This window comes from Georgenia yuyongxinii (assembly GCF_006352065.1).
In the GTDB taxonomy this organism is placed as follows: Bacteria; Actinomycetota; Actinomycetes; order Actinomycetales; family Actinomycetaceae; genus Georgenia; species Georgenia yuyongxinii.
On record NZ_CP040915.1, the window covers coordinates 285,047 to 739,679 of the forward strand.

419 protein-coding genes, 10 tRNA genes, 3 rRNA genes, 1 other RNA gene, 2 pseudogenes and 2 riboswitches (2 of these 437 cut by a window edge) are annotated in these 454,633 nt (G+C 72.3%); of the genes and pseudogenes, 251 read left to right on the plus strand and 184 right to left on the minus strand.

Annotated elements, in window-relative coordinates; translation table 11 throughout:
- A protein-coding gene (locus FE374_RS01225; RefSeq protein ID WP_139926874.1) for an SMP-30/gluconolactonase/LRE family protein crosses the window boundary here: on the minus strand, positions 1–309 show its 5' end (the start). The gene continues 543 nt to the left of window position 1, outside the view; 309 of the gene's 852 nt are visible here — the first part of the coding sequence; it begins with the start codon at positions 307–309; its stop codon lies beyond the left edge, outside the window.
- Positions 310–337: 28 nt separating this feature from the next.
- Positions 338–1,297: a Gfo/Idh/MocA family protein gene (locus FE374_RS01230; RefSeq protein ID WP_139926875.1), complete on the minus strand. Its 960-nt coding sequence runs from the start codon at positions 1,295–1,297 to the stop codon at positions 338–340.
- 218 nt (positions 1,298–1,515) lie between these two features.
- Here FE374_RS01230 and FE374_RS01235 point away from each other — a divergent pair, with 218 nt between their 5' ends.
- The 3 genes from FE374_RS01235 to FE374_RS01245 all read left to right on the plus strand — a co-directional run bounded on the left by FE374_RS01235 (position 1,516) and on the right by FE374_RS01245 (position 4,735).
- The gene (locus tag FE374_RS01235) at positions 1,516–2,568 is read left to right on the plus strand and encodes a zinc-dependent alcohol dehydrogenase (protein ID WP_139926876.1); all 1,053 of its coding nucleotides are present in this window, start codon (positions 1,516–1,518) and stop codon (positions 2,566–2,568) included.
- Entirely contained in the window at positions 2,565–3,359 is a 795-nt protein-coding gene (locus FE374_RS01240; protein WP_139926877.1) for a sugar phosphate isomerase/epimerase family protein, read from the plus strand. Before FE374_RS01235 ends, FE374_RS01240 begins: the two co-directional genes overlap by 4 nt.
- A gap of 68 nt (positions 3,360–3,427) precedes the next feature.
- Positions 3,428–4,735 carry an MGH1-like glycoside hydrolase domain-containing protein gene (locus FE374_RS01245; protein WP_223173612.1) on the plus strand — a complete coding sequence of 436 codons (1,308 nt, stop codon included), beginning with the start codon at positions 3,428–3,430 and terminating at the stop codon, positions 4,733–4,735.
- A 124-nt stretch (positions 4,736–4,859) separates the two neighbouring features.
- Here FE374_RS01245 and FE374_RS01250 read toward each other — a convergent pair whose 3' ends face one another.
- Entirely contained in the window at positions 4,860–5,504 is a 645-nt protein-coding gene (locus FE374_RS01250) for a cation transporter (protein WP_139926878.1), read from the minus strand.
- 119 nt (positions 5,505–5,623) lie between these two features.
- Here FE374_RS01250 and FE374_RS01255 point away from each other — a divergent pair, with 119 nt between their 5' ends.
- Positions 5,624–6,400, plus strand: a complete 777-nt coding sequence (locus FE374_RS01255) for a sulfite exporter TauE/SafE family protein (protein ID WP_139926879.1) — start codon at positions 5,624–5,626, stop codon at positions 6,398–6,400.
- 11 nt (positions 6,401–6,411) lie between these two features.
- On the opposite strand, the gene FE374_RS01260 is transcribed toward FE374_RS01255, so the two are convergent.
- The 5 genes from FE374_RS01260 to FE374_RS01280 all read right to left on the minus strand — a co-directional run bounded on the left by FE374_RS01260 (position 6,412) and on the right by FE374_RS01280 (position 11,364).
- Positions 6,412–7,353, minus strand: a complete 942-nt coding sequence (locus FE374_RS01260) for a sugar kinase (protein ID WP_139926880.1) — start codon at positions 7,351–7,353, stop codon at positions 6,412–6,414.
- A 19-nt stretch (positions 7,354–7,372) separates the two neighbouring features.
- Positions 7,373–8,014, minus strand: coding sequence for a bifunctional 4-hydroxy-2-oxoglutarate aldolase/2-dehydro-3-deoxy-phosphogluconate aldolase (gene eda, locus FE374_RS01265; protein WP_139926881.1), 642 nt, complete (start codon positions 8,012–8,014; stop codon positions 7,373–7,375).
- Positions 8,015–8,077: 63 nt separating this feature from the next.
- Positions 8,078–9,109: an L-idonate 5-dehydrogenase gene (locus FE374_RS01270; RefSeq protein ID WP_139926882.1), complete on the minus strand. Its 1,032-nt coding sequence runs from the start codon at positions 9,107–9,109 to the stop codon at positions 8,078–8,080.
- 49 nt (positions 9,110–9,158) lie between these two features.
- Entirely contained in the window at positions 9,159–9,929 is a 771-nt protein-coding gene (locus FE374_RS01275; RefSeq protein WP_139926883.1) for an SDR family oxidoreductase, read from the minus strand.
- A gap of 58 nt (positions 9,930–9,987) precedes the next feature.
- A complete protein-coding gene (locus FE374_RS01280) occupies positions 9,988–11,364 on the minus strand; it encodes a GntP family permease (protein WP_139931205.1) in 1,377 nt (458 codons plus the stop codon).
- A gap of 218 nt (positions 11,365–11,582) precedes the next feature.
- On the opposite strand from FE374_RS01280, the gene FE374_RS01285 reads away from it, so the two are divergent.
- Positions 11,583–12,320 carry a FadR/GntR family transcriptional regulator gene (locus FE374_RS01285; RefSeq protein WP_139926884.1) on the plus strand — a complete coding sequence of 246 codons (738 nt, stop codon included), beginning with the start codon at positions 11,583–11,585 and terminating at the stop codon, positions 12,318–12,320.
- Between the two features lie 40 nt (positions 12,321–12,360).
- Here FE374_RS01285 and FE374_RS01290 read toward each other — a convergent pair whose 3' ends face one another.
- The 5 genes from FE374_RS01290 to FE374_RS01310 form a co-directional block, all read right to left on the minus strand.
- The gene (locus FE374_RS01290; RefSeq protein ID WP_139926885.1) at positions 12,361–12,813 is read right to left on the minus strand and encodes a gluconokinase; all 453 of its coding nucleotides are present in this window, start codon (positions 12,811–12,813) and stop codon (positions 12,361–12,363) included.
- A gap of 143 nt (positions 12,814–12,956) precedes the next feature.
- On the minus strand, positions 12,957–13,706 hold the full coding sequence (locus FE374_RS01295; protein ID WP_456319107.1) for an amino acid ABC transporter ATP-binding protein: 750 nt from the start codon (positions 13,704–13,706) through the stop codon (positions 12,957–12,959).
- Positions 13,707–13,876: 170 nt separating this feature from the next.
- Complete coding sequence (locus tag FE374_RS01300) at positions 13,877–14,662, minus strand: amino acid ABC transporter permease (RefSeq protein WP_168205536.1); 786 nt, start codon at positions 14,660–14,662, stop codon at positions 13,877–13,879.
- Positions 14,663–14,672: 10 nt separating this feature from the next.
- Positions 14,673–15,506 carry an ABC transporter substrate-binding protein gene (locus FE374_RS01305; RefSeq protein ID WP_139926888.1) on the minus strand — a complete coding sequence of 278 codons (834 nt, stop codon included), beginning with the start codon at positions 15,504–15,506 and terminating at the stop codon, positions 14,673–14,675.
- 154 nt (positions 15,507–15,660) lie between these two features.
- Positions 15,661–17,403, minus strand: a complete 1,743-nt coding sequence (locus FE374_RS01310; RefSeq protein ID WP_139926889.1) for a pyruvate dehydrogenase — start codon at positions 17,401–17,403, stop codon at positions 15,661–15,663.
- Between the two features lie 175 nt (positions 17,404–17,578).
- Between FE374_RS01310 and FE374_RS01315 the strand changes: the two genes are divergently transcribed.
- Both FE374_RS01315 and FE374_RS01320 read left to right on the plus strand, forming a co-directional pair.
- Complete coding sequence (locus FE374_RS01315; protein WP_139926890.1) at positions 17,579–18,043, plus strand: nucleoside deaminase; 465 nt, start codon at positions 17,579–17,581, stop codon at positions 18,041–18,043.
- Positions 18,043–18,564, plus strand: coding sequence for a GNAT family N-acetyltransferase (locus FE374_RS01320; protein ID WP_139926891.1), 522 nt, complete (start codon positions 18,043–18,045; stop codon positions 18,562–18,564). Before FE374_RS01315 ends, FE374_RS01320 begins: the two co-directional genes overlap by 1 nt.
- 33 nt (positions 18,565–18,597) lie before the next feature.
- On the opposite strand, the gene pgm is transcribed toward FE374_RS01320, so the two are convergent.
- Complete coding sequence (gene pgm / locus FE374_RS01325; RefSeq protein WP_139926892.1) at positions 18,598–20,280, minus strand: phosphoglucomutase (alpha-D-glucose-1,6-bisphosphate-dependent); 1,683 nt, start codon at positions 20,278–20,280, stop codon at positions 18,598–18,600.
- Positions 20,281–20,638: 358 nt separating this feature from the next.
- Here pgm and FE374_RS01330 point away from each other — a divergent pair, with 358 nt between their 5' ends.
- From FE374_RS01330 to FE374_RS01340, 3 genes are all read left to right on the plus strand, one after another.
- Positions 20,639–20,989, plus strand: a complete 351-nt coding sequence (locus tag FE374_RS01330) for a rhodanese-like domain-containing protein (protein WP_139926893.1) — start codon at positions 20,639–20,641, stop codon at positions 20,987–20,989.
- A 50-nt stretch (positions 20,990–21,039) separates the two neighbouring features.
- Positions 21,040–21,915 carry a DUF5926 family protein gene (locus FE374_RS01335; RefSeq protein ID WP_139926894.1) on the plus strand — a complete coding sequence of 292 codons (876 nt, stop codon included), beginning with the start codon at positions 21,040–21,042 and terminating at the stop codon, positions 21,913–21,915.
- A 148-nt stretch (positions 21,916–22,063) separates the two neighbouring features.
- Positions 22,064–22,870, plus strand: a complete 807-nt coding sequence (locus FE374_RS01340; protein ID WP_139926895.1) for a glycosyltransferase — start codon at positions 22,064–22,066, stop codon at positions 22,868–22,870.
- Between the two features lie 141 nt (positions 22,871–23,011).
- On the opposite strand, the gene FE374_RS01345 is transcribed toward FE374_RS01340, so the two are convergent.
- Positions 23,012–25,534, minus strand: coding sequence for an alkaline phosphatase family protein (locus FE374_RS01345; RefSeq protein WP_139926896.1), 2,523 nt, complete (start codon positions 25,532–25,534; stop codon positions 23,012–23,014).
- 97 nt (positions 25,535–25,631) lie between these two features.
- Between FE374_RS01345 and pheA the strand changes: the two genes are divergently transcribed.
- Positions 25,632–26,681 (plus strand): prephenate dehydratase, encoded by a 1,050-nt coding sequence (pheA, locus tag FE374_RS01350; protein WP_139926897.1) that lies wholly within the window; start codon positions 25,632–25,634, stop codon positions 26,679–26,681.
- A 6-nt stretch (positions 26,682–26,687) separates the two neighbouring features.
- Here the strand turns inward: pheA and FE374_RS19345 are convergent, their stop codons facing one another.
- From FE374_RS19345 to FE374_RS01365, 3 genes are all read right to left on the minus strand, one after another.
- Positions 26,688–29,243, minus strand: coding sequence for a M48 family metalloprotease (locus FE374_RS19345; protein WP_139926898.1), 2,556 nt, complete (start codon positions 29,241–29,243; stop codon positions 26,688–26,690).
- Between the two features lie 9 nt (positions 29,244–29,252).
- Positions 29,253–29,843 carry a hypothetical protein gene (locus FE374_RS01360; protein ID WP_139926899.1) on the minus strand — a complete coding sequence of 197 codons (591 nt, stop codon included), beginning with the start codon at positions 29,841–29,843 and terminating at the stop codon, positions 29,253–29,255.
- 129 nt (positions 29,844–29,972) lie between these two features.
- A complete protein-coding gene (locus FE374_RS01365; protein WP_139926900.1) occupies positions 29,973–31,229 on the minus strand; it encodes a diacylglycerol/lipid kinase family protein in 1,257 nt (418 codons plus the stop codon).
- A gap of 65 nt (positions 31,230–31,294) precedes the next feature.
- Between FE374_RS01365 and serS the strand changes: the two genes are divergently transcribed.
- The 6 genes from serS to FE374_RS01395 all read left to right on the plus strand — a co-directional run bounded on the left by serS (position 31,295) and on the right by FE374_RS01395 (position 38,700).
- Positions 31,295–32,566 carry a serine--tRNA ligase gene (gene serS / locus FE374_RS01370; protein ID WP_139926901.1) on the plus strand — a complete coding sequence of 424 codons (1,272 nt, stop codon included), beginning with the start codon at positions 31,295–31,297 and terminating at the stop codon, positions 32,564–32,566.
- Entirely contained in the window at positions 32,563–33,498 is a 936-nt protein-coding gene (locus FE374_RS01375; protein ID WP_139926902.1) for an HAD family hydrolase, read from the plus strand. Before serS ends, FE374_RS01375 begins: the two co-directional genes overlap by 4 nt.
- 373 nt (positions 33,499–33,871) lie before the next feature.
- Positions 33,872–35,251 carry an ABC transporter substrate-binding protein gene (locus tag FE374_RS01380; protein ID WP_139926903.1) on the plus strand — a complete coding sequence of 460 codons (1,380 nt, stop codon included), beginning with the start codon at positions 33,872–33,874 and terminating at the stop codon, positions 35,249–35,251.
- Between the two features lie 89 nt (positions 35,252–35,340).
- Positions 35,341–36,327, plus strand: coding sequence for a carbohydrate ABC transporter permease (locus tag FE374_RS01385; protein WP_139926904.1), 987 nt, complete (start codon positions 35,341–35,343; stop codon positions 36,325–36,327).
- Positions 36,328–36,332: 5 nt separating this feature from the next.
- On the plus strand, positions 36,333–37,292 hold the full coding sequence (locus tag FE374_RS01390; RefSeq protein WP_456319108.1) for a carbohydrate ABC transporter permease: 960 nt from the start codon (positions 36,333–36,335) through the stop codon (positions 37,290–37,292).
- Positions 37,293–37,422: 130 nt separating this feature from the next.
- A complete protein-coding gene (locus FE374_RS01395; protein WP_139926906.1) occupies positions 37,423–38,700 on the plus strand; it encodes an AGE family epimerase/isomerase in 1,278 nt (425 codons plus the stop codon).
- On the opposite strand, the gene FE374_RS01400 is transcribed toward FE374_RS01395, so the two are convergent.
- Entirely contained in the window at positions 38,697–39,800 is a 1,104-nt protein-coding gene (locus tag FE374_RS01400; protein WP_139926907.1) for a winged helix DNA-binding domain-containing protein, read from the minus strand. The genes FE374_RS01395 and FE374_RS01400 overlap by 4 nt on opposite strands.
- Before the next feature lie 153 nt (positions 39,801–39,953).
- On the opposite strand from FE374_RS01400, the gene FE374_RS01405 reads away from it, so the two are divergent.
- Positions 39,954–40,754, plus strand: coding sequence for an alpha/beta fold hydrolase (locus tag FE374_RS01405; RefSeq protein WP_139926908.1), 801 nt, complete (start codon positions 39,954–39,956; stop codon positions 40,752–40,754).
- Positions 40,755–40,785: 31 nt separating this feature from the next.
- Here the strand turns inward: FE374_RS01405 and FE374_RS01410 are convergent, their stop codons facing one another.
- Positions 40,786–41,754, minus strand: a complete 969-nt coding sequence (locus FE374_RS01410; RefSeq protein ID WP_139926909.1) for an NAD(P)H-quinone oxidoreductase — start codon at positions 41,752–41,754, stop codon at positions 40,786–40,788.
- A 157-nt stretch (positions 41,755–41,911) separates the two neighbouring features.
- Here FE374_RS01410 and FE374_RS01415 point away from each other — a divergent pair.
- Together FE374_RS01415 and FE374_RS01420 are read left to right on the plus strand one after the other, a co-directional pair.
- Positions 41,912–41,996, plus strand: a tRNA-Ser gene (locus tag FE374_RS01415).
- 128 nt (positions 41,997–42,124) lie between these two features.
- A tRNA-Ser gene (locus FE374_RS01420) sits at positions 42,125–42,213 on the plus strand.
- 91 nt (positions 42,214–42,304) lie between these two features.
- Here FE374_RS01420 and FE374_RS01425 read toward each other — a convergent pair.
- On the minus strand, positions 42,305–42,688 hold the full coding sequence (locus FE374_RS01425; protein ID WP_139926910.1) for a VOC family protein: 384 nt from the start codon (positions 42,686–42,688) through the stop codon (positions 42,305–42,307).
- A gap of 252 nt (positions 42,689–42,940) precedes the next feature.
- Here FE374_RS01425 and FE374_RS01430 point away from each other — a divergent pair.
- Together FE374_RS01430 and FE374_RS01435 are read left to right on the plus strand one after the other, a co-directional pair.
- Positions 42,941–43,013 (plus strand) — tRNA-Arg (locus FE374_RS01430).
- 301 nt (positions 43,014–43,314) lie between these two features.
- Positions 43,315–43,545 (plus strand): hypothetical protein, encoded by a 231-nt coding sequence (locus FE374_RS01435; protein ID WP_139926911.1) that lies wholly within the window; start codon positions 43,315–43,317, stop codon positions 43,543–43,545.
- A 141-nt stretch (positions 43,546–43,686) separates the two neighbouring features.
- Here FE374_RS01435 and FE374_RS01440 read toward each other — a convergent pair whose 3' ends face one another.
- Positions 43,687–44,439 carry an alpha/beta fold hydrolase gene (locus tag FE374_RS01440; protein ID WP_139926912.1) on the minus strand — a complete coding sequence of 251 codons (753 nt, stop codon included), beginning with the start codon at positions 44,437–44,439 and terminating at the stop codon, positions 43,687–43,689.
- A gap of 90 nt (positions 44,440–44,529) precedes the next feature.
- Between FE374_RS01440 and FE374_RS01445 the strand changes: the two genes are divergently transcribed.
- The gene (locus FE374_RS01445; protein ID WP_139926913.1) at positions 44,530–45,573 is read left to right on the plus strand and encodes a helix-turn-helix transcriptional regulator; all 1,044 of its coding nucleotides are present in this window, start codon (positions 44,530–44,532) and stop codon (positions 45,571–45,573) included.
- Between the two features lie 502 nt (positions 45,574–46,075).
- A complete protein-coding gene (locus FE374_RS01450) occupies positions 46,076–46,327 on the plus strand; it encodes a hypothetical protein (RefSeq protein WP_139926914.1) in 252 nt (83 codons plus the stop codon).
- Between the two features lie 596 nt (positions 46,328–46,923).
- On the opposite strand, the gene FE374_RS01455 is transcribed toward FE374_RS01450, so the two are convergent.
- Together FE374_RS01455 and FE374_RS01460 are read right to left on the minus strand one after the other, a co-directional pair.
- Positions 46,924–47,304, minus strand: a complete 381-nt coding sequence (locus tag FE374_RS01455) for a hypothetical protein (protein WP_139926915.1) — start codon at positions 47,302–47,304, stop codon at positions 46,924–46,926.
- Positions 47,301–48,311, minus strand: coding sequence for an NAD(P)-dependent alcohol dehydrogenase (locus FE374_RS01460; protein ID WP_223173614.1), 1,011 nt, complete (start codon positions 48,309–48,311; stop codon positions 47,301–47,303). The genes FE374_RS01455 and FE374_RS01460 overlap by 4 nt, the downstream gene beginning before the upstream one ends.
- 77 nt (positions 48,312–48,388) lie before the next feature.
- Between FE374_RS01460 and FE374_RS01465 the strand changes: the two genes are divergently transcribed.
- The 7 genes from FE374_RS01465 to FE374_RS01495 all read left to right on the plus strand — a co-directional run bounded on the left by FE374_RS01465 (position 48,389) and on the right by FE374_RS01495 (position 55,046).
- Positions 48,389–49,054 carry a TetR/AcrR family transcriptional regulator gene (locus tag FE374_RS01465; RefSeq protein WP_139926916.1) on the plus strand — a complete coding sequence of 222 codons (666 nt, stop codon included), beginning with the start codon at positions 48,389–48,391 and terminating at the stop codon, positions 49,052–49,054.
- A gap of 178 nt (positions 49,055–49,232) precedes the next feature.
- Positions 49,233–49,688 carry a hypothetical protein gene (locus FE374_RS01470; RefSeq protein ID WP_139926917.1) on the plus strand — a complete coding sequence of 152 codons (456 nt, stop codon included), beginning with the start codon at positions 49,233–49,235 and terminating at the stop codon, positions 49,686–49,688.
- An 82-nt stretch (positions 49,689–49,770) separates the two neighbouring features.
- Positions 49,771–52,476, plus strand: coding sequence for a LuxR C-terminal-related transcriptional regulator (locus FE374_RS01475; protein WP_139926918.1), 2,706 nt, complete (start codon positions 49,771–49,773; stop codon positions 52,474–52,476).
- 140 nt (positions 52,477–52,616) lie between these two features.
- Positions 52,617–52,886: a hypothetical protein gene (locus FE374_RS01480; protein ID WP_139926919.1), complete on the plus strand. Its 270-nt coding sequence runs from the start codon at positions 52,617–52,619 to the stop codon at positions 52,884–52,886.
- 21 nt (positions 52,887–52,907) lie between these two features.
- On the plus strand, positions 52,908–53,636 hold the full coding sequence (locus FE374_RS01485; RefSeq protein WP_230978419.1) for a DUF4386 domain-containing protein: 729 nt from the start codon (positions 52,908–52,910) through the stop codon (positions 53,634–53,636).
- On the plus strand, positions 53,633–54,664 hold the full coding sequence (locus FE374_RS01490) for an NAD(P)-dependent alcohol dehydrogenase (RefSeq protein ID WP_139926920.1): 1,032 nt from the start codon (positions 53,633–53,635) through the stop codon (positions 54,662–54,664). The genes FE374_RS01485 and FE374_RS01490 overlap by 4 nt, the downstream gene beginning before the upstream one ends.
- A gap of 55 nt (positions 54,665–54,719) precedes the next feature.
- A complete protein-coding gene (locus FE374_RS01495) occupies positions 54,720–55,046 on the plus strand; it encodes a GYD domain-containing protein (protein WP_139926921.1) in 327 nt (108 codons plus the stop codon).
- An 83-nt stretch (positions 55,047–55,129) separates the two neighbouring features.
- On the opposite strand, the gene FE374_RS01500 is transcribed toward FE374_RS01495, so the two are convergent.
- A complete protein-coding gene (locus FE374_RS01500; RefSeq protein WP_139926922.1) occupies positions 55,130–55,729 on the minus strand; it encodes an NADPH-dependent FMN reductase in 600 nt (199 codons plus the stop codon).
- 417 nt (positions 55,730–56,146) lie between these two features.
- Here FE374_RS01500 and FE374_RS01505 point away from each other — a divergent pair, with 417 nt between their 5' ends.
- From FE374_RS01505 to FE374_RS01530, 6 genes are all read left to right on the plus strand, one after another.
- Positions 56,147–57,136, plus strand: coding sequence for a phosphotriesterase family protein (locus tag FE374_RS01505; RefSeq protein ID WP_139926923.1), 990 nt, complete (start codon positions 56,147–56,149; stop codon positions 57,134–57,136).
- Between the two features lie 43 nt (positions 57,137–57,179).
- On the plus strand, positions 57,180–58,130 hold the full coding sequence (locus FE374_RS01510; protein ID WP_139926924.1) for a phosphotriesterase family protein: 951 nt from the start codon (positions 57,180–57,182) through the stop codon (positions 58,128–58,130).
- A 61-nt stretch (positions 58,131–58,191) separates the two neighbouring features.
- Positions 58,192–59,304, plus strand: a complete 1,113-nt coding sequence (locus FE374_RS01515) for an FAD-dependent monooxygenase (protein WP_139926925.1) — start codon at positions 58,192–58,194, stop codon at positions 59,302–59,304.
- Between the two features lie 4 nt (positions 59,305–59,308).
- Positions 59,309–60,235 (plus strand): alpha/beta hydrolase, encoded by a 927-nt coding sequence (locus FE374_RS01520; protein ID WP_139926926.1) that lies wholly within the window; start codon positions 59,309–59,311, stop codon positions 60,233–60,235.
- A gap of 31 nt (positions 60,236–60,266) precedes the next feature.
- Entirely contained in the window at positions 60,267–61,223 is a 957-nt protein-coding gene (locus FE374_RS01525; protein WP_139926927.1) for an MBL fold metallo-hydrolase, read from the plus strand.
- Entirely contained in the window at positions 61,216–62,964 is a 1,749-nt protein-coding gene (locus FE374_RS01530; protein ID WP_139926928.1) for a CocE/NonD family hydrolase, read from the plus strand. Before FE374_RS01525 ends, FE374_RS01530 begins: the two co-directional genes overlap by 8 nt.
- Before the next feature lie 102 nt (positions 62,965–63,066).
- On the opposite strand, the gene FE374_RS01535 is transcribed toward FE374_RS01530, so the two are convergent.
- Positions 63,067–63,642, minus strand: coding sequence for a TetR/AcrR family transcriptional regulator (locus FE374_RS01535; RefSeq protein ID WP_139931211.1), 576 nt, complete (start codon positions 63,640–63,642; stop codon positions 63,067–63,069).
- Positions 63,643–63,985: 343 nt separating this feature from the next.
- Here FE374_RS01535 and FE374_RS01540 point away from each other — a divergent pair, with 343 nt between their 5' ends.
- Together FE374_RS01540 and FE374_RS01545 are read left to right on the plus strand one after the other, a co-directional pair.
- Positions 63,986–65,176 (plus strand): sugar ABC transporter substrate-binding protein, encoded by a 1,191-nt coding sequence (locus tag FE374_RS01540; protein WP_139926929.1) that lies wholly within the window; start codon positions 63,986–63,988, stop codon positions 65,174–65,176.
- A 90-nt stretch (positions 65,177–65,266) separates the two neighbouring features.
- Complete coding sequence (locus FE374_RS01545) at positions 65,267–65,989, plus strand: AIM24 family protein (RefSeq protein ID WP_139926930.1); 723 nt, start codon at positions 65,267–65,269, stop codon at positions 65,987–65,989.
- 132 nt (positions 65,990–66,121) lie between these two features.
- On the opposite strand, the gene FE374_RS01550 is transcribed toward FE374_RS01545, so the two are convergent.
- Complete coding sequence (locus FE374_RS01550; RefSeq protein WP_168205537.1) at positions 66,122–66,421, minus strand: YciI family protein; 300 nt, start codon at positions 66,419–66,421, stop codon at positions 66,122–66,124.
- Entirely contained in the window at positions 66,418–66,963 is a 546-nt protein-coding gene (locus FE374_RS01555) for a MarR family winged helix-turn-helix transcriptional regulator (protein ID WP_139926932.1), read from the minus strand. Before FE374_RS01555 ends, FE374_RS01550 begins: the two co-directional genes overlap by 4 nt.
- 96 nt (positions 66,964–67,059) lie before the next feature.
- Here FE374_RS01555 and FE374_RS01560 point away from each other — a divergent pair, with 96 nt between their 5' ends.
- The 3 genes and pseudogenes from FE374_RS01560 to FE374_RS01570 all read left to right on the plus strand — a co-directional run bounded on the left by FE374_RS01560 (position 67,060) and on the right by FE374_RS01570 (position 71,103).
- Positions 67,060–67,773 (plus strand): NADPH-dependent F420 reductase, encoded by a 714-nt coding sequence (locus tag FE374_RS01560; RefSeq protein ID WP_230978420.1) that lies wholly within the window; start codon positions 67,060–67,062, stop codon positions 67,771–67,773.
- Between the two features lie 56 nt (positions 67,774–67,829).
- Positions 67,830–68,831, plus strand: a pseudogene (locus FE374_RS01565) (LLM class flavin-dependent oxidoreductase); the annotation flags it as partial.
- Positions 68,832–68,844: 13 nt separating this feature from the next.
- Complete coding sequence (locus tag FE374_RS01570) at positions 68,845–71,103, plus strand: LLM class flavin-dependent oxidoreductase (protein WP_139926934.1); 2,259 nt, start codon at positions 68,845–68,847, stop codon at positions 71,101–71,103.
- Between the two features lie 471 nt (positions 71,104–71,574).
- On the opposite strand, the gene FE374_RS01575 is transcribed toward FE374_RS01570, so the two are convergent.
- Entirely contained in the window at positions 71,575–72,258 is a 684-nt protein-coding gene (locus FE374_RS01575) for a DNA alkylation repair protein (RefSeq protein WP_139926935.1), read from the minus strand.
- 163 nt (positions 72,259–72,421) lie between these two features.
- Here FE374_RS01575 and FE374_RS01580 point away from each other — a divergent pair, with 163 nt between their 5' ends.
- A complete protein-coding gene (locus FE374_RS01580) occupies positions 72,422–72,670 on the plus strand; it encodes a hypothetical protein (RefSeq protein WP_139926936.1) in 249 nt (82 codons plus the stop codon).
- 97 nt (positions 72,671–72,767) lie between these two features.
- Positions 72,768–73,694, plus strand: a complete 927-nt coding sequence (locus tag FE374_RS01585) for a coiled-coil domain-containing protein (protein ID WP_139926937.1) — start codon at positions 72,768–72,770, stop codon at positions 73,692–73,694.
- A gap of 24 nt (positions 73,695–73,718) precedes the next feature.
- Here the strand turns inward: FE374_RS01585 and FE374_RS01590 are convergent, their stop codons facing one another.
- Together FE374_RS01590 and FE374_RS01595 are read right to left on the minus strand one after the other, a co-directional pair.
- Positions 73,719–74,834 carry a maleylacetate reductase gene (locus tag FE374_RS01590; RefSeq protein ID WP_139926938.1) on the minus strand — a complete coding sequence of 372 codons (1,116 nt, stop codon included), beginning with the start codon at positions 74,832–74,834 and terminating at the stop codon, positions 73,719–73,721.
- A 119-nt stretch (positions 74,835–74,953) separates the two neighbouring features.
- Entirely contained in the window at positions 74,954–75,889 is a 936-nt protein-coding gene (locus FE374_RS01595; protein ID WP_139926939.1) for a ribonuclease Z, read from the minus strand.
- Between the two features lie 172 nt (positions 75,890–76,061).
- Between FE374_RS01595 and FE374_RS01600 the strand changes: the two genes are divergently transcribed.
- Both FE374_RS01600 and FE374_RS01605 read left to right on the plus strand, forming a co-directional pair.
- Complete coding sequence (locus FE374_RS01600) at positions 76,062–77,258, plus strand: helix-turn-helix transcriptional regulator (protein ID WP_139926940.1); 1,197 nt, start codon at positions 76,062–76,064, stop codon at positions 77,256–77,258.
- 72 nt (positions 77,259–77,330) lie between these two features.
- Positions 77,331–77,675: a DUF488 domain-containing protein gene (locus tag FE374_RS01605; RefSeq protein WP_139926941.1), complete on the plus strand. Its 345-nt coding sequence runs from the start codon at positions 77,331–77,333 to the stop codon at positions 77,673–77,675.
- A 66-nt stretch (positions 77,676–77,741) separates the two neighbouring features.
- On the opposite strand, the gene FE374_RS01610 is transcribed toward FE374_RS01605, so the two are convergent.
- The 11 genes from FE374_RS01610 to FE374_RS01660 form a co-directional block, all read right to left on the minus strand.
- Entirely contained in the window at positions 77,742–78,419 is a 678-nt protein-coding gene (locus tag FE374_RS01610; RefSeq protein ID WP_223173615.1) for a response regulator transcription factor, read from the minus strand.
- On the minus strand, positions 78,416–80,569 hold the full coding sequence (locus FE374_RS01615; protein ID WP_139926942.1) for a sensor histidine kinase: 2,154 nt from the start codon (positions 80,567–80,569) through the stop codon (positions 78,416–78,418). Before FE374_RS01615 ends, FE374_RS01610 begins: the two co-directional genes overlap by 4 nt.
- A gap of 16 nt (positions 80,570–80,585) precedes the next feature.
- A complete protein-coding gene (locus FE374_RS01620) occupies positions 80,586–81,191 on the minus strand; it encodes a hypothetical protein (protein WP_139926943.1) in 606 nt (201 codons plus the stop codon).
- A gap of 201 nt (positions 81,192–81,392) precedes the next feature.
- Positions 81,393–83,501 carry an ABC transporter permease gene (locus FE374_RS20150; protein WP_139926944.1) on the minus strand — a complete coding sequence of 703 codons (2,109 nt, stop codon included), beginning with the start codon at positions 83,499–83,501 and terminating at the stop codon, positions 81,393–81,395.
- The gene (modA, locus tag FE374_RS01630) at positions 83,498–84,415 is read right to left on the minus strand and encodes a molybdate ABC transporter substrate-binding protein (protein WP_230978421.1); all 918 of its coding nucleotides are present in this window, start codon (positions 84,413–84,415) and stop codon (positions 83,498–83,500) included. The genes FE374_RS20150 and modA overlap by 4 nt, the downstream gene beginning before the upstream one ends.
- Positions 84,412–84,822 carry a TOBE domain-containing protein gene (locus FE374_RS01635; RefSeq protein WP_139926945.1) on the minus strand — a complete coding sequence of 137 codons (411 nt, stop codon included), beginning with the start codon at positions 84,820–84,822 and terminating at the stop codon, positions 84,412–84,414. The genes modA and FE374_RS01635 overlap by 4 nt, the downstream gene beginning before the upstream one ends.
- 227 nt (positions 84,823–85,049) lie before the next feature.
- Positions 85,050–85,826: a respiratory nitrate reductase subunit gamma gene (narI, locus tag FE374_RS01640; protein ID WP_139926946.1), complete on the minus strand. Its 777-nt coding sequence runs from the start codon at positions 85,824–85,826 to the stop codon at positions 85,050–85,052.
- Complete coding sequence (gene narJ / locus FE374_RS01645; RefSeq protein ID WP_139926947.1) at positions 85,823–86,521, minus strand: nitrate reductase molybdenum cofactor assembly chaperone; 699 nt, start codon at positions 86,519–86,521, stop codon at positions 85,823–85,825. The genes narI and narJ overlap by 4 nt, the downstream gene beginning before the upstream one ends.
- Positions 86,518–88,308, minus strand: coding sequence for a nitrate reductase subunit beta (gene narH, locus FE374_RS01650; protein ID WP_139926948.1), 1,791 nt, complete (start codon positions 88,306–88,308; stop codon positions 86,518–86,520). Before narH ends, narJ begins: the two co-directional genes overlap by 4 nt.
- Positions 88,309–88,359: 51 nt before the next feature.
- Positions 88,360–92,136: a nitrate reductase subunit alpha gene (locus FE374_RS01655; RefSeq protein WP_139926949.1), complete on the minus strand. Its 3,777-nt coding sequence runs from the start codon at positions 92,134–92,136 to the stop codon at positions 88,360–88,362.
- Between the two features lie 51 nt (positions 92,137–92,187).
- Positions 92,188–93,432, minus strand: coding sequence for an MFS transporter (locus FE374_RS01660; protein WP_269142053.1), 1,245 nt, complete (start codon positions 93,430–93,432; stop codon positions 92,188–92,190).
- Positions 93,433–94,066: 634 nt separating this feature from the next.
- Between FE374_RS01660 and FE374_RS01665 the strand changes: the two genes are divergently transcribed.
- A complete protein-coding gene (locus FE374_RS01665; protein ID WP_139931221.1) occupies positions 94,067–94,546 on the plus strand; it encodes a MogA/MoaB family molybdenum cofactor biosynthesis protein in 480 nt (159 codons plus the stop codon).
- Positions 94,547–94,702: 156 nt separating this feature from the next.
- Entirely contained in the window at positions 94,703–94,951 is a 249-nt protein-coding gene (locus FE374_RS01670; RefSeq protein WP_139926950.1) for a hypothetical protein, read from the plus strand.
- 88 nt (positions 94,952–95,039) lie between these two features.
- Here FE374_RS01670 and mobA read toward each other — a convergent pair whose 3' ends face one another.
- The 4 genes from mobA to FE374_RS01690 are packed head-to-tail and all read right to left on the minus strand — an operon-like array spanning position 95,040 to position 98,745.
- A complete protein-coding gene (mobA, locus tag FE374_RS01675; protein WP_139926951.1) occupies positions 95,040–95,636 on the minus strand; it encodes a molybdenum cofactor guanylyltransferase in 597 nt (198 codons plus the stop codon).
- Between the two features lie 5 nt (positions 95,637–95,641).
- The gene (gene moaC, locus FE374_RS01680; protein ID WP_139931223.1) at positions 95,642–96,115 is read right to left on the minus strand and encodes a cyclic pyranopterin monophosphate synthase MoaC; all 474 of its coding nucleotides are present in this window, start codon (positions 96,113–96,115) and stop codon (positions 95,642–95,644) included.
- A 20-nt stretch (positions 96,116–96,135) separates the two neighbouring features.
- Positions 96,136–97,401 (minus strand): molybdopterin molybdotransferase MoeA, encoded by a 1,266-nt coding sequence (locus tag FE374_RS01685; protein ID WP_139926952.1) that lies wholly within the window; start codon positions 97,399–97,401, stop codon positions 96,136–96,138.
- A 57-nt stretch (positions 97,402–97,458) separates the two neighbouring features.
- Positions 97,459–98,745 carry a ThiF family adenylyltransferase gene (locus FE374_RS01690; RefSeq protein WP_139926953.1) on the minus strand — a complete coding sequence of 429 codons (1,287 nt, stop codon included), beginning with the start codon at positions 98,743–98,745 and terminating at the stop codon, positions 97,459–97,461.
- Between the two features lie 331 nt (positions 98,746–99,076).
- Between FE374_RS01690 and FE374_RS01695 the strand changes: the two genes are divergently transcribed.
- The 4 genes from FE374_RS01695 (at position 99,077) to FE374_RS01710 (ending at position 102,460) form a co-directional block, all read left to right on the plus strand.
- Positions 99,077–99,367, plus strand: a complete 291-nt coding sequence (locus FE374_RS01695; protein ID WP_139926954.1) for a hypothetical protein — start codon at positions 99,077–99,079, stop codon at positions 99,365–99,367.
- 194 nt (positions 99,368–99,561) lie between these two features.
- Positions 99,562–100,080, plus strand: a complete 519-nt coding sequence (locus tag FE374_RS01700; protein ID WP_139926955.1) for a DinB family protein — start codon at positions 99,562–99,564, stop codon at positions 100,078–100,080.
- Between the two features lie 152 nt (positions 100,081–100,232).
- Entirely contained in the window at positions 100,233–100,736 is a 504-nt protein-coding gene (locus FE374_RS01705) for a MarR family winged helix-turn-helix transcriptional regulator (protein ID WP_168205539.1), read from the plus strand.
- Positions 100,733–102,460 (plus strand): MFS transporter, encoded by a 1,728-nt coding sequence (locus tag FE374_RS01710; RefSeq protein ID WP_223173616.1) that lies wholly within the window; start codon positions 100,733–100,735, stop codon positions 102,458–102,460. The genes FE374_RS01705 and FE374_RS01710 overlap by 4 nt, the downstream gene beginning before the upstream one ends.
- 185 nt (positions 102,461–102,645) lie before the next feature.
- Here FE374_RS01710 and FE374_RS01715 read toward each other — a convergent pair whose 3' ends face one another.
- On the minus strand, positions 102,646–103,737 hold the full coding sequence (locus FE374_RS01715; protein ID WP_139926957.1) for an alpha/beta hydrolase: 1,092 nt from the start codon (positions 103,735–103,737) through the stop codon (positions 102,646–102,648).
- A 395-nt stretch (positions 103,738–104,132) separates the two neighbouring features.
- Here FE374_RS01715 and FE374_RS01720 point away from each other — a divergent pair, with 395 nt between their 5' ends.
- Together FE374_RS01720 and FE374_RS01725 are read left to right on the plus strand one after the other, a co-directional pair.
- Positions 104,133–104,756: a glutathione S-transferase C-terminal domain-containing protein gene (locus tag FE374_RS01720; RefSeq protein ID WP_139926958.1), complete on the plus strand. Its 624-nt coding sequence runs from the start codon at positions 104,133–104,135 to the stop codon at positions 104,754–104,756.
- A 64-nt stretch (positions 104,757–104,820) separates the two neighbouring features.
- Positions 104,821–106,170 carry an O-succinylhomoserine sulfhydrylase gene (locus tag FE374_RS01725; RefSeq protein WP_139926959.1) on the plus strand — a complete coding sequence of 450 codons (1,350 nt, stop codon included), beginning with the start codon at positions 104,821–104,823 and terminating at the stop codon, positions 106,168–106,170.
- A 40-nt stretch (positions 106,171–106,210) separates the two neighbouring features.
- On the opposite strand, the gene FE374_RS01730 is transcribed toward FE374_RS01725, so the two are convergent.
- Positions 106,211–106,738 (minus strand): CarD family transcriptional regulator, encoded by a 528-nt coding sequence (locus FE374_RS01730; protein ID WP_139926960.1) that lies wholly within the window; start codon positions 106,736–106,738, stop codon positions 106,211–106,213.
- A gap of 475 nt (positions 106,739–107,213) precedes the next feature.
- Entirely contained in the window at positions 107,214–107,852 is a 639-nt protein-coding gene (upp, locus tag FE374_RS01735; protein ID WP_139926961.1) for a uracil phosphoribosyltransferase, read from the minus strand.
- Positions 107,853–107,989: 137 nt separating this feature from the next.
- Here upp and FE374_RS01740 point away from each other — a divergent pair, with 137 nt between their 5' ends.
- From FE374_RS01740 to FE374_RS01750, 3 genes are all read left to right on the plus strand, one after another.
- Positions 107,990–108,421, plus strand: a complete 432-nt coding sequence (locus FE374_RS01740; protein ID WP_139931227.1) for a nucleoside deaminase — start codon at positions 107,990–107,992, stop codon at positions 108,419–108,421.
- A 121-nt stretch (positions 108,422–108,542) separates the two neighbouring features.
- Positions 108,543–108,809, plus strand: a complete 267-nt coding sequence (locus FE374_RS01745; RefSeq protein ID WP_139926962.1) for an acylphosphatase — start codon at positions 108,543–108,545, stop codon at positions 108,807–108,809.
- 94 nt (positions 108,810–108,903) lie between these two features.
- Positions 108,904–110,055 carry a cytochrome P450 gene (locus FE374_RS01750; protein ID WP_139926963.1) on the plus strand — a complete coding sequence of 384 codons (1,152 nt, stop codon included), beginning with the start codon at positions 108,904–108,906 and terminating at the stop codon, positions 110,053–110,055.
- Between the two features lie 111 nt (positions 110,056–110,166).
- Here the strand turns inward: FE374_RS01750 and FE374_RS01755 are convergent, their stop codons facing one another.
- Positions 110,167–110,991 carry an NAD-dependent protein deacetylase gene (locus tag FE374_RS01755; protein ID WP_139931230.1) on the minus strand — a complete coding sequence of 275 codons (825 nt, stop codon included), beginning with the start codon at positions 110,989–110,991 and terminating at the stop codon, positions 110,167–110,169.
- Positions 110,992–111,108: 117 nt separating this feature from the next.
- Complete coding sequence (locus FE374_RS01760; protein WP_139926964.1) at positions 111,109–113,178, minus strand: multicopper oxidase family protein; 2,070 nt, start codon at positions 113,176–113,178, stop codon at positions 111,109–111,111.
- 177 nt (positions 113,179–113,355) lie between these two features.
- Between FE374_RS01760 and FE374_RS01765 the strand changes: the two genes are divergently transcribed.
- The gene (locus FE374_RS01765; protein WP_139926965.1) at positions 113,356–114,495 is read left to right on the plus strand and encodes an FAD-dependent oxidoreductase; all 1,140 of its coding nucleotides are present in this window, start codon (positions 113,356–113,358) and stop codon (positions 114,493–114,495) included.
- Positions 114,496–114,498: 3 nt separating this feature from the next.
- Here FE374_RS01765 and FE374_RS01770 read toward each other — a convergent pair whose 3' ends face one another.
- Positions 114,499–115,080, minus strand: coding sequence for a protoglobin domain-containing protein (locus FE374_RS01770; protein ID WP_139926966.1), 582 nt, complete (start codon positions 115,078–115,080; stop codon positions 114,499–114,501).
- A gap of 167 nt (positions 115,081–115,247) precedes the next feature.
- Here FE374_RS01770 and FE374_RS01775 point away from each other — a divergent pair.
- Positions 115,248–115,333 (plus strand) — tRNA-Ser (locus FE374_RS01775).
- Between the two features lie 60 nt (positions 115,334–115,393).
- On the opposite strand, the gene FE374_RS01780 is transcribed toward FE374_RS01775, so the two are convergent.
- On the minus strand, positions 115,394–116,647 hold the full coding sequence (locus FE374_RS01780; protein ID WP_139926967.1) for an MFS transporter: 1,254 nt from the start codon (positions 116,645–116,647) through the stop codon (positions 115,394–115,396).
- Positions 116,644–117,537, minus strand: a complete 894-nt coding sequence (locus FE374_RS01785) for an HAD-IIB family hydrolase (protein ID WP_139926968.1) — start codon at positions 117,535–117,537, stop codon at positions 116,644–116,646. Before FE374_RS01785 ends, FE374_RS01780 begins: the two co-directional genes overlap by 4 nt.
- Before the next feature lie 149 nt (positions 117,538–117,686).
- Between FE374_RS01785 and FE374_RS01790 the strand changes: the two genes are divergently transcribed.
- The 3 genes from FE374_RS01790 to FE374_RS01800 are packed head-to-tail and all read left to right on the plus strand — an operon-like array spanning position 117,687 to position 120,195.
- A complete protein-coding gene (locus tag FE374_RS01790; protein ID WP_139926969.1) occupies positions 117,687–118,649 on the plus strand; it encodes a zinc-dependent alcohol dehydrogenase in 963 nt (320 codons plus the stop codon).
- An 8-nt stretch (positions 118,650–118,657) separates the two neighbouring features.
- The gene (locus FE374_RS01795) at positions 118,658–119,035 is read left to right on the plus strand and encodes a 6-pyruvoyl trahydropterin synthase family protein (RefSeq protein ID WP_139926970.1); all 378 of its coding nucleotides are present in this window, start codon (positions 118,658–118,660) and stop codon (positions 119,033–119,035) included.
- Complete coding sequence (locus tag FE374_RS01800; RefSeq protein WP_139926971.1) at positions 119,032–120,195, plus strand: glycosyltransferase family 4 protein; 1,164 nt, start codon at positions 119,032–119,034, stop codon at positions 120,193–120,195. Before FE374_RS01795 ends, FE374_RS01800 begins: the two co-directional genes overlap by 4 nt.
- A 159-nt stretch (positions 120,196–120,354) precedes the next feature.
- On the opposite strand, the gene ribA is transcribed toward FE374_RS01800, so the two are convergent.
- The 3 genes from ribA to FE374_RS01815 form a co-directional block, all read right to left on the minus strand.
- Positions 120,355–121,728: a GTP cyclohydrolase II gene (gene ribA, locus FE374_RS20155; RefSeq protein WP_139926972.1), complete on the minus strand. Its 1,374-nt coding sequence runs from the start codon at positions 121,726–121,728 to the stop codon at positions 120,355–120,357.
- A 121-nt stretch (positions 121,729–121,849) separates the two neighbouring features.
- On the minus strand, positions 121,850–122,584 hold the full coding sequence (locus FE374_RS01810; RefSeq protein ID WP_139926973.1) for a glutamine amidotransferase: 735 nt from the start codon (positions 122,582–122,584) through the stop codon (positions 121,850–121,852).
- An 85-nt stretch (positions 122,585–122,669) separates the two neighbouring features.
- Positions 122,670–122,996 (minus strand): hypothetical protein, encoded by a 327-nt coding sequence (locus FE374_RS01815; protein ID WP_139926974.1) that lies wholly within the window; start codon positions 122,994–122,996, stop codon positions 122,670–122,672.
- A 99-nt stretch (positions 122,997–123,095) separates the two neighbouring features.
- On the opposite strand from FE374_RS01815, the gene FE374_RS01820 reads away from it, so the two are divergent.
- The 3 genes from FE374_RS01820 to FE374_RS01830 all read left to right on the plus strand — a co-directional run bounded on the left by FE374_RS01820 (position 123,096) and on the right by FE374_RS01830 (position 127,193).
- A complete protein-coding gene (locus FE374_RS01820; RefSeq protein ID WP_230978422.1) occupies positions 123,096–124,466 on the plus strand; it encodes a uracil-xanthine permease family protein in 1,371 nt (456 codons plus the stop codon).
- Between the two features lie 120 nt (positions 124,467–124,586).
- The gene (locus tag FE374_RS01825) at positions 124,587–126,773 is read left to right on the plus strand and encodes an HNH endonuclease signature motif containing protein (RefSeq protein ID WP_139926975.1); all 2,187 of its coding nucleotides are present in this window, start codon (positions 124,587–124,589) and stop codon (positions 126,771–126,773) included.
- Between the two features lie 201 nt (positions 126,774–126,974).
- Entirely contained in the window at positions 126,975–127,193 is a 219-nt protein-coding gene (locus tag FE374_RS01830; RefSeq protein WP_139926976.1) for a DUF6191 domain-containing protein, read from the plus strand.
- A gap of 49 nt (positions 127,194–127,242) precedes the next feature.
- On the opposite strand, the gene FE374_RS01835 is transcribed toward FE374_RS01830, so the two are convergent.
- Complete coding sequence (locus FE374_RS01835) at positions 127,243–127,863, minus strand: LytR C-terminal domain-containing protein (RefSeq protein WP_139926977.1); 621 nt, start codon at positions 127,861–127,863, stop codon at positions 127,243–127,245.
- Positions 127,864–128,570: 707 nt separating this feature from the next.
- Here FE374_RS01835 and FE374_RS01840 point away from each other — a divergent pair.
- From FE374_RS01840 to FE374_RS01850, 3 genes are read left to right on the plus strand one after another with little or no spacing between them, the layout of a single operon-like run.
- Entirely contained in the window at positions 128,571–129,668 is a 1,098-nt protein-coding gene (locus FE374_RS01840) for a multicopper oxidase family protein (protein ID WP_230978423.1), read from the plus strand.
- 59 nt (positions 129,669–129,727) lie between these two features.
- A complete protein-coding gene (lepB, locus tag FE374_RS01845) occupies positions 129,728–130,183 on the plus strand; it encodes a signal peptidase I (protein WP_223173617.1) in 456 nt (151 codons plus the stop codon).
- A gap of 39 nt (positions 130,184–130,222) precedes the next feature.
- A complete protein-coding gene (locus FE374_RS01850) occupies positions 130,223–130,930 on the plus strand; it encodes a copper resistance CopC family protein (protein WP_139926978.1) in 708 nt (235 codons plus the stop codon).
- Positions 130,931–130,958: 28 nt separating this feature from the next.
- Here FE374_RS01850 and FE374_RS01855 read toward each other — a convergent pair whose 3' ends face one another.
- From FE374_RS01855 to FE374_RS01870, 4 genes are all read right to left on the minus strand, one after another.
- A complete protein-coding gene (locus FE374_RS01855; RefSeq protein ID WP_139926979.1) occupies positions 130,959–131,276 on the minus strand; it encodes a type II toxin-antitoxin system VapB family antitoxin in 318 nt (105 codons plus the stop codon).
- Positions 131,277–131,451: 175 nt separating this feature from the next.
- On the minus strand, positions 131,452–132,243 hold the full coding sequence (locus FE374_RS01860; protein WP_139926980.1) for a C40 family peptidase: 792 nt from the start codon (positions 132,241–132,243) through the stop codon (positions 131,452–131,454).
- Positions 132,244–132,282: 39 nt separating this feature from the next.
- A riboswitch (cyclic di-AMP (ydaO/yuaA leader) is annotated at positions 132,283–132,452 on the minus strand.
- Positions 132,453–132,659: 207 nt separating this feature from the next.
- The gene (locus FE374_RS01865; protein ID WP_139926981.1) at positions 132,660–133,682 is read right to left on the minus strand and encodes a M23 family metallopeptidase; all 1,023 of its coding nucleotides are present in this window, start codon (positions 133,680–133,682) and stop codon (positions 132,660–132,662) included.
- Between the two features lie 408 nt (positions 133,683–134,090).
- Positions 134,091–134,178: transfer RNA gene (locus FE374_RS01870), tRNA-Ser, on the minus strand.
- A gap of 235 nt (positions 134,179–134,413) precedes the next feature.
- Between FE374_RS01870 and ffs the strand changes: the two genes are divergently transcribed.
- From ffs to FE374_RS01900, 6 genes are all read left to right on the plus strand, one after another.
- An RNA gene (gene ffs / locus FE374_RS01875) (signal recognition particle sRNA small type) lies at positions 134,414–134,510 on the plus strand.
- 65 nt (positions 134,511–134,575) lie between these two features.
- A complete protein-coding gene (locus FE374_RS01880) occupies positions 134,576–137,089 on the plus strand; it encodes a DNA polymerase III subunit gamma and tau (protein ID WP_139926982.1) in 2,514 nt (837 codons plus the stop codon).
- A gap of 9 nt (positions 137,090–137,098) precedes the next feature.
- Positions 137,099–137,698 (plus strand): recombination mediator RecR, encoded by a 600-nt coding sequence (gene recR / locus FE374_RS01885; protein ID WP_139931237.1) that lies wholly within the window; start codon positions 137,099–137,101, stop codon positions 137,696–137,698.
- An 80-nt stretch (positions 137,699–137,778) separates the two neighbouring features.
- Entirely contained in the window at positions 137,779–138,564 is a 786-nt protein-coding gene (locus FE374_RS01890; RefSeq protein ID WP_139926983.1) for a TSUP family transporter, read from the plus strand.
- Between the two features lie 160 nt (positions 138,565–138,724).
- Positions 138,725–140,002, plus strand: coding sequence for an aspartate kinase (locus FE374_RS01895; RefSeq protein WP_139926984.1), 1,278 nt, complete (start codon positions 138,725–138,727; stop codon positions 140,000–140,002).
- Positions 139,999–141,084: an aspartate-semialdehyde dehydrogenase gene (locus FE374_RS01900; RefSeq protein WP_139926985.1), complete on the plus strand. Its 1,086-nt coding sequence runs from the start codon at positions 139,999–140,001 to the stop codon at positions 141,082–141,084. The genes FE374_RS01895 and FE374_RS01900 overlap by 4 nt, the downstream gene beginning before the upstream one ends.
- A gap of 91 nt (positions 141,085–141,175) precedes the next feature.
- On the opposite strand, the gene adhE is transcribed toward FE374_RS01900, so the two are convergent.
- The gene (gene adhE / locus FE374_RS01905) at positions 141,176–143,932 is read right to left on the minus strand and encodes a bifunctional acetaldehyde-CoA/alcohol dehydrogenase (protein WP_139926986.1); all 2,757 of its coding nucleotides are present in this window, start codon (positions 143,930–143,932) and stop codon (positions 141,176–141,178) included.
- A gap of 264 nt (positions 143,933–144,196) precedes the next feature.
- Here adhE and FE374_RS01910 point away from each other — a divergent pair, with 264 nt between their 5' ends.
- A complete protein-coding gene (locus FE374_RS01910) occupies positions 144,197–144,589 on the plus strand; it encodes a VOC family protein (RefSeq protein ID WP_139926987.1) in 393 nt (130 codons plus the stop codon).
- Positions 144,590–144,613: 24 nt separating this feature from the next.
- Positions 144,614–146,365, plus strand: a complete 1,752-nt coding sequence (locus FE374_RS01915) for a DUF7800 domain-containing protein (RefSeq protein ID WP_139926988.1) — start codon at positions 144,614–144,616, stop codon at positions 146,363–146,365.
- 29 nt (positions 146,366–146,394) lie between these two features.
- On the opposite strand, the gene FE374_RS19440 is transcribed toward FE374_RS01915, so the two are convergent.
- The gene (locus tag FE374_RS19440; protein ID WP_230978424.1) at positions 146,395–146,916 is read right to left on the minus strand and encodes an alpha/beta hydrolase family protein; all 522 of its coding nucleotides are present in this window, start codon (positions 146,914–146,916) and stop codon (positions 146,395–146,397) included.
- 433 nt (positions 146,917–147,349) lie between these two features.
- Here FE374_RS19440 and FE374_RS19445 point away from each other — a divergent pair, with 433 nt between their 5' ends.
- From FE374_RS19445 to FE374_RS01930, 3 genes are all read left to right on the plus strand, one after another.
- A complete protein-coding gene (locus tag FE374_RS19445) occupies positions 147,350–147,934 on the plus strand; it encodes a hypothetical protein (protein ID WP_223173618.1) in 585 nt (194 codons plus the stop codon).
- A 437-nt stretch (positions 147,935–148,371) separates the two neighbouring features.
- Complete coding sequence (prpB, locus tag FE374_RS01925; protein ID WP_139926989.1) at positions 148,372–149,283, plus strand: methylisocitrate lyase; 912 nt, start codon at positions 148,372–148,374, stop codon at positions 149,281–149,283.
- Between the two features lie 3 nt (positions 149,284–149,286).
- On the plus strand, positions 149,287–150,405 hold the full coding sequence (locus FE374_RS01930) for a bifunctional 2-methylcitrate synthase/citrate synthase (protein ID WP_139926990.1): 1,119 nt from the start codon (positions 149,287–149,289) through the stop codon (positions 150,403–150,405).
- Positions 150,406–150,723: 318 nt separating this feature from the next.
- On the opposite strand, the gene FE374_RS19030 is transcribed toward FE374_RS01930, so the two are convergent.
- Complete coding sequence (locus FE374_RS19030) at positions 150,724–150,873, minus strand: hypothetical protein (RefSeq protein WP_168205540.1); 150 nt, start codon at positions 150,871–150,873, stop codon at positions 150,724–150,726.
- 93 nt (positions 150,874–150,966) lie between these two features.
- On the opposite strand from FE374_RS19030, the gene FE374_RS01935 reads away from it, so the two are divergent.
- Positions 150,967–151,914: a GlxA family transcriptional regulator gene (locus tag FE374_RS01935; RefSeq protein ID WP_139926991.1), complete on the plus strand. Its 948-nt coding sequence runs from the start codon at positions 150,967–150,969 to the stop codon at positions 151,912–151,914.
- Between the two features lie 136 nt (positions 151,915–152,050).
- Here FE374_RS01935 and FE374_RS01940 read toward each other — a convergent pair whose 3' ends face one another.
- The 4 genes from FE374_RS01940 to FE374_RS01955 all read right to left on the minus strand — a co-directional run bounded on the left by FE374_RS01940 (position 152,051) and on the right by FE374_RS01955 (position 156,231).
- A complete protein-coding gene (locus FE374_RS01940) occupies positions 152,051–152,536 on the minus strand; it encodes an NUDIX hydrolase (protein WP_139926992.1) in 486 nt (161 codons plus the stop codon).
- Positions 152,537–152,572: 36 nt separating this feature from the next.
- The gene (locus FE374_RS01945; protein ID WP_223173619.1) at positions 152,573–153,274 is read right to left on the minus strand and encodes a VIT1/CCC1 transporter family protein; all 702 of its coding nucleotides are present in this window, start codon (positions 153,272–153,274) and stop codon (positions 152,573–152,575) included.
- A gap of 303 nt (positions 153,275–153,577) precedes the next feature.
- Complete coding sequence (locus tag FE374_RS01950; RefSeq protein WP_139926994.1) at positions 153,578–154,078, minus strand: aromatic ring-opening dioxygenase LigA; 501 nt, start codon at positions 154,076–154,078, stop codon at positions 153,578–153,580.
- A gap of 224 nt (positions 154,079–154,302) precedes the next feature.
- Complete coding sequence (locus FE374_RS01955; RefSeq protein WP_139926995.1) at positions 154,303–156,231, minus strand: histidine kinase; 1,929 nt, start codon at positions 156,229–156,231, stop codon at positions 154,303–154,305.
- A gap of 179 nt (positions 156,232–156,410) precedes the next feature.
- Here FE374_RS01955 and FE374_RS01960 point away from each other — a divergent pair, with 179 nt between their 5' ends.
- Positions 156,411–157,055, plus strand: a complete 645-nt coding sequence (locus FE374_RS01960; RefSeq protein ID WP_139926996.1) for a hypothetical protein — start codon at positions 156,411–156,413, stop codon at positions 157,053–157,055.
- On the opposite strand, the gene FE374_RS01965 is transcribed toward FE374_RS01960, so the two are convergent.
- The 4 genes from FE374_RS01965 to FE374_RS01980 form a co-directional block, all read right to left on the minus strand.
- A complete protein-coding gene (locus tag FE374_RS01965) occupies positions 157,038–157,700 on the minus strand; it encodes a response regulator (RefSeq protein ID WP_139926997.1) in 663 nt (220 codons plus the stop codon). The two genes, FE374_RS01960 and FE374_RS01965, sit on opposite strands and share 18 nt — an antisense overlap.
- Positions 157,701–157,889: 189 nt before the next feature.
- Positions 157,890–157,963, minus strand: a tRNA-Pro gene (locus tag FE374_RS01970).
- Positions 157,964–158,037: 74 nt separating this feature from the next.
- Positions 158,038–159,015 (minus strand): metallophosphoesterase, encoded by a 978-nt coding sequence (locus FE374_RS01975; RefSeq protein ID WP_168205508.1) that lies wholly within the window; start codon positions 159,013–159,015, stop codon positions 158,038–158,040.
- Positions 159,016–159,022: 7 nt separating this feature from the next.
- On the minus strand, positions 159,023–161,488 hold the full coding sequence (locus tag FE374_RS01980; RefSeq protein ID WP_168205541.1) for a penicillin-binding protein: 2,466 nt from the start codon (positions 161,486–161,488) through the stop codon (positions 159,023–159,025).
- Between the two features lie 356 nt (positions 161,489–161,844).
- Between FE374_RS01980 and FE374_RS01985 the strand changes: the two genes are divergently transcribed.
- From FE374_RS01985 to FE374_RS01995, 3 genes are all read left to right on the plus strand, one after another.
- Positions 161,845–162,186: a WhiB family transcriptional regulator gene (locus FE374_RS01985; protein ID WP_139927000.1), complete on the plus strand. Its 342-nt coding sequence runs from the start codon at positions 161,845–161,847 to the stop codon at positions 162,184–162,186.
- Positions 162,187–162,369: 183 nt separating this feature from the next.
- Positions 162,370–162,534, plus strand: coding sequence for a DUF4177 domain-containing protein (locus FE374_RS01990; protein ID WP_139927001.1), 165 nt, complete (start codon positions 162,370–162,372; stop codon positions 162,532–162,534).
- Positions 162,531–162,998 (plus strand): RidA family protein, encoded by a 468-nt coding sequence (locus tag FE374_RS01995; RefSeq protein ID WP_139927002.1) that lies wholly within the window; start codon positions 162,531–162,533, stop codon positions 162,996–162,998. The genes FE374_RS01990 and FE374_RS01995 overlap by 4 nt, the downstream gene beginning before the upstream one ends.
- An 85-nt stretch (positions 162,999–163,083) precedes the next feature.
- Here the strand turns inward: FE374_RS01995 and FE374_RS02000 are convergent, their stop codons facing one another.
- On the minus strand, positions 163,084–163,773 hold the full coding sequence (locus FE374_RS02000; protein WP_139927003.1) for a Crp/Fnr family transcriptional regulator: 690 nt from the start codon (positions 163,771–163,773) through the stop codon (positions 163,084–163,086).
- Between the two features lie 126 nt (positions 163,774–163,899).
- Here FE374_RS02000 and nth point away from each other — a divergent pair, with 126 nt between their 5' ends.
- Positions 163,900–164,604: an endonuclease III gene (nth, locus tag FE374_RS02005; protein ID WP_139927004.1), complete on the plus strand. Its 705-nt coding sequence runs from the start codon at positions 163,900–163,902 to the stop codon at positions 164,602–164,604.
- Between the two features lie 36 nt (positions 164,605–164,640).
- Here the strand turns inward: nth and FE374_RS02010 are convergent, their stop codons facing one another.
- From FE374_RS02010 to FE374_RS02035, 6 genes are all read right to left on the minus strand, one after another.
- Positions 164,641–165,588, minus strand: coding sequence for an alpha/beta fold hydrolase (locus FE374_RS02010; RefSeq protein ID WP_139927005.1), 948 nt, complete (start codon positions 165,586–165,588; stop codon positions 164,641–164,643).
- Between the two features lie 29 nt (positions 165,589–165,617).
- Entirely contained in the window at positions 165,618–165,941 is a 324-nt protein-coding gene (locus FE374_RS02015; RefSeq protein ID WP_139927006.1) for a branched-chain amino acid transporter permease, read from the minus strand.
- Positions 165,934–166,674 (minus strand): AzlC family ABC transporter permease, encoded by a 741-nt coding sequence (locus FE374_RS02020; RefSeq protein WP_139931239.1) that lies wholly within the window; start codon positions 166,672–166,674, stop codon positions 165,934–165,936. The genes FE374_RS02015 and FE374_RS02020 overlap by 8 nt, the downstream gene beginning before the upstream one ends.
- 304 nt (positions 166,675–166,978) lie before the next feature.
- Complete coding sequence (gene acs, locus FE374_RS02025; protein WP_139927007.1) at positions 166,979–168,958, minus strand: acetate--CoA ligase; 1,980 nt, start codon at positions 168,956–168,958, stop codon at positions 166,979–166,981.
- A 249-nt stretch (positions 168,959–169,207) separates the two neighbouring features.
- Complete coding sequence (locus FE374_RS02030; protein ID WP_139927008.1) at positions 169,208–170,323, minus strand: hypothetical protein; 1,116 nt, start codon at positions 170,321–170,323, stop codon at positions 169,208–169,210.
- A gap of 81 nt (positions 170,324–170,404) precedes the next feature.
- A complete protein-coding gene (locus tag FE374_RS02035) occupies positions 170,405–171,409 on the minus strand; it encodes a hypothetical protein (protein WP_139927009.1) in 1,005 nt (334 codons plus the stop codon).
- Positions 171,410–171,600: 191 nt separating this feature from the next.
- On the opposite strand from FE374_RS02035, the gene FE374_RS02040 reads away from it, so the two are divergent.
- Positions 171,601–172,557 (plus strand): Fic family protein, encoded by a 957-nt coding sequence (locus FE374_RS02040; RefSeq protein ID WP_139927010.1) that lies wholly within the window; start codon positions 171,601–171,603, stop codon positions 172,555–172,557.
- 3 nt (positions 172,558–172,560) lie between these two features.
- Here FE374_RS02040 and FE374_RS02045 read toward each other — a convergent pair whose 3' ends face one another.
- Together FE374_RS02045 and FE374_RS02050 are read right to left on the minus strand one after the other, a co-directional pair.
- Positions 172,561–173,361 carry an HAD family hydrolase gene (locus FE374_RS02045; protein WP_139927011.1) on the minus strand — a complete coding sequence of 267 codons (801 nt, stop codon included), beginning with the start codon at positions 173,359–173,361 and terminating at the stop codon, positions 172,561–172,563.
- 7 nt (positions 173,362–173,368) lie between these two features.
- Positions 173,369–174,004 carry an MBL fold metallo-hydrolase gene (locus tag FE374_RS02050; protein ID WP_139927012.1) on the minus strand — a complete coding sequence of 212 codons (636 nt, stop codon included), beginning with the start codon at positions 174,002–174,004 and terminating at the stop codon, positions 173,369–173,371.
- A gap of 135 nt (positions 174,005–174,139) precedes the next feature.
- Between FE374_RS02050 and ssd the strand changes: the two genes are divergently transcribed.
- Genes ssd through FE374_RS02070 form a run of 4 tightly spaced genes read left to right on the plus strand, consistent with a single transcriptional unit; the run spans position 174,140 to position 177,721 of the window.
- Positions 174,140–175,123 carry a septum site-determining protein Ssd gene (gene ssd, locus FE374_RS02055; RefSeq protein ID WP_168205542.1) on the plus strand — a complete coding sequence of 328 codons (984 nt, stop codon included), beginning with the start codon at positions 174,140–174,142 and terminating at the stop codon, positions 175,121–175,123.
- Complete coding sequence (locus FE374_RS02060) at positions 175,120–176,322, plus strand: TadA family conjugal transfer-associated ATPase (RefSeq protein ID WP_139927014.1); 1,203 nt, start codon at positions 175,120–175,122, stop codon at positions 176,320–176,322. The genes ssd and FE374_RS02060 overlap by 4 nt, the downstream gene beginning before the upstream one ends.
- Positions 176,319–177,149 carry a hypothetical protein gene (locus FE374_RS02065; RefSeq protein WP_139927015.1) on the plus strand — a complete coding sequence of 277 codons (831 nt, stop codon included), beginning with the start codon at positions 176,319–176,321 and terminating at the stop codon, positions 177,147–177,149. Before FE374_RS02060 ends, FE374_RS02065 begins: the two co-directional genes overlap by 4 nt.
- Before the next feature lie 5 nt (positions 177,150–177,154).
- Positions 177,155–177,721, plus strand: coding sequence for a type II secretion system F family protein (locus FE374_RS02070; protein ID WP_139927016.1), 567 nt, complete (start codon positions 177,155–177,157; stop codon positions 177,719–177,721).
- Between the two features lie 26 nt (positions 177,722–177,747).
- On the opposite strand, the gene FE374_RS02075 is transcribed toward FE374_RS02070, so the two are convergent.
- Positions 177,748–178,209: an Lrp/AsnC family transcriptional regulator gene (locus tag FE374_RS02075; RefSeq protein ID WP_139927017.1), complete on the minus strand. Its 462-nt coding sequence runs from the start codon at positions 178,207–178,209 to the stop codon at positions 177,748–177,750.
- A 98-nt stretch (positions 178,210–178,307) separates the two neighbouring features.
- Between FE374_RS02075 and FE374_RS02080 the strand changes: the two genes are divergently transcribed.
- From FE374_RS02080 to FE374_RS02095, 4 genes are all read left to right on the plus strand, one after another.
- Complete coding sequence (locus tag FE374_RS02080) at positions 178,308–178,949, plus strand: LysE family translocator (protein WP_139927018.1); 642 nt, start codon at positions 178,308–178,310, stop codon at positions 178,947–178,949.
- A 264-nt stretch (positions 178,950–179,213) separates the two neighbouring features.
- Positions 179,214–179,432: a DUF4244 domain-containing protein gene (locus FE374_RS02085; RefSeq protein ID WP_139927019.1), complete on the plus strand. Its 219-nt coding sequence runs from the start codon at positions 179,214–179,216 to the stop codon at positions 179,430–179,432.
- On the plus strand, positions 179,429–179,869 hold the full coding sequence (locus FE374_RS02090; RefSeq protein WP_139927020.1) for a TadE family type IV pilus minor pilin: 441 nt from the start codon (positions 179,429–179,431) through the stop codon (positions 179,867–179,869). The genes FE374_RS02085 and FE374_RS02090 overlap by 4 nt, the downstream gene beginning before the upstream one ends.
- 14 nt (positions 179,870–179,883) lie before the next feature.
- Positions 179,884–180,297 (plus strand): Rv3654c family TadE-like protein, encoded by a 414-nt coding sequence (locus FE374_RS02095; protein ID WP_139931242.1) that lies wholly within the window; start codon positions 179,884–179,886, stop codon positions 180,295–180,297.
- Between the two features lie 11 nt (positions 180,298–180,308).
- On the opposite strand, the gene FE374_RS02100 is transcribed toward FE374_RS02095, so the two are convergent.
- Together FE374_RS02100 and FE374_RS02105 are read right to left on the minus strand one after the other, a co-directional pair.
- Positions 180,309–181,169, minus strand: coding sequence for an MBL fold metallo-hydrolase (locus FE374_RS02100; protein ID WP_139927021.1), 861 nt, complete (start codon positions 181,167–181,169; stop codon positions 180,309–180,311).
- Positions 181,166–183,694, minus strand: a complete 2,529-nt coding sequence (locus tag FE374_RS02105) for a DEAD/DEAH box helicase (protein WP_139927022.1) — start codon at positions 183,692–183,694, stop codon at positions 181,166–181,168. The genes FE374_RS02100 and FE374_RS02105 overlap by 4 nt, the downstream gene beginning before the upstream one ends.
- A gap of 303 nt (positions 183,695–183,997) precedes the next feature.
- On the opposite strand from FE374_RS02105, the gene FE374_RS02110 reads away from it, so the two are divergent.
- The 10 genes from FE374_RS02110 to topA all read left to right on the plus strand — a co-directional run bounded on the left by FE374_RS02110 (position 183,998) and on the right by topA (position 196,916).
- Positions 183,998–184,444, plus strand: a complete 447-nt coding sequence (locus tag FE374_RS02110; RefSeq protein ID WP_168205543.1) for an STAS domain-containing protein — start codon at positions 183,998–184,000, stop codon at positions 184,442–184,444.
- 80 nt (positions 184,445–184,524) lie between these two features.
- Positions 184,525–186,837, plus strand: coding sequence for a sodium-translocating pyrophosphatase (locus tag FE374_RS02115; RefSeq protein ID WP_139927024.1), 2,313 nt, complete (start codon positions 184,525–184,527; stop codon positions 186,835–186,837).
- A gap of 103 nt (positions 186,838–186,940) precedes the next feature.
- Complete coding sequence (locus tag FE374_RS02120) at positions 186,941–187,696, plus strand: histidine phosphatase family protein (RefSeq protein ID WP_139927025.1); 756 nt, start codon at positions 186,941–186,943, stop codon at positions 187,694–187,696.
- Entirely contained in the window at positions 187,693–188,559 is an 867-nt protein-coding gene (locus FE374_RS02125) for an NAD(P)H-hydrate dehydratase (protein WP_139927026.1), read from the plus strand. The genes FE374_RS02120 and FE374_RS02125 overlap by 4 nt, the downstream gene beginning before the upstream one ends.
- A gap of 46 nt (positions 188,560–188,605) precedes the next feature.
- On the plus strand, positions 188,606–190,252 hold the full coding sequence (locus FE374_RS02130; RefSeq protein ID WP_139927027.1) for a DUF7059 domain-containing protein: 1,647 nt from the start codon (positions 188,606–188,608) through the stop codon (positions 190,250–190,252).
- 102 nt (positions 190,253–190,354) lie between these two features.
- Positions 190,355–191,212, plus strand: a complete 858-nt coding sequence (locus tag FE374_RS02135) for a glucose 1-dehydrogenase (RefSeq protein ID WP_139927028.1) — start codon at positions 190,355–190,357, stop codon at positions 191,210–191,212.
- Between the two features lie 16 nt (positions 191,213–191,228).
- A complete protein-coding gene (locus FE374_RS02140; RefSeq protein WP_139927029.1) occupies positions 191,229–191,912 on the plus strand; it encodes a YqjF family protein in 684 nt (227 codons plus the stop codon).
- Entirely contained in the window at positions 191,909–193,039 is a 1,131-nt protein-coding gene (locus tag FE374_RS19035) for an FUSC family protein (RefSeq protein ID WP_168205544.1), read from the plus strand. The genes FE374_RS02140 and FE374_RS19035 overlap by 4 nt, the downstream gene beginning before the upstream one ends.
- A 95-nt stretch (positions 193,040–193,134) precedes the next feature.
- A complete protein-coding gene (locus tag FE374_RS19040) occupies positions 193,135–193,989 on the plus strand; it encodes a phosphatase PAP2 family protein (RefSeq protein ID WP_168205545.1) in 855 nt (284 codons plus the stop codon).
- 146 nt (positions 193,990–194,135) lie between these two features.
- On the plus strand, positions 194,136–196,916 hold the full coding sequence (gene topA / locus FE374_RS02150; protein ID WP_139927031.1) for a type I DNA topoisomerase: 2,781 nt from the start codon (positions 194,136–194,138) through the stop codon (positions 196,914–196,916).
- 105 nt (positions 196,917–197,021) lie between these two features.
- On the opposite strand, the gene FE374_RS02155 is transcribed toward topA, so the two are convergent.
- A complete protein-coding gene (locus tag FE374_RS02155) occupies positions 197,022–197,723 on the minus strand; it encodes a hypothetical protein (protein WP_139927032.1) in 702 nt (233 codons plus the stop codon).
- Positions 197,720–198,100, minus strand: coding sequence for a PadR family transcriptional regulator (locus FE374_RS02160; protein ID WP_223173622.1), 381 nt, complete (start codon positions 198,098–198,100; stop codon positions 197,720–197,722). The genes FE374_RS02155 and FE374_RS02160 overlap by 4 nt, the downstream gene beginning before the upstream one ends.
- Before the next feature lie 75 nt (positions 198,101–198,175).
- Here FE374_RS02160 and FE374_RS02165 point away from each other — a divergent pair, with 75 nt between their 5' ends.
- The 7 genes from FE374_RS02165 (at position 198,176) to FE374_RS02190 (ending at position 204,383) form a co-directional block, all read left to right on the plus strand.
- Complete coding sequence (locus tag FE374_RS02165) at positions 198,176–199,222, plus strand: Gfo/Idh/MocA family protein (protein ID WP_139927033.1); 1,047 nt, start codon at positions 198,176–198,178, stop codon at positions 199,220–199,222.
- A gap of 136 nt (positions 199,223–199,358) precedes the next feature.
- The gene (gene tmk, locus FE374_RS02170; protein WP_230978426.1) at positions 199,359–200,099 is read left to right on the plus strand and encodes a dTMP kinase; all 741 of its coding nucleotides are present in this window, start codon (positions 199,359–199,361) and stop codon (positions 200,097–200,099) included.
- Positions 200,096–201,283 (plus strand): DNA polymerase III subunit delta', encoded by a 1,188-nt coding sequence (locus FE374_RS02175; RefSeq protein WP_139927034.1) that lies wholly within the window; start codon positions 200,096–200,098, stop codon positions 201,281–201,283. The genes tmk and FE374_RS02175 overlap by 4 nt, the downstream gene beginning before the upstream one ends.
- 71 nt (positions 201,284–201,354) lie before the next feature.
- Positions 201,355–202,875 carry an alpha/beta hydrolase gene (locus tag FE374_RS02180; protein ID WP_139927035.1) on the plus strand — a complete coding sequence of 507 codons (1,521 nt, stop codon included), beginning with the start codon at positions 201,355–201,357 and terminating at the stop codon, positions 202,873–202,875.
- 140 nt (positions 202,876–203,015) lie between these two features.
- A tRNA-Thr gene (locus FE374_RS02185) sits at positions 203,016–203,088 on the plus strand.
- 661 nt (positions 203,089–203,749) lie between these two features.
- Positions 203,750–203,905, plus strand: a complete 156-nt coding sequence (locus FE374_RS19045; protein WP_168205546.1) for a hypothetical protein — start codon at positions 203,750–203,752, stop codon at positions 203,903–203,905.
- Between the two features lie 148 nt (positions 203,906–204,053).
- Complete coding sequence (locus tag FE374_RS02190; protein WP_139927036.1) at positions 204,054–204,383, plus strand: histone-like nucleoid-structuring protein Lsr2; 330 nt, start codon at positions 204,054–204,056, stop codon at positions 204,381–204,383.
- Positions 204,384–204,607: 224 nt separating this feature from the next.
- Here the strand turns inward: FE374_RS02190 and FE374_RS19350 are convergent, their stop codons facing one another.
- Positions 204,608–205,810 carry a hypothetical protein gene (locus tag FE374_RS19350; protein ID WP_139927037.1) on the minus strand — a complete coding sequence of 401 codons (1,203 nt, stop codon included), beginning with the start codon at positions 205,808–205,810 and terminating at the stop codon, positions 204,608–204,610.
- A 187-nt stretch (positions 205,811–205,997) separates the two neighbouring features.
- Between FE374_RS19350 and FE374_RS02200 the strand changes: the two genes are divergently transcribed.
- Positions 205,998–206,735: a phosphoglyceromutase gene (locus FE374_RS02200; protein ID WP_139927038.1), complete on the plus strand. Its 738-nt coding sequence runs from the start codon at positions 205,998–206,000 to the stop codon at positions 206,733–206,735.
- Positions 206,736–206,857: 122 nt separating this feature from the next.
- Here the strand turns inward: FE374_RS02200 and phoU are convergent, their stop codons facing one another.
- A complete protein-coding gene (gene phoU / locus FE374_RS02205; protein WP_139927039.1) occupies positions 206,858–207,547 on the minus strand; it encodes a phosphate signaling complex protein PhoU in 690 nt (229 codons plus the stop codon).
- A 165-nt stretch (positions 207,548–207,712) separates the two neighbouring features.
- Here phoU and FE374_RS02210 point away from each other — a divergent pair, with 165 nt between their 5' ends.
- The gene (locus FE374_RS02210; protein WP_179957366.1) at positions 207,713–208,987 is read left to right on the plus strand and encodes a sensor histidine kinase; all 1,275 of its coding nucleotides are present in this window, start codon (positions 207,713–207,715) and stop codon (positions 208,985–208,987) included.
- A gap of 1 nt (position 208,988) precedes the next feature.
- Entirely contained in the window at positions 208,989–209,681 is a 693-nt protein-coding gene (locus FE374_RS02215; RefSeq protein WP_139927040.1) for a response regulator transcription factor, read from the plus strand.
- A gap of 99 nt (positions 209,682–209,780) precedes the next feature.
- Here FE374_RS02215 and FE374_RS02220 read toward each other — a convergent pair whose 3' ends face one another.
- On the minus strand, positions 209,781–210,248 hold the full coding sequence (locus tag FE374_RS02220) for a hypothetical protein (RefSeq protein WP_139927041.1): 468 nt from the start codon (positions 210,246–210,248) through the stop codon (positions 209,781–209,783).
- Positions 210,249–210,510: 262 nt separating this feature from the next.
- Here FE374_RS02220 and FE374_RS02225 point away from each other — a divergent pair, with 262 nt between their 5' ends.
- The 3 genes from FE374_RS02225 to ispF all read left to right on the plus strand — a co-directional run bounded on the left by FE374_RS02225 (position 210,511) and on the right by ispF (position 212,468).
- Positions 210,511–210,993: a CarD family transcriptional regulator gene (locus FE374_RS02225; protein WP_139927042.1), complete on the plus strand. Its 483-nt coding sequence runs from the start codon at positions 210,511–210,513 to the stop codon at positions 210,991–210,993.
- 73 nt (positions 210,994–211,066) lie between these two features.
- Positions 211,067–211,789 (plus strand): 2-C-methyl-D-erythritol 4-phosphate cytidylyltransferase, encoded by a 723-nt coding sequence (gene ispD, locus FE374_RS02230; RefSeq protein ID WP_139927043.1) that lies wholly within the window; start codon positions 211,067–211,069, stop codon positions 211,787–211,789.
- 190 nt (positions 211,790–211,979) lie between these two features.
- Complete coding sequence (ispF, locus tag FE374_RS02235) at positions 211,980–212,468, plus strand: 2-C-methyl-D-erythritol 2,4-cyclodiphosphate synthase (protein WP_139927044.1); 489 nt, start codon at positions 211,980–211,982, stop codon at positions 212,466–212,468.
- A 49-nt stretch (positions 212,469–212,517) separates the two neighbouring features.
- On the opposite strand, the gene FE374_RS02240 is transcribed toward ispF, so the two are convergent.
- Positions 212,518–213,879, minus strand: coding sequence for an MFS transporter (locus tag FE374_RS02240; protein WP_139931250.1), 1,362 nt, complete (start codon positions 213,877–213,879; stop codon positions 212,518–212,520).
- Between the two features lie 233 nt (positions 213,880–214,112).
- On the opposite strand from FE374_RS02240, the gene cysS reads away from it, so the two are divergent.
- The 3 genes from cysS (at position 214,113) to FE374_RS02255 (ending at position 217,912) form a co-directional block, all read left to right on the plus strand.
- Positions 214,113–215,555, plus strand: a complete 1,443-nt coding sequence (gene cysS, locus FE374_RS02245) for a cysteine--tRNA ligase (RefSeq protein WP_139927045.1) — start codon at positions 214,113–214,115, stop codon at positions 215,553–215,555.
- Positions 215,555–216,685, plus strand: a complete 1,131-nt coding sequence (rlmB, locus tag FE374_RS02250; RefSeq protein ID WP_139927046.1) for a 23S rRNA (guanosine(2251)-2'-O)-methyltransferase RlmB — start codon at positions 215,555–215,557, stop codon at positions 216,683–216,685. The genes cysS and rlmB overlap by 1 nt, the downstream gene beginning before the upstream one ends.
- 63 nt (positions 216,686–216,748) lie before the next feature.
- The gene (locus FE374_RS02255) at positions 216,749–217,912 is read left to right on the plus strand and encodes a hypothetical protein (RefSeq protein WP_139927047.1); all 1,164 of its coding nucleotides are present in this window, start codon (positions 216,749–216,751) and stop codon (positions 217,910–217,912) included.
- Positions 217,913–218,165: 253 nt separating this feature from the next.
- Here FE374_RS02255 and FE374_RS02260 read toward each other — a convergent pair whose 3' ends face one another.
- The 4 genes from FE374_RS02260 to FE374_RS02275 form a co-directional block, all read right to left on the minus strand.
- Positions 218,166–219,416: a DUF4032 domain-containing protein gene (locus FE374_RS02260; protein ID WP_230978428.1), complete on the minus strand. Its 1,251-nt coding sequence runs from the start codon at positions 219,414–219,416 to the stop codon at positions 218,166–218,168.
- Between the two features lie 234 nt (positions 219,417–219,650).
- A complete protein-coding gene (locus FE374_RS02265) occupies positions 219,651–220,778 on the minus strand; it encodes an ABC transporter ATP-binding protein (protein WP_139927049.1) in 1,128 nt (375 codons plus the stop codon).
- Positions 220,779–220,914: 136 nt separating this feature from the next.
- A complete protein-coding gene (gene otsB, locus FE374_RS02270) occupies positions 220,915–222,006 on the minus strand; it encodes a trehalose-phosphatase (RefSeq protein ID WP_139927050.1) in 1,092 nt (363 codons plus the stop codon).
- Complete coding sequence (locus tag FE374_RS02275) at positions 222,003–223,436, minus strand: alpha,alpha-trehalose-phosphate synthase (UDP-forming) (RefSeq protein ID WP_139927051.1); 1,434 nt, start codon at positions 223,434–223,436, stop codon at positions 222,003–222,005. Before FE374_RS02275 ends, otsB begins: the two co-directional genes overlap by 4 nt.
- A 113-nt stretch (positions 223,437–223,549) precedes the next feature.
- On the opposite strand from FE374_RS02275, the gene FE374_RS02280 reads away from it, so the two are divergent.
- From FE374_RS02280 to FE374_RS02310, 5 genes are all read left to right on the plus strand, one after another.
- Positions 223,550–224,353 carry a serine/threonine-protein kinase gene (locus FE374_RS02280; RefSeq protein ID WP_139927052.1) on the plus strand — a complete coding sequence of 268 codons (804 nt, stop codon included), beginning with the start codon at positions 223,550–223,552 and terminating at the stop codon, positions 224,351–224,353.
- 1,343 nt (positions 224,354–225,696) lie between these two features.
- Positions 225,697–226,719 (plus strand): 6-phosphofructokinase, encoded by a 1,023-nt coding sequence (locus FE374_RS02295; RefSeq protein ID WP_139927055.1) that lies wholly within the window; start codon positions 225,697–225,699, stop codon positions 226,717–226,719.
- 21 nt (positions 226,720–226,740) lie between these two features.
- Entirely contained in the window at positions 226,741–227,226 is a 486-nt protein-coding gene (locus tag FE374_RS02300) for a hypothetical protein (protein ID WP_139927056.1), read from the plus strand.
- 75 nt (positions 227,227–227,301) lie between these two features.
- On the plus strand, positions 227,302–228,075 hold the full coding sequence (locus FE374_RS02305; protein ID WP_139927057.1) for a DsbA family protein: 774 nt from the start codon (positions 227,302–227,304) through the stop codon (positions 228,073–228,075).
- A gap of 87 nt (positions 228,076–228,162) precedes the next feature.
- Positions 228,163–228,238 (plus strand) — tRNA-Thr (locus tag FE374_RS02310).
- Positions 228,239–228,278: 40 nt separating this feature from the next.
- On the opposite strand, the gene FE374_RS02315 is transcribed toward FE374_RS02310, so the two are convergent.
- On the minus strand, positions 228,279–229,112 hold the full coding sequence (locus FE374_RS02315; RefSeq protein ID WP_230978429.1) for a Crp/Fnr family transcriptional regulator: 834 nt from the start codon (positions 229,110–229,112) through the stop codon (positions 228,279–228,281).
- A gap of 134 nt (positions 229,113–229,246) precedes the next feature.
- Between FE374_RS02315 and FE374_RS02320 the strand changes: the two genes are divergently transcribed.
- The gene (locus FE374_RS02320; protein WP_139927059.1) at positions 229,247–229,483 is read left to right on the plus strand and encodes a heavy-metal-associated domain-containing protein; all 237 of its coding nucleotides are present in this window, start codon (positions 229,247–229,249) and stop codon (positions 229,481–229,483) included.
- A 106-nt stretch (positions 229,484–229,589) separates the two neighbouring features.
- Here FE374_RS02320 and FE374_RS02325 read toward each other — a convergent pair whose 3' ends face one another.
- On the minus strand, positions 229,590–230,645 hold the full coding sequence (locus FE374_RS02325; protein WP_139927060.1) for a DUF4190 domain-containing protein: 1,056 nt from the start codon (positions 230,643–230,645) through the stop codon (positions 229,590–229,592).
- Positions 230,646–230,866: 221 nt separating this feature from the next.
- Positions 230,867–231,274, minus strand: coding sequence for a DUF4870 domain-containing protein (locus FE374_RS02330; RefSeq protein WP_230978430.1), 408 nt, complete (start codon positions 231,272–231,274; stop codon positions 230,867–230,869).
- Positions 231,275–231,441: 167 nt separating this feature from the next.
- Between FE374_RS02330 and FE374_RS02335 the strand changes: the two genes are divergently transcribed.
- From FE374_RS02335 to FE374_RS02350, 4 genes are all read left to right on the plus strand, one after another.
- Positions 231,442–231,720: an ArsR/SmtB family transcription factor gene (locus FE374_RS02335; protein WP_139927061.1), complete on the plus strand. Its 279-nt coding sequence runs from the start codon at positions 231,442–231,444 to the stop codon at positions 231,718–231,720.
- Entirely contained in the window at positions 231,717–232,103 is a 387-nt protein-coding gene (locus FE374_RS02340) for a VOC family protein (protein WP_139927062.1), read from the plus strand. Before FE374_RS02335 ends, FE374_RS02340 begins: the two co-directional genes overlap by 4 nt.
- Before the next feature lie 162 nt (positions 232,104–232,265).
- Entirely contained in the window at positions 232,266–234,215 is a 1,950-nt protein-coding gene (locus FE374_RS02345; RefSeq protein WP_139927063.1) for a heavy metal translocating P-type ATPase, read from the plus strand.
- Between the two features lie 190 nt (positions 234,216–234,405).
- Positions 234,406–234,633 (plus strand): hypothetical protein, encoded by a 228-nt coding sequence (locus FE374_RS02350; RefSeq protein ID WP_139927064.1) that lies wholly within the window; start codon positions 234,406–234,408, stop codon positions 234,631–234,633.
- A 21-nt stretch (positions 234,634–234,654) separates the two neighbouring features.
- Here the strand turns inward: FE374_RS02350 and FE374_RS02355 are convergent, their stop codons facing one another.
- Together FE374_RS02355 and FE374_RS02360 are read right to left on the minus strand one after the other, a co-directional pair.
- Entirely contained in the window at positions 234,655–234,921 is a 267-nt protein-coding gene (locus tag FE374_RS02355; RefSeq protein ID WP_139927065.1) for a hypothetical protein, read from the minus strand.
- Positions 234,922–235,100: 179 nt separating this feature from the next.
- Entirely contained in the window at positions 235,101–235,796 is a 696-nt protein-coding gene (locus FE374_RS02360; protein ID WP_223173623.1) for a uracil-DNA glycosylase, read from the minus strand.
- 150 nt (positions 235,797–235,946) lie between these two features.
- Between FE374_RS02360 and FE374_RS02365 the strand changes: the two genes are divergently transcribed.
- The 3 genes from FE374_RS02365 (at position 235,947) to FE374_RS02375 (ending at position 238,463) form a co-directional block, all read left to right on the plus strand.
- A complete protein-coding gene (locus tag FE374_RS02365) occupies positions 235,947–236,249 on the plus strand; it encodes a DUF3263 domain-containing protein (RefSeq protein ID WP_168205547.1) in 303 nt (100 codons plus the stop codon).
- 89 nt (positions 236,250–236,338) lie between these two features.
- Complete coding sequence (locus FE374_RS02370) at positions 236,339–236,968, plus strand: LytR C-terminal domain-containing protein (protein WP_139927067.1); 630 nt, start codon at positions 236,339–236,341, stop codon at positions 236,966–236,968.
- Between the two features lie 4 nt (positions 236,969–236,972).
- On the plus strand, positions 236,973–238,463 hold the full coding sequence (locus tag FE374_RS02375; RefSeq protein ID WP_139927068.1) for a phytoene desaturase family protein: 1,491 nt from the start codon (positions 236,973–236,975) through the stop codon (positions 238,461–238,463).
- A 161-nt stretch (positions 238,464–238,624) separates the two neighbouring features.
- Here FE374_RS02375 and FE374_RS02380 read toward each other — a convergent pair whose 3' ends face one another.
- From FE374_RS02380 to FE374_RS02395, 4 genes are read right to left on the minus strand one after another with little or no spacing between them, the layout of a single operon-like run.
- Complete coding sequence (locus tag FE374_RS02380; protein ID WP_139927069.1) at positions 238,625–239,059, minus strand: flagellar assembly protein FliW; 435 nt, start codon at positions 239,057–239,059, stop codon at positions 238,625–238,627.
- Positions 239,056–239,973, minus strand: a complete 918-nt coding sequence (gene flgL / locus FE374_RS02385; protein WP_139927070.1) for a flagellar hook-associated protein FlgL — start codon at positions 239,971–239,973, stop codon at positions 239,056–239,058. Before flgL ends, FE374_RS02380 begins: the two co-directional genes overlap by 4 nt.
- Before the next feature lie 3 nt (positions 239,974–239,976).
- Complete coding sequence (flgK, locus tag FE374_RS02390; protein ID WP_139927071.1) at positions 239,977–241,428, minus strand: flagellar hook-associated protein FlgK; 1,452 nt, start codon at positions 241,426–241,428, stop codon at positions 239,977–239,979.
- A gap of 8 nt (positions 241,429–241,436) precedes the next feature.
- A complete protein-coding gene (locus FE374_RS02395) occupies positions 241,437–241,919 on the minus strand; it encodes a flagellar protein FlgN (RefSeq protein WP_139927072.1) in 483 nt (160 codons plus the stop codon).
- Positions 241,920–242,291: 372 nt separating this feature from the next.
- Between FE374_RS02395 and FE374_RS02400 the strand changes: the two genes are divergently transcribed.
- From FE374_RS02400 to FE374_RS02480, 17 genes are all read left to right on the plus strand, one after another.
- Complete coding sequence (locus FE374_RS02400; RefSeq protein ID WP_139927073.1) at positions 242,292–243,134, plus strand: sigma-70 family RNA polymerase sigma factor; 843 nt, start codon at positions 242,292–242,294, stop codon at positions 243,132–243,134.
- 107 nt (positions 243,135–243,241) lie between these two features.
- On the plus strand, positions 243,242–244,408 hold the full coding sequence (locus FE374_RS02405; protein WP_139927074.1) for a flagellin N-terminal helical domain-containing protein: 1,167 nt from the start codon (positions 243,242–243,244) through the stop codon (positions 244,406–244,408).
- 95 nt (positions 244,409–244,503) lie between these two features.
- Positions 244,504–245,982, plus strand: coding sequence for a flagellar filament capping protein FliD (gene fliD / locus FE374_RS02410; RefSeq protein WP_139927075.1), 1,479 nt, complete (start codon positions 244,504–244,506; stop codon positions 245,980–245,982).
- A gap of 11 nt (positions 245,983–245,993) precedes the next feature.
- Positions 245,994–246,461: a flagellar export chaperone FliS gene (gene fliS / locus FE374_RS02415; protein ID WP_139927076.1), complete on the plus strand. Its 468-nt coding sequence runs from the start codon at positions 245,994–245,996 to the stop codon at positions 246,459–246,461.
- 19 nt (positions 246,462–246,480) lie between these two features.
- Positions 246,481–246,852 carry a hypothetical protein gene (locus tag FE374_RS02420; RefSeq protein ID WP_230978431.1) on the plus strand — a complete coding sequence of 124 codons (372 nt, stop codon included), beginning with the start codon at positions 246,481–246,483 and terminating at the stop codon, positions 246,850–246,852.
- Positions 246,853–247,036: 184 nt separating this feature from the next.
- Positions 247,037–247,378: a flagellar basal body rod protein FlgB gene (locus tag FE374_RS02425; protein WP_139927077.1), complete on the plus strand. Its 342-nt coding sequence runs from the start codon at positions 247,037–247,039 to the stop codon at positions 247,376–247,378.
- A complete protein-coding gene (locus FE374_RS02430) occupies positions 247,378–247,779 on the plus strand; it encodes a flagellar basal body rod protein FlgC (RefSeq protein ID WP_139927078.1) in 402 nt (133 codons plus the stop codon). The genes FE374_RS02425 and FE374_RS02430 overlap by 1 nt, the downstream gene beginning before the upstream one ends.
- Positions 247,779–248,132, plus strand: coding sequence for a flagellar hook-basal body complex protein FliE (gene fliE / locus FE374_RS02435; protein ID WP_139927079.1), 354 nt, complete (start codon positions 247,779–247,781; stop codon positions 248,130–248,132). Before FE374_RS02430 ends, fliE begins: the two co-directional genes overlap by 1 nt.
- Positions 248,132–249,709, plus strand: a complete 1,578-nt coding sequence (fliF, locus tag FE374_RS02440; RefSeq protein ID WP_139927080.1) for a flagellar basal-body MS-ring/collar protein FliF — start codon at positions 248,132–248,134, stop codon at positions 249,707–249,709. Before fliE ends, fliF begins: the two co-directional genes overlap by 1 nt.
- The gene (gene fliG / locus FE374_RS02445; protein ID WP_139927081.1) at positions 249,706–250,731 is read left to right on the plus strand and encodes a flagellar motor switch protein FliG; all 1,026 of its coding nucleotides are present in this window, start codon (positions 249,706–249,708) and stop codon (positions 250,729–250,731) included. Before fliF ends, fliG begins: the two co-directional genes overlap by 4 nt.
- Positions 250,721–251,356, plus strand: coding sequence for a FliH/SctL family protein (locus FE374_RS02450; protein WP_139927082.1), 636 nt, complete (start codon positions 250,721–250,723; stop codon positions 251,354–251,356). The genes fliG and FE374_RS02450 overlap by 11 nt, the downstream gene beginning before the upstream one ends.
- Positions 251,353–252,678 carry a FliI/YscN family ATPase gene (locus tag FE374_RS02455; RefSeq protein WP_388043261.1) on the plus strand — a complete coding sequence of 442 codons (1,326 nt, stop codon included), beginning with the start codon at positions 251,353–251,355 and terminating at the stop codon, positions 252,676–252,678. The genes FE374_RS02450 and FE374_RS02455 overlap by 4 nt, the downstream gene beginning before the upstream one ends.
- Entirely contained in the window at positions 252,675–253,106 is a 432-nt protein-coding gene (locus FE374_RS02460; RefSeq protein ID WP_139927083.1) for a flagellar FliJ family protein, read from the plus strand. The genes FE374_RS02455 and FE374_RS02460 overlap by 4 nt, the downstream gene beginning before the upstream one ends.
- The gene (locus FE374_RS02465; RefSeq protein ID WP_230978432.1) at positions 253,103–253,942 is read left to right on the plus strand and encodes a C40 family peptidase; all 840 of its coding nucleotides are present in this window, start codon (positions 253,103–253,105) and stop codon (positions 253,940–253,942) included. Before FE374_RS02460 ends, FE374_RS02465 begins: the two co-directional genes overlap by 4 nt.
- 872 nt (positions 253,943–254,814) lie before the next feature.
- Entirely contained in the window at positions 254,815–255,450 is a 636-nt protein-coding gene (locus FE374_RS02470; protein WP_139927084.1) for a flagellar hook-length control protein FliK, read from the plus strand.
- A 9-nt stretch (positions 255,451–255,459) separates the two neighbouring features.
- Positions 255,460–256,014: a flagellar hook capping FlgD N-terminal domain-containing protein gene (locus tag FE374_RS02475; protein WP_139927085.1), complete on the plus strand. Its 555-nt coding sequence runs from the start codon at positions 255,460–255,462 to the stop codon at positions 256,012–256,014.
- A gap of 29 nt (positions 256,015–256,043) precedes the next feature.
- Entirely contained in the window at positions 256,044–257,270 is a 1,227-nt protein-coding gene (locus FE374_RS02480; protein WP_139927086.1) for a flagellar hook protein FlgE, read from the plus strand.
- Between the two features lie 482 nt (positions 257,271–257,752).
- Here the strand turns inward: FE374_RS02480 and FE374_RS02485 are convergent, their stop codons facing one another.
- The 5 genes from FE374_RS02485 to FE374_RS02505 all read right to left on the minus strand — a co-directional run bounded on the left by FE374_RS02485 (position 257,753) and on the right by FE374_RS02505 (position 262,294).
- Positions 257,753–258,424 carry a class I SAM-dependent methyltransferase gene (locus FE374_RS02485; RefSeq protein ID WP_139927087.1) on the minus strand — a complete coding sequence of 224 codons (672 nt, stop codon included), beginning with the start codon at positions 258,422–258,424 and terminating at the stop codon, positions 257,753–257,755.
- An 81-nt stretch (positions 258,425–258,505) separates the two neighbouring features.
- Positions 258,506–258,937, minus strand: coding sequence for a hypothetical protein (locus FE374_RS02490; RefSeq protein WP_139927088.1), 432 nt, complete (start codon positions 258,935–258,937; stop codon positions 258,506–258,508).
- Positions 258,938–259,300: 363 nt separating this feature from the next.
- Positions 259,301–260,173: an ABC transporter permease gene (locus tag FE374_RS02495; protein ID WP_388043264.1), complete on the minus strand. Its 873-nt coding sequence runs from the start codon at positions 260,171–260,173 to the stop codon at positions 259,301–259,303.
- Positions 260,174–260,222: 49 nt separating this feature from the next.
- The gene (locus FE374_RS02500; protein WP_139927089.1) at positions 260,223–261,179 is read right to left on the minus strand and encodes an ABC transporter ATP-binding protein; all 957 of its coding nucleotides are present in this window, start codon (positions 261,177–261,179) and stop codon (positions 260,223–260,225) included.
- Positions 261,176–262,294 (minus strand): LolA family protein, encoded by a 1,119-nt coding sequence (locus FE374_RS02505; RefSeq protein WP_139927090.1) that lies wholly within the window; start codon positions 262,292–262,294, stop codon positions 261,176–261,178. Before FE374_RS02505 ends, FE374_RS02500 begins: the two co-directional genes overlap by 4 nt.
- 456 nt (positions 262,295–262,750) lie before the next feature.
- Between FE374_RS02505 and FE374_RS02510 the strand changes: the two genes are divergently transcribed.
- From FE374_RS02510 to FE374_RS02620, 23 genes are all read left to right on the plus strand, one after another.
- Positions 262,751–263,038 carry a flagellar FlbD family protein gene (locus FE374_RS02510; protein WP_168205548.1) on the plus strand — a complete coding sequence of 96 codons (288 nt, stop codon included), beginning with the start codon at positions 262,751–262,753 and terminating at the stop codon, positions 263,036–263,038.
- A complete protein-coding gene (locus FE374_RS02515) occupies positions 263,039–263,809 on the plus strand; it encodes a motility protein A (RefSeq protein ID WP_139927092.1) in 771 nt (256 codons plus the stop codon).
- Complete coding sequence (locus FE374_RS02520; RefSeq protein ID WP_139927093.1) at positions 263,806–264,657, plus strand: flagellar motor protein MotB; 852 nt, start codon at positions 263,806–263,808, stop codon at positions 264,655–264,657. Before FE374_RS02515 ends, FE374_RS02520 begins: the two co-directional genes overlap by 4 nt.
- A gap of 111 nt (positions 264,658–264,768) precedes the next feature.
- On the plus strand, positions 264,769–265,200 hold the full coding sequence (locus FE374_RS02525) for a flagellar basal body-associated FliL family protein (RefSeq protein WP_168205549.1): 432 nt from the start codon (positions 264,769–264,771) through the stop codon (positions 265,198–265,200).
- Positions 265,201–265,261: 61 nt separating this feature from the next.
- Positions 265,262–266,176: a flagellar motor switch protein FliM gene (locus FE374_RS02530; RefSeq protein WP_230978433.1), complete on the plus strand. Its 915-nt coding sequence runs from the start codon at positions 265,262–265,264 to the stop codon at positions 266,174–266,176.
- Entirely contained in the window at positions 266,176–266,871 is a 696-nt protein-coding gene (fliN, locus tag FE374_RS02535; RefSeq protein WP_139927095.1) for a flagellar motor switch protein FliN, read from the plus strand. The genes FE374_RS02530 and fliN overlap by 1 nt, the downstream gene beginning before the upstream one ends.
- Positions 266,871–267,539 carry a FliO/MopB family protein gene (locus FE374_RS02540; RefSeq protein WP_139927096.1) on the plus strand — a complete coding sequence of 223 codons (669 nt, stop codon included), beginning with the start codon at positions 266,871–266,873 and terminating at the stop codon, positions 267,537–267,539. Before fliN ends, FE374_RS02540 begins: the two co-directional genes overlap by 1 nt.
- Positions 267,536–268,450, plus strand: a complete 915-nt coding sequence (gene fliP, locus FE374_RS02545; protein ID WP_139927097.1) for a flagellar type III secretion system pore protein FliP — start codon at positions 267,536–267,538, stop codon at positions 268,448–268,450. Before FE374_RS02540 ends, fliP begins: the two co-directional genes overlap by 4 nt.
- Positions 268,450–268,722 (plus strand): flagellar biosynthesis protein FliQ, encoded by a 273-nt coding sequence (gene fliQ, locus FE374_RS02550; protein ID WP_139927098.1) that lies wholly within the window; start codon positions 268,450–268,452, stop codon positions 268,720–268,722. The genes fliP and fliQ overlap by 1 nt, the downstream gene beginning before the upstream one ends.
- Positions 268,722–269,468 (plus strand): flagellar biosynthetic protein FliR, encoded by a 747-nt coding sequence (locus tag FE374_RS02555; RefSeq protein ID WP_139927099.1) that lies wholly within the window; start codon positions 268,722–268,724, stop codon positions 269,466–269,468. The genes fliQ and FE374_RS02555 overlap by 1 nt, the downstream gene beginning before the upstream one ends.
- Positions 269,465–270,562 (plus strand): EscU/YscU/HrcU family type III secretion system export apparatus switch protein, encoded by a 1,098-nt coding sequence (locus FE374_RS02560; protein WP_139927100.1) that lies wholly within the window; start codon positions 269,465–269,467, stop codon positions 270,560–270,562. Before FE374_RS02555 ends, FE374_RS02560 begins: the two co-directional genes overlap by 4 nt.
- Complete coding sequence (flhA, locus tag FE374_RS02565; protein WP_139927101.1) at positions 270,559–272,613, plus strand: flagellar biosynthesis protein FlhA; 2,055 nt, start codon at positions 270,559–270,561, stop codon at positions 272,611–272,613. The genes FE374_RS02560 and flhA overlap by 4 nt, the downstream gene beginning before the upstream one ends.
- Positions 272,588–273,769, plus strand: coding sequence for a hypothetical protein (locus FE374_RS02570; protein WP_139927102.1), 1,182 nt, complete (start codon positions 272,588–272,590; stop codon positions 273,767–273,769). The genes flhA and FE374_RS02570 overlap by 26 nt, the downstream gene beginning before the upstream one ends.
- A gap of 63 nt (positions 273,770–273,832) precedes the next feature.
- A complete protein-coding gene (csrA, locus tag FE374_RS02575) occupies positions 273,833–274,093 on the plus strand; it encodes a carbon storage regulator CsrA (protein WP_139927103.1) in 261 nt (86 codons plus the stop codon).
- Positions 274,094–274,345: 252 nt separating this feature from the next.
- Positions 274,346–276,823 carry a chemotaxis protein CheA gene (locus FE374_RS02580; protein WP_139927104.1) on the plus strand — a complete coding sequence of 826 codons (2,478 nt, stop codon included), beginning with the start codon at positions 274,346–274,348 and terminating at the stop codon, positions 276,821–276,823.
- Positions 276,820–277,269: a chemotaxis protein CheW gene (locus FE374_RS02585; protein ID WP_139927105.1), complete on the plus strand. Its 450-nt coding sequence runs from the start codon at positions 276,820–276,822 to the stop codon at positions 277,267–277,269. Before FE374_RS02580 ends, FE374_RS02585 begins: the two co-directional genes overlap by 4 nt.
- Positions 277,266–279,275 carry a methyl-accepting chemotaxis protein gene (locus tag FE374_RS02590; protein WP_230978434.1) on the plus strand — a complete coding sequence of 670 codons (2,010 nt, stop codon included), beginning with the start codon at positions 277,266–277,268 and terminating at the stop codon, positions 279,273–279,275. The genes FE374_RS02585 and FE374_RS02590 overlap by 4 nt, the downstream gene beginning before the upstream one ends.
- A 1-nt stretch (position 279,276) precedes the next feature.
- Positions 279,277–280,470, plus strand: coding sequence for a chemotaxis-specific protein-glutamate methyltransferase CheB (gene cheB, locus FE374_RS02595; RefSeq protein ID WP_139927106.1), 1,194 nt, complete (start codon positions 279,277–279,279; stop codon positions 280,468–280,470).
- Positions 280,467–281,279, plus strand: a complete 813-nt coding sequence (locus FE374_RS02600) for a CheR family methyltransferase (protein ID WP_139927107.1) — start codon at positions 280,467–280,469, stop codon at positions 281,277–281,279. Before cheB ends, FE374_RS02600 begins: the two co-directional genes overlap by 4 nt.
- Positions 281,276–281,674: a response regulator gene (locus FE374_RS02605; RefSeq protein WP_139927108.1), complete on the plus strand. Its 399-nt coding sequence runs from the start codon at positions 281,276–281,278 to the stop codon at positions 281,672–281,674. The genes FE374_RS02600 and FE374_RS02605 overlap by 4 nt, the downstream gene beginning before the upstream one ends.
- Complete coding sequence (locus FE374_RS02610) at positions 281,671–282,138, plus strand: chemotaxis protein CheX (RefSeq protein ID WP_139927109.1); 468 nt, start codon at positions 281,671–281,673, stop codon at positions 282,136–282,138. The genes FE374_RS02605 and FE374_RS02610 overlap by 4 nt, the downstream gene beginning before the upstream one ends.
- A 13-nt stretch (positions 282,139–282,151) precedes the next feature.
- On the plus strand, positions 282,152–282,514 hold the full coding sequence (locus FE374_RS02615; protein WP_139931269.1) for a response regulator: 363 nt from the start codon (positions 282,152–282,154) through the stop codon (positions 282,512–282,514).
- Positions 282,511–283,005, plus strand: a complete 495-nt coding sequence (locus FE374_RS02620) for a hypothetical protein (protein ID WP_139927110.1) — start codon at positions 282,511–282,513, stop codon at positions 283,003–283,005. Before FE374_RS02615 ends, FE374_RS02620 begins: the two co-directional genes overlap by 4 nt.
- Positions 283,006–283,144: 139 nt before the next feature.
- On the opposite strand, the gene FE374_RS02625 is transcribed toward FE374_RS02620, so the two are convergent.
- The 3 genes from FE374_RS02625 to FE374_RS02635 form a co-directional block, all read right to left on the minus strand.
- On the minus strand, positions 283,145–284,071 hold the full coding sequence (locus tag FE374_RS02625) for an SGNH/GDSL hydrolase family protein (protein WP_139927111.1): 927 nt from the start codon (positions 284,069–284,071) through the stop codon (positions 283,145–283,147).
- Positions 284,072–284,211: 140 nt separating this feature from the next.
- Positions 284,212–285,672 (minus strand): glycoside hydrolase family 15 protein, encoded by a 1,461-nt coding sequence (locus FE374_RS02630; RefSeq protein ID WP_139927112.1) that lies wholly within the window; start codon positions 285,670–285,672, stop codon positions 284,212–284,214.
- 86 nt (positions 285,673–285,758) lie between these two features.
- On the minus strand, positions 285,759–286,319 hold the full coding sequence (locus FE374_RS02635; RefSeq protein WP_139927113.1) for a COG4315 family predicted lipoprotein: 561 nt from the start codon (positions 286,317–286,319) through the stop codon (positions 285,759–285,761).
- A gap of 253 nt (positions 286,320–286,572) precedes the next feature.
- Between FE374_RS02635 and FE374_RS02640 the strand changes: the two genes are divergently transcribed.
- From FE374_RS02640 to groL, 3 genes are all read left to right on the plus strand, one after another.
- Positions 286,573–287,151, plus strand: coding sequence for an RNA polymerase sigma factor (locus FE374_RS02640; RefSeq protein ID WP_221934847.1), 579 nt, complete (start codon positions 286,573–286,575; stop codon positions 287,149–287,151).
- The gene (locus FE374_RS02645; RefSeq protein WP_139927115.1) at positions 287,144–287,947 is read left to right on the plus strand and encodes a hypothetical protein; all 804 of its coding nucleotides are present in this window, start codon (positions 287,144–287,146) and stop codon (positions 287,945–287,947) included. The genes FE374_RS02640 and FE374_RS02645 overlap by 8 nt, the downstream gene beginning before the upstream one ends.
- Positions 287,948–288,150: 203 nt before the next feature.
- Positions 288,151–289,779 (plus strand): chaperonin GroEL, encoded by a 1,629-nt coding sequence (groL, locus tag FE374_RS02650; protein ID WP_139927116.1) that lies wholly within the window; start codon positions 288,151–288,153, stop codon positions 289,777–289,779.
- A gap of 440 nt (positions 289,780–290,219) precedes the next feature.
- Here the strand turns inward: groL and FE374_RS02655 are convergent, their stop codons facing one another.
- A complete protein-coding gene (locus FE374_RS02655; protein WP_168205550.1) occupies positions 290,220–291,098 on the minus strand; it encodes a universal stress protein in 879 nt (292 codons plus the stop codon).
- A gap of 214 nt (positions 291,099–291,312) precedes the next feature.
- Between FE374_RS02655 and FE374_RS02660 the strand changes: the two genes are divergently transcribed.
- Entirely contained in the window at positions 291,313–291,576 is a 264-nt protein-coding gene (locus FE374_RS02660) for a hypothetical protein (RefSeq protein WP_139927118.1), read from the plus strand.
- A 148-nt stretch (positions 291,577–291,724) separates the two neighbouring features.
- On the opposite strand, the gene FE374_RS02665 is transcribed toward FE374_RS02660, so the two are convergent.
- Positions 291,725–292,498 carry an IclR family transcriptional regulator gene (locus FE374_RS02665; protein WP_139927119.1) on the minus strand — a complete coding sequence of 258 codons (774 nt, stop codon included), beginning with the start codon at positions 292,496–292,498 and terminating at the stop codon, positions 291,725–291,727.
- Between the two features lie 150 nt (positions 292,499–292,648).
- Between FE374_RS02665 and FE374_RS02670 the strand changes: the two genes are divergently transcribed.
- The 4 genes from FE374_RS02670 (at position 292,649) to FE374_RS02685 (ending at position 296,691) form a co-directional block, all read left to right on the plus strand.
- Entirely contained in the window at positions 292,649–293,908 is a 1,260-nt protein-coding gene (locus tag FE374_RS02670; protein ID WP_139927120.1) for an FAD-dependent monooxygenase, read from the plus strand.
- Positions 293,909–293,996: 88 nt separating this feature from the next.
- Complete coding sequence (locus FE374_RS02675) at positions 293,997–295,064, plus strand: cupin domain-containing protein (RefSeq protein ID WP_230977371.1); 1,068 nt, start codon at positions 293,997–293,999, stop codon at positions 295,062–295,064.
- On the plus strand, positions 295,061–295,891 hold the full coding sequence (locus FE374_RS02680) for a fumarylacetoacetate hydrolase family protein (RefSeq protein WP_139927122.1): 831 nt from the start codon (positions 295,061–295,063) through the stop codon (positions 295,889–295,891). Before FE374_RS02675 ends, FE374_RS02680 begins: the two co-directional genes overlap by 4 nt.
- Entirely contained in the window at positions 295,888–296,691 is an 804-nt protein-coding gene (locus FE374_RS02685) for a maleylpyruvate isomerase family mycothiol-dependent enzyme (RefSeq protein WP_139927123.1), read from the plus strand. Before FE374_RS02680 ends, FE374_RS02685 begins: the two co-directional genes overlap by 4 nt.
- Positions 296,692–297,100: 409 nt before the next feature.
- Here the strand turns inward: FE374_RS02685 and FE374_RS02690 are convergent, their stop codons facing one another.
- The 5 genes from FE374_RS02690 to FE374_RS20160 form a co-directional block, all read right to left on the minus strand.
- Positions 297,101–297,382 (minus strand): dsRBD fold-containing protein, encoded by a 282-nt coding sequence (locus tag FE374_RS02690; RefSeq protein WP_139927124.1) that lies wholly within the window; start codon positions 297,380–297,382, stop codon positions 297,101–297,103.
- A 74-nt stretch (positions 297,383–297,456) separates the two neighbouring features.
- Positions 297,457–297,720 carry a dsRBD fold-containing protein gene (locus FE374_RS02695; RefSeq protein ID WP_139927125.1) on the minus strand — a complete coding sequence of 88 codons (264 nt, stop codon included), beginning with the start codon at positions 297,718–297,720 and terminating at the stop codon, positions 297,457–297,459.
- A gap of 58 nt (positions 297,721–297,778) precedes the next feature.
- Positions 297,779–298,693: a DUF4031 domain-containing protein gene (locus FE374_RS02700; protein ID WP_139927126.1), complete on the minus strand. Its 915-nt coding sequence runs from the start codon at positions 298,691–298,693 to the stop codon at positions 297,779–297,781.
- Positions 298,694–298,778: 85 nt separating this feature from the next.
- Entirely contained in the window at positions 298,779–299,069 is a 291-nt protein-coding gene (locus tag FE374_RS02705) for a WXG100 family type VII secretion target (protein ID WP_139927127.1), read from the minus strand.
- Between the two features lie 287 nt (positions 299,070–299,356).
- The gene (locus FE374_RS20160; RefSeq protein ID WP_139927128.1) at positions 299,357–300,862 is read right to left on the minus strand and encodes an HD domain-containing protein; all 1,506 of its coding nucleotides are present in this window, start codon (positions 300,860–300,862) and stop codon (positions 299,357–299,359) included.
- Between the two features lie 194 nt (positions 300,863–301,056).
- On the opposite strand from FE374_RS20160, the gene FE374_RS02715 reads away from it, so the two are divergent.
- From FE374_RS02715 to FE374_RS02730, 4 genes are read left to right on the plus strand one after another with little or no spacing between them, the layout of a single operon-like run.
- Entirely contained in the window at positions 301,057–303,324 is a 2,268-nt protein-coding gene (locus FE374_RS02715) for an HAD-IB family hydrolase (RefSeq protein WP_139927129.1), read from the plus strand.
- On the plus strand, positions 303,321–304,169 hold the full coding sequence (locus FE374_RS02720; RefSeq protein WP_139927130.1) for an SDR family NAD(P)-dependent oxidoreductase: 849 nt from the start codon (positions 303,321–303,323) through the stop codon (positions 304,167–304,169). The genes FE374_RS02715 and FE374_RS02720 overlap by 4 nt, the downstream gene beginning before the upstream one ends.
- Positions 304,166–304,927 (plus strand): lysophospholipid acyltransferase family protein, encoded by a 762-nt coding sequence (locus tag FE374_RS02725; protein WP_139927131.1) that lies wholly within the window; start codon positions 304,166–304,168, stop codon positions 304,925–304,927. Before FE374_RS02720 ends, FE374_RS02725 begins: the two co-directional genes overlap by 4 nt.
- Complete coding sequence (locus FE374_RS02730; protein ID WP_230978435.1) at positions 304,924–306,612, plus strand: FAD-binding oxidoreductase; 1,689 nt, start codon at positions 304,924–304,926, stop codon at positions 306,610–306,612. The genes FE374_RS02725 and FE374_RS02730 overlap by 4 nt, the downstream gene beginning before the upstream one ends.
- Here FE374_RS02730 and FE374_RS02735 read toward each other — a convergent pair.
- The 7 genes from FE374_RS02735 to FE374_RS02765 all read right to left on the minus strand — a co-directional run bounded on the left by FE374_RS02735 (position 306,572) and on the right by FE374_RS02765 (position 314,117).
- Positions 306,572–308,209, minus strand: coding sequence for a sensor histidine kinase (locus FE374_RS02735; RefSeq protein ID WP_223173624.1), 1,638 nt, complete (start codon positions 308,207–308,209; stop codon positions 306,572–306,574). The two genes, FE374_RS02730 and FE374_RS02735, sit on opposite strands and share 41 nt — an antisense overlap.
- Positions 308,209–308,976, minus strand: coding sequence for a response regulator transcription factor (locus tag FE374_RS02740; protein ID WP_139927132.1), 768 nt, complete (start codon positions 308,974–308,976; stop codon positions 308,209–308,211). Before FE374_RS02740 ends, FE374_RS02735 begins: the two co-directional genes overlap by 1 nt.
- Positions 308,977–309,044: 68 nt before the next feature.
- Positions 309,045–309,896 carry a PhzF family phenazine biosynthesis protein gene (locus tag FE374_RS02745; protein WP_139927133.1) on the minus strand — a complete coding sequence of 284 codons (852 nt, stop codon included), beginning with the start codon at positions 309,894–309,896 and terminating at the stop codon, positions 309,045–309,047.
- Positions 309,897–309,938: 42 nt separating this feature from the next.
- Positions 309,939–310,349, minus strand: coding sequence for a hypothetical protein (locus tag FE374_RS02750; RefSeq protein ID WP_139927134.1), 411 nt, complete (start codon positions 310,347–310,349; stop codon positions 309,939–309,941).
- A gap of 306 nt (positions 310,350–310,655) precedes the next feature.
- Positions 310,656–312,215, minus strand: a complete 1,560-nt coding sequence (locus tag FE374_RS02755) for an amidohydrolase (protein ID WP_230978436.1) — start codon at positions 312,213–312,215, stop codon at positions 310,656–310,658.
- A gap of 11 nt (positions 312,216–312,226) precedes the next feature.
- The gene (locus tag FE374_RS02760) at positions 312,227–312,793 is read right to left on the minus strand and encodes an NYN domain-containing protein (RefSeq protein WP_139927135.1); all 567 of its coding nucleotides are present in this window, start codon (positions 312,791–312,793) and stop codon (positions 312,227–312,229) included.
- 76 nt (positions 312,794–312,869) lie between these two features.
- Positions 312,870–314,117 (minus strand): ROK family transcriptional regulator, encoded by a 1,248-nt coding sequence (locus FE374_RS02765; protein ID WP_139927136.1) that lies wholly within the window; start codon positions 314,115–314,117, stop codon positions 312,870–312,872.
- Positions 314,118–314,226: 109 nt separating this feature from the next.
- On the opposite strand from FE374_RS02765, the gene FE374_RS02770 reads away from it, so the two are divergent.
- The 5 genes from FE374_RS02770 (at position 314,227) to FE374_RS02790 (ending at position 320,329) form a co-directional block, all read left to right on the plus strand.
- Positions 314,227–315,750, plus strand: a complete 1,524-nt coding sequence (locus FE374_RS02770; protein ID WP_139927137.1) for a sugar ABC transporter ATP-binding protein — start codon at positions 314,227–314,229, stop codon at positions 315,748–315,750.
- Positions 315,747–316,817 (plus strand): ABC transporter permease, encoded by a 1,071-nt coding sequence (locus FE374_RS02775; RefSeq protein WP_139927138.1) that lies wholly within the window; start codon positions 315,747–315,749, stop codon positions 316,815–316,817. Before FE374_RS02770 ends, FE374_RS02775 begins: the two co-directional genes overlap by 4 nt.
- A gap of 125 nt (positions 316,818–316,942) precedes the next feature.
- Positions 316,943–318,001 carry a substrate-binding domain-containing protein gene (locus FE374_RS02780; RefSeq protein ID WP_139927139.1) on the plus strand — a complete coding sequence of 353 codons (1,059 nt, stop codon included), beginning with the start codon at positions 316,943–316,945 and terminating at the stop codon, positions 317,999–318,001.
- A 116-nt stretch (positions 318,002–318,117) separates the two neighbouring features.
- Complete coding sequence (locus FE374_RS02785) at positions 318,118–319,323, plus strand: Gfo/Idh/MocA family protein (RefSeq protein WP_139931275.1); 1,206 nt, start codon at positions 318,118–318,120, stop codon at positions 319,321–319,323.
- A 1-nt stretch (position 319,324) separates the two neighbouring features.
- On the plus strand, positions 319,325–320,329 hold the full coding sequence (locus tag FE374_RS02790; protein ID WP_139927140.1) for a sugar phosphate isomerase/epimerase family protein: 1,005 nt from the start codon (positions 319,325–319,327) through the stop codon (positions 320,327–320,329).
- A 94-nt stretch (positions 320,330–320,423) separates the two neighbouring features.
- Here FE374_RS02790 and FE374_RS02795 read toward each other — a convergent pair whose 3' ends face one another.
- Together FE374_RS02795 and FE374_RS02800 are read right to left on the minus strand one after the other, a co-directional pair.
- A complete protein-coding gene (locus FE374_RS02795; protein ID WP_139927141.1) occupies positions 320,424–321,242 on the minus strand; it encodes a PspA/IM30 family protein in 819 nt (272 codons plus the stop codon).
- Between the two features lie 80 nt (positions 321,243–321,322).
- Positions 321,323–323,326 carry a TPM domain-containing protein gene (locus FE374_RS02800; protein ID WP_168205551.1) on the minus strand — a complete coding sequence of 668 codons (2,004 nt, stop codon included), beginning with the start codon at positions 323,324–323,326 and terminating at the stop codon, positions 321,323–321,325.
- Between the two features lie 153 nt (positions 323,327–323,479).
- Here FE374_RS02800 and FE374_RS02805 point away from each other — a divergent pair, with 153 nt between their 5' ends.
- Positions 323,480–324,265, plus strand: a complete 786-nt coding sequence (locus FE374_RS02805) for a type 1 glutamine amidotransferase (RefSeq protein WP_139927143.1) — start codon at positions 323,480–323,482, stop codon at positions 324,263–324,265.
- 52 nt (positions 324,266–324,317) lie between these two features.
- On the opposite strand, the gene FE374_RS02810 is transcribed toward FE374_RS02805, so the two are convergent.
- The 3 genes from FE374_RS02810 to FE374_RS02820 are packed head-to-tail and all read right to left on the minus strand — an operon-like array spanning position 324,318 to position 326,863.
- Positions 324,318–325,961 (minus strand): DNA repair helicase XPB, encoded by a 1,644-nt coding sequence (locus tag FE374_RS02810; protein ID WP_139927144.1) that lies wholly within the window; start codon positions 325,959–325,961, stop codon positions 324,318–324,320.
- A gap of 45 nt (positions 325,962–326,006) precedes the next feature.
- The gene (locus tag FE374_RS02815) at positions 326,007–326,477 is read right to left on the minus strand and encodes an HIT family protein (protein ID WP_139927145.1); all 471 of its coding nucleotides are present in this window, start codon (positions 326,475–326,477) and stop codon (positions 326,007–326,009) included.
- The gene (locus FE374_RS02820; RefSeq protein WP_139927146.1) at positions 326,474–326,863 is read right to left on the minus strand and encodes a DUF2237 family protein; all 390 of its coding nucleotides are present in this window, start codon (positions 326,861–326,863) and stop codon (positions 326,474–326,476) included. The genes FE374_RS02815 and FE374_RS02820 overlap by 4 nt, the downstream gene beginning before the upstream one ends.
- 74 nt (positions 326,864–326,937) lie before the next feature.
- Between FE374_RS02820 and FE374_RS02825 the strand changes: the two genes are divergently transcribed.
- Positions 326,938–328,140 (plus strand): aminotransferase class I/II-fold pyridoxal phosphate-dependent enzyme, encoded by a 1,203-nt coding sequence (locus FE374_RS02825; protein ID WP_139927147.1) that lies wholly within the window; start codon positions 326,938–326,940, stop codon positions 328,138–328,140.
- A 33-nt stretch (positions 328,141–328,173) separates the two neighbouring features.
- On the opposite strand, the gene FE374_RS02830 is transcribed toward FE374_RS02825, so the two are convergent.
- Both FE374_RS02830 and FE374_RS02835 read right to left on the minus strand, forming a co-directional pair.
- Positions 328,174–328,656, minus strand: coding sequence for a DUF4262 domain-containing protein (locus FE374_RS02830; protein ID WP_139927148.1), 483 nt, complete (start codon positions 328,654–328,656; stop codon positions 328,174–328,176).
- A gap of 159 nt (positions 328,657–328,815) precedes the next feature.
- Positions 328,816–331,167, minus strand: coding sequence for a helicase-associated domain-containing protein (locus tag FE374_RS02835; protein ID WP_139927149.1), 2,352 nt, complete (start codon positions 331,165–331,167; stop codon positions 328,816–328,818).
- A gap of 147 nt (positions 331,168–331,314) precedes the next feature.
- On the opposite strand from FE374_RS02835, the gene FE374_RS02840 reads away from it, so the two are divergent.
- The 3 genes from FE374_RS02840 to FE374_RS02850 all read left to right on the plus strand — a co-directional run bounded on the left by FE374_RS02840 (position 331,315) and on the right by FE374_RS02850 (position 335,876).
- Positions 331,315–331,689: a cold-shock protein gene (locus tag FE374_RS02840; protein ID WP_139927150.1), complete on the plus strand. Its 375-nt coding sequence runs from the start codon at positions 331,315–331,317 to the stop codon at positions 331,687–331,689.
- A 45-nt stretch (positions 331,690–331,734) separates the two neighbouring features.
- Positions 331,735–332,730 (plus strand): DUF3027 domain-containing protein, encoded by a 996-nt coding sequence (locus FE374_RS02845; RefSeq protein ID WP_168205552.1) that lies wholly within the window; start codon positions 331,735–331,737, stop codon positions 332,728–332,730.
- 77 nt (positions 332,731–332,807) lie between these two features.
- Positions 332,808–335,876 carry a sacsin N-terminal ATP-binding-like domain-containing protein gene (locus tag FE374_RS02850; RefSeq protein ID WP_139927151.1) on the plus strand — a complete coding sequence of 1,023 codons (3,069 nt, stop codon included), beginning with the start codon at positions 332,808–332,810 and terminating at the stop codon, positions 335,874–335,876.
- A gap of 46 nt (positions 335,877–335,922) precedes the next feature.
- Here FE374_RS02850 and pcaG read toward each other — a convergent pair whose 3' ends face one another.
- Both pcaG and pcaH read right to left on the minus strand, forming a co-directional pair.
- Positions 335,923–336,567, minus strand: a complete 645-nt coding sequence (pcaG, locus tag FE374_RS02855) for a protocatechuate 3,4-dioxygenase subunit alpha (protein WP_139927152.1) — start codon at positions 336,565–336,567, stop codon at positions 335,923–335,925.
- Positions 336,564–337,310, minus strand: coding sequence for a protocatechuate 3,4-dioxygenase subunit beta (gene pcaH / locus FE374_RS02860; protein ID WP_139927153.1), 747 nt, complete (start codon positions 337,308–337,310; stop codon positions 336,564–336,566). The genes pcaG and pcaH overlap by 4 nt, the downstream gene beginning before the upstream one ends.
- A gap of 144 nt (positions 337,311–337,454) precedes the next feature.
- Here pcaH and FE374_RS02865 point away from each other — a divergent pair, with 144 nt between their 5' ends.
- The 4 genes from FE374_RS02865 to rrf all read left to right on the plus strand — a co-directional run bounded on the left by FE374_RS02865 (position 337,455) and on the right by rrf (position 344,703).
- Positions 337,455–338,417: a LysR substrate-binding domain-containing protein gene (locus tag FE374_RS02865; RefSeq protein WP_139927154.1), complete on the plus strand. Its 963-nt coding sequence runs from the start codon at positions 337,455–337,457 to the stop codon at positions 338,415–338,417.
- A gap of 1,064 nt (positions 338,418–339,481) precedes the next feature.
- A 16S ribosomal RNA gene (locus FE374_RS02870) occupies positions 339,482–341,004 on the plus strand.
- Positions 341,005–341,361: 357 nt separating this feature from the next.
- Positions 341,362–344,478: ribosomal RNA gene (locus FE374_RS02875) — 23S ribosomal RNA — on the plus strand.
- A gap of 108 nt (positions 344,479–344,586) precedes the next feature.
- Positions 344,587–344,703, plus strand: a 5S ribosomal RNA gene (gene rrf / locus FE374_RS02880).
- Together the 16S, 23S and 5S rRNA genes form the textbook arrangement of a ribosomal RNA operon.
- 64 nt (positions 344,704–344,767) lie before the next feature.
- On the opposite strand, the gene FE374_RS02885 is transcribed toward rrf, so the two are convergent.
- Positions 344,768–345,052 (minus strand): hypothetical protein, encoded by a 285-nt coding sequence (locus FE374_RS02885; RefSeq protein WP_139927155.1) that lies wholly within the window; start codon positions 345,050–345,052, stop codon positions 344,768–344,770.
- Between the two features lie 459 nt (positions 345,053–345,511).
- Between FE374_RS02885 and FE374_RS02890 the strand changes: the two genes are divergently transcribed.
- The 7 genes from FE374_RS02890 (at position 345,512) to FE374_RS02920 (ending at position 352,053) form a co-directional block, all read left to right on the plus strand.
- Positions 345,512–347,083 (plus strand): sensor histidine kinase, encoded by a 1,572-nt coding sequence (locus tag FE374_RS02890; protein WP_168205553.1) that lies wholly within the window; start codon positions 345,512–345,514, stop codon positions 347,081–347,083.
- Positions 347,080–348,288 (plus strand): GGDEF domain-containing protein, encoded by a 1,209-nt coding sequence (locus tag FE374_RS02895; protein ID WP_139927157.1) that lies wholly within the window; start codon positions 347,080–347,082, stop codon positions 348,286–348,288. Before FE374_RS02890 ends, FE374_RS02895 begins: the two co-directional genes overlap by 4 nt.
- Before the next feature lie 162 nt (positions 348,289–348,450).
- Entirely contained in the window at positions 348,451–349,056 is a 606-nt protein-coding gene (locus FE374_RS02900; RefSeq protein WP_139927158.1) for an alternate-type signal peptide domain-containing protein, read from the plus strand.
- 91 nt (positions 349,057–349,147) lie between these two features.
- Positions 349,148–349,693: an alternate-type signal peptide domain-containing protein gene (locus FE374_RS02905; protein ID WP_139927159.1), complete on the plus strand. Its 546-nt coding sequence runs from the start codon at positions 349,148–349,150 to the stop codon at positions 349,691–349,693.
- A gap of 173 nt (positions 349,694–349,866) precedes the next feature.
- On the plus strand, positions 349,867–350,898 hold the full coding sequence (locus FE374_RS02910) for a hypothetical protein (RefSeq protein WP_139927160.1): 1,032 nt from the start codon (positions 349,867–349,869) through the stop codon (positions 350,896–350,898).
- A 4-nt stretch (positions 350,899–350,902) separates the two neighbouring features.
- Positions 350,903–351,679: a signal peptidase I gene (locus FE374_RS02915; RefSeq protein WP_139927161.1), complete on the plus strand. Its 777-nt coding sequence runs from the start codon at positions 350,903–350,905 to the stop codon at positions 351,677–351,679.
- The gene (locus FE374_RS02920) at positions 351,679–352,053 is read left to right on the plus strand and encodes an Hpt domain-containing protein (RefSeq protein WP_139927162.1); all 375 of its coding nucleotides are present in this window, start codon (positions 351,679–351,681) and stop codon (positions 352,051–352,053) included. Before FE374_RS02915 ends, FE374_RS02920 begins: the two co-directional genes overlap by 1 nt.
- Here FE374_RS02920 and FE374_RS02925 read toward each other — a convergent pair.
- Positions 352,037–352,921 (minus strand): response regulator transcription factor, encoded by an 885-nt coding sequence (locus FE374_RS02925; protein ID WP_139927163.1) that lies wholly within the window; start codon positions 352,919–352,921, stop codon positions 352,037–352,039. The two genes, FE374_RS02920 and FE374_RS02925, sit on opposite strands and share 17 nt — an antisense overlap.
- Before the next feature lie 162 nt (positions 352,922–353,083).
- On the opposite strand from FE374_RS02925, the gene FE374_RS02930 reads away from it, so the two are divergent.
- Both FE374_RS02930 and FE374_RS02935 read left to right on the plus strand, forming a co-directional pair.
- Complete coding sequence (locus tag FE374_RS02930; protein WP_139927164.1) at positions 353,084–353,476, plus strand: hypothetical protein; 393 nt, start codon at positions 353,084–353,086, stop codon at positions 353,474–353,476.
- A gap of 223 nt (positions 353,477–353,699) precedes the next feature.
- Positions 353,700–354,083, plus strand: coding sequence for a hypothetical protein (locus tag FE374_RS02935; protein WP_139927165.1), 384 nt, complete (start codon positions 353,700–353,702; stop codon positions 354,081–354,083).
- On the opposite strand, the gene FE374_RS02940 is transcribed toward FE374_RS02935, so the two are convergent.
- Positions 354,034–354,987, minus strand: a complete 954-nt coding sequence (locus FE374_RS02940) for a response regulator transcription factor (RefSeq protein ID WP_139927166.1) — start codon at positions 354,985–354,987, stop codon at positions 354,034–354,036. The two genes, FE374_RS02935 and FE374_RS02940, sit on opposite strands and share 50 nt — an antisense overlap.
- 330 nt (positions 354,988–355,317) lie before the next feature.
- Between FE374_RS02940 and FE374_RS02945 the strand changes: the two genes are divergently transcribed.
- The 3 genes from FE374_RS02945 to FE374_RS02955 all read left to right on the plus strand — a co-directional run bounded on the left by FE374_RS02945 (position 355,318) and on the right by FE374_RS02955 (position 357,470).
- On the plus strand, positions 355,318–355,680 hold the full coding sequence (locus tag FE374_RS02945) for a hypothetical protein (protein ID WP_139927167.1): 363 nt from the start codon (positions 355,318–355,320) through the stop codon (positions 355,678–355,680).
- Positions 355,681–355,783: 103 nt separating this feature from the next.
- Positions 355,784–357,076 (plus strand): MFS transporter, encoded by a 1,293-nt coding sequence (locus tag FE374_RS02950; protein ID WP_139927168.1) that lies wholly within the window; start codon positions 355,784–355,786, stop codon positions 357,074–357,076.
- A 103-nt stretch (positions 357,077–357,179) separates the two neighbouring features.
- Positions 357,180–357,470 (plus strand): hypothetical protein, encoded by a 291-nt coding sequence (locus tag FE374_RS02955; protein WP_139927169.1) that lies wholly within the window; start codon positions 357,180–357,182, stop codon positions 357,468–357,470.
- A 9-nt stretch (positions 357,471–357,479) separates the two neighbouring features.
- Here the strand turns inward: FE374_RS02955 and FE374_RS02960 are convergent, their stop codons facing one another.
- Complete coding sequence (locus tag FE374_RS02960; RefSeq protein ID WP_139927170.1) at positions 357,480–357,785, minus strand: DUF2530 domain-containing protein; 306 nt, start codon at positions 357,783–357,785, stop codon at positions 357,480–357,482.
- A 114-nt stretch (positions 357,786–357,899) separates the two neighbouring features.
- Here FE374_RS02960 and FE374_RS02965 point away from each other — a divergent pair, with 114 nt between their 5' ends.
- The 5 genes from FE374_RS02965 to FE374_RS02985 all read left to right on the plus strand — a co-directional run bounded on the left by FE374_RS02965 (position 357,900) and on the right by FE374_RS02985 (position 362,263).
- Positions 357,900–359,372 carry an NCS2 family permease gene (locus FE374_RS02965; RefSeq protein ID WP_223173625.1) on the plus strand — a complete coding sequence of 491 codons (1,473 nt, stop codon included), beginning with the start codon at positions 357,900–357,902 and terminating at the stop codon, positions 359,370–359,372.
- A gap of 214 nt (positions 359,373–359,586) precedes the next feature.
- A complete protein-coding gene (locus FE374_RS02970) occupies positions 359,587–360,024 on the plus strand; it encodes a MarR family winged helix-turn-helix transcriptional regulator (protein ID WP_139927172.1) in 438 nt (145 codons plus the stop codon).
- Positions 360,021–361,373: an MFS transporter gene (locus FE374_RS02975; protein WP_139927173.1), complete on the plus strand. Its 1,353-nt coding sequence runs from the start codon at positions 360,021–360,023 to the stop codon at positions 361,371–361,373. Before FE374_RS02970 ends, FE374_RS02975 begins: the two co-directional genes overlap by 4 nt.
- A 43-nt stretch (positions 361,374–361,416) precedes the next feature.
- Positions 361,417–361,893 carry a heme-degrading domain-containing protein gene (locus tag FE374_RS02980; RefSeq protein WP_139927174.1) on the plus strand — a complete coding sequence of 159 codons (477 nt, stop codon included), beginning with the start codon at positions 361,417–361,419 and terminating at the stop codon, positions 361,891–361,893.
- A gap of 139 nt (positions 361,894–362,032) precedes the next feature.
- Positions 362,033–362,263, plus strand: coding sequence for a hypothetical protein (locus FE374_RS02985; protein WP_139927175.1), 231 nt, complete (start codon positions 362,033–362,035; stop codon positions 362,261–362,263).
- A gap of 15 nt (positions 362,264–362,278) precedes the next feature.
- Here the strand turns inward: FE374_RS02985 and FE374_RS02990 are convergent, their stop codons facing one another.
- The 3 genes from FE374_RS02990 to serC all read right to left on the minus strand — a co-directional run bounded on the left by FE374_RS02990 (position 362,279) and on the right by serC (position 365,087).
- Entirely contained in the window at positions 362,279–363,007 is a 729-nt protein-coding gene (locus tag FE374_RS02990; protein WP_139927176.1) for a hypothetical protein, read from the minus strand.
- A 46-nt stretch (positions 363,008–363,053) separates the two neighbouring features.
- Positions 363,054–363,848 carry a hypothetical protein gene (locus FE374_RS02995; protein WP_139927177.1) on the minus strand — a complete coding sequence of 265 codons (795 nt, stop codon included), beginning with the start codon at positions 363,846–363,848 and terminating at the stop codon, positions 363,054–363,056.
- Positions 363,849–363,974: 126 nt separating this feature from the next.
- Complete coding sequence (gene serC, locus FE374_RS03000; RefSeq protein WP_139927178.1) at positions 363,975–365,087, minus strand: phosphoserine transaminase; 1,113 nt, start codon at positions 365,085–365,087, stop codon at positions 363,975–363,977.
- 164 nt (positions 365,088–365,251) lie between these two features.
- Between serC and FE374_RS03005 the strand changes: the two genes are divergently transcribed.
- Positions 365,252–365,890, plus strand: a complete 639-nt coding sequence (locus FE374_RS03005; RefSeq protein WP_139931279.1) for a vitamin K epoxide reductase family protein — start codon at positions 365,252–365,254, stop codon at positions 365,888–365,890.
- An 8-nt stretch (positions 365,891–365,898) separates the two neighbouring features.
- On the opposite strand, the gene FE374_RS03010 is transcribed toward FE374_RS03005, so the two are convergent.
- Entirely contained in the window at positions 365,899–366,924 is a 1,026-nt protein-coding gene (locus tag FE374_RS03010) for a citrate/2-methylcitrate synthase (RefSeq protein ID WP_139927179.1), read from the minus strand.
- Between the two features lie 198 nt (positions 366,925–367,122).
- On the opposite strand from FE374_RS03010, the gene FE374_RS03015 reads away from it, so the two are divergent.
- From FE374_RS03015 to FE374_RS03025, 3 genes are all read left to right on the plus strand, one after another.
- Positions 367,123–367,929, plus strand: a complete 807-nt coding sequence (locus FE374_RS03015; RefSeq protein WP_139927180.1) for a metal-dependent transcriptional regulator — start codon at positions 367,123–367,125, stop codon at positions 367,927–367,929.
- 174 nt (positions 367,930–368,103) lie between these two features.
- A riboswitch (cyclic di-AMP (ydaO/yuaA leader) is annotated at positions 368,104–368,259 on the plus strand.
- Positions 368,260–368,261: 2 nt separating this feature from the next.
- Positions 368,262–369,062, plus strand: a complete 801-nt coding sequence (locus FE374_RS03020) for a C40 family peptidase (protein WP_139927181.1) — start codon at positions 368,262–368,264, stop codon at positions 369,060–369,062.
- A 301-nt stretch (positions 369,063–369,363) separates the two neighbouring features.
- Positions 369,364–370,287, plus strand: a complete 924-nt coding sequence (locus FE374_RS03025) for a universal stress protein (RefSeq protein WP_139927182.1) — start codon at positions 369,364–369,366, stop codon at positions 370,285–370,287.
- Positions 370,288–370,576: 289 nt separating this feature from the next.
- On the opposite strand, the gene rocD is transcribed toward FE374_RS03025, so the two are convergent.
- The gene (gene rocD / locus FE374_RS03030; RefSeq protein ID WP_223173626.1) at positions 370,577–371,785 is read right to left on the minus strand and encodes an ornithine--oxo-acid transaminase; all 1,209 of its coding nucleotides are present in this window, start codon (positions 371,783–371,785) and stop codon (positions 370,577–370,579) included.
- A gap of 508 nt (positions 371,786–372,293) precedes the next feature.
- Here rocD and FE374_RS03035 point away from each other — a divergent pair.
- On the plus strand, positions 372,294–373,742 hold the full coding sequence (locus FE374_RS03035; protein ID WP_139927184.1) for a dicarboxylate/amino acid:cation symporter: 1,449 nt from the start codon (positions 372,294–372,296) through the stop codon (positions 373,740–373,742).
- Between the two features lie 88 nt (positions 373,743–373,830).
- Here the strand turns inward: FE374_RS03035 and FE374_RS03040 are convergent, their stop codons facing one another.
- From FE374_RS03040 to FE374_RS03065, 6 genes are all read right to left on the minus strand, one after another.
- Positions 373,831–374,220, minus strand: a complete 390-nt coding sequence (locus FE374_RS03040; protein ID WP_139927185.1) for a universal stress protein — start codon at positions 374,218–374,220, stop codon at positions 373,831–373,833.
- Positions 374,221–374,268: 48 nt separating this feature from the next.
- Positions 374,269–375,138 carry an alpha/beta fold hydrolase gene (locus FE374_RS03045; protein ID WP_139927186.1) on the minus strand — a complete coding sequence of 290 codons (870 nt, stop codon included), beginning with the start codon at positions 375,136–375,138 and terminating at the stop codon, positions 374,269–374,271.
- A gap of 6 nt (positions 375,139–375,144) precedes the next feature.
- A complete protein-coding gene (locus FE374_RS03050; protein ID WP_139927187.1) occupies positions 375,145–375,615 on the minus strand; it encodes a DUF4383 domain-containing protein in 471 nt (156 codons plus the stop codon).
- A 145-nt stretch (positions 375,616–375,760) separates the two neighbouring features.
- Positions 375,761–377,566, minus strand: a complete 1,806-nt coding sequence (locus FE374_RS03055) for a RecQ family ATP-dependent DNA helicase (RefSeq protein WP_230978437.1) — start codon at positions 377,564–377,566, stop codon at positions 375,761–375,763.
- An 88-nt stretch (positions 377,567–377,654) separates the two neighbouring features.
- Positions 377,655–378,746: a hypothetical protein gene (locus FE374_RS03060; protein ID WP_179957344.1), complete on the minus strand. Its 1,092-nt coding sequence runs from the start codon at positions 378,744–378,746 to the stop codon at positions 377,655–377,657.
- A 10-nt stretch (positions 378,747–378,756) separates the two neighbouring features.
- On the minus strand, positions 378,757–379,530 hold the full coding sequence (locus FE374_RS03065) for an AfsR/SARP family transcriptional regulator (protein ID WP_139927188.1): 774 nt from the start codon (positions 379,528–379,530) through the stop codon (positions 378,757–378,759).
- Positions 379,531–379,812: 282 nt separating this feature from the next.
- Between FE374_RS03065 and FE374_RS03070 the strand changes: the two genes are divergently transcribed.
- From FE374_RS03070 to FE374_RS03090, 5 genes are all read left to right on the plus strand, one after another.
- Complete coding sequence (locus FE374_RS03070) at positions 379,813–380,007, plus strand: hypothetical protein (RefSeq protein ID WP_139927189.1); 195 nt, start codon at positions 379,813–379,815, stop codon at positions 380,005–380,007.
- Positions 380,008–380,049: 42 nt separating this feature from the next.
- Positions 380,050–380,256, plus strand: coding sequence for a hypothetical protein (locus FE374_RS03075; RefSeq protein WP_139927190.1), 207 nt, complete (start codon positions 380,050–380,052; stop codon positions 380,254–380,256).
- A gap of 85 nt (positions 380,257–380,341) precedes the next feature.
- Positions 380,342–383,212 (plus strand): MinD/ParA family ATP-binding protein, encoded by a 2,871-nt coding sequence (locus FE374_RS20025; RefSeq protein WP_139927191.1) that lies wholly within the window; start codon positions 380,342–380,344, stop codon positions 383,210–383,212.
- A gap of 111 nt (positions 383,213–383,323) precedes the next feature.
- Positions 383,324–383,848: a flavodoxin family protein gene (locus tag FE374_RS03085; protein ID WP_139927192.1), complete on the plus strand. Its 525-nt coding sequence runs from the start codon at positions 383,324–383,326 to the stop codon at positions 383,846–383,848.
- Positions 383,849–383,928: 80 nt separating this feature from the next.
- A tRNA-Arg gene (locus tag FE374_RS03090) sits at positions 383,929–384,001 on the plus strand.
- A 60-nt stretch (positions 384,002–384,061) separates the two neighbouring features.
- On the opposite strand, the gene FE374_RS03095 is transcribed toward FE374_RS03090, so the two are convergent.
- The 10 genes from FE374_RS03095 to FE374_RS03140 all read right to left on the minus strand — a co-directional run bounded on the left by FE374_RS03095 (position 384,062) and on the right by FE374_RS03140 (position 394,459).
- Positions 384,062–384,667, minus strand: a complete 606-nt coding sequence (locus tag FE374_RS03095) for a TetR/AcrR family transcriptional regulator (RefSeq protein ID WP_139927193.1) — start codon at positions 384,665–384,667, stop codon at positions 384,062–384,064.
- Complete coding sequence (locus FE374_RS03100) at positions 384,664–385,113, minus strand: arginine repressor (protein WP_139927194.1); 450 nt, start codon at positions 385,111–385,113, stop codon at positions 384,664–384,666. Before FE374_RS03100 ends, FE374_RS03095 begins: the two co-directional genes overlap by 4 nt.
- The gene (gene argB / locus FE374_RS03105) at positions 385,110–386,045 is read right to left on the minus strand and encodes an acetylglutamate kinase (RefSeq protein ID WP_139927195.1); all 936 of its coding nucleotides are present in this window, start codon (positions 386,043–386,045) and stop codon (positions 385,110–385,112) included. The genes FE374_RS03100 and argB overlap by 4 nt, the downstream gene beginning before the upstream one ends.
- Positions 386,046–386,058: 13 nt before the next feature.
- The gene (locus FE374_RS03110; RefSeq protein ID WP_139931283.1) at positions 386,059–387,594 is read right to left on the minus strand and encodes a purine-cytosine permease family protein; all 1,536 of its coding nucleotides are present in this window, start codon (positions 387,592–387,594) and stop codon (positions 386,059–386,061) included.
- A gap of 14 nt (positions 387,595–387,608) precedes the next feature.
- The gene (locus FE374_RS03115) at positions 387,609–388,382 is read right to left on the minus strand and encodes a creatininase (RefSeq protein WP_139927196.1); all 774 of its coding nucleotides are present in this window, start codon (positions 388,380–388,382) and stop codon (positions 387,609–387,611) included.
- Entirely contained in the window at positions 388,382–389,518 is a 1,137-nt protein-coding gene (locus tag FE374_RS03120; RefSeq protein WP_168205554.1) for a DMT family transporter, read from the minus strand. The genes FE374_RS03115 and FE374_RS03120 overlap by 1 nt, the downstream gene beginning before the upstream one ends.
- 331 nt (positions 389,519–389,849) lie before the next feature.
- Entirely contained in the window at positions 389,850–390,977 is a 1,128-nt protein-coding gene (locus FE374_RS03125; RefSeq protein WP_139927197.1) for a serine/threonine protein kinase, read from the minus strand.
- Positions 390,978–391,163: 186 nt separating this feature from the next.
- Positions 391,164–392,144: a carbamate kinase gene (gene arcC / locus FE374_RS03130; RefSeq protein ID WP_139927198.1), complete on the minus strand. Its 981-nt coding sequence runs from the start codon at positions 392,142–392,144 to the stop codon at positions 391,164–391,166.
- A gap of 5 nt (positions 392,145–392,149) precedes the next feature.
- Complete coding sequence (gene argF, locus FE374_RS03135; RefSeq protein WP_139931287.1) at positions 392,150–393,151, minus strand: ornithine carbamoyltransferase; 1,002 nt, start codon at positions 393,149–393,151, stop codon at positions 392,150–392,152.
- A 51-nt stretch (positions 393,152–393,202) separates the two neighbouring features.
- The gene (locus FE374_RS03140; protein ID WP_139927199.1) at positions 393,203–394,459 is read right to left on the minus strand and encodes an arginine deiminase; all 1,257 of its coding nucleotides are present in this window, start codon (positions 394,457–394,459) and stop codon (positions 393,203–393,205) included.
- Between the two features lie 517 nt (positions 394,460–394,976).
- Between FE374_RS03140 and FE374_RS19055 the strand changes: the two genes are divergently transcribed.
- The 3 genes from FE374_RS19055 (at position 394,977) to FE374_RS03155 (ending at position 400,495) form a co-directional block, all read left to right on the plus strand.
- Positions 394,977–395,498, plus strand: a complete 522-nt coding sequence (locus tag FE374_RS19055; RefSeq protein ID WP_168205555.1) for a CarD family transcriptional regulator — start codon at positions 394,977–394,979, stop codon at positions 395,496–395,498.
- Between the two features lie 447 nt (positions 395,499–395,945).
- Positions 395,946–400,220 carry a hypothetical protein gene (locus tag FE374_RS03150; RefSeq protein WP_139927201.1) on the plus strand — a complete coding sequence of 1,425 codons (4,275 nt, stop codon included), beginning with the start codon at positions 395,946–395,948 and terminating at the stop codon, positions 400,218–400,220.
- Entirely contained in the window at positions 400,217–400,495 is a 279-nt protein-coding gene (locus FE374_RS03155; protein ID WP_221934955.1) for a hypothetical protein, read from the plus strand. Before FE374_RS03150 ends, FE374_RS03155 begins: the two co-directional genes overlap by 4 nt.
- 133 nt (positions 400,496–400,628) lie before the next feature.
- Here the strand turns inward: FE374_RS03155 and mscL are convergent, their stop codons facing one another.
- The 3 genes from mscL to FE374_RS03170 form a co-directional block, all read right to left on the minus strand.
- The gene (gene mscL, locus FE374_RS03160; protein ID WP_139927202.1) at positions 400,629–401,039 is read right to left on the minus strand and encodes a large conductance mechanosensitive channel protein MscL; all 411 of its coding nucleotides are present in this window, start codon (positions 401,037–401,039) and stop codon (positions 400,629–400,631) included.
- Positions 401,040–401,104: 65 nt separating this feature from the next.
- The gene (locus FE374_RS03165; protein ID WP_139927203.1) at positions 401,105–401,776 is read right to left on the minus strand and encodes an SAF domain-containing protein; all 672 of its coding nucleotides are present in this window, start codon (positions 401,774–401,776) and stop codon (positions 401,105–401,107) included.
- 121 nt (positions 401,777–401,897) lie between these two features.
- Entirely contained in the window at positions 401,898–402,224 is a 327-nt protein-coding gene (locus FE374_RS03170; RefSeq protein WP_139927204.1) for an FmdB family zinc ribbon protein, read from the minus strand.
- 127 nt (positions 402,225–402,351) lie between these two features.
- On the opposite strand from FE374_RS03170, the gene FE374_RS03175 reads away from it, so the two are divergent.
- Positions 402,352–405,144: a penicillin acylase family protein gene (locus FE374_RS03175; RefSeq protein WP_139931291.1), complete on the plus strand. Its 2,793-nt coding sequence runs from the start codon at positions 402,352–402,354 to the stop codon at positions 405,142–405,144.
- Here FE374_RS03175 and FE374_RS03180 read toward each other — a convergent pair.
- The 3 genes from FE374_RS03180 to FE374_RS03185 all read right to left on the minus strand — a co-directional run bounded on the left by FE374_RS03180 (position 405,063) and on the right by FE374_RS03185 (position 406,707).
- A complete protein-coding gene (locus FE374_RS03180) occupies positions 405,063–405,698 on the minus strand; it encodes a hypothetical protein (protein WP_139927205.1) in 636 nt (211 codons plus the stop codon). The two genes, FE374_RS03175 and FE374_RS03180, sit on opposite strands and share 82 nt — an antisense overlap.
- A 2-nt stretch (positions 405,699–405,700) precedes the next feature.
- On the minus strand, positions 405,701–405,829 hold the full coding sequence (locus FE374_RS20030) for a hypothetical protein (protein ID WP_269142054.1): 129 nt from the start codon (positions 405,827–405,829) through the stop codon (positions 405,701–405,703).
- A 179-nt stretch (positions 405,830–406,008) separates the two neighbouring features.
- A complete protein-coding gene (locus tag FE374_RS03185) occupies positions 406,009–406,707 on the minus strand; it encodes a 5-formyltetrahydrofolate cyclo-ligase (protein ID WP_139927206.1) in 699 nt (232 codons plus the stop codon).
- 104 nt (positions 406,708–406,811) lie between these two features.
- Between FE374_RS03185 and FE374_RS03190 the strand changes: the two genes are divergently transcribed.
- The 9 genes and pseudogenes from FE374_RS03190 to FE374_RS19675 all read left to right on the plus strand — a co-directional run bounded on the left by FE374_RS03190 (position 406,812) and on the right by FE374_RS19675 (position 417,680).
- On the plus strand, positions 406,812–407,834 hold the full coding sequence (locus tag FE374_RS03190; protein WP_139927207.1) for a UTP--glucose-1-phosphate uridylyltransferase: 1,023 nt from the start codon (positions 406,812–406,814) through the stop codon (positions 407,832–407,834).
- A complete protein-coding gene (locus FE374_RS03195) occupies positions 407,831–409,045 on the plus strand; it encodes a molybdopterin molybdotransferase MoeA (protein WP_139927208.1) in 1,215 nt (404 codons plus the stop codon). The genes FE374_RS03190 and FE374_RS03195 overlap by 4 nt, the downstream gene beginning before the upstream one ends.
- A complete protein-coding gene (locus tag FE374_RS03200) occupies positions 409,042–409,659 on the plus strand; it encodes a GNAT family N-acetyltransferase (RefSeq protein ID WP_230978439.1) in 618 nt (205 codons plus the stop codon). The genes FE374_RS03195 and FE374_RS03200 overlap by 4 nt, the downstream gene beginning before the upstream one ends.
- Positions 409,660–409,793: 134 nt before the next feature.
- On the plus strand, positions 409,794–411,023 hold the full coding sequence (locus FE374_RS03205) for a hypothetical protein (RefSeq protein WP_139927209.1): 1,230 nt from the start codon (positions 409,794–409,796) through the stop codon (positions 411,021–411,023).
- Positions 411,024–411,133: 110 nt separating this feature from the next.
- A tRNA-Ala gene (locus tag FE374_RS03210) sits at positions 411,134–411,206 on the plus strand.
- Positions 411,207–411,385: 179 nt separating this feature from the next.
- On the plus strand, positions 411,386–411,640 hold the full coding sequence (locus tag FE374_RS19060) for a helix-turn-helix transcriptional regulator (protein ID WP_168205556.1): 255 nt from the start codon (positions 411,386–411,388) through the stop codon (positions 411,638–411,640).
- Positions 411,641–411,643: 3 nt separating this feature from the next.
- Positions 411,644–413,023, plus strand: coding sequence for a tyrosine-type recombinase/integrase (locus FE374_RS03220; protein WP_139927211.1), 1,380 nt, complete (start codon positions 411,644–411,646; stop codon positions 413,021–413,023).
- 1,148 nt (positions 413,024–414,171) lie between these two features.
- A pseudogene (gene mobF / locus FE374_RS19670) lies at positions 414,172–415,175 on the plus strand (MobF family relaxase); the annotation flags it as partial.
- 546 nt (positions 415,176–415,721) lie between these two features.
- The gene (locus FE374_RS19675; protein WP_230978535.1) at positions 415,722–417,680 is read left to right on the plus strand and encodes an ATP-dependent DNA helicase; all 1,959 of its coding nucleotides are present in this window, start codon (positions 415,722–415,724) and stop codon (positions 417,678–417,680) included.
- A 363-nt stretch (positions 417,681–418,043) separates the two neighbouring features.
- Here FE374_RS19675 and FE374_RS03230 read toward each other — a convergent pair whose 3' ends face one another.
- The 9 genes from FE374_RS03230 to FE374_RS03270 all read right to left on the minus strand — a co-directional run bounded on the left by FE374_RS03230 (position 418,044) and on the right by FE374_RS03270 (position 428,789).
- The gene (locus FE374_RS03230) at positions 418,044–420,356 is read right to left on the minus strand and encodes a molybdopterin-dependent oxidoreductase (RefSeq protein ID WP_139927212.1); all 2,313 of its coding nucleotides are present in this window, start codon (positions 420,354–420,356) and stop codon (positions 418,044–418,046) included.
- Positions 420,357–420,423: 67 nt separating this feature from the next.
- Positions 420,424–421,557, minus strand: a complete 1,134-nt coding sequence (locus tag FE374_RS03235) for an MFS transporter (RefSeq protein ID WP_168205557.1) — start codon at positions 421,555–421,557, stop codon at positions 420,424–420,426.
- Between the two features lie 71 nt (positions 421,558–421,628).
- Positions 421,629–422,411, minus strand: a complete 783-nt coding sequence (locus FE374_RS03240; protein WP_139927214.1) for a GntR family transcriptional regulator — start codon at positions 422,409–422,411, stop codon at positions 421,629–421,631.
- Positions 422,408–422,833 (minus strand): carboxymuconolactone decarboxylase family protein, encoded by a 426-nt coding sequence (locus FE374_RS03245; RefSeq protein WP_139927215.1) that lies wholly within the window; start codon positions 422,831–422,833, stop codon positions 422,408–422,410. The genes FE374_RS03240 and FE374_RS03245 overlap by 4 nt, the downstream gene beginning before the upstream one ends.
- On the minus strand, positions 422,830–424,038 hold the full coding sequence (locus tag FE374_RS03250) for a CaiB/BaiF CoA transferase family protein (protein WP_139927216.1): 1,209 nt from the start codon (positions 424,036–424,038) through the stop codon (positions 422,830–422,832). Before FE374_RS03250 ends, FE374_RS03245 begins: the two co-directional genes overlap by 4 nt.
- Before the next feature lie 2 nt (positions 424,039–424,040).
- Positions 424,041–425,480, minus strand: a complete 1,440-nt coding sequence (locus FE374_RS03255) for an MmgE/PrpD family protein (RefSeq protein WP_139927217.1) — start codon at positions 425,478–425,480, stop codon at positions 424,041–424,043.
- 47 nt (positions 425,481–425,527) lie between these two features.
- Positions 425,528–427,039: a TRAP transporter large permease gene (locus tag FE374_RS03260; RefSeq protein ID WP_139927218.1), complete on the minus strand. Its 1,512-nt coding sequence runs from the start codon at positions 427,037–427,039 to the stop codon at positions 425,528–425,530.
- The gene (locus FE374_RS03265; RefSeq protein ID WP_139927219.1) at positions 427,023–427,538 is read right to left on the minus strand and encodes a TRAP transporter small permease; all 516 of its coding nucleotides are present in this window, start codon (positions 427,536–427,538) and stop codon (positions 427,023–427,025) included. The genes FE374_RS03260 and FE374_RS03265 overlap by 17 nt, the downstream gene beginning before the upstream one ends.
- A 48-nt stretch (positions 427,539–427,586) precedes the next feature.
- A complete protein-coding gene (locus FE374_RS03270) occupies positions 427,587–428,789 on the minus strand; it encodes a type 2 periplasmic-binding domain-containing protein (protein WP_168205558.1) in 1,203 nt (400 codons plus the stop codon).
- 536 nt (positions 428,790–429,325) lie between these two features.
- Between FE374_RS03270 and FE374_RS03275 the strand changes: the two genes are divergently transcribed.
- From FE374_RS03275 to FE374_RS03325, 11 genes are all read left to right on the plus strand, one after another.
- Positions 429,326–430,810 (plus strand): aldehyde dehydrogenase, encoded by a 1,485-nt coding sequence (locus FE374_RS03275; RefSeq protein ID WP_139927221.1) that lies wholly within the window; start codon positions 429,326–429,328, stop codon positions 430,808–430,810.
- 30 nt (positions 430,811–430,840) lie between these two features.
- Positions 430,841–431,980 (plus strand): zinc-binding dehydrogenase, encoded by a 1,140-nt coding sequence (locus FE374_RS03280; protein WP_139927222.1) that lies wholly within the window; start codon positions 430,841–430,843, stop codon positions 431,978–431,980.
- Positions 431,981–432,081: 101 nt separating this feature from the next.
- Entirely contained in the window at positions 432,082–432,894 is an 813-nt protein-coding gene (locus tag FE374_RS03285) for an enoyl-CoA hydratase-related protein (RefSeq protein ID WP_223173627.1), read from the plus strand.
- Complete coding sequence (locus FE374_RS03290) at positions 432,891–433,781, plus strand: FAS1-like dehydratase domain-containing protein (RefSeq protein ID WP_139927224.1); 891 nt, start codon at positions 432,891–432,893, stop codon at positions 433,779–433,781. Before FE374_RS03285 ends, FE374_RS03290 begins: the two co-directional genes overlap by 4 nt.
- Positions 433,778–434,683 (plus strand): HpcH/HpaI aldolase/citrate lyase family protein, encoded by a 906-nt coding sequence (locus FE374_RS19680; protein ID WP_139927225.1) that lies wholly within the window; start codon positions 433,778–433,780, stop codon positions 434,681–434,683. Before FE374_RS03290 ends, FE374_RS19680 begins: the two co-directional genes overlap by 4 nt.
- The gene (locus FE374_RS03300) at positions 434,680–435,876 is read left to right on the plus strand and encodes a CoA transferase (protein ID WP_168205509.1); all 1,197 of its coding nucleotides are present in this window, start codon (positions 434,680–434,682) and stop codon (positions 435,874–435,876) included. The genes FE374_RS19680 and FE374_RS03300 overlap by 4 nt, the downstream gene beginning before the upstream one ends.
- A gap of 116 nt (positions 435,877–435,992) precedes the next feature.
- Positions 435,993–439,448, plus strand: coding sequence for a pyruvate carboxylase (locus FE374_RS03305; RefSeq protein ID WP_139927227.1), 3,456 nt, complete (start codon positions 435,993–435,995; stop codon positions 439,446–439,448).
- 495 nt (positions 439,449–439,943) lie between these two features.
- A complete protein-coding gene (locus tag FE374_RS03310) occupies positions 439,944–440,147 on the plus strand; it encodes a helix-turn-helix transcriptional regulator (protein ID WP_139927228.1) in 204 nt (67 codons plus the stop codon).
- A gap of 5 nt (positions 440,148–440,152) precedes the next feature.
- Complete coding sequence (locus tag FE374_RS03315; protein WP_139927229.1) at positions 440,153–441,508, plus strand: tyrosine-type recombinase/integrase; 1,356 nt, start codon at positions 440,153–440,155, stop codon at positions 441,506–441,508.
- 871 nt (positions 441,509–442,379) lie between these two features.
- Complete coding sequence (locus tag FE374_RS03320; RefSeq protein ID WP_139927230.1) at positions 442,380–442,736, plus strand: hypothetical protein; 357 nt, start codon at positions 442,380–442,382, stop codon at positions 442,734–442,736.
- Between the two features lie 207 nt (positions 442,737–442,943).
- Positions 442,944–443,132, plus strand: coding sequence for a helix-turn-helix transcriptional regulator (locus FE374_RS03325; RefSeq protein ID WP_139927231.1), 189 nt, complete (start codon positions 442,944–442,946; stop codon positions 443,130–443,132).
- 371 nt (positions 443,133–443,503) lie between these two features.
- On the opposite strand, the gene FE374_RS03330 is transcribed toward FE374_RS03325, so the two are convergent.
- From FE374_RS03330 to FE374_RS03370, 9 genes are all read right to left on the minus strand, one after another.
- On the minus strand, positions 443,504–443,824 hold the full coding sequence (locus tag FE374_RS03330; RefSeq protein ID WP_139927232.1) for a hypothetical protein: 321 nt from the start codon (positions 443,822–443,824) through the stop codon (positions 443,504–443,506).
- Positions 443,825–444,131: 307 nt separating this feature from the next.
- A complete protein-coding gene (locus FE374_RS03335; RefSeq protein ID WP_139927233.1) occupies positions 444,132–446,756 on the minus strand; it encodes a lysylphosphatidylglycerol synthase transmembrane domain-containing protein in 2,625 nt (874 codons plus the stop codon).
- A complete protein-coding gene (locus tag FE374_RS03340) occupies positions 446,753–447,394 on the minus strand; it encodes a hypothetical protein (protein WP_139927234.1) in 642 nt (213 codons plus the stop codon). The genes FE374_RS03335 and FE374_RS03340 overlap by 4 nt, the downstream gene beginning before the upstream one ends.
- Positions 447,395–447,508: 114 nt before the next feature.
- Positions 447,509–449,485, minus strand: a complete 1,977-nt coding sequence (locus FE374_RS03345) for an APC family permease (RefSeq protein WP_139927235.1) — start codon at positions 449,483–449,485, stop codon at positions 447,509–447,511.
- Between the two features lie 4 nt (positions 449,486–449,489).
- Positions 449,490–451,400 (minus strand): glycoside hydrolase family 15 protein, encoded by a 1,911-nt coding sequence (locus FE374_RS03350; RefSeq protein WP_139927236.1) that lies wholly within the window; start codon positions 451,398–451,400, stop codon positions 449,490–449,492.
- Positions 451,387–451,992, minus strand: coding sequence for a DedA family protein (locus FE374_RS20260; RefSeq protein WP_168205559.1), 606 nt, complete (start codon positions 451,990–451,992; stop codon positions 451,387–451,389). Before FE374_RS20260 ends, FE374_RS03350 begins: the two co-directional genes overlap by 14 nt.
- Before the next feature lie 370 nt (positions 451,993–452,362).
- Positions 452,363–453,004, minus strand: a complete 642-nt coding sequence (locus FE374_RS03360) for a DUF1345 domain-containing protein (RefSeq protein ID WP_223173630.1) — start codon at positions 453,002–453,004, stop codon at positions 452,363–452,365.
- Positions 453,005–453,015: 11 nt separating this feature from the next.
- Positions 453,016–453,690 carry a response regulator transcription factor gene (locus FE374_RS03365; RefSeq protein WP_139931297.1) on the minus strand — a complete coding sequence of 225 codons (675 nt, stop codon included), beginning with the start codon at positions 453,688–453,690 and terminating at the stop codon, positions 453,016–453,018.
- A gap of 28 nt (positions 453,691–453,718) precedes the next feature.
- On the minus strand, positions 453,719–454,237 hold the full coding sequence (locus FE374_RS03370; RefSeq protein WP_139927238.1) for a hypothetical protein: 519 nt from the start codon (positions 454,235–454,237) through the stop codon (positions 453,719–453,721).
- A 287-nt stretch (positions 454,238–454,524) separates the two neighbouring features.
- On the opposite strand from FE374_RS03370, the gene FE374_RS03375 reads away from it, so the two are divergent.
- A protein-coding gene (locus tag FE374_RS03375) for a sensor histidine kinase (RefSeq protein WP_139927239.1) crosses the window boundary here: on the plus strand, positions 454,525–454,633 show its 5' end (the start). 1,223 nt of this gene lie beyond the right edge of the window; 109 of the gene's 1,332 nt are visible here — the first part of the coding sequence; its start codon is at positions 454,525–454,527; its stop codon lies beyond the right edge, outside the window.

Consider the following 454,633-nt stretch of genomic DNA (forward strand, 5'->3'; position numbering starts at 1 on the left):
CGCCGCCCCCTCGTTCATACGCTCGCCCGGCGTGCGCGAGATGTCGACCGACCGGTCCGGCACCGCGTCGGCCGAGCCGGCCAGGCCCAGACCGTGCTCCGTGGCGACGACGTACCCGCCGGCGCGCCGCGGCCGGACGAACGCCGCCACGCGTCCGACGTCGAGCCGGTCGACCGTGCCGTCCGGCCTGAGGGTGAGGACCGCGCCGGCGAGCATGTCGACGAACCGCAGCCCGCCCCACCCCGTCGACCACACCGGCCCCTCGCCGTGGTCGGCGACCACATCGGTGATCTGCTCGACGTCGCGCACGCGGCCAGTGTCGGACACCCCGGCGGACTCAGCCGCCTGTCGCCGGCACGCTCACCCAGCCGCCGCCCTCGGCGGCGCGCCGCACGGCCTCCAGCACGGCCTGCAGACGCAGTCCGTGAGCGGCGTCGGCGGTGACCGGGGCGCCGTCGCGCACGGCGGCGGCGAGCTCGGCACGCATCCGGGCCCACGGCTCGGCGGGGTCCAGGCCGGCGGTGTCCCACCGGACCTCCCCGACGCCGGCGTAGACCTCCACGCGGGTCCGCGCCGGGTCCACGGCGACCAGCCCGGACAGGAACGACTGCCCGACGGCGCCGCCCTCGTGCCTGGTCGTGACCGCCAGGTGTGTGGCCGGGTCGCCCACGGCGCGCACCTCGCGGATCCGGCCGAGGGCCTCCTGCACCAGGTCCAGCAGGTGGGGGCCGATGTCCAGCAGCATGCCGGCCGGCCCGCCGCGCCAGGTGGTCGCCGCGGCGCCGTCGAGGAACCCGCCCGGGAGGTACCCGCCGTGCAGGTAGAGCGCCTGCCCGCCGGCCGGCCCGCCCTGGGTGCGCAGGCCGGCGGCCGCCCGGAGGAAGTCGCGCGTGCCGGCGTGATAGCGGCGGGTCAGCGCGACGACGCTGGCCACGCCGGACTCGGCGACGGTGTCGGCCACCTCCCGCGCCTGCGCCAGCGTGGCGGCCAGCGGCTTCTCCAGCAGCAGTGACTTCCCGGCGCGGGCGGCGAGCGGCGCAAGGTCGCCCTGCACGGCGGGAGGCACGGCGAAGTCGACCGCCTCACAGACCTCGAGGAGGTCCTCGACCTGCCGGAACGCCGGCACGCCGAGCTCGGCGGCCAGCTCGTCCGCGGCCGCCCGACGCCGTGCCCAGACGCCGGCGAGCCGGGTGGGGCCGGGCGGGGCGTGCATCGGCCCGTGGGTGAGGCGTGCCCACCGACCCGCGCCGACCAGCCCGACCGAGACCGGCCTGCCGGCTGTGCCGTGGTCCGTCACGAGCGTCCTCGCTCCCTGCCCCGGACTGCGTGGACGCCGGAATCGCTACCGTTGTCGTGAGATACGCCACACCGTAACCTGGCGGCGGGCGGCCTGCGACGGGGAGCGCGTCCTTCCCCCGTGTGCCGGTCGTCGTGCTCTTCGTCGCCGCGCGCACCCGCCGGTCATGGTCCCGACCGGCGGTGTGGACACGGACTGAGGGGAAAGAGGCTGCCGAGGTGCCAGAGGTGGTGCGCTTCACGGCCCCGCGCGTGGTCGAGGTCGTGCCCGTGCCCTCCGCGGTGCTGCAGCCCGGTCAGGTACGGATCCGCACCATCGCCTCGGGCATCTCCGCCGGCACCGAGATGACGGCGTACCGGGGCACCAGCCCCTACCTCACCTCCGTGTGGGACCCGCAGCTGCGGCTGTTCCAGCACCGCGAGGACCCCTCCGCCGGGTACCCGCTGGAGGGCTGGGGCTACTCCGAGGTCGGCGAGATCGTGGAGATGGCCGAGCGGCTGACCATGCCGCAGCCGGGTGACGTCGCCGTCGGCGATCTGGTCTGGGGCATCTGGGGCCACCGCACCGAGGGCGTCGTCGACGCCGTGGAGCTGCGCGGGCACCGGCTCCCCGCGGGCGTGGACCCGGTCCTCGGGTGCTTCGTGCGGGTCGGCGCGATCGCGCTCAACGCCGTCCTCGCCGCCCACTCCACGATCGGGTTCACCGTGTGCGTGATCGGGCAGGGCGTCGTGGGCCTTCTCGCCACCCGGTACGCGGTGCTGACCGGCGCCACCGTGATCGCCGTCGAGCAGATTCCCCGGCGCCGCGAGATGGCCGTGCGGATGGGCGCCCACCACGTCCTTCAGCCCGGGCCGGACCTGCCGCGCCAGGTGCGCGAGCTGACCGGCGGCGCGGGGGTGGACTCGGCCGTGGAGATCTCCGGCTCCTACGCGGGACTGCAGGCCGCCACGCGGACCGTGGGGCTGGACGGTGTCGTGGTCGCCGCCGGCTTCTACCAGGGTCAGGACGAGGCGCTGCGGCTGGGGGAGGAGTTCCACCACAACCGGGTGCAGATCGTCGCCTCGCAGATCGGCTCGGTGCCCTCGGTGCTGCGCTCGCGGTGGGACGTGCCGCGGCTGCAGCGCACGGTGGTCGAGCTGCTGCTCCGCGGCGAGCCGGACGTGGTGTCCATGGTGACCCACCGCTATCCGCTGGCCCGGGCGGCGGAGGCCTACGCCATGCTCGACGGCGGCGGGGCCGACGCCCTGCAGGTCATCCTGGAGGCGTCGTGAGGCTCTGCGTGCAGGAGCAGCACCTCCCCGGCGCCACCCTCGAGGAGAAGTGGGCGGCGGCGACGGCGTGGGGCTACGACGGGATCGAGCTGCGCGCCCGGGGGGACGGGGCGTTCGTCGCCCGCCTGCCGGAGCTGCGCTGGGCGGCCGCCCGCGGCGTCGTCATGCCCACGGTGTGCCCCGAGACCGACCACTTCGTGGGCGACTTCGACGCCGCCCGCCGGGAGGACGCCGTCGTCCAGCTGTGCGCCCAGCTCGACGTGATCGCCGAGCTCGGCGGCACCGGTGTGACCACGCCCGCCTCGTGGGGCATGTTCTCCACCCGGCTGCCGCCCTTCGTCCCGCCCCGCACCGCGGCGGAGGACTCCGCCGTGCTGGTCGACACCCTCGGCCGCGCCGCCGCCCACGCCACCGCGCTCGGCGTGTGCGTCTACCTCGAGCCGCTCAACCGCTACGAGGACCACATGGTCAACCGCCTCGAGCAGGGGTCGGCGCTGATCAGGGCGGTCGGCTCCCCGGGACTGCGGCTCACTGCCGACACCTTCCACATGAGCATCGAGGAGGCCGACCTTCCCGGGGCGCTGCGGGCGGCGGGCCCGGACCTGGGGCACGTGCAGGCGTCGGACTCCAACCGGCTCGAGCCCGGTGCGGGGCACCTGGACCTCGCGGGGGTGCTGGGCGTCCTGACCGAGATCGGGTACGCCGGCGACGTCGCCGTCGAGTCGAGGCTCAGCGGGCCGGCGCACCAGGTGCTGCCGCGGGCGGCCGCGCTGCTGCGGGAGGTGCTGTGAGCGACGCTGCGGGAGGTGCTGTGGACGACGCTGCGGGAGGTGCTGTGGACGACGCTGCGGGAGGTGCTGTGGACGACGACGAGCGGCCGGGCGCGGAGGAGATCCGCAGTGCGGCGGCGGCCTTGCTGGAGGAGAACTGGACCGGCGACCACACGGTGCCGGCCACCGGCCTGTACCCCCACCAGTGGAGCTGGGACTCCGGGTTCATCGCGGTCGGGCTGAGGCACGTCGCCCCCCAGCGGGCGCAGCGCGAGCTCGAGTCGTTGCTGGCCGCGCAGTGGGCGGATGGGCGCCTGCCGCAGATCGTCTTCGACCTCGACCGCGACGACGACTACGCCCCCGGCGACTCCTTCTGGCGCTCGCGGACCATCGCGGGGGCACCGGAACGTCCGACGGCGGGGCTGATCCAGCCGCCCAACCACGCCTGGGCCGCCCTGCTGGTGCACCGGGCCGACCCCACGCTCTCCCGCGAGCGTCGCTTCCTCAAGGGGGTCTACCCCCGGCTGGTCGCCTGGCACGGCTACCTGGCGGCGCGCCGCGACCACCGCGGCGCCGGGCTGGCGGCCGTCGTGCACCCGTGGGAGTCCGGCACCGACAACTCCCCGCTGTGGGACGAGGCGCTCGCCGCGGTGCCGGACACTCCCGCCTGGCAGGTCACCCGTCCCGACCTGGCGCATGCCGACGCGGCGGAGCGGCCGGGCCGGAAGGAGTACGCGCGGTACTTCTGGCTCGCCGAGCGCTACCGGGACCACGGGTGCGACGACACGGACGAGGACCACCCCTTCGCCATGGAGGACCCGTGCTTCAACGCGCTGTGGGCCGTCTCCGAGCTGGCGCTCGCGGAGATCGCCACCGAGCTCGGGCGTGACGACGCACCGCACCGCGCCCGGGCCGCCCGCATCGCCGCGGCACTGGAAGGGCTCTTCCTGCCCGAGCTGGGAATCTACGGCGCGCACGACGTGGTGCGGGACACCCTGGTCCGCAAGGCGACCGTCAACGGGCTGGTGCCGCTCGTCCTGCCGGGCCTGCCGCACGCGGCGGAGCTGGTGGACACCATGCGCGGGCCCGGCTTCCTCGGCGGCGGGGCCCTGCTGGTGCCCAGCTACGACCTGCGCGCCCCGGACGCGGACACCGCCCTGTACTGGCGGGGACCGGCGTGGTTCAACATGAACTGGATGCTCGTCGCCGGGCTGCGCGAGCACCTCGAGGGCCCTTTGGCCGACTCCATCGCCAGGCAGCTCGTCACGCTCGCGGTGCGTCACGGCTTCCCCGAGTACGTCGACCCGATCACCGGCGAGCCGCACGGCACGCGTGACTTCTCCTGGACGGCCGCGCTCGCTCTCGATCTCGCCATCACGGAGCGAAGCCCGCAGTGACACGAGGCCGGTGTACCCGTCCTCGGAGTGTTGCAGGCAGGAACCGGTCGACGGAGCGACGCGCAGATGCTGGCGCCGCCGGGACCGCTGGACCTCGGTGGCGCAGTCCGACGGCTACGGTCCGTCAGCCGATCTCCTCGCCGATCTCCTCGCCGGCGAGTGCACGGGCGGCCAGCCGCTCCTCGGTGGCAAGCTCCCAGACCTCCTTGGCGGCCGAGACGTTGACCACCACGATGACCAGGCCGAGGACGATGTCCGGCCATCCCGTCCCCAGCCAGGCGGTGAGCATCCCCATCGCGATGATGGCCAGGTTGACGACGACGTCGTTGCGAGCGGCGAGCCACGCGGCGTGAGTCATCGACCCGCCGTGGTGACGCACCCGCGCGAGGATCAGCGTGCACACCAGGTTCACGACGACGGCGCCCCCTGCCGTGAGGACGAGGGCACGCGGGTCGGGCGCCGTGGGAGCGGAGAGCTTGGCGAACGCCTGCCACGCGGCGGCCAGCGCGGGCACGAGGATGATCCCGGCCATGACATGGCCGGCGCGCGCCCGCCAGGACAACGACCAGCCCAGCGCGAGGAAGATCAGCAGGTTGACCGCCGTGTCCTCCAGGAAGTCCACGCTGTCGGCGAAGAGCGAGACCGACCCGATGGCCAGCGCGACGCCCGCCTCCACGAAGAAGTAGGCCAGGTTCAGCCCGGCGACCAGCAGCACCGTGCGCCGCACCTGGGAGGGTGCGACGTGCGGCGCAGCGTCGGTCTCTTCCACGCTCGCCCCTTCTCGATCGTCCCGTCGACTCGCACGCTACGCCTGGGCGCCCGAGCGGGCCGCGTCCCGGCCGGCGACCGGGTCGTGGCAGCGCATCCTGCTCGTGCGACCCTGACCAGGTGCTGACGCTCTCGACGATCGCCTGGGTGGTGCTCGCCGTCGCGGCCTTCCTGGTCGGCGTGGGCAAGACCGCACTGCCCGGCGTCGGCACGATCACCGTGGCGCTGTTCGCGACGGTGCTGCCCGCGAGGGAGTCCACCGGCGCCCTGCTCGCACTGCTCATCGTCGGCGACCTGTTCGCGGTGTGGTCCTACCGCTCGCACGCGGATCTCGTGATCCTTCGGCGGCTCGTTCCCACCGTGCTGGTCGGGGTCCTTGCCGGGACGGCGTTCCTGGCCGTCGCCGACGACGCCGTCGTGCGCCGGGTGATCGGCGCGGTCCTCCTGGTGCTCATCGCTCTGACGCTCGTCCAGCGTGCGGTCGCCGTCCGGCGCCGGGTCGAGGTGGCCGACCCGGGGCAGGGGGGCAGTGACCCGGCGGGGCCTCGCCGGGCCCGGGCGGCGGCCTACGGCGTGCTGGGCGGCTTCACGACCATGGTCGCCAACGCGGGCGGCCCGGTCATGTCGCTGTACTTCCTCGCCTCACGGCTGCCCGTCCTGACGTTCCTCGGGACGGCCGCGTGGTTCTTCTTCGCGGTGAACCTCGCCAAGGTGCCCTTCTCGGTGGGCCTCGGGCTGATCACGGCGGAGTCGCTGCTGCTGGACCTCCTGCTCGTGCCCGCACTGCTGCTCGGCACGCTCCTCGGGCGGCGCCTTGCCCGGCGGATCTCGCAGAAGGTGTTCGACCGGCTCATCCTCACGCTGACCGTCGTCGCCGCCGTCTACCTGATGGTGTAGAGCGCCGGCGTCTACTCCGCGTCACGCACGCGTGGTCCGTGCCCGGGGCGGAAGTCGTCGGGCGACCCGAGCACCCACGCGGCGACGGAGTGGCCCATGGCGAGGCGGTCGGCCGGGCTGTCGCCGCGCAGCAAGGCGCCCAGGTAGCCGCCTGCGAAGGCGTCACCGGCGCCGACCGGCTCGACGACGGCCACGCGGCGGGCCGGGACCCTGGTGACGAGCACGTCGCGGTCGCGTCGGTGGAACTCCACAGCCTCCTTGGCCCCGTCCTTGACCACGACGTACCGGGCCTCGGGGAACAGGCCCGCGATCTCCTCCGCGGTCGGGGTGCCCCACAGGCGCTCGGCCTCGTCCCTGCCGACGAGGACGACGTCCGCACTCGCGGCCAACGGCCGTAGAACGGTGGCAGCCTCCTCCGCGGGCCAGAGCGCCGGGCGGTGGTTGACGTCGAAGGAGACCAGCGCCGCGTTGCTCCGCGCGGTGTCGATAACGGCGGGCACGAGCGCGCGACAGCTCGGCGAGAGGGCGGAGGTGATCCCGGTGAGGTGGACGAGCCGCGCTCCGGCGACAGGCCAGTCGGGGATGTCCGACGCCCGCATGCGGGAGGCGGCCGAACCCTTCCTGTAGTAGTACACGCCGCCCGCCGGATCCTTGACGTACAGACCCGTGGGGGCCTCGGGATCGCGACGGACCCACCTGGCGTCCACACCGTGCGACTCCAGCTGGGTGACCACCCGCCGCCCCAGCGGGTCGTTCCCCACGGCGGACGCCCACGCCGTGGCGATGCCCAGGCCGGCGAGGTGCTGGGCGACGTTGGACTCCGCACCACCCGCCGACATCGTGAACGTCCGGCCGGTCGCCACTGGGCTGGCGTCGGACGTGGTGACCATCGCCATGGTCTCCCCGATGCACACCACCTCGGGAGGGGTGTGCGCGCCACGTGGCCACGACATGAGGGCTCTGCGATCGTGTTCAGGCAGTGGGCACCGGCGACGCCGCGGCGCGTGCGACCGCCTCGGAGGTCAGGCGGGTGACGCCGGCGAAGTCACCCGAGGTCACCAGGTGGTCCGGGACCATCCAGGAACCGCCGACGGCCACCACCGAGGGCAGAGCCAGGTAGTCGGCGAGGTTCCGCGGGCTCACGCCGCCGGTGGGAATGAACCGGACCTGCGCGAACGGTGCGGCTAACGCCCTGATGGCCGCCGCACCGCCGGAGGCCTCCGCCGGGAAGAACTTCAGCGTGCTCAGCCCCAGCTCGAGCGCCGCCATGACCTCGGTGGCGGTGACCGCGCCCGGCAGCACCAGCACCCCGTGCTCCGCGCACCTCTCGACCACGGCGCGGCTGAGACCCGGGGAGACGACGTAGGTGGCTCCGGCCGCGACGGCCCGGTCAACCTGCGCGGCCGTCAGCACTGTGCCGGCACCCACGAGGACGTCGCCGCGGCCCGCCATCGCGCGGATCGTCTCCTCGGCTGCGGCGGTTCGGAACGTCACCTCGGCCACGGGCAGGCCGCCGGCGACCAGTGCCGCGGCCAGCGGGTCGGCCTGCGCGGGATCGTCCAGGACGACGATGGGAACCAGCCGGGCGGCCCCCAGCCGCCTCAGGACATCCATGTCGTCTCCTCTCATCACCACGTCGCGCCGGACCGCGCCGGCGTGGGAGCCGGGCGTCGGGTGTCAGGCGGTGGCGCCGTCGTCCTCCTGCCACAGGGAGATGACCACCTTGCCGGAGGTCTCGGAGTCCTTGGCGGCCGCGAAGGCCTCCAAGGCCCGGTCGGCTGACAGGGTGTGCGTGATGACCTGCTCGATCGACGGGTTGGCCCGGAGCATCTGTACGGCCTCGTCGATCTCGTCGTCGAAGCGGAAGGACCCCCGCAGCTGCAGCTCCTTCGAGACGAGCGGGGCGAGGTTGACGGGCCGCGGCTCGTTCGGCACCATGCCGACCTGGACCACGATGCCGGCGCGGCGACCACCGACGAGGGCCGGGCTGATCGCGGCGGGGGCGCCCGAGCACTCCAGCACGATGTCGAACGCCATTGCCGGGATCTCCTCGACGCCGACCTGGACCGTGCCGTGCACGCCGAGGGCCCGGGCCCGCTCGAGCGGGCCGGAGAGGACGTCGGTGGCGACCACCTCAGCGGCACCGTCGGTGAGGGCGCCGGCGGCGGCGAGCAGGCCGATGGGGCCGGACCCGGAGACCAGCACCCTCTTGCCCGCGACGCCGCCGGCGACCCGGATGCCGTGCAGGCCGACGGCGAGCGGCTCCGCAAGCGCGGCGCGGCGCAGCGTCAGGCCGGCGGGCAGCACCCTGACCATCTCCTTGCTGACCAGGAGGTACTCGCTCATGCCGCCCTGGGTGTGCGGCCAGGTCGAGGCGCTGCCGAGGTAGGCACCGCCGGGCCAGAGGTGGCGACGGTCCTCGATGCCGGCCTCGGGCGTGCCGAACGTGGCGGGGTGGACGGTCACCGGGGTGCCGGGGGCGAGCTCGCCGGAGGGGTCGAGGTCGACGGTGCCGGAGACCTCGTGGCCGGGGACGAGCGGCTCGCGCACCACGTACTCGCCGTTGGCGCCCTCGTTGTAGTAGTGCAGGTCGGAGCCGCAGATGCCGCCGAACGCCATGCGCAGGCGGACCTGGCCCGCGCCCGGTTCGGGGGTGGGGAGCTCGACCTCCTGCAGGTCGAGCTTGCCCTTGATGACGATCGCCTTCATCGGGATCTCCTTCTCGGTGCCGCGTGGAGGTAGGCACGGCGGGACGGCGTCAGACGACGGAGGTCATGCCGCCGTCGACGAAGATGTTCTGCCCCGAGACGAAGCTGGAGGCGTCGGAAGCCAGGTAGACCAGCGTCCCGACGAGCTCCTCGAACTTGCCCCACCGCTGCGCGGGGGTGCGGTTCACCACCCAGGCGTTGAAGGTCTCGTCCTCGACGAGGGCCTTGTTCATCTCGGTGGCGAAGTAGCCGGGGGAGATGGCGTTGACCTGGATGTTGAAGCGGGCGAGGTCGGCGGCCATGCCCTTGGTGAGCATGACGAGGCCACCCTTGCTCGCCGAGTACGGCGCGATGGTCTGGCGGGCCAGCATGGACTGCACCGACCCGATGTTGATCACCTTCCCGGAGCCACGTTCGGCCATGCTGCGCGTGACCTGCTGGGAGACGTAGAACGCGCTGGAGAGGTTGGCGGCGACGATGTCGTCCCAGTCCTTGACGTCGAAGTCGTTGAACGGGGCACGGCGCTGGATGCCGGCGTTGTTGACCAGGATGTCGGGCACCCCGTGCCCGGCCACCAGGGCGGCGACGCCGTCGTGCACGGCCGCGTGGTCGGTGACGTCGAAGGTGACGCTCCCGGCCGGGGCGGTGCCGGTGACCAGCGTGATGTTGTCGGCGGCGCGTGCGAGGACCTCCGTGTCGCGGCCGTGGAGGACGACGCGTGCGCCGGCCGCGGCCAGGCCGGTGGCCAGGGCGTTGCCCAGGCCGCGCGAGGAGCCCGTGACGAGGGCCAGCCGGCCCGTGATGTCGAAGACGTTGGTCATGTCGCTCCTTCGCAGATACGGGCTGGGCCGCTCGGCCTGGGCTGCCCGGCCTGGGTCGTCAGCCGATCCAGAAGATGACCAGGGTGAACAGGAAACCGACGATCGACTCGAGGGTCTGCTGGACGGTCCAGGTCTTCAGGGTGGTCTTCACGTCCATACCCATGAGTCGGCCCACCAGCCAGAACCCGGAGTCGTTGACGTGGCTGGCGAAGACCGAGCCGGCGGCAGTGGCCAACGTGATCGCGACGATCTGGATCACGCTGTAGTCGCCGGCGGCAACGGCCGGTGCCATGAGCCCGGCGGCGGTGACCAGGGCGACGGTCGCCGAGCCCTGCGCCACGCGAAGCACGACGGCGATGACGTACGCGGCGACGATGACGGGCAGACCGATGTCGGCCAACGAGTCCGACAGTGCGTCGCCGATGCCCGAGGTCCGCAGCACCCCGCCGAACATGCCGCCCGCGCCGGTGATGAGGATGACCGAGCAGACCGGGCCGAGCGCGGAGTCGACGACCTTCTCCAGGGCGGTGCCGTGCTCGCCGCGGCGGCTGCCGAGCACGAAGATCGCCACGAGCACGGAGATGAGCAGGGCCACCGGGGCGGTGCCGAGCGTGGAGAGCACCTGGACCCAGGTGGCGTCGCCGTCCACGACGCCGGCCGTGTCGAGGAAGTCGAGGCCGGTGTTGAGGAAGATCAGCAACAGCGGCAGGAGCAGGATGGCGATGACCGTGCCGACCCCGGGCGGGTTCACCTGGCGGTCCTCGTCCACGGTCCCGAACAGGGCGGGCACGGGAAGGATGTAGCGACGGCCGACGTAGGTGCCCCAGAGGTAACCGGTGAGGTACCAGAGCGGGAACGCCATGATGACGCCGATGAGCAGGACGAGGCCGATGTTCGCGCCGTAGAGCTCGGTCGCGGCGACCGGGCCCGGGTGCGGGGGCACGAAGACGTGCATCACGGAGAAGGCAGCGGCGGCCGGCATGCCGAAGAGCAGCACGTTGTTCCCGAGGCGCCGCGCGACGGCGAAGATGATCGGCAGCATCACCACGAGGCCCGCGTCGAAGAAGATCGGGAAACCCATGATCAACGACGCGAGACCGAGGCCCAGCGGTGCCCGCTTCTCGCCGAAGACGTCGACCATCTTCTCGGCGAGCACCCTCGCCCCGCCGCTGTGCTCGACCATCTTGCCGAGCATCGCGCCCAGCCCGATCAGCAGCGCGACCGACCCCAGCGTGGTCCCGAAGCTCGTGACCAGGGTGGGCACGATGGCGGCGACCGGGATACCCGTGGCGAAGGCCGTGAGCAGCGAGACGAGCACGAGCGTGAGGAACGCGTGCATCTTGAAGACGATGACGAGGATCAGGATCAGGGCGATGGCGGCGGCGGCGATGCCGAGGAGCGCGCCCGCGCCGAGCGTCTGGGTCCAGCCTTCCAGTGCTTCCACAGCTGCCTCCGTGGTGTCGTGCGAACTGCCGGCCGGGAGGTACGTCGACGTCCTCGTCGGCGGCGGTCCCCGCGTGCGCGGCGGGGGAACCAGGATCGGATCGGGTCGGCCGGCGGTCGTGCCGGCCCCGCCAGGTGGACAGGGGAACGGGTGTTGACCAGGGACGCTACTCTCAGCCGAACCAGACGGCTCGGGGAGAGGATCGACGCGTGCGACGGGTGGGTGAGCGTGCACCGGTGCTGCACAGCGACGTGCTCGACCGGCTGGGGCGGGACATCGCGCACGGCGTGTGCCCGCCCGGCAGCGTGGTGACGCTGTCCACGCTCGCGGAGGAGCACGGCGTGTCACGCACTGTCGTCCGGGAGGCGGTGCGGGTGCTGGAGTCGCTCGGCATGGTCGAGTCCCGTCGGCGCGTGGGGGTGCGGGTGCGGCCGGTCGAGGACTGGAGCGTGCTTGACCCGCAGCTGGTCTCCTGGCGCCTGACCGGGCCGCAGCGCGACGACCAGCTGCACCGCCTGACCGAGATCCGCCTCGCCATCGAGCCGACGGCGGCACGCCTGGCCGCCCGTAAGGGCGCCCCTGAGGTGGGCGAACGCCTCGTCGAGCTCGCCGCCACGTTGCGGCGCCTGGGCGAGGACGGCCGCGGCGCCGACGCGGAGTACCTCGAGGCGGACGTCGCGTTCCACACTCTGCTTATCGAGGCGAGCGGCAACGACATGCTGGCCGCGCTCCAGGACATCATCGCGGCGGTGCTGATCGGCCGCACGCACCTGCGCCTGACCCCCGCCAACCCGGTGCCCGTCTCGCTCGACCACCACGAGGCGGTGGCACATGCCGTCGCGGCCGGTGACGAGGACCGGGCCGAGCACCATGCCCGCGCCGTCGTCATGGAGGTCTGGCACGAGCTGCGGGACGTGAGCTTCACGCCGCCGCTGGCGCCGGCCTGACGCCACGCAGCACGACGTGGCAGCCTGGCCTGCGGCGTCGTCAGCCTGGCAGGTGGAGCCGGCTGAGGACCCCGTCGGTGATCTGCTCCGGAGCACCGGCGATGCCGACCTCGATGCCGTTCTCGTGCGGTTCGAGCGCCTCGAGCGTGCTGAGCCGCGAGGGCAGCAGCGACGGCGGCATGAAGTGACCGGTGCGCCCGCTCATCCGCTCGGCGATGAGCTCGGCCGAGCCGGTCAGGTGCACGAAGCTGACGTCCTGGTCCGGCCCGGCGAGGATGTCACGGTAGGCGCGGATGGCGCGTAGCCAGGGCCAGCGGTCCTCGTCGGTCAGCGGCGTGCCGGAGGCCATCTTCTCGACGTTGGCCGTGCTGTGGAACTCGTCGGCCTCGGCCCGCACCCAGCCGAGCCGATCGGCGAGCAGCCCGGCGACGGTGGTGTTTCCAGAACCCGCTACGCCCATGATCGGCAGGTGCTTCGGGCTGTGCTTCGCCATCGTTCCGCCTGTCGGTTCGCCGTCGTCCGCGGTCTTTCCGGGGCGACCCGGAGGGCACCAACCTAGCGGCGGGCGGCGGGCACGACACCCCGGCGGGCGGGCGGGCGGGCGGAGTGGGGCCGGGGCCGGTGACGCGGCCGGGCTCAGAGCACCTTCGACAGGAAGGCCTGCGTTCGGGTGTGCCGCGGGTTGCTGAGCACCTCGCGCGGCTCGCCCTCCTCGACGATGACGCCTGCGTCCATGAAGATCAGGCGGTCGCCGACCTCCCGGGCGAAGCCCATCTCGTGGGTCACCACCATCATCGTCATGCCGGACGAGGCGAGGCGCTGCATCACGTCGAGCACCTCGCCCACGAGCTCCGGGTCCAGCGCAGACGTCGGCTCGTCGAAGAGCATCATGTCCGGGTTCATCGCCAGCGCACGGGCGATCGCCACGCGCTGCTGCTGCCCGCCGGAGAGGTGGGCCGGGTAGGCCTCGACCTTGTCGCTCAGGCCCACGCGGTCGAGCTGCTGGCGGGCCACCTGCTCCGCCTCGGTGCGTGACCGCCCGAGCACCCGCCGCTGGGCCAGGGTGAGGTTGCCCAGCACGCTCATGTGCGGAAACAGGTTGAACTGCTGGAAGACCATCCCGATACGGGTCCGGATCCGGTCCACCTCGACCTCGGGGTCGAGGATGTCGACGCCCTCGATGCGGATGGACCCGCTGGTGGGTTCCTCGAGGAGGTTCACCGAGCGCAGCAGGGTGGACTTGCCCGACCCCGACGGGCCCACGATGCAGACCACCTCGCCCGGTCGCACGGTCAGGTTGATGCCCTGGAGCACCTCGTTGTCGCCGAAGGACTTGTGCAGGTCGGTGATGTCGATGGCGGCCACCCCCGCCGCCGGGTGGGCGATGCCCGACGTCGCTGGCTGGGTGCCGGCGGGTGCGGTGTTTCCCGCTGAGGTGCTCGACGCAGGGGTGCTCGACGCAGGGGTGCTCGGGCGTGCCGCGCTCGGTGCCGCGTCGGTGCTGCCCGGTGCCGGGAGGGGGGTGCCCGGGATCGGCTCCGGGGTGCTCGGTGCGCTCATCGGGCCCTCGCCATCTTCCGTTCGAGCCAGGCCACCAGCCGGGTCAGCGGGATGGTCACCAGCAGGTAGAGCATCGCCGCCATGATCAGCGGGGTGCCGTTGGCGGTGGTCGTCAGGCCGTCCCGGGCGAACGTGGTCAGCTCCTTGGTGAACACGGTGGAGCCGGCGATGAACAGCAGCGAGGTGTCCTTGAGCAGCAGGACGAACTCGTTGGTCATCGGCGGGATGATGATCCGGAAACCCTGGGGCAGGATCACCCAGAACATCGTGCGTCCCTCGGACATACCCAGCGAGCGAGCCGCCTCCGCCTGCCCCTTGGGCACGGCCTGGATGCCGGCCCGGATGACCTCGGCCATGTAGGCCGAGGCCACGAGGATGAGGCCCACCAGGCCGGCCCCCACCTGGCCGCCCGGCACCTTGATCCCGAACGCGATGGGCAGCATGTACGCCATCGCGAAGATCGTCAGCAGCGCGGGGACCCCGCGGAAGAACTCGATGTACGCGGTGGCGAACCACCGGTACGGGGCCACCGTCGAGAGCTTGAGCAGAGCCATGACGACGGCGAGCACCAGGCCGCCGACGAACGAGATCGCCGTGAAGAGCAGCGTGTTCTTCAGCGCGATCGTGATGATCTCGGGCAGCTGGTCACGGGCGATGTCCAGGCGGAAGAACTGGTTGCCGATGCGCTCCCAGTCCGCCGCCACGAGGACGAAGACCACCACGGCGGCGAATATCGCGTAGTTGACGCCCCGGGACAGCCGGCGCTTCGTGGTCTTTCGCATGGCGATCCGGTCAGGAGCCGTCAGCGGTGAAGTAGGAGCTGTAGATCTCGTCGTAGGTGCCGTCGTCGCGCAGGGTCTGCAGCTCGGCGTTGACGGCCTCCCGCAGCGCGGTCTTCTCGCCCTTGGCGAAGGCGAAGCCGTACTGCTCGTCGGTCTCGAACTGCTCGACGATCTTGTAGTTGGGGTCGGCGACCTCGTGCTCGCGGTTCACCGGCCAGTCCTGGAGGATCGCCTCGACCTGCCCGGCCTGCAGGGCCGGCCACATCTCGCCGTCGCCGGGGTAGTCGACCAGCTTCGCCTCGGGGGCGTTCTCCTCGGCGTAGGCCTTCCCGGTGGTGCCCTGCTGGACGGCGACGGTGCGGCCGGCGAGGTCGGCGATGCCGGTGATGTCGGAGTCGGCGGGCACCAGCAGGGACTGCAGCGAGTCGTAGTACCCGTCGGTGAAGTCGATGTTCGCCTTACGCGCGTCGGTGATGGTGATGGCCGAGGCGCCGATGTCGCACTGGCCGGCCACGAGGGTCGTCCCCGACTGGAGCGCGTCGAAGCTGACGTCCGCGACGACGAGCTCGAGCCCGAGGTTGTCCGCGATGGCCTGCAGCAGGTCGATGTCGAACCCGGAGTAGCCCGACGGCGCATCGGCGTCCTCGAACTCGAAGGGCACGTAGGGCACCTCCGAGCACGCGGTGAGCGCGCCGTCCTGGATGAGGTCGAAGTCGCCCCCGGCAGCCGGCTCGCTGCCGCCGGTGGTCTCGGCGTCCCCGCCGTCGCTCCCGGCACCGCACGCGGCCAGCAGGAGGGCCGCGCCCGTGGCGACGGCGGCGAGACGGATCTGGCGTGCGGACATCGTGGCCTCCAAGGGGGCGATCAGCGCAACGTAGCGCCAACACATGGCATCAGGTTCGTGTTTCGGTGGGGTTACACCGACGTTGCGGGAGTGTCGCAGACCACAGTGCCACAGGCAAAGAGTGTCCATGGTGTGTCCGACGAGCCGAGCTGGCTCAGGGGCGCGGCACGTTGCGCAGGTTCGACCGGGCCATCGACATGACCTCCCCCATGCCGCCGCCCAGGATCTGTTTGGTCATCGCCGTCGCGAAGCCGCGGATCTGCCCGGCGGTGATCGACGGCGGGATGGACAGCGCGTTGGGGTCGGTGACGACGTCGATCAGGGCGGGCCCGCGGCGGGCGAGGCCGTCGGTCAGGGCTTTGCGCAGGTCGCGCGGGTTCTCCACCCGCACCGCCGGGATGCCCAGGGCCAGGGCGACCGCCCGGAAGTCCACCGGCGGGGAGTCGGTGGCGTGCGGGGGCAGGCCCTCGACAAGCATCTCGAGCTTGACCATGCCCAGGGAGGCGTTGTTGAACACCACGACCTTGACCGGGAGGTCGTAGTGGCGCAGCGTGATGAGCTCGCCGAGCAGCATCGACAGCCCGCCGTCGCCGGCGAGCGCCACCACCTGGCGGTCGGGGTCGGCGAACGCGGCGCCGATGGCGTGGGGCAGCGCGTTGGCCATGGAGCCGTGCAGGAACGAGCCGACCACCCGGCGTCGTCCGTTGGGGGTGAGGTACCGGGCGGCCCAGACGTTGTTCATGCCGGTGTCCACGGTGAACACGGCGTCGTCGGCGGCTGCCTCGTCGAGCACGACGGCCGCGTACTCGGGATGGATCGGGACGGTCTTCTCCACGTTGCGGGTGTAGGCGCCCACCACCTTGCCCATCAGGTCGTCGTGCTTCTTCACCATCGAGTCGAGGAACTTGCGGTGCTTCTTGCGCTGGACCAGGGGAATGAGCAGGCGCATCGTCTCGGCGACGTCGCCGTGCACCGGCAGGTCCAGCCGGGTGCGCCGGCCCAGGTGTCGTGCGTCGTTGTCGATCTGCGCGGTGCGCACCCCGGCGGGCAGGAAGCTCGTGTAGGGGAAGTCGGTGCCCACCAGCACCAGGAGGTCGGCGGACTCCATGGCCTCCTGGCAGGCGCCGTAGCCCAGCAGCCCGGACATGCCGACGTCGAACGGGTTGTCGTACTGGATGACCTCCTTGCCGCGCAGGGAGTGCCCCACCGGGGCCGCGGCGACGTCGGCCAGCTGCAGGACGGCGTCGTGCGCGCCCCGCGCCCCGGCCCCGACGAACAAGGTGACCTTCGTGGCGGCGTTGATCGCCTCGGCCAGGGCGGCGACGTCCGCCTCGTTCGGCACGAGCCGGGCGGGGCACGCGCCCGGGATGAGGATGGGGGCGCCGTCGTCATGGATCTCCGCGTCGGCGACGTCGCCCGGCAGGGTGAGCACGGCGACCCCCGGGGTGGCGACGGCGTGCTGGATGGCGGTCCGGGTCACCCGCGGCACCTGCAGAGGCGAGGAGATCAGCTCGGAGTAGACGGACGCCTCGGTGAAGAGCCGGTCGGGGTGGGTCTCCTGGAAGAAGGTGGTGCCTACCTCCGCGCTGGGGATGTGGGAGGCGATGGCGAGCACGGGCAGGCCGGAGCGGTTCGCGTCGTACAGGCCGTTGATGAGGTGGAGGTTGCCCGGCCCGCACGAGCCGGCGCACGCCGTCAGCCGGCCGGTGACCCCCGCCTCCCCGGCAGCGGCGAAGGCGGCCGCCTCCTCGTGGCGTACGTGGACCCAGTCGATGCCGTCGGTGCGGCGCACCGCGTCGACCACGGGGTTGAGCGAGTCCCCGACGATGCCGTACACGCGCTCGACGCCGGCGGCGACGAGCTGGTCGACGAGGTGGTCGGCGACGGTGCGAGCCATGGTGTCCTCCTGGGTGGCGGCGCCCACCGGTGGCGGTGGGCGGGTCCGCGTCGATCCTGCCGCCGCTCACCGGCCCGCGCCCGTCGGCCCGCGCCCGCCGGGGTGCGGCACCGTGGACCCGGCAGGTTTCCCGCACCGCCCGGCGGGTGTCGGTGGCCTCTGCCAGGATCGGCCCATGGAGGCACGCAAGGTCGCGGACGACGGCGGGGCGCTCGCCGTCGCGCTCGCGGAGGCACAGGCGGGCCGCGCGGAGGGCGGGATCCCGATCGGGGCGGCGCTGGTCGTGGACGGCGAGGTTCGCGCCGTCGGCCGCAACCGGCGTGTCCAGGCCGCCAGCGCAATCCGCCACGGCGAGACGGACTGCCTGGAGAACGCCGGGCGGCTCCCGGCGGCGGTCTACGCCCGCGCGACGATGGTGACCACCCTGTCCCCGTGCGACATGTGCGCCGGCGCGATCCTGCTCTACAAGATCCCCCGGGTGGTGATCGGCGAGAACCGGACCTTCCGCGGCGCCGAGGACCTGCTGCGCGCACGCGGTGTGGAAGTGGTGGTGCTCGACGACGCGGCGTGCGTGGCGCTCATGGAGTCCTTCATCGCCGCCGAGCCGGCGCTGTGGCACGAGGACATCGGGGAGGCGTGATGAGCGACGGGACTGCGGCGGCCGAGCCGCTGGAGCTGCGCGAGTGGGCGGCGGGGGACCTCGCGGTGGTGGAGGGCACCATGGGAGCGGTCACGGCCACCCGTCACCTCGGCGGGCCGGAGCCCGCGGCGAAGCTGGCCGAGCGGCATGCCCGCTACCTGGCGCTGGCGGGGTCGGGCCTGGGTCGGATGTTCGTGATCGTGACCGGCCCCGACGCCCAGCCCGCCGGGTCGGTGGGGTTCTGGGACGCGGAATGGGCCGGCGCGCGGGTGTACGAGATGGGCTGGAGCGTGCTGCCCGCGTTCTGGGGGCAGGGCATCGCCACCCGCGCGACCGTGCTGGCGCTGGCCCATGCCCGGGAGGCGGGGAAGCATCGCCGGGTGCACGCCTTCCCGTCCGTGGAGAACCTTGCTTCCAACGCCGTCTGCCGGAAGGCGGGATTTACTCTGGCCGGCGAGGTGGAGGTCGAGTACCCGAAGGGCCGACCGATGCGTGCCCACGACTGGCGCTACGACCTGTAGCGGGGTGGGTCCGGCAGGCGGGTGCCTGTCGGACTATCCCGCCAACGCCGCGTCCACGACCTTCTTCGCCTCGTCCTGCACCTGCCCCAGGTGGTCCGGCCCTCGGAAGGACTCGGCGTAGATCTTGTACACGTCCTCGGTGCCGGAGGGGCGGGCGGCGAACCAGGCGTTCTCGGTGGTGACCTTCAGCCCGCCGATGGCCGCGCCGTTGCCCGGGGCCTCCGTGAGGCGGCCCGTGATGGCCTCGCCCGCGAGCTCGGTGGCGGCGACGTCGTCGGGCCGCAGCGCGCCGAGCTTGGCCTTCTGCGCCTTGGTGGCCGGGGCGTCGATGCGCGCGTAGGAACTGGCGCCGTGGCGCTCGACCAGGTCTGCGTGCAGCTGGCTGGGGGAGCGGCCGGTGACGGCAAGGATCTCCGAGGCGAGCAGCGCCAAGAGAATGCCGTCCTTGTCGGTGGTCCACACGTTGCCGTCCGTGCGCAGGAACGACGCGCCGGCAGACTCCTCACCGCCGAAGCCGACCGACCCGTCGAGCAGGCCGGGCACGAAGTACTTGAACCCCACCGGCACCTCGATGAGACGCCGCCCCAGGCCGGCGGCTACCCGGTCGATCAGGGCCGAGGAGACCAGCGTCTTGCCGATCGCGGCGTCCTCGCGCCAGCCGGGACGGTGCGTGAACAGGTACTCGATCGCGACGGCGAGGTAGTGGTTGGGGTTCATCAGCCCGCCGTCGGGGGTGACGATGCCGTGCCGGTCGGAGTCGGCATCGTTGCCGGTGGCGATGTCGAAGGGTGCCGATCCGCCGTCGGGCGCCTGCATCTTCTCCCGCAGTGACGCCATGGCGTAGGGGGAGGAGCAGTCCATGCGGATCTTGCCGTCCCAGTCCAGGGTCATGAACCGCCAGGTGGGATCCGTGGTGGGGTTGACGACGGTCAGGTCCAGGTTGTGCCGCTCCCCGATCGCCCCCCAGTACTCCACCGCGGCACCGCCCAGGGGGTCGGCGCCGATGCGCACGCCGGCCTCCCTGATGGCGTCGAGGTCGAGGACGTTGGCCAGGTCGTCGACGTAGGAGGTGAGGAAGTCGTGCTTGCGCGTGGTCTCCGCCGTCGCGGCGCGCTCGAACGGGACGCGTGCGACGCCGCGCCACCCGGAGCGCAGGATCTCGTTCGCGCGGGCCGCGATGACGGAGGTGGCGTCGGAGTCGGCAGGGCCGCCGTGGGGCGGGTTGTACTTGAAGCCGCCGTCGCGCGGGGGGTTGTGCGAGGGCGTCACGACGATGCCATCGGCCCGGCCGGGGCCCTGGGTGCGCACCCCGCCCGTGGTGCCGGCGCCGTTGGCGCGAAGGATCGCGTGGGAGACGGCCGGGGTGGGGGTCCAGGAGTCGCGGGCGTCGACCTGCACCTCCACGCCCGCGGCCGTGAGCACCTCGAGGGCGGTGCGCCACGCCGGCTCACTGAGCGCGTGCGTATCGCGGCCGATGAACAGCGGGCCGTCGATGCCCTGCGACCGGCGGTACTCCACGATCGCGGCGGTGGTGGCGACGATGTGCGCCTCGTTGAACGCGCCGTCGAGGCTCGAGCCGCGGTGGCCGGAGGTGCCGAAGACGACCTGCTGGGCCGGGTCGTCCATCTGCGGCTCGCGGTCGTAGTAAGCGGCGGTGACCTCCTCGACGTCGATGAGGTCTTCGGGCAGGGCGGGGGTACCGGCGCGCTCGTGCATGGGCCGATCCTGCCACCGCCCCCTGGGGGGCGCCCGACTTCACGTGTTGTTCGCCTGCCGGTCAGGTGGTGGGCCACCTTCCCCCCGAGCCGGGGGCGCGGGGGTCGGCGCGCGCATCGACGGCGCATCGTCGGGCCGAGGGCTGACGGTCCGCCATGCGCACTCGGTCCGTCGACCAGCCCTCGGTGCGCCGAGCGACCGTCGTTGGGCCGAGCGAGGGTCGTCGGGCTGAGCGAGGGTCGTCGGGCCGAGCGAGGGTGGTCTGCCACGGGCGCTCGGTCCCAACACCATCGCTCGACGGCGGAGCGCACGTGGGCCGGTGTCCCGCCGTCGCCGGACTCGTGCTTAACCTGGGACCATGGCACTTCCGACCCTCCCCGGCACACCCGTCACCGTGGCGGACCTCGACCGCGACAACCCCGGCCAGGGCATCGTCATCCTCGACGTGCGCGAGCAGGACGAGTGGGACGCCGGGCATGCCCCCGGCGCGGTCCACATCCCCATGGGCGAGCTGCCCGCCCGTGTGGACGACCTGCCCGACGGTGACCTGCTCGTCGTGTGCCGCTCCGGCGGGCGGTCGGCCCGCTCGGTGGCCTGGCTCAACCACTCCGGCTATGACGCCTACAACCTCGAGGGCGGGATGAAGGACTGGCAGGCCGCCGGCCTCCCGCTCACCGCCGACGGCGCACGGCCTGCGACGATCCTCTGACGGCGACCATGGCCGCGTGACCGCCGCGGTGGCCCGTACGCTAAGGCCCCATGGGTAAGAAGAGCCGCAGCAAGCGCCAGCCCCAAGCGGGCACTCCGAAGCAGAAGCGTCAGGAGGTGGCCTACGTCGAGCGGCCCTTCGAGGGGCTGCCCGGCGAGACCGACCTCGTCGCCATGCGCGAGGTGGTCCCGGCCGCCAGCGTCACGGTGCGCACCACCGCCGAGCACGGCGCGCGCGAGGTCCAGCTCGTCACCCTGCTGCCCGAGTCGCTGCCCGCGCTGCACCGCGAGGACGGCACCGTGCTCGTCGCCCTGCAGAACGCCCAGCACTCCGGGGACGCCTCCCGCGACATCGCCGCCGCCCTGCTCGACGCGCTCGAGCTCGAGCCGGGCACGCCGCTGACCACGGCGGGGCTCCCCGAGCCCGGGCCGCGCCTGCAGGACATCCTCGACACCTCCGTGCCCGTCGAGATCACCATGCACGACACGTTCGACTACTGGCTGACCCCCGGCGAGCGCGACGCCGACGTCGAGCACGCGCTCGAGCACGCCAGCGAGAACATCATTCCCACGGTCAAGGTCGACGGCGTCGACTCGGCGTACTGGGTGCGCATGGGCAACCGCGAGTTCCTCCGCTGGGCCAGGCCCGAGAACCAGGAGCGGGTCCTGGACGGCATTGCCCGCCTGCACGCGGCCCGCCAGTCCGCCCTCGACGAGGGGTCGAAGTTCATCGGCGCGTTCCGCACCTGCGGCATCCTCATCCCCGTCTGGCAGCTCGCCCCGGGCACCGAGGCCGCCGAGCTCGTCGAGCCGCTCAAGGCGTTCGACACCACGCTGCAGGCGGCCATCGCCTCCACCGAGCCGCTCACCGCGGACGAGCGACGCGCCCGCGCGGGCATCGTCTCGCGCCAGGTCGCGCTGCGCTGAGGGACGCGCCCGGCCCGCGGCGGACGCTGTCGGGCCGGGGCGCGGGACGCCGTCGGGCCGGGGCATGTGAGCCGATCGTCATGGTCAGGTCAAGGCCGTACCGCGCGAGTGTGCGCCGCAGGTCGAGATCGTGGATAGGCTTTCCCATGTGAGACAAGCAGGAGCGAGGTCGCAGCGGGTCGCGGTGGTGATCCCCGCCAAGGACGAGGTCGACCGCATCGCCGCGACCGTCCGGGCCGCCCGCGCCATCCCTCACGTGGACCTCGTGCTCGTCGTCGACGACGGCTCCGAGGACGACACCCAGCACGCCGCCCGGGCGGCCGGCGCCGTCGTCGTGCGCCACTCGGTCAACCGGGGCAAGGCCTCCGCGATGGAGACCGGGGCGTCCGTCGTCGCGATGCGCGACGTCGAGGGTGTGGCGCCCCGGCTCCTGCTCTTCCTCGACGCTGATCTCGGCGAGACGGCGGTCGCGACCGCCCCGCTGGTGCCGCCGGTGCTCGAGGGACGGGCGGACTGCGCCATCGCCGTCCTGCCCCCGCAGCCGGGAGCCGGCGGGCGGGGCATCGTCACCGGGCTGGCGCGCCGCTCGATCGCCCGGGCGACGGGGTGGAACCCGACCCAGCCGCTCTCCGGGCAGCGGTGCATGACGCGCGCCGCGTTCGAGGCGGCCAGCCCGCTCTCACGCGGCTGGGGCGTGGAGACCGGCATGACGATCGACCTCCTCGTGGCCGGGTTGACGGTCCAGGAAGTCCCTTGCGACCTGCGCCACCGACCGTCGCGCAACGACCTTTCCGGTCAGCTGCACCGCGGCGCGCAGTACCGCGATGTCGCCCTGGCCGTGAACACTCGCCGGGTGCGCGGGGTCAAGGTGCCCAGCCCGCGACGCGGGGACAACCCGACCAATCAGCGGCCCGGCCGCCCCTACCGGGCCTGGGCGCCGGCCACCGGGAGCTGACCGGCGGGCAGGACGGCGTCCGCTCTCGACGCCGACCCCGCCCGGTCCGTCAGCCCCGCGCGAAGCTCGGCGCCCTCCCTTCGCGGTGAGATGTCATCTTCTCCGTCAGAAGTCATGACATCTGACGGAGAAGATGACATCTCACCGAGAAGATGACATCTCGGGGGAAGCGGGAGCGGGGGCGGCGACGCTGCCGTGCTGCAGGAGCCACCCGGTCACGACGGCGACGAGCAGCGGCACGGCAAGCGAAGTCCCGATGGCCGGCAGCACGATGCCGGAGTCGTTCACCGCGAACGCAATCGCGAACGTGACCCCGAGCGCGACGAGCGTGGGCCGCAGCATCACCGCGTCCCGGTCGATGCGCCCGATGGTGTTGCCGCCGGTGAGCCAGCCGTAGCTGCCGTGCCCGCCGACATCCCGGCCGCGGGCCGTCCGCAGCGGCCGGGTCAGGAGCATCACCACCAGGACGATGCCGCCGATGGCGAGCAGCGTCAGGGTCGAGCCGAACAAGTTGGTGAGGTTCTGCGCGGCCTTGCGGGTGATGACCGACCACAGGCCGCCGTCGAGCACCGTCTCGATGAACCGGCCCAGGTGTGAACGCTCGCTCGGCGGCCGGAGCCAGTCCACCACCGAGAAGCTGATCGCAGCGACGGCGGTGACGGCGAGCACCACGGCAATGCGCCGCCAGGTCAGCCGCACCCCCATCGCGAGCAGCCCGAGCACGAGGAAACCGGGGATGAGGGCCGGGGGGCCACCGAAGTCCGCGCCGATCGACGGCGCCCCGTCCAGCACCGTCGCGACCACGCCCACCACCGCGATGACGGCCGCCGCCCACACCCGCCGGCCGCGCCGCACGAGCGGGTCGGTCAGGCACATCGCCACCAGGATGGTCGAGGCCGCGAACAGCGAGAACGAGGAGTTGTTGAAGCCGTAGAACCGGCCGCCCACCTGCGGCTGGACGCCCATGAGGGAGGAGACCTGCAGCCGGGCCCCGGTAAGCACGTCCACCGCCAGCAGCACCGCCGTCAGACCGGCGACGACGGCGACCGGCGCCAGCAGCCGCCGGCGCCACGGGCCGAGCAGCGCGACGGCGGCCACGGCGACCGCGAGCACCACGGTCGCGCCGTACAGGGCGAGCCCCGGGCTGCCGGCCCGCCACCAGGGCAGCAGGTTCGCGAGGTAGGTGGCGACCGGGACGGCGCCGACCACCACCGCCGCGGTGCGTAGCGCCCGCAGCAGCGGCACCGGTCGGCGCGAGCGCAGCGCCCGCGCCATCCGGGCGGAGGTCGTCCCGCCGCGGGCCTCCAGCCGGGCCGCGGTGCCGTCGAGCATCCGGCGGTTCAGCCCGAGCGTGACCACCCCGTACAGCAGGAGGTTCACCAGCACGAGAGCGGAGTAGAACGGGCCCACGAGCGAGCGGATCTCCACCGCGTGCCGGTTGACGTCGACGAGGTGGGCCACCCGGGCGGGCCCGGAGCGGCCGTCCTCGACCGCCGAGAACGGCGCCCCGGCCAGGCCCGCGGGCACGTCCACGCCCAGCATGCCCAGCACCGTGGGAGTGAGGTCGGTGGACTGGACCATGCCCGGCTGGCGGGTGGAGCGGGTGTCGAGCAACGCACCGCCGGCCGGCACCGTGGGCATGGCGGGACCGGCGGCGGTGACCATCTGCATGAGGGCGACCGACCCGGAGTCGGCCAGGGAGGCGAGCAGCACGGTGGCGGCCGGCGCGGTGGTGCGCACGGCGTCGAGGACCGCGCCGACCCGGGCGTCGACGGCGGCCACCTGCAGTCCGCGTTCGGGGGACTTCAGCAGCCACGCCTCCTCGGCGGGCAGCGTGGGCGTCTCCGCCGGCTCGGGCTCCTCGGGCAGCGTGGGGGCGCCGGCCGCGCTGGGCACCGACACCAGCGGGCGGTTGCGGTCACGCACGCTGCCGACGTCGATGACGGCGAGCGCGTGCCCGGGCAGCGCCTGCGCCACCTGCGCGCCCATCCGGACCGAGCTGGTGGAGGCGAAGGCATGGTCGCCCGCCACCGTGCCCGCCGAGGTGGCCAGCGCGACGGCGGCGCCCGGCCCGACCGCGACGGAGGTGACCCCCGCGGCGGCGAGCGTGTCGCCGAGCAGGCCGGGTGTGGCGTCGTAGGAGGCGGCGTCGGCGGCGCCGAGGTAGTCCGCCCAGCCGGGCACGGCGCCGTCCTCACGGGCGGGGGGCAGGTCCCGACAGGTGCCGAACTCTTCCATCGGCACGTCCGCGGCCCGCCGTCCGGCGGAGAGCGCGAGCCACCCGTCGGCGGGGCAGGTGGAGGAGCGCACGGATCGGACCACCATGTTCGCGCTGGCGCCCTGCTGGGCCAGCTGCCACATGTTCGGGGTGGCGAGCGCGGAGAGGTCCTGCCAGCGCACGCCGGTGGTGCCGATGACGACCAGGGGGGCCTCGGCCGTCACGGCCCCGGCGGGGGTGGTGGCGGCGCCGGTGGTGGCTGTGGGGGCGGTGCTGGCTGCCGTGGCACTCACGGCCGACGCGCCTGACGCCGTCGTCCTCGCCGCCGGTGCGGCGACCGCGGACAGGAGCGGGAGGACGAACGGCAGCACCAGTGCCAGCGCGACGACGAGGGCGAGGATCGTCGCCCGGCGCCGCTGCCGCTGCCGGCGCTGTGTGCTGCTCACGCTGGGAAGCCTACGTGCCAGGTCCCGGACGGCGGCCGGGCGCATCCGCGCGCGGCACTAGGCTGCCGGCGATCAGGCCCCAGGCAGGAGGACCCCTATGCACGACGACGCAAGCGACGTCGAGCGCCCGGACGGCGCGGTCGCGACCCCCCGTGAGCCGCGCGACCGAGCGGCTTCGGCCGGCCGGCCCGCCACCGGCAACGGCACCGGGCGAGCCCGCTACGCCTTCCTCGGCCCGGAGGGCACGTTCACCGAGGCGGCGCTGCTGCAGGTGACCGATCCCACCGAGGCCGAGCTGGTCCCGTGCCTGGACGTGATCACCGCCCTGGACCTGGTGCGGCGCGGTGAGGCCGACTTCGCCGTCGTGCCGATCGAGAACTCCGTGGAGGGCGGCGTCAACGCCACCCTGGACTCCCTCGCCACCGGGGCCCCGCTGGTGATCGTCGGCGAGATGCTCGTGCCGATCACCTTCTTCCTTGTCGCGCGTGAGGGCATGACCCTCGAGCACGTCCGGCGCATCTCCACCCACCCCCACGCCTGGGCCCAGTGCCGCGGCTGGGTCGCCGAGCACATCCCAGGTGCGGTCCACGTCCCGGCCACCTCGACGGCGGCGGCCGCCGCGCTGCTCGCCACCGACCAGGAGGCGCCGGGGTTCGACGCCGCGCTGGTCTCCCCGCTCTCGGCCGAGAAGTACGGCCTGCAGGTCCTCGACACCGGCGCGGCGGACAACCCGCACGCCGTCACCCGCTTCATCCTGGTCGCCCGGCCGGGCTACGTGCCCGAGCCCACCGGGGCCGACAAGACCACGCTGATGGTGCACCTGCCCGACAACGAGGCCGGCGCCCTGCTGAGCATGCTCGAGCAGTTCGCGACCCGGGGCGTGAACCTGTCCCGGATCGAGTCCCGGCCGATCGGGGACTCGCTGGGCCGGTACTCCTTCTCCATCGACGCGGAGGGCCACATCGCCGAGGAGCGGGTGCAGGCGACACTCATCGGCCTGCACCGGGTCTGCCCGACGGTCCGTTTCCTCGGCTCCTACTCCCGGGCCGACGGGCACCGCCCGCACGTGCGGCCGGGCACCTACGACGCCGACTTCCGCGCGGCGCGCGAGTGGGTCTCCCGGCTGCTCGCCGGGCTGGCGGTCTGAGCCCGCTCAGGAGCCGGTCAGGTCCGTCACGGCAGCCAACCAGCGTGCCCGCAGGGCCGTGCCCTCGCTGAGCAGCTCATTGGCGGTCGCCAGAGTGGCGGCGTCCTGGTGCTCGACGGCGTCGGCAGCGAGCCGGGTCCCCTCGGTGAGCCGGGCCAGGGCCTGCACGACCAAGCCGTGGACCGCCGCCACCCGCTCGTCGGGAGGGTCGTAGGACCGCGCCTGTGCCTGCATGGCCGTCAGCGGCTCAAGAACCTCCTCACGCAGCCGCGCGGCCTGCGCGGCCGGGCTGACGGGGCCGGTGCTCCGCAGGCGTTCCTGCGCGGCGCCCACCGCCTCGAACTGCCGCATCAGCGGCAGCGCCACCTGCCCGGCATAGGCCTGGGCGTCGAGATCGTCTTGCACGGCCGCGAGCTCGGCGGCCAGGTCGACGGGGTTGCTCGTCAGGACAATCCGGCCGCCAAGCGCCGTGGCCGAGAGGGCGACGGCGAGCGTGGCGGCAAGCAGGGACCTCGCCGGGACCGCGACGCGCCGCACGGGAAGCAGTCCCACCCCCGCGACGAGCAGCGCCAGCATGAGTCCGGCGCCGAGCGGGCGCACGAGCAGCGGTTGGCCGAACGTGCGCGTGAGGTCGCCGCCCAGGGCGGTGTTCATCACCAGGAAGCCGGCGAGCGGCGTGAGGCCGGCGACGGGGAGCGCGACCAGCGCGGCGCCCACGGCCCGGACGCCCCCGGCGAGGCCCATCGCCACCATGGCCGCTGCCGCCGCCGTGGCGCCGACGAGGACGTACCCGAAGTAGCGGGCGAGCTGCTCGCCCCCCGTGCCGCCGGGGCCGGCGAGGAGCCGGAACGCCACGATGGCCGCGGCGCCCGCAAGTCCCGCGCTCAGCCCGACCATGAGGGTCCCGGCCAGGCCGGGACCCGGCCCGACGAGCCAGGCCGGGCGGTCGCCGAGCTCAACTGCCCAGGCGGGGGCGCGTGACCCGGTGCCGTGCCCGCGGAGCACGAGCGCGGTGGCCGCCGGCAGCGCCAACGCCGTCACCGTCACGAGCCAGGGCGGGTCGAGGTTTGTCAGCGCCACGAGTGCGAAGGCCCCGCCGCCGGCGTCGAGCGTGTCCACCAGTCGGCTCGCCGTCCACACCGCCACCGAGAAGACGACCGCGCTGGTCAGGAGCGCCCCCACCCAGTGCACCCGCGCGCTGGGCACGTTCGGCGCGGCGTCGGCCCACACCTCACCGAGGCCGGCGACGACCGCCGTGGCGCCCAACCCGGCCAGGCCCTGCACGAGCACCGTGAGCGGGTTGTCGGGCCCGATCCCGGACACGGTGCCCACCTGACCGAGCGAGAGCGCCCCGCCGAGGACCAGCCCGGCAGCGACCGCGAGAGCCACCGGGACGGGCCGTGGTGGTCGGCCGGAGAACCGGGCGAACAGGGCCGCACGCCACAGCCCCAGCCCGACGGCGACGCCGAGGATGGCGCCGGCCACCGTGCTGGCGAAGAGCGTCGAGAGGTCGACGTTGCCGGATCCGGTCAGGGCCGGCGTGGCCGTGGAGCGCAGCACGGGAGCCACGGCGGCCGCGAGGAAGGCGGCCGTCAGCCCGTCCACCGCGGTGGGCCGGGACGCGGCGGTGGGGTCCTCAAGAACGACCAGCCGCTGCCCGACGGTCGGGTGCTGCGCCCGGAGCCGTCCCCAGAGGGACGGCCTGCTTCCGGGTCCGAGGGACGACAGCAGCGCGCCGAGGTCCCGCCGGCGCCCGTCGTCGCCGCGGGCGGCGGCCAGGTCGGCGTCGTGCTCGCGGGCCCGCAGCACCGCGTTCGCGACCAGCCGCACCACCGTGAGGACGAGGGCTGCCCGCCACGAGTAGTCGAGCGTGACGCCGAGGTCCTCGCGCGCGAGCGAGATGGCCACCGGGACGAGCAGGATCGGGATGAAGGCGTACCAGACCGAGCGGGCCAGCCAGGCAAGGGCGACGTCGTGGTGGCGCACATGGGCCAGTTCGTGACGCAGCAGGGGGTCGAAGAGCGCGGAGTCACCGGGGCGCAGCGCCGCCTTCGGTGGCAGGGCGACCCGATAGGCGCCGGGTACGCCGTAGCTGAACGCGTCCCGCTGGGTGGCGCCGCCGATCATCAGCCGCGGCGGGCGGCGCAGGCCCTGCTCGGCCGCCAGCTGTGCGGCCCGCAGCCCGGCGCGGGCCAGTCGCGGGGGGAGCGGGCGCAGGCGCCGACGGCGCTCCAGCACCACGGGCACGGCGAGGAGGACGACGCCGCCGCCCACCAGGGTGGCCGCGGCGCCACCGGCGCTGTACGCCGCGCGGCGGCGCTCGACGGCGGCCGTGCACCGTTCGAACGTCGCCTGCTGCTGGAGCGGGTCGGCCGCCGGGACCGTCGAGCAGCTCGTCACCTGCTGCTGCCAGGCCTCGCCCTCGAGGAGGGTGTGGGTCCAGGAACCCACGTACAGACCGCCGGCGAGGATGGCCAGCACGAGGAGCACGAAGCGTGCCGTCGTGGGCGAGGGATAGACCAACGTGTCAGGCCGGCCGCGGACGCCCGCGACGGTGCCCACCGGTGCCCCTCAGCCGGACACGAGCACGCCGCCCGCGACGGCGTCGGCGAGCAGGGCGGCGCGCGGCTCCTCGATGCCGAGGTCGCGCGCCCGCCGGAACGCGATGTCGCGGACGGTGTGGGCCTGGTCCGGGGTGAGCGCCGGTGTCTTCCCGCCACCGGCCGGCGTACCGGTGCCCGGTCCGGCTGGCGTACCGGTGCCCGGTCCGGCTGGCGTACCGGCGCTCGGTCCGGCCGGCGTGCCCGCGCCGGGTCCGGCCGGTGTACCGGCGCCGGGGACCACGTGCCGGATGACGCCTCGGACCCAGGCCGCGATCGCCGGCTTGAGCTCGTCCTTGAGGGCGTCCCGGGCCACCCCGAGCAGGAACTGCACCACCGGCGCCAGCACCGCGAGCACGTAGGGCGTCAGGAGGGCCAGGTCGACGCCGAAGCCGACGGACTCGTCGGTGCGCCGGGGCCGCAGCACGCCGTCGGGATCGGCGAAGTACTCGGCACTGGTCTCCTCGAGGAGGTCCAGCTCCTCCGGCGCGGTCTGGGCGAGCACCGCCTCGGCCAGCTCGACGGCGAGCTGCTGCTCGTGCTCCGCGCCCGGATCGTCCATGGTCGCCCCCCGCTCGGCGGTCCTGCGCCGTATCCCGCACCAGCCAGGATCCTCCGCAGGCGGCGGAGCGGCAAGCACCGGCCGGCGGTGGTGTCGAGAGGGCGCGACTGTGCCCGTGCGGCCCCCGGCCTACGCCGTGCGGACGACCAGCGCGCCCGGCTCCACCCGCGCGTAGATCGTGGTGGCGTAACCGACGAGGTCGCCGTCCACCTGCACGTGCTCGGGCTCCTCGGTGCGCACGACCACCTCGTGGCTGCGCCGGAAGTTGATGGACCCCGTGCTGTAGGGCAGGAGGTCCTTGCGGATGCCCACGCCCTGCAGGGTGACCTTGCGCAGCAGGTCCGCCCAGCCGATGATGCCGCCGCGCGTGTCGATGGCCGCGATGTCCAGCCAGCCGTCGTCGAGCTGGGCGTCGGGGAAGAGCACCACGCCGCCCGGCAGGCGCCCGACGTTGGCGAACAGGATGGTGCGGGCGGTGACGAGCTCGCGTCGGCCGGAGTCGCCGAACTCGACCGTGGCGCGGATCCGCGGGCCGGTCAGGTGCCGCACGCCCGCGACGAAGTACGCCATCCAGCCGAGCTTCGCCTTCAGCTCGTCGTCGGCGCCGGCCACCATCGCCGCGTCGAACCCCAGGCCGCCGATGACGAGGAAGACGTGCTCCTTGTCCGGGTCGTCCGTGTCGACCGGCAGGGTGCCCACCTCGACGCGGACGTCGTCGTCCACGGGGACCGACGGGTCGAGGAAGCGGCCCTCCGCGGCCTCGCCGGACTCGGTCATCTCGGCGGAGCGTGCGGTGGAGGCGTCGGCCCGGCCGTGGACCTTCTCAGCCTCGTCGGGGGCGAGCGGCTCCGTGCGCAGCCAGCCCAGGTCCATCGTGCGGTTCCGGCCGGTCAGCGCGGTGACCACCATGTCCCGCCGGCTGCTCATCGGCAGCTCGAGGTTGCGGGCCAGCAGGTTCCCGGTGCCCAGCGGCAGCAGGCCCATCGGCACACCGGAGCCGGCCAGCCCCTCGGCGACGGCGCGCACGGTGCCGTCCCCGCCGGCCGCGATGATGACGGAGGCACCCTGCTCCAGGGCCGCGCGCGTCTGGCCCAGCCCGGGATCCTCCACCGTGGTCTCGAACCACAGGGGGTCAGGCATCCCGACGTCGTGCGCGGTGCGGGTGACGAGCCGGCGCAGCTCCTCGCCGTCGGCGCCCTTGGACGGGTTGAAGACGACGGCGGGCGGGCCGGTGCGCGGATCGTCGGCGGCCTCCTCCGGGCCCGGGTCCTCGTAGGAGAAGGTCGGGGTGCGGGGCAGTGCGGCGCGCCAGGCGACGACGCTCATGGCGAGGGCGAGCAGGGCCACGAGCAGCGCGGCCAGCGCCACCCAGGCTTCCCACGTCATGGGGGCAACCTACCGCGCGCGGGCGCCGATCGGCCCGACGGGAGGCGCCCGTTAGGCTTCCAGCCATGATCGACCTGCGAGCACTGCGTGAGGACCCGGAGAAGGTGCGCGCCAGCCAGCGCGCCCGCGGCGCGGACGAGGCCCTCGTGGGCACCCTGCTGGAGGCGGATGCGCGGCGCCGCACCACTCTGGCCTCCTTCGAGGAGCTGCGCGCCGAGCAGAAGCAGGTCTCGAAGTCCGTGGGAAAGGCCTCCGCCGAGGAGCGCCCCGCCGTGCTCGCCCGCGCCAAGGTGCTCGCCGAGCAGGTCAAGGCCCTCGAGGCGGCCGCCGGCACGGCGCAGACCGAGCTGGACGAGCTCGCCCGCACCGTGCCCAACGTGGTCGACCCGGCCGCCCCGGTGGGCGGCGAGGAGGACTACGTCGTCCTCAAGCACGTGGGCACCCCGCGTGACTTCGCCGCCGAGGGCTTCGAGCCGAAGGACCACCTCGACCTGGGCGAGAGCCTGCGCGCCATCGACGTGCGCCGCGGCGCGAAGGTCTCCGGCGCGCGGTTCTACTTCCTCACCGGCATCGGTGCCCGGCTCGAGCTCGCCCTCCTCAACTGCGCCATGGACCAGGCCCTGGCCAGCGGGTTCACGCCCATGATCACCCCGACCCTGGTGCGCCCGGAGACCATGCAGGGCACCGGCTTCGACGTCGCCCACGACGCCGAGATCTACCGCCTCGAGGCCGACGACCTCTACCTCGTGGGCACCTCCGAGGTGGCCCTCGCCGGCTACCACTCCGACGAGATCCTCGACCTCACGGCCGGCCCGGTCCGCTACGCCGGCTGGTCGTCCTGCTACCGCCGCGAGGCCGGCTCGCACGGCAAGGACACCCGCGGCATCATCCGCGTCCACCAGTTCAACAAGGTGGAGATGTTCTCCTACGTGCCCGTGGAGGACGCCGCCGCCGAGCACCAGCGGCTGCTCGCCTGGGAGGAGGAGATGCTCGCCAAGGTCGAGCTCCCCTACCGGGTCATCGACACCGCCGCCGGGGACCTGGGCGCCTCCGCCGCCCGCAAGTTCGACTGCGAGGCGTGGCTGCCCACCCAGCAGCGCTACCTCGAGCTGACCTCGACGTCGAACTGCACCACCTTCCAGGCCCGCCGCCTCGGGGTGCGCGAGCGGACGGCCGACGGCGACACCCGCCCCGTCGCCACCCTCAACGGCACCCTGGCCACCACCCGGTGGATCGTCGCGATCCTGGAGAACCACCAGCAGCCCGACGGGTCGGTGCGGGTCCCTGTGGGCCTGCGCCCCTACCTCGGCGGGCTCGAGGTCATCGAGCCCGTATGACGGGACCGGTGGCGGGCGGCGCCTGGCGGCCGCCGGGCGAGGAACGTCGCGGGGGCGCGGCGGGCAACGGTGTGCTGCCGCTGGGGGAGCGTGTCGCGCGCTGGCGCGAGGCGCTGCCGGCGACGCTGCCACCCGCGGACGACCTGCTGGTGGCGCTCGACATCGACGGCACCCTCCTCACTCACGACGGCGACCTGAGCCCCGCCGTCGCCGACGCTGTCGCTGACCTGCGTGACGCCGGCGCCCAGGTGGTGCTCTCCACCGGACGGTCCGTCCAGGGCGTCACTCCGGTGGCCGCCCAGCTCGGCCTGACCGAGGGGTGGGCGGTGTGCTCCAACGGGGCGGTGTGCATCCGCCTGGACCCCGAGCTCGACGGCGGCCACGTGATCTCCGACGTCGTCACCTTCGATCCCGGGCCGACCCTGCGGCTGCTGCGCGAGGAGCTGCCCAGCGGGTTGATCGCCGTCGAGGACCTCGGACGCGGCTTCAAGGTCAGCGCCCCCTTCCCGATGGGCGAGCTGACCGGGGAGGTGCAGGTGGTCGACTTCGAGGAGCTCGTCGCCGCCCCGGCCACCCGCGTGACCCTGCGGGCCCCCGAGCTCAGCTCGCAGGACTTCCACGACCTGGTCGAGCGGGTGGGGCTGCACGGCGTGGGCTACGCCGTCGGCTGGACCGCATGGCTGGACATCTCGCCCGACGGCGTCAACAAGGCCAGCGCCCTGGAGACGCTCCGGGGCCGGCTCGACGTGCCCGCCGAGGCCACCGTGGCCTTGGGGGACGGGTCGAACGACCTGGAGATGCTGGCCTGGGCCGCGCACGGCGTGGCGATGGGCGGCTCCGCGGAGGCCGTGCAGAGCGCCGCCGACGCGGTGACCGACGACGTCGCCCACGACGGCGCCGCCGTGGTGCTGCGCGCGCTGCTCGACCGCTGACGCAGCCCGGTCGTCCGGCGGAGGCCCGCCGAGCGCGGGTGTTCGCGCGGAGCGCGGGTGTTCGCGCGGAGCGCGGGTGTTCGCGGCACGAGCGGGTGGCAGACCACCCGCCTGTGCCGCACGGAGCAGCGCTCGGCGCGGCCGGCCACACTACCAGGCCAGGCGGGCCCATGTCGCGGAGAAATCGACGATCCGCCGCGCTGTGCCGACTTGCCCCGTATTGGATGCTGAGATTTCACCCCCGATTGCTTTGTTGCTGAATCGTTACAGCGCTAAGGGACCAATGGTGTCCGATCTCACTGCGGGTTGCTGGTTGAGTGGGCCGCAGGAGCGCTTCCGCGCTCGACACGAGGACGTGACGAGGAGATATCGCATGAAGACGACGACGAGACGACGTGGCATAGCGACCCTGGCGGGTGCCGCGGCGCTGACCCTGGTGCTCACCGCGTGCGGCGCCGACGATCTCGACGGCGGCACCGGCGGCAACACGGCCGCGGGTGAGGAGACCGACGGGTCCGACGGACCGGACTGCTCCGCCTTCGAGGAGTACGGCACCTTCGACGGGGAGACCGTGTCGCTGTTCTCCTCCATCCGCGAGACCGAGGCCGACCAGCTCCAGGACACGTTCGCCGACTTCACCGAGTGCACCGGCATCACCGTCCAGCACAACGGCTCCGGCGAGTTCGAGCAGCAGATCGTGGTGCAGGCCGAGGGTGGCAACGCCCCCGACCTGGCCGTCTTCCCGCAGCCGGGCCTGCTGGCCCGCATGGTCGCCGACGGGCACGTCATCCCGGCGCCCGAGGCCGTCGAGGCCAACGTCGACGAGGGTTGGTCGGAGGACTGGAAGGCCTACGGCACCATCGACGGCAAGTTCTACGCCGCCCCGCTCATGGCGTCGGTGAAGTCCTTCGTCTGGTACTCCCCGTCCGGGTTCGCCGACGGGGGTTACGAGGTCCCGACCACCTGGGACGAGCTCATGACCGTCACCGAGGACATCGCCGCCTCCGGCGCCACCCCGTGGTGCGCGGGCATCGAGTCCGGCGGCGCCACCGGCTGGCCCGCCACCGACTGGATCGAGGACATGGTCCTGCGTGAAGCCGGCGGCGACGTCTACGACCAGTGGATCGCCCACGAGATCCCCTTCAACGACCCGCAGATCGTCGCGGCCACCGACCGCGCCGGCTCGATCCTGAAGAACGACGAGTACGTCAACGGCGGCATCGGCGACTCGCGCTCCATCGCCACCACCTCCTTCAACGACGGCGGCCTGCCGATCCTCGACGGCGAGTGCTTCATGCACCGCCAGGCCTCCTTCTACGAAGCCCAGTGGCCCGAGGGCACGGACGTCAGCGAGAACGGTGACGTGTTCGCCTTCTACCTGCCCGGCCAGACGGCGGACGAGAAGCCGCTGCTGACCGGCGGTGAGTTCGTCGGCGCCTTCAACGACAACGACGCCACCCAGGCCGTCCAGGCCTTCATGTCCTCCGGCGAGTGGGCCAACACCCGCGTCGAGATCGGTGGCGTGACCTCCGCCAACAAGGCGGTCGACGCCTCGCTGGCCTCCTCCGACGTGCTGCGCCTGGCGATCGAGCTGCTGCAGGACGAGGGCGCCGTCGCCCGCTTCGACGGCTCGGACCTCATGCCCTCCGAGGTCGGCGCCGGCTCCTTCTGGACCGGCATGACCAAGTGGATCGACGGCGCGGACACCACGTCCGTGCTCGCCGAGATCGAGGCCTCCTGGCCCGCCTCCTGACCAGGTGACCCGCCCGGTGCGGGGGAGCGGCCGGCACGGCCGCCTCCCCGCACCGGGCCACCCGGTTCAACGCCACGGGAGGGCATCGCATGGACTTCTTCCTCAACTCCAAGACCGGCCAGATGCTCCTGGCCCTGATCGTCTTCGCCGCCGTCGTCGCCGCCCTCATGGTCGTGGCCCGGCTGGCGGACCGGTTCGCGGGACGCAGCCGCATCGTCTGGACGCTGCTCGTCTTCGCCGGGCCCGCCGCCATCCTGCTCGGCGTGGGCCTGATCTACCCCGCGATCCGCACGATCGTCATGTCGTTCATGGACCGCCGGTCCGAGACCTGGGTGGGCCTGGCGAACTACGAGTGGGTGTTCACCAACCCCGAGTCCATCCAGTCGTTCGTCAACACGTTCTGGTGGGTCACGCTGGTGCCGCTGGTGTCCACCTCCGTGGGCCTGCTCTACGCGATCCTCGTGGACGGCAAGCGGTTCGAGCGGACCGCGAAGTCGCTGCTGTTCATGCCGATGGCGATCTCGTTCGTCGGCGCCGGCATCATCTGGAAGTTCGTCTACGAGTACCGCGGCCCGGCCCAGGAGCAGATCGGCCTGCTCAACGCGCTCCTCACCAGCCTGGGGATGGAGCCCGTGCGGTTCCTCCAGGACGGGCCGTGGAACACGTTCTTCCTTATCATCATCATGATCTGGGTCCAGGCCGGGTTCGCGATGGTGCTGCTCTCGGCCGCCATCAAGGGCATCCCCGGTGACATCGTCGAGGCCGCCCGGCTCGACGGCGTGAGCTCCTGGCAGATGTTCCGCTCGATCACCGTGCCGTCCATCCGGCCCACGCTCGTGGTGGTCCTGACCACCATCTCCATCGCCACGCTGAAGATCTTCGACATCACCCGCACCGTGACCGGCGCCCGGTTCGGCACCCAGGTGCTCGCCAACCAGATGTACGACCAGTCGTTCACGTTCGGCAACAACGGCGTCGGCTCGGCGCTCGCCGTCGTCATCTTCGTCCTGGTGATCCCGATCATCGTCTACAACGTCCGCCAGATGCTGCGGAACCGGGAGGTGCGTGGAGCATGAGCGGCATGACACCCGCCAACCCCGCGGTCGCGACGGCGGAACGTCCCTCCGCGCGGAGCCTGCCGGACCCCATGCGGCCGCTGCCCCCGCGCGTCTCCGCGGCGAGCCGGACCAAGTCCATGCTCACCAGCCAGGCCGGCTCCGCCGTCGCCATCGTGCTGGCGCTGATGTGGACGGTCCCGACCATCGGGCTGCTGACCAGCTCCGTGCGTCCCGAGGGTCAGATCCGCAGCACCGGCTGGTGGACGTTCTTCACCGACCCGTCCTTCACGCTGGCGAACTACCAGACCGTGCTGTTCGGGCGCGCCTCCAACGGCCAGCTGGCGAGCTTCTTCATGAACTCGCTGACCATCACGGTGCCGGCCACGCTCATCCCGCTGGTGCTCGCGACGATGGCGGCCTACGCCTTCTCGGTGCTGCGCTGGAAGGGCCGCGACACGGTGTTCGTCATCGTGTTCGCCCTGCAGATCGTGCCGCTGCAGATGGCGCTGATCCCGCTGCTGCGGATCTTCTCGGGTTCGCCGCTGGCCGAGGCGTTCCCGTTCCTACCGATCTGGGTGGCCCACTCCTCCTTCGGGCTGCCGCTGGCGATCTTCCTGCTGCACAACTTCATGGCCGAGGTGCCGCGCGAGCTCATCGAGGCGGCCCGGGTCGACGGCGCGGGGCACGTGACCGTGTTCTTCAAGGTGATGATGCCGCTGATGGTCCCGGCGATCGCGAGCTTCGCGATCTTCCAGTTCCTGTGGGTGTGGAACGACCTGCTCGTGGGCCTGACGTTCTCCGGCGGCAACAACGCCATCCAGCCGCTCACCGCCCGGCTCTCTGAGATGGCCGGCTCGCGCGGGCAGGACTGGCACCTGCTCACCTCCGGCGCGTTCGTCTCCATGATCGTCCCGCTCATCGTGTTCTTCGCGCTGCAGAAGTACTTCGTCCGCGGCCTGCTGGCGGGCTCCGTCAAGGGCTGACCCGCCTCGCACGCCCCCGTGCGCGAGATGTCATCTTCTCCGCGACATGTCTCGGCCATGGCAGTGCGTCGATGACATCTGGTGGAGAAGATGACATCTCGCGTCCCCCCGACGGCAGTCCGGAGGTCCTATGGTCGCCGCGCCCACGACCGACTGGCTCGACGCCGAGGGAGACGCGCTCCTCGCCTTCGCCGCCGGCGCCCGCACCCCGCTCGGCTTCGGCGCGCTCGACACCGCCGGCCACGTGCCGGAGCCGCGGCGGGCGGAGCTGTGGATCACGTGCCGCATGACCCACGTCTTCGCCCTCGGCGCGTTGCGCGGCCGGCCCGGCTGCGCAGCGCTCGCCGACCACGGGGTCGCCGCACTAACCACCACCTTCGCCGACGCCGAGCACGGCGGCTGGTTCACCGCCGTCGAGCAGGCCGACGGCGGGACGCACCTGTCCGACGGCGGCCCCCACCCGGGCACCACCGTGCATCCGGCGCCGGGCGACGGCGAGCGCAAGGCCGCCTACCCGCACGCCTTCGTGCTGCTCGCCGCGGCCTCGGCGACCGCGGCAAGCCGCCCCGGCGCGGCGGCCCTCCTCGACCAGGCATGCGCCGTCCAGGACGCCCACTTCTGGGCGGAGGACGAGGGCATGGTGCGGGAGAGCTGGGACCGCGCCTTCGCCGTCGAGGAGGCGTACCGCGGGGTCAACGCCAACATGCACACGGTCGAGGCCTACCTCGCGGCCGCGGATATCACCGGCGAGGACCGCTGGCTCGACCGGGCGCTGCGCATCACCCGCCGCGTGGTCGACGGGTTCGCCCGCGCTCACGCCTGGCGCCTGCCCGAGCACTTCACCCCCGCGTGGGAGCCGACGCTCGACCACCACCGCGACGACCCCGCCCACCCCTTCCGCCCCTACGGCGCCACGATCGGCCACTGGCTCGAGTGGGCCCGGCTCACCCTGCACCTGCGCGCCGCGCTGACCGCCCGCCACCGCCCCACCGAGGCCTGGATGCTGGAGGCGCCGCGCGCGCTGTTCGCCGCCGCCACCGCCGAGGGCTGGGCCGCCGACGGTGCCGCGGGGTTCGTCTACACGGTCGACTTCGACGGCGCCCCGGTGGTGCGCCAGCGCATGCACTGGGTGGTGTGCGAGGCGATCGGTGCGGCCGCCGCACTGCACACGGCCACCGGCGAGGCCGACTACGCCCTCTGGTACGCCACCTGGTGGGACTACGCCCGCCGCCACCTCATTGAGGCACCGGGCCGCTGGCACCACGAGCTCGCGCCGGACAACACCCCCGCCGCGGGCACCTGGGCTGGGCGCCCCGACGTCTACCACGCCTACCAGGCCACGTTGGTGCCGCGGCTGCCCCTCGCACCGGCCCTCGCCCCGGCCGTGGCGGCGGGCCTGCTGGCCTAGGCGGGGTCGTCCACCACGACCGTGGCCTCCTCCCCGGTCGTGAGGAACCGCGCCACCGCCGCCGCCTCCGCATCGACGGCGTCACGCGCGCCCGCGCCGAGCGGGCCGGACGGCGTCACGGTCAGCCGCGCGCCGTCGTCGTGGCGCAGCATCCACGTGGCCGCCACCACGCCGTCGACCAGGACCGTGCCGAGGGCACCGCCCGGCCCGTGCGTGGGCGGGCCCACCACCAGGGGGCCGACCCCCATCCGCGAACGGTCGGCGTAGCCGAGCAGGGCGTTGTCGTACTCAGGGAGAAACCGCACGGGGGCGGGCACGTCCGGGTCGGGGACCGCCGCGTCCGGCAGGTCGAGCAGCTCGGTGCCGTCCTCGGCGCGATAGCGGCGCAGGTCGATGGTGTCGGTGACCTCACGCAGCCGGGTGAGCCCGCACCAGGCCTGCGCGTCCCGCACGCTGGCGGGGCCGAACCCGGCCAGGTAGCGCCGCACCAGCTCCGAGACCGCCATGGCCGACGGCGCCGCGCCCAGCCAGGCCGCCATTGTGGTGAACGCCGGCGGGCCGCTGCGCCGCCACAGTCCTCGCGGCGTCGCCTGCACCACCGGCTCGAGGTACCCGAACGCCCACCCCAGCGAGGTGCCGTCCAGGTCCGGGAAGCGCGCGCCCAGCAGGCCGCCCAGCTCGGCGCGGGTGCGGGGTCGCTCCGCCACCAGCTCCCGGGCGACGGCGAACGCCTCGCCCAGGTCGACCCCGCGCAACCGCTTGCCCCACGACGTGCTCGCGAACGTCCGGGCCAGCACCGGGGCCATGAGCGGCTGAAGTGCCAGCGCGTCGCGGGCCGTCACCGTGTGCAAGGTGGTGCGCATGAGCGGTGCCCGGACCACCGACCGGTCGGCCATCGCGGCGGAGAGCGTGGCCGGGTCGAAGTCCGCCAGCCTGCTCCACAGGGCGGTATACGGCACACCGGGCACCTGGCCCTGCAGCCCGACGAGGCGCTCGAGGAGGTCGGGCACGCTCGTGTGCGTGCGGGCGAGGAGGCCCTGGCGGTCGAGCGTGGCGCGGCCCAGCGCCCTGCGCCCGAGCACCGGCCCGTCGGCTGCCATGGCCGCGAGTGTGCCACGGTGCGCCCCGTGCCGGACCTGGTCGGCTCCTGGGCTGGCGGACCGTGGCGGCATCGGCGCTGGCGGACTTGCCGGCACCGCACCGACAGCCCTGTTCCCTTGCTGTCGGTGTCGGTGGCGAGCAACATTCGGAGCATGGCCGTCGTCGAGGAAGGCACGCTGCGTGGTGGGCTGCCCTATCTGCGGCTCGGACGCGGCCCGGTCCTCGTGGACCTGCCGGGCCTGGAGCCGCGGCACGCCAACCCGACGGGCCCGTCCCGCACGCTGCAGCTGCGCCAGCTGGCTCCGCTGGCCGAGCACTTCGAGGTGTGGGTGGTGCGCCGCCCGCCCGGGCTGCGCGCTGGGGCCACCATGGTCGACCTCGCCGCGATGCACGCCGAGGCGATGGTGGACCGGTTCGGCGGGCCCGTCAGGGTGCTCGGCACGTCCACCGGAGCCTCGATCGCGCTGCAGCTGGCAGTCGACCACCCGGCGACCGTGCGCCGGTTGGTGCTGCTCGCCGGCGCGTGCCGGCTCTCGGAGACCGGCCGGGCCGCCCAGCGCCGGATGGCCACCCGCACGGTGATGGGGGACCATCGCCGCGCCTGGGCGGCGACGGCGCCCGTGCTCACCCCGAACCCGGCCGGCGTGGCCGCGTTGGCGGCGGTGATGTGGCTGACCGGGCCGGTCATGGCACCGGACGACCCCGCAGACATGCTGCGCATGATCGAGGCAGAGGACGCCTTCGACGTCACCGCCCGCCTACACCTGGTGCGGGCCCCGACGCTCGTGATCGGCGGGGCACGGGACGGGTACTACGGCGCCGAGCTGTTCCGGCGCACCGCCGCCGGGATCCGGGGTGCCCGGCTGGTGCTGCACCCGCGCCTCGGGCACGCGGGCGTAGCCATGAGCCGCCGGGCGCTGCAGATCGCCGACCAGTTCCTGCGTGAGGACTAGTCAGAGCCCACTCGGCAGATCTGGGTCCAGGTCAGGCCACCAAGAGGATCTTGCCGAAGGCCCTCCCGGAGTCCAGCAGCACATGCGCCCGGTCCGCCTCGGCCAGCGGCAACCTGTCGGCGATCACGGGCCGCAGCCGGCCGTCGTCGAGCATCGGCCACACGCGCTCGCGGACGTCGGCGACGAGGGTCGCCTTCTGCTCGAGCGGCCGTGGGCGCAGGAGCGTGGCGCGAATCGTCCCCTGCTTGCTCAGCAGCTTGCCGAGATCCAGCTCGCCCCTTCGGCCCTTCTGGGTGCCGATGATCACCAGGCGGCCCCAGGGGGCGAGCATCTCCACGTTGCCCGGCAGTCCGCCCGCGCCCAGGACGTCGAGGATCACATCCGCCCCGCGGCCGTCGGTCGCCGCGCGCACTGCCTCGACGACGTCCTCATCCTTGTAGTCGATGGCGACGTCGGCGCCGAGCTCGCGGCACCGCGCCGCCCGGTCCGCGCCGCCCGCCGTCGTCAGCACCCGCGCGCCGACGGCGACGGCGAGCTGGATCGCGGCCGAGCCCACCCCGCCCGAGCCGCCGTGGACGAGGACCGTCTCTCCGGCGCCGAGCTCGCCGGCGCGCACCAGGTTGTCCCACGCGGTACACACGGCCTCCGGCAGTGCGGCGGCGTCGACCAGGCTGACGGACCCGGGCACTGGCAGCAGCTGACCCGCCGGCACGGCCACGAGCTCGGCGTAGCCGCCGCCAGCCAGCAGCGCGGCCACCTCGTCGCCCACCTGCCAGCCGGTCACGCCCTCGCCCAGCGCGGCGATCGTGCCGGAGACCTCCAGGCCGAGAATCTCGCTGGCGCCTGGCGGCACCGGGTAGTTCCCCGCACGCTGCAGCACGTCCGCACGGTTCACCCCCGCCGCGGCAACCTCGACAAGCACCTCGCCGGGGCCGGGCTCGGGGTCGGGGACGTTCGTCAGCGCAAGGTCCTGGTCGGCGGTCACGGTGATGGCACGCATGGGCTCTATCTTGGCCAACTCCCAGCGGTCCGGCGGACAAAGCCGCAGGTGGGTGTCTGCCCGGCCTGGAGATCGTGGCGCGATCCGGATTATCAGGTACCGGCCGTCGTCGCCCTAAACTGGTGTGCGCCGCGACGCCCCGTGGGTGCCGTGGCGAGGAGGGCTGACAGAGCGGCCGAATGTGACGGTCTTGAAAACCGTTGTGGGGCAACCCACCAAGGGTTCGAATCCCTTGCCCTCCGCTCGCGCGGCTTCCTGCGCGCTGGATGTCAAGCGTGCACGTCCGCGGTGAGGTGAGTGAGGCGCGGCATGTCCGGTCGGTCGGTTTTGGTCGGGCGTGCCCGCGCCAGGTAACCTGTGCGATGTCCTTGGAGACGTCGCATAGTCAGGTCTAGTGCGCATCCCTGCTAAGGATGTGACGGGGCAACCCGTCCGTGGGTTCAAATCCCACCGTCTCCGCTCGAGGATGTCGCAAGACATCGGCGACAGCCCGGACCCGCAAGGGTCCGGGCATCGTCGTTTCTGACGGCTCGTTCTCGCCAGGTGTGACTCAGCCCATCGGCGTGGCGACGCTGATGAGGTTGCCGCTCGGGTCCGCGAACCACACCCCACGCATCCCGGAGATCGTGGCAACGCCGTCGGACCACTCGACGCCGTCCATGTCGAAGGTCTGGAACTCGACACCCTTGTCGCGCAGCGCGCCGATCTCCGAGTCGAACTCATCGGCCGGTACCTCGAACGACACGGCGGTCGCCTTGTTGGTCCCCGCGTAGGCCGACTCGTACACGAGGAAGTCGCCCGTGCCGTGGCGGTACCGAACGCCTTCCTCGTCGTCCCTGGAGACGCTGAAGCCGAGTGTGTCCCCGTAGAAGGACCGGGCTGCGGCGAGGTCCTTGACGCCGAGGGTCGGCATCGCGCTGTAGGTGGAGAGCATGGCGGCCTCCTGTGCGGGTCGGGCGACCGTCGACCGACCGGCGATGTGACGGTAGGCCGCAGTGCTGGGGTGGTCAAGGGTCCGCACGATGCCGCCTCGGGGTCCGTTGGCGGATGCCTGACACGTCTCTCAGGTGGGTCGGCGGACTCCGAGTACCTCCCTCGGCGCGACGGGCGTGACCACCCTCACCGCAACCCGGGTTGGATCACATCGAACCGGCACGCTAAAGTCGTTTCTGGCCCAAGCGGTCATGCGCCCGTAGCTCAATGGATAGAGCATCTGACTACGGATCAGAAGGTTGGGGGTTCGAGTCCCTTCGGGCGCACAGGGTAGAAGCCCCGCTGACCTGCGGAAACGCTGGTAGCGGGGCTTCTTCGTGTCTGGGATGCGGGCGGCGTGCCATTTTTCGCGTGCCATTTCCTGCGGGCGGCGGCCGGCTAACCATCTGATCTTCGGGCCGGACCGGAGACATCTGGCCGGCCGTGCGGGTTCCTCCGAGGCATCCCCAGCTGGTTGATCGATCGTACGGAGCAGCAGTCGATCGCCAGTTCCCGGGCGCCCTTGCCTCGGGCTCGGTCGCGTCGCCGAGCCCATCGACGTTCTCTCGCCACTCCTACAGTGAGGGCGTGACCATCGATGCGAGCGACCTGCTGGCCGGTCCTCGGGGCGGGCGCCTGTGCCTCGAGCTTGCCCTGGCCGCGAGCTTGCACCGGGACCGGCGGGCGGTGAGGAGCTCGGTCTCGCAGCGTTCTATCGTCGTGTGCGCCGAGAGCGCCAACACCGCGGCCGTATCCACCTACCTCGCGGCCGGGCTCACCGCGCACGAGCCGATAGCCGACCTTCAGCGGGGTACCTGAGGAACCGCTGGGTGATCAAGGCGCCCAACAACCGCCTCGTCCGCTCCACCAACGGGACGCCCGACATCGGGCACGATCCGCGGCTCCGGGCGAGCATAGCCGCCCTCAACGCGGCATGAGCGCGCGTCTGGGCGCCAGCGCCTAGCGGCTGACCGACTCCAGCACCTTGGCGAGTTCCGCCGGTCGGCTCATCATCGGCCAGTGCCACGTCGGAAGCTCGACGTAAGTCCAGTCGCCGTCGACCATGTGCGCGAACACCGGTGCGTGTGGTGCCATCTGCTGCAGTTGCGCAAGGCTGAAGCTGCACAGTACGCCCGTCCGTGGCAGCCGCTGCCAGGCGCCGGTGAGCGCGACCGACTGGGTGGCGGTAAGCCAGGGCTGCGGCTGCGAGCCTTCGACCAGCGCGGCGACGGCAGTGTCGTCGACGCCGGGCACCTCGGCGGCGAGTGCGGCCCAGGGCGGCGGCGGGAGCTTCCAGCCCTGGCCGTGTGTCATGACCAGATCGTCGTTGGCCGCGCGCGCGTCGGGTCCCTCGAAGTCGGCCTGTGCCATGCCGTTCGGCAGGGGCCCCGAGTCGACGTAGACCAGGCGCGCCACGCGCTCAGGTACGCGGTCCGCCGCACCGGTCGTCACGAGGGCGCCGTAGCTGTGGCCGACGAGCACGACGTCATGCAGGTTCTGCTGCTCGAGCAGGTCCACGACCTCGTCGATGTGTGTCGTCAGGTCGGTCGTCGGCGAGCTGAGGTGGGCGCGCTCGCCCATGCCTGAGAGGTCGACGGCGTGCACGACGTGCCCGCGCTCACTCAGCGAGTCTGCGACAGGGCGCCAGACCCAGGCGCCGAGCCAGAAGCCGGGGACGAGGACGTAAGTGGTGGGGGTGGTGGTGTTGTTCATGGCAACAACGCTAGGCTGGATTGTGGACAGATTCCGCCCGGTATGCGGAGTCCGCATCACAGTTCTTTCCTAACAGCGCCGAGGAGGGCCGTGACCCGCCCGACCGCTCGCGTGCTAGCCATGCTGGAGCTGCTCCAGACGGGCGGGCAGCGCACGGTCGGCGATCTCGCTGCTCGGCTTGGGGTCGACGAGCGCACGGTCCGGCGCTATGCCGAGCACCTCGCCGACCTCGGCATCCCCGTCCAGGCGCAGCGGGGTAGGTACGGCGGCTACCGGCTCTCACCGGGCTACAAGCTGCCGCCGCTGATGCTCACCGACGACGAGGCCGTCGCCGTCGTCCTGGGCCTCAGGGCCGCGGAACGCGCGGGGCTTGCCACCACCGCCCACGCAGCGACGGCGAGCGCGCTGGCCAAGGTGTCGCGTGTACTGCCGCGGGCCCTGGGCCAGCGGCTCGACAGCCTGCTGTCGACCGCACAGTTCACGACCCCCGTGCGCGCCACCGCTCCCGCCGGCGCCGACACGCTGCTTGGTCTCGCCTCGGCTGCGCAAGCGCGGCGCACCGTCGTGATCGCGTACACCGCCTGGGACGGGCGGGAGTCGCAGCGTGAGCTCGATGTCTACGGCTTGGTCTTCCACTCCGGCCGGTGGTACGCCACCGGACACGACCACAGCCGTGATGACGTGCGGACCTTCCGCTTGGACCGCATCGCCTCAGTCGAGCAGAGCGAAGGCTCCTACGTCGTGCCCGCCGGCTTCGACGCCAGGACGCAGGTCGTGTCGGGCATCGCGGCGGTCAGCTGGTCGCACGAGGTCTCCGTCGTCCTGCGGACCACCCTTACGGAAGCGGGTGAGCGACTGTCCCCGAGCGCGGGACGGCTGAGCGAGCACGCCGACGGGACGCTCCTCGAGACGCGCGCCGAGCACCTCGACGGCATGGCCCGCATGCTGGCCGGGCTCGGCTGGGACTTCGAGGTGATCACCCCGGACGCCCTGCGGGGCGAGGTCCTCGCCCTGTCCGACCGCCTCCGACTCAGCGCGACGCGCGGCGGCGTCGTCGGCGGCACGGCTACGCCGCGGAGTCTCCCTGAGCGACACCACCCGCCCGCCGAGCGGCATGAGCGTGCATCGAAGTGAGCGCCTTGACACGGCTTTCGTCCAGGTGCGGGAACCGGTGCAGACGTCGACCAGATTCACCGATCGCTCCTCGAGCGCCGTTTTGACGTGACCCACACCGGTGCCAAGGAGAAGTACACCAAGAGCTACGGCACCAAGCTAGAGGCGAACCTGAAAGCAGCCCTCGGCTTCAACGGAGTCGCCAGCATCGGGCGTTGGGTCCGGCGCCGCCCTGGCCCACCACGATGGGTTGATCAGAAGCATGTCCGCTGCAGGGATTGACGTCCCCGTGGCGGGGCTCATACTGGCCTCTCTCTTAATGGCTTTCACCCCGGGGCGGGCGCCGGCGACGACGTCCCGTCCCAGCGAGTGAAGAGGAGCATCGCATTGTCCAGGGCGCCTTCTACCGTGGCCGACTTCTATCCGTACGTAGACAGGGTCGACGCCCACGCCGCGACACACAGTTGCGCCATCGCTGGCCGACTTTTCGACTGTCGCTGACAGCCGGGACGCCACCCGGTGAGTGACCGAGGAGACGCTTGAGGAGAACACCCGCCTCGCCGAGGAGATCACGGACGCACAGCGGGCCGTACAGGCCGCTGAGGAGGAAGCGGATGGTGCGCGGACGGTGGCGGCCCAGTTGCAGGAGAACCTGGCGGCCGAGCGCCAGCACCTGGTTGAAACCGAGGGGCAGCGTGACGCCGCCATGGCTAAGGCCGAGCGTGCCGAGACTGCGGCCGCCGACACCCGTAGTGAGATGGACGGGGCTTCGTGACGCATAGGTAACGACGCGCAGCGACCTGGCGACGTGCAGCGACCTGGCGACGGTGGCGGCCGAGCGCGAGGCCGCTCGGGCAGACATTGACCGGGAGCGTGAGCACGGCTCAGTGGATCGCGGACCTCCGGGAGCAACTCGCACGCCGCGAGGAAGAAGTTGACACGGTCCGGGAGGAGGCGCAGGTGCAGCGCAGCCGGGCGGACCGTGCCGAGGCCGAGTTGGATGCTCTGAGCCGATCCGGGAACGAGAAGGGCGGTCAGGCACGGTGAGGAGGCACCCTCGACAACACGAAGGACGGGGTGTGGTGGGTGGCCACCGAAGGCGCGGGTTACGTCGTGGACCTCGACGCACATGTCGTCTCTCGCAAACCAGCCCCGACACCCAGGCAGGCCGCCTGCCCGATTTCACCACCCTGGTCAGCGTCGGCGAGTGCCGGGTCGGAGCGCCAGCTGTGCTCACGATCGACCCACACGACAGCGGCGCCACGAGGACGCACACCACAGATCGGGTGGTCGCGCTCGGGATTCATGCTCGTTCCTACGGGGCGGCAAGCAGATACTACGGGCGGCGGGCGGCCTGGTGACGGCGGCCGGCTACGTTTCTGCGGTCTCCCATGTCCATGCGGTCCATATGATGAAGGTGTTGATGCCGAGGCTGAATACAATCAGGAGGTTGTCGAAGAACCCTTTGTAGGGCATTCCGGCGAGGTTGAAGATTGCGAGTGCGATTGAGACGCCGATCGTGAGCCATCGCAGTGGAGTCTCCGGGGTGAGCAGGGTGGTGAGGATCATCGCGATCGGCACGAGCATGATGGCGGCGATGAGCGTCCACATCCAGCCGGGTGCGGGCCGGTCGCCGAGTTTGCCCGGTTCGATGTGCCCGGCGAAGATCCTGAGCACGTCACCTAGCAGGTAGATCAGCATGAGGGTGATCCAGCTCCCGGCGAGCACGACCCTCGTCCAGTTTGCGGTCATGTAGCGTCTCCCGTCGCGCCTGTCGTGATCGCCGCCGTGTTCGCGCGACACGGCAGGATCACGAGGTTGCCGATCTTCCGGCTGGTGTCGATGCGCCGGTGCGCTTCGGACAGCGCCTCGAGCCCGCCGAGGGTTTCGACCAGCGGATCGAACTCGCCGCGCGCCACAAGGTCGAGGATCAGGGCGAAGTCCTCCTTGCGTTCGGGAGCCGCCCCGGCGATGACCCTGCTGCGGGCGGTCGCCGTGTCCATGAGGCCCGCGACGGTGAGGATCACCAGGCCCTCGGTGCCCGCGAGATTGAGGCCGTCGGCACGGTTGAGGTTTCCCACCGCGTCGAATACGACGTCGAAGCGCTGGCTAAGCGCGGCGACCGGGGCCTCCCGGTAGTCGATCGTCTGCGCCGCGCCGAGTCGGCGCAACAGAGCGTGATTCCGGCTGCTGCTCACGGCGGTGACAGTCGCACCGAAGCGAGCCGCAAGCTGCACCGCTGCAGATCCGACGGACCCAGATGCCCCGTTCACGAGCACCGTCTGCCCGGCACGGATCCGCGCGCGGTCGCGGAGGAAATGCAGGGCGGTGCTGCCGCCGAAAAGCGCACCGGCGGCAGCCGCATGGTCCACGTCCTCGGGGAGCGGGGTGAGCGCCGTCACCGGCACCGTCAGCAACTCGGCGTGCGCGCCGAGCCGGCTGCCTGTCATGCCCGCGACCGCGTCCCCTGCTGAGAGACTGGATGCCCCGTCGCCCGGGTGTTCGATCCGGCCGGAGAACACGGCGCCGGGGATCTTGCGGCGCGGTCCGCAGACGCCGATCGCCAGCCGAGCGGGGAGCGCGAAGCCGCGCGGGAACCGGCCCGCCCGGAGCCGGGCGTCGCCTGAAGTCACGGCAGCGGCCTCCACCCGCACCAGCACCTCACCGCGACCGGGTGCCGGGATCGGTGCCGCGGTGATCTTGATCGTTTCCGGCGGCCCGTACCGGTCGACGCGCGCCGCCCTCATCTGCATTTCCATTCGGCGCCCCTTACGCATGTAAGACTTCGACGTGTAGAATACCCTTACGTGCGTAAGATCACAAAGAGGCGAACCTGATGAGCACACGGGAGCCGCTGAGCGAGGCGCGCATCATCGAGGCCGCGGTGCGGGTCGCAGACGCCGGCGGGTATACGGCGATCAGCATGCGCAACGTCGGCAAGGAGCTCGGCGTCGAAGCGATGTCGCTCTACCACCACGTCACAAGCAAGGACGCGCTGCTCGACGCGCTGGTCGACTCAGTGTTCGCGCAGATAGAGCTGCCAGGGCCGGGTATGCCGTGGCGGGAGGGCATGAGGCTGCGCGCCGCCTCGGCCCGGAACGTGCTGGTGAGCCATCCCTGGGCACTGACCCTGATCGATTCCCGCGCGACCCCCGGCCCTGCGCTGCTCAGACATCACGACGCGGTGATCGGATGCCTGCGCCGTGACGGGTTCTCGATCGAACTCGCGGCACAGGCCTTTTCCGCGATCGACGCCTATGTGTACGGCTTCGCCCTGACCGAGCGAAATCTCCCCTTCGACCCGGACACCAGCGACCAGGCGGTCGACTTCGCTGCTACGGCGATGCCTGCGCTGGTGGACTACCCACACCTGATCGAGCTCGTGCAGCACCTCACCGGATCGGGAAAGTACTCGTTCTCGAACCAGTTCACCAAGGGACTCGACATCATCCTCGACGAACTCGGGCACCGCTTGCGCACAGAAGCAGAACGCGGTGACTGAGCGCACGGTCGACGACCGAATGGATTTAATCGTCGACTATGAAGTGCGCTGGCCAGCGGCAAACCTCATAACAGCGGTTCTTACCGATGTCTTCGCTCTCCATTCCTAACGCAGAGCGCAATAGGACCCTGCGGTGATGGCGAGAGCCCAGGTGATCCAAAGGAGCGGGGACTGTCCCGTGGACATCACGATGTTCCAGGACGATGTGGTGTCGGGCCGGCTGAATAGTGCGATGCCGACGCCTGCCATCGCAGGCAGGAGCCACCCGAACCGGCTGCCGAAGGCGGTGGCGGAGATGATGGCTAGGGAGCTCCAGAACGTCACCAGCCGGGGCAGTGCCGTGAGGTTCGGTTCAGCAAGGACCACGGCCATCAGGACTCCGATGGCCACGGAAGTGATGAGCGGACGCCTTGCGGTCGGTGACGCGCTCACGGAAGTTCGCGAGGTACTGGCGGGAGATCTCGTGGAGACACGAGCACATTCCGTGATCCAGCGCTCGGCGTTCGGGCTCGGTCATGAGCCAGGTCGGTCCCCGCAGCGCACGGTGGAGAGCCACGTCCGCAACATCCTCGACGAGCTGGGCTTCGACAACCGTGCGCAGATCGCCGGCTGGATGGCCACATCGGACCAGTAGCGTCCCGACGCTATCCGCGCCGCTACGGTGTGCGTTGCCGGCACCCGCCTGCGACTTCGCACCCGCTCCGAGGAGAGTGGTCATGGCGGTCCCCCTGCTCCAGACCAAGCTCCACGTCCCCAGGACCAGGCACGCGCTGGTACCACGCCCGCGGCTGATCGCACGTCTGGGCGGTCCGGGGGAGTCGGCGCTGACGCTCGTGTCGGCGCCGGCCGGGTTCGGCAAGACGACCCTGCTGACCGAGTGGTTGGCCACCGCCCCCGCCGACGGGTGGGCCGTGGCCTGGCTCTCGCTGGACCCCCGCGACAACGATCCGGCGCTGTTCTGGACGTACGTGGTGGCCGCGCTCGACACGGCGGCCGAGGGTGTCGGTGCGGGTGCGCGTTCGCTCCTGGACGCGGGGCAGGCGACGGAGACCGTTCTCGCGACCCTGATCAACGACCTGCACGCCGTCGCGCACGACGTCGCGCTCGTGCTCGACGACTACCACGTCATCGACTCGCCCCAGGTCAACGACGCGATGGGCTTCCTGGTGGAGCACATGCCACCGCAGCTGCACCTGGTGATCGCCGGCCGCGCCGACCCGGCACTCCCGCTTGCCCGGCTGCGCGGGCGTGGCGAGCTCGCCGAGATCCGCGCGGCCGACCTGCGCTTCACACCCGACGAGGCGGCGGAGTACCTCAACGAGAAGATGGGCCTGACGCTGACGGCGCGGGACGTCGAGGCCCTGGAGCAGCGCACCGAGGGATGGGTCGCGGCCCTCCAGCTGGCCGCCCTGTCCATGCGGGGCCGCGACGACGTCGCCGCCTTCATCGCCAGCTTCGGCGGGGACGACCGCTACGTGGTCGACTACCTCGTCGAGGAGGTCCTGCAACGCCAGCCCGATGACGTCCGCAGCTTCCTGCTCCGCACCTCCGTCCTGAGCCGAGTGACCGGCTCCCTCTGCGATGCCGTCACCGGCCAGGACGGCGGCACCGCGATGCTGGCGGCACTGGAGCGGGCGAACCTGTTCCTGGTCCCGCTGGACGACCACCGCCGGTGGTACCGCTACCACCACCTCTTCGCGGACGTGCTGCATGCGCGGCTGCTGGCCGAGCAGCCCGACGCCGCCCCCGGTCTGCACCGCCGGGCGAGCGACTGGTACGAGGAGCACGGGGAGCGGCCCGAGGCCATCCACCACGCGATGGCCGGCGAGGACTTCGAGCGGGCGGCGGACCTCGTCGAGCTCGCCATGCCCGCCCTGCGCCAGCAGCGGCAGGAGGCCACGCTGCGCCGGTGGCTCGAGGGGCTCCCGGAGGAGGTCCTCCGCGCCCGGCCCGAGCTGAGCCTGTCGCATGCGGGCACCCTGCTCATGTACGGCGAGCTCGACGGCGTGGAGACCCGGCTGCGCGATGCGGAGCGGTGGGTGGACGCCAGGGTGGAAGGACATGACAGGCGTGACGCCGCTCCCGTCGGCGAGGACCCGCTGATCCGCAAGGTGCGCAGCGAGGTCGCCGTCTATCGCGCGGCGCAGGCACGGCTCCACGGCGACGTGGCCGGCACCGTGACCCATGCCCGGCGAGTGCTGGACCTGGTCGGTGAGGACGCCCCCCTCGAACGCGGCGCCGCCGCCGGGCTGCTGGGGCTGGCCTACTGGATGACCGGCGACCTCGCGCCGGCGCACCGGTCCTGGGCCGAGGCCGTGGCGAACCTGGAGCGGGCCGGGCACTTCGCCGACACGCTCGGGTGCACCATCGCCCTGGCGGACATCCGGACCGCGCAGGGCCGTCTCCACGACGCGGTCGTCCACCTCGAGCACGGCCTGCGCGTGGCGACCGCGCACGGCACGTCGGTGCTCCGCGGTGCGGCGGACATGCACGTGGGCCTGAGCGGCGTGCTCCGCGAGCGCAACGAGCTCGACGGCGCCCGGCAGCACCTGGCCACCAGCGAGGAGCTGGGCGAGCACGCCGGCCTGCCGCAGAACCGGCACCGGTGGCGGCTGGCCATGGCCCGGATCCGTGAGGCCGAGGGCGACCTGGACGGCGCACTGCAGCTGCTGGACGACGCCGAACGGGTGTACACCGCCGACATGTTCCCCGACGTGCGGCCGCTTGCGGCCTGGCGAGCCCGGGTCCTTCTCGAGCGCGGTGAGCTCGGCGAGGCGCTCGCCTGGGTGCGTGCGCGGGGCCTGGCGGTCGACGACGACCTCTCCTACCTGCGCGAGTTCGAGCACCTCACCCTGGCCCGGGTCCTCCTGGCCCGGTCCGCGAGCGTGGGGGAGGAGCGCTCCCTCCGGGCGGCGACCGAACTGCTGGAGCGGCTGCTCAGAGCGGCGCAGGAGGGAGAGCGGACCGGCAGCGTCATCGAGATCCTGGTGCTGCAGGCGCGTGCGCACCGGTCGGGCGGAGACCTCCCCGCCGCGACGGCGGCACTTCGCCGCGCCGTCACGCTCGCCGAGCCGGAGGGCTACGTCCGGGTCTTCGCGGACGAGGGCCCGTCCCTGGACGCAGTGCTGAGAGTGCTCGAGAAGGAAGGGCCCGCCCGCAGCTTCGTCCGCCGGCTCCTCGCCGCGACGAGCACGACGGCGGACGCCGCCCTCGCGGACCCGGGCCTGATCGAGCCGCTGAGCGACCGCGAGCTGGACGTGCTCCGGCTGCTCGGCACCGAGCTGAACGGTCCCGACATCGCGCGCCACCTCATCGTGTCCCTGAACACGGTGCGAACCCACACCAAGAACATCTACGCCAAGCTCGGCGTGAACAGCCGGCGGGCGGCGGTCCGCCGCGCCGGGGAGCTCGGTCTGCTCTGACGCCGCACAGTCGCGCACGTCGCGCCGTCGGATCACCACCTCAATCACCAGATGTGGTGATCCCCGCTCATCAGGTCCGCTCGTAGCTTTCCTTCCAGCCGAGCACTCGGCCGCCCACCGGGGCAAGCGGAAGGAGCGTCATGAGCCAGGCATCAGCCCGGGACCACGACAGGCCCCGGTGGTACGAGATCCGGGTCCAGGGCCACCTCGACCCCCGGTGGGCCCCCTGGTTCGACGGGCTGAGCCTCACCCGCGACAGCGACGGCACCACGACCATCCACGGCCTGGTGCCGGACCAGGCGGCGCTGCACGGCGTCCTGCAGCGAGTGCGCGACGTCGGACTGCCGCTCCTCGCCGTCGCCCGGGTCGAACCCGACCCACCCGACGGACCCACCACCGACCCCCGATAGCTCACACCCAAGGAGACCGACATGACCACCACCGCCCCCACCACGGCGCCACCACGACGAGCAGCGATGGACCCGTTACGGAAGACCTCCCTCACCGCCGGCGTGCTCTACGTGCTCACCTTCGTCTCGATCCCCACCCTCGCCCTCTACGGTGCGGTCAAGTCCCCGGGCTACGTCACCGGGCCCGGCCCCGACACCTCCGCCCTCCTCGGCGGCGCCCTGGAGACGGTCGTCGCGTTGGCCGGCATCGGCACCGCCGTCGTGCTCTACCCGGTGGTCAAGCGGCAGAACCAGTCCGTCGCGCTGGCCTTCGTGGGCACCCGGGTCCTGGAGGCCGCCACCATCTTCGCCGGCATCGCCAGCCTCCTGACGATCGTGACCCTGCGGCAGGCCGGCGCCGGGACCGAGGCGTCCGGCGTCGCGCAGGCGCTGGTCGCCCAGTACGACTGGCTGTTCCGGCTCGGGCAGAGCACCATCCCCGCTGCGAACGCCCTCCTGCTGGGCTCCCTGCTGTACCGGTCCGGCCTGGTGCCGCGCATCCTTCCCCTGATCGGGCTGATCGGCGCGCCCATCCTCGTCGTATCGAACGTGGCCGTGGTGCTCGGCCTGTGGGGACAGGTGTCCGCAACGGCGGCGATCGCCGCGCTCCCGATCGCGGCGTGGGAGTTCTCCCTCGGCGTCTACCTGATCGTCAAGGGGTTCCGGCCCTCGCCCATCACCGCCGCTCGCTCCACCGGAGAGCTCCGATGAGGGCCGCGGTGTACCGCCGGTTCGGCGGTCCCGAGGTGGTGCGGGTCGCAGAGGTTTCCCAACCTTCCCTGGGCAGGGACGACGTCCTCATCCGGGTCCACGCGAGCACCGTCAGCGCCGCCGACCACCGTGCCCGCAGCCGCAACGTCCCCCGCGGCCTGTGGCTGCTGGCCGCCCTTGGCATCGGAGCGTTCCGGCCCCGCCACCGCGTCCTGGGCATGGACGTCGCCGGCGTGGTCGAGGCAGTCGGCGCAGCCGTGACGATGTTCAAACCCGGGGACGAGGTGATCGCGATGCTCGGCGGCCAGTTCGGCGGGCATGCCGAGTACGCCCGGCTACCCCAGGACGGCGCCATCACCGCCAAGCCGCGGAACATGACCTTCGAGGAGGCCGTGACCCTGGTCTTCGGCGGGATCACCGCACGAGCCTTCCTGAACCGTGTCCCGCTCGGGCCGGGCACGACGGTCCTCGTCAACGGGGCGTCGGGCGCGGTCGGGACGGCGGCGGTGCAGCTCGCCAAGCACGCCGGAGCCCAGGTCACCGGCGTGTGCAGCGCGGCCAACGCCGAGCTCGTGACCTCACTGGGCGCGGCCCGGGTGATCGACTACGCCACCACTGACTTCACCGGCGAGGCGACCACCTACGACGTCGTCATGGACTGCGTGGGCAACGCCGAGTTCGAGCGGGTCGAGGCGGTCCTCAACCCAGGCGGGGCCCTGCTGCTGGTCATCGCCGATCTCCGCGGTGCGCTGCTCGCGTCGTGGCGCACCCGGAGGAGCGGCAAGCTCGTCACCGCGAGCGTCGGCAGCTACCGGGCCGACGACCTCGCCCACCTGGTGCGGCTGGCCGAGTCCGGGCACTACCGCGCGGTCATCGACCGCACCTTCGACCTGACCGACATCGCCCAGGCGCACAGCTACGTCGACACGGGACGCAAGAAGGGGAACGTGGTCCTGTCCGGTCTTGGCAGGCCCAGGCCGACGGCGGCACACGCGGTCGCCCCCGCCCCTTCCCTGGTCCGCGACTGAGGCGGATCATGGCAGCCGCGGACCGAGCACACCCGTCGCCCGAGAGGACGAGCGCATGCCCCTCTACCTGTCGAAGTTCAGCTACACGCCCGAGACCTGGGCGAGGCTGATCCGCAACCCCGAGGACCGCAGAGTCGCCGCCCAGGCCTACATCGAGTCGGTCGGCGGGAAGCTGCACGGGTTCTGGTACGCCTTCGGGGCGCACGACGGCTTCACCCTGTGGGAAGCGCCGGACGACGTCTCGATGGCCGCGGTGGCCCTGGCGCTCAGCGGGGGCGGTGCGATCAGTGCGCTGGAGACGACGGTCCTGCTGACCGTCGACGAGACGATGGACGCCCTGCGCAAGGCGGCGCAGGTCCAGTACCGCGCCCCCGGCACGTAGCCGTAGCCGCCGCATCTGCCGCGTGAGCGTCGAGACCTGATCGTCCGCGGCGCGGCCGTGTCCTTTCTCGTAGGGCGTGGCGCTCAGCTGCGCGCGGCCACCAGGTCCGCCTCCCGGCGGGCCGGGCGGAGCAGGCCCTCCAGGCGGGCGAGCTCGTCGAGCATCGCACCGGCGGAGGCCTCGACGACGTCGTCGGGCAGGAAGCCGTCGGGCCCGAGGAGCCTGGCGACGAACGGGACGTTCACCGCTTCCACGGTCACCGCCATGCGCAGTGCGTCGAGCACCGGCTTGAGCTGCTGGGTGGCCCGGGTGCCCGCCGCGACGCCGCCGTAGCTGACAAGACCGACCGGCTTGTCCGCCCACTCGCCGTGCAGGAAGTCCAGGGCGTTCTTGAGCACGGCGTTGTAACCGTGGTTGTACTCCGGCGTGACGAACACGAACGCGTCGGCGCCGTCGACGACGGCGGACCAGTCCTTGGTGTGCTGGTGGGTGTACTTGCGCTGCTTCGGGTGGTGGGGCTCGTCCATGAACGGCAGGGCCAGCTCGGCGAGGTCGGCGAACTGCACGTCGAAGCCCCCGTGAGCCCGCGCACACTCACGGAACCACTCACCGACGTGAATGCCGACCCGTCCCGGACGGGTGGAGGCGACGACGACGAGGAGCGTGGGGTTCTCGGCACCCATGTGGTGTCCTTTCGTAGGCTGGAACTGGCTGATCCTCGCAGGCTCGGCCGACGCCTGCGCCGGCCCGACCGCCCAGTGGACCCGCGTGCGGAAGGCGGCGACAGGCCCTCGTCCGCGGACTCGTGGATATGGACAAACTGGCCCTCCCTGCCGCACTCCCCGCAGGTGTGCTCAGCGGGTGAACTTCCCTTGACTTTGGCCTGACAGCATGTCAACTTAGTGGTCGTGACGTAAGGAGGGTCACACTCACCGGGTAGTGAATGACGCGCCAGGCGCGGACGGCGGGCCACCGGTGCACTGCCGTCCTTTTGTTGACTCCCGCCGCACCGAGCGCCCGCTGGACCTGGTCCATGGTGGTGCGTGACCCTCCACAACGCGTGACGCCACAGCCGGTGTGACGCTGATGAAAGGTTTCCAATGACGGACGTACAGACTGCCGCGAGCAGAACCGTCAACACCGTTCTCGGTCCCGTTCCCGCCGACGACCTCGGTGTCGTCGCGGTCCACGAGGCGCTGCTCTCCGTGGTGCCGGGGGCCGAGCACGGATACGACATCACCATCGACCGAGCGGAGATCTTCGAGACCCTGGCCCGGAAGCTGAGGGATTTCCGCGACCACGGCGGCAAGACGATCGTCGACAGCACGGGCATGTTCCACGGCCGGGACGTCAAGCTCTACGAGGCGCTCTCCCGCTCGACCGGCGTGCACATCGTCGCCTCGACGGGGATGGGGCCGGAGGAGATGCTCGGCGGCTACTTCCTGACGCCGCAGACCAACCCGCCGACGCCGTGGCCCGCGGAGAAGTTCGCCGACCTCTTCACGAAGGAGGTCACCGAGGGCATGGTGGTCCCGCGCGTGGAGCGCCGCGGCGCCGCCGGGCTCGTGGCCACCACGGCCAGCCGCGCCGGCATGACACCGACCGACGAGAGCCTGTTCCGCGGCGCTGCCCGGACCGCCCTGGCCACGGGCGTGCCGGTGTCCATCCGATTCGGCGTCGACGCGCTCCAGGACCTCGACGTCGTCCTGGACGAGGGGCTGGAAGCCGACCGCGTCGTCGTCGGGGACCTGGACCGCAAGGACGCCGTCGCCGCGGGTGCGCCCCTGGAGGTGGCCCGCTGTGGCGCGTTCGTCGCACTTGACCACGTGGGTCTGGACGACGACGGCGCCTACGTCACCGACCGCGAGCGCGCCGCCCTGGTGGTCGAGCTCGTCAAGGCCGGCCACGGCAACCGGATCCTGCTCTCGAGCAACGCGATCGGCGTGGCCAAGGGGCACCCCGACCACGACCTGCCGTACAGCTACGTCTCCTCGACGTTCGTGCCCCTGGCCAAGTCCGTGGGCCTTCGCGACGAGGACGCCCGGCGCATCCTCGTGGACAACCCCCGCGACCTGCTGACCGTGCGCTGAGCCGCGACGTCGGCCCAGCCTCGAGACTTATTGGAGTATGAGCATGTCTAAGGTCAACACCGTCCTCGGGGCGATTCCCACCGAGGAGCTGGGCGTCGTCGCCATCCACGAGCACATCGGGTACGGGATGCCCGGCTCCGAGCTGGACACGAAGTGGTGGAAGACGCCCGAGCAGCAGTACGAGGAGACCGTGCCGAAGCTGCGTCAGTTCCACGAGTACGGCGGCGGGACCTTCGTGGACGCGACCGGCATCTGCAACGGTCGTGACGTCGACTACTACAAGTCCCTCTCCGCGAAGACCGGCGTTCACATCGTCGCCTGCACCGGCTTCGTCGGTGGTGACACCGCCCTGGCGCACTTCACGCGGGCCAGCGTGGAGTACCTGACCCGCCAGTTCGTCCACGAGATCACCGTCGGCATCGGCGACACCGGCGCCCGCGCGGGCATCATCAAGGTCGGCGTCAGCCGCGGCGGGCGCATGACCGAGCTGGACAAGCGCATCTACCGGGCCGCCGCCCGGGCCGCGCTGGCGACCGGGGTGCCGATCATGACCCACCTCGCGATCGACGCCGAGAACGCGATCGCCATCTTCGCCGAGGAGGGCCTGGCGCTGGACCGCGTGCTCTTCGGGCACGTCGACGACGGCGTGAACTTCGACAAGACGCGCGACACCTGGATCGCCGAACAGGGCGGTCGCATCGGCTTCGACACCTTCGGCTACGAGACCGAGCTGGAGGACCCGCCGTTCTGGGCCCGCCCCCGCAAGGAGCGGCTGGACCACTTCCTGAGGTTCATCGGGCAGCACCTGGACAAGGCACTCGCCTCCGCCGACGCCAACTGCAGCCCCCTGGGCTGGCCCGGCGTGAAGGGCCACACCGTCAACTACATCTTCGAGGACCTCTTCCCCGACCTGCGCGCGGCGGGCATCGACGAGGCCACGATCACGACGCTCTTCGTCGACAACCCCGCTGAGTTCCTGTCCATCCGCAACTGATTTGCTCACCACCACAGACCCTCCGGGCGCACCGACGCGCCCCGCTCGAAAGGCAGCTCCTGTGAACACCTCAGACCTGAAGAACCTGAACATCGCCATCGTGGGTGCCGGGTACGGCGGTGCGGCCGCGGCCAAGGCGCTGAGCCAGCTCGGGGCGAACGTCAACGTGTACGAGCAGGCGACCGAGGTCCGAGAGGTCGGTGCGGGCATCGGCCTGCGGCCGTCCTCCATGGCCGCGTTCCGCCAGTGGGGGATCTTCGACGCCATCGCCGCCGTGAGCTCGGCGAGCGACTACTTCGAGATCCTCAGCGCCGGGGGCGACCCGATCATGAAGGACACCTGGCCGGAGTTCGGGGACGAGAAGAACACCTACCTCATCCACCGCAACGACTTCATCCAGGCCCTGCTGGGCACCCTGCCCGCCGGGATGGTCCACCTCGGTCACAAGCTGGAGTCCATCACCGAGCACGGCGACGGCGTGACGCTGGCCTTCACGAACGGCACGACCGTCGAGGCCGACCTGGTCGTCGGGGCGGACGGCATCAAGTCGACCGTGCGCAAGCAGCTGTTCAGCGACCAGGTGCCCCAGTTCGCCGGGGAGCACGCCTACCGCGCGGTCGTCGACGCCGACGCCGCCCACGGCCTGGTGGTCGACGACAACCTGCGGATGTACATCGGCAAGGGCACCAAGGTCTACGTGCTGCCGCTGCGTCACCGCAACCAGCTGTCGTTCGACGTGACCGTCCTCAACCCCGACAGCACCTGGACGCCGGAGGTGTCCCAGGAGGACATGCTGGCCACGCTCGAGGGCTTCGACGAGCGCATCGTGAACACCGCGAAGGACCTCGAATGGGACAAGGTCAGCATCCGCGCCGTCTACGACATCGACCCGGTCGACACGTGGCACTCGGACGCCGTCGTGCTGCTCGGCGACGCCGCGCACTCGATGTGCCACCACCAGGGCCAGGGCGCCAACTCGGCGATCCTGGACGCCGGCGCACTTGCCGACGCCCTGCGCGACGCCGGTTCCGTCAGGGAGGCGCTGGTCGAGTACAAGGCCGCCCGCAAGCCCGTCACCGACGAGCTGCAGCGGATCTCACGGCAGGGCTGGACCGAGGACGAGCTCAACGACGTCTTCCCCGGGCAGAAGCCCGCGACCCAGAGCCAGGTCTGACGCCATGGCACTGCACCCCGAGATCGCCAAGATCGTCGCCAGCCTGCCGAAGGGCGACCATTCGGCGCCCGACGTGGCCGGCTGGCGCGCCGCCGAGGAGGGCCGCGTCCCGCCGCTGGACGAGCGCACCCCGCGGCTGCACGCCGTCGAGGACGCCACCGCGGAGACGTCGGCCGGGAACGTGCCCGTGCGGATCTACACGCCGGTCGAGGCGGACGTCTACGGCCTGCTCGTGTACTTCCACGGCGGTGCGTTCTTCTCCGGCAGCCTGGACACCCACGACCACGTCGCACGGTCGCTCGCGAAGGAGACCGGGCTCAAGGTGGTCTCGGTCGGCTACCGCCGGGCGCCCGAGGACGCTTTCCCGGCCGGCCTCGAGGACTGCTACGGCGTGGTCCGGTGGGCCGCGGAGAACGGCGAGGACCTGGGATGGGACGGCCGCACCCTGGCGATCGCCGGCGACAGCTCCGGCGGCACGTTCGTCGCCGCCGTCGCCGCCAAGGCCCACGACGACGGCTTCGACCGCATCACGCACCAGATCCTGTACTACCCCTCGGTCGACCTCGACTTCGACGTCGACCGCTACGCCTCCCTGCGGGAGAACGCCGAGGGGTACGGCTTGGAGACGGCCGGGCTGAAGCCGCACAACTCCTTCTACATCGCCGGCGGTGCGGACCCGGCGGACCCGCTCGTCTCCCCGATCAAGCGGGAGGACCTCTCGGGTCTGCCGCCCGCCCTCGTCGTCACGGCGGAGCACGACCCGCTACGCGACGAGGGGGAGCTGTACGCCTCGCGGCTGCGTGAGGCGGGCGTGGACGTGACGGTCAGCCGGTACGCGGGCGCCAACCACGGGTTCGTCCAGAACTTCTCCTGGATCCCGGAGTACTACCGGGTCTTCGAGGAGACCGCCGCCTACCTGGGCCGGCGCTGACCTGCCGGGCCCCCGCCCAGATGAGGAAGTCATGACGTCACGCGTACCCGTCCACCCCCTGGTCTCCCCGTGGGGCCGATTCGGGCTGTACAGCTTCTTCATCGACGCCCCCGAACCGGCCATTGTCGACACCGGGATCGCCTCGTCGCCGGCCGAGGGTATGGCCCCCGCGCTCGAGGCCCTCGGCAGGCGAATCCAGGACGTCCGGTGGATCCTGCTGACCCACGGCCACATCGACCACCTCGGGGGCGCGCACGCCCTGTGGGAGCTCACCGGCCGGCGCGCCCAGGTCGTGATCCACGAGGCGGACGCGCCCCTGCTGCGCTCCCGGCGCGCCCACGTCCAGGAGTACCTGGACGTGCGCCAGCAGTACCTGCAGGACCCGGACGGCGAGGCCAAGCAGACCGCGGCGGCCGCACAGGTCATCGCCGGCGAGATGGAGCCGACCCTGCTGGTCCGCGGCGGGGAGACGCTGTCCCTCGGCGGTGACGTCACCGTCTCGGTGCACGCCATCCCGGGGCACACGGCCGGCTCCGTCGCCTACGTCATCGACGGTCAGGACGACGTGTTCGTCGGCGACGCGGTGCAGATCCACGGCGCCGCCAACGGCTTCCCCGGGTACGAGGACCCGGCCGCCTACCGGGCGAGCCTGCAGCACCTGCGTGACCTGCGCCCGCAGCACCTGTACCTCGGCCACCCCTACCGAGGGGCGGACGGGGTGCCCCACGGCGTCGAGCTCGATAGCGAGCAGGCGCAGCAGGCGCTCCAGGAGAGCCTGGATCTCGAGGCCCGCGTCGCCGGCGCCGCGCACCGGCACCTGGGCGGGTGTGCGCGCGAGACGGACTCGGTGTACTCGCCCTTCGCCGGCGTTGCCAAGGATCTCGGCTACGAGAAGGACCCCACGCTGGAACCGTCCCCGTTCTTCACCACGCTTCACGGCTATGCCGCACAGTTCGACGCTGAAAGGGAGCCGCGCTCCGATGGCTGATTCCAAGACTCTCGAGACCGACATCAAGACCTGGGACGCCGGTGGGCAGACCATCCACATCCGCAAGGACCTGCGGGTGCCGATGCGCGACGGCGTCGAGCTCGCCGCCGACGCCTACCACGGCGCGGCGGACAAGCCGCGGCCTGCGCTGGTGGCGCTGAGCCCGTACGGCAAGGAGCTGCAGGCCCTTGCCCTGACGATGCCGCCGCAGCGGCGTCCGAGCCCGATGTGGGACGGCTGCATCGAGGCCGGGGACATCGCCCGCGTGGTCGCCGAGGACTACGTCCACGTCATCGGTGATCTGCGCGGGTCCGGTGCCTCCGAGGGCGAGCACATCGGCAACTACAACGCCGGTGGCGTCTCCCTGGGTCAGGACGCGTACGACTTCATCGAGTGGGTCGCCGCCCAGCCGTGGTGCGACGGCAACGTGGGGATGATCGGCATCTCCTACTTCGGCTCCATGCAGGTTTTTGCCGCCGCCGAGCGGCCGCCGAGCCTGAAGGCGATCTTCGTCAGCGGCGGCCACTACGACTTCTACGAGACCACCTATCACGGCGGCATCATGTGGCTCATGCCCCGCGCCGCCCGCGAGGGCCGCGGGGGTGACTCCGGTTGGGCGTTCACCGACCGCATCAAGTCCCGCATGCTCGAGACGTACTCCCCGGCGGAGGTCAAGGAGCGGGTCGCCAAGCGCCTGCAGGACCCGGACGTCGCCGCCTGGCCGAACCTGGTGCACGTGCTCCACTACCCGACGAACCACGAGGCCTGGTTCGACATCGTGATGAACGAGCTGGACGGGGAGTGGTACGAGGAGCGCAACCCGATCAACCTGGCCCGGAACATCGACATCCCCGTCTACCTGCAGATCGACCAGGGCCGCGGCTGGACCCTGGACGGCCACATCGAGCTGTTCAACGTGCTCAATGGCCCCAAGCGGCTGGACATCGGCTCCTACCCACCGATGCAGTCGCGTCCCTGGGTCGAGGAGCACGACAAGATGTTCCGCTGGTACGAGTACTGGCTCAAGGGCGTCGACAACGGCGTCATGGACGAGCCGGCCGTGCAGGTCTTCGTCGAGGGCTCGCGCGAGGTGGTCACGGCCGAGCAGTGGCCACCGAAGGAGGTCGAGCACCGGGCGCTGTACCTGCGTCCGCGCCGGAAGCTGTCCCCGGAGCCGGAGCTGATGGGGGTGGAGCACGCCGGCCCGGACGGGTTCTTCCAGGCCCCCCTCACGGTGACCGACAAGGTCGAGATCCTGAGCTGGAGCACCGATCCGTTCGCCGAGCCCACCGAGCTGATCGGCACCGGCGCCGCGCACATCTTCGCCGAGATCGACCAGGACGACACGAACTTCATCCTGCGGCTGTGGGACGTCGCCCCGGGCGGCGCCCGTCAGCTGATCACCAGTGGCTACCTCAAGGCCTCGCACCGGGAGCTGGACGAGCGCACGACCGAGGGCGACCCGTACCACCCGCACACCCGTGCGGTGCCGGTGGAGCCGGGGACGATCGAGGAGTACGTGCTCCGGCTGTACCCGTTCGCGGCCACGTTCCGGCCGGGGCACCGCCTGACGGTGGAGCTGTCCAACAACGAGCCGCTGGTCGACGAGCACAACTCGCTGCTGCCGCCGGACGCCTTCCATCTGCCGGTGGGCCGGCCCGTCACCCACAAGATCTACCGCGACGCCGCCCACCCGTCCCGGCTGGTGCTGCCGTTCACGCGCACGGTGGTGGAGGGCTGACTGCCCCACCCGGCAGCCGCGGGCCGTGACGTCAGGTCCTCGACGTCACGGCCGGCGTCGTCGTCGACGCGACGGACCCTGGCTGCGCCTCGGGCCGCGACGCTAGCTGCGTGGGCCGTCGTCCGTGAGGAGGTGGCACCAGGAGTCGGTCAGGATCCCGAGTGCGGTCTCCCTGTCCACGAGGTTCCAGCCCCGCTGCATCCACCGCACCGAGAGCCACTCGAGCTCGCCGAAGGCGAGCGAGCAGCGGACGAGGCGGGTGTCCGGCTCGAACCTGCCGGCGTCATCAAGTCCGTGCTGCATCTCCGCGATCGTCGCCTCGTACCACTGTTCCCGGGTGGCAGCGATGTCGGGCTCGACGGCGGCTGCCTGGTTGGCGGCGATGACGTACGAGCGGGTGGCCGGCCACTGGTCGGCCTTCGTCTCGATGAAGGCACGGACGAGGCGCCGGTCGCCGGAGCTCACGACCTGGCGCAGCGGTGGGTCGTCGGCGCTGGTGAAGATCTCGTCGAGCACGGCCACGAGCTCTTGCATGAGCTGGGCCTTCGACGAGAAGTGCATGTAGAACGTCGTCCGGGTGGTCCCCGCAGCCGCCGCGATGTCGTCGATCGTCGTCGCCGCGTAGCCCTTGACCTCGAAGATCCCGAGTGCCTGCTCCAGCAGCAGACGACGGGTCATCTGCTTCTGGGCTTCTCGCAAGCGGGGGCGGGGCACCGGCCCACCCTATAGCCCCGTGCAGTCCACACAAGCGACAAGGAAGCCAGTCAGCTGACGAGGTGTCGCAGTGGGGAGGGCTCGTGCGTCACGACGGACCCAGGTCGGCGGAATCCGTTGAATCATGGCTCGATCGGACGATTGAGCCCAGTAGTCACCCCTTGCTCACAGGTGGCCTGCGACAACGCGCACATGTGCGTACCTCGGCTCCGCCGTCGGGAATGCCCTTGGTCCTTGCTCACCGAGAGCAGTGCCCGGTCGGTGTCGTCGCCGAGCCGGGCCCCGCACGAGATCGGAACACTCGACTATGAAGAAGTCCGTCAAGGTCCTGGGAGGCCTGGCCGCCGCGGGCCTCCTCCTCGCCGGCTGTGGTGCCTCCGGCGTCACCCCGGCGGCCCCCTCCGTGGAGGCCCGCTCCGACGCCGCCACACCGGCCGCGGTGACCACGGACGGCGACCCGGGAGTGGCGGCAGCCCAGGAGCTGGTCGCCCAGGTGACCGCGGCAAGGGAGGAGTTCACGCCTCCAGGGCCCGGGCTGGGTGACCTCTCCGGCCTGACGGGGAAGACGGTCTACTTCGTCCCCGCGAACTACAGCATCCCGTTGTTCCGCATCATCGGGGACTCCCTGGCCACAGCCCTGGAGACCGCGGGCGTCGACGTTCAGGTGTGCGACGGCCAGGCCAGTCCCGCCTCCATGGCCGGGTGCCTGGCCGAGGCGGTCGACGCCGGGGCGGACGCCGTGGTGTCCGGCTCGGTCCCCGAGGAGCTGGCCTCGGTCGCGTTCCAGGCCGTGCGCGACGCGGACATCCCGCTCCTGTACATGCTCTTGGCGCCGGTCGGCCCGGGGGCGCCCGAGAAGGTCGGGTACCTCACCCCGGACACCACCACGCTGCAGTCCTGGAACGCCAACTGGGTGATGGCCGACTCCGACGGTGAGGCGGATGTCCTGGTGGTGAGGGTGACCGACACGCCCGCCACCACCATGTGGACCGGCCAGGGCGCTATCGCGGTCTTCGAGGAGGCCTGCGAGGGCTGCACCGTGACCGTCGTCGAGACGAACACCGGCCAGCTGCACAAGCTCCCGGGCCTCGTCCATGACGCGCTGGTGCGTCACCCGGACATCGACTACGTCCAGGTGCCCTTCGACGTCGTCGTACAGCCGACGGTCCAGGGCCTGCAGAGCGCGGGCAGGACCGATGTGAGGATCAGCAGCCTGGACGGCACCCTCGCGGTGATGCAGATGCTCGGCGAGGACCAGGTGGTCGCCAGCGAGGTCGGCACCAACCTGGACGCCCTGGGCTGGTACGGCGCGGACCAGGTGCTCCGCATGATGTCCGGCAAGCCCAGCGTGCAGAACCTGGAGTTCCCCTACCGTCGCCTGTTCACGGCGGAGAACGTCGGTGAGCTGGCCCTGACCCCCGAGGCCGAGGCCGCGGGCTCGTGGTACGGAGGCACGGACTACCACGACGGGTTCAAGGAGCTGTGGGGCGTGAGCTGATCGCCCTTCCCCCGTTGCGCCGAGGCTTCGCTCGATAGGCTCCGGTGGGACCCGCCGTCGGGCCCCCACACAACCCCGGGAGAACCAGCCATGGCCGTCCACGGATCCTTGTTCCGCGACTTCCACGAGACCACGTCGCCGGACCCGTTCTCGAACCAGAACAAGAAGCTCCTCAAGATCCAGATGAGCTACGGCCCGGTGTGGGCGAAGAACGGCTCGATGGTCGCCTACCAGGGCGACGTCCGCTTCGAGAACAAGGGCGCAGGCGGCCTCGGGAAGATGTTCAAGTCGGCCGTCACCGGCGAGGGCGTCGACATGATGCAGTGCACCGGGCAGGGCGACCTGTTCCTCGCCGACAACGCCCACGACGTCCAGATCCTCTACCTCGAGGACGACGCGCTGTCCGTCAACGGCCGGAACGTGCTCGCGTTCTCCGCCTCGATCGCCTGGGACATCCACCGGCTCCAGGCGCGGGGCGCGGCGATGACCGGCGGGCTGTACAACGTCTCCCTCCGCGGCACCGGGTTCGTCGCCGTCACGACCGACGGTGAGCCGGTCGCCCTCGACGTGGCGAGCGCCCCCACCTTCGCCGACGCCCAGGCCGTCGTCCTGTGGACCGCCGGGGTGAGCTCGGACATCCGGGTGAGCACCGGTGGCCTGAAGTCGATGGTCCGCGGTGGCACGGGCGAGACGTTCCAGATGGCCTTCGGCGGCCAGGGGCACGTGCTCGTCCAGCCCAGCGAGTCGGTGGGCGGCGGGGGTCAGCAGTCCAGCGGCAAGTCCGGCGGCGGGCTCGGCGACCTGTTCGGCTGACCGGGCGGCCGACGGCCGCTCGACGGCGGAGCCGGGCTCGATCCCGGCGGCGTCGCGCCGCTGCCGTGAGCTGTCGACGGCGCTGTCGACGATGTGGCCGTCCTCGTCCTCGTCCTCGTACTCGTGGTCCCCTCAGGGTGCGGGACGGAGGAACGCCGCCCGGAAGGGTCGCAGCTCCCCCCGGCCGATGCCGCTGGCGATGGTGGGGTCCTCGGCCATGTAGCGGCGCGCGGCGTCCTCGTCGGGCGCCTCGAAGACGCAGATGCCCGTGTTGACCGGACCGAGGGTGGGCCCGGCCAGGATGAGGCTGCCCTCGTCGAGCCGCCGCTGCAGCAGCTCGGCATGCTCGCCCCACACCCGTTGCTCCGCGGCCGTCATCGTCGCGGCGAAGTCCTCGCGCGGCGCATGGATGAAGTAGATCCACTCGCTCATGACGCGCCGTCCGCAGCGGCCAGCGCCTCGCCGACCACCGCGCATGCGTCGCCGCCACCCACCCCGCGCAGGTCGCAGGCGACCTTGCGCAGCAAGGCACGGAAGCTGTCCCGCTCGGGCGGTTCCAGCGCGGCCAGCGTGACGTCCTCGGCCTCGCGCACGCGTCGCTCGAGGTCGGCGAGCGTGCGTGCGCCGGTACCAGTGGCGACGATCTTGCGCTGCCGGCGGTCGGCCGGATTGAGCTGCCGCTCGACCAGGCCCGCGGCCACCAGGTCGTCGATGAGGTAGGTCATGACGGTGCGGTCGATGCCCAGGTACGCCGCGAGGGCGAGCTGGCTGGGTTGGTCCCCGTGGACGACGGTCGTGAGGACCTGGTAGCCGCGGTGGCCGTGCGGGCACGCCCCGACGGCGGCGCTGACCCCGTCCTTGTAGGCGCGCAGGAGCACGCCCAGCGACCAGCCGAGGTCGGCCTCGGCGCCGCCGCCCGACCGTTCGAGCGGCGCCACGGATGAGCCCGCGGGTGTCGTCCTGGTCGTAACCATGTGGGAAGTTTACGCACCGACTGGTTGTTGCACCACTCATAGACGAGCAACATCGTCTGTTCCGCAACGCAACACACTGATCCGTGGAGGAAGCCCGTGCCACACAGGTCCTCGACCGGCACCCCCGACGGCGTGACCGCCACTCCCGACGGCGTGACCGCCACCATCGCCACCATCGGCATCCTCGGCGCCGGCCGGGTCGGCACTGCCGTCGCCCGGCAGGCCTTGCGTGCCGGCTACCGCGTGCTGGTCGCCGCGTCCGGCGACCCCGCCGCCATCGAGCTGATCGTCGAGGTCATGGCGCCGGGCGCGACCGCGGTGACCGCGGCCGAAGCCGCCCGGGCGGGTGACGTCGTCGTCCTGTCCCTGCCGCTGCGAAAGTTCGACACCCTCGACCCCGACCTGCTGGACGGCACGGTCGTCATCGACGCCATGAACTACTGGGCCGAGACCGACGGCGACATGCCCACGCTGGCTGCGGCGCCGTCGTCCTCGGAGATGGTCCAGGACTTCTTGCCCGGCGCCCGGCTGGTCAAGACGCTGAACCACATCGGCTATCACGAGCTGGAGTCGGACTTCCGCCCGGCCGGCACGCCGGAGCGGCGTGCGCTCGCGGTGGCGGGGGACGACGGCGACGCCCGGGCGACGGTGATGGACGTCGTCGAGCGCCTCGGCTACGACGCCGTCGACGCCGGCCCCCTCACCGCCGGCGCCGCGCTCGAGCCGGGCACCGAGGTCTTCACCGGGCGGCACGACCGCGCCGCCCTCGAGCGGCTCCTCGAGCGGGTGCCGGTGCCCGCGACCCGCTGATCCCCCCATCCGCGCGCCGATCCCGGCGCGCCCACCCGCACGCGAAGCGAGGCACCTTGACGGACTACGGCCACGACCTGCTCTTCGGGTCCTTCATCACCCCGACCAACGCCGCCCCCGACCGGGTGGTCGCGCTGGCGCAGGCGTCGGAGGCGGCCGGTCTGGACCTCGCCACCTTCCAGGACCACCCCTACCAGGCCGGGTTCCTCGACACCTGGACCCTGCTGAGCTACGTGGCCGCCAGCACCGAGCGCATCCATGTCTCCGCCAACGTGCTCAACCTGCCGCTGCGCCCGCCCGCCGTCCTCGCCCGCGCCGCCGCCAGCCTCGACCTCCTCTCCGGCGGCCGCCTCGAGCTGGGCCTGGGCGCCGGCGGCTTCTGGGACGCGATCGAGGCGATGGGCGGCCGCCGGCTCACCCCCGGCCAGGGGGTCGAGGCGCTCGAGGAGGCCATCGACATCATCCGCGGCACCTGGGACGCCGACGACCGCTCCTACTTCCGGGTGGACGGGACCTACTACCGGGTCGACGGCGCCAAGCGCGGCCCCGCCCCCGCGCACGACATCCCCATCTGGCTCGGCGCCCTCAAGCCCCGGATGCTCCGGCTGACCGGCCGCAAGGCCGACGGCTGGCTGCCCTCGCTGGCCTACCTCAAGAGCCTGGACGCGCTCGCGGACGGCAACGCCGTCATCGACGCCGCCGCCACCAGGGCCGGCCGCGACCCACGCACCGTGCGCCGCCTGCTCAACATCGGTGGCCGGTTCACCGCGCAGCCGGGCGACCGGCTGCTGACCGGCCCGCCCGGGCAGTGGGCGGAGCAGCTCGCCGTCCTCACCCTCGAGTACGGCGTCTCCGCGTTCATCCTCATGGGCGACGACGCCGCCACCCTCGCCGTCTACGGCCAGGAGGTCGCCCCCGCGGTGCGCGAGCTCGTGGACGCGGAACGCGCCGTGCGCGGCGTCGTGGCGGCGACCGCCGGACGGGGTGTCGCACCGACGGACGCTGGTCGCGCCGCCGAACCCGTGGCAGCCCGCGCCGGGCGCGCCGACGCGGACGCCTGAGGTGCGCGCCGTGGACTACGGGCACCCTCTCCAGGCCGGCACGCTCGTCAGCCCGGCCAACGACGCGCCGACCGCCGTCGTCGACCTCGCCCGGCTGAGCGAGGAGCTCGGCCTCGACCTGGTCACCTTCGCGGACCATCCCCACGAGCCGACCCGCCACGACGCGTGGACCCTGCTCGGCTGGGTGGCCGCCCGCACGGAGCGGATCCGCCTCGCCGCCAACGTCCTCAGCACCCCGATGCGCCCTGCGCCGGTCCTGGCCCGGGCCGCCGCCAGCCTCGACCTGCTCTCCCACGGCCGGGTCGAGCTGGCGCTGGGTGCCGGCGACGCCTGGGACGCCCTGGAGCGGATGGGCGCCGAGCGGCTGAGCCCGCACGAGGCCGTCGACGCGCTGGGCGAGGCCGTCGACGTCATCCGCGAGATCTGGGCCGCCGACCCCGCGCCCCTGACCTACCGCGGCGAGCACCACCGGCTCACCGGTGCCCAGCGCGGCCCGGCGCCGGCGCACAACGTCCCCATCTGGCTCGGCGGGACCGAGCCCGGGCTCCTGCACCTGGTCGGCGCCAAGGCCGACGGCTGGCTGGCCTCGCTCGACGACCTGCGGCCCGACGACCTGCGCGCCGGCAACGCCGCGATCGATGACGCCGCCGCGGCGGCCGGGCGGGACCCGCGAGAGATCCGCCGCCTCCTCACCATCGGCGGCCGGTTCGCCGGAACACGGGCCGGCGTGCTGGACGGGCCGAGCCACACCTGGGTCGAAGACCTCCTGCCCCTGGCGCTGGACGGCGTCAGCACCTTCCTCCTCGCCTCCGACGACCCGGAGACCCTGCGCCGCTTCGCCGGCGAGGTCGTGCCGGCGCTGCGCGAGGCCCTGGCCGCCGAACGGTCGGTGCGTGGCACGCGGGAGGGCACCGTGCCCAGTCTGGCGATCCGCGCCGCCCGGCGGGACGGCCTCGACTACGACGCCGTGCCGGCGTCCCTGCGCGGCGACGCGGTCGAGCCGGGCGACGCGCGCTACGCCGCCACCCGCTCCGGTTACATGCGCGGCGGCGCTCCCGGCCTGGTGCTCCGCCCCGGCAACCCGGCCGAGGTGGCCGAGGCGCTCGCCTTTGCCCGCAGCCAACCGGTCCCGCTGTCGGTGCGCAGCGCCGGGCACGGCATCAGCGGCCGCTCCACCAACGACGGCGGCATCATCCTCGACGTCTCGCGGCTGAACACCATCGAGGTGCTGGACCAGGCCACGCGCCTGGTGCGCGTCGGCCCCGGTGCCCGGTGGGGAGAGGTCGCCGCCGCCCTGCAGCCCTACGGCTGGGCCATCACCTCGGGCGACTACGGCGGGGTCGGCGTCGGCGGGCTGGCCACCGCCGGCGGCATCGGCTTCCTCGGCCGCCGGGACGGGCTGACCATTGACCGGGTCCGCGCCGTCGAGCTGGTCCTCGCCGACGGGACGCTCGTGCGCGCCTCCGCAGAGGAGCACGCCGACCTGTTCTGGGCGGCGCGCGGTGCCGGGTTCGCCCTCGGTGTCGCGACCGCGTTCGAGATCGAGGCCGCCAAGGTCGGGGAGGTCGGGTTCGCCCAGCTCGTCTTCGACGCCGACGACACCGCGGGCTTCCTGCAACGATGGGGTGCCGTCGTCGAGGCCTCCCCGCGCGACGTCACCAGCTTCCTCATCATGGGTGCGCCCCGCGGTGGCCAGGTGGTGGCGCAGACCATGACGGTGATCGACTCCGACGACGCCGACACCATCCTCGCGCGCCTGCAGCCGTTCGCCGGGCTGGGGCCGCTGGCGGGCCAGGCCGTCCAGATCGTCCCCTACGCCGGGGTGGTCGCCCCGCAGGACCCGCACCACGGCCAGGGCGAGCCCGTCGCTCGCAGCGGGCTCCTGGAGCACGTCACTCCCGCGTTCGCGGCAGACGCTGCGCGACTGATCCGCAGCGGGGAGACGTACTTCTTCCAGATCCGCGCGATGGGCGGGGCCATGGCGGACGTCGCACCGGACGCGACGGCGTTCGCGCACCGCTCGGCAAACTTCTCCGTCGTCGCGTTCGGGGCGGGCGCCGAGCGGCTGGACCGCTTCTGGGACCCGATGCGCCAGCACTTCACCGGCCTGTACGTCAGCTTCGAGACCGACCGGCACCCCGAACGCCTGCGCGAGGCCTACCCGCCGCGGACGCTGGACCGGTTGCTCGACATCAAGCGCCGGTACGACCCCGAGAACGTCTTCCGCGACAACTTCGACCTCGGCCCGGCGCTCCTGCCGGTGCGCTGACGGTGGACGTCTGTCCTGTTTCGCGGCGCCCGGGCGCCATGGTCTGGGCGCCATGGGCGGGGCGCGATGGACCGGGCGCCACAGTCCGGGCGCCCCGGGCGTCATGGGCGCGTGAAGTCGCGCCACGGGCTGGTAGTACAAAACTCAGGCTATGCCCGAGTTTTGTACTACCAGCCTGACCGCACGAAGGCGGAGGGTCGACCGGGCGCCATAGTCCGGGCGCCCGCGCCCGCGCTCGCGCCGGTCGGTCCACGGGAACCGGCCCCCACGTCGGCTACGCAAACGGGCAGCTCCTAGGGCCCTGCGTGGACAGCGACTGAAACGAGATGGCGAAAATGGCTGGTACGGCAACCATCTCGACCATGTCGTTGGTCGGCACCGCCGGACCGATGTGGTGATGTCCTGTGAGGCTGCGGACCAGACCGATGACTGATTCGTACCGCCGGCTAACTCCTCGGTCCGCGCATGGACTTAGGTGTCCTTCCGGCTCACGATCTCGGTGATCCAGATGGGCGCGAACGGGGACGTGCAGTTCGGTGGTGTCGGATAGTCCTTGAGCACCTCCAGGCGTTCGCCGATGTCGAGGGCACGGCCGCGGTGCTCGGCGTGCTCGATGCCGATCGTGGCGAGGCAGGTGTTCATGGCCCACTGCAAGCGATCCGGGGCGCCCTTCATCTCCGCCTCGATGACGTCGAGGAGTCCGGGGAGGTCGAGGCCTTCGGGCTTCTTCGCCACTCGCTCGCTGGTCAGCGTCCAGCCGGCGCTCGCCACCACCGGGTCCGGGTCGGCGGACCAGGCCAGGCGGAGCTCTTCAGCGTGCGGGCTCTTCTTGACCACGTAGTTCACGAGCCAGTCCTGCACCTTGGGGGTCCGTGCTTGGCGCAGCATGGTGCCCAGCTCGTCGCGATCGAACGCCTTCGGGCGGCAGATCAGGAGTGATAGCAGTCTCGCGGCGGTGTCGTCGGTCGCCCAGAGCTCACGCGCCAGCTCCTGCTGGGTCTTCAGTCGCGTGGCGATCGCGCGGAGCTTGCTGAGGTTCACGCCGTGGTCGTCACCGTGCCGGGCGTTCACCTCGCGGATCCTGGGGTCGTCCAGCTCGGCCACCTCGGCCATCACCTCGGCCACCGTCACGCCCGTCACTGCCGCCTGGGTCATGTGCGTTCTCCTGTTCGTCGCGTGCGAGATCACCCTAAGCGGAAGGTCTCGGCGTCCCGGTCGACGGCCGGTGGCATCAGTAACAGATGCCCGGACGTCCGAGCGCCCCAGCGCCCCAGCATCCGTCGAACAGACGTTCGACAAATTGATGTAGCCTTCTTCCATGGCCGTCGAGCAGGTTCCCCTGAGCGAGCAGGCCCACAGCCTCGGCCCGGCGCAGTACGGCGAGCCGGTCACACGGCCGGACGAGCCCCCGCCCGTGCGGGCCTGGATCCACACCCGCACGGGGCACGAGGCGGTCGACGGCGTCGCCGTCGCGTGGACACCGCGCGCGGTGCGCCTGCGATACACCGACGGGCACGGTCGTGAAGGGTTCGCCTGGGTCTGGGCGAACGCCGTCGCCCGCCGGTGACGCCGTGGCGGCTGCCGTCTCCCGCCGACGCCCAGAGGAACGCCGTCGCCGCCCGTTGATGTCGCGCGCGCCGGGCGAGGATGGTGCGATGGCGGACATGACCGCGCACGAAGCGGAGGGCCGGGCGGATCTCGCCGCGGTGGCCGAGGCGCTGTACGCGCTCGTGCCGGGCGAGTTCACCCGCGCGCGCAACGACCGCGCCACCCAGCTGCGCGCCGACGGCGAGAAGGACCTGGCCGACGCCGTCAAGGCGCTGCCCAAACCCTCGGCCGGTGCCTGGCTGGTCAACATGATGGTCCGGCAGATGAGTGAGGAGATCGGCCAGGTGCTCGAGCTCGGGGCCGCGCTGCGCCAGGCCCAGGAGCAGCTCGACGCCGCGCAGCTGCGTGCGCTGAACACCCAGCGGCGCCGGCTGACCTCAGCCGTCGTCCGGCAGGCGGTCAAGGTCGCCGCCGGCCTCGGGCAGAAGGTGAGCCCCGCCGTCGCCGACCAGGCGGAGGCGACCCTCCACGCGGCCATGACGGACGACGGCGCCGCGGCCGCCCTGCGCACCGGCCTGCTCGTCGCGCCGATGGAGGCGGTCGGCCTGAGCGGGGTGGACCTCGCCGGGGTGGTGGCGGTGCCCGGCGCCATGGACCACGTGCCCCGGACGGTGGAAGCGGAAGCGGCGGCCGAGGAGTCGCCGGCGCGGCGGCTGACGGTCGTGCCCGACCGCACCCGGCTGCTCGAGGAGGCCACGGAGGCGCTCGAGGCGGCTCAGTTCCTCGCCGACGGCGCCGCGCGGGCGCTGCGCAAGGCCGAGGACCACGTGAGCCGGCTCGAGGCGCGCGGTCTGCAGCTGCGCGCGGAGATCGAGGAGCTCCAGCGGCAGATCGACGAGCGTGAGACGACGCTGCAGAGCGTCGAGGACGACCTCGGCGAGGCCGACGAGCAGCGCGAGGCCGCGGTGGAGACCTACGACGAGGCGCAGGCCGCCCTCGACGCCGCGAGACAGAAGGTGGCCAAGCTGAAGCGCCGGCGCTGACGGCCGCCTCCCTTGACGCAGCGGTCAGGCCACCTCCCCGAACGCCGCCGTCAGCACCGCGCGCACCTCCGCGGTGCCCACCGGGCGCGGGTTGGCGATCGGCAGCTCGGCGCTGACCCGGTCGATGGCCTCCTCCAGCTGGTCCGGCCGCAGCCCGATCTGTGCCAGGGTGCGCGGCGCCCCGACCTCGGCGTAGAGCCGGCGCATGCCGGAGACCGCCTCCTCCGCCCCCAGGGCGTGCGCGATTCGCTCGCCGACCACGGGTACTGCCGGCAGGTTGAGCGCGAGCACGTTGGGCAGCACGACGGCGTGCGTGGCGGCGTGCGGCAGGTTGAAGGCGCCGCCGAGGACGTGGCAGATCTTGTGGTGGAGCCCGGCGCCCGTGACGGCGTATGTGCCGCCGGCGAGGAAGGCGCCGTAGAGGAGCTGCTCACCGGCGGCGGCGGGGGTGCCCGCCCAGGTGGCCACCGGGTCACGCAGGGAGGCCTCCGGTGAGGCCGCGCGCTGCAGCCCCTCCCGGCCGATCGCCCGCAGACCGGTGGCGAGCGCCGTCGTCGCCTCGTCGGCCAGGGCCGAGCTGACCGGATTGGCCCGCGGCGCCCAGTGGGCCTCGACCACGTGCGCGAGCGCGTTCAGCGCGGAGCTCACGGCCAGCCGGCGGGGGAGCTGGTCGGTGAGGTTCGGGTCCAGGACGACGGTGCGGGGCTGGACGGCCGGGTCGGTGCCGGTCTCCTTGTGGCCCGAGCGGGTCAGCCCCCACACAGGGGTCATCTCCGAGCCCGCGTAAGTGGTGGGCACCGCGAGGATCGGGATGCCGGTCTCCCGGGCGACGATCTTGGCCGTGCCGGTGGTGGACCCGCCGCCGATGCTGAGCACGCCGTCGGCCCGGGCACGCCGGGCCACGACCACGGCCTGCTCGGCGACGTCCGCCGGCACGTGCTGCTCGACCTTGGTGAACCAGGCGACCACGGCGTCCGCGAAAGGGCCAGTGACCTCGCGCGCCAGGGGTTCCAGGGCCCGGGCGCTGACCACCAGGAGCCGCTGAATGCCCAGCCGCTCGACCTCCTCGGGCAGTGCCGTGCGCACGGTGCCGCGGCCGAACACGACGCGCGCGGGCGAGGTCTCGAAGGAGAACTGCATCCGAACCCCCTTGGTCGCTCGGAGGGAGGTCACCGGCACGCAGGCCGGTCCGCCCTGACTCCATGATGACCCCGCCGGGGGCGGTGCGGGGGTGGTTACGGCATTCGGTGCGGGGGTGGTTACGGCGTTTGGCGCGGCGGTGCTGACGGCGGGCGGTGCGGCGGTGCAGACGGCGGGCGGCGCGGCGGCAGCACGAACCGGTCGAGGTCGGCGGCCGCCACCACCCGTGCCTGACCCGCGCGGGCCCGGGCCTGGGCCGCGAGGTGCGTGACGTCGGGGTAGCGCGCCGAGAAGTGGGTGAGCACGAGGGTGCCGGCGCCGCCGTGCCCGGCGAGCCCGCCCGCCTGCCCCGCCGTCAGGTGCAGGTACGCCCCGGCCAGGTCGGCGTCCTCGTCGGCGAAGGTGCTCTCTGTGACGAGGAGGTCGGCGCCGTCGGCGAGCTCTTCGGCGCCGGCACACACGGCGGTGTCCATCACCAGCGCGAACCGCTGCCCCCGGCGTGGCACGCTGACGTCCTCGAGGCGCACGCCGTCCACCCGGCCCTCGCGCTGCAGCCGGCCCACCGCCGGGCCGGACAAGCCGACGGCGGCGAGCTGCTCCGGGACCAGGGTGCGGCCGTCCGGCTCGACCAGTCGGTAGCCGAAGGCGGCGATCCGGTGCCGCAGCGGCACGACCGTCAGCCCCGGCGCCACCTCATCCGCCGAGCCGTGCGGCACCAGCCGGACGTCGACGCCGGGACCGGCCAGGGCCACCAGGGCACGCACCACCTCCTCGCCCGCAGCTGGGTAGTGCAGGTGCACCGGGTGGTCGGCGCCGTCGACGGCCATCCTCGCGAGCACCCCGGGCAGCCCGAAGCAGTGGTCGCCGTGGACGTGGGTCAGGCAGATCCGGGTGATCGACGGCGCCGCGACCCCGGCGTGGATCATCTGCCGCTGGGTGCCCTCACCCGGGTCGAACAGCAGGCTCTCCCCGTCCCAGCGCAGCAGGTAGCCGTTGTGGTTGCGGGTGCGGGTGGGCACCTGGGAGGCGGTGCCCAGCACGATCAGCTCTCGCACCCGTCGAGTCTCACCCGTGCGTGGGGACGGCGCCCGCGGGTGAAGCGGGTGTCCGAGGGGCACGCGGGTGGCCGGGCACCGGCGTCGTGCGCGCAATCTCGCTGGCGACCCCCCAGAAGTAGGGGGTGGCAAGATTCGCCCGGCTTCGAGTGGGTCCCGCCACGATATGCGCATGGCGAATCCGGGCGTGGAGGCGGTGCGTGGCCGGCTGGAGCGCGCCGCGCGCGCCGGTCTGGACCCGGCCGCGTACGCCCACGAGTCACTGTCGGTGCTGGGTCGGGCCGTGCCGTTCGACGCCGCGTGCCACGGCAGCCTCGACCCGGGGACCGGTCTGATCACCGGCTCCACGAAGGTTGCGCTCCCGAGCGACCACGACGTGGAGTTCCTCGCCCACGAGTACGTCACCGACGAGGTGAACCTCTTCGTCGACCTCGCCCGCCGGCCGCGCCCGGTGGGCGTCCTCGTGGACGACACCGGCGGCGACCCGAACCGCAGCACCCGCTACCGAGACCTGCTCACCACCCGGTACGGGCTCCAGCACGAGCTACGGGCCGCGCTGGTCGTCGGGGGCGCCGCGTGGGCCACGCTGGCCCTCTATCGTCAGGGCTCGCGCGGGTTCAGCGCGAGCGAGGCGGACCTGGTGGCTGCAATCGCCCCGGTGCTCGCCCTGGGGGCACGTGCCGCGGTGGCGGCCGGTGCGGCCCAGCGGCTGCGGCAGGCCCCACCTGCCGCGTCTGCCGCGGCCGCCGCGTCTGCCGCGTCTGCCGCGGCCGCCGGCGGGTGGCAGGCGGGTGAGGGTGGAGCGCCGGGCGTGCTCGTGGTCGACTCCGCGGGCCGGGTGGTGCAGTCCACCACGACGGCCGAGCACCTGGTCGCCGAGCTCGGCGGCGCCGTGCACGGTGAGCTGCCGATCGCCGTCGTCGCGACGATCGCCGCAGCCCGCGCCCCCGCACGCCGGGGCAGGCTGCTGCAGGCCCGGGCGCGGGTCCGCACCCGCACCGGCCGGTGGCTCGTGGTGCACGGCGCGGCGCTCGCCGACCACGCCGGCGACCGCCGGCACGTGGTCGTCACGATCAAGCAGGCAGGCCCGCCGGAGGTGGTGCCGGTCGTCGTCGCCGCGCTGGGCCTCAGCGCCCGCGAGCGCGACGTCGTCGCGGGAGTGCTGCGTGGGGCCAGCACGGCGGAGATCGCCGCGGCCCTGCACCTCTCGCCCTACACGGTGCAGGACCACCTGAAGTCCGTCTTCGACAAGGCGGGTGTCTCCAGCCGTCGTGAGCTCGTCGCGAAGGTGTTCTTCGACCAGTACGCGCCACGGCTCGGCGGCGCGCTGAGCCCGTCGGGCTGGTTCGCGCCCCCGTCGGCTCCGTGAGTGCGGCAAGGAGCGGCGCGGTTCGGGCGCGACAGGACTTGCCCACGCCGCGGGTGGGGCCACCATGGGGTCATGGCCATCCAGATCGCGCGCGTCTACGACCCGCCGGAGGACGACGGCGCGGCCCGCGTGCTGGTGGACCGGCTGTGGCCTCGCGGGGTCGCCAAGGCCGACGTGCACGTCGACCTGTGGCTCAAGGAGATCGGGCCCTCGACCGAGCTGCGCACGTGGTTCGGCCACGAACCGGCGAAGTTCGAGGAGTTCGCCCGCCGCTACCGCGCCGAGCTCGACGCCAACCCGGCAGTCGGCCGACTCCGCGACCTCGAGCGTGAGCAGGGCACCGTCACGCTGGTCTACTCGGCGAAGGACACCGAGCACAACCAGGCCGTCGTGCTGCGGGACTACCTGACCGGCTGACACCCGCGCGGCGCCGCACCGGCGCCCCCGCCTGGAGCCTCATGCCTCCGCTCATGCCACCCGACCTCACGTCGGCCGGTGCCGGCCCAGCCCCGCGGCGCGGGCGCGGGCGAGGGCCGCCTCCCGGTCCGGCACGCCCAGCCTGCGTGGGATCCCCGTGAGGTAGTTGCGTACCGACTTCGTGCTCAGATGGAGCCGGCCGGCGATGCGGGCGACGTCGTACCCCGAGGCGAGCAGGTCGAGGATCTCCCGCTCACGCTCGCTGAGCTCCGGCAGCGGCGGGGCATACGGTGCACCGCCCGCCCGCAGCATCGCCCGGGCGTGCGCCACGGCACTGGGCCCGAAGTGCAGCTCCCGCCGGGCCGCCGCGTGGACGACCTCGAGCAGCTCGTCCTCGTCGGCGCCCTTGAGCACGTAGCCCACCGCACCGTGCCGGATCGCCTCGGCCAGCTGCTCGGCGTCGTCGACCATCGTCAGCATGACCACGGCGACGTCGGGGGCGAGCACCTGCAGCCGGGAGGTGACCGCGATGCCGTCCTCGTCCGGCATGCGGATGTCCATGAGCATCACCTGCGGCCGGGCGGTGACCGCCACCTTGACCGCTTCCGCACCGTCGGCGGCGGACCCGACGAGCTCGACGTCGGCGCGAGAGTCGAAGAGAGCCCGCAGGCCCTCGCGGAAGAGGGTGTGGTCGTCGGCGACCGCCACCCGGATCGGCGGGCCGACGGCGGGTGTCTGGCTCACAGGTCCGCCTTGGTGAGGCCCGGCCCGGGCAGCCGCGGGCCGGCGGGCTTTGGCAGCCGCGGGTCGCTGGGCTCGGGCAGCGGCAGCGACGCGGTCACGACGGTGCCGTGGACGTCGGAGGCGATGCGCACGCTGCCGCCGAGCTCGCGCGCCCGGTCGAGCATCGACGTCGTCCCCACCCCGGGCGTGCCCTGGAGCCTCGCCCCGTCCGGTGCGTCGGCGTCCGGTCCGGCGGTGGGTGCGCCGCCGCTCCCGTCGTCCCGCACGGTCAGGCGCAGTGCGCCGGGCTGGAGCTCGACCCGGACCTCGCACCGGGTGCCGCTCGAGTGCCGCCACGCGTTCGCGACGGCCTCGACAGCGATCCGGTAGGCGGCGACCTCGATGGCGGCGGGCAGCGCGGCCCGCCGCACGGCGTCGTCGGCGCGCACCTCCACCGGCATCGTCGAGGCGGTGCGGGTGAACGCGGTCAGGGCACCGACCAGGCCCAGCTCGTCGAGCGCGGGCGGACGCAGCCCGTAGACGAGCCGGCGCACCTCCACCACCGCGCCACCGACGTGCCGGCGGGCGTCCTCCAGCAGGGCCGCGGCGCGCGCCGGGTCCGTCGCGAGGTGGTTGCCGGCGGCGGCCAGGGACAGGCGCACCGCGCCGAGCGTGGGGCCGAGCCCGTCGTGCAGGTCGTTGCGGATGCGGCGCCGCTCCTCCTCGCGGGCGCTGACGAGCGCCCGGTAGGAGTGGGCGAGCCGCCGGTCGAGCGTGGTCGCGTGGGCGAGGACGCCGAGGTGGGCGAGCGTCGGGTCGAGGGCGTGCCGGCTCGCGCGGTCGGGCTCGCCCACGAGGACGAGCTCGCCGACCGGCGTGCCCGCGTGGACCAGACCGAACGCACGACGCGGCGCCGTCGCGGGCGCGGTGCCGGCGTGCACGACCTCGCCGCCGGGCAGGGTGATCTCCACGGCGGCCAGCCGCAGCGACCGGCGCAGCGTCGCCACGGCGGTCTCCAGGGCATGACCGGTGCCTGGGGCGGTGGTGAGGGCGGCGAGCAGGACGGCGGGATCATCGCGGGTGCCGTACAGGGCGCGGTTGACCACGGCGCGCACGGCCAGGAAGGCCGGGTGGACGGCGACGGCGACCGCCCCGGCCGCGACCACCGCAGCCCCGGTGGGGTCCAGCGCGACGGTCACCGCGATCGCGACGACCACCAGGTACACCGTCACGGCGCCGACGCCGAGCAACGCGTAGGTGGCGGTCCGGGCGATCGCGGACGTGGCGTCCCAGAGCCCGCGGCGCAGCACCGCAGCCGCGACGGCCAGCGGGACGAGCTCGAAGCTCAGCACGATCCCGGCCTGGACGACGAGGTCGGCGACCGTGCCCGGACCGACGCCTAGGGCTTGCTGGGCCACCGTCGCCACCAGCAGCGCCGTCCCGGCGATCGTGAACGCCCCGGCGACCCACCGCGCCTGAGACCGTCCCGCCGGGTCCGTGCGGTGGTACCGGCTCAGCACCACGAGCACCACCACACCCAGGAGCGCCACCGTCCCGGCGGTCTCCACCGGGCCGGGCAGGCCCGCCCCGACCATCCCGGCCAGCTCGACCAGGACCACCAGCGCGATCAGGAGCGCGGTCCACCGCGGGGCGAAACGCCCGGTCGGGAACGTCAGCAGCCAGGCCACGAACGCGACCAGCACCGCGGCGTCGACCACCGCCACGACCCTGGTCCAACCCGGCGACGCGGCCGCGAGCGCGGGCAAGGTCTGCGGGAACACCAGCCCGACTCCCACCAGTACCGCGGCCGCCGTCAGCGCCTCTGGGCGGGGGCCGGCCACCCGGACCAGCAGCACCGCCACCGCGAGGTACGTCAGCACCAGCAGGCTCAGCAGCACGATGCCGGCGACGGCGTACCCCACCGGGGTCAGCCCGAGCCCGTTCAGCCCGGCCACCTCCGCGGGGGTGAGCGCACCGGGCGGGCAGGGGCTGGCCGCGCACACGGCGGACCCGGCCGCGATGGCGGCTGGCACGCTCAGAGCGAAGAGCGCCGCTGCCGCCAGCGCTGCGGCGAGGATGCCCGCCCGGGCCAGGGCAGACCACCGCGCGGTCGCGACCGGCGCCGTCGCCGGCACGGTCGGGGCAACGATGCCTGGGGCGACGGCGTCCACGCCTGGACCCTAGCGACTACGCCACGGCGGGGTGGGTGGTACCAGCCCGCCAGGTGCGCCGGCGAGCGGCGGCCGCGACACCGATCCAGACGAGCGCCATGAAGGCGGCGTTGAGCGGCACCAGGAACATGATCGGCAGGTAGAGCGCGACGCCGAGGCCCACCGGCCAGGGCCACGTGCCCGCGCGGACCCCCGTCACGGCGGAGCCGACCATCCCGACGAGCGCGATGAGAACTTCGGCGGTGACGAGCCCTGACGGCGGCTCGGTGCCCGTGACCACCACCCCGATCATCGACAGCCCGCTGGCCGCCAGCCCCAGGACCGCCAGCCACCACCACGCCCGGCGCCCCGCCGCCTGCCACCACAACCCCCGGCCCGCCCGCCCCCGCGTCGGCACCAGCGCCGCGAGCGCGAGCGCACCCAGGAGGAAGGCCACGCCGACGAGGCCCTCCGAGACGCGGCCGAGTCCCTGGCTGTGGTCGTCCAGCGCGGCGGGGTCGACCATGCTGACGGCGACGTCGCCGAGAAGTGCCGCCGCCGCCAGCAGCGCGGCCACGGCGGCCAGGCGGCGTCGGGTCGGTGTGATGGCGGGGGCCGTGCGGGTGGTGGTCGTGGCGGTCATCGGTGCCTCCTGGTCCGGCCCCGGACGGGGCGTGTACCGGGAAGCCTGGCGCCGGGGAATGCCCGGGCGACCACGGGACGGTCCTGAATGACGGGAACCGGTGTCCCGACGGCGAGGCCGATGTCGTCGCCGACGGCGCCACCACCACCGTGACGCGGGGCGGCGCGATGTCGGGTGCGACGCGGTGCGTCGCCCGTCTCGTCAGGCCGGGAAGATCGCCACCTCGGCGGCCTTGACCGTGAACAGCGCCGCGGCGCCCGCGTCAAGCTCCAGCGCGGCGACCGCGGCGGGCGTGATGTCGGCCGCCAGCCGGTGCCCGTCGGCGGTGCCGGCGTGCACGCGCACCAGCTCGCCGAGGTGCTCCAGCGACGCCACGACCACCGGCACGGTGTTGCGCGGGCTGCCGCCGGGCGGGTCGCGGTGGACGCTGACGGCGCGGGGGCTGAAGGTCGCCGCCACCTGCTCGTCGGGCCGACAGGCCGGGTCGACCAGGCCGTGCACCACCAGCGGGCCGGGCTCGGCCACCACCGCTCCGCCGTCGGCGTCACCGAGCCGCAGCGACCCGGCGACGAGGTTCACTCCCGCGAGCCGCGCCGCGAAGGCGGACCGCGGACGGGTCAGGACCTCGAGAACCGGGCCGTGCTCGACCACCCGGCCGCCCTCCAGGACGACGACGTCATCGGCCAGTGCCAGGACGTCCAGCAGGTCGTGGGTGACGAGGACCGCGGTGCGGCCCGACTCGCGCAGGACCGTCCGCAGAGCCTGGCGCATGGCCACCGCGGCGTCGACGTCGAGCGCGGAGAGTGGCTCGTCCAGCAGCACGACGTCGGGCTCGGGCGCCAGTGCCCGAGCCAGTGCCACGCGCTGCGCCTGCCCGCCGGAGAGCTGGTGCGTCCGGCGCCCGGCCAGGTGTGCGGCCCCGACCCGGCCCAGCGCGTCCTGGGCCACGCCGCGAGCCACGGCGCGGGGCGTGCCCGTGGCGCGCGGACCGAAGGCGACGTTGCCCAGCGCGTCCAGGTGCGGCAGGAGCAGCGGCTCCTGGGCGAGCAGGCTCACGCGGCGCGCGTGGGGCGCCACCCATGCGTCCGGCCCGGCGACCGTGCGGGCGCCGATGCGCACGGTCCCCGCCGCGGGGCGCACGAGCCCGGAGAGCAGCCCGAGCAGCGTCGACTTTCCGGCCCCGTTCGGGCCGAGGACTGCGAGCACGCCACCGCCCGGCACCTCCACGTCGAGGTGGATGTCCCGCTCGGGCACGCTCGCGTGGACTGAGATCGGCGTGGCAGGTACCCGTGGCCGCCCCGGCGGGCGGACCGGGGAGCTTTCGTCGGGCAAAGCCTGACGGATCGTCCCCGATGTGGGCGAGGCGGTCGCCGCTGCGGCGCCGGGCCGGGAATCGGGTGGGGGCCGCCGCTGCGTCGCGAGCACCATCACCGCCGCCACGGCGATGAGGACCACGGACAGCGCCAGCGCCGCATCGGGATCGGTCTCGCGCTGCAGGTAGATCTCCAGCGGCAGGGTGCGCGTGACGCCCTGCAGCGAGCCCGCGAACGTTAGCGTCGCGCCGAACTCGCCGAGCGCCCGGGCGAAGGCGAGGGCGGTGCCCGAGGCCAGGGCCGGGAGCAGCAGCGGCACGGTGACGCGCCGCAGGACCGTGGTGGGGCGCGCACCCAGGGTGGCGGCGATCCGCTCGTAGCGTTGCCCGGCGGTACGCGCGGCCCCCTCGAGGGAGAGCACGAGGAACGGCAGCGAGACGAACGTTTGCGCGATCACCACCGCGGTGGTGGAGAACGCGATGTCGACCCCCAGCGCCTCGAGCCGGGCGCCGAGCAGACCCCGGCGTCCGAGCGTGGTCAGCAGGGCCAGTCCCGAGACCACCGGCGGCAGGACCAGCGGAAGCAGGACGACGGTGCGCAGCACCCGCAGCCCTGGCAGCCGGCCGCGGGCCAGCACGAGGGCCAGCGGCACCCCGAGGAGCACGCACAGCACGGTGGCGCTCAGCGACGTGCGCAGGCTCAGCACCAGCGCTGCGACCGACGCCTCGGAGGAGACCAGGGCGGGGAACCGGGACCACGGCACCCGCAGCAGCATCCCCAGCACCGGTACGACGATGACCAGCACCGCCGCGCCGGCTGGCAGGAAGACCCATCCCGGCAGCCCCGCGTCCTCGGCGGCACCTCGGCCCGCCCGCCGGCGGTCGTTCGGCCCCCGCCCCGCCCGCCGGCGGTCGTTCGGCCCCCGCCCCGCCCGCCGGCGGTCGTTCGGGCCTCGTCCCGCCCGCCCGGCGCGGGCCTGGCGCGGGATCGCGGTCACGGCAGGCGGAACCCGGCGTCGGCCAGGATCTCGCGCCCGGCCTCCCCGGTGAGGGTGTCCACCCATAGCTGCGCGAGCTCGGGCGCCTGGCTGTCCTGAAGGATCGCCACCCGGTACCGGTTGACCACCTGGTCGGCCTCGGGCACCGCGATGACCTCGATGGCGTCCCCCGCGCCCGCGGCGTCGGTGCTGTAGACGAGGCCCGCGTCCGCCTGCCCGGAGGTGACCTTGCCGAGCACGTCGGTCACCGCGGACTCCTCGCTCACCGGGTTCAGCGTGACTCCCATCAGCTCGGCGAGCTCCACGGTCGCCGCACCGCACGGCACCTGCGGGGCGCACACCACGAGCGAGGCGCCGTCGAGGCTCGCATCGAGGCCGGCCACGCCGGCCGGGTTGCCCGCCGGGACGATGAGCGTGAGGACGTTCTCGGCGACCAACGTCGGCTCGCCCGCCACCGCGCCGCCCTCGACGGCCTGCGTCATGGTCGACTCGTTGGCGGTGGCCAGCACGTCGGCGGGGGCGCCCGCGAGGATCTGGCTGACCAGGTCGGAGGAGCCGGCGAAGGAGAACGTCACGCTGACCTCGGGGTGTGCCTGCTCGACGGTGGCGCCCAGCTCCTCGAAGACCTTGTTCAGCGAGGCGGCCGCGAAGACCGTGAGCTCGCCGCTCAGCGCGTCCTCGGCCGGGGTGGCCGTCGTCTCCGAGGTGTCGCCCGTCCCGCTGACGCCGTCCGCCGGCTCGTCGGTGCCGTTCGTGCCTCCGCACGCGGCCAGCGCCAGCGCGGGCAGCAGGGCCAGGGGGACGACGGCGGCACGGAGCCTCCCCGGGCACGTGACCCTGGCGCGAGGCCGGCCGTCGTGTCCGCCGGGCCGAGCGTCGTGTCCGCCGGGCCGAGCACCCTGAATACGCTTCACAACGCCGCCTTCGGGGTCTCGATGATCACGGTCGTGGCCTTGACGACGGCGGTGGCCAGGGAACCAGGCTCCAGGCCGAGCTCTTCGGCAGCCTCACGGCTGATCAGGGAGACCACCCGGTACGGGCCGCACTGGAGCTCCACCTGGGCCATGACCCCGTCGGCGAGGACGCGGGTGACCAGGCCCGTGAAGCGGTTGCGCGCGGAGCGACCCACGCCGTCCTCGCCCGGTCCGTTGACCTGGGCGGCATGCTCCTGGGCCCGGCGGGCGAGGTCGACGCCCTGGACCACCTTGCGTCCGGCGGCATCCGTGGAGGACGGGAGGCGTCCGTCGTCGACCCAGCGGCGCACGGTGTCATCGCTGACACCAAGAAGCCCCGCGGCCTCACTGATTCGAAATTGCGACACAAAACGGAGTGTAGCGCCGCATCTGCGGATCCCGGGTCGCAAATTGAGGCAGCACAGGCCATGGCCCGCTCGATCAACCCCCAGGGTTCGTCGGGCGACCCGACCCCGGGGTTCGTCGGGCGACCCGACAAGGCGTCAGCCCGGCCGAGCTGGCGTCGGCCGGGCTGACAGGTGCCGGAGCGGGAACACTGGCCCCTCGAGCCGGAGAAAGCCGGGGGAGGCAACGCTCAGGTGGTGGTGCTCGTCGGCCCCGCGTGCCGGCCCTTCGGCGTCGGCGACTGCTCCCAGCCCGGGCGGGCCGGCCGGGCGCCGGCGCCCTCCTTGCGGGAGCGGTAGACGATGTACGGCCGCGACGCGTAGGGCAGCGGGGCGGAGAACACGTGGACCAGCCGCGTGAACGGCCACACGAGGAACAGCAGGAACGCGGCGACGATGTGCAGCTTGAACGTCAGCGGCACGTCCGCCATCAGCTCGGGCTGCGGCTGGAAGTAGAACAGCGAGCGCAGCCAGGGCGAGATGGTCTCGCGGTAGTCGTACCCGTGCTCCCCGGCCAGGATCTGATGCTGGATGGTGGACCACATGCCCAGCAGGATCGGCAGCGCCAGCAGCACGTACATCAGCTTGTCCACCCGGGTGGTGGCCAGGAACACCGGCCCGGTGGTGCGGCGGCGGTAGATGAGGATGGCCAGGCCCACGATCGTCGCCAGCCCGGCCACCGACCCCATGTAGGTGGCGATGAAGTGGTACGCGGTCTGCCCGAAGCCGACCGCCTCGGTCCACGCCTTCGGGATCAGCAGGCCCATGAAGTGGCCCAGCGCCACGAAGATGATGCCGAAGTGGAACAGCGGCGAGCCCAGCCGCAAGATCCTGTGCTCGTACAGCTCGGAGGAGCGTGTGGTCCACCCGAACTTGTCGTAGCGGTAGCGCCAGATGGCGCCCACCACGAACACGGCCATCGCCACGTATGGGAACACCACCCACGCGAGGGTGCTTGTGGCACTCATGCCCTGACCTCCGAGCTGGCGGCCCCCTGCGGGGCGAACGGTTCCAACGGTCCCAGCGCGCTCAGCCCCACCATCTCCGTGGGAGGGCCCGCGGTGATGAGCTGCAGCAGGCGGTCCTCGACGGCGGCGCTGGGCTTGGGCAGCACCAGGCAGATCGCCTCGACCACCGCCGCGTACGCGCTGCCCATCTGGGTCAGCGCCGAGCGCAGCACCTCGATGCCCTCGCGGTGCGAGGCCAGCAGGGCGCTGCCGAGCTCGGCGTCCCCGACGGCGGTGAACTCCAGCACGATCGGCAGGAAGTCCGGCAGCTCGTTGCGGTCCACCTCCCACCCCGCGGCGCGGTACGCCTCGACGAACCGCACCAGTGCGGTGCCGCGGCGCCGGGTGTCGCCGGTGAGGAAGTAGGACAGGTACATCGAGCACTTGCGCTTGGTGTCGAAGGTGTCGACGTAAGCGCGGGCCAGCTGCTGCGGGTCGGCGGCCAGCGCGTGCTCGGCGAACCCTGCGATCCGGGACCGCACGGCCTCGGGCAGCTGGGCGACGCCGTCGCGCACCGTGGCCATCCGAGCCACCTGCTCGGCGGTGGGGTAGTCGAGCAGCACGGAGGCCGCCATGCAGGTCAGCGCCCGCTGCCGGGCCGTGACGTGCACCGGGCGCAGCGGCTCCAGCGCGGGCACGCGGACGAAGGAGCTCATCGGTGCCCCTCGGCGGCGTCGGAGCCGGGCCGGGCGTCGTCCCGGGAGATACCGGGGAAGCCCCCGGGGTTGGGGTCGTCGCGGAACGTGCCGGCGGCGGCGTCGGGGTCGGTCACCGTCAGCGACTCCGGCTCCGGGGCGCGGCCGGAGCCCGGCGGGAACAGCCCGCTGGCGCTCCCGCGCCCGTCCCAGTTGAGCAGGTTGACCCGCCCGCGCCCGGACGGGGTGTGCGGGCTGTCCGTCGTCTGGCGTTCCTTCAGGGCGTGGAAGGTCTCCACGCTGGCCGGCTGCGGGACGCCGGAGGAGGTGCCGAACGGGCCGGTGCCGCCCATGCCGGGGCCGCCCTCGAAGTCGAGCGAGCAGGCCATCTCCTCCAGGCCCTGCGCCACCTCGGTGTGCGCGGTGGGGATGACGTAACGCTCTTCGTACTTGGCGATGGCCAGGAGCCGGTACATCTCCTGGATCTCCGTGCCGGTCATGCCCACGGCCGCGGCGATCCCCTCGTCGGGCTCCTCCCCGAGGTTGATGTCGCGCATGTAGGAGCGCATGGCGGCCAGGCGGCGCAGCGTCTTCTCCACAGGGGCGGTGTCCCCGGCGGAGAACAGCCCGGCCAGGTACTCCAGCGGGATGCGCATCGTGGACAGCGCCGTCAGCAGCGTCTTGGCGTCCTCACCGTCGTTGCCCGAGGCGGTGACGACGTCGACCACCGGGCTCAACGGCGGGATGTACCAGACCATCGGCAGGGTGCGGTACTCCGGGTGCAGCGGCAGCGCCACCTCGTAGTCGCTGATGAGCCGCCAGATCGGGGAGTTCTGCGCGGCCTCGACCCAGTCCGCCGGGATGCCGTCGCGCCGGGCGGCGGCGACGACCTCCGGGTCGTGCGGGTCGAGGAAGACCGAGCGCTGCGCGGCGAGCAGGTCGTGCTCGTCCTCGACGGCGGCCGCCTCACCCACCCGGTCGGCGTCGTAGAGCACCAGGCCGAGGTAGCGCAGCCGGCCCACGCAGGTCTCCGAGCACACGGTCGGCAGGCCGACCTCGACGCGCGGGTAGCACAGCGTGCACTTCTCGGCCTTGCCGGTCTTGTGGTTGAAGTAGACCTTCTTGTACGGGCAGCCCGTCAAGCACATGCGCCACCCGCGGCACTGCTCCTGGTCCACGAGCACGATGCCGTCCTCGGCCCGCTTGTACATCGCGCCGGAGGGGCACGAGGCCACGCAGGACGGGTTGAGGCAGTGCTCGCAGATCCGCGGCAGGTAGAACATGAAGGTCTTCTCGAACTCCATGGCCACGTGGTCGTTCATGTGCTTGAGCACGGGGTCCAGGGTGGCGATCTCCTGGGAGCCGCCGAGGTTGTCGTCCCAGTTGGCCGACCACTCGATCTTCGTGGGCTCGCCGGTGAGCAGGGACTTCGGGCGCGCGACCGGGGTGTGCCGGGAGTTCGCCGGGGCGGAGAGCAGCGCGTCGTACTCGTACGTCCACGGCTCGTAGTAGTCGTGGATGGTGGGCATCTTGGGGTTGGAGAAGATCGTCGCGAGCTTCTTCAGCCGCCCGCCCGCGCGGAGCTTGACCTTCCCCCGCTTGGTGCGCACCCACCCGCCGCCCCACCGCTCCTGGTCCTGGTAGGTGCGGGGGTAGCCCAGCCCGGGCCGGGTCTCGACGTTGTTGAACCAGACGTACTCCATGCCGGTGCGGTTGGTCCACGCCTGCTTGCACGTCACCGAGCAGGTGTGGCACCCGATGCACTTGTCCAGGTTCATCACCATGGACATCTGCGCCATGACCTTCATAGGGTCACGCTCCCCCTTCGCTCGTGCCTCGCTGCGGAGCTCGCCGTTCCGTCATGAGTACTGCACCTCCTGGCTGCGGCGACGGATGACCGTCACCTCGTCACGCTGGTTGCCCGTGGGGCCGATGTAGTTGAACGCGTAGCTCAGCTGGGCGTAGCCGCCGATGAGGTGGCTGGGCTTGAGCAGCACCCTGGTCACGGAGTTGTGGATCCCGCCGCGCAGCCCGGAGGTCTCCGCCACCGGCACGTCGATGACGCGGTCCTGGGCGTGGTGCATGTACACCGTGCCCTCGGGCATGCGGTGGGAGACCACCGCGCGGGCCACGATCACGCCGTTGCGGTTGTAAGCCTCGATCCACTCGTTGTCCTTGACGCCGATCTTGGCGGCGTCCTGCACCGACATCCAGATGCTCGGGCCGCCGCGGGAGAGGGCGAGCATGAACAGGTTGTCCTGGTACTCGGAGTGGATGGACCACTTCGAGTGCGGCGTCAGGTAGCGCACGGCCACCTCGGCCACCCCGGCGGGTGCGGACCCGGTGGGTGTGGTGTCGCCGGGGATGGCGTCACCGAACAGCCGGTGCATGTCCAGCGGGGGCCGGAAGACGGGCAGGTTCTCCCCGATCTCGCTCATCCAGTCGTGGTCGAGGAAGAAGTGCTGCCGCCCGGTCAGGGTGTGCCAGGGCTTGAGCCGCTCGACGTTGATGACGAACGCCGAGTACCGCCGTCCGCCGTGCTCGGAGCCGGACCACTCCGGGGAGGTGACCACCGCCTGCGGGCGCAGCTGGGTGTCGGCGAAGGTGATGCGGGTGCCGGCGTGGTCGGCGGAGAGGTCCGCCAGCCGGGTGCCGGTGCGCTTCTCCATGTTCTCGAAGCCCTGGGTGGCCAGCCGGCCGTTGGTGGTGCCGGAGAAGGCCAGGATCATCTCGCAGGCCTTGGTGTCCTTGTCCAGCAGGGGCCGCCCGGCGGCGACGCCGGAGGTCGCGCGGCCGTTCTTCTCGCCCAGGGCGTGGACCTCCTCCGTCGGGTCGAAGGCGACGCCCTTGGTCACCATGCCGAGCTTGTCCGGCAGCGGACCGAGGGCGTCGAACTTTGCCGCGAGGTTGGGGTAGTCCCGCTCGACGACCACCAGCTTGGGCATCGTCACGCCCGGCGTCATGGGCAGCTCGTCCATGGCGGCGACGGTGCCGTGCGGGGTGGTCAGCTCGTCGGGGGTGTCGTGGGCGAGCGGGGCGGCGACGACGTCGCGGTGCACCCCGAGGTGGCCGGCGCTGAGCGCGCTGACCTTGCGGGCCAGGCTCTGGAAGATCGCGAAGTCCGAGCGGGTCTGCCACGGCGGGTTGATCGCCGGGGTGAAGGCGTGCACGAACGGGTGCATGTCCGTGCTGGACAGGTCGTACTTCTCGTACCAGGTGGCGGCCGGCAGCACGATGTCGGAGAACAGCGTGGTCGAGGTCATCCGGAAGTCGATCGCGGTGAGCAGGTCGAGCTTGCCCTCGGGGGCCTGCTCGCGCCAGACGATGTCCCGCGGGCGCCGCTCCGGCGCGGTCTCGGCCGCCCGGACGGCCGACTCGGTGCCGAGCAGGTGCTTGAGGAAGTACTCGTTGCCCTTGGCGGAGGAGCCGAGCAGGTTCGAGCGCCATACGGTGAGCACCCGGGGGAAGTTCTCCGGGGCGTCGGGGTCCTCGACGGCGTAGCGCAGGTTACCGGCCTTGAGCTCGTCGACCACGTGGTCGGCCACCTCCTTGCCCGCCTCCGCGGCCTCCTGGGTGAGGAGCAGGGGGTTGCGGTTGAAGGTGGGAAAGCTCGGGGTCCAGCCACGCTTGACCGCCTCGACGAGGGTGTCCGCCGTCGTGCGCCCGGCGAACGTGCCGCCGGCGAGCGGGGAGGCGAGGGCGTCGGCGGGCATGCCGTCGTAGCGCCACTGGTCGGTGGCCAGGTACCAGAAGGAGGTGGCGGTCATCTGCCGGGGCGGGCGCTGCCAGTCCAGGGCGAAGCCGTACTGCTGGAAGCCGGTGATCGGCCGGACCTTCTCCTGGCCCACGTAGTGCGCCCAGCCGCCGCCGTTGACGCCCTGGCAGCCGGTCATGGTGGTCAGCGCCAGCATCGCCCGGTAGATGGTGTCGGCGTGGAAGTAGTGGTTGACGCCGGCGCCCATGACGATCATCGACCGGCCCTTGGAGCGCACCGCGTTGTCCGCGAACTCGCGGCCGATGCGGATGGCCGCGTTGGCGGGGACGCCGGTGAGCTCCTCCTGCCAGGCGGGGGTGCCGGGGGTGGTGGGGTCGTCGTAGCCGGCCGGCCAGGTGCCGGGCAGCCCGTCACGGGCCACCCCGTACTGGGCGAGGAGGAGGTCGTAGACGGTGGTGACCAGGCGGCCGGCCACCCGCCGCACGGGCACCCCGCGGCGCACGACGCCGGTGCCGCCGGTGTGCGCGCCGGTCGCGCCCGACTCGGGGGTGGGTGGGACGTCGAAACGCGGCAGGTCCACCGCGACGGCCTCGCTGCCGGGCAGGTCGGCCAGGGTGAGGGTGGGGTCGACGTCTCCCAGGTCGAGGTTCCACCGGCCCTTGCCCGCCTCGCCGAACCGGTCACCCAGGGTGCCGTTGGGGACCACCGGGGTGCCGCCGTCGTCCAGGAGGACGGTGCGGAAGGCGGGCTGCTCGCCGTCGGCCAGGGCGGCGTGCTCGGGGTCGCCGGCGAAGTCGGCGGCGGTGAGGAACTTGCCGGGCACGTAGGCGTCGTCGCGCGGCTCGAGGCTGACCAGGAACGGGGAGTCGGTGTACCGCTTCATATACTCCAGGAAGCGGGGGGTGCGCTCGCGGACGTGGAACTCGGAGAGGATCACGTGCCCCATCGCCAGGGCCAGCGCGCCGTCGGTCCCGGGGTGCACGGCGAGCCACTCGTCGGCGAACTTGGTGTTGTCGGCGTAGTCGGGGGAGACCGCCACCACCTTCTGACCGTGGTAGCGGGCCTCGGCCATGAAGTGGGCGTCCGGGGTCCGGGTGACCGGGATGTTTGAGCCCCACATGATCAGGTACCCGGCGTTGAACCAGTCCGCCGACTCCGGCACGTCGGTCTGGTCGCCGAAGACCTGCGGGGAGGCCATCGGCAGGTCCGCGTACCAGTCGTAGAAGGAGAGCATCTGCCCGCCCATGAGCGAGTAGAACCGTGAGCCGGCGCCGTAGGAGACCTGCGACATCGCCGGGATGACGGAGAAGCCGGCCAGCCGGTCCGGCCCGTACTGCTGGGTGGTGTACACGTGGGCCGCGGCCATGATCTCCTCGACCTCCTCCCACGTGGCACGCACCAGGCCGCCCTTGCCGCGGGCGGCCTTGTACTGCCGGGCACGGGCTGGGTCCTCGACGATGTCGGCCCAGGCCTCGACCGGGTCGGTGAGCCGGGCCTTCGCCTCGCGGTAGAGGTTGAGCAGGGCGGCGCGCACGTAGGGGTAGCGCACCCGGGTGGGGGAGTAGGTGTACCAGGAGAACGCGGCGCCGCGGGGGCAGCCGCGGGGCTCGTACTCGGGGGAGTTCGGGCCCACCGAGGGGTAGTCGGTCTGCTGGGTCTCCCAGGTGATGATGCCGTCCTTGACATACACCTTCCACGAGCACGAACCCGTGCAGTTCACCCCGTGCGTGGAGCGCACCACCTTGTCGTGGCTCCACCGGTCGCGGTAGAACGCGTCACCCTCCCGGCCGCCCTCGAGGAAGATCTGGCGCAGGTCCGGGGAGGCCTTGCCGCGCCGGAGGAACGTGCCCAGCTTCAGCAGGGCGTCCTCTGCGGCGGGCTCGCGGCTGCGCTGGGTGGCCTCGGGCTTGGTGGCCGTCATGGTGGTGTCCTTCCGGGCGGTGCGGGGCCGTGCGGGCGGTGGCCGTGGGTGTCAGGCGCCGGGGCGGGAGGCGCGGCGCACCGGGCCCCAGGTGAAGGCGGCGACGGCGAAGGCGGAGAGGGCGAGCAGCGCGAAGCCGATCGTGTAGGCGCCGGTGCTGCTGTAGACGGCGCCCATGACGAGCGGCGGGAAGAACCCGCCGAGACCGCCGGCGGCGCCGACGATGCCGGTGACCGAGCCGACCTTGTCGGCCGGGGCGACCTTCGCCACGAGGGCGAAGCAGGCGCCCGACGCCGCACCGAGGGTCGCGGCCAGCGTCAGGAACGCGACGGTCCCGACCGGGAGCAGCTCGAGCTTGAGCGCCGCCAGGACCGCCGCCAGGCCGGCGAGCGAGAAGCACACCGTGAGGACGGGCACCGGGTGCCACCGGTCGGAGAGCCAGCCGCCCAAGGGTCGGGCGACCACGGCGAGGATGACGAAGCCCGCGGTGCGGAACGAGGCGTCGGCCCGGGTGAGGTCGTAGTCGGTGGTGAGGTAGGTGGGCAGGTAGACGCTGAAGGCCACGAACCCGCCGAAGCCCATCGCGTAGATGAGCGCAAGCTGGCGCGTGACGGGGATCTTCAGCGTCGCGACCGTGCGGGTGAGGAGCGACCCGGCGGGTGCCGTGCGGCCCGGGGCGTCGCGAAGCAGGACCCGCGCGACGACGGCGTACGCGGCGAGCAGCACAGCGACGAGGATGAACGGGCCCGCACGGCCGAACCGCTCCGCGAGGCTCACCGTGGTGAACGCCGCGACGGCGGTCCCGGCGTTGCCCATCCCGAAGATGCCGAGCGCGGTGCCGCGCCGGGCGGGCGCGAACCAGGCGTTGACGAACGGGACGCCGACGGCGAATGCGGTGCCGCCGAGGCCGAGGAAGAACCCGCCGATGAGGATCATGACGAAGTTGTCCGCGACCAGGCCCACGAACAGAGTGGGGATGATCGTCAGGATGCTCACGAGCGGGAACATCACCCGGGCGCCGAGCCGGTCGGTGAGCGCACCGATGGGGATGCGGCCGAGCGAGCCGACGATGACGGGCACCGCGACGGCCACCGAGAGCTGGATCGGCGTGAGCGCGAGGTCCTCCTGGTAGGTCGGTCCCAACGGACCGATGAGCGACCAGGCCCAGAAGTTGACGAAGAAGCCGATGGTGGCGAGGAGCAGCATGACGTTGGGGCGGCCCGCACTCGCCGACGTCCCGGCGGCCCGTGCCCCGGGCCGCGTACCGGGTGCGGTGCCCGCCTGCTCGGCGCTCACGGGGTCACCCCCGCAGCGGGGCGAGACGGGTATCGGGTGGCGGTGACGGCGGGCATCGAGTGCTCCAAAGTCGTTCAGACAATCCGGGCCGAACCAAAGGTGGTGGGCGCCATTATGCACGGTGTCGGTCGTTGTTTCGACCGAAGTGTGACCCATTTATTCACTGCAGCGAATTACGTCACGGTGCCCGTTCGTTGAACGTTTTTCTACACCTTTTCTGACTGGGTTCCACGGCTTTCCTTCGGAAAGTCAGGGAGGCCCGGACCTGCGCGAACATCCGTCGTTCACGCCGCACCGTGCGCTACCGGAAGATTTGTGGCACCATCCGGGCCCTTGTGAACCGGTGTTCATTTTGGAGCCTCGGACGTTTACGTGCGGGGCGCGTTTGATGCCTGGCTACCACTTGCCGGGGGTCCGCTGGCGCTTCTCTTGACGTCGCGCGACCACACGTCACCAGGAGGGACAGCGACCAGGTGCCCCGCCGGGGCGTTAACGTGGGCTGGTGACCAGCCACGAAGCCCCCGAGGTGCGCGCCGTGGGGCACTCCGACAACGAGCCCGCCGACCACGAGCGTGGCGACCACGAGCGTGGCGACCACGAGCGGGGCGACCACGAGCGGGGTGCGGCGCGGGCCGTGCTCGGTGTGGTCATCACCGTCTCGGACAGGTGCGCGCGCGGCGAGGCCGAGGACCGCTCCGGCCCGCTGGCGGCGACGCTGCTGGCCGATCTCGGTGTGCGCGCGGACGTGGTGGTGGTCCCGGACGGCGTGGAGAGCGTGCGGGCGGCGGTGGGCGACGCGCTCGCGGCCGGCGCTCGCCTCGTCCTCACCACCGGGGGGACCGGCATCGGGCCGCGCGATGTCACTCCCGAGGGGACACGCCCGCTGCTCGCCCGGGAGCTGCCCGGGCTCGCGCAGGCCATACGTGACCGCGGCGCGGCAAAGCTGCCCGCCGCGGTGCTCTCCCGCGGCCTGGCGGGCATCGCCGCGGGACGCGACGGCGAGGTGCTCGTGGTCAACGCCCCAGGGTCCCCGGGAGCGGTGCGGGACGCGGTGGCCGTGCTGGGCCCGCTCGTGGGGCACGTGCTCGACCAGCTCGCCGGCGGCGCGCACTAGCGCTGGGCGTCACCGGCGTCGCAGGCGGGTGGAGTTCCCGCAGGTCGTCGGCGTCGAGCTAACTGTGGTGCCTCTGGGTGGGCTCGAGGTACCGGTCGGCGGCCCAGTCCGCCACGTGGTGCCCGAGCGCGTTGGCGTCCTCCATCGCGTGCGGAAGTGGAAGCCCAGCAGGATGCGGGCATTCTCGGCCTCCCGGTCGAGGACACGGAGGCTGGTGTAGCTGCGTCCGTCGACGCCGGCTGTGAGGGAGGGGACGTTCAGGACGACGTGCTTTCGCTCGAAGACCTCGGCGACGGTCTCGGTGGCCGCACCGATGATCGTGGCGTGCCCGCTCGGGTAGTCCGGATAGGGCGGGGTAGGCAGCAAGGTTTCTCCGCCGGCGGCGGGTTCACAGACCCGCATTGAGGGGGCTGGCGCCCTGGACAGAGATACAGGCCCGAGCGATGACATGTCGCGGAGAAGATGACATCTCGCCGGGGGTGGAGGGGGGCGGTCAGGTCAGGGCGTCGAGGTCCGGCCAGGTGTCGACGTCGGCGGCCTCGCGGCCCTGTGCCGGGACCGCGGCGAGCGTCAGGTGCGACGTCAGGGCCCGCACCGACGAGCCGCGCAGCTCGGGGGCGAGGGTGTCCAGGCGTGCCCGTAGCGCCGCCGTCCGGTACACGCCGACCAGCCACTGCAGGTAGCCGGAGGAGTCTTTCAGGCACGCGCCGTCGCGCCCGCTGCTGGTGGCCGCTTCGAGCAGACGCGGCACGGCCCCGGCGGCGAAGGGCACGTCGCACGAGAGCAGGAGGACCAGCGGGGCCGCGGCCGCGCCGCGGGCCGGGTGCCCGTCCAGCGCGGCGAGGCCTGCCGCGATGCCGGCCACCGGCCCGCCGTGGGGCGGGTCCTCCAGGGTGCGCAGGACACCGTCGGGCACCTCGACGGTGTCAGGGGCGACGACGACCACCCGGTCGGCACCGGCGGTGGCGGCCAGCACGTGGTCCAGCAGGCGGCGGCCGGCCAGCTCGACGTCGGGCTTGGAGACGCCGTCGAGCCGCTGGGCGGTGCCGCCGGCGAGGACGATCGCGTCGAAGGTGTCGGGAACGGCCATCGGGCTCAGCCTACGGGGCGGTGCCAGTCGCCGGAGCGGCCCCCGGACTTCGCCACCACCTTGACGGCGGTGATCTCCGCGGACCGGTCCACGCCCTTGACCATGTCGACCACCGCCAGCGCCGCGACGCAGACCGCGGTGAGGGCCTCCATCTCCACCCCGGTCCGGTCGGCCGTGCGCACGGTGGCGGTGATGACCACCCGGTCCGCCGCCAGCTCGAGGTCCACGGTGGCGCCGTGCACGCCGATGGTGTGGGCCAGCGGCAGCAGCTCGGGCGTCTTCTTTGCGGCGGCGATGCCGGCGATGCGGGCGACGGCGAGCACGTCGCCCTTGGGCACGGTGCCCTCGCGCAGCGCTGTCATCACGTGCTGGCTGCAGCGGACCTCGCCGGTGGCGACCGCTTCGCGGACGGTGGGCTGCTTGCCGGTGACGTCGACCATCCGGGCGTGCCCGGCGTCGTCGAGGTGGGTCAGCCGCAGGACGGGCTCGTCGGTGGTGCTCACGGGACCATCATGACGCGTACGACGTCGCCCTCCGCCACGGCCTCCACGTCGGCGTCGACCACCGCGAGCGCGTCGGCCCGCGCGAGGGACGCCACCAGGTGGGAGCCCGAGCCGCCCACGGTGGCCGGGCGCACCCGCAGCTCGCCGTCGCGCACCTCCTCCACAGCCACCGGCATGAACTGTCGCCGACCGGCCGGGCACCGCCAGCCGGTGGCGGCGACGGCGTCGGTGGTGGGGCGCGGGCCCGCGTCGGCCACCAGCGCGCGCATCCGCTGCAGCGCGGGGTGGACGAACACCTGGAAGCTCACGAACACGCTCACCGGGTTGCCCGGCAGGCAGAACATCGGCACGCCGGGGCCGCCGTCGGGGCGGGCGAGCACCCCGAAGCCTTGCGGCTTGCCCGGCTGCATGGCGACGCGCTCGAAGCTCACCTCGCCGAGCGGGGCGAGCACCTCCTTGACGACGTCGTACGCGCCCGCGCTGACCCCGCCGGTGGTGACGATCGCGTCCACCCGGCCCAGGTTCTCGGTGAGGCGGGCACGCAGGGCGGCGGCGTCGTCGACCACCGCGCCGAGCACCACCGGCACCGCGCCGGACTCACGGACCATGCCGGCCACGAGCGTCTCGTTGGAGTCCGGGATCTGCCCGTGCGCCAGCGGCTCCCCGGGCGTCACGAGCTCGGAGCCGGTGGACAGCACGCCCACGCGCACCGGGGGGTGAACGAGCAACGTGCCGTGCCCGGTGGAGGCCGCGGTGGACAGGTCGCGGGCGCGCAGCCGCGTCCCGGCCCGCAGCACGACCGTGCCGGGGGCGACGTCACCCGCGGCCCGGCGCACGTGGGCGCCGGGCCGGGCGGGCTGGCGGATCTGGACGACCTGGGGCAGGCGGGCGCCCTCGCCCGGGCCCGCCACCTGGTCGGTCGCCTCCACGGGGACGACGGCGTCCGCGCCCGGCGGCATCGGCGCACCGGTCATGATCCGCACGGCGGTCCCGGGCGCGACCGGTGGCCGCTCGGCCGAGCCCGCGGGCAGGTCGCCGACCACCTGCAGCCGCACCGGCACGGTCTCGCTCGCACTCGTTACGTCGGCCGCCTGCACGGCGTAGCCGTCCATCGCGGAGTTGTCGAACGGTGGCACCGCGACGGTGGCCGCGACGTCCTGGGCCAGCACGCACCCGAGTGCCTGCGCCAACGGCAGTGCACGCGGTGGCAGCGGGGCCACGGCTGCCAGGATGCGGTCCAGGTGCTGCTCGACGGTGATCATGCGGCTCCTCTCCCGCCTTTCAGGCGCAGGCGGGCGGGTCGGTCGGGTCGGGGCGGGTCAGTAGGTGGGCAGGGTGGGGTCGACGTCCTCGACCCAGGCCAGCACGCCGCCGTCGACGTTGACGGCCCGGGCGCCGGCGTCGCGCAGGGCGCGGACGGCGTCGGCGGAGCGCTGGCCGCTGCGGCAGTGCACGAGCAGCTCGCGAGCCACCCCGCCCGGCCGGGCCAGGCCCAGCCGGTGCACGGCCGCCTCGGGATCGGTGAGGACCTTCCCGAGCGGGATGCCCACCGCGCCGGGGATGGCCACGATGCTCCGCTCGGCGGGCTCGCGGACGTCGAGGAGGACGAAGTCGTCGGCGCCCCGCTCCCGGGCGGTGAGCCGCTCGGCAAGCTCGGCGGCGGAGATGGCCGGCGGCTCGGCGAGCGCTGGGGCGGGTGCCGCGACGTCGCTGACCAGGCAGGCGGCACCGGCGGAGCCGGCCGGGCTGCCCGTGGGGTCGTAGCCCAGCTCGGCGACCGTGGCGGGCGGCCGGGCGCCGGTACGGGGCCGCACCGGCAGCTCGCTCCAGCGTGAGGAGAGCGCGTCCAGGACCAGCACCCGGCCCAGGAGCGGCTCGCCGGTGCCGGTGATGAGCTTGACCGCCTCGGTGGCCATGACCGAACCAACCTGCCCGCACATCGCGCCGAGCACGCCGGCCTGCCCGCACGACGGGGTGGTTCCGGCCGGCGGCGGGGAAGGGAACAGGTCCCGCAGGGTGACGGCGGGGGGCAGGTCCGAGGCGTCCGCCGCGGCAGCGCGGCCGGCGGCGGGTCGGGGCCGGGACCAGAACACCGAGACCTGGGCGTCGAAGCGCAGGATCGAGCCCCACACGAGGGGCAGACCCAGCTCGGCGCAGACGTCGTTGACCAGGTAGCGGGTGGGGAAGTTGTCCGTGCCGTCGAGCACGAGGTCGTAGGCCGCGAAGATGTCCCGGGCGTTGGCCGCGTCCAGCCGGAGGTGGTGCCGGGTGACCTCGACCTCGGGGTTGAGCGCGTGCATCTTCTCGGCTGCGGAGTCCACCTTCGGTCTGCCGACGTCGGCGAGGGTGTGGATGACCTGGCGCTGGAGGTTCGAGGCGTCCACGACGTCGTCGTCGACGATGCCCACCTGGCCCACCCCGGCCGCCGCGAGGTACAGCAGCGCCGGGGCGCCGAGGCCGCCGGCACCCATCACCAGCACCCGAGCGGCGCGCAGCCGGCGCTGCCCGTCCTCGCCGAGCTGACCGAGCAGCAGATGGCGCGAGTACAGCTGGACCTGCTCACGTGTGAGCGGCGGACCCGGGTCGACCAGGGGCGGCAGTGGCATGGCCAACACTCTAAGCATCCCCGCGCGCCCGGAGGGCGGCCCTTCGTCACCCGTGGCCGGACGGACAGGTCACGGCGTGATTTTGAGGGCGGTGCGGTGCCCGAAGACAGCGTGGCGGGAGGGCGAGGTCACAGCCGCGCGCCTGGTTTCTGCTGCATGTGTTGGATAACCTGTTTCGAGGCGGTGTCTTCCGTAATGACCCGACCCGGCCTGATGGCTCGTCGCCGCATGGAGGGCCGACCGGGTGCGATGACGCGCCGCCCCCATGACCACCTGGGTGCCGCGTGCCGCATCGTGCTGGCCCGCGCGCTCAGAAGAACTAAGGAGCACCATGGCCATCGCCAGCACCTCACCTGCCACGACCGATCTCGCCGACCTGGGCGTCGCCCACCTGATCTGCGCCGACGGCCTGGGGGTCGCAGCCCCCGTGGCGCCGTCCGCGACGGTCGCCGAGCTGATGCGGGCCGACGGCCTCGGCGCGACAGCGCCTGCCGCCGCCCCGTCCACGACGGTCGCGGACCTCATGCGCGCCGACGGCCTCGGCGCGTCCACTGCGCACCGCGCAACGGTCACGGTGCTCGCCGACGCCATGCGGGCCGACGGGCTGGTCCTGGCCGTCTGACGACCGCTACACGACTCGGCGAGCGCGCCAGCTGCAACTGGCGCGCTCGCCGAGTCGTGTAGCGGTGGGACAGTGGCAGGCGCCGCAGGTGCCGGCACACCGGCCTTCGTGCGCCTGGCACGCATGCAGCTGTCTCGCGGCCGACGGCGACGTCCTAGGCTCGCAGGCACAGTCGAGCGTGGAGAGGAGCCGGGATGGCGATCGAGGGCGACACCAAGGACTGGACCTGGGTGCTCCAGCGCCGCTGCGAGCAGTGCGGTGTGGAGTCCGCCCGCGAGGACCCGGCGAGCGTGCCCGCCCTGCTGCGTGACGCCGTCGGACGCTGGCGGGAGGTCCTGCGCCGCCCGGACGTGCGCGACCGTCCCGACGACGCCACCTGGTCCCCCCTTGAGTACGCCGCCCATGTGCGGGACGTCTTCGGCGTGTTCGCCGGCCGGCTCCGGCTCATGGTCGACGAGGGCGAGCCGACGTTCGCCGACTGGGATCAGGACGGCGCCGCGGTCGCGGGCGAGTACGCGAGCCAGGATCCAGCTGCGGTGTCCGCAGACCTGACGACGGCGGGGCTCGCCCTCGCCGACGCGTTCGCCGCCGTCCCGGCCCAGTCATGGGAGCGTCGAGGCCTGCGAAGCAACGGCTCGGAGTTCACCGTCCGCACGCTGGGCCAGTACTTCATCCACGACGTTCTGCATCACCTGCACGACGTACGGGGCTGACGGCCCGGCGCCGTATACGGGGCTGACGGCCCGGGCGGTGCCGGCCCTGTGAGACTGCGTCGGGGTCGCGGTGGGACTCGACGCAGCCACGGTGGGCAAGTGCACACCCCCACAGATAGATGCATGCTGCATGTAGATGTAGCCTGTTCGTCGTGCCCGAATCGCCCGAGTCCATGCGTCTTGCCGCCGAACGCGTCCTTGACCGGATGGCCCTGCTGAACCGGCGCTCCCGCGCCTTCGCGGCGACCGTCGCGCAGCGCAGCGGGCTGCAGCCCGCTCAGGTCCAGCTGCTCTTCGCCCTGTACCGGGCGAGCGAGTGCCGGGTGGCCGCCCTGGCCGAGCAGCAGCTCGTCGACCCCTCCGTGGCCAGCCGGCAGATCGCCTCGCTGGAGAAGGCTGGCCTGATCGCCCGGCGCTCAGACCCGGAGGACGGCCGGGCGACCCTGGTCTCCCTCACCGAGGCCGGTCTCGACCGCCTGCGGGCCCTGCGCCGGCTGCACGTCACGGCCGCCGCTGACGCCGTGGCGGACTGGCCGCTCGAGCACGTCGACCGGCTGGCCGCGGATCTCGAGGTCCTCATCGGCGGGATCGAGCACGCCCATTCCAATTTTGCCGGCCTGGAGCCGGATAACGAACAACAGGAGCAGCACGCGTGACGAAGAAGCCCTTGACGTCCCGGCGGATCTACGCCGGGATGACGGCGGCGCAGGCCGAGACTGCGCACCACCAGCACCAGCAGGTCCTCAAGGTGCTGACCGGGCTGCTGATGGGCATGTTCGTTGGCAACCTGACCGGCACCATCGTCGGCAACGCCCTGCCCGTGATCGTCGCGGAGATCGGCGGCACTCAGCAGCAGTACACGTGGATCGTCACCTCGACGATCCTCGCCTCGACCGCCGCGACGCCGATCTTCGGCAAGCTCGCCGATCTCTTCGACAAGAAGAAGCTGCTCGTCGCCTCGATGGTCATCTTTTTGGCGGGCTCGTTCCTCGCCGGGCTCTCCACCTCGGCCGGCATGCTGATCGCGCTGCGGGTGCTCCAGGGTGTCGGGATGGGCGCCAACATGGTGCTCACCCAGATCATCATCGCCTCGATCATCCCGCCGCGGCAGCGTGGCCGGTACAACGGCTACATGGGTGCGGTCATCGCCGTCGCCACCGTCGCCGGGCCGCTGATCGGCGGACTCATCGTGGACACGCCGTGGCTCGGATGGCGCTGGACGTTCTGGATCGTCATCCCCTTCATGATCGCCGCGATGGCCGTGATCATCCGGGGCCTCGAAGTGCCCGGGACGGGCCGTCCCGGCGCCAAGGTCGACTGGGCCGGCGCCGCGCTGATCATCCTCTCGGCGTCCCTGCTGCTCATGTGGGTCTCATTCGCGAACCACGAGTTCGCCTGGGTCTCCTGGCAGAGCGGCGCGATGGTGGGCGGCGCGCTGGTCGCCGCGGTGGCCTTCGTGCTCGTGGAGCGCCGGGCCAGCGAGCCGGTCGTGCCGCTGAGCATCCTCACCAACCGGACGACGTCGCTGGCGATCCTCGCCAGCCTCGCGGTCGGGACTGCCCTGTTCGGCACGAACATCTTCCTCGGCCAGTACTTCCAGATCGGCCGTGGCTTCACCCCGACCGTGGCCGGCATGCTGGGCCTGCCGCTCGTGCTGGGCCTGCTCGTCTCCTCCACGGTCGCCGGCCGCCTCGTGACGGCGTCGGGCACGTGGAAGAAGTACACCGTGACCGGGATGGCGCTCCTCGCGGTCGGCATGGTCCTGATGGGCACGGCCGGTGCCACGACGAGCCTGGCCCTGATCAGCCTGTACCTGCTCATCGCCGGCGTCGGGCTGGGCGCGTCGATGCAGAACCTCGTCCTCGCCGTCCAGAACACCGTGTCCATCGGCAACGTCGGAGTGGCCACCTCCACGGTCACCTTCTTCCGCACCCTCGGCGGGGCCATCGGGATCCAGGTGCTCGGTGCGCTGTACACGGTGCGGGTGACCGCGCTGACGCGGGAGGGCTTCGCCGCACAGGGCGTGGACGCCTCCGGGCTGGACGCCTCGACCTCCTCGCTCGACCTCAGCGTGCTCCCGGCCCCGCTGGAGCAGGCGGTGCGCGACGCCTACGGCAACGGCATCGGCATCGTGTTCGTGGTCGCGGCGGTCTTCGGGGTCATCGGGCTGGTCGCCGCCGCGCTGATGCGCGGCACCACGCTGCGCAGCACCTGGGACGTGCCGGAGACGAGCGAGCGGGTGATTCAGGAGGTGGTGGCATCTGAGCCGGAGAGTGACGGCGCGGCAGAGACGCGTGTCAGTGCGGTTGACGCGCGCGTCAGTGCGGCATCCCAGCCCGGTACAGCTGAGCGGGCCGGCGGCCGACGACCCGCTGGCTGACGCCGCACGCGCAGTTCGCGCGTTCGACTGCCGGACGCGCGGGCGTGTTCAAGAGCCCTGCGCGACGGGGACAGAGGTAGGACAGCGAACGAGATGGCGAAAATGGTTGGTACGGCAGCCATTTTCGCCATCTCGTTTGGCGGCGGGCCTCGTTGGGCGGCGCCGGCCCAGGTGTCGCCGGCTCGTCAGCCGGCGGCCGCAGCCTCGTCCTGCTCGCTGAGGCGCGCACCGGCCCATTCGACAGCCCCGCGCGAGTGGTACTCCCGCGCTGTGCCGGGGGAGAGCGCGAGGTCGTGGACCCCTCCGGGCACCTCCATGATGGTCACGTCCGGGCCGATCATCGGCGCCCGCTCGATCATCTGCCGCACGTCGAGCACCACGTCGGTGCTGCTGAGCTCGGCGGGGCCGGGATTGCGGCGGTCGCCGGACCGGGTGGAGCAGCACAGCAGTACGGGGACCTCGACGTCGAGGCCCCGGGCCACCTCCGCGTGCGCGCGCCGGACGGACCGGCTGAACCCGGCCCGGGCCGGGAACCCCGCATGCGGCTTGAGCGCGAGGTCGTACTCCCACTCCCCGCCGGTTGCGCTGTGGAGGTGCCGGCCGTACACCTCGCCGATGGTCCCCACCTTCAGGCTGGGCAGCCACCTTCCGAGCAGGTTCACCGCCGCCGTCAGGACGGTGCGCTCGAACCAGCCGCGGTTCAGGTCCAGCCACGGGGAGTTCAGGACGAGCGCGTCGATGCTGCCCGGGTGGTCCGCCGCCCACAGCACCGCCTGCAGACCGCCGGTGGAGTGGCCCAGCAGCACCACCTGGCGGGCACCGGCGCCGCGGATCAGATCCAGGGCCAGCCCGATCTCCTCGTCGTGCACGCGCAGGTCGCGTACGTCATTCGGGCGCGGGTGATTGTTGATCGACCGGCCGGCCCGGCGCAGGTCCAGCGCGTAGAAGTCGTAGCCGGCGTCGATCCACGCCTGGGCGTGGTCGGTCTGGAAGAAGTAGTCGACGAAGCCTGACAGGTACAGCACCGCGCGCTCGCGGCCACCGGCGTGCTCCTGGTGCACCAGGGTGGCCACGTCCGGAGCGGCGGGGTCCTCGCCGCCGTCGGTGCGTTCGGCGAGCAAGATGGTGCGGGCGACCCATGGCGGGCCGAGCAGGTCCTCCGGGGCTGCCAAGGTGGACAGGTCTGCGCGCGACGGCGGGGCTGGTCGTGACCCCGGCAGGACATCGGTGGCCGGTAGCGCGGCGGGACCTGGACGTGCCGGATCGAGAACGCTCATGGCCCGATCATTGCAGGGCCGCCCCCGGGGTGGCCCGGTGTCTGTGGGAAGTCGTGACTGGTCGATGCAGCCGCCCGGTCAGTGGGCACTGCCCGGCTCGCTGGTCCAGATGTTGGGAACTCACGGCGGGCGCCGACCGCCGACCGTGCCGTCGCGTAATGTGGCTGGCGCCACCCCGCGGACGGCGGGGCACCAGACGCAGGAGACGACCGTGACGGATCAGCTGGCCACCGGCCGCCCCCGATCCTCCCGGCCCACGCGGGCCGCGGCCCTCTCGCGCATGTGCATGCCCGGGGGCGTCGCGCTGCGATAGGCGCGCGCCCGCCCCGCCCTCCGGCTCCCGGAGGGACCGTGCACGCCGTCGGGCTGGTCCCGGCACGATCTGGAGCAACAGCATGACCGTCCGCCTCAACCACCCGCGCCCGGGCGTCGTCCGTGGAGCAGGTTGCGAGCAGCCCGCCCGGTCCTCGACCCCCGGTTGCGGCGACGCCGCGGCGCACCGCCCCGCAGCCGGGTACCGCCGCACCGTACCGACTCCGAGAGCCAGCACTGGCGTCACGGCGACACCCGCTCCCGGGGTCGACTCCGTGGTACCCGCCCAGGCGCGCGCGGCGGTGCGCCGACGGCTGCACGAACGCCTTCGCCGCCTGGCCCTCCCGCCAGAGGTCGAGCTCGTCCCCAACGACCTGGCGGACCAGGTGCTCGACGTCGTCGAACGCCTCGAGCAGCTCGCGGACTTCGATGCCGCACGCGCGCTCATCCCCACCGCGCAGCTGAGCGCCGCCCTGGCCTGCTACGACGAGCAGCTGGCCGCCGGTGGCTGGCTGGCCGGCGACCGGGTCACGGCCGCCGACCTGCACCTGTGGGCGGTGCTGGTCCGGCTCAGCGGCGTGCCGGGCGGCGGCGACGTGGTCGAGGACCTGGACCACCTGCGCGGCTGGTCGCGCCGCCTGTGCGAGCGACACGGTCGGCTGACCGGCGTCGTCGCCGCCTACCTCGGCCCGCACCCGCCGGGGTGACCTCCACCGACCCCGCAGACCTGCGAGCACCCCGGCGCGACGCCGGATCACGAAGGAGCACCTGATGACCAACCTCGCGGACCTCGACCCCGCCTGTACCGACCTCGCCGCGACGGCGCAGCCAGCATGCGCCACCGGCGGGCCGGTCGCGCCCGCCGGCCTGCGCGCCGCGACCCTCGCCGTCCGGGGCGGGCTGCACCGCACCGCCTTCCAGGAGACCTCCGAGCCGCTCTTCCTCACCCAGGGCTTCGTCTACGACCACGCCGCCGAGGCCGAGGCTGCCTTCGCCGAGGAGATCGACCGGTACACCTACTCCCGCTACACCAACCCCACGGTCACCACCTTCGAGGAGCGGCTCGCGCTCGTCGAGGGCGCCGAGGACTGCTACGCCCAGGCGACCGGGATGTCGGCGGTGTTCAACTCCGTCGCCGCCCTCGTGAGCTCCGGCTCCCGCATCGTGGCCGCGCGGGAGCTGTTCGGCTCCACCCTGTGCGTCTTCGACGACGTCCTGGCCCGGTGGGGCGTGCGCACCGACTACGTCACCGGCACGGACCTGGACCAGTGGGCCACGGCGCTCGCCACCCCGGCCGACGTGGTCTTCCTCGAGAGCCCGTCCAACCCGATGCAGGACGTGCTCGACCTGCCTGCCATCGCGCGCCTCGCCCACGCCGCCGGCGCCGTCGTCATCGTCGACAACGTCTTCGCCACCCCCGTGCTGCAGAAGCCGCTCGAGCTGGGCGCCGACGTCGTCGTGTACTCCGCCACGAAGCACATCGACGGCCAGGGCCGGGTGATGGGCGGCGCGGTGCTGGGCAGCAAGGAGTACGTGCGCGGCCCGCTGCAGGCGCTGCTGCGCGCCACCGGCCCCACGCTCGCCCCGTTCAACGCCTGGGTGCTGGCCAAGGGCCTGGAGACCATGCCCATCCGGGTGAGGGCGGCCACCGCCACCGCCCTCGACCTGGCCGGCTGGCTCGAGGACCAGCCCGGCGTCGCGTCGGTGCGCTACCCGTTCCTGTCCAGCCACCCGCAGCACCAGCTGGCGCGGGCGCAGATGACCGGCGGTGGCACGGTCGTGACGTTCACGCTCGACGGCGTACGTGGCCCGGGCAGGTCCACCCTCGACGGCGGAAGTCGCCCGGGCGGGCCGGTGCTCGACGACGCCGCCGCACGCCGGGACACCGAACGCACCTTCGCGTTCCTCGACGCGCTGCGCGTCATCGACATCTCCAACAACCTCGGCGACGCGAAGTCCATGGTCACCCACCCGGCGACGACGACCCACCGGCGGATCGACCCGGTCACCCGGCACGCACTGGGCATCGAGCCGACCACCGTGCGGTTCTCGGTGGGCCTGGAGGACGCCGAGGACCTACGCGAGGACCTCGACGCCGCGCTGCGGGTGTTCCGCGGCTGACAGGTGGGACCGCGGCGGGCCGGCCGGCCGGGTGGCGCCGTCAGCTTGCCGCGGCGAGCACGGACTCCGGGATGGAGGGCCAGGTGCCCTCGAGGGCGGCGGCGTCGACCATGGCGGCGACCTCGTCCTCGGTCGTGGACAGGGCGATGGCGAGCTCGCTCACAAACGGGTCGCAGGCGTCACGGAGGAGCTTCATCTCACCGAAGGAGAGCCGCTTGTCCGCGTTCCACCGGGTGAGGTCACGGATGAGGCCGGCAATGGTGCGGATGTCGCCGGAGCGAAGCCGCTCGGTGCTGTTCTTGATGCGACGCGACCAGACCTTTTCCTTTTCCTCGCCGGGAGCCAGGAGCAGCTTGAAGAGGTCGCGGGCGCCGTCGATATCGACGACCGGACGCACGCCGATCTCCTCGGCACGCTCGGTCGGCACGAAGACCGACAGCTCGGGGTCATGCACGTTGAGCGTGAGGAACCGCACGCGACGGTCGCGGATCGTGCGGGTGGTGACCTGCGCGACGGTTGCTGGGCCGTGGTGCGGATGGATGACGACCTGACCGGGGACAAATTTCATTGTGTGACCCTTCGACGAGAGTGCGCCACACTCGGCGTCGGCTACCGCCGTCGCAAGGCGACGACCGACGACCGCCTCAGCCGCTCGTGACGTCCTCACGTCCTGCGAATCACAGTCTTCCGAGCGGCCTGAGGACACGGAGGAGTTCGCAGTCGCAACGGATGAAAGCGCCCGACCCCCGCGAGCCGGCCCAGGAATTGTCTCATCAATTCCGTATATTTTCTAGAGGTGTCGTCCGGCGCATTTTTTAGAGGTGCCGTCCGGCCCGGTCGCCCGTCTAAAAACATGACCGTGGCACATTCAGGCAATGCGCCCGCGGCCCGTGGTTCTCGTCCCGGGCCGTCGGGTCCCGTCCGGTACGGCGGGGGCCGGGTCCCGTCCGGTACGGCCGGTGGCCACGCTGCTGATCGTCCTGCTGCCACGCGTGCCGGCGCCCCCGACGGTGTCGGGTTAGACGACGCCGCACGGTGTCGTGTCAGTCGACGATGCCGTACAGCCGGTCCCCGGCGTCGCCGAGCCCCGGCACGATGTACTTGGCCTCGTTGAGGCGCTCGTCCACGGCGGCGGTCACGATCGTCACGTCCCCGCGGTCGCCGATGGCCGTGTCCAGCGTGCGCAGCCCCTCCGGCGCGGCGAGCAGGCAGATGGCGGTGACGTCGCGCGCGCCCTTCTCCAGCAGGTAGTTGATCGCCGCGACCAGGGTGTGACCGGTGGCGAGCATCGGGTCGAGCACGTAGCACTGCCGGCCCGAGAGGTCCTCCGGGAGCCGGTTGGCATAGGTGATGGCCTCGTACGTGGTCTCGTCGCGCTGCATGCCCAGGAAGCCGACCTCCGCGGTCGGGAGAAGTCGTGTCATGCCCTCGAGCATGCCCAGGCCCGCCCGCAGGATCGGCACGACGATCGGGCGCGGTGCGGCCAGGTGCGTGCCCACCGTCGGGGCGACGGGCGTGGTGACCTTCACCTGCTCCACCCGCACGTCCCGGGTGGCCTCGTAGGCCAGGAGGGTGACGAGCTCGTCGACCAGGAGCCGGAACGTCGGTGACTCGGTGCGCTGGTCGCGCAGGACGGTGAGCTTGTGGGCGATCAGCGGATGGTCCGCGACGTGCAGGCGCATGCGCTGAATGTATCGCCCGGCGCGTGGGCGAGGAGGGACGGGCGACCCAGCCGTGCGAGACGGGTTGACATGATGAGCCCGTGGACCTCGCCCGCCCCTCGTCCTCCCGCCTCGTGAGCGACGACGTCGACGCCGCGATGGTCCGCGCCCTCGACCTCGCCCGCGACGCGCTGACCAGCGACGACGTCCCCGTGGGGGCGGTGGTCCTCGGCCCCGACGGCGCCGAGATCGGCAGCGGCCGCAACCGCCGCGAGGCCGACGGCGATCCCACCGCGCACGCCGAGATCCTCGCTCTGCGCCAGGCCGCGACCACGCTGGGCACCTGGCGGCTGGAGGGCTGCACGCTGGTGGTCACCCTCGAGCCGTGCACCATGTGCGCCGGCGCGATCGTCCTCGCTCGGGTCGGCCGGGTGGTGCTCGGGGCGTGGGACCCCAAGGCCGGTGCGACGGGCTCGGTGCGCGACGTCGTCCGCGACTCCCGGCTCAACCATCGTGTCGAGGTGGTCGCCGGGCTGCGCGAGGTGGAGGCAGCGGCGCTGCTGCGGGAGTTCTTCGCCGAGCGGCGGTAGTTCGCCAAGAGTCGAGCGGTGGTGTTGCGGCGTGCGCCACTCGAGGATCGTGCGGGGGTCGGCCGTCGGTGGGCACTGGCATCCCGGGCGCGGGCGACCAGGTCCCGGCACACTGGGAGCCGTGATCCGCCGTCGCCTCATCGTCCACGGGCTGGTCCACGGCGTGGGCTACCGCTACTCCTGCCAGCTGCAGGCCGAGCGTCTCGGCGTGCGCGGCTGGGCCGCCAACCGTGACGACGGCACCGTCGAGGTGGTCCTGGAGGGTGAGCCGGGTCCGGTGGCGGAGATGATGGCGTGGCTCGAGCGCGGCCCGCGCCACGCGGACGTGACGCGGGTGGAGGTCGGCGAGGAGACGCCGGAGGGGGCGGTCGGCTTCGACACCTTCTGAGCGCCGGCAGGACCCTTGTTACCGTCGGAGCGCGCCGTAGTCGATGACGGGATCGTCAGGTGCGCGACTGAACCGTCAGGGAGGACCACCAACCATGACCGAACCGCAGGAGATCGACTGGGACCCCCGGTCCGCGCCGGTGCTCAAGGATCAGATCGCCGCCTACGACGAGATGCGCGGGCGCTGCCCCGTCGCCCACAGCGAGTACGGCAACTGGTCCGTCTTCCGGCACGACGACGTCGTGCGGATCCTCGACGACCACGAGACGTTCAGCAACGTCGTCTCCACCCACCTGTCGGTGCCCAACGGCATGGACCCGCCCCAGCACACACCCTTCCGCGCGATCAACGACAAGTACTTCACCGCCGAGGCGATGGCGGCGTTCGAGCCCGCGTGCCGGGCCATCTCGCGCGAGCTGGTCGCCGCGTTGCCGCGCGGCGAGGTCGAGCTCATGGCCGACCTCGCCGAGGACTTCGCCAACCACATCCAGTGCGCCTTCATGGGGTGGCCGGACTCCCTGCGCGAGCCGCTGCGGCTGTGGACGGAGAGGAACCACCAGGCCACGCTCGCGATGGACCGGGCGGCGATGTCCGCCGTCGCGGTGGAGTTCGACGGCTACATCCGTGAGCAGCTCCAGGTGCGTCGCGCGGCCGGCGCCGGCGCCCCCGACGACAACACCACCCGGCTCCTCGCCGAGACCGTCGACGGCCGGCCGCTCAGCGACGAGGAGATCGTCTCCCTGGTGCGGAACTGGACCGTCGGCGAGCTGGGCACCATCGCCGCCTCGGTCGGCATCATTGCCCACCACCTCGCCGCGCACCCCGAGGTGCAGCAGCGGCTACGGGACGACCCGGCGTCGATCGAGCGCGCCACCGACGAGATTCTCCGCATGCACGCCCCGCTGATCGCGAACCGGCGCCGCACCACCAAGCCCGTGACGATTGCCGGGCGGGACATCCCCGAGGGCGAGCGCGTCATGGTCCTGTGGGCGTCCGCCAACCGCGACGAGACCGTTTTCGGGGACCCGGACGAGTTCCGGCTCGACCGTGACCCCGCGGAGAACCTGCTCTATGGCCGCGGTGTCCACGTGTGCCCGGGCGCGCCTCTGGCCCGGCTGGAGCTGCGGGTGCTGCTGGAGGAGCTGCTCGCCGGCCCCACGCGGATCGAGACGGTGGACGGCAAGGACCCCGAGAATGCCGCCTACCCGGGCAGCGGGTACTCCTGGCTGCCGCTGCGGATCAGCTGACCCCCGTTTTTACATGCGGCGAGATGTCATCTTCTCCCCGAGGTCAACGATCTCGCGGGGAGGAGATGACATGTCGTGGAGGAGATGACATCTCGGGGGGGGGGTGAGCGCCTAGGCGGGGGAGGTCAGGGCTGCCGCCAGGGCGGTGAGCGTCTCCGAGGTACCCGCCTCGACCTTGACCGTGGCCAGCTCGTCCCCGCGAGTGGCGCCGCGGTTGACGATCACGACCGGCTTGCCCGCCTTCGCGGCGTGCCGCACGAACCGCAGCCCGCTCATCACGGCCAACGACGAGCCGGCCACGAGCAGCGCCCCGCCGTCGTCCACCAGCTCGTACGCGGCGGCCACCCTGGCCTTGGGCACGTTCTCGCCGAAGTAGACGATGTTCGGCTTGAGCATCCCGCCGCACCGCTCGCACGCGGCCACCGCGAAGCCCTCGGTGGACCCGATGACGGCGTCCGCGTCGGGGGCGATCTCGACGTCGGCGACGGCGCGGACCCGCTCCGTGAACCCCGGGTTGAGCGCGCTGAGCCGCTCGTGCATCTGGGCGCGGGTGATCACCGTCCCGCAGCTCAGGCACACGACCTCGTTGTAGTGCCCGTGCAGGTCGATCACCCGCCGGGACCCGGCCGCCTGGTGGAGCAGGTCGACGTTCTGCGTGATGACCCCGACGACGACGCCGCCGGCCTCCAGCCGGGCCAGCGCCCGGTGCCCGGCGTTGGCCTCGGCCCGGCGCAGGTGGCGCCAGCCGATGTGGTTGCGGGCCCAGTAGTGCCGGCGGAAGCCTTCGTCGCCGACGAACTGCTGGTAGGTCATCGGGTTCCGCGGTGGGGAGTCCGGGCCGCGGTAGTCGGGGATGCCGGAGTCGGTGGAGATTCCCGCACCTGTGAGGACGGCGAGGCGCCGGCCCCGCAGTGCGGAGACGAGCTCCGCCGGCATGGCGGTGGGGTCGACGTCGGTGCGCCGGCCGCCGGCGCGCTCGGTCTCGGCTGCGGTCACCCGTCGAGGGTACGTGGCAAGGGCCCGGGTACGCGTTGGCCCGGGTACGCGTTCCGGTCAGTGGCCGCCGTGGTCGTCCATCGGCTGACCGGCCTGCGGTGGGCCGATCCGGTACGGGCGCATCATCTCGTTGTCCTCGTGCTCGAGGATGTGGCAGTGCCAGACGAACTGGCCGGCGGTCTCGAACCGCATCCGCACGCGGGTGACCTCCCCCGGGTAGGCGATGACGGTGTCCTTGAATCCCACCTCCCACGGCTCCCGCGGCCGGGGCTCTGACCCCGGTGCGACGGCGACCGTGCCGGCCGCCTCGTCGATCACGACCGGCTGGCGGTCGAGCACCTGGAAGGCGACCTCGTGGATGTGGATGGGGTGTGCGTCTCCGGTGGTGTTGTACAGCTCCCAGGTCTCGGTCGCCCCGAGCGTCGGTGTCTGGGTGGGCGCGTCGGCCCACTCCTCGGCCACCCAGCGGCCGTCCTCCTCGACGCGGCCGAGCAGGGCCTCGACGGGCGAGTCGTCGAAGTCCTGCGACATCATCTCGATCAGGGCGAGCTTGCGTACCGGGGCCGGGGGCAGCGGCGTGATCGCCGGCAGGACGAGGTGCTCGGGCGGTGTGGTCCGGTCCCGGCCAAGGGCGCGGCGCACCCGGATCTGCATGACCCGTCCGGTGGTCTCGGGGTCGGCAGCAGGGAAGTCGTCGCCCGGCTCGCCACCGCCGAACGGCTCGTCGGGGCCGAGGTTGCCGAGCACGTGGTTGCCCACGGGGACGGCGGTGAAGTCGACGACGACGTCGGCCCGCTCGGCGGGCGCGAGGAGCAACCGGCCGCGGTGAGCCCCGCTGAGGTCTACCGGGGCGGCGAGGAATCCGCCGTCGGATCCGATCTGCGCCACACGGACGCCGGGGATCTGGGAGAAGTCGAGGATGAGGAACCGGGAGTTGCAGCCGTTGAGCAGACGGAACCGGTACCTGCGCTGCTCGACGTCGAGGTAGGGCCAGGTGCGGCCGTTGACGATCAGGGTGTTGCCGAAGAACTCGGGGTTCCAGATCGGCGAGAGGTCGCTGTGCGGCAGGTACGCCCGCTCCTGCCCGTCGAAGAACGCGCGGGTGTCCGGGTAGAACAGCGACCCGTCGGCGTCGAAGGAGCGGTCCTGGATCACCAGCGGGATCTCGAGGTACCGCCGGTCCGACGCCGGGGGCTCGTGGCCCGGGGCCGGCCCGGGCAGCACCGCGCGCCGCCCGGTGCGGGCGTCGCGGACGGCGTCGTCGCCGTCGGGCCCGCCGCGGATGAGGTAGAAGCCGGCCGGGCCGGCGTAGACGTTCACCCGCGTCATGCCCAGGGTGTGGTCGTGGAACCACAGCGTGCGCGCGCGTCGGATATTGGGGTACTGCGCGGTGGCCGTGCCGGGCGCCCACGGCATGCCCATCGCGGCGGCCTTGCTGGCGAAGAAGTCGTACCAGGTGCCCACGCGCGCATGATCCGCAGGCACGTCGGTCGCGGTGGGCAGGAACCAGGCTTCCGGGTAGCCGTCGGACTCGTCACCCACGGCGCCCGCGCCGTGCAGGTGGGTGACCATCGGGACGGGGCCGCGGTAGGGGGCCGGGGTCTCCGCGAAGGCGGGTTCGGTGTCGCGCCCGCCCGTGCCGCCGGGCGGGTTGGCCCAGTGCAGCGTGGGGTCCACCGGCAGCAGGTGGGGCCGGAACCGGCCGCCGGCGTCGACCAGCTCGTTGACCCAGGTCACCCGCACCGGCCGGCCCCACTCGGCCTCGATCGTCAGGCTCGGTGCATGGTGGAGGGCCCGCTTCTGCCCGCCGCGCGCCACCGGTCCGTAGCCCCACAACGTGGTCGGCGGTAGGCCGGCCGGCAGCACCTGCTGCGCGAACTGCCGCATCGAGATCACGTAGTGGTCGATGCGCTTCCCGCCCTTCGTGCGCACGGTGCCGCTGCGCGGCATCGCCGGCGGGACGACCAGCGCGCTCGCGAACTTCGGGATCGATGCCGGGTCGAGCGTCCCGCCCGGCAGCACCGCCGTGGCGGGCACCTCCACGGCGACGGCGCGGCCGCCCACCGTGCTCAGCAGGAACAGGCCAAAACCGGCGCCCCCCGCCCGCAGGACGGAGCGGCGGCTCATCGTCGCGAGAGTATGCGTCTGAGGTGTGTCAGGCATGTGCCCTCCTCTGGCTCCGCAGCGCCGCGGTGTTCCCATGGTGCTCGGGTGCCGGCGCGCGTCAAGACCCCCACGCTGGTGACGCGGCCTCGCTCCGGCCGCGTGACCAGGCATGAGTGCGCCGATGGATACGCTTCCGGCATGCGCTGCGTGGTGGTGGGGGCCGGAGCCTGGGGCCTGCCGGCGGCGGCCGAGCTGGTCGGCCGCGGGCACGACGTCGTCCTGCTGGACCGGTACGGCGTGGGGAACCCACTGAGCTCGTCCTCCGGCCCGACGCGGCTGTGGCGCCTGACCCATCCCGACGCTGCCCGCGTCCGGCTTGGCCTGCGCAGCGTCGAGGCCATGGAGCGCCTGGCCGCCCGCAGCGGCCGGGAGGTCTTCCTGCGCCGCGGTCTGCTCTGGCGCGACGACGTCACCGTCCCGGCGGTCACCGCCGCGCTGGCGAGCGAGAGCGTCGCGCACGACCTCGTCGAGCCCGACGACGTCGCCCGGTTCTTCCCCGGCCTGCGCCCCGACGGGCGCCCGGCGGTGTGGCAGCAGGAGGCCGGGCCCGTCCTGGCCGCCGAGTCGCTGCGCGCACAGGCGGGTCTGTTCGACGCCGCGGGCGGCGAGCTCGTCACCGGTGCCGTGGTGGCCGAGGTGGTGCCACGCAGCCAGGGCGTGCGCGTGGTGTGCGAGGACGGCCGCACGTTCGACGCCGACACCGTGGTCCTCGCGCCCGGTCCCGGCGCCGGGCGGCTGCTCGCGGGCCTGGGGGTCGACCTGCCCCTGCGGCCACGCCTGGAGCAGGTGGTCCATGTCGGGGACCCGGCGGCGCCCCGCGCGGCGGACGACTTCCCGTGCCTGTTCGACGGACCCCGCGAGGCAGAGCCCGGGATCTACGCCATGCCGACACCCGGCGTGGGCTACAAGCTGGGCCTGGACCGGCCGGTGCGCGACCTGCGCCCGGGCGACCTGGACCGCACCCCGGACGCCGACCTCGTGGCCGAGACCGTCGCGCGGGTGCGTCGCGACCTCACCGCGCTCACCCCGAACGCCCTCGACGCGCAGGTGTGCTCCTGGACGCTCTCACCGGACGGGCGCTTCGTCCTCGACACCCTCCCGGGCGGCGTCGTCGTCGCGTGCGGGGACTCGGGGGAGGGCTTCAAGTTCTCCGCCCTGATGGGCACGGTGCTCGCCGACCTCGCCGAGGGGCGCACCCCGGACGACGACGTCGCGAGCTTCTCGTTGGCCCGCTTCGCCGACGGCACGGTCGTCAACGAGCACGTGCTGGGCCGCTGAGCCTCACCACAGCGCGGTCGCGTACGGGCGCGACCACAGGGCGACCTGCATGATCACCGACTTGCGCCAGGCCTCGTGCATGGCGTCGACGTCGGCCGCGGGGGTGTCCCCCTTGGCGAGGAAGTCCCGCACGGTGGCCGTGATGGGGTAGATCAGAGCGATGAGGTAGCGCAGCGGCACGTAGGGCACCGAGGTGACACCGTCGGTCTTGTTCTTCTTCTCCGGCGTGTGGCGCTCGGCAATCTCCTCCTGGTAGGCGAGCCAGACGTCGTCGTAGGGGCGGGCGCAGGTGTCGCGGATCCACTGGCCGAAGCGGCCGCGCACGCGTTCGAGGTAGGCGGTGACCGGTTCGCCCTCCGGGGTGGAGAAGTCGGCTAGCAGGTGCGGGTTGGCGCCGACGAAGCCGTACCAGACGTCGAGGACGTCTTCCACCTGGCCGCCGAGGACCTCACCCGCCCGGCGCAGGGCGGCCTCGTCCTCGGGGCCGAAGAGCACCGACCGCTTGAGCAGCTCGAGCTCCTCCCGGGTCACCGGTGAGGGCTTGACCTCGCCGTAGTCGTAGCCCGCGATCGTTGTCTCGCCCATGGTGTCCTCCCGCGTCGTCGCGACGCCCTCACGGTAATCGCGGCGCGCCGTCGGTGGAACGCCCGATCGGGGGGCACGGCTGAGCCGGGGCATCGGTGGAGCGTGACCGGTGCCACTGCGGGCCGGTTTGGGGAGGTCTCCGGCGGGCAGGTAGCATCGCACGGCGAGGTAGCGTGTCCGAGCGGCCTAAGGAGCACGCCTCGAAAGCGTGTGAGGTTAACAGCCTCCGTGGGTTCAAATCCCACCGCTACCGCCGAGCCGAACGGCCCGCACCCGGGATACCGGGCGCGGGCCGTTCGCTTGTCTCCGGCCCTCAGCGCCGCGACCGCCGCGGCACCAGCCACCCACCCAGCCCCAGCATCCCCAGCCCGGCCACGACCACGGTGAGCAGCCCTGCCCGCAGCCCGGCGGCGTCGGCGATGATGCCGACCACCGGTGGGGACAGCAGGAACCCGACCCGCAGCAGCCAGCTCACCACGGTCAGGCCCGCGCCCGCCGGCAGGCCGGGCAGCTCGTCGGCCGCGTGCATGGCGGCCGGCACGAGGGTGGCCACGCCCAGACCGGCCAGGGCGAACCCTGCGAGCGTGGTGCCCACCGTCGGCCACGCCAGTGCCAGCCCCATCCCCGCCGCGACGAGCACCCCGCCGGCGCGTACCACCGCAGCGGTGCCGAAGCGGTCGACGGCGCGGTCGCCGGTGAGCCGGCCGACCGTCATCGCGACCGACAGCGCCACGAAGCCCAAGCCAGCCGTGATGGCGTCGGCGCCGAGGTCGCCGGAGAGGTAGACGGCGGCCCAGGAGCTGCCCGCGTCCTCGACCAGGGCACCGCAGGCTGCGAGCACGCCCAGCACGGCCAGCGCCGCCACGGCGGCCCGTGGCACCCGGCCGGCCCACCGGCGCCAGCCGCGTGCAGCGGGGACGGGTGGCTCGATGACGGCGGAGGCGTTCGGGTCGGCAACGGTTGCCGGTACCCGCTCGGCGTCCTCCGGCCCAGGAAGCAGGAACCTGTACGCAACCAGCGCCACGGCGGCGAAGATCGCAGCCGCCACGGACAGGTGCGCCACCAGCGGCACCTGAAGACCCGCCGCGGCCGCACCCATCAGCCCGCCTGTGACGCTGCCGATGCTCCACACCCCGTGGAAGGAGTTGACGATCGAGCGCCCGTACAGCCGCTGCACCCGCAGCCCGTGCGCGTTCTGCGCGACGTCCACGAGGGCGTCCACCGCCCCGCCCATGAGGAGGACGACGGCGAGCAGCGCCGCCGTCGGCGCGAAGCCGATGCCCAGGATCGCCGCGGCGAGGAGCACGATGCCCAGCGCGGCGACGCGGGAGGAGCGGAACCGGCCGATGAGGGCCGCCGCGAAGAGGCCCCCGACGAGGGCACCGAGCGGGAAACCCGCCAGGACGGTGCCGTACGCGGCGTTGCTCAGGCCCAGCTCGGCCTTGATCTGCGGGTAGCGCGGGATGACGTTGGCGAACAGTGCCCCGTTGGTGAAGAACAGGGCGGCGACGGCGAGCCGCGCCTGTCGGGCCCGGTCGGGGACCGGGCTGTCGGAGACGGCACTCACCGGGCGTGCCCGGCGTGCCCCGGTTGCCCGGCGTGGCCCGGTTGCCCGGCGTGGCCCGCGACGTCCCGCGAGGCGGCGGCGCGGGCGGCGAGCAGGGCCTCGACGAACGCGGCCGCGGCGTCGTCGCCGTGGTGACCGATGTGGAGCCGCGCGACGGCCTTGACCGGTTCGCGGGCGTTGTCCATGGCCACCGGCCACCCCACCTGGGAGAGCCACGGGACGTCGTTCTCGCCGTCGCCCAGGCCGGCCACCTGGGAGGGCTCGATGCCGAGGCGGTGCAGGATCGCGGCCAGCGCCACCCACTTGTCGGCGCCCGCGGGGCCCAGCTCGAAGACGTTGTCCATCGAGCGCACGGCGCGGGGGAAGGCGGCGCGCACAGCGTCGTCGAGCTCGTCCAGGCGCTCGGTGGCGCCGAAGAGCATGGCCTTGGTGACGCCGTCGAGCGGCAGCTCGCGGAGCGGGACCTTGCGGGTGACGGAGTCCGGGTGGACGGCGACGAGGTAGTCGTAGGCGAGGCTGTCCTCGCCGACCACCATGTCCGTGGCGGTGAACACCAGCGGCTCGACGTCGGCGGCGAGGGCGAACGCGACGAGCGACTCGACGTCCTGGGCGGCCATGACGGCGGTGTGCAGCGGCTCGGCCTGCCGGGTGTCCACCGCGACGGCGCCGTTGGAGGCGATCACGTACCCGTCGATGCCGGCGGCGGTGAGGACCTCGACTGCGGCGTCGACGATGCGGCCGGTGACGACGATGGGCTCGACGCCCGCGGCGTCGAGCGCGGCCAGCGCGCGCAGCGTGCGGGGGCTCACCATGTGGTCGGCGCCGGCCAGGGTGCCGTCGACGTCGAACGCGATCGCGCGCACGTCGAGGAGCTCGGCGGGCAGGTGCATGCCCCCCACGGTAACCGGCGGCAGTCACTGCGCCGGGTGCCGGCGCCCACCCGCGCCGCAGGGTGCGCAACGTCACCGCGTGCCGCGGCGCAGGGCAGCGGGCCGTCGTCCCGACGTGCGGCAGCGGCCGGGCACGACAGAATCGGTCCATGTGGAGCGCGTATTGGACGACGGCGCCCGGCCGGGGCGAGCTCCGCACGGAGCCCGCTCGCGAGCCCGGGCCGGGGGAGGCGCTGGTGCGCACGCTGCGCTCCGGGATCAGCCGCGGCACCGAGCTGCTGGTGCACCGCGGCGAGGTCCCGCCGCAGGTCGCCGACACCATGCGCGCCCCGTTCCAGGCCGGTGACCTGCCCGGCCCGGTCAAGTACGGCTACCTCTCGGTCGGTCTCGTGGAGGCAGGGCCGGCCGACCTGGTGGGTCGCCGGGTGTTCTGCCTGTACCCGCACCAGGACCGTTATGTCGTCCCCGCCTCGGCGCTCACCCCCGTGCCCGACGGCGTCCCCACCGACCGCGCCGTCCTCGCCGGCACCGTGGAGACCGCCGTCAACGCGGTCTGGGACGCCGCACCTCGGCTGGGCGACCGGGTCGCCGTCGTCGGCGCCGGCATGGTCGGCGGCACGGTCGCCGCGCTGCTGCGGACCTTCCCCCTCGACCGGCTCCAGCTGGTCGACCCCAACCCCGCCCGTGCCGAGCTCGCGGCCGCCCTGGGCGTGACCTGGCGCCATCCGGACGACGCCGCCGACGGCTGCGACGTCGTCGTGCACTGCTCCGCCACCGAGGAAGGCCTGGGCCGGGGCCTCGAGCTGCTCGGCGACGAGGGCGAGCTGATCGAGCTGTCCTGGTACGGCACGCGCGAGCCCCGCGTCCCGCTCGGGGCCGGCTTCCACGCCCGCCGCCTGACGGTCCGAGCCAGCCAGGTAGGCGCCGTCGCCGTCGCGCGCCGGGCGCGCCGCACCCCCGCCGACCGGCTCGCGCTGGCGCTGCGCCTGCTCGCCGACCCGGCCTTCGACGCGTTCCTCACCGGCCGCTCCGCCTTCGCCGACCTGCCCGCCACGATGACCGCCCTGGCCGACGACCCGGCCGCACTGTGCCACCTGGTGACCTACCCCTGAGGAGCCGTATGTACCGCCTGACCGTGCGCGACCACATGATGGTGGCCCACTCCCTGCCGCACCCCGCCTTCGGACCGGCCCAGCAGCTGCACGGCGCCACGTTCGTCGTCGAGCTGACCTTCCTGCGCGCGGAGCTGGGGGAGGAGGCGATCGTCATCGACATCGGGGAGGCCACCACCCTGCTGCGCGAGGCGCTGGCGGATCTGGACTACTCCAACCTCGACGACCACCCCGACCTGGCCGGGGTGCTCACGACCACCGAGACGCTGGCGCGAGTGGTCGCCGATCGGGTAGCTGCCCGGCTGCCTGGCGGCCGCTACGCGGGCCTGGAGGTGACCTTGCGCGAGCACCCCGACGCCTGGGCCACGTACTCCCTCGACCTGTGACGCGCCTGGCGCTGGTCACCTGGACGGCTCGCGAGCCGTCCGGCGGCAACACCTTCAACCGCGAGCTGGTCGATGCGCTGCGCGCCGGGGGAGCGGACGTCACCATCCGCGCCGTGCCGGGCGAGTGGCCGACGGCGGCGCCTGCCGACCGTGCGGTGCTTGCCGCAGAGCTGGCCGCTGCGCGCGCCCGGGACGAGACGGTACTTGTCGACGCGATCGTGGCCTGCGGGGCGCCGGCCGAGGTGGGTGCGGCCGTCGCGGCCGGGACCACGGTGGCAGTGCTGCTGCACATGCTGCCCTCCGACGTCGCCGGGCTGGCCGTGGCGGAGCGGCAACGGCGGGCCGCGGCGGAGGCCGCCGCGCTGCGGGCGGCTTCGGTGGTGATCTGCCCGAGCAGCGCCGCGGCAGAGGACCTCGTGCGCCGCTACGGCGTGCGGGCGCACGTGGCCGCGCCGGGAACCCGGCCCGTACCGCCGGCCGCGGGGACCCGGCCGCCCGCACCGCCGGCCGTGGGAACCCGGCCGCCCGCACCGCCGGAGCTCATGGCGCTGGCCAACCTCGTCCCCGGCAAGGACCAAGTCACCCTGGTGCGTGCGCTGGCCCAGGTCCGCGACCTCGCCTGGACCGCGCGCCTCGTGGGCGCCACGGGCGTGGACCCCGCCTACACGGCGGTGGTGCGCGGCGAGATCGCGGCGGCGGGACTGACGGACCGGGTGACACTCACCGGGGCGAAGGTTGGTGCGGCGCTGGAGGCCGAGTGGGCACGCACGGACCTGCTCGTGCTGTCGTCCCGGTCGGAGACATTTGGTCTGGTAGTGCTCGAGGCGCTCGCCCACGGGGTGCCCGCCGTGGTGCCGGCGGGGACGGGAGCGGTCGAGGCGCTGGCGTCCGGCTCAGTGGGAGCGGGAGGTCTCAGCGGACGGGCGCCGGACGGGGCCGTGCCGCCGGGCCGGGCCGTGGCGACCGACCCAGCCGAGCCGCCGGGCCGGGCCGTGCCCCCGGGCGACCCCGACGCGCTCGCGGCCACGTTCCGGGAGTGGTTGACCTCGCCGCCCCTGCGTGACGCGTGGGCCGCCGCCGCTCGGGAGCGACGCGGCCGGCTGCCCGGCTGGGACGTCACAGCCGCGCAGGTCCTCGCGGCGCTGGCACAGCCAATGTGAGCCGGTGCGGCACGGGCTCCACCCCTCGGTCGAGCACCGGGCACGCCCACGGGCCAATGACATCTCCCGGAGAAGATGACTTCTCACTGAGAAGACGACATCTCCCGGAGAAGATGACATCTCGCGGGAAGGGGCGGGGGCGTGCGGGGCGGTGCGGGGTCAGGCGGCGCGGACCGCCGTGAGGTCGAACTCGGTGCAGATGTCGGGACCGAGCACGAACCGGCGCACCGGCGCCGAGAGCGCGTCGGCGAGGCGGTCCGAGCCCGTGAACCGGATGCCTGGCACGCCGTCGCCGATGAGCACAGGCGCCGTCGTGAGGAAGAGCCGGTCGAGCAGCCCGCCGGCGAGAAAGGCCGAGACCGTGCGGCCGCCGCCCTCGACGAGCACCCGTCCCAGCCCGCGGCGGTGCATCTCGGCGAGGACCTCCGCCGGTGCGAAGCCGTCCGGGCCGGCCATCAGCCGAACCACCTCTACGTGCGCCGCGAGCCCGGCCGGCACGGCGGTGCCCGCTGCCACGCACCACAGGGTGGGGGCGTCGGCCTCGCGCAGCAGGCGACTGTCGGCCGGGATGCGGCCCCGCGGGTCGAGCACCACCCGCACGGGCGACCTGCCGGGCACGTCCCGCACGGTCAGCCGTGGATCGTCCGCGACCACCGTGGCGGCGCCGACCACCACGGCGTCGACGAGGGCGCGCAGCCGGTGCAGGTGCTCACGGTCCTCGGAGCCGGTGACGAACTCGGCGTCGCCGGTGCGGGCGGCGATGAAGCCGTCGGCGCTCTGGCCGAGCTGGGCGATCGTCAGCCGGGCCCCGGTCGCCACGAGCGGTCCGTAGCGGTCGAGCAGGACGGCGTCGGGGCCGGACGCCCGGGCCGGCACGCGGCCCGCGGTCAGCTCGGTCCAGGTGTCCGTGGCCGGCACGGGGTCATGCCGCATCCTCAGGCGCTTGGTCGTGAGGTAGAAGGCGTTCTCCGGGCGGTCGGCCACCGGCAGGCTCTGCCGGGCGACAACCTCGATCCCCAGCTCGGTCAGCCGCTCGGTCTTGTCGGGGTTGGAGGACAGCAGCCGGATGCGGGTGGCCCCGAGGTCGCGCAGGATCGCCGCGGCGTCGGCGTAGTCTCGCGCGTCCGCCGGGTAGCCGAGCCGCAGGTTTGCGTCCACTGTGTCCACCCCGGAGTCCTGCAGTGCGTACGCGTGGAGCTTCGCGAGCAGGCCGATGCCCCGGCCTTCGTGGCCGCGCATGTAGACGAGCACCCCGCGGCCCTCGCGGCTGATCTCCCGTAGCGCCGCGTCGAGCTGCTCGCCGCAGTCGCAGCGGCGCGAGCCCAGTGCGTCCCCGGTCAGGCACTCGGAGTGCACCCGCACGAGAGGGGCGAGCTCGTCCAGCGTGCCCCCGGCGACGTCCCCCAGGACGAGAGCCACATGGCCGAGCCCGCCTGCGCCGTCGTAGCCGAGCATGCGGAACGTGCCGTGCTCGGTGGGCAGGGACGTGACGACCGCTCGGCTCGTGAGGGTCGTAACTTCCGCGTCAGTCATCCGCACAGATTGGCACACGCACCCGCGATGAGCAGCGCGATGACTGCTCGTGCCGCCTTGCCGGGCCAGGCAGCGCCCCTCCGCGCGCCGCAAGCCGGGCCAGGCAGCGCCCCTCCGCTGCTCAGTCCCGTGCGTAGCGGGCGACGAAGTTGCGCAGCACCCGGAACGGCATGTCCACCTGCGAGTCACGGCAGGCGCGCTCGACGGCCTCTTGCTCGCCGGGCGGGAAGTAGCCGGCGTCGCGGTAGATCTGGACACGCTCGAGCAGCCCCATGACGTCCAGCTCGGGGTGGAACTGGGTGCCGTAGAGGTTGTCCTTGATCCGGAACATCTGCACCGGGCAGGCCGCAGAGGTGGCGAGCAGCACGGCGCCCTCGGGCATCGAGGTCATGGCCTCCTTGTGGCCCACGAAGGCTTGGAACCGGCGCGGCATGCCGGCCAGGAGCGGGTCCGCGGCACCGTCGTCGGTCACCTCGATCCACGGGGCGCCGATGTTCTCGGCGTAGGTGCCGTCGATGGTCGCGCCCTGGTGCCGGCCGAGGGTACCGACCCCGTAGCAGGCGCCGAGGAAGGGATAGTCCTCGGCGACGACGACATCGAGCAGGCCGGCGAGCTCGGCCTCCACCCTTCGCTGGGTGTCGCTCTTGTGCTCAACCGGGATGGACCCCGTGTAGGGACTGCCGCCGACGAAGATGCCGGAGTAGTCGGCCAGCGACACCGGCGGCATCGGTGCCGAGTCCAGCCGCACGCGCACGAGGTCACGCTCGGTCAGGCCGCCGTAGCGCAGGAAGGCCCGGTACTCGCTGTCGGCGGCGGCGTCCTCGGGCCGCGTCGCCAGGAGCAGGAAGGGTCTCACCTGGGCAGGGTAGCCAGACCGGGCCGTCCGGGCGGGCCGGGACCGCCGTCCGGGACGACGGCGAGCGCCCGGCGGTAGAACCGGCTCACCGGCCGCTCCCGGCGACTACTGCGGCGGCGAGGAGCAGCCACAGCGCCGTCATCGCGTACCCCAGCGCCAGCCCGGCGAGCGCGAACCCCCGGCTGCCCCGGGCGCGGCCGGGCACTGCCCCTGCCATGGCCCGACCCGTCCCGGTCGCGGACCGACCGCGGCGCAGGGCCACATGACCGCACACCACTGCTGCCACGCCAAGGCCCGGGACGACGGCGAGCAGCCCCAGGGCGAGCGCGGCGACGGCCACCGGGTCCAGCGGCGCCTCGGCCGGCGGGGGAGCGACCGGCCCTCCGGGGGTGCTCTCGGGAGTGCTCTCCATCGGTGCCTCCTGCCGCCAGGATGACACGCGGCGCGGTCGGGGTCCGCGCCGTGGCTACTCTTGCCACCCGAGCCGGCCCCTCGATCACGTGGGCGCAGGGTGAACGAGCATCGGGAGGTCGCCGTGGGCGTAGAGGCAAGAAGATTCGCTGGCTGGAAGCTGCACGGCGACGGGCGGCACATCAGCCCCGGTACCGTCGTCGCCCCTGACGAGCGGCTGAGCTGGCCCGCCACCATCGGCATCGGCGCACAGCACGTGGTGGCCATGTTCGGGGCGACGTTCCTCGTCCCGCTCATCACCAACTTCGACCCCGCCACCACCTTGTTCTTCTCGGCGGTCGGCACCCTGCTCTTCCTCGTCATCACCGGCGGGCGGGTGCCGAGCTACCTCGGGTCGAGCTTCGCCTTCATCGCACCCATCGCCGCGGCATCCAACCTGTTCGGCCAATCCTCCGCGCTGGGCGGCATCATCTCCGTCGGCGTGCTACTCGCGATCGTCGGCCTGGTGGTCCACTTCGCCGGGGCGAAATGGATCGACATCGTCATGCCGCCCACCGTCACGGGGACGATCGTCGCGCTCATCGGTTTTAACCTGGCCCCAGAGGCGTGGAACAACGTCAAGCTCGCGCCGCTCACCGCAGTGGTGACCATCGCATCTATCGTCCTGATCACCGTGCTCTTCCGCGGCCTGGTCGGCCGGCTGTCGATCCTGCTCGGCGTCCTCATCGGCTACGCCACCGCCGCGATCCGCGGTGAGGTGGAGTTCGACGCCGTTCGCGACGCCCCCTGGTTCGGTCTGCCCGACTTCACCGCACCGACCTTCGAGCCCGCCACCCTGGGGCTGTTCCTGCCCGTGGTGCTCGTCCTGATCGCCGAGAACGTCGGCCACGTCAAGTCCGTCGCCGCGATGACGGGCCAGAACCTCGACGACGTCACCGGGCGGGCACTGTTCGCCGACGGGGTCGCCACCGTGCTCGCCGGCTCCGGCGGTGGCTCCGGCACCACGACCTACGCGGAGAACATCGGCGTCATGGCCGCGACCCGCGTCTACTCGTCCGCGGCGTACCTGGTGGCGGGCCTGGTGGCGTTCCTGCTGAGTATGTCGCCAAAGTTCGGCGCCGTCGTCGCGACGATCCCGGCCGGGGTGCTCGGTGGGGCCGCGACCGTGCTCTACGGGATGATCGGCATGCTGGGCGTGCGCATCTGGGTGCAGAACCGGGTGAACTTCTCTGACCCGGTCAACCTCAACACCGCCGCCATCGCCCTGGTGATCGGGATCGCGAACTTCACCTGGGTGGTCGGCGACATGCGCTTCGAGGGCATCGCGCTCGGCTCGGCCGCCGCGCTGCTGATCTATCACGTCATGCGCCAGATCGCGCGGGCCCGCGGCACGAGCCAGGAGGCTGCGTCCCCGGCGTCGGCGCCCGCGGGCACGGAGCTCGAGGAGGGCTCGTTGCGCCGCGAGCAGTGAGGAACCGAAGCCGGGGCTGAGCCGAAGCGGGGCAAGTGTCAGTTTGTTCCCTCTCGTTACATATCCCCAGATCACGGCGGCGCCGAGGGCAATGTCAGTGGTCGCGGATAGCGTCGTTTCATGGTCAAGGACGACGGCGTGAGCGGGGCGGGTGGCGCGGTGGCGTTGGCCTTTCCCTCGGTCCGCGTCGTGGAGTCCGGCGGCACGTTGATGGTGCACCTGTCGGTGCCCGAGGCGGCGTTGGGAACGGCGGCCGCTGAGGTCGCCGTGGACATGACCGAGCTGGTGCTTTCCGCGCCGTGGTGGGACCGGTACGAGGAGCTCGCCGCAGCGGCCGCGACAGCCAGCGCCGCGGTCAGCGACACCGCCGCGGCGAGCGGCCCGGCCGCCGCCTCCGACACCGTCGCGTTTACCGCCGAGTCTCCGTCCGCGGACGCATCCGCATCAGCGGACGCGGACGGGGCCGGCTGGTTCGCCGACCTCGACACCCGTTCGAGCGACGGCGACCCGGTAGCCGGCCACCGCTCCGGCCCGGGCGAGGCGTCCGCGCTGGGTCAGCCCGGCCCGGCCGCCGCGGGGCTCGACTTCGTCGCCAGTTCTGGCCCGGTTGTCGGCGATGACCTGGGCGCCGACAACGCCGACGCGGTGCCGGAGGGCCTAGAGGCGGAGGTGGAGGACCCGCCGGGGGTGCGTGAGGAGTGGGAGTCGGGGTACGGGCTGACGTCGGCGCCGGCGGTCTTCCTCGAACGCCTCGCCCCGGGTGGGCGGTTGGCCTCGGTGCTGGGCGGGATGTGCGTCGGTGACGCGGACGACGCCACGATCGTCGAGGCGATCGCCGGCGCGGAGCGGTTGGCGTCGTGGGCGATGGCCGTCCAGGCCCGCGCGGTGCGTGAGCTGACCGACCGGCGGGGCCCGACCTCCCTGGCCCTGACCAGTGCCGGCGCGGAGATCTCCGCCCGGTTGGGCATCACCGGTTACGCCGGGCAGGCCAAGGTCCACTTCGCTGCCGGGCTGGACCTGTTCCCCGAGGTCGCCGACGCCCTGACCACCGGCCGGATCGACAAACGCAAGGCCGACGTGCTCCTCAACCGTGAGGACGGGCTGTCCGTGGCCGACCACCGCAAGGTCGTCGCCGACATCCTCGGCGTGCCGATCCGCACCCACCTCCACCCCGACCACCCCACCACCGACACCGACACCGACACCGCCGGTGCCGGCGCCGGCGCCGGTGGCGGCGGCGACCAGCCGGATTCGGACACCGCCGACACCACCGCCACCCCTGACCAGGACGCCACACAGGCGGATGCGGTCACAGACGGCGACGCCATCGACACGGACACGGACACCGCCGACGCGGACGCCGCGGACGCCGATGCCGATGTCGATGCCGACGTGGAGGGTGCGGAGGCGGTGGCGGTGACGTTGGGGGTGGAGGACCTGACCGGGTCGCAGCTACGTGATCTTCTGCGTTGGGCGGCGGTGGATGCCGGTGGTGTCGACGCCGCGACCAAACGCCGGGAGAAGGCCTTCGCCGACCGCCATGTGCGGTTCGAGCCCGCCCCGGAGAACATGGCGTGGGTCTCGGCGTTCATCCGCGCCGACCAGGCCGGGGCCACCCGGATCTGTCTCGACGCCCTCGCCCACGCGGCCAAGGGCCCCAACGACCTCGACACCCGCACCCTGGACCAACGCCGCGCCGACGTCTTCACCGACCTGTTCACCACCGTGCTCACCCGCGGCGTCGACCTCGACGGCCACGAGCTCCCCACCTACCACGGGGTCAAACCCCAGATCCAGGTCACCATGGCCGCCCCCACCCTCCTGGGCCTGGACGACGAACCCGCCCAGCTCGGCGGGTACGGCCCCATCCCCGCCGACCTCGCCCGCGAGATCGCCCAGGACGGCACCTGGCGTGGCCTGTTCACCGACGCCACCGGCTGCTTCCGCGCCCTGGGGTCGAAGAAGTACCGCCCCGGCGCGGACCTGACCCGCCAGGTCATCGCCCGCGACATCCAATGCACCTTCCCCGGCTGCCGCCAACCCGCGTGGAAGGCCGACCTGGACCACATCGCGTCCTACGACCCCGCGATCGCCGAGCTGATCGAGCAGACCACCAAGATCCGCCTGCAGGCCCTGTGCCGGCGCCACCACAACCTCAAGACCAACAAATGGTGGACCGCCACCCGCGAGGAGACCACCGGCAACATCATCTGGACCGCCCTGACCGGGCACACCTACATCCGACCACCGCCCAAACCCCTCGGCAAACGCCTCCCCCCACCCAGCGACGACGACCCGCCCTACTAACACCGACCCGGGGCCACGGCCCCGGGTCGGGATTCTCCCGACTCCGTTCCCGCGGCGGTCGATCAGCAGCCGCGCAGGCCCGGGTCCGCACCCCCCGCCCACACCCCCGCCCCACCGTCCACACCCCCGCCCCGCCGTCCATCCACACCCAGCCCCGCGGTCCCCACCCCGCCGCCCGGCTACCGCTCCTAGGATCAGGCCATGTTCGACGAGGTCTTCTCGATGTTCGACCCCGGACTCAAACACCTGACCGACGAACGCGAACGCCAACGCCTCGAGATCGAACGACCCGGCGACGGCGCCCCACCCTTCGGCATCGACCTCGACGCCGGCATCGCCTACCTAGAAACCAAACCCGCACGAAAACCAGAAGCCAAGCCGGCACGAACACCCGACCCCCCGGTCACCCCCGAGGCATGACCCACAGCCCGTACCGCGTCGGGTGAGAACCGAGCTTCAGCGCAAGCAGTTACGCGGGCGCGCCCCCGGCCGACGCGACCGGCGTGCAGCCTTCCGGGGAGACGAGCGGCGTGGCCGGGTCGAGCGCGGCGATCTCCTCGGCCGGCAGCATCGACTCGTAGGTGGCGCCGAGGACGATGTCGATCGTCTCGTCGGTGCGGGAGCCGTCCAGAGTGACCACGGCACCAGGGAAGAGGCGCGCGACGGAGTTCCCGGCGGTCACGCCGAGCGGGCCGACGACGATCTGGACTGCGCCGGAGTACGTGCCTTGCGGCCAGTTCGCCTGCTGGTTCACAACCACACCCAGCTGGCCGAGGGAGGCCGCGGTCGCTCCGGCCAGGCCGCGGCGGTCGGTGCCGTTGTAGACGTTGGCGGTGACGTCCGGAAACGCCACCGGGGTGGCTCCCTCCGGCACGCAGGGCGTGACGAGGTCCTCCTCGGTGGGCGAGGCGCTGGTGAACTCTCGTGAGAACGGAGCCGGGAGCATGCCCGCCCACATCGCCGCGGCAATCAGCCCGATGACGAGCATGACGGCGATGAGTCCGCCGAAGATCACGGTCTGACGCTGCTGCAGCCGGCGCCGTCGGACGGCGCGCTGCTGCTCGGCATCGGGGGTGGCGGTGGCTGGCACAGGGGTCACCGTAGTGGAGCAAGGGGACCCGGCCGGGGCACGGCACTCCGGCGCACACCCGTGACGGGCGTGCCAGGCGCACTGTCCGCAAGAAGACGAACCACGTCGCGCGCAGGGTTTCGGGCACCCCAATTTTAGGGAGACCCCACACCCTCAGATGGGTCTTCGCTGACACAGGGCGTCCGCACGACGATGAGTCCACGCCATCAGGGGGTCCATCCATGAACGCGACCGCAACGTCGGCTCCACCGACGGTCCGGCTTACCGTGCAGCTGTTCCCGACGTCGTGGTCATGGACTTCCACCTGCCGGGGAGAGTTCCCAGGCATCGGAGGTCATGGCGCGTCCCATCCACAGCCCCCCTGCTTCCGGCATCGTGCAGGAGCAGTATGGCGGCGGATGAAACCGCGCGTACACGGCTTGCGCATCAGGTGACGACGAGAACTGGATGCGGCCCGCCGGCGGCCCGGTGCGCCGGCTCGGCGAGGGACTTGCGCAGGAAGGTGCCGACGACGTCGCCGGCCGCCCGCAGACCGCTGGTCCACCCCGAGTGGGGCTACCCGCTGGACACCTCCACCCACCTGCATGGCTCCGCATCGGTGCCGCAGTTCGACGGGTACGCCAACGACCTGACGCACGTGGGGTACAAGAAGTACTACCAGTACCCGAACTTCCAGCCGGCGCGCACGCTGGTATCACGACCACGCGGTGCACAACACCGCCCAGAACGCCTACTCCGGCCTCGCCGCGCAGTACCACCTGCACGACCCGGCCGAGCGGGAGCTGCTGCCCCAGGGCGACTTCGACGTGCCGCTGACCGTCACCGACGCGATGTTCGCACGCAACGGCAACCTCGCCTGGGACGACAACAGCCACTCCGGGCTGTGGGGCGACGTCATCCTCGTCAACGGCGCGCCCTGGCCGGTGATGAAGGTCCAACGGCGGGTCTACCGCTTCCGCATCCTCAACGCCTCGATCTCCCGCTCCTACAACTTCCGGCTCAGCACGCGCGACGCCGTCACCGTGGTCGCCACCGACGGTGGCCTGCTGCCCGTGACGAAGCAGGTGACGTCCTGGCGGCACGCCGGGGCGGAGCGGTACGAGGTCCTCATCGACTTCTCCAAGTACAAGGCCGGCACCAGCGTCGAGCTGCAGAACACCTCGAACAAGAACAACGTCGACTACGACTACACCGGCAAGATCATGCGGTTCGACGTCACGGAAACGCCCGTCACCATCACCCGGCCCGACGGCAGCCCCGACCCCACCTGGAACCGCGTCCCCACCACCCTGGTGAGCAGCGACGTCATGGCGCTGAAGGCGTCGCAGGCCAAGAAGACCCGGCGGATGCGGTTGAAGAAGAACGACGCCGGCATCTGGACCCTCGGTGACCACAGCTGGCAGGAGATCGTCGACAGCGGCTTCACCAAGAACGTCGCCAACCCCGCCCTGGACGACGTGGAGATCTGGGAGTTCGAGAACAGCTCGGGCGGCTGGTTCCACCCCGTCCACGTCCACCTCGTCGACTTCCAGATCCTGGCCCGCAACGGCAGGGCTCCCTTCGAGTACGAGAAGGGCCCCAAGGACGTGGTGTACGTCGGCGAGGGCGAGACGGTGAAGGTGCTCATGAAGTTCGGCCCGCACCGGGGCCGGTACATGATCCACTGCCACAACCTGCCGCACGAGGACCACGACATGATGACCCAGTTCATCGTGGGGATGGCGCCAGGGGAGCCGGACGTGAACGACCCCATCGAGGCCGCGCCGTGCATCGACGACGGCGACACCTCGCAGGACGACGACTAGTGCAGCGCACCGCCCCGGCGCCCTCCGTCACCGCCCCATGGCGGAGGGTGCCGCTCACGGTGGCGGCGGCCACCGTGGTGGTCCTGGCGCTGCTCGTGCGCCAGTTCGCGGTCACCTGGTACCCGGTGGTCTCGGACAGCATGGCGCCGACCGTGCCCACCGGGTCCCACGTGGTGGTGGACAAGCTCGGCTGGCGCCTGGACGGTCTGCAGCACGGTGACGTCGTCGTCCTCACCAGCCCCGCGGACGGCACGCTGCTGGTCAAGCGAGTCGTCGGCCGCGCCGGGGACGAGGTCCGCATCGACGACGCGATCCTGGTCGTGAACGACAGGCCGGTTGAAGAGCCGTACGTCGACCACTCCCGCATCGACGCCACCTTCTTCGGGCCCGTCACCGTCCCGGCCGACCACGTGTTCGTCATCGGCGACAACCGGTTCGGCTCCATCGACTCCCGTGTGTTCGGCCCCGTGCCCGTGCCGGACGTCGTCGGCCGCGTCATCACCGACCTCGGCTGAGCACCGGCCCCACAGAGAGCCCCGCAGAGAGAAGAAACCGTGCCCGTCAGGATCTTGCGCCTGCTCCTCGTGCTCGGTGCGCTGCTGGTACTGCCCACTGTGCCGGCCGCCGCGCACGACGAGCTCGTCTCCACTACCCCGGCCGACCGGGCCACGGTGGACGTGCCGCCCGGCGAGCTGCAGCTCGTCTTCAGCCAGCCCGTGCTGGCCGTCGGCACGCAAGTGGTGGTCGAGGACCCCGACGGGAACCTGATCGGGACCGGTGAGCCGCAGGTCGCCGGTGACCAGGTGGTCGTGCCGCTGCCGGACGCCCTGCCCCCGGGGGAGTACCGCGTGCGCTGGCGGGTCACCTCGGGTGACGGGCACCCGGTCACGGGGGACTTGCGGTTCGCTGCTACGGCCGGGACGACGGCGGTCGCCGCACCTCCCGTGGCCCCAGCGCCCGTGACCGCCGCGCCCGCGCCGTCGGACATGAAGGTGCCGGCCCCTGGTGTGGCGGCCTCGACGGCAGCGGCCGAGCCCGCGTCGGACTCGGCCGCCGTACGCACCGTGGAGGGGGCGGCCTCGGCCTCCGCGGCGAAAACGGTCGACGCCGTGACGTCCGGCCCGTCCTGGCAGCTGCTCGCCGTCGTGGGCGGGTGCGCGCTCGTCGCGGTGCTCGCGGTGGCCGTGCTCGCCGCTGGCAGCCGGACACCGGAGCGTGTGGCCGCTCGCGCGGACCGGCGGCCCCCGCGAACCGAGGGCTAGCGGACCGCACCCGCGGCGCACCGAGGGGCTAGCTGACCGGCTGCCCTGCGTCGTCGAGCTCGAGGATGCGCGCGTGCAGCACCAGTCGCTGCTGCAGGGCCGCGCGCAAGGCGCGGTGGAGGCCGTCCTCGAGGTAGAGGGTGCCGCGCCACGACACCACGTGGGCGAAGAGGTCGCCGTAGAACGTGGAGTCGGAGGACAGCAGCGACCGCAGGTCGAGCTGGCTCTTGGTGGTCACCAGCTGGTCGAGCCGCACCTGACGCGGGGGGATTCCGGCCCAGTCCCGCGGCGTGGTGATGCCGTGCTCGGGGTAGGGGCGTGAGTCGCCCACGGCCTTGAACATCACGGCGACGATCCTATGCTGGCGCTGCACGCGCGACGGGGAGGCGCGGCCAGGTTCGCGGAGCCCAGAGCCGGGTATCTGGGGAAACTGCCGGTCCCTGGGCAACTGCCGCTCCCTGCGGACTGCCGAAAGCCCGGGAGCTGTCCGGTGCCCGTGGGCCGGGCACCGGACAGCAGCCTCACATCACCCGGATGAAGGTCGGGTTGGCGCGGTAGAGCGGCGTCTCGGCCAACGAGGTGCCGGGGTTCCGAGCCGCGATGTGGTTGCCGTTGCCGGTGTAGATGCCGACGTGCCCGGGCCACCAGACAAGGTCACCGGGCGCGGCCTCGGACGCGGAGACCACCGTGCCGGCGCCGCTCTGGGCGCCGGAGGACCGGGGGAGCGTGACGCCGAAGTGGGCGAAGACGTAGCTGGTGAAGCCCGAGCAGTCAAAGCCGGCCGGGGTGGCGCCGCCGTACACGTACGGGGTGCCCACGAACTGGCGGGCGTAGTTGACTACCGCGCTCGAGGAGGCGGACGGCGCCGGTGCTGCCGCGGCGGGGGCGGCGGCCGGGGCTGCGGCGGGCGCGGCTGCGGCAGCCGCCTCAGGGGCGGCCGCTGACGCCAAGGTGGCGCGCTCCCCGGAGCGCGACGCCGCGTGCGTGCCCCGGTTGACCGCGAGCACCGGCTCCGGCTCCGGCTCCGGGGGCGGCGGCGGGGGCGGGGGTGTGGCGACGGCGTCGACGGACGCCACACTCCAGGTCAGGTCCGCGGGCACCGTGACCGTGGGGGTGGAGACCCTGACGGCGGTGGCATCCGCAGCGGCGAAGATGTCGGCCTTGACGGGTGCCGGCTCCGCCTCGGCGGTCCCCGCTGCGAGGGTGAGGATCAGACCCGAGGCGGCGGCAACGGCGATGCTGCGTCGGGCGGTGCTGCTCGTGCTGGTCGTGCTGCTGGTCTTGGCGAACGAGGACGTGGAGGGTTGGCGCACCGTTTCAGGGCGCGCATCAGTGCAGTTCGTCACGGAGGGCCTCTCCTGCCGCCTTCGGGGTGAGCTGTCGGGTTCGGGTGGGAGAACACCCGGTGCGCCGCCATGGCCGCACTTCACCCCAAGGTCCTGGTTGTCCAGGACCGGAAAACGATGGGTCCCCCGTCCCTGCCACGTGTCCGTGGGCCCCGGGTGGGTGGCAGGGTTCGGCGTCCCGCCCGGAGGCTTCCGGAATGGGAAATCCGGAAAGCGAGTGTGACGCTACCCGCATCCGGGCGTCTATGTCACGTTTTGGTCACGGCGTTGTGGGGGGCGGCGGATCCGCGGATTCCCGGGGAAAACGGCATGTAATTGCAGCCGGAAAAGCGCATGGCCCCGTCCTGAAGACGGGGCCATGCGCTGCGAGCCTGTTGCGCGCGTCAGAGCTGGCTGACGTCCTTCGCGCCGTGCTGCTGGAGCCACGCGAGCGGCTCGATGGTCGAGTCGTCGGCGAGATGCACCTCGAAGTGCAGGTGGTTGCCGGTGGAGTTGCCGTTCGAGCCGACCCCGCCGATGACCTCGCCGGCCGCAACCTTCTGGCCGGCGGAGACGTACACGCCGTCGTTGTACATGTGGACGTACCAGGTGTAGAAGGTCTCGCCGCCGATGTTGTGCTCGATGACGACCAGGTTGCTCGAACGGCCGTCCTTGCCGGCGCCGGCGTGCACGACGGTGCCCGCAGCCGCGGCGTGGATCGGCGTGTTCCGCGGGGCGGCGAAGTCGGTCCCGAGGTGGTACGAGTAGGCGGCGCCCCGGCCGAGCGGGTCGTTGCGACCGCCGTAGCCGGAGGTGTTCCGGAAGGTGCCGGCGGGGAGGGGCACGACGACCTGGCGGGCGGCGTCCGCCGCCGCCTTCTCGGCAGCGGCTTTCTCCTCGGCGGCCTTCTTGGCGGCAGCCTCGGCCTCGGCCTTCTCGAGGGCCTCGCGCTCGGCGGCCCGGGAGGCGGCGGCCGCCGCCTCGGCGCGGGCGATGGCGACGGGGTCCTCGGTGAGGGTCTCCGGCGTCGCAACGGCGACCGCGTTCGCGTCCAGCGGCGCGAGCACGTTCTTCTCGGTGCCTACGGTGGCCGCAGCGGCGTGGTCGACGTACTGGGCCACACCGGTGATCGGTGCGACGAGCGCAAGAGCTCCGAGGACACCGAGCATCGTGGAGCGCGGGGTGAGCCGCGAGTGCACGGCGGTCGCCCCCTCGGCCAGGCGCAGGTCGCGGCGGCGGGGCTGCTGGCCGGCGGTGGAGAAGACCACGGTCGGGGCGTCGTCGCCCGTGTCCGCGTCGGCGGGCCTCCGGGCGAGCTGGCTCGCGAAAGCCTGGAGGGAGCGCAGCTTGGGCTCGTGGGCCCGCTGGGCTTTACGGATCTCGCGACGGGTCAGTGGCGCCGACTGGGGCTGGGTACGGCTCGACATGGGTTGGGGGCCTCCACGGGAGGATCTCGCCCCTTAGGGGGGCTGGTTTGCCCCACGTAGGGGCCGGTCGGGGCGGGTCTCAACCTCGGGGTTTATGAGGGACGCCGTCCTGGAATGTCACAGAACGATAACGAGGTGTTTATCGGAGGGTCTACCCCCTGTGGATGTGGGGCCTGTCACGTGAGCGTGTCGCTCTGGCGCGGCGGGGCCTTGCGTGCCGCGCGGCGGGGTGGGCATGCGCTCCCGACGGGGCCGCGGCCGGGGCGCCGCGACGGCCTGTTACGCCGCTTCCGGAACTGCCTCGTCACGGCCATGCGCCGCGTCGTGCTGCCGGGCCCTGCTGGAGGGCCGGTGGGACGGCGAAGGGCCTCTGACCGGGGCTATCGCGGGTCAGAGGCCCTTCGGCACTGGCGGAGGATGGGGGATTCGAACCCCCGAGGGCTTGCACCCAACACGCTTTCCAAGCGTGCGCCATAGGCCACTAGGCGAATCCTCCTGGGAAAGACGCCTCGCGGCGGACTTTCGAGTTTCGAGGATACCCGACGGTCCCCACGGCCTCGACCACCAAGGCACACGTTCGGCGCGTGCTCTTGGTCACCAGGAGGTGTCCGTGTCCGTGGCGCAGGCTCGCCGTTCGTCCGTGGCGCGGCTCGCCGGTTGCCTCATCATGCGGGCGCGGCCACCTCGGTCACATGCGTCCATGCTGCCCGGACGGGTCGGTTAGACTGAAGGCCGACCCCTCGTGCGGCGTCATCTTGCCGAACTCCCCCAGGGCCGGAAGGCAGCAAGGGTAGGTGAGCTCTGGCGGGTGCGCGGGGGGTCCCTTTGTGCCCATCCACCGGCCCGGCCAGCGCGTGTGCCACGTGTCGGTGCCCCCAGCTAGGGTCAGATTTGTGACGACAGCCCTGTACCGCCGCTACCGGCCGGAGACCTTCCAAGAGGTCATCGGTCAGGAGCACGTGACCGAGCCGCTGATGGCCGCGCTACGTGCGGACAGGGTGACCCACGCCTACCTCTTCTCCGGGCCACGCGGCTGCGGCAAGACCACCTCCGCCCGCATCCTCGCGCGCTGCCTGAACTGCGCCGAGGGTCCGACCGACACCCCCTGCGGCACCTGCGACTCCTGCGTCGAGCTGGCCCGCGGCGGTACCGGCTCCCTCGATGTGGTCGAGATCGACGCCGCGAGCCACAACGGTGTCGACGACGCTCGTGAGCTGCGCGAGCGTGCCAGCTTCGCCCCCGCGCGGGACCGGTTCAAGATCTTCATCCTCGACGAGGCGCACATGGTGACGCCGCAGGGCTTCAACGCCTTGCTCAAGCTCGTCGAAGAGCCGCCGTCCCACGTGAAGTTCATCTTCGCGACGACGGAGCCCGACAAGGTCATCGGGACCATCCGGTCGCGTACCCACCACTACCCGTTCCGCCTGGTGCCGCCCGAGAACTTGCTCGCGTACCTCGAGCAGCTGTGCGCCAGCGAGGGCGTGCGGGTCGGCGGCGGGGTGCTGCCGATGGTCGTGCGCGCCGGCGGTGGATCGGTGCGCGACACCCTCTCGGTGCTCGACCAGCTCATCGCCGGCGCGCAGGACGGCGTGCTGGACTACGACCGCGCGGTCGCCCTGCTCGGGTACACCGACGCGGCGCTGCTCGACGACGTCGTCGACGCCGTCGCCGCGCGAGACGGCGCAAGCCTGTTCCGGGTGGTCGACCGGGTGATCGGATCCGGGCACGACCCGCGTAGGTTCGTCGAGGATCTTTTGCAGCGGCTGCGTGACCTCGTCGTCATCGCCTTGGCCGGTGAGCACGCGGCGGCCGCGCTGCGTGGCGTGCCTGCCGACCAGCTCGACCGGATGCGCGCCCAGGCCCAGCACCTGGGGGCAGGCCAGGTCACCCGGGCGGCGGACCTGGTCAATGCCGCTCTCACCGAGATGACCGGGGCCACCTCCCCGCGCCTGCAGCTGGAGCTGCTGTGCGCGCGGATCCTGCTGCCCGGCGCCGACGATGCCGATGCTGGCTACGGCGCCCGCCTGGACCGTCTCGAGCAGCAGGTCACGAGCGGGGTGTCGGTCCCCCCGGTGGCAGCCGCGGTTCCCGCGTCGATGACCCCGGCGCCCTCACCTGCCGCGTCGTCCGCGGCCGCAGCCCCTGCCGCGTCCGCGGTCCCCGTGACCGCCCTCGCAGAGTCGGCCGCCCCTGCGGCCGCACCTGCGCCCTCCGGTGCCGTTCCGACGGCTGGCGCTAGCCCCGTCCAGGGCGGCCCCACATCGGCCCCGGCCTCTTCCCGGCCCGCTGCTCAGGGAGCGCCGCAGGGCGGCCGGCCCGGCGCTGCCCGCCCGCCCGCCGCGACCCCCACCGCAGGACCCACCAGTCGCCCCGACGCGCCCCAGCGTCAGGCCGGTGCTCCCGGTGCTCCCGGTGCTGCTGGAGCCGCCGGTGCTGCCCCCGGTGCCTCGGCTGCCGCGACCGCGCAGGCCCCGGCCCGCTCGGAGGACTCCGGTGCGGATGCGGAGATGGTGCGCAACCGCTGGTCCGAGGTCGTCGCCACGCTGGCGCGGATGAAGCGCGCCACGTGGACGCTGGTGTCGCAGAACGCGCACGTGGGCGAACTCTCCGGCGGGGTCCTGCGACTGGTGTTCAGCACCCCGGGCCTGGCCACCGCCTTCCGGAACGGCTCGCACGCGGGCGCCGTCCAGCAGGCCCTCGCCGAGACCCTCGGGGTCCGGGCCCGCATCGAGGCCGTCTCCAGCGACGGTGCCGGTGGGCCCGCCCTGGCCGGCCGGGCCGCGCCCGCGGGTCCGGGCACAGTGCCGGGCGGCACCGCCACGCCGGGCAGCGTCCCGACCGCCGTCACCCCGCCGAGCGCGGTCACCAACGCCCGGGCGAGCTGGGCGTCGCCGCCCTCGGCCGGATCTGCGACGCCGCCCAGCGCCGGCTCCCCGGCCGACGCCGGACCGCCGTCGCGGCCCGCGCCGTCCGCCGGTGACGCCGCCACGCGCCATGGTCGTACCGGTGCCGCCGCCACGCGTCCTGGTCGTACCGGTGGCCCTGCGGCTGCGGGGCAGCCCGCACCCGAGGACGACTACCCCCTCCCGCCCGAGCCCACCGACGACGACCCCGGCCCCGCCGCCGGCTTCGATGACGCTCCGGCCGTCGCGTTCACCGGCGCCGGGTCCGGGTCCGCTGCCGCCTCGGCCGAGCTTGGCTCGGCCCCCACGGCTCCTTTCGGGTCCGCACCGTCGGCCCCGACCGTGCCCGTACCCCGCCCCACGGTCTCCCCGGCCGACGACGTCGCCTCCTTGGACGACCCCGACGCCGAGGGGTCCGGCATGGTCGGCGCGCCCCTGGTGGCCAAGGTCCTGGGGGGCACCGTGATCGAGGAGCTCACCGTGCCGCCCCAGGGGGCGATGTAGGTGGCCGGCATCTACGAGGGTGCCGTCCAGGACCTCATCGACGAGCTCGGCCGCCTTCCGGGCGTGGGGCCCAAGAGCGCCCAGCGCATCGCGTTCCACATCCTCTCCGCCGAGGCGGAGGACGTCGCCCGCCTCGTCAACGCCCTGACCCAGGTCAAGGAACGCGTCCGCTTCTGCGAGGTCTGCGGCAACGTCTCCGAGGGGCCGCGCTGCCGCATCTGCGAGGACCCGCGCCGCAACCCCACCGTGCTCTGCGTGGTCGAGGAGGCGAAGGACGTCGTCGCGATCGAACGTACGCGTGAGTTCCGCGGCCGCTATCACGTGCTCGGTGGGGCCATCAATCCCATCGACGGCGTCGGCCCGGACGATCTGCGCATCCGCGAGCTCATGACGCGTCTGGCCGACGGCGTGGTCGAGGAGGTCATCCTGGCCACCGACCCGAACATCGAGGGGGAGGCCACTGCCACCTACCTCGCCCGGATGCTGCGCGGGGTGGGCGTCGCCGTCTCCCGGCTCGCCTCCGGCCTGCCGGTCGGCGGCGACCTCGAGTACGCGGACGAGGTCACCCTCGGCCGAGCCTTCGAGGGCCGCCGCCGCGTCGAGTCCTGACCACCCGCACCGGAGCCCGCAGCGTCGGCGCGGGCGGTCGACTGCGGAGGCACACCCGGCCGTCGTGATGAGATACGCGGGTGCCACCCGAGATCGATGCCCTCGCCATCCTCCTCCTCGTCGTCGCGGGACTCACGGCAGGCTGGGTCGACGCCGTCGTCGGCGGGGGTGGCCTGATCCAGCTGCCCGCGCTGCTGCTCATGCCGGGCGTGAGCCCGCTGCAGGCGCTCGCCACGAACAAGGTCGGGTCGATCATGGGCACGTCGACCAGTGCCATCACCTACTACCGCCTGGTGGGCCCAGACCTCCGCACGGCAGCTCCCATGGCCGCCGCCGCCTTCGTCGCGGCGATCGGCGGCGCCGCCGTGGCCAGCCGCATCCCCGCCGAGGCCTTCACGCCGATCATCCTGCTCGCGTGCTTGGCGGTCGCCACCTGGACCCTGGCGCGGCCCAAGGTCGGCCGCACCACCGAGCTGCGCTGGGAAGGGCACCGGCACGTCGGCGCAGCCCTAGGGCTCGGCCTGGTCATCGGCGCCTACGACGGCGTGCTCGGCCCGGGCACCGGCAGCTTCCTCGTGATCGCCCTGGTCGGGGTGCTCGGCTACGCGTTCCTGCCCGCCTCAGCAATCGCGAAGATCGTCAACTTCGCCACCAACCTCGGCGCCCTGGTCTTCTTCGTGCCGCACGGCGCGGTCATCTGGTCGCTCGGCCTGATCGTCGGGGCGGCCAACCTCGTCGGGGCCTACACCGGCGCCCGTATGGCCGTGGCTCGCGGCAGCGCCTTCGTCCGTGTGATCTTCGTCGTGGTCGTCGGTGCCCTCGTCGTCCGTCTGGGGTGGCAGACCGCCCAGCAGTACTGGTTCTGAGCCCCGCACGACGCCGGCGACCCTTGCTCGTGCGCGTCCCGCGCCGTCCATCATCCGGATCCGCCGGTGACCGGAGCGTGAGACGCACCTAGAATGGCTCGGGTCAGCCGCCGGCGGCACCCCCGCGCCGCCGCGCACCCCCCTCTCCCGGAGCAATCCTGTGGCCCTCGTCGTGCAGAAGTTCGGCGGCTCGTCCGTCGCCGACGCCGCCAGCATCCAGCGCGTCGCCCGCCGGGTCGTCGAGACCAAGGAGGCCGGCAACGACGTCGTCGTCGTGGTCTCCGCGATGGGCGACACCACCGACGAGCTGCTCGACCTCGCCGGCCAGATCACCGAGGACGCCCCCGCGCGGGAGATGGACATCCTCCTCACGGCCGGTGAGCGCATCTCCATGGCGCTGCTCGCGATGGCCATCCACGAGCAGGGCGCCCGGGCCCGGTCCTACACCGGTCAGCAGGCCGGCCTGCGCACGGACACCCGGTACGGCAAGGCCTCCATCGTGGGGGTCGTCCCCGAGCGGATCGTCCGCGCGATCAAGGACGGCCAGGTCGCCATCGTGGCCGGCTTCCAGGGCGTCAACGAGCACAACGACGTCACCACCCTGGGCCGCGGCGGCTCCGACACCACCGCCGTCGCACTCGCCGCCGCCCTGGACGCCGACGTCTGCGAGATCTACACCGATGTCGACGGCCTCTTCACGGCCGATCCCCGCATCGTCCCGAACGCCCGGCGCGTGCAGCGCATCACCTACGAGGAGACCCTCGAGCTGGCCGCCCACGGCGCGAAGATCCTGCACCTGCGCGCCGTCGAGTTCGCCCGCCGCTACAACGTCCCGCTGCACGTCCGCTCGTCGTTCTCCAACAAGCAAGGCACCTGGGTCGCCGACGCACACGTCGGTGACCAGGAGGAGGAAGCCATGGAAGACCCGATCATCTCCGGCGTCGCGCACGACCGCAGCCAGGGCAAGATCACCGTCGTCGGCGTGCCGGACGTCCCGGGCACCGCCGCGCACCTGTTCGAGGTGGTGGCCGCCGCCGACGCGAACATCGACATGATCGTGCAGAACGTCTCCTCCCAGGCCACCGGCCTTACGGACATCTCCTTCACGCTGCCCGAGGCGGACGGCCCAGCCACCCTGAAGGCGATCGAGGGCGCCCGCGACCGCCTGCAGTACGACGAGCTGCGCTACGACGACCAGATCGGCAAGCTCTCGCTGGTCGGCGCCGGCATGCGCACCCACCCGGGCGTGTCCGCCAAGCTGTTCGGCGCGCTGTCGGCCGCCGGCATCAACATCGAGATGATCTCGACCTCGGAGATCCGCATCTCCGTGGTCACCCGCGCGCAGGACCTCGACGCCGCTGTCCGTGCCGTGCACACCGCATTCGACCTCGACGCTGAAGAGACCGAGGCCGTTGTCTACGGAGGGACCGGACGATGACCACCACCGCATCTGACCAGCAGGCACCCGCTACCCCGGGCCTGACCGTCGCCGTCGTCGGCGCGACCGGACAGGTGGGTGGCGTCATGCTCACGCTCCTCGAGGAGCGTGACTTCCCGGCCACCGCGGTGCGCTTCTTCTCCTCCGCCCGGTCGGCGGGCAAGACGCTGCCGTTCCGGGGCGCGCAGGTCGTGGTCGAGGACGTCGCGACGGCGGACCTCGCCGGCATCGACATCGCGATCTTCTCCGCCGGCGGCGCCGCGTCGAAGGAGTACGCCCCCAAGTTCGCCGCCGCCGGCGCCGTTGTCGTGGACAACTCCTCCGCGTGGCGCAAGGACCCCGAGGTGCCCCTGGTGGTCTCCGAGGTCAACCCGCACGCCATGGCGAACCGCCCCAAGGGCATCATCGCCAACCCGAACTGCACCACCATGGCCGCGATGCCGATCCTGAAGGTGCTCGACGCCGAGGCCGGCCTGGAGCGCCTGGTCGTCTCGACCTACCAGGCCGTCTCCGGTTCTGGCGTGGCCGGCGTGCAGGAGCTCGAGGGTCAGGTGCGCGCCGCCGTCGAGCAGGACTTCGCCAAGCTGGCCCTGGACGGCTCGGCCATCACGCTGCCCGAGCCGGTCAAGTACGTCGCGCCCATCGCGTTCGACGTCGTCGCCCTGGCCGGGGCGCTCGTCGACGACGGCTCCGGGGAGACCGACGAGGAGCAGAAGCTGCGCGACGAGTCCCGCAAGATCCTCGAGCTGCCCGAGCTCGCCGTGGCCGGCACCTGCGTGCGGGTGCCGGTGTTCACCGGTCACGCGCTGTCCATCAATGCCGAGTTCGCCCATCCGCTCTCCCCGGAGCGCGCCCGCGAGCTGCTCGCCGACGCGCCGGGGGTGGAGCTGTCCGACGTGCCGACGCCGCTGCAGGCCGCCGGCGCGGACCCGAGCTTCGTGGGGCGCCTCCGCACCGACCAGTCCGTGCCCGGCGGGCGCGGCCTGGCGATGTTCGTCGCCAACGACAACCTGCGCAAGGGTGCGGCGCTGAACACCGTCCAGATCGCCGAGCTGCTCGCGAAGGAGCTCGTCCCCGCCTGAGCCAATATCGCCGAGATGTCATCCTCTCGGTGAGATGTCATCGGAACGCCCCCGCCCAGCAGGGCGGGGGCGTTCTCGCGATAGCGCGGGGTCAGCCCTCCTCGGCCGCCCCGGCAGGGATCGACGAGCCGTCGGCCACCACACCCTCGGTCACCACACTGTTAGTCCCCACACCGTCGGCCACCACACCGTCGGCTGCGACCGCGGCGGCTGCCCGGTCTGCGCGCACCTGCGCCGCGCTGACGCCGTAGTACGCGGCCTCCATGATGTCCTTCATGTCGTCCAGCATCGGCAGGCGCGGATTCGCCGGTGCGCACTGGTCCTCGAAGGCGCGCATGGCCAACGCGTCCAGGTTGGGCACGAAGTCGGTCTCGGCGATGCCCATCTGAGCGAACGAGGCGGGCATTCCCAGCTCGGCCCGGAGCTGCTCGACCGCCCGGGCATAGGACTCCACGGCCTCGTCGGGCGTGGCGGCCGGCAGGCCGAGGTGGGCGGCGATCTCCTGGAACCGCTCCGGCGCGATGTACCGCTCGTACTTCGGCCAGCTGTTGAGCTTGGTCGGCACCTGCCCGTTGTAGCGAATGACGTGGGGCAGGAGCACGGCGTTGGTGCGGCCGTGCACCTGGCTGTAGGTCGAGCCCACGGTGTGCGCCATGGCGTGGACGATGCCCAGGAACGCGTTGCCGAAGGCCATACCCGCGATCGTGGAGGCGTTGTGCATCTTCTCGCGGGCCTTGGCGAGCTCCAGGCGCGGGGCGCCCTCACGCGCGCCGTTGACCGACGTCGCGAGGTGTTCGAAGACCATCTTGATGGCGTGCAGGGCGAGGGCGTCGGTGAAGTCGCTGGCGTAGACCGACACGTACGCCTCGGTGGCGTGGGTGAGGGCGTCGAACCCGGAGTCGGCTGCCAGGGTCGAGGGCATGTCGGTCGTCAGCTCGGGGTCGATGATGGCCACCGACGGCGTCAGCGCGTAGTCCGCCAGGGGGTACTTGTAACCCGTCTGCGGGTCGGAGATGACGGCGAAGGGCGTCACCTCCGCGCCGGTGCCCGACGAGGTCGGGATGCACACCAGCTTCGCCAGCTCGCCCAGCGGCGGGAACCTGAAGGCCCGCTTGCGGACGTCGAGGTACTTCTCGCGCAGGTCGGAGAAGCGGACCTCGGGGTGCTCGTAGAGCAGCCACATCACCTTGGCCGCGTCCATCGGTGAGCCGCCACCGAGGGCGATGATCGTGTCGGGCCGGAAGGCCCGCATGCTTTCCGCGCCGCGGCGGACGGTGGCGATCGACGGCTCGGGCTCGACGTCGTCGATGATCTGCAGCGCGACACGGTTGCCGCGCCGGCCCAGGACGTCGAGCACCTTGTCCACGTAGCCGAGCCGCGTCATGGTGGCGTCGGTGACGATGGTCACACGGCTGATGCCTTCCATGTCGTACAGGTACCGGATGGCGTGCGGCTCGAAGTACGTCTTCGCCGGGACCTTGAACCACTGCAGGTTGTTGGTGCGTCGGCCGATGCGCTTGATGTTGATGAGGTTCACCGCCGAGACGTTGTTGGACACCGAGTTGTGGCCGTAGGAGCCGCAGCCCAGCGTGAGGGAGGGCAGGAAGGAGTTGTAGACGTCCCCGATCCCGCCGAGCGAGGAGGGGGTGTTCTCGATGATCCGCACGGCCTTGACCCGCGCGCCGTACTCACGCACGAGGTCCTGGTCGGTGGCGTGGATGACGGCGGAGTGTCCCAGCCCGTCGAGCTCGACCATCTGCTCGGCGTAGCGGATGCCCTGCTCGGTGGAGGTGGCGCGCAGCACAGCCAGCACCGGGCACAGCTTCTCTCGCGTCAGCGGCTCGTGCGGCCCGACCCCCGAGACCTCGGCGAGGATGATCGAGGTGTCCTCCGGCACGGTGAAGCCGGCCTGCCGGGCGATCCAGACCGGGGACTGACCGACCACGGCGGCGTTGAGCTTGGCCTCGCCGCAGTTTTCCGCGGCGGCGGCCACCCCGAAGATGAACTCCTCGAGCATCGTCTTCTCTGCCGGCGTCGTGCGGTAGGCGTGCAGCCGCTGCAGGCCGGCGAGCGCGTCGTCGTAAATGGCGTCGTCGAGGATCACCGCCTGCTCCGAGGCGCAGACCATGCCGTTGTCGAACGCCTTGGACATCACCAGGTCGGTGACGGCGCGGCCGACGTCTGCGCTTTCGTGGACGTAGGCGGGGACGTTCCCCGCCCCGACGCCGAGCGCGGGCTTGCCGCAGCTGTATGCCGCGCGGACCATGCCGTTACCGCCGGTGGCGAGGATGAGCGCAACACCGGGGTGGTTCATCAGCGCGCTGGTGGCCGCCATGGACGGCTCCTCGACCCACTGCACGCAGTGCTCGGGGGCGCCGGCCTCGATCGCGGCGTCCCGCACGATGCGCGCGGCCGCGACGGAGCATTCCTGGGCGCCCGGGTGGAAGGCGAAGATGATGGGGTTGCGGGTCTTGAGGCAGATCAGCGCCTTGAAGATCGCCGTCGACGTCGGGTTCGTCACCGGCGTGACGCCCGCGACGACACCCACCGGCTCGGCGATCTCGACGATCCCGCTGAGCTCGTCCTCGGCGATGACGCCGACCGTGCGCAGGCCGCGCATGGAGTGGGTGACGTTCTCGCACGCGAAGATGTTCTTGGTGGCCTTGTCCTCGAAGACGCCACGACCGGTCTCCTGCACCGCGGCCCGGGCGAGCGCGCCGTGCTGGTTCAGCGCCGCCACGGAGGCCTTCTTCACGATGCGGTCGACGTCCTCCTGCGTCAGGTGGGCATAGTCCGTCAGGGCCGCCTGGGCGCGAGCGACGAGCTGCTCGATGGCGGTGGTGTTCACTACTGGCTCCTCGGCTGGGGCACCCGGTCTGGGGTGCCGGTACCAGTCACGCTAGGCAACGGTTCGTCCCAGAATCGGGGCCTTTGAGCCCACGGCCGTTGGTCCCACGACCTTGGTCCGGGTCGGGTGCCCCGCGACCGGATAGTGGCCGGCAACGCCGGAGCATGCCTGCCGAGGCGACGCCGGGGCGTGCCCAGCGGGCCCCTGGCCACCAAACCGCGCCGCCCCTACGCTGGGCGTCACATCGCGAGCGAAGGAGCCGCCATGACCGAGAGCACCTCACCGTCGGCCAACACCGTCACGTGGTGGGAGCTGCCGGTCACCGAGGTCGCCCGCGCCAAGGTGTTCTACAGCACCGTGTTCGGGTGGACCTTCTCCTCGTTCGGCCAGGATGAGGACTACGCGGGCGTCGAGGCCGGGGGTGCTCTCGTCGGGGGTCTGTACAAGGCGCCACCGGACAGCCCGACCGCGCCCGGCGTCCGCGTCTACGTCCTGGTCACCGATCTCGAGGCGACTCTGGCTGCCGTCGAGGCCGCGGGCGGCTCGGTGACCAAGCCCCGCACCTTCATCGCGGACGGCATGGGCTGGTGGGCCGAGATCGCCGACCCGGACGGGTGGTGGCTCGGGCTCACCACCGACAACGCAGCCCGCGACTGACCCGCCATCGACGCGCGACCCTCGATGCCGCCCGGAGAGCGCCCACCCGAGCAGCCACCACGCCTGCTGCTCGGCCCGCTGCTGCGCTTCGTCGACGCCGACAGCGCCACGGTGTGGGTGGAGACCGACCGGCCCTGCCTGGCCACCCTGCACGCCGGCGGACGGCAGGCCGTCGAGCGCACCTGGTCCGTGCACGGACACCACTACGCCCTCCTGGTCCTCACGGGCTTGCCCGAGGCCGCCGTCCTGCCCTACGAGGTGCGTCTCGACGGCGTGAGGGCCTGGCCCGCGCCGGACCAGGAGCTCCCGCCGAGCGTCATCCGCACCATCAGGCACGACCAGCGGCTCCGGCTGGCCTTCGGCTCCTGCCGGCGCAGCGCCGGGCACGACGCCGAGGCGCTGCGCACGTTCGGCGCCGACGCCCTCGTCGCGCTGGCCGGGAAGATGGCGACCGCGCCCCACGAGCAGTGGCCCGATGCGCTGTTCCTCGCCGGCGACCAGATCTACGCCGACGATCCCTCACCCGAGCTCACCGCACGTCTGAAGGCTGCGCATCGGGACACGGACGCCCACGACGCAGGACGCCGGGACGCCGGCACCCGCCATGACGGCGGCCGCCGCGAGGTCCCGGGTGAGGTGCACGACTTCGAGGAGTACACCTGGCTGTACCAAGAGAGCTGGTCCCAGCCGGCGGTGCGGTGGCTCCTCTCCACCGTTCCGAGCTGCATGATCCTCGATGACCACGACCTGCGCGACGACTGGAACACCTCCTGCGCCTGGCGCGAGCGGATGGAACGGCAGCTGTGGTGGCGCGACCGTGTCACCGGCGCGTTCGCGTCGTACTGGGTCTACCAGCACCTCGGCAACCTCTCACCGCGTGAGCTCGCCGAGGACGAGGTGCTCGCCGCGATGCACACCACCGACGACGACGCCACGCGCACCCGGGTGCTCGACGAGTTCGCGTGGCGCACGGACGCCGAGCCGGACACCGCCCGGTGGAGCTACTTCCGCGACTTCGGCGGCCGAGGGCTCGGCATCCGGCTCGTCGTCGTCGACTCCCGCTGCTCGCGGCGCCTCGACCCGGACGCCCGCGCCATGGTCGACGACGCCGAGTGGGCGTGGGTCCTCGAGCACGCGCTGACCCCGCCCGGCGGCGAGCGCATCGGGCACCTGCTGCTGGGGACCACCCTGCCCGCCTTCCTGCCCGCCGGCATCCACCACCTGGAAGGCTGGAGCGAGGCGGTCGCCTCCCACCGTGCGTGGGGGCCGGTCGCCGCCTGGCTGGCCGAACGTCTGCGCCGGGCCATCGACCTGGAGCACTGGGCGGCGTTCCGGGCGTCGTTCGACCAGCTGGTCGATCTGCTCCGCCGCGCCGTCGAGGCCCCCGAGCCGCCGTCGAGCATCCTGCTGCTCTCGGGTGACATCCATTCCTCCTACACCGCCCGGGTGCGGCTGCGCGGTGTCCGGCATCCCGGCACCGCCGTGCACCAGCTGACGATGTCGCCGTTCCGCAACCCCATGCACCGCGCGGTCCGGCTCGCGCACCAGGTCATCGAGTGGCCACCGGTCAGCCGCACCTGGCGAAAGTTGGCGCGGCTGGCTGGGGTGGCCGACGTGCCCGTCGCGTGGCGCCTCGAGCACGGCCCGTGGTTCACCAACGGCATCATGACGCTCTCCATCGACGGCACCCGTGCCACCGTGGAGATGGACCGCGCCGAGGTGCGGCACGGCCGTGAGGAACTGACCCGGCTCGGCGTCGCGTCGCTGGCGCCCTGACGGGCCCGAGGCTGCGCCGTCCGGCCGGCTTACAGGTGGCGTCGCACGAAGTCGAGCTGGCGCCGCAGCTGCGCCACCTCCTCGTCGTCCACCACCGAGCCGTGCCCGGCGCCGTAGGTGTACAGCTCCACCTCACCCGGGTAGTCGGTTCGTGCACGCAGGGCGCGCACGTAGTTCAGCACCTGCCCCAGCGGGCAGCGCGGGTCGTTCTCCCCGGCCATGACGAGCACCGGGGCCCGCACGGCGTCCACGTACGTCAGCGGGCTCGCCACCCGGTACGCCTCGGGGACCTCCGCGGGCGAGCCGCCGAAGAGGGACCGGTCGAACGCCTGCAGGTCGGGCATCTCCTCGTGGTACGCCGTCACGTAGTCCGCCACCGGCACGTCCGCGAGCCCCACCGCCCAGCGCCCCGGCTGGGTGCCGAGCCCGAGCAGGGTGAGGAAGCCGCCCCACGACGAGCCCGCGAGCACCGACCGGGCCGGGTCCACCACGCCATCGGCCACCAGCAGGTCGTGCACCGCGGCGATGTCCTCCAGCTCGGTCAGACCCACTCGGCCCTCCAGCGCGTCGCGCCACGCCGACCCGTAGGCCGGTGGACCCCCGGTAGTTGACGCTCACGACGGCGAAGCCGTGGTCCGCCCACGCCGCCAGGTGCGAGGAGAACGAGTCCGAGCGGTGCCAGGCCGGGCCGCCGTGGACGTCCATGATCGTCGGGAACGGGCCCGTGCCCTCGGGGGGCAGCCGCAGCAGCGCGTGCACCCGCCCGCCCGGACCGTCCGCCCACACATCGCGCGCCGGCACCGACGGCGCCGCCCGCAGGCCGTGCGGGCTGATGATCTCCCGGCCCGTGGAGGCCGAGACGAGCGTGCGCGGGGTGGCCGCGGAGGACCAGCGCAGCCATACGTCGCCGTCGGGTCGGGGACCGGCCTCCGAGACGGTGCCGTCCACCGGGCCCACCGGGACCGTGGCCCCGCTGGCGAGCACATGCCGGTACAGGCGGGTGCGCGCCTCGTGGTCGACGGCGACCAGCAGCGTGCGGCCGTCGGCGTACCACCAACCGTCGGTCACCTCACCGGGCAGCGGCCCGCCGCCGGGCTCGCGGAGCTGCACGTCGTGCACCAGCCCGGTGCCCAGGTCCCAGATGGCAAGCTCCGCACGTCCGCGGCGCTCGTGCGCGAGGAGCAGGCGCAGATCGCCGTCGCGCGGGGCGAACTCGATCGCGGTCAGCCCCCGGCCGGGCCCGTCGTCCAGGTCCGCCACCACCGCGCCGGTGTCCGTGGCGATCACGCGCAGCGCCATGTGCCGGTTGTCCCCGCGCTCGGCGTGCTCGACCGCCACGAGGTTGCCGTCGTGGGACAGTGCCGCCGCCTCGGCGTCGGCCTCGTGCCGGTACAGCAGCACCAGCCGTTCCGTGCCGGGCTCGCTGACCCCGATCACGACCTGGTGGATGGTGGTGCCCTGCTCGGAGCTGCGGCCGACGACGGCGGTGCCGTCCCGGGCGAGCAGGAGCCCGGCGGGATAGGCGTCGGGCAGGGGGATGGGGTCCTGCACGCCATGCCCCGGCGGTGAGCCGAAGGGCTGACGGCGCCAGCGGCCGAACTCATCACCGGCGGTGTCGTCGAACCACCACACCCAGTTCCCTCGCGGGTCGATGGTGGTGAGGGTGGTGCCCTCCGGGCGGTCGGTGGCCTGGACCAGGCGCCCGGTCCGGGCGTCCCAGGAGTGGACCTGCAGCACCCCGCGCGCGGTGGCGACGACGCACGCACGGTCGGGTGCGTCCTCGGCCCAGTCGGGGAGCTCGACCTGGTGGGCGCGCAGCCGCAGCTCCCAGGGGGGTGGTGGCCAGCCGTCGGGCGTGGAGGAGGTCATGTCCGGAGCCTAGATCCAGCCGGTGACGTCGAACGGCGGCCAGCGGGTGCCCGCCGGGCGTGCGGCGCGCATGATGTGTGTGCTGCCGCGGCCGCCGTCGCTGCACGGTCACCGTGGACCGGAAGGGAGCACCACCGATGCTGCATGCCCGCACCAGCCCCGCCGCCAAGCGTGCGACGCTTCGTGAGCGGCTCAGCACCGCCGAGCAGCCGTTACGCCTGCCCGGGGCGTTCAACCCGCTGAGCGCGAAGCTCATCGAGGAGGCCGGCTTCGAGGGTGTCTACGTCTCCGGTGCCGTGCTCTCCGCCGACCTCGGACTGCCCGACATCGGCCTGACCACGCAGACGGAGGTCGCGCTGCGGGCCGGGCAGGTGGCGCGGGTGACGGAGCTGCCCACCATCGTCGACGCCGACACCGGCTTCGGTGAGCCGATGAACGTGGCCCGCACGATCCAGGTCCTGGAGGACAACGGACTGGCCGGGTGCCACATCGAGGACCAGGTCAACCCCAAGCGGTGCGGCCACCTCGCCGGCAAGGAGACGGTCGACACCACCACCGCCGTCAAACGCATCCGCGCCGCCGTGGACGCCCGCCGGGACGGCAACTTCCTCATCATCGCCCGCACGGACGTGCGGGCTGCCGAGGGACTGGCCAGCACCGTCGCCCGCGCGCGGGCACTCGTCGACGCCGGCGCCGACATGGTCTTCCCCGAGGCGATGGCCGACCTGGCCGAGTTCGAGGCTGTCGCACGGTCCGTCGACGTGCCCGTGCTGGCCAACATGACCGAGTTCGGCCGCTCCGCGCTCTTCACCGTTCGCCAGCTGGGCGAGGCCGGGGTGCGGCTGGTGATCTACCCGGTCACCCTCCTGCGCCTGGCCATGGGGGTGGCCGAGCGGGCGCTGGGGGTGCTTGCCGCGCAAGGCACCCAGGCGGACCTCGTCCCCGAGATGCAGACCAGGGCCCGCCTGTACGACCTGGTCGACTACGCCGCCTACAACGCCTTCGACGACCAGATCTTCACCTACCGCCCCGACACGCCGGAGGGCTGAGCCGTGGCCGCCGAGATCCACAAGGGCCTGGCCGGCGTCGTCGTCGACGTCACCGCCATCTCCAAGGTCAACCCCGAGACGAACTCCTTGCTCTACCGCGGCTACCCCGTCCAGCAGCTGGCCGCCCGGTCCACCCTCGAGGAGGTGGCGTACCTGCTCTGGCACGGGGAGCTGCCCGGGCCCGACGAGCTCGCCGTCCTCATCGCCGAGGGCCGCTCCGAGCGGTTCCTCTCCGAGGAGGTGCGTACCGCCGTCGAGGCCCTGCCGAAGACGTGCCACCCGATGGACGTGTGCCGCACCGCCGTGTCGGTGCTCGGGGCGCACCACCCCCGGGCGGAAGACCACTCCCGGGAGGCCGAGCTGTCCAAGGCCCTCCAGCTGTTCGCCGTCCTGCCGGCCGTCATCGCCCTGGACCAGCGACGCCGTCGCGCCCTGCCGCCGCTCGAGGCCCGCGCGGACCTCGGCTACGCGGAGAACTTTCTGTGGATGACGTTCGGCGAGGTGCCCGACGACGTGGCCCTGCGCGCGTTCGAGACCTCGCTGATCCTCTACGCCGAACACTCCTTCAACGCCTCCACGTTCGCCGCACGGGTCATCACCTCCACGCTCGCCGACCTGCACTCCGCCGTCACCGGAGCAGTGGGTGCTCTGAAGGGGCCGCTGCACGGTGGCGCGAACGAGGAGGTCATCCACCACTTCGCGGAGATCGGCACGGCCGCGAACGTGCCCGCCTGGCTTGACGCGCGGCTCGGCCGCAAGGATAAGGTGATGGGCTTCGGGCACCGGGTCTACAAGCACGGCGACTCCCGGGTGCCGACGATGCGCGCCGCACTTGTGGAGCTGGCGGAGCACCTCGGGCGCCAGGACGTGCTCGAGCTCTTCGACGCGCTGGAGTCCGGGATGCGCGAGCGCACCGGCATCGAGCCCAACCTCGACTACGCCACCGGCCCGGCCTACCACCTCATGGGGTTCGACCCGGGGGTGTTCACCCCGCTGTTCGTGGCGGCCCGGGTGCTGGGCTGGACCGCGCACATCATGGAGCAGCGGGCCGCCAACACATTGGTGCGGCCGCTGGCCGAGTACGTGGGCCCGGACGAGCGTGACGTGCCCGAGGGGGCGTGAGGATCCGGCGCTCAGCCCTCGCCGAACGCCACACGGCTCGCGAACCCGCGCAGCCGCACCGGCGCCGGGACACCGCGCCTGCCCCGCCGGCTTGTCCGCCGCGAAGTGGCGCCGCTCTCGGTCAGCACGCGGAACCGGCGCCGGTCTTGTCCCAGAGGTCCATCGTCTCTCTGTCTCGGTTGAGGGTTCCGGCGGCCGCGCCGGGTGAGGGCCTGGACCGGGAAGCGCTCCGCGGCGTGCTGCACGGCGAATCGGTGAGCGTTCGAGGAATCGGTCAGAGCGCGAGCCGGCCCAAGACAGGGGCAGGTCCGGTTTACGTCAGGTGAGCGACCACGGATCTCCGCCGAAGAGGTACTCGCCGCGTGGCGGCTGGCGGTGGGTGAAGGAGTGCCCGCGGTCGTCCTGCCAGATCACGTGGAGGAGGTAGGCGGCGGCGGTCAGGAACACGAGGGCCAGGATGAATGTCATGGCAGAAAGCATGCAACCGACCAGATCCTGCCACGAGTGGCAGATATGCCAGGTTACGTCGATTTACTGCCAACCCTGTGCCAGGATGCCTGCATGATCACCAACGTCGCGGCGATCGTCTACGACGGGGTGGCCCCGTTCGAGCTGGGTGTCGTCTGCGAGGCCTGGGGGACCGACCGGTCCGCGGACGGTCTGCCCACGTTCGACTTCGCCGTCTGCACCCCACGGCCCGGCGCCGTGGCCACCAACGCCGGCTTCGGCCTGCAGGTGCCGCACGACCTCGCCCGGGCGGCCGAGGCGGACCTCGTAGTGGTCCCGGCGGTGCCGCGCCACGACGAGGTGCCCTCCGACGTCGTCGAGGCACTCCAAGCGGCGTACGCCCGGGGTGCGCGAATCATGTCGGTGTGCTCGGGCGCCTTCGCGCTCGGTGCGGCCGGGCTGCTCGACGGCCGGCAGTGCACCACCCACTGGATGTTTGCCGCGGAGCTGGCCGAGCGGTTTCCCGCCGCCGAGGTGCTGCCCGAGGTGCTCTACGTCGACGCCGACCCGATCCTCACCAGCGCCGGCACGGCCGCCGGGGTGGACGCCAGCCTGTACCTGTGGCGCAAGGAGTTCGGCTCGGCGATCGCGAACCAGGTGGCCAGGCGCATGGTCGTGCCGCCGCAGCGCGAAGGCGGGCAGGCCCAGTTCATCCGCAACGCGGTGCCGGACCTTGAGGCCGAGACCCTCGGCCCCGTGCTGACCTGGATCGTCGAGCACCTCGACGAACCACTGGACGTGGACGCGCTCGCGGGCCGCGCGGCGATGTCCCCGCGCACCTTCGCACGCCGGTTCCGGGCCGAGACCGGCACCACCCCGCACGCGTGGGTCACCACGCAGCGCCTGCACCGGGCCGAGCACCTCCTCGAGGAGACCGACCGCCCGGTCGACTGGGTGGCCGCCGCCGTCGGCTTCACCCCCGCCGTGCTGCGCCATCACTTCGCGCAGACCCGCGGGCTGAGCCCGCAGCGCTACCGACGTCGGTTTTCCGCGCTGACCTGAGCGGCGCCTCGCCGTTTGCGGGGGCTCCGGGTGCGGGCCGCCAGGCTCGCCCCGTCCCGTTCCTGAGCCGCACCTGGCCGCCGCCGCACGTGTGTGGGTGACCGCGCGGGCGTGTCCCGTCGCGTTGGCGGAGCCGTCAGCGGGTGAAGTGGGGCCCGGCCGTCGGGTCGGCCCGGAATGCCAGGGCGTGGCCCAGCCGCTCCCGTGATGAGGCCGTCAGGTCCGCCGGGAGCTGGTGCAGCGGGTACCACGCCACGGCGAGGGACTCGTCGTCGGCCACGTGGGCCTCACCGCCGACGGGTTCGCACCAGAAGGTGAGGTCGAGGTACTGGGAGCGGTCGCCGTTGGGGTAGCGGACCTCCTCGCCCGCACCCACCGAAGTCAGGGCGTGGATGCGGACGTCGACGCCGGTTTCCTCAGCCACTTCGCGAACCAGCCCGCGGGCCGGCTGCTCCCCGGGCTCGAGAATCCCCGACGGCAGCGCCCAGCGGCCGTTGTCGGCCCGCCGGCCGAGCAGCACCCGGTCGGTGTCGTCGAGGACGACCCCCGTCACGCCGGGTAGCCACAGCAGCGAGGTGCCGATGTGCGAGCGCAGGGCGGTGATGAACGGCGGGACCGGCACGGCCCCGACCCTACGCCCGCGGCTGGGGTGGCGGCCTCAGACGAGCCCGGTGGTGCCGATGAGGCTGCCGATGAGGAAAGTCGCGGCCAGCGCCAGACCGCCGCCCAGGACCACCCGCGCGGCCGCACGCAGCGTCGAGCCGCCGCCGATCCACGAGGCGATCGTCCCGGTGAGGGCGAGGGCGACCAGGGTGGCGGCAAAGGTGACGGGCACCCGCACCGGCTCCGGGGGCAGCAGGATGGCGAGCATCGGCAGCACGGCACCGATGGTGAAGGCGACGGCGGAGGCCACGGCAGCGTGCCACGGGCTCACGACGTCGTCGAGGTCGAGGTTGTGCTTGGCGCGGAGCTGGGCCTCGAGGGGGTCGCGGGCGGTGAGCTCCTCCGCGACCTGGCGGGCTGTCCTCGGTGAGATACCCCGGGCCTCGTAGGCCCGCGCGAGGTCGGCCAGCTCACCGTCGGGGTCGTCGGTCAACGCCTGCCGCTCGATCTCGACCAGAGAGCGCTCGCTGTCACGCTGGCTGGAGACCGAGACGTACTCACCCAGCGCCATCGAGATCGCCCCGCCGACGACGGCGGCCATGCCGGCCGTCAGAATGGGCCCGGTCAGCGTGGTCGCCCCGGCGACGCCGACCACCACCGCGGCCGTGGACACGATGCCGTCGTTCGCGCCGAGCACGCCGGCGCGAAGCCAGTTCAGGCGCTGCGCCAGCCCGGACCCGCCACGACTGTCAGCCATGCGATCCGGCGAGGCGGGGCTGGTGAGAGTGTGGACCATGCTCCTCAGAAAAGCACTACAACGGCGAATCTTCAACGAAGGAAAGGATTGCCTAATTCACGCCGTGGACCACTTTTCCGCCATATCCCGCTTTCCTGGTGTTCTCTGGACAGGGCCTTGGACCGCGTCCGCTGACTTGTCGCACGCCGCCGCGTCCGCTGGTTCATGACGCGCCGCCTGGTTGCAGAACGGCGAAAGCCCCCGGGAGGAGCGACCTCTCCGGGGACTTTCGCTGTGCCGGGCCGGGCCCGCCGGCCGGCCCGTTCAGGCGGTGACCAGCTCAGGCTTGCGCTCGGCGGTCACGGGGGCGGTCTTGGCCAGGCCGGTGAAGGTCCAGCCGATGACGGCGAGGATGACGCCCAGGCCCATCACCAGGGCGGCGACGCCGTAGGCGACGACCGAGGTGAACAGCGAGGCCCGCAGGAACGAGGCGTTCATGACCGTGGTGCGCTGGCCCTGCAGCTCCTCGGCCAGGGCGGTGTCACCGGCGGCCTCGGCCTCCTTGACCAGTCCGCCGAGCTCGGCGTACGTGCGGCCCTCGGTGGCGGTCATGGCGTGCTCGTCGATGATCTGCGCCTCGGCGAAGGCGGAGAAGGGGCCGTTGACGTCGTCACCGGGCAGCATCTTCGAGTCCCCGGCGACGGTGATGTTCTGCTCGGCCAGGTTCGAGGTGATCAGGCCCCACGTCACCCCACCGGCGAGGATGAAGATGATGCCTGCGACGATCGCAACGATCCCGGTGACCTTGGCGGGCTTGAAGTTCATGACGGGTCCTTTCCGGATCCTGTATCGGCCACCGGACCTGTTGCCCGGTATCTCCTGCCGACACCCGAAATCTATGGCCGGGATTCGGAACAAACTGGGACAGAAGTCCTGACCCGACAAACTTCCCGGATCGGGCAGGCCGGACGCCCACCGACGGTCACTAACGACCTGCCAAGCTGCTGGGCGAACGCCCACGTGGCCGAGCGGGCGGAGAGCCGTGGCCGCTACTCCGAGCGGTCTGGCCCGCGGCCCCCGTTGACAGCCAAGCCCCTGCGGGGCACGGCGCGATCGGGCCGCTGAGGGAGCCGCGCGCGCAGCAGGAATCCGCCCGCCGAGGTCGCTTCGGCGGCGAGGCCGCCGCCCATGGTGCGGATGCGCTCGGCGGCCCCCGCCAGCCCGAACCCGGAGCCCGCCCCGGCGGGTGCTCCCCTGGGGGCATCGTTCTCGACGCTCACCGCGAGGTCGTCGTCCATACCCTCGACGCGCACCGACACTCGTGAACCGGGTGCATGCCGCGCACTGTTGGTGAGCCCCTCCTGCACCACCCGATAGACGGCGTGGGCGACCGCCGGATCCGTGGGTTCGGCCGAGACCGACACGTCGATCCGTAGGCCCGCGGCCCGCATCCGGTCGGCGAGTGCGACGATCCGCGCCTCGAGCGGGGCACCGACGGACGGGTCGGGCGACGCGCCGATCGTTGCGGCGAGCCGGTCGAGCTCGACGAGGGCCTCCTCGCCGGTGGCGACCACCTGGTCCAGGGCAGCGCGTGCGACTTCCGGGTGGTCGACGAAGGTCGCCTCAGCGGCCCCGGCGTGCAGCACCATGACGCCAAGGGCGTGGCTGGTCACGTCGTGGAGCTCGAGCGCGATCCGGCGCCGCTCCTCTTGTCGCGCCTGAGTGGTCGCGGCATCGAGTGCGGTCGCGTGCTCCCGGGTGCGCCGCTCGTGGGCCTCCTGCTCGCTCTCGCGCAGCGACCACGCGCGTCCCGTCGCGGCGGCCGCGATGGGCACCGCGAGGGTAGGGACGCTCGATGGGTCGGTCAGCGCGACGACGACGGCAGCGGCGGTCAGGGTGCAGCCGAATGCGATCCACACGGATCGTCGGCCGAGTGATCCGGTGGTCCATCCGAGCAGCGCGAGGGCGAGCAGCAGGGCTGTCACTATCGTGCTCGCCGCGCCAGGCAACAGCGACGAGGTCAGAGTCGCGACGACGAGGGCAGCGGATGCCACCGGCCACCGGCGGCGCACCGCGATGGCCGCTCCCAGCAGCAGCAACGGCAAGAGCGTGATCGGGTCGCCGGTATACCCGCTGAACTCGGGTGCGGTGACGATCTCCGCCATGGCCAGCGCACCGATGACAGCTCCGCTGAGGGCGTCGACCCAACCGAGCCGGCCCGGTGACCGGCGAGGCCCGCGGAGGTGGTGCCTCGCCGTCGTCGCTTCCTCATCAGCGGGATCCCGCAGCAGTCCGAGCATCCGGCGCATGTCCGTGACGGCGGCGGTTCCGCGCGTGGCGACACGGGTGATGTCGTCCCCGTCGAGGGTTGACGCGGCTCGCCCTGCATCGTCGCGCATCGTCGAAACCGCCTGGCGCACCACGACAACGAGTTCGCCGCCCAGGCGTTCCCGCTCCTGAGCGACGGCCACGGCGGCGAGCACCAGCGGGTCCTCGGCCGCGGTTCGCTCGGCCTCGACCCGGGCCGCCGCGGCGCGCTGCGACCGGTACCGAACCGCCCGGCCGAGTGCCCAGAGTCCTCCGAACAGGACGACGCCGTAGGCCGTGTCGGCGAACAGATCGAAGGCCGACGACCGGCTCAGCGCGAAGGCGGCGATCGCCGCGAAGATCAGCGCCCAGCCTCGCCACGCGGGTTCCCGGCGACCCACCATGAAGAAGGTCACGAGGACGCCGGGCATCCAAGCGGCGCTGCTGGTGGTGAGGCCGTACCCGACGATGGTCAGCAGCGCGCCGAGCCATGGCTGCACCCAGAGCAGCAGCACGGCGCCGAACGTCATGGGCACCGCGAGCAGTAGCGCGGTGGATGGCGGTGCGTCGCGGTCGCCCACGAACCACTCCGACGCCACCAGCACGGCAGTGGCGAGGGCGCATCCGGCCGCAGCCAGCCAGGGCGTACGGAACCGGAGCGCGTCCTTCATGGTCGGAGCGTAGGAGAGAGGGGCCGGACCACACACCGTCGGCGAGGAGGACCCCGCATCATCCGCGCCGCGAGCTCCGACCACTCCCGCAGCGAGTGGATCGTGGTTGCGGCGGGGGATCCGCTGCGACGACGGTCCGGCCGACCCTTGTGGTGCCACCGGACAACGAAAGGATCGCCATGTCCCGCACCAACGCCGTCGCCCTTGTCTGCACCCTCCTGCTCGCCGCACTCGCCATCGGTGACGCGCTCGCCTACCCCCTGACGGGCGTCTCGCTCGCCTCCGACCGCAACGGGGCCGGCAGCCATCTCGAAGGTCCGTTCTGGGAGGGACTGGTGAACGTCATCCACGGGATCGCCTACCTCGCGCCGGTCGTCGTGCTGCTCACTGTCGCGGGGCCCGTCTTCCACCGTCGACCGTGGCGGCAGGGGCTGCGCTGGCTGAGCATCGTCGGCATGACACTCATGGGCCTCGGGTTCCTGGTGTCCGCGTTCCTCCCGGGCGTCGCGGTCGACATCGTCGAGATTCTTCTCGGTGTCGGATTCCTCGTGACCCTCGTGGTGCCCGGCGCCCTCGGCTTCACGCTGCTCGTGCAGGGCGACCGTTCGCCCTCCGCATGGTTGCTCGCCGCTGCCCCCCTGGCGCTCGTCGCCGCGTTCGCGTTGGACGCGCTCGGCTCGCCGTGGGGCCACCCCGGCTACGGTGAGGCGCTCGCGTACTGCGGGTACGCGCTCCTCGGCTGGCGCGGCACGGTGTCGGTCGGCCGCAGTGGGCGGCGGGCTGATGTCGTGCCCCAGCCCGAGCCCTCAGATTCGATCGCCTGAGGGGCGGACCACTCCCGACTCGTAGGCGTGCACGACCGCCTGGATGCGGTCGTGCACCCCGAGCTTCGCGAGGATGCGAGTGACGTGTGTCTTTACTGTCGCCTCGCCCAGGTAGAGCCGCGCAGCGATCTCAGCGTTGCTCGCGCCGGTGGCGAGCTCCAGGAAGACATCGCGTTCGCGTTCTGTGAGCTCACGCAGCGTCCGCTCGGCCGACCTGCTCGACGGGGCCGTCACGAAGGTCTCGACGAGCCTTCGGGTGACCGTCGGAGCGAACATCAGCTCGCCCTGGTGCACGCGCCGGATCGCCGCCACCAGTTCGGTGCGTGGCGTCGTCTTCAGCAGGAACCCCGAGGCGCCCGCACGCAGCGAGTCGGCCACGTAGTCGTCGAGGTCGAACGTGGTGAGCATGATCACGCGCGCAGCAGGCCTCTCCGAGATGACGGCCAGCACGGCGGCGATGCCGTCCCCGCCGGGCATCTCGACGTCCATGAGGACCACGTCGGCCCCCGCGGCGGCCGCGACGCGGGCCGCGGCCGGACCGCTCTCGGCCTCGCCGACGACCACGATGTCGTCCTCGGCCTCGAGGATCGTGCGGAGCCCGACCCTGATGAGGTCCTGGTCGTCGGCGATCACCACTCGGATCATGCGGTGCCTCCCTCGACGAGACCCATGTAGTCGGGCCGAACACTACCGCCGGGGATGTCGTCGCCCTTGGTCCACGACAGCCAACCTCGTGGCACGAGTGCGGCCCGCGGAGGACCTTCTCACGGAACCCGGAACAGTCGAGGCCCCTGGTCCGCGTCTCCGCAGGCCAGGGGCCTCTTGTCACCACAGTCGGGGTGGCGGGATTCGAACCCACGACCTCTTCGTCCCGAACGAAGCGCGCTACCAAGCTGCGCCACACCCCGGTGCAACCGGATCAGACTAACCGAGGCAGGCCCCGTCCGTGAAACCGGCCGGCCCGGATGAGACCGACGCCACCTCAGGCGCGCGGCGTGAGGGTGAGCAACGACGCCTCCGGCCGGCAGGCGAAACGGACCGGCGTATACGGGCTGGTGCCGAGGCCGGCTGAGACGTGCAACCACACGGACCCAGCCCCGCCGGGTCCGTCCGGCCGGGGTCCGGGCCACCCGTGGAGGCCGCTGGCCCGCGAGCGGTCCAGGTCGCAGTTGGTCACCAGCGCCCCGGCAAACGGCAAGCACAGCTGCCCCCCGTGGGTGTGGCCGGCGAGGACCAGGTCGCACCCGTCGTCGCGCATCGCCTCGAGCACCCGGACGTAGGGCGCGTGGGTGACGCCCAGGTGCAGACGGCTCGCCGGCGAACCACCGGAACCTGCGTGGGCGGCCGTCACGCCGTCGCCGGCCGTCACGCCGTCAGCGGTCGTCCGGGGGCCCGGGAAGCGGTCGCGGTCGAGGTGGGGGTCGTCGACGCCCACGAGGCTGATCTCGGTGTCGCCCACACGGGCGGTGTCGCGGCGGTTGGTGAGGTCGTTCCAGCCCGCCTGGCGGAAGGCATGAGCCATCTCCTGCGAGGGCAGACGGGCCGGCTCGGGAGGTATCGCGGTGCGCGCGTCGGGCAGGAGGTACCGGGCCGGGTTCTTCGGCCGTGGTGCGAAGTAGTCGTTGGAGCCGAGTACGAAGGCGCCGGGCCGGTCCAGCAGCGGGCCGTACGCCTCGAGCACGGCGGGCAGTGCCGCGCGGTGCGCCATGTTGTCCCCGGTCGTCACCACGAAGTCGGGCTCGAGCCGGTCGAGCGCTTGGACCCACGCGATCTTGTCGCGCTGGTGGGGTGTCAGGTGCAGGTCGGAGACGTGCAGAACGCGGATGGGTGGGGCCCCGGCCGGCAGCACCGGCAGGCTGTACCGGCGCAGGGTGTACAGCCTGGCCTCGGTCAGCGCCCAGCCGAGCCCGCCGAGGGCGAGCGCTGCGAGAGCCCGCCCGACGGCGGGGCGGCGCGGCACCGCCACCTTAGTTGAACGGGAAGTCGTCGGGGAAGAAGTCTTCCGGGCGCGGAACCGACGTGGGGGCAGGCCCGCCGCCGCCGTTGCCGCCGCCGTTACCCTCGCCGTCGCCGCCGGGGGCGGGGGCATCGGCGGGCGGCGGCGGGGCCGGCTGGGTGGCCGGACCGGAGCTGGGCACGATCGTTACCGTGATGCCGGGTGTCACGCGCGCCCCGGCGGCCGGGGAGGTCGCCGCCACGCCGCCGGCCTGCCACTCCGACGGCACCGGGGTGCCGAGGCTCACGTTGAACCCGCTCTGCTGCAAGATGGCCTGCGCCTGGTCGACCGGACGGCCCACGACGTTCGGCACCGGGACACGGTTGCCGAAGACCTGCCGGGCGCTTGCCTGGGCGAACTGTTCCACGGGCTGCCCCTCCAGTGCCCGGGTCGTGTACCGCTGCCAGGTCTGGGCCGGGAAGGAGCCGCCGTAGACCCACCGGTTCCGCACCCCGTTGATGACGCTGCCCATCATCGAGATGTCGGCGTTCGAGTGACCCATCCACACCGCCGTCGCCAGCTGCGGGGTGTAGCCCACGAACCACGCGTGCGCGTCGTCGTTCGCCGTCCCCGTCTTGCCCGCCGCGGGCCGGCCGGGCAGCACGGCCCGGATCCCGGTGGAGCCCCGCTGCGGCGAGACCACCTGCTGCAGGGCGTGGTTGACGCCGTTGACGACATCGGGCTCGATCACCTGGGTGCAGCTCGACTGCGGCACTGTCACATCGTTGCCGTCGCGGTCCTGCACCGCGGTGATGGCCACCGGGGTGCAGTAGGTGCCGCCGGCGGCGAGCGTGGCGAAGGCGTTGGCCATCCCGAGTGGCGTGACGGTGTTCGTGCCGAGCACGGCGGCCGGGTTGGGCAGGAGGTCGCCGCCGTTGCCGAGCCGCAGGCCCATCTTCTCGGCGTTGTCGATGATCCCGCACATGTCCATCTGGTTGGCCATCTCGATGTACGAGAGGTTCACCGACATCCGGGTGGCTTCCAGGACGGACATCATCGGCGCGCTGGGCACGCCCTCGACGTTGGTCGCGTTGTTGTAGTTGTCCTTGTACTCCGGTGCGCAGGAGATGGTCCAGGTGTTACGCGGGAAGGAGCGCTTGTTCGAGGCCACCATGTCGCTGAGCGAGTGGCCGGTCTCCAGCCACTCGATGAGCGTGAAGACCTTGAAGGTGGAGCCGGACTGGAAGCCGACGCCGCCGCCGTGCCCCAGGCCCACGTTGAGGTTGACCTTCGTGGCACTTGGGTCCGTCTCGGTCGTGTTGCCGTAGTTGGTGTTCTGGGCCATCGCGAGGATCTTGCCGCTGCCCGGCTCCACCGAGGACATCGCCATCTCGACGCCGGAGGGGTCGTTCACCGGCACGGAGGCGGTGACCTCTTCGTAGGCCGCCTGCTGCTTGGCCCGGTCCAGCGTGGTGTGGATGACCAGGCCACCGCGGTAGAGCATCTGCTGACGCTCGGCGCGGTCCTTGCCCCAGCTCTCGTTGTTGAGCAGGTCCTTGACCACGTACTCGCAGAAGTACGCGGCCGTCGCCGCCGCCGCGCACCCGTTGGGCGCGCTCTGGATGTCGAGCATGTCCGCCAGCGGGATCGCCACGGCCTCGTCGTACTCGGCCCGGGTGATGAAGTCCTGGTCCAGCATGGTGCCGAGCACCACGTTCCGTCGCTCCTGGGCCTTCTCCGGGTTGCGGACGGGGTCCCATCGTGCCGGTGACTGGGTGATGCCCGCGAGCATCGCGGACTGCGCGATGGTCAGGTCCGCCGCGGAGGTGTTGAAGTAGTGCCGGGCTGCCGCCTCGACGCCGTACTGTGACGGGCCGAACTGGGCGATGTTGAGGTAGCCCTCCAGGATGTCGTCCTTGGGCACGCGCTGCTCGAGGCCGATGGCCAAGCGCGCCTCGCGCAGCTTGCGGCCCATCGACGTCTCCGTGGCCTCCGCGATGGCCTGGTCGTCCCCGGACACGCGGCCGGCCTCGATGAGGACGTTCTTCACGTACTGCTGCGTCAGCGTCGAGGCGCCCTCCAGCTGGCCGCCCGCGATGTTGTTGACGGCAGCGCGTAGCATGCCCTCGGGGTCGATACCGCGGTGGTCGTAGAAGCGGCGGTCCTCCACCGCGACGACGGCGTCGCGTACGTGCTGGGAGATCTGGTCCAGCCCCACCACGATGCGGTTCTCCGCGTAGAAGGTGGCGATCGTCGAACCGTCGGCGGCGAGGATGACGCTCTGCTCGGACGGCTCAGGAATGGCCAGCTCGCTGGGCAGGTCCTCGAAGAGGTCCGTCGACGCGGTACTGACGGTGCCCATGGCCCCCACCGCGGGCATGAGCAGGCCGGCGGTGAGCACGCCACCGAGGCCCGCGACGAGCAGGAACGCCAGCAGCATGGAGAGCAGCTGCATCGGCTTCACGGTGCGGCCGGAGGACGACGGTGCTGGCGACATAGACATAGGGTACGTGGCCCGTCCGACATCGATCAGGTGCAACGTGCGGCCGGTCCGCCGGGCACCGCACCCGGCGCGCGTAAAGCCGACCGTCGGCCGGCTTTACGCGACGACGGAAATCCCGCCGGCTCCTCGGTCACCGCCGCCATGCTGACCAGGGCAGACGTTCTGGGTACCACGCAATTGATGTGACGTGTCGGCAGGACACGCCAATTTTCGTCTAGGGGCTTCCGTGATTCCCCTCACACCGGATAACGTCACCCGTAGACAAATACCGTCCGACGACCACCGGACGGGTGAGACCCGGCTGTCGACCACCAGACGGGCTCGTTTGTCTCTGGGACGTAGGAGGAACCATGTGGGACAACGAGGATCAGACGTGGGCTTCACGGGCGGCGTGCGCGACCGGGGAGCCCGACGCATTGTTCGTCCGTGGCGCCGCGCAGCGCGTCGCTCGTGAGCTGTGCTTCAGCTGCAAGGTCCGGATGGAGTGCCTCGCCGACGCGTTGAGCTCGCAGACGAGCTTCGGCGTGTGGGGAGGGCTGACGGAACGAGAGCGGCGCGCGTTGCTGCGGCGCTACCCCGAAGTGACGGACTGGGCGGGCTGGCTGCGCCAGGAGGACGACGAGCTCATCGCCGAGCTGCGCGCACAGCGTGCCCCGCGGATCCTCGCTCGTACGCGGGTGCAGCTGGCCTGAGCGGCGCACTGACCGGGGCGTGATCTCACGGATGGGTGGCCGGTGTGACGTGGCCGAGGAACTGGTCGTCGAGCCGACCAGTTCCTCGGCGTCGTTCACGCGGGCTGGTGCGCTCGCCCTGCGCGCCGCTGCTCCGCGCTCCGTCACACGGGGGCATCGGACGGCGCTGCTTAGGATGACGCCATGACCACATGGGAGTACGCGACGATTCCTTTGCTCACCCACAACACCAAGGCCATCCTCGACCAGTGGGGTGAGGACGGCTGGGAGCTGGTGCAGGTCGTGCCGGGCCCGACCGGGTCGGCGAACCTAGTGGCCTACCTCAAGCGGCCCAAGGGCGAGAAGTGAGCGCCACCGAGCGGCTGGCCGACATCGGCGTGACCCTGCCGCCGGTGCCGCGGCCCGCCGGCGTGTACGTCCCGGCGCTGCGGCACGGGAACCTGGTGTACACCTCCGGGCAGCTACCCCTCGTCAACGGCAACCTGACGGTGACCGGCAGGGTCGGCGACTCCGCGGACGCCGTCGACCCGGCGGACGCCAACGTGGCCGCCCGCACGTGCGTGCTCAACGCGCTCGCGGCCGCCGCTGAGGCCGCCGGCGGGCTCGACAACATCGAACGGGTGGTGAAGGTGACCGGTTTCGTCGCCTCCGAGCCGTCCTTCACCGGACAACCCGGGGTGATCAACGGCGCCTCGCAGCTGCTCGGCGAGATCTTCGGTGCCGCCGGCGCGCACGCCCGCTCCGCCGTCGGTGTGGCCGCCCTGCCGATGGACGCCCCGGTCGAGGTGGAGATCGTCGTCGCGGTGCGCTGACCACACTCGACGCTCAGGCCGCACGACCACGAAACGCCGACGGCGCCCCCTCACCTGAGGGGGCGCCGTCGTCGTTCGTGGGGAGTCAGCGGGCGCGGCGACGCAGCCGGTCGAGGTCGAGCAGCAGGACGGCGCGGCCCTCGAGCCGGATCCAGCCGCGGGAGACGAACTCCGCCAGGGACTTGTTGACCGTCTCGCGGGAGGCGCCCACCAGCTGGGCGAGCTCCTCCTGGGTGAGGTCGTGCGGCACGTGGACGCCGTCGTCGGTGATCTCGCCGAAGCGGTCCGCCAGGTCGAGGAGGGCCTTGGCCACGCGGCCGGGCACGTCGGAGAACACCAGGTCGGCCAGCGACTCGTTGGTGCGGCGCAGCCGCTGGGCGAGGGCCTTGAGCATGTGCTTGGCGAGCGAGGGCCGGCCCTCGAGGAACTCCATGAGGTCCTGGTGCTCGAGCTCGAGCAGCCGGGTGGGAGCCACCGCGGTCGCCGTCGTCGAGCGGGGGCCCGGGTCGAACAGGGTCAGCTCGCCGAGCAGCTCGCCCGGGCCGAGGACGGCGAGGAGGTTCTCGCGACCGTCAGGTGAGGTGTGCCCGAGCTTCACCTTGCCCTCGGTGAGGATGTACAGGCGGTCACCCGGGTCGCCCTCGTTGAAGAGGGTCTCGCCGCGCCGGAGCGAGGTCTCGCTCATCAGGCTGCGCAGCGCGGCCTGGTCCTGCTCGTCGAGAGCCTCGAAGAGCGGCACGGAGCCGATCACATTCTGTTCCACGGTGTGTCCCATCTGCCGGCGGGCGTCTGACTGCACTCTCTTGCGGGCCCGGAGGCGCCGCACCCGGGCCCATCCTGCCACCCAGGTGAGCGGGGACACACGCCAACCGGGTGGGCGCGCCGCTCTACGCTGGGCGCCATGACCCCCGCGTCCCGCCGGCCCCGCTCGAAGAAGGCGGCCCGAGAACAGGCCACCGCGGTCGACGCGCTCCTTACCGAGGCATGGCCGGACGCCCGGTGCGAGCTGGACTTCACCTCCCCGCTCGAGCTCCTGGTGGCGACCGTGCTCTCCGCGCAGACCACCGACGTGCGCGTCAACCAGGTCACGCCCATCCTGTTCGCGGCCTACCCGGACGCACCCGCCTATGCCGCCGCCCGCCGGGAGGACCTGGAGGAGATCCTGCGGCCGTTGGGGTTCTTCCGGTCCAAGTCCGCCGCCGTTCAGGGCCTCGGCGCCGCCCTGGTGGCCGACCACGGCGGTGAGGTGCCCGCCACCCTGGAGGAGCTGGTCAGGCTGCCGGGGGTGGGGCGCAAGACGGCGAACGTCGTCCTCGGCAACGCGTTCGGCATCCCGGGCATCACCGTGGACACGCACGTGGGCCGCCTGGCCCGCCGGCTGGGGTGGACGGGGGAGAAGGACCCGGTCAAGGTCGAGGCGCGCATCGCCGAGCTGCTCCCGCCGGAGGAGTGGACGATGGCCTGTCACCGGCTGATCTTCCACGGCCGGCGGGTGTGTCACGCCCGTAAGCCCGCCTGCGGAGCCTGCGTCCTGGCCGAGCTGTGCCCGTCCTACGGCGAGGGCGAGACCGACCCCGAGCGCGCCCAGGCGCTGGTCACCGGCTGAGCCGCGGGCTCAACGGGAGTAGGGCGCCTCGAGGGCTCAGCGGGAGGAGGAGATCTCCCGCCCGTCGGCCGCGTCGTGCTGCGTGGCGAGGAAGGCCAGCAGCAGGTCGGTGACCTCCTCGGGTGCCTCCTCCGGGAGGAAGTGCCCGGCGCCGGCCACCACGTGCTCGCGCAGCGGACCGGTGACGAACTCGGCGTCGCGGGCGAAGGTACGCGCAGGTAGCAGCCGGTCGCTCGCGCCGCGGACGCTGAGCACGGGCACCGTCACCGGTCGGCTGACCGCGGCCAGGTAGCGCCGCCCGTCCGTCCGGGGCGTCGACCGCACCAGCCAGCGGAAGTGCTCCATCGCGCTGTGCGCGGCGAACGGCAGCCCCATCGCCTCGGTGTAGCGCGGCGCCTGCGACGTGGCGCCGTCATTCCCCGGGGCGGACCACTCCCGCAGCAGGTCTGCCACGAGGGTGCCCTCGCGCAGTGCGCGCTCGGGGAACCACGGCACCTGGAAACGGGCGAGGGTGGCCAGCGCCCGCACGGGCATCTTGTTGCCGAGCCGGTGCAGGGGCAGCGGGTGCGGGTTGGCCAGCACGGCGACGGCGCGGGTCAGACCCGGCGCGAAGGACGGCATGGACCACGCGACGGTGCCACCGAAGCCGTGCCCGACGACGACGGCGTCCGCGGCCCCGAGCGAGCGGATCACCCCGGCGACGTCGCGGGCGAAGACGGCGGTCTCATGGCGGCGCGGGGGCTTGTCCGAGCCGCCGAACCCGCGCAGGTCCATCGCCGCCACCCGGTAGCCGGCCTCGGCCAGCGCCGGGATCTGCTGGCGCCACGCCCACCAGAACTGCGGGAAGGCGTGCAGCAGCACCACCAACGGGCGCCGAGAGTCGGCCGGCCCGGCCAGCACCACGTGGAACTGGGCGCCGTTGGCGGGGACGTTGCGGTGCTCCCACGGTCCGGGGACGAGCACACAGCTGGGATCGGCTACCACGTCAGGCACGGTAGCGGGTCACCGGACGATCAGAGGAACGCCAGCGCCACCATGTAGGAGCCGGTGCCGCCGACGATGCTGAGCATCGCGTTGCCCCGCCACAGGTGCAGCCCCGCCGTGACCAGGACACCGATCGCCTCGGGCAGGCCGTGTGGGGCCGTGCTGAGGTCTACGGCCGAGAGCGTGTAGACCACGAGGATGGCCATCACCCCCAACGGCATCGTGCGGCCGAGGAACGTGACCAGCGCGGAGTCGCGCACCCGGCGCAGGGCGAGGAACGGGGCGAGCCGCAGGGCGTAGGTGACCGCGAAGATCACTACCAGAGTGAGCACGATCTGGCCGGGGCTAGGCATCGGGAGCCTCCCTCCGGGCCGCGGCAGGGGTGCCGGTCTGCTGTGAGGCGGTCTGCTCGGCGTTGGTCCGTTTGGCGTCGTTCCCGTGCTCGTCGGTCCCCTGTGCGCCGTCCTTCCGGGCGCCCACGGCGAACCGGGCCCCGAGCACGACGACGAACGCCATCAGCGCGACCACCAGCATTCCGCCGGGCGCCGCCAGCAGGGCCAGGCCGGCGCACGCGAGCGCGACGACGAGCGTGGGCAGGTCGGGAGCGACCCGGAAAGCGTCGATCGTGAGCACCACGAAGAGCGCCGTGAGTGCGAAGCCCAGCCCCTCGGCGTCGAGCCCCAGCTTGGCCCCGAGCAGCGCCCCGGTCGTGGAGCCGGTGAGCCAGTACATGTGGCAGAGGATCTGGGTGGCCAGCACCCGGGTGCCGGTCATGCCGTGCTGCGGCTTGGTGGCCAGCAGCGCGTACGCCTCGTCGGTGAGCATGTGGACGCCCCACAGCCGCCCGACGGCGGAGCGAATCTTCAGCAGCGGGAAGCTCAGGCCGTAGAAGACGTGCCGGAAGTTGACGAAGAACGTGGTGGCGGCGACCTGTGCCAGGCCCACACCGCCGGTGACGAGCCCGATCGCGAGGAACTCCATCGACCCGGCGTAGATGAGGACCGAGAATACCGGCGCCCACCACCAAGCCAGCCCGCTCGTGACGAGCAGGACGCCGAATGCGGCCCCCAGGGGGAGGTACCCCATGCCGACCGCGACCGTGTCCCTGGCAGCCTTCGCGACCTCGCAGCGGCGGTAGGCGCGCAGGCTCGTCGGGTCGGCGGGGATGGACACAGGGTCAGGTTAGGCACCCCGACCCGGGACCCGCTCCCAGGTCCGGCTCGCGGGAGCCCCGCCACCGCCAGAACAACCCCGTTGCCGGCGTCGAGTCCGCGGTGAGAACAGCCTCCCCCGCCTCGGGTGGGAACAACGGTGAGGAAACGACCGCCTGGGCCAGTCGTTTCCTCACCGTTGTGGGCTCGGTGGGCCCACCTCCGCCGTCGAGCGCCGCTCAGCGCTGCATGCCGCGGCTGATCTTGTCCATCACGGTGGAGTCCGCGAGCGTGGTGACGTCCCCGGCCTCGCGGCCCTCGGCGATGTCCCGCAGGAGGCGGCGCATGATCTTGCCCGATCGGGTCTTGGGCAGCTCGGCGACCACGAGGATCGAGCGGGGCTTGGCGATCGGACCGATCTCCTTGGCCACGTGCGCGCGCAGCTCGGCCACGATGTCCTCACCGATCTGCGCGACCCGCTGCTGCTCGTCGGCACGCAGGATGACGAACGCGACGACCGCCTGGCCGGTGGTGTCGTCCTTGGCGCCGACCACCGCGGCCTCGGCCACCACGGGGTGGGACACCAGCGCCGACTCGATCTCCGTTGTCGACAGGCGGTGGCCGGAGACGTTCATGACGTCGTCCACGCGCCCGAGCAGCCAGATGTCGCCGTCGTCGTCCTTCTTGGCGCCGTCGCCGGCGAAGTACATACCCTCGAAGCGGGACCAGTAGGTGTCGTGGAACCGCTGCGGGTCGCCCCAGATGCCCCGCAGCATCGCGGGCCACGGCTCGGTGAGGACCAGGTAGCCGCCGCCGCCGTCCGGCACCGGCTGGCCACGCTCGTCGAGAACCTCGGCGCTGATGCCGGGCAGCGGGGTCTGTGCGGAGCCGGGCTTGGCAGCGGTGATCCCGGGCAGCGGGGAGATCATGATGGCGCCCGTCTCGGTCTGCCACCAGGTGTCCACCACGGGGGTGCGGCCGGCGCCGATGGTCTGCCGGTACCACATCCACGCCTCGGGGTTGATGGGCTCACCGACGGAACCGAGCACCCGCAGCGAGGACAGGTCGTGCCGCTCGGGGAACTCCGCCCCCCACTTCATGCAGGTGCGGATCGCGGTGGGCGCGGTATAGAGGATGGAGACCTTGTACTTCTCCACGATCTCCCACCACCGGTCCTTGTCCGGGGTGTCGGGTGTGCCCTCGTAGATCACCTGGGTGGCGCCGTTGATGAGCGGGCCGTAGGTGACGTAGCTGTGGCCGGTGACCCAGCCGATGTCGGCGGTGCACCAGTACACGTCGGACTCGGCCTTGAGGTCGAAGACGTACTTGTGGGTGAACGCGCACTGCGCCAGGTACCCGCCGGTGGTGTGCAAGATGCCCTTGGGCTGCCCCGTGGTGCCGGAGGTGTAGAGGATGAACAGCGGGTGCTCGGCCTCGACGGGCACCGGCTCGTGCTCGGGGGCGGCGGCGGCCAGGGCGTCCGCCCAGCGCACGTCGCGGCCCTCGGTCCACGGCACATCCTGGCCGGTGCGCTCGACCACGAGCACGTGCTCCACCGGGCCACCCTTGGCCAGGGCCTCGTCGACGGCGGGCTTGAGGGCGCTGGGTTTGCCGCGCCGGTAGCCGCCGTCGGCGGTGATGACCACCCGGGCGTCGGCGTCGACGATGCGGCTGTGCAGGGCCTCGGCGGAGAACCCACCGAAGACCACCGAGTGCGGGGCGCCGAGACGGGCGCAGGCCAGCATCGCGACGACCGCCTCGGGGATCATCGGCAGGTAGATCGCCACCCGGTCACCGGTGCGCACTCCGAGCTCGGCCAGGGCGTTCGCCGCCCGGGAGACCTGGTCCTTCAGGTCGGCGTAGGTCAGGGTGCGGGTGTCGCCAGGCTCGCCCTCGAAGTGGATGGCCACCCGGTCGCCGAGCCCGGCCTCGACGTGCCGGTCGACGGCGTTGTATGCGGCGTTGAGGCGGCCGTCGGCGAACCAGCGCGCCACCGGGGCACCGGAGAAGTCGAGCACCTCCGAGAAGTCGGTCGACCACGTGAGCAGCTCGCGGGCCTGCTCGGCCCAGAAGCCCTCCCGGTCGGCCGCTGCCCGCTCGTACATCTCCGGGCCCGTGTTGGCCCGGCCGGCGAACTCCGCGCTGGGCGGGAACGACCGCCCCTCGTGCAGCAGGTTTTCCAGGCCGCCCTCGCTGGCGGCGGTGTCGTGCTGGGACATCGGGGGCCCTCCGTTGGTTGCGCTGGTCGTCCGAGGCGGCGGCCACGTGTGCCGTGGCTCACAACCTCCCGAGGCAACATAGCGAAGTTGGGCCCGAGGACTACAGCCTGCCCACCTTTGTCTCTGCGGTGCTTGTGGGAGCCGGAGGTGGGGGGCCTTGTCGCGGGACGACGGCGGAGCGTGGGGTGGGCGGGCGACCGGACGACGGCGGAGCGTGGGGGGGCGACCGGACGACGGCGGAGGGTCGGGTCAGCGGGCACCGTGCCGGGCGGCACGGCCGGGCAGGTCGCGCCGGGCGAGCTGACGGCGGGTGCGCTCCTCGCTGCGGCCTTGCCGGCGGGCACCGTGAGAGACGACCCCGAGCAGCACGAGGAACAGCCCGGACGCAGCCAGCCGCCCGCTCTCGAGGTCCGCGACCAGGTGGGTGGCGAGGTTGCCGGCGAGACTGCCACGCCCGTGCAGCTCGTCCAGCGCCGGGCGGAGCAGGTCGCCGGCGTCGACCGGGAAGGCCAGGAACAGTGCGGCGGCGAGGAACGTGACCGCCCCGACGACGATGACACCCGGGGAGGACCACCGGGCGGTGAGGATCACGACCGCGGCGACCAGCAGACCGCACGTCAGCTCGGCCAGGCCCACCGGGTCGAGCGCGCCGGGCGCCGACGCGAGGCGGGCGCCTGCATCGGTCAGGAGGAACCACCCGATCGGCGCCAGGACCACACTGAGCGCCAGACCCCACCAGTGCGCGGCCGTCCGGGAGCGCGGCCGGGCCTGCTCCGCGCCGGCGAGGGCGACGTCGGTGGGGTCGGGGTCATCCAGCCACCGGGCGCGCAGGTGCGGAGCGGGCGGCGCCGCGGGGGAGCCGTTCGCCGGGGCAGGCTCGGGGGAGCCGGCGGCGACGGGGTTCCACCGGCCGGCGCGCGCTCCGGCCTGCTCGACGCCGGCCTGCTCGACGCCGGCCTGCTCGACGCCGGCCTGCTCGACGCCGGCCTGCTCGACGTCGGTCGACCCTCCGGTGGTCGACGCTATGGCCCGCCCGGTGAGGGTCTGTGTGGTGCTGGCCCCGGCGGCCGCGCTACCCAGAACCGTCAACGGCTGGTCAGCGACCCTCGGGGCGTCAGCCCGGTCGCCCGCTCCGGTCACCTCGCCAGCGACCTCGTCGGCACGGGTGGGTTCGTCGAGCAGGCCCAGCAACCGCTGGCGGCGTACCGCGGTCGACTCGAGGTCGTCCCGATCGGTGCCGCCGAGGAGTTCGCGCCGGGTGGGCGCCGCCGCGCCGTCGCCGAGGCCGTCGTCAGCCTGGCCGGTGGCCTCCGCCGGGGCGGTGCCGTCGGCGTCGTCGGGGCGTGCAGGGCTTGACGTGGTCACGCGGGCCTCCTTGGTCCTTGCCACGGTACCCAGACCAGGGCAACGGCCCCCGGGCGCCGCGCCGCAACCGTCGTGCGGCCCTCAGCCGGCCACCGGGACGGCCCGTTCTGCCCGCTCCAGGCGCCGGCCGGTCCGGCGCGCGAAGTGCCCGGCCGCTCCGCCGAGCACCAGCACCAGCCCCAATATCGCCAGTCCGCCGGTGCCGAGCATCGCCACGACGCCGACCGCGCTGTCCAGGCGCAGCATCACGTTGAGCGCCCAGTGCTGCCCGGCGATGGCCAACGCGGCGACCGCGACAGGCAGCAGGTACATCAACCAGCCCGCCAGCTGAGCGCCGAGGGAGGACACGCCCACCAGTGCGAGGACCAGCACGAGCAGCGCGCACGCCAACAGCAAGGACGGCTCCTGCCACGGCTGGCCTCCCCCCTGGACGCCCAGCTCGAGGCTGAGACGGCCAGCGCCGCGGCCGAGCAGGATGATCGTCGCGGGCGACAGGGCCAGGGAGAACACGGCGACGAGCACGTGGGCCCACATCCTCGACGGCGGGGGCAGGGGAGGCGGCGGCGAGGCTGCGGTCTCGTCGTCCTGGTCGAGGACGGTCGGTTCAGGCGCCGCGTCCGCCTGCTCCTGGTGTCGCCCCGCTCGACGGGCGAGGTGCGCGCCCAGTGCCGCGCCCAGAAGCGCGGCGCCGACCGCCAGCAGGACGCCGCTGAACGCGAGCACGGACACCGCCGATCGCAGCTCGAGCGGCCCCGGAGCGGTGAGCAGCGGCCTGGTGAGCGCGCCGCCCACCAGGCCCGGGAGGAAGGCCCACAGCCCGGCCACCACCAGTGCCAGGCTCGAGGCGAACGCCGCGGTGGCAGCGATGCCGGCGAGGAGGACGGTGCCGAGGGCCAGCCACGGCCAGCCTCCGAGCGGTACCTCTCCGGCGGGGCTGGCCATGAGCTCCTGGGCGCCGTGGGCGAGGGAGACGATGGCCGGCGGGGCGAGCACCAGACCGACGAAGGCGCCGACGATGTGCGCACCTCTCCGGGAGGGAGGCTCGCCGACCTGGCTCAGCGGTGTGTCCGGCTGCGCAGCGCTCACCGCATGCTCCCCACTCCTCGGCTCAGATCTCCGTCAGTGTTCCACGGGACGGTGACGTTCCACGGGACGGTCACACGGCAGGCGGGGATGCCGCGGACGGCCGTCCCTCGCCGGCTGCGGGAGGGGCCGCCCGCCGTCCTGCCGTGGGCCGCGCGCGCGGGGCCGTCGTCCGCCCTCCGTACCCTGGCGCCATGACCGACGTGCACACCGCCCTGGCGGCGCTCACCCAGCTCGACGGTGTCACGGAGGCGGCCGACCGGGCCCGTGAGGCGAGCGCGGCGCTGCGCTGGCACGAGGGGCTGCGCCGGCGCTGGCGGGAGGCGCGGGCGGAGACGGCGGTGCGCTCCGCCGTCGCCGATGCCGCGCTGGCGGGCGCACGGGTGGAGTCCGGCTGGCTGCGCGCCCAGGTGGCCTCCGGCGCCGCGCGCACCATGCACGCCGCGTCCGACCGGCCCGCGAGCTCGACATCTGACCGCTCCGCAGACGACCGGCCCGCGGACGGGCCACCGACCGGCCCCGGCGAGGCTCTCGCGCTCGCGGCGTGGCGCGGTCAGGCGCACGTTGGCGAGCTGCTCGGCGACCTCGGTGGCCGCGGCACCGCGCCGGCGGTCCCGGCCGCCGAGCTTCTCGCCGGGCTGCACCGCGACCTCACCGCGCACCTGGCCCTTGCCGGCGCGGTGCCGGATGCGGCCGTGGGACGGCCCCGCAGCGCGGACCAGCGGCCTCGTGAACCGGGGCCCGACGGAATCGACGGGGCGCCGGTCGGTGAGGAGCTCGAGGTGCGCCTGGCGGCGCTGCGTGCCGTGCTCGAGGCCCGGGACGCGCCCGCGCTGGCCCGGGTCGCGGTGGCCCACGCCGAGATCGTCACGCTACGACCGTTCCTGGTCGGCAACGGCCAGCTCGGCCGCGTCGTCGCGCGGCTCCTCGCGGTCCGCTCCGGGCTCGAGCCCACCGGGGTGGCGGTGCTCGACACCTACGCGGCCGCCGATCCGGGGCGGTACCGGCGGGCACTCGCCGGGTACGCCTCCGGGACCCCGGCGGGGGTGGCCGCCTGGCTGACGTTCCAGGCGGACGCCGTCGTCGCCGGTTGTCAGGCGGGTGCGGAGGTGGCGACGGCGGTGCTCGCCGGCCGCGTCCAGCCCCGCTGACCCTCAGTGGGCCCGGTGCGCCCGCCGCAGGACCGTCGCCCCGGCGGCGACGAGCCCGACGACAACGGCGCTCCCCGCACCGACCCGCAGGGGCCGGGTCCACCACGTGCGCAAGGGCACAGGACGTGCGAAGTGGTGCACCGGCCAGCCGCGCGCCACCGCGGTGCGGCGCAGCGCCCGATCGGGGTTGACGGCCACCGGGTGGCCGACCGCCTCGAGCATCGGTAGGTCCGTCACCGAGTCGGAGTAAGCGGCGCAGGCGGCCAGGTCGTACCCCCGCTGCGCGGCGAGGGCACGGATGGCGTCCGCCTTCGCGGGGCCAAAGACGTAGCGCGCGACGCGGCCCGTGAAGTGCCCGTCGACCACCTCCATGGCCGAGGCGATGACCTCGTCCGCGCCGAGCATCGCCGCGATGGGGCGCACCACGTCCTCGGCCGACGCCGAGACGACGACCACGTCCGCGCCGTCGTCGTGGTGGCGCTGAATGAGCTCGACCGCCTCCCGGTAGACGCGGGGCTGGACGAACGTGCTGAGCGCCCCCTCCACGACCTTGCGGAAACGGGGCTCCTCCCAGCCGTCGACCATGAGGGACAGCTGCTCGCGCACCCGCTCGCTGCGCCGCCGGTCAGCGCCCACGAGCACGTAGCCCAGCTGCGCCGCGGCAGAGCGCAGCAGGTCCGCCCGGGTGAGCAGGCCGGCGGCGAGCAGCGGCCGGGCGAGCGTGACCGATGAGGCGGTGGACAGCACGGTCTTGTCCAGGTCGAAGAACGCCGCTCTGGGAGCGCTCGCAGGCTCCGCGCTCATGGCCCGGTCACACCTCCGTCGGCGCGCCCGGCTCCAGCGGGCGGAACGTGGTGCCCTCCGGCATGAAGTCTGCGAGCACCGCGTACACCAGCCGGGTGGTTGCCATCGCCCGCTCGTGGATCGGCACCGCCACCCGTGGGCGCACCGACCGCACGTAGTCCACCGACTCCGCCGCCTTCAGCCACGGCCCGCTGGTGGGTACCGCCAGCACGTCGACGGGCCGGCCCGGGTCAGCGAAGGAGTCGCCGGGATGGACGAACGCGCCGTCGTCGATCATGTAGCCGGCGTTGGTGCAGCCGGGCCGGTCGGCGTAGATGACGGCGTGGGTGCCGCCGATGACGTCGATCGTCGCGCCCGCGACCGTGAGGTGCTCACCGGGCGTGACGACGTGCGCGTCGATGCCGTGATCCGCGAGCAGCGGCGCGGTGTCCGGGTCGCACAGCACACGCGCCCCCGGGTTCGCGCCGACGAGGCCGGGCAGCCGCGCCGGGTCGGCGTGGTCGGGGTGCTGGTGGGTGAGGAGGATGGCGTCGAGGTCGCGCAGCGACTCGAAACCCTCCGCGTAGGTGCCGGGATCGAGCAGCAGACGTGCTGTGCCGGTCTCCAGCAGCACGCACGCGTGGCCGAGGTGGGTGATCCGCATGGCCACACTGTCGCAGAGGACCGTCCGCCGCGTCCCTCGACCGGTGCGTCCCGGTTCTCCACAACCCGTGAGCGCGCCCAGGACCTGCCGGCCCACCCTGGTCCCAGGGGGTGGGCGATGTACCGGGAACATCAGGTGGCACTGCACGGCGCGGACGACACCGTCGCGGCGCAGGTGCGGCGCCTCGCGGAGCTCGCCGGGACCGAGGTGGTGGTCGTCCCGGCCGGGGAGGAGGTCGCCGCGGCGCTGGTGCTGACCGAGGTCGGTGGGCCGGGGCGGCTGCGGGTGCGGGTGGACCCGGCCCGGCTCGCCACCATGCCCGACGGCGCGGCGGCGCCCGCCGTCGTCGTGCTCCCCGGCGAGGCGGAGGTGCTCCTCGACCTCATGGTGGCCGTCGGTGCGCGGCACCGGGCGCACACCGTCGGGGTCGTCGGCGCGCACGGCGGAGCCGGCGCGTCCGTACTGGCCGCCACGCTCGCCCGCGCTGCCGCAGGGGCCGGCTCGGCCACCGCGGTGGTGGACATGGACCCCGCGGGCGGCGGGCTCGACGTCCTGCTCGGGGTCGAGCACGACCCCGGCCAGCGGTGGGCCGACCTCGGCTCCGAGACGGGCGCGATCCTGCCACAGCGCCTCGCCCTCGCCCTGCCCGAGTGGCACCTCGTGCGGGTGCTCTCCGGGGACCGGCGCGGCGGCGCGCCCCTGGACCGCGTGGCACGCTCGGCGGTCCGCGCGCTCGGCCAGGGCCACGACGTCGTCGTGCTCGACCTGCCCCGCCAGGTCCTGGCCGCCGGGCCCGCCGGGGACCTGTGGCTGCGGTGGTGCGCGGACGTGGTGCTGCTCGGGCGCAGCGGGGTGCGCGGCGGGGCGGCGGTGCTCGCGGCGGCCCCGCTGCTCGTCGCCCACGGCCGGGCCCACCTGGTCATGCGTGCGGCGGCGGGCGAGGGCGGGGACGCCGCCGAGCTGGCCGAGGCGGCCGGCCTGCCGCTGGCGGCGACCATGCGAGACGAACGTGCCCTCGCGGCGGGCATCGAGCAGGGCCTGAGCCCGGGCGACCAGCGCCGCGGGCACCTGCGCACCGCCGCCCGCGGGCTCGTGGCCCGGCTGGGGCTGGGGCCGTGAGCGCCCCCGACCTCTCCCAGGTGCGCTCCGCGCTGGCACGGGGCGCCTCGGTGCCCGAGGCGCTCGGCAACGGCCTGGGCACCACCAGCCTGCTGCGGCTGGACGCCGCGGTGCGGGTCGAGCTGCGCGGCGCCGGACCGCTCATCCAGCCGCTGCTCGACGACCCCGCGGTCACCGACGTGCTGGTCAACGGTGCCGACGGGGTGTGGGTGGACCGCGGGCGTGGCCTCGAGCGCGTCCGCGCGAGCGGTGCCCTCGCCGACGCCGCCGCCGTCCGGGCCCTGGCCACCCGGCTCGCCGCGGCGTGCGGGCAGCGCCTGGACGATGCCAGCCCGGTGGTGGACGGGTCGCTTCCGGACGGCACGCGCCTGCACGCCGTGCTCCCGCCGCTGTCGGCGGGCGGCACCCTCATCTCGCTGCGCACCCACCGCACCCGCACCTTCACCCTCGCCGAGCTGGTGGCCTGCGGCACCGTGCCCGCCGCCGCCGAAGCGGTGCTGCGCGGGCTCGTGGCCGCCCGGGCGAACGTGCTCGTCTCCGGAGCGACCGGGTCGGGCAAGACGACCCTTCTGGCCTCGCTGCTGTCCCTGGTGCGGGCCGACGAGCGGATCGTGTGCATCGAGGAGTCCGCCGAGCTGCGCCCGGCGCACCCCCACGTGGTGCATCTGCAGGTCCGCCGGGCCAACGTCCAGCGCGTGGGGGAGGTCCCGCTCAGCGACCTCGTGCGCGCCGCCATGCGCATGCGGCCCGACCGGCTCGTGCTCGGGGAGTGCCGCGGCGCGGAGGTGCGCGACGTGCTCGGTGCCCTGAACACCGGGCACGACGGCGGCTGGGCCACCGTGCACGCCAACGCCACGGCCGACGTCCCGGCGCGGCTGGTGGCGCTGGGGGCGCTGGCGGGGATGGACACCGCCACCGTGGCCGCCCAGGCCGTCAGCGCCGTGGACGCCGTGCTCCACCTGCGCCGCACCGGCGGCGTGCGGCGCCTGGTCGAGATCGGGGTGCTGAGCCGGGCCGGCGGGGAGCTGGTGTGCACGCCAGCACTCACAGTCGACGGTGTTGGGGCTGTGCACACGGGCCCCGGCTGGGAGCGACTGGCTCGCCGGCTCGGCACGAAGGATCAGCCGGACGGCGGCGCGGGCCTCAAGCCGGACGGCGCGTCCCGGTCCCCCGGCCGCCACACAGCAGGATCGCCATGACAGCCGCGGCCGCCGTCGCGGTGCTGGTGGCCGCGGCCACCTGGCTGCTGCTGGCTCCCGCGCGAAGCTCACGGTCCCGCACGCCCGGCCCCGGCTGGGCAGCCGGGCGGTGGCGCGTCCGCCCGAGCTCGCGCCACCCGGCTCAGCCGGACCTGGACCTCGGGGTGCTCGTCACGGAGGTGGCCACCCGGCTGCGCACGGGGGTGACGGTCGAGAAGGCGTGGGCCGAGACCTTCGCCCGGATGGGGCTGGAGGAGCGCGACCGGGCTGGACCTGTCCTGGGCGACGGCGGGGTGCCAGTGACGCTCGAACGCCTCGCCGTCACCTCCTCCCGCGCCCCCACCCGCACCCGCGAGATGTCATCTCCTCGGCGAGATGTCATCGCGCCTCCCAGCGGGCGGGCGGGCGGCCGCGGCCGACGGTGGCGCGTCACGGGCCGTAGCCGCACGGCGCTCAGCACGGCGGCGCTCGCCGCCCTCCCCGGTGCGCTCGCGGCCTGCCGGCTCACCCACGAGCTCGGTGCACCGCTCGCGCAGGTGCTCGAGCGGTGCGCGCAGGGACTCACCGAGGCGGGCCACGCCCGCACCGCTCGCGCCGTTGCGCTGGCCGGTCCACGGGCCACCGCTCGGCTGCTCGGGTGGCTGCCGCTGCTGGGCCTCGGCCTGGGGATCGCCGTCGGGGCGGACCCGCTGGCAGTGCTGTTGGACGGTCGCGGCGGGACCGCTTGCCTGGTGCTCGGGCTCGCACTCATGGTGGCCGGGCGCCGCTGGGTGGCGGCCCTGGACCGGGCCGCGTCGTCGGCCGCCGACCTGGGCGGCGCCCGGTGATCCTCATGGTGCTCGCGCTGCTGAGTGTGCTGCCGTGGGCGCTGCCAGGCCGCGCGGCCCTCGTCCGGCGGACCCGTGCCCGCACCGCACGGGACGCACGGGCGGCGGCCATCCGCGTCCCGCCGGGGGTCGACGTCGCCGTCCTGCTCGATCTCGCCGACGCGGCGCTCGGCGCGGGGGCCTCCGTGCCCGGCACCCTCCAGGCGATCGGCCGCGCCGTGGACCCGATGGGCACGGCGCCGGCGGGCGCCGTCGGACCCGCCCTACGGCAGGCGGGATCGGCTCTACTCCTTGGCGCGCCGTGGGCCGAGGCCTGGGCGATGACGCCGCCCGGGCTGCGTCCTCTCGTCGACGCCCTCGAGCCGGCCTGGCAGGACGGCGCCGCGCCGGGACCGCTGCTGCGCCGCGCCGCGGCTGCCGTTCGGGCCGACCGTCAGCAGCACGCCCAGGAGGCGGCCGCGCGGCTCGGCGTGCGCCTCGTGCTGCCCCTGGGACTGTGCTTCCTCCCTGCGTTCGTGCTCCTGGGCATCGTGCCTGTCGTCCTCGCCGCGGGCGGGGGGCTGCTCGGGTGAGTGAGCGGCAGGCGATGCGGATGCCGTCATCGTGGCCGGGTCGGGTACGGACGGTCGGTGACGAGGTTCTTCATGACGAGGGTGGAGTTGAGGCGCTGCACCCCGGGAAGTGTGGACAGCACGTCGTCCTCCAGCTGGGCGTACGCATCGAGGTCCGCGGTCCGTACTCGCAGCAGATAGTCGGGGTCACCGAAGAGGCGCTGGGCCTGCAGCACGTTCGGCACGTTCCGGACCGCAGCCTCGAAGGCCATGAGCGTCTCCCGGTCCTCCTGGCGCATCGTGACGAAGACCAACGCCTCGAAGCCAAGCCCGAGGGGAACCGGGTCGATGACCGCGCGGTAGCCGAGGATCGCACCCCCGCGTTCCAGGTCACGCACCCGACGATGGGTCGGAGACAGCGTGAGTCCCACCCGGGACGCCAGATCGGTGAGGCTGATTCGCCCCTCCTCCTGCAGCACCGCAAGAATCTCCCGGTCAAGATCATCCATGCAGTGAATTCTGCCCGTAAATGCGGCTTCGGGCGAGGATTTGCGGAGCACCTTGCGGCAGTTCCTCCGTAGCCTTCCGAAGGACGGAAGGGGGCGTGATGGAACCGGCAGCACTCGCGATGTTCAGCGGCATCGCAGCGGCGATGGTGGCGGTCCCCGGTCCGGATTGGGTGTTCGTGCTTGCGGCCGGCACCCGGAACCGTGTCGTCCTACCGGCGGTGACCGGGTTGATGATCGGCTATGCGCTCATCACCACGGCGGTCGCGCTCGGCGTCGGCCCCGTGGTCGCCGCGCAGCCGGTCATCTTGACGACGCTGTCGATCGCCGGCGCCGGGTACCTGGCGTATCTCGGCATCGGCATTCTCAGGTCCGCGCGCACCGCGGCGCCCGCAGGTGCCGCCGCCCACGACACTCCTTGTTGGGGGGCGTTCATCCGCCGAGGAATCGGCGTGACGGCCCTGAACCCCAAGGCACTGCTGCTCTTCCTGGCGATCCTTCCGCAGTTCGCGCGTCCCTCTGCCCCCTGGCCGATGCCGGCACAGCTTGCCGTGCTGGGAGCTGTGTTCATCGCGTTCGCGGCCGTGTTCTACACGATGCTCGGCTACCTCGCAGACCGCGTCTTCGGCCCACGCCCGCGCCTGAACGCCATCATCTCGCGAGTCGCCGGCATCGCGATGCTCGCCGTCGGGGCGCTCATGCTGGGAGAACAGGCAATTCACGCCTGGCCGGGGAACGCCTGACCCGGCGCAGACCCGCCTGCGCGGCGGGTGAACGCTCGGCCGCGGCATCAATGCAGACACTGCCGTGCCGAGCCGTCTCGATCCACAGCGCGCGCGACTCTGGCGCTGACGCGGCGGACCGTTGCGTCTCATGCCACCCCGTCCACAGCCGGCTCGGCCGGGTCGACGGCGATCCCCCCGCGTCCAGCAACCTCGGTGGCAACGGTTCGGCACCAGCCCGACCGGCACCAAGGGGCCCCAGCGCCCCGGAGAAAGGGGAGCACGATGACGATTCGACGGCGGTGGGGGCAGGCCCGGACGTCACTGGGGCGGCGGGTCGCCCGCCTCCGTAAGCAGGACGAGGCCGGCATGGCGACGGCCGAGTACGCCGTGGGGACCGTGGCGGCCGCATCGCTGGCCGGCGTCCTGCTTGCGATCCTGAAGAGCGAGTGGGTGCGGGAGCTCATCTCCGACCTCATCCGCTCGGCGCTCGGCCTGGGATGACCGCGTCCTCACCGGCGGTGGGCGGGCTCGCCTGCCCGCCGCCGGGCGGCCGGTCCCAGGCCGCCACCCATGCGCCCCGGGACCGTGGCCACGGCCGGCGGGAGCGAGGCGGCGTCACGGCCGAGCTGGCGATCGTGCTGCCGGGAGTCGTGCTGCTGCTGCTCGCCCTGCTCACGGCCGCGAGCGCGGCCCTGACCCAGGTGCGCGTCGCCGACGCCGCCCGTGCCGGGGCGCGGGCCGTGGCGCTCGGAGAGCCGCACACGGTGATCATCGACATGACCGCCAGGCTCGCCGGCGAGGGGGCGTCGGTGCGGGTCGCGAGCGACGGCCCCTTCGTGGTCGTCGAGGTCGCGCGCGACCTGCCGGGCCCGCTCCGCCTGACCGACCTGGTGGCCCGGGCGACTGCCAGGGCCGTGCCCGAGCCGGGGGCGCCGTGATGCGCGCGGGCGAAATGGGGACCGGACGGACCGAACGGGACGGGCGGACGGTACAGCCAGGGTCGCGCCCCGGTGACGGCAGGGAGCGCGGGTCGGGCACGGTGCTCGGCCTGGCGCTCGTCGTGGTGCTGGTCATCCTTACCGTCGCGGTCGTCGGTCTCGCCCGGGCGGTGCATGCCCGCGGTACCGCCCAGAGCGCCGCGGACCTCGCCGCGCTCGCCGCAGCCTCTGCCCTTCACCGAGCAGGTGGCTCGATCGACGACCCGTGCACGGTGGCCGCGCATGTGGTCGAGGCCAACGACGCCGAGCCCGCCGGGTGCACGGTCAGCGGGGCGGTCGTGGAGGTCCGCGCCCGGGTGGTCGTCCTCGGGCAGTCCGACGGTGTGCTGGTGGCCCGCGCCAACGCCCGCGCCGGACCGGCGCGCTGATTCGGGGCAGGTCAGCGTCCCGCCAGGTAGTCCAGCTGGGCCTCGACGGACATGCGGGCCGCCGCCCAGAGGGCCCGGTCCACGTCGGCGTACACCTTCGCCACCACTGCCATCGGGTCCGCCGCGGTCGGCGGCAGGCCCAGCTCGTCGAGCGCCCGCCGGATCTCGACCAGGCGCTGTTCGCGGTGGCGCCTGTACTCGCGGGCAACGGCGACGACGTCGGGACGCTCGGGGCCGTGGCCGGGCAGCATGACGCCGTCACGGCCCTGGTCGATCAGGAGGTTCAGGGAGTCCATGTACTGCGCCAGGCTGCCGTCGGCGGGGTCGAGGACGGTGGTGCCGCGGCCCAGAACCGTGTCGCCCGTGAGGAGAGCGCGCTCCGGCGGCGCGGCTAGGTGCGGTGTGTGCTTCGAGGCCGGCGGCTGATGTTCGACCAGGAGACTGATCGAGTCGGCGGTGTGCCCCGGGGTGTGCAGGACGGTGATTCGCAGGCCCGCTGCCTGGACGACCTCCCGGTCACGCAACGGCGCCGCGCCGCGGCAGAAGTCGCTGGACCATGCGCGCACGGGAGCTCCGGTGCGCGCGGCGAGCGCGTCGAGGCCGCCGGTGTGGTCGTGGTGGCGGTGGGTGACGAGGAGGGCTTCGACGCGGCCGCCGTCGGTTGAGCATGCGGCGGTCACCGCGGCGGTGTGGGCCGGTGCGTCCGCCGGGCCCGGGTCGACCACAACGCATCCGTCGACGCCCGGGGCTCGCAGGATCCAGGTGTTGGTGCCCTCAAGCTCCATCGCGCCGGGGTTGTGGCACAGCACCACCGACGCGAAGCCGGTAACGGCCCGCGGAACCTCGTAGGCGGGGTGGGTGGGAGTGTTCATCGGGACGCACGCCGACCGTTCGCGGGGATCGTGCCGCCGCCGCCGCCACCGTCGCCGACGCCGTCGCCGCCGCCTGCCGCGCCGGTGCCACCGGCGCCCGCCGGCGCCGCCCCGAGCAGCAGCCTGAGCAGCCGGACCGCGCCGTGCTTGTCCAGGGGGGAGTTGCCGTTGCCGCACTTGGGCGACTGCACGCAGCTGGGGCAGCCGTCCTGGCACCGGCAGGCGGTGATCGCGTCCAGCGTGGCCCGCAGCCACTGCGCGGCCGCCCGGTAGCCGCGCTCGGCGAAGCCCGCGCCGCCGGGGTAGCCGTCGTGCACGAACACAGTGGGCTGCCCGGTTTGTGGGTGGACCGCCGTCGAGAGCCCGCCGATGTCCCATCGGTCGCAGGTGGCCAGCAGCGGCAGCAACCCGATCGAGGCGTGCTCGGCGGCGTGCAGCGCGCCGGGCAGCGCGTCCTTTCCAACGCCGGCCGACTCGCACGCCTCGGCGCTGAGCGTCCACCACACCGCCGTGGTCGGCAGCACCCGCTCGGACATGTCCAGCGGGTACGAGCCGATGATGTCCAGGCCCGGCACGCGGCGCTTGTCGTAGCCGGTGACCTGGCTGGTGACCTCGACGTCGCCGAAGGACCACAGCACCGCGGCGTCCGCGGAGCTCCAATCCTGCCGGTCCCGGGTGCCGATGATCCGCACCGACGACGTCGAGCGGGCCTTGGTCCGGTGCCCCACCTCCGCGTCCTCGTGGACCAGGGCCACCTCGTCCTCCAGGGCATCGACGACGAACGTGCGGCCCTGGTGCACGTACACCGCGCCGGGGAAGACGGTTCCATCGGCACGGGCGCCGTCCACGGTGCCCAGGACCGTGCCGGTGCCGATCTCCACCACCTGCACGGGCCGGTCGAGGCCGCCGCGCAAGTCGGTGAGGTCCTGCGCCCGCTCGGGCCGGGCGAAGTTCCAGAACCACCCGTTCGGGCGGCGCCGCAGCAGCCCCCGGCGGACGAGCTCGTCGAGCAGCGTCCCGTCGGGCAGCCCGAAGAGCGGCAGGTCGGCGTCGGTCAGCGGTGACTCGGACGCGGCCGCGCACAGGTGCGGGGCGAGGACATAGGGGTTGGCGGGGTCGAACGTCGTCGCCTCCACCCCCGAGCCGAAGATCGCCTCCGGGTGGTGCACGAGGAACCCGTCGAGGGGGTCGTCGCTCGCCACGAGCACCGCCACGCCGTCGGCCCCGGCGCGGCCGGCCCGGCCTGCCTGCTGCCACAGGGACACCCGGGTGCCTGGCCAGCCGGCGATGATGACGGCGTCGAGCCCGGCGACGTCCACCCCGAGCTCCAGGGCGTTCGTGGTGGCCAGCGCGAGCAGCTCCCCGCTGCGCAGCGCCCGCTCCAGCTCCCGGCGCTCCTCGGGCAGGTACCCGCCGCGGTAGGCGGCCACCCGGGCCGCCAGCTCTCCGTCGACCTCGCGCAGGCGCCGGCGTGCCTGCTCGGCGATGACCTCGGCGCCGTATCGCGACCGGACGAAAACCAGGGTGCGGGCCCCGGCGGAGACCAGGTCCGCGAGCAGGTCGGCCGCCTCGGCGGTGGCGCTGCGCCGCGGGCCGTCCTCGAGCGCCTCGCTCGCGGCGTCGGTGGCAGCGAGGTCCACGCCCTGGCCCGGCCAGGTCGCCGCCCACCCCGTCGACAGCGCCGGCTGCCACAGCGCGACGGATCGCCGGCCGGACGGCGCGGCGTCCTCGGTGACGGCCACGACGTCCTCGGTTGGCACCCCGACCAGGCGGGCCGCGGTCAGCGCCGGCTCGGCGGTGGTGGCGGAGGCGCACAGCACGGTCGGCTGCGCCCCGTAGTACGCGGCGAGCCGCAGCAGCCGGCGCAGCACCAGGGCCACGTGGGCGCCCAGCACCCCGCGGTAGGCGTGGCACTCGTCGACGACCACGTACCGCAGCCCGCGCAGCAGCCGCTGCCAGCGACGGTGCGCGGGGAGCATCGAGAAGTGGAGGAAGTCGGGGTTGGAGAGGACGACGTCGGCGTGGTCGCGGGCCCAGTCACGCTCGGTCAGCGGCGTGTCGCCGTCGCACGTGGTGACCCGGATGCCGCGGAGCTGAGCCGCGTCCAGGAGGCGGTGCAGCCCGGCGAGCTGGTCCGCCGCCAGCGCCTTGGTGGGGGAGAGGTACAGGGTCGTCGGGCGGCGGGTGTAGTCCCCGATCCGGCCTGAGGCGGGGCTGGCGGCCTGGGCGGCGCCCTCCCGGACGGCCGAGAGCACGGGCAGCCACGCGGCCAGAGACTTGCCCGAGCCGGTGCCGGTCGCGATCACGGTGTGCCGGCCGGCCCACGCGGCCTCGGCGGCGGTGACCTGATGCTCCCAGGGCGCACTGACCCCCATGCGTCTGTAGCCGGCCACCACGTCCGGGTCCGCCCACGTGGGCCAGTCCGCCCGGCGGCCCTCGCGGGCCGGGAGCTGCTCGAGGTGCACCAGCCGCCCGTCGCGCGCACCGGTGGCGCGCAGCAGGTTCACAAGGTCGGGGCCAGACACGGTCCCAGTGTGCGTCACGGCACCGACAACCTCGCCCAGTCATCCCCCCAGCCCCCGGCCCGCGCAGCGGCCACCCACCCCATCCCCGCGCACACATCACCGCGACGCGTCGACCTTTCGCGACATCTCATGACGTCTCACCGAGGACTTGACGTGTCACCGAGGACTTGACGTCTCGCGCACTCGCGCGGGTGGGGTTGGCAGGCACCTGCCAGGGACACAAGTCCCCTCTTCCGGGGGCTGGTCGTGGTGGCGCGGCGTGCCACGATGTGGGCTCAGGGGGCAGAAGGGGGGACCGGACGAGTGAACTTCTCCGTGCAACGACGCGAGGTGGACGGCGTACCGGTCGTGAGCGCCGTCGGGGAGCTCGACGGCGGCTCGGTCGAGCTGCTGGCCGGCGAGCTCGAGCTCGCGCTGGACGCGCTGCCACCGGCGATCATCGTGGACCTCGCGGGCGTGACCTTCATCGACTCCACCGGTGTGCGAGCTGTGACGCGCAAGCAGGACAGCCTCGTCTCGCTGGAGACCCGGCTGTATGTGGTCGCCCCCGCGGACCGGATCCGGGAGGTTTTCGTCCTGACCGGGACGGCCGACGGTGTGCCTCTCCACCGCAGCCTGGACGAGGCGCTCGTGGCGGCCGCTCAGGTGCCGATCATGCAGGCCACGGCCGTGGTGCGGGTCCCCGCACACGGCCTTGCGGGCCCCGCGGATGCGGTCGCGGTTCCTCCCAATCGTCAATCGGGTGCCTGATCGGCGGGTAGGCTCCGCTACGACGTGCCGCCCGGGCGACGACGCCCGTGGCCGGTGAACTGCGCTGCCAAGGAGGGCGGATGCTGGATCTGGGAACCTCGAGCCTGGCCATCGTCGGGGCTATCGGGGTCATCGCCCTCGTCGCGCTCGTGATCGCGGTGGTCCTGCGAAGGCAGGTGCTCGTCGCGGACGAGGGCACCCCGCGGATGCAGGAGATCGCCCGTGCGATCCAGGAGGGCGCCTCGGCCTACCTGACCCGCCAGTTCCGGACGTTGGCGGTCTTCGCCGTCATCGTCTTCGGGCTGCTCTTCCTCCTGCCCGCCGACCCTGAGGTCAAGCTGGGCCGGGCGATCGCCTTCCTGTTCGGTGCCGGGTTCTCCGCCTCCATCGGCTACCTGGGCATGTCGCTGGCCGTGCGCGCCAACGTGCGCGTCGCCGCCGCGGCCACCCGGAAGAACGGCCGCGCGGAAGGGGCGCAGATCGCGTTCCGCACCGGCGGCGTCGTCGGCATGAGCGTGGTGGGCCTCGGCCTGCTGGGCGCGGCCGGCGTGGTGCTCATCTACCGCGCGGACGCCCCGGCGGTGCTCGAGGGCTTCGGCTTCGGCGCGGCGCTGCTGGCGATGTTCATGCGCGTGGGCGGCGGCATCTTCACCAAGGCCGCCGACGTCGGAGCGGACCTGGTCGGCAAGGTCGAGCAGGGCATTCCCGAGGACGACCCCCGCAACGCCGCCACCATCGCGGACAACGTGGGCGACAACGTGGGCGACTGCGCCGGCATGGCGGCGGACCTGTTCGAGTCCTACGCCGTCATGCTCGTCGCCTCCCTGATCCTGGGCACGGCCGTGATGGGGGAGCAGGGGCTCATCCTTCCGCTCATCGTCACCGCCGTCGGCGCCCTGGTCGCCGTGCTGGGTGTGTTCATCACCAAGGTGCGCGGCTCCGAGTCCGGGCTGCGGGCCATCTACCGCGGCTTCTACCTCTCCGCGCTCGCCGGCGTCGTGCTCGCCGCGGTCGGCGCGTACGTGTACCTGCCCAGCACCTTCGCGGCCATCCCCGGCGTCAGCGAGGAGCTGGCCGGGCACCCCGGCGACCCGCGGCTGATCGTCTCCCTCGCCGTCCTGATCGGCGTGGTGCTGGCCGGCATCATCCTGTGGCTGACCGGCTACTTCACCGGCACCACCTCCCGGCCCACCCTGCACGTGGCGTCCACCACCCGCACCGGTGCTGCCACCGTGGTGCTCTCCGGGATCGGCGTGGGCTTCCAGTCCGCCGTCTACACCGCGGGCATCATCGCCGCTGCCATCTGCGCGGTGTTCCTGCTCTCCGGTGGCTCCGTCGGCCTGGCACTGTTCCTCGTGGCGCTGGCCGGCTGCGGCCTGCTCACCACGGTCGGCGTCATCGTCGCCATGGACACCTTCGGCCCGGTCAGCGACAACGCCCAGGGCATCGCCGAGATGTCCGGTGACGTCGACGAGGAGGGCGCGCAGATCCTCACCGACCTCGACGCCGTCGGCAACACCACCAAGGCGATCACCAAGGGCATCGCGATCGCCACCGCCGTGCTGGCGGCCACGGCACTGTTCGGCTCCTACGCCGACGCCGTCCGCCAGGGCATGGCCGAGTTCGCCGACGCCGGCACCGAGGTCGCCGGCGGCATCGTCGGGGCGATGATGACCTACGAGATCATCTCGCCGATCACCCTGGTGGGCGTCATCCTCGGTGGGGCGACGGTGTTCCTCTTCTCCGGTGTGGCCATCGACGCCGTCACCCGCGCCGCCGGCACCATCGTCTTCGAGGTGCGCCGCCAGTTCCGGGAGAACCCCGGCATCATGACCGGCCAGACCCGCCCCGAGTACGGCCGCGTGGTAGACATCTGCACCCGTGAGTCCTTGCGTGAGCTCGCCACCCCGGGCCTGCTGGCCGCGTTCGCGCCGATCGCCGTGGGCTTCGGCCTGGGCGTCGGCCCGCTGGCCGGGTTCCTCGCCGGGGCCATCGGCGCGGGCGTGCTCATGGCCGTCTTCCTCGCCAACTCCGGCGGGGCGTGGGACAACGCCAAGAAGATCGTCGAGGACGGGCACTACGGCGGCAAGGGCTCCGACGCGCACGCCGCGGCGATCATCGGCGACACGGTCGGCGACCCGTTCAAGGACACCGCCGGCCCCGCGATCAACCCGCTCATCAAGGTGATGAACCTCGTGTCGGTGCTGATCGCGCCGGCCGTGGTTCAGCTGAGCGTCCCGGCCGACACCAACCACGCGGTGCGTATCGCCATCGCCTGCGTGGCCGCCGGGATCGCCGTCAGCGCGATCGCCCTCTCCCGCGTGCGAGCCGCCCGGGCCGACGCCGGCGAGCGCAACGGCTCGCGGCAGGAGGCGACCGCCGGGTCGCACTGACCCGACCTTCAGCGAGGGGCGTGCGGCCGAGCCGCACGCCCCTCACGGTCGGTCCATCGCCGACGCCGTGCGCCCCCGGGCGGTGGACCGTAGGTTCGCCCCCATGGGTGCTACCGAGCTTCTCCTGGTGCGGCACGGGCAGAGTGCCGCCAACGTCGCCGCCGCCTACGCCGAGTCCATCGGCGCCGAGCAGATCGACGTCCCGGCCCGCGACGCGGACGTCGAGCTGTCCGACACCGGCCTGGAGCAGGCCCGCGCGCTCGGCGTGTGGCTGGCGGGCCTGCCCGCGGCGCACCGTCCCCAGGCCGTGTGGTCCTCGCCGTACCGCCGCGCGGCCGACACCGCCCGCACGGCCCTGGCCGAGTCCGGCCTCGATGTGCCGCTGCTCCTCGACGAGCGGCTACGGGACCGGGACCTGGGCATCACCGACACCCTCACCTCCGCCGGCGTGCGGGCCCGCTACCCCGAGGAGGCGGAGCGGCGCCGCTGGCTCGGGAAGTTCTACCACCGGCCCCCCGGCGGGGAGTCCTGGGCCGACGTCGCCCTGCGGGTGCGCTCCGTGCTCGCCGACCTCGAGCGCCAGGACCGCGCCGACCGGGTGCTCATCACCTGCCACGACGCCGTCGTCCTGCTCTTCCGGTACGTGTGCGAGCACCTCGGGGAGACCGACGTGCTGGCCATCGGCCGCGACGAGGGCGTGCGCAACGCGGCCGTGACCCAGCTGGTGACCGACGGGGACGGGTGGCGGCTGGCCGGGTACAACGTCGAGGAGCATCTGGCGGAGCAGGGTGCGGCGACCACGGAGGAGCCTCCGGTGGGAGAGACGCCCAAGGCGGGCGCCGCCGAGGGGCACGCATGACGGCCACGCCGATCACCCCGGCACTGCTGCGCGACTGGCCCCTGCCGGAGCCGAGCGGCAGCAAGTACGGGCGCGGTCAGGTGCTGGTCGTGGGCGGGGCCCGGGCCACCCCGGGTGCGGTGCTGCTGGCGGGCGAGAGCGCCCTGCGGGTGGGCGCCGGCCGGCTCACCGTGGCCGTGGCGGCCTCGGCCGTCGGCCCTCTCGCCGTCGTGCTGCCCGAGGCCGGGGTCCGGGGCCTGAAGGAGGACGACGGCGGCGACGTCGTCGGCACCGACGCCGCGGTCCTCGGCCGCGACCTGGAGCGGGCCGACGCCGTCCTTCTCGGGCCGGGCCTCGGGGAGCCCGAGGGCACCGCCGCACTGCTGGAGGGCCTGCTGCCGGTGCTGCCCGACGGCGTGCCGGTCATCCTCGACGCGTTCGCCCTGGGCGTCCTGCCGGGGCTGCCGCCGGTCCGGGAGGCGCTCGCCGGCAGGCTGGTGCTCACCCCCAACGTCGCCGAGCTCGCCCGGTTGCTCGACGTCGCGGAGGTCGCCGACGACGACGCCACCGACGCGGCCGTGACGGTCGCCGCGCAGTACGGTGCCGTCGTCACCGGCCACGGGACCGTCACGGACGGCACAGAGATCTGGGAGGCCACCACCGGGCACACCGGGCTGGGCACCTCCGGCAGCGGCGACGTGCTCGCCGGCGCCCTGGTCGGGCTGCTCGCGCGCGGCGCCGACAGGGCCCAGGCCGCGGTCTGGGCGACCCACCTGCACGCCAGCGCCGGGGACTCGCTGACGGCGAGCGTGGGCAAGGTCGGCTTCCTGGCGCGTGAGCTGATCCCCGAGCTACCCCGCCTGCTGCACGAGCTGACCGTCTGATCCGCCGCGGGCCTCCACCCGCCGGCGACCTCTCTACGCTCACCCCATGACCGCCCGCCCCAGCCCCGCCCCGCCCGCCGGCCCCGCGACGGACGTCGGCGTCTTGCGCGGCGACCTCGGTGCGGCCGGGTTCACTGTCGACGGCGTGGGCGACCTGCTCGGCGACGTCGCCGGCGCCGCCCTGCACCGCGAGCAGCGCGTGCCCGCGCTACGGCTGGCCCGCGGCGTCGACTCGCCCGCCGCCACCCTCGTTCGTCTCTTCATGCTCGGCGACGAGGTCACCACCGCCGAGCTCGCCGCCGCCCTGCCCGGCACCGGCCCGGCGGGCGCTCAGGCGCTCGGCCTGGTGGCGCGGGCGGGCGCCGGCCACGCCGACCCCGTGCGCGCCACCGTCGACCTGCGGCCCTACGCGGCCGCCGACGCCGCGGGGGCGGCGCACTGGTGGGTGGCGTCCGACCTCGGCGAGGTGGCGACCGGCACCAGCCTGCGCGCCGACCACGTGCTCGGCATCGGCGGGGCGTCCACCACGCTGGCGCAGCTGACCGTGCGAGACCCGCGCCCGCGGGTGCTGGACCTCGGCACGGGCTGCGGGGTCCAGGCACTGCACGCCGCGCGCCACGGCGAGCACGTGGTGGCCACCGACATCTCGGCCCGGGCACTCGGTTTCGCCGCCTTCAACGCCGCCCTGGCAGGGACGGACCTGGACCTGCGCCGCGGGTCGCTGCTCGAGCCGGTCGCCGGGGAGGCGTTCGACCTCGTCGTGTCCAACCCGCCCTTCGTCATCACGCCCACCGCCGCCTACGATGCCGGCCTGCCGCTCATGGAGTACCGCGACGGCGGACGAGGCGGCGACCTGCTCGTGCGTGAGCTGATCACCACCGTCGGCGCCCATCTCGCTCCGGGCGGGGTCGCGCAGCTGCTGGGCAACTGGGAGCACCACCGCCGCGAGGACTGGCGCGACCGGGTGCTCGGCTGGCTCGCGGCGTCGGGCCTGGACGGATGGGTAGTGCAGCGCGAGGTCCAGGACCCGGCCGAGTACGCGGAGCTGTGGCTGCGCGACGGCGGCCTGCGCCCCGAGGTGGACCGGCCCGGCTACGAGGCTGCCTACGCCGCGTGGCTGGGCGACTTCGAGGCGCGCGGCGTCGAGGCCGTCGGGTTCGGTTACGTGCTGCTGCGCCGCCCCGGTCAAGCGGGTCGGCCGTGGCACCGCGTGGAGGAGGTGAGCGGCCCGGTGCGACAGCCGCTGGGCCAACACGTCCTCTACGTCCTCGCCGCCCGGGACTGGCTGGCCGCGCGCGGCGTGCCCGACGGCGATGGCACCCCCAGCGCTCGTGTGCCTGACGGTGGTGGCACGCCCAGCGCTCGTGTGCCCGACGGCGCCCGCGGCCTCACCGTCCTGGCGGACCACCGGTTCGCCGTCGCGCCCGACGTCACCGAGGAACGCTTCCTCACGCCCGGCGCGTCCGACCCCCAGGTGATCCAGCTGCGCCAGGGCGGCGGACTGGGCCGGGTGGTCCGGCCGGGCACGCTGGTCGCGGGCGCCGTCGGTGCCTGCGACGGCGAGCTCACCCTCGGGCAGATCATCGGCGGCCTCGCCGCACTGCTCGACCTGCGCATTGACGACGTCGCCGCCGAGGTGCTGCCCGCCGCCCGTGAGCTGCTCCTCGACGGCTTCCTCCGTCCGGTGCCCTGACTGGCGGCAGGCGCAGTCCTCACACGCTTCGACCGGTGGCACCCCGGCTCCCCGCGCCCCGCCCAGCGTGCGCGCCTCCCGACCCACCCGCACGATGGGTCCATGGCTGACGAGACGACGCAGATCCCCGCCCAGCAGCAGCAGTGGCCCGGCACCCCGAGCAAGCTGACCCCGCCCGCGGACCACGGCGAGACCAGCTACACCGGCCGCGACCGGCTGACCGGCAAGAAGGCCCTGATCACCGGCGGCGACTCGGGCATCGGGCGCGCCACCGCCATCGCCTTCGCCAAGGAGGGCGCCGACGTCGCCATCACGTTCCTGCCCGAGGAGCAGGCCGACGCCGAGGAGACCCGCCGCCACGTCCAGGCCGCGGGGCGCACCTGCGTGCTGCTGCCGGCCGACCTGCGCTCCGAGGAGGCGGCGACCGACGTCGCCACCAACGCGGTCAAGGAGCTCGGCGGCCTCGACGTCCTGGTCAACAACGCCGGCTTCCAGATGTCCCACCAGGCCCTGGAGGAGTTCCCCGGCGAGCAGATCGAGCGCACGTTCGCCACGAACGTCTTCGCCACCTTCTGGCTCACCAAGGCGATCGCCCCGCACATGCGGCCCGGGTCGAGCATCCTCAACACCACGTCCATCCAGGCGTTCCAGCCGTCCGAGCCGCTCCTGGACTACGCCGCCACCAAGGCCGCGCTCAACAACCTCACAGTGAACCTCGCGACGGAGCTCGGCCCGCGGGGCATCCGGGTCAACGCCGTGGCCCCCGGGCCCATCTGGACCCCGCTCATCCCCACCACCTTCCCCGAGGAGAAGGTCGAGGGCTTCGGCGCCGACACCCCGCTGGGCCGCCCAGGCCAGCCGGTCGAGGTGGCCAGCGCGTTCGTGTTCCTCGCGAGCGACGAGGCCAGCTACGTCTCGGGCACCGTGCTGGGCGTCACCGGCGGCAAGGCCGTGTTCTGACCGACCGGAGGCCGGCATGTCCAGCAACCGGGTGCCCAGGCCCGTCAGCCTGCAGCGGTTGACGGACGTGACGTTCCTGCACTGGGCCCTGCCGGCGTCCGCGGTGGAGGAGCGGCTCCCGCCCGGTCTGGACCTGGACACGTTCGACGGCCGCGCCTGGGTGGGCGTCGTCCCCCTCGTCATGCGCGACGTCCGCCCGGCTCGCCTGCCCGCGGTGCCGCACCTGTCCCACTTCACCGAAATCAACGTGCGCACCTACGTGCGCGGCCCCGACGGCGTCCCCGGAGTGTGGTTCTACTCCCTCGAGTGCCCACGCCTGCCGGTGGTGGCCGCACTGCGCGGGCTCGGCCTGCCGTACACGTGGGCCCGCACGCACACGCAGACCTCCGGCGAGCACGTCGCCTACCGCAGCCGCCGCCGGGACGGCACCGGCATGCACGCCGCCACGCGCATCGGCAGCCCCGTGGAGAAAGACCAGCTCATGCACTTCCTCGTGGAGCGCTACCACGCGTTCTTCTGGCGCGCCGGCCTGTGGCGGGTACCGGTGGAGCACCGGCCCTGGCCGTTGCGCGCGGCCACCGCCCACGCCGACGTCGGGACCCTGCTCCACGCCGTCCACCTGCCCGGCCCCCGGTCCGAGCCACTGGTCCAGTTCAGCCCCGGGGTGGACGCGCGGATCGGCGCGCCCCGGCGCGCATGAGCCCCGCGCGCACCCCCGTCGTCACCGCGGGCCTGGGGCGCTGGCGTTCCCGGCGCCCCGGCTGGGCCCGCCGCATCTGGGCCCGCCATCCCCGTCTGGCGATGGCCGCACGAGCGGCGATCGCGGCCCCGCTGGCGTGGGTGGTCGCCCTCGCCATCCCCGGCCCGACGGCGGACTACCCCTACTACGCCCCGCTGGGCGCCGTCGTCGCCACGACCTTCACCCTCGCCGGCTCGGTACGCGAGTCCCTCCAGGCCGTCGCCAGCATCGCGCTGGGCGCGATGACCGCGTTCGCGGTGGGGGCGGTCACGAACCAGACGAACCCGCTGGGCATCGCGGTCGTGGTGGCGCTCGGGGTGCTCCTGGCCGGCTGGCGCGTGCTGGGTGACATGGGCTCCTGGGTGCCGACGGCGGCGCTGTTCACGCTCATCATCGGCGGCAGCGACCCGACCGGATACATCGGCGCCTACACCGGGCTGACTCTGCTCGGCGCGCTCATCGGCGTCGTCGTCAACCTCACCTTCCCGCCGCTGCCGCTCGCACCCGCCCAGCACGCGCTCACCCGCGTCCGCGAGCTCCTCGCCGCCCAGCTCGCGGACCTCGCGGACGGGCTCGAGCGGGACACCCCGCCCGACGCCGCCGAGTGGGCCCGGCGCCGCCGCGACCTCGCCGAGCCCATGGGCGCCATGAACGACGCCGTCGTGGCCGCCTCGGAGGCCCGCCGCTGGAACCGCCGCACCCCGCACTACGACATCGCCATCACCCGGCAGGACCGGATGTCCAGCGCGCTGCGCCGCGCCGCCCTCGTGGTCGAGGACCTCACCGCCACCGTCACGGAGGAGGAGCGCGCCGACCTGGACACGCTCGCCCTCGGTCCCGGCCTGCGCCCGCCCGCCGCACGGGCCATGCGCGCCCTGGCCGACGTGCTGCGTCAGGTGGAGGGCCGCGCCACCGGCACCCCAGAGGTCATCCGGGCGGAGCAGGCCGTCGACCAGCTGCGCCTCGCAGTCACCCGCGCCGGCGCCGACCCCTCCGGCCTGCTCGTCGCCGCGAGCCTGGTCGTCTCCCTGCGCCGTCTGCTCGAGGCCGTCACCGACCCGCCCGGATACCGCGAGCCGACCGGTTGACACCGAGCGGCGGAGTGGCTCGCTGGACGGCCGGAGACAAACGCAACGTCGCGCTCGGACCGGGCTGCCGGCCAGCTCGTGGTTATCGTGACCCGGTGACGCAGACACTCACCCGTGAGCAGCGCCGCACCGACAGCACCCGACGGACGGTCGCCGCGCTCCTCGCGGTGCTCGCCGCCGCCGCGGTGACCACGGTGTGGTGGTTCTTCGTCACCACCGCCACTGGCCAGCACCTCGACGACGTCGCCTACACCGGCTCGCGCATCGGTCGCACCCGCCTGGCCGAGTACACCCAGTCCGTGCTCGACGTGGTCTCCGTGCCGTTCCTGATCGTGGTGATCGTGGTAGCCACCGCCGTCGCGCTGCTGCGCCGCCGTTGGTGGCTGGCGCTGGGCGTCGGCGCGGTGGTCGGCGCCGCGAACCTGACGACGCAGCTGCTTAAGTACGAGGTCTTTAACCGCCCCGACCTGGGCATCACCGACGGATACGCCGCCAACACCCTGCCCAGCGGGCACACGACCGTGGCCGGCTCGGTGGGCCTGGCCGTGCTGCTGGTCGCCCCGGCCCGCTGGCGCTGGCTGGTGGCGCCGCTGGCCGCCGTCTACACCGGGGCGACCGGCATCGCGACCATGGCGGACGGCTGGCACCGGGCCTCCGACGTCGTCGCCGCCGTCCTCGTGGTCACCGGGTGGGCGCTGCTCGCCGTGGCGGTGACCGGCCCGGTGGACGCCGTCGGCCCGGTCCGCGCCGCCGGCTGGGTCCTGGGCGTGGCCGGGGTGGCGGGCGCCCTGGTCGCCCTGGTCTGCCTGCTCCTGACCCGCGGGGCCGACGCCGACCCCTCCCGGGCCCAGATGCTCATCGCCTATGGTGGGGCGAGCGTGGGGGTGATGGCGGTCCTCAGCCTCGCCACCCTCGCGGTGCTGCTCGTGGGTGCCCGGCCCGCTCGCTGAGGCGCGTCACCACCAGCGTCCCTGCCGGGTGCGCCGGCACCCAGGTGTGGGCATGAGCACCCGCACCTGCTCCGGTGACGGGGTACCGTCACCGTCGAAAGCGGCCCGGCGCTTCCCGGGCCCGTCCAGAAGTAAGGAACGTCCGCGTGACCACCTCCCGCAAGCTCGTGATCGTCGAGTCGCCCGCCAAGGCGCGCACCATCGGCGGGTACCTCGGCCCCGACTTCGACGTCGAGGCCAGCGTGGGCCACATCCGCGACCTTCCCCAGCCCTCCGAGCTGCCCGCGGACATGAAGAAGGGCCCCTACGGCAAGTTCGCCGTGGACGTCGAGGGCGACTTCGACCCCTACTACGTGGTCGACTCGGACAAGAAGAAGAAGGTTACCGAGCTCAAGCGGGCCCTGAAGGACGCTGACGAGCTCTACCTCGCCACGGATGAGGACCGCGAGGGCGAGGCCATCGCGTGGCACCTGCTCGACGTCCTCAAGCCCACGGTGCCGGTCAAGCGGATGGTCTTCCACGAGATCACCCGCGAGGCCATCACCCGGGCCCTGGAGAACACCCGCGAGCTCGACACCCGGCTCGTCGACGCCCAGGAGACCCGCCGCATCCTCGACCGCCTGGTGGGCTACGAGGTCTCCCCGCTGCTGTGGCGCAAGATCAAGCCCGGCATCTCCGCCGGCCGTGTGCAGTCCGTGGCCACCCGCATGGTGGTCGAGCGCGAGCGGGAGCGGATGGCGTTCCGGTCGGCGTCCTACTGGGACGTCTCGGGCACCTTCACCGGTGGCGACGAGGCCGTGGACCGCCGCGGCTTCGAGGCCCGCCTCGTCACCCTGGACTCCCGGCGCGTGGCCACCGGCCGCGACTTCGGCGACGACGGCCACCTCAAGCCCGCCGCGCAGAAGGCCGACGTGGTCCACCTGCACCAGGCCGAGGCGACCGCGCTCGCCGCGGCCCTGGAGCGGGCCGAGGCATGCGTGGTCTCCATGGAGACCAAGCCCTACACCCGCCGCCCGGCCGCACCGTTCACCACCTCCACGCTGCAGCAGGAGGCCTCCCGCAAGCTGCGCATGAGCGCCCGGGAGACCATGCGCACCGCGCAGGGGCTGTACGAGAACGGCTTCATCACCTACATGCGTACCGACTCCTCGGCGCTGTCCGGGCAGGCCATCGCCGCGGCCCGCCGCCAGGCCGCCGAGCTCTACGGCCCCGAGTACGTGCCGGACAAGCCCCGCGCGTACGGCGCCAAGGCCAAGGGCGCCCAGGAGGCGCACGAGGCCATCCGGCCCGCCGGGGACTCCTTCCGGACCCCCGCGCAGGTGGCCAACCAGCTCACCGGCGCCCAGTTCAAGCTCTACGAGCTCATCTGGAAGCGCACCGTCGCCTCCCAGATGGCCGACGCCCGCGGCTCCACCGCCACGGTGCGCCTGGCAGCGACCGCCGTGCTCGGCGACGGCGCCCGCCAGGCCGAGCTGACGGCGTCGGGCACGGTCATCACCTTCCGCGGCTTCCTGGCCGCCTACGAGGAGGGCCGCGACGCCGAGCGGTACGACGCCGCCGCGGACAAGGAGACCCGCCTGCCGGTGCTGAAGGAGGGCGACGCCGTCGTCACCGATGCGGTCACCGCCGAGGGGCACGAGACCACCCCGCCGCCGCGCTACACCGAGGCCTCGCTGGTCAAGGCGCTGGAGGAGCGCGGCATCGGCCGCCCCTCCACGTACGCGGCGACCATCTCCACCATCACCGACCGCGGCTACGTCGACCGACGCGGGCAGGCGCTCGTGCCCACCTGGCTGGCGTTCTCCGTGGTGCGCCTGCTCGAGGAGAACCTTCCCCGGCTCGTCGACTACGACTTCACCGCCGAGATGGAGGGCGACCTTGACCGCATCGCCTCCGGCACCGAGGACCGGGTCGGCTGGCTCTCACGGTTCTACCGCGGCGACGCCGCCGCCGCCCGGCCGGGCCTGAAGACCCTGGTCGAGGGGCTCGGGGACATCGACGCCCGCGCCGTCAACAGCATCGACATCGGCGACGGCATCACGCTGCGGGTGGGCCGCTACGGGCCCTACCTGGAGACCGCCCCCGCGGAGGAGGGCGCCGAGGGCCGGCGCGCCAGCGTGCCCGACGACGTCGCCCCCGACGAGCTCACCGTGGACTTGGCCAAGGAGCTGCTCGAGCGGCAGGCCGACGACGGTCGCGAGCTCGGCGCCGACCCGGCCACCGGGCACATGATCATCGCCAAGAACGGCCGCTTCGGCCCCTACGTCACCGAGGTCCTCCCCGAGGAGGACGACGGCGACGCGGCGGCTGCCACCACCGGCGACAGCCCGAACGGCACCGCCCCCGCGGGCGCGAAGAAGAAGCCCGTGCGGAAGAAGGCCGCCAAGGCCAAGCCGCGCACGGCGTCGCTGTTCAAGTCCATGCAGCTCGAGACCGTCACCCTCGAGGACGCGCTGCGGCTGCTGTCCCTGCCGCGGGTGGTCGGCGCCGACCCCGAGGGCGTGGAGATCACCGCCCAGAATGGCCGCTACGGGCCGTACCTGAAGAAGGGCACCGACTCGCGTTCCCTGACCAGCGAGGACCAGATCTTCGACGTCACGGTCGAGGAGGCACTGGCCATCTACGCCCAGCCCAAGCGCGGGCGCGGCGCCACCGCCAAGCCGCCGCTGCGTGAGCTGGGGGAGGACCCGGTCTCGGGGAAGCCGGTGTCCGTCAAGGACGGCCGCTTCGGCCCCTACGTCACCGACGGCACCACCAACGCGACCCTGCGCAAGGACGACGCGCCCGAGTCGATCACCCCCGAGCGGGGCTTCGAGCTCCTCGCGGAGAAGCGGGCCAAGGGCCCGGCCAAGAAGCCGGCCCGCAAGCCCGCGGCGAAGAAGACCACCACCAAGACGGCCGCGAAGAAGGCGCCGGCGACGAAGTAGCCCCCCGTTTTGGTTGTGCGCGAGATGTCATCTCCTCCGTGAGACGTCATCTTTGGTGAGACGTCATCTCGTCCGTGAGATGTCATCTGGGGCCGGTCCGCACCGTCAGAAGATGAACCACACCGCGGCGGCCAGGATCGCGGTTGCCGCGGGCAGCAGCCATGCACCGAGCACGGTGGTACGCAGGGCCGAGCGCTCCTCGCGTGCGGCCCCGGCGGCGTCAACCGGGCTCACCACCGGGTCCGCCATACCGGCCGCTGCGCGGTGTTCGGTGATCGCCGAGCCGAGCAGCATCGCGATCCCGAGGACCACCACGGGCTGAGCGGGCATCTGTGCCACGGCGCCGGTGAGGAGCTCCCCGGCCGTCACGGCGACCGCCAGCAGGATCGCGCCGATGACGATCGAGCGAACCGCGTGGTCGACCACCGCGCGCAGGTTCTGGGCCGCCATGACGACGGCGAGCACCATCACGCCGATCGCCACGAGGAGGCCGATCGTGAGGGTGAAGGGCTCGTCGGTCCGCAACGCCATGACCGCGTCGAGCGTCACGTACATGCCGGCGAGCCCGACGAGCGAAGGCACGAGGATGCGCCCCAGGCGGGCCGGCTCGGCGGGCAGCTCCAGGCTCCGTGCGTAGGGTGCTGGCTCCCCGAACGCCGCCGCCGCGCTCTCCCCGCTATCCGTGCAGTGTGTGCGCACCTGCTCGAGGGCGTCGCCGATCAGGCGGCCGTCGACGTCGAGCAGGCGCAGCTCGAGGACGAAGTCGTTCTCCCAGGCGGCGTCCACCGGGGTGTGCGGTCCGGTCATGATCGGCTCTCTCTCTGTGGGGCGCTGCGGGACGGGTCGGGGGACACGGGGGAGTCGGCGACGAAGCCGCGCGTGAGGTCGGCGAAGCGGGCCCACCGTTCCGCCAGGGTGGTGAGCTGGGTGCGGCCCTCGCCGGTGAGTGCGTAGTACTTGCGAGCCGGGCCGCTCTCGCCGGTGCGCCACTCGACCTCGACGAGACCGGCCCGTTCGAACCGCGTGAGCAGTGGGTAGAGGGTGCCGCCCTTGACCGCGCCGACGCCGGCCTCCTCCAGGCGGGCGGAGATCGCGTAGCCGTAGGTCGGCCCGTCGGCCACGACGCGCAGCACGCACACCTCGAGCGCGCCGCGCAGCCACTCACCGGGCCAGTCGTCCACCATGAGCTAGACAGTAGCGCTACCTAGTTAGTGCGTCTACCTACTAGAGATGCGCCCTCGCACGGCTACGCTCGTGACATGGAAGCCCAGGTGACGGCGCCGAACCTGCTCCCCGCGCCCGCAGATCCCACGGACGCACCGCCGCTGCGCTGGGGCATCCTCGGCGCTGGCGGGATCGCCCGCCGCTTCGCCCGTGAGGTGCCCGCCCGCTCGGCCCAGCAGGTGCTGGCCGTCGCCTCCCGGGACCAGCGCCGCGCCGACGCCTTCGCCGCCGAGCACGGCGTGGGCCGCGCCTACGGCAGCTACGAGCTCCTGGTCACCGACGAGGACGTCGATGTCGTCTACATCGCCACCCCGCACAGCGCGCACCGCGACCACGCCCTCCTCGCGCTGGAGGCCGGCAAGCACGTGCTGGTGGAGAAGGCGTTCACCCGCAACGCGGACGAGGCCCTCGAGGTGCTCGACGCCGCCCGCGAGCGGCACCTGTTCGTCATGGAGGCCATGTGGACGCGGTTCCTGCCGCACATGGTCGCCCTCCGCGGACTGATCGGCTCCGGCGCCCTCGGCGAGATCCTTGCCGTCACGGCCGACCACGGCCAGCGGCTGGACACCGTCGAGCGGCTCCTCGCCCCCGAGCTGGCCGGCGGGGCGCTGCTGGACCTCGGCGTGTACCCCGTCTCGTTCGCATACGACGTGCTCGGCGCCCCCGCATCCGTCCACGCTGCCGGCGCCCTCACGGACGTCGGCGTCGACGCGCACGAGGCCGTGACCCTGACCTATGCCGGCACCCGGGCGGTTGCGGTCTGCACCTCGAACATGTGGGCCACCACCGCCACGACCGCGTCGGTGGTGGGCACCGAGGGGCGGGTCGACATCGACGGCCCCTTCTACCGGCCGACGTCGTTCACGGTCACCCCGTTCAGTGGCGCGCCGTGGCGGTTCGAACCCGTCCCGGGGATCACGGCAGCGGACGGCGGGTTCGAGTTCCAGGCCGCCGAGGTGGCCCGGTGCGTCGCGGACGGGCGGCGCGAGTCGGTGGACATGCCCTGGCGGGCGACCCTCGAGGTCATGGAGGTCCTGGACGAGGTCCGCCGCCAGCTGGGGGTCGTCTACCCCGGGGAGTGACGGGCACCAGGCCGCGTGGTCGCCCGAGTGGAGTGACGGGCACCAGGCCGCGTGGTCTACCGAGTGCAGTGACGCGCACGCCTGGACCGGTGGATGACGCGTCAGCTCCGTGGGCGCGGCTGGTTACCCTTGCCAGGTGACCGACCTGCCCCCCGCCGTCCCCCCGACCGGCGCGCCTGCGCCCCAGCCGGGCCGCTTCGTCTCGCTCGAGGGCGGCGACTTCGCGGGCAAGACCACCCAGCAGCGCATGCTCGGGGACTGGCTGCGCGAGCTCGGCCACGAGGTGGTCCTCACCCGCGAGCCCGGCGGCACACCGCTCGGGCAGGTGCTGCGCGACGCCGTCCTGCACGGCGCGGACGTCGACCCGCGCACAGAGGCGCTGCTCTACGCCACCGACCGCGCCCACCACGTCCACCAGCTCGTGCTGCCCGCCCTGGCGCGTGGCGCCGTCGTGGTGACCGACCGGTACCTCGACTCCTCGGTCGCCTACCAGGGCTCCGCCCGCGAGCTCGGAGACCAGGAGATCCGCGCGCTCTCGCTGTGGGCCACCGAGGGCCTGCTGCCCCACGTCACGGTCCTGCTCGATCTCGACCCGGCCGCCGCCGCTGCTCGCCGCACGGGCGCCCCGGACCGGATCGAGCGCGAGTCCGCCGCGTTCCACACCCGCGTACGCGAGCACTTCCTCGCCCTGGCCGCCGCCGAGCCCGGCCGGTACCTGGTCCTCGACGCCGCCCGGCCCGCCGAGGAGATCCACGCCGCGATCCGTGAACGGCTGGCGCCGCTGCTGCCCGCCAGGCCGGACACCGTCGTGCCCGCGACGCCGGACGTCGTCGCGGCGGCCCACCCCACCCGTACCCGCCCGCGGGCCGACCGATGAGCGTCTGGGACGAGGTGGTCGGCCAGGAGCAGGTCGTGTCCACCTTGCAGGCCGCCGTCGAGGCCTCCCGGGCCGGTACCGACGGCGCCCCCGCCGCGGACGCCGGCCGGGCCATGACCCATGCCTGGCTCATCACCGGCCCGCCCGGGTCGGGCCGGTCCGTGGCCGCGCGCGCGTTCGCCGCGGCCCTGCAGTGCACCGACCCGGACGAGCCCGGTTGCGGGCACTGCCAGGCCTGCACGACGACGCTGGCGGGCACCCACGCCGACGTCGCGCTGGTCGGCACGGAGAAGGTCGTCTTCAGCATCGACGAGATCCGCCCGCTGGTCTCCCAGGCGCAGCGCTCCCCGTCCCAGGGCCGCTGGCGCGTCATGCTCATGGAGGACGCCGACCGCATGGTCGAGCGCACCTCCAACGTCCTCCTCAAGGCCATCGAGGAGCCGCCGCCGCGCACCGTGTGGCTGCTGTGCGCCCCGAGCCCCGAGGACGTCCTCACCACCATCCGCTCACGCTGCCGCGCGGTGCACCTGCGCGTGCCGGACCCTCGCGCCGTCGCCGACCTCCTCGTCCGCCGGGACGGGCTCGACCCGCAGGTGGCGCTCACCGCAGCCCGGGCCGCCCAGTCCCACGTGGGTCTGGCCCGCCGGCTCGCCCGGGACCCGCAGGCCCGCGAACGTCGGCGCCGCCTCCTCGGTGTGCCCACCGCCATCCGCGGGGTGGGCGACGCCGTTCTCGCCGCCGCCCAGCTCATCGACATCTCCGCCGCCGACGCCAAGGCCGCCACCGAGGAGCGCGACGCCGAGGAGAAGGCCGCGCTCCTGCGCACCCTGGGCGCCGACGCGGGCACCAAGCTTCCCCCGGCGCTGCGCGGGCAGGTCCGCCAGCTCGAGGAGGACCAGAAGCGGCGGGCCACCCGGGCCCAGCGGGACGTGCTGGACCGGGCCATGGTCGACCTGCTGTCGCTCTACCGCGACGTGCTGGTGGTCCAGCTCGGCGCCGACGTCGAGCTCGTCAACGCCGACGCCGCGGACCAGGTCCGCCGCCTCGCCGAGGGCACCACCCCGGAGCAGACGGTGCGCCGCATGGACGCCGTGGGGGTCGCCCGCGAGCGGCTCGCGGGCAACGTGGCACCGCTGCTGGCGGTGGAGGCGATGATGGTGGCGCTGCGCCCACAGGCCTCCTGACGCCCGCACGTGACCAGTCTCGCTGTGGATCCGGGGTGAGGCCGTCCCGGACCGCCAGGTAGCGTGACCGGGTGAGACCTCTCCGCCCCCTCCTTGCTGCCGTGCTCGCCCTCGCCCTGCTGGGTGGGTGCACCGCCGGCGCCGACGAGCCGGCGCCCAGCCCCGCGAAGGCGGACCTGCAGACCAAGGTTCCCGCCGAGCTGGAGGAGTACTACGGCCAGGACGTCGCCTGGGAGGAGTGCGGCAGCAACCTCGAGTGCGCCGACGTCACCGTCCCACTCGACTACGACGCCCCCGACGGCGAGGACATCACCATCGCCGTCAAGCGCCTGCACTCCTCCCGGGACGGGCAGCGGGTCGGCTCCCTCCTCATCAACCCGGGCGGCCCGGGCTCGTCCGGCACCAGCCTCGTCGACTCCGCGACTGCCTTGTTCAGCGAGGACCTGCGCGCCGCGTACGACGTCGTCGGCTTCGACCCGCGCGGCACCGGTGACTCCACCCGGGTGGACTGTGTGAGCGACTTCGAGCTCGACCGCATCCGCGGCGCCCAGTACGAGCCCGAGACGCCCGCGGGGCTGGAGGCCTACGCGGCGGACACCGACTTCATCGCCGAGGGGTGCGTCGCGAACAGCGGCGACCTCGTCACCGAGGTGGACACCGCCTCCGCCGCCCGGGACATGGACATCCTGCGCCACCTGCTCGGTGAGCCCGAGCTCGACTACCTCGGCTACTCCTACGGCACCTACCTGGGCGCCACCTACGCGGAGCTGTTCCCCGGCCACGTCGGCCGGCTCGTGCTCGACGGCGCGATGGACCCCTCGCTGGGCTCGCACGAGACGGTCCTGGGGCAGGCCCGGGGCTTCGAGCAGGCGCTGCGTGCGTACGTCCAGGACTGCCTCGGCGGCGAGGCCTGCCCGCTCAGCGGCAGCGTGGACGACGGCGTCGCCCAGGTCCAGACGCTCCTGCAGGTCACCGAGGACACCCCGCTGCCCACCGCCGACGGCCGCGAGCTCACCGCGCCGTTGGCGTTCTCGGGCATGATCACCCCGCTCTACGAGAGCCGGACGTGGTTCTTCCTCTCCCAGGCCCTGGACCAGGCCATGAACGACGGCGACGGGTCCCTCCTGCTGTACCTCGCCGACCTCATGGCCGGCCGCGCCGAGGACGGCACGTACCCGGACGGCTCCACCGAGGCGAACTGGGCCATCAACTGTGCCGACTTCGGCTCCACCGGTGACCCCGAGATATGGGCGCGGCAGGCGGAGGAGCTGCGGGAGGCGTCCCCGACGTTCGGGGACATGCTCGCCTACGGAGACCTGCTCTGCGCCGACTGGCCCGGTGACCCCGCCGGCAGCCGTGGGCCGCTCACCGCGGCCGGCGCGGCCCCGATCATGGTGGTGGGCACCACCGGTGACCCGGCGACCCCGTACGAGGGGAGCGTCGCCCTTGCCGACCAGCTGGAAAGCGGTTTTCTGGTCACCTACGACGGCGAGGGCCACACCGCCTACGGTCGCTCCAACGAGTGCGTCGCCGCGGCGGTGGACGCGTTCCTCATCGACGGCGTCAAGCCCGAGGACGGGCTGGTCTGCTGATCTGGCTGGCCGCCGCTGTGGGCGGTGGCGAGGCGGCGTGCTGTAGATCACGACCGACAGAGCGACATCGCTTTGTCCCTCGACCACCCGCCCCGGTACAGTGGTCCGCGCTGAGTCCGGGCCGCGCCCGGGACGTACGCGCCGCCTTAGCTCAGTCGGCAGAGCGATTCACTCGTAATGAATAGGTCGTGGGTTCGATTCCCACAGGCGGCTCCGACAGGAAGGGCCCGGTCCTCGGATCGGGCCCTTCGTGCATGGAGGGTCCGGACACTCCGGCAACGGGTGCCTCTTTGCGCCCACGCGGGACTCGCAGGACCAGTGACGGCCCATCCGTGGCGGTGTGCCGGAATGGCCGGGCTCCGCGTTCTCTGCTCAGCTCCCGGCGTGCTGTAATCGTCGGAGACACACACGGCGAAGTGCGGCCACCTCGACGCGCGCAGTGCTAACGTCCGCCCACCCGTGGCGAATCGCCGCCATTGCCGTGCTGATATACCGAACGGACCGGCATGTCACTGCTCGGCTGCGTGCGGCAGGTTCGGCCGGACATTCTTTGCCGCTCCGGCATAGTCGCTGGGACGGGCCGCCTCGAGCACCGACGTAAGTCGAGCGCTATTGGTCGGCTGCTGGCGAGGCCGGCCAGCTCATGGACCGCAGCAGGACTCGTATTCGCAGCGAAGTGCCGTTCGCTCGCCGGCCAGAGGCGGAGGAAGGCCCGGCACGGGCGTAGGTGCGGTGCCCGGCGCCGTCGGTGTGAGCGGCGCCCACACCAGGCTTCCCGCCGCCGCCGCCCCGTGAGCTCCCCCGTGAATGCTCTCGGCGCCGTTGTCGCCCGGCAGCTCCGCGAGCGGCGCACAGCGCCACGTACACTCGCCGGGTGGACTTCCTCGTGGCTCTGATCCCCTCCATCGGGGTGGGAATTCTGTTCTTCATCGTCATCCGAGCGCTGGTGAACGCGGACCGCAATGAACGTGCGGCGCGCAAGCGACTCGAGGAGGAGGACGCCAGAAAGGCCGCCCGCGAGGAGGGTTAGTTCCTCCACCGTGGCCGCTGGTTTCATCCTTCTTCCGTCCTTAAGGTGACAATTCCTCCCGCGACAATTACGCTTTCATCAAGCGTGATCGTGTTGACGCGCCTCACGGGAGATTCCTCCCGGGAATGCCCGAGAAGAAAGACACACCATGGCGCAGAAGGTTCAAGTCACCCTCGTCGACGACATCGACGGTTCGCCCGCTGACGAGACCGTCACCTTTGCCCTCGACGGGATCAGCTACGAGATCGACCTGACCGAACGGCACGCGAGCGCGCTGCGCGAGTCTTTCGCAGAATGGGTCGGCCATGCCCGCCGCTCCGGTGGTCGCAAGATTTCCGCCAAGCGGTCCACGGGGGGCCGGAGCGATGCCGCGGACGCCGGCAAGGTACGTGAGTGGGCACGCCAGCAGGGCTACGAGGTCTCCGAGCGTGGCCGCATCTCGGCCGAGATCCGCGAGGCCTACGACAAGGCCCACTGAGTCGGGTTCGTCCGGTGAGGTGAGCCGGCCACCCGGTGACCGAGCGCCCGGTGAGGTGACCCGGCGCGCCCGCCCACCTCATCGCCACCGGAGATCCACGCCTGCCCCGCGGTCAGGCTCTGCCCGAGACACGAAGGCCCGCCTCGCGTGCGCGAGGCGGGCCTTCGTCGGTGGTTCGACTCGGCGGCAGCTGCTGCCGCTGGGTCAGCGGTCGAGACGCTGGCTCAGCGGTCGAACAGGCGCATGACCCACTCGAGGACGAGTCGCTGGAACCGGCCGAGCCGGTCCGCCGGGCCGGCGTCGTCCGTGCTGTCCGTCGCCTTGTCGCGGTCGGGGCGCTGCGCAGGCTCGGGGACCGTCACCGCGTCGTCGGCCTCGGCCGGCTCGGTGGTGGGGGTCTCGGTGGTGGCGCCGCCAGGTGCGGTGGCCTCGCCGGGCGTCGCAGGCGTCGGAGCGCTGCCGGAGCCGCCGCGAGGGGGCGTGGACTCGTTCGGGGTGTCGGTCCCAGCCGTGGGCGCCTCGGTCACCGGAGCGGGCGCCGGGGCTGGAGCGGGCGCCGGGGCCGGAGCGGGCGCCGGGGCCGGCGCAGGTGCGGGGGCGGGCGCCGGGGAGGCGGCGCTGCCGCCGTCGTGCAGGTCGAGCTGCCGGCCGACCACGGGGCCGAACGTGCCCGAGAGGCTGTGCGTCACGCCGGCAGGCGTCTCCAGCGACGTGGCGAAGCCCTGTCCCTGGTACCACGCCGAGCCGCGCTTGGCGTCGGCGAGGGCGTTGTAGCCGTCGCGACCGTCGTCGGCCTGTCCGGTGTACCAGTGCATCGGGAAGTCGCCCCGAAGCCCGGCGTCGAAGCCGCTGGCCGACACCCGCGGAGACCCGCCGCCACCGAAGACGACCGAGCCGCCGCCGTCGATGAGGTTGGAGCTGGAGGGCAGGAAGAACTGAGTGATGAACTGGCTGCCGCCGGAGTAGCCCACGAGCCAGACGCGCTCGGTGTCGATGTCGTACTGGGCGTACAGCTTCGCCACGAGGTCGCGCACGTACGCGGCGTTGGCGCTGCCCTCCTCCCACCAGGTGATAGAGCCGGACTTGTCCGGAGAGAGCACCGGCACCGTGATCATGTCGTGCTCGCGCGCCTGCGCGACGATGCCCTCCGAGCCGCCGAGGGAGTACGGCGACGACGGGTTCTTGAACTCGTGTGCCCCGTCGCCGTGGAACTGCAGGACCAGGCCGGCGGGCCGGTCGGCCGGCACGCCGGAGGCGTACACGTGGTACTTCGAGGAGAGCCCGTTCGAGGCGGTGAAGGAGACGTTGGTCTGGTCGGAGAACGCCCCGCCGTTGCCGCCGGTGGAGGCGGAGGCAGGGATCGCGGTGAATGCCACCGCCGCGGTGGTACCGGCGGCGGCGAGCAGCCCGATGGCGCGCTTGAGCACGAAAACAGCTCCAGGGGGGTCAGGACCCGCGGTCGGCAGGTCACGAAATAGTAACGGTCCTGACGTTAACCCGACGGATGTCGAAATCCCAAGCGGGTGGTCGCTGTCCGGTCGGTGAGCGATGTCTCGTCTCGGCGGCCCGGAGGTCCCCGGGCCGCCGTGGGCGGCGGATGGGAGAATGTCCGGCATGACCTACACGCTGGTACTGCTCCGCCACGGCGAGAGCGAGTGGAACGCCAAGAACCTGTTCACGGGCTGGGTCGACGTGCCCCTGTCCGAGAAGGGCACCGAGGAGGCCAAGCGCGGCGGGCAGCTGCTCGTCGACGCCGGCGTCCTGCCCGACGTCGTCCACACCTCCCTGCTGCGGCGCGCCATCATGACCGCCAACCTCTCCCTCGACGAGGCCGACCGGCACTGGATCCCGGTCAAGCGCGACTGGCGCCTGAACGAGCGCCACTACGGCGCGCTCCAGGGCAAGAACAAGAAGGAGATCCGCGACGAGTACGGGGAGGAGCAGTTCATGCAGTGGCGCCGCTCCTACGACGCGCCGCCGCCCGAGATCGAGCTCGGCTCGAAGTGGTCCCAGGACGCCGACCCCCGCTACGCCGGTGAGCCGATCCCGCGCAGCGAGTGCCTCAAGGACGTCCTCGAGCGCGCCATGCCGTACTGGGAGGGCGAGATCGTGCCCGACCTCAAGGCGGGCAAGTCCGTCCTCGTGGCCGCGCACGGCAACTCCCTGCGCGCGATCATCAAGCACCTCGACGGCGTCTCCGACGAGGCGATCGCCGGGCTGAACGTCCCGACGGGCATCCCGCTCCTCTACGAGCTCGACGAGAACCTTCGCCCCACGGTCCCCGGTGGTACGTACCTCGACCCCGAGGCCGCCAAGGCTGCTATCGCCGCCGTCGCCAACCAGGGCAAGTAAGCGCGACGGCGCCGCCCGCTCCCAGCGGACGCGGACGACGCCGTCGCTTCAGCACGAAGGCCCCCGCACCGCCTCGGCGGTACGGGGGCCTTCGTCGGCTCTTGGCCGGGTCGGTCTCGGGCTCAGCGCGCCTCGTCGGACGGTGCGGACTCGTGGGGCACCCGCACCGCGTTGCTCGTGTCACCGGTCACCAGGTACGAGATCCGCCTGGCCACGGAGACGCCGTGGTCACCGAAGCGCTCCAGGTAGCGCCCCAGCAGCACGGAGTCCACGATCTCCTGCCGCGTGAGCTCCTGAGAGTCGTCGAGGACCACCTGGAAGGAGTCCCGGTGGAGCGCGTCGAGGATCTCGTCCTCCTGCTCCACCGCGGCGGCCAGGTTCATGTCGCGGGTCTCGAGCAGCTGGTGCACCTGCGTGCCGACCTTGGTGGCCTGCGCCCCCATCTTGTCCAGGATGTCCTTCATCGGGCCGGACACGGCCGGCTCGGGGTAGCGCCCGCGCGCGACGTAGGCCAGGTGCCGGGCCAGGTCGCCCATGCGCTCGAGGGTCGCGGAGAGCTGCAGGCCCGAGACCACCACGCGCAGGTCGGTCGCGACCGGAGCCTGCCGGGCGAGCAGCGAGATCCCCAGGTCGTCGATCTTGTTCTCGAGGGCGTCGATCGCGTTGTCCGCGTCGATCACCTGCTCGGCGAGGGTGAGGTCGGCGACCTTCAGGGCGGTCGCAGCCTGCTCGATCGCGGTGGCCACGTGGCCGGCCATCGTGACCAGGCTCTCGCCCAGCTCCTGCATCTCCTGCTTGAAAATTTCGCGCACGTCATCCTCACCTCGTTGCGGCCCGGCTGGCGGGCACATCTCTGCCTACCGTAGCCAAGCGGTCGGGGATGCACACGGCGTAACGCGCAGGTAAACGGACGAGGTCCGACCGGGGGTGGCTCGGTGAACTCGGCCACGCGGGCCTAACCTGCCTGCGTGGACCAGATGTGGCAGCTCGTGGGGATCGTGCTGCTCGGCCTGCTCGTCGTGGCGGTGGGGGTGCTGGCGTTCCGGCTGAGCGAGCGCGAGCAGCGGCGGGGCCCGCGGGGGGAGCCGAGCATGGAGGACGACGTCGTCTCCGTGCTGTCCGTGCTGCCCCAGAGCGTCGTCGTGCTCGAGCCCGACGACGACGTGCTGCGCGCCTCCGCGTCCGCCTACGGCTTCGGCCTGGTCCGCAACGACACCCTGGCCCACCCCGAGGTGCGCGACATGGTCGCCGCGGTGCGCCGCGACGGCCACATCCGCGACGCGGAGCTCACCCTCACCCGCGGGCCCGTCGAGGGCGCCGGCACCCTGCGCATGCAGGTCCGGGTCGCACCGCTCAAGGGTGACCGCATGCTCGTGCTCGCCGAGGACCGCACGGCCGCCCGCCGGGTGGAGGAGATGCGCCGCGACTTCGTCGCCAACGTCTCCCACGAGCTGAAGACACCGGTCGGGGCGCTGTCGCTGCTCGCCGAGACCGTGGCCGACAGCGCCGACGAGCCGGACACCGTGCGCCACTTCGCCGGCCGCATGGGCAAGGAGTCACGCCGGCTCGCGGCACTGGTCCAGGAGATCATCGAGCTCTCCCGGCTGCAGGAGCCCGACGCACTCGTCGAGCCCGAGCTGGTCGCGGTGGACGACGTCGTCGCCGAGGCGGTGGACCGGGTGCGCGTGGAGGCCCAGTCCCGCACGCTCACGCTCGTCCTCGGCGGGGCGAAGGACCTGCGGGTCTACGGCGACGCCGCGCTGCTCACGACGGCGGTGCGCAACCTGCTGGACAACGCGATCCGGTACGCCCCTCCGTCGTCGCGGGTGTCGGTGGGGGTCTCGCGCGCGGACGCCCTGGTGCGGATCGCCGTCGTCGACCAGGGCCCGGGCATCCCCGAGGACCAGCGCGAGCGGGTGTTCGAGCGGTTCTACCGCCTCGACGCCGCCCGGTCCCGCGACACCGGGGGGTCCGGCCTGGGCCTGAGCATCGTCAAGCACATCGCCAACGACCACGGCGGCCGGGTGGAGATCTGGTCCACCCTGGGCAAGGGCTCGACGTTCACGCTCGTGCTGCCCGAGGCCTACGGGTCGGCCACACCGGACGAGGCGGACGGCGACGGGGCGGCCCGGGCCGGCAAGGCCGGGGGCACCGGGACCGAGCACGCCAAGGAGGGGGCGGCACCTGCCGCGCCCGAGCAGATCACGGACGCGGGCAAGCGGCCCGGTCGCGCCATGGAGGAAACACGCTGATATGACCACCATCCTGCTCGTCGAGGACGAGGAGTCCTACCGCGAACCGCTCACGTTCAAGCTCGAGCGTGACGGCTTCGAGGTGGTGCCGGTGGCCGACGGGCTCAACGCCCTGACCGCGTTCGACCGCGGCGGCATCGACGTCGTGCTGCTCGACCTCATGCTCCCGGGTCTGTCCGGCACCGAGGTGTGCCGGCAGCTGCGCCAGCGCGGCAACGTGCCGGTCATCATGCTCACCGCGAAGGACAGCGAGATCGACAAGGTCGTCGGGCTGGAGCTCGGCGCGGACGACTACGTCACCAAGCCGTACTCCTACCGCGAGCTCGTCGCCCGCGTGCATGCCGTGCTGCGCCGCACCGGCGTCGGGGACGACCTCGACGAGCCCGCGGTGCTGGCCGTCGGGCGGGTGCGGATGGACGTGGACCGACACGAGCTGCGGGTCGACGGCGAGCCGGTCGCGATCCCGCTGCGCGAGTTCGAGCTGCTCGAGCTCTTTCTGCGCAACCCCGACCGGGTGCTCACCCGTGGGCAGCTCATCGACCGGGTCTGGGGGTCCAACTACGTCGGCGACACCAAGACGCTCGACGTCCACGTCAAGCGGGTGCGCGCGAAGATCGAAGAGGACCCGTCGCGGCCCACGATGCTGCAGACGGTGCGCGGCCTGGGGTACAAGCTGATCTCCCCGTCGGTCTAGCTGCGCCAGAGCGCCCAGGCCCAGCGGGCCGGGACGACGGGAGGCGCGCTCCCGCCGTCGGGCGTGCTGACGACGCCGTGCGGCGGCACCACCTACCGGTCAGGCCTGACCGAGGACCTCGTCGTACGGGGGGATGGTGCCGTCGAGCACCGGCACGGACACGCTGATCTGGGCGCCATCCTCCAAACCCACGGTGGAGGGGAGGAGTCCGCCGGGCGCGACGTCGACGGACGCGATCCGCACGCCGTCGTCGAGCAGGTTGGCGGTCTTGCCGGCCGGCACCCGCACCGGGACCCCGTTGCCCTCGCCGAGGCTCAGCGTGACGAGCGCGTTCTCCCTGGAGCGGTTGACGACGGCGCCGACCACGTGGCCCTCGCCGCCCTCGCTCTCGGTCAGCACCATGAGGTTCTCGACGACGACGCCGTCCGCGACCTCGACGCGGATGCCGTCGCTGGGCGCGTACTCCATCTGCGTGGTGATCGGGTTCGCGACCGAGCACCCGGCCAGGACGAGCGCGGCGCCGAGCATCGTGGCGGCGATGGCGGAACGGCGGATGGTGCGGGCCACGGAAGGTCTCCTTCGTCGTTTCTGCTGCGGGCGCGCCGCAGCGCGGCGGCCTCCCAGGGGGAGATTACCGGAGGAACTCAACGCCGCAGCCCCACCGCAGGCGTGTCCGCCGAGCCCGGCGCTGCCGCATAGTTCCGCGCCGCGTGGGCGGTGGCGGGCCGTGTCGACCGGCCACACGTGTCTATTCGCTCACGAGCCGCAGAAATCCGCCATTTCCGCGTGCTAGAATAGGGGCCTTCACGACCTGAGGGAGCACCCAGACATGACCTTCGCTGTCGGCGAGACCGTTGTCTATCCGCATCACGGCGCGGCGCTGATCGAGGATATCTCTACCCGGACCATCCGCGGAGAAGAAAAGCTCTACCTGCACCTGCGTGTCGCGCAGGGTGACCTGACCATCCAGGTTCCCGCCGAGAACGTCGACCTCGTCGGTGTCCGCGACGTCGTCGGTACCGAGGGTCTGGAGAAGGTCTTCGAGGTGCTGCGCGCCCCGTACACCGAGGAGCCCACCAACTGGTCGCGCCGCTACAAGGCGAACGTCGAGAAGATTGCCTCCGGCGACATCATCAAGGTCGCCGAGGTCGTCCGGGACCTCTCCCGTCGCGACACCGACCGCGGCCTGTCCGCGGGCGAGAAGCGCATGCTCGCCAAGGCCCGTCAGATCCTCGTCTCCGAGCTCGCCCTGGCGGAGAAGACCGAGGAGGTCAAGGCCGAGGCCATGCTCGACGAGGTCCTCGCGTCCTGACCCCGAGAGTGATCGACCGCAGCACGCGCGTGATGGCACCGGCCGTCACGCGCGTCGTGCGTCCGGGGGCGGCGTGAGCACGGCCGCCGTGCTGACCGCGGCCGGCTCGGGCACCCGGCTCGGCCGGGCGCTGCCCAAGGCGCTCGTCGAGCTCGCCGGGGTACCGCTGGTGGTGCGCGCCGCCCAGGGGCTCGCGCTGGCCCGCTGCCTGGAGCTCGTGGTCGTCACCGTGCCGCCGCACGAGGTGCGCGGCTTCCAGGCCCTGTTCCTGGGCGGGTACGTGCCCGGCACCCGCCTGGCCGCCCGCATCGTCCCGGGCGGGGCTACCCGGCAGGCCTCCGTCGCCGCCGGGCTTGCCGCACTGCCCGACGACGTCGACGTCGTCCTGGTGCACGACGCCGCCCGCTGCCTCGCCCCGCCCGCGCTGGTGCGCAGCGTCGAGGCCGCCGTGCGGCAGGGGCACCGCGCCGTCGTCCCCGCCCTGCCGGTGACCGACACCATCAAGGCCGTCGGGCCGGCCCACTCCAGCGGGGCGGAACCTGTCACGGCCACCGTGGACCGTGGCGCGCTTCGTGCCGTGCAGACCCCGCAGGGCTTCGACCGGGCGCTGCTCGAGGCCGCGCACGCCGCCGGGGCCGCCCGGGCCGCGGACGAGGCGGTGGCCGCGTCCGACGACGCCGGCCTGGTCGAGGCGCTCGGCGAGCCCGTGTGGGTGGTGCCCGGCCACGAGCGGGCCATGAAGATCACGACCCCGCGGGACCTCGCGCTGGCCCACCTGCTCGTGGCCGAGGGCTAACTATCTGTGCGCGAGATGTCATCTTCTCCGCGAGATGTCATCCCGCCCGCCCTCCCGCGAGATGTCATGATCTCACCGAGATGTCATGGCTTCCCCGAGGGGTCCTGGTTGTCCGCGACATCCCTCCGAGGAACGCGCGTGCACGACGTCGCCGAGCTACGCCGTCGCCACGGCCCGCTAACTTGAGCCCATGCAGCTGCCGCGCACCGGTATCGGGACCGACGTCCACGCCTTCGCCACCGCGGGCGAGCGCCCGATGGCCCTCGCGTGCCTCACCTGGCCCGGGGTGACGGGCCTGGCCGGCCACTCCGACGGCGACGTCGCCGCCCACGCCGCCTGTGACGCGCTCTTCGCGGCCGCCGGCCTGGGGGACCTCGGCACGCAGTTCGGCACGTCCGACCCGCGATGGGCCGGCGCCAGCGGCGCGGCCATGCTCACCGAGACCGCCCGGCGCCTACTCGACGCCGGCTACGCCATCGGCAACGTCGCCGTGCAGGTCATCGGACTGCGGCCGAAGATCGGACCGCGCCGGGCGGAGGCAGAGGCGGCCATGAGCGCCGCGCTCGACGCGCCCGTCAGTCTGAGTGCGACCACCACCGACGGGCTGGGGTTCACCGGCCGGGGGGAGGGCCTGGCCGCCATCGCGACGGCCCTGGTCGTCCCCACGCCGCAGGGCTGAGCGACGAGCTCCCGCGCGTTCGCCGCCGGCCTTGAAACGCCGTCGACCCTCAGACGCCGGCGGGCCGGGAGTCAAGCGGGGTGTCGGTGCGGTGGGAGTGCGGGCGCACCGGCAGCAGCAGCGCCAGGCCCAGGGCGAGCACCAGGACGATGCCGAGGATGCCCCAGTACTGCACGTCGTTGCCCGTCAGACCGGTGGCCGCGGCGCCCAGTCCGAGGAACACGGAGAACGCGGCCGGGGCGAGGAAGCTCACGGCACGACCGGTAGTGGCGTACAGCCCGAACACCTGGCCCTCCCGACCTGCCGGGATGAGCCGGGCCAGGAACGTGCGCGACGCCGACTGCGCAGGCCCGACGAAGATGCACAAGATCAGCCCGAGGACCCAGAACGCCGTCCGGCCTGCGTCGTGGAAGACGAACACCCCCGTGCCGGCGGCGATCATGCAGGCCAGCGCGAGCACGATGACCCGCTTGGGGCCTATGCGGTCGTCGAGGGCTCCGAACAGGATGGTCGCGACGCCGGCGACGAGGTTGGCGGCGACGCCGAAGATGATCACCTGCCCGGCGGTGAAGCCGAACGTGCCCGCCGCGATGACGCCGCCGAAGGTGAACACGCCGGCCAGGCCGTCGCGGAAGACCGCGCTGGCGAGCAGGAAGTAGACGGTGTTGCGGTCGGTGCGCCACAGGTCGGCGACGGAGCGGAACAGCAGGCGGTAGGAGGCGAGCAGGCCCGTGCGCTCGCCCTTGTCGCGGCGGCCCTTCGGGTCGCGGATCGTGAGGATGACGGGCAGCGAGAACACCAGTGTCCACACGGCGCAGATCAGCATGGTGACGCGGATGTCCATGCCGTCCTCGCTGGTGATGCCGAACATGCCCACCTCGGGGTCGATGAGCCCGAAGTAGACGACGAGCAGCAGCACGATCCCGCCGATGTAGCCCAGCCCCCACCCCAGGCCCGAGACCCGGCCGACCGTGGCCGGGGTCGCGATCTGGTTGAGCATGGCGTTGTAGTTGACCGAGGCGAACTCGAAGAAGATGTTGCCCGCCGCCAGCAGCAGCATGCCCAGCCACAGGAAGTCCGGCGACGGCGCGACGAAGAACATCCCGGCCGACGCCGCCACCACCAGCGACGTGTTGACCGTCAGCCACAGCGTGCGCCGGCCGCTGCGGTCGGCCCGCTGCCCGGAGACGGGCGCGAGGACGGCGATGAGGAACCCGGCACCCGCGAGAACCCATCCGAGGGTCGCGTCCGCGCCCGCTCCGAAGGCGTCCGAGGTGAGGTACACCGTGAATACGAACGTGGTGATCACGGCGTTGAAGGCGGCCGAGCCCCAGTCCCACAGGCCCCACGCGTAGACGGGCCAGCCGAAGCGGCGTCTGCGCCCGGCGGGTCCCGGCGCACCGGCCGGCATGGTGGCTGCGGCGCCCGCGGGTGGCTCGGGCGCGGAGAGGTTCGTCACGAGCGCACGTTAGCCCGCCGGGGTCATCGGACGGTGAACATCCGGTGGCGTGTGGGGCGCGGCGCCGCGGGAACTGGGCTCCGGCGTCCGGAACCGGGGGGCCGAAGCCTGGACGCCCGGCCCGGCCTGGGCGTCGGGGACCCCGGCCCCGTCGCCGTGTCGGCCCGTCCCGGTAACCTGAGCCCGTGACCCTGCGACTCTACGACTCCGCCACCAGGTCGGTCCGCCCGCTCGAGCCCCTCCAGGCGGGCAAGGTCGGCATCTACCTGTGCGGTGCCACGGTGCAGGGCGCCCCGCACATCGGCCACATGCGCTCCTCGCTCGCCTTCGACGTGATGGCCCGCTGGCTGCGCCGCACCGGCCACGACGTCACCCTCATCCGCAACGTCACGGACATCGACGACAAGATCCTCGCCAAGTCCGCCGAGGCCGGCGCCCCGTGGTGGGCCTGGGCGTACCGGTTCGAGCAGGAGTTCACCGCCGCCTACGACGCCCTCGGCATCGGCCGGCCCACCTACGAGCCGCGCGCGACCGGCCACGTCACCGAGATGGTCGAGCTCATGGAGCGCCTCCTCGAGCGCGGCCACGCCTACCGCGGCGAGAGCGGCAACGTCTACTTCGGCGTGCGCTCCCTGCCGGACTACGGCTCCCTCACCCGGCAGGCCCTGGAGAACATGTCCGTCGGCGAGGACGACGACGCCGAGCCGGACAAGCGTGACCCGCGCGACTTCGCGCTGTGGAAGGCCCCCAAGCCGGGGGAGCCGGCCTCCGCCAGCTGGCCCACGCCGTTCGGCCGTGGCCGGCCGGGCTGGCACCTGGAGTGCTCGACCATGGCCCAGCGCTACCTCGGGGACACCTTCGACATCCACGGCGGCGGCATCGACCTGCGGTTCCCGCATCACGAGAACGAGCAGGCGCAGTCCCACGCCGCCGGGTTCGGCTTCGCCCGGCACTGGGTGCACAACGCCTGGGTGACCGTGGGCGGGGAGAAGATGAGCAAGTCGCTCGGCAACTCCCTCATCGTGGCGAACGTGCTCGAGCGCACCAGCGCCCCGGTGCTCCGCTTCGCCCTGGGCACCGTGCACTACCGCTCCACGGTGGAGTTCTCCGATGTCACCGTCGCCGAGGCCACCGGCTCTTGGGAGCGGTTCAGCGGCTTCGTCACCCGCGCGGTCGAGCGGGTGGGGGAGGTCGACGCCGCGGAGGTCGCCGCCCAGGGCCCCGGCCAGCTGCCCGCCGCCTTCGTCGAGGCCATGGACGACGACCTGAACATCTCCGCCGCCCTCGCCGTCATCCACGAGCACCTCCGCGCCGGCAACACGGCGCTGGCCGAGCAGGACGACGTCGCCACCCGCGCCGCGCAGCTGCAGGTGCGGTCCATGCTCGACGTGCTCGGGCTGGACCCGCTCGCCGCGCCGTGGCGCACCCAGGGCGGCTCCAGCGCGGACGGCGCGGAGCGGGAAGCGCTGGACGTGCTCATCACCGCGGTGCTCGAGGACAGGGTCCAGGCCCGCAAGAACAAGGACTGGCAGCGGGCCGACGCGCTGCGTGACCAGCTGGCTGACGCCGGCGTCGTCGTCGAGGACTCTCCCGACGGTGCACGCTGGCAACTGAAGGGAAAGAGCTGATGGCAGGGAACTCCCAGCGCCGTGGCGCGGTGCGCAAGCCGGGCTCGAAGAAGGGCATGGTCGTCGGGTCCGGCGGGCAGCGCCGTCGGGGCCTCGAGGGCCGTGGCCCCACCCCGAAGGCGGAGGAGCGCGAGCACCACCCCGCCGGCAAGCGCAAGGCCGCCGCCGAGCGGGCGGCCGAAAAGTCCGGCAAGCCCTCCACCCGGTCCGGCCAGCCGGCCAGGTCCGGCCAGGCCGCCCGGTCCGGGCAGCCGTCCCGGTCCGGCCAACCGCCGGCGAAGTCCGGCCGGCCCGTCGCGGGCCGCCGCGGCGGCGACGGTGCTCGCGAGGCCGCCCGGGGCGAGGCGACGGTCGCGAAGGTCCGCGCCGCGCTCGGCGTCGGTCCCGACCACGAGCTCATCGCCGGGCGCAACCCGGTCACCGAGGCCGTCCGCTCGGGCATCCCGCTGGCCCGGGTCTTCCTGGCCGGCGGCATGGCCACGGATGAGCGGGTCGCCGAGGTCGTGCGCACCGCCACGGCCCTGGGCACCCCGCTCCTGGAGGTCAGCCGCGGCGACCTCGACCGCCTCACCGAGGACGCCGTGCACCAAGGCGTCGTCATCGAGGTGCCCCCGTACGCCTACCGCGATGCCCGTGACCTGCTCGACCGCGCCGAGCGCGCCCAGCACCCCGCGCTGATCGTCGCCCTCGACGGCGTCACCGACCCGCACAACCTCGGCGCCGTGCTGCGCTCCGCCGGGGCCTTCGGCGCCGACGGCGTGCTCGTCCCCGAGCGCCGCTCCGCTGGCGTCAACGCCACCGCGTGGAAGGTCTCCGCCGGGGCCGCCGCCCGCGTGCCCGTCGCCCGGGCGACGAACCTCGTGCGCACCCTGAACGAGCTGAAGGAGGCCGGCTGCTTCGTCGTCGGCCTCGACGGCGGCGGCGCCACCACCGTCGGCGAGCTCGAGCTGGCCACCGAGCCGATCGTGCTGGTCACCGGGTCGGAGGGCAAGGGCCTGAGCCGCCTCGTGCGCGAGACGTGCGACGTCGTCGCCTCCATCCCGATCGCCGCGCAGGTGGAGTCCCTCAACGCCGCCGTCGCCACCGGCATCGCGCTGTACGAGGTGGCCCGGCACCGCCTGACCGCCTGACCATCCCCCGGGCCTGACATCCATCCCGCGGCCGACCGGCCGCGGCGTGAAAGGAACGACGCCGTGACCTGGAACCGCACCGAGGGCGTGCTCGTCGCGCCCACGCTCGACCCGGAGGCGGTCGCCGCCCACCTTGACGCAGCGGCCGTGGTCGCGCGCCTGGAGTGGTACCCCGGCACCGAGCACCTGCTCTCCGTCTCCATCCTGTCCGACGGCGCTGGCCGGGTGGGCACCAACCGGGACGGGCAGGTGGCGCCCGGGCCGGCCATCGCCGAGCTGGCCGACGGTCTCGGGACGGCGTTCGACGCCGACGTGCTCATGGAGGGCGTGTACCCCGAGGGGCGGCACACCCTGGAGCCGGACGCCGAAGGCGCCGCAGACCCGGCGGCCGTGGACGACGGCATCCCCGGGGTGGTCGAGGACGACGTGCACGACGCCCGCACGGTGGTGCTCACCGCGATGTCCATGCGCCAGGCGCCGCTGCAGGCCAGCCTGCTGCGCCGCGACGTCACCGTCACCGAGCAGCCCGTGGGAGAGGAGACCCGCCTGCTGCTCGTGACGACCGGCACGGGCCACGAGCTCGGCGTGCACGGCTGGGACCCTGACGCCTACCCGGTGCTGCGCCTGCAGGTCGACGACGAGGACCGCACCGCGACGCTCCTGCCCGGGCCCGAGGCCTCCGAGGGCGAGCCGGAGGGCGTCGCCGTGTTCAGCTGGGCGATGCACAGCCGGTTCGTGTTCGGCGACGGCGGGACCTCGGGCGGATCCTCGGGCGGGTCCTCGGGAGGGTCCTCGGGCGGGAGCGCGCCGAGCGCGTCAGATCCGGTCCGCGCGCTGGCCCACGACCTGCTCGGCGACGGCGACGACGCCGCGCTGTTCGCGGCCGCGATCCCCGGCGCCGAGCCCGAGGCGGTCGTCGCGTCGTTCGCCCGACCCGGCGCCGAGGGGCTCGCCGCGTTCATCGCGGCGCTGGGGCTGCCGGCCGCCGTGACCGAGGTGCTCGAGGGCCGCGCCGAACCGGAGAGCCTGCCAAGCGCCGTCGTCCACCACCCGGAGCGGCTGGACCGCGCCGCGGCAGCCTCGGCGAAGATCGTCCTGAGCTCGGGCGCCCAAGCGGTGCGCGCGGCGCCCGCCACCCCGTGGGTGGGCCGGGCGACCGTCGCGGCGGCCTGCGCGGTCGCCGCCGGCCTCGTGGTGCGCTGGCTGCTCCGGCGCGCGCAGCGATAACGCGCCGGTGGCGCGGCATCTCACCCCGCCCCTCCCGCGTGAGATGTCATCTTCTCAGAGCCCCTTTCCCGCGTGAGATGTCATCTTCTCCGCGAGTCATAGCCGCCCCTGCGGGGCGGCCCGGTAGGGCTGGAAATGCTCGCGCGCGCTTTGTACCGTCCGATGTCGCGAGCATTTCCGGATCAGAAGTCATGACATGTCGCGGAGAAGATGACATCTCACGGGGGGACGCAAGGGGGCGAACAGGCGGGCGTCAGTCGATGGCCGGGTCGTCCGCGATGCCGCCGTGGTGCAGGAAGGCGCGCTCGTCGGGGCGATGGCGCAGCACGTTATCGGTGTAGGACCGGATGGCCTCGTGCATCGGCACGTCCCGCTGCTGCTGCTCGGAGATGAACCAGCGGTGCTCGAGCACCTCGTGGAAGATCTCCGCCGGCTCGAGCTTGCGTCGCAGGTCGCGGGGCACGGCGCGCACGGTGGGGGTGAAGACCTCGTCGAGCCAGTCGTGGGCGACGATGGTGAGGTCCTCGTTCTGCCGATCCGTCGCGGCGCGGTAGGCGTCGAGGTCGTTGAGCATGCGCCGGGCCTGGTTTTCTTGCACGTCTTGGCCGGTCAGGCGCATGACCTGGCGGTGGAAGTGGCCGGCGTCGACCACCTTGGGCTGGATGCTCACGGTGGTGCCGTCGATGTCGGTGGTGATCGAGAGCTCGCCCACGTCGTACCCGAGCTCGTTGAGCCGGTTGATGCGGGCCTCCACCCGCCACCGATCGCCGGCCTCGAAGGACTCCTCGCGGGTGAGCTCGGCCCACAGCGACTCGTAGCGCTCCACGATCTGATTCCCGACCTCGATGACGTCGACGTCCTCGTCCAGGGCCTCCCCGGCCTGCAGGTCCATCAGCTCGCCGATGATGTTGGTGCGGGCCAGGTCCAGGTCGTAGTTGCGCTGGCCGGGGGTGAGCTGGGGGTGCAGCTCCCCGGTCTCGGCGTCGACCAGGTACGCGGCGAATGCGCCGGCGTCGCGGCGGAAGAGGGTGTTGGACAGTGACACGTCGCCCCAGTAGAAGCCCGTGAGGTGCAGGCGAACGAGAAGCACGGCCAGGGCGTCGATGAGCCGGTCGGCGGTCTCGGGGCGCATGTACTGGCTGAACAGGGCCCGGTAGGGCAGGGAGTACTGCAGGTGCTCGGTGACCAGGGCCGAGTTGAGGGGCTCGCCGTCGGGGGCGACGCGGCCGGTGATGACGGCCAGCGGCTGCACCGAGGGGGTGTCGAGGCGGGCGAGGGCCCGGAGCTGGTCGTACTCGTGGTGGGCCACGGACTCGCCGATCTCCTTCACGGCGATGATGCGGCCGGAGAGCTTGACGAACCGGACCACGTGGCGGGAGATGCCGCGGGGCAGGGCGGCGAGGACGTCCTCGGGCCATTCCTCGAGGGGCACCTCCCACGGCAGGTCCAGCAGCGCCGGGTCCACCCGGGCCGCGGTGATCTGCAGCTGCTGTGCCGTGGTCATGGCGCCATTGTCTCGTGTCGGGGTGCCGGGCGGCGCGGGGGCGGGCTGCCGGGGACGTGAGGTTTGTCCGGTTGGGTCGGGATGACTCGCGGAGGAAATGACATCTCGCGGAGGAGTCGACATCTCGCGGGCGGGGAGAGCGGGGTGGGAGGGGGCGATCCCGGGGGGATGCGCCGCGGGGCGGGCCCTGGTGGCCCCGCCCCGCGGTGGTGGTGCTTCGGTCCCCTCGCGGGTCTACTGCGACAGGCGCTCGCCGGTCGCGGAGGAGAAGACGTGCTGCTCCCCCTCGCGGATGCGCACGTGGATGAGGTCGCCCTTCATCGGCACGTCGCGCGGGTCGATCCGGACGATGACCTGGCTCTGGTCCTCGCCAGAGCCCAGGTGCTCGACGAGCTCGCGGGAGCCGTGCAGCTCACCGTAGACGTACGCGTCCGAGCCCAGCTCCTCCACGAGGTTGACCGAAACCGGGATGGTGCCCGGCTCGGGCGTCGAGACCCGGTCGAGGGACTCGGGGCGGAAGCCGACGATGACCTTGCCGTCGTCGGCCGAGCTGAGGGCGTCGATCGTGGTGCGGGTCAGCGGCACGCGGGCCTCGCCGAGCACGGCCGCGCCGTCCTGCACATGGAAGTCGCCCAGGTTCATCGCCGGGGAGCCGATGAAGCCGGCGACGAACACGTTGGCCGGGGTGTCGTACATCTCCCGCGGGGTGCCGACCTGCTGCAGGACGCCGTCCTTGAGCACCGCGATGCGGTCGCCCATGGTCAGGGCCTCGGTCTGGTCGTGAGTGACGTAGACCGTGGTGACGCCCAGGCGCCGCTGCAGGGAGGCGATCTGGGTGCGGGTCTGCACGCGCAGCTTCGCGTCGAGGTTGGACAGCGGCTCGTCCATGAGGAACACCCGCGGCTGGCGCACGATCGCGCGGCCCATGGCCACGCGCTGCCGCTGGCCGCCGGAGAGGGCCTTCGGCTTGCGCTGCAGGTACTCGGTCAGGTCGAGGATCTTCGCCGCCTCCTTGACCCGGTTCTCGATCTCGGCCTTGGGATTGCCGGCGATCTTCAGGGCGAAGCCCATGTTGTCCGCGACGGACATGTGCGGGTAGAGCGCGTAGTTCTGGAAGACCATGGCGATGTCACGGTCCTTGGGCTGGACGTCGGTGACGTCCCGGTCGCCGATGAAGATCCGGCCTGCGTTGACGTCCTCGAGACCGGCGAGCATGCGCAGCGAGGTGGACTTCCCGCAGCCGGACGGGCCGACGAGAACCAGGAACTCGCCGTCGGCGATCTCGAGGTCCAGGGCATCCACCGCGGGACGCTCCTGGCCCGGATACACCCTGGTGGCTTTGTCGAAGGTGACTGATGCCATAGAAATGCAACTCCTCCACCGGCAGGTACGTGCCGGACGATCCGTAGTGAAGGTGCCAGGTCGTGTCCGCTCTGACACAGCGGAGTCGCGGCACAATGTCCGCGACAACCACCGAGGTCATCTTCGCACAGAAGTGTTACGAGAAGGTGTCCAAAGTCCCTTGACGCAGCTGGACCAGGCGGACGAGCACGGCGGAGAACTCCTCCGGGTCGGTCACGCGGTACGCGGCGGCGCTGTCGCCGTCGCCGATCTTGATGCTCACGTCGCCCTCGCCGAGGACGGCGAACGCGTCCTCGTCGGTGGTGTCGTCGCCCGCGTAGAGGACGGCGTCGGCGCCGGTCTCCGGCCGCAGCCGCACCAGCGCGTCGCCCTTGGTCACCTCGAGCACGGCCATCTCCACCACCTCCTTGCCCACGATGACTTGCACGGCCCGGGTGGCCGGGCCGTCGAGCACGGCCTGGGTGAGCCGGGCGGCGTCGTCCCGGGCGGCCTGCCTGGTGTGCAGGACGGCGGCGGCGGGCTTCTCCTGCACCCAGGCGCCCTCGACGCCGTCGGCGATCTCGTGGGTAAGGCGGATCAGCTCCGCGCGCAGCTCGGCCTGGTCGGCGCTGAGCTCGACCGGGCTCGCCTCCAGTGCGCCGGCACCGTCCGGCCCGGCGACGACGGTGCCCCACTGGGCGCCGTGGCTGCCCACCACCTTCGTGCCGGCGGGCACGTCGGCGAGCGCGACCAGGTCGTTCGCCTCCCGGCCGGAGACGACGGCGACCGTCACCCCGGCCAGCGCAACCAGGTCCGCGATCGCGGCCGCGGAGGTGGGCAGCATCCGGGACATCTTCGGGTCGAGCACGATCGGGGCGAGCACCCCGTCGAAGTCGAGCCCCACGAGGATCGTGGGCGCGGCGGCGAACGCACGCAGGGCGGCGTCCAGGCCCTCCTCCAGGTGGGCGGTGAACAGCGGCGCGGCCACGCCCGGGCCCGGGACGCCGGCGTCGTCCCCGGCCACCTCGGGTGCGCCCGCGTCGTCCCCGGCCACCTCGGGTGCGCCCGCGTCGTCCCCGGCCACCTCGGGTGCGCCCGCGTCGTCCCCGGCCACCTCGGCGGCTCCGCCGTCATCCGTGGCGTGCCCCGGAGCGTTGCCGCTTCGCGTCCCGTTCACCGGGCTGGGGGCGTCGACGGGGTTGTCCGCGCGGTGGCGGGGCGTGGTGGGGCGCTGGTCGTCGGCGCTCATGCGTGCTCCAGGTGGCTCGGGGCGGACATGGCGAGGTAGCCGAGGAAGTCGTCGGCCCACCGCTGGACGTCGTGCTGGAGCACCCGTCGGCGCATGCTGCGCATCCGGCGTCGGCCCTCCCGCGGGTCGATGCCGATCGCGCGCATGATCGTCGCCTTGGTGCCGTCGATGTCGTGCGGGTTGATCTGCAGGGCTTGGTGGAGCTCGTCCGCCGCGCCGGTGAACTCGCTGAGCACGAGGGCGCCGCCGAGGTCGGAGCGGGCGGCGATGTACTCCTTGGCCACGAGGTTCATGCCGTCGCGCAGGGAGGTGACGAGCATGACGTCGGCGGCCCGGTAGAGCGCGGCCATCTCTTCCATGGGGTAGGAGTGGTGCAGGTAGTGCACGGCGGCGCGGCCGAGGGTGCCGTAGTCGCCGTTGATGCGCCCGACCGTCACCTCCACCTCGTCGCGCAGCTGCCGGTACTGCTCGACCCGCTCGCGGGAGGGGCTGGCCACCTGGACCATGCACGCCTCGGGCACGCGGAGCTGGCCGTCGTCGAGGAGCTCGCCGAAGGCCTTGAGGCGGTGCCGGATGCCCTTGGTGTAGTCGAGCCGGTCCACGCCGAGCAGGAGCACCTCGGGGTTGTTGAGGTTCTTGCGGATCTCCTTGGCGCGGGCGAGCACGGCGGGGGTGCGGGCCAGCTCGTCGAACGACGCGGCGTCGATGGAGATGGGGAACGCCTGCGCGCGGACCTGCCGGTCCGGCCGGGACCAGCGGCCGGGGATGGTCACCTGCGGGCCGCGGACTTGCAGCCCGGTCAGGCGGCGCACGGCGCGTAGGAAGTTCGAGGCGTCGCCGGGGCGCTGGAAGCCGACCAGGTCCGCGCCAAGCAGGCCGTCCACGACCTGCCGCCGCCAGGGCAGCTGGCCGAAGATCTCCACGGGCGGGAACGGGATGTGGTTGAAGAACCCGATCTTCACGTCCGGGCGCAGCAGGCGCAGCACCGCGGGGACGAGCTGGAGCTGGTAGTCGTGGACCCACACGGTCCCGCCGGGCGCGACCGCCTCGGCCGCCGCGGCGGCGAAGCGCCGGTTGACCGCGACGTAGGCGTTCCACCAGTTGCGGTGGAACTCCGGCGCGACGATGACGTCGTGGTACAGCGGCCACAGGGTGGCGTTGGAGAACCCCTCGTAGAAGTCGGCGACCTCCTGCTCGCTGAGCGGCACCGGCCACAGGCGCATGCCCTCGCCGTCGAACGGCTCGTGCTCGAACCCGGCACTGCCCGACCAGCCCACCCAGGCGCCGGCGTTCTTCTGCATGATCGGTGCCAGTGCCGTGACGAGCCCGCCGGGGGAGCGCTCCCAGCTCAGGGAGCCGTCCGGCTCGACTGTGATGTCTACGGGCAGGCGGTTGGCGACGACGACGAACTCATGGTCTCCGGCGGGCATGCGGTGCTTCGACTCCTTCAGTGGCCTGCCAGCCACGCTACCGGGGTCGGTGGCGAGGCGCGTCTTGGTGTGACGCCGGTCTCGCGCCGCCCCAGCAAAGTAGGTTGTCATTCGTGACGGGCGACGGTGAGCAGCGCGAGGTGGGCGGGTACCGCCTCCTGCGTCGCATCGGCGCAGGCGGGATGGGCACTGTCCACGAGGCGGTCGACGCCGACGGGCGCCGGGTGGCGCTAAAGCTTCTCCACCCCCACATCGGCGCCGACCCGCAGGCCCGCAAGCGACTCTCCCGCGAGGTCGCGCTGCTGCACCGGGTGCGCGAGGCCGGCGTGGCTCGCGTGCTCGACGCCGAGGTCGAGGACGCCGAGGCGTTCGTCGTCACCGAGCTCATCGAGGGCCCCACCCTGGAGGAGGACGTGGCCGAGGACGGCCCCTTCACCCCCTCCGAGCTCTCCACCCTCGCCCACGGCCTCGCCGACGCGCTGCGCGCCATCCACGCCGTGGGCGTCGTGCACCGCGACTTCAAGCCCGGCAACGTCATGATGAGCGAGCACGGCCCGGTGATCATCGACTTCGGTATCGCCCAGGTGGCCGACGACGCCCGTCTCACTCAGACCGGGATGGTCACCGGCACCCCCGGCTACCTCGACCCCGAGGTCATCGCCGGCGCCGAGCCGTCCCCGGTGTGCGACTGGTGGGGCTGGGCTGCGGTGCTGCTCTTCGCCGCCACCGGCCGGCCACCGTTCGGGGCGCGGGCCCACCGGTGCCGTGCTCGCCCGGGTCGCCACGGGCCAGGCGGACACCGGGGGCCTCGACCCGGTCGTCGCCCGGGCCCTGGGGGCGGCCCTCGACCCCGACCCGGCCCAGCGGCTCGGCCCCGACGGGGTGCTCGCCGTCCTCGACGGTCAGTGGGGCGATGACAAGCTCACTCGGGTGCTCGGCATGGCCGGGTTAGCCGGCTCCACAGTTGCCGGTGCCGGTGCCGGTGCCGGTGCCGGTGCCGGTGCCGGTGCCGGTGCGGGCGGTGCCGTGGCGGGTGGCGCAGCCACCAGGGCAATGCCGGACGGCGGTCCCCGCCTCCCAGCCGTCTCTCCCTTCGAGGACGGCACCCGCGCCGCGGGACCCAGCGCCGCGGGACCCAGCGCCGCGACGGCGGTGCCGCAGGAGGCGGCCGGCTCTCGCTCGGCCCCGGTCGGCGAGCCGCCGACCCGTGCGATCCCCGTCGAGCCGCAGACGCGGGCGTACCCGGCGGAGCCCGCCACGCGCACGTTCCCGGTAGAGCCCGCCACCCGGGCGCTGCCGCTCGAGCCCGCCACCCAGACGATGCCGGCCCAGCCGCCGCGGATGCCGGAGTCCTACCCACCGCGGCAGGGCGGACCGGTCGGCCACCCCCGGCAGGACGTGATGGGTTCCGGGTATCCCCCGACCGAGGCAGGCACGGGTTACCCCGGCAATCAGGTCGACCGAGGGCTGCCCATGGGCCCCGGCCACCCCGGCGGCTACGGCGCCGAGCCCTTCCCCGGCCGGCCCGGCGGGGACATCCAGCCCTACCCGGGCCAGCCCGGCTTCCAGGAGCCACCACCGGCGTGGGCGTTCCCGGCACGGCGCCGCACGCTGGTGGTCGGCGCCGTGGGCCTTGGTGTCAGCGCGGTGGCCACCGCCTTTCCGGGAGCCTTCCTGGTGGTCGTCGCGGCGTTGCTGGTGCTCACCGCGACCACGGGCTGGGCGGGCCGCTCGCGGCGCGCGTCGCGCCTGCGCCGCGGGGTCCGGCAGGGCGATGACGCGCGCATGCTCGCCGGCCTGCCCTGGCACCTGGTGCGCGGCGTCCTCAGCAGCCTGCCCGGCGCGCTCATCGGCGTCACCGTCGGCGCCGCGACCTGGTGGATCCTCACCGCGCTCGGCGACCCGCGGCTGGTCGAGCCGATCGTGCTCTGGGCCGCCGCGCTCCTTGCCCTGCTTGCCGCCTGGTTCGCCCCCGGCGGTCGCGCGGCACGCGACGGGGCACGCGCGATGGTGGAGGTGCTCACCCCGACGCGTGGCTTCCGCGCCCTGCTGGTGGTGCTGGTGCTTCTGGTGGCCGTCGTGCTGGTGGCGCAGACGGTCTTGGTGGCCCCGGCGCCGCCGAGCTGGTCGCCCCTCCCCGGGCCGCCCTTCGGCTTCTGACGCCCTGCCGGTCCCGGGCACGGTCCCGCACCGCCTCCAGAAGCGAACCTAGACTGAACAACGGACGCGGACAGTCCGCTGTTTGGAGGAGGCAGGCGCCATGCGCATCGGTCTGATCACGGGCGGCGGCGACTGCGCCGGGCTCAACGCGGCCATCCGCGCCGTCGTCAAGCACGCCGTCGGCACGTACGGCCACTCGGTGATCGGGTTCCGCAACGGGTGGAAGGGCGTGGCGGAGGGGGACATCGTGCCGCTCACCCGCCAGCACATCCGCGGCGTGCTGCCACTCGGCGGCACGCTTCTCGGCACCGCGCGCTACCACCCGCACGAGGCGAACGGGCTCGACGCCGTCCAGACCACCCTGGAAGCCGAGCGCATCGACGCGCTCATCTGCATCGGGGGCGACGGCACGCTGCACGCCGCCAGCAAGGTGGCGGAGCGGGGCATCAACGTCATCGGCATCCCGAAGACCATCGACAACGACGTAGCGGGCACGGACGCATCCATCGGCTTCCACACGGCTGTGCACGTGGCCACCGAGGCGATCGACCGGCTGCACACCACCGCCGAGTCGCACAACCGCGTCATGGTCGTGGAGGTCATGGGCCGCCACGCCGGCTGGATCGCGGTCAATGCCGGCATCGCGGGCGGCGCCGAGCTCGTGCTCGCCCCGGAATCGCCGTTCGACATGGACAAGGTGGAGCGCTTCCTGCGCCACCGGCACCGCGCGCACGCGTCGTTCTCCATCGTCGTCGTGGCCGAAGGAGCGGTGCCGAAGGAGGGTACCTCCATGCAGTTCGAGGTGGAGCTTGGCCGGTACGGGGAGATCGTGGCCGGGACGACCGGCGGACGCGTGGCCTCGGAGATCGCCTCCCGCACCGGCTTCGACACGCGGGTGACCGTGCTCGGACACATCCAACGCGGCGGCACTCCGCTGCCGGCCGACCGGATTCTCGGCTCCCGCTTCGGGCACGCCGCCGTCGAGGCCCTCCAGACCGGGCGCAGCGATGTCATGACGGCGCTGCGCGGCGAGCAGGTGGAGCTGGTGCCGCTCGCCGAAGTGGCCGGGCAGGTGAAGTACGTGCCGGCGGATCTGCTGGCCGTGGTGAACGCGCTGGCCTAGCGGCCCCCGTACCCTGGGACGGTGCGTGTGCGAACCGATCGGTGGCGGCTGGGGGCCGTGCTGGCCGTCGCCGCGTGCACACCGCTCCTGCTGGCCCTGCTGACCGGCGCCGCCAGCCTGCACTGCGTGCCGGTCGGCGGCGGGTGGGCCCAGGCCGGGCTGCGCCTGGCGCTGCTCAGCCCGGACGAGGCCTGCCCGTACGGCTCCCTCGCCGTGGGCGCCACGGCAGGTCAGGCGCTGACGGTCGTCGTCGCCGTGGCCGTGCCCACCCTTCTCGCACACCTCGGCCTGCTCACCGGCCTAGCCGGCGTGGTCGGCGCGGCCCGGGCCGTCGTCGTCGCCCTGGCCCTCCGGCTCCTGGGGGCATTCCGTTCCCACGGATCGAGTGTGGTGGTCCCGGCAGCACGCCTCGCCGTCGCCCATGACGTGGTCCTCCCCGACCCGGCGGACACCCGGCGCAGTCCGCACCGGCGCGGGCCGCCGTCGCCGGTCGGCGCCCTGGGCTGAGCGGCCCCGCCCCACCAGGACGCACCTGCCGGCACCGGCACCACCCACGTCACGACCAAACGACAGGAACCACCGATGTCCACCAACATGCCCAAGGCCCAGCGGCGCGAGGCCGCCCGCGAGGAGGCCCGCAAGCTCCGCGACGCGCAGGCCGCCCGCGAGAAGCGCAACCGCAACCTGCTGATCGGCGGGGTGATCGCGCTCATCGTGATCGTCGCGATCGCCGTCTTCGCCATCGTGCGCGAGGGCAACAAGCCCGCCATCGAGAACGTCGCGGTCGTCCCCGCGAACACCACCCTCGAGAACGGCGGCGTCTCCCTCGGTGCGGACCTCGTGGCCGGCACGGCGAACGAGGGTGCGCCGGTGATCGACGTCTACCTCGACTTCACCTGCCCGCACTGCGCCACCTTCGAGGAGGTCAACGGGGAGGCGATCGACGAGCTCGTCGCCGCCGGCGAGGCCACCGTGGTCTACCACCCGATGCCCTGGCTCTCCGAGCCGGACTGGACCAACTTCTCCGCCCGCGCCACGAACGCCGTCGCGGTGGTCGCCGACCAGGCGCCTGAGGCCTACAACGCCTTCCAGCGCGGGCTGTTCGAGCTCTTCGCCGGGGCAGCCGGCACGGAGCCGACCGACGAGCAGATCGCCACCACCGCTGTCGAGGCCGGCGTGCCGCAGGAGGTGGCCGACACCTTCACCGACCGCGAGTTCATCGAGTGGGGCGTCGCCGCCCGCGAGCAGTTCCAGAAGGACGGCTACCGCGGCACCCCCACGGTCCTGATCGACGGCAAGGAGTTCGAGGGCTGGACCGAGCCCGGCGGGCTCGCCGAGGCGGTTAACGCGGCCTGATGCGCTGACCACGGCGGGGCGATGTCCCGCCGACCGGCCGGTGACGAGGCTGCCGCGCAGTTCGTGGCAGACTCGTCCCCGGCCCTCGCCGCCTTAGCTCAGCTGGTAGAGCACCCGCCTTGTAAGCGGACGGTCGTCGGTTCGATTCCGACAGGCGGCTCCATCTCAATGCAGCGTTCCGCCCCCCGACGACGTCGGGGCGCTCACTCGCCCGCGGCCACCCGTGCCAGCCGCTCGCGGTCCAGGATCGCCGTCCAGCGCCGGCCCGAGTCGATGACGCCGTCCTTGCGGAGCCTGCTCATCACCCGTGAGACGGACTCCGGCGTCGACGCGGTCATCCCCGCCAGGTCCGCACGGCTGAGCGGCAGCTGGAGGAGGGTGCCGCCGTCGCCCGCGCGCTCCTGACCGAGCTTGTCCGCCAGCCGCAAGAGCGTGGCCGCCACCCGTTGCGACACCGACCCGCTCATCCGATCCCCGACGGCGGAGCGTGCCCGGGCGAGCCGGGCCGCGACGTCGTCGAGCACGCGCAGGGCCACCTGGGGGTGCTCGGTGAGCACGGACCGGAACGCCGCCGGGTCGATGCGCAACGCGCAGGAGGTGGTGAGCGCCTCGGCGGTCTCGGGGTAGGTGGGCTCGCCAAGGGTGGAGAGCGTGCCGAAGAGGTCCCCGGGGGTGAGCAGGTCCGTGATGACCGTGGTGCCGTCCGCCGTCGGCTGGGAGACCTTCACACGGCCGGCCGCCAGGACGTAGAGATGGTCGGCGGGCTCGCCGGCGCGGTAGAGCGGGTCGCCCTCGCCCCAGGACAGGGACACCATGCGGCGGTCGATGTCGTCCAGCTCGGTCTCGGACAGGCCCGCGAAGTACCCGACCTGCCCGAGCACCTGCATCCGGACCGGGCGGGGGCACGCGTGCGGCTGCGCGCACGTGCTCCGCAACGGGATGTGGCGCCGCGCCGGGCGCACGGCGGGCGCTTCCGCCGTCTCGCGCGCGCCCCGCACGGCCGCGTGCGCCGTCGTCCCCGCCTGGTCTGAACCCACGAATGCCTCCGTCTCTCGCTCGACCATACGGCGAATCGCGGTTGATTGACGGCCGTCATGTTCGTTATCCGGCGCTGCTCGTAACGTCGATATCAGCACCCGAAGACGGGTGAAAAATCGAGAGAGGACACACCATGAGCACCACCGCTCCCGCCACCACCCGCACCGTGCTGCGCGCCGAGGGCTTCTCCTGCCCCTCCTGCGTCGCCAAGATCGAGAAGCAGGTCGGCCGCCTCGACGGCGTGCAGGCGGTGAAGGTGCACTTCGCCTCCGCGCGGATCGAGATCGACCACACCCCCGAGGTCAGCGTGGACAGCCTCGTCGCCGCCGTCGCGAAGGCCGGGTACACGGCCGCGCCCGCGGCGTTCTGACCCACCCCGCCGACCGCGGTGCCCGCCTGTCGGGCGGGCGGTCTGGGGCTGAGAAGACGAGAGGGGCGCCGGCAGATGCCGGCGCCCCTCCTCGCGTGCGTTGGAACTACTGGACCGCCCAGTACACGCGGTTGTCGTCGAAGGAGAGGGTCTCCTCCACGAAGAGCTCGCCACCCTCGGTCGCGGCCGCCGGGACGTCGAGGCAGACCTGGTAGTCCGCGGCGCCTCCGTTGGTCAGGGTGGGGACGTCGACGACGGAGTTCGGCTCGGTGGCCATGCAGCCGGTGTCGTCGTACTGACGGCCGTCGCTGCCGCCGTAGGTGAAGAGCAGGTCGAACCAGGGGTCGCCCTCCTCGTCGCCGTTGTAGACCACACTGATGTCGAGCAGCACGTACTGGTGCTCGGGGGCGCTGTTGAAGAGGTTTGCGTCGGCCATGACCTCGTTGGCGTTGAGGTTCACGGCGTTGACCGCGACCGTGTAGTCGCCCATCTGACCGCTCTGGCCGAGGGGGAGTGCGTCACCGGCCGGGGCGGCCGCGCCGTCCACCGCGGCGGACTCCTCCGCGTCGAGGGCCGCCTCAGCGTCGGCGGCCTGCTCCTCGACGACGGCGGAGGCGGACTCGAGCTCGCGCTGGACCGTCTTGTCGACCTCGTTGAGGACGGCGCCGAACACCACGTTCATGAGGATGCTGCCGATGATGGCGAGCCCGGCCAGCACGATGCCGGTGATCGCGAAGCCCTTGCCGCCCGCCTCGCCACGACCGACCTTGCGGATCGAGATGATGCCCAGGACCACCGCGACGATGCCGCCGATGATCGCGATCACGTTGATGACCGGGATCCAGGCGAGCAGGAGCGCGACGATGCCGATGACGAACGCGGCGATCGCCATGCCGCTGCCCGGGCGCTGCGCCGCGTAGGGCGGCGGTGGCGCGTACTGCTGTTGCTGGTACTGGTCGAACTGCGGCGACTGCGGCTGGCCGTAGGGGGCCTGCTCGTACGGCGACGCCGGCGGCTGCTCGGTGGGCACCTGGCCGTACTGGGGCTGCTCGTAGGGCGCTGCCGCGGGCTGGTCGAACTGCGACTGCTCGGAGGGGGTCTGCCCGTACTGCGGCGGCTCGTACTGCGGGGCGCCGGGGGGCGGCGTGTTGGACTGCGTCATGAAAGGGAGTTCCTGGCTCTGCGAAGGAGATGCGGTAGCGGGGCGTCACACCCCGCCAAAAGAACGTATCGGACATCTCCAGTCCACAACGAGCCGAGACGCGCATCGTGATCAGATGTTCACCTGTGCTGCGCGTCTCCTCGTCCCTCGCAGCCGGGTGTTCGCTGCGCTCCTTCGCCACCCGGCTCCCGGCCGGGCTGGGCTGATGCTGACGCCAGACCTCAGGTGAGGATCGGCACCTGCATGGGGTACGTGTACGCCTCGCCCCGGCTCGCGCGCATCGCGCCGATGATCGAGAAGACGATCTGCAGCACCACGGCGGCGATCCACACGATGATCGCGACCGGGATGCCGATGAGGGTGATGAACAGGATCCAGCCCACGACGACGGCGATCCACACGGTGATGTTGAAGTTGAACGCCGTGGCGGCCGCGTTGCGGACGAGGTAGGACTTGTCCCGCCAGACGAGCCAGACGATCAGCGGCCCGAGCCAGCTCAGCCAGCCGGCGCTCAGCACCATCGCGATCAGCGGGGAGAGGTGGGCGAGCACGGCGATCGTGCGGTCGTCGCCACCTGGCGCCGGGCCGGGGTTGGGGCCGGTCGGGCCGTACGGGGGGTAGGAGCTCACGGGTCTTACCTCTCATTGGGACTGACGTCTGGCCTGATGCCGGAGCATGCCGTCGCACCGGTGGTCTACCACAATCCGGGTGGCCTGCGTGTGAGCCGGGCCATGCGTGCCCGGGCGTTGCGCCGCGCCCGTTGACAGGCAAGTGTGTACTTGCCTACCGTTCCGGTATGGCCGACGTCTTCAAGGCTCTCGCGGACCCCACCCGGCGGGCGATCCTCGACGAGCTCACCGAGCGTGACGGGCAGACCCTCTTCGAGATCTGCGGCCGCCTGACCATGAAGCACGGTCTCGGCTCCTCGCGGCAGGCGGTCTCACAGCACCTGGAGGTACTGGAGGACGCCGACCTGGTGACCAGCCAGAAGCAGGGCCGCTACACCATCCATCACCTGGACCCGCGCCCGCTCGTGGGCCTCACCGACCGCTGGACCAAGGAGCAACCCCGATGAAGATCACCCACATGAGCCTGTTCGTCGACGACCAGGAGAAGGCGCTCGCCTTCTACACCGATGTGCTCGGCTTCGTGAAGAAGACCGAGATCCCCATGGGCGACGTCAAGTGGCTCACCGTCGTCTCGCCCGAGGCGCCCGACGGCACCGAGCTCGTCCTCGAGCCCAGCAACCACCCCGCGGTGGCGCCGTTCCGGAACGCGCTGATCGAGGACGGCATCCCGTTCACGTCGTTCGCGGTCGAGGACGTCAAGGCGGAGCACGCGCGCCTGACGGCTCTCGGGGTGCACTTCACCCAGCCGCCCACCGAGATGGGCCCGGTGACCACCGCGGTCCTGGACGACACCTGCGGAAACCTCATCCAGATCGCCTCGATGGGCTGAGTCGCCGTTCCAGACTTCGCCATTGCCGGAGCCGGTAGGGGCGCCGCCCCAGCGCGCCGCTCTTCTGCGGTCGATTGACGCCTGTCATTCTCGTTCCGGCCGGCCCCTCCTAACGTCGAGATCAGCCCCACAAGGGAAGAGATCGTCGAAGGGAACGGAACGATGAGAAGGACTTGGTGGCGCGGCCAGTGGGCCGTACCGGTCGCCTCGGGAGCGCTGATCCTGGCCTCCCTCGTCGCGGCTCGGCTGTTCGGCTCGGACCCGGTGTCCGACCTCCTCATGGTCGCCGCCGCCGTCGTGGCCGGCGCCGGCATCGTGGTCAAGGCCGTGCGCGCGCTGACCGCACGCGTCATCGGCATCGACCTGCTCGTCTCGGTCGCCGCGATCGGCGCCGTCATCATCGGCGAGTACTGGGAGGCCGCCGCCGTCACCTTCCTCTTCGCCATCGGCCACGCCCTCGAGCAGGCCACCCTCACCAAGACCCGCTCCGCGCTGGCCGAGCTGGTCGCCGTCGCCCCGGACGTCGCCGTCGTCCTGCGCGACGGCGAACAGGTCGAGGTCCACGCCGCCGCCGTCGCACCCGGCGAGACCGTCCTGGTCAAGAACGGCGCCAAGGTGCCCGTCGACGGTGAGGTCATCGGCGGCACCGGTGCCCTCGACGAAGCCTCCATCACCGGCGAGTCCATGCCCGTCGAGAAGTCCGACGGCGACCAGGTCTTCGCCGGCACCGTCTCGCGCGGCGGCCTGCTCCAGGTCCGCGCCACCGGTATCGGCGCCGACACCACCCTCGCCCGCATCATCCACCGCGTGGAGGAGGCGCAGGACGCCAAGGCCAAGACCCAGGCGTTCATGGACCGCTTCTCCGCCTGGTACACCCCGGGGATCATCGTCCTCGCCGTCGTGGTCGGGCAGCTCACCGGCGACGTCGTCCTCGCCCTGACCCTGCTGGTCATCGGCTGCCCCGGCGCGCTGGTCATCTCCATCCCGGTCTCCATCGTCGCCGGCATCGGCCGCGGCGCCCGCGACGGCATCCTCATCAAGGGCGGGGAATACCTGGAGACCTCCGCGAAGATCAGTGCCGTCGCCCTGGACAAGACCGGCACCCTCACCGAGGGCCGCCCGCACCTGACCGACGTCGTCGTCCTCGACCCCGCCGCCGACCGTGCCACCGTGCTCGGCTGGGCCGCCCGCGCCGAGGCCGGCTCCGAGCACCCGCTCGCCCGGCCGATCATCGACGCCGCCCGTGCCGAGGGCCTGGACGTCACCGGCCTGCCCGCACACACCGACCCGGTGCCCGGCAAGGGCATCCTGGCCACCCTCAACGGCCGCCGGGTGGCCGTGGGCAACCTGCCCCTGTTGGTCGCGGAGGGCATCGACGACGGCGGAGCCGCCGCCACCGTCGAGCGCCTCGCCGGCGCCGGCCGCACCCCGATGGTGGTCGCCGTCGACGGCCGCGTACTCGGCGTGGTCGCCGTCGCCGACCGGGTGCGGACGGACGCCGCCCAGATGGTCGCGAACCTGCACGCCGCCGGTGTGAAGAAGGTCGTCATGCTCACCGGCGACCAGCCACTGGTCGCCCGCGCCGTGGCCGCGCAGGTCGGGGTGGACGAGGTCCGCGCCGGGCTCCTGCCCGAGGACAAGCTCGACGCCGTGCGCGAGCTACAGGCCGAGGGGCACGTGGTGGCCATGGTCGGCGACGGCGTCAACGACGCCCCAGCCCTCGCCACCGCCGACATCGGGGTGGCCATGGGTGCCGCCGGCACCGGCGTCGCGATCGAGACGGCCGACATCGCGCTCATGGGCGACCAGCTGCTCAAGCTGCCCGAGGCCGTCGGGCTGGCCCGGCGCACCGTGCACAACATGCGGCAGAACATCGCCGTCGCGCTGGTCACCGTGGTCCTGCTGCTGGCCGGTGTGCTGCTGGGCGGGGTGACGATGGCGGTGGGCATGCTCGTGCACGAGGCGTCGGTGCTCATCGTCATCGTGAACGCGATGCGGCTGCTGCGCCGGAAGGCGGCACGGCACGCCCCGGTGAAGCTCACACCGGCCGCCGACGCCGCCGAGCGCGCCCTCCTGCGGTCCGCCGAGGCGCCGGCCGCGCCGCGCGGCTGAGGTCAGGCGTCTGGCCACCGAGGCCCCGCATCGACCGACCGTCATAGGACCGAGCGACCGTGGTCAACCACAGTCGCTCGGTCCCAACACCGTCGGTCGGTGCTGGGCTCGAGCAGGCCGTCCGGCCGGCGGGACGTAACGCCGCTCACGGACCTCGCTGCGTACTGTGCGCGCGGGTGAGGGAAGCCGGATGACCACGCGCACGGATGTGGATCGCTTGTGGACCCGCGACTTCGTGCTGGCCGCGGTCGTCAACTTCTTCATCTCCGCCGTGTTCTACATGTTCATGACGACGATGGCGCTCTGCTGTCGACCGGTTCGGTGGGGGGGACACCGGGGCCGGGCTCGCCGCCGGCACGTCACCGAGGCCAGGGCCGAGATGGACCTGGAGATCGCCGCCGCGCGACTCGAGGCCTGAGCCGCGCCGCGGCTCGGGCGGTCAGTCGATCGAGCCGTCGTCCTGCCCGGAGTCGCCGTGGACAAAGTCCTCTTCCTTGTCCGGGCCGGCGCCGACGAGCTCGGCGTCCGGGCCGTACTGCTTGGCGTCCGCGTCGGTGCGCGGGGCCTTGCCGGCCTTGCCGCCACTGAGGACGTCGCGCACGCGGGTGTGCTCGGTGGCGTTCACGCCCTCCGGCTGCACGAGGCCCCGGTGGATGAGGGCATCCTCGACGAGCGCGGGCCGCGGAACGGTCGGGGTGGGCGTCATCGTGGCTCCTCGGTCCGGGGTAGGACTGGTGACGAGGCGACCGCCCGGTAGGGCGAGAACCTCTCAAGACGATGATGCACCGTTGGGGCCGGCCGTGCCGACTTGATGTGCGTGTCGCCGGGTGGACGATTCCGCGGAAGCGCCGGTGCGGGGCCACCCCGCGCCCTGCAACCTGTGCCTCAGGCCAGCGACCAGTCCACCGGCTCCGCGCCCTGCGCCACGAGCAGCTCGTTCGCCCTCGAGAACGGACGGGAGCCGAAGAATCCGCGCGAGGCGGACAACGGGCTCGGGTGCGCCGAGGTGACCACCGGCGTCGTCCCGAGCATGGGCGTCAAGGTGGCGGCGTCGCGCCCCCACAGGATCGCCACGAGCGGCGCCTCACGCGCGACGAGCGCGCGGATGGCGTGCTCGGTGATCGCCTCCCAGCCCTTGCCGCGGTGCGAGGCCGGCGTGCCGGGCCGGACCGTGAGCACACGGTTGAGCAGCATGACGCCGTGGCGGGACCAGGCGGTGAGATCGCCGTGGTCCGGGGTGGGCAGCCCGAGGTCGTCGCGCAGCTCGCGGTAGATGTTCTGCAGCGACCTGGGGATGGGCCGCACGTCCGGCTGCACCGAGAACGAGAGCCCCATCGGGTGCCCGGGCGTGGGGTACGGGTCCTGGCCCACGATGAGTACGCGCACCTGCTCGAGTGGATAGGTGAAGGCGCGCAGGACGTCGGTGCCGGCGGGCAGGTAGTCGTGCCCGGCGGCAATCTCGGCGCGCAGGAACGCGCCCATCGCGTGGACCTGCTCCTCCACCGGTGCCAGGGCCCGGGCCCAGCCCGGGTCGACGATCTCGGCCAGAGGGCGCGGGGCGGCGGTGGGGGAGGCGCTCACCCGGGGAGGGTAACGCGGCCGCCGTCGTCGAGGAGGGCCCTACCCGGCAGTTCAAGCGCGGCCAACGCGACGCGCCGATATGAATGACACAAGTGTCGTTCGGCGCCTAACATGGGCGCGGCCCATCCAACCGAGCCGGAGGAGGAGAACATGGCCGCCGCGCACGTCGACGACGTCCCCACGCCCGCCGAGGCCGCCGCCCCGGCCGGTCTCACGGACACCGAGGCGCAGATCCTCGCCTTCGAGCGCCAGTGGTGGAAGTACGCCGGCGCCAAGGAGACCGCGATCCGCGACCTCTTCGACATGAGCGCCACCAGGTACTACCAGGTGCTCAACCAGCTCCTCGACTCCGAGGCCGCGCTCGCGTCCGACCCCATGCTCGTCAAGCGCCTGCGCCGCATGCGCTCCGAGCGACAGCGCGAGCGCTCCTCCCGCCGCCTCAGCGGCGTCTGAGTCCCCGCGACGCCGCACGCGCCGTGACTCGGCTCTCGAAGGCCGAGTCGGAATCGGCTCGCACGGGGCCGACCGGATAACCTGCGGGCGTGAGTACGCACAGCCACGAGGACTACCCCGAGGACGAGTTCGACCGCGCCGGCCGCAACCGCATCCCCCAGGGTGTCCACCGCGCGCCCCGGTCGGTGTGGCGGGCGCTGCTCCCCGTGATCGCCGTCGTGGTCCTCGCCCCGCTGCTCGCCTGGGGGGCGATCACCCTCCTCGGCGGCACCGGCGGCCAGGCGCCGTCGGCCACCGCCACGCAGGAGGCGACGGCGGAGCCCACCGAGCCTGCCGAGTCGGCACCCGCGGGGGAGCCGACGGCGGAGACGCCTCCCGAGGCCCCCGAACCGACCGCGGAGCCCACCCAGGAGGAGACCACCCCGGCCGCGCCGGTGGACTTCACCGCCGGGATCGTGGTGCTCAACGGCGCCGGCATCAACGGACTGGCCGGCAACCTCGTCGGCGAGCTCAGCTCCGCCGGATTCAACAACAGCGTGGCCGCCGACTACCGCGCCGGCGCCCCGGCCACCACCACCTTGTACTACAACAACGCCGAGCTGCTCCCGACGGCGCAGCAGGTGGGCGAGACCCTCGGGATCGCGAACCTGGTCGAGAGCGCCAGCGCTACCTCCTCCACGGACATCGCCGTGGTCCTCCGCGCGGACTACTCCGGCTGATGCCATGAGCGGCCGGCGCGAGGTGCACGACGCCGTCGTCGTGGGCGCGGGGCCGAACGGCCTGGCAGCGGCCGTCACTCTCGCGCGTGCCGGGCTGGGCGTGCTGGTCCTGGAGGGCCAGCCGACCCTCGGCGGGGGCGCCCGCACCCTCGACCTCGGCCTGGCGCCCGGCGTGGTGCACGACCTGTGCTCCGCCGTCCACCCGCTGGCTTTGGCCAGCCCCTTCCTGCGCGAGTTCGACCTGCAGGCCCGCGGGGTGGGGCTCGTGCTGCCGGAGGTCTCCTTCGCCCAGCCGCTGCCCGGCCGGCCGGCCGGCCTGGCCTACCGGGACCTGGACCGCACGATGGCGGAGCTCGGGGCGGACGGCGCCGCCTGGCGCCGGCTCCTGGGCCCGCTCGTCGAGGCGCCCGACGCCGTCATCGCCCTGGCGTTGGGCGACCACCGGTCGGTGCCGCCGGAGGTGCTCGACGCGCCCGGCCTGCGGGCCGCCGTCGCCTTCGGGTCGGGCATCCTCGAGCAGGGCACCCGGGCGTGGGACCTCCGGTTCGACGGCGACGTGGCCCCGGCGCTGCTGATGGGGGTCGCCGCGCACGCGATCAGTCCGCTGCCTTCGCTGGCCTCGGCGGGCACGGCGCTCATGCTCGGCTCGCTCGCGCACTCGGTGGGCTGGCCGATCCCGGTCGGGGGTAGCCAGGCGATCACGGACGCGCTGGTCGCCGACCTGCGCGCACATGGTGGCGAGCTGCGCACCGACACCCCGGTGGCCACCTGGCGGCAGCTGCCGCGGGCGCGGGCGTACCTGTTCGACACCTCCCCGTTAACGCTCGTGTCCGTGTGGGGCGACCGGATGCGCCCCTCGGTGCGAGCCGCCTTGGAGCGGTTCCGGTTCGGCAACGCCGCGGCGAAGGTCGACTACGTGCTGTCCGGCCCGGTGCCGTGGGCGGACCCGCGAATCGCGGCGGCCGGCACGGTGCACCTGGGCGGGACCCGGGCGGAGATGGCGGCCGCCGAGGCGGAGGTGGCCACGGGCCGGCACGTGGAGCGGCCGATGTCGCTGGTGTCTGACCCCACGGTGGCCGACCCGGCGCGCGAGGTCGGCGGCCTGCGGCCGCTGTGGACGTACGCGCACGTGCCGGCCGACTCGGACGTGGACATCACCGAGACGATGACGGCCCACATCGAGCGGTACGCGCCGGGGTTCCGAGACGTGGTGGTGACGTCCCGGTGCATCCCCGCTTCCCAGATGTGGCGGCACAACGCGTCCTACACCGGCGGGGACATCGCCTCCGGCGCCATCACGATGTGGCGGATGTTCGCCCGGCCCCGGGTCGCGTGGGACGTGTACGACGGCGGCGTGCCGGGGGTGTACCTGTGCTCGCAGTCCACCGCGCCCGGGCCGGGAGTGCACGGCATGAGCGGGTGGCACGCGGCGCGGCGGGCGCTAAAGCAGCGCTTCGGGATCGCGCGGGCGCCGGAGCTGGGGCCGACGGCGTAGCCGGGGGAGCCGCGAGCACCGCCGGCCGGCCCGGCGGGCGAGCTTGCCGCGGGAACGCCGCCAGGCTTTGTGCTCTCTCGCGAGCGCTACAGGACACGGCGAACGCGCCAGCTACAGCTGGCGCGCTCGCCGTTCCGTATGGCGCTCGGTGCAGCGCCGGATCAGGCGGCGTTGAGCGGGGCCCGCAGCGGCCAGTCGTCACCCTCGAGCAACGTCTGCACCGCCATGGCGGTCGCCGGGTTGATCACCACGGGAGCCAGGAGGTTCGCCGTGTGCGGATGGTCCTCGGTGGCCGGGTGGACGACGACGAGGACGGTGGCCGGCTGCTGCTCGGCGGTGTCCAGGCCCAGCCGGGAGAGCGTCTCGGCCGCGAGGTGGGGGTGGTAGTCCGGGAAGAACGGCTCGGGGTCGAGCAGGAAGAGCCGGGTCTCGGGCGAATCGACGCTGCGGAGCGTGAAGAGCTGACCCGCCCCGTCGATCGGGGTGAGCGCGAAGCGGTCGAGGTGGCCCAGCCCGGGGGGCGGGTCGAGAAAGGTGAGGACGGCGGCCGGCTCGGTGACGGGCACGTCCGCCGTCTCAGGCGTGGCGGCGCTCATCGGAGGAAGTCCAGCAGGCTCGGCTGCAGGGCACGCGAGGTGGCGTTCAGCGCGGAGGCGTAGGCCACCTCCTGCATCTGCAGCTCGACGATCGTGGCGGCCAGGTCGGCGTCCTCGACGTCGCTGAGCTGGCTGTCGAGCATCACCTTGCGGTCGGCGATCGCCTCCCGGGCATTCTCGATCTGGTTGGTCCGGGCGCCAACGCTCGCGACTTCCTTCAACATGGCGTTCATGTGGTTGTCGATGGCGTCGAGACCCGCGCTCGCGGTAAGAGTGGGTACCGTCGGCGGCGTGCCGCTGCGAAGTCCGGCCGCGATCATGTTCAGCGTCTCAAAGACCGTGTCCCCGGGAACCCCGAAGACGGCGGTGCCGACCGAGTCAACGCGTGCTGCGGTGTTGTCGGCGACCCGGCGCTCAACCGCTGCGCCGGGCGTGCCGTTGAACGCGTAGGTGCCGTCGCCGTTGTTGGTGAAGGCCTCGCCGGCGTTGGATGTGCCGGCGAAGACCGACCGGCCGAGGTATTGAGCGTTGGCTTGCTCCCGTAGAGCCTCAGCGGTCTGCTCCAGCTCGATGGCGATCGCCTCGCGGGCGGAGTCGCTCAGCGCGCCACTGTTGCCAGCCTGGACCGTAAGGTCCCGCGCGCGGCGAAGCAGCGAGAGTGAGGTGTTGACTGCCGAGTCCACGGTCGTGAGCCAGCCGACGCCGTCCTGCACGTTACGGGCGTGCTGCGTGTTTGCCCGCCGGTCGGAGCGGATTCGCATGGCATCGACCATGCCGGCAGGGTCGTCCGACGCCTTGGTGATGACCTTCCCGGAGGACAGCTGGAGCTGGAGGTCCGACATGCGGCCCAGGTTCTGCTGCAGGTTGCGGAGGGCACTGAACTGCAACCCCTGCTGAGTGACGCGTCCGATCATGGGTTACCTCCCGACGATGCCGGTGCGGTTGATGAGCGTGTCGAGGATCTGGTCCACGCTGGTGATCACGCGGGCGGCGGCCTCGTACGCGCGCTGGTAGGCGAGGAGGTTCACGGTCTCCTCGTCGAGGTTTACGCCGGCCTGTGCGGTGAGCAGGTCGGACGCGACAGCACGGGTGGACTCCGCGTTGGTGGCACGCTGACCGGCGGTCCGAGTCTGGACGCCGAGGTTCACCACGGCCTGGGACCACTGCTTTCCGAGTGCGTCGGCCAGGTCGGCGATCTCGGCAGCGATGCTGCCGTCCAGTGCGCCCTTGAGGGGGTCGGCAGCGCGAATGTTGGCCCCATCGGTGATCAGCACGCTGATCCGAGTCGCGCTGGGGGCACCGGCGATACGGAAGAAGCGTTCGGCGTTCGAGGGCGAGGAGGGATCGGCAGCGGCAGGGGAGCCCGCGAGGTCCGTGCCTCTGGCGTGGGCGGTGTTGACCGCCGCCGCAAGCGAGCTCGCGAGCGTGTTGTAGTTCTCCGCGAGACCGGCGATTGCTCCGCCCTTGTTGGCAGGCGCAAGAGTCGAGAGCAGTCCGCTCAGTCGGCCACCGGTTGCGCCTGTCTCCCGGGTTGTCCCTGCCCAGACCAGCCGGACCGAGCCGGTGTCGGTGGCGTCTGCTTGGCCGAGGTCCGCGAAGATGTTCGCGCCGATGACGTCGACATGGTTGGTCTTGTCGCCGCGCACGAGGGCGTTGCCGCCGACCATCACGTCGACGGTGCCGTCCTCACGGAAGCGCGCCTCCGCGCCGACAAGGCTGCTGAGCTGGGTGAGTACCACGTTTCGCTCGTCGATCAGCGCATTGGGACTGCCGCCGGTGACCGTCACGGCTCGGATGCGCGCGTTGAGGTCGGCGACGGCGTCGGCCGCGGTGTTGACATCCGTCGCCAGAGCGCGGGCCTGGGCGCGTGATGAGTTCCACTGCGCCTCGACGGCGCGGTGGCCGCCGGCGATCCGGCCCACCAGGGTGTTGGCGTTCTCGAGGAGGACGGCGCGGGCGGCAGGGTCGTCCGGCCGGTTGGCGACGGCCTCCCAAGAGGTGAAGAAGATGTCGAGGGCGGCAGCGAGGCCCTTCTCGCCAGGTTCGGCGATGGTCGACTGCAGCAAGGACCACGTCTCGGCGACGGCGTCGAGGAACGACGCACCTGCTGTCTCCTGACGCACACGCGCTTCGAGGAAGACATCGCCGAGGCGCTCGACAGCAGTCACTCGCACACCCCCGTTCACCGTCGCGCCCGGGGTCGTGTGCATGGACGCCGCCACGGAACCGTCGATGGCCTGCAGGTTGGCGCGCTGCCGCGTGTACCCGGGCGTGTTGACGTTGGCGATGTTCTGACCGGCGACCTCCAGCGCTTGGCGCTGGGCTATCAACGACGTCAGCGCACCGTTAAGTGTGGAGAACGTGCTCATCAGGCCTCTCAGAAGGTTTCGTCGAGCAGCTGGGCACCGAACGTGGCGGACGTCGATACGCCGGTCGGGTCGTAGGTGTGGACACCCTCGCGCAGGCTCATGAGGGTCTCCTGCGAAGCGCGGTGGGAGCTGGCCAGGAGGTCGCGATTGCTCCGGGAGATCGAGCTGACCTCCGCGGTCAGCCGCACGAAGTTCTTCCGATGCTCAAGGAGGATCCCGTCCCACGGGGCCGGGGAGGCGTTCGCCAGATCCAGGAGGCTGACGCCCGTGGGCAGCCCCAGGGCGATCGCGGCCTCGTCGACCTCGATGGAGCGCCCGACCTCGGCGAGGCGGATCGTCTCGAGGACTTCCTCCACCTCGCGCGTGGCCAGGGGAAGGCGCTTGGCGCGGCCGGTGACCAAAAAGAGCTGTTCGACCTCCAGCTTGAAGAGCAGCTGCTCCAGAAGCTCTCGCTCTCGCCAGAGGATGTCTGACAAGGCCCTCAGTGGCATGTCCCCACCTCCGTGCTCGGTTGACCGGTCAGTACATCCCATCGGACGGGGAGGCGGAGGTGTGAGTGATCGGGGGACCCAGTTCGTCGACGCCCGACGACGAACTGTCCCTTTGCGGCAATGCCGCGCAACGTTTGAGTAATTCGGCGTGTGACCTGCGACACACCGGTGAATTGATGCTTGAACGCAAGTTTGCGGTGTGAGAGCGTCCGCATGTCTGAAGTTCGCACCCTCGGGGGATGGTGGGAATCGCGGTCTTCGGAGCATTTCCACACGTGTGGAAAATGTGGCGCTCTCTGCCCGACCAGTCCTGTTCGCACCGTTCGATCGTCCCGGTGAGCCGGGCGACGGATCCCCGAGGGAGATATCGCCGTGACGTACGGTCGCCAAGAACAAGACGAGTTGATTGTCGAGAATCTGCCACTCGTCGGCTACCACGTCTCCGAGATGATCCGGCGCGTACCCGCCCATGTGCAGCGTGACGAGCTGGCGGCGGCCGGGTCGCTGGCCCTTGTGCAGGCGGCTCGGGCCTTCAACCCTGAGCTGGGTGTCCCGTTCGGCAGGTACGCAGCCGTGCGGGTGCGTGGCGCCATCGTCGACGAGCTACGCGGGATGGACTGGGCTTCGCGGGGCGCCAGGCATCGTGCGCGTAGGCTGGCCGAGACCAGCGAGCAGCTCACGGCTGCTCTGGGGCGTACACCCACGCGGGAAGAGCTTGCTGAGGCGCTCGGAGTGGACGTCGCGGAAGTGGAAGCGACGCGCGGCGACGCCGAACGTCGGGTGCTGAGCATCGACGCCGACGGCGCCGCGGCGGCGGAATCTTTGACCGCCGGAGGCCTCGGGCCGGAGGAGCGGCTGCTCGTCGACGAGAAGCTCCGTTACCTCTCCGCCGGCGTTTCCGAGCTGCCGGATCGGTTGCGGCTCGTGGTCGAGGAGCTGTTCTTCAGGGACCGGCCCGTTGTCGAGCTGGCCGAGGAGCTTGGTGTTACCCAGTCGCGGATCAGCCAGCTGCGGACCCAGGCGCTCGGAATGCTGCGTGACGCCATCAACTCCTCGCTCGACCCTGAGCTTGCCCCGGCGCCGGTCGTCGAGCCGGGAGTCGCCGAGAGGCGGCGGCAGGCTTACTACGCGGCGGTCGCCGAGCGTGCGAGCGCGACGGTCGCTCGTGGAGTCGTTGACGCTTACCCGTTCCGCGCTGCGGTCGACGCCGTCTGACGGTTAGTCGGCGCGAATTCCTCAACCCTGAGCAGGGTCGGCCGATCTGACCGGTGACAGCCCACGGATGGGCTGTTTCAGCACCCACTTCAGGAAGAAGAGGACCGATGGCACTCACCATCAACAACAACATTGCGGCGGTCAACGCCTACCGCAACCTGTCCAACACCCAGAATGACCTGAGCAAGTCGCTGGAGAAGCTGTCCAGCGGTTTCCGCATCAACCGGGCCGCGGACGACGCTGCTGGTCTGGCCATCTCCGAGGGCCTGCGCTCGCAGGTCGGTGGCCTGAAGGTCGCCGCCCGCAACGCTCAGGACGGCATCTCCGTCGTCCAGACCGCTGAGGGCGCGCTCACCGAGGTGCACTCGATCCTGCAGCGTCTGCGTGACCTCTCCGTGCAGGCGGCCAACGACTCGAACAACCCCAACGCGCGCACGAACATCGAGACAGAATCTGACAGCCTCGTCGCCGAACTGAACCGGATCGCGGAGTCCACCAACTTCAACGGCACGAGCCTCCTCAAGGGTAATGGAGCGACCGGCAACCTCAAGTTCCAGGTCGGAGCGGGCTCGGATGTTGACAGTGTCATTGAGGTGAACCTCTCGGGTGCGAACGTGAAGTCCGTAGCGGGGGCGCTCGGCTCCGCAATGTCGGGCGCTAAGTTCGCCGTTGATACGCCGACGGCGGTTGGTGGTGTCCACACCTTCACCATCACGAAGGCGGGAATCGACACCACTGTCGCCACGGCAAATCTCGGAGCGCCGGGCGACTTTAAGACCGTCCAGGAGTTTGCGGACGCCCTCAATGCCGATGCGGACTTCACGAAGGAGTTGACCGCGCGGGTAAACGCTGATAACGAGCTCGTGGTTCGCGCCAAGAACGGCGGAGCGGTCGTTGGGGGTGCGACTGCGGGGACCGACGCAGCGTCGGGAACTGGCGCCGGAACGAGTTCGGCTATCGCCGGGGCCAACGGGCTAGACTTCTCTACGAACGCGCTTGCTCGGCAGTCGATCGACAACATCGACGAAAGCATCAAGACGATTTCGACGGCTCGTGCGGAACTGGGTGCTTACCAGAACCGTCTTGAGCACACCATCAAGAACATCAACGTCTCGATCGAAAACCTCACTGCGTCGGAGTCCCGTATCCGGGACACCGACATGGCCAGCGAGATGGTCAACTTCACCCGCTCACAGATCCTGTCCCAGGCCGGCACCGCCATGCTGGCGCAGGCCAACCAGATCCCCCAGGGCGTGCTGCAGCTCCTCCGGTGATCGAACGCCGGTGACCCCGGCACCAGCGTGACCGCGGCCGGCGGCGGGTGAACTCGCCGCCGGCCGCACCCATGTGAGCGAGGAAGGTGGATGCAATGTCGAGCATGGCGATCGACGGTCTGGCCAGTGGGCTCAACACCACCGAGCTGATCAACGGCCTCATGCAGATCGAAGCCGCTCCCCAGGTGCTGCTCAAGCGTAAGTCCACCGAGACGACCAACCTCATCTCCGCACTGCAGGCGCTGAACACCAAGGTGGCCTCGCTTGGCACCAACGCCGCCAAGGCTGCCAAGGCACCCTCGTGGGATATCCACAAGGTCGCCAGCTCGTCGTCCGCCGCGACGGCGACCGTGGCGGGTGGAGCAGCCGCCGGGACCCTCGAGTTCGCCGTCGACAGGCTCAGCGCCGGCCAGGTCTCCATGGTGAACCTGGACCTGGAGGCGGGGGGCACGGACCTTGGCACGCCGCCCACGCTGAGCGTCCTCCGGAACGGCAAGATCTACACAATCCCGGCATCCGGAGACCTTGACGTCATCGCCGCAGCCATCAACAAGGCCAAGGACCTCGGGCTCAGCGCCGTCAAGGTCCGTGTCAGCAACGGCGTGGCCGGTGGAGAGCCCGAGTACCGCCTTCAGCTTTCCGGAATCTCCGGCGAGGCCAACTCCTTCAACCTCTACGCCGGCGATGCGGAAGGCCGCGGATACGTCACCGTCGACTCGAACGGGGTCGCGACCGAAACCGCAATCGATCCCGGGATCGACCGCGTCGCGCACGGCATCGGATCAATTGCTTCGGACGACCCGGCCAAGCCGCTCGTCGTCGCGACGGACGCACAGATCACCCTGTGGCCCAGTGCTGGCGCTACCAATCCTTTGCAGCTGACGAGTGCTACGAACACGTTCGCTGGCGTCATGGCCGGCGTCGACGTGACGGTCAAGGCCCAAACGGACGCCGCGCCGGTCGTGCTGACCGTCTTGCCGGATGGCGACGCCATTCGAAAGCTGGTCTCGGATGTCATCGGCTCTGTCGGCGTCGTCCTCTCCGACATCGCCTCTCGCGCGGCCGCGACGACGACCACCGCGACCGACGGACGCCCGGTCGTCTCAGGCGGCCTCTTCTCCGGTGACTCGGCTGTCAGGTTCCTCGCGGACAACGTGCGTTCGGCGGTGACGTTGCCCGTTGATGGCCGTTCGCCGTCGGCCCTCGGCATCAACATCGACCGCAGTGGCGCCATCTCGTTCGACCAGGCCGCCTTCGACGCGGCGATGGCTGAGGACGCTGAAGGCACACAAGCGATGGCGATGGCCATCGCCCTGCGCGTGGCGGACGTCGCGAAGACGGCATCCGACCCCATCGACGGCACGGTCACGAAGAAGATCGAGTCTCAGCAGAGCATGGTCCGGAACTTGGGCGAGCAGATCGCCAACTGGGACCGGCGCCTCGAGCAACGTCGAGCAGGACTCGAGCGCACCTACGCCGCCCTCGAGGTGACCCTTAGCGGCATGCAGGCCCAGATGAGCTGGCTCACCAGTCAGCTCGCCACCTTGCCGAAGATCGACACCGGCAAGAGCTGACGGGAGAAGCCATGAACCAAGCAGTGCTCCTCAACCGCTTCAAGTCCGAGTCGGTAGCCACGGCCTCCCCGGCCAAGCTCCTGACGATGCTCTACGACCGCCTGGTCCTGGACCTGGACCGCGGCATCGAGGCTCTCAATCGCGACGACCGCGCCGAAGCCAACGCCCAGCTCACCCACGCACAGGAGATCATCCACGAGCTCCGCGCCAGCCTGGACGTCAATGCCTGGGACGGAGCGCAAGGCCTCCTCGACCTGTACGGCTACCTGCTCACTGAGCTGGTCGGCGCCAACATCGCCCGCAGCGTCACCCGGGTCACCGCCTGCCGGGACCTCATCCTCCCGCTTCGGGACGCCTGGCACGAGGCAGCTGCGTCGACGACGTTGGCCGGCACGTCCGCCCAGGCCGCCCGCGCCGTCGCGGCCGCGGCCGCCGACCCCGCCGGCCACCAGCCGATCGGTGACCTCGGTGTCGCCTGAATCCGGTCTCGGAGCACCTGTGACACCTCGCGGAGAGGTCGACATTTCGCGGACCGCGGGAGGCGGCGCGCGCACCGGGGCAGGGGAAGAGGGCTTCCACGCCCGCTGGGTCGCCGCGCTGACCGAGCTCGAGGTCGACGTCGCCGAGGCCGAGCGCAGCCTCACCGGCGACCACATGCCCGAGCGGCGCGACCCGTGGCAGCCGCCGCAGGAGCTCGGCCCCATGCCCGCTTCGCTCCGCACTCGGGCTCAGGCGCTTCTGGAGCGCCAGACCGAGGTCGCCCGCCAGGTTGCCGAGGCCGCCGCCATGAGCCGCAAGCAGGCCCGCGCCGTCCAGGCCATGCGCGCGAACGGACCTGCCCGACCCGTCTACGTCGACATGGCGGGCTGATCAGCAGCATCTGGTACCAGCGCGGCACAGGGGCCGCAACCGTTACCCAACGTTCATGAGAGAACTCTCCTAAATCTCTCATCTGCGACTTCACCCTGCCGATGGGACCGAACGAGCACGGATTGCTCATCAGGCAGGCCACGGATCGGCCGAACACCCGCGAGCTGGATGGGGCCCACTCGGCATGTTCGACTCCGTGACGTCGGTGGCGATGAAGAGCGCCCTCGATGCCCTCGCCCTGCGCCAGCGCGTGATCGCCGACAACGTCGCCAACGTGCAGACCCCCGGGTTTCTTGCCGGACGGGTCTCCTTCGAGGACGAGCTCGCCCGCGCCGTCGAGCGCGGCACTGGCGCCGCCGAACCTTCCGTCGCCCGCTCCCTCGAGCCCACCCGCACCAACGGCAACAACGTCAACCTCGACACCGAGACGCTCTCTAACGTCGACACCAACCTGCGCTACCAGGTGGCCACCCGCGCCATCGACGGCCAGTTCTCCGCCATCCGCACCGCGCTGAGGAGCAACTGATGCCCATCTTCGGCGCCATCGGCATCGCCGGCACCGGCATGACCGTCAACCGCAAGTGGCTCGACGCGGTCAGCGACAACCTCGCCAACATGAACAACGCCGCCCCCACCGACGGCGAGGCCTTCCGCGCCCGCTTCGTGGTCGCCCAGGCCATGGACTACGGCGAGGCCGGCGGGGTGGAGGTGGCCGGCATCGAACTCGGCGACGCCGCAGGCCGCCTGGTCCACGAGCCCAGCCACCCCCTCGCGGACGAAGACGGCTACGTGCGCTACCCCGACATCGACATGGGCTCCCAGATGACCTCGCTGATCATCGCCCAGCGCGGCTACCAGGCCAACGCGGCCGTGGTGGACCGCGCCAAGGAGACCTACACCGCCGCGCTGCAGATCGGGAGGAACTGATGCCCATCTCCGGCATCGAGGGCCTGGGCGCCTTCATGGGCGGACCGGCCGCCGCGTTCGGCGTCCGCAACGTCGCCCCCACCTCCAACCTCGGCGACCTGCTCGAGCCCGGCAAGGCGGCCGACGGCGGAGCCTCCTCCTTCGGCGTCAGCCTCGCCTCCGCCGTCGACAACCTCACCGCGGCCCAGGCGAAGTCCTCCGACCTGGCGGTCAAGGCCGTCACCGGCGACCTCGACGACGTCCACGACTACACCATCGCCGCCACCGAGGCCGCGGTCACCCTGGAGCTCACGGCCGCCCTGCGCAACAAGGCCGTTGACGCCTTCACCGAGATCATGCGGATGCAGGCCTGATGCCCGCGGCAGTCACCGGGTTCTTCGGGAAGGTCAAGAACACCTGGGCGCAGTTCTCGATGCCCCAGCGCACGCTCGTCATCCTTGCGATCGCGGTCCTCGTACTCGGCGCCACCGCGCTGTACTCCTGGGCGGCCAAGCCCACCATGGCGCCGGTGTTCTCCAACCTCTCCCCGGCGGACGCGTCCGCCGTCGTCGACCAGCTCGAGGCCGAAGGCGTGAAGTACGAGCTCGCCGACGGCGGCGGCACCGTCCTGGTCCCGCGCGAGCAGCTCTACGACCTGCGCATCTCCCTCGCCGCCACCGGCGTGGGCACCACCGAGGACGGCTACTCGCTCCTGGACGACATGGGCATGACCAGCTCGGACTTCCAGCAGCAGGTCACCTACCAGCGCGCCCTCGAGGGCGAGCTGGCCAAGACCATCACCGCGATCAACGGCGTCTCCGCCGCCACCGTCCACCTCGCGCTGCCCGAGGAGTCGGTGTTCGTCGACCGCGCCGTGGACCCCACCGCGTCGGTGTTCGTCGACCTCGAGGCCGGCAAGCAGCTCGAGGCCTCCGCCGTCCAGGCCGTCATCAACCTCGTCTCCTCCGCCGTCCCGCACATGGACGCCACCGGCGTGACCGTGGTCGACGCCGCCGGCGCCGTGCTCTCCGCCACCGGCCTGGGCACCGGCCCGGGCGGCGCGTCCGACTACGAGGAGGACGTCACCTCCGACGTGCAGGCGATGCTGGACCGGGTGGTCGGCCCGGGCAACGCCGTCGTCTCCGTGCAGGCCGAGCTGAGCCGGGACGAGACCGACCGGCTCACCGAGACCTTCACCCCGGCCGACGGCGCACCCCCGCTCTCGGAGTCCACCTCCACCGAGGAGTACACCGGCACCGGGCAGGCCGTCGGCGGTGTGCTCGGCCCGGACAACATCGCCGTGCCCAACGGCGAGGGCGACGGCAGCTACACCCGCGAGGACTCCGTGCTGAACAACCCGGTCAACAAGGTCACCGAGCAGACCACGGTCAACCCCGGCGGGGTGGCGCGCCAGTCCGTCTCCGTGGTGGTCGACGCCCAGGCCGGCGCCGGGCTCAGCCTGGCCGAGCTCGAGCGCATGGTCACCGCCGCCGCCGGCATCGACCCCGCCCGCGGGGACATCGTGGCCGTGTCCCGCATGGCGTTCGACACCACCGCCGCCGACGCCGCCGCCGAGGCCCTGGCCGCGGCGGAGGAGCAGGCCGCCGCCGAGCGGCAGGCCGAGCTCATCCGCAACGCGATCATCGCGGTCGTGCTGCTGGTGATCGTGCTGCTCGTCGCCGCATTCATCCGCCGCGCCCGCCGCGAACGGCGCGAGGAGATCGACCTCGGCGAGCTCAAGCTGCTCCAGGCCCAGCAGGCCGAGGACGCCGCCGAGCTCGAGGCCGGCACGCCCGCGGACACCACCTACCTCCCGTCGGTCCCCGAGCCGATCCAGCTGCCGCCGGCCACCGAGGCGGACGCCATGCGCGCCGAGATCGCCGCGCTGGCCACCGAGGACCCGGCCGTGGTGGCCGCGCAGCTGCGCGAGTGGCTGGCGGTGCGCCGATGAGCGTCACCACCGGGGTGGGGCAGCTGACCGCCACCCAGAAGGCCGCCGTCGTGCTCCTGCAGATCGGGCACGAGCGCGCCGCCAAGGTGCTCGCCGAGCTCAGCGAGCAAGAGGTCGAGGAGATCACCGCCGAGATCGTCCGCATCGAGAACGTGCCGCAGGGCACGGCCGACGCGGTGATGAAGGAGTTCCACCGCCAGCTCTCCACCGGCGCCCCCACCATCGGGCACGGCGGCCTGAGCTACGCCCAGCGCCTCCTCGAGGCCTCCTTCGGCCCCGAGAAGGCCGCCGGCGTCCTCAACCGGCTGAGCACGATGATGGCCGGACAACCCTTCGACTTCCTCCAGCAGGCCGACGCCCGCCAGGTGCAGTCCCTCATCTCCGGCGAGCACCCGCAGACCATGGCGCTCGTCCTCGCGCACCTGCGCGCGGACCGGGCCTCCGCGATCATGGCCGGCCTCGAGCCGGAGCTGCGCACCGACGTCGCGCACCGCATCGCGCTGATGGAGCGCGCCTCCCCGGAGGTCGTGAAGATCGTCGCGGAGAACATCGAGCGCAAGGCCACCGCGGTGCTCACGCCGGGCGACATGACCGCCGTCGGGGGCGTGCAGCCCCTGGTGGAGATCCTCAACCGCTCCGACCCGGGCACCGAGAAGCAGATCCTCGACGCCCTCGGCGAGCGTGACTCCGAGCTCGCCGAGCAGGTGCGCGGCATGATGTTCACCTTCGAGGACATCATCCTGCTCGACGACCGCGCCGTGCAGCTGGTGATGCGACAGGTGGACGTCGCCACCCTCGCCGTCGCGCTCAAGGGCGCGCCCACCACGGTCGGCGACAAGACCCGCCGCAACCTCTCCGAGCGCGCCCGGGACAACCTGCGCGAGGAGATGGACCTCTCAGGCCCGGTCCGCCTGTCGGAGGTCCAGGACGCCCGCGGCCAGATCATCACCGTGATCCGCAGCCTGGAGGAGAGCGGCCAGATCGTCATCCGCCGCGACGGCGAGGACGACTATGTCAGCTGAGCCCGCCTTCGCCCCCGCCACGTTCGCTGCCGCCACCCCCACCTCCCGGGCCGCGGCGTCGACGGCGAGCGCGAGCGGGTACGCGGCCGGGTACGCCGCGGGGTTCAACGCCGGCTCCAAGGCGGCCGCAGTCGCCGCTGCCGAGGCCGAGCGGCGCCGCGAGGCCGACGAGATCGCGCACGCAGCACGCCGCGCCGCCGACGCCGAGACCGCCCTGACCGTGCTCGCCCAGACGGCGGCCGCCGCCCGGGCGCGCACCGCACCCGTGATCGGCGACGCACTGGAAACCGTGGTCCGCGCCGCCGTCGAGCTCGCCGAGGCGCTGCTCGGCGCCGAGCTGGCCGACGACGACACCTCCGCCCGCACCGCCCTCACCCGGGCGCTGACCGAGGCCGGGGAGGACGACGTCGTCCGGGTGCGCCTCAACCCCGAGGACCACGCCCACCTGCGCACCATGCTCGAGGCGCAGCCCGGCACGCTGGACATCCCTGCCGGCATCGAGCTCGTCCCGGACCCGTCGCTCGCCCGCGGCGACGCCGTCAGCGAGCTCACCGAGGGCTTCCTCGACGCCCGCCTCGGCACCGCGCTTGCCCGCGCCCGCGCCGCGCTGGAGGTGCGGCAGTGACGCTCCTGGTGGACACGCCCCGCTGGGCGCGCACCCTCGCCGCCGCCGCGCCCACCCGGGTGGGCACGGTGCGCTCCGTCGTCGGCCTGTCGATCGAGGTGACGGGGCTGCCCTGCGCGGTCGGGGACCTGGTGAGCATCGACGCCGGCAAGCAGGCGATCGGCGCGGAGGTGGTGGCGCTGGACCGCGCCGTCGCCCGCTGCATGCCACTCAGTGCCATCGGCGGACTGCGCGTGGGTGCGCCCGTGCGCGGGACCGGCCGCCCGCTGTCCGTGGGCGTGGGGCCATCGCTGCTCGGGCGGGTCCTCGACGGGCTCGGCCGACCGATCGACGGACGCGGGCCGCTCGGCGCCACCGAGGTGGTGCCGGTGGCCGGGCAGGCCCCGCCCGCGCTGGACCGGGCCCGCGTGGACACCCCGCTGGAGCTGGGTGTGCGGGTGCTGGACACGCTCGTGACGGTCGGGCGCGGGCAGCGCATCGGCCTGTTCGCCGGCTCCGGGGTCGGCAAGTCCTCGCTGCTGTCGATGATCGCCCGCGGCACCGAGGCGTCGGTCAACGTCATCGGCCTGGTGGGCGAGCGCGGCCGCGAGGTGCGCGAGTTCCTCGAGGACGACCTCGGCCCGGAGGGCCTGGCGCGCTCCGTCGTCGTCGTGGCCACCTCCGACGAGCCCCCCGTGGTGCGCCTGCGCGCCGCATTCACCGCCACCCGGATCGCCGAGCACTTCCGCGACACCGGCGCCGACGTGGTGCTCATGATGGACTCCCTCACCCGCGCGGCGATGGCCCAGCGCGAGATCGGCCTGTCCGTCGGCGAGCCGCCCGCCACCCGCGGCTACCCGCCGTCGACCTTCTCCATGCTCGCCCAGCTCCTCGAGCGGGCCGGCACCGGCACCACGGGGTCGGTCACCGGGATCTACACCGTCCTTGTCGACGGCGACGACCACAACGAGCCCATCGCCGACTCCGCCCGCTCCATCCTCGACGGGCACGTGGTGCTGGACCGCAAGCTCGCCGTCGCCGGCCACTTCCCTTCCGTGGACGCCGTCGGGTCGGTCTCGCGGGTGGCGTCCCGGGTGACCTCGCCGGACCAGCGCCGACTGTCGACGGCGCTGCGCACCGTGCTCGCCGCGCGGCGCCAGGCGCAGGACCTGCTCGACGTCGGCGCGTACGTGGCCGGGTCGAACCCGCAGGTGGACGCCGCGGTCAACCACGCCGGGGCCATCGACGCGTTCCTGCGTCAAGGCATGGACGAGGCCGCGCCGGCGGCGCGGTCCTGGCAGCAGCTCGCGGAACTCGTTGGAAAGCTGGGGGTCGCCGCATGAGTACGTTCCGTCTGGCCGGGCTGGGCCGGTTGCGCCGGCTGCAGGAGGACCACGCCGCCGCCGAGCTGGCGCGCCGCGCCACGGACCGCCGCGGCGCCGACCGGCGCACCGCCGACGCGCGGGACTGGCTGGCCGGCACGGTGCTGTCGGGGACGTCGGACCCGCAGAGCTGGCGGGCTGCCGTGGCCGCGCGCGCGGCGATGAGCGCGACGGTGATCGCCGCGCAGGCCGCCGCGGAGGTGGCGGCGGAGCACGAGACGCAGGCGCAGACCCAGTGGGTCGCGGCGCGCAAGCGGTCCAAGACGGTGGAGAAGCTCGCCGAGCGCCACCGCGACGAGGAGCAGGTGGCCGAGCTGCGCGCCGAGCAGCAGGTGCTCGACGAGATGGCCACCCAGCGGGCAGCGCGGCGCACGGAGGACGAGTCGTGAGCGGCGTCGCGGCCGTGCAGGCGCGAATGGCCGAGATCTCGGCGCGGATCGCGATGGTGTCGGGAGCGACCCCGTCCGCTGCGACCGCTGTCTCCTCGCGAGATGTCAACTCCTCCGCGAGAAGTGACGCCGCGTTCGCTGCGGCGCTCGACACCGCGGTCGCCGGGACGGCCTCTTCGTCGTCGTCGGGGCTTTCGCCCGCCGAGCTGCTCGCCCGGTTCACCGGCGCGCAGGCCGGCACCGGCGCAGCGTTCGTCGCCTCGGCGTCGAAGTACCTCGGTGTGCCGTATGTGTGGGGCGGCGAGGACGCCACCGGCATGGACTGTTCCGGGCTGATCCAGCGCGCCTTCGCGGACATGGGCGTGTCCGTGCCGCGCACCGCCCGCGAGCAGATGAAGGTCGGCACCGAGGTGGGCTCGCTGTCCCAGGCTCAGCCAGGCGACCTCATCGTCACCCGCGGTGGCGCCCACATCGCCATCTACCTCGGCGACAACAAGATCCTGCACGCCCCACGTCCGGGCGAGCAGGTCTCCGTCCGCGAGCTGTTCGAGACCGACGCGGACATCGACACGATCCGGCGAGTCGTGCCCGCCGCGTCCGCTCCCGGGTTCGACGCGGCCCAGGTGGCGGCGACGGCGGCGGCCGGGCTGGGTGGCAGTGCGGCGTTCGGAGGGGTCGGTGGTCTGGGGGCGGGTGGCGCGCTCGCGAGCCTTGGGACGGCAGGCTCGCTCGCCCGTCTGGGCGTGGGCTCGCTTGGCGGTCCGGGCGGTGGCGCGGCGGCCATGGCCGCGACCGAGCAGGCCCGACTGGCCCTTGGGCTGTCGGGGGCGATCTGATGAGCATCGGCATGCTGCCATTTCCGCCCACGCCGGCGGCGTCGTCCGCTCCTGCCCGCGCGGGCGCGGTCTCCGGCGCCGACCGGAGCTCTCGGTCGAATCGCCCCGGCGGGGAGGACGCGTTCGCTTCCGCGCTGGCGGCGGAGGTCAACGAGCGCCCCGGTGCGAAGAAGACGCCGGGTGACCGCAAGGATCCGGCAGGGTCGCGCCCGAAGGCCGACGAGGCGGGAGCCGCGGCGCCGTCGATGGCGTCCTCAGGGCCGAACGCGCCCACGAGGGACGGCGAGAAAGCGGCCGTGGTCCCTGGTTCGGCCAGCGGTGAGACGACGACCGACGCGGCAACCCCTGCGACCATCTCGGCCGACGACGGTGCGGACTTCCCTGGCGCATCGATCCTCGACGCTCGAGCGGCCGCGGCGCCTACGGTGACCGGTTCGGTCGGCGGCGAGGCGGTTGCTGGCGCAGCGGCTGCGCCGGCCAGCGTGGCAGGTGCCGCAACTCAGTCAGCAGCCGCGGACCTCGTCGCGAGCTCGGCCGATACCGCGCGTCCCGCGGGCGCGAGCGCGATTGCCGGGGTGGGCGCCGCCGCCACATCCGCAGGCGGTACGCCGGCGGTGATCGCGCCGGGTGCCCTCGGTGCCGGTGCAGCTGCTCTCACTGCGAGCGGAATTCCGGGAGCGGGCGCCGCGACGGCGATGCCCGTCTCGGCTCCGGCCGCTGCCGTGGACGAGGCCGCCGCCCCCTTCCCGATAGACATTGACGCCGGGGGCCCGACCGTTCCAGCCGCAGCCACGGCGCCCGGCCCGGACGGGGCGGCCTCCGCGGGCACGGGTTCGCCCCTCACGTCGCAGACCAGCGGCACCGCGGCCGCCGTGCAGGCAGCAACCCTCGCGACCGGGTCAGAAGCACAGCCCGCCCCCGCCGCGAGCGATGCGCAGGCCATCACCGCGGCGTCCTCCGCGTCGGCCACCGCAGCGGCGAGCCCGCAGGTCCTCGTCGCGAGCACCGCGCCAGCCCCGCCGACGGCGCAGGCCGCACCCGTCGCCACCCCGGCCCCGGTGCCGCTGACCGAACAGCTCGCCGGCCCACTCGCCCGGCTCCGCGCCCTACCCGACGGCACCCACGTGCTGACGGTGCACATCGAGCCGGAGAGCCTCGGACCGCTGCGGGTCACCGCCCACATCACCGGCGAGGGCGTGCGCATCGAGCTGCTCGGCGCGACCGACGCCGCCCGCGAGGCCCTGCGCGTCACGCTGACGGATCTGCGCCGCGAGCTGGCCGCCACCGGCCTGAGCGCCGACCTCCAGCTCGGCCAGGAGCGCGGCGACGGCCGTCACGCGGGGCAGGCGGCGCAGGCCGGTGCCGGGAACCCTGACGGCTCCGGGCGCCCGGCCAGTACCGACCGACCGACCGGCGACCGGGGCAGACCAAGCCAGGCTCCGCCGTCGTCCATCCCACCGGGCCCGACCGGCCCGATCCGCCCTGGCACCCTCGACCTCTACGCGTAAGGAGCGCTCATGACAGTCCCCGCCGTCTCTGGCGCGTCAGAGTTCTACAGGAATGTCGGCGCCACGACCGACACGACCGCGGCCGACGCCGCCTCCGGGCCGCAGTCGCTCGGCAAGGACTCGTTCCTCGAGCTGCTCGTCGCGTCGCTGAAGTACCAGGACCCGAGCTCCCCGATGGACACCTCCGAGCTGATGGCCCAGACCACGCAGCTGTCCACGATGGAGCAGCTTGTCGGGCTGACCGAGATGGCGCAGCAGAGCTTCGCGCTGCAGCAGCGCAGCTCGGCGTCCGCGCTCGTCGGGCAGTACGTGACGTACTACGACGGCGACGGCAAGCCGGTGACCGGGCTGGTGAAGTCGGTCGACCTCACCACCGAGACGCCGCTGGTTGTCATCGGCGACGTCGCGGTGCCGCTGCCGTACATCGCCGGGGTGGCTTCCCCGCCTGTTGGTGACGCCGCGCCGCCCGCCAACTCCAGCTCCGCCGCCGATGCCGCTAACGCGGTTACCCACACCTCAGAACCCTCCAGCCCGACGCCGTCCGGCGACGAGCAGAACGCCTGACCCGCCGCCCGACCAGAAGGGACCTTCCCATGCTCCGTTCACTCTTCTCCGGCATCTCGAGCCTGAGGTCGCACCAGACCATGCTCGACGTGACCGGCAACAACATCGCCAACGTCAACACCACCGGCTACAAGGCCGCTCGCACGCAGTTCGAGGACACGCTCTCCCAGGTGATCCAGAACGCCGGGGCCCCGCAGGCAGGCCAGGGTGGCACGAACCCGGCGCAGGTCGGGCTAGGCGTGCAGGTCTCCGCCATCACCAATGACTTCACCGATGGCGCGACCCAGCAGACCGGCCGCGCGCTGGACATGAAGATCACCGGCGACGGGTTCTTCATCGTCAACAACGGCACCGAGCAGCTCTACACCAGAGCGGGCGCGTTCACGCTCGATGCGCTTGGCCAGCTGACGACGGCGTCGGGTGCGCTGGTTCAGGGGTGGTCGGCGGTCAACGGCGTGATTGACACTGCGGCGGGGCTGGGGCCGATCAGGCTGCCGGTGAGTACGACCATGGGCGCCACCGCGACGCAGAACGTTGTCTTCTCCGGCAACATGCCTTCAGACCTCTCGCACGACGATCCCAACACGGTTGCCGTGGAGCCAACGATCCTCACACGGGCCATCGACGTGTACGACGCCGCGGGAAACAGCCGGTCGTTGGAGCTTGTCTTCACCAAGACAGTTCCGCCTACGGTGGCGGGAGCTGCCTCGGAGTGGGCCATCAGCACGACAGACTCCACTGGTGCGGCGATCACCGGCACGATCGCTTTCGGCGGGGACGGGGCGTTGGTTTCTGCGGTGCTACCCGCGGTGGACGGCGTCAACGTGACCTTCGCTGAGCTCACGGGATATGCCAAGCTGACGACAGTCGAAGCTGCGAGCCAGGACGGTAAGGGAGCCGGCACCTTGCAGTCCTTCAGCATGAACGCCGACGGCACGTTGATTGGTTCCTTCTCCAATGGTTTCAAGGAACCGGTTGGACAGATTGCCCTCGCCAACTTCGCCAACGCCGCCGGTCTGGAGAAGGCCGGCGGAACGGCATTCCGCAGCACCGTGAACTCCGGCGACGCACAGGTGGGTGTCGGCGGCACGGGTGGACGCGGCGCGCTCACCAGCCGGGCCCTGGAGATGTCCAACGTGGACCTGTCTCAGGAGTTCACCAACCTCATCATCGCCCAGCGTGGTTTCCAGGCTGGCTCACGCGTGATCACCACCTCTGACGAGCTCCTCCAGGAATTGGTCAACCTGAAGCGGTAGACGGGCTGAGCAGCAGCACTCGGCTCTGCCCTGAAGCCTTGCTTCCGCGGAAGCGTCCACGGCGGCGCCGTCGGTCCTCAGGACCGACGGCGCCGCCGTCCACAATCGATCGGCGCCATTCGCTCGCCACCCAGGCTGCAGTGTCACGATCGCTGACGACGATCGCATCGCTGATCGGGGCGCCGTGGGCCAGCGACGAGGACAACACGCTTGCCCTCGCGGTGGTGGGTACGATCCTTCGTACACCGAGAGGCGGTGAGAGTCGTGTCTGAAGAGGGTCCTTATGGGCCGCACACCGCGCGAATCCTCAGGCTTGCGGAGATCGTGAGAACAAGAGCCACCCACAATCTCGAACGAACAAGCCGGGGCCGTGAGTTGCTCGAGCAGTATTGGGAGCTGCAACGAGCGCTCGAGGAGGAGGACCGGCGCGCCGAGGTGCCGACATCGGCGGATGCGACGGTCGTCGGGGAGAGCTCGGGTTGTCAGCCGCCGCAGGCATGATCGCGGAATGGAGCGCCTTGGGACAGCGCCAGCGGCCCGACGATCAACTCCCGCGTCACCGCCGGCGTCGCCCGGAGTTCGACGCGCTTCAGGACATCGGTGTCGAATCCCGCCCCGCGAAGCGCTGACCCGGTGTCCCGGCTGATGTGACAGCCACCGCTGAATGCGGGCCAGAACCTATCCAGGCGGTGCTGCCGGCGCGCGACGCGGCCGTCAACGCTACGCACGTGCTCCATTACGAGCAGCCGCCCGCCGGGTCGTAGCACGCGACGGAGCTCGCGAGCGACGGCCCCGACGTCGTCCACGCTGCACATGGCCAGCGTGGTGATGACCGTGTCGACGGAACCGTCGTCGAGCGGGAGCGACTCGGCGCCCACCGGATGCAGATGCATGGCGTCCGTCAAGAGTGGTTCGAGGCGCGCGCGCATGTACGGGTCCGGCTCCACGAGATGCACTTCAGTCACGGCCCGCGGCAAGTGCGGCAGGTTGTGACCGACGCCCGTACCGATGTCGACCGTGACGCCGCTGGCGTGACGCAGAAGCTCACGCCGATGCTCGCCGAGCGCCCCGTTCTCCGCGGCGCTGCTGGCCCGGGCGTAGTACCAGGCGAAGAAGCGGTGGCCACGCTCGGCACTGACAGGGGTGCGGGTCATCACGTGTCCTTGGCCGAGCGACTACGACAGTGACTACGGCGCCGCTACGTGCGACGTCACCCGCAGGCTACGACCTCGGAGTCACGCTCCGCCCACGACGACCGCCATCGTGCCGCCGCCGTAGCCTTTCACCGTGGCGTCGACGTCCACGCGCGGCAAGTCGCTGGCCAGCCAGCCGACCACCTCCATCGGGGGAAATGTCCGCAGGGTCTCGTACACGGTGGAGAGTCGCACGTGCGGTGCGCCGTCGGCGTTGAAGAGGACTCCCAGGATGTTGAACACCTCGGAGATGTCGTCGAACTGCTGCCCCCACAGGCCGCCGCTGACAAGCCGCTCCTCGATCCGCCGCGGAGTGACCAGCGCGAGCGCGCCGGCGATGCGGGCGGCGAGCGGGGTATCCATAGCGACGATCGCGACGGTGCGCCGATCGTCGTCGGCGTACGCGCCGATGACGGTCGACCCCGCTGTCGTGAGCGGGTTCGCCGCGGGGCTGAGCTCGACGTCACGGCTCAAGGTCGCGCTCAGGACTTCACGCAACCGCGCCGCGGCCGGCAGGGGAGTGGACCGTGTGATCCGAGGCCGACGGCGGGCCGCCCGTCCCGGCCGCGAGGGGGCCTGGCGGTGCAGCGATGCGGCTCCGTTTGCCGTGAGGGGCGCCATGGGGTGGATGACCCTCCTCGGTCTCGGTGTGGTCCTGTGCTGTCTTACTCCGATCTGGACTCGCAGTGGTAACAACTACCCGACAGTTGTTCAGAAGCGTGAGGAGCGGCTCGCTTCACGCACGTCGAGGTGCGCCCGGACCCGTTCGGGAACAGTTCACCAGGGCACGGCCAGGCCCGGGCCAGGCCCGCCCCGGCCCGGCGCGAGCGCACGCCGTCACGACAGCACGTCCTTCGTCACGAACCGCCCGTACGCCAGGGCCCCGAAGAGCACCACGTACCCCGCCTGCAGCAGGGCGTTGTCGGCGTACGTCGACCACACGATCGGCTCGCGCAGCAGGTCGGCGAACCCCAGCCAGTAGTGGCTGAACAGCCATGGGTGCAGCCAGGCGAGCTGGTCGAGCGAACCGAGCACCTGCGCCACGATCGAGAGCACCACGGTCGTGGCCATCGCGCCCACCGGCACGTCCGTGAGCGTGGAGATGAACAGCCCCAACGCCGACAGTCCCAGCATCGACACCGCCACGTAACTGCCGACCAGCAGGGACCGCGTCACCGACTCGCCCACCCCGATGGTGTCCCCGGACAGCAGCGTCACCGGCCCCACCGGGAACAGCGCCGCCCCGATCCCCGCGCCGACCAGCACCACCGTCGCCGTCGCCGCCACGCAGAATGCCGCGGCGCCGACGTACTTCACCAGCAGCAGGCGCACCCGCCCGGCCGGCGCCACCAGCAGGTACCGCAGCGTGCCGAGGCTCGCCTCGCCGGCGATCGTGTCGCCCGCGACCACCCCGACGGTCAGCGGCAGGAACAGCGGGATCGTCACCACCAGTGCGGTGACCGACACGAACAGCCCGTTCTGCGTGATCCGATCCAGGAACGGCGGCCCCTCGCCCGGCCCCGGCGGGTCGGACGCCACCCGCACCGCGATCGCGATGATCACCGGGATGGCGGCCAGCGCCAGCAGCATCGCCCACGTCCGCCGTCGCCCGAACAGCACTCGCAGCTCCGAGCCCAGCAACGCCCATCCCGCCGACGGCGCAGCCTGGGTTGGCGCGTGAACGGCGCCGTCGGCCCGGGATTCCGTCACGCCCACTGCCTGTGGCTGCGTCAGGTTCCCGGCCGGCGGCTCCCCCTGGTCACTGGGCAACGTCGAACCCCTCCCCGGTCAGCGCGACGTACCGGTCCTCGAGCGACGCCCGCTCGACACCGAAACCGCGCACCCGCACCCCGGCCCCGACCAGGGCCGCGACGATGGCCTCGGGCGCCGGGGCGTCGTCGGGCAGCGGGGCGGTGAGGCCGGCGCCGTCGCCGTCGGACGTCAGCCCCAGCCGCGCCAGCTCCACCCGCGCCACGTCGACGTCAGGGGTGAGCAGCCGAACGTGTGAGCGGCCGGCGCGGCGCAGGGCGTCCATGCTGCCCTGCGCCACGAGCGACCCCACGCTCATCACCGCCACGTGCGTGCACATCTGCTCGACCTCGGTCAGCAGGTGGCTCGAGACGAACACCGTGGTCCCGCCGGCGGCGAGCGAGCGCACCAGCGTGCGCACCTCACGGGTGCCCTGCGGGTCGAGGCCGTTGGTGGGCTCGTCGAGCACGAGCAGCTCGCGCGGGGCAAGCAGCGCGTTGGCGATCCCGAGCCGCTGCTTCATGCCTAGGGAGTAAGCGCGCACCTTCTTCTCGGCGGCGTGGGACAGGCCCACCCGCTCAAGCGCCTGCGCCACCCGGACGATGCGGCTGGCCGACGGCGCGTGCCGGTCCGCGGCGTCGAGGCGGCGCAGGTTGTCGGCGCCGGAGAGGAACGGGTAGAACGCCGGCCCCTCCACCAGTGCCCCGACGCGGGGGAGCACCTCGCCCAGGTGCCGGGGCACGTTCCGCCCAAGCACCCGCACGTGGCCGTGGGTGGCCGCGGCGAGGCCGAGCAGCACCCGGATCGTGGTGGTCTTGCCGGAGCCGTTGGGGCCGAGGAACCCGAAGACACTGCCGCTGGGGACGGCGAGGTCGACGCCGTTGACGGCGAGCTGGCGACCGAACCGCTTGGTCAGGCCGCTGGTCTCGATCGCCAGCGGCGTGCCGGGCGGGTCGCCGGCCGTCACTCGGTGGCTGCGGCCTGGAGCCGCTCGAGCGGGACCGAGCCGGCCAGCACCCGGCCGTCATCGGTGACCAGGACGTTGACCAGCGCGGTAGAGAGCAGGCGCCCACCCTCGACGGCGGTGGTGAGCTGGTCGAGCAGCGGCTCGTCCGTGGGGCTCGGGGCGCCCGCGGGGATGACGACGACGGCGTCCCAGCCGGAGCCGAGAACAGTGGGCTCGGGGCCGGTGGCGTCGGGGCCCGCCGGGGGACTAGTGCCGTGGTCCGGGGCCGCGTCGGTCGAACCGGAGCCGTCGGACGGTGCCCAGGCTGCGCCGTCGTGCGCGAGGTCCTTCTCGGTGACCGTGGCACCGGACGGCGGGGTGAACTCGAACCTGCTGGGGTCGGGCGCGCCAAGGTCCAGTGAGGTGTAGGCCACCTCGAACGCCGGGTCGGACTGGCCGCGGGCGCGCACGGTGACGCCGAGCGGCATGCCGGTCTCGGCGTCGACGGAGATGGCGACGGAGTCCACCAGGGTCGCGTCGGTGCGCGGGGTCAGCACGAGCTCGTAGGCGGGCCGGCCGGCCACGGTGGCGTCGTCGCCGACCGTCACCTCGGTGCTCGGGTCGACGGCGGCGAGCAAGTGGTCCGCCACCTCCTCGGGCGTGGGCATGGCGCCCGCTGGCGCGTCCGGCTTCGCACCGTCGTGCTCGGGCACGGTCACGTGCGTCGCAGCGTTCTCCTTGGAGTCGTAGAGCCAGACGTCGGTGCCGTTGCGGATGACGTCCTGCTCGGCGAAGTCGCTCATGACCTGCAGGCGCGCCTGGTCGGGGCCGCCGACGTAGAGGCGGCCCGAGCGGGAGCCGGAGAGCAGGGCGAGCAGGTCGCCGACCTGGGCGGCCTCGTCCCCGCCGGCACCCGCGGTCACGCCGTCGGGCAGTTGGGGCAGGCCGAGGTCGGCGGTCTGCTCGAAGGACCCCGAGAAGGCCTCGACCGAGTGCTCGCCGACCATGGTGAGGAGCTCGTCGGCGGACTTGTCGGGCAGGTCGGTCGCTGCGCCCGCCTGCGAGATGAGCGCGGCGGACACGACCACGACCGGCACCGCGGCCGCGGGCACCCAGCGGGACCACGATCGGGCCATCGGTTCACCTCCGGAAGTCACCACAGACGCTACGTGGTGCGGGCGGTAGCCGCCAGGGTGCTGAGCGAGGTCGGTGCGTCTACCCGTCGCCTCGTCGACCGACTGTCGCCGGGCGGACCGACTGCCGCCGGGCCGACCGAGGGTGGCGGGCCACCCTCGGTCGGCCCCACGACCCTCGGTGGGCGCGGAGACCCGCACCAGAGCGGTGCAGGCAGCCGAAGATGGGGCCATCGGGGCCGATGTGGCGGGTGTGACCAGGCGCGGAACGGGCCGGCTACCAGATCCGCCCCACCCCCGCACGCCTCCACGCCGCAGACACGCAAGCCGAATCCGTGCAAACGCAACGGTAATTCCTCATCACCTGCCGGTCCCGGCCGATGGGGAAGTGTGCAGGCCTCATGGACGGGGCGTGCACAGGGCTCATGGATGGGCCCTAAGACACAGGATGGAACGACCGTGATCATCGTGCGACGCCTCACCGGGCAGCCTTTTGCGATCAACCCGGACTTGATCGAGCGCATCGAGTGCACCCCGGACACGATCCTCGTGCTGCTCGACGGCACCCGCTACATCGTCAACGAGTCCCTGGACGAGGTGGTCTCGCTCATCCAGGACCACCGCGCCGCCATCGTGGCGCGCTCCCTCACCGTCACCACCACGACCGACACCGCCCCCACCGATCCCGGCATCGGCGGCGACAACGTCATCGTGCCCCTCCACACGCGGCCGAGGGGAGAGCAGTAGATGGACCTCGCGACCATCGTCGGCCTCGTCGTCGCCTTCGCGGCGGTCTGGGGCGCGATGACGATCGAGGGCACGCACGTCAGCTCGATCCTGCTGCCCGGCCCCATCGTCATCGTCTTCCTCGGCACCATCGGCGCCGGCCTGGCCGGCGGCATGCTCAAGGACGCCATCCACGCCGTCAAGCAGCTGCCCCGTGCCTTCGTCAGCAAGGCCCCGCGCCAGGGCGCCACCATCCCCACCGTCGTGCGCCTGTCCGACCGCGCCCGCCGCGAGGGCCTGCTCGCCCTCGAGGACGACGCCCGCGAGATCGAGGACGACTTCCTCCGCGACGGCCTCACCGCCGCGATCGACGGCGCCGACCCCGAGGACCTCCGCGCGCTGCTGGAGGACCGGATCGACACCAAGCGCCGCCAGGACAAGGTCGCGTCCGGGTTCTTCAACTCCCTGGGCGGCTACGCCCCGACCATCGGCATCATCGGCACGGTCGTCTCCCTGGTGCACGTCCTGGAAAACCTCACCGACCCCGACTCGCTCGGCCCGCTCATCGCGGCGGCGTTCGTCGCCACCTTGTGGGGCATCCTGTCCGCCAACATGATCTGGCTGCCGCTGGCCAGCCGCCTCAAGCGGCTCTCCGACCTCGAGTGCGCCCAGATGGAGGTCACCCTGGAGGGCCTGCTCGCCCTGCAGTCCGGTGCGAACCCGCGGATGGTCAACGAGCGCCTGCGCAGCCTGGTGCCGGCGAGCGAGATCGTCGAGGACGAGGCCGCATGACGCCCCCGCGGCGCCGTCGCCGCGGCGGCGGCGATCACGAGGAAGAGGAGAACACCGAGCGCTGGACCGTGAGCTACATGGACATGGTCACCGTCATGATGTGCCTGTTCATCGTGCTGTTCGCGATCAGCCAGGTGGACCAGCAGAAGTTCTACGCCCTGCGCGACTCCCTCGCCGCCACCTTCGGTCAGCCCCCCGGCGCCACCGTCCAGGTCCTCGACGGCGGACAGGGCGTCCTCTCTGCCGACGCGGTGGTCCCGGACCCGCCGGACGTCACCAACTACTCCGGCGGCCCCATCCAGGGCGCCGAGGACGCGGGCAACATCCAGAAGGCTCGCGAGGAGGTGGCCGACCTCAAGGAGCTCCAGCGCCTCATCCAGGAGGCACTCGAGCAGCGCCAGGTCGCCTCCGACGTCTCCTTCGCGATCACCGAGCGGGGCCTGATCATCGGGCTGGTCAGCGCGGACGTGTTCTTCTCCGCTGAGAGCGCCGTCATGACGGACCAGGCGCTGCAGGTCATCGACGCCCTCTCACCCGTGCTGGCCCCGCGGCCCTACGAGCTGTCCGTCGAGGGGCACGCGAACAACCTGCCCACCCTGCGCTACCCGACCAACTGGGAGCTCTCCGCCGACCGGGCCAGCCAGGTGCTGCGCCGCATGGTGGAGCACGGCGGCGTCGCGCCCGAGCGGATGCGCTCCGTCGGACTTGGCGACGCGCACCCGCTCGCCGCCGAGGGCCTGGATCCCCTCGAGGTCAACCGCCGTGTGGACATCGTCGTCCTCTCCGACGCCCCCGAGGCCGTCCGCGTGCTCATGCCGCAGGTGGTCGCCGAGATGGAAGGAGCCTGACGTGGACCAGAGCACCGACGTGGAGATCCGCTGATGGTCGAGCAACGCACCGTCGGCCGCCCCGTGAACGTGCGTGGCACCCCACCCCAGGAACCCGAGACGAGGACATCCGTGACGCAGCAGGATCAGGCCACCAGGCCGCGACGTGGCAAGGGCGTGCTGGTGAGCCTCGCCGTCGTCATCGTCGTGCTCGTGGCCGCCGCCGCGTTCCTCCTGCGCCCGTGGGAGAGCGAGGCCGCCGCCGCGCCGGAGCAGGTCGAGCTGGGTCTCGTGGTGCCGGTGGAGCCCATCAGCATCAACCTCGCCGACGGCCACTACCTGCGCCTCGGCTTCTCCATCCAGCTGACCAAGGACGCGACGACGGAGCTTCAGGTGGCCCGCGCCCTCGACCTGGCCATCGGGGTCTTCTCGGGCAAGCCCCTCGCCGAGATCAACGACCCCGCCCTCCGCGAAGAGCTCAAGACCGAGCTGGTGCGCCAGCTGAGCGAGACGTTCGACGGGGAGGTGGTGGACGTCTACCTCACTGACTACGTCACCCAGTGAGGCCCCCACTTCATCGGACGCTTTTCCTCACAAAGGCCGCCGCCTGACCGATGTGTCTGGCGTGACGGTCCACTCCAGCGTGCCCGGCGCCACCCGGTCGCCGGTGGCCTACGACTTCCGTCGACCCATGACGCTGCCGCGCGAGCACGCCCGCATGCTCGAGATGGCCTTCGGGACCTTCTCCCGGCACTGGGCCAACCAGCTCGTCGCGCGCCTGCGCGTCTCGGTGACCGCCACCGTCACCGAGGTCAAGATGTGCTCCTACGACGAGTACGTCGCCTCACTGCCCACCACGACCGCCGTCGTGCTGTGCACCGTGGACCCCGGCCGGCGCACCGGTCTCGTGCAGTTCCCCCTCGACGCCGCGCTGGTGTGGATCGACCACATGCTCGGCGGCCCCGGCACCCCCGGCGCCGTGCCCGAGCGCGAGCTCACCGAGATCGAGCAGCTACTCATGGCCGAGCTGCTGCGCCGCGTGCTGGGCGACCTGAACTACTCCTTCGCCGGCATCACCGCCCTGGACGCCGTGTTCCGGCAGATCCAGTACACGCCGCAGTTCGTCCAGGCCGCCGAGGCCTCCACACCGGTCATCGCCGCACACCTGGTGCTGCGCGTGGAGAACCAGGACGTGCCGGTCTCCGTCATGCTGCCCGCCGAGGGCCTCATCGCCGCCATGCGCGACGGTGACCACGTGGACCTGCGCACCGCCGAGGAGGTCGCCGAGGAGAAGGCCCAGCGCAGGCGCCTCGAGGAGGCGGTCCAACAGGTCCCGGTCGACGTCGCCGTCCGGTTCGGCCCCATCACCGTCCACCCCCGCCAGGTCGTCGCCCTCCGCCCGGGGGACGTGCTCCCGCTCCACCACCCCGCCACCCGCCCGCTCGACGTCGTCGTGGGTGACCGGGTCCTCGCCCAGGCCGCCCCCGGCGCCCAGGGCTCCCGGCTCGCCGGCATGGTCGTCCACGTCAAGGAGAACTGATGAACACCACCGCCACCATGAGCGACCAGCAGGCCGTGACGGAGCTGGCCCGGCTGCTGCCCTCGCCGGTGCCGCTGGCCCCCCGCCGCGCCGGCGAGTTCGAGCGCCCCGCCCCGGACGCCACCGCCGTCGTCGCCACCTTCGTGGGCCAGCGCAGCGCCGAGCTCATGGTCGTGGCCCAGCAGTCCGTCACCGACGCCATGGCCGGCGCCGGCACCCTCTCCCTCGCCGAGGCCCTGCGCCCGGCGCTGGAGGCCGCCTCCCGGGCGCTGGGCCCGGGCGTGCTCGGCACCGCGGAGACCCGCCCGGCCGGTGAGGTCTTCACCGGCCCCGGCACGGTCGTCTACGCCCTCGACGCCGCCACCAGCACCGAGGCATGGTTCGGGTTCCGCGAGAAGGGCGGCGTCCCCGCCGCCGGCACCGGCGCCCCCGCCGCGCCGCTGCCCTCGGGCGCCATGCGGGTGCTCTACGACGTCGAGATGACCCTGACCACCGAGATCGGCCGCACCCGCCTGCCCGTGCGCGACGTCCTCGAGCTCACCCCCGGCGCCGTCCTCGAGCTCGACCGCTCCGCCGGCAGCCCCGCCGACGTCATGGTCAACGGCCGCCTGGTCGCCCGCGGCGAGGTGGTCGTGGTCGACGACGAGTACGCCGTGCGCATCACCGAGATCGTCTCCACCGAGAACCTCGGGTAGTGCTCGACAGCGTGCTGCTGGGCCTGCGGGTCGCCCTCTCCCTCGCCCTTGTCCTCGTCATCCTGTGGTTCATCGCGCGCAAGGTGAACCAGGGCGGCGCAGCCACCCGGCGGGTGCCCATCACCGTGCTCGGCCGGCAGAGCCTGGGCCGGCGCTCCGGCCTTGCCGTGGTCGAGGTGGCCGGCCGCACCCTGGTGGTGGGCGTCAGCGAGACCGGCGTGCAGCTGCTGACCGAGCTCGACGGCGACGCCGCGGCGGGTGGCGTCTCGGCCGCCGACCTGGGTGGCTCACGTGCATCGAGGACGGCGGACCTCGCCGCGTCCCTCGGTGGCGCCCCCGTAGCCGGTGGGCAGGTGATCGCCGGACGCTTCAGCCCCGCTGCCGATGACCGTGCAGCGCGCGGTGCTGGCGTCTACTCCACCGCCGACGCCGCTGATGACGGCGACGTCCAGGCCGAGCGGCCCGCGTTCCGTCCGGTCGGCGCCGAGCGTCGGCGCCGCTCCTTCGAGCAGGTCCTCGCCACCGAGACCGACATCGTGCCCCGGCACCGCGCCCGCCGTCGCGCCCCGGCGCCCCAGCTCACCACCGGACCCCTGTCCGGCTCCGTCCTCGACAAGACCACCTGGACGCGCACCTGGGCGGCCATCCAGGAGCGGTCCGCCCGATGAGCACGCTCGTCGACGGCGGGTCCTTGCGCCGAGCGCGCCCGTTTGCGGCCGCGGCGGGTGGTCCACCACCCGCGCCTGCCGCGAACAGCAGCGCTCGGCGTGACCGGGCGCGCTCGCCAAGGACCCGCGGGCTGCTCCTGACGGTGCTGGCACTGGCGGTCGCCGTCGTCCTGGTCGTCCTCGCCGCCACCGGCGCACTCGCGGCGCCCACCGACCCCACCCCGCCGACCGACCCCACCGCCCCGCGGGACCCGGCGCTGGACATCACGGTCGACGGTGAGCCGGTCGCGCCGTCGACCTCCGTGGTGGTGCTGCTCGGCATCACGCTGCTCTCGGTGGCGCCGTCCCTGCTGCTGATGATGACGAGCTTCACGAAGATCTTCGTCGTCCTCGCGCTGACCCGGAACGCCCTCGGCCTGCAGGGCGTGCCGCCGAACCAGGTGCTAGCCGGGCTGGCCCTGTTCCTGTCGATCTTCATCATGTTCCCGATCCTGGGCGACATCAACGCGATCGCCGTCCAGCCCTACCTCGCCGGCGACCTGACGTTCACCGCCGCGCTGGACACCGCCGCGGACCCGCTGCGCACCTTCATGCTCGGGCAGACCCGCGAGGAGGACATCGCGCTGCTCACCCGCGCCGCGGAGATGCCCAACCCGGCCAGCCCCGAGACCACGCCGATGCAGACCCTCATCCCGGCGTTCATGCTGTCGGAGCTGCGCGCCGGGTTCGTCATCGGTTTCGTCATCTTCGTGCCGTTCCTGGTCATCGACCTGGTCACCTCCGCGGTCCTGATGAGCATGGGCATGATGATGCTGCCGCCGGTGATGATCTCCCTGCCCTTCAAGATCCTGCTGTTCGTGCTGGTCGACGGCTGGGGACTCATCGTCACGACGCTGGTGGGCAGCTACTGATGGACACCAACGCCGTCCTGGACATCGCCGCCGTCGGCCTCGAGCTGGCCGCCAAGCTCGCCGCGCCCGCGCTCCTCACCGCCCTGGTGGTCGGGTTCACCGTCTCCCTGCTGCAGTCGGTCACCCAGATCCAGGAGATCACCCTCAGCTTCGTGCCGAAGGCGATCGCGGTCGCCCTCGCGCTCATGCTGGCCGGGAACTGGATGATCTCCGAGCTGGTCATGACCACCCACGAGCTGTTCGACCGCATCCCCGAGCTGCTGGACTCCTGATGGACCTGGTGCGCGAGCTCGAGCCGCTGCTCCTGGCCGCGGTGCGGGTGACGGTCTTCCTCGTCCTCGCCCCGCCGTTCAACCACGGCGCGGTGCCCGGCCCCGTCAAGGCGATGCTCGGCGTCGGCCTGGCGTTCGCGCTCGCTCCGCCGCTGGCCGCGCCGAACCTGTCCACCGCGGGCTTCGTCGGCCAGCTCGTCAGCGAGGCCGTCATCGGCGGCGGGCTGGCGGTCCTCGTCGCCACCGTGTTCGCGGCCGTGCAGTCCGCCGGCCGGCTCATCGACATGCACGGCGGCTTCGAGATGGGCATGGCGTTCGACCCCATGACCATGGTCTCCGGCGCGCCCTTCACCCAGCTCTACGCGCTGACCGCGACCGTGCTGCTCTTCGTCTCCGACGGCTACCAGCTGGTCATCGGCGGCCTGGCCCGCACCTTCGACGCCGTCCCGCTGGGCGCCACCCTCGACATGCCGGCCCTGGCCGAGACCCTCGCCAGCGCCGTCGGGCAGATGATGCTCGCCGCCCTGCAGGTGGCCGGGCCGCTGATCGCCGTGCTGTTCCTCGCCGACGTCGGCCTCGGCCTGCTCACCCGCGTGGCGCCCGCGCTGAACGCGTTCGCGCTCGGCTTCCCGTTGAAGATCCTCATCACCCTCTCCCTCGGCGTCTTCGCGCTCATCGCCCTGCCCCGCGTTGTCAGTGGTCTCGCGGAGGATGCCCTCACCGGGATCGGGAGGGTGACCGGATGAGCCAGTCGGGGCAGGAGAAGACCGAGAAGGCCACGCCGCAGCGGATGAAGAAGGTCCGCCGCGACGGCGGCCTGAGCCGCTCGCAGGACCTCACCTCGTGGCTGGTGGTCGGCGCCGCCGCGTTCATGCTGCCCACCGTGATCGCCGCCGCTGCGTCCGCCGGCCGGGAGCAGCTGCGCATGGTCGGCGCCGCCGCGGCCGCCCCCGAGCCGGCGACGGCGGTGCGCGCCCTGACCGCCGGGATGGGCTCGGTCATGCCCACCTTGCTGCCCGTGCTGGCCGCCGCCGCGCTCGCGGCCCTCATCGCCGGCGCCGCCCAGGGCGGCATCCACTTCAAGAAGCTCAAGCCCAAGTTCGAGAACCTCAACCTCGTCAAGGGGATGAAACGCGTCTTCGGCCTCCAGGCGTGGTGGCAGGGCGCCAAGGCCGCACTGAAGACCGCCGCCGTCGGCACCGTGCTCTACCTGGCCATCGTCGGCATGGTCCCGCTCGTGCTCGGCTCGGGGCAGGTCCCGCTCGCGCTCCTGCTCGACGAGATCGGCTCGCGGATCTCCTCCGTCCTGATCTGGGGTGTGGTCGCCGGCCTGGCCCTGTCCGTCATCGACGTCGTGGTGGTCATGCGCCGCAACCGCAAGCAGACGCGGATGACCAAGCAGGAGGTCCGCGACGAGAACAAGAACACCGAGGGCGACCCGCAGATCAAGTCCGCCATCCGCTCGCGGCAGCTGGCGATGAGCCGCAACCGCATGATGGCGGCCGTCGCGGACGCCGACGTCGTCATCGTCAACCCCGTCCACTTCGCGGTCGCCCTGCGCTACCAGCCCGGGCAGGGCGCGCCGCGCGTCGTGGCCAAGGGGCAGGGGTACGTGGCCACCCGCATCCGGGAGAAGGCGGCCAAGCACCATGTCGCCGTCGTCCAGGACATCCCGCTGGCCCGCACGCTGCACGGGCTGTGCGAGCTCGGCCACGAGGTTCCCGAGCACCTCTACGAGTCCGTCGCCCGCGTGCTCGCCTTCGTCATGTCCCTGCGCCGGCGCGGCAGCGCCGCGGGCATGCACCGGGTCCCCGCGGCCCGAGGAAAGGACCACCAGTGAAGAACCGCCAGATCTCGCAGTTTTTCGCCCCCATCGGCGTGGTGGGGATCGTGCTGCTGCTCGTGGTGCCGCTGCCGGCCCCGCTGCTCGACGTACTCATCGCCATCAACATCACCGTCTCGGTGCTGGTGCTGCTCACCACGATGTACATCAAGAAGCCGCTGGACTTCTCGATCTTCCCGTCACTGGTGCTAGTGGCCACGCTGTTCCGCCTGGGCCTCAACGTCGCCGCCACGCGCCTGGTGCTGCGCGACGCCTACGCCGGGCAGGTCATCGACGCCTTCGGGCACTTCGTGGTGGGCGGCTCGCTCGTCATCGGCCTGGTGATCTTCCTGATCCTCGTGGTCATCCAGTTCGCGGTGATCACCAACGGAGCCGGCCGCGCCGCCGAGGTCTCGGCACGATTCACCCTCGATGCCATGCCCGGCAAGCAGATGGCCATCGACGCCGACCTCAACGCCGGCCTCATCGACGAGCACGAGGCCCGCCGGCGTCGCGCCGAGGTGGCCTCGGAGGCGGACTTCCACGGCGCCATGGACGGCGCGTCGAAGTTCGTCAAGGGTGACGCCATCGCCTCGGTGGTCATCACCATCATCAACCTCATCGGCGGCTTCATCATCGGCATGGTCACCCACGGCATGTCCGCCGGGGAGTCGATCGAGACCTACGCGATCCTCACCGTCGGTGACGGCCTGGTCACCCAGATCCCCGCGTTGCTGATGTCCGTGGCCACCGGCCTGGTGGTCACCCGCGCCACCGCCGACGAGGACATGGGCACCGCGGCCTCGAAGCAGCTGCTGCAGTCGCGCAACGCCCTGGCCATCGCCGGCATCGCCGCCCTCGCCCTGGGCCTGATCCCCGGCCTGCCCAAGATGCCGTTCATCATGGTGGGAGTCGTTCTGCTGGTGCTCGCCCAGCGGGTGCGGAAGGCCGACCAACAGGCGGAGGCGGAGGCCACCGCGCCCGTCGGCAACGCGCTCCAGCCGGCGCCGGAGACCACCGAGCAGCTCATCGAGCAGATGCGGGTGCACGCCCTCGAGATCCTGCTCGCCCCGGACCTGGTGGACCTCGTGGGCGGCTCCGCCGACCAGGACCTGCTCGCCCGCGTGCGGGCGCTGCGCCGCAAGACCGCCCTGGAGATGGGCTTCGTCCTGCCCCCCGTGCGCACCCGCGACTCCGTGGACCTGCCGGTGGCCGCGTACGCCATCAAGATGTCCGGGGTCGAGGTGGCCCGCGGGCAGGCCCCCTCCGGGCGGATGCTGGCGCTGGGCGACGGGCTGGACAACCTGCCCGGCAGCCTCGTCCACGAGCCCGTCTTCGGGCTGCCCGGCAAGTGGATCCCCGCCGAGCTGCGGCACAGCGCCGAGATGGCCGGCGCCACCGTGATCGACCGCACCTCGGTGATCATCACCCATTTGTCCTCGCTGATCAGCACGCACGCCCCGCGGCTGCTCGGCCGCGAGGACGTCCGGGTGCTCAACGAGGGCCTCAAGCAGACCAATCCCTCGGTGGTGGAGGAGCTCGTCCCGGCGCTGCTGTCCCTGGGGGAGGTGCAGCGGGTGCTCCAGGGCCTGCTCGCCGAGCAGGTGCCGATCCTGGACCTGGCCCGGATCTACGAGGCGCTCACGCTGCGCGGGAAGGTCTCCACCGACGCCGAGGGGCTCGTGGAGGCGGCCCGGGTATCGCTGGGCGATACGATCGTGGATCGCAACGCCAGCGACCACGTGCTGCGCGTGCTCACCATCGAACCGGCCACCGAGCAGATGCTGCTGGAGTCCTTGCGCCCGGGCGACGGCGGCACCCAGCTCTCCCTTGCCCCGGACCGGGTCGAGGGGCTGCTCAACTCGGTGCGCGCCCAGGTGGAGGCGGCCGAGGCGAGCGGCAAGCAGGTGGTCCTGGTGTGCGCGCCGGCCATCCGGCCCGCGCTGCGCAGGCTGGTCGCGCTCGCAGTGCCCCGGCTGCCGGTGCTGTCCTACAGCGAGGTCTCCGGGACCACGCTGACGATCGACACGGTGGGAGTGGTGGGTGTCGGACACGCAATTGCTGCTTGACGGCCCCGAGCTCGACCCGCTGATCGAGCGCGCCCGCGACCTGGGTGGCCGCGTGGTCAAGGCCGAGCGCGTGCGCCGCATGTTCGGCAAGGCCCGCTTCGAGGTGACCGTCCAGGTGCCCGGCCTGTCCGACGGCGGAGCGGCACCCGGCGGGCCCGGCAGGACCGGCGCGGCCGGCGCGGCCGGCGCCGGGCCGGTGTCCGCGCCCGCCGGACTGGCCGCACTGCTCGCGGCGGCGGACAGCGGCGACGGCGTGGGTGCCCCCACCTGGACACCGCTGGGCGCACCGACGCTCGACAGCGCCACCCGGGACCGTGCCGCCCAGCAGGGTGGTGCCCGCGAGAGTGCACCAGCCGCCGGCCGACCGGGTACGGCTGACGACCGACCGGGTCCCGCCACGGGCCGACCGGGTATGGCAGTCGCCGCCGCGTTCACCGCCATGGACGGCGGCCCGACGGGCGGCCAGGAGGTCGTCGGCCCTGGTGCGCTGACCCGGGCGGAGATGGCCGCCCCGGCGCTCCTGCGCGATCTCGGCGTGCCAGCGCCGCTCGTGCCGCCCGCCGTCGCCGACCCCCTCGCCGGCCTGCTCGCCCTGGCCGCCCGGCTCCCGCGCCCCGTCGCGCCCGCGCTGCGCCCAGGCAACGTGGTCGCCGTCGTCGGGCAGCCGGACGAGGTGCTCGAGACCTGCGCGCAGATGCTCGTGCGCCTGCGGGAGCATCCCTACCAGCTCGTGCTCGTGGGGGAGGAGGCGGCCATGCCCGGTACCGGCACCCGCCTGACGAGCCCGCGCCGCGCCGCCCGCCTGCGCAGCGAGCACGCCGACAAGGTGCTGGTGATCGCCGTCGGCGCCGGCACGTCGAAGTCCGAGCGCCGGGTGGCCGAAGGAGTGCTCGGTGCGCTCGCGCCCGACCAGGTCTGGGCCGCGCTGGACGCCCGGCTCAGCCCCGGCGAGCTGGCCCAGCAGCTGCAGGACCTGCCGGTGGGCAGGGTGGACGCCGTCGCGGGTCAGCGCGCGTGGCAGGCGGCCCGGCCAGGGACCCTGCTCGACCTCGGCCTGCCGGTGGGCTGGCTCGACGGCCTGGCCGCGACCCCCACCGTGTGGGCGGCCGTGCTCGACGAGGCACGCACGAAGCCGGCGTTTCCCGTCCTGCGTTGACCGCCCCGCCCACCGGGCCGGGCGTCACCGCCGCGATGGCAGCGGCCAGGTAGTGTCGGGGCCGTGCTGGTGCTGAGTCGACGCGTGGGCGAGCAGATCGTCATCGGGGACGACATCGTCGTAACCGTCGTCGACGTGCGCAACGACACGGTGCGGCTGGGCATCGCCGCCCCGCGCAGCGTCACCGTCAACCGCGCCGAGGTGCGCAAGGCCGTCGAGGACGCCAACCGCGAGGCCAGCGCCGCCGACGACAGCGCCCTGGACTCCCTGCGCGCCCTGACCGCCCGTCACGACCCGGCCGCGAAGCGCCCCGCCCAGGAGTGAACCTGTAGAGCCGTCGCCGGTGGCGACGCGCTCGACGGCGCGGTGGAAGTGGCGTGGGCCGCCCCCGGCCCGTGCTCGACGGCGGGACCCATCACAACGCTGGCCGCAGGTGGGTCGTCACCATTTCGCCACTATCCGCAGTCACATTCGTCACACCAGCACCACAGGTCACATCTAACTTCTCATTTTCTGACGTTCGTCGCCGATTCCACCACTGACGACTGATGGCGGCCGAGCTGTGCGTGAGGAGGTGTGAGTGTGGACGACGAGATGGCGGAAATCATCGACGAGTTCCTCGTCGAGAGCAAGGAAAACCTCGACCAGCTCGACCGTGACCTCGTCACGCTCGAGACCACGCCCGGATCGCGCGACCTGCTCAACAGCATCTTCCGCACGCTGCACACCATCAAGGGCACCAGCGGGTTCCTCGCCCTCGCCACCCTCGAGCGGCTGACCCACGCCGGTGAGGCCCTCCTGGTCGACCTCCGGGACGGTCGGCGCAGCCTCGACCCGGGGGTCACGGACCTCCTCCTCACCCTCGCGGACACCGTCCGGGCGGTGCTCGACGGCGTGGCGGCCGACGGCCGGGACGACGGCGTGGCCGTCCAGCCCCTCATCGCGGAGATCCAGCGCGTACGCGACGGCGCGGCGCCGGGTCGTGATCGCGTCCCTGGGCGGACCGGCTCACCGGTAGCCGCGGAACCGGACGCATTCACTGCGCCCGACCGAACCGCCGGCCAGCACGCCCCCGTCGGCCAGGACACCACCGCCACGGCCCCTGCCGTGGCGCTGGGCGGTACGCCCGAACCTGACCCGGCCGCACCCGCCCACACCGGCTCCCTGGCTCCCGAGGGTCCCGCGGAAGCCACGCTCGGTGACGCCTCGAGCGCGAGCTCGGCACCTGGCGCATCGGCCACCCCCGACGATCGGGCCAGCGCAGCCAGCGCCGGACCGGATGGTCGCGTTGTCGGCCACGAGCTGACCGCCCTCACCGAACCGCAACAGGCCGGTCACACCCCCAAGGCCGCCACGGCCGGCGCCCAGGCGCCCCGCCCCAACGGCGAGGCGACCGTGCGGGTACGCGTCGAGCTCCTCGACCACCTCATGCAGCAGGCCGGCCAGCTCGTCGTGCTGCGCAACCGCATCGCGCAGACCGCCGCCGCCCGCCGTGACGGCGAGCTCCGCCACCTCGGCCAGCAGCTCGACGTGGTCACCGACTCCATCCAGGACGCCGTCCTGCGCTCACGGATGCAGCCGGTGGAGCACCTCTTCGCCGCCCTGCCCCGCATGGTCCGCGGCCTGGCTGTGGACTGCGCCAAGCAGGTGAACCTCACCCTCATCGGTGGGGAGACCGAGGCCGACCGCAGCCTCCTGGAGGCCGTGAAGGACCCCCTCACCCACCTCGTGCGCAACGCCGTCGACCACGGGATCGAGGACCCGGCGGAACGCGTGGCCGCCGGGAAGCCACCGGTCGGCACCCTCACCGTCCAGGCGATCCACGCCGCCGGTCACGTGGTCATCGAGGTCATCGACGACGGCCGTGGCATCGACGCCGACGCGGTGGCCGACCGAGCCGTCACCCGCGGGCTGCGCACCGCCGAGCAGGTCGCCGCGATGAGCACTGCGGAGATCCTCCAGCTCCTCTTCCAGCCCGGTTTCAGCACCGCCGACCACGTCAGCCACGTCTCGGGCCGGGGCGTGGGCATGGACGTGGTCCGCACCAAGGTCGAGGCCGTCAGCGGCACGGTCAACTTCACCACCGAGGTGGGCGTGGGCACCTCCTGGCACCTGCGCATCCCGCTGACCGTCGCGATCGTTCCGATCCTCAGCGTCGCGTGCGCCGGGGAGGTCTATGCCCTGCCCCAGTCGGCGCTGCGGGAGCTGGTCGCCGTGCGGCCCGGCGCCACCGGCATCGAGCACGTCGGCACCGCACCGGTGTACCGCCACCGCGGCAAGCTGCTGCCGGTGGTCCGCCTCGACGAGGCCTTCGGGCTGCCCGCCCGCCCGGACGCCGACGGCGCCCTCGTGGTGCTCAAGAGCGCGGGCCGCCGCTTCGTCCTGGTCGTCGACCGTGTCCTGGACGACTCCCACACCATGCTCACCCCGCTGCCCGAGCGGCTCAGCGCCCTCGGTGCGTACCTCGGCGCCATGCTGCACGACGACGGCACGGTCGGCCTCGTCCTCGACCCCCGCGCCATCGCCCGCAGCGCCGGGGTGGTCATGGGTGTCGCGGTCCCGGAGACGTCCGCGCCCCCGCCGCCCGCCGCCCCCGAGCCGGAGCAGCTGCTCGTCTGCGCGATCGGCGACGGGCGCCGCGTCGCGGTGCCCGTCCGCGCCGTCGTGCGCATCGAACGGGTGGCTACCGATCGGCTCGAACGCGTCGGGCGGCACGAGGTGGTGCAGGTGCGCGGCGTCGTCGTGCCGGTCATCCGCCTCGACCGGGTCCTCGGCGTCCCGCAGACCGCCGACCCCGACGAGCTGGTGACCGTCATGTACCACCGCGACGACCGCGTGGTGGCCTTCGTGGTACGCAAGATCATCGACATCGTCACCGACGAGGGCCGGCACAGCGCCGTCGAGGACACGGGCCTGATCGGCTCCGCCGTGCTGGACGAGCAGGTCACCGAGCTGCTCGACGGCGACGCCCTGGTGGCCGCCGTCGTACCCGCCTTCTTCGGGGCGGACGCGGACGGGATGGCCGACGCCGTCCGGGAGCTGGTGGGACCGTGACAGAGCTGGTCACCTTCACCGTCGCGGGCGCCCGCTGCGCCGTGGACGTCACCCGTGTGCGTGAGGTGGTGCGCGCCACCCGGCGCACGCCAGTGCCGCTCGCCCCACCCGACGTGGACGGGCTGATGAACCTGCGGGGGCAGGTACTCATGTGCCTGGACCCGCGCACCCGCCTCGGTCTGGACGCCCGCTTCGTCGAGGGCGACCGCATGGCGATCGTGGTCGACGCCCGCGGCGAGACCCTCGGCCTACTCGTCGACGAGGTCGGCGAGGTCGTGGACCTCGACCCCGGCGAGCTGCGCCCCGCCCCGACCACCCTGGACCCGACGCTGCGCGCGAACATCGCCGGGGCGCACCCGCTCCCCGACGGCCTGCTGCTGGTGCTCGACCTCGACGCCGTCACCGCCCCCTGTCCCACCGCCCTCGAGAAGGAGCACCTGTCATGACGACATCCGCCCAGGACCGCACGGAACCGACGGGGTCGGACCGGGTCCTGCCCGATGCGGAGGCGTCCAGCATGGTGACACCCCAGCGCATTCCCGAGCCCGTCGGCCCGCCCACCTGGGACCAGGTGGTACCGCCGACGCCGTCGAGCCCGGACACGGCGGGCGGGCGCGAGGGTGCCATGCGCCGCGACGGCACCAAGCGCCGCCAGGGCACCATGCGCCGCGACGGCGCTGCGCCCCGCGACGGCGACCCGCGCTGGGACGTGACCGACGCCCGTCACGCGGACGAGCGCCGCTGGGACGCGGCACCGACGGATGAGCCCGATTTCGGCACAGGCACCGGCACAGACGGCGACGACGGCGCCCCGCCCCGCCGGGCCACCTCGCCCGCCGCCCCGCGCCGGGGCTTCCGCCGCCCCGACCAGGCACGACGTGGCCGCGGGCGCTACACCTCCATCCGCACCCGGATCTTCACCATCGTCGTCCTGCTTGCCGTGGTGGTGGGCGGCTCGACCGTGTACGCCACCCAGCTCATGCGGTCCCAGGCCCGCGACACCGCCCACCTCGCCGGCATCGCGAGGGAGGTCATCGAGCCCCGGCACGCCATCGAGGCCGGCGCCCTCAAGTCGCGGCTGCTTGTTCAGCAGATCGCCGTGCGGACCAACCTCGCCACAGAGGAACGGCTGATCGAGGAGCTCGACGACGTCACCGCCGACATCAAGGCGGCCATCCAGGACTACAGCACCACCGAGGCCGCGAGCTCGCCGCACTGGGTCGACTTCCTGACCGCCTGGGGCAAGTGGTCGGAGCTGCGCGACGACACGCTGGTGCCCAACGGGCTGAACGAGATCTACTCGCGGAGCGCCGACGACCAGAACGACGCACTCGCGCTCGAGTACGCCGCCGCGCTGGACGCCGTGGACGCCGAGACGGACGCCGAGGTCCGCAGCATCACCGCCGAGGCGGCCGACCGCACCCAGCAGGGCATGGCCATACTGCTCTCGGTCGCCGGCCTTACGCTCGCCGTCGCGCTCTTCGCGGCCTACCGCCTCGCCAGCTCCATCCGCGCGTCGCTGGAGAAGGTGGGCGCCTCGGTCGCCGCACTGGCCGACGGCGACTTCACCGTCCCCGCCGACATCACCAGCCGTGACGAGGTCGGCCGCATGGCCGCCAGCCTCAGCCGTGCCCAGACCAGCCTGCGGACGCTCGTCGGCGACCTGGCCGGCACCGCGAACTCGGTGGCCGCCGCCGCGCAGGCTTTGGCCAGCGCGGGCAACCAGCTCGCCGCCGGGTCCGAGGAGACCAGCGAGCAGGCCGGCACGGCCGCCGCCGCGGCCGAGCAGGTCTCCCACAACGTCCAGGCCGTGGCCGCCGGCGCGGAGCAGATGGGCGCGTCCATCCGGGAGATCGCCACCAACGCCAACGAGGCGGCGGACGTCGCCACCCGCGCCACCGACGTGGCCGCCGCGACCAACGAGACCGTGACCAAGCTCGGCACGTCCTCGCAGGAGATCGGCAACGTCGTGCGCGTCATCACCTCGATCGCCGAGCAGACCAACATGCTGGCCCTTAACGCCACCATCGAGGCCGCCCGGGCCGGCGAGGCCGGGAAGGGCTTCGCCGTCGTCGCCTCCGAGGTCAAGGAGCTGGCCCAGGAGACCGCCCGCGCCACCGAGGACATCGCCCGCCGCATCAAGGCGATCCAGACCGACTCCGCCGGTGCCGTCGGCGCGATCGGCGAGATCTCTGCGATCGTCGACTCGATCAGCGCCTACCAGGTCTCCATCGCCTCCGCCGTCGAGGAGCAGACCGCCACAACCAACGAGATGCTCCGCGGGGTGGAGGAGGTGGCCGCCGGGTCCGGGGCGATCGCGGACAACATCGCCCAGGTCGCCCAGACCACCGCGACCGGGTACGGGGCGATGACCCAGATCAACGCCTCCATCGACGAGCTGGCGAAGATGTCCGACGACCTGCGCTCGCGCGTGGACCAGTTCAGGTACTGACATGACCCCGCCGCCGCAGCCCCCGCCTCCCGCGCCGTCCTGGCGCGGGCGCGGGCGCGGCCGCGCGCCACGGGGCCCGGTGCGGGTGCTGGTGGCCGACGACTCCGCGGTGGTGCGCCGGCTCGTCACCGGGGCCCTGGGCCGCGACCGCGGCATCGAGGTGGTGGGCACCGCGGCCGACGGACGCAGCGCCCTGGCCCAGGTGGTCGAGCTGCTGCCCGACGTGGTCACCATGGACGTGGAGATGCCGCACCTCGACGGCATCGCCGCGGTGCGGGCCCTGCGCGCGGCCGGGCTCCAGGTGCCCGTCATCATGCTCTCCACGCTCACCGAGCGCGGCGCCACCGCCACCCTGGACGCGCTCACCGCCGGCGCCAGCGACTACGTGGCCAAGCCCTCCGGGGCGGTGAGCCTGAACGAGTCGCTGCGCCAGCTCGCCGCGGACCTGCTGCCGCGCATCCACGCCCTGGCCACCGGGGTCCCGCTGCTGCAGCCGACGACCGCCGCGCCGGTGCTGCGTGGGGCGGTGCCGGCCCGCGTCGTCGTGCTGGGCTCCTCCACCGGTGGTCCCGAGGCCCTGGCCCGGCTGTTCGGGTCGCTCGCGGAGCCGCCCGCGGTGCCCCTGCTCGTCGTCCAGCACATGCCGGCGGTCTTCACCCGCCAGCTCGCCGGGCGGCTGGACCGCATCGGCCCGACCGAGGTCGTCGAGGCCACCGACGCCGTCCTGCTCGCCCCGGGCCACGCCTACGTCGCCCCCGGCGACCGGCACCTCACGGTCGTGGCCGACGGCGACCGGGTGCGCACCGCCGTGACCGACACCCCGCCGCTGAACTACTACCGCCCGTCGGTGGACATGCTGTTCCGCGCCGCCGCCGAGGTGTTCGGGTCGGCGGTGCACGCCGTCGTCCTCACCGGGATGGGCACCGACGGGCGCGACGGCGCGTCCGCCGTCGTCAGTGCCGGCGGCACCGTGCACGTGCAGGACGCCGCCAGCTCCGTGGTCTGGGGCATGCCCGGCGCGGTGGCCCAGGCGGGTCTCGCCCACGACGTGCTGCCGCTGGAGGAGCTGGCGCGGGCCATCGCGGCCGCCGGCACCATCGGGGGCGCCGGTGCTGGCGCCGGCACCATCGGGGGCGCCGGTGTTCGCCCCATCGCTCGCGGAGGCCTGTCCGGCCCGCGGGTGGTGCGCCGATGAGCCTGTCCGCGCAGTCCTTCGGGTACGTCGCCGAGCTGGTGCGTCGCGAGAGCGCCGTCGAGCTGGCCGGCAAGGAGTACCTCGTCGCGTCCCGGCTGGCGCCCCTCGCGCGGGCGGCCGGGCTGGAGGGCGCCCACGCCGTCGACCGGTACGTCCACCTCGTCCGCGGCCGCCGCGAGGACGCCCGCCGCGTGGTCGAGGCGATGGTCGTCACGGAGACCTCCTGGTTCCGTGACGGCGCCCCCTTCCGCGCCCTGACGCGCGAGCTCGTCCCGGCGCTGGGGCTGCGCCGTCGGCCCCTGCAGGTGTGGTCCGCGGGCTGCTCGACCGGGCAGGAGCCGTACTCCGTCGCGATGACGCTCCTGGACGCCGGGACCACCGACTTCGCCGTGCTGGCCACGGACGTCTCGGCGAGTGTGCTCGCCCGTGCCGCCGCGGCGCGCTACGACGACCTCGAGGTGAGCCGCGGCCTGCCGGACTCGGCGCTCGGGCGCTTCCTCACCCGCCGCGGCGACGCGTGGCACGTGCGGCCCGTGGTCCGCGGGCGGGTGACGCTGCGCCGGCACAACCTGCTGGAACCCTCCCCGCCGGCACGCGGCAGGTTCGACGTGGTGTTCCTGCGCAACGTGCTCATGTACTTCGACCTGCGCACCCGCGGCGCCGTGCTCGAGCGGGTCCGAAGCGTGCTCGCACCCGACGGATTTCTCGTGCTCGGTACCACCGAGACCCCGCTCGGCATCGACCCGGCATGGGTCCGGGTGAAGATCCCGGGCACATCCATCTACCGACTTCTAGGAGGTCCCGCATGAGGGCGCTGGTCACCGACGACTCCCGCGCGATGCGGCGCATCATCACCGGGATGCTCACCGAGGTGGGCATGACCACGGCCGAGGCCGGTAACGGCCGGGAGGCCCTCGACCTGCTCGAGGCGCGCGGGGTGGGCGGCCCGGACGGGTTCGACCTGATCTGCATCGACTGGAACATGCCGATCCTGGACGGCCTGGAGCTGGTCGGGCAGATCCGGCGGCGCCGGGAGTGGCGCAACCTGACGATGATGATGATCACGTCCGAGAGCGAGCACAGCCAGGTGGTTCGGGCGCTCGCGGCCGGCGCGCACGAGTACCTCATCAAGCCGTTCACCGCCGAGCAGCTACGCGAGAAGGTCGAGCTGCTCGGACTGGTCGAGCCGGGGCAGAGGGCGTGAGCCTTGTGTGGCCCGCGCCGCTCGACGCGCGCGTGGCCAGCGTGCTCACCGTGGCCGAGGACGTCTTCGCCGCGATGGTCGACGGCGAACCGGGCCACCTGAGCCCGCTCACCGTGGCCCGGCGCACCGCGCCCGACCCGCTCCACGCCTGGGTCGACATCGCCGGGGAGATCCCCGTCCGGGTGGTGCTCTCCGCCGGCCGGCGGACCGCCGGACTGCTCGCCCGCGAGCTCGCGGGTTTTGCGCCGGACGAGGAGGTGAGCGAAAGTGAGGTCGCTGATGCGTTCGGGGAGGTGGCCAACATGCTCGGGGGCAACCTCAAGGGCATGCAGCCGCCGGGCAGCTCGCTCGGCCTGCCGCGGGTGGCGGAGGTGCCGCCTCCGGGAAAGATCAGCTTCGAGGTGGCGCTGGACTGGCGGGGACACGAGATCGTCGTCTCGGTGCTCACGCCCACGAGTGGATGACTGGGGGATGGACATGAAGGTGCTGGTGGCCGACGACAGCAAGGTCATGCGCCGCATCGTCATCCGCGCCCTGCGCCAGGCGGGCTACGACGGCTGGGAGGTGGTCGAGGCCGGCGACGGCGCGGAGGCGCTGCGGATCGCCCAGCGCGAGCAGCTCGACCTCATCCTCACCGACTGGAACATGCCCGAGCTCTCCGGCCTGGACGTGCTCAACGCGCTGCGGGCGAGCGGCTCCACCGTGCCGGTGGGCTTTGTGACGTCCGAGGGCTCCTCGCAGATGCGTCAGCTCGCCGAGGACTCCGGGGCGCAGTTCCTCATCGCCAAGCCATTCGCCGCCGAGACCTTCCGCGACGTGCTGGAGCCGTTGCTCGGATGATCGCCGACGAGCCCACACCCCTGCCCGGCACCAAGGACATCCGCGAACTGCTGCGCGGGATGCTCGGCCGGGACGTCGAGATCACCGGGTCGATCGACGCCCTGACCCCGGCGACCCCCGGTGGGGTGGTGGTGGGCGTGTACACCAAGTCCGGGCTGCGGACCGCGGCCCTGGTGGCGCTGGACCTGCCGCTCGCCGCCCGGGCGGCGGCCGCGCTCGCGTTGCTGCCCTCGCGCAATGCCGAGGCGGCCATCGGCAACCAGTACTTGCCTGAGACGCTGATGGAGAACGTGGGGGAGATCCTCAACGTCATGGCGTCCCTGCTCAACGCCGACGGCGCCCCGCACGTGCGCCTCAACCGCGTGCACGGGCCCACGGAGCTGTTGCCCGCGGACATCGCGACGATCCTGCGGGTGTACGGGCCGCGCATCGATACCGGGGTGCAGATCCGCGGTTACGGTGACGGCGGGGTCGGCGTCGTCGTCCCCTGACCCCTGAGCCAATCGCGCGAGATGTCATCTTCTCCGCGAGATGTCATCTCTTCGGTGAGACTTCAAGTTGTCCGCGAGATGTCACCTCTTCGGTCGCATGTCGTCCCCGGGACCCCAGCCACAGCTCAACGCCCGCAGCTCACGCCCGCGGCTCCTGGACGAGGATGACGGCGCCCGGTTCCGGCCGTTTGGGCTGCCGCGCGTCGCCGGAGGAGCGGCCACGCAGCCGGCGCACCGCCCACGGGCCGGCGTACTGCCGTACCCAGCCGAGGTCGCCGCGCCATCGCGCCGCGCGGGCCACCGGCGGCAGGGGCGTGAGCGGGTCCTCCCAGGACGGGTCGTCCGCGCCGAGGCCCAGGGCAACCAGGGCGGCTTGCGTCACCCGCTCGTGCCCGCCGGTGGTGAGATGGATCCGGTCCGGTGCCCACATGCGCCAGTCCTGCAGGGCGCGCAGGCCCCACACGTCGACCACGTGAGCGCCGTGCCGCCGGGCGACCGACCACACGTGCGCGTTGAACACCGCCACCCGGCTGCGGGTGGTCCGCAGCGGGGTAGCGCGCGTGTCCATCCCGGTGGCGAGCAGCACGTCGCAGCCGGCCGCGCGGACCTGCCGCACCGCCCGCTCGAGCAGGGCGGCGAGCGCGTCGGGGTCTGCGCCCGGGCGGAGCAGGTCGTTGCCGCCCCCGACCAGGCTGATGAGGTCCGGCGCGTGAGCCAGCGCGGCCGGTAGCTGCTCCTCGACGATCTCGCCGAGAAGCCTGCCGCGCACGGCCAGGTTGGCGTACTCGACCGGCCCGGCGCCGGCGGCCGCGCGGCGCTCGGCGAGCCGCTGGGCGAGGAGGTCTGCCCAGCCGCGCGGGCTCTGGCCGACCGGGTCGACGTCCCACAGTCCCTCGGTCATCGAGTCGCCGAGCGCGACGTAGCGCCGCCACGGCGGCACCGCGAGGGTGCCGGGAGGCTGGGGCCTGCTGGTCGGTACCGGGGCGGCGCCGGCGGCGCCCGCCGGTGGTGCGGGTGTTGCCACCGGTGCCTCGGCGCCCGGGCTCGGGGCGGCGGGAGATGTCATCCACCGATCATCCAACGGATGGCCAGGCCCGCACGCGATGACATCTCGCCGAGAACCCGGCCCGCACGCGATGACATCTCACGGAGAAGATGACATCTCACGGAAAAGTTGACATCTCACGGGGGAGCGTGGGAGGGGGGCTAGAGGGCGCCCGCGTCCTCGAGGGCGGCGACGGCGAGCACCACGTTCGCGCTGGACCAGCTCAGCGGGGCGACGGCGGCCGGTGCACCGTTGGCGAGCACCTTCTCCGGGATGGCCCCGGAGCCGGTGCGGTGCGCGCTCACCCAGTCCAGCCACGCTGCGGCCAGCTCATGGTGGCCGCTGCTGGCGGCGACCAGCGCGTACAGGGTGGTCTCCGGCGTCCAGGAGATCCCGTCCCGCTTCCACCCGGCACCGGGCGCCACCCCGCCCGCCGGACGCGCCATCTCGTCGACCGACGCCAGCCACGCCTCCTCCGCCCCGGGCAGGGGCGTGGTGAACGGCGGCAGTAGCATCGCCGTCGCCGCGTCCCGCCCGTTGCCACCCAGGAGCGTGGTCATGGGACCGGCGTCGCCGGCGTACCGGGTGTACCCGTCGGGCCGGAACGTCTCCTCGACGGCGGTGCGCAGCTGGGCGGCCCGCTCGGCGGCCGCGGCGGCCCGGCGGGGCTCACCGGCGTCGTCGTACAGCGTCGCCGCGTGCTCGAGCCCGGCCAGCAACGGCGCGACGGTGCCGAGGGTGAGGTCGTCCTCGCGGACCTCCCAGTAGTCCGACGACGGTGGCGGCAGGTGCGGGGCCGTGTCGGTGAGCACGAGGAGGTGGTCGACGGACCGGTCCACGAGCGGGCGGAGCTCCGTCAGCGCGGCACGGCGGGCGACCGGGTCCTCGATCGTGTCGAGCACCGTCGCGGCGGACCACAGCACCCACCCGTTGCCGTCCAGCTGGACCCCGCGGCTGTCGGGCACCCCGGAGGCGTCGGCGAGGTAGCGGGCCTGGAACCCGCCGTCGTCGGTCTGCACGTCGCGGACGAAGCCGAGCACGGCGACGGCGTCCTCGGGGTGCCCGGTGCGGGCCAGGGCCGCGGCCACGAACGAGGCGTCGCGGGGCCAGACGTAGCGCCACCGGTCGGTCCACCCGGCCACCGCCGCGCCGGGCGCGGACCGCAGGGTGCCACGCTCGTCCTCGAAGGCGGCGCCGGTGAGGGTACGGATGTCCAGCAGCGCCGACTCGACGAGGCCCTCGTAGCGGGTGCCGGCGCCGGGCAGGGTGCCGGCGGCAAGCCAGTCGCGCTGCTCGCGGGCGAGCGCCTGCGCGGCCGGGTCGTCCGCATCCGCGGCGAGCACCCGCGAGCCGGGCAGGTAGGTGGCGGGCCTCCGGGCCTGGACGTCGGCGACGGCGCCGTCCGCCTGCAGGTGCACGCCGTCGAGGTAGAGGTCGATGAACGCCTCCGTGGACTCGGTGGCCTTGAGGTGCACCGACCAGGTGGCCACCACCGCGTAGACGACGGCGGCCACGGCCCACCCGGTCCACCGACGCCGCCGCGGCCGGGCAGCGCCCGCCCGCCCCGGGTCCGGCATGGCGCGCGCCGCCTCACGAGCAGGGGCGACGGCGGTGCGGGTCATCCGCAGAGGGTAACCGGCGCGACCCCGCGGGGCCGGACCGGCCCGGGGGGCGGGCCGGTCCTGCCGTTCCGAAATGCTGGCGGCGGTCAGTACAGCGACATGCTCGTCGGGCTCGCCGCGCCCATGATGGCCTCGCCCTCGGGGCTGATGACCCACCAGACGTCGTTGACGCCCTGACCGTTCACGTCGCCCGCCGCCTTGTCCGGCGTGTAGTAGTACAGCGGCCAGTCGTTGTAGCTGGCCTGGGTCGAGCCGTCGCTGCGGGTGATCGTCCCGAGCAACGACGCGTCCACGCCGTCGCCGGCCTTGGCCTCGCCCACGACCGGCGGCCACGCTGCGAGGCACTCGCCCTCGCACACGCTCTTGCCGGGGGAGTCCTTGGTAAAGAGGTAGAGCGTCATGCCCTCCTCGTCGATCAGGAACGTGCCCAGGTCGGTCGTGGTCGTCTCGATCGTCTCGCCGCCGGCCTCACCCTCTGTGCCGGTGGTCGGCGCCTCGCTCGTGGGCGCTTCCGCCGTCGTCGTCTCCTCGGCAGTGGGAGACTCGTCTGCGGTGGAGCCGGCGTCGTTGCCGCCCCCACCGCAGGCGGTCAGCAGGCCGACGGCGAGCACGGCCGCCGTCGTGGTCAAGCCGGTTCGTACGCGCATGATCCCCTCCGGAAGGTCCCAGATGTGGCGGAGACCAGGGCAGCCCCCGCGTGAAGACCCGTCGGTGGTACGGGCGGACGACGCGGCGGGATTGCGGAGTGCCGCGACGCCGGTCGACGAGGACGCATCTGCCGACGGGTCGGCGGCCAGTGGGTCGGCCGCATCCGCGCCGGCCGCCCCCGTCCCGGCGCCTGCGGCGCACGTCACCCGTGCGACGTCAATCCCCTCGGCGGGTGCGGCCGTACCTGGAGGTGTGCACCTGTACTCGCGGACCGACCGCGCCGCCGATGCCGCGCTCGCCGCTGGCCTCGCGCTGGACGACGAGCAGGCGGCCGCCGCGTTCGTGCGCCGGTTCCAAGGGCCGGTGTACGGCCTGGCACTCTCGATCACCCGCGATCCCGCGCTCGCCGAGGACGTCAGCCAGGAGGTCTTCATCCGCGCCTGGCGGGCGGCCGCGAGCTACGACGTGCGCCGGGCCTCGGTGCTCACCTGGCTGCTGACCATCACCCGCAACGCGGCCATCGACGCGGTCCGCATGCGCCGCGCGATCCCGACCGAGGGTGAGGAGCTCGAACAGATCCTCGCCGAGACCATGCGACCACCGGAGACGGAGGCCACTGCCCTGCGTAACCTCGAACGCGAGCTCGCCGTGCAGCACCTGCGTGAGCTGCCGCCCGAACAGGCACGGGCGGTGGTGCTCGCCGTCATCGGCGGATGCACCGCCCTCGAGGTGAGCAGGCACGAGGGCATCCCGCTCGGCACCGCCAAGACCCGCATCCGCACCGGCCTGCGCCGCGTGCGTCAGCAGCTGAAGGAGGTTCACCGTGACTGAGCCACATCCCGACGCGGACGTCCTCCTCGACCTCGCGCTCGGTGATCTCCCTGAGCCCGACCGCGGCCGGCTCATGCGACACGTGCGCACCTGCGAGCGGTGCGGACCGGAGTATGCCGACATGGCTGCCGGGCTGGACCACGTCCTCGTCGCGGCGCCGCGCGCCGAGCCGTCCCCCGGCTTCGACCGGGCCGTGCTCGCGGCGATGGGCATGGCGGCGCCGCTCGCGGTCCCGGCCGTCGGGCACGACGGCGTGGCGGCGCCTACCGCTCACGGCGCGACGGCCCACACCGCTCATGGCGCGACGGCCCCCACCGTGCACGGCGCCAGCGCCGCCCCTCCCCACCGGCGCGGCAGCGTCGGACCCGGCCGGCACACCACGACGTCGGCGCCCCGGGACCGCCGCCGCCGGGCGGTCGCGCTGACGGCCGCGGTCGCAGCGGCCGTGGGAGCCTTTCTCGGCGCCATCGTCACGGCAGGCGTGCTCGGCCACGAGCCGGCCAGTGAGGTGTCCGCCGTCGGCACCGCAGTGACGACGGCGGACGGGACCCGTGTGGGCACCGTCTCCACCGGGTATGCCGAGGAGGGGGAGGTGCTCGTCGTGGAGGTGGCGGGCCGGGCCGGAGCGGTCTACGCCTGCCGGCTGGTGCACGCCGACGGGACCAGCGAGGTCGTGGGGGAGTGGACGCTGGCCGAGGACGCGGCGACGTGGGTGGTGCCCGCGCCGGCCGTCGCGGCGGACCGCCTCGAGCTCGTCGGGCAGTCCGGCGGGGTGTGGGCGAGCGCACCCCTGTAGGGGCCGTGGGTTCCCCGGAGCGCCTTGCACTCTCCGGGTGAGAGTGCCAGTATCGGGTTAGCACTCTCCCCGTGAGAGTGACAACAAACGACCGGCTGGCCGGTGAGGCCTGGGCCCGAGCGGGACATGACCGCGCGGTGTTTCCAGGTCGTCCGTCGCGGGCACCGTCCCGGCCGAAACCACCACCTAGTGGAGGAACACGCATGGCAAAGACCATCGCCTTCAACGAGGAGGCCCGTCGCGGTATGGAGCGGGGACTCAACATCCTCGCCGACACCGTCAAGGTCACCCTCGGCCCGAAGGGCCGCAACGTCGTCCTGGAGAAGAAGTGGGGCGCCCCCACGATCACCAACGACGGTGTGTCCATCGCCAAGGAGATCGAGCTCGAGGAGCCGTACGAGAAGATCGGCGCCGAGCTCGTCAAGGAGGTCGCCAAGAAGACCGACGACGTCGCGGGTGACGGCACCACCACCGCCACCGTGCTCGCCCAGGCCCTCGTCAAGGAGGGTCTGCGGAACGTCGCCGCCGGCGCCAACCCGATCGCCCTCAAGCGCGGCATCGACAAGGCCGTCGAGGCCGTGATCGAGCAGCTGTTCAAGCAGGCCCGGGAGGTCGAGACCAAGGAGCAGATCGCCGCCACGGCCGCGATCTCCGCCGGCGACCAGAACATCGGCGACCTCATCGCCGAGGCCCTGGACAAGGTCGGCAAGGAGGGCGTCGTCACCGTCGAGGAGTCCAACGCCCTGGGCCTGGAGCTTGAGCTCACCGAGGGTATGCGCTTCGACAAGGGCTACCTCTCCGCGTACTTCGTCACCGACCCCGAGCGTCAGGAGGCCGTCCTCGAGGACGCCTACGTGCTGCTGGTCGAGTCGAAGATCGCCAACGTCAAGGACCTGCTGCCGCTGCTGGAGAAGGTCATCCAGTCCGGCAAGCCGCTCGCGATCATCTCCGAGGACGTCGAGGGCGAGGCCCTGGCGACCCTGGTCGTGAACAAGATCCGCGGCACCTTCAAGTCCGTGGCCGTCAAGGCCCCCGGCTTCGGCGATCGCCGCAAGGCGATGCTGCAGGACATGGCCATCCTCACCGGTGGTCAGGTCATCTCCGAGACCGTCGGCCTCAAGCTGGAGAACGCGGACCTGTCCCTCCTGGGCCGCGCCCGCAAGGTCGTCGTCACCAAGGACGAGACCACCATCGTCGAGGGCGCGGGTGACGCGGACCAGATCGAGGGCCGCGTGGCCCAGATCCGCGCCGAGATCGAGAACTCCGACTCGGACTACGACCGCGAGAAGCTCCAGGAGCGTCTGGCGAAGCTGGCCGGCGGCGTCGCCGTCATCAAGGCCGGTGCCGCCACCGAGGTCGAGCTCAAGGAGCGCAAGCACCGCATCGAGGACGCGGTGCGCAACGCCAAGGCCGCCGTCGAGGAGGGCATCGTCGCCGGTGGTGGCGTGGCCCTCATCCAGGCCGCCAAGGACGCCTTTGTCAACCTCAAGCTCGAGGGCGACGAGGCGACCGGTGCGAACATCGTGCGTGTCGCGGTGGACGCCCCGCTCAAGCAGATCGCCATCAACGCCGGCCTCGAGGGTGGGGTCGTCGCCGAGAAGGTGCGCTCCCTGCCCGCGGGCCAGGGCCTCAACGCCGCTACCGGCGTCTACGAGGACCTGCTGGCGGCCGGTGTGAACGACCCGGTGAAGGTCACCCGCTCTGCTCTGCAGAACGCGGCCTCCATCGCCGGCCTGTTCCTCACCACCGAGGCCGTCGTGGCCGACAAGCCGGAGAAGGCTTCGGCCGGCGCCGGCGGTGGCGAGCCCGACATGGGCGGCATGGGCTTCTGATCCCCGCCTCCGGTCTCGGCCGGAACTGATCAGACGAAGGGCGGCACCCCACGGGGTGCCGCCCTTCGGCATGCCCGGGGCCGGGTCGGCGCCGAGCACTGTGGCTGTTCAGTCGGTGTCGCGTCGACGGCCGAGGCGTTCGGCGTTTCGTTAGCGAGCGGCGGGTGTGCGGGAAGCAGCCAGTGGCCGCCGAGCGTCCCCGGGCGGCCCGTTCCTCGATCCTGGGGGTCCTGGCCCGAACGAGATGGCCCGGATGGTCGTGTGGGTGACCAAGCTGGCCAGTTCGTTGGGCATGGGGCGGCGATCGGCCCCGGCGCCGACGTCCGGGCAGCCGAGCGCTCCACCTAGGCCCAGCGCCCAGACATCTCAGGACGGGACGGCGGCGAATCGTCGGGTCAGGTCGGTTCGATGCGCAAAGAGCACGTCGCGGCGCCACCTCCTCACACTCGAGGCGGCCCGCGCACGACGGCGACGGCGCAGTGCGCCCGCCCGATGAGGCCCTGGCTGACCGAGCCGCGCAGGACGGACGCCAGCGGGGCCAGGCCCCGGCTGCCCACCACCAGCAGACCGGCGCCGGCGGAGTAGCGCAGCAGCGCGTCGACGGGGCGGTCGTGCACGGCGTGGAAGTCGACGTCGACGGCGGGGAACTGGGCCGCGAGTTCCATGACTGCGCGCGCCAGGTGGTTGACCTCGTGCTCGGTGACGAGGCCGAGCGGCCAGGGCCGGCCGGGCCTGGCGCCGCCGGGCAGCTCCCGCCGGGTGGAGTGCACCGCACGCACCGCCACGCCGCGGCGTGTGGCGTCGTCGAGCGCGAAGGTGAGTGCCGCCGTCGAGCGCGGAGCCCGGTCGACCCCCACGACCACGGGACGGCCGGCCCCGCCCGTGGGGTGGCGGATGACCACCACCGGCCCGTGTGCGCGGGCGGCCAGGTGCCGGGAGGTGGAACCGAGCAGCTGCCCGCGCACGGCCCCGCGGCCCCGTGCCCCCACGACGACGAGCGCCGCGTGCCGGGAGGCCTCGACGAGCGTGGCCGCCGGGCGGGCCAGGCGCACCTCGCTGGTCACCGCCAGTCCCGGGTGCGTCCCGCGGGCGTGCCGCTCGGCGGCGGCGCAGATCTGCTGCCCGGTGGCGCGGGCCTCGGCGGGGGACATCAGGTCGTTGGCGACGAGGGAGTCGACCATCTCGAAGGCGTGCACGAGGTGCAGCGACGTGCCGCGTCGGACCGCCTCGGCGGCGCCCCAGTCCACCGCCAGCCCGGCCCGGGAGGAGCCGTCCACGCCCACGACGACGCCGCCGAACGGGGCGGTGGGCGCGGTCATCGCGGTCTCCTTCTGCGGTGGCTCGGCCCCGGGCGCGCGGGCCGGCGAACTGGTCCGATCAGGGCGGCGGCGAGACCGCCGTCCAGAAGGTGGGCGGTGGACCGCCGATGGATGAGACCGATCGTCGTTCCCGACACCTGTCGCGGTGACCTTGGTCATAGTGACGACGTGGCCGAGGTTCTACCCCGGCCCGGGCGTTCGCTGGGGGGAACAGATGACGCATACGGCAATCCTGCTGGTGACGGAGCGACGCGACCTGTTGGGGGTCGGGGAGCGGCTCGTGCTGGAGTTTCGGGGGGAGTGGGCGGCGGGCGCCGTCTTCGCGGAGGTGGCGCTGTGCCGGGCCGCGCTCATCCGCGCGGGGGTGCGCGCCGGGCTCGCCGCCGCCACCGAGGCGATGGCGCGAGGGCGGCTCGTGCGCCACGCGGACGCGGCCCAGGAGCTGGCGAGCGTGCTGGCGAGACGCGAGCGCAACTGACGCACCCAGGGCTGGTGTCCGGCGAACGGTGACCACCTCGCTCATGAGGTCCACCCCCCCGCCCGCGTCGCCCCGCAATCTCTGTTCCACCAGTGTCACGCGCACACGTCGTTGGGGCGAGGTGCAGGGCGGTCGGGCGGGCGTCGTCCTACGCGGCGCCCGCACCCGCGACCCCGAGCGCACGCCGCGCGTCCTGGCACGCCTGCTGCAGCCGGCTGGTGAGCTCGACCGTCTCTACGGTCGCGAACCGCGCCGTGGGCAGCGCGACCGTCAGAGCCGCGTGCACGCCGTCGACCACGCCCAGCGAGGCGCCGATCGCGGTCACCCCGGCCTCGCTCTCGTCGTGGTTGAGACCGAAACGCTGGCGCCGGACCAGCGCGAGCTCGCGGTGCAGGCCGGCCAGATCGGCGGTCGGCTCCCCGGGCCAGGGGGTGAGCCCGTCGGCGTGCAGGTTGTCGACCTCGGCCGAGGTGAGATCGGCGAGCATCGCCTTGCCGCCGGACGTGCAGTACGCGGGCATGTGGGCGCCGGTGCGCAGCCCCACGCGCAACGGCTGGGTGCCCTCGATGCCGTCGGCGAAGCGCACGTCCGCACCGTCGCGCACCATGAGGTGGACGGTCTCGCCCACCTCGGAGTACAGGCGCTCCAGGAACGGCCGCAGCCGCTCCGGCAGCGGCCGCGACGCGCCCGACCGGCCCAGGCCGAGGAGCTGGGGCCCGGGGTGATACAGGCGCCGCTCGCCCTGGACGGCGAAGCCGCGGTGGGACAGGGTGCCGAGCAGACGGTGCGCCGTCGACGCCGCCACCTCCAGCTCGCGGCCCGCCTCGGTCACGCTGAGGGTGCCGCGCTCGGCGAGGAGCGTGAGGAGTGTGAGGGCTCGGTCGACCGCCTCGATGCGGTACGGGTCACTTTTCTGCTGCACAGAATCAACGTACCGCAGGATTGCGTCGAGCGGAAGAATGGGACTATGGTCCCTTCAAGTTGTGAGGGTGGTCACGAAGGATCGCCCAGGTCGACGGCGGCCCCTCGGCCGCCAGGACACCCATCCCGTGCGCTCGAGGAGGAGACATACATGTCGACAGACCAGGTCATCATGGTCGGCGGGGGCATCGGCGGTCTCGGAGCCGCGCTCATGCTCGCCCGCGAGGGCGTCAAGGTGCGGGTGCTCGAGCGTGCACCGGAGTTCGGAGAGGTCGGCGCCGGCCTCCAGCTGGCCCCCAACATCACCCGGATGCTCGACGAGGTCGGCGTCCTGGAGAAGATCCTGCCGATGTCGGTCAAGCCCCGCCGCCTCGTGTTCATGAACGCCAAGACCGGCGAGGAGCTGTCCCACCTCGACCTGCAGGACGCCGAGCGCCGCTACGGCGGGCCCTACATCGTGCTGCACCGCAGCGACCTCCTCAACGCCCTGCTCGAGGCGGCGCAGGCGGAGGAGAACATCACCCTGCACACCGACCACAAGGTCACTGACATCGAGGACACCGGTGACGGCGTCGTCGTGCGGACCGCGGACGGCGACGAGTACACCGGGCAGCTGTTGCTGGGCGCCGACGGCCTGCACTCGGTGGTGCGCGAGGAGATCGCCGACGACGAGCCGGTGCCCTCCGGGTACGTCGCCTACCGCGGCGCGGTCCCCGTCGAGGACGTCGACCGCCGCATGGGCATGGAGGACGTCGTCGTGTGGATGGGCCCGGGCCTGCACCTGGTCCAGTACCCTGTGCGCGCCGGCAAGCTGTACAACCAGGTGGCCGTCTTCCGCAGCCAGGAGTTCCTCGACGGCAAGGAGGACTGGGGCACCCCCGAGGAGCTCGACCGCACCTACGCCGACATGTGCGAGCCGGTCCGCGTCGCCATCCCCTCGCTGCACCGGATCAACCGCTGGCCCATGGCCGACCGCAACCCGCTGCCCACCTGGACCAAGGGCCGCGTCTCCCTCCTCGGCGACGCCGCCCACGCGATGCTGCAGTACCTCGCCCAGGGCGCCGGGCAGTCCCTGCTCGACGGCGCCGCCCTGGCCCGCGCGCTGCCCACCCTCGGGAACGGGCAGTGGGACGGCGACGCCCTCGCCGGCGCCCTGCGCCAGTACGAGTCCGAGCGCGTTGCCGCCGCCGGCGCGGTGCAGTCCACCGCGCGCGTCTGGGGCGACATCTGGCACGTGGACTCCTACGTGCCGATGATCCTGCGCGACGAGGCTTTCCGCCGTCGTGACACCTACGACTACCACCTGGTGGACTGGCTCTACGGCCCGGTGCGGGCCGGGGCCGACGACGGTGCCGGGGCCGACGAGGGCGCCGAGTCCGCCGCCGAGGTCCCCACCCCCGCCCACGCCTGAGCCCGCCTGCGACACACCGCCTGAGACAAGGAGATCGACGATGACCACCACGGATCAGCCGATTGACCACGCATCGGTGCAGAATCAGATGACCCAGGGGCACAGCCCCGAGCTGGACCAGCTCTACAAGGACTTCGCCGCGGAGCACCTCAACCCGCTGTGGACCCAGCTCGACGACCTCATGCCCGAGCACCCGGCCCCCAAGGCGGTGCCGCACGTGTGGAAGTGGTCGCGGCTGTACGAGCTGGCCAAGCGCTCCGGCGACCTGGTGCCCGTGGGCCGTGGCGGCGAGCGCCGCGCCATCGGCCTGGCGAACCCGGGCCTGGGTGGGCGCCCGTACGTCAGCCCCACCCTGTGGGCCGCCATCCAGTACCTCGGCGGCAAGGAGACCGCCCCGGAGCACCGTCACGCCCAGAACGCGTTCCGCTTCGTGGTGGAGGGCGAGGGGGTGTGGACGGTCGTCAACGGCGACCCGGTCCGCATGTCGCGCGGGGACCTGCTGCTGACCCCGGGCTGGAACTTCCACGGCCACCACAACGAGACCGACCAGCCGATGGCCTGGATCGACGGCCTCGACATCCCGTTCTCGTACCAGAACGACGTGGGCTTCTTCGAGTACGGCTCCGAGCGGGTCACAGACTACGCCACCCCGAACTTCTCCCGCGGCGAGCGGCTGTGGTGCCACCCCGGCCTGCGTCCGCTCTCCGGCCTGCAGAACACCGTCTCCTCCCCGATCGGGGCCTACCGGTGGGAGTTCACCGACCGGGCGCTGACCGAGCAGCTGCTGCTCGAGGACGAGGGCCAGCCGGCCACCGTCGAGCAGGGCCACGCCGCGGTGCGCTACGTCAACCCCACCACCGGCGGGGATGTCATGCCCACCATCCGGGCCGAGTTCCACCGGCTGCGCCCGGGCGTGGAGACTGCCACGCGGCGGGAGGTCGGCTCCACGGTGTTCCAGGTCTTCGAGGGCGACGGCGCCGTGGTGATCGACGGCGCCACCCACAGCCTGGAGAAGGGCGACATGTTCGTCATCCCTTCGTGGGTGCCGTGGTCGCTCCAGGCCGAGAGCCGCTTCGACCTGTTCCGCTTCTCGGACGCCCCGATCATGGAGCGTCTGCACTTCGACCGTGTCCACATCGACGGAGGAAACCGATGAAGTTCACCACCCTGCGCCTGGGTGACCGTACCGCTGCCGCCCGCGTCGAGGGCGACACCGCCGTCGAGATCGAGGGGTACGCCGACCTCGGCGACCTGCTGCGCCGCGGCTCCCTCGACGTCGAGGCCACCGGCCCGCGCCACGACCTGGCGACGGCGGACCTCGCCCCCGTGGTGCCCTCGCCCGGCAAGATCGTGTGCGTGGGGCTGAACTACCGCAACCACATCCTGGAGATGGGTCGCGAGCTGCCGGAGTACCCGACCCTGTTCGCCAAGTACCCCGAAGCGCTCATCGGCCCGCGCGACGAGATCGTGCTGCCGCCGGAGTCGGACAAGGTCGACTGGGAGGGCGAGCTCGCCCTGGTCGTCGGCAAGACGGTCCGCCGCGCGTCCGCGCGGGAGGCCGAGGCGGCCATCGCGGGCTACGCCGTCCTCAACGACGTGACGATGCGGGACTACCAGTACCGCACGCCGCAGTGGTTCCAGGGCAAGACCTGGGAGGACACCACGCCGTTCGGTCCCGTCCTGGTCACCCCGGACGAGGTCCCGGACGACGCCGTGATGGTCACCCGCCTGGACGGCGAGGAGCTCCAGCGCACCCCGATCAACGACCTGGTCTTCTCTCCCGTCGCGCTGGTGGAGTACATCTCGACGATCTTCACCCTCAACCCGGGTGACGTCATCGCCACCGGCACCCCCGGCGGCGTGGGCCACGCCCGCAAGCCGGCGCGCTACCTCGCCGAGGGCCAGACGCTGACCACCACGATCGACGGGATCGGGGAGCTCTCCAACGTGGCCGTCAAGGCCCCCGTGGCGGCCGGCGTATGAGCACTCAGGAGGCTGCGGCCACCTGGGACGCGGAGTGGGAGGAGGAGGCCCGCGCCGAGCTGCGCCGTCGGCAAGGCCTCGGCGCCCGCTACGACGCCGAGAACGCCCCGCACCGCGAGCTCGCGTGGGCCCGCAGCGGGACGGCGTTCTTCGCCCGCAAGCTCGCCGAGCTCAGCGACGACGAGCTGGACGAGCCGACCTTGCTGCCCGGCTGGACCCGCCGCCACGTCGTCGCGCACGTCGGGTACAACGGGCGCGCCCTGACGCGGCTCACCGAGTGGGCGCGGACCGGCGAGGAGACCCCGATGTACTCCTCGCCGGAGCAGCGCAACGCTGAGATCGAGCGGGGCTCCACCCTGCCGGCCCGGGCGCTGCGCAACCTCTTCGCCCACTCCGAGGTGCACCTGAACGTGGAGTGGCGCGACCTGCCCGAGGCCGCGTGGGACGCCGAGGTGCGCACCGCGCAGGGTCGGACCGTGCCGGCACGTGAGACGGCGTGGATGCGCACCCGCGAGGTGTGGGTGCACGCCGTCGACCTGGACAGCGGCGGCAGCTTCTACGACTTCCCTCGCGACCTGCTCGAGGAGCTGCTCGCGGACGTGCTGCGCAGCTGGCAGCGCCGTGGGGAAGACGTGGCGCTGACGCTGGCGCCGACCGGGGCCGAGCAGGTGGTGGTCGGCGAGGGCGGACTCACCGTCTCCGGTGCCCTGCCGGACCTGGTGCGGTGGCTCACCGGCCGCGGCGCGCGTCGCCTGACCAGCTCGACCGGTGAGGTGCCCGAGATCCCGCGCTGGTTCTGACCCACCCCGTTTTCACCACGACATGTCAACTTCTCCGCGAGTCATAGCCGCCCCTGCGGGGCGGCCCGGCAGGGCTGGAAATGCTCGCGCGCGCTTTGTACCGTCCGATGTCGCGAGCATTTCCGGATCAGATGTCATGGGTGGGAGCCTGCGGCGTCCCGGGTGGGCGGATCGCCGGGGGTGGGCGCCGTCGGCGTGCTCGTTGGGCGCCGGGGGTGAGGGCCCACCAGTCGCGTGGGTCTGTGCGTTCTGATTGGTGAGGTTCGTCGGGGTCATGCCTGACGAAACCTCGCCAATGACGTCCGCGGGGAAGGAAACGGCACGTTGCACGGTGCTGGCCGTCCACGTGGGGCTCAGTGCGGCGTCGGCTGCGCGCGTGCGCTCCGGGTGCAGGCCATCCGCGCGTGCCTCAGGAGTGCAGGTGGACCTTGTGGTGCTCGACGGCGGCGATGTCGTCGGAGGTGGTCCTGAGCAGCCGGTCAGCCAAGTCCCGCAGGGCGCGAGCGGCCGCGAGCTCCTCGCCGATCTCCGGGACGTCCTGGTCGTCGGGGTTCAGCCGCGCCCTGCCGTAGCCGTCGAGGCTGCCACCCTGCGTGGTGGTCAAGGTCGCGTGCGCGGTCGTGATCGGGTCGTCGGAGCGGACCTCGTCGGCGGTGAACAGCTCGATCTTCACGGTCCAGGTGTGTGCCATGGCTGGCCCTTCTGGTTGTGGCTTTCACTCGGTTCCTGTTGCCGGGCGTGCCGTCGGCACGGCGGCGGCCGCGCTCAGCGAGCCAGGCGGATGCGCTGGTGCTCGAACTTCGACAGGTCGTCCGAGGTGGCCCGGAGCAGCCGGTCGGCCAGGTCCCGCAGCGCACGGGCGGTGGCCAGCTCCTGCCCCACTTCCGTGTGCGGTTCGTCGTCGGGGTTGCGGCGGGCGCGACCGTAGCCCTCGACCGTCTCGCCGTTCTGCTTGGTCAGCACGGCGTGGGCGGTGCCGTCGTCATCTCCGACGACGACGTCCACGGTGATCTTCCAGGTCTCGTTCATGTCGCACGCTCCTTGGGGTCCCCTCAATCGTCCGGCGCTTGCGGTCGCTTGTGAAGGGTCAGCCGGCGTCGAGCCGGACCAGCTCCGCGGCGACGTTGCGGCGGGCCGCCTGCTCCCACCGGCGGCGCCCCTCGGCCGAGGCGAACACATGCTCGTGCGCCAACAGGGTGCGCAGGACCTGCGCCCGCCCGCGGCGGAACTCGCAGTCGGGCACGTGGCCATACTCCGCCCGGACGGCCGCGGCATAGGCGGCGTAGCGCCGCGGCGAGGAGGCGAGGATCGCCAGGTCCGCGTCGCACAACGCCGCGCCCGCATGGTCCGTGACGTCCGGCTGGTGGGTGGCGGTGAGCCTGACCAGGCGGGCCACTTCGCCGGCCTCGGCGCCCGGAAGATAGGGGCCGAGGGTCGCGACCACCAGCTCCGCCGAGCGCTCCTCGTCCTGGCCGGGCACACCGTCGTACACCGCGTCGTGGAACCACGCGGCAAGCAGGACGGCGCGGGAGACTGGGCTCCCCGCGCCGTCGAGCGTCTCCAGGTGGTCGAGGACGTCGGCGAGGTGAACGTCGTCGTGGTAGCTGCGGTGCTCCTCTTGCCATCGGGTCAGCAGGTCGGCCCCGATCGCAGCCCAGGCGTCCTCGGCGACCGCGGGGTGGGCGACCTCGGCCCAGCGGCGGGTCAGGTCGGTGCGCCGACGGCGGGTGCGCTCGGCGTCGCGTGCCCCGCCCGGTACGCGCAGACCCGAGGCACGCAGCCGGACGAGGAGCTCGCGGCCGGAGACCGATACCGCCCCTGCGGCGAGGAGGGCGGGGATGCGGTCGGCGGGGACGTCGTAGTGGTCGAGATCGAACGCCCGTGGGGGCACACCGGCCGCGCGCGCGAACGCGTGCAGCTCCTCGAGGGACGTGTCCGAGACCATGTGGGCCCACACGGTGCCGTGGGCGGGCCAGCGGGGCGGGTCGACGAGGATGGCCACGTTCGCGATGCTACGGGTCGCCCGGGATGGCCGGTCGGCCCGGTGGGGTTCGTGTGCAGGCATCCGGGGAGGCGGGCCGAGGCGACTACCGGGCGAAGAGACCGTGCGCATGCACCTCCGCGTCGTCGTAGGAGCGGGCCGCTGCGTCCAGCGCGACCGTGATCTGCTCGAGGGCCGACTCGACCTGGGCCTGCGTGACGCGCCACTGATCCGCGCAGGCACCGAAGGCGGTAGACGCGACGCCGGTCCACGTGCCTTGGAGCTGCACGAGGTGACCCATCATGGCTGCGACCTCGCCGCGGATCGTGCCGGCGGCGGCGCGGGTGAGCGCGGCGGCCTGGGCGACCTCGGCGCTGTCGACCTGATATCTGGCCATGGAACCTCCTCGTCCGGTGTCGCGGCCGGGTGTCGCGACCACGAGGACGACGCTACGGACGCGGACCCACAGTCGGCGCAGCCGGGCGCGGGCTCTGTGGACGAGCGGGCGTCAGGCGTCAGCTCCGCATGCGCCGGCCCGCAGACCTATGGGCCTGCGAGCGCGAGGCGACATCTTCGCAGGACTTGACCAGGCGCGCCGAAGGCGACTCGTGGAGCAAGGACATGTCGCCGAGGAGATGACATGTCGCGGAGAAGATGACATGTCGCGGGACAAAGCGTGAGGGGTTAGCGGGGGCGCTTCTCGCGCTTCTTGTCCCCCTTGCGGCGCGGCCGCTCGAAGAGCTCGGGCTCCCGCTCCATCCCGTGCTGGGGCACCTGGAACACCCGCTCCGTCGTGGCCGGCTCACTGGCGTCGAGCGACTCACCGGGCGGGGCAGCCGTGGGTGATCCTCCCGGGGGCGGTTCCCCAGGCAGCGGACCAGCCGGCAGCAGCCGGGCGGTCGAGGGACCGGAGGTCGGCTCCTCGCGCTCCGGCATCCCAGGCGGCGTGGCCGGCTCGGCGTCTCCGACGCCGTCCTCCTCCGCCTCGAGCTCGGGGGAGGGCGCGGAGTACGTGCGCACGTGCCGGCGCTCGCGGAACGCGGCGGTGGCCTCGTCGCGCTCGGCCCGGGCGGCCTGAAGCCGGTCCCGCTCGCCCCGCGCCCGCTCGACGCGCTCCTTGGCCAGCTTCACCGCCAGGTCGATGCGCTCGCGCGAGCTCTGCGCCACCAGCCGCCGGTCGTCGGTCAGCCGCTCCTCGCGGGCGCGGGCCCCCAGGGGGCCGAGGTCGTCCGGCAGCGACTCCAGCGAGGAGCTGCGCGGCGCGATGGGGCGGCCGAGGTCGTCCTTCACAGGCGCCTCACCGGGCAGCACTGCCGCCCCGCGCAGGCGCGGCGGCACGGGTGCGGCGTCGTCGACCGTGACGGGGGAAGGGGCGAAGTGCAGGACGCCGACGTGGTCGGGCCGGGCGAGGCGAGAGGCGGCGACGTCCGACCGCCCGACGTCGGGCACAAAACCCTGCGCCGCCTCGGCCTCGACCACGGAGTCGCCGGGCTGCGGCTCGCCCATCTTGGCCAGCTCGCCCTGCAGGCGCTCGAGCTCGGCCCGCAGGTTCTCCCGTGCGGTGTCCTCCCACTGGGCGCCCAGCGGGCTGAGGAACAGGTGCCGGCGGCCGAGAAGCTTGTTGACGATCGCCGTGCGGCCCTCGACGTAGTGCCGCGTGGGCAGGTGCGCGTACTCCTCGCGGACCGCGTGCCGGTAGGCGCGGTAACGCTGCGGCTCGGCGGCGAGGATTGCAAGGTCCGCGTCGCACAGGGCGAGGGAGTCGATGTCCTTCGGGTCGGCGTCGTGGCGCCGGAGGTTGAGGATCAGGTCCGCGATCCGCGCGGTGACCTTGGCGGGCACACCGAGGGCGGACAGCTCCTCCTTGACCAGGTCCGCGGACGCCCGCTCGTCCTCGCCGCCGCTGCGGGCGTACGCCTTGATGGCCGTGGCGTTGAACACCGCCCCGTGGTACCAGGCCGCCAGGCGGACGACGTCGGGGTGGTGGGTCTCCTCGGCGAGCTCGTCGACCCGTGCGAGGACGTCGACGAGGTGCTTGAGGTTGTGAAAGTGGCGGTCCGGCTCCTGCCAGCGTGTCAAGAGCCTGCGGCAGGTCTCCTCAATCGCCTCACGGTCGGCGGTGGCGCCGACGGCGAGGACGCTGCGGACGAAGGCGGAGGGCAACCATTGCGGTACGTCGGTGACGCCCATGGCTCCGTTCCCTTGACGGTTCGTGTCCAGATTCGATCGTAGACCGCCGCCTCGCAGCGGCAAGCGGCGCAGGTCCCGTTGGGGACGGCGGTGGCGGGTCTCACGCGCGCCGGTGCCCGCCTCCGACGGTGCGGGGGCGGCACGGGGACGGGCAGTGGCGGGGCAGGTGGACCGGCCCCGGTATTGTCAGCGGAATGTCGTCATCCCTGGATGGGGCGCATGTGCTCCTCACGGGCGCCACCGGCTTCGTCGGGCAGGCCGTCCTGGAGAAGCTGCTCTCCTCTTATCCCTCCACCCGCGTGAGCGTCCTGGTACGCCCGCGCGGGGACCTCACCGCGCAGCAACGCGTGGACAAGCTCCTGCGCAAGCCGGTGTTCCGCAGCTGGCGCGCCGCCGTCGGCGAGGAGGCCGCCGCCGTCGCCGTGCGCGAGCGGGTCACGGTGATCGAGGGCGACCTCGGCGCGCTGCCGGCCCTGCCCAATGACGTCGACGTCGTCCTCCACTCCGCCTCCACGGTCTCCTTCGACCTGCCCATCGACGAGGCCTTCGCGGCCAACGTCGGCGGCCCCCTGTCGCTGTACGAGGCGCTCGCGGCCACGGGGTCCGACCCGCACGTCGTGCATGTCTCCACCAGCTACGTCGCCGGCCTGCGCAAGGGCGTGGCCGAGGAGCGGGCCCTGGACCACCAGGTCGACCACCACCTCGAGCACGAGCAGGCGCTGGCCGCCCGCGCGGAGGCCGAGCGGGCCTCGCGCAGCCCCGAGGTGCTGCGCACGCTGCTCGCCGACGCGCAGGCCAAGCACCGCCGCGCGGGCGCCGGTGCGGTGGCCGAGGCCGCCGAGGAGGCCCGCCAGGACTGGGTGCGCCACGAGCTCGTCGAGGCCGGCCGCACCCGGGCGCACACCCTGGGCTGGACCGACGTGTACACGTTCACCAAGGCGCTCGGCGAGCGGGTCGCCGAGGACCTGTGGGCCGGCGCCGGCCACCGCCTGTCGGTGGTGCGCCCCACGATCATCGAGTCCGCGCTCAAGCACCCGTACCCGGGCTGGATCGACGGCTTCAAGGTGGCCGACCCGCTCATCGCCGCCTACGGGCGCGGCATGCTGCCGGAGTTCCCTGCCCTGGCCGACACGGTGCTCGACGTCATCCCGGTCGACTTCGTCGTCAACGCCATCCTCGCCGCGGCGGCCGAACCGCCGGCGGCCGGCTCGGCCCACTACTTCCAGGTCTGCTCCGGGATCACCAACCCGCTGCCCCTGGGACGCTTGGTGCGGCTGGTGCGCGAGTATTTCAAGGCCAACCCGCTCACGGACGCCGAGGGCGCCCACGTGCAGGTGCCCGCCTGGTCCTTCCCGCACACCGGGGCGGTGGAGCGGGCCCTGACCCGGCGCGAGCGCGCCGTCGACCTCGCCGACCGGGCGGTGGGCCGCCTGCCCGCCACCCAGCGCACCCGCGGCTGGATCTCCACCCTGCACCGGGCCCGCCGCGACCTCGGCACCCTGCGCAAGTTCACCGAGCTCTACCAGCCCTACACCCAGACCGAGGTGATCTTCGACGACGCCCGGCTGCGCGCCCTGCACGCCGCCCTGCCCGCCGAACGGCAGGACGCGCACGGCTTCGACGTCACCGAGATCGACTGGCGGCACTACCTCCAGGACGTCCACATCCCCAAGGTGCCCGGTCTCATGCGCAGCCGCGGCGGTTCCTCCGCGCCCACCGCGCCGCGGGAGCTGATCGCCCGCGACGACGTCGTGGCGGTCTTCGACCTGCAGCGCACCGTGGCGGCGGCGACCCTCGTCGAGCAGTACCTGTGGGTCGAGCTCGCCGCGAAGCCCGCCACCCAGTGGCCGGCGTCGCTGGCCAACCTGGTCGCGCTCGGCCCGCGCTACCTCCAGGCCGAGCGCCGCGACCGCGGCGACTTCATCCGCACGTTCATGCGCCGCTACGAGGGCATGAACGAGGCGGAGCTGCGCGCGATCATCGCGGAGAAGGTCACCCACTCGCTGCGCCGCGGCCTGCTCCAGGAGGCCCTCGCCCGGGTCGCGGAGCACCGCGCCGCCGGGCACCGCACCGTGCTGCTCACCGGGGAGATCGACGTCTTCGTCGAGCCGCTCGCCCCGATCTTCGACCACATCGTCGCCGGCAAGATGGAGGTGGGCCCGGACGGACGCTGGACCGGGCACCTCGCCAGCTCGCCCCTGGTGGGGGAGGCCCGCGCCGCCTGGCTGCGGCGCTACGCCCGCGAGGAGGGGCTGGACCTGACCGGCTCCTACGCCTACGGCGACAGCTACGCCGACCGGTCCTGGCTCGAGGTGGTGGGCAACCCCCATGCGGTCAACCCCGACGCGAGCCTCTACCGTTATGCCAAGGCGCGGCGGTGGCCCGTCCTGAGCTGGACAACGACCGTGGAGGGCCGGCTGTCCCCGGTCCTGCGGAGCATCAAGGGGGCTGGGAAGGCATGAGCGTGGGCAGCGGGCAGCGACCAGCGACCCGTGGGACGGCACGACGGCGTCCCACCCCCGCGCCGGGCAGCGTGCTGCGCGGCCGGGCGATGGTCACCGGCGGCACGTCCGGCATCGGGCTGTCCTTCGCGCACGCCCTCGCCGCCCGCGGCTGCGACCTCGTCCTGGTCGCCCGGGACACCGCCCGGCTGGAGAAGACCGCCGAGCAGCTGCGCTGGCGCTACGGCGTCGACGTCGAGCCGCTGCGCGCCGACCTGGCCGACCGGGCGGACGTCGACACCGTCGCCGCCCGGCTGGTCGACGAGGACCGCCCGGTGGAGATCCTCGTCAACAACGCCGGCCGCGGCCTGCACGTGAGCCTCCTCGACGCCGACACCGCCGTGCACGAGAGCGCCCTGGACCTCATGGTCCGCGCCGTGATGGTGCTCGGCGGCGCGGCCGGCCGGGCGATGCGCGGGCGCAGGCACGGGGTCATCATCAACGTCTCCTCCGTGGCCGGGCTGATCCCCATGGGTCTGTACTCCGCGATCAAGTCCTGGGTGCGCACCTACTCCGAGAGCCTGGCCCTCGAGCTGTCCGGCAGCGGGGTGCGGGTCAACACCCTCCTGCCCGGCTGGGTCCGCACCGAGTTCCACGACCGGGCCGGCATCCGCGCCGGCTCCGTCCCCGGCGCGCTGTGGCTGGAGGCCGACGCCGTCGTCGCCCGCTGCCTCGCCGACGTCGAGCGGGGCCGGCTGCGCTCCGTGCCGTCCAAGCGGTTCACCGTGCTCGCGTTCCTCGCCGAGCACGGCCCCCGGCCCGCCGTGCGGCGGGTCACCGGGCTGCTCAAGAAGGGTCGGAGATGACCATGCTGAGCCTGAGTCGGTATCACGCGAGATGGCACCGGTGGGCGCGGTTCGTCGCCCAACGGGTCGTGCTGCGGTCGGTGGTGCGCTCGGTCACCCGGGTCACCGTCGAGGGTGCCCGCAACGTCGACGGGCTGGCGGGGCCGTTCGTCGTCGTCGCGAACCACACCAGCCACCTCGACGCCGCGCTGATGGTCAGCCACCTGCCCCGGCGGGTCACCGCGCACCTGGCGGTCGCGGCCGCCGCGGACTACTTCTACAAGCAGTGGTGGATCACGGCACCCACCTCACTGTTCTTCAACTCCTACCCGGTCCACCGCACCGGCGGCGGGCGCGGCAAGGGCATGTCGATGCGGCTGCTCGCCGCCGGCCTGCCGGTGCTGATCTTCCCCGAGGGCACCCGCAGCCGTGACGGCGAGATGAAGCACTTCAAGCCCGGCGCGGCCGCGCTGTGCGTGGGCCAGGACGTGCCCTGCGTGCCGATCGCGCTCATCGGCACCAACGAGGCGATGCCCGTGGGCCGGTCCTGGCCCGTGCCCGGCCGCCTGCCCGTGCGCATGCTCGTCGGGCGCCCGATGCGGCCGCTGCCCGGTGAGCGGGTCCAGGACTTCAACCGCCGCGTGGAGGCCCGCATCGCCACCATGCTCACCATGCAGACGCCCTACGTGCTCGCGGACGGACCGCAGGACGCCGGGTCGCACGATCTCGCTGCGCGCGAGGACGCGCCGCAGCACAATGCGCAGGAGGAGGCTTCGTGAACGGTGTCACGCACCAGAAGTGGTGGGGCTGGGGCGTGGAGGGCATCGCCTTCCACCACGAGGACAAGCCCAACATGGCGCCGTTCGTCATGAAGGTGATCGGCATCGACCTCCACGCCCCCGGCACCCCGCCGCCGGCGTTCGAGGACCTCGCCGTGCCGGGCTCGCGCATGGGCGAGGATCTCGCCGCCCGCCTGGGCTCCGCCGTCGGCGAGGAGCACGTGGTCACCGACGACCTCGACCGCGTGGTCCACACCTACGGCAAGGGCCTGGCGGACCTGGTGCGCGTGCGCGTCGGGGACCTGCCCCGGGTGCCCGACGTCGTCGTCTACCCCGCCGACGAGGACCAGGTGCGGGCGGTGGTCGACGCCGTCGTCGCCGCCGACGCCGTGCTCATCCCCTTCGGTGGCGGCTCGAACATCTCCGGCTCGCTCACCCCGCCGGCGGACGAGCAGCGCGTGATCGTCTCCCTGGACCTGGGCCGGATGAACCGCGTGCTCGAGATCGACGAGGCCGCCGGGCTGGCCCGCATCCAGGCCGGCGTGCTCGGCCCGGACATGGAGGAGCAGCTCACCGCGCGCGGCTGGACGATGGGCCACCAGCCCGACAGCTTCCGCCACTCCACCCTGGGCGGGTGGATCGCCACCCGCTCCTCGGGCATGCAGTCGGACAAGTACGGCGACATCGCCGACATCACCCGCGGCCTGCGGATGGTCCAGCCCGGCAAGGTGGTGGTGCTGCGGCCGCTGCCCTCGACGTCCTCCGGGCCAAGCGTGCGCGAGATGATCCTGGGCTCGGAGGGGCGCCTCGGCGTGATCACCGAGGCGTGGGTCAACGTGCACCGTGTGCCGGAGAACCGCGAGATCATCGCCTACCTCTTCCCCAGCTGGGCGGCCGGGGTGGCCGCGATGCAGGACATCTCCGCCTCCGACGCCGCGCCGTCGGTCACCCGCGTCTCCGACGCCAACGAGACGCAGTTCTCCCTGTCCACCCAGAAGAAGAGCAAGGGCATCAAGGGCAAGGTGTCCAAGGCGCTCTTCGCCGTCCTCGAGCGCCGCGGCTGGGACCTGCAGAACGCGTGCCTGTCCTACATCGGCTACGAGGGCTCCGCCGAGCATGTCACCCGCACCAAGGCGATCGTCTGGAAGATCATCAAGGCGCACGGCGGCATCAAGCTCGGCACCGGGCCGGGCTCCCTGTACGACCAGAAGAAGTTCGACACCCCCTACATCCGGGACTTCCTCCTGGACATCGGCGCCATGGGCGACGTCTCGGAGACGGCGGCGCCCTGGTCGAAGCTCATGGACGTGCACTCCGGCACGGTCCGCGCCGCCCGAGAGGCGTTCGCGCAGCTGGGCGTAAAGGGCTTCGTCATGTGCCACCTCTCGCACAGCTACCACTCCGGGGCATGCCTGTACTTCACGTTCGCGTTCCCGCCGGGTGTGGAGTCCGCCGAGGAGCAGCTCGAGCGGTACTGGGTGGTCAAGAGCGCGATCCAGCAGTCTTTCGTGGACAACGGCGCGACCATCTCCCACCACCACGGTGTGGGCACCGACCACTCGCGCTGGCTCGAGGACGACATCTCCGAGGCCGGCACCGACGTGATGGTGGCGCTGCTGCGCGGCGTGGACCCGGGCCGGAACCTCAACCCCGGGACGTTGCTGCCGGCGCACCGGGAGTGGTGACGGGGCCGGTCGCCGGCTGAGCCTCCTCGGCGGGCGTGGGCGCCGGCGGCCCGTCGGGCTGCGGCGCGGCGGGCTGCGGCCCAGGGAGCTGCGGCCCAGGGAGCTGCGGCCCAGGGAGCTGCGGCCCAGGGAGCTGCGGCCCGGCGACCGGCACCGCGACCTCCACGGTCGTCCCACCGCCGGGCGTGGGCGCCAATCGCACCCCGCCGCGGTGGGTGCCCACGATCGCGGCGACGATCGCCAGGCCCAGCCCGGAGCCGCCGGAGCTGCGGGTGCGGGACGGGTCGACCCGGTAGAAGCGCTCGAAAACCCGGCTCGCGTCCTCCGCCGAGATGCCCGGGCCGTGGTCACGCACCTCGACCAGGGCCCAGCCCGGCTCCGGCACGCCGACCGCGATCTCGACCGGGGTGCCCGGCGGCGTGTGCTGCAGCACGTTGCCCATGAGGTTGGCCACCACCTGCCGGATCTTGTTCTCGTCGGCCCGCACCACCAGCGCCTGCGGCAGCGCGCCGCCCGGTTCGAGGGCGACGACGGCGGCGGCCCGGTCGGGAGCCAGCGCGTGCAGGTCCGCGACGGCGTCGGCCGCGACGGCGGCGAGGTCGACCGGGCCGAGCTCGAGCGGGCGCCCCTCGTCCAGCCGCGCGAGCAGCAGCAGGTCCTCGACGAGCGCGCCCATCCGCTTCGCCTCGGACTCGATGCGGGCCATCGCCTGCCCGGTGTCCTCCACCCCGCCCATGCGGTACAGCTCGCCGTACCCGCGGATGGTGGACAGCGGGGTGCGTAGCTCGTGCGAGGCGTCCGAGACGAACTGGCGCATCCGTCGCTCCGAGGCCTGCTGGGCGCCGAAGGAGGCCTCGATCTGGGTGAGCATGACGTTCAGCGAGCGGGCCAGGGACCCCACCTCCGTCGTCGCCGGTGGTGTGGGGACGCGGCGGGACAGGTCACCCGCGGCGATGGCGCCCGCCGTCGCCTCGATCTCCCGTAGCGGGCGCAGCGACCGGCGCACCGCAGCCCAGGCGGCCACGGCACCCAGCGCCGCGATCACCAGCCCGGACAGGAGCAGCAGCCGCCCGATGCTCGTGGTGGTGGCGTACGTGGGGTACAGCGGCAGCGCGACCGTGACCGCACCCACCGGCTCGCGGCCGATCGGGAAGGTCACCGCGCGCCAGCTGGGAGAGCCGCCCGCGCCGGGGAGCGTGACGGGCCGGGGGCGTTCGTCGCGCAGTGCGTCGAGGTCCACCGCGGGCAGCCGGGGTCGGCCGATCTCTTCGACGACGTGCGGGTTGGGCACCTCGTAGACCCGCCCGGTGCCGTCCTGGATCGCGACGTAGTAGTTCGACGGCAGCACGGTGGGCCGCTCGCGCCGGTCGATCAGCTGCTCGAAGCTCTCCTGTGCCAGCACGCCACCGCGGGAGGTGAGCTCCTCGTCGACCTGGCCGATCAGGTGCGCGCGCAGGACCGTCACCGTCGTGACGCCGGCGCCCGCCAGTCCGATCAGCAGCAGGATCGTGATGATCGCGACCAGCCGGCCGCTGAGGGGGACGGCGCGCCAGCGATCGGACACGCGCCCGAGCGCCGGGTGGAGGCGGCCGGGCATCAGCGCTGCTGCCGCCGCAGCACGTATCCGATGCCGCGGCGGGTCTGGATGAGCGGGACGAGGTCGGCGTCGTCGGCCAGGCCCAGGGCGGCCGGGGTGTCGATCTTGCGGCGCAGGTAGGAGATGTAGGACTCCACGATGGCGGCGTCGCCCGTGAAGTCGTAGTCCCAGACGTGGTCGAGGATCTGGGACTTGGAGACCACCCGCTCGGCGTTGATCATCAGGTACCGCAGCAGCTTGAACTCGGTGGGGGACAGGTCGACGAGCCGGCCGGCGCGGCGCACCTCGTGGGCGTCCTCGTCCAGCTCCAGGTCGGCGTACCGCAGCACGGCGCCGTCGTCGTCGGCCAGCGGGCGGGTGCGCCGCAGGATCGCGCGGATGCGGGCGACGACCTCCTCGAGGCTGAACGGCTTGGTGACGTAGTCGTCCCCGCCGACCGTGAGCCCTTGCACCTTGTCCGTCATGTCGTCCCGGGCGGTCAGGAACAGCACCGGGATGGCCTCGGCATGCGCGCGGAGCCGGCGCAGCACGGTGAAGCCGTCCATGTCCGGGAGCATGACGTCGAGGACCACCAGGTCCGGGCTGGTCTGCGCGGCGGCCTTCAGGGCGGCGTTGCCGTCCTCGGCCGTGACGACGTCGAAGCCCGCGAAGCGCAGCGAGGCGGACAGGAGCTCACGGATGCTCGGCTCGTCGTCGACGACCAGGAGCCGCGCCTCGGCCGGCTTCTCGCCCGTCACGGCCCCGCGGGGCGCGGAGGAGGTGTCCATGAGCGCCAGTGTGCCGCGGTCGGCTGGGCATTTCCTGGGAGAGTGCTGGGTTCCGGCCCACCCTGACGTCAGAGGTGCACCGTGCCCTCGACGATGGTCACGGTGTCGCCCGCCACCCAGATCTCGCCGTCGGCGGCGGTGACGTGCACGCGTCCCGCCCGGCCCAGCACGGTGCCCTGGGCGGCCACGTACGCCGCGGGTGCCTGACCGGTGTCCATGAGCCAGCGCGCCAGCCCGGCGTTGAAGCTGCCGGTGACGGGGTCCTCCACCCCGGTGCCCATGAGCGCCCGCACCTCGAAGTCCGGGCGGTCGTCCCCGCCGGCGGCGCCGTCGTCCTCGGGGTAGGGGCCGACGACGCCGACGAACAGGTCGCCGAGCGCGGCGTAGTCCGGGCGGACGGCGAGGACCTGCTCGGCCGACGCGAGCCGCAGCCCGACCCACACCGGGCCGTTGACCAGCCAGGAGCTGTCGAGGACGTCTGCGGGGTCCAGCCGCAGCCCGGCGGTGGCGCGGGCCAGCGTGTCGGCGTCGAGCGGCTCGTACCGGGTCAGCGGCGGGCCGGCGAACGCCCACCGGGCACCCGCCTCTCGCAGCTCGACCAGTCCGGCGGCGCACTCCTGGACCAGCCGGCCGGGCGCGCGCGGGGTGTGCCCGGCGGCCCGCCAGGCGTGCGCCGAGCCGAGGGTGGGATGCCCCGCGAAGGGGAGCTCACCGCCGGTGGTGAAGATCCGCAGCCGGTAGTCGGCCTCCGGCGTGGTGGGCGGGAGCAGGAACGTGGTCTCCGACAGGTTCGTCCAGCGGGCGAATGCCTGCATGTCGTGGTCGGTGACGCCGTCGCCGTCCACGACGACGGCGACCGGGTTGCCCCGGTAGGGCTCGGCGGAGAAGACGTCGACCTGGGCGAAGCGGCGTGCGGTCATGGCGGCACGCTACCCGCGGCTTGCTCGACGGCGCGGCACCCGTCAGCTGACCACGCTCACCCACACGGACCACTCGCGCGAGGCGAGCTCGGCGGCGTCGTACGTGAATGTGTAGGCCGTCGCCCCGGAGGCGACGCGCAGCACGTAGGCAGGACCCTCCGGCACGCCGTCGAGGGTGACCTCCCAGCGGCAGCCCGAGTCAGAGGCCCGTGGTGCGCCGGTCAGGCCCGCCTCGGCCAGCGGGGTGCCGGACGGGTCGGAGAGCGTGACGGTGGCGCCGTCGAAGAACGTGCCGGCGTAGTCGGCGGCGGTGCAGGGGGCGCCGGGCAGGGCCATGGCGTCGCTGACCACCACGTCGAGGGCGTGGACCTCGGCGTCGGCGCCGTGCGCGGCGTCCGCCGGCAACCGCATCCCGACGACGGCGGCGGCCAGGACCGCGAGACCGACCGGCACCAGCCATGGCGACCGGCGCCTGGGCTGCCGGGCGTGGCGTGGCGGGACGGCTCTGGGTTGCGGTGCCGGTGCTGCCACCGGCGCAGGTTCGCGGACGGGCGTCGGTCGCCGCACGGGAATCGGCCGCAGGGCGGCCTGCAAGCCGGTGACGTCGTAGCCGCGTGCGCCCATTCCGTTCCCCCTGGTGTCCGTGTGACAGGAGTGACGGTAGTGAACAGGTGTCGGGAAGGGGAGGTGAACGGTCGTCGCGCAACACAATCGAGATAGGGACGGCGGTCGCCGTCTCTCGCCGGAAGGGAGCGGGCGTTATCGGGCGTCGTGCGTGACCCGGCCGGCCACCAGGGTCGTGGCCACCCGCATGCCACGTAGCCGGGCGGCCGCCTCCGCCGTCGTCGCGGACGGGGTGAGCGGGTCGGCGTCGAGGAGGGCGACGTCACCGGCCGAGCCGACGGCGAGCGTGCCGCGCCGGTCCGTGCTCGCCGCGAGTGCCTCGGCCGCGGTGAGCTGCTGCTCGGGGTGCCACGGGGCTCGGTCGTCGCCGCTGCGGTGGACCGCGGCGGCCATGGCCAGCCACGGGTCGAGCGGGGCGACCGGGGCGTCGGAGCCCAGCGCCAGGACGACCCCCGCGTCAAGGAAATCCCGGAAGGCGAACGCGTGGCGGGTGCGACCGGGCCAGACCCGGTCGGCCACGTCCCGGTCGTCGAGCAGGTGGGCGGGCTGCACGCTGGCGACCACACCGAGCCGGACCATCATGGCGACGTCGTCGGGCGTGACGAGCTGGGCGTGCTCGATGCTGCCGTACGCGCCGGTGGCTGTGAACGCGGCCAGCGCGTGGCCGACCGCGGCGTCGCCGATGGCGTGCACCGCCACATTCAGCCCGCCCTCGGTCGCCCGGTGCAGCAGGATCTCGAGCTCGTCCGGTGGGACGGCCTGCACGCCGCGCGGGTGCGCGGGGTCGCCCGGCACGGGGTAGGGGGCGCGGCAGTGGGCGGTTCGGGTGTTGAGAGCGCCGTCGGTGATGACCTTCAGCGGCCCCATGGTCACCAGGCCGCGGGAGCCCAGCACCGTCATCCCCGCGCGCAGGTCCCGGTCGACGACGTCTTGCAGGTGGTCGGGGTAGACACCGGTGCGCACCCGCAGCAGGTCAAGACCGCGGTTGATCCGCTCAGGCCAAGCCTGCTCGTTCGGCGCGAACTCGAAGTCGACGACGCCGACGACACCGCGCGCGGCCGCACCCGTCAGGGCCTCGCGGTAGCCGGCACCCGCGGTCGTGCCCGGCAGCGCGGCGAGGCGAGGGAGCGCTTCGAACCAGGGCGTCTCGCGCACGAGGCCGTCGTCCTGGCTCCCCGCGGGCAGGCCGAGCAGGGCGCGCGCCGTGGAGCTGACCCAGCCGCAGTGCACGTCGCCCGAGAGCAGCACCACGGGGGTGCCGGCGGCGACGGCGTCGAGGGCGGCCAGGCTCGGCCGGTCGGCCCAGAGCGCGTCGCGGAAGCCGAAGCCGACGAGGGCGGCCGACCGGTCGCCCGAGGGCTCTGACCCCCGCCGTCGCGCGAGCGCGGCGGTGACCAGGTCGAGCACCTCGGCGGCGCTGGCGGCCCCGGAGAGGTTGAGCCGGCCGAAGGTGGCGGCCCACTGCCCCATGTGGACGTGGTTGTCCCACAGGCCCGGGACGGCCCAGCGGCCCTCGGCTTCGAGCACCTCCTCGCCGGCCGCGCGCGCGAGATGCGGCCCGACGGCGGTGATCACGCCGTCGGTGATCCGTACGTCGGCGGGCGCGCCCGCGCCGCCCGATCCGAGCCCGCCCGGGCGCGCCGGTACGAGCCGGGCCTGACGCACCAGGACGGAGGCGACCAGGTCGTCGCTCACCGCGCGCTCGGCTAGAGGTAGCGGACGGGGTCGAAGGAGGTGAGCGGGATGATCCGCACGCGGGGCAGGACGGCGTTGAACGCGCCCAGGTCGTCCTCCAGGTCGAAGACCTGCAGGCCACGGTCGGCCAGGTGCGCGAGCTCGGAGTTGAGGAACTCACGGAAGCACAGCACCCCCACGCGGCGCCCACTCTCGAGGAGGCGCTCGACCTGCGGGATGTAGTCGCCGTCGTGCGAGGCGAGCAGCACGTCGCCGTGGCCCTGCGCGAGGATCGCCTCCATCGTGCGCTGGATGCCGATGTCGACGACCTTCTCGGTGCCGGTGCCTGCCAGGGGGATCGGCCGGTAGTCCATCGCCAGCAGCGCCTGCACGAAGCTCATCGGCATCTGCCCGCTGGTGGCGTTGAGGAAGAACAGCCCGCGGGCCGGGTCCTGCCAGACCTCTTCCGTGAAGCTGAGGATCCGATCCCACCTGGGTCGCTCCGTGGGCTCGGGACGGCGGCCCAGCACGCTCATGCCGAGGGTGGCGTCGATGTTCTCTCCGTCGACGAGGAGGTATGTGGTGCGGGATTCGGACATGGGGCAATCGTAGACGTGCCCACCCCCACGGCGGTGGCACGACGGCGCGGTTCCGACGACGCGCGCGCCGGACCTGTCAGGCGACGCTGGTCGTGGTCGTCACCAGCTGGTCGACCTGGCCGGCCGCGAGGACGTGCTGGACGACGAGCGCCGCGGCGCCGAGCACCCCCGCACGCCCCGCCGTGCCCGCCCCGACGATCCTCAGGTGCTGCGTGGCCAGGGGCAGGGACCGGGTGTAGACGACCTCGCGGATGCCGGCGAGGAGGTGCTCGCCGGCATCGGCCACGATGCCGCCGATGACGATGACCGAGGGGTTGAGGAGGTTCACGCAGGCGGCCAGGACCCGGCCCACCGACCGCCCTGCCTCGCGGATGGCCAGGGCGGCGTCGGTGTTCCCGGATCGCAGGAGCTCCACCAGCGCGGTGTTGGTGGAGACGTCGTACCCCTTGGCGCGCAGAGTGGACGCCACGGCCCGGCCACTGGCGACCGCCTCCAGGCAGCCGACGTTGCCGCACCGGCACGTGATGTCCGGACCGCCGGGGACGGCGATGTGCCCCAGGTCGCCGGCGGCGCCCTGGGCGCCGCGCTGCAGCTCGCCGTGGCTGATGATGCCCGCCCCGATGCCGGTGGCGATCTTGACGAAGAGCAGGTCGTCGACCGTCGGCCACACGGCGGCGTGCTCGCCGAGCGCCATGATGTTGACGTCGTTGTCCACGAGGATCGGCGTGCCGAGGGCTCGACCCATGAACCCGGCCACGTCGAAGCCGTCCCAGCCGGGCATGAGCGGAGGGCTGACGGGGTGGCCCGTGCTGTGCTCGACGGGGCCGGGCAGCCCGACCCCCGCGCCGGCGAGGTCCGCGGTCGACCGGCCGGTCCGCTCGAGGAGCGCCTGGAACTGTGTGAGCACGGCGTTCAGCACGGCGACGGGCCCGTCCGCCACGGCGAGGTCGAGGGCCTCCTCCGCGAGCACGGTGGCAGCGAGGTCCGTCACCGCGACGCGCGTCCGGCTGACCCCGATGTCGGCGGCGAGGACCAGGCGTGCTTCTGGTCGGAACGCGAACGTCGCGGGCGGACGGCCCCCCGTGGAGGCGGCCTCACCGGTCGGGGCGACCAGCCCGGTGGCCAGCAGCTCGTCGACCCGGGCGGCCACGGTCGAGCGCGCCAGCCCCGTCACCGCCGCCAGGTCGGCGCGGGTGCGGGGCGCGCCGTCGCGCAGGAGCTGGAAGATCGCTCCTGCCGCGTTCGGTCGGGGCTCGGTGTCGCCGCGCCCGTTCTCGGCCGCCAGCGCGCGGGGGCCGACCGGGAACGACGTTCGGCTTGCCATGGGAGGAGTTAAGCACGGCCCCTTCTCCATGTCTGCCTCGCGAAACCGAGTCGATGAGTCGGTAACTTTTGCTTGACGGCCGACAGAAGTGCTGACTAGGTTGGCGGCCATGGTCACCGAAGACCGCACCGCCGCGCCGCTGCTGCAGATGCAGGGCATCGTCAAGGAGTTTCCGGGCGCCCGAGCGCTGGACGGGGTCGACCTCGACGTCCGGGCCGGCGAGGTGCACTGCCTGCTCGGTCAGAACGGGGCCGGCAAGTCCACCCTCATCAAGATCTTGTCCGGAGCCCACCAGCCGGACGCCGGGGAGATCCGGTGGCACGGCGCCCAGGTCACCATCCCGACCCCCGTCGCCGCCCTGCACCTCGGGGTGGCGACGATGTACCAGGAGCTTGACGTCGTCGACGGCCTGAGCGTCGCGGAGAACATCTACCTCGGTCACGAGCTGTCCTCCGGAGGCCTGCTGCGCCGCCGCGAGGCGCATGCGCGCACCCGTGACCTCCTGCGCCGGCTCGGGCACACGGAGATCCCACCCGGCCGGGAGGTCGGGCGGCTGTCCGCCGCGGGCAAGCAGGTGGTCTCCATGGCGCGGGCGCTGTCCCACGACGCCAAGGTCATCATCATGGACGAGCCCTCGGCGGTCCTCGACCCCGAGGAGGTCGCCAACCTCTTCCGGGTGGTGCGCTCCGTCGTCGCGGAGGGCGTGGCCGTCATCTACATCTCCCACAGGCTCGAGGAGATCCGGCAGATCGGGGACCGGATCACCGTGCTCAAGGACGGCAAGACCGTCGCCGCCGGTCTCGACGTCACCGCCACGCCCACCGCCGAGCTCATCAAGATGATGACCGGCCGCAGCGTCGACACCGGGCTCGGCCGCCGCGACCTGGACCACTCGGCCTCCGAGCCGGTCCTGGAGGTCGAGGGACTCAGCGTCGCCGGCGAGTTCCGCGAGGTCTCCTTCACCGTCCGCGCCGGCGAGATCGTCGGCCTCGCCGGCCTCGTGGGGGCCGGACGATCGGAGATTCTCGAGACCGTCTACGGGGCGCGCCGCGCCAGCAGCGGCACCGTTAAGGTCAACGGCAGGCTCGTGCGCCCCGGGTCGGTGCCCGCCGCCGTCGGCGTCGGGATCGGGCTGGCACCGGAGGAGCGCAAGAGCCAGGGCCTCCTCCTCGACCAGTCGGTCTACCGCAACATCACCCTCTCGACCTTCGCCCGATTCGCCCGGTCGGCGTTCCTCGACGAGGGTGCGGAGCGCCGCGCGGCTCGGGAGCAGGCGAGCGCACTTCACCTGTCCCCGCCCGACGTGGACCGCCCGATGCGCACGCTCTCGGGTGGCAACCAGCAGAAGGCGATGCTCGCCCGCTGGCTCGTGCACGGCTGCTCCGTGCTGCTGCTCGACGAGCCGACCCGGGGCGTCGACGTCGGGGCGCGGGCGGAGATCTACGGGCTAATCCACCGGCTCGCCGCGCAGGGCGCCGCCGTGGTCGTGGTCTCCAGCGAGATCGAGGAGGTCCTCGGCCTCGCGGACCAGGTGCTGGTCGTCGCCGACGGCCGGATCGTCCACCAGGGGCCGGCCCGCCAGATCGACGAGCACCGTGTGCTCGACCTTGTCATGGAAGGAGCTCAGCAATGAACGAGCACCACGCCACCGGCACACCCGCCGGGACCCCTGCCGGCGCGCAAGCCACCGAGACCGCCGACCGGGACGCGGTTGGCGGAAGGGACGTCGCCCGGCGCGACCGGCTCGCCAGGCTGGGGTTCGGACGCAACCTCGGCCTGGTCATCGCCTTGGCCCTGCTGTGCGTCGTCGGGGTGGTGACCGCCGGCGAACGCTTCGTGAGCGTCGACAACATCATGACGATCCTGCGGTTCGCCGCCGTCATCGGCGTGCTCAGCGTCGGCATGACGTTCGTGATCACGGGCGGCGGGATCGACCTGTCCATCGGCTCCGTCATGGGGCTGGCGACCGTGTGGGCCACCACCCTGGCCACGCAGACCATCGCCGCCGACACCCACTGGGTGGTGATGGTCTTCACCGCGCTGGCCGTCGGCACGGTGGCGGGCCTGGTCAACGGGGTGCTCATCGCGTACGGGAAGGTCGTGGCCTTTATCGCCACGCTCGCGATGATGGTCGCCGCCCGCGGCCTGGCGGAGATCATCGCGAACAAGAGGACCCAGATCGTCACCGTGAAGCCGTTCCTGGACTTCTTCCGCGCCGACCTCCTCGGCATCCCGGTGCTGGTGTGGATCTTCGCGGTGGTGGCCGTCGCCGGGTGGGTGCTGCTCAACCGCACCACGTTCGGCCGGCGGACCATCGCCGTCGGCGGCAACCCGGAGGCCGCCCGGCTGGCCGGCATCAAGGTCCAGCGCCACACCATGTACCTGTACGCCCTCGCCGGGCTGACCGCCGGGATCGGTGCCGTCATGATGGTGGCCCGCACCACGGCGGGGTCCTCCACGAACGGCCAGCTCTATGAGCTGGACGCGATCGCCGCGGTCGTCGTCGGCGGCACCCTCCTGCTGGGCGGACGCGGCACCATCGTCGGCACCGTCTTCGGCGTGCTGATCTTCGCCACGCTGACCAACGTGTTCACCCAGAACGACCTGTCCATCTCCGCCCAGTCCGTGGCCAAGGGCGCGATCATCGTCGCCGCCGTCATGCTCCAGCAGCGCTTCGCCGCCCGCTCCCGGGCCACCTGACCACCTCTGGCCCGCCGCGCCGCGCCCCCGTGGGGCCGCGTCGCACCCGCACCACTGCTCCCGTCCGACCTACTACCCGACCCACCCGACCACAGTCACCACGGTCCCGCTCAAGGAGGAGTCTCATGTCCGTCACGACCGGCCGCCGCCTTCTCACCACCCTCGCGCTGGCAGCCTCGGCCGCCCTCGTCGCCGGGTGCACCTCGAACGAACCCGCCCAGCAGAACGAGTCCGCGACCGGCAACGGCAGCGGCAGTGCCGCCCCCGCGGGGGCCAACGACGAGCCGGGCGACACCGTCACCATCGGCTTCTCCGCCCCCGCCAGCGACCACGGCTGGATGGGCGCAATCACCTCCGCCGCCCAGGCCGAGGCGAAGAAGTACGAGGACATCGACCTCCGCGTCGCCGAGGGCACCAACGACGTGAATCTGCAGATCAGCCAGATCGAGCAGTTCATCAACGACGGCGTCGACGCCATCGTGCTGCTGCCGTTCGACGGCGCCGCCCTCACCGAGGTGGCCACTCAGGCCATGGAGGCCGGCATCACGGTGATCAACGTGGACCGGGAGTTCTCCAGCCCGTTCGCCGCCCGCACCACCGTCCTCGGCGACAACTACGGCATGGGCGTCAGCGCCGGCACGTACATCTGCGAGGAGCTCGGTGACAAGCCCGACGCCGTCGTCGCCGAGATCGCCGGGATCGACAACCTGCCCCTGACCCAGGACCGCAGCAAGGGCTTCGCCGACGCGCTCGGTGACTGCGGCCTGGAGGTCTCCAACCGGGTGGCCGCGGACTTCACCGTCCAGGGCGGCGAGGCCGCCGCGGCCAACCTGCTCCAGGCGGCCCCGAAGATCGACGCCATCTGGAACCACGACGACGACCAGGGCGTCGGCGTGCTCGCGGCCATCGACAACGCAGGCCGCGAGGAGTTCTTCCTGGTCGGCGGTGCCGGCTCGGCCAACGTGATGCGCGAGATCCAGTCCGGCGACTCGGTCGTCAAGGCCACCGTCATCTACCCCGCCACCCAGGCGGCCGACGGCATCCGGCTGGCCCGCCTGCTCGTGCAGGGCAAGGCCATGTCCGACCTGGTCGAGGTGGAGGTGCCGCGCACCGTCCAGCTCCACGCCCCGGTGGTCACCGCCGACAACGTCGAGCAGTACATCGACACCGCGTTCGAGTCCTGACGATGCCGGCCCGGCCCGGGCCACCAGCGGTGCCCGGGCGGGGGGACCGGCGCGCGTTGCCGGAGAGGGAGACAGACACCGTGAGTGAAGCAGCACGCCGCCCGTTGCGGGTGGCGATGGTGGGGTACGCCTTCATGGGGCGGGCGCACTCCCAGGCCTGGCGGGTGGGGCCACGGTTCTTCGACCTGCCCCGTGACCCCGTCATGCAGGTCCTCGTCGGCCGGTCGCCGGAGCGTGCCGCCCAGGCCGCCCGGAAGCTCGGCTGGGCGGAGGTGGAGAGCGACTGGCGCCGCGTCGTCGAGCGCGATGACATCGACCTGGTCGACATCTGCACGCCCGGCGACACCCACGCGGAGATCGCCACCGCCGCGCTCGCGGCGGGAAAGCACGTCCTGGTCGAGAAGCCGATGGCGAACACCCTCGCCGAGGCCGAGACCATGGCCGCCGCCGCGCGCGCGGCAGCCGCCCGGGGCGCGCTGTCGATGGTGGGGTTCAGCTACCGCCGCGTGCCCGCGCTCGCGCTCGCCCGGGACCTGGTCGCCGAGGGACGTATCGGCGAAGTGCGCCAGGTGCGCGCCCAGTACCTGCAGGACTGGCTGGCCGACCCCGAGGCCCCGTTGTCCTGGCGCCTGGACAAGACCAAGGCGGGCTCGGGCGCGCTGGGGGACATCGGTGCCCACATCGTCGACCTGACGCACTTCATCACCGGGCAGCGGGTTGTGGGCGTCTCCGCCATGCTCGACACGTTCGTCGCCGAGCGGCCCGTGGCAACGAGCACGGGCGCGCTGCGCGGCACCGGCGGCGCCGACCGCGGCCCGGTCACGGTCGACGACTCCGCCGTCTTCCTGGCCCGGCTCTCCTCCGGGGCGCCCGCCACGTTCGAGGCCACCCGGTTCGCCTGGGGCCGCAAGAACGCCATCAGGATCGAGGTCAGCGGCACCGCCGGTGCGATCGCGTTCGACTTCGAGGACATGAACGTCCTGAGCTTCTTCGACGCCGCCGAGGATGCCCGCACCGCCGGGTTCCGGCGCATCCTGGTCACCGAGCCGGACCACCCCTACATGGCGGCCTGGTGGCCCGCCGGGCACGGGCTCGGCTACGAGCACACCTTCGTCCACCAAGTGGTCGACCTGGTCGAGGCCGTGGCCGCCGGGGAACAGCCCACGCCGTCCTTCGACGACGGCCTCGCCGTCCAGCGGGTCCTCGACGCCGTCGAGCGGTCCGCGGCGAGCCACAGCACATTCACACCCGTGGACGACGGCGAAGCTCGCGCGGGCGCCACCGCGCCGCCCGTCGCGTCCCTCTCGAGCGAAGGAGCCTGACATGGCACGACCCGTCACGTTGTTCACCGGGCAGTGGGCGGACCTGCCGTTCGAGGAGGTGGCCCGGCTCGCCGCCGGCTGGGGCTATGACGGCCTCGAGATCGCCTGCTGGGGCGACCACCTCGACCCCTGGCGCGGCGCCGAGGACGACGCCTACATCCAGTCGCGGCTGGACGTGCTCGAGAGGTACGGGCTGAAGGTCTACGCCATCTCCAACCATCTCAAGGGCCAGGCGGTGTGCGACGACCCGATCGACGAACGCCACCGCGACATCCTGTCGGACCGGGTGTGGGGCGATGGCGAGCCCGAGGGGGTGCGGCAGCGCGCCGCCGAGGAGATGAAGATGACGGCTCGCACCGCCGCCCGGCTCGGTGTGAAGACGGTCGTCGGCTTCACCGGGTCTTCGATCTGGAAGTACGTGGCCATGTTTCCGCCCGCCAAGGCGGAGTGGGTGGACGCGGGCTACCAGGACTTCGCCGACCGGTGGAACCCGATCCTCGACGTCTTCGACGAGGTCGGCGTCCGGTTCGCCCACGAGGTCCACCCCTCCGAGATCGCCTACGACTACTGGACGACCGTGCGCACGCTCGAGGCGATCGGCCACCGGGAGGCCTTCGGCCTGAACTGGGACCCCAGCCACTTCGTCTGGCAGGACCTGGACCCGGTCGGCTTCATGTGGGACTTCAAGGACCGGATCTACCACGTCGACTGCAAGGACGCGAAGCGGCGGGTGGGCAACGGGCGCAACGGTCGGCTCGGCTCGCACCTGCCGTGGGGCGACCCGCGCCGTGGCTGGGACTTCGTCTCGACCGGGCGGGGGGACGTCCCGTGGGAGGACGCCTTCCGGATGCTCAACACCATCGGCTACGGCGGGCCCATCTCCGTGGAGTGGGAGGACGCGGGGATGAATCGGCTCGAGGGCGCCCCCGCGGCCCTGGAGTTCGTCCGAAGCCTGGCGTTCGAGAAGCCGGAGGCGTCGTTCGACGCCGCCTTCGCCGCCCGCTGAGCGTCGGCGCCTTCACGGCCCGCTGAGCGTCGGCGCCAAAGACGAGCCCCGGCCGCGGTCCTGAGACCGGGGCCGGGGCCGTCGTGGTGGGGCGTCAGTACGCCGTCTTGTCCTCGTCCGCCGTCATGTCTGCCGAGCCCTCGTCGGTGCCGGTCGCGGTCGCACCGGCCGCGGTGGCGCCGATCTGCTGCGGGGCCGGGCTGCCGCCCTTGAGCGCCGCGAGCCGCGCCTCCACCTCCGCGTTGCGGCCGTAGTCCTCCAGCTCGGCGAACTGGTCCTCGATGGAGCTGCCCTGCAGCTCGGCCTGGCCGGCCACGTAGGCCTCCTCGCGGCGGACTTGCTCCTCGAACCGGGAGATCTCGCTCGTGGGGTCGAGGATGTTGATCGAGGCGATGGCGCCCTGGACGGTCTTCTGCGCGTGCGCGGTCTTGGAGCGTGCGACCAGCTGGTCACGGCGCGACTTCAGCTCGTCCAGCTTGACCCGCATCTGCTGCAGACCCTCCTTGAGCTTGTCGACCACCTCGTTCTGCGAGGAGATCATCGGCTCGACGGCTCGGGCCTCGTTCTCGGCGGAGATCTGCTTGCCGATGGCCACCTTCGCCAGGGTGTCGAAGCGAGCAGCCTCGGCCTCGTCGCCGCGCGCGCGCACGTCCTCGGCCTTCTGCGCCGCGGCGAGGGCCTTCTGCCCCCAGTCCCGGGCGTCGGCGATGTCGGCGGCGTGGTCCTGCTCGGCCAGGCGCAGGTTGCCGATCGTCACGGCGACGGCGTCCTCGGCCTCGGCGATCGAGGAGGTGTAGTCCCGGACGAGCTGGTCGAGCATCTTCTGGGGGTCCTCGGCCCGGTCGATGAGCGCGTTGATGTTGGCCTTGGTGAGCTGGGCGATGCGGCCCAGGATGCTCTGCTTCTCTGCCATGGTGGTGCCCTTCTTGGTTGGGGTCGAGATCGTCAGGTCGTGAGTCGTGCCGCGCCGTGAGCGGCGGAACCGGGAGAGGATCAGAAGCCTCCACCTCCGCCGCTGCCGCCGAAGCCGCCGCCCCCGAAGCCACCGCCGCCGCCTCCGCCGCCGAAGCCGCCACCGCCGCCCCAGCCGCCGCCACCGCCCCAGCCGCCTCCGCCGCCGAAGAGGATGCCGCCGAGGATGAGGGAGCCGACGTCCATGCCGCCGCGCCGGCCACCGCCGAACCCGCCGCCGAAGCCGCTGTAGTCGTCGAACCGGTTGGCGTCCCGCTCGGCGAGCTGCTGCGCGCTGGCGGCCATCTGCTCCGCCTGCGTCACCCTCTGCAGCGCGGTCGCGGGGTCGGAGGTGGACAGGTGGTTGGCCTCCTGGGCGAGGCGGGCCGCCTCGGACAGACGGGTGCGCGCCTCGGAGCCGACCGAGCCGCGGCGGGTGGCGATGTAGTCGGACACGGCCCGGATCTGGGAGTTCACCCGACCCAGCCGGTCGCCGAGCTGGGCGACCGCGCGACGGTTGTTCTCGTCGGCCGCACGGGCGGGCGCGAGCGCGGCGTCGATCGCCGCCTCGGCGGCCGCGAGCCGCTGCAGCGCGGCCAGCGGGTCCCCACCTCCCCGGGCCTCGTTGCCCTGCGCGATCGCGGCCTCGGCCTCCTTGCGCCGGGCGACGACCACCGGGTCCCGGGGTGCGAGCCGGTTGGCGTCGCGCACGTCGGAGGTGATCGACACCAGTGCGGCGTCCAGGCGCGTGCCGGCCTCGGCCAGGGCCGCACCGGCGCCGTGGACGTTCTTCAGGAGGGTGTCGGCCTGACCAATGGCCTGCTCGGCCACCCGGGCGTGGGTCACCGCCGTCGGGCGGTCCCCGTCGGCGAGCTTGGCGCGGCCGTCCGCCACGGACTGCCGGGCGGAGACCAGCAGCGCCTTGGCCTGGTCGGGGTTGCCGGACACGGACGCCAGGGCGGCGACGGGATAGCGGTTGGCCAGCTGGGCGAGCTCGACGCGGGCGCTCTCGATCTCCCGGGCGACTTCCCCGGCCCGCTGCTCGAGCTCGTCGAGGATCTGCGGCGCGCGGGCCTGCATGTTGCGCAGCTTGGCGAACTGCTCGGCCTGGGCGCTGAGCGTCTGGTCGATCTCCTCGGTCAGCTGGAGAATCTCGGCGTACATCTGCCGCTGCTGCGGCTCGGTCTCCGGGACGTCGTCGTCGAGCAGCTGGCGCACGTGGAAGGCCCGCTGCGCCTTGACCTTGGCCTGGTCGAGCGCGGCGGAGAACTGGTCGGTGGCCTGCAGCCCGAACTGCGCCTTGGCGAACCCCAGCTCCTCCTCGGAGCTGCGGACGGCGTCGTCGGCCCCCACAAGGGCGGTGCCCGCCCGCTTCGCCAGCTCGGGCGTGGGCAGGGTCAGCGGGTGGCCGGGCGGCAGGGCACGCCCCGCGGGCCGCTCGCCGTCGTCCTTCTTGCGACGGAAGACCAGGAAGGCGCCGACGGCGAGGATCGCGACGACCCCGATGAGCAGCACCGTCCCGAAGGACCCGCCACCACCCCCGCCGCCGTCGCCGGAGGGGCTGCCGCCGGTCGCGAGCTCGCCCACGCCCGTGACGAACGTGGTGGCGGCGCCGGCCCAGTCACCGTCGCCGAGAAGCGGTGCGACCTGGTTGTCGGTGAAGTCCTGCAGCTCCTGCTGGCCGACCGGGGAGGCGCTGTGTCGGCCGAGCCCGTACTGACTGACGTCCACGCCGACGGCGAGGAGGATGTTGTTCGGGCCCAGCCCGGACGCCTCGGCCGTGTCCGCGGCCCACTGCTCGTTGGTCTCCCCCGAGAAGTCGTCGACGAAGGTGACGTAGACCAGCTGGCCGGTGGTGTCCTGGACCTCCTCGACGACCTGCTGGATCTCCGCCGCGTCGCCGCTCCCCAGCACTCCCGCGGTGTCCGTCACCTGCTCGGTCAGCTGCTGAGGCGGCTCGGCGGCGGCCGGGCCGGCCACGGCGAGCGCGGGAACGGTGATCAGGGCGGCGGCGCCCAGGGCCTTGAGGACGGTGACGGGTCTCACGAGGCGATCCTCGCGGTCCGGCGTGACCGGCGCAACGGTGAAAGCCCAACGTTCGCGGAGGGAGGAGAACGGGAACTGCCAGGTCACGCCGGTGCGTGCGCCGCCGGCCGACGACCCTCGCGGACGTGACCGGCGGTGACCTACCGTGTGCGGATGCGTACGTCCCTCCCGGTTCTGACCGTGATCCAGCACGACCCCGACGTCCCGCTCGGCCGTTTCGCGGCCTGGCTCGAGGGTGCTGTCGAGGTCCGGGTGGTGCGCGCATGGCTGGAGCCGCTGCCTGCTGCCAGCGGTCTCGGTGACGGGCTGCTGGTGCTGGGGGGCCGGACCAACGCCTACGACGACGAGCGCTCACCCTGGATCGCCGGCACCCGGGCCTTGCTCGCCGACGCCGTCGCCCGGGCCGTGCCGGTCCTCGGCATCTGCCTGGGGCACCAGATGCTCGCGGCGGCGCTGGGCGGCCGGGTGGAGGTCGGTGCGCCTCCCGGGCGCGAGGCCGGCCTGGTCCGTGTGATGTGGCGGCCGGAGGCCCGGGTGGACCCGGTGCTGGGTGCCGCCGTGCGGGTGGGCGAGGAGCTCGCCGACGGCGGCGACGTCCCCGCCCTGGCCGACCACGGTGGTGTGCTGCAGCCGAGCATGCACGCCGACGCGGTGGTCGAGCTGCCGCCCGGTGCGCAGTGGCTCGCGTTCTCCGCGATGTACCCGTTCCAGGCGATCCGGGTCGGCTCCGCCCTCGGTGTGCAGTTCCACCCCGAGGCCGACCCCGAGCAGCTGGGCCGGTGGGCGGCCCGCCACGGGGACGACGCCGAGGTGGTCGCGGCAGCGGCGCGCGCCCACGACGCCGAGGTGGTCGCCGTCGGCCGTGCCCTCGCCCAGGCCTTCGCCGCCCAGGTGCGGCAGGCCGCCGACGAGCACGGCGCGCACGGCAGCGTCGCCTGAGGGGTTCGCGGCCTGCACTGCCCGGGTCCACCCGGGACGGTGCGGCCGGCGGTCAGGCCCGGGTGAGGTCCTCGGCGTCGATGATCGTGTAGGCGTAGCCCTGCTCGGCCAGGAACCGCTGCCGGTGCGCGGCGAACTCCTGGTCGACGGTGTCACGGGCGACGACGGCGTAGAAGTGCGCCGTCTTTCCGTCTGCCTTGGGTCGCATGAGCCGGCCCAGGCGCTGCGCCTCCTCCTGGCGGGAGCCGAACGAGCCGGACACCTGCACGGCCACCGACGCCTCGGGCAGATCGATGGAGAAGTTGGCGACCTTGGAGACCACCAGCTTCGAGACCTCCCCGCGGCGGAACGCGTCGAAGAGCCGCTGCCGCTCGGTCACCGACGTCTGCCCGGTGATGAGCGGGGCGCCCAGGTCCTCGGCGAGCTCCTCGAGCTGGTCGAGGTACTGCCCGATCACCAGGGTCTGCTCGCCGTCGTGCTTGGCGAGGATCTGCTCGACCACCCGCACCTTGCCCGACGCGCTCGCGGCCAGCCGGTACTTCTCCTCCGGCTCGGCGGTGGCGTAGACCAGGCGGTCCCGGTCCGGCAGGGTCAGGCGGACCTCGATGCACTCGGCCGGGGCGATGTAGCCCTGGGCCTCGATGTCCTTCCAGGGGGCGTCGTAGCGCTTGGGGCCGATGAGGGAGAAGACCTCGTCCTCGCGGCCGTCCTCGCGTACCAGCGTGGCCGTCAGGCCCAGACGACGGCGGGCCTGCAGGTCCGCCGTCATCCGGAAGATGGGCGCGGGGAGCAGGTGCACCTCGTCATAGAGGATCAGCCCCCAGTCGTGGGCGTCGAGCAGCTCGAGGTGGGTGTAGACGCCCTTCCGCTTGGTGGTGAGCACCTGATAGGTGGCGATGGTGACCGGCCGGACGTCCTTGCGCGCGCCGGAGTACTCGCCGATCTCGTCCTCGGTCAGGCTGGTGCGGCGGAGCAGCTCCTCGCGCCACTGCCGCGCGGAGACGGTGTTGGTCACGAGGATGAGGGTGGTGGTCTTGGACCGGGCCATCGCCCCGGCGCCGACGATGGTCTTGCCCGCCCCGCAGGGCAGCACGACGACGCCGGAGCCGCCGTGCCAGAAGGTGTCGACGGCCTCCTCCTGGTAGGGCCGCAGGTGCCAGCCGTCCTGGTCGAGGTCGATGGCGTGCGCCTCACCGTCGACGTAGCCCGCCAGATCCTCCGCGGGCCAGCCGAGCTTGACGAGCACCTGCTTGAGGTGGCCGCGCTCGGAGGGGTGGACCACGACGTTCTCGGTGTCGATGCGCTCACCCAGCAGCCCCTTGACCCGCTTCGCGCGCAGCACCTCCTCCAGGACGGGGGTGTCCAGGGCGTGCAGGACCAGCCCGTGGGTGGGGTGCTGGACCAGCTGCAGGCGCCCGTAGCGGTCCATGGTCTCGGCGACGTCGACCAGCAGGGAGTGCGGGACGGGGTAACGGGAGAAGTCGATGAGGGCGGAGACCACCTGCTCGGCGTCGTGCCCGGCGGCCCGGGCGTTCCACAGGCCGAGCGGTGTAAGGCGGTAGGTGTGCACGTGCTCGGGGGCGCGCTCGAGCTCCGCGAACGGGGCGATGGCGCGGCGGGCCTCGATGGCGCGGGGGTGGTCGACCTCGAGGAGCAGGGACTTGTCGGACTGGACGATCAGGGGGCCGTCGGGCATCTGGCCATTGTCACCCGCCGGGGGGCGGGCGGCGTGCGGTGGTGGTCACACCTTCCGCTCGGGAGCCTCGTGAGCTCCGAGGGCCCCGCGAGCATCGAGAGCCGATCGCAGCCGGGCGGCGAACGCGGCCGCCTCGGCGTCGTCGGCGTACTTCGTGCGGGGCCAGAAGAACCCGCGCAGGCCGTCGCCCTTGGTGCGCGGGACGACGTGGGCGTGCAAGTGCGGCACGCTCTGGCTGACTATGTTGTTCACAGCCACGAAGGACCCCTGCGCGCCGAGGGCTGCGGGCATCGCCGCGGCGAGTGCCTGGGCGCTGGTCATGAACGGGACGGCCAGGTCCGGCGGCAGGTCGGGCAGCGTGGCGACGTGGCGGCGGGGTACCAGGAGGGTGTGGCCCTTGAAGACGGGCCGGATGTCGAGGAACGCCACGGTGTGCTCGGTCTGGAGGACCACGTGCGCGGTGGTCTCGCCCGCGACGATCCGGCAGAAGGCGCACGCGGCGCCGGTGGGGCTCACTCGAGGAGCCCGGGGTCGTCGGGCACGTCGACCGCGTGCTGCTGGAGCAGCTCCAGGGGCACGACCTCCAGCGCCCGCTCGTGGGTGCACGCGAGCACGACCGGCGCGGCGCAGCTGTCCTCGTAGGCCTGGAGCCACCGCACCGCCACCACGCACCACCGGTCGCCGGGGTGCAGGCCGGGGAAGAGCCACTCCGGCCGCGGGGTGACGAGGTCGTTGCCGTTGAGGCCCTGGTGCTCGAGGAACTCCGCGGTCATCACGGCGCAGATGCTGTGGTTGCCCAGGTCGCCCTCGTCGGCGCTGCACCGGCCGGTCCGGTAGTAACCGGTCACCGGGTCCGTGCCGCACTCACCCAGCTCGCCGCCGAGGACGTTGCGCTCCGCCATGGCGCGATCATCCCGGGTGGTGGGCGGGCTCGCGAGGTGTGCCACCCTGGCGGTGACCGGGCGAAGGGGCGGGGATGAAAAAGGTAGCCACGCGGGCGGCGGTGCCGGCGTTCGAGGTGATGACGATCCTGGACCGGGTGGCGCAGCTGCGTGCCGCCGGCCGGGACGTGATCTCCTTGTGCGCGGGCGAGCCGTCGGGTGGGGCGCCCGACGCCGTCCACCGCCTTGCTGCCCAGGCGCACACCGCCCGCCTGGACCTGGGCTACACCAGCGCCCTTGGCATCCGGCCGCTGCGCGAGGCGCTCGCCGCGCACTACCGCTCCTGGTACGGGCTGGACGTCGCACCCGAGCAGGTGGCGGTCACGACCGGCTCGTCCGGTGCCTTCGTGCTCAGCTTCCTCGCCGCCTTCGACGCCGGGGACCGGGTGGCGCTGGCCCGGCCGGGCTACCCCGCCTACCGCAACATCCTGCGGGCGCTGGGCTGCGTGGTGGTCGAGGTGGACGCCGGCCCGGCGGACCGGTTCCAGCCCACACCGGCGGTCCTGGACGCGGTCGTGGCCGCGTCCGGCCCGCTCGACGGGCTGGTCCTCGCCTCGCCCGCCAACCCCACCGGCACCATGGTCAGCCGGGCCGAGCTGGCCGGCCTGACCGCCTGGTGCTCACGCAACGGTGTGCGGCTGGTCAGCGACGAGATCTATCACGGCATCACCTACCCGGCCGACCCCGCCGCGGCCGACGCCCGCGGCGTCTGCGCCTGGGAGCTCGACCGGAGCGCGCTCGTCGTGTCCTCCTTCTCCAAGTACTGGGGGATGACGGGATGGCGGCTCGGCTGGGCCCTCATGCCCGAGGACCTCGCCACGTCGATCGACGCGCTCGCGGGCAACGTCGCCCTCTGCCCGCCGGCGCCGGCCCAGCTCGCCGCCGTCGGCGCCTTCACCCCGGACGCGTACGCGCAGGCCGAGGCCCGCGTGGCCGAGTTCGCCCGGACCCGCGAGGTGCTGCTCGGGCAGGTCGACCGGCTCGGCTGGGGCCCGGTCGCCCCCGCGGACGGCGCGTTCTACCTCTACGGCGACCTCGGCGACCGCCTGGGCCCGTTCGCCGACTCGGCGGCCTGGTGCCGGGCCCTGCTGGAGGAGCAGGGTGTCGCCGTCGTGCCGGGTGGGGACTTCGACGCCGTGGGCGGCGGGCGCTACGTCCGGCTCTCCTTCGCGGCCGGTGCGGAGGCGGTGACCGCGGCCGTGGACCGGATCGTCGCGTTCCAAGAGGCGCACGGCTGACCTTCGCGCCCGCGGCGCCCCTCTCCGTGCTCCTCACGCCGCCGCCGGGAACGGCCTCCCGAAGAGCTCCTGCGTGCGGCGACCCTCGGCCCAGCCCGGGTCCCACGGCCACTGCCCCGCGTGGTTGCTCCACACCACCTGCAGCCCGTTCACCTGTCGCGCCCCGCGCAGCCCGTAGATCTCCTGCGCCATGGCGAGCCGGCGCGGGTTGTTGACCCGCAGCACCTGGTAGCGGTGGCTGCTGAAGCTGGTGATGACGTCCCCGGCCCGGTACCGGTGCCCCTCGCGCACGTGGGTGGCAAGCTCGTCGAGCAGCGGCTGGGCGTCTGGCCCGTCCAGCCCGCTCATCACCAGCTCGGGATGGTCGTGGAACCGGGTCAGCCCGACGGTGTAGCTGAACGGTGGGCTGTTCGGCCCGCGCTCGACGCCACACACGGCCCACCCCACCGCCTGGATGGTGTCCAGGAACCACTTGCGGATGTCCTCGTCGGACCACCCGTCGCACTTCCAGCACATATCGACCTCCTCGTCGTCTGGCTCTTGGGGTCGACGTTAGGAGCGGCCACCCACACGCCCCGGGTGCGCCGGGTGGCCCTGTGCACAAGGCGCCGTGGCAGCACGTGAACGAGTGCCTCCCGGGCTGCGGCACGGCCACACGCGGCGGTCGGCCAGCCGCTAGGCGCCCGGCGCGGCCGCGACGGCGGAGATGCGGTGGATCGCGACGGTCATCTCGGTCTCGCGCTCCACGTCGGTCACGCGGACCCGGCCGCCGTCCACGTGCACGGGCCGGACCCGCCGCCGCTCCGGGCGACCGGTGGCACCGACGAGCACGATCTCCACCATCGCGCCGGCGGCCGCGGCCTCACGCAGCACCGCCAGGGCGTGGACGGGGTCGGTCGCGGCCGGGGCCGCCTCGCCGCCCCGGGCGGCATCCCGGCGGATCCGCTCCTCACCCGTGCGCATCCGGGACGTGACGGCCACCAAGTCCGCCTCGTCGAGGACGCGGGTGTATGTGCTGGTGGCCGCGCCGGGGAAGGTGGGCAGCCCCCGGGCACCGCCGCGCCGGCCGCGGCTGCGGGCCCGGGCGAGGCGGCCCGGGGAGCCGGCGGGCACCGTCGTCCCGGAGGTAAGGGACCTGCCGAGGCCGCTGAGCACCACGGCCCCGTCCGGTCCTTCGAGGACGGGGGCCAGGCCGGCGTCGTGCAGGGCGTCGAGCACGTCGCCCGGCGGGGCGGGCGAGACCAGGACGGTCGGCGCGATCGTGCGCAGCGCCAGGTCCGCCAGCGCCGGGTTGCCGACCAGCGTGGCCGCGGCCGCAGCGTCCTCGACGCGCAGGTAGGCGGCCGCGGCGCCCACCCGCACCTGCCCGTGCCGGCGGGCGCCGTCGCGGACCAGGTACTCCAGCGGCTGGGGCAGCGGCGTGCGGGAGCGCTCGGCGAGGGCCGCGAGCAGCTCGTCCGCGCCCAGGCCGGCGTCCAGCGCGCGGCGCACGGACTCCGCGGTGAACCGGACGGTTAGGGCGGCGCCGCGGGACTCGGCCTCGGCGCACAGAGACAGCAGGTCGGCCAGGCCGGGTTCTGGCCGGCCGGGCACGACGGCGGTGAGGTCGCCCTGGACGAGCAGGTCGCCCACGGGCTCCGGCAGCGCCCGCTCCAGCGCCCGAGCGACGGCGGCCAGCCCGCCGCCGTCGAGCAGTGTCCGGCCCGGCGCCGTCAGGGCGCCCGCACCGGTCAGGCCGAGCCGGCCGGCCTCGCGCAGGACGGCGCCGACCGTGCTGACCGGTGCCGTGGCGCGCGGCCGGTGCCAGGCGAGCGTCTCGTGGACCTGTGCCGGGGTCGGTCCGGCACCGGCCGGGAGGTCGGCGAGGACCCGCAGGGCCCGGCCGCGCAGCTCCATCGCCCATCCGCGTTCGAGGGTCGGTTCGAGCGCCGCCCGAAGGGTGCCGGGGTCGGACCTGGTGCCGACGAGCCAGGGGGTGCGCGCGGAGCGCAGCCACGCGGCCGCCAGCTGCGCCCACCGCACGGGCAGCGGGTCCTCGAGCCAGTCCAGCGCCGCGCGGGACGGGCCCCAGGCGACCGCCTCGTCGCCGTCCTGCGTGAGCAGCCCGGCCATGGCGGCCAGCTCGGCCACCGCGGCGGCAGCGGCCTCGTCGATCTCGAGCGCCCCGGCGGTGCGGCGCAGCTCGCGCACCCCGATGCCGCCGGTGCGCAGCACGGTGGCGGGGGTGTCGTGCCAGGTCTGCAGGAGCAGCCCGACGAGCCGGACGATCTCCTCCGCCGCTCGGGCGCCCTCCGCCTCGACGACCGTCGCCGGCATGGTCCTCAGGTTCTCCGGTGCCGGGGGCGTCGGCGGCTGGGCGTGGGTGCGGCCGCCCCGGGCGGCGAGCGCGACCTCCCGCGGCAGGACGAGCTGGGTGGGGGAGAGGCGGTGCAGGATGCCCCGTTCAAGGAGCCACGCGGCGCCATCGGGCAGGTGGTCGGCGCCGACTGTGCCGACCGGTGGCCCCCAGGTCAGGGCGTCGAGGACACCGACGGCGGCGGCCGGGGCGTCGCGCAGCGCGGCCTTCAGCGCGGTCGCGGTGGTCGGTGGCGCGGCGGGTGGGGTGCCCAGCTCGGCCAGGGTGGGGCCGAGGCCGGCCGGGTGCGGCCCGAGGGCGTCGACCAGGGCGGGCACGGGCAGGTCGGCGACCAGCAGGGCGAGGTCGGTGAGCCGGCGGTGTGCTGGTGCCGCGTCGAGCCCGACGGCCCTGGTCAGGGCCACCGCCGTCGGACGGCGCAGCGGGGCCAGCGCCACCGCGGCCTCGGCGACCACGAGCTCGGCGGCGTCGAGACCCGTCAGGGCCCGCTCGACGCTCGGCCGGGTGCCCGCGCGGGCGGCGAGCGCGGTGAGGGACGAGGGGGCCGGGACGGCGAGGTCGGGGCGCGCGCGGAGCAGTGCGGCCAGCCCGGCATCGTCGCGCCGGGCCAGCGCCGTGCCGAGCGTCGCTCCCGTCGCGGTCGCCGCCCGGGGCGTCGTCGAGGAAGCCATCCGCACCACACTACGGCCGACGGCGGCACCCTCGCTCCCGGCGGAAAGGCGCACGAGGCGGGACTACGGCCCGGTATCCTGGGCGCAGGAAGTGGCGCCGGCGACGTCGGCGCCTTCGTCACGTAGTGGAACAAGTGAGGTAGCCCCGTGCCTACCGGCAAGGTCAAGTGGTACGACGCCGCCAAGGGCTTCGGCTTCATCGCCGCCGATGACGGCGGTGAGGTCTTCCTGCACGCCTCCGCGATGCCCACGGGCACGGCGCCGAAGCCGGGCGCCAAGGTCGACTTCGGGGTGGCCGAGGGCCGTCGCGGCCCGCAGGCGCTCTCGGTCACGGTGCTCGAGGAGCCGCCGTCGGTGGTCCGCGCGCATCGCAAGCCGGCCGAGGACATGGTCCCGATCGTCGAGGACCTCATCAAGGCGCTCGACCGCACCTCCAACTCGCTGCACCGCGGCCACTACCCCGACAACAGCAAGCAGATCGCCCAGCTGCTGCGCGCGGTCGCGGACCAGTTCGACCTCTGAGCGCGGCCGGCCGAGCCTGCATCGCCCACCACCTAGACTGTGCGCGTGCCACCTGCCATCAAGACGCCCCGCATCACCGCCCGCGCCGGCAAGGAGACCGTGCTCGCCGGCGCCGGAGCCATCGAGCTCGCCCGCAACGCCGCCGAGGAGCTGGCCCAGCCGGGTCAGGTCGGTGAGCACCGCGGGATGGTGGTCGAGGGTGAACGACTGGTCACCCACGTGTTCGAGGCGCTCGTCCCCGGCTACCGCGGCTGGCACTGGGCCGTGACCGTGGCGCGCCCGCCCCGCGGACGCGCGGCCACGGTGTGCGAGGTGGAGCTGCTGCCCGGCGACGGCGCGCTGCTGGCGCCGGAATGGGTGCCGTGGGCCGAGCGGCTGCAGCCGGGCGACGTCGGCCCTGCCGATGCGCTGCCGTACCTGGCGGACGACCCGCGCCTGGAGCAGGGCTACGAGGCCACCGGCGAGGACGCCGACGTGCTCGCGATCTATGAGCTCGGCCTCGGCCGGGCCCGCGTGCTCTCGACCGACGGTCGCGCCCAGGCGCTGACCCGCTGGTACGACGGCGATCATGGCCCGCACGCGCCCGCCGCGAAGGCGGCCAAGGCGCCGTGCTCCACCTGCGGTTTCTTCATGAAGCTCGCGGGGTCCCCGCGCACCGTCTTCGGGGTGTGCGCGAACGAGTGGTCGCCCGACGACGGCCGGGTGGTCTCGACGGACCACGGCTGCGGGGCCCACTCCGAGACCGACGCGCCCCGGCCCGCCGCGCTGTGGAACCCGTCCGAGCCGGTGATCGACGAGCGCGACCTCGAGGTCCTCAGCGCCCACGCCGTCGCCCCGGAGATCGTCGAGGTCGCCGACGCGGGAGCGCCCGGTGAGCCCAGCGAACCGGCCGAGCCCGACCTGCCCGGCCAGATCGCCCTCGAACAGGACGCCGAGGCCACCGCCGACGCCGTCCCCGACCTCGACGCCGAGCCGGCGCCGAGCACGGACGTCGACGCCCCCTCGCCGAGCACGGACGTGCCGGCGACGTCCCAGCACTGAGGCCTCCGCGCCCGCGACACCCACTGCCAAGGCGAGGGCGGCGCACCCGCCGTCCGCGGCGATGACATGATGCGGCGGTGCCCGGCGCCCCCGACCTGTTCCACACCGCCGCCCTCCGCGGGTCGGCGCTCGCCACCTGGCAGCGCGACCCGTCCCGGCTCCGGCAGGACGCCAACCTCGAGGAGGACCACGCCCGCGGCTACTACCGCGACCGTGTGGTCACCGAGCTCGCCCAGAACGCGGCGGACGCCGCCGCCGCGCCGGGCGGCGCGCCCGGCCGGCTCCTGCTCCGCCTGACCACGGGCGCCGGCGGTGCGCGGCTGCTGGCCGCCAACACCGGCACACCGCTCACCGTCGACGGCGTTGCCGCCCTGGCGAGCATGCGCGCCTCCGCCAAGCGGACCGGCGGGATGGTGGGCCGGTTCGGGGTGGGCTTCGCCGCCGTCCGCTCCGTGAGCGACGAGCTGACCGTCGCCACCCGGCCGGGCCCCACCGAAGCGGGTGCCGTGGGCGTCGCCTTCTCACTGGCGGGCACCCGCGGCCTGCTCGCCCGGGCGGCCGCCGACAGCCCCGCGCTCGGCGCGGAGGTAGCGGCCCGGCACGGTGACCTGCCCGCCCTGCGGCTGCCGTTCGTCAGCCCGGACGCCGACGTCCCGGCCGGTTTCACCACCGCCGTGGAGCTGGTGCTGCGCGGGCCGGCCGAGACCGCCGCCGTGCGCCAGGCACTGACCGAGCTCTCCGACGCCGTCCTGCTCGCGCTGCCCGCGCTGGCGGAGGTGCGGGTGGAGATCGACGGCGAGGCCCCGCGCCGCCTCGCCGATGTCGACAGCCGCTGGCTCGTCACCCGGGCCGAGGGGACCCTCGATCCCGCGCTGCTGGCCGACCGTCCCGTCGAGGAGCGCGACCGCACCGGCTGGAGCGTGACGTGGGCGCTGCCCCGGACCCGGCCCGCACCTCACCCGGGTGGCACGGGTGGGGGAGCTATGGAGCCCGCCACGCACACCGGCGTGGTCCACGCCCCCACACCGACCGACGAACCGTGCACCCTGCCCGCACTGCTCGTCGCGAGCCTCCCGCTCGACCCGTCCCGGCGGCACGTGGCGCCCGGCCTTCTGACCGATGCACTGGTCGCCCGGGCGGGGAAGACCTACGCCCAGCTTGCCGACGCGCTCACGAACGGTCCGTCCGCCGACCCCGCGCGCTCGACCTCACCGGCCGGCGCCGACCCACTCGCGCTCGTCCCCACCGGCCTGCCCGCCGGCCCGCTCGACGCCGCCCTCCACGCCGCCGCGCTTGCCGCACTGCGCGCAACGCCGATGCTCACCGAGGTCGGCACCGGCGACCGTCTGACCGCCCGCACCGCGCAGGCGATCACCGGGCCTGTGGGTCAGGACGACGCCGTGCTGGCTGCGCTGAGCCCCATGATCGGCGGGCTCGTCCGGGTGCCCGCAGACCGGCTCTCCCAGGCGCGGGTGCTCGGGGTGGCCCTGCGCGACCTCGCCGAAGTCCTCGAGGACCTGCCGCTCGTGGCCGAGCCGGCGCGGTGGCGCGAGCTGTACACCGCGCTCGCCCCGCACGCGGCCACCTCCCGCGAGGCGCTCGGCGCCCTGCCGGTCCCGCTCGCCGACGGGCGCACCGTCCGCGGCGCCCGCGGAATCCTCGTACCGGGAGCGGACCTCGCCACCCTGTGGGAGGAACACACGCTGGGGGCGCACTTCCCCGGGCTGCGGCTCGTCCATCCCGCCGCGGCACATCCGGTGCTGACCCGGGCGGGGGCCGTCGAGGCCGACGCCCGCACCGTCCTGGCCGAGGACCTGGTCCGTGCCGCGGCCCTGGGAGGGGAGCCCGGCGGCCCGGAGGACGCCGACGACGGCGAGGCCCGCGTCCCGGCGGTTGTCGCCGCCGTGCTCGACCTGGCCGCACTGGCCGTGCGTGAGCGGCCCGGCGCCGAGCTACCCGCCTGGCTGGCCCGTCTGTCCCTGCCCGGCCCCGACGGCGACCTCCCCGCGGCGGAGCTCGTCCTCCCCGGCAGTTGGGCCGCCACCGTCCTCGACGCCCTGGACCAGCTCGACCCCGCCGTCGCCGACCGGTGGGACGCCGCGACCCTCCGTGCCGTCGGGGTGCGCGCCGACCTCGTTACCGTGACCGTGCCGGACGTGGTCGCCGAGCCGGCCGCGGACGAGCCCGTCGAGGGCTGGGGCGACTACCTCGATCACCTGGCCCGGACGTTCGGCCCCGGCGCGTACCTGGGCGACCTGACCGCCGTCGCCGACCTCGACGCCGTCGCCGCGGACGCGTGGGACCGGCTGCTCGAACGGGTCGCCGAGGACCGCCACGCCCGCGCGGCGCTGCTCACCGAGGTGCGCGTGATCTCCGGGGGCCGCGCCGCCCACCTGACGGCGTCGTCGTACACCGCGTGGTGGCTGCGCGAGGAGCTCGGTGCGCCGTTCGCGCACCCGCGGGCCGGTGCGGCGCGGACGCCGTTCCTGCCCGAGGCCCCGGGCGGGCTCGCCGGCCTCGACGACGCCGTCCTCACCGCGCTCGGCGCCGTGCAGGACCTGGCCGAGCTCGACGACGCCGGCTGGGAGGCGTACGTGGGCGGCTGGCCGCCGGTGGGCGAGGTGCCCCTGACGGACGCGCTGGCGCTGTGGCGCGCCCTGGTGGGTGCGGGCGCGGCCGGGCTCGAGCTGTCGCCGCAGGCCGTGCCGGTGCTCGACGCGGGCACGGCCCGGATGGTGCCGGCGGAGGAAGCCGTGGTCGGGCCGCCGATGTGGGCGCAGGTGCGCCCGGTCCTCCCGGTGCCCGCCGGCGAGGTGGTGCGGGTCGCGGAACTGCTGGACCTTGACGCCGTCGGGGAGGCACTGCCCGAGGCGGTCGGCGCCGGAGCGGTGGACACCCCTTCGGAGGTGCTGGCCGTGCTGCCCGGCGCGCCGGCACAGTGGTGGGAGTGCACGCACCTGCGGGTCGCCGGCGTGGAGGTGGCCTGGTGGGCGGCCGACGGCGCAGCCTGGGCGACGACGACCGCCGGCCTCTCCCGAGCGCTCGCCTACGCCGCCGGGAACTGGGCCGCGCGGCACCTGGTCGAGGCGGTGCTCACCGAGCCCGGCCGGCTGGCAGAGCTGCTGGCCGAGCACGCCGGGCAGTGAGACGCCGGGGCCCGGTCGTCCGGCGGGCCCCGGGGCCGTGGGCTGCTCAGACGTCGAAGAAGACCGTCTCTATGCCGCCGTCGGGTGTGTCCTGCAGCCGCACGTCGAAGGTGTAGACCACCTCACCGTCGTGCTCGCTGCGCTTGGCGACGAGGGTGTCGCGGCGAACCACCCACTCGATGTTGTTGAGGATCGGGTCCGCGGCGTTGGCCTCGGCCTCGTCGTCGAAGTAGACCCGGGTGTGCAGCCCGATGTTGATCCCGCGCGCGAAGATCAGCATGAGGATGTGCGGGGCCTGCAGGCCGCCGTTGTTGGCGGGGGTGGGCCCGGGCTTGATGGTCTCGAACGTGTAGACGCCGGTGTCGAAGTCCGAGCCGGTGCGGCCGAAGCCGCGGAACGTCGGGTCGATCTCCTTGTTCTGGGTGTCGCCGGGGTGGGCGTACTTGCCCGCGGCGTTGGCCTGCCAGATCTCGAGGAGTGCGTCGTTGACGACCGAGCCGGTGCCGTCGAGCACCCGGCCCTCCAGACGGATGCGCTCGCCCTTGGTCTCGGGGGTGGTGAGCACGTTGCCAAAGTTGTTCTCGAAGATGTCGAAGCCGGCCTGGGCGGGCGCGAGCCCGATGTGGACGTACGGTCCGCCGGTCTGGGACGGGGTCTCGGGGTAGCGGACCACCATGGGCAGGGCCTTCATCGCTTCACCCCGTTGACGTTGTTGAAGTAGGTGGCGCGGCGGCCGCGCAAGGTGATGTCCCACCGGAAGGTGCGCGCATCGAACGGGGCGTTGTTCGCCGGGTCCTCCTGGGCGATGAGCGTGTTGAGCACGTCGCGCGGGGCCGTGTTGGCGATCGGGCAGCGCTCGATCATCGGGTCGCCGTCGAAGTAGAGCTGGGTGACGAGGCGCTGCGCCCAGCCGCTGCCGCTGATCGCGAAGTGGATGTGCGCCGGGCGCCAGGCGTTGGTGTTGTTGAACCAGGGGTACGGGCCCGGCTTGATGGTGCGGAAGTAGTAGTAGCCGTTGTCGTCGGTGATCATCCGGCCGGACCCGCCGAAGTTGGGGTCGATCGGGGCCAGGTACTGGTCCTTCTTGTGGCGGTAGCGGCCGCCGGCGTTCGCCTGCCAGGCCTCGACGAGGGCGCCCTTGACGGGGTTGCCGAACTCGTCCCGCACGAAGCCGTGGACGATGATGCGCTCGCCGATGGGCAGGCCGTCGCCCTTGGCGAAGTTGAGGATGAGGTCGTTGTCCAGCTCGCCGAGCTCTCCGGTCTGGAAGACCGGGCCGGTCTTCTCGGAGATGGTGTTCCGGGGAGCGATGAGGGCGTTCTTGGGAGCGCGCAGCACGCTCGTGCGGTACCCGGGCGTCAGGGCCGGGGGGTGGTTGCTGTGGTCGCGTTCGACGAACTCGCCGAAGTTGGTGCCGGGAACGGCGATGGCCATGGAGACTCCTGTCGACGATGACCGCTGTCCGGATGAGGCCCGAGCGGGACCCACCGCGGCGGAGACGTGGGACGGCTCACACTCTATGGGTGAAGGTCGGATATGTTAATTGACGGATTGCGCCACCTTCCATAACGTCCGGTCATGGAATATGAGACCGCCCGTGGGGGCGTGCCGGCCTCGGGGGCGGGCGGGCTGCTCGGTCGCATCAGGTTGCGGCACGTGACCTGCTTCGTCGCCGTCGCGCAGGAGCGGAACCTGGGTCGCGCCGCGGACCGGCTGGGCCTGACCCAGCCCGCAGTCACCAAGACCCTGAACGAGCTCGAGTCCGTCGCCGCGGCCCGGCTGCTGGACCGCGGCCGGCACGGGGCCCAGCTCACGGCCGCCGGCGAGCAGTTCCTGCGCCACGCCCTCGGTGTCACCGAGGCGATGGCGGCGGCGGCGGCCGCGCTGGCCGGCGCAGGGGAGCCCACGACGGCGACCGTGCGGCTCGGTGCCCTGCCCACCGTCGCCGGGGTGCTGCTTCCCGGCGCGGTGGCCCGGCTGCACGAGCGGCACCCAGGGGTGGGTGTGCAGGTGCGCACGGGCTCCAACACCGTGCTGCTCGAGGCGCTGCGGGCCGGTGAGCTCGACCTGGTGCTGGGGCGGATGGCCGAGCCCGCAACGATGCGGGGCGTCTCCTTCGAACTGCTCTACGCCGAGTCCCTCGCGCTGGTGGTGCGCCCCGGTCACCCGCTGACGCGCGCCGGCGGGCCGGTCTCCTTGCCGGCGGTCCTCGCCCACCCGGTGGTGGTGGCTACGGCCGGCACGGTGCCCCGGCATCACACCGAGGTCCTTCTGCAACGGCACGGGCTGCACCTCCCGGCCGGATGTGTCGAGACCCTGGAGGTCTCGGTCGCGCGGGCGATCGTGCGCCACACGGACGCGGTGTGGTTCACCGCCGAGCGAGCCCCGCAGGTCGACCTCGACGACGGCCTCCTGGTGCGTCTCGACGTGCCCACCCCTGGCACGGCCGAACCGGTCGGCGTGTTCCGCCGCAGCGTTGACGAACCCTCCGTCGTCACCGACGCGCTGCTGTCGACGCTGCGCACCCTGGCGGGGGAGTGACGACAGCCCTCACTCGCTGCCGACGCCGTCGCGTTCCAGGTGCACGCCGTATCCGGGGGAAGAGCACGAGACTGCCGGCGCGGAGGCCTCCCGCCCTGGCCCGACTCGTGCGGCCGAGCCAGGAGCTGCCGCGGAAGAGCGCCCACAGCGCGGTCACGGGCAGGTACGCCGCTGCGAGGGTGAGCACGCCGCCTGACCCACCAGCGACGCCGGCCAGTGCGACGACCACCAGACCGACGAGGCCGGTCACGGTCGCCGGCCGTCGGAAGCTGCCGACCCGGCCTCGTCTCTTGTCCACACCTCGGTATCAGACGTAAACCTTCTCGAATCCGGGCTCCGCCGTGCGTCGAGCCCAGCGCAGGTTGATGGACGGTGACTTCCGACGGATACGTGGCCCGATCGCGCCGCCACGACAGTCCCAAGCGGCAGAGGGACCATCCCGACCCATCGCCAGGCACCGAACACCAGGCTCGCGGCCCACCGTCGGGCGATGTGACCGAGGCCATGGCTTGTGGGTTTGCGCCCTCGCCGAGACGCTGGGTAATCTTCTGGAGTCCCGCCAGGGAGGCACGGACACCGAGAGGTGGCCGGTCCCGCGGGAACACTCCCTCTAGATGAAGCGTGAGACGTTTTGCGCGCTTTTTCGGGGGTGCTGGATTTGTATTTCTGTGTGTGGGTTCTGCGGGTTGTTGGAAATCGGCGGAGTTGACAAGCGGGAATCGGTCCGGTTAGGCTTGAGAGGTTGCCCCGGAGGCGGTTGGGACTTGGGTCCTGGTTGTTTCTGGTGTGTGTCTGTTCTTTGAGAACTCAACAGTGTGCCAAGTTTTTGATGCCATTTGATTCTGTGCATCGCTTGTCCTGCCTTTTGTGGGTGGGGTGTGTGGTGTGTGGGGTCTTTGTTTTGTTTTGGTTACATGCTCATCGTCTGTCTCGTCGGGTGGTGGGTGTGATGCCATGGATTGGCCTCGCTTCGGTGGGGTTGTCTTCGTATGGTTTGTCGCTCCTGGTTTGGCTGGTCTTGCTCTTTGGGGTGGGGTTGGTTGTCGGGGGTTGGCAGTTGGTTTTTTACGGAGAGTTTGATCCTGGCTCAGGACGAACGCTGGCGGCGTGCTTAACACATGCAAGTCGAACGATGAACCCAGCTTGCTGGGGGATTAGTGGCGAACGGGTGAGTAACACGTGAGTAACCTGCCCCCCGCTTCGGGATAACTCCGGGAAACCGGTGCTAATACCGGATATGACGCATCCTCGCATGGGGGTGTGTGGAAAGATTTATCGGTGGGGGATGGGCTCGCGGCCTATCAGCTTGTTGGTGGGGTGATGGCCTACCAAGGCTTCGACGGGTAGCCGGCCTGAGAGGGTGACCGGCCACACTGGGACTGAGATACGGCCCAGACTCCTACGGGAGGCAGCAGTGGGGAATATTGCACAATGGGCGCAAGCCTGATGCAGCGACGCCGCGTGAGGGATGACGGCCTTCGGGTTGTAAACCTCTTTCAGTAGGGAAGAAGCCGCAAGGTGACGGTACCTGCAGAAGAAGCGCCGGCTAACTACGTGCCAGCAGCCGCGGTAATACGTAGGGCGCAAGCGTTGTCCGGAATTATTGGGCGTAAAGAGCTCGTAGGCGGTTTGTCGCGTCTGCTGTGAAAACGCGAGGCTTAACCTCGCGCCTGCAGTGGGTACGGGCAGACTAGAGTGCGGTAGGGGAGACTGGAATTCCTGGTGTAGCGGTGGAATGCGCAGATATCAGGAGGAACACCGGTGGCGAAGGCGGGTCTCTGGGCCGTTACTGACGCTGAGGAGCGAAAGCATGGGGAGCGAACAGGATTAGATACCCTGGTAGTCCATGCCGTAAACGTTGGGCACTAGGTGTGGGGCCCGTTTCCACGGGGTCCGCGCCGCAGCTAACGCATTAAGTGCCCCGCCTGGGGAGTACGGCCGCAAGGCTAAAACTCAAAGGAATTGACGGGGGCCCGCACAAGCGGCGGAGCATGCGGATTAATTCGATGCAACGCGAAGAACCTTACCAAGGCTTGACATACACCGGAAACATCCAGAGATGGGTGCCCCGCAAGGTCGGTGTACAGGTGGTGCATGGTTGTCGTCAGCTCGTGTCGTGAGATGTTGGGTTAAGTCCCGCAACGAGCGCAACCCTTGTCCTGTGTTGCCAGCGGGTTATGCCGGGGACTCATGGGAGACTGCCGGGGTCAACTCGGAGGAAGGTGGGGATGACGTCAAATCATCATGCCCCTTATGTCTTGGGCTTCACGCATGCTACAATGGCCGGTACAAAGGGCTGCGATACCGCGAGGTGGAGCGAATCCCAAAAAGCCGGTCTCAGTTCGGATTGGGGTCTGCAACTCGACCCCATGAAGTCGGAGTCGCTAGTAATCGCAGATCAGCAACGCTGCGGTGAATACGTTCTCGGGCCTTGTACACACCGCCCGTCACGTCACGAAAGTCGGTAACACCCGAAGCCGGTGGCCTAACCCCTTGTGGGATGGAGCCGTCGAAGGTGGGACTGGCGATTGGGACGAAGTCGTAACAAGGTAGCCGTACCGGAAGGTGCGGCTGGATCACCTCCTTTCTAAGGAGCTCACTGGATCCCCTGGTATCGCCTAGTACGCACCGGCTGGCCGGGTCTTCGGACCTGGGGGGTCGGTGGTGGAACCGGTGGTACGGGTGGGGGTGTTGGTGGCCACCTGCGGCGGCGACAGTTCGCCGGGTGGTTGCTCATGGGTGGAACGTCGAAAGTCTTGGTGCACTGTTGGGTCCTGAGGGAACAGGCCCCCCGCCCGCGGACGTGTTCGTGGGGTTTGGGGGTGTGTTCGTCTCGGCCGTGGCCATGCCGGTGCCAGATTAGTCGTTTGCGGCTGGTGGTGGGTCGGTGTTGGTGGGTTGCTTGAGAACTGTACAGTGGACGCGAGCATCTTTGATCTTTTGTGGTCAAGTTTTTAAGAGCATTCGGTGGATGCCTTGGCACCAGGAGCCGATGAAGGACGTTGTAGCCTGCGATAAGCCTCGGGGAGCTGGCAAACGAGCTGTGATCCGAGGGTGTCCGAATGGGGAAACCCGGCCGCAGTCATGTGCGGTTACCCGCGCCTGAATATATAGGGCGTGTGGAGGGAACGTGGGGAAGTGAAACATCTCAGTACCCACAGGAAGAGATATTCCGTGAGTAGTGGCGAGCGAAAGCGGATGAGGCTAAACCGGGGGTGTGTGATAGCCGGCGGGCGTTGCACCTTCGGGGTCGTGGGACCCACTGACCATCTCTGCCGGGGTGGTGAGGAGTGAGAAAGTCCAGGTGTAGTCGAACGGTCTGGGAAGGCCGGGCATAGTGGGTGAGACCCCCGTAGACGAAACGCCTGGGCCTCCTTGTGGGGATCCCGAGTAGCACGGGGCCCGTGAAATCCCGTGTGAATCTGCCAAGACCACTTGGTAAGCCTAAATACTACCTGGTGACCGATAGCGGACTAGTACCGTGAGGGAAAGGTGAAAAGTACCCCGGGAGGGGAGTGAAATAGTACCTGAAACCGGATGCTTACAATCCGTCGGAGCCTCCTTTGCAGGGGTGACGGCGTGCCTTTTGAAGAATGAGCCTGCGAGTTAGTGGTGCGTGGCGAGGTTAACCCGGGTGGGGAAGCCGTAGCGAAAGCGAGTCCGAACAGGGCGTATGAGTCGCGTGCTCTAGACCCGAAGCGAAGTGATCTACCCATGGGCAGGTTGAAGCACGTGTAAGAGCGTGTGGAGGACCGAACCCACTTAGGTTGAAAACTGAGGGGATGACCTGTGGGTAGGGGTGAAAGGCCAATCAAACTTCGTGATAGCTGGTTCTCCCCGAAATGCATTTAGGTGCAGCGTCACGTGTTTCTTGCCGGAGGTAGAGCTACTGGATGGCCGATGGGCCCTACAAGGTTACTGACGTCAACCAAACTCCGAATGCCGGTAAGTGAAGCGTGGCAGTGAGACTGCGGGGGATAAGCTTCGTAGTCGAGAGGGAAACAGCCCAGACCACCAGCTAAGGCCCCTAAGCGTGTGCTAAGTGGGAAAGGATGTGGAGTTGCACAGACAACCAGGAGGTTGGCTTAGAAGCAGCCACCCTTGAAAGAGTGCGTAATAGCTCACTGGTCAAGTGATTCTGCGCCGACAATTTAGCGGGGCTCAAGCACACCGCCGAAGTTGTGGCATCCACGCAGACCCTCGCCAGGACTTGATCCTGGTGCCGGGGCGTGGGTGGGTAGGGGAGCGTCGTGTGGGAGGTGAAGCGCCGGGGTGACCCAGGTGTGGATCCCACACGAGTGAGAATGCAGGCATGAGTAGCGAATGACGGGTGAGAAACCCGTCCGCCGAATGACCAAGGGTTCCAGGGCCAGGTTAATCCGCCCTGGGTAAGTCGGGACCTAAGGCGAGGCCGACAGGCGTAGTCGATGGACAACGGGTTGATATTCCCGTACCGGCGAAGGACCGACCATACCGAGCCCGGTGATGCTAACCACCCAACGGTGGCCACCGTTCCCTTCGGGGAACACCGGCCACCGGCGCGTGGGACCCGATCCGGTAGTAGGTAAGCGTGTTAACAGGGGTGACGCAGACAGGTAGCCACCGCGTGCTTAATGGCAATGCACGTCCAAGGTTGCAGGGCGGGGTGCAGGCAAATCCGCACCCCATCAAGCCTCAGGACCGATGGTGACCCCGTAGGGGGGAAGCAGGGTGATCCTATGCTGCCAAGAAAAGCCTCGACGCGAGGGACTAGCCGCCCGTACCCGAAACCGACTCAGGTGGTCAGGTAGAGAATACTAAGGCGATCGAGAGAATCGTGGTTAAGGAACTCGGCAAAATGCCCCCGTAACTTCGGGAGAAGGGGGGCCTGAGAGGTGAAGCCACGTGCTGGCTAGCCTTTTCGGGCCGCAGAGACCAGGGAGAAGCGACTGTTTACTAAAAACACAGGTCCGTGCGAAGTCGCAAGACGATGTATACGGACTGACGCCTGCCCGGTGCTGGAAGGTTAAGAGGACGGGTCAACCACGCAAGTGGTGAAGCTCAGAATTTAAGCCCCAGTAAACGGCGGTGGTAACTATAACCATCCTAAGGTAGCGAAATTCCTTGTCGGGTAAGTTCCGACCTGCACGAATGGCGTAACGACTTCTCCGCTGTCTCAACCGCGAACTCGGCGAAATTGCATTACGAGTAAAGATGCTCGTTACGCGCAGCAGGACGGAAAGACCCCGGGACCTTTACTATAGCTTGGTATTGGTGTTCGGTACGGCTTGTGTAGGATAGGTGGGAGACCGTGAAGCATTCACGCCAGTGAGTGTGGAGTCAACGTTGAAATACCACTCTGGTCGTACTGCACATCTAACCTCGGTCCGTGATCCGGACCAGGGACAGTGCCTGGTGGGTAGTTTAACTGGGGCGGTTGCCTCCTAAAATGTAACGGAGGCGCTCAAAGGTTCCCTCAGCCTGGTTGGCAATCAGGTGTCGAGTGCAAGTGCACAAGGGAGCTTGACTGTGAGACTGACAGGTCGAGCAGGGACGAAAGTCGGAACTAGTGATCCGGCGGTGGCTTGTGGAAGCGCCGTCGCTCAACGGATAAAAGGTACCCCGGGGATAACAGGCTGATCTTGCCCAAGAGTCCATATCGACGGCATGGTTTGGCACCTCGATGTCGGCTCGTCGCATCCTGGGGCTGGAGTAGGTCCCAAGGGTTGGGCTGTTCGCCCATTAAAGCGGTACGCGAGCTGGGTTTAGAACGTCGTGAGACAGTTCGGTCCCTATCCGCTGCGCGCGCAGGAAACTTGAGAAGGGCTGTCCCTAGTACGAGAGGACCGGGACGGACGAACCTCTGGTGTGCCAGTTGTTCCGCCAGGAGCATGGCTGGTTGGCTACGTTCGGAAGGGATAACCGCTGAAAGCATCTAAGCGGGAAGCCTGCTTCAAGATGAGGTTTCCACCACCCTTCGAGGTGGGAAGGCCCCCAGCAGACCACTGGGTTGATAGGCCGGACGTGGAAGCGCGGTAACGCGTGGAGCTGACCGGTACTAATTGGCCAACAACTTGCCACAATCTAACTAAGACACAAAGTCTTGCAACGCGTCCACTGTACGGTTCCCGAGAAACCCACCCCCGACACCCATGTTGGACAAGGGCCCACGGGTACATCTCCATAGAGTTACGGCGGTCATAGCGAGGGGGAAACGCCCGGTCCCATTCCGAACCCGGAAGCTAAGCCCCTCAGCGCCGATGGTACTGCACGGGAGACTGTGTGGGAGAGTAGGACACCGCCGAACACCCATTAACAGAAAGGCCCCCACCACCAGGTGGGGGCCTTTCTGCATTTCTTTGAGCATTCGTTCAGGCGTGCTCGCCCTGCTGGCAGTGGTCGGCGGCGCAGTTGCACTGCTGGCACCACAGCTCGCCGACGTTGGGCTCGTACTCATGGTCGTGTGCGGTCAGCCGGTCGTCGTCGAACGGCAGGGTGTCCTGGATGCCGGACGGCCGAAGCTCGCGGTAGAGCTCGAACGCCGTCTCTTGGGAGATGATGCCGTCCAGGGCGAGGTCGGCGAGGGCGTCGAAGACGCGGTACTTGTCTTGCTCGTCGAGCTCGAGGGGATGAATGGTCTCTCGGTGCCGTGCCATCTGGGTCCCTCCACGCGCGCCGACCTGCTCGTGCCGGAGTCTGCAAACTACCGCGCACACCCGGTGCCCGCGCGCCGTCGGCACACACGTAATTGAAATGGGATGGGGACGGCGGAGGTCGTTTGCTGCGCGACTCATGAATCGCCGTGGGCGATTTCGCGCACGTCTCCTTCGGATATGGGAGTTCCTCGCTACGCTCACGACATGCGGGAGACGAGCGAGCAGCTAAAGGGCGCGCCCGTCGACAATTCCACTAGGCCCCTGTCGGCACGTGGTGCGTCATCACTGTGGCGCCGTGGGACGACGCCGTCGTCGCCGCGAGTGTGGGCAGAGGGTAGGGCGGTGCGACCGTCGGCGCCCCTCCCTGACGGTTCACTCCGCGGATCTGGTGGTCGAGGGACGCAGACGCGCTTCGGCTCCCACCTGGGGGTCTTCTTTTGGCAGCTGCCCTTCCTCGGGGTGAGCTCCGTGCTCGCGCTCGGCATGCTGGCCTACGGGCCGGAGGCTCTGCGCCTGCCCGGGTTCGCGGCCGGTGTGCTGGTGGCCGTGGCGGCGTCCGTCCTGGCCCTGGTCGTCCCGTGGCGCAAGCTCCCCCCGGCGACGGCGGCCGTCGTGCCGCTCGCCGACGTCGTCGCCGTCGGTCTCCTGATCGCGGGCGGATTCCGCGCGAGCACCCTGCTCGTGCTGCCCGTGCTCTGGCTGTCCACGGTGTACGGAGCCCCGGGTGTGGCCATCTCGGTCGTCGCGGCCACCCTCGCGGCGTGGGGCCCGGACCTGCTCTCCCCGCAGATCCAGGCCGCCGATGTCCAGCGCCTCATCATCCTGCCGATGGTGCTCAGTGCCGTCGGGGTGGCCGCCCACCTCGCCGAGCGGCGCTCGGCCGCCCGGCTCGACCTGCTCGGCCGGCAGAGCGCCCTCATCGAGGAGACCCTCGCCGAGTCGCACCAGCAGAGCCGCGTGCTGGACTCCATCCTCAACACCATCGACGTCGGAGTCGTGGCACTGGACCGCGACGGGCGCATCACCATCATCAATCGCGCCCACGCCGCCGCCACCGAGGGCCGGCTCCGGGTCGGTGACCACGTCAGCGTCCAGGGCGGCGTCGACGGCTACGCCGCGGACCGCCGGACCCCGCTCGGTGCCGACGGCTCACCGCTCGTCCGGGCCAGCCGCGGCGAGGACATCGACCGCGAGCTGACCTGGTGGGACAACGGTGGAGGCAGCTGGCTCGCCTACCGCGTCTCGGCGGCCCAGCTCCACGACGTCACCGGCCGGCGCAGCGGGGCCGTCGTCGTCTATCAGGACCTCACCGCCGAGATGGCGGCCCTGGCCCAGCGTGAGGACTTCGTCTCGTCGGTCTCCCACGAGCTGCGCACCCCGCTGACCTCGGTGCTCGGCTATCTCGAGCTGGCCTCCGACGACCCCACCGCCACCGAGGGGGTACGCGCCCACCTGCGGGTGGCCGAGCGCAACGCTGAACGACTGCTGCAGCTGGTCTCCGACCTGCTCCTGGCCGCGCGCACACGGGAGCGCGGCCTCGAGTTCGACCGGGACGTCGTCGACCTGCGCAACCTCGTCGCCGAGACGGTCCAGAGCCAGCTCCCGCACGCCCACACCGCCGGGCTCACGATGCGCCACCACCTCGCCGAGCCGTGCCGGATGCTCGGCGACCGGACCCGACTGGGTCAGGTCATCGACAACGTCCTGTCCAACGCCATCAAGTACACCCAGGCCGGCGGGGAGATCGAGGTGACGCTGCGCCCCACCACCGACGTGGCCCGCGTGACGATCAGGGACACCGGCATGGGGATCACCCCGGCCGACCAGGAGAAGCTCTTCACCCGCTTCTACCGCGCCCCGGCCGTGCGCAACGGGGCCGTGGTGGGGACCGGGCTGGGGCTGCACCTGTCACGGCAGATCGTCGAGGCGCACGGCGGCACCATCGAGCTGACCTCCGTACTGGGTGAGGGCACGAGTGTGGAGATCGTGCTGCCCATGCCCGACCCCGCGGAGACCGGGAGCCGGTCATGATCCTGGACACCCTCACCCTCCTCATCGCCGCGGCGCTGGTGATCACCACGTCCTCGGGGATGTTTGTCGCCGAGGCGTGGGTACGCACCGGCGACCTCGTCGACCGGCTGTGGACGCTGGCCTTCGCCGCCGCGATCACCACGGCGCTGGCCTACGCCGTCGCCACGCTCGCCGCCGACCAGTGGTGGGTCACCGCCGTCGGGAACGGGGCCAGTGTGCTGTGCGTGTGGGCGATGTGGAGCGGTATCCGCGCCTACCAGCGCCGCTCGTCGCGAGTGGTGGTCGCCTTCGCGGTGGCGCTGCTCGCGGTCGCGGCGGTGCTCGTCGAGGGGCCCGACGGCGGAGCCTGGGCGGGCGCGGTCGTTGCCCTGGGTGGCACCGCGGTCGGGGCGTTGGCGGGTGGTGTCGCGCTGCTGCGCGGCAAGGCGCACACCGGCCGGGCCGCGCTCGTGCTCGCCGCCATCCTGCTTCTCGGTGGCCTCTTCTACGCGGTGCGCTCCGTGGTCTTCGTGCTCGCCGGGCCGGACTCGCCGGGCTTCGAGCAGTACCTGGGCACCGCCGTCACCACGCTCGTCAACATCCTCTTGGTCAATGGGGCCGCCTTCGCCGCCGTGACCATGCGGGAGCGCACCGCCCGGCAAGAGATCGCCGAGGGGCAGAACTTCGATGCCAGGACCGGTGCACGGACCAACCACTCGTTCGAGCCACGGGCGGTCGAGCAGCTACGCCGGTCGGCCGAGTCACTCGCACCGGTAGCCATGGTGCAGCTCGTGCCCGAGGGTCTCGAGACGCTCGAGCTGGCGTTCGGGGCGGACGTCGCCGAGCAGGCGCTCGTGGCGTGCGGTGAGGTGGCTCAAGTGTTGCTGCCGCCGCGTGCGCTCATGGGCCTCGATCCGGTGGGGGCGGCGTCGTTCCAGGTGCTGCTGCCTGGGTGGGACGAGAGCGATGCCGTCGAGTGGGCCACCGAGGTGCGCAGGGAGCTCGTCGCTACGCGCCTGGAGGTACCCGGCAGTCACGTGCGGATCGGTGCCAGCGCCGGCGTTGCCGACGTGCGGCTCCACGGGTACTCGCTGGGTGAACTCTGTGACGCGGCACGGGCCGCCGCCCAGCAGGCCGTGGCCGACGGGAACCGGGTCGTCACGGCGAGTGCCGCAGGCGTGAGTGGTGCGCGCGTGGCCCAGCCGGTGGAGCACGCTCGGGACTGATGGACATGTCCGAACCCAAGGTAACCGCGGAATCTTGAGGCGACCTTGAGGTGACGTGAAGGTGCCCTGAACGCCGCGTTGAGGCGGGGGCGGCACTGTCGGTGATGTTGCAGGAGCGGGCTGAAGCGCTCGCTCTCCCGAACCGTCACCGAAGGAATCCCGATGCGCACCAAGGCCGCTCAGCCCCGCAGCTCCTCCAAGAAGATGCGGAAAGGCATTGTCGCCGGCGTCGTCGGCATTGCACTTCTTGCTGGTGGGACCGCGTCGTTCGCCACGTGGGAAGCCAAGTACTCGAACGCCGGTTCCATCACGACGGGCACCCTGAGCCTCACGGGCAAGAATACGGAAAGCCAGAAGTGGAAGATCAACGGCTCCACGGCCGTGCCGGACATCACGCAGTTCCGAATGGTGCCGGGTGACGTCCTGACCTTCGAGGACCAGGTCACACTGACGGCCACTGGCCAGCGGATGACCGCATCCCTCAGGCCGCAGCTCGGGAACTTTACGGAGGACGCGGCACTGAATGGCTTTATCGATTACAACGTGCAGGTCAGCGACGCCAATGGCGTGGTGGTTTTCTCGTGGAACAAGAACACCTGGTCCAACGCCATGGTTGTTCCGATCACGAGCGGCACGACCCGCGTCCTGACGATGGAGGCAGAGATCACCTTCGCCAGCAACGCCACAGCGGCAGCGACGCAGGGCAAGACCATCACGTTCGCGGATGCGGGGCTCGTCGCCACGCAGACGGCGGCCGGCGTGAACTAACCACATCCCGAACTGGAGGGAGCCGGACGCCCTTCGTCCGGCTTCCCTCCCTAACAACCCCACTCGATCGTGAGCAGCAGATGAGGATGACATGACCGCCAAAGCCGTCCGTGGCCTGGTTGCCATCGCCGCCGTCGTCTTCCTGCTCAGCAGCGGTCTGGGCAGTACCGCGTTGTGGTCCGCCCAGGCCCTCATGCCGACGGGTCAGGTCACCAGCGGGCAGCTGCGCCTCGAGCAGGAGCCGATGACCATCACGCTCACCCGGGACGGTACGACGACCGATCTCTCCACCACGCTCGGTCAGCAGGCGCTGCGCCCCGGTGACGTGCTGACCTACCGCGTCCCGGTGACGCCGGTGCTCCAGGGCACAAGCCTTGAGGCCACCCTCGCGCTTGACGTCAGCGGGCTGGTGGTCGGTGCGCTGCGGGACGTGGTGGGCAAGCCCGCGGTGACCGTCCAGACGGACCCGAGAGGGCTCCTCTCCACGAGCTCCGGCCCGTGGAACGTCACGCCCGCACTCAATCGCTCGCGTGTGACCGGCATCATTACGGTCACGATCCCCGCCACTGCGGGTTCCGCGCTCCAGGGGCAGACCCTCGACCCGGGCAACATCACATGGACCCTGACGCAGGTATGAGCGATCCCTCGACCAGCACGCGGAGGACCGGCCTGCAGAGGTCCGTTCGAAACGGCGTTGTCGCTTCCATCGCTGCCGGCCTCCTCGCCGTCATCCTGGCACCGACGACCGGCACGCAGGCCCGGTGGCACTCCGAAGCTGTCGCACAGACGCCGGCCGCCACGATGGATCGGATGTCGCTCGCTGTCTCGGCTTCCCCGGCCGCGCTGTCTACGACGGTCACCAATTCCGCCAGGGCGGCGACGGCGATGTGGAGGCCGGCCGCGCTCACCGTGACCGCCGGCGGCCAGCGGCTGCCGGCGACCGCCCTCGGCAACACGACCATCACTTACGCCACCGCGTCGACCACAGGGTCCTGCGCCACGGCGCCAGCTCGATGGACGGTCGACCCCGCCCTAGCGATCCTCCCGCCTGCGGGTGGGACCCCGCTCGAGACGCTTACGCCCAATGCGTCGGCCAACCTGTGCCTCAACATCCAGCCCGGAGCCGAGCTGCTCACCCGGTACCCCGGCCAGACGCTGACGCTGACTACCGGAATTGACGCACAGGCGCCCGCACCGGGCGTCTGGACCGCGCCCCGGGTGAGTTGGGTGACGACCTTCCGTGTGCCGGCACCCACCGCGCCGGCACTCGGGTCCTGTGCGGTCACCGCGCCCAATCAGAAGGCAGTGGAGATCAGCTGGACCTGGGCCGGCGTGGGGACCCCGCAGGGTTGGGACATTCTGCAGTGGAACGGCACCATCTGGGCCCCGATCGCCAAGGATGTGGGCAAGACCGGTAACCACCCCGAGGTGCCCGCGGACAAGCATCTCCCGGGCGATAGGCGCTCAACCACGATCCGGCCGGGCAAGAACGACGCCGAGGACGTCAAGGTACGCCTGCACCTCGTCGGAGGCGCCTTCATCGACAGCTCTCAGGTGTTCACATTCGCCGCCGTGAACCAGAACAACGAGAAGGTGGCATGCGGTGACCTGGCACAAGGCGCCACGGCGACTACCGAGACCTCCGCGGGGCGCGTCCCTGCCCCGATGGATACCGCCGCCGACGCACCCGTCACCGCGCCGAGCCCGGCGCCCGAGGACGCCACCGGATCTGCACCGTTGGCCGTCGAGCCGCAAACACGGGCTGCGACCGCCTCGCCCGCCACGACGGGCGCCGCACCCAACACCGACACCACCACCGCGCCCGCCGCGGAAGGGAAGTAGCACCATGAGCTCCATCGCGCGCCGTGCCGGAAGCGTCGCCCTCTGGCTGGTCCTCGCCGTCGTCGTCGTGCTCGCCTTTCTCATGGTGCTCGTCCCACGGGTAACGGGCTGGGTGCCCCTGACGATCCTCACCGGTTCGATGGAGCCCACCATCCCCACCGGCAGCCAGGTGGTCGTCCAGACAATCGACGGCGAGGCCGATGCCGCGAAGCTGAACATCGGCGACGTCGTCACGTTTATGCCGCACCCGGACGACCCCACGCTCGTCACCCACCGCATCGTCTCCCGCACGCTGAGCTCTGATGGCAGCATCTCTTTCGGCACGCAGGGCGACGCCAACAGCGCCGCCGACTCCTGGACGCTGACTGCCACGCAGTTGCGAGGGGTGCTGCAGTACCACGTGCCCTACGCCGGCTACCTTGCCACCGCGCTGGACGGGAACCAGAAGCAGACGGGCGTGGGGGTGGCCGCGACCGCGCTGCTGGCCTACGCCGTCGCCCAGCTGGTAGGCGCTGTGCGGGAGCGCCGCAAGTCCGTGGCTGCCGCGGCGCCCGGCGCCGCCTTCGCGGCCGTCACCTCTTCGGCGCAGCACGACGTCGCCGAGGTCCCGGCCATGAACGGTGAGACGACCGCCGTCGGCCCCGCAAACCGCACGGTGCGCGAGGAGCTCACGCCCACCCGCGCCGCATCCACCAAGCAGGACACAGCCGCCCGCACGCACGGCCCGCGTCACCGCCGCGACGAGCCGGCCCGCGACCGTGAGCTTGTGGACGCCGCCTGATGAGCGAGGTGCTGTGCCCGGTCGCGCTGTGTGCCCTGTGCGACGAGCTGGGCCCCGACGCCGCCTGCTCCTTCGCCCATCACTACCTCGATCTCCTGGACGCCCGGGTCCAGCACCTGACCGAGGCCCTCGCCGGGGAGGACGCCGAGGCGGCGTGGGTGGTGGCGCTGAGCCTGCACAGCTCGAGTGCGATGGTCGGGGCGCAGGCCCTCGCCGAGGTCTCCCGCGCGCTGGCCACACAGCTGCGGGCCGGCGCCCTGGCGGCCGCGCGGCTGGTCCTGTGCGACCTGGCGGCGTTGGCCACGGCGACGGCGCGGGCCCTGCTCGCGTTCCTCGCCCGGCCGGTGCCCGGGGTGGTCAGCGCTTCGGCGTGAGCCGGTAGCCGGTGCCGCGGACGGTCTCGATGAACCTGGGGTGGGCGGCGTCGTCGCCGAGCTTGCGCCGCAGGTTCGCGACATGAACCTCCACCGCCCGCTTGTCGGCGTCACGGACGAACGCGCCACTCCCGTACTCCTCCGGCCACACGTCCCGGACGAGCTCGACCTTGGGCAGCACCCGCCGCGGGGCGGCGAGCAGCGCAGCGAGCAGGTCGAACTCGGTGCGCGTCAGGTGCACCGGTGTGCCGTCGACGTCGACGAGCCGGGCGTCGATGTCGAGGCGCAGCCCGTTGTGGGTCAGGACGCCGTCCCAGTCGTCGGCCGCGGCGGCCGCGTCGAACGCGGAGGCGGCACCGGCGCCGGCGGGTGCGGGCGAGGCCGCACTGTCCGGTGCACCGACTGGGTCACGGCGCGGGGCCGCACCTACAGCGCCCGCACTGGCTGACGCCGCGGACGCGGCGGCCAGCGAGGACGCGACGCCGGCCAGCTGCCGAGGCCGGCGCAGCATCGCCTGGATCCGCGCGCGAAGCTCGCGGGGCCGGAACGGCTTGGTGATGTAGTCGTCGGCACCTGCGTCCAGGCCCATGAGGGTGTCGATCTCCTCGTCGTGGGCGGTCAGCATGACGATGTAGGTGCCGGAGAAGCCGCGCACTCGGCGCGCCACCTCGAACCCGTCGATGTCCGGCAGCGACACGTCGAGCGTGGTCACGATGGGGCAGTGCTCGCGCACCAGCTCGACGCCCGCGGTGCCCGTGCTCGCGGCGTGCACGTCGAAGCCGGCCTGGGTCAGCACGGAGATCAGGAGGTCGCGGATGTCGCCGTCGTCCTCGACGACGACGGCGGCGCGCACCTCGGATTCCTCCATGACTACAAACTAATGGAAACGTCCGAAACACGCCGGGTGGGTGGGGGCGATGAGTACAGACGGAGCCGTTGTCGGACGTGTGGAGATCGCGCTGCCGCGGACGGTGCGACCGTCGCGGCGTGCCGGGTGCCTGTACCGGACGACGGCGGTACGATCCTGGCGATGAACGGCCACAGTTGGTACGCCGCCGGCAGGGAGTCGGTCCTGGACGCCGCCGCCCTGGACGGGCTGGTGGCCGACGTCGGCGTGGTCGAGGCGGACCGCTTCGCCGGCTGCTACCTGGAGCTCCTCGAGCAGCGGGTCGCGCACCTGCACCGCGCGGCCGTCACCGCGGACCTCGACGAGGTCCACGAGGCGGCCCTGAGCCTGCACGTCACCTCCGTCATGGTCGGGGCCGAGGGGATGGCCGGCTCGGTCGCCGCGCTGTCCGAGGCGCTCGCCGCCGGGGTGCTCGCCGAGGTAGGGGCCGCCCTGGCGGAGATCGAGATCATCGCCGCGGTGACCACCGGCGCGCTGGTGGCGCGTCGTGCGGTGCCCGCCGGTGCCGTCGCCTGAGTCGCGCACACTGGCTGCCGCCTGACTGCGCTCACCCGGCGCCGTCCAAGAATCGCCCCGCCTACCCCTATCTCACCCTCGCGCCCACAGGGTGAGCCGGACGGGTTCATCCCCATTTCACCTCTCGATCCACGAATCGGTGAGTCGCCGTCCTGATGTGCTGTCCCGCTGGGGGCCGTGCGGCCGCGAGGGCTGCCCGCGACCGGACAGGGAAGGCATCGCCGTGGAGGAGATCATCGACCGCGAGGCGCTCAGCGCGCTCGTCGAGGACGTCGGCGCCGCGCGCGCGCAGACGATCGTCGGCAGCTACCTCGCGACCCTCGACGAGCGGGTGTACCACCTGCGTGCCTCCCTTGCGGGCTGCGACACCGAGCGGGCGATCATCGCGCTGCGCGGCCTGCGCAGCGCCAGCGCGCTCGTCGGGGCCCGCGAGCTCGCCGCTCTCGTCGAAGAGGTGGAACCGGCGCTGTCCCGCGGCAGGTACGCCCCGGCCCGCGCGGCACTGCCCGAGATCCTGCAGAGCGCCGCCGCGACAGCCCGAGCGCTCCTTGCCGTGCTCAGCGAGCCGGCAACATCCGGTACCCGACGCCCCGCACGGTCTCGATGAACCGCGGGTTCGCGGCGTCGTCTCCGAGCTTGCGGCGCAGGTTCGCCATGTGGACCTCGAGGCCACGACGGTCGGCGTCGGCCACGGCGCCGGACAAGGTGTAGTTCCCGGCCCACAGGTGCCCCACCAGCGCGGTCTTGGCCACCGCGGTGCCCGGCGCCCGGAGCAGCGCGCCCAGCAGCGAGAACTCGGTCGGGGTCAGGTGCACCTCAACGCCGTCCACGAACACCTCCTGCGCGCTGACGTCCAGGCGCAGGCCTCCGTGGCTGAGCAGACCAGCGGGCGACGGCGCAGCGCGGCCGGGCGAGCGGCGGGCGGGCGACGGCGCAACGGCGCCCGCGGGCGCGCGGCCGTGCCGCTCCGTGGTGACCCCGCCGTGCCGCTCCGCGCCGACCTCCACCACGGTGGCCGTCATCGCGGGGGCGAGTCGGTCCGGCCCCGGCGGCACGGCACGCGGCAGGTGACCGCTCGAGTCGCCTGTGCGGTGCGACGTCGTGGCGGCGGCCGCGGCGACCCCCACGAACTGCCGCGGGCGCCGCAGCATCGCCTCCACGCGGGCGCGCAGCTCTCGGGGGCGGAACGGCTTGGTGATGTAGTCGTCGGCGCCCGCCTCCAGCCCTAGGAGCGTGTCGACCTCGTCGGCGTGCGCGGTGAGCATCACCAGGTAGGTGGGGGAGAACATCCGGATCCGCCGCGCCACCTCGAGGCCGTCGATGTCCGGCAGGGAGATGTCCAGCGTGGTCACGAGCGGCTCGTGCGCACGCACCCGCTCCACGCCGTCGCGTCCGGTGGCCGCCGAGTGCACCGTGAAGCCGGCCTGGGTCAGGACCGCCACGAGCAGACCACGAATGTCGTCGTCGTCCTCGACGACGACGGCCGTGCGCTGCTCCCCCGTTTCGGACATCGATCGAGACATTACTACGACTGTGGCGTTCTCATCGGACCAATTAGATAACAGTTGTCGACAACCGTAAACAATCATTCCTCGCGTTGGGACCCGACGACGCGCCGCACAACCCCGCCGCAGGTCGTGGCCGTGCCTCCCGCCTCCAGGACTCCGGACACCGCCTCACCCTGGCAGCGGGGCCCGGTCACCCCGAAATCCGTGCGGGGTGAGGCAAGTAATCATCCTGGCTTCATCTAGCGGCCGGCATTGGCTGAATTGCTCCGATGGTGTGCTGGGCGCACCCCGGTGCCGGCGCGGCCTCGCACGGGCCCGACGTGAAGGAGCGCGATGAACCCGGTGGTGGAATCTGCGGTGCTGACAGCACTGGAGCACGAGGCCGGGGCCGAGCGCGTCCGGGAGATCGTCGGCCGCTACCTCGCCACCCTGGAAGAACGCCTCTACTTTCTGCGTGGCGCGTTGGCCGCCTACAACAGCGCCGACGCACTGGTCACGCTGCGCGGACTGCGCCGGGCCAGCACCGTCGTCGGCGCCCATCAGCTCGCCGACCTCGCCGACTCGCTCGAGCCGAGCCTGCGGCGTGGCAACTTCCGGCCCGCCCGGGACGCACTGCCCGAGCTGCTCCAGCTCGCCGCGGGCACCAAGGCGGCCCTCACCCCGGTGCTCGGCACCAGCATGGTGACCACACCCTGACCTGCTAGCGCGAGTCTCGACCAGGTCACCGCCGCGGCAGGGGGCGGCGCTGGATGGTCGGGCCAGGTCCCCGGCGGGGCCGCGGGCCATGATGGGCTCCATCATGACTTCCGCTCCACGCACCCGGGACGCCGACGGGCCCATGTTCCCGTTCCGCACAGTGGTGCTCGGCGCGCTGCTGCCCTCACTGGTCTTCGCGATCGGCGTGGGCGCGATGCTGCCGATCATCGTCCCCTCGGCGGTAGGCCTCGGCTCCAGCCTCGCGGTCGCGGGCGTGGTGGCCGCACTGCTGCCCGTCGGGCAGATCCTTGCCGACCTGCCGGCCGGCTCCCTCGCGGCCCGCGTGGGCGACCGCCGGGCGATGATCCTGGCCGGCGTCGTCGCCGCCGGCGCGTTCGCCGGTGCGGCCGCGGCCACGAGCCTGGTTCTGCTCGCCGTCGCCGTCCTTGCCACCGGCGCCGCCGCGGCGGTGTTCAACCTCGCCCGGCACTCCTACCTCACCGAGATCACGCCACCCCTGCGCCGGGCCCGGGTGCTCTCGACCCTCGCCGGCGTGCACCGCATCGGCCAGTTCCTCGGGCCGTTCGCCGGCGCCGCCGTCATCCACGGCGGTGAGCTGGGTTACGCGTACCTGCTCGGTGTCGGGACCGCGCTGGCCGCCACCGTGACGGTCGCCCTCGCCCGCGACGACACGGCCCGGAGTGCGCTGCCCGCCGCCGGGACGCTGCGTCAGCGCCGCGCCGCAGGGCGCGAAGCCCGACGGGCCCACGCTGGCCCGTCGATGCTCGAGGTGCTGTACGCGCACCGGAAGGTGCTCAGCACCCTGGGCGTCGCGGTGCTCCTCGTGGGCGCCGTGCGCGGGGCACGCCAGACGGTCCTGCCCCTCTGGGGCGAGTACCTCGGTCTCGACCCCGCCACGACCTCGCTCATCTTCGGCCTCGCCGGTGCCGTCGACATGCTCCTGTTCTACCCGGCGGGCAAGGTCATGGACCGGATGGGCCGGCTGTGGATCGGCGTCCCCTCCATGCTGGTGATGGGCGCGGCCATGATCGCGCTGCCCTTCACCCACACCGTCGCGAGCATGTCCGTGGTGGCCGCTCTCATGGGGCTGGGCAACGGGATGAGCTCGGGCATCCTCATGACGCTCGGCGCGGACGTCTCGCCCGCGTCCGGCCGCGCCCGGTTCCTGGGCGCCTGGCGGGTGCTCCAGGACAGCGGCGGTGCGCTCGGCCCGCTCGTCGTCTCCGCCGGCGCCGCCCTCGGCTCGCTCGCTGCCGGGATATGGGTCACCGGTTTGCTTGGCGCGGGGGCCGCGGCCGCGCTGCTGCGGTGGGTGCCCCGGTGGTCCGTCCACGCCAACCGCACCACCCGCCGCCAGGCCGGACTCATCACATGACCAGGCCCCACGGCGCAGCGCGCGTCACCCTCGGCCGCGCCGCACGCACGGGCAACGACGGCTGCGGCGCCGAGGCCCGTCGGTCACCGGGGGAGGGGTCTCGGTGCCGTCCTACCGCGTCAGGCTGAGCGTCGGGACCCTGCTGCCCGGAACCGAGCCGGAGTCCGTCCTGCCGGCGGCCGCCGACGCGGCGGCCGCGCTGGCCACGGTCGAGGCCCGTGAGGTGGCGGTCGTGCGCGGCGAGGCGGTGGTGAGCGTGCGGTTCACCGCCGACGAGGACGGAGACGCCGACGACGTGGCCGGTCGGGTCGAACGTGCGGTCCGGACGCTCGCGCAGGTCGGTCGGGTCCGTTTGGAGCGTCGGGCGGGCAACCGCTGGTTCTTGGTGCGCTGACTGCGGTCCCTAGCGCGCCGTCGGACCGTTGCCGGCGGTCTCCGGCTCCTCCCGCCCGGCCGGCGCAGCAGCGAGCCGTCCGCGGCGCGCCCGGCGCTCGTGCACGAAACCCCACCCGATGGCGAGTGCGCCCATGGTCAGGCCGGCGAGGCACACGCCGAGGTACCGCTGGGGCACCGCACCCCGCCCGATCAGGATCGCGACCACCGCGGTGGCCACTGCCCACACCAGCGTGCCGGCGACGGTCATCGTGAGCGCGTTGACCTTGGCCGGCGGGGGGTCCGGCCGCCGCTCGAACAAGTTGAGGTCGGGCATGACCCGATCCTAAACGGCAGGCCGCCACGGCGGCGCGAAGCGAATCGATCACCGCCGGCGCAAAACGTGAGACGCACTTCCCGATATGTGGTCGTTGTGGGACCATCGGCCGACGTGAGCACTGCTGCGCCGAGCGCGCCCCCCACGTCCGTCGGTCGTCTGGACCGCTACTTCCGCATCACCGAGCGTGGCTCGACCGTGGGCCGCGAGGTACGAGGTGGCATCGTCACCTTCTTCGCGATGGCCTACATCCTCGTACTCAACCCGCTGATCCTGTCCACGCCGGACTCCACGGGCGCCTTCCTCGGAGGCGGGACGGACGGGCCCAACCTCCCCGCGGTCGCCGCCGGTACCGCGCTCGTCGCGGGCCTGATGTCCATCCTCATGGGCGCCGTCGCCAACTACCCGCTCGCGCTGGCCGCCGGGCTCGGGATCAACGCCCTGCTCGCCTTCACGATCGTGCAGATGCCTGGCATGACGTGGGGCGACGCGATGGGGCTCATCGTCCTCGAGGGCCTCGTCATCCTCGTCCTCGTCCTCACCGGGCTGCGGCAGGCGATCTTCCGGGCCGTCCCGCACCAGCTCAAGGTCGCCATCTCCGTCGGCATCGGCCTGTTCATCGCCCTCGTCGGCCTGGTGAACTCCGGCATCGTGCGCACCGGTGGTGGCACCCCGCTCCAGCTCGGCGTCAACGGCTCGCTGTTCGGCTGGCCGTCGATCGTGTTCATCGTCGGCCTGTTCACCATCGCGATCCTCATGGTGCGGAAGGTCCGCGGAGCCATCCTCATCGGCATCGTCGTCGCCGCGGTGCTCGCCGCGATCATCGAGGCGGTCGGGGACCTGGGCATCCTGTCCCCCGAGGACAACCCCGGCGGGTGGAGCCTCACCGTCCCCGCCCTCAACGGCTCCCCGGTCCAGGCACCCGACTTCGCCACGCTCGGCCAGTTCTCCCTCTTCGGTGCCTTCGAGAAGATCGGGCCGCTCGCCGCCCTGCTGCTCATCTTCTCCATCATGCTGGCCGACTTCTTCGACACGATGGGCACGATGGTCGCCATCGGCGCCGAGGGCGACCTGCTCGACGCCGAGGGCAACCCGCCCAACACCCGCCGCATCCTCGTGGTCGACTCCATCGCCGCTGCAGCCGGCGGTGCCGCCGCGGTGTCCTCCAACACCAGCTACATCGAGTCCGCCACGGGCGTGGGCGACGGCGCCCGTACCGGCCTCGCCTCGATCGTCACGGGCATCGCGTTCCTGCTCGCGACCTTCCTCTCCCCGCTGGCCGCGTTCGTCCCGTACGAGGCCGCCACGCCAGCCCTGGTCATCGTCGGCTTCCTCATGATGATGCAGGTCACCGAGATCACCTGGCGCGACGCCGCGATCGCCATCCCGGCGTTCCTCACCATCGTCCTGATGCCCTTCTCGTACTCGATCACCGTGGGCATCGGCGCCGGCTTCGTCGCCTACGTCGTGCTCGCTGCCGCCAAGAAGGGCGGGGCGCGCCAGGTCCACTGGCTGATGTGGGTGGTCGCCGCCCTGTTCGTCGTGTACTTCGCGCTCGGGCCGATCGAGAACGCCCTGGGTCTCTGAGCCGGTCCGGCCGCTTCGGCCGGTCGCTCCTCCTGGAGGCCCCCACCCGCGAGCAGTCGCGGGTGGGGGCCTCCGCGCATCTGCCGGCCACGCCAGGGCGAGACTCCCCGCGACGGCGCCCGAGCAGGCCCATGCTCACAGTGCGCAACCTCACCGCACCTCCGGTAGTTACCTCTAGTAATTAGCGGTGCTAACGATCTAGCATGGCACCGGTATGTCAGACAACCTTTCGTCCCGTGCCGGTCGACCCGACCTGGCGACCAACGTGCGCATCGCTGTCCTGCGCCTCTCCCGCCGGCTTCGCAGTGAGTCCGGCGCGCTCACGGAGGCCCAGCACTCCGTGCTGTCCGCCCTCGTCCACATCGGACCCATGAGCCCGGGCCAGCTCGCCGAGCACGACAAGGTCCAGCGACCCTCGATGACCCGCACGGTCGCCGCCCTCGAGGAACGTGGGCTCGTCACCCGGGCGGCCAACCCCGACGACAAGCGGCACGTCGTCGTCGCGGCCACCGAGGCCGGCCGGGAGCTGGTCAAGGAGATCAAGCGCCGCCGCAACGCCTGGCTGAACAAGGGCCTGGCTGGGCTGACGCCGGCCGAGCGGGACACCGTCGCCCAGGCGGCCGTCATCTTGCGAAGGATGGTGGAGAAGTGACCCGTACCTTCTACTCGCTGCGTTACTTCAACTACCGCCTCTGGTTCGTCGGTGCCCTCGTCGCCAACGTCGGCACGTGGATGCAGCGGGTGGCCCAGGACTGGCTGGTGCTCACCGTCCTCTCGGACGACTCCGGCTTCGCCGTCGGCATCGTCACCGCCTTGCAGTTCCTGCCGGTCCTGCTGCTCAGCCCGGTGGCCGGTGTGCTCGCCGACCGGCTGCCCCGCCGCAAGCTGCTCATCGGCACCCAGGCCGGGCTGGGAGTGCTCGCCGCCGGCCTGGGCGTCATGGTGCTCACGGAGACCGCCGAGCTGTGGCACGTCTACGTCTTCGCCCTGGCGCTGGGTGTGGTCAGCGCGCTGGACGGCCCGGTGCGCCAGACGTTCGTCGCGGAGATGGTTCCCGCGAGCGACCTGCCCAACGCCGTCGGGCTGAACTCCACCTCCTTCAACGCGGCCCGCCTGATCGGGCCGGGCCTTGCCGGGCTGCTCATCGCGGCGGTGGGGCCGGGCTGGGTCTTCATCATCAACGCGGTCTCCTTCGCCGCGACGATCTTCTCCCTGACGCTCATGCGCACCCGTGAGCTGCACGAGCTTCCCCACGCCCCACGCGGCAAGGGACAGGTGCGTGCGGGACTCGCCTATGTGCGACGGCGCTCGGACATCGTGGTGATCATGGTGGTCGTCGGCGTCGTGGGAGCCTTCGGTCTGAACTTCCAGCTCACGTCCGCCGTCATGGCCAGGGAGGCCTTCGGCAAGGGGGCGGGGGAGTACGGCATCCTCGGCTCGATCCTGGCCATCGGCTCGCTCACCGGCGCGCTGCTGGCCGCCCGGCGCAAGCACCCCCGCGTCCGCCTCGTCATCGGTGCGGCGCTCGCGTTCGGGGTGACCATGGGCGTCCAGGCGTTCATGCCCACCTACGAGCTGTACGCGCTGCTGTGCATCCCGGTCGGGCTGTTCTCCCTGACCATGATGACGGCGGCGAACACCGCGGTGCAGATGTCCACCGAGCCCGCTATGCGCGGCCGCGTGATGAGCCTGTACATGATGGTGTTCCTCGGCACCACGCCCATCGGCTCACCCGTGATCGGGTGGGTCTCGGAGGCCTGGGGTCCGCGCTGGTCGGTCGGCGTCGGCGCCATCGCCTCGATCCTGGTGGCGGTGGTCGCGGCCCTGTGGGTCAAGCGGTCCTGGCACGTGCAGGTGCGCTACCAGCGGCTCGGGCGGCCTCACCTCGTGGTGGAGGGCCCGGGCGAGCGGCATGCCCACCAGGCCGAGCGGGCGGAGCGCGAGCTGGCCAAGGCCACCCTCGCCAAGGACGAGGCACAGCAGGGCAGCGAGACGGCATAGTCCGCGCCGCACGGATGGCACCTGCCTTCTAGGGTGAGGTCCCATGACCGAGTCCACCGCCTTCCACGAACAGCTCCTGGCCGAGGAGGCGGAGCTGCGAGTGCCCACATTCGGCAAGGACGACGCCTGGATGCTGGGCAGCCAGATGCGCGCCGCCGCCGCTGAGCGTCGGCTGCCGATCGCCATCGGCATCGTGCTCGCCGGACAGCGCGTCTTCCATGCCGCGCTCGAGGGGTCCAGCGCCGACAACGACGGGTGGTTGGCGCGGAAGACGGCGGTCGTGCTGCGGTACGGGCGCAGCTCCATGGGTGTCGGTGAGCAGTTCCGGGTCGCGGGCAAGGACTTCGACCGCGACAGCCGGCTCGACCCCGCCGCGTTCGCCGCGCACGGCGGTGTCTTCCCGCTGGTCCACACCGGCGGTGCGCTGCTCGGTGCGGTCGGCGTCTCGGGCCTGCCGCAGCGGGAGGACCACGAGTTCGTCGTCACCGAGCTGCGGCGGTACCTCGATACCCGCGCGTGACGGCCGCCCGGACGGGCGCGCGGCCGCCCGCCGACGAGCACCACCGCCCGCATTGCGGCCCCTTCTCCCGCACGTCATCGTGGGTCTACCGACGGTCCCGCACGTCATCGTGGGTCCACTGACACGGGAGGGCAGCTCGATGAGCGAGTCGACGGCGGGCAGCGCCCGCGAGAAGGCAGACGAGGCGAAGGCCCTTGCGGACGCCGCCGCCAAGAACCTGCAGGACACCCGGCTCGACGACGACGCGGTGGCCGACAAGGACGTCGAGGCCACCGGAGTGACGTCAGGCGAGCCGGAGGACAAGCCGGTGCTGCGGACGGACGAGGGGCCCGGCGAGGAGCTGACGGGACCGGGATCGCCCATGTCGTGACCAGGGGTGGGTCACTCATGGCGTGAACCGCCCGCCCATGCTCGTTGCCGCCTGGCACGCCGGGCAGCGGCCGCACCTCCGCACCGAGACGGGTGCTCCGGTGGCCGTTCGGTGCCGCCGTTCGTCCACCAGAGTCTCGAGCCGCGCCCGCCACGTGCGGTAGACCGGCACGACGGTGGTCAGCTCCAGGCTCGTCGTGGTGCCGTTCTGCAGCAGGAGCCGTGCCTCCGTCACGACGGCGACTCCCGCGCGGGTCAGCCCGTCGTAGCAGGCCGCGAGCCGGAGCGACGACTCGTGCCGGGAGCGCCCCGGCGGTGGCACCTCCTGGGCGACCCAGACGTCGTCGTCCCGGATCAGGAGATCGATCCGACCGTGGAAACGTCCATCGAAGAACCCGCCGCCGTGGACGGCCTCGATGCCCGGGCGAAGGGCCGCGAGCGTGGCATCGTGGTGGGCCCTCAGCTCCTCGCCGTCGCGCGGGGCGGGCAGCTCGCACACTCCGGCCCGGCCGAACGCGCCTTGGAGCGCCGCCCGCACGTCGCCGGTGTGGTCCGGCGCCGCCCCCGGTGACCCCGCGTGCCTTGGCGCCGCCGTCCACGCCTCCGTCGCGCTGTCGTCGCCGGCGGTCAGTTCACGCAGCCCGCCGAGGCGCGCCTCGACCTCGTGCAGCACCGCCCACTCGCAGTCCGCGGCGCGCGCGAGGTCGCCGGGCTCCAGCACTGCCTCGCCGTCGAGCACGAACACCGGCCTCACCTCCGATGGCGGTCACCCTGCCACCGGGCGGTGACATCTACGGTGTCGCCACCACCTGGCACTCCTGCGGGGTAGAACCGAAGAGGAGGATCTCGTACCGGGCGGTGCCGCCGGCCGCGACCGTCGGCACGTGGCCGTACCCCGCGGCGACCGGCTCGCCGTCGGCCGTGCACACGGCGCTGACCTGGACTGCCTCGAGATCCTGCGGGAGGGTCGAGGCGAGGCGGCCGGTGATGGTGGGGTTGAGCGGGTCGTCGTGGATGGTCAGCCCGTCGAGCCGTAGGCCCGCCTTCGGCGTCTTGGTGTGACCGGCGCCGGGGACGGAGGTCTTCTCGGCCAGGGTGGCCACCACCGAGTGCGTGGCGTCCAGGGTGGCCACGGTGCTGCCCTCTGGCGCGAAGACGTCGGCCACGAACAGGGTCGACTCGCGGCCGGGGACCTGTACCTCGGCCGTGGAGTCCTTGGACAGGACCGCGCCGTCGGCGTCGTAGGTGGTGATGCCGACGGTCACCCGCACCGTGGCGGCCGTGCGGTTGACGACCGTGCCGAATGCGACGTCGTGCTGGTCCGTGCTGAGCAGGCCGAGGTCCTCGACCGCGACGCCCTCGGCCAGCGCCGCCTTGGTCGAGCCGGGCTCCGCCGCGGACAGGGCGGAGTCGGCAGCCTCGCTGGTGACACCGGCACCGGCGGCGGCGTCATCGGTGGCGACGGAGACGTCCGGCACCTCGTCGACCACCAGGACAGAGGGCTTGGGAGAGGCGCAGCCGGCGAGCACCGCGATCGCACCCACGGCGGCGGCGGCGCGGGCGAGGTGGCGGGGAGCCGGGTGCATCGTGTGTCTCCGGGAGTTTCGGGGTGGTCCTGTCCTAGTATTCGGCATCCTTGACGAAAACATGACAGAACGGTTCACGAACGTTGCCGAACGCACACGGTTCCGGACCGGACCTGCCCCGGTTGGTCACCCCATTCGCTCCAGCAGGTGGTCGACGCAGGCGGTGAGGGCAAGGACGTCGCCCGGGTCGACGGCAGGGAACATGCCGACACGCAGCTGGTTGCGGCCGAGCTTGCGGTAGGGCTCGACGTCGACGATGCCGTTGGCCCGTAGCGTGGCCGCCAGGGCTTGCGCGTCCACCGTCTCGACGAAGTCGATGGTGCCGACCACGGGGGAGCGGTGCGCCGGCTCGGCCACGAACGGTGTGGCGAGCGGGTGCGCCTCGGCCCAGCCGTACAGCGCGGCCGACGAGGCCGCCGTCCGCCCGGAGGCCCAGTCCAGGCCGCCGTTCTCGTTGAGCCAGTCGACCTGCTCCGCGAGCAGCACCAGCGTGGCGACCGCGGGCGTGTTCAGCGTCTGGTCCTTGCGCGAGTTGTCGACGGCGAGCTGCAGGTCGAGGAAGTCCGGCACCCACCGCGAGGCCGTGACCTCGGCCACGCGCGCCAGGGCAGCGGGGGACAGCACGGCGAGCCAGAGCCCGCCGTCGGCCGCGAAGCTCTTCTGCGGTGCGAAGTAGTAGACGTCGGTCTGAGCGAGGTCGACGGCGACGCCGCCGGCGGCCGAGGTGGCGTCCACCACCGTCAGGGCGCCGTCGTCGGCCACCCGCTCGACCGGGGACACCACCCCGGTGGACGTCTCGTTGTGCGGGTAGGCGTAGACGTCGACGCCCTCCGCCGGCGCGCAGCGGGCCAGGTCGCCAGCGGCGGCGGCGCGGATGTCGGAGGCGGCCAGGAACGGCGAACGGTCGGTGGCCGTGGCGAACTTGTGGCCGAACTCGCCGAAGTCGGCGTGCTGCGCGCGCTCGCGGACGAGGGAGAAGGTCGCGGCGTCCCAGAAGGCCGTCGACCCGCCGTTGCCCAGCACCACCTCGTAGCCGTCCGGGGCGCCGAGCAGCGCGGCGATCCCCTCGCGGACGCGGCGCACCAGGTGACGCACGGGCGCCTGACGGTGGGAGGTGCCCAGCACGGTGGTGCCCAGGGCGGCGAGCATGTCGACCTGCGCCGGGCGCACCTTGCTCGGCCCGCAACCGAAGCGGCCGTCCGCCGGGAGCAGGTGGGTGGGGATGGTGACGGTCTCCATGACTGCGGATCATCCCATCCGTCGTCATCCCGTCCGCGCCGGTGTCCACCGCCGCGCGCGAGGGACGCCTGAGCCCTTCGTCCCACTCCCTGCCCGATTTGCACCAGATGATGGGCGGCGCACCTCGATGTGCCGCCCAGCCGATCCACGGAGCCGACGTGACCATGACCGACCTCGCGCCCGCGGGCGCCCTCGACACCGACAGCACCTGGCTACGCCGGGCCGTGCGGCGACCGTTCGCCCTGATGCTGGCCTCGTCCGTGCTCAGCCTGATCGCGTCGTTCGTGCTGTCGGTGGATGCGGTGCGCCTGGCCGCGAACCCCGATGTGGTGCTGACCTGCGACATCAACAGCGCGATCTCCTGCGGCACCGTCGCCCAGGCGTGGCAGGCGAGCCTGTTCGGCTTCCCGAACGCCTTCCTGGGGCTGGTCACGGAGCCGGTGGTCGTCACGATCGCGCTGGCCTCGCTCGCCGGCGTGCGCTTCCCCCGGTGGTTCATGGTCACGGCCCAGGGCGTGTACCTCCTCGGGCTCGTGTTCGCCTACTGGCTCTTCGCGCAGTCGTACCTGGTCATCGGTGCGCTGTGCCCGTGGTGCCTGCTGGTCACCGCCTCGACCACGACCGTCTTCACCAGCCTGCTGCGGGTGAACATCCTTCAGAACAACTTCCGCCTGCGGCCCGGTACCCATGCCCGCGCGATGTCGCTGCTGCGCACGGGTGTGGACTACGCGGCCGTCGTCGTGGTGTTCGTGCTCCTGGCCGCCGCCATCATCGTGAAGTACCACAACGAGCTGTTCGGCTGACGCGCCGGTCAGCCGCGTAGGGCGCGCTGAACCTCCAGCACGTGCGCGGACCAGCCCGCCGTGCGCCCGCACACGTACAGGGCCGCGAGCAGGTTGGCCGGCACGCCGACGTGGTCCAGCAGGACCGCACCCCAGAACAGCGCGCCGGGCCGGTAGCCGGCCGCGTCACCGTCGGCGGCCCGGGCGAGCGCCGTTCCGCCGGCCTGGGCGACCGCCTCGGCCACGTCCAGACGGGCGGCACCCACCCGCAGGCAGGCCGCTCGCAAGAGCTCGCCGCGCGCGTCGTCGGGCAGGTGGGGGTCCCCGAACCCGGGCAGCCTGCCGTCCCGGGCAAGATGTTCCGCGACGACGGCGGCCGGGTCATCGGTGCGTTCGGCCTGCTCCATCAGCGCCAGCGCCCTGGCCGAGCCGCCGCCCCCGAGCGGCCCGCTCGCCACGGCGACGGCGGCCGAGAGGCACGCTGCGACGTCGGCGCCCTGCTCGGCGGCGAGCCGTGCGGTACGGGTGGACGGGGAGAGCCCGTTCTCGGCGAGGGTGAGCCAGAAGGTGTCCAGCGCCGCGACCGCGGCCGGGTCCGCCTCACCGCGCCACCGCACGAGGAAACGCTCGGTGATCGTGCGGGCGAGGTCGACCTCACGCTGCGGCACCGCGGGCACGTCCTCGCCGCGGGCCGACTGGGCGACGAAGCTCAGCGTCATCACCGACGCCCGCGCGAGGTCCTCCCGGGCCTGGCTCGCCGGAATGTCCACGAGGGGCCGGTACGCCCAGACAGGCGTCAGCTGGGCGAGCGCCGACTGCACGTCCACCCGCACGTTGCCCGTGCGCACCGGGAGGTTGAACGGCTCGGCGGGCGGCAGGCCGGACGAGTCCGTGCCGTCCACCAGGAGGCCCCACAGGCGCTCGAACGGGGTGCCGAGCAGGTCCGCGACCGGCCGGCCGCGGTACACCGGGGTGCCGGTCGCGGGCGCCAGCGCGAAGATCGCGGCGCCGTCCGTGCCGTCGCCGGGGGTGCGGGCGTCAGGTGTGGTGGACATCACCGCGCAGGATAGGCGCCCGCGGGCCGGGAGGAAGAATCGGTCCGGCCGGTACGGGGCTCGACCGTCCCGCCGGGCCCTCGGGAGCTGCGGCCCTGCCCTCTTGTCGGCGGACCTCCCTATCCTGGGCCTAGAAGACTCCCGGCGGTGCCGGGCCGACGGCGCCGGGCGGCGTCAGGCACAAGGAGCGTGGGACGCGTGAGCGACCTGATCGACACGACGGAGATGTATCTCAAGACGGTCTACGAGCTTGAGGAAGAGGGCGTGGTGCCCCTGCGCGCCCGCATCGCCGAGCGGCTGGGGCACTCCGGCCCGACCGTCTCGCAGACCGTCGCCCGGATGGAGCGTGACGGTCTGCTCGTGCTGACCGGCAACCGCCAGCTCCGCCTGACGGACGAGGGCCGGGCGCGGGCCACCAAGGTCATGCGCAAGCACCGCCTCGCCGAGCGACTGCTCACCGACGTCGTCGGGCTGGACTGGCCATTCGTGCACGAGGAGGCGTGCCGCTGGGAGCACGTCATGAGCGAGCGGGTCGAGCGCCGGCTCGTCGAGCTGCTCGGCCACCCCCGGGTGGACCCGTACGGCAACCCGATCCCCGGCCTGGAGCACCTGGGCGACGACGCACTCGCGACCCTGCCGCACGTCGAGGTGCGCTCGCTGGCCGACGTCGCGGCCGAGCGCGTGCCCGCCGGGGCGGTGGGTGCCACGCGCAGCGTGGTGGTCCACGCGGCGGTGACCGGGGCGGCGGTGGCCCACGCCGCGGGCGGCGCGGGGGCGGAGTCGCAGACGGTGCCCTTCGAGGTCGAGCTGGCACGGATCGGTGAACCCCTCCAGGTGGACGTCGACCTGCTCGGCCGGATGGCCGATGCCGGTCTGCGCCCGGGTGTGCGGGTAGAGGTGACCGTGCGGCCCGAGCTCGAGCTGGTCTCGTTGCACGCTCCCGGCTCGGACACCGTGCTGGACCTGCCGGAGGACATCACGCGGCACCTCTTCGTGACGCGCTGACGTGCTGATACGGGCCGCGCACGCACGCCGTCCTGGCTCGTGACCGTTTCGTGATCTACGCCACGGTTCGTTACACAACCGTGACATCTGGGTTTGCGACCACGTAGTCTCGCAACCGCCTCATGGAAACCTCCATTTCCGAGGCCCCCGGGCGGGGACCGAACCCTGCCGCCACCCGGGGTTGACCCGACACCGCGGCAGGGGCGGGGGACCCACATCTCGGACCTGGGCATCCAGGCCCTTGGGGTAAAGCGCGGCCGGAGACGGCCCGCCGGGTGACCTCTCACCCGAACCCGACAGCTCACCCCGCAGGCAGCCAGGAGAGGCAGTACGTGACCATCAGCACCAACGTCGACGCGCGCCACCGCGCCCCGCGTCGTCCCAGCACCCCTCTGACCGTGCTCGGCCGGGGCGTCGGACGCAAGGCCCGCCGTGGCCTGGCCGCCGTCGCTGCGTCGGGCCTCGTCCTCACCGTTGCGGCGACGGGCGCCAACGCTGCCCCCGCCGACGGCGACACCTCGGCCATGCCGAAGGTGGACATCTCTGCGGCGGCCGCCGAGGCCGTGACCGCCATGGTCACCACGCCGACCGTGACCGTCCCCGCGGACGTCACCTGGAGCGTCGAGACCGTCACGGCGGAGGCCACCCCGGCCCCCGAGCCGGAGCCGGAGCCCGTCGTCGAGCCCGAGCCCGTCGTCGAGCGCGAGACCGCTGCGGCGTCCCGCTCCGGCGCGCGTGCCGAGCTGCCGGCCGCCACGCAGGCCGCTCCCGCTGCGGCCGCCGCACCGGCGCCGTCGGCCTCGGCCAGTGCGATCGTCAACTACGCCCGCCAGTTCATCGGCACGCCGTACGTGTACGGCGGCGGCACCCCGGCCGGCTTCGACTGCTCGGGCTTCACCAGCTACGTCTTCGCCCACTTCGGCATCAACCTGCCCCGGTCCTCCAGCGCCCAGAGCGGCGCCGGCACCGTGGTCTCGGCGGCCCAGGCGCAGCCCGGCGACCTGGTGTGGTGGCCCGGCCACGTCGGCATCTACACCGGCAACGGCAACCACATCGCGGCCCGCAACCCCGGCACCCCACTGGCGGAGACGCCGCTCTACCGCGCGAACCCGACGTTCATCCGGGTGGCCTGACCTCCGGTCCAGAACAAGGCGTGATCGTCGTCTCGCTCGAGCGGCCCGTCCCTGCAGGGGGCGGGCCGTTCGTCGTAGAGGCGAGGCTGCCGGGTGACCGAAGGGCTGGGACCGGTCGAGCGTACGCACCGGGACGAAGCTCCCCATGTCCCGACCGTGCCGCAACGCCCAGCCGGCTCATTCACCCGCTCAGCCCGACAAACGGGACGCGTTCGAGTCCTCCGAGCATGTCCTGGCCCGGCATGGGCGAGAACGGGGCACAATGAGGTCAAAGGATGACCAAGCGACGGAAGGGCGGGTCATGGCGCACGAGAAGGTAGTGGTCGTCGGCGTCGACGGCTCCGAGGCGAGCCTCGCCGCGGTGGACTGGGCAGTGGCCGAGGCGAAGAGAACCGGCTGGCGGCTCCACATCGTGTGCGCCTACGCGTTGCCGTCCTTCACCGCCGCCTCGCTCGACGGCGGGTACGCCGCCATGGACGACACCGCCATCCAACAGGGCGCGCAGGCCGTGATCGACGAAGCGCTCGCCCGCACCGCCAGCTCCGGCGTGGTCGTCACCTCCGCTCTCGAGGCCGGTGACCCGGCCGGGGTGCTGGTCGACCTGTCCCGCGAGGCGAGCCTGGTGGTGGTCGGCACGCGCGGCGGCGGCGGCTTCACCGACCGCCTGCTCGGCACCGTCTCCTCGGCGCTGCCCGCGCACGCGCACTGCCCCGCGGTGATCGTCCCGGTCCGGGAGGGCCGCTCGTACACGCCGGTGCGGCGCATCGTGGTGGGCGTGGACGGCTCGGACTCGGCGAAGATCGCCCTGCGACGCGCCGTGGACGAGGCGGCCCTGTGGGACGCCGAGCTGTCCGCGGTCGCCGCGGTGCCGATCGCCACCGGCGCCGGCGCCATGGCGTGGCTGCCGGCCACGGTGGACCGCGATGAGGTGCTCGCCGACGTCCGCGAGGGCCTCGGCGTCGCGGTGACCGCCGCGGTCGGCGACCGTCAGGTGCGGGTGCGTCAGCACGCGCTGGACGGGAACGCGGCGGCGCTGATGGCGGAGTTCTCCACCGCCGTCGAGCTCGTCGTCGTCGGCACCCGCGGACGCGGGGGCTTCGCCGGGCTGCTGCTCGGCTCCACCAGCCAGGCGGTGCTGCACCACGCGGCGTCGCCCGTGATGGTGGTGCCCGCCCGCATCAAGGACGAGGGCCTCAGCCCGACCGACGTGCCGTGGAACGCGTGACGGGCCGCATCGACGACCGGCGTCCGTAGCCCGGACGTGCGGAGGGTGCGACGGGTGGGACTCCCGCCGCACCCTCCGTCTCGCGTGCCGCCGACCACGACCGGCACGCCCCCGTGGTGGGCACCTGGGGTGCCCACCATGTCCGTAGGTGGTGCGCTGCTTGGCGCCGAGCAGAAGACCGGTTCTGGCGATCCGCTCCCGCGCGCACCTCTATCGAAGCGCTCCGCGGGCCCCCGCGCACCCGGAACGACCGGCGCAATTTGGGGCAGCTCGCCGTGTCCCGCCCAGATCAGGGCGTGCGCCCCGCCTCCACGGCCTCCTCGTGCAGCACGTCGGTGAGCGTGTCCAGCGCCAGGTGCAGGTCGTCCTCGGCGATGTTCAACGGCGGTGACAGGCGGATCGTCGTGCCGTGCGTCTCCTTGACCAGGATCCCGCGTGCCGCGAGCCGCTGGCACGTCTGGTAGCCGCTCAGGCCCAGCGCGGGCTCCACGTCGAGGCCGGCCCACAGCCCGACCGTCCGGGCGCCCGCCAGCAGTCCCCGCGCCACCAGCACCTCGACCCGCTCGTGGAGCACAACGCCCAGCGCACCGGCCCTGGCCTGCAGGTCACCCGGGGCGAGCAGGTCCACCACGGCCAGCCCGACGGCGCACGCCAGCGAGTTGCCACCGAACGTCGAGCCGTGCGTGCCCGCGCTGAACACCTCGAGCACGTCGCGGCGCCCGACCACCGCGGACACCGGCAAGATGCCCCCGCCGAGCGCCTTGCCCAGGGTGGTGAGGTCCGCACGCACACCGGCGAGGTCCTGGGCGAGCGTGGTGCCGGTGCGGCCCAGGCCGGACTGGACCTCGTCGAGCACGAGCAGCACGTCCGTGGCGGAGCAGAGCTCGCGGAGCCGGGGCAGGTAGTCCGCGGGCGGGACGATGACGCCCGACTCGCCCTGGACGGGCTCGACCAGCACCGCCACGGTCGTCTCGTCGATCGCCGCGGCGACGGCGTCGGCGTCCCCGTAGGGCACGATGCGGAAGCCGGGGGTGTACGGCCCGAAGCCGTCCCGCATCTGCGGGTCCTCGCTCATCGACACCACCGTGGTGGTGCGGCCGTGGAACGCCCCCTCGGTCACCACGATCGTGGCCGCCTCGTCCGGGACGCCCTTGACGTCGTACCCCCACTTGCGGGCGGCCTTCACCGCCGTCTCGACCGCCTCCGCGCCGGTGTTCATCGGCAGCAGCATCTCCGAGCCGGTCAGCTCGGTCACGGCCCGCGCGAACGGCTCGAGGAGCTCGTGCTCGAACGCGCGCGAGGTCAGGGTGATCTTGTCCAGCTGTGCCTTCGCGGCCGCCACGAGCGCCGGGTGGCGGTGGCCGAAGTTCAGCGCGGAGTATCCGGCCAGGCAGTCCAGGTACCGGCGGCCGTGGACGTCGGTGACCCACGAGCCCTCGCCCGTGGCGAGCACGACGGGCAGCGGGTGGTAGTTAGGGGCGAGGGCGCTCGGCGTCACAGCCGCCCCTCGGGGCGCGGGGGCGTGGGGCGCGTCGGGGTGTCCGAGCACGTGAGTCTCCGATCACTGGTCTGATGCCGACGGTAGGGCGCGACGGAGAGGGTTGGGAAGGGGGCGCGCCGCGTCGGGAATCCCAGGTCATGAGACGGTGCCGGTACTAGTGGACGCCGTCGGGCCGCATCGGGTTAGTCTTCCCGGCGATCCCCGCGACAAAGATGGAGCGTGACCAGCATGCGCAACACCGCCGTGCACCGTGCCGCCGACCTCCCGGTCCGCGCGCTGTGCCTGTGCTGTTGTCGCTGACCACTCCTCCCGCGGCGCCGATGCCGCACCCCCGCTCCTCGTCGCGTCCCTGATCGCCTAAGCGGCCGCCCGCGCGCGCGACCTCGAGCCCCTCGTCTCTCTGGCCTCACGGCGCCCTGTCCCGGACGCCAACCCCGTCGTGACGGCAGCTTTACATCGCCGTCGCCCTGCGCCGCGCACCGCGGCCTCACCCGAAAGGTCCTCCATGGCCACCACCACCACGCCCGGCACCGCCGCGCCGCGGCGCAGGCTGCGGCTGCCGTCGTTCAGCATGCAGATCCTCATCGGCCTCGCCCTCGGGGTGCTCCTGGGCTGGCTCGCCCTGAGCCTCGGCAAGACGCCCGAGGGCGAGGAGAACTGGCTCACCGTCACCCTCAGCACGATCGGCTCCTCGTTCGTCAACCTGCTCAAGGCCGTGGTCGCGCCCCTGGTGTTCACCGCCATCGTCGCCTCGATCGCGAACCTGCGCGGCGTGGCCAACGGCGCCCGCCTCGCCGGGCAGACCCTGCTGTGGTTCGCCATCACGGCGCTGGTCGCCGTGGCGATCGGCATCGGGCTCGGCCTGGTCATGCAGCCGGGCGTGAACTCCGGCGTCGACGCCGCCGAGGCCGGTGCTCCCGGGCGGACCGGCAGCTGGCTGGACTTCCTCCAGGGCCTGATCCCGCTGAACTTCCTCGGCCTGGGCGCCTCCTCGCAGCTCCAGACCGGCGACGACGGCGTCATCAGCGCCGTGACCACCGGCGTGAGCTTCAACGTCCTGCAGATCATCGTCATCGCCCTCGCGGTGGGCATCGCCGCGCTGAAGGTCGGCCAGAAGTCCGAGCCGTTCCTCACCTTCAACCGCTCGCTGCTGGCCGTCATCCAGAAGGTGCTGTGGTGGATCATCCGCCTCGCGCCGCTGGGCACCCTGGGCCTGGTCGGCCGTGCCATCGCCACGTACGGCTGGTCCTCGCTGACCTCCCTGGGCACCTTCGCAATCGCCATCTACGTAGGCCTCGCCCTGGTGGTCTTCGTGGTCTACCCGATCCTGCTCAAGACCCACGGGCTGTCGGTGCTGAGCTACTTCAAGGGCGCCTGGCCGGCCATCGAGCTCGCCTTCGTCTCCCGGTCCTCGATCGGCACCATGCCCGTGACCGAGCGGGTCACCCACCGCAACCTCGGCGTGCCGCGCGGCTACGCCTCCTTCGCGGTGCCGCTGGGCGCTACCACCAAGATGGACGGCTGCGCCGCGATCTACCCGGCCATCGCCGCGATCTTCGTCGCCCAGTTCTTCGGCGTGAGCCTGTCGATCACGGACTACCTGCTCATCGCGTTCGTCTCGGTGGTCGGCTCCGCCGCGACCGCCGGCCTGACCGGCGCGACCGTCATGCTCACCCTGACGCTGTCCACCCTGGGCCTGCCGCTGGAGGGTGTCGGCCTGCTGCTCGCGATCGACCCGATCCTCGACATGGGCCGCACTGCGGTGAACGTGGCCGGCCAGGTGCTCGTGCCGGTCATCGTCGCCAAGCGTGAGGGCATCCTCGACGTCGAGCAGTACCGCTCCGCCAACGCCGAGGACCTCTTCACCGAGGACGAGGACGCCGAGCTCGCGCAGGAGACGGCCGACGCCGCTCCCGCCGGGCAGGAGCCGGAGCTCGCGGCCGCCCGCCGCTGACAGCCCCGGCAGACGGACGGGCCGGTAGCGCGGGACTCCGCGCTACCGGCCCGTCGTCGTCGTGGTGACGAGTCGAGATCGAACTGGATCAGGCCTTGACGGCCAGCACCGGGGCGTCGACCGTGAGCAGGATCCGCTGGGAGTTGCTGCCGAGCACGAGCTTGCCGACGGGGGTGCGCTTGCGCAGGCCGATGATCACGAGGGACGCGTCGACCTCGGTGGCGATCGAGTCGATCTCCTCGGCGGCGTCCTTGCCCCGGACGAGCTGGCGGACCTTGCCCTCCACGCCCGCGTGGGAGAGGAGCCCGCGCACCTCGTCCAAGTCTGTCTCGCTGGCCAGCAGCGGGTCGCGGACGCCGTCGCCCTCGGAGACGTTGAGGACGACGAGGTCCTCCTCGTGCGCCTTCGCCTCGACGATGGCCCGCTCGAGCGCCGCGCGGCCTTCTGGCCTGGTCGTGTATCCCACAACGATGGTCATGACTGCATCATGGCGTGGACCCGCCCACGGCCGCATGGGAAAGAGGTCCTAATTATCCCAAAGTCCGTCCGGATGGCCGTGATGAAGGTCACCTCGTGCCGAGCGCACCCGGTCGACGACGGCGCGCGCCACCTCGTCCGGCCGGGTCTCCGGCAGCCAGTGCCCGGCGTCGAGCGCGACGAACCGGTAGTCGCCGTCGACCAGGGCCGCGGACCCCTCCGCCGCCGATCGACTGAGGGCGAAATCGTGCTCGCCGAAGACGTAGGTCACCGGCACCCGGACACGGCCGGGCAGGGCGGTGGCGTAGAAGGGGATCGCGCGGTACCAGTTCAGGGCGCCGGTGAGGGCCCCGGGTTCGCGCATGCGCCGGGCGTAGCGGGCGGCGTCCGCGGCGGGCAGGCCACGGTCGCGGAGGCCGCGTTGAAGCCCCGCGCGGAGCAGGAGCTCGGGCAGCGCGGGCAGCTGCTCGAACAGGATGTACCAGGACCGGAGCGGCTGGTCCGAGCGGGGCAGAGCGCGGGCGAACGCCCGGGGGTGAGGAGTGGACAGGACCGTCGCCGACGCGACCCGCTCGGGTGCGTCGGCCGCCACCGCCCACGTCACCGCCCCGCCCCAGTCGTGACCGACGAGATGTGCCCGGGCCAGGCCCGCGGCGTCCAGGAGCGCGACGACGTCGGCCGCCACCCAGCTGAGCCGGTACGCCCCACGGCCGGGCGGGCGCGCACCGGGGGAGTAGCCACGCTGGTCCAGCGCCAGCGTGCGCAACCCGACCTGGTGCAGCAACGGGGCCACCTTCCCCCAGCAGCTGGAGTCCTGAGGGAAACCGTGCAGCAGCACGACCGGCTCGCCGTCGTCCGGGCCGTCGTCCCGCACGTCGAACACGAGGCGGCCGCGGCGCAGGGTGGTGAGGCGGTCCATGGCGGCTCAGGGCCGGACGCCCGGTGTGTCACGGGCCACCGGTGGGCCCGGCCGCGGCAGCACCGCGATGAGCAGGCCGACCAGCGCGGTGCCGAGGTGCAGCCAGTTGTCCGCCTGGTTGAGGTGGAGCAGGTCGATGTCCGGGTTGCCCACCGCGAACAGCCCGTAGACGAACACGGCGCCGTAGCCCAGGAACAGCAACCAGCCGTAGATCCGGGCGGTAGCCGACGCGGCCCACAGCAGCACGCCCAGGACGCCGACGACCACGTGGACGATGTTGTGCAGCGGGTTGACGGTGAACCACAGCAGGGTCGGGCCGTCGTGGGCGGTGAGGACCTCGGGATCGGTGAGCCCGTCCAGACCCGTCCGGGCGAACCCCCACAGGCCGACGGCGAGGAACACGGCCCCGACGAGCAGCGCGAGCCACTGGTGCACCCCGCGGGGGCGCCGGACGGTGGGGTTCTCGGCCCTGGCCATGGTCGACCTCCGCGACTCTCCGCCACCAGCGTCCCGCCGGGGCGGTCGAAGCGCATCCGGTACGGGGCGTCCGCGCCCCCATCAGGCACCCGCGAGATGTCATCTCCTCCGCGAGAGGTCATCGCGTCGCGGGAGCTGGGGATGGTCAGCCGCGCCGCAGGAGGTCCTCCCGGGCGATGAGCTCGCGGTCGAGCGTGCGGTACCCCTCCCGCTCGAAGAAGACGGTGATCCGGTCGCCGTCGTGGCGCATCACCACGCCCGGCCCCCACTCGCGGTGCTCGACCGACGCCTGCAGCGGGAACTGGTCGTCCGGGGCCGTGACATCTGGCGGAGAAGATGACATCTCGCGGGTTGTGGACGTGGTCTCGCTGCTCATTGCTGGGGTGGGGGCCGGCCGGCGATCGGTGCCCTCGAGGACGTCCGTGCCCGCGATGACGTCCTCCACGACGCCCGGCCCGCCGTCGTCGTCCATGTCGGGCTCATCCCGTCGGCACACGTCGCAGCTGCCGCAGCCGCCGGGGTGGGGCTCGCCGAAGTAGCCCAGGAGGAACCGCCGTCGGCACTCCAGCGTCTCGGCGTAGCCGCGGACCATCTCCACCCGGGAGCGGTTGACGCGCTCGCGGGAGTCGGTGAGGTCCTCGGCGCGGGCGACGACCCGGCCCGGCGCCTCGTCCCCGACGGCCGCCACTCCGCGGCGCTCACGCCGCACCGCACCGACCTCCTGGAGCAGGTTGACCAGGCCGGCCACCTTCCGCGCGGACAGCCCGGTCCGCTCGCGAAGGTGGGTGAGCGCGGCCGGCCCACCGGCACGGCGTACCGCCGTGAGCAGCGCGCGCAGCGCCGGCTCGTCCACCGAGGTGGTGGCGAAGTACTGACGCAGGCCCAGGTCCTCGGGCCGGTAGTGCAGGACGGCGCGGGCCGCCTCGCCGTCGCGGCCCGCGCGGCCGATCTCCTGGTAGTAGCTGTCCAGGGAGTCCGGGGCGTCGGCGTGGACCACGAACCGGACGTTCGGCTTGTCGATGCCCATGCCGAACGCCGAGGTCGCCACCACGACGTCGACCTCGTCGTCCAGGAAGGCGCGGTGCACCTGCTCACGATCGTCGGCGGACCGCCCGGCGTGGTAGACCGCCGCCCGCAGCCCCCGCTCGGCGAGGGCCGACGCATAGCGCTCGGTGTCCTTGCGGGTGGCCACGTACACCAGTCCTGGCCCAGCCAGGTTCGTGACGCCATCGACGACGGCGCGCCGCTTCGTCGCGTCGTCGGGGTGGCGCAGCACCTCGAGGGTGAGGTTCGGCCGGTCGAAGCCGCGGCTGACGACGAGCGGGTCCCGCAGGCCGAGCCGGTCGACGATCTCGGACTGCACAGGGGTCGACGCCGTGGCGGTCAGCGCGATGACCACCGGCCGGCCGACGCGTTCGACCACGGCGCCCAGCGCCAGGTAGTCCGGCCGGAAGTCGTGGCCCCAGGAGGAGACGCAGTGGGCCTCGTCCACCACGAACAGCGAGGGGCGCAGCACACGGATCCGGTCGGTCACGTCCTCCTTGGCGAGCTGCTCGGGGGAGAGGAACAGGAACTCCGCACCTCCGCTGCCGACCGTGCGCCACGACTCGGCGTTCTCCCGGCGGTCCTGGGCCGAGTTGACGGCGACCGCCTCGACGCCCGAGCCGGCCTCCTCCAGGCCGGCCACCTGGTCCTGCTGGAGAGAGATCAGTGGAGAGACCACGATCGTCGGACCGTCCAGCAGCACCGCCGACACCTGGTAGATCGCCGACTTGCCGTAGCCGGTCGGCATGACCGCGAGGACGTCGCGACCCGCGACGGCCGCCGCCATGGCCTCGCGCTGCCCGGGACGGAGGGCGTCCCAGTCGAAGACGTCGCGGGCGGCGGCTCGTAGGCGGTCCTGGTCCGCGGACCGGCGCCAGGTCGTGGTGGGGCTGTCGGTGGAGGGCACCGGACAACTTTCGGTCCCGGTGGTGGCGTCGGCAACAGGACCAACCTCGAGCGCCCCAGGGCCGTCCGGCAAGCGAGCCCGGCGGCGGTCAGGTCCCCGTGTCGCCCGGCTCTGACGAACCCGTGGGTGTGGCGTCGGCGCCAGTGGCGGCTGCCGCGTCGGCGGCCTCGCGGGCGGCGAGGAGCGCGGTCAGGCCCTGGGAGGCACGGTCGCCGCGACCCTTCCACTTGCCGTACTTGGCCAGCAGCCCGTTGCTCACCAGCAGCAGGCTCTTGACCGGCGGAGCGTACACGCCCGATGAGGTGTGCGGTGCGTAGTGCCCGTCGCCCGCGTCGTCGCACACGAGCCAGCCCGTCAGCACCCGCGTGTGCAGCCCTACCAGCCCGGGCCGGAACCCGTGCGCGAGGAGCCCGGCGCGCCGTCGCCCCGGCGGCAGCGGCCCGCGCAGGTGCAACCCACCGCCGTCGCGCCCGGCCACCGTGACGGGTACGACCACCGGCAGCCGGTCCGCCCCGCGGTACGCGAGCACGACGTGCGGCAGCGCCGTCACGAGCCGGAAGGTGCGGGCGATCTCCACCCGCGGCCCGACCCCGTCCTTGGGCGGCCGTTGCGACGGCGGTGGGCCCGGCCAGGGCGGGCCGACCACCACCGGCTCGTCGACCGCCGTCGGGTCGTTGACCGCCGTCGGGTCGTTGAGCACCGTGGGGCCCGGCCAGGTGGCCACCCGGCTCACCGCGACGTCGACGACGACGCGGTCGGCGTAGTACTCGCGCAGCAGCCGGTCCCACACCGGGCCCCGGCGGAGCGGGCCGAGGAACCGTTCGGCGTGCGCCGTCACCTCTGCCACCCGGGCTGGCGTGACGCGCAGCTGGACCGTCGAGCGGCCCTGCACCAGGACGTGCCCGGGTGCACGGGCGAAGCCGTGCTCGCGGGTGTGGAACGCCAGTGCCGTGGACGTGTCGCGCACCAGTCGCTCGAGCTTGCGGCCGAAGCCGAGCGAGGTGGTGAAGGAGACGGTGCCGCGCCCGCGGTCCACCAGCCCGCACGGCGCCACGGTGGTGGCGACGGCGCCGCCGGCCGGGGTGACGTAGGCGAGGGCGGCCACGAGGTCGCCGCGCAGGATCTCGTCGACGGCGTCGGGCCACGGCACCGGCCCGCCGGTGCCGTCGTCAGCAAACAACACCGGCACGTCAGTGCCGTCGGCGCAGCTGCTGCGGGCCGTTGTGCCGTTCGGTGGCGGTCTGCAGCGGCCGGACGAGGTCCACGATCAACGGGGACACGGAGATCCCGAGCTCGTCGTTGAGGCGCTCGCGGAACGTCCGGTAGACGCGCACGGCCTCGACGTGGTTGCCGTCGCGCAGGTGCACCCGGATGAGGGCGCGGTGCGCGCTCTCGCGCAGCGGCTCCAGCGAGACGGCGCCCATGGCCGCCTGGAGGGCGCCGTCGAGCTGGTCGCGCTCGAGCAGCCGGTCGGCCAGGTTCTCCAGCGCCCGCAGCCGCAGCTGGTGCAGCTGCTCGCGCTCCTCCAGCGCCCAGTCGTCGTACCAGCCGGGCAGCAGGGTGCCGCGCCGGAGCACTTGCAGCGCGTGCGCGGTGTCCGGTGGTTCCTCGTCGGCGGTCAGCCGGTGAGCGAGGGTGCGCAGCTCGTGGACGTCCACCTGCACGTCGGAGGCCAGCGTCATCATCCCCGGGGACTCCTGGAGCACGCCGACGAGCAGGTGCTGGATGCGCCACACCGCCGCCCGCAGGTTGCCGTGGGCGCGGGACTCGTCGCTCTCCGGCCACAGCAGTCCGGCCAGGTGGGAGCGCGGCCGTTCCCCCTGCAGCGCCAGCAGGCTGATCAGCCGGCGCTCGCGGTAGGCCACCACCACGGCCGCGTCGTCGCACCTGAGCTGCCAGCCGTCGAACAACCTCAGGGACCAGCGTGGGCCGTGCCCGGAGATCGCGATCGCCTCGGAGTCCATGTCGGTTGAGTCCCCCTCGACCCGACTAGCAAGGACGCCTGCCGGAATCCCTCCCTGGCGGCGTGCCGTCGTCGTCACCCGTCGTACGCATCACGATCCTCACCAGTCACGCTGGCGTCAAGGGTGAAAAGCGGCTTCAGGCGGTGCAGACGACGGCTGCGTGCCCGGGCCGCCCCGCCGCGGGCCGTCGCCGATCACGTTCCGATCACGCCCCAGTAACACGAGACCGGGCTCACTGGGCACGTCCGATCAGGCTCGAGACGCAGAGGGGGGGTGACAACCATGCGCGATCTGTCCTTCAGCGAGATCGACGGCCAGGCCACGGAGCTGCTTCCCACGAAGGAGACGCTGTTCTTCTTCAAGGTCAACTACGCGGACGTCTACGCGACCAACTCGGCCACAGCCCTGCAGGCGTACACCTGGGGTTCGCTGAACGTTGCGAATGCCGAGCAGTACGTCCAGGTGAACCAGTACTGACCGGCTCACACGGCATGACTGTCCTGCGAAAGGTGAGTGGTCATGGCAGATCACCGAACACTGATGGAGTCCGAGCTCGATGCACAGGCGCTAGAGGTGCTGCCACCGCGGGAGACCCTCTGGCTGAACCTCAACATCAACATCGCGCCGGTCATCGCCATCAACAACGCGGTGGCGATCCAGATGTTCACCATCGACTCGGTGAACATCGCGAACGCCCAGCAGTGGGTCAGCGTCGCCCAAGGGTAGGCGCCACGTCAGTTCGCCCGGTGGGCACACCATGCGCGCTGGTGTGCCCACCGGGCACCACACTGCCGGACCGAGGGGGAATCCGATGACGCTGCAGCTTCGCCAGCACGCCGACACCGCCGCGCCGCCCCCGAACCCGGCTTCCACCCCGCCCGAGGCGTCGGCTACCCCGCTGGGGGAGTCCCCCACTCGCACCGACGGCTCCGAGGCACCCGCCGCACCATCAGGGATCGTCGCTCCGACGCCGCCCACCGCACCACGGCGGTGGCGGTGCAGCGCCGGGGTCGAGTCGCTCGGTCAGGTCCAGGGCTCGGGGCTGACCACCGCCGCCTACCTCGTCCGACGCGCGGACGGGCAGGTGGTGCAGGTCTCCGAGCTCATCCACCTCGTCCTCGTCAGCCTCACCGGCGAGCGTACGTCCGCCGAGGCGGCCGACGTCGTCACCAAGGCCTTCGGCCGCCGGCTCACCCCCGAGGGCCTGGACCACCTGGTCACGACCAAGCTGCAGCCGGTGGGGCTCGTCACCGACGCCGATGCCCCTGCGCCGGTGCAGGGGGCCCCGCGTGCCAGGCCGCTGCTGGCGCTCAGCCTGAAAGTGACCTTGCTGCCCGCGCGCGTGGTCCGGCGCCTGGCCGCGATGCTCGCCCCCACCTTCTGGCCGCCGGTGATGGTGCTGGCCCTCGCCGGGCTCGTGGTCATGGACATCGCGCTTCTCGTGCGCACCGACGCGCTCGCGGCCCTGGCCACCACGCTGGCCACGCCCTCGATGCTCATCGCGCTGTACGGCCTGGTTGCCGCCGGCATCCTGGTCCACGAGCTCGGGCACGCGACCGCCTGCCACTACGGCGGTGCGTCCCCCGGGGCGATCGGCGCCGGCGTCTACCTCGTGTTTCCGGCGTTCTTCACCGACGTCACCGACTCCTACCGCCTGGACCGCGCCGGCCGGCTGCGCACCGACCTCGGCGGTCTGTACTTCAACGTCTGGGGACTGCTCGCGGCCGGGGTGGGCTATCTGCTCGGCGGCCCCGAGCTGCTCGTCATCTACGTGCTCCTCACCCACTTCCAGATGGTCCAGCAGCTCGTGCCCACCCTGCGCTTCGACGGCTACTTCGTCCTCGCGGACCTGGCCGGCGTCCCCGACCTGTTCTCCCGCGTGGGCCCGGTGGTGCGCAGCCTGCTTCCCGGCCGGGCGGTGCACCCGCGGGTCGCGGAGCTGCGGCCCGCCTCCCGCCGGATCGTGACCGCCTGGGTCGTCACAGTGGTGCCCACGCTCGCGCTCGCGCTGGGCTGGCTCCTCGTGAACCTCCCGGCCATCCTCACGGTCGCGGTGGGCGCCGCCCGGGTTCACGTCGCCACGGCGGCGGCCGCCGTCGCCGACCGGGCGCCACTGCCGTTCCTCGGTGCCGTGTTCGCCCTGGCGGTCATCCTCCTCCCCGCCGTGGGCGCCGTCCTCGTGCTTCAACGCCTGCTCATGCTCCTCATCCGGCAGCTGCGCCGCGCCACCGCGGGGTCCGGCCCCCGCCGCAGCCGCGGTGGCGCCGTGGCCCGACATGCGACCACCAGGAGGTCGACCATGCTCGATCAGTCCCGCCCGCTCAGCCCGGACGCCGATGTCGCCCGGTCCAGGCAGAACCCCGTCGCCCACCCCCCACCGGTCCCGGCTCACGACCGGCAGCAACCCTGGTCGGGGTGGCGCCTCATCACCAACCCGCGGACGACGACTGGGGTCGTGTCGCCGGCGACCGCGGCTCCGTCGTCGCCTCCGGTGATCGACGCGCCTGCGGCCGACACTGCGCCGTCGGCCGCACCTGCCCGAGCAGCGGCCCCGCCGTCAGTGGCGGTCGCCGCCCCGCCGCCGCCACCGCCCCCGGAGCCGGCACCGCCACGCCCGGAGCCGGCACCGCCACGCCCGCCCGCGCCGCCACGCCCGGAGCCGGCACCGCCACGCCCGCCCGCGCCGGCCCGCACGGCACCCGCCGGGCGCATGCCCGGCGCCGAGGAGCCGGTGCCGCTGACCGCCGCGGCGTTCACCGACGAGGCGATGTTCAGCACCGACCGCGACGCGGCCACGCTCGGCTGGCAGCACGCGCTGCACGTCCTCACCGGCGGGCGGGTCAGCCCCCGGCCGGGGGCGGCCGAGCTGCGCTACCGGGCCCTGCTCGAGCAGATGCGCACACCCATCGTCGGGTCGCGCCGGGTGGTGGTCATGAGCCGCAAGGGCGGCGTGGGCAAGACGACGATCACGCTCGCCCTGGGCAGCACCTTCGCCGTCGAGCGCGGTGACCGCGTCATCGCCGTCGACGCCAACCCCGACGCCGGCAACCTCGCGCACCGGCTCGCCCGTGGTCACACCCGGCCCAACGCCCGCACGATCACGGACGTGCTGAGCGACCTGGAGCGCATCCACACCTACGCCGATCTGCAGGCCTACACCTCGCAGGCACCGGAGTCCCGGCTGGAGGTGCTGGCATCCGACGACGACCCGCGGATCACCCTCGCCTTGACCCGGGCGTCGTATCACCGGGTCCTGAGCCTGCTCGACGCCTTCTACAACCTCATCGTGCTCGACACCGGCACCGGGATCCTCGACAGCGCCAACCAGGGCCTCATCGCCGATGCCGACCAGCTCGTCCTCGTGCTCAAGCCGGCGCTCGACGGCGCGCGGGCGGCGGCCCTGACCCTCGACTGGCTGGAGCAGCACGGGCACGGGCAGCTGGTGGAGAGCGCCGTCGTCGTGATCAACGGGGTGCGGCGCGGCGTCGGGGTGCCGCTGGACAAGGTCGAGGCCCACTTCACCAAGCGGTGCGCCCACGTGGCGACGGTGCCGTGGGACGAGGCCCTGGAGAAGGGCGCCCAGACCGACGTCGCTCAGCTGCGCCGTCAGACCCGGTACGCGCTCCAGCAGGTGGCGGCCGCCGTCGCCGGGAACTTCGTGGAGGCGCGGGGGAACCGCTGAGGGACTTACGTCACTTGAACCGACGGGCGGAGGGTAAGAGGCTGGAGGGACGGCGGGCGGCCCGGTGGCCGCCGGCACCCGCACCGCCGGGAACTGGGGGGGTGAGCGGCGATGGATGCACTGGTCGTGTACGAGTCGATGTTCGGCAACACCAAGGCAGTGGCGGAGGCGGTCGCCGAGGGGCTGACCGCGGGGGCGACGCGGGCCCAGGTGTGCGAGGTGGGTGAGGCGCCCGCCCTGGAGGATCTGCATGTCGACCTCCTCGTCGTGGGGGCACCCACCCAGGCCTTCGGCCTCAGCCGGCCGCAGACCCGCGCCGACGCCGCCGCCCGCGGGGGCGGGTCGGTGATCTCCGCCGGCAAGGGAGTCCGCGAGTGGCTCGGCGCGGCCGACCACGCGCCAGGCGGACTCCGCGTGGCCGCGTTCGACACGCACGTGAAGACCCCGATGATCCCGGGGTGGGCGTCGCACTCCGAGGAGAAGCGGTTGCGCCGCCTCGGTGCGAAGGTGGTGGGCAAGTCCCGCAGCTTCTACGTCCAGGGGTACACCGGCCCGCTGCTCGACGGCGAGCTGGACCGGGCGCGCAGGTGGGGCGAGGAGCTGGCGGCCACCGTGGGCGGGGCGCTGGTGGGCTGACGCTTCTGGCCCGGTGCCTGGGGCCGGGCTCCGCGTTTCGGAGCCCGCTCTCGCGCCCGCTACCCTGGTAGGCGGTCCCCGCCCTCGTAGCTCAGGGGATAGAGCACCGCTCTCCTAAAGCGGGTGTCGGCAGTTCGAATCTGCCCGAGGGCACCGCCCCGGCTGCCCCGGCTCGCGCCAACCCGACGCCGCGGGCTCGACCTGCGCGGACCGTTACAGGATGTGGTCGAGGAGCCTTGCCGCGTCCTCCCGGACGTCACGGCCCTCGCTGAGCGCACTGACGGCGGCGCCATCGACCACGGCGATGACCAGCTCGGGCGGGCGGGTGCACTCCACGCGCCGCAATACCCTGGCGACCGCGCCGTTGAGCCGGTCGCGGCCGGTGCGGTACGACGTGCTGACCGGAGCCGCACCACCTGCGGCGATCAGCTGGAGGTAGTGCCCGAGCAGCTCGCTGCCCTCGGGCAGGCAGGCGCGCAGCACCAACGCCGTGATGGCGTCGCGCTCGGTCGGTGCCGGCTCGGTCTCGGCCGCCTCGGCGACCGCCTCCGCACGGGAAGCCCACAGCCCGATGTTGATGCGGCCGGCCTCGGCGAGGAGCTCGTCCAGGCTCTCGAAGTAGTACGTCGTCAGGGACAACGAGCACCCCACACGTCGGGCGACCGTGCGGTGCGAGACGCCGGCCGGGCCCTCCTCGCGCAGGATGGCCGCCGCGACCTCGGCGATCTCCGTCCGGCGCCTGCCGCCCCTGTCGGTGGCGCGCCTGGCCTCGGGCGCTGTGCGTCCCGTGACCGTCGCCGTCCGTCCCGCCGTACTCATCCTGACTCCTCGTCATGGGCAGCACCCGGGAGCGCTGCCGTGCCTGCTCGACTGCTCGTTACCGGCCGGGCCCGTCGTGGGCCGACCCCCGCCAGACTACGGAAGTACCGCGCGATGATCCCGCCGGCCACCTCTGAGCGGGTGATCGCCAGGACGGTGTCGTTCCCCGCCACGGTAGCGACGATCGGCGCGATCATCGCGTCGTCGATCACGGCGGCGACCATGGGCGCGGCGCCGCGCAGCGTCTTCAGGACCACGAGGTTCTCGGCCTCGCGGACCGTGAAGACGAGCTCCTGGAGCGCACCGACGAGCGGTTCGGGTGTCTCGTCCTGCTGCTCGGCTGGGGGTGCCCCGGCGCGGACCGACGAGAGCCGCGGCGCCGTGCCGAGCCGGGAGACGGGGCCGAGCCGGGACGCGGGCCTTTGCTGCGGGGCAGGGCTGCTCACATCGCACCGTCCGGCAGGATCATCGTGCCCGTGTCGCCGTCGGTGAAGATCTCCAGCAGCATCGAGTGCTCGCGCCGACCATCGATCACGTGCGCCTGCGGGACGCCGCCGCGGACCGCGCGCAGGCAGGCCTCCATCTTGGGCACCATGCCGGACTCCAACCGGGGCAGCAGCTCGGCCAGCTCGGACGCCGACATGCGACGCACGAGGGGGTGACGGTGCGGCCACCGGGGGTAGAGCCCCTCCACGTCGGTCAGGACCACGAGCTTGCGGGCGTGCAGGGCGACGGCGAGCGCGGCGGCGGCCGTGTCGGCGTTGACGTTGAGGACACGGCCCGGGTCAGCGACGTCGGGCGCCACGGTCGAGATCACCGGGATCCGGTCCGCCGCGAGCAGGTCCTCGACCGCCTGCGGGTTGACGGTCACCACGTCACCGACCATGCCGACGTCGACCTCCTCGCCGTCGACCACCGCACGCCGCCGTCGGGCCCGGAACAGGCCGCCGTCCTCCCCCGAGATCCCGACGGCGTGCGCGACCTGGGTGTTGAGCTGGCCGACGAGGTCGCGCTGCACCTGTCCCGTGAGGACCATGCGGACCACGTCCATCACCTCCGGCGTGGTCACCCGCAGCCCGCCGCGGAACTCCGTGGCGATGCCGAGCCGGTCGAGCATCCGGGAGATCTGCGGGCCGCCGCCGTGCACGACCACCGGGTGCAGACCGACCCGGTGGAGGAAGAGGACGTCCTGGGCGAAGGCCCGCTGCAGGGCGGGGTCGACCATGGCGTGCCCGCCGTACTTGATGACGACCCGCCCGCCCGCGAAGCGCTCGAGCCAGGGCAGGGCCTGGATGAGGACCTCCGCCTTCTGGTGGGGGAGAAGGTCGCGCTCGGTGCTGAACGCGGCGGCCGGCCGCTCCAGGGAGATGGTGCTCATGGAAGGAGGTCCTTCAGTTGGTGGGTGTGCCGGACGCGACGCCGGTGCGGGTACGGGATCCGCGCAGGGTGGGGTCCTTGCGGACGAGCAGGTAGTAGACGCCACCCGAGCTGATCGCCGCGGCGAGCCAGGACAGGTCCAGCCCGTGCAGCGCGGTGGACACCGGTCCCTGGAGCGCGGGGACCATCCCGTGCATGAAGAGCCAGGCGCACAGGAGCCCCGTCCCGAACGCGACCAGCGCACGCCAGTCGACGTCGCGGAGCCGGTGGGTGCCCACCGGGTCGAAGTGATGGCCGAAGTCGGTGGAGTGCCGGTCGAGGAGGTAGTAGCGCACGCCCACGATCGCGCCCCAGGTGGAGGTCCAGCCCACGCAGGCGGACAGCCAGGCGTCGAGCGAGCTGGCGATGTCGGTCGAGAACACGAACACGGTGACCGCGCCCATGGTCGCGACGCCCATCCCGATGTTCAGCGCCCGCCGCCCGATCCTGACGTCCAGGCTCTGGATGGTGACGGTGAAGGTGTAGATGTTCAGGATGTTCGTGGCGATGGGTCCGTGCAGCACCAGCAGCAGGACGGGGATGGCCAGGGCGCCGAAGTTGTCGACGATGAGCTTGCCGGGGTCGACCGACCCGTTGGTGGTGGCCAGGGTTGCGCCGAGCAGGCCGAGCCACAGCACGGGCAGGATCTGCCCGCCGGCGCTGGCGAGGTAGAGCTTCTTGCGGGGGACGGTCTTGCTGACGAACCGGGAGTAGTCCGAGGCGTACGTCAGCCAGGTCAGGCCCCAGCCGACCCCGATGGCGGTCATCACCGAGGACATCGCGACGATGCGCTCCCAGCCGGTCAGCGCTCCGGTGGGCGGGCCGGCGTAGGACCAGTCGATGTCCATGAAGACCCAGGCGGCGACGGACATCGCGACCAGGATCGCGATCGTGGGCGGGACCGTCCATCTCTCGAAGGCGGAGATGGCCCTGTAGCCGAACAGGGCGATGGTGACCTGTACGGCCATCACGGCCGCGGCCACGGCGAACTTCCACCCGTAGTTGGTCAGCGTCGGGTCGACCAGGCCGATCTTCCCGAACAGGGCCATCACCAGGTCCAGCACGATCCAGGTGTTGACCGCGCACCAGCCGATCACGACTGTCGCCTGGATCACGGCGGGGAGGTAGTTGCCGCGGCGGCCGAAGACCCCCCGCCCCAGCAGCATGCCGGTGACCCCGCTGCGCTGGCCGAGCAGGACGAACAAGCCGAAGACGACCATGCCGAGCACGTTGCCGGCCACCAGGACGCCGAAGGTGTCCCACAGGCCCAGGCCCATGCTGATCCCCAACGCGCCCAGGACCCAGTTGATCGGGGCGATGTTCGCCCCCGCCCAGATCCAGAACTGGCCGGCGACCTTCGTCGTGCGCTGGTCCTCCGGGATGGGCTGCAGCGTCTCCTCGACGTCGCGGCGCACGTCGGGAGGCTCGGTGTGCGCCGGTCCGGCGGATGCCGGGTCCCGGCCGCTCAGCGAGGTGCCCGTGACGGGGGTCCTCGCTCCGGTGAAGTTCATCTGAGTCACGAGACTCACATCCCGAACTCGCTACGGATGGCCGTGACCATGCCGGCGGAGGCACGGTCGAGGAGGACCCGGCCCTTGCCGGCGGTGGCGGCCGCCCCGGATGACAGGCATCCCGAGGGCGGCGTGATCTCCGGACGGGCCGGCAGAAGGTCGTAGGTGGGGAGCACCGCCGGGGGGATGTCGGCGACCCGGTCCATGTCCACCAGGTGGGGGTGGAGCAGGAGCATCAAGGAGGTCTCCAGCACCCCGCCGTGCTCGAGGTCCCAGCCGGGGAAGCCGTCGGGGTAGAGCTCGGCGATGGCGGCGTCGTCGACGAAGTCCCAGTAGGACATCAGCATCACCCGCACGTCCTCCGTCCCGGCCAGGCGGAGCTCGCCCAGGGCAAGGTCGACGCCCTCGTAGAGGAACTGGTAGTTCTCGTAGTGGCCGTTGACGAAGGCGATCTTGCGCACCCCGTGCCGGGCCAGCTCGAGCACCAGGGACTTCGCGGTGGCGATGACCGTGGCGGCGTCCAGGCTGGTGGAGCCGGTCAGGTGGTTACCACCGCCCGAGCGCTGCTGGGACTTGTACCCGTACACGATCGGCGCGGCGACCAGGGACCCGGTGCGCTCGGCGACCGCCCCGGCCATCGCCTTGGACAGCAGCACGTCCACCGACAACGGCATGTGCGGGCCGTGCTGCTCGATCGACCCCACCGGGATCAGCACCGGTGCGCCGTCGGCCACCCGCTCCCGGTAGGTGAAGGCGTCCAGGTCCTCCATGAACACGCTGCGTGCCATCAGTTGGTCCTCCTGCTCGAGCGGGTGCCGGCCGTGGGTGCGGCCACGGCGGGTGCGGCGGCCGTGGCCGCCGAGGCCATCGCGGGCGCCGCCGTCGGCTCGGCCGGGTCGGCCGTGAGCGTCGAGGCGATGACCGGGGCCGGCTCGGGTGCCGACTGCACCGGGGTGGTGGGCTCGCGGTCCGGCGCCGCGCCGACGGCGTCCGGGCCGTCGGCGCGCTTGGGCCTCGCCTTGGTGGAGGCGAGGATCTGGCTGAGGCCACCGCCGACGATGAGGACACCGCCGAGAGCCTGCATGCCGGTCAGCGGCTCGGCGAAGAGCACCAGGCCGAGGACGGTCGCCATGATGGTCTCCTGGTAGGAGATGACGGCGAGCTCGCCGGCGAGCAGGATCCGCGTCGCCACGGTCAGGAAGTAGAAGGCGCCGAAGCCGGTCACGACTGCGGCGATGGCCAGCACGATCCAGGACCGGCTGTCCATGCCGGACAGGTCCGGGGTGCGGAACATCAGGATCACGCCGATCGTCACGACGGCGAAGAGGAAGTTGAACCCGGCCCGCACGTTGGAGTCGCAGTCGGTGCGGTAGCGGCTGAAGAACAGATAGAGCCCGTACGCCACACCGGAGACCAGGGCGACGAGGTTGCCCGTCATGTACTGCGGGTCGAGGTCGAGGCCGACTGTGAAGCCGTCACCGGCGGTGTAGTTGATGATGCCGATGATCAGCAGCGTGCCCACGAGGACCGCGCCGAGGGAGGCGATCATGCTCTTCTTGAGCGGTTCCTTCAGGAAGATGGCCGACAGGACCGTCGAGTAGATCGGGCCGGTGTAGATCAGGAACGACGCGTTGGCCAGGGTGGTCATCTGCGTCGAGATCACGTACAGGGACGACAGCAGGCCCAGGAAGACGCCGGAGAGGAGGAGCGACGGTGTGAACTTCGTGGCTCGCACCTTCAGGAAGCCCTTGGTGGCCAGGAAGATAGCCGTCATCCCGATCAGGCCGGCGAGGCTGCGGTTGAAGGCGATGAAGTCGCCCGGGGCGTCGATGTAGCGGGCGAAGGCGCCGATGCCGCCCATGAGCGACGACGACAGGAACATGATCCCGAAGCCCTTGAGCTTGAGCGCCTTGGTGGGGTTCATCCCGTTCTCCTCTTTGAGTGCACGTTCCGGGGCTTGGTGGCGCTTGGTGGACGGGACGTCAGCTCTGTCAGCCGAGGCCGGCCCGACCGGCGACCCCCGCGCGAGGCCGGTGCGGCCCGTCCCAGGTCAGGGACGGCGGCGGTGGAAGGCTTGTTCGGTGGCCGTGAGTGGTGCGGCCGGGCCCATCCGGCTTGATCCGGTTGGGCCCGGCCGTGCTTGGGGGACGGGGAGGTCGCATGCCCCGGCCCGGTTCCGGTGGCCGGCAGGTGCTGACCACCGGAACCACCCGGCGGGGCGACGACCACGGCCTGGACCGTCGCCCCTCGGCAGGTCAGACGAGGGTGGTGTCGCCGGCCTGGTTCGGGAAGTAGTCCTCGCAGCCGCCCTCGCGGTAGACGTCGGCGGTGGCGCAGTGCAGGCCGCCACCGAAGGCGTAGGCGTCGCGCAGGGGCACCGGGATGACGTTCATCCCGAGCTTGTCCATCTGCTCGGCCTGGTAGACCTCGGACTCCTCGACGATGACCGTCTTGTGGTCGACCACGAGGCAGTTCATCGACAGCCACACCGAGGAGTAGCACAGGGCCGGCGGCTCGTCGTGCGCGGGTGTCGCGGCGGACACGATCTCCCAGTCGTTGGCCTCGAAGATCTTGCGCTGGTCCTCCGGCAGGGGCCGGTGGGGGTTGTTGATGATCAGGCCCGGCCGCAGCGGCACGAACGTCGCGTCGATGTGGATCGGGTAGGGGTCACCGGGGAAGTTCAGCGAGTGCACCCGCAGGTCGGGGTAGTAGCGCTTGAACCACTCCATGGCCTTGAGGTTGGTGGTCAGCCCGTGCTGGATGAACAGGTCCTTGCCCATGCGCATCACGTCGGCCGCGTCCCACATGGGCTCGGCCTCGGTGGTCACGAAGTCCTTGTTGGCGGTGCGCACCAGGCGCTCCTCGAGGGTGATCTTCTCGTCGTAGTAGTTGTGCTTGTAGGACTTGTCCGTCAGACGCGGGCGGGGCGCCTGGGTCCACTTGAACTCCGGGTCAGCCTCGAAGTACTCGTTCATCAGCGGCCAGTAGGCCAGGTACTCGAAGTAGCGGCACCGGAACGAGTTCGCGGAGGCCATGATCTCGTTGCCGATGGTGAGCAGGATGTCGCGCGGCGGCATCTGCGTCATGCCGGACTCGGTGCGGAAGTCAGGGGTCTTGATCTCCTGGTTCCACTGCAGCGGGGTCGGCCGGTCGACCTTGACGCCGAGGCCCTCGAGCACCTTGGCGTAGTTGTCCAGCTGCGCGTTGGCCTTCTCCACGGTCTCCGTGGGACGTGGCCCCCACATGCCGCGCATCTCGGAGTCCACGGGTACCTTCTCCGAGGTGGCCGGCTCCTCCGGCGGGATGACGCTGTTGTCAGCGCGCCCGACGATCACGTGCTTGAGCGGGTCGAAGTCGTTCCACGAGTTGACGATCTTGGTCATTGAAACTCACTCCTTCTGGGGCGCGTCGTCGCGCTCCCGGTTCACCCCGGCTGTTCGGGGCTCTGCTTCCTGGGCCGCCGTGGTGCGGCGGTCGTTCATGGGTGTCGTTGTGTCGTGCTCGTCGTGCGGTCCGTCCTCGAGGCCATCACCTCGGTCCGGCACGGTCGGTGGCCGGCGGCAGGTCCCTCATGCGCGCCGCACCCGGGTCTCCGGCACCTGCGGCACGGGCGGGCGGATGTCGTCCGGTCCGCCGTAGTTGCCGCCCGGGGTGACGATCGTGCCGGCCTTGCCGGCGATGATGTCCCGGGCGTCCTGGAGGCGGCCGATCGCCGCCATGTCGCCGGTGAGCTCGACGAAACGGCAGGCCGCCTCGACCTTCGGTCCCATCGACCCCGCGGGCAGGCCCAGGTCGCGCAGGGCGCCGGGGGTGGACCGCGTGATCTCGCGCTGCTGCGGCGTGCCGTAGTCCGCCATGACGGCGGGCACATCGGTGAGGATCATGAGAACGTCGGCCTCGAGCGCCTCGGCGAGCACCGCGGCGGTGAGGTCCTTGTCGATGACGGCCTCGACGCCCTGGAGCTTGCCGAACTCGTTGCGGATGACCGGGACACCGCCGCCACCGGCGCAAACGACCACCGCGCCGGCGGCGAGCATCGTGCGGATGAGGCGCGTCTCGATGACGCGCTGCGGCTTGGGGGAGCCGACGACCCGACGGAAGTACGGGCCGTCCGCCTTCATCACCCATCCGCGCTCGGCGGCGAGCTTCTCGGCCTGCTCCTCGTTGTAGACCTCACCGACGAACTTGGTGGGGTTCTTGAAGGCCGGGTCACCCGCGAGGACGAGGGTCTGGTTGACCAGGGCGGCGACGTGGCGGCCGGGCAGGTTGTTCTGCAGGGCCTGGAGCAGCCAGTAGCCGATCATGCCCTGCGTCTGGGCGCCGAGGGTGTCGAACGGATAGGGCGTGGTGAGGTTCGCGTCGTTCGCCGACTGCAGGGCGAGGACGCCGACCTGCGGGCCGTTGCCGTGGGTGATGACGACCTCGTGCTCCTCCGCCAGGGGGGCGAGGGCCTTGACCGCCGTCTCGACGTTCGCGATCTGGATGTCGGCGTCCGGCTTGTCACCGCGCTGGAGGAGGGCGTTGCCGCCCAGTGCTACGACGATGCGCATCCTCGTCAGCTCCCCAGGGTGGCGACCATGACGGCCTTGATCGTGTGCATGCGGTTCTCGGCCTGGTCGAAGACGATCGAGGCGGGGGACTCGAACACCTCGTCCGTGACCTCGAGGGCGTCCATGCCGGTCTTCTGGTAGATGTCCTCGCCGACCTTGGTGCCGCGGTCGTGGAAGGCCGGCAGGCAGTGGAGGAACTTCACGTCCGGGTTGCCGGTCGCGGCCACGAGCGCGGCGTTGATCTGGTAGTCCTTCAGCAGCGTGATGCGCTCGTCCCAGACCTCCTTGGGCTCGCCCATGGAGACCCACACGTCGGTGTAGAGGAAGTCGACGCCCTTGACGCCGACCGCGACGTCGTCGGTGATGGTGATCCGCGCGCCGGTCTCCGCGGCGATCTCCCGGGCCTTGGCCACGATCTCGGGAGCGTTCTGCAGCTCCTTGGGGGCGACCATGCGCACGTCCATGCCGAGCATGGCGCCGGAGATCAGCAGGGAGTTGCCGACGTTGTTGCGGGCGTCGCCGAGGTAGGCGAAGGCGATCTCGCCGTCGGCCTTGTCACTGTGCTCGCGCATGGTGAGCTGGTCGGCGAGCATCTGGGTCGGGTGCCAGTCATCGGTCAGGCCGTTCCACACGGGCACGCCGGACTGAGCTCCGAGGACCTCCACGGCCTCCTGGCTCGCACCGCGGAACTCGATGCCGTCGTAGAAGCGGCCGAGCACCCGCGCCGTGTCCGCCACGGACTCCTTGTGGCCCATCTGGGAGCCGCTGGGGTCGAGGTAGGTGACGTGGGCGCCCTGGTCGAAGGCAGCCACCTCGAAGGAGCACCGGGTGCGGGTCGAGGTCTTCTCGAAGATGAGAGCGATGTTCTTCCCCGCGAGGCGGGGAAGCTCGGTGCCGGACTTCTTCTCCGCCTTCAGGGCCGCGGAGAGGTCGAGCAGGGAGCGCCACTCGTCGGGCGTGAAGTCCAGCTCCTTCAGGAAATTGCGTCCGTGGAGCGCGTGAGGCATCTTGGTCGGTGACGCGAGGGTGGTGCGCTCAGGGTTGGCGAGTGCCATGGGTCATACTTCCTCTCGAATGGTGGGGCAGCTCATGCACCGCGGACCTCCACGTCCGCGGCCGAGCTCGGTCCCGGGAACCTCGAGCACCTCGATGCCGTTGTCCCGCAGGTACGTGTTGGTGGTGACGTTGCGCTCGTAGCCGACGACGACGCCGGGTGCGATCGCGAGGGTGTTGCAGGCGTCGTCCCACTGCTCGCGCTCGGCGGCGAGGGAGTCCTGCGGGGTGGTGAGGATCCGGATGTCGGGCAGGCTCAGTGCGTCCGCGATCACGCGGTGCATGTCCTCGCCCGGGTGCCGGGTGACGCACAGCTCCTTGGGGGTGCTGCCGGGACGGATCGTCAACGACGGCAGCATGCCGAGGCCGGCGTACTTGGTGAAAGACTCCTGGTCGACCATGGTCATGACCGTGTCCAGGTGCATGAAGGCGCGTGCCTTGGGCATCTCCAGGGCGATGACGAGCCGGGCGGAGCCCTCGGCGAAGAGCCGAGCGGCGAGTCGCTCCACGCCCTGGGGGGAGGTCCGCTCGCTGAGGCCGACCAGCACGGCCCCGTTGCCGATCACCAGGACGTCGCCGCCCTCGACGGTGGCGGCCCCCTCGGCCGAGCCGACGGACCACAGGTGGTGGTCGCCGTCGGCGAAGCGCGGGTGCCAGCGGTAGATGGCCTCGTAGTTGACCGTCTCGCGCATGCGGGCCGTCTTGCGCATGGAGTTGATCGCGACGCCGTCGTAGACCCAGCAGGAGGTGTCGCGGGTGAAGAGGTGGTTGGGCAGCGGGGCGAGGACGAAGTCGTCCACGCCCATGGTCGTCAGGGCGACCGAGTCGGGCTCGACGATCTGGTCGAGCAGCTCGCCCTTGGTGATGCCGGCGATGAGCACGCTCGCCAGGGCGGAGCTGTCGAGGTTGTCGGCGTGGTTGCGCAGCGCGTCGATGGCGCCCAGGCCGTAGACGCGCTCGTCGACGACGTGGTCGAGCAGGTACCGGCGTGCGTCGATGTTGTCGAGGGTCTCGGCGAGGAGCTCCTCGAGATAGAGGACGTCGACGCCGCGGTCGCGGAGCACCTGGGCGAACCGGTCGTGCTCCCACTGTGCCTGGCTGACCCACAGCACGTCGTCGAAGAGGAGGTCATCCTTGTTGGACGGCGTGAGCCTCGACATCTCCCGGCCCGGCCGGTGCAGGATCACCTGCTTGAGCACGCCGATCTCGGAGTCGACGCGATGAATCTGCTTCGCCAGCGTGGTGGTCTGTTGGTACGTCATCGTTCCTTTGTCCTTCCCTCAACGTTGAGAGCTGCTAGGTGAAAGACAACACCCACCTGGACGCCCGTTCAGGGGACCTTTTACCTAAACAAGCGTCCTGACCTGCGGATACGCCGAGTTGCGTCAGTCCTTGACATGTCTACGCGGCTGTACGTGCGTGCAGGGGATCTAGATGTCCGACGGCGGCACGACGGCCCGTCCGCCGGCTCCCCGGCGCCGAATGGTCCGGGCGGATCGTCGGGCGGTCAGGGGCGGTCGCGTGACGGACGGTGCGCGCGACTGTGACGCATCTCGCACCGGCTACGTCAGGCCGTGGTCTGGGAGAATCGACAGGCCGGCTCGCAGGGGGAAGCGCGTCCATCCGGTGTGGAGGCGTCGGCCCCTGCGCTCCCGCCGTGTGTGCCCGGACCCCGCTGTTCGAGGGTCGGCCGGGTGGCGGGACGACTGTCCAGCTCCGACCTCACGGTCCGGGGGGCGCGGTCGGGTGCGGCGCTCGCACACACGAAGGACCCAACACATGCAGTTCTCCGCAGGTCAGGTCGTCGTCCACCCCCACCACGGGCCGGCCACGATCACCGAGATCACGACCAGGATCCTGAGGGGGGTGCCTACGAACTACCTCTCGCTGCAGGTCCACCGCACGAATCTCGTCGTCGCCGTGCCGATGGACAAGGTGGACGAGGTCGGCGTGCGCGCCGTCTTCGACCGGGGTCAGATCGAGTCGCTGTTCGAGGTCCTGCAGGCCGCCAGCGGGCAGGAGGAGGAGCAGTGGTCGCGCCGGCAGAAGGCCAACCACGAGAAGCTCCTCACCGGCGACCTCTTCGCGGCGGCGGGCGTCGTCCGTGACCTGACCCGGCGGCTCGACACCAAGGGCCTGTCCTGGGGTGAGAAGGACATGCTCCGTGACGCCCGCAAGCCGCTCCTGGCGGAGATCGCGCTGTCGCTCGACCTCTCCGACGATGAGGCCGTTGCCGCGCTGGACGCGGCGATCGTCGGAGAGCCCGCCCCGCAGCGCGACCTGGTCGCCGTCGCCGGCTGACGCGGTCGGCCCCACGTCGAGGGCCGGTCCGGGTGAGTTCCGTACGGATCTCGGACCGCCCGGACCGCCTGCCCCCGGCGCCATGACGTGCGAACATGTCGCGAGTGTGAGATAGACCACACGGCCGCCTCTCGGCGAGGTGATCGGGCCGACAATCGGCCAAATTCCAACGACCGGCAGTCCCGACGACCGCCGGCGCGCCCACCCGTGCCACTTGTGGCGCCGGGACGCTGCCAACGGCTGCTTGCACCGGAGCGATCTGGACGCCATGATTGTGCGAGACGGAGCGCGACGCCTGCCCCCCCTGCGCGCCGCGCTCCGTCCATCACTTCCGGGCCCGCCGTTCTGGCGCGAGACACCCGACCTGCCGAGTCGGCGCCGTGTGCGCCGAGACACCCACCGGCGCGGCACATCCCGAAGTCCTTTCCCGCTGTTTACCGTGGTGGGATGACATTGCCTGCGCTCTTCTCCCGCGGCGGGGCGGGCCGCCGCCGGACCGCGGCGGCCGCACAGGACCGTCACGACCGGCCGGACGGCGACACCGCCGCGCCCACCGATGGCACGCCGGCAGGTCAGGAGCCTGCCGGGGTCGGCGCCTCGCGGGCCGCCGCGGTCGCCAAGGCAGTCAGCGGATGGCGCCCTGCGCTGCAGCAGCTCGGCGGGGAGAGCACCCTTGCCGACATCACGCTTCTCGGCGAGGCCGTCATCGACCTCACCGCGGCGCACCCCTCCGGGATCGCGCAGCTCTACGCCGGCCGGACCACCCGCCTGAGCAACCTCGTCCGCGAGGGCAGCGCCCAGCTCGCGGCGCGCCGCTCCGCGCGCACCGTGCGGGCCGTCGCGGACGAGCTCGCCCAGCGCTACGGCGTCGCGCCGACCTTCCTGGCCATCGGCGTCGCGACCTGGACGGCCCTGCCCGAGCCGCTCGAGCCGGACGTCGACGAGGCCGGGGACGTCGCCCTGGAGGTCTCCGCCGATCCGGGGGCGGCACTCGCCGACCGTCCGGCAGCCGGTGCGCCCGCCGAGCCCGACGGCGCCAAGCCCGTCGCCGCCCGGGTGCGCACCGTGCACGCCCCCGTCCTCCTGCGACCGGTGCGCCTCACCGCCCACCCGGGGACCGAGGGCGACGTCGACCTCGGCCTGGAACCCGGTGTGGAGATCAACCCCGTGCTCGTCCGCGCCCTGCGAGCAGCCGGGGTCCGGCTCGACCTCACGGCGCTGACCGGCACCACGGACCGCGACCACGGGTTCACCCCGCGGGCCGCGCTCGCCGCGCTCGCCGACGTGGGCCGCGAGAACCTGCCCGGTTTCGAGATGAGCGAGCGGATCGTCGTGGGCCCGTTCGTGCACCCCGGCCAGGTGCTGGTCGACGACCTGACCGCCATGCGGCCCCACCTGGCCGCCTCGGATGTCGTCGCCGCCCTCGCGGGGGACGAGGGGGCCCGCGCCGCCCTGCACGGCGAGCTGCCCTCCAAGGTGCTCGGCGACCGTGCGCCCGAGGCGGAGCGCGGCGCCGGGGACCTCGACGTGGACCAGCAGCACGCCGTCGACGCCGTCGCCACCGGCGCACACGTGTTCCTCGACGCCCCGCCCGGCTCCGACGTGCCCGGCACGCTGGCCGCCGTCGTCGCCGACGCCGCCGCCTGCGGGCGGCGCGTCCTCTACGTGCCCGGCACCCGGCGCACCGGCCGGGCGCTGCTCGGCCGGCTCGAGGAGCTGGGCCTGGGCGACATCGTCCTTGACCTGTCCACCGACGGCTCGTGGCGTACCCGCGCCGCCGCCCAGCTGCGGGCCGGCCTGAGCCCGGCCGCGGTGCAGGTGGACGACGACGCCGTGCGCGCCCTGCGTGCCGAGCTCACCGACGTCCACGCCCGGCTCGCCGGATACGTCGCGGGCCTGCACCAGCAGCACCAGCCGTGGGGCGTGTCGGCCTACGACGCCCTGCAGGCCCTGGCCCGGCTCACCTCCGCCCGCCCCGGTCCGCGCACCCGCGTGCGCCTGGACCCCGAGGCTCTGCGCCGGCTCGCCGACGGCGGTCTCGCCGAGGCGCGCGAGCACCTTGCCCGCGCCGCCGGGCTCGGCGCGTTCACCCTGCGCCCGAAGGACACCCCCTGGTACGGGGCGGACCTCACCGAGCCGGCCGCGGCGTCGGCCGCCCTCGAGCGCACCCAGCGGCTGGGTGAGCTGAGCCTGCCCGCCCTGGCCGCGCAGATCGCGCGCGTGACCGAGCAGACCGGGCTCGAGACCGCCACCACCCTGGCGGCCTGGACCGAGCAGCTGGAGATGCTCGACGGGATCGCCGAGGCGCTCGACGTCTTCCTCCCGCAGGTCTTCGAGCGTTCCGCCGCCGACATGGTGGTCGCCACCGCCACCCGCGCGTGGCGCCGGGAGCACGGCGTGACGATGAAGGGTTCGGTGCGTCGCCGGCTGCGCAAGCAGGCCAGGGACCTGGTCCGGCCCGGGCGGCCGGTGGCCGACGTGCACGCCGAGCTGCTCCGCGTCCAGGAGAAACGGGAGATCTGGCGCCGGTACGAGCCGCACGGCGGCTGGCCGCGCCTGCCCGACGGCCTGGCCGAGATCCGCGCCACCGAGCGTGAGGTGCGGGCCGATGTCCAGGCTCTGCAGGCCGTCGTCGGGGCGGGCGCCGGCAAAGAGGACCTCACGACCCTCCCGCTCGAGACCCTCACCGAGCGGATGCGCGAGCTCGGCCTGGATGCCCCCGCGCTGCGGATCCTGCCCGAGCGCACCGCCCTGCTGCGCGACCTGCGGGCCGGGGGCCTAGGGGCGCTCATCGACGACCTGACCGAGCGTGCGGTACCCGCCGCGCTGGTCGCCGCCGAGCTCGACCTGGCGTGGTGGAGCTCGGTCCTGGAGCAGATCCTGCGCACCGACCCCGCGCTCGCCGGGTACGACGGGCCCGCTCTGGCGGCGCTCGTGGGCCGGTTCCGGGAGCTGGACGCGGCACAGGTGGCCGGCCTCGCCGGACCGGTGCGCCGCGCCGTCGCCGCCCAGCTCGCCACCGCCGTGCGTGATCGCCGCGACGAGGCCGCCGTACTCTTCGATGCGCTCGGCCGCGGCGGTGGGCACCTGCGCGAGACCTACGCCGCCCACCCGGACCTGACCGGCGCGATCCGGCCCGTCTGGCTCGTGGCCCCGGTGCTCGTCCCACAGCTGCTGCCCGAGGGGCGCGTGGTGGACCTGCTCATCCTCGACGGCGCCCAGCACATGCCCGTCGAGCAGGCCGTGGCCATGCTCGCCCGCGCACGCCAGGTGGTGCTGGTCGGTGACTCTCGCCGCGGCGGGGACGGGCTCGTGCCGACCCTGGCGCCGCTGCTGCCCGCCGTCACCCTGCCGACCGGCCGCGCCGCCCGCGACGAGGGCATCGCCGCCTTCCTCGCCCAGCACGGCTACGGCGACGTCATCCGGTCGGTGCCGGCGCCGCCGTCGAGCACGCACATGCGCCTGGACCGGGTGGACGGCTTCGGCATGCCCGCGCCTGGTTCCGACGCGATCGAGAGCGTCCAGGCCGAGGTGGACCGCGTGGTCGACCTCGTCATCGACCACGCCCTCACGGCGCCGGAGTCCTCGCTCGCCGTTGTCGCCCTCAACGCCCGCCACGCCGAGCGGGTGCGCGAGGCCGTCTCCGCCGCGGTGGCCGGCAGTCCGGCCGTGGCGGGCTTCTTCCAGGGCGAGCGGCCCGAGCCGTTCACGGTGGTCGAGGCCGACGCCGCCGCCGGGCTGGCACGTGACGTGGTCGTGCTCTCGGTCGGGTACGGCAAGACCCCGCACGGGCGTGTGCTGCACCGGTTCGGGCTGCTGGACGGCCCGGACGGCCTGGCGTGCCTGGTCGACGCGCTGGACGCGGTGCGCCACCAGCTCGTCATCGTCAGCTGCATCGGCCCCGGCGAGATCGACCGCGACCGGCTCCGCCAGCCCGGGCCGCGTCTCCTGGCGGACCTGCTGGACCAGGCCGCCGTCGGCACACCGTCCGGTGAGACCCCGACGAGCGCGCCGGAGGAGAGCCCGGACCAGCTGCTGGTAGACCTCGCCGAGCGGCTGTGGCGGCTGGGGCTGATCGTGGTGCCGCGCTACGGTCTGGAGGGCGGGGTCCGGATCCCGCTCGCCATCGGCCACCCGGACCTGCCCGGTGAGCTGCTGCTCGCGGTGCTCACCGACGATGCGGAGTACGTGGCCGAGCCGAGCCTGCGCCGGCGTGACCGGCACTGGGTGCAGCGCCTGACCGACCGCGGCTGGCGGGTGCACATGGCGTTCTCCACCGCGGTGTTCATGGACCCGCAGGCCGAGGCCGAGCGGATCCTGGCCCAGGTGGTCGAGGTCGTGGAAGAGCGGCGGGCCAGCCACCGCGCGGTCCTGGAGGCCGCGCAGGCGCCTGCCGGGGCCGGTGTCGCGAGCTCGGAAGCAGGCGACGGCGCGCCAGCTCAGCCGGTCGATGCGAGCGCACCATCGGCAGAAGCGGGCAGTCCGGCCGCTCCGGCGCCCGCCCGGCCACGCGGCCCGCGCCCACCCGTGGTCGCCGGGTTGCCGCTTGCGGCCTACGGCGACGACCAGCTCGACGACCTGGTGACCTGGCTGTCGTCCGACGGTGCGGAGCGGGACGACGCGGAGCTCGTCGAGCTGCTCCGCGGTGAGCTCGCCCTGACCCGCCGGGGCGACCAGGTCGACGCCGTCCTCGGCCACGCGGTACGCCGGCGCTCTCGATGAACGAGGACGCCACGCGGGAGCAGGGAGCGGCGGATCCCGCCGCACCTCAGGCGAGCGCCGCTGGTCCGAGTGGCCGCCGGCGTCACCGCCGCGTGGTCGCCCTGTCGGAGGTGGACCGCCGGCGCCTCGCGGCCGGCGAGCTGACGAACGAGGTCGAGGCCCTTCACCAGGGCGACGCTCCGGTGGCGCGGCCGTCACCCACGTCGGAGCAGCCCGCGGGCGAGAACGACGCCAGGCTCCTGCGTGACGTGCCGCCGCACTGGGGCAAGCGGTAGGACACCCGTCGTGCGGGCGCCCGACGGTCGCGACCCGGCGGCCTGCCAGCCCGGGACCCCGAGTTGCGCGGCGGTCCAGGGCACACGTCAGGCCCGGCGCCCCGAGGGCGGCGGGCCTGCGCGGCTCGTCTGCTCAGAGCTGGCGCCCGGCGCGCTCTGCGGCGAGCAGATCGCGGATCTCGGTGAGGACGCGCACGTCCTCGGCCGGCGCCTCCGGCTCGACCTCCTCGACCTTGCGGCGGGCGGCGAGGGTGTTCATCGGCAGCACCACGAAGAAGTACAGGGCACCGGCCACGAGCAGGAAGTTCACCAGCGCCGTCACCACGGCGAACGGAAGCACCTGAGCCGCCTGCCCGCTCATGCCGAGCGTGATGACCCAGGTCTCGTCGAAGTTGGGGGTGCCGAAGAGCCCACCGATCAGCGGGTTGAGCACCTTCTCGACCAGGGCGTTGACCACGCCGGTGAACGCGGCACCGATGACCACACCGACGGCGAGGTCGACGGCGTTGCCGCGTGAGATGAACTCCTTGAAACCCTGGAGCATGAGAGAAGAACCTTTCGGACGGGGCCGGACGGCCACAGGCGGGAGGGCTCGAGCCGCGGCGGCGGTCACGGAGCCTCCAGCACCGCACGCAGCGGCGCCCAGGCGCTCGAGCCAACGAGTACGGTAGCGAGCCGTTCGGGAGCGGCGACGTAGACGTACGTCATACCGGAGGTTCCTGCACCGAGCAGCCCCTCGCTCACGTCGGCATCCACCGCAAGAACGACCAGGTCACGGGCGATTACCCGTGCCTCGCCCGGCGTGCCGGTGGTGTCCGACGTCACGGCGACCAGGCTGATGTGCCGGCCCGGCTGGGCGAGACGGGCGGATGCGGCGTCGGCCACTGGGACCGCGATCACGACCGTGCCCGGTGGTGCGGCCGCGGCGAGGCCTGGCCCGGCGAGCATCCCCGGCAACAGCGGTGTCCCGGCCGGCAGCCCGACGGCGAGCGGCTGGCCCACGGCCTCGGCCAGCGTTCGCAAGGCACCGCTCGGTGCGAGACCCGCCGGGACCGGTCGGATGACGACATCGGCCGCGGCAAGCGGCGTCCCCGCCGAGACGTCCGCCCTGAGCACGACAACGTCCTCGTGCGGGGGTGGCGCGGGGCGCAGCGCGCTCACCGCGGTCGCCGCCGCCAGACCGAGGCACACGGCCGCCAGCACATGGCGGCGCCGCCACATGCCGCGACGCAGGCGGGTCGCCGTCGAGCGAGACGGGGGAGGAGGCTGCCGGGTGCGCATCCGACGACGCTAGGGCGCGTGGCATTCCCGGGACTGCTGGGCCGGGCCAGGCTGTGGATGGGCTGGCACCTCACCGGCCCTGGCATCCGTAGCGAGCCGGAGTCGGTGTGGTCCGGGAAACTCAGCTGGCAGCAGCGGCCGCGGGCTTCTTCGCAGCGGACGAGCTCGATGACGAACCTGAGCTCGACGACGTGCCCGAGCTCGACGACGAGCCCGAGTCCGCGGACTTCTCCTTGGCCGGCGCAGCGGGGGTCGACGACGTGCTGGACCCCGCGCGCGAGTCGGTGCGGTAGAAGCCCGAGCCCTTGAAGACCACGCCGACTGAGGAGAAGAGCTTGCGCAGCGCGCCGCCGCACTCCGAGCAGACGGTCAAGGCGTCGTCGGTGAAGGACTGCTTGACCTCGAGCTCGTTGCTGCAGACGGTGCACCGGTAGGCATAGGTAGGCACGAGAAGAACCTCCAGGACTCGCTGGCGACGTTGGCACTCCACCACATCGAGTGCCAATGGTACTCCGTGTCAACGCCGGCGACCCGGTGACCCTTCCCACGCCGATAGGCTCGCGACCGTGCAAGGAATGTCTGTGCTGCGCAAGGTCGCCATCGCCGTCGTCGCGATCGTGGTGGTCGCCGCCGTCGTCTCCGCCGGTCTGGCGCTCGTCCTCGTGCGCCGGCCGCTGCCCGCCCACGACGGCGCAGCGACCCTGGACGGCCTCGCCGCCGAGGTGACCGTGGTCCGTGACGAGCGCGGTATCCCGCAGATCTACGCGGCCTCGGACGCCGACCTCATGCGCGCGCAGGGCTACGTGCACGCCCAGGACCGGTTCTTCGAGATGGACTACCGCCGGCACGTCACGGCCGGGCGGCTGTCCGAGCTGGTCGGGGCGAACGAGGCCGCGCTGGCCGCCGACCAGGTGGTGCGCACCATGGGCTGGCGCCGCGTGGCCGAGCAGGAGTGGGAGCTGCTCAGTGACGAGACCCAGGCGCTGTACGCCGCCTACGCGGACGGCGTTAACGCCTACCTCGACGGGCGGGAGGCCTCGCGCCTCGGGGTGGAGTACACGGTGCTGGGCATGCAGACCACGCTGCGCGACGTGGAGCCGTGGCAGCCCGTGGACTCCATCGCGTGGCTCAAGGCCATGGCCTGGGACCTGAGCGCGAACTACGAGGAGGAGCTCGGTCGGGCCACGGCGCTGCGCCCGCTGGGTGGGGACGTCGCCCGCGTGGAGGAGCTCTACCCGGACTACCCCTACGACCTCAACGCGCCGATCGTCCCCACCGCGCCCGAGAATCCGGCGGCCGGAACCCCCGCGGCGCCTGCCTCCGCCGGGCCGGCGTCGGCCGAGCCGGCGTCGGCCGAGCCGGCGTCGGCGGAGCCGGCGTCGGCGGAGCCGGCGTCGGCGGAGCCGGCGGCGGCCGTGATGGACGCGCGCGGCGCGGTCCAGGCGCTCGCGCGGACCGCCGACCACCTCGCCGCCGTGCCCGTCCTGGTGGGGGAGGGGCCGTACGCCGGGTCCAACTCGTTCGCCGTCGCCGCCGAGCACACCGGTACGGGTGCGCCCCTGCTCGCCAACGACCCCCACCTCGGGCTGACCGCGCCGAGCGTGTGGTACCAGGTGGGCCTGCACTGCACCGAGCAGACGCCTCAGTGCACCTTCGACGTCTCCGGCTTCAGCTTCTCGGGCCTGCCCGGGGTGGTGATCGGCCACAACGCCGGCCTCGCGTGGGGGCTGACCAACCTCCCCGTCGACGCCATGGACCTGACCCTCGAGCGCATCTACGAGGACGGCACGTACCTGCGCGACGGCGCCCGGGTCCCGCTGGAGATGCGTCGGGAGACCATCGAGGTGAACGACGGCGACGCCGTCACCCTGTCCGTGGCGAGCACCGAGCACGGCCCCATCGTCTCCGAGGTGCTGCCCGGCACCGGGGTGGCGGGCACGGTCCCGGTGCCCGAGGGGGCGCCGCCCGCGGGCTTCTCCGGCTACGCCGTCGCCCTGCAGTGGACCGCACTGCAGCCGGGCCGCTCCGCCGAGGCGATCTTCGCGCTGGACCGGGCCACCGGCCCCGACGACGTCGCCGCCGCGGCCGCGCTGCTCGCCGCCCCTGCGCAGAACATCCTCTACGCCACCGCCGACGGCGACATCGGGTCCCAGGCCGCCGGCCGCACGCCGGTGCGCGCCGCCGTGCCGGACACCCCGGTCCCCGCGGACGGCTCCTGGCCGCGGCCCGGCTGGGACTCGCGCTACGACTGGCAGGGCGACGTCGCGCCAGTAACCATGCCGGCCGTGCGCAACCCCGCCGAGGGGTACCTCGTCGCCGCCAACCAGGCCGCCATGCCCGCCGGCCAGGGACCGTTCCTCACCAACGACTGGGACGCCGGGTACCGGGCAGAGCGGGTCAGGGAGCTGCTCGCCCAGCGGGTGGGGGCCGGCGACGCGGTCGACGTCGACGCCGCCAACGCCATCATGGTCGACGACGCCAGCCCGTTCGGCCCGGCGCTCGTGCCGTCGCTGCTGCAGGTCGACGTCGACGACGACTTCGTCGCCGAGGCCGTCGACGAGCTGCGCAGCTGGTCCGCCGAAGGCTTCCCGACCGCCACCGACTCGGCCGGCGCGGCGTACTTCAACGCCGTGTGGACGGCGGTGCTGCAGCTGACCTTCGCCGACGACCTGCCGTCCTCGCAGACCCCGGACGGCGGCTCCCGCTGGCTACGTGTGGTCGAGCTCCTCCTGGAGGACCCGCAGAACCCGTGGTGGGACGACCGCACCACCGTCAACATCGTCGAGGGCCGCGACGAGATCTTGCGCCAGGCCCTCGTCACCGCCCGCCAGCAGCTGACCAACTCGATGGGCAAGAACCCCGCCGACTGGGAGTGGGGACAGATCCACCAGCTGCGGCTCGAGCACCCGGTGCTGGGCGGTGACACGGTGCCGGACCTGGTGCGGCGCCTGGTCAACCCCGCGCCCGTGCCGGTCGCGGGCGGCAGCTCCGTGGTCAACGCCATGGGCTACGACGCCGCCGCCCGGGACGCGCTGGGCCGCACCGACTTCTCAGTCACTGCCGGACCGTCGATGCGGATGGTGGTCGACCTGGCCGACCCGGACGCCTCCACGTGGGTGGCCGGCCCCGGCAGCTCCGGCCACCCCGGCTCACCGCACTACACCGACCAGATGCGCGCGTGGGCGCAGGGGGCGACGTTCCCCTGGCCGTTCACCCGGGCGGCGGTGGACGAGACCCGTTCCGACGCCATGACGCTGCGGCCGCCGGAGGAGGCGTCGGCTACCGCTCAGAGCTCCGGACCGTCAGCCGTCGGTGGGAACACCGCGAGCATGTCCTCCTCGCGGTCGAAGATGACGACCTCCGGGTAGGTCGCGCGGACCCGGACGAGGTCAACCGCGGGGAGCTCGTCCGGTGCGAGGCTGCCGAGCAGCACGTCGCCGGCGGGGCCGGCAGGGCCGGACCCGTCGGACGGTCCGCCCGCGCCCCGTACCGCGTCCACATCCGTGCCCGTATCTGCACTCGCGGCCGGCGGCCGGAGCAGGGCGAGGACGCGTGCCTTCTCGCAGCGAAAGCCCCCGGTCCCGAGGACCACCCGGCCGTACCCCTCGACGATCCCCGAGATCCGCCGGGAACTCGCGAACGGGTCCTCCCGGTAGTACGCGTAGAAGCCGCAGGTGCAGCCCTGCAGGCCGTGTCCGGCACCGATCTCGCGGGCGGACGACCAGCTGACCCCGATGCCGCCGTCCGGCCGGCGGACCACGATGCCGCCGTCGTGCAGGCACGACGCACGGTTCTCGCCCGGGTGCCAGACCTGGCTGTAGAACAGGCCGGTGAGGTGCCCGTCGGTCGTCACGCCGAAGGACCGCCGCCCCCGCACCGAGCCCAGCACGAGGGCGGGCCCCTGGAACTCCTCGAGCTCCATCGTCAGGCCGGGACCTCTTCAGGGGCCGGCGCCGGCGACGGCTCGGGTGCCGGGACCTCCCTGGGCAGGGGCTCCAGCTCGATCTCTTCCTCTTCCTCGCCGATGTCGCCCAGCTGCGGGTCACGTGCCATGTCCGTCCTCCTCGTGTCGGCCGACGGCGGTTCCGCCGGGCACCACCCGGACCGCCGGCACCGCAGCGGGCCGAGACACCTGTTGGCTGATGATGTGACCGGACGCACATTTTGACAACCCCAAACGCCGGCGCGCCGCGGACGGATCGCGGCCGGAGCAGCGCCGTAGCGCTCAGCACTCAGGGTTCGGTGCGTTCGTCCGCGAACGGGGTGAGCGCCTCAGCCTGCTCGCCCAGCGACTGCGCCTGGAAGACGGAGCCCTCCAGCAAGAACCAGTGGTCCGGTGTGATGACGGCGTCGACCGGCACGTCGTGCTCGGCGACCGGCAGGAACACGTCGCGGATCAGCTCCTCGCCGTAGACCATCCCGAACACCGGGGTGCCCGGCCGGGCGTGCTTCAGGACGCGGTCGTACCAGCCGCCGCCCTGTCCCAGCCGCGTCCCGGCGGCGTCGATGGCCAGCGCCGGTGCGACGACGGCGTCGGCCTCGCTGATGGTCTCGGCGGGCAGGACCTCGCCGCCCGGCTCCGGCGGGCGGCCCGGTGCCCGCACCTGCAGGTCCGCCGCCGACGTGTAGACCCCCCACGTGCGGGCCAGGCCGGGGCCGAGGACGGGCAGCAGCACCCTGACCCCGCGCTGGTGCAGCGCCTCGAGCAGCTCGTAGCTGCGAGGCTCGTTGCCCTGTGAGACGTACGCGGCCACGCAGCGCGCGTGCGAGACCGCCTCGAGGCCGTGCTCCGCGAACCGGGCTCCAGCCAGGAGCCGTGCCCGCTCCGACCGGTGCGCTCGGGCCGTCCGGACGAGCTGGCGCAGCATCTGCTTCGCGTCCTCCGCCTCGTAGCCGTCGGTACGGGGCAAGGAGATCTGCGGCCGTTGCATGCGGCCAGTCTCCCAGCCGGCTGCGCGCACCGGCCACCGACCTGTGCGCATTCCGCCCGCGGCGGACGGTGCTTGACGGCCCGTACGCCAGATAGCCTCTGGCCATGTCTGAGACTCCGACCGACACGTGGCTGCCCGCGCCCGTCCGCAAGGCCGTCATCCCCGTGGCCGGTCTGGGCACCCGGTTCGCGCCCGCGACCAAGGCCATCCCCAAGGAGATGCTGCCGGTGGTCGACAAGCCCGCCATCCAGTACGTGGTCGAGGAGGTCGCGGCGGCCGGGCTCGACGACGCCCTGCTGGTCACCGGGCGCGGCAAGGGCGCCATCGAGGACCACTTCGACTCCGCCCCCGAGCTCGAGGCCACCCTCGAGCGCAAGGGCGACGACGCCCGCCTCGCCGCCGTCCGCGCCTCCACCGGCCTCGCGCACGTCCACTTCGTGCGGCAGGGCGAGCCCAGGGGGCTCGGCCACGCCGTCCTGCAGGGCAAGGACCACGTGGCCGGGGAGCCCTTCGCCGTCCTGCTCGGCGACGACCTCATCGACGCCCGCGACACCCTGCTCACCGACATGATCGCGGTCCGCGAGCGGCTCGGTGGGTCCGTCATCGCCCTGCTCGAGGTGGACCCCGCCCAGATCAACCTCTACGGCGCGGCCGCCGTGCAGCCCGTCGAGCACGACGGCGACTTCGGTGCGCTCGACCAGGACGACGTCGTCAAGGTCACCGAGCTGGTGGAGAAGCCCCCGGTCGACCAGGCGCCGTCGAACCTCGCCGTCATCGGCCGCTACGTGCTCGACCCGGCCGTGTTCGCCGTCCTCGAGGAGACCCCGCCCGGCCGCGGCGGCGAGATCCAGCTCACCGATGCGCTGCAGACGCTGGCAGGGATGGACCCGAACGAGGGCGGCGGCGTCCACGGCGTCATCTTCCGCGGGCGGCGCTACGACACCGGCGACAAGCTCGACTACCTCAAGGCCGTCGTGCGCCTGGCCCTCGACCGCGAAGACCTCGGGCCCGACTTCGGTGCCTGGCTGGACAGCTTCGTCGCCGGCCGGCGGGTCGACCTCGGGTCGGAGTCCCCGCAGCCGGGTCGCGCCGCCGCACCGCGCCCGGGCACACCGAGCGCCGGATGAGGAGCGTCCAGGAGCACCTGACCGCGTGCCTGGCCGCGGTCGGGCCCCTGCCGCCGCTGGACGTGGTGCTCCACGACGCGGTCGGCTGCATCCTCGCCGAGGACGTCCTGGCCCCCGGTGACCTCCCGGTGGCGGACCTCGCGGGCGTCGACGGCTACGCCGTCCGCGCTGTCGACGTCGTGGACGCCCGCCCCGAGAGCCCGACCGTGCTGCGCGTCACCGACGAGGTGCGCGCCGGGCAGGTGGACCGCCTGCACCTGGTGGCCCGGGCCGCCGTCCGGATCGCCTCGGGCGCCCCGCTCCCTGGTGACGCGGACGCCGTCGTCCCGGTGGAGCAGACGGACTTCGGCAGCGCGGAGGTGGCCGTCCGCACGGCGGTGACCAGCGGGGAGAACGTCCGACGGCGCGCCGAGGACCTGCGCGCCGGCGCGATCGTGCTGCCGGCCGGCGAGCGGGTGGGGGCGCGGCAGGTGGCCCTGCTGGCGGCCACCGGCCGGGGCCGCGTCAACGTCCACCCCCGGCCCCGGGTGGTGGTCGTGTCCGTCGGGGACGAGCTGGTGGAGCCGGGGCGGCCGGCCCAGCCCGGCCAGGTCTACGACGCCAACGGGCACGCGCTGGCCACCGCCGTGCAGGACGCGGGCGCCGCGACGTTCCGGGTCGCCGCCGTGCCCGACGAACGGCGCCAGCTCCGCGAGACCCTCGAGGACCAGCTCGTGCGCGCCGACCTCGTCATCACCACGGGCGGGCTGAGCTACGGGGCCAACGACACGGTCAAGGAGGTCCTCGCCCCGCTCGGCACGGTCCGCTTCGACAACGTCGCCATGTGGCCCGGGCGCCAGCTGGGCGTGGGCCACATCGGCGACGGCACCCCGATCTTCTGCCTGCCCGGGGACCCGGTGGCGGTGCAGGTGGCCTACGAGACGTTCGTGCGGCCCGCGCTGCGCACCATGGCCGGCTACGCGGACCTCTACCGGCCCTCGGTGCCGGCCGCCGTGACCACCGGCTGGTACTCCCCGTACGGGCGGCGCGAGTTCGTCCGCGTGCACCTGACCGGCACGCCCACCGACGGGTACCGCGCCGAACCGACGGGCTCGCCCGCGGCGCTGCTGCTCTCCGCGCTCGCCCGCGCCAACGCGTTCGCCGTCGTCCCCGAGGACGTCACCGACGTCCGGGCGGGGGACCGGCTGCACTGCCTCCTGCTGGAGTCGTGACCGTGATCGAGGACCGGCCGGCGCACTGGCCGCTCACCCTCGCCGAGGGCCGGCTCGTGCTGCGCCCGTTGCGCCGCCGTGACCGCCCGGTGTGGGAGGAGCTCCGCCGGGCCAACGCCGGGTGGCTGGACAGGTGGGAGGCCACCTCGCCCACCGGGGCGCCTCCGGCGTCCTTCCAGCACTACGTCCACACCCTGAACCGACAGGCACGGGCGGGTCAGTCGCTGCCCTGGGTGGTCGAGCTGGACGGGGAGATGGTCGGCCAGCTGACCGTCTCCTCGATCACCCGCGGATCGTTCTGCTCCGCCTCCATCGGGTACTGGGTGAGCGAGCACGTCGCCGGCCGGGGGGTGATCCCGATGGCGGTGGCGATGGCATGCGACTACTGCTGGTTCGAGGCCGGGCTGCACCGCATCGAGATCAACATCCGCCCGGAGAACCTGCCGTCGCTGCGGGTGGTGGAGAAGCTCGGCTTCCGGGACGAGGGGCTGCGCCGGCGCATGCTGCACATCCAGGGCGACTGGCGCGACCACCGCTCCTTCGCGCTGACCGTGGAGGAGGTCCCGGGCGGGCTGCTGCGCCGTTGGCGGGACGGCGGGGGTGGGCTCCGGTAGCGGGTGCCCGGCCGGCTGGCCGGGCCGCGTGGCAGGCTGGCTGGGCCGCTTGGCACCGGTCGTGCCCAGATCGTGAGCAGACACGCCGAAGACCCTGACGATTCCTGTGCGCGGGCGCCCCTAGCGTGGGAACCGTGGAGATTCAGGGATACGTGGTCATCGCGTTGACCCTGATCCTCCTGGGCTACCTGCTCCCGCACCTGGTGCGCAGCCGGCAGCTGCTGCTCGACTCACGGGTGGAGGACCGGTTCTCCGGCGACCTGCGGGTCCTGGCCACGGCCGGGCCTGGCGCGTCGGCAGGAGGGCCGTCCGCCGACCCGGGTGCGCACCACGGGCAGCCGGCTGCACGCCCGTACCTGCACGATCCTGCCCGACGACCGGAGGCCCCCGCCGTGAACAGGCCGCACGCCCGCACCGAGCGCGCGAGCGGGGACGCCCGCGCGCTGGCCGCCGCGCGAGCCGCCCGCGCGGCCCGCCTCTCCCGCCGCGCCGCGGCCGTCCGCCGGCGCCGGATCCTCACCGTCACCTTGCTCCTTCTGTCGGTGGCCGCCTGGGCAGCAGTGGGCATCGCCGCGGCTCACTGGGGCCTCGCCGTCGGCCCGACCCTGCTGCTGGGCACCGTCCTGGAGCTGGGCCGACGCACCGCGACGAAGACCCGCGCCAACGACCGCCGCGACCGTTCCGAGATGGCCCGGCTGGAAGAGCGTCTGCGCGCGGTGTCGCAGCGCAACGCCGCGGAGGTCGCGGCCCGCACGCCAGCCGCCCGGTCCGCCGCACCGCGTCCGACGGCGGCCCCTCGCACCGCTGGTGCGTCACCGGCCGCCGCCTCCACTTCTGCAACGGGTGTGTCACCCGCCGCCGCCTCGGAGGCAGCCGTCGGTGCGACGGCTGCGCCGTCCCCGGTTGCGGATGCGGATGCGGATGCGGATGCGGCAAAGGGTGCGTCCTCGCCGGCCGAAGCGCGCGATGGCGCCGTCGTTTCAGCGGGTACGGGCACCTCTGCCGAGGCCGCGCCGGAGCGGTCGGTGTCTGGGTCTGAGGAGACCGACGGCGTAGCTGCCGTCGTGCCGAGGCGGCCGGACCATGTGCCCGCGCCGGAGGTGGCGGGGCCTGCCGTACCCGAGCCGGCGAGCACCTGGACACCCGTGCCGGTACCGGTGCCGTCCTACACGCTCAAGCCCGCCGCCCCGCGCCGCGACGTCGACCCCTACGTGTCTGACGACGCCGACTCGTCTTTGGCTGCCGTGCCGCAGCGCCCCATCTCGGCCTCGCCCGCCGCCGCTGCCGCGGCCCTGAGCGAGCCGGTCGCCGTGACGCTTGACCTCGACGCCGTCCTCGCACGGCGCCGCGCAGCCGGCGAGTAGGGGCTCCGCGGCCGGGAGTGACTAAGGCAACGTCGCGGCAGGGGCGTTCCGATTTCACAACCGCCGGTGGGCCGATGCTAAACTCGCCATGCTCACGGTGAGTGAGTGCTGGGGCTATGGCGCAGTTGGTAGCGCGTCTCGTTCGCAATGAGAAGGTCGGGGGTTCGAATCCCCCTAGCTCCACCCGGTGAAGGCCGCTGAACCGCACGAAAGTGCAGGTCAGCGGCTTTCTGCTTTCCAGCCAGGACGCCGACATGAAGGACGGTGACCTGCGAATGCCACGCTTTGTGCCACGGAATGGTCCGCACCCAGGGCGCGTGAACGAGCATGTTCGGCCGGTGTGCCACGCACACCTGATGGGCATGAGCGAGCACATCGACTCCCCAGAGCCGCTGACCTGCACCCCGTTGTGGACCCTCGACGAGCTGTGCGCCAAGCTGCACACCTCCCCGCGCACCGTCCACGGTTGGCGACGAACCGGAACGGCACCGAAGGCGTACAAGGTCGGCAAGCACCTGATGTTCGAGGAGGCCGAGATCCGCGCCTGGCTCGAGGCCAGGCAGACGGCCAGCACGACCGCCGACCTCGCCGGCCGCGAGGCCGAGACGGGGTGGTGACCCGTGGCCCGGCAACGGCTGAAGCCAGGAGAGCACGGGGAGATCTTCGTCTACCAGACGCCGGACCGGCGGTGGCGCGCGAAGACCCGACTGCGGCTGATGGACGGCAAGGAGGCCCAGGTCTCGCGGGTCGGCAAGTCGGCCGAGGCGGCACGGCTCAACGTCCAGGCTGCCCTGGCGGAGCGGCTGGACCTGCCCACGGGGTCCGGAGCTCTGAAGCCGGACAGCAAGGTGGGGCTCGCTGCGCGGCAGTGGATCAACGAGCTGCGCGAGCAGTCGACGTGGCCCAACCCGCCGGTCCTTCCGCAGACGGTCGATGAGTACGAGCGCCTGCTCGCCAACCACCTCGTGCCACAGCTGGGCAAGCTGCGCTTGAACGAGCTGACTCCCGCCGTCTGCCAGGACTGGATCAACGCCCTCATCCAGAAGGGCAAGAGCGGCCCGAACGACCTGGTCGTGACCGCGACGCAGGTGCGAGGCGCATTCCGGCAGGTCCTCGACCGGGCGATCGTGCACGACGCGATGCGATACAACCCCGCGGACAAGACCACCACGCCCCACCGGAGGAAGCCGGACCCGAAGGCCATGACGGTCAAGGACGTGTACCGGCTGCGTAAGGCGGTGCGTGACTGGGAGACGTCGCGGCAGGGACGCCCGGGCCCGGAACCGACCGGACATGTCCCCGCCGCGGTCGACGTCATGCTCGGCACCGGCCTTCGGATCGGCGAGGTGATGTCGCTGCTGTGGGGAGACGTGAACCTGACCAAGGACGGACTGCCGACGATCTCGGTCGCCGCGACGATGGTCGACATTAGGGGCCGGGGCACGGTCAGGCAGGCACACACCAAGACTGACGCAGGGCGGCGCACGATCATCATCCCGAAGTTCACCGTCGAGGCGCTGGAGTCCATTCGTCCCGCGACGACGACCCCGGACATGCCGGTGTTCCCATCGCGCCGCTTTAAGAACGGTGAAGTGCTGCTCAAACCGCAGACGACGCACAACATCCGCCGCACGCTCCGACACGCGCTCGAGCTGGCCAAGATGACCGGTGAGGTCCACCCGCACTTGCTGCGTTCGACGGTTGCCACCGTGGTCGCCAGGAAGCAGGGCGTGGCCGATGCCGCTGCCCTCTTGGGGCACAAGATCAACGCCGGCGTCACTGGGCGGCACTACATCGAGCGCCTGCTGCTCGCTCCCGATACCTCCGCAGTACTGCAGGAGATGATCGAGATCGGCGAGGAACAGGCCGCCCACGAGGCGATCCGAGCGGCGCAGGCTCTCGCGCAGCGCAGCACAACCGGGCGCGTTCCGGGCCGAGCCGGACCGGCGTCGGCCACCGCCAAGAAGGTGACGATGGCCGGCGAGGACTCTGGGTGGTGACGGTTGGCCAGAGAGGGCGTCGAAGCCCGCCGCTGACAGCCGATCGGTGCCGGGTTGTTCTGTGGGAGGTGCGGGGGCCTCTGTGGTGGGCGTGAGTCACGCCCACCGTTCACTACCGACGAACGCTGCTGCCTTCGAAGCACGAGAGACTCTTCCCACGGTCGATGTCTCGCTCCGGCGGGCTGCTCCTGACCGGGCGTCGGTTGCTCGGTCCGCGTCCAGAGTGTCTTGTGAGAGCGTCGCCACCCCTCTCGCGGGGACAGCGGCGGGTCGCGGCCTCGGCGGAAAATCGTGAACGAAAACTCGCCGAAGCGGCTGCCGGTGACGATGACGACGCGCAGGCGAAGTTCACCAGCGCCGCCGGCGGCCTACCTGCGGAAGTGCTCAGAGTGTCCATGCACTCCACCATGGCGGCGGCGCGTGCCCATTTCCGTCCCCTCTGACCGCGTCCCCCCAGCGTCCCCCGGGCAAGACCACAGCGAAGGTGCGGGTCACAGCCCGTCCCCCTTCTGAGTAAGCGCGTTTGCGGCGGCTGTGAGGGATCTGTGATGGCTGGCCTCGGCCACGGTGCGTTGGTGACGGTCGAGAAGTTGGCCAGGATCGACACCGTTGTCGAAAGCTGCGCGAATTTCAGAAGGACCTTGCGCGTGCCCTCCAGCCTGGGCGCATCGCGGTTCCTTCCTCGTCCACGGGTGCGTTCGAAGAGTCCGAGGTCCACGAGGACTCGTCGGTCAGCTACACGGGCAACTCCTGTCCGCGATGGCGCGCCACGATGCGGTCGGCACGCGGCGTGTGTGCGGGATCGTGGCACGCGCTCTGATGCTGAGCCACACGCGGGGGAAGCTGACAGTCGCGCGCTCGGTGGTTGGCAATGTGGGTTGCACCAGCGACTTGATCAGTACGTCTAGGTCGCCGCCCCCCTCACAGGCGACGTTCGCCCGGATCTGGCTCATCGTCGTTCGGTGCGCCGTCCGCTGTCGTCTTCGACCGGCCGCGTCCCGGCTGCGGTCGCTGCCGCTGTTGCTGCCGTCTCTCAGCCGCGGTCCCGTTTCGCCGCTTCAAGGCTGGCCACACGTCTGGCACTGAGGCTGGTCGAGTCGTCGCACCTTCATGGTGGAGGTGTGCTGGTCACGGTCTCGATGCGGGTGATGTCGGCCGGGGATGGCTATGCGTACTTGCTGCGCTCGGTCACGACCGGCGACGGCCTGGCATCCCAGAGCTCGGCGCTGACTCGGTACTACGCCGAGGCCGGCACACCGCCGGGGAACTGGATGGGGTCGGGCGTCGGTCAGTTCGGCGAGGGCGAGCTGCAGCCAGGCATGACCGTCACCGCGGAGCAGCTGCAGGTGCTGCTGGGCGGTGGGTGCGACCCGCTGACCGGCGCTGGTCTGGGGCGCCCCTATCATCGGTACGCGACCGTGGCGGAGCGCATCGCGGCCCGAATCACGGGGGTCGACCGCAAGCTGCCCGACGGCGACTACGACGTCGAGGTGGCCCGGATCGAGTCCGAGGAGACCGGACGGGGGCCGCGGAGCTCGGTGGCCGCGTTTGACTTGACGTTCTCGGTGCCAAAGTCCGTCTCCGTGCTGTGGGGCGTGGCCGACTCCCGCACCCAAGAGCTGATCGTTGACGCACACCATGCCGCCGTCGCGCAGGTGCTGGACTTCCTCGAGCGGGAGGTCGCCGCCACAAGGGTCGGCGCCGGTGGTGTCGCGCAGGTCGAGGTTCTCGGGGTGGCGGCGGTGGCGTACGACCACTGGGACTCGCGCGCCAACGACCCGCAACTGCACACCCACCTGGTGGTGGCGAATAAGGCCCGGACCGCAGCTGACGGGAAGTGGCGCACGCTGGACTCGCGGGCGGTCCACCACGCGGTCGTGGCGTGTCGGAGTACTACAACGCGGTGCTGGCCGACCGAATAGCCGGGACGTTGGGTGTCGGATGGGAGCAGCGGGCCAGGGGGCAGGATCGCAACCCGGCGTGGGAGATCGCCGGCGTCCACGATGCGCTGATCGCCGAGTTCTCCAGCCGGTCCCGGGCCATCGACATCGTCAAGGACCGCCTTGTCGCCGAGTACGTGAGCACCCGCGGGTATTCGCCGTCGGCGGCGACGGTGGTGCGGCTGCGCGCGCAGGCGACGCTGGAGACCCGCCCCGAGAAGACGATCCACCCGCTGGCCGACCTCACGGAAGGCTGGCGCGAGCGCGCCCACATAATCCTCGGATCCGACCCGGTCGACTGGGCACGGCGCCTGACCGTCTCCGCCGACGCGCGGACGCTCACAGCCGAGCAGGTCCCGACGGAGGTGATTGCCGAGGCCGGTGCTCGGGTCGTTGCAGCGGTGGGGGAGAAGCGCTCGACCTGGAAGCACTGGAACCTGTGGGCCGAGGCCTCCCGGCAGACGATGGGCTGGCGGTTCACCACGGTCGAGGACCGCGAGGCCGTGGTCGCGATGGTCACCGACGCCGCAACTCAGCAGTCCCTGCAGCTGACCCAACCGGAGCTCGCTCCGACTCCGGTGCTGTGGCAGCGCCCAGACGGGACCAGCATGTTCCGTCCCCGGCACGGGGCGTACTTCACCTCCGAGGACCTCCTTGCCGCCGAGGCTCGGCTGCTCGACCGCGCCGATGACCGCACGGCACCGCGGCTGCCCGCCGCTGTGGTCGCGCGGGCAGCCGCCGCAGGACACATTGGCACCATGCTCACCGCCGGGCAGGCCGGGGCGCTTGAAGCTGTGGCGACGTCCGGGCGCCGGGTGGACGTCCTCGTCGGCCCCGCAGGAGCCGGCAAGACCACCGCGATGCGCGCTCTCCTGGCCGCCTGGACGGCCCGCCACGGCACCAGCTCGGTGATCGGGCTCGCGCCATCTGCCGCCGCGGCCGCGGTGCTGGCGGGCGACCTGGGTATCGGTTGTGACAACACGGCCAAGTGGCTGTTCGAGCACGCCCGTGGTCGCGCCACGTTCCGGGCCGGGCAGCTCGTCATCGTCGACGAGGCCACCCTGGCCAGCACCCGCACCCTGGACTGCATCACCGCCCTGGCCCAAGCCGCCGGGGCCAAGGTGGTGCTGGTGGGGGACTGGGCACAGCTGCAGTCCGTCGACGCCGGCGGTGCCTTCGACCTCCTCGTCCACGCGCGCGGTGACGACGTCCCCGAACTTGGAGAGGTGCACCGCTTCACCCACGACTGGGAGAAGCGCGCGTCGCTGGGGCTGCGTCGCGGCGAGGTCGACGTGATCGGCACCTACGCGGCCCACGACCGGCTGCCGGAGGGCACCACCGCCCAGATGATCGACGCCGCCTACGAAGCATGGCGCACCGACCTGGCCGCAGGGCGCAGCAGCATCCTGGTCACGGACTCGGCCGAGTCGGTACGCCGGCTCAATGAGCGGGCACGCGCCGAGCGCATCCAGACCGGCGAAACGTCGCCCCGCCGCGACGTCGCCCTCGACGATGACGCGCGGGCCTCGGCCGGCGACCTCGTCATCACCCGCCGCAACAACCGCATACTGCGTACCGGCCGCACGGGATGGGGCCGCAACGGTGACCGGTGGAAGATCGTAGACGTGCGCCGCGACGGATCGATCCAAGTGCGCCGCGCCGGGCGGCGGCTCGGAGCCAGCGTTGTCCTGCCTGCCGACTACGTCGCCGAGCACGTCGACCTCGGCTACGCCGTCACCGCCCACCGCGCCCAGGGACTCACCGTGGACACCTCGCACGTCGTCGTCGCCGGGTCCACCACGCGGGAGAACCGGTACGTGGCCATGACCCGCGGCCGGGACGCCAACATCGCCTACGTCGCCCTCGACAAGCCCGACGACTCCCACGCCACCCCGCAGCCCGCCGACGTCACGGCACAGACAGTGCTGTACGGAGTGCTCAAGCACTCCGGCATTGAACTGTCCGCACACCAGACCATCAGCGCCGAGCACGACCGGTGGGCCGGCATCGCGCAGCTCGCGGCCGAGTACGACCTCATCGCAGCCAGTGTCGAACGCGATCGGTGGCGGGAGCTCGTGGCCAATGCGCTCACCGGCGTGGGCCGCATGAGCGCGGCCGAGGCGGAGAGCGCGATCACCTCCGACGGGTTCGGCGCGCTCGTGGCAGAGTTGCGCCGAGCCGATGCCAACCACCACGACCTGCGGGTGCTTGTGTCCCAGGTGGTTGCCGACCGCAGCCTGATCGACGCCGAGGACATCACCGCGGTGCTGTCCCACCGGGTGGCCAAGGCCGCCGCAAAGCCGAACGGCACGCACGTGCCCGACCTCATCGCCGGTCTCGTCCCCGAAGTTCGCGGGCCCGTGCCCGACGACGTGCGCACAGCACTCGACGAACGCCGCGACTCGATCGAAGCGCGCGCCCGAGGGCTCGCCCAGACCGCCGTCCGCGAGCGCGCCGCTTGGGTGCTGCGGATCGGCGAACCACCGCTCGACGGCGTGGCAAGGCAGCGGTGGCTGCACGACCTGACGGTCATCGCGGCATACCGGAACCGGTACAGCATCACGAGCCGCGACCCGCTCGGTCCGTCGGGCACGTCCTTGGCCCAGCGCCGCGATGCCGACTTCGCTGCATCTGCGCTTCGAAGTGCGCGCGCCGTCTCGGGCGTGAGCACGCCAAGAAGCACCGGCCCGCTCGGTGCTGCTATTGCACTCGGATAACGCTCACCTTGCCGCGTCGAAGGCTGTCACAGCGCGACTGTGACACCACGAGCCACGCCCAGGCGACCGAGCCGTCCTGAGGCATGGATGCCGATCGACCACCTCGTGCGATGGCTACACCGATCGAGATTTCTCGTGGGGACTGCGGGCCACCACACTCTTGGTGCCGGTCAACTTCCAGCTCGGCCACATCTTGCAGCGTCGCATCGAGCACGGCGCGTCCGGATGGTGGTTGTCGACGGCGCGTGAAGACTGGACAGCCAAGAATCCCGCTTGATGCGTAGTCGTAGGGGCGCCTCGCGGCTGCAAGGTCCTCCCGCAGCCAACTCCCCTCCCGCTCGCGAGCCATTGCCCAGGGTGGGGTCAGCGCCGACTCCTCCCCTCGGGGCTTGAGGTCGTCACCCGCACGGGAGGGAGGGGGCCGTCGTATCGCACGACGGTCACCCGGGCGAGCTGGCCGCTACATCCCTGGGTCAGTGCCGACGTCCCGACATCGACGGTCACCGCATTTGGGTTCCCGTGGACGCAAGTCGGCCCGTCTTCGAGCCACTCCGGCTGGAACCATGCTCCCGTCGCGAGCTGGACCACGCCAGGCCGGACGGCCTCGGTCACCACGGCTCCCGCCAGACACGCGCCTTGGGGGCTCGCGACCCTGACCACGTTGCCGTCCGTGATGCCGCGGAGTCGGGCGTCTGCGGGATGCATCCGCAGCGGTTCACGCCCCTGCACCTTGGACCGCTGACTCACAGCCCCGACGTCCAATTGGCTGTGCAGGCGGGTCGGTGGGTTATTGGCCACGAGCTGCAGGAAGCCCTCTCTAACTTCGCGGTCGTCCACCCGTTGGCTCGGTTCTGACCAGTACGCGTGCCCAGGACACGAGGGGACCCCGGCGGCAGCGATCTGCTGCGAGAACAGTTCGATCTTGCCCGACGGTGTCGTCAGCGCGTTGCGCTCGGGATCGGCACGGAACCGCGCGAACCTTGGCTCGTAGTCTTGTCCCGGGGGGATGTCCACACCGCCCAGTTGCCAGAACTCTTCGCTCGTCGGGGCCTGGAAGCCGGTCGCGGTGAAGTTCTCGAGGAGGTTCCGGAGGAGGTGGTCCACCCACTCCTCGCCGGTCCTGCCCTCGGTGAACTCGTCGCGGAGGCCGAGACGCTCCGACAATCCCGCGAAGATGTCGTAGTCGTCGCGTGCCTGCCCGTACGGGGCGATCAGCTTCTCCATCGCGACGACTCTCGAGTCGAGCTTGCCGGCGCTGAAGTCACGGCGCTCGAGCGTCGTCGTCGCGGGCAGGACGATGTCCGCGCGGCGGGCCGTCGCTGTCCAGTACTGCTCGTGGACTATGACGGTCTCGGGCACCTCGAACGCGCGCATGAGGCGAAACAGATCCTGGTGGTGGTGGAACGGGTTCCCGCCCACCCAGTAGACCAACCTGATGTCCGGGTAGGTGCGGGTCTCACCGCGGAACCGGTAGGTCCCGCCAGGATCGAGCAGCATGTCCGCGATCCGTGCGACGGGTATCCGCGCGTCCACCGCGTTGGGCGGCTGGGGGAGCGAGGGCACTTTGACGGCGCCCGGCCGTTCGCCGCTGTTGGCCATCGAGCCGAGCGGGTAGGACACGCCGCACCCTGGCTCGCCGATCTGGCCCAGGAGGGCCGCGAGCGTGAGGGCCGCCCACAGGGGCTGCTCCCCGTTCTCGGCGCGCTGCAGGGAGTGGGTGAGATTGATCAGCGTCCTCGAGGATGCGGCGCGGCGCGCGAGCTCCTCGATTGTCTGCGGTGGGACCCCGCAAAGGTTGGCCGCCCACGCCGGGGTCTTGGCAACGCCGTCGGCGGTGCCGAGGATGTATGCAATTACCTTCTCGGCGCCCACGGTGTAGTGCGACAGGAAGTGCTCGTCGTGCAGACCTTCGACGACGAGCACGTAGCACATCGCGAGGATCATCGGGACGTCTCCGAACGGGCGCATCGATACCCACTGCGCCGGCACGTTCGCGGGCGCGTCGTCGCGGATCGGGCTGATCGACACGATCGTGCCACCCCGTTCATGAAGCGCCTGGAGGTGCTCGCCCGCGCGGTGCCGGGCGATCCCTCCGGAGGAGACGAACATGTTCTTGCGGGGGAGCCCACCGAACGCCAGGAGCAGCTCGGTGTTCTCCGATATCTCCTGCCAGCTGTGCCACGAGTAGGGATCGCGGCCGGCCTCCCCGAGGACCAGCGGCCAGAAGGTCTCCGCGCAGCCCGCGCTGTAGGTCCCGATCGCGGACACGTGCCCACCGATGACGTTGAGGAAGCGGTGCACCTGGCTCTGGGCATGGTGGAACCTTCCCGCCGAGCCCCAGCCGTAGGACTTCCCGTAGATCGCGCTGTTGCCGTGCTCGCCGCGCACGCGCGCCAGCTCCTGGGCGGCCAGGTCCAGCGCCTGCTGCCACGAGACCTCGACGAAGTCCTCGTCACTGCGATCCCGGCGCCCTGGCCCTTCCTCCAACCAGCTGCGCCGGATCATCGGCCGGCCCACGCGCGTCGCGTGGTGGGCGGCTTCCGGGATGTTGCCGAGCAGCGGTGACGGGTCCGGGTCCACCGGATGCGGGGCCACCTCCAGGTCGCCACCCCGCAGGCGCCCGGTGAAGGCGCCCCAGTGCGAATGATGGACTCGCGGATCCGTGTCGCTGGACATGACTGCCTCTCGATCGTGAGCTGCGGGCCACGCGCGTCCATCGCACGCGGCCCAGGAGAGCTGCGGGTCAGTACGTCACCCAGTGGGCCTTGTTCATCCGCGCCGAGACGAGGACACCGATGCCCGCGCCCATGAGGACCACCGCGCCGGCGATCCAGGCCGGGGTGTGCCCGAGCTGCCCGATGAGCACGCCCATGGTCATCGGCCCCACCACGCCGCCCACCCAGGACCCTGCCTGGAGGTAGCTCGAGGACTTCGCCGGCGCACCGGGATGGCGGCGGACAACCGTCACGATGAGCAGTCCTGGCCAGCCCCACCCTGCCCCGTAGGCGAGGACCACAAGGACGACGAGGACGGCCGGGGTGCTGGCAACCGAGAGCCCGAACAGCGCCAGACCACCGACCACCATCAGCCCGGCAGTCAACGGCATCGCGGCACCCGGACGCCGGTCCAGGAAGCCCCCGCCCGCGATCCGCAAGACGATCGAGGCGAGTGCCCCGACGACGACGAGCCCGCCGGCCAGCATGGTGTCCGCCGTGCGCGCGACCACGAGCTCGACGAGGAAGGCGGCCATCCCCGTGGCGACGGCCGCCCCGCAGGCCGCGGCGATGCTCAGCGCCACCAGAGGGGCACGCCGAAACCCGCGAGCACGGACCTGGCTCGAAGACCGGTCGGATTTTCCTGCGCGCCGGCGTCGGGCGACGACCGACACCGACACCGAGACCGCTGCCGCACCGAGCGCGACGGCCAGGTAGGTGTACCGCCAGCCCACAATCACGGCGGCGACGGGCACCGCGGCACCGGCTAGCAGCATGGCCGCGGGAGTTGCGGCCTGCTTGACACCGAAGGCCAGACCTTGGCGGTCCGGCTCGATCGCGTCGGCGAGGAACTGCGCCGCCGCCAACTGGCCCACCGCACCCGCAGCACCGCTGAGGACCATCCCCAGGCCGAACACCCACGCGGTGGGCGCCACTGCCATCAACGCCAGGGCGAGAGCCGCAAGCCCCGCCGCGAGAGCCAGCGCTCGGCGGCTGTCGACACGACGGAGCCGGGCACCGACGGGCATGGCGGCCACCGCGGAGGCCGCCCAGTAGAGCGAGACGAGGATGCCCAGGCCTGCGGTGGTCAGGCCCAGGTCCGGCCGGACGAAGACGCTCAGCGCCCCGACGAGGAACACCGGGGCGAGTCCGGTGACGCTCACGGCCGTCGCGGTAACGATCCGTCCCAGACTTCCCACCGCCACCGAGGTCACCGCCGTCGGACCCGCCCTGGTCACTGGCCTGTGCGTCTCAGATCGGTCCGATAGGAGTATCGGTCGGGGTTATAGAACGAGTCGGTGAGCATCGGGTAGCGCCCCAAGTCGTCGTAGTAGAGCGTCACGACGTTGAGGACGGGATCTCCGGCTGCGCATTCGATCTGCTCGCACACTTCCCGGTCGCGCATGACGACCGGGATGATCTCCTGGATGCCGCCCGCGATCCGCTCCGAGAGCACCTGCTCCACACGGCCGACGACCGTGTCGATCTCGCTCTCGTGCGGTCCCAGACCGTCGAGACGCTCGGCGACTTCCGGAGCGACGAAGTGCGTGGAAATGGCGAAGGGCTGGTCGGCATGCAGGCGCCGCGTCACCGCCCGGCCGACGAACTCACCCGGGATCTGCAGCCGACCGGCGGCACCGACGTCGCGGACGACCTCCATTTCCGACAGCACCTCGACCCGGGTGCCTGGCCACGTGATCATCGCGTTCAGCGTGCCGACCACCCGGGAGAACTGGCCGGCCGGCCGGCTGGTGACGAATGTTCCGTTGCCCTGAATCCGGATGATGAGGCCGGCGGCGACGAGGATCTGCAGCGCTTCCCGTACGGTGTGCCGGCTAGCGGCGAACCGTCGGCCCAGCGCGGCCTCGGTCGGAAGCCGCCGGTCCTCGTCGTAGCGGCCGTCTCCGATTTCCTGCTCCAGGACATCGGCGATCTGCTGATACCGCGGCGGCGACTTCTGCTCCATCGCTTCAGCATCGGTCCTCACCTGCGACGACGCCACCTTGGTCCCGCTCACGCCTGGCCTCCGTCAGCACCGTCCACGTCGGCAAGAGTCGCGGTGAGGACCCTCATCGCCGTGAGCGCGGCGGGAAATCCGCAGTAGACGGCGGCATGGACCACCACCTCACCGAGTTCGCTCGGCTCGAGACCATTACGGACTCCTCCCCGAACGTGTACTGCAAGCTCCTCGTGACGACCAAGCGCGACCAGCATGGCTACCGTGACCAGGCTGCGCTCCCTGCGGGGCAGTTCATCACGTGCCCACACCTCGCCCCAGGCGAAGCTGCTGACCATTTCTTGCAGATCCGACTCCCAGGGCTGGACCGCGCCGGCGAACGCGCGGTCGACGTGGTCCTCGCCGAGCACCTGCGTGCGGACGGTGAGCCCCCGATCGTGTGAGTCGGCCCGAGCCTGCGCCACCGGCGGCCGGGCGGTCATGAGGCGCCCACCGCCGAGTGCTCGGCCAGCGAGTCCTCGCGGTTGCTCGCGGGGATGCCGAGTTCCGCGAGGATCTCCGCGCCGTGCTCGCCGAGGCTCGGCGGGACCCGTGTCGTCGCTGGGCGGGCACCGTCAAGGCTGAAGGCGGAGCCGACCACCCGGTAGCCGTCGATCTCGGCATGGTCGACGGCGCGGATGAGCCCGAGGGCCTCTGCCTGCGGGTCGACGGCGAGTTGCGCCATGTCCTGGATTGGTGCCACGGGGACGCCCACCGCGTCGAAGGTATCGACGAGCTCCGCAACGCTCCATCCGGCGAACGCCGCGTTGAGCTCGTCGCGCAGCTGTGCACGGTGCCTGACGCGGTCGGGGTTGCTCGTGAACCTCTCGTCTTGGAGGAGCGCGTCCAGGCCCACCGCCCGGCACGCCTTGGTGAACAAGGAGTCGTTGTTGGCCGCCAGCATGAAGAACCCGTCCCTGGCCCGGAACGCCTCGTACGGCGCGATCATCGCCGTGCCGGAGCCAGACCGCTCGGGCACCTGACCATTGGCGAAGTAGCTCGTGAGGGAGTGCGACATCCACGTGACGGCGGTCTCGTACAGGGACGTCTCGACCCGACGGACCGGCGTCCCGCGCTGACGCGAGAGCAACGCGGCCAGCACCCCGATGACCGACCAGAACCCGGTGCCCATGTCGATGATCGAGGTCCCCACCCGGACGGGCGGCGCACCCGGCTCGCCCGTCACGCTCATGAGACCACCACGGGCCTGGAGCAAGGAGTCGTACCCCGGCGCTCGCTCCAACGGACCGGTTGCGCCGTACGCCGTGATCGAGCAGTAGATGATCTCGGCGTTGAGGGCCTCCACCTGCTCGAACGTCAGTCCCAGCGACTCCCGTTTGTGCGTGAGGCCGTTGTGCACCAGCACGTCGGCCGAGCGCACGAGCTCGGTGAGTACGTCTTTGCCGTCGTCCGACTTCAGGTCGAGCTCGATGCTGCGCTTGTTGCGGTTGAAGGCCAGGAAGGCCGTGCTGGTGCCGTCCCAGAACGGCGGCCCCCAGGCGCGCGTGTCGTCACCCGCGCCGGCCCGTTCGACCTTGATGACATCCGCCCCGAGGTCCGCGAGCAGCATCGTCGTGAATGGACCGGCGACGCTATGCGTCACATCCAGCACCCGGATACCTGCCAATGGCAGCGTCTGGCTAGTCATGATCAACTCCTCCCCGCCGGGACGAGGCCCTCACGGGCGCCGTCTCCGACCATCTGCGTCAACGCCATCAGCTCTGCGATGGACCCGACGTCCTCCAGCCCCAGCACGGCAGTCCGCAGCTCGAGCGCCCGGTCGGGCCCGAGTGCTGGTCCCGCGTTCGCGGCGTACTTCTCCATCAGCTCGGCCGACTCGTCGACGGCCGCCGCGACGGTCTCGCCCACGAGACGTCGACCGTCCTTCAGCACGATCTCGACGTCCCCGCAGAAATCGTCGACGGATGCCCCGTCGCCGGCGTCGGCGCGATGGACACGCGCGGCCAGGTCGCGTATCCGCGGGTCCTTCAGCACCTCGTCCTCGATCTCACCGAGGGTGAAATTGCCACCCTGCACGATGCTGGCGGCGAGCACGTACGGGAGGCTGAACTGGGCACCGTACGCGGTCGTCACGGTGCGCTTGTCCTCGATCGGCTCCATGACGATCGCGGCTGCCACGTCGGAGACCGTGGTGTGGATCTCGGCGACCTCATCGGCCGTGAAGGAGCCCGCATCCATCATCCGCCGGACGGTGCGGATGTAGGCGTGGGTGAAGTGGCACGCCGGATACGGCTTGGTCGTCACCTCCAGCAGCTTCCACTGCGAGCCCAGGCTCGCCACGTCTGGGATGTGCGGCCCCGCCTGGCGGTCCGCGTGCGTGGCGTAAAGGCCGTGCTTGCCCTCGTAAACCTCGAGGGGGGCCGCGAAGCCGGAGCGTGCATAGGCTGCCGCCGTGATGCCGCATACGGCCGCCCAGCCCGCGTGGCTGCGCTTGGTCCAGGTGCCGTCCGTCAGGAACTGCAAGGTGCCGGCAGCCATGGTGCCGACGAGCCCCTGGGCATCCGCCACCGTCGCCGCCGATCCGCCCTTGAGTCGAGCGGCGACCATGGCGGCGCCGAACGCCCCGACGACGCCGGTCGGATGGAAGCCGTGCGCGTGGAACTCTCCGGAGGCCGCCTCACCCAGGCGTGCCAGCACTTCGACTCCGGCGACGTACGCGACCAGGAGCTCCTTCCCCGACGACCCCATCTCCTCGCCCAGCGGAAGAGCAGCGGCGAGGAGGGGAGCAGATGGGTGGAGGATGGCCCCGAGGTGCGTGTCGTCGAAGTCCAGCCCATGCAGCAGGATGCCGTTGAGGTGGGCAGCGTCCCGCAGCAGGTGGCGCCGGCTCAGCCCGATGACCGAGCTTCCCCCCGCCGAACCAGACTCCAGTTCGGCGACGGCTCGCTGCGCCCGCCGGAAGAATTTTTGCGGGACCGCTGCCACCGCCACCCCGAACGAGTCGAGGATGAGCTCCTTCGCACGTGAGATCACGGGCTCAGGGATCTCCTCGTACTCGAGAAGGGTGATGAACTCTGCGAAAGCCTGCGAGTACGACTTACCGCGAGGCGCGATATTTCGCGTCTGCATTGTTGATTCATCCAATCTGAGACGAAGCTCCGGTGTGTGACCTGACGTCAGCCGTCGACGTTGAAGAATCCGACGAGATCAGGGAAGAAGATCAGCAAGAGGATGACGAAGAGTGCCACCGGAATGATTCCGAGCGCTGCCTTGAAGACGTCGCCCAGACTGATCCGGTTACCCAGCCGGACGTCGTCGTCCTGGACGATCCGGTGTAGGACGTAGGAGAGGATCCCCACCGGCGGCGTCACCATGCCCACCTCGCAGAGGATGACCACAAACACGCCGAACCAGATCGGTGAGATTTCGTACACGCTGAGGATGGGGACCATCACCGGCACGGTGAGCAGGATCATGGCTATCGGGTCAAGGAACATGCCGAGGACGATGTAGACGGCGATGAGGAGCAGCAGGAGCGAGACCCGCGAGAGGTTCATGTCGCTGACAAGCTCGACCAGCCAGCCCGGGACCCCGCTCAGCGCCATGAATTGACTCATCACGGCAGTGCCGAACAGGAGGAACATGATCTGCCCGACGCTCGAAGCAGTGCCGACCAGAGCCGATCCCGCGGCCTTCACGAACTTCTTGCGTCCGAGGTAGACCGCCCCGATGATCAGCGCGCCGAAGGCGCCGAACGCGCCCGCCTCCGTCGCGGTGAAGACGCCGAGCAGCATGCCTCCGATGACGACGATCGACAGCAGCGGGATGGGGAGCATCGCGCCGGTGATCCGTACGCGTTCCCGCATCGTGACCCGCGGGATCTCTACCTTGGGTGCCAGCCGGGGCTGGAGGGTCGCCCGGATGACGAGGTAGGTTGCGTAGGAAGCCGCGAGCAGCAGTCCCGGCACGATGCCCGCGGCGAGCTGCTGGCCGATCCCGACCTCGGCGACGCCGGCGTAGACCACGAGCAAGACGCTCGGCGGGATCAGCTGTCCGCTCATCCCGGACATCAGCACTGAGCTGAGGACGTACTTCTTGTCGTACCCGGCGCGGAGCATCTCGGGAACACCGATCCGGGCGAGCGCGTAGGTGATTCCCACCGTCGAGCCGCTCGCTGCCGCCAGGCCCGCGCCCGCGAGGTTCGTCGTCACGGCGAGCCCCCCGGGGAGCCGGCCGAGGTAGAGCTGGGAACCGCGGTAGAGCCGCTCGGTGGCGCCAGAGCTCCACAGGATGAGGCCCATGAGCACGAACATCGGCAGCACGCTGAGCGTCCAGCTCGCCATGCTCCCGAACGGCACATCCATGAGTACGCGGATGACCGCGGTGTTCCCGACGATCGCGTGGATCCCGACGAGCCCGACGGCGAGCATGCATAGTGCGACCGGGACGCCGGAGACGAGCAGCAGGATGAGGAGGGCCGCGCCCCACCCGCCCTTGCTGAGGTTGCTGTCCGCCGAGTAGATCGACAGGACCACGGCGGCGACCATGAGGGCCCACACCACCGTGGCGGCGCCCCATCGCAGGAGGTGTGGCCGACGCCCGCGGGCTCCTGCCGGGCTGGGCCGCTCCATTGTCGCGGCTCCGTCGCCCACCGGCGGCGTCGGCAGGGTCTCAATTGAACTGGTCATCACGAATCTCCTCGTCCACGCCGTCGGGCACCTGCGGTGCCAGCAGGTCCAGCACCAGCTGGATCACGAGCAGTGCCATGGCAACCGGGACCATCCACCGCCAGGGAGCGATGTTCAGATCTCCGGTGCTGGTCATCTCACCGGTGGCCATGCGCTCAAACGCTGCCTCGTACCCGAACCACATGAATGCGAGCGCGGCGACGAGGAAGACCGTCAGCGACAGCCGAGAGATGATTGAGCGCAGCGGCTCGGGCAGTCGGCTCGTGAGGATCGGGACGTCGATGTGCTCTTTGCGGTGCTGCGCAACCACGATGCCGAAGAGCGACATCCCGGGCATGAACACGTACGTGACGTAGTCGAGGGTCCCCGCGATGGGGCTGTTCACGACGTAGCGCATGGTGACGTCGGCGACGACCCACAGCATGAGCGCGACGGCCGCGGCGCCTGACACTGCCGCGGCAATCCTGTGCGGCGTGTCGACGTTGAGAACTCTGTTCATCAGCTAATTCACCTCCTGGCGTTGGGCAGTGCGGAGCGGTCCGTCGGACTACTTGGGCCGATGGGGAGCAAGAATGTCCTCGGTGAGGTGGTCGGCCCACGCCGCGAGGTCGACGTCGCCGTCGGTGGACTGGGCCCACTCGACCCATGTGGTGTACCCGGTGTCGTAGCCCAGGTCGTCCTTGATCACAGGCAGCCAGGTGTCGTAGGCGGCCTCGAATCGCTCGATCGCGTCGGCCGGGTCGCTCACCGTCGCGGGGGCTGTGTCGATGGCCTCCGCTAGCTGGCGCTGCTGGTGGGAATCGAGGGCGTCGAGGAGATCGTCGTCGGCTTCGTGGAACGTAAGGCCACGGTCTTCGACGAACCAGTCGTGTTTGATGTCGATGTAGCCGGCGTGCCAGGTGGTCAGGAACACTGGCGACTCGTCCCAGAGGATCTGCTTGGCCTCGAGCGGGAGGCGGTCCCAGGTGGTCTGCGACATCATTAGGCCGAGGCTGCTCACACCGGACATGCCGACGGTCGTGTAGTGCTTGCCGACCTCGTCCAGGCTTGACCCCACCATGTCGGGGGCCGAGCCGGCATAGCAGTCGATGACGCCCCGCTGGAAGCCCTCGTAGATCTCGGCACCGGCGAGCGAGACGCCCACCATCCCGAAGGATTCGATCTCGTCCTGCCAGACCTGGCCACCGACGCGCGCCCTCTGCCCTTGCGCGCTCGCCAGGTCGGTCACCGGGGTCTTGCACAGGAGGTGATAGCTCTCATGCCCGTAGAACCGCGGGATCAGGGGCACGATGCCGAGTTTGTCGTACTCGGCCATTTGGTCGGGATCGTTGATCGACCAGTCGAGGATGGCAGACGTGGCCTGCAAGGAGCTGACGACCGGGTCGGTGGTCTGGAGGAACGCCAACCTCGTGGTCCACTGGTCGATCGGGAAGTCCGACGGCGAGTACACCGGCACCGACAACGCGATGTCCACGACGCCGTCGCGTAGCGCGTTGATCGTGTCCGCGGGCTTGACGAGGCTGTCCCCGTAGAAGAACTCCATGGTGATGCTACCGTCCGACGCTTCCTTCACGGCGTCGGCATAGGCCGCCATCGCCTTGGTCTGGAAGTGGTCTGGCCCGTAGAGGGTGGGCACTCGGAGCTTGATCGCTTCCAGGTCCCCGGAGTCGGCGTCGCTGCCACCCGGCGCGCCACCTGCGTTGGTGCAGGCGGCGAGGAGCAGGATCGAGGTCGCGCCGAGGGCGGCCATCCGTGTCCGAAGAGTTTTCGTTGTGTTGTGCGTGTGCATCGCTCTTTGAGTCTCCTGTCGTGTGTGGCGCTCCATCGCGCACCGCCAGAACCGCGACCTCACGGAGTCTCGGGAGGCCACCTCGTCCGGTTGACCAATCAAGGGACCGCGTCGTAACCATGAAGAAAGGTCCGGACAAATGAGGAGAGTAGGGCGCCCAGTCAGCCCCGTCAAGGACTCCGCCTCGACATGTCCCAAACAGTCGACGGCTGGCCGTCCAGGTGCTGCCGTTGCGCGACCTGACTGGAATCTACGGAATCCCGCGCCCAGCGGTCGTTTGCGACGGGGGGCGTGCCCGCCGGGCTTCAGGGCCCGAGCGAAACCCCACCTTTCGCGACGTGACCCTTTGGACCGCTTTACGCAGCGACGGCGGTCCGTTAGGGTGTTGGTTGTCCGGACCTTTCCCGCACCGCAGCGGGGAGCGCGACAGGGGTCGCGCGTCGGTCTGTCGAGAACCAATGGAGGTTGATCGAGTGAGTGTGGGAGAGGTCACCACGATGCGGTCTGATCTGGCAGAACTACGGATGTTCGTCGGTGGTCGATGGGAGGAAGCGGCCACCGGGGACCGCTTCGCCACGGTCAACCCGTTCACCGGCACCGCATGGGCCACGGCTCCGGTCGCCGGCCAGGGCGACGTCGACCGGGCGGTAGAGGCAGCACAGGCAGCCCTCGCCGGCCCTTGGGGAACGATGTCCGCCTCCGACCGCGGGCGCCTGGTCTATCGCCTGGCGGACCTGATCGAGCAGAACGTGGACCGGCTCGCCGAGCTCGAGACGAAGGACAACGGCAAGGTCCTGCGGGAGACCCGGGGCCAGGTGGCCAGCCTCGTGGCCACCTACCGGTACTTCGCGGGCGCGGCGGACAAGATCCAGGGAAATACCATCCCAGCTCCCCAGACGAACTTCTTCACCTTCACCCAACGCGTCCCGATCGGGGTCGTCGCAGCGATCCTCCCCTGGAACAGCCCGCTGTACCTGTTGGCCAACAAGCTCGCCCCTGCCCTCGCGGCAGGTTGCACCTTCATCGCCAAGCCTGCCGAGCAAACGCCGGCGACAACGTTGGAGATCGCCCGGCTGGCTCAGGAGGCCGGTATCCCCGACGGGGTCTTCAACGTCATCACGGGCCTCGGGGACACCGGAGCAAAGCTCGCGTCGCACCCCGGCGTGGACAAGGTGACGTTCACCGGCTCGGCGACCACCGGCACCAAGGTCATGCGGTCCGCCGCCGAGAACATCACGGCCGTCACGATGGAGCTGGGCGGGAAGTCTCCCAACATCGTCTTCGACGACGCCGAGCTCGAACGCACCCTCAACGGTGTCGTTGCCGGCATCTACGCGGCAACCGGGCAGACCTGCGTGGCGGGTAGCCGCCTGCTGGTCCAGAGCGGCGTCCACGACGAGGTCGTCGAGCGCATCGCCCAGCGGGCCTGCGAGATACACCTCGGCGACCCCCTCGACCCAGCTACCGAGATGGGACCCATCGCCTTCCCCGAGCAGCTCGAGAAGGTCGAGCACTATGTCGCGCTCGGTCTCGCCGAGGGCGGGACCCTGGTCGCCGGCGGCCGCCGCCCCGACGACGAGCGGCTCCAGCATGGGTACTTCTTCGAGCCGACCGTCCTGACGAACATCACGAACTCGATGCGCATCGCCCGCGAGGAGATCTTCGGCCCTGTGCTCTCGGTCATCCCATTCGACACCGAGGAGGAGGCGGTGGAGATCGCCAACGACTCCGAGTACGGCCTCGCAGCCGGGATCTGGACCGAGAGCGTCCACCGGGCGCACCGCATGGCTCGCGCGCTGCGCGCCGGGACGATCTGGGTCAACGCCTATCGAACCCTCGCCTACAACGTCCCGTACGGCGGCTTCGGGCTGAGCGGCGTGGGGCGCGAGAACGGACTGGACGGCCTCGACGAGTACCTGAGCACGAAGTCCGTCTGGATCGAGACCTCCGGCGGCACACGCGATCCCTTCCAGATCGGCTAGACACACACCCACACTCGAGAGGAACCCGCAATGAAGCGAACCGACTACCCGTCCGTCAGCCGTGCAGCCGTACTGGAAGCGCACCGCGAGCCGCTGGTCATCAAGGAGTTGCCCGTCCCGCAGGAGCTGCCCCACGGCGCCTTGCTCGTCAAGATCGAAGAGTCCACGATCTGTGGTTCGGACGTCCACCTCTGGGACGGTGTGCTGGCCGGCAGCCAGCCGATCGACCTTCCGGTAGTTCCCGGCCACGAGATGGTCGGGCGCATCGTCGCCTTCGGTGACGGCGCTGAGCACGACAGCTTCGGCACACCGCTGGCGCTCGACGACCGCATCGTCTTCTCGCACAGCTCGTGCGGGGAGTGCCGGGCCTGCACCCTGCTCCACCAGCCGACGCTGTGCGAACGCCGTGACTATTACATGTTCTCGAACGTCAGCCGGAGTCCCTACCTGCTCGGCGGCTTCTCGGAGTACTGCTACGTCTTCCCGAACTCGGGGAGGGTGAAGGTCCCGGACAACGTCAAGACCTCGTGGGCGTCCGCCGCCAGCTGCGCCTTCCGGACCGTCATCCACACCTTCGACCTGCTCGGCCGCATCGAGCCCTGGGAGACCGTCGTCATCCAGGGTGCCGGCCCTCTCGGGCTCTTTGCCACGGCGCTCGCCAGTCAGAGCGGTGCCGGCCAGGTCATCACCATCGGTGCACCCGACGAGCGCCTCGAGATCGCCAAGTCTTACGGCGCCACCGAGACGGTCTCGGTCGACACGCACGCTACCGAGGAGGCCCGCGTCGACGCAGTGCGACGCCTACTCGGCGGTAAGGGCTCGGACATCGTTATGGAGTTCTCCGGAGCCCGAACGGCGGTCACCGAGGGACTCAAGATGATCCGGCCGGGCGCCCGGTACACGGTGACCGGTCAGGTCGGCACCGGCACCGTGGAGATTGCGCCCGGCCTCATCACCCGGCAGCAGGTCAACATCATCGGCTCATGGTCCGGGCACATCGCCGAGTACTGGAAGGCGATGCAGTTCATGAGTCAGACCCAGGGGCGCTTCGACTTCGACAAGATCACCTCGAAGCGGTACACGCTCGACCAGGCCAACGACGCGCTCATGAGCATGCACGCCCGCGCGGAGATCAAGCCGGTCGTCGTTCCCCACGCCGAGTTCGTCTGAGCCGGCCCGGTGGCGGCTCGCCTGACGAGCCGCCACCGGATAGCACCAAGCGGCCACGACCACATATGGCCGCCACGACCCCATCTGCATGGAGCCCACCCGTGAGTACGTCAACCGATCTCGTCACCACCTCCCTGTCACCAGACAACGTCGCCACCGTCGTGCTGAACCGTCCGGACGTGAACAACGCCTACAACACCGCACTGGTCGAGCAACTCGAGGCGGCCTTCGAGTGGTGCGCGACGAACCCCGAGGTCCGGGTCGTGTGGATCCGCGGCGCCGGCAGGCACTTCCAGGCCGGCGCCGACCTGGCGTGGCTTCAGGAGGTCCGGGCCCAGAGCGAGGAAGACAACCTCGCCGTGTCCATGCGGACCACCAACCTCCTGCGCTCGCTCAACGAGTTCCCGAAGCCCACCGTGGCGCTGGTCCACGGTGGGTGCTTCGGGGGCGGCGTCGGGATCATCGCCGCCTGCGACGTCGTCGTCGCCGAGAGCACGGCACAGTTCGGGATCACCGAATCGCGCTGGGGAATGGTCGGAGCCCCCCTGGTCCGGCAGGTTGCCGGTCGTATCGGTCCTGCGCGCCTGCGCCGGTACGCCATGTCGTCGGAGCGGTTCGACGCCGCGCGTGCCTTTGGCATGGGCCTCGTCGACGAGCTCACCGAACCGGGCGGGCTCGACGAGGGCGCCCAGCGGATCACCGACGAGATCCTCAGCTCCGGGCCGGAGGCCATCGCGGCGACCAAACGCAGCATCCTCCGCATCACTGGACAGCTGATCGACGACGACGAGGCTCTCGAGATGTCCCAAGAGCATGCCGCGCGCCGGCTGAGCGCGGAGGCCGGGGCGGGCCTCCAGAGCTACCTCGACCGCACCCCGCCACCCTGGAAGCCCGCAACCGCGAGCGTCCGATGAGCCCACACGCCATGGACGCCCCGGTCAACTCGCTCGACGTCGACGCGCTCCGATCCTGGATGGGCCGGACCGTGGTGACGACTGACGTCCTCACCACGGGTGCTGTCGAGCGGTTTAACGCGACGACTCGGGGCAGTGTGACCTCCAGCGGTGCGGGCTCGGTCAACCCGCTTCTGGTCTGGGCCCTCGCGCCAGAGGCAGTGGCGCACCACGAGCTGGGCGAGGACGGCCACCCTCTGCGAGGGGAGTTCTTGCCTCCGGTGCCCCTGCCGCGCCGGATGTGGGCCGCCAGTTCACTTTCGTTCTACCGGGCGCTCGCCGTGGGGGAGCCAGCTCGGACGGCCTCGACGGTGCGCGACGTGACCCTCAAGCACGGGTCCACCGGTCCGTTGGTCTTCGTGACGGTCGAGCGCGCAACGACCAGCGCCGGCGAGCTTGCAGTTCACGAGGAGCAGACGATCGTCTACCGCGACACTCCGGCAGCGGCACGCCCCGCTGGCGCCGTCGCCACTGGCGGCACTCCGCTGGCGGACACGTCGGACGTGTTGGACACCGTCGTACCCGATCCTGTGCTGCTCATGCGGTACTCGGCACTAACCTTCAACTCGCACCGGATCCACTACGACCGGCCGTACGCCATGCAAACCGAGGGCTACCCGGGACTGGTCGTGCACGGTCCCCTGATCGCGACCCTCCTGCTCGACCGCTACATGGCGCACCATCCAGGGACGGACATCAGCACGTTCTCGTTCCGGGCACGCAAGCCGCTGTTCGACACGGCTCCCTTCACCATTCGCGGGCGGACCGACATCCGCGGGAACCTGAGCCTGAGCGCCGTCGACGCCTGCGGGGAGGTCTGCATGACGGCGGAGGTCACGCCCCGATGAGCGCCGCGAACCGCTCCCGCGGCCTGCATGCCTGGCTCTTCGTGCCCGCCGACGACGAGCGCAAGGTGAGTCGGATGGGCACGCGGGGCGCCAACGTCGTCATCCTCGACCTGGAGGATGCGGTGCCCGAGGGGCGGAAGGCTGCCGCCCGTCGCTTGGCGGCCGAGGCCATCGCAGGGCGCACGGGCGGCGGCCCTGCGCTTGCCGTCCGGATCAATGCCACGGACATGGCCGAGGCCGACCTCGACGCCACTGTTGCGGAGGGACTCGACTTCGTGATCTGGCCCCACTGCGAGTCGGGCGCTGCCCTTGTCGAGCTGGACGAGCAACTCACGCGCCTTGAGCGCAGCCGCGGCCTGCCGCCGCGCGCCGTCGGCGTCGTGGCGCTGATCGAGAGCCCGAGAGGCGTGCTCGAACTGACTGAGATCGCTGAGGCACCTCGGGTCGTCGGTCTCGCGCTCGGCTCGGAGGACCTCGCGCTCGAGCTCGGCGTGGCGGCGACCCGACAGAGCCTGGACCTCCCGGTGCGCCAGCTCGCGCTCGTCGCTGCCGCCGCCGGGCACATGGGCATCGGCCTCGACACATCGTTGGGCAACTACGTCGACCTGGACGCGCTGACCGCATCTGCTAAGAGGTCCCGAGACGCCGGGCTCACCGGTGCGTTGTGCATCCACCCACGGCAGGTCGGCGTCATCAACGCCGTCTTCGGCGAGGGTGACATCGAATGGGCACGGGCAGTGATAGCAGCATGGGACGCGAACGGGCGCCAGGGGGTGACCTCGGCGGACGGGAGGATGGTCGACCGCCCGGTGGCCGAACGAGCGGCCGCCATCCTGGCCGCCGCCGCCGCGGTCGGGCCCGACGCGGCGCTGGTTGCATCTCGCGACGGGGGAGTGTCGTGACCGCGAAAGGCGTTACTGAGACCGTAGCCGGCTCCGGCGGCCCGCTGGCCGGGTTGCGCATCGTCGAGGTGTCGGCGTTCGTGGCCGCTCCGCTGGCGGGTCTCACGCTCGCGCAACTGGGCGCCGAAGTGATTCGGATCGACCCGCTGGACGGGCAGATGGACTTCACACGGTGGCCGGTGACCGACTCTGGCGAGAGCCTGTTCTGGTCGGGACTCAACAAGGGCAAAAAGTCTGTCACCCTCGATCTCCGCTCACCCGAGGGGCGCAAGCGCGCTCTGCGCCTCATGACCGCCCCTGGCGACGGCACCGGCATCGTCCTCACCAATCTCTCGGTCGACGGCTGGATGTCCTACGAGACACTCCGTGCCCTCCGTGAGGACGTCATCCTCGTCCACCTCACCGGGAACGCCGACGGTTCCAATGCCGTCGACTACACGGTCAACCCTGCGAGCGGATTCGCGACCGCGACCGGCGAGGGCGAGGTCCCGGTGAACCACCTCTTGCCGGCGTGGGACGTCACGTCCGGCCTGCACTTGGCCACCGCGATCCTCGCGGCGGAGCGGGTACGCAAAGAGTCCGGCCAGGGGCAGCAGGTGACCGTGGCGCTGTCCGACGTCATGCTCTCGGTGGTGTCTGCCCTCGGCTACATCGCCGACGTGCAGGTCAACGGCGTGTCGCGCCCGGCTCAGGGGAACTATCTATACGGCGGCTTCGGCAAGGACTTCGTCACCGACGACGGTCGCCGAATCATGGTCGTTGCCATCACCGATCGCCAGTGGCGCAACCTGACGACTGCGACGGGGCTGGCAGCACAGATCGACGCCGTCGCCGGCGTGATCGGCGCAGACCTGTCTGACGAAGGCGGACGCTACGAAGCCCGGGAGATCATCGCGGCCGTGGTGGGTCGGTGGGTGGCGGCACGGTCGTACGCCGAGGTCGCGACAGCTCTCGACGGATCCGGTGTGCTGTGGGGCACCTACCGGACGTTCGGCGAACTGGTGCGCGACGACCCACGGTGCAGCCTTGAGAATCCCTTGTTCACGGAAGTCGCTCACCCCGGCATCGGAACCATCCTCACTCCCCGCAGCCCTTTGAGGTTCAGCAGGACATCGGTCCCGCCGGCGGCGCCCTCACCGGTGCTGGGCCAGCACACGGCCGAGGTCGAAGGCGCTCTGCGAGGGCAGTCCTGATCCCGCACGATTGAAGGCCGACCCAACTGGCGTAACCGTGGGGCGGCGTCGGCGTGTAGCCGCGACATCTTCCCTCCGCTCCGACGGGTCGAGAGGGTCCCGCAACGAGGAGGACGATGTTCCGCAAGATCCTGGTGTCCAACAGAGGCGAGATCGCGATCCGCGCGTTCCGGGCCGCTGTCGAGCTCGGTGCCCGTACCGTCGCGGTCTTTCCCTACGAGGATCGCGGGTCGCTGCATCGGCAAAAGGCGGACGAGGCGTACGAGATCGGCACCCGCGGACAGCCTGTGGCGGCCTACCTCGATGTCGCCGAGATCGTGCGGGTCGCCGTCGACTCCGGGGCCGAGGCGATCTACCCCGGCTATGGCTTCCTCTCCGAGAATCCGGCGTTCGCCCGCGCCGCCAGCGCGGCGGGGCTGACGTTCATCGGACCGTCGGCAGACGTGCTGGAACGCACCGGGCACAAGGTCGCCGCCAAGGAGCAGGCAGTCGCGGCGGGCGTGCCGGTGCTGCGCTCGACACCCGCGTCGGCAGACCTCGACGAGCTTGTAAGCGCGACCGAGGAGCTGGACTTCCCCGTCTTCGCCAAGGCCGTTGCGGGTGGCGGTGGTCGCGGAATGCGGCGCATTGAGACCCGCGAGGAGGTGCGCCAGGCCCTCGAGCACGCTATGCGCGAGGCCGCGGCGGCCTTCGGCGACCCGACGATGTTCCTGGAAGAGGCGGTCTTGCGGCCGCGCCACATCGAGGTGCAGATCCTTGCCGACCATCACGGCGACGTCGTGCATCTCTTCACCCGGGACTGCTCGCTCCAGCGGCGGCATCAGAAGGTGGTCGAGATCGCGCCTGCGCCCAACCTCGACGACGCCGTGCGAGAGCGCCTGCACGCCGACGCCGTCGCCTTCGCCAGGGCAGTGGGGTACGTCAATGCCGGCACGGTGGAGTTCCTCGTCGAGACCGAGGGGCCACGGGCCGGGCAGCACGTGTTCATCGAGATGAACCCGCGCATCCAGGTCGAGCACACGGTCACCGAGGAGGTTACCGACGCCGACCTGGTCCAGGCCCAGATGCGCATCGCGGCCGGGGAGTCGCTCGCCCAGCTCGGGCTGCGCCAGGAAACCATCCGGCTGCGCGGGGCCGCGCTGCAGTGCCGCATCACCACCGAGGACCCCGCCGCCGACTTCCGCCCCGACACCGGTCGCATCACCACCTACCGGTCCCCGGGCGGGGCGGGCATCCGCATCGACGGCGGGACCGTGCACACCGGGACGCAGGTCAGCCCGTACTTCGACTCCATGCTCACCAAGCTCACCTGCCGCGGCCGGGACTTCCCGACGGCGGTTGCCCGCTCGCGGCGGGCGCTGGCCGAGTTCCGCATCCGCGGCGTGGCGACGAACATCCCGTTCCTCCAGGCCGTCCTGGACGAGCCGGCCCTGGTCTCCGGTGACCTGAGCACCCGGTTCATCGAGGAACGCCCGGAACTGCTGACCTCCCGCAAGCCGCAGGACCGCGCTACGAAGGTCCTGGCGTGGCTGGCCGACGTGACCGTCAACGCCCCGCACGGCCCGCGCCCGGCGGTGGCGAGTCCGCGCGAGAAGCTCCCGGCGACGGTGGACCTGCACACCGAGGCCCCGGCCGGTTCCCGGCAGCGGCTGGCTGACCTGGGGCCGGCGGGCTTCGCCCGCGAGCTGCGGGCCCAGCGGGCGCTGGCGGTGACGGACACGACGTTCCGGGACGCCCACCAGTCCCTGCTCGCCACCCGGGTGCGCACCCGGGACCTGGTCGCGATCGCGCCGCACGTCGCCCGGTTGACCCCCCAGCTGCTCTCTGTCGAGGCGTGGGGCGGGGCGACCTACGACGTCGCCCTGCGCTTCCTGGCCGAGGACCCGTGGGAGCGGCTCGCCGCGCTGCGGGAGGCGATGCCCAACATCGCGCTGCAGATGCTGCTCCGGGGACGCAACACGGTCGGGTACACCCCCTACCCGGCGCAGGTGACCGGCGCGTTCGTCGAGGAGGCCGCCGCCACCGGGATCGACATCTTCCGCATCTTCGACGCGCTCAACGATGTCGGCCAGATGCGCCCCGCGATCGACGCCGTCCTCGGCACCGGCACCACGGTCGCCGAGGTGGCACTGTGCTACACCGGCAACCTCCTCGATCCCGCCGAGCGGTTGTACACCCTGGACTACTACCTGCGCCTGGCCGAGGACATCGTCAAGGCGGGGGCGCACGTGCTGGCCATCAAGGACATGGCCGGCCTGCTGCGCCCGGGAGCGGCCACCGTACTCGTCCGCGCCTTGCGCGAGCGCTTCGATCTGCCCGTGCACCTGCACACGCACGACACCGCCGGCGGGCAGCTCGCCACCCTGCTGGCCGCCAGCGCCGCGGGCGTCGACGCCGTCGACGTCGCCAGCGCACCCCTGGCCGGCACCACCAGCCAGCCCGCCGCCTCCGCCCTGGTCGCCGCTCTGGCCCACACCGAGCGGGACACCGGCTTGTCGCTCGTGGCCGTGGGCGACCTCGAGCCGTACTGGGAGGCCGTGCGCCAGGCGTACCGCCCGTTTGAATCCGGGCTGCCGGCCCCGACCGGGCGTGTCTACGCCCACGAGATCCCGGGCGGTCAGTTGTCCAACCTCCGCCAGCAGGCCAGCGCGCTGGGCCTGGCAGAGGACTTCGAGCTCATCGAGGAGATGTACGCCGCCGCCGACCGGGTCCTGGGTAGGATCCCGAAAGTCACGCCGTCGTCAAAGGTGGTCGGCGACCTCGCCCTCCAGCTCGCCGCCACCCGCGCCGACCCGCGTCACTTCGCCGAGAACCCCGGCGACTACGACGTGCCCGACTCCGTCATCCGGTTCATGGCCGGCGAGCTCGGCGAGCTCCCGGGCGGATGGCCCGAGCCGTTCCGCACCAAGGTCCTCGCCGGCCGGCAGCCAGACCTGACCGAACGGCCCCTGACCCCTGAGCAGGAGGCGGTCATAGCCGTCCCGGGCACCGAGCGCCGCGCGACGCTCAACCACCTCCTCTTCCCCAAACCGGCCTGCACCTTCGCCGAGAATCAAGACCGCTACGGGGACGTCTCCGTCATCGACACCCTCGACTACCTCTACGGCCTGCAGGTCGATCACGAGCACGTCGTCGAGATCGAGCGGGGCGTGCAGCTGCACATCGGGCTCGAGGCGGTGGGGGACCCGGACGAGCACGGCATGCGCACCGTCATGACCACGCTGCACGGACAGCTGCGGCCGGTCTACGTGCGCGACCGCAGCGTCGAGCCCACCACGCTCTCCGCCGAGAAGGCCGACCCCGCCGCCCCCGGGCACATCGCCGCCCCCTACGCCGGCGCCGTTACCATGCGCGTGAATGCCGGTGACGCCGTCGAGCGCGGCCAGCAGGTGGCCACGATCGAGGCCATGAAGATGGAGGCCGCCATCACCGCCCCGGCAGCCGGCAGGGTGCAACGCCTCGCCATTGCCGCCACGCAGAGCGTCGAGGCCGGTGACCTCCTGTGCGTCCTCGACATCGCAGCGACATCGCCAGCACCGGCCTCACCGGCGGGAACGATGACCGTAGCCTGAGGGGAAGCCTCTGTCGGGGGACGAGTTCGTGCCACGGTTGTGCCACGGATTGGGCGCGTGCCACGGTTCTGCCACGGGTTGAGCGAGCGTGTATGCGTGCGATTGCGCGTCATCGCGAAGGTCTGCAAAACTCATCCCAGAGCCTCGAGATCCCCGGGATTCTGGGGACTTCTGGGAGCGCGGTAAGACTGATCAGCCGTCTTGGCTGGCCGGGGCGGGAGATTCTCCGACCGTGAGAAGGTCGGGGGTTCGAATCCCCCTAGCTCCACTCCTTGAAGGCCGTTGGTATGGGTGAAAGCCCAGATCAGCGGCCTTCGGCATTCCCGGGAGTCCTCGACTGAGAGGACGTCGAGACCCGTGATTCCACGCGAGATTCCACGCGTACGCGTATCACCGCTGCTCACCGATGCCCACGAACGACCACGGTCGGTGGTGGTCGGCGCGCACCTGAGGGGCAGGAGCGAGAAGAAGGAACCCCCACTCAACCGCACCCCGATGTGGACGCTCGACGAACTCTGCGCGAAGCTCCACACCACGCCCGCGACCGTGCACACCTGGCGCAAACGCGGCACCGGCCCCAAGGCGTACCGCATCGGCCGGCACCTCCTCTTCGAGGAGGCCGACGTCCGCGCCTGGCTGGAGGCCCGAGCCACGACGGCCGACCACAACTCACGGTCCGGCAACCGTTCGGGGTGGTGACCGCCATGGCTCACGACAAGCTTGGGCCGGGCGAGCATGGCGAGATCTTCATCAAGCGGCACAAGAGCGGCAAGTTCCAGGCCCGTGTGCGCGTCCGGCTGTTCAACGGCGAGGAGACGCAAGTCTCCCGGAACCGCAAGACCGGTGCGGCGGCGCGGCTGGCGGTACAGGCCGAGATCGACACCTTGCTCAACGCGCCCAGGGGCTCGGCTCAGCTCAAGCCGGACAGCAGGGTCGGCCTGGCTGCCCGCCAGTGGATCGACGACCTGCGGCTGCAATCGACTTGGCCCAATCCGCCTCGGCGCCCACAGACGGTCGACGAGTACGAGCGGCTGTTGGGTACGCAACTGATCCCGAAGCTGAGCAAGTATCGGCTGAACGAGCTGACGACGGCGGTCTGCCAGGACTGGGTCAACTCGATCATCGAGGCGGGCAAGTCGGGCCCGTACGACATGGTCGTGACGGCAGCACAGGCACGTGGCGCGTTCAAGGCCGTGATTGATCGCGCGATCGTGCACGACGCGCTGCGGTACAACCCCATGGACAAGACCACCACCCCGAAGCGCAAGGTGCCTGATCCGAAGGCCATGACGGTGACCGACGTCTATCGCCTCCGGAAGGCGGTCCGTGACTGGGAGTGCGCGCGAGTCGGCCGACCCGGTCCGCCTCCCACCGGCCACGTTCCGGCGGCGATCGACGTGATGCTTGGCACCGGCTTGCGAATCGGTGAGGTGCTCGCACTCAACTGGGGGAAGGTCAACCTGAGCCGTGACGGGCTGCCGACCATCGCCGTGGACGCGACCCTCGTGGACATCAAAGGCCACGGCACGGTCCGCCAGGAGATGCCGAAGACCGACGCCGGCAAGCGGACCATCATCATCCCGAAGTTCACGGTCGAGTCGCTGGAGGCGATCCGGCCGCCCATCACCCGGCCGGATATGCCGCTGTTCCCCTCCCGGCGGTTCAGGGATGGTCGCGCATCGTTGAAGCCACAGACACCGCACAACGTTCGCCGGACGCTCCGTGCCGCGCTCGAGTTCGCGAACATGACGGGCGAGGTCCATCCGCACCTGCTGCGATCGACGGTCGCGACCTTCGTCGCGCGAGAGCGAGGGATGGCGGACGCCGCCGCCCTGCTCGGGCACAAGGTCAACGGTGGGGTCACGGTCCGGCACTACATCGAGCGGCTTCGGCTCGCACCCGACGCCTCGACCGTGCTGCAGGCCATGGTCGAGATTGGTGAGGAGGAAGCAGCCAAAGCGACCCACCAACGGACTACGGGTGCGGACGCCGCTCGTGCCGATGCGCCGGCAGTCACCGCCGCGAAGGTGGCGGTGGCCGGCGAGGACTCAGGTTGGTGACGAGTGATCAGGAGAGCTCCGAAGCCCGGCCGCTGACTGCCGGTCGGTGACGGGCTGTTCTGTGGGAGGTCCGGAGTCTCTGCGGTGGGCGTGAGTCACGCCCACCGTTCAGTGCTCCCCCGCGCGTGCGCCATACACCGACGGGAAGGGCAGGAACGCAACGTCGCTGCGGCGGCCACAAGTCGCGCGCACCGGCGAAGTTGACGGCGCCTGCCAACGCCCTACCTCTGGAAATGGTCAAACTCTCCATGCGCTCCACTATGGCGGCCGCGCGTACCTGTTTCCGTCCCCCCTGACCGCGTTCTCCCAGCGTCCCCCCGAGGGGAGACGCAGCAACAGTGCAGGTCGCAGAGCGTCCCCCACATCATGAAACGTATTGCGGCCGCGGTAAGGGATCTGCGCTGGGCTGCCCTCGGCCAAGCATTCGTAGGTGGTGACGGTCGAGAAGCTGAACACGAGCGACACGGTCGGACGGAGCGCGAAGCCGGACCGACTCGTGCGCGCGTTCCTCCAGAACCGTGCGCACGCGGCTAGGTTCACGTGAGCGTTCGAAAAGTTCGAGGTCGACGAGGACGTCGTCGGCCATGTGCACGGCCAACGCCTGTCCGCTTTGGCGCGCCACGCTGTGATCGGCACGCCGTGTGCTGGTGTGCTGCGCGCTTTGCGGCCGAGCCGCACGCGGGGAAGCTGATGGTCGCGCGGGCGGCGGTTGGCAATGCCGGTTGCACCACCGACTTGTCGGTCATGGCCGCCACGCCCCCTCACAGGCGAAGTTCGCCCGGGCCGGCTCATCGTCGTTCAGTGCGCCGTCCGCTGTCGTCGTCGCGAGCCCGACCTCATCGCCGGCCTCATCTCCGAAGCCCGCGGGCCGGTGCCCGACGACGTCCGCGCCGCGCTCGACGAACGACGCGACCTCATCGAAGCGCGCGCCCAGGCACTCGCCGAGTCCGCCGTCCGCCACCGTGCGCCCTGGGTCCTGCGGATCGGTGAGCCACCGCTTGACGGCACTGAACGGGCACGGTGGGTGCGGCAGTTGGCGGTCGTCGCCGCGTACCGCGACAGATACGGCGTCACCAGCCAGGACCCTCTCGGACCGGAAGCCGAGACCCTGGCTCAGCGACGCGATGCCGAGCGCGCTGCGGCGGCATTGCGCGGCGCCCGAGCCATCGCAGACACGAACACACCGAGAGGCATGAGCCCGTTGAGTGCGGGTCGCAAGATCGGGTAGCTGCTGACATACGTCGATTCGGACCAGTGCCCGATTCGACCGCCTTCCACTTACCCTCCACTTTGACTTCTCTGGCGCGGTTGCGGCGGCTCGGCCGTGCGACGCGCAGCGATCGGTGCCGGAGAGTCACGGCTGTCGCGGTGTGCGTCGCACACTACGCGAGCGGTGAACGTCGCCTGCAGCGTTGAGTGGGCTCGACCCGCTCCTGTGCGTCCACGAGTCGCCGAGTACCTCGGAGTGCCCGTCCGGACGATCTACGACTGGCGCCAGAGCGGGCACGGCGCGCGGGGCATCCGGGTCGGCCGGCACCTGAAGTTCGCCGTCTCCGACGTGGCCGCGTGGATCGACGCGCAGCGCGAGGCCACGCAGGACGGCCGCGATCGCGCTAAGGGGTGATCTGAGGTGGCGCGGCCCCGTACGCCGATCGCCACGTTCGGCGACATCGACTTCACCACCCTGGCGAACGGTCTGGTCCACGGCCCGGGGTGCCCTTCCGGGACCTTGACGGTCGGCTCCGCCGCGTCGAGGCCAGCGGCACGACCCGGAAGATGGCGGAGCACGCCTGAAGGAGGAGCTCGCCCGGTTGACGTCTGGCTCGAGGATCTCGATCCCGAGGGCAAGCTCGCGCCGAGCCACCAGAGCGCTCTACGAGCGGAACATGCGGCAACTGGTGCTGCCCGCCTTCCAGAACTACACGCTGCGGGAGATCAGCGTCCGTAAGGTCGAGAAGGTTCCTCAAGAGCATCGCCGTCCTGACCGTTGTCCTTTCAGCAAAGTGGCCAAAGTGGGCATAGATGGAGCAGGACAAGCTCAACGGTGTCAGGCTGTACCACCGCTGCCGGCGGCTCTGCTTCTTCGTCGCGTGCCGTGTCGGCCTCGGCGCTTGGCGGGGCAATCGATTCGGCGAGGGTTTCGGCCAGTTCGCGGACGGCGATGACGAACCGTGCGGGTTCCTGTCGTTCTTCTGTGATGGTGTGGCCGACGTTTAGGAGGTCGTCCAACATGGTGATGGTTTCGGGGCCCAGGTCCGCGTCGCTTCGTGCCCTCAGCACAGCGGCAATGTGGCCCAGGGCCTGCTCAGGTGTCATGAGAAGTCTCCCTGCCTTCGGTTTCCATTGCGGTGTCGGCGGCGACAAGGTGATCGCCTGGTGATTACTCGTCCGGGCATGAAGTCCGCGGTGGCGACGGTGGCGACGGTGGCGTAGCGGAGCAGGGCCGCCTGGCCTTGTACTACACCGATCCCGGCCCCACGGCAGTCGTCCCGGTCCGACATGCTGGAGCGCTTCAGGCTCACCGCCAACGTTGTCGACGTGGTCGCCCCCCGGAGCGTGACCGACGTGCGCCCGCGAAGCGCGCTAGCGCGCTGCGGCTTGCTCGTGCCTCTCGGCTTAGATCTCACCGCGGTGCTCCAGACCTCGGAGAGCCAGCCAGCCGAGGGGTACGGGTGCCCAGAAGGTCAGCTAGCCGGAAAAGCAGGGTGGTGGACAGGGCGGTGCCGTAGGGCATGCCGGCCACGGTTAGGCCACCCGTGAGTGCGAGCTCGATGGGGCCGATCCCGCCGGGGGAGGGGATGAGCGACCCGGCGGCGCTCGCGCCGAGATAGGTGATGGCGAGGGTCACCAGCGGCAGCGTGTCCCCGAACGCGGCGAGTGATGCGCCGAAGGCGGCGATATATCCGGCGCTCAGCAGCAGCCCACCGAGCGCTCCCAGAGCGACGCGGCTCGGGTGGCCGGTGAGCCACGAGAGCCGCGGCCCGAGCTGCGCCAGCGTGGGCCGGACCTTGGCCAGCGCCCACCGGCGGACCGGGGGCAGGGCGAGGGCGGCCATCAGTGCCATGGCCGCGCCGAGCACGACGATGACTAGCACCGGCGACGGCGCGGTCAGGGTTCCCACGGAGCCGGTGAGGAGCGCGGTGCTGACGAGCAGCAGCATGGTCATTAGGAACTGCATGAGCTGCGTTAGCCCGACCGTGGCAATTGCGACGGGCAGAGCGACTTGCCGGCGTTGGAGGAATCGAAGGTTCAGGCCCGCGGGTCCCACACCCGCTGGGACCACGAGAGCCAGCAGCGAGGCGGCGAGCTGGACCAGCGTGGTGCGCACCAGGCCCAGGCGCTCGGGGGAGAAGGCGACGAGGCCGAGGCTCGAGCCGAGGTAGGTGACCATTCCGAGCAGGAAGGCCGCGACCATCCAGCCGGGCCGGGCGCCGGAAATGGCGGAGGCAACGTCCTCGGAGCCGAGGCTGCCCATGAGCACCCAGGCCGCGACGCCGCCGACCACGACGAGCACGACTGTGCGTGGGCTGAACCGGTTGATGCGCGCCGGTTCGGTGGACGCGGTTGGGACCAGTTGCGCGGGGTTCCGGCGCAGGTCCTCCAGCAAGTGGCGACGAGGCCGGAGGGCAACCCTGGTGCTCGCGGGGAGCGCGACGGGCTGGACGAGCGGCGCCACAGCGGCGAGGTTCGCCCGGCCCAGGGAGCGGGTGGCGGAGGCGATAGCGCGGTCGGGGCCGGCGTGCACGGCGAGGAGGACGAGGGCCTGGGCGAGGTCGATGCGTTGCGCGAGTTCGGAAGCCAGGGTGTCGCCGTGGTCCCAGTGCGCGAGCCGCACGCGGCGGCCGGCGTCGACCAGGACCGACCGGGCGTCGAGGTCGTTGTGGCTCAGGCCGCGCCCGTGGGCCGCCCGCAGCTGCTGCCACACGTCGTCCAGCACGGTGTCGTCGAGCTCCTCGGCCGGCAGGTCGGCGAGGGGGCGCAGGCCAGGTATGTGCGCCGTGATCATGATGACCGAGTTGCGCGCTGCGGCGACGCCCACGAGCGGCGGTGTGCGCACCCCGGCGTGCTGTGCCCAGAGGATCATGAGGATGGTGTGGCCGGCATTCTCGCGCAGGTTCGATCCGCCGCGGCGGCGGAGTCCGCGGATGCGCAGCGTGTCCCAGAGCCCGCCGAGGTAGTCCAGGACCTGCCGGTCCCCATCGAGCACGGATATGTCGTAGCGCCGCTCCTCGGTGTCCCACGCGGCGTAGTGGCGGGCCCCGTCGCGGGCCCCGTCCTGGTCGGCGGCATCGGCCATCCCCGCGCGAGCTGCCACGGCGTCGGTGATCTCGTCCACGGTGATGCTGTCGCCCGGCGGACTCGTGCCCGCGCCGACGTCCTCGGGGATCGGCCGCGCCAAGCCGAACGGGCGGGGCTCGGGGTACCCGACCGGGGCCGAGGTCCGGACCCTCCACGCGACGGCGCGCACGCCGTCGGCGGGGACGTCCCGACGGAGGATCCGCACGGGGTCCAGGCCCGCCCGGCGGACGGCGCGCACCAGCGCCGGGCCGGATGCCCGGTCGGAGCCTGCGCCCAGGAGGTAGCGCAGCAACAGGCCGACGGCGTGCCCGAGCAGCACGAAGACCGCCGCGCCGGCCATCGTCTGCCTGCCCTGGATCACGGACACGCCGAGGACCACCCACAGCAGCGTCCAGGGCACCGCCCGGTGGCGCATGTCGCTGGCTGCCACGGTCAGCAACGCGGTCAACCCGGCTACGTAGGGGCTGGCTCCCACCAGCTCACTGCCTGCCGGGGCAGCCGGATCGAGGACGCCTTCGACGACGGTGAGGTGTCCGCCCAGCCGCAGGAGGACCACGGCCGCCAGCACGGAGGCGGCCGCGGCGAGAACCATCCCGGCTGCGGTGCGGAGGGCACGCCGGGAGACGGCGGCCACGAGGACGGCGGCCGGGACGAGGTACGCCGCGACACCCTCGAGGGCGGTCAGTGGGGCCAGGAGGAGGGAACGGACCACGGCCAGCGCCGTCGCGACATCTCCGCTCACCGCACGGGTGGTGCGGGGCGCATAGACGGCGAGCACCAGCACCGCGGCGATCCCCGCAAGGCTGAGTGTCAGGCCGACGAGGTCGCCCGGGCGGCGCAGCGGCACGGCTGGGACGTCGACCAGGAGGATGTCATGTGTCGGCGGGACCGGGGGCTCGGGCGGCCGGCGGTCCGTGCCGACGGCCGCGTCCGGAGTCATCAGGGTCATCCCGCGCCGCCTGCGGTGGCGGCGTCGCTGGGACCCGCTGCGGAGACCAGGACTGGGACCGAGACGTGCACGTCGCCGCGGTGGGCGAAGGTGAGCGTGACGGGGACGACGGTCCCAGCCCGCAAGGCCGGATCAGCGACGGTGACCCGCGCGTCCCCGGCGGCCAGGCCGACGGGCGTGGGCCGCTCCGTCGTGACGGTGACGGCGCCTGGAGTGCCCGCTCCGGCGGTGACCGTCGCCTGGCGGCCGTCGATCTTCGCGCCGACGAGCCGGTCCTCGGAGCCGTGGGTAATCACCAGGGCGCCGGCGAGTTCCCACGACGCCGGCGCCGGAGTACCGCTGGCTGCGGCCGTGGGCACGATGTACAGGTCGAGCATCTGAAGCCCGTGCGCCTGCCGCTGCACGCCGACGGCGACGACCTGGTGCAGGCCGACGAGGGACTCGGCGCCGTTGTGGAACCATGACAGCCCGACGGCGAAGACGACGCCGGCGAAGGCGGCCATCACCACGGCCGGCCATTTCTGGCGGGGCACCGGCGGGTGCTGGGCTCGCGTGGCCCCGCGGCCGAGTCGGCGGGGCGGCCGTGTGGCACGGTCCGGGACGTCGGGGCGGGCAGCGGTCAGGTCGTGCTGGTTCATCGCAAACCTCCGGAAGGTGATCCTTGTGCGGATGCTGCTGCGTCCGGCGATCGGCAGGTCGCCCGCCGCTGCTGTATGGACGTCCGGCGCTCTCGGTCACGACCTGGACGTCGGCTAGGGGCTCGCGTGGCGGGCCGCAAGTAGCAGCAGCGAGTCGCGGTCCCCGGTGTCGGGGCGGTGCGCGCGGTCGGTGGCCGAGCGCAGCTGATAAGGCACCGAGGTGACCACCACGCCGGGCTGGAACAGCAAGCGGCTCTTGATCCGCAGCGAGCTGTGGTTGTGCAGGGGCTGTTCCCACCACCGGCCGGCGACGCGCTGCGCGATCACGACGGTGATCACATCGCGGGGGCTGGTGCGGGGGTACGTCCTGACGTAGTCGACGACCGGTCGGGTGATCTCGCGGTAGGGGGAGTACAGGACGACCAGCGGGACGTCGACGTCGAGGTGATGGTCCGCCCAGGCTCGTTTGAGCTCTTCGGTCTCGTCCTGCTCGACCTCGACGGTGAGCGCCTCGAGGCTGGCTGGGTGGATCGCCCTGGCATAGGCCACCGCCTGGGCGGTCGGCAGGTTCAGCCCGGACACCAGCACGATGGCGTGGTTCCTCGCCGGGAGCGTGGGCTCCTCGTGCAGCGCGGTCTCCTCGCGCACCTTCTCGTAGTACCGGCTGATGTGGCGCATGAGCAGGAACAGTGCGGGCATGGCGACGCACACGATCCAGGCGCCGTGGCTGAACTTGGTCACCACGACGATGACCAGGACCAGGCCCGTGGTGACGGCGCCGAGGGCGTTGATCACCTGGCCCCGCCGGATGCGCTGGCGTTGCCGGTCGGTGGCGCGCGCCCGGTCCCGTTGCCAGCGTCGGACCATCCCGGCCTGAGCCAGGGTGAAGGACACGAAGACGCCGACAATGTAGAGCTGGATGAGCCGGGAGATGTCGGCGTCGAAGACGACGACCAGGAGACCGGCGGCCAGCGCCAGGACGATGATGCCGTTGCTGAAGACCAGCCGGTCCCTGCGGTGGTGCAGCTGGCGCGGCAGGTAGCCGTCGCGGGCGAGGAGAGAGGTCAGGACGGGGAACCCGTTGAAGGCGGTGTTGGCGGCGAGCACGAGGATGCCGGCCGTGGCCGCTTGGATGAATGCGAAGAGCGGCCCCGGGCCGAACACGGCGTCGGCGATCTGGGCGAGAGCGGTGGGCTCCACGTAGCCGGCGGGCGCGCCCAGGAGCCGTCCCGGTTCGTCGACCATCTGCACATGGGTGAGCAGGGCCAGCAGGGTGATGCCGCCGAACATGGTGGCCGAGAGGACGCCCATCACGGCGAGGGTGGTGGCAGCGTTGCGCGACTTGGGCGGCCGGAAGGCGGGGATGCCGTTGCTGACCGCCTCGACGCCGGTCAGGGCGGTGCATCCGGAGGCGAACGCGCGCAGCACGAGCACCACGAGGAGCAGACCTGGGAGGTGAGGCGCCGGCTGTACGTGGAAGTCGGCGCTGACGGCGTGCAGGTGCTGCCCGGTCATCACCCGCCAGGCCGCGACAGCAAACATCAAGAAGATGCCGGCGATGAACGCGTAGGTAGGAGCGGCGAAGCCGCGACCGGACTCCTTCAGCCCGCGGAGGTTGACCAGCATCAACAACAGCACGAACCCGAGCGAGAGGGCGACCGCGTGGCGGTTGAGTGCTGGGGCGTACGAGGTGATCGCGTCCACGCCGGCCACCATCGACACCGCCACGGTCAGCACGTAGTCGACCAGGAGCGCGGCGGCGGCGACCAGGCTGGCGCGCTCGCCGAGGGTGTCGCGGCTGACGATGTACGCCCCGCCCCCGCTTGGATAGGCGAAGCAGATCTGCCGGTACGAAGCGACGACGATGCCCAGGAGCACCAGGATCGCCAGGCCCACACCCCGGGTTAGGTGCAGCAGCATCGATCCGCCAAGCGCCAGCACGAGCAGGATCTCCTGGGTCGCGTACGCCACCGAGGAGATCGGGTCGCTGCAGAAGACGGGCAGCGCCAGCCTCTTGGGGAGCAGCTGCTGACCGAGGTTTTCGGTCCGCAGCGGCTGACCTACCAGCAGCCGTTTGGCCTCATTGGTCATGTGATCAACCTCGCAAACCGCGCATGAGAGGCCCATGAGAGATGGGCCCGGCCTGATGCTGGCGCCGGTACCCGGCAGGGTGCCTCTCGCTGGAGGCGTTCACCGGCTGGAGCTCGCGGGGGAGGGCGGCGCTCATGGGCTGGTCGCTGTGGCGGGGGCGGCGCTGCGCGAGCTGAAGTGCGCTGACCACCAGGGGGAAGTGGCTGAAGGCCTGCGGAGTGTTTCCAAGCTGGCGGCCCATCCGGGGGTCCCATTCCTCGCTGAGCAGCCCGACGTCGTTGCGCACGGCGAGCAGCCGTTCGAACAGCGCGATGGCGTCGTTCTCGCGGCCGGCATAGTGCAGGGCGTCGACCAGCCAGAAGGAGCACGCGAGGAAGACCCCCTCGCCCGCGGGCAGCCCGTCGTCAGCGGTCTCGGTGCGGTATCGCAGCACGAGCCCGTCCTGGGTCAGCTCGCGCTGGATCGCATCGATGGTGCCGAGCACGCGAGGGTCCGTGCCGGGCAGGAAGCCCACGCGCGGGATCAGCAGGAGGCTGGCGTCCAGTTCGGTGCCGCCGTAGGACTGCACGAACGTGCCACGTTCGTCGTTGTAGCCGTGGCTCAGGACGTCGGCGTGGATGTCGTCGCGAAGGTCTTGCCAGCGGCGCAGGGGGCCGGGGAGCCCGCTCTCGCGCACGGCGCGTGCCATGCGGTCGGCGGCGACCCAGGCCATGACCTTGGAGTGGGTGAAGTGGCGCCGCGGCCCGCGCATTTCCCACAGGCCGTTGTCGGGGTCCCGCCAGTGACCTTCCAGGTGGTCCATCAGTGCGACCTGCAGGTCCCAGGCGTCGTCATCGGCCGCCATGTTGGCCTGCCGGGCCAGGTGGAGCCCGTCGAGAACCTCGCCCCACACGTCTAGCTGGAACTGGCCTGCTGCGGCGTTGCCGGTGCGGACGGGGGTGGAGCCCTCGTAGCCGGCCAGCCACGGCAGGGGCGTCTCCGGCAGGCGGCGCGTGCCGTCGAGGCCGTACATGATCTGCAAGGTGCCGGGATCGCCGGCCACGGCACGGAGCAGCCACTCGCGCCAGGCGGTCGCCTCCTCGGCGTAGCCGGCCGCGAGCAGCGCCTGCAGGGTGAAGGTGGCATCGCGCAGCCAGCTGTAGCGGTAGTCCCAGTTGCGCGGCCCGCCGGGCTGTTCGGGCAACGATGTGGTGACCGCGGCGACGATGCCGCCGGTGGGCGCGTAAGTGAGTGCCTTGAGCACAATGAGGGAGCGTTGGACCGCGTCGCGCCAGCGGCCGGTGGCCGAGGAGCGTGCGGACCACCGTTCCCAGAAGTCGACGGTGTCGCGCAGTGCCTGCTCGGGGTCGAGGGGGTCGGGCGTGGCCAGGTGGCTCGGCGCCCAGGTCAGCACGAACGGGACGGTCTGGCCGGAGCGAACGACGAACTCGGAGACGGTGCGGTTGTCCTGCCCGCGCAGCGGCGCCGGGGTGCGCAGCCAGGCCGCGTCCGGACCCGCCACCGCCTCGATCGCGCCGCCGATGTTGCGCACCCACGGGACGACGTGGCCGTAGTCGAAGCGCAGACGCAGTTCCCCGGACATCGGGACGGTGCCGCGCACGCCCTGCACCAGGCGCACGACGTGGGGCGTTTCACCCCTGGGTGGCATGAAGTCGACGACCCGGACGCTTCCCGTGGGGGTGTCCCACTCGGTTTCCAACACCAGGGTGTCGCCGCGGTAGCGCCGCCGGCTGCAAGGCCCGCCGGCGGCGGGGGCAAGCAGCCACCGGCCCGCCTCGGCGGTGTCGAGCAGCGCGGCGAAACAGGCGCCGGAGTCGAACCGGGGCACGCACATCCAGTCGATCGAGCCCTCCCGGCTGACCAGGGCAGCGGTGTGCAGGTCGCCTAGGAGGGCGTAGTCCTCAATCCCGGTCATGGTTTCGGCTCCATCGGCTCTGGGCGGCGAGCTGCCCTGACGGAGCCAGCGTGCGACGCGGCGGATGAGAGCCCCGTGAGAAGCAGGGACGTCCGCGTCTTCCGGTTCTGATGGCGGTGCGTCCGCACGTCACCATGGCGTCAGGCGTCGGCCCATGTGGTGTGCCCCGGCCATGGCTGCGAGCAGGACCAGGAGCGCGAGGATCATCCCGGCCAGTCCTAGGCTCTGCTCGGCCTGGGCGCAGCGCGGCGAGATACCCGATGCCCGCAACTGCGACGCCCCACAGCGCCCCTCCCAAGACGTTGAAGACGACGAATCGCCGGTAGGGCAGCCCGCTGGCGCCGGCGACACAGGGGACCACGGCGCGCAGCAACGCTGCCCAGCGGCCAATCAGCACCGCCGGCGCGCCCCACCTCTGGACGACGGCTTCGGCGGCGGCCAGGTGCCGTCGTGCGCGGTCCGGGGCGCGAGCGTCCAGCTTCGGCTCCAGCCGGGCCCCGACGGCGTAGCCGATGTTGTCCCCGACGACCGCGCCCAGCACCGCGGCGGCCATCACGACGACCAAGGGCACCTTGCCGAGGTGGGCCAGCACGCCACCGAGCAAAACGGCGATCTCGCCCGGGACCAGCAGGCCGAGCGTGTCGAGGCTTCCAGCGCCGGAAGGGCAAAACGATCAGGAGCAGCACCCACGGGGGCACCGCCGCGAGCTCGTGGACCAGTGCGGTCATGGGAAACCATCCAAGGGGTGACCAGTCAGCAGGGCGCATCTCATGGCGGCTCGTTCCCGTGGGGGCCACCAGCGCTCACGCCGATGCCCGGTGGTACTACGGGCACGAGGTCCGCGGCGGCCCTGGAGTAGTTGTCATGCCTGCCTCGCTTCTCGCTTCTCAATGAGGTGGGTGCCATCGTCGGGGTTAGCGTGCCGCGGAGGTATGAGATCGCGGTGAGAGCCGGCCCTGGGGTCAGGCGAGGATGTTCACCGCCCGGGCCACCACGAGGCCCACCGTGACGAAGGACAGCAGCTCTTGGGCGAGCATCGCCATCTTCACCCGCCTGGACAGCGGCAGGGTGTCGGTGGGGCTGAACGCGGTGGAGTTGGTGAAGCTGATGTAAAGGTAGTCGGCGAAGGTCGGCGTCCAGTCGGTCTGCCCCATGCTCATCTGCGGGAAGAGGAGCTCCGGTGGGCGGTCACGGCCCACGCTGCGGGCGTGCGGGCCGCCCTGGTCGATCTCCCAGAGCACGAGCGCGAAGACGACGACGTTGGTCAGCCACACGCCGACTGCGGCGACGATGAGCTCGCGCCCGTTGGCTCGGCCGCCGGCAAGGAGCAGCCGGGTGATGGCGACGAGGGAGACGGCGTTGGCCGCGGCGATCACGCCGACCAGGGCCAGGGACAACGCTCGTGCGTCGCGCGACTCCCGGGTCAGCCGCGTCGGGTTGGCCAGCAGCAGCCCGACGAGCAGCGCCACCTCCAGGGCCGGAACGATCCAGCGGGGTCCGGACGTGAGGCGGTCGGGCAGGGCCAGGTGCAGGCCGGCCGCGGCGGCCACGGCGGCCGCGGCGCCCCACCGTGACTCTCCCTCGGTCCGGCGCCCTCGGTGCACGTCGCCGCCGCTCAGCCTTCGGGGTCGAGCCGGTAGCCCGCGCCCCGGATGGTGCGGATGGTGTCTCGGCCGAAGGGACGGTCCACCTTGTCGCGCAGGTAGCGCACGTAGACGTCGACGACGTTGGAGGCGCCGTCGTAGGCGAAGTCCCAGACGTGGTCGATCAGGGCGGTGCGGCTGTGCACCTCGCCGGGGCGGCGCATCAGCTCGTGCAGGAGCGCGAACTCCTTCGGCGACAAGGCGATGTCCACATCCCCGCGGCGAACGAGCCGTGATGCGGGGTCGAGCATCAGGTCACCGACCTGAAGCACCGCCGGTCGTTCCAGCGGGTCGCGCCGGGTGAGCGCGCGGATCCGGGCGTAGAGCTCGGCAAGGGCGAACGGCTTGGTCAGGTAGTCGTCGGCGCCGGCATCGAGGCCTCGGACGCGGTCCGGTACGGCGTCGCGGGCGGTCAGCATGAGCACCGGCACCCAGCGACCCTCGGCGCGGATGCGGCGACACACCTCGAAGCCGTCGGGCGGGGGGATCATGGCGTCGAGCACTACCGCGTCGTAGGCGTTCTCCGACACGCTCCACAGAGCCTCGTCGCCGGTGGCGGCCACGTCCACCGCGTATCCCTCGCGCTGGAGGCTGCGCGCCAGCAGGGACCTCATGCTCGGCTCGTCCTCGACGACCAGCAGCCGCATGGTCATGAGCCTAGACACCTTCGCGCCCTCACGTTCGGCCTCGGCCTCCGCCGCTGCTGGGCGGTCCCACATGTTCTTCGGAGCGCTCCGTCTCGACGTCGCGCCGGCCGCCGTCTCCTCGCGTCGCCTGTGGCGTCCTGGTGGTTTCCACGAGGGCGGACAGCCGGGCGAGGTCCGCGTGCAGCCGGCCCATGTCGTCGCGGAGCTCATCGACCGCTGCTGCTCGTCGCCGGTCCCACTCCAGGTCGTACAGCGCTACCTGCGCGGCCATGCGGTTGGCGCGACGGGCCTGAAGGAGCACCAGCTGCAGGTCGCAGACCATCAGCCCGGACAGGCCGAGGGTGAGCAGGGCCACCGGGCCCTGGGCACGGTCGTGCCAGACGGCCACCGCGATGCCCAGGGCGACCAGGATGGGCAGTGACGCCACGAGCACCCACGAGCCGAGGACATCACCGGCCCGCTCGATCGCGCGTTCACCGGCGCTTCTCCGCTCTGCCCGCACCGCGGGGTGGAGCTCCCAGCCATGCCGATGTCGCAGACTGCCCATCTTGGCCTTTCGATCAACGCGGCGGCGCCGCGGCCCTCCGAGACAGCTGCTGTTCGTCATGGCGCAACGGTGCCGCGCCGAGCATGAGGGGACCATGAGAGGCTCCTGGCAAGAGCGCTGGGGACGGCCGTGTGGGCCGTCGCCGACGGACCTGAGTTTGCTCACGGCGGGCCGGTTCGGTCACGTCCGTTTCCCACACGAGGGTCCGGGTGTTCAGGGGACGCCTCCGTCGTGATCCTGGAGGTCCGGAAGGCCCGTCGAAGCGGGGGTGAGGTGCCGTGCGACTGATGCCGCACTCCCTGGGTGCGCGGGTGACGTTGGTGTTCGCGGTGGGGGCGGCAGCGGCTCTGGTGCTGTGCCTGGCCCTGCTGTACCTGATCCTGAGCCGGCAGCTGG

What these genes read in the sequence shown, in the direction of transcription:
- FE374_RS03340 (WP_139927234.1), bottom strand. Translation starts at nt 447,394, where the DNA reads ATGAACCAGCACGACCTGACCGCTGCCCGCCCCGACGTCCCGGACCGT.
- FE374_RS01315 (WP_139926890.1), top strand. Translation starts at nt 17,579, where the DNA reads ATGGAGGCACGCAAGGTCGCGGACGACGGCGGGGCGCTCGCCGTCGCG.
- FE374_RS02835 (WP_139927149.1), bottom strand. Translation starts at nt 331,167, where the DNA reads ATGGCTTCCTCGACGACGCCCCGGGCGGCGACCGCGACGGGAGCGACG.
- FE374_RS03050 (WP_139927187.1), bottom strand. Translation starts at nt 375,615, where the DNA reads ATGGCCAGGGCCGAGAACCCCACCGTCCGGCGCCCCCGCGGGGTGCAC.
- FE374_RS01475 (WP_139926918.1), top strand. Translation starts at nt 49,771, where the DNA reads ATGGCGGTCCCCCTGCTCCAGACCAAGCTCCACGTCCCCAGGACCAGG.
- FE374_RS02555 (WP_139927099.1), top strand. Translation starts at nt 268,722, where the DNA reads ATGGACCTGGTGCGCGAGCTCGAGCCGCTGCTCCTGGCCGCGGTGCGG.
- FE374_RS20030 (WP_269142054.1), bottom strand. Translation starts at nt 405,829, where the DNA reads ATGGCACGTGACCCGCAGCTGGGCGACATCGGCGAGGAAGAGGAAGAG.
- FE374_RS03175 (WP_139931291.1), top strand. Translation starts at nt 402,352, where the DNA reads ATGTCTGTGCTGCGCAAGGTCGCCATCGCCGTCGTCGCGATCGTGGTG.
- FE374_RS02515 (WP_139927092.1), top strand. Translation starts at nt 263,039, where the DNA reads ATGGACCTCGCGACCATCGTCGGCCTCGTCGTCGCCTTCGCGGCGGTC.
- FE374_RS02720 (WP_139927130.1), top strand. Translation starts at nt 303,321, where the DNA reads ATGAGCGTGGGCAGCGGGCAGCGACCAGCGACCCGTGGGACGGCACGA.
- FE374_RS03195 (WP_139927208.1), top strand. Translation starts at nt 407,831, where the DNA reads ATGAGGAGCGTCCAGGAGCACCTGACCGCGTGCCTGGCCGCGGTCGGG.
- FE374_RS03045 (WP_139927186.1), bottom strand. Translation starts at nt 375,138, where the DNA reads ATGGACCGCCTCACCACCCTGCGCCGCGGCCGCCTCGTGTTCGACGTG.
- FE374_RS02320 (WP_139927059.1), top strand. Translation starts at nt 229,247, where the DNA reads ATGAGCACCACCGCTCCCGCCACCACCCGCACCGTGCTGCGCGCCGAG.
- cheB (WP_139927106.1), top strand. Translation starts at nt 279,277, where the DNA reads ATGACCCCGCCGCCGCAGCCCCCGCCTCCCGCGCCGTCCTGGCGCGGG.
- fliD (WP_139927075.1), top strand. Translation starts at nt 244,504, where the DNA reads ATGTCGAGCATGGCGATCGACGGTCTGGCCAGTGGGCTCAACACCACC.
- FE374_RS03180 (WP_139927205.1), bottom strand. Translation starts at nt 405,698, where the DNA reads ATGGAGCTCGAGGAGTTCCAGGGGCCCGCCCTCGTGCTGGGCTCGGTG.
- FE374_RS02910 (WP_139927160.1), top strand. Translation starts at nt 349,867, where the DNA reads ATGTCGCTCGCTGTCTCGGCTTCCCCGGCCGCGCTGTCTACGACGGTC.
- rlmB (WP_139927046.1), top strand. Translation starts at nt 215,555, where the DNA reads ATGGCAGGGAACTCCCAGCGCCGTGGCGCGGTGCGCAAGCCGGGCTCG.
- FE374_RS19680 (WP_139927225.1), top strand. Translation starts at nt 433,778, where the DNA reads ATGAGCGCCGCGAACCGCTCCCGCGGCCTGCATGCCTGGCTCTTCGTG.
- FE374_RS01730 (WP_139926960.1), bottom strand. Translation starts at nt 106,738, where the DNA reads ATGAAATTTGTCCCCGGTCAGGTCGTCATCCATCCGCACCACGGCCCA.
- FE374_RS02080 (WP_139927018.1), top strand. Translation starts at nt 178,308, where the DNA reads ATGGAACCGGCAGCACTCGCGATGTTCAGCGGCATCGCAGCGGCGATG.
- pcaG (WP_139927152.1), bottom strand. Translation starts at nt 336,567, where the DNA reads ATGAAGGCCCTGCCCATGGTGGTCCGCTACCCCGAGACCCCGTCCCAG.
- FE374_RS02680 (WP_139927122.1), top strand. Translation starts at nt 295,061, where the DNA reads ATGAAGTTCACCACCCTGCGCCTGGGTGACCGTACCGCTGCCGCCCGC.
- FE374_RS02885 (WP_139927155.1), bottom strand. Translation starts at nt 345,052, where the DNA reads ATGGCACGGCACCGAGAGACCATTCATCCCCTCGAGCTCGACGAGCAA.
- flgL (WP_139927070.1), bottom strand. Translation starts at nt 239,973, where the DNA reads ATGATCGGACGCGTCACTCAGCAGGGGTTGCAGTTCAGTGCCCTCCGC.
- fliE (WP_139927079.1), top strand. Translation starts at nt 247,779, where the DNA reads ATGCCCATCTCCGGCATCGAGGGCCTGGGCGCCTTCATGGGCGGACCG.
- FE374_RS01965 (WP_139926997.1), bottom strand. Translation starts at nt 157,700, where the DNA reads ATGATCCGAGTGGTGATCGCCGACGACCAGGACCTCATCAGGGTCGGG.
- FE374_RS02130 (WP_139927027.1), top strand. Translation starts at nt 188,606, where the DNA reads ATGACCGCCCGCCCCAGCCCCGCCCCGCCCGCCGGCCCCGCGACGGAC.
- FE374_RS01275 (WP_139926883.1), bottom strand. Translation starts at nt 9,929, where the DNA reads ATGACCAACGTCTTCGACATCACGGGCCGGCTGGCCCTCGTCACGGGC.
- FE374_RS02790 (WP_139927140.1), top strand. Translation starts at nt 319,325, where the DNA reads ATGGCACGACCCGTCACGTTGTTCACCGGGCAGTGGGCGGACCTGCCG.
- FE374_RS02615 (WP_139931269.1), top strand. Translation starts at nt 282,152, where the DNA reads ATGAAGGTGCTGGTGGCCGACGACAGCAAGGTCATGCGCCGCATCGTC.
- FE374_RS02240 (WP_139931250.1), bottom strand. Translation starts at nt 213,879, where the DNA reads ATGCCGGCCGGTGCGCCGGGACCCGCCGGGCGCAGACGCCGCTTCGGC.
- FE374_RS01510 (WP_139926924.1), top strand. Translation starts at nt 57,180, where the DNA reads ATGTCTAAGGTCAACACCGTCCTCGGGGCGATTCCCACCGAGGAGCTG.
- acs (WP_139927007.1), bottom strand. Translation starts at nt 168,958, where the DNA reads ATGTCCCAGCACGACACCGCCGCCAGCGAGGGCGGCCTGGAAAACCTG.
- FE374_RS01770 (WP_139926966.1), bottom strand. Translation starts at nt 115,080, where the DNA reads ATGGGCGAGACAACGATCGCGGGCTACGACTACGGCGAGGTCAAGCCC.
- pgm (WP_139926892.1), bottom strand. Translation starts at nt 20,280, where the DNA reads ATGCACGAGCGCGCCGGTACCCCCGCCCTGCCCGAAGACCTCATCGAC.
- FE374_RS03085 (WP_139927192.1), top strand. Translation starts at nt 383,324, where the DNA reads ATGGATGCACTGGTCGTGTACGAGTCGATGTTCGGCAACACCAAGGCA.
- FE374_RS02160 (WP_223173622.1), bottom strand. Translation starts at nt 198,100, where the DNA reads ATGGTGGACGACTGGCCCGGTGAGTGGCTGCGCGGCGCGCTCGAGGTG.
- FE374_RS03230 (WP_139927212.1), bottom strand. Translation starts at nt 420,356, where the DNA reads ATGTCCAGCGACACGGATCCGCGAGTCCATCATTCGCACTGGGGCGCC.
- FE374_RS02980 (WP_139927174.1), top strand. Translation starts at nt 361,417, where the DNA reads ATGACCGAGTCCACCGCCTTCCACGAACAGCTCCTGGCCGAGGAGGCG.
- FE374_RS03370 (WP_139927238.1), bottom strand. Translation starts at nt 454,237, where the DNA reads ATGGGCAGTCTGCGACATCGGCATGGCTGGGAGCTCCACCCCGCGGTG.
- FE374_RS19445 (WP_223173618.1), top strand. Translation starts at nt 147,350, where the DNA reads ATGCCGGTACAGGCGGGTGCGCGCCTCGTGGTCGACGGCGACCAGCAG.
- FE374_RS01900 (WP_139926985.1), top strand. Translation starts at nt 139,999, where the DNA reads ATGACCACCACCGCATCTGACCAGCAGGCACCCGCTACCCCGGGCCTG.
- FE374_RS02350 (WP_139927064.1), top strand. Translation starts at nt 234,406, where the DNA reads ATGACCACGCGCACGGATGTGGATCGCTTGTGGACCCGCGACTTCGTG.
- FE374_RS03290 (WP_139927224.1), top strand. Translation starts at nt 432,891, where the DNA reads ATGAGCCCACACGCCATGGACGCCCCGGTCAACTCGCTCGACGTCGAC.
- serC (WP_139927178.1), bottom strand. Translation starts at nt 365,087, where the DNA reads ATGGAGACCGTCACCATCCCCACCCACCTGCTCCCGGCGGACGGCCGC.
- FE374_RS02635 (WP_139927113.1), bottom strand. Translation starts at nt 286,319, where the DNA reads ATGCGCGTACGAACCGGCTTGACCACGACGGCGGCCGTGCTCGCCGTC.
- FE374_RS01310 (WP_139926889.1), bottom strand. Translation starts at nt 17,403, where the DNA reads ATGGCTCGCACCGTCGCCGACCACCTCGTCGACCAGCTCGTCGCCGCC.
- serS (WP_139926901.1), top strand. Translation starts at nt 31,295, where the DNA reads ATGATCGACCTGCGAGCACTGCGTGAGGACCCGGAGAAGGTGCGCGCC.
- FE374_RS01375 (WP_139926902.1), top strand. Translation starts at nt 32,563, where the DNA reads ATGACGGGACCGGTGGCGGGCGGCGCCTGGCGGCCGCCGGGCGAGGAA.
- FE374_RS02765 (WP_139927136.1), bottom strand. Translation starts at nt 314,117, where the DNA reads ATGGCAAGCCGAACGTCGTTCCCGGTCGGCCCCCGCGCGCTGGCGGCC.
- FE374_RS01690 (WP_139926953.1), bottom strand. Translation starts at nt 98,745, where the DNA reads ATGCCACTGCCGCCCCTGGTCGACCCGGGTCCGCCGCTCACACGTGAG.
- FE374_RS02015 (WP_139927006.1), bottom strand. Translation starts at nt 165,941, where the DNA reads ATGCCTAGCCCCGGCCAGATCGTGCTCACTCTGGTAGTGATCTTCGCG.
- FE374_RS03305 (WP_139927227.1), top strand. Translation starts at nt 435,993, where the DNA reads ATGTTCCGCAAGATCCTGGTGTCCAACAGAGGCGAGATCGCGATCCGC.
- FE374_RS19675 (WP_230978535.1), top strand. Translation starts at nt 415,722, where the DNA reads ATGCTCACCGCCGGGCAGGCCGGGGCGCTTGAAGCTGTGGCGACGTCC.
- FE374_RS03350 (WP_139927236.1), bottom strand. Translation starts at nt 451,400, where the DNA reads ATGACCGGGATTGAGGACTACGCCCTCCTAGGCGACCTGCACACCGCT.
- fliQ (WP_139927098.1), top strand. Translation starts at nt 268,450, where the DNA reads ATGGACACCAACGCCGTCCTGGACATCGCCGCCGTCGGCCTCGAGCTG.
- FE374_RS02785 (WP_139931275.1), top strand. Translation starts at nt 318,118, where the DNA reads ATGGTGGGGTACGCCTTCATGGGGCGGGCGCACTCCCAGGCCTGGCGG.
- FE374_RS03120 (WP_168205554.1), bottom strand. Translation starts at nt 389,518, where the DNA reads ATGAACCCCACCAAGGCGCTCAAGCTCAAGGGCTTCGGGATCATGTTC.
- FE374_RS02605 (WP_139927108.1), top strand. Translation starts at nt 281,276, where the DNA reads ATGAGGGCGCTGGTCACCGACGACTCCCGCGCGATGCGGCGCATCATC.
- nth (WP_139927004.1), top strand. Translation starts at nt 163,900, where the DNA reads ATGACCCCCGCGTCCCGCCGGCCCCGCTCGAAGAAGGCGGCCCGAGAA.
- FE374_RS01980 (WP_168205541.1), bottom strand. Translation starts at nt 161,488, where the DNA reads ATGTCGCCAGCACCGTCGTCCTCCGGCCGCACCGTGAAGCCGATGCAG.
- FE374_RS01655 (WP_139926949.1), bottom strand. Translation starts at nt 92,136, where the DNA reads ATGACGGCCACCAAGCCCGAGGCCACCCAGCGCAGCCGCGAGCCCGCC.
- FE374_RS01465 (WP_139926916.1), top strand. Translation starts at nt 48,389, where the DNA reads ATGAGCACACGGGAGCCGCTGAGCGAGGCGCGCATCATCGAGGCCGCG.
- FE374_RS03280 (WP_139927222.1), top strand. Translation starts at nt 430,841, where the DNA reads ATGAAGCGAACCGACTACCCGTCCGTCAGCCGTGCAGCCGTACTGGAA.
- FE374_RS01270 (WP_139926882.1), bottom strand. Translation starts at nt 9,109, where the DNA reads ATGAAGGCGATCGTCATCAAGGGCAAGCTCGACCTGCAGGAGGTCGAG.
- FE374_RS01720 (WP_139926958.1), top strand. Translation starts at nt 104,133, where the DNA reads ATGACCGTCCGCCTCAACCACCCGCGCCCGGGCGTCGTCCGTGGAGCA.
- FE374_RS02090 (WP_139927020.1), top strand. Translation starts at nt 179,429, where the DNA reads ATGACCGCGTCCTCACCGGCGGTGGGCGGGCTCGCCTGCCCGCCGCCG.
- FE374_RS02945 (WP_139927167.1), top strand. Translation starts at nt 355,318, where the DNA reads ATGAACCCGGTGGTGGAATCTGCGGTGCTGACAGCACTGGAGCACGAG.
- FE374_RS02450 (WP_139927082.1), top strand. Translation starts at nt 250,721, where the DNA reads ATGTCAGCTGAGCCCGCCTTCGCCCCCGCCACGTTCGCTGCCGCCACC.
- FE374_RS02625 (WP_139927111.1), bottom strand. Translation starts at nt 284,071, where the DNA reads ATGACATCTCCCGCCGCCCCGAGCCCGGGCGCCGAGGCACCGGTGGCA.
- FE374_RS01915 (WP_139926988.1), top strand. Translation starts at nt 144,614, where the DNA reads ATGCCGCCCGGAGAGCGCCCACCCGAGCAGCCACCACGCCTGCTGCTC.
- FE374_RS02085 (WP_139927019.1), top strand. Translation starts at nt 179,214, where the DNA reads ATGACGATTCGACGGCGGTGGGGGCAGGCCCGGACGTCACTGGGGCGG.
- FE374_RS01365 (WP_139926900.1), bottom strand. Translation starts at nt 31,229, where the DNA reads ATGACGTGGGAAGCCTGGGTGGCGCTGGCCGCGCTGCTCGTGGCCCTG.
- FE374_RS02125 (WP_139927026.1), top strand. Translation starts at nt 187,693, where the DNA reads ATGACGGCCACGCCGATCACCCCGGCACTGCTGCGCGACTGGCCCCTG.
- FE374_RS19055 (WP_168205555.1), top strand. Translation starts at nt 394,977, where the DNA reads ATGCAGTTCTCCGCAGGTCAGGTCGTCGTCCACCCCCACCACGGGCCG.
- FE374_RS01620 (WP_139926943.1), bottom strand. Translation starts at nt 81,191, where the DNA reads ATGACCGCCACGACCACCACCCGCACGGCCCCCGCCATCACACCGACC.
- FE374_RS01440 (WP_139926912.1), bottom strand. Translation starts at nt 44,439, where the DNA reads ATGAACAACACCACCACCCCCACCACTTACGTCCTCGTCCCCGGCTTC.
- FE374_RS03035 (WP_139927184.1), top strand. Translation starts at nt 372,294, where the DNA reads ATGGCCACCACCACCACGCCCGGCACCGCCGCGCCGCGGCGCAGGCTG.
- FE374_RS02095 (WP_139931242.1), top strand. Translation starts at nt 179,884, where the DNA reads ATGGGGACCGGACGGACCGAACGGGACGGGCGGACGGTACAGCCAGGG.
- FE374_RS02695 (WP_139927125.1), bottom strand. Translation starts at nt 297,720, where the DNA reads ATGAACGAGACCTGGAAGATCACCGTGGACGTCGTCGTCGGAGATGAC.
- FE374_RS02480 (WP_139927086.1), top strand. Translation starts at nt 256,044, where the DNA reads ATGCTCCGTTCACTCTTCTCCGGCATCTCGAGCCTGAGGTCGCACCAG.
- eda (WP_139926881.1), bottom strand. Translation starts at nt 8,014, where the DNA reads ATGGATGTCCTGAGGCGGCTGGGGGCCGCCCGGCTGGTTCCCATCGTC.
- FE374_RS02100 (WP_139927021.1), bottom strand. Translation starts at nt 181,169, where the DNA reads ATGAACACTCCCACCCACCCCGCCTACGAGGTTCCGCGGGCCGTTACC.
- prpB (WP_139926989.1), top strand. Translation starts at nt 148,372, where the DNA reads ATGCTGCATGCCCGCACCAGCCCCGCCGCCAAGCGTGCGACGCTTCGT.
- FE374_RS01695 (WP_139926954.1), top strand. Translation starts at nt 99,077, where the DNA reads ATGGCCATCGCCAGCACCTCACCTGCCACGACCGATCTCGCCGACCTG.
- FE374_RS01480 (WP_139926919.1), top strand. Translation starts at nt 52,617, where the DNA reads ATGAGCCAGGCATCAGCCCGGGACCACGACAGGCCCCGGTGGTACGAG.
- FE374_RS02670 (WP_139927120.1), top strand. Translation starts at nt 292,649, where the DNA reads ATGTCGACAGACCAGGTCATCATGGTCGGCGGGGGCATCGGCGGTCTC.
- FE374_RS02825 (WP_139927147.1), top strand. Translation starts at nt 326,938, where the DNA reads ATGAAAAAGGTAGCCACGCGGGCGGCGGTGCCGGCGTTCGAGGTGATG.
- FE374_RS03335 (WP_139927233.1), bottom strand. Translation starts at nt 446,756, where the DNA reads ATGACCCTGATGACTCCGGACGCGGCCGTCGGCACGGACCGCCGGCCG.
- FE374_RS01360 (WP_139926899.1), bottom strand. Translation starts at nt 29,843, where the DNA reads ATGGACGATCCGGGCGCGGAGCACGAGCAGCAGCTCGCCGTCGAGCTG.
- FE374_RS20160 (WP_139927128.1), bottom strand. Translation starts at nt 300,862, where the DNA reads ATGGGCGTCACCGACGTACCGCAATGGTTGCCCTCCGCCTTCGTCCGC.
- FE374_RS01960 (WP_139926996.1), top strand. Translation starts at nt 156,411, where the DNA reads ATGTCCCGCACCAACGCCGTCGCCCTTGTCTGCACCCTCCTGCTCGCC.
- FE374_RS03010 (WP_139927179.1), bottom strand. Translation starts at nt 366,924, where the DNA reads ATGTCCACCACACCTGACGCCCGCACCCCCGGCGACGGCACGGACGGC.
- FE374_RS01380 (WP_139926903.1), top strand. Translation starts at nt 33,872, where the DNA reads ATGAAGACGACGACGAGACGACGTGGCATAGCGACCCTGGCGGGTGCC.
- fliN (WP_139927095.1), top strand. Translation starts at nt 266,176, where the DNA reads ATGAACACCACCGCCACCATGAGCGACCAGCAGGCCGTGACGGAGCTG.
- FE374_RS02690 (WP_139927124.1), bottom strand. Translation starts at nt 297,382, where the DNA reads ATGGCACACACCTGGACCGTGAAGATCGAGCTGTTCACCGCCGACGAG.
- FE374_RS02915 (WP_139927161.1), top strand. Translation starts at nt 350,903, where the DNA reads ATGAGCTCCATCGCGCGCCGTGCCGGAAGCGTCGCCCTCTGGCTGGTC.
- FE374_RS02065 (WP_139927015.1), top strand. Translation starts at nt 176,319, where the DNA reads ATGACAGCCGCGGCCGCCGTCGCGGTGCTGGTGGCCGCGGCCACCTGG.
- FE374_RS03125 (WP_139927197.1), bottom strand. Translation starts at nt 390,977, where the DNA reads ATGACCAAGATCGTCAACTCGTGGAACGACTTCGACCCGCTCAAGCAC.
- pcaH (WP_139927153.1), bottom strand. Translation starts at nt 337,310, where the DNA reads ATGGCCATCGCCGTTCCCGGCACCAACTTCGGCGAGTTCGTCGAACGC.
- FE374_RS02070 (WP_139927016.1), top strand. Translation starts at nt 177,155, where the DNA reads ATGGTGCTCGCGCTGCTGAGTGTGCTGCCGTGGGCGCTGCCAGGCCGC.
- FE374_RS02985 (WP_139927175.1), top strand. Translation starts at nt 362,033, where the DNA reads ATGAGCGAGTCGACGGCGGGCAGCGCCCGCGAGAAGGCAGACGAGGCG.
- FE374_RS02630 (WP_139927112.1), bottom strand. Translation starts at nt 285,672, where the DNA reads ATGACCCGCACCGCCGTCGCCCCTGCTCGTGAGGCGGCGCGCGCCATG.
- mobA (WP_139926951.1), bottom strand. Translation starts at nt 95,636, where the DNA reads ATGGCCGTTCCCGACACCTTCGACGCGATCGTCCTCGCCGGCGGCACC.
- FE374_RS01395 (WP_139926906.1), top strand. Translation starts at nt 37,423, where the DNA reads ATGGTCGCCGCGCCCACGACCGACTGGCTCGACGCCGAGGGAGACGCG.
- FE374_RS01740 (WP_139931227.1), top strand. Translation starts at nt 107,990, where the DNA reads ATGGTCCGCGCCCTCGACCTCGCCCGCGACGCGCTGACCAGCGACGAC.
- FE374_RS03110 (WP_139931283.1), bottom strand. Translation starts at nt 387,594, where the DNA reads ATGAACTTCACCGGAGCGAGGACCCCCGTCACGGGCACCTCGCTGAGC.
- FE374_RS01455 (WP_139926915.1), bottom strand. Translation starts at nt 47,304, where the DNA reads ATGACCGCAAACTGGACGAGGGTCGTGCTCGCCGGGAGCTGGATCACC.
- FE374_RS02770 (WP_139927137.1), top strand. Translation starts at nt 314,227, where the DNA reads ATGGTCACCGAAGACCGCACCGCCGCGCCGCTGCTGCAGATGCAGGGC.
- FE374_RS20025 (WP_139927191.1), top strand. Translation starts at nt 380,342, where the DNA reads ATGACGCTGCAGCTTCGCCAGCACGCCGACACCGCCGCGCCGCCCCCG.
- FE374_RS01525 (WP_139926927.1), top strand. Translation starts at nt 60,267, where the DNA reads ATGACGTCACGCGTACCCGTCCACCCCCTGGTCTCCCCGTGGGGCCGA.
- ribA (WP_139926972.1), bottom strand. Translation starts at nt 121,728, where the DNA reads ATGACTGACGCGGAAGTTACGACCCTCACGAGCCGAGCGGTCGTCACG.
- mscL (WP_139927202.1), bottom strand. Translation starts at nt 401,039, where the DNA reads ATGCTCCAGGGTTTCAAGGAGTTCATCTCACGCGGCAACGCCGTCGAC.
- FE374_RS03270 (WP_168205558.1), bottom strand. Translation starts at nt 428,789, where the DNA reads ATGGCCGCCCTCGGCGCGACCTCGATCCTGCTCCTCGCCGCCTGCACC.
- FE374_RS03095 (WP_139927193.1), bottom strand. Translation starts at nt 384,667, where the DNA reads ATGAGTACGGCGGGACGGACGGCGACGGTCACGGGACGCACAGCGCCC.
- FE374_RS01795 (WP_139926970.1), top strand. Translation starts at nt 118,658, where the DNA reads ATGTACCGCCTGACCGTGCGCGACCACATGATGGTGGCCCACTCCCTG.
- FE374_RS02995 (WP_139927177.1), bottom strand. Translation starts at nt 363,848, where the DNA reads ATGCACCCGGCTCCCCGCCACCTCGCCCGCGCCGCCGCCGCCGTGGGT.
- FE374_RS02215 (WP_139927040.1), top strand. Translation starts at nt 208,989, where the DNA reads ATGACCACCATCCTGCTCGTCGAGGACGAGGAGTCCTACCGCGAACCG.
- FE374_RS01685 (WP_139926952.1), bottom strand. Translation starts at nt 97,401, where the DNA reads ATGATCACCGTCGAGCAGCACCTGGACCGCATCCTGGCAGCCGTGGCC.
- FE374_RS02590 (WP_230978434.1), top strand. Translation starts at nt 277,266, where the DNA reads ATGACGACATCCGCCCAGGACCGCACGGAACCGACGGGGTCGGACCGG.
- FE374_RS02520 (WP_139927093.1), top strand. Translation starts at nt 263,806, where the DNA reads ATGACGCCCCCGCGGCGCCGTCGCCGCGGCGGCGGCGATCACGAGGAA.
- FE374_RS02775 (WP_139927138.1), top strand. Translation starts at nt 315,747, where the DNA reads ATGAACGAGCACCACGCCACCGGCACACCCGCCGGGACCCCTGCCGGC.
- FE374_RS02795 (WP_139927141.1), bottom strand. Translation starts at nt 321,242, where the DNA reads ATGGCAGAGAAGCAGAGCATCCTGGGCCGCATCGCCCAGCTCACCAAG.
- FE374_RS01580 (WP_139926936.1), top strand. Translation starts at nt 72,422, where the DNA reads ATGGCCGTCGAGCAGGTTCCCCTGAGCGAGCAGGCCCACAGCCTCGGC.
- FE374_RS02425 (WP_139927077.1), top strand. Translation starts at nt 247,037, where the DNA reads ATGTTCGACTCCGTGACGTCGGTGGCGATGAAGAGCGCCCTCGATGCC.
- FE374_RS01865 (WP_139926981.1), bottom strand. Translation starts at nt 133,682, where the DNA reads ATGTCGAGCCGTACCCAGCCCCAGTCGGCGCCACTGACCCGTCGCGAG.
- FE374_RS02365 (WP_168205547.1), top strand. Translation starts at nt 235,947, where the DNA reads ATGGCCGCCGCGCACGTCGACGACGTCCCCACGCCCGCCGAGGCCGCC.
- FE374_RS02405 (WP_139927074.1), top strand. Translation starts at nt 243,242, where the DNA reads ATGGCACTCACCATCAACAACAACATTGCGGCGGTCAACGCCTACCGC.
- FE374_RS03065 (WP_139927188.1), bottom strand. Translation starts at nt 379,530, where the DNA reads ATGGACTCCGAGGCGATCGCGATCTCCGGGCACGGCCCACGCTGGTCC.
- FE374_RS03310 (WP_139927228.1), top strand. Translation starts at nt 439,944, where the DNA reads ATGTGGACGCTCGACGAACTCTGCGCGAAGCTCCACACCACGCCCGCG.
- FE374_RS02660 (WP_139927118.1), top strand. Translation starts at nt 291,313, where the DNA reads ATGACGCATACGGCAATCCTGCTGGTGACGGAGCGACGCGACCTGTTG.
- FE374_RS01305 (WP_139926888.1), bottom strand. Translation starts at nt 15,506, where the DNA reads ATGTCCGCACGCCAGATCCGTCTCGCCGCCGTCGCCACGGGCGCGGCC.
- FE374_RS19030 (WP_168205540.1), bottom strand. Translation starts at nt 150,873, where the DNA reads ATGACATTCATCCTGGCCCTCGTGTTCCTGACCGCCGCCGCCTACCTC.
- FE374_RS02940 (WP_139927166.1), bottom strand. Translation starts at nt 354,987, where the DNA reads ATGTCCGAAACGGGGGAGCAGCGCACGGCCGTCGTCGTCGAGGACGAC.
- FE374_RS02560 (WP_139927100.1), top strand. Translation starts at nt 269,465, where the DNA reads ATGAGCCAGTCGGGGCAGGAGAAGACCGAGAAGGCCACGCCGCAGCGG.
- FE374_RS02140 (WP_139927029.1), top strand. Translation starts at nt 191,229, where the DNA reads ATGTCCAGCAACCGGGTGCCCAGGCCCGTCAGCCTGCAGCGGTTGACG.
- FE374_RS02075 (WP_139927017.1), bottom strand. Translation starts at nt 178,209, where the DNA reads ATGGATGATCTTGACCGGGAGATTCTTGCGGTGCTGCAGGAGGAGGGG.
- FE374_RS02600 (WP_139927107.1), top strand. Translation starts at nt 280,467, where the DNA reads ATGAGCCTGTCCGCGCAGTCCTTCGGGTACGTCGCCGAGCTGGTGCGT.
- FE374_RS01955 (WP_139926995.1), bottom strand. Translation starts at nt 156,231, where the DNA reads ATGAAGGACGCGCTCCGGTTCCGTACGCCCTGGCTGGCTGCGGCCGGA.
- FE374_RS02475 (WP_139927085.1), top strand. Translation starts at nt 255,460, where the DNA reads ATGACAGTCCCCGCCGTCTCTGGCGCGTCAGAGTTCTACAGGAATGTC.
- FE374_RS01290 (WP_139926885.1), bottom strand. Translation starts at nt 12,813, where the DNA reads ATGGCGAAGCACAGCCCGAAGCACCTGCCGATCATGGGCGTAGCGGGT.
- groL (WP_139927116.1), top strand. Translation starts at nt 288,151, where the DNA reads ATGGCAAAGACCATCGCCTTCAACGAGGAGGCCCGTCGCGGTATGGAG.
- FE374_RS01985 (WP_139927000.1), top strand. Translation starts at nt 161,845, where the DNA reads ATGTGGGACAACGAGGATCAGACGTGGGCTTCACGGGCGGCGTGCGCG.
- FE374_RS02375 (WP_139927068.1), top strand. Translation starts at nt 236,973, where the DNA reads ATGAGCGGCCGGCGCGAGGTGCACGACGCCGTCGTCGTGGGCGCGGGG.
- FE374_RS01910 (WP_139926987.1), top strand. Translation starts at nt 144,197, where the DNA reads ATGACCGAGAGCACCTCACCGTCGGCCAACACCGTCACGTGGTGGGAG.
- FE374_RS02155 (WP_139927032.1), bottom strand. Translation starts at nt 197,723, where the DNA reads ATGACCGGACCGCACACCCCGGTGGACGCCGCCTGGGAGAACGACTTC.
- FE374_RS01945 (WP_223173619.1), bottom strand. Translation starts at nt 153,274, where the DNA reads ATGGCTGACAGTCGTGGCGGGTCCGGGCTGGCGCAGCGCCTGAACTGG.
- FE374_RS01505 (WP_139926923.1), top strand. Translation starts at nt 56,147, where the DNA reads ATGACGGACGTACAGACTGCCGCGAGCAGAACCGTCAACACCGTTCTC.
- FE374_RS01785 (WP_139926968.1), bottom strand. Translation starts at nt 117,537, where the DNA reads ATGCACCTGCCCGCCGAGCTCCTCGACGTGCGCGCGATCGCGTTCGAC.
- FE374_RS03255 (WP_139927217.1), bottom strand. Translation starts at nt 425,480, where the DNA reads ATGCAGACGCGAAATATCGCGCCTCGCGGTAAGTCGTACTCGCAGGCT.
- FE374_RS03245 (WP_139927215.1), bottom strand. Translation starts at nt 422,833, where the DNA reads ATGACCGCCCGGCCGCCGGTGGCGCAGGCTCGGGCCGACTCACACGAT.
- FE374_RS02715 (WP_139927129.1), top strand. Translation starts at nt 301,057, where the DNA reads ATGTCGTCATCCCTGGATGGGGCGCATGTGCTCCTCACGGGCGCCACC.
- FE374_RS01725 (WP_139926959.1), top strand. Translation starts at nt 104,821, where the DNA reads ATGACCAACCTCGCGGACCTCGACCCCGCCTGTACCGACCTCGCCGCG.
- FE374_RS03260 (WP_139927218.1), bottom strand. Translation starts at nt 427,039, where the DNA reads ATGACCAGTTCAATTGAGACCCTGCCGACGCCGCCGGTGGGCGACGGA.
- FE374_RS02485 (WP_139927087.1), bottom strand. Translation starts at nt 258,424, where the DNA reads ATGACCCGCACCCCTGTCAGTGCCGAGCGTGGCCACCGCTTCTTCGCC.
- FE374_RS03185 (WP_139927206.1), bottom strand. Translation starts at nt 406,707, where the DNA reads ATGCAACGGCCGCAGATCTCCTTGCCCCGTACCGACGGCTACGAGGCG.
- FE374_RS02260 (WP_230978428.1), bottom strand. Translation starts at nt 219,416, where the DNA reads ATGACCACGGCACAGCAGCTGCAGATCACCGCGGCCCGGGTGGACCCG.
- FE374_RS01405 (WP_139926908.1), top strand. Translation starts at nt 39,954, where the DNA reads ATGGCCGTCGTCGAGGAAGGCACGCTGCGTGGTGGGCTGCCCTATCTG.
- FE374_RS02225 (WP_139927042.1), top strand. Translation starts at nt 210,511, where the DNA reads ATGACCTTCGCTGTCGGCGAGACCGTTGTCTATCCGCATCACGGCGCG.
- FE374_RS02895 (WP_139927157.1), top strand. Translation starts at nt 347,080, where the DNA reads ATGATCCTGGACACCCTCACCCTCCTCATCGCCGCGGCGCTGGTGATC.
- FE374_RS02505 (WP_139927090.1), bottom strand. Translation starts at nt 262,294, where the DNA reads ATGGCCCGATCGTGGTCCCGCTGGGTGCCCGCGGCCGCGGTGCCGGTC.
- FE374_RS02810 (WP_139927144.1), bottom strand. Translation starts at nt 325,961, where the DNA reads ATGCCCGACGGCCCCCTGATCGTCCAGTCCGACAAGTCCCTGCTCCTC.
- FE374_RS19035 (WP_168205544.1), top strand. Translation starts at nt 191,909, where the DNA reads ATGAGCCCCGCGCGCACCCCCGTCGTCACCGCGGGCCTGGGGCGCTGG.
- FE374_RS01460 (WP_223173614.1), bottom strand. Translation starts at nt 48,311, where the DNA reads ATGGAAATGCAGATGAGGGCGGCGCGCGTCGACCGGTACGGGCCGCCG.
- FE374_RS02135 (WP_139927028.1), top strand. Translation starts at nt 190,355, where the DNA reads ATGGCTGACGAGACGACGCAGATCCCCGCCCAGCAGCAGCAGTGGCCC.
- argB (WP_139927195.1), bottom strand. Translation starts at nt 386,045, where the DNA reads ATGAGCACCATCTCCCTGGAGCGGCCGGCCGCCGCGTTCAGCACCGAG.
- pheA (WP_139926897.1), top strand. Translation starts at nt 25,632, where the DNA reads ATGCACGACGACGCAAGCGACGTCGAGCGCCCGGACGGCGCGGTCGCG.
- FE374_RS01400 (WP_139926907.1), bottom strand. Translation starts at nt 39,800, where the DNA reads ATGGCAGCCGACGGGCCGGTGCTCGGGCGCAGGGCGCTGGGCCGCGCC.
- FE374_RS02275 (WP_139927051.1), bottom strand. Translation starts at nt 223,436, where the DNA reads ATGCCCGCCGGAGACCATGAGTTCGTCGTCGTCGCCAACCGCCTGCCC.
- FE374_RS03275 (WP_139927221.1), top strand. Translation starts at nt 429,326, where the DNA reads ATGCGGTCTGATCTGGCAGAACTACGGATGTTCGTCGGTGGTCGATGG.
- FE374_RS01585 (WP_139926937.1), top strand. Translation starts at nt 72,768, where the DNA reads ATGACCGCGCACGAAGCGGAGGGCCGGGCGGATCTCGCCGCGGTGGCC.
- FE374_RS01990 (WP_139927001.1), top strand. Translation starts at nt 162,370, where the DNA reads ATGACCACATGGGAGTACGCGACGATTCCTTTGCTCACCCACAACACC.
- FE374_RS02620 (WP_139927110.1), top strand. Translation starts at nt 282,511, where the DNA reads ATGATCGCCGACGAGCCCACACCCCTGCCCGGCACCAAGGACATCCGC.
- FE374_RS01385 (WP_139926904.1), top strand. Translation starts at nt 35,341, where the DNA reads ATGGACTTCTTCCTCAACTCCAAGACCGGCCAGATGCTCCTGGCCCTG.
- FE374_RS01790 (WP_139926969.1), top strand. Translation starts at nt 117,687, where the DNA reads ATGTGGAGCGCGTATTGGACGACGGCGCCCGGCCGGGGCGAGCTCCGC.
- FE374_RS02115 (WP_139927024.1), top strand. Translation starts at nt 184,525, where the DNA reads ATGCTGGATCTGGGAACCTCGAGCCTGGCCATCGTCGGGGCTATCGGG.
- FE374_RS01575 (WP_139926935.1), bottom strand. Translation starts at nt 72,258, where the DNA reads ATGACCCAGGCGGCAGTGACGGGCGTGACGGTGGCCGAGGTGATGGCC.
- FE374_RS02830 (WP_139927148.1), bottom strand. Translation starts at nt 328,656, where the DNA reads ATGTGCTGGAAGTGCGACGGGTGGTCCGACGAGGACATCCGCAAGTGG.
- FE374_RS02805 (WP_139927143.1), top strand. Translation starts at nt 323,480, where the DNA reads ATGCGTACGTCCCTCCCGGTTCTGACCGTGATCCAGCACGACCCCGAC.
- FE374_RS02735 (WP_223173624.1), bottom strand. Translation starts at nt 308,209, where the DNA reads ATGCCCGGCCGCCTCCACCCGGCGCTCGGGCGCGTGTCCGATCGCTGG.
- FE374_RS01500 (WP_139926922.1), bottom strand. Translation starts at nt 55,729, where the DNA reads ATGGGTGCCGAGAACCCCACGCTCCTCGTCGTCGTCGCCTCCACCCGT.
- FE374_RS01700 (WP_139926955.1), top strand. Translation starts at nt 99,562, where the DNA reads ATGGCGATCGAGGGCGACACCAAGGACTGGACCTGGGTGCTCCAGCGC.
- FE374_RS02340 (WP_139927062.1), top strand. Translation starts at nt 231,717, where the DNA reads ATGAAGATCACCCACATGAGCCTGTTCGTCGACGACCAGGAGAAGGCG.
- argF (WP_139931287.1), bottom strand. Translation starts at nt 393,151, where the DNA reads ATGCCTCACGCGCTCCACGGACGCAATTTCCTGAAGGAGCTGGACTTC.
- FE374_RS01495 (WP_139926921.1), top strand. Translation starts at nt 54,720, where the DNA reads ATGCCCCTCTACCTGTCGAAGTTCAGCTACACGCCCGAGACCTGGGCG.
- FE374_RS02725 (WP_139927131.1), top strand. Translation starts at nt 304,166, where the DNA reads ATGACCATGCTGAGCCTGAGTCGGTATCACGCGAGATGGCACCGGTGG.
- FE374_RS01815 (WP_139926974.1), bottom strand. Translation starts at nt 122,996, where the DNA reads ATGGAGAGCACTCCCGAGAGCACCCCCGGAGGGCCGGTCGCTCCCCCG.
- FE374_RS02355 (WP_139927065.1), bottom strand. Translation starts at nt 234,921, where the DNA reads ATGACGCCCACCCCGACCGTTCCGCGGCCCGCGCTCGTCGAGGATGCC.
- FE374_RS02780 (WP_139927139.1), top strand. Translation starts at nt 316,943, where the DNA reads ATGTCCGTCACGACCGGCCGCCGCCTTCTCACCACCCTCGCGCTGGCA.
- FE374_RS02950 (WP_139927168.1), top strand. Translation starts at nt 355,784, where the DNA reads ATGACTTCCGCTCCACGCACCCGGGACGCCGACGGGCCCATGTTCCCG.
- FE374_RS02655 (WP_168205550.1), bottom strand. Translation starts at nt 291,098, where the DNA reads ATGACCGCGCCCACCGCCCCGTTCGGCGGCGTCGTCGTGGGCGTGGAC.
- FE374_RS02740 (WP_139927132.1), bottom strand. Translation starts at nt 308,976, where the DNA reads ATGGACACCTCCTCCGCGCCCCGCGGGGCCGTGACGGGCGAGAAGCCG.
- FE374_RS02920 (WP_139927162.1), top strand. Translation starts at nt 351,679, where the DNA reads ATGAGCGAGGTGCTGTGCCCGGTCGCGCTGTGTGCCCTGTGCGACGAG.
- FE374_RS19060 (WP_168205556.1), top strand. Translation starts at nt 411,386, where the DNA reads ATGAGCGAGCACATCGACTCCCCAGAGCCGCTGACCTGCACCCCGTTG.
- FE374_RS03345 (WP_139927235.1), bottom strand. Translation starts at nt 449,485, where the DNA reads ATGACCAATGAGGCCAAACGGCTGCTGGTAGGTCAGCCGCTGCGGACC.
- FE374_RS02175 (WP_139927034.1), top strand. Translation starts at nt 200,096, where the DNA reads ATGAGCGTCTGGGACGAGGTGGTCGGCCAGGAGCAGGTCGTGTCCACC.
- FE374_RS03250 (WP_139927216.1), bottom strand. Translation starts at nt 424,038, where the DNA reads ATGACTAGCCAGACGCTGCCATTGGCAGGTATCCGGGTGCTGGATGTG.
- FE374_RS02960 (WP_139927170.1), bottom strand. Translation starts at nt 357,785, where the DNA reads ATGCCCGACCTCAACTTGTTCGAGCGGCGGCCGGACCCCCCGCCGGCC.
- FE374_RS03265 (WP_139927219.1), bottom strand. Translation starts at nt 427,538, where the DNA reads ATGAACAGAGTTCTCAACGTCGACACGCCGCACAGGATTGCCGCGGCA.
- FE374_RS03115 (WP_139927196.1), bottom strand. Translation starts at nt 388,382, where the DNA reads ATGGCACGCAGCGTGTTCATGGAGGACCTGGACGCCTTCACCTACCGG.
- FE374_RS01260 (WP_139926880.1), bottom strand. Translation starts at nt 7,353, where the DNA reads ATGTCGTGGCCACGTGGCGCGCACACCCCTCCCGAGGTGGTGTGCATC.
- FE374_RS02395 (WP_139927072.1), bottom strand. Translation starts at nt 241,919, where the DNA reads ATGCCACTGAGGGCCTTGTCAGACATCCTCTGGCGAGAGCGAGAGCTT.
- FE374_RS03330 (WP_139927232.1), bottom strand. Translation starts at nt 443,824, where the DNA reads ATGACACCTGAGCAGGCCCTGGGCCACATTGCCGCTGTGCTGAGGGCA.
- FE374_RS01485 (WP_230978419.1), top strand. Translation starts at nt 52,908, where the DNA reads ATGACCACCACCGCCCCCACCACGGCGCCACCACGACGAGCAGCGATG.
- FE374_RS02705 (WP_139927127.1), bottom strand. Translation starts at nt 299,069, where the DNA reads ATGGCCAGATATCAGGTCGACAGCGCCGAGGTCGCCCAGGCCGCCGCG.
- FE374_RS02265 (WP_139927049.1), bottom strand. Translation starts at nt 220,778, where the DNA reads ATGGCATCAGTCACCTTCGACAAAGCCACCAGGGTGTATCCGGGCCAG.
- narJ (WP_139926947.1), bottom strand. Translation starts at nt 86,521, where the DNA reads ATGAGCTCCTTCGTCCGCGTGCCCGCGCTGGAGCCGCTGCGCCCGGTG.
- FE374_RS02745 (WP_139927133.1), bottom strand. Translation starts at nt 309,896, where the DNA reads ATGACCGCACGCCGCTTCGCCCAGGTCGACGTCTTCTCCGCCGAGCCC.
- FE374_RS01755 (WP_139931230.1), bottom strand. Translation starts at nt 110,991, where the DNA reads ATGCCGGCGGAGCTCGTCTCCGCACTGCGGGGCCGGCGCCTCGCCGTC.
- fliF (WP_139927080.1), top strand. Translation starts at nt 248,132, where the DNA reads ATGCCCGCGGCAGTCACCGGGTTCTTCGGGAAGGTCAAGAACACCTGG.
- FE374_RS02335 (WP_139927061.1), top strand. Translation starts at nt 231,442, where the DNA reads ATGGCCGACGTCTTCAAGGCTCTCGCGGACCCCACCCGGCGGGCGATC.
- FE374_RS01535 (WP_139931211.1), bottom strand. Translation starts at nt 63,642, where the DNA reads ATGACCCGTCGTCTGCTGCTGGAGCAGGCACTCGGGATCTTCGAGGTC.
- FE374_RS03040 (WP_139927185.1), bottom strand. Translation starts at nt 374,220, where the DNA reads ATGACCATCGTTGTGGGATACACGACCAGGCCAGAAGGCCGCGCGGCG.
- FE374_RS02305 (WP_139927057.1), top strand. Translation starts at nt 227,302, where the DNA reads ATGTCCACCAACATGCCCAAGGCCCAGCGGCGCGAGGCCGCCCGCGAG.
- FE374_RS03075 (WP_139927190.1), top strand. Translation starts at nt 380,050, where the DNA reads ATGGCAGATCACCGAACACTGATGGAGTCCGAGCTCGATGCACAGGCG.
- arcC (WP_139927198.1), bottom strand. Translation starts at nt 392,144, where the DNA reads ATGCGCATCGTCGTAGCACTGGGCGGCAACGCCCTCCTCCAGCGCGGT.
- FE374_RS03150 (WP_139927201.1), top strand. Translation starts at nt 395,946, where the DNA reads ATGACATTGCCTGCGCTCTTCTCCCGCGGCGGGGCGGGCCGCCGCCGG.
- ispF (WP_139927044.1), top strand. Translation starts at nt 211,980, where the DNA reads ATGCAGCTGCCGCGCACCGGTATCGGGACCGACGTCCACGCCTTCGCC.
- fliS (WP_139927076.1), top strand. Translation starts at nt 245,994, where the DNA reads ATGAACCAAGCAGTGCTCCTCAACCGCTTCAAGTCCGAGTCGGTAGCC.
- FE374_RS01935 (WP_139926991.1), top strand. Translation starts at nt 150,967, where the DNA reads ATGATCACCAACGTCGCGGCGATCGTCTACGACGGGGTGGCCCCGTTC.
- FE374_RS03140 (WP_139927199.1), bottom strand. Translation starts at nt 394,459, where the DNA reads ATGACGTACCAACAGACCACCACGCTGGCGAAGCAGATTCATCGCGTC.
- FE374_RS02120 (WP_139927025.1), top strand. Translation starts at nt 186,941, where the DNA reads ATGGGTGCTACCGAGCTTCTCCTGGTGCGGCACGGGCAGAGTGCCGCC.
- FE374_RS01530 (WP_139926928.1), top strand. Translation starts at nt 61,216, where the DNA reads ATGGCTGATTCCAAGACTCTCGAGACCGACATCAAGACCTGGGACGCC.
- FE374_RS02905 (WP_139927159.1), top strand. Translation starts at nt 349,148, where the DNA reads ATGACCGCCAAAGCCGTCCGTGGCCTGGTTGCCATCGCCGCCGTCGTC.
- FE374_RS02925 (WP_139927163.1), bottom strand. Translation starts at nt 352,921, where the DNA reads ATGGAGGAATCCGAGGTGCGCGCCGCCGTCGTCGTCGAGGACGACGGC.
- FE374_RS01545 (WP_139926930.1), top strand. Translation starts at nt 65,267, where the DNA reads ATGGCCGTCCACGGATCCTTGTTCCGCGACTTCCACGAGACCACGTCG.
- FE374_RS01600 (WP_139926940.1), top strand. Translation starts at nt 76,062, where the DNA reads ATGGCGAATCCGGGCGTGGAGGCGGTGCGTGGCCGGCTGGAGCGCGCC.
- FE374_RS01490 (WP_139926920.1), top strand. Translation starts at nt 53,633, where the DNA reads ATGAGGGCCGCGGTGTACCGCCGGTTCGGCGGTCCCGAGGTGGTGCGG.
- FE374_RS01950 (WP_139926994.1), bottom strand. Translation starts at nt 154,078, where the DNA reads ATGAACTTCAAGCCCGCCAAGGTCACCGGGATCGTTGCGATCGTCGCA.
- FE374_RS01410 (WP_139926909.1), bottom strand. Translation starts at nt 41,754, where the DNA reads ATGCGTGCCATCACCGTGACCGCCGACCAGGACCTTGCGCTGACGAAC.
- FE374_RS01390 (WP_456319108.1), top strand. Translation starts at nt 36,333, where the DNA reads ATGACACCCGCCAACCCCGCGGTCGCGACGGCGGAACGTCCCTCCGCG.
- FE374_RS01760 (WP_139926964.1), bottom strand. Translation starts at nt 113,178, where the DNA reads ATGAGCCGCCGCTCCGTCCTGCGGGCGGGGGGCGCCGGTTTTGGCCTG.
- FE374_RS01555 (WP_139926932.1), bottom strand. Translation starts at nt 66,963, where the DNA reads ATGGTTACGACCAGGACGACACCCGCGGGCTCATCCGTGGCGCCGCTC.
- FE374_RS01300 (WP_168205536.1), bottom strand. Translation starts at nt 14,662, where the DNA reads ATGCGAAAGACCACGAAGCGCCGGCTGTCCCGGGGCGTCAACTACGCG.
- FE374_RS01425 (WP_139926910.1), bottom strand. Translation starts at nt 42,688, where the DNA reads ATGCTCTCCACCTACAGCGCGATGCCGACCCTCGGCGTCAAGGACCTC.
- FE374_RS01750 (WP_139926963.1), top strand. Translation starts at nt 108,904, where the DNA reads ATGACCGAACCGCAGGAGATCGACTGGGACCCCCGGTCCGCGCCGGTG.
- FE374_RS02210 (WP_179957366.1), top strand. Translation starts at nt 207,713, where the DNA reads ATGTGGCAGCTCGTGGGGATCGTGCTGCTCGGCCTGCTCGTCGTGGCG.
- FE374_RS02865 (WP_139927154.1), top strand. Translation starts at nt 337,455, where the DNA reads ATGGAATATGAGACCGCCCGTGGGGGCGTGCCGGCCTCGGGGGCGGGC.
- FE374_RS01335 (WP_139926894.1), top strand. Translation starts at nt 21,040, where the DNA reads ATGGGTAAGAAGAGCCGCAGCAAGCGCCAGCCCCAAGCGGGCACTCCG.
- fliG (WP_139927081.1), top strand. Translation starts at nt 249,706, where the DNA reads ATGAGCGTCACCACCGGGGTGGGGCAGCTGACCGCCACCCAGAAGGCC.
- FE374_RS02190 (WP_139927036.1), top strand. Translation starts at nt 204,054, where the DNA reads ATGGCGCAGAAGGTTCAAGTCACCCTCGTCGACGACATCGACGGTTCG.
- FE374_RS02325 (WP_139927060.1), bottom strand. Translation starts at nt 230,645, where the DNA reads ATGACGCAGTCCAACACGCCGCCCCCCGGCGCCCCGCAGTACGAGCCG.
- FE374_RS02045 (WP_139927011.1), bottom strand. Translation starts at nt 173,361, where the DNA reads ATGAGCGCGGAGCCTGCGAGCGCTCCCAGAGCGGCGTTCTTCGACCTG.
- FE374_RS01520 (WP_139926926.1), top strand. Translation starts at nt 59,309, where the DNA reads ATGGCACTGCACCCCGAGATCGCCAAGATCGTCGCCAGCCTGCCGAAG.
- FE374_RS02000 (WP_139927003.1), bottom strand. Translation starts at nt 163,773, where the DNA reads ATGGGACACACCGTGGAACAGAATGTGATCGGCTCCGTGCCGCTCTTC.
- FE374_RS02760 (WP_139927135.1), bottom strand. Translation starts at nt 312,793, where the DNA reads ATGTCCGAATCCCGCACCACATACCTCCTCGTCGACGGAGAGAACATC.
- FE374_RS02380 (WP_139927069.1), bottom strand. Translation starts at nt 239,059, where the DNA reads ATGAGCGCCGCCACGCCTGAGACGGCGGACGTGCCCGTCACCGAGCCG.
- fliP (WP_139927097.1), top strand. Translation starts at nt 267,536, where the DNA reads ATGAGCACGCTCGTCGACGGCGGGTCCTTGCGCCGAGCGCGCCCGTTT.
- FE374_RS01765 (WP_139926965.1), top strand. Translation starts at nt 113,356, where the DNA reads ATGCGCTGCGTGGTGGTGGGGGCCGGAGCCTGGGGCCTGCCGGCGGCG.
- FE374_RS01605 (WP_139926941.1), top strand. Translation starts at nt 77,331, where the DNA reads ATGGCCATCCAGATCGCGCGCGTCTACGACCCGCCGGAGGACGACGGC.
- FE374_RS03070 (WP_139927189.1), top strand. Translation starts at nt 379,813, where the DNA reads ATGCGCGATCTGTCCTTCAGCGAGATCGACGGCCAGGCCACGGAGCTG.
- FE374_RS01590 (WP_139926938.1), bottom strand. Translation starts at nt 74,834, where the DNA reads ATGCAGTTCTCCTTCGAGACCTCGCCCGCGCGCGTCGTGTTCGGCCGC.
- FE374_RS01550 (WP_168205537.1), bottom strand. Translation starts at nt 66,421, where the DNA reads ATGAGCGAGTGGATCTACTTCATCCATGCGCCGCGCGAGGACTTCGCC.
- FE374_RS01320 (WP_139926891.1), top strand. Translation starts at nt 18,043, where the DNA reads ATGAGCGACGGGACTGCGGCGGCCGAGCCGCTGGAGCTGCGCGAGTGG.
- FE374_RS01540 (WP_139926929.1), top strand. Translation starts at nt 63,986, where the DNA reads ATGAAGAAGTCCGTCAAGGTCCTGGGAGGCCTGGCCGCCGCGGGCCTC.
- FE374_RS02900 (WP_139927158.1), top strand. Translation starts at nt 348,451, where the DNA reads ATGCGCACCAAGGCCGCTCAGCCCCGCAGCTCCTCCAAGAAGATGCGG.
- FE374_RS03155 (WP_221934955.1), top strand. Translation starts at nt 400,217, where the DNA reads ATGAACGAGGACGCCACGCGGGAGCAGGGAGCGGCGGATCCCGCCGCA.
- FE374_RS02020 (WP_139931239.1), bottom strand. Translation starts at nt 166,674, where the DNA reads ATGGGGTACCTCCCCCTGGGGGCCGCATTCGGCGTCCTGCTCGTCACG.
- FE374_RS02820 (WP_139927146.1), bottom strand. Translation starts at nt 326,863, where the DNA reads ATGGCGGAGCGCAACGTCCTCGGCGGCGAGCTGGGTGAGTGCGGCACG.
- FE374_RS02345 (WP_139927063.1), top strand. Translation starts at nt 232,266, where the DNA reads ATGAGAAGGACTTGGTGGCGCGGCCAGTGGGCCGTACCGGTCGCCTCG.
- FE374_RS02460 (WP_139927083.1), top strand. Translation starts at nt 252,675, where the DNA reads ATGAGTACGTTCCGTCTGGCCGGGCTGGGCCGGTTGCGCCGGCTGCAG.
- FE374_RS02040 (WP_139927010.1), top strand. Translation starts at nt 171,601, where the DNA reads ATGACCGACGTGCACACCGCCCTGGCGGCGCTCACCCAGCTCGACGGT.
- FE374_RS02165 (WP_139927033.1), top strand. Translation starts at nt 198,176, where the DNA reads ATGGAAGCCCAGGTGACGGCGCCGAACCTGCTCCCCGCGCCCGCAGAT.
- FE374_RS02970 (WP_139927172.1), top strand. Translation starts at nt 359,587, where the DNA reads ATGTCAGACAACCTTTCGTCCCGTGCCGGTCGACCCGACCTGGCGACC.
- FE374_RS03190 (WP_139927207.1), top strand. Translation starts at nt 406,812, where the DNA reads ATGTCTGAGACTCCGACCGACACGTGGCTGCCCGCGCCCGTCCGCAAG.
- FE374_RS02685 (WP_139927123.1), top strand. Translation starts at nt 295,888, where the DNA reads ATGAGCACTCAGGAGGCTGCGGCCACCTGGGACGCGGAGTGGGAGGAG.
- FE374_RS02675 (WP_230977371.1), top strand. Translation starts at nt 293,997, where the DNA reads ATGACCCAGGGGCACAGCCCCGAGCTGGACCAGCTCTACAAGGACTTC.
- flgK (WP_139927071.1), bottom strand. Translation starts at nt 241,428, where the DNA reads ATGAGCACGTTCTCCACACTTAACGGTGCGCTGACGTCGTTGATAGCC.
- FE374_RS02295 (WP_139927055.1), top strand. Translation starts at nt 225,697, where the DNA reads ATGCGCATCGGTCTGATCACGGGCGGCGGCGACTGCGCCGGGCTCAAC.
- FE374_RS01330 (WP_139926893.1), top strand. Translation starts at nt 20,639, where the DNA reads ATGGCACTTCCGACCCTCCCCGGCACACCCGTCACCGTGGCGGACCTC.
- FE374_RS03025 (WP_139927182.1), top strand. Translation starts at nt 369,364, where the DNA reads ATGGCGCACGAGAAGGTAGTGGTCGTCGGCGTCGACGGCTCCGAGGCG.
- FE374_RS01830 (WP_139926976.1), top strand. Translation starts at nt 126,975, where the DNA reads ATGTTCGACGAGGTCTTCTCGATGTTCGACCCCGGACTCAAACACCTG.
- FE374_RS03005 (WP_139931279.1), top strand. Translation starts at nt 365,252, where the DNA reads ATGACCGACCTCGCGCCCGCGGGCGCCCTCGACACCGACAGCACCTGG.
- FE374_RS02050 (WP_139927012.1), bottom strand. Translation starts at nt 174,004, where the DNA reads ATGCGGATCACCCACCTCGGCCACGCGTGCGTGCTGCTGGAGACCGGC.
- FE374_RS01825 (WP_139926975.1), top strand. Translation starts at nt 124,587, where the DNA reads ATGGTCAAGGACGACGGCGTGAGCGGGGCGGGTGGCGCGGTGGCGTTG.
- FE374_RS02200 (WP_139927038.1), top strand. Translation starts at nt 205,998, where the DNA reads ATGACCTACACGCTGGTACTGCTCCGCCACGGCGAGAGCGAGTGGAAC.
- FE374_RS03165 (WP_139927203.1), bottom strand. Translation starts at nt 401,776, where the DNA reads ATGCGCACCCGGCAGCCTCCTCCCCCGTCTCGCTCGACGGCGACCCGC.
- FE374_RS02430 (WP_139927078.1), top strand. Translation starts at nt 247,378, where the DNA reads ATGCCCATCTTCGGCGCCATCGGCATCGCCGGCACCGGCATGACCGTC.
- otsB (WP_139927050.1), bottom strand. Translation starts at nt 222,006, where the DNA reads ATGAGCGCCGACGACCAGCGCCCCACCACGCCCCGCCACCGCGCGGAC.
- upp (WP_139926961.1), bottom strand. Translation starts at nt 107,852, where the DNA reads ATGCGCCTGCACGTCGCGGACCATCCGCTGATCGCCCACAAGCTCACC.
- FE374_RS02930 (WP_139927164.1), top strand. Translation starts at nt 353,084, where the DNA reads ATGAACGGCCACAGTTGGTACGCCGCCGGCAGGGAGTCGGTCCTGGAC.
- FE374_RS01715 (WP_139926957.1), bottom strand. Translation starts at nt 103,737, where the DNA reads ATGAGCGTTCTCGATCCGGCACGTCCAGGTCCCGCCGCGCTACCGGCC.
- narI (WP_139926946.1), bottom strand. Translation starts at nt 85,826, where the DNA reads ATGAGTGCCACAAGCACCCTCGCGTGGGTGGTGTTCCCATACGTGGCG.
- narH (WP_139926948.1), bottom strand. Translation starts at nt 88,308, where the DNA reads ATGAAGGTCATGGCGCAGATGTCCATGGTGATGAACCTGGACAAGTGC.
- FE374_RS03365 (WP_139931297.1), bottom strand. Translation starts at nt 453,690, where the DNA reads ATGCGGCTGCTGGTCGTCGAGGACGAGCCGAGCATGAGGTCCCTGCTG.
- FE374_RS03315 (WP_139927229.1), top strand. Translation starts at nt 440,153, where the DNA reads ATGGCTCACGACAAGCTTGGGCCGGGCGAGCATGGCGAGATCTTCATC.